A 461,373-nucleotide genomic window follows, 5' to 3' on the forward strand; every position below is an offset into this window, starting at 1 on the left:
CGAGTCATAGAAGGTCTCCGCGATGGCGGCTGGCGTCCAGGCCATACCTATATTGAGCATGAGCAGCATGCCCACAAGCCGGACGAGTTTGCGGAAGAAGTTCATGGTCAACCTCTCTTTCGTCAAACCTTGGTGATCTTCACAGCGCACTTCTTGAAGTCCGTCTGCAACGAAATCGGGTCGGTAGCATCCAGCGTCACCTTGTTGATCAGCTGGCTGGCGTCGAACCAGGGGACATAGACCAATCCGCGCGGAGGCTTGTTGCGGCCGCGCGTCTCGACGCGCGTGCGCATGGAGCCGCGCCGCGAGGACAGCTCAACTTCGCTGCCGCGGCGCACGCCCAGTGCCTTGGCATCGTCAGGGTGCATGTAGCACAGTGCGTTAGGCACGGCACGATGCAGCTCGGGTACGCGCCGGGTCATGGATCCTGAGTGCCAGTGTTCAAGCACTCGGCCCGTGGAAAGCCAGAACGGGTAATCCTTGTCCGGAGCCTCCGCCGGTGGTTCGTACGGCAAGGCAAAGATGTTGGCCTTGCCGTCGATATTTCCGTAGAACTGGTAGCCCGTACCGGCTTTCACATAGGGGTCCGAGCCTTCGCGGTAACGCCAGAGCGTTTCCTTGCCGTTGACCACGGGCCAGCGCATGCCGCGCACCTTGTGGTACTGGTCGAACGGTGCCAGATCGTGGCCATGGCCACGGCCGAACGAGGCGTACTCCTCGAACAGACCTTTTTGCGGATAGAAGCCAAAGGCCTTGGCTTCCTCGTTTTCATAGGCGGGGTCCATGTCGGCCAAGGGGAACTTGTCCACGTTGCCGTTGCGGTACAGCACCTCGAACAGGGTCTTGCCGCGCAGCTGGGGCTTCTTGGCCAGCAGTTCCTCGGGCCAGACTTCCTCGACCTTGAAACGCTTGGAAAACTCCATCAATTGCCACAGGTCGGAGCGCGCCTCACCAGGAGCCTTGACCAACTGGTGCCAAAAGTGGGTGCGGCGCTCTGCATTGCCGTAGGCGCCTTCCTTTTCGACCCACATGGCCGACGGCAAGATCAGATCGGCGGCTACGGCTGTGACTGTGGGGTAGACATCGGAGACCACCACGAAATTGTCAGGATTGCGGTAGCCCGGGTAGCCTTCCTGCGCCAGGTTGGCGCCGGCCTGTATGTTGTTGTTGACCATCACCCAGTAGGCATTGAGCCTGCCGTCCTTGAGCGCACGGTTTTGTTCCACGGCATGGTAGCCGGGCTTGGGTGGAATCGTGCCTTCGGGCAGCTTCCAGATGGTTTCAGCAGTCTTGCGATGCTCTGGGTTCGTCACCACCATGTCCGCAGGCAGGCGGTGCGAGAAAGTGCCCACCTCACGAGCCGTTCCGCAGGCAGAAGGCTGACCCGTCAGTGAGAACGGGCTGTTGCCGGGTGTGGCGATCTTGCCCAGCAGCAGGTGGATGTTGTAGACCATGTTGTTGGCCCATACACCGCGTGTGTGCTGGTTGAAACCCATGGTCCAGAACGACACCACCTTGCTGTTGGGGTCTGCATAGAGCTCGGCAAGAGCCTTGAGACGGTTGGCCGGTACACCCGTGAGCTTGGTTGTGTACTCGAGCGTATAGGTGGATACGAACTTGGCGTATTCCTCGTAGTTTATGGACTTGGCGCCGTTGGGGTCCTTGGCGTTCTTGGCAGCCTTCTGCAGGGGATGCTCGGGACGCAGCCCGTAGCCGATATCGGTGTTGCCGAGCTTGAAATTGCAGTGCTTGGAGACAAAGTCCTTGTTGACCCTGCCTGTGGTGATGATGTGGTTGGCGATGTAGTTGAGTATGGCCAGGTCGGTCTGAGGCTTGAAGGTCAGAGACATGTCCGCCAGCTCATACGAGCGGTGCTCGAAGGTGGACAGCACGGCCACCTTCACGCCCGGTGTGGACAGGCGCCTGTCGGTCACGCGCGTCCACAGCACCGGATGCATTTCAGCCATGTTCGAGCCCCATAGCACAAAGGCAGTCGCGGCTTCGATGTCGTCATAGCAACCCATGGGCTCGTCCATGCCAAAGGTGCGCATGAAGCCGGCAACTGCCGAGGCCATGCAGTGCCTTGCATTGGGATCAATGTTGTTGGTGCGAAAGCCTGCCTTGAACAGCTTGGAGGCGGCATAGCCCTCCCATACCGTCCACTGGCCGGAGCCGAACATGCCCACCGCGTCGGCGCCCTTGGCCTTGAGCGTCTTTTTGAACTGCTCTGCCATGACGTCGAAGGCCGTATCCCAGGAAACCTGCTGGAACTCGCCATCCTTGGCATAGCGACCATTCTTCATGCGCAGCAACGGCTTTGTCAGACGATCACCGCCATACATGATCTTGGACAGGAAGTAACCTTTGACGCAGTTCAGTCCCCGGTTGACCTCGGCCTCAGGGTCACCCTGAGTGGCCACTACGCGGTTGTCCTTGACGGCCACCATGACGCCGCAACCTGTACCGCAAAAGCGGCATGGCGCCTTGGACCACTTCAGGTCGGCAGCCATTGCTCCTGCATCCTGGGACAGAGCTTCTATGGGGATGCCTGCAACGGCCCCTGCGGCTGCGGCCGCAGATTGACGGACAAAATCACGCCTAGTGCTAGTCATGTGTTACCTCTTGGTTTAGCGACTGCCAGTTCTCAACATGCTGATAAACCAGGGACGCGTTGATTACGCCATCAAGCAGCTCAATCTGAGACACGCAATCAAGTATTTCTCTTGCATGGGGCGCTTCCAAGGTCACGACCAACTTGCCGGCCGGATGACTTCCATGTATTTGAGCGCCTTTGATCGTGACGATGCCAGCAGCTACTTGTGCCAATGCCTGGGGAAGCACATGCACAACCAGACTGGTGATATGCAAGTCGGTATGAGTTTCAATGGGCTCAGATTCTTCATGCATGTGGGGGACCACCGATGATCATCTGATAAAACCAGATCGCAAAGCCGTAAGACGCAATCAGTACAACGGCCAATATAGGTGCCATAACAACTGCGAGAAATGCGAAGCTGCGCAATTCCTCGGTACGAGTCGATTCAGGCTGAGGTTCTGTCATTAGCAATCCCCCTTGGCTTGGATGCCTGAGCATCCATGATTTGGCGATAGAGATCCGATAACGAACTTTGCCACGAGATTACCTACAAAATTGACTTGCAACAAGGTTCTTCTCGATTCGTTGCTTTGCATCAATTCCTTCATCAAGATTTCATTGAATCAATTGACATTCAAGTAAATTCCTCGGGAGTTGACTAAATAGCCGGTGGAATCAAGCGCGGCTTGGATCAGGCATCTGCAAACTGAATTCGCACCTTAATCTCGCACTGATCCGTTGAAGTTGGGACGTGAAATCTGGCCTGAAACCGATAGCCACCGCCTGCTGCTTGCTTGAAAACCGTCACTGGATCACCTGACCGCCATAGAGAGGTAATCGGGGTATCGTGCGGCCGTAATCAATGATGACAATCAGCGGGAGAAAGCCAGGCCTGTACAAGAGATTGCTGCAGATCGTGGATTTAGTGGCTCAATACAGCGCAGGACCTCGCGGCATTCAAGACGCGCTCCTCTCGGCCAGACAGGAAGCGATAACGAGGCTCATGCGAACTCAACCTGGATTTGTGCAAGCTCAAGGCATCACCGTGCCGAGCACGATGTGCGTCGAACCAAAAAAAGCGCTCCACAAAGCGCTTTATAGGAGCAAAAGGATCTAGGAGCAGAGCTTTGCTCCTGCTCGTCCGTCAGCCTGCATTGGACTGCCCCTAGGCATGTCTACCTTCTAAGGGAAAGTCCAATTGCAGTCTTAATGTCGCTTATAAGTTGCTCGTAATAGGTCGCGATGTGATGCGACAACCGCTGCTCAGAGGCTCAATCATCTCCAGCAGCCGCTTGTAGCCCGTGCGCTGCACCCGCCACTGACCGGCGACTCTGGTATAGAGGTCCTCATATAGCGCACTGCCGGTGAGTATGGTCTGCTCATCCAGATTGATGAACAGATCATTGAGGTACCAGATGCCGGTGGCCGTGTCACCGTCGACCTTGATTTCCGGTGTATGCCCGTTGTGCATGCCAAAGCGCCGATGGGTGAAGGCATTGCGGTAGAAGTTCATGGCCTCATCGATGCCATTGATCTCATACTGGTAAGTCGGGCTGTCGAAGCGAATATGGACATCATCGGCCAGAACGGTTTTCAGAAGCTCCAGATTGCAGGTGTCGATGCCGCGAAAGTAGCGTGCCTTGAGCTGTTTGATTTCTTCAATATCCAGAAGAGTTTGCATGCTGTTCTCCGCTGGAATTTAGTGAGGCAGGTAATGGCCGCCACTGACGTCCAGTTGGGCGCCGGTCACCACGCGCGCATAGTCGCTGGCCAGATACAGCGCGGCGGAGGCGCAATCGGCATCGTCGGGAATCTCGTTGCGCAAGGGAATCTGCTGGGCAATCACATCGACCAGAGATTCCATGGGTACGCCCTGGCGCTTGGCTTCCGCCTGGAAATAGCCTTTGACGGGTGCGCCCCACATCCAGCCGTTGTAGGTGCTGTTGACGCGGATGCCGTAGGGCCCCAGGTCTTCTGCCAGATATTGCACAGCAGTCTTGAGCGCGCCTTTGGATACTGCGTAACCGGCTTCGAGCTGATTGGGGCGGCGCGTTGCCATGGTGTTGATCATCACAATGCTGCCGTCTTTTTGCTTTTTCATCTGCGGCACCACGGCCTGGGTCATGTTCATGGAGCCGTAGAGATTGACTTCCATGACCTTGCGCCAGTCATCCATGGAGGAGTTGCTCGAAGAGCCCCAGGTCCCGTGGGCATAGGCCGAGTTGATCAGCGCATCGATGCGGCCGAACCTGGCAATGGTCAGCTCTGCAAGCCGCTGGCACTGCTCGGGCTGCGAGATATCGGTGGACACTTTGAGCGTCTCGCAGGAGTGGCCGGCATCGCGAATCGCTTGCTCTGCCTCATCGAGCATGGACTGTGTGCGGGCTGCCAGCACCACGGCCTTGGCCTGATATTCCGCCGCGCGCAGGGCGAGCTTGATGCCCATGCCGGGGCCGATGCCAGAGATGATGATGACTTTGTCTTTCAGAAGCATATGGGTCTCCTTGGATATATAGCCTGGGGTTTTCTCAGAATGCAGCCCGGGTGCGGGCAAAGTGCAGCTCTTCTGCGCGGTGCTTGACATCCTCGGCGACCTGGTCAAAGGCGATCTTTACCCAGGCGCCATGCTCGCGCATGATGGTGTCGGCGTTCAGTCCCAGGAACTGGTCGGTGGTGAAGTAGGTGCAGCGGTTGGCGTCAATGGCTTCGATGTACTGATCCCGGCGCGCAGCGTCCTTGTTCTCGGGCACGGGGCGCTGTTCCCAGGACAGCAGTTGCTCGGGCTCAAACGCAACCAGGTATTCATTGACAGGCCAGACTTCACCCGTCAGCGGATGGCGTGTTTTCATCTCGACCAAGTCATTGAGCTTGAGCCCACAGCGGATGTCGGGGCAGAAGCGATTCCAGAGGCGGTAGTTCTCCAGATCGGCCAGCACTTCCCAGACCACGCTGGCGGGTGCATTGATTTCCACCTTGATGGAGGTGACGAGGTTGGCAGCTTTGGTCATTGGAGTACTCGCTTCAGTTGATGGGCTTGGAGGTGATCTGCAACTGCTCGCTCAGCGGCTCCACGGTTTCAAGCAAGGTCTTGTAGCCCGTCCCTGCAATCCACCAGCGGCCATCGCGCTTGACATAACGGTCTTCATAGATCGCACCGCCATGCATATGCGTTTTCTCTTCGAGGTTGATGAAGACGTAGTTCAGATACCAGAGCGCGGTAGCTTCGTCTCCCTTGACCTCGATCTCCGGCGTGTGGCCGTTGTGCATGGCCAGGCGGGTCTTGGTAAAGGAGGTTTTGTAGAAGTCCAGCGCCTTGTCTATGCCTTCCAGATGGAATTCGTAAGCCGGGCTTTTGAAGGCCAGCTTGATGTCTGGCGTCAGCATGCCTTGCAGCAATTCCAGATTGCAGGTGTCGATGGCGCGAAAGTAGCGCGCCTTGAGCTGCTTGATCAACTCAATGGCTTCCAGGTCCAACATGTGTTTTGTCTCCGGTGGTAGTGGGTCAGTCTCAAGCGCTGACTTGATAGAAACTGGTGAGAATGCAATCGAGGCTGCTGAAATCCATGATGGGAGTCACAGATTCGGACATGTATTTCTGCCGCTGGCGCAGCAGGTCTTCATCTCCGTGCGTGTCATAGAAGCCGTGAGCACTGCCGATCGCGATATCGGGAAACTGCTCCTCAACGATGGCGTGGACTTCCGGTGCGTCTTCGGTCAAGCGTCGCACGACCAGGTTTTGCCGGTATCCGAAGATGGACTGCAGCGGGTAGGCATTGCTGCCATGGCCTTCACGCCAGTGAACCATCCATTCTTCAAAGTTCATGCCGACCGGCTTTCTGAACAGCGCCACCTGGCACATGCCCGGTGTGCGCTTGCCTAAAGCCACTTCAGCATCAAAACGCGCAATGCGCGCCTTGCGTTCTTCGGGGTAGGGCTCGGACTCGCAGACGAGATAGGCATGCAGGCTTGCCACCTGCTGCGCGATCAGTGCTTGCACCGGGCCCAGCATGGATGCGCTGTCCAGCCACAGACTGATCATTCCATCGAGAGGATGTTGGCTGAACGTGATGCGCTGGCTTGCGGCCTTGTCCATGGCGTCATCGACAACCATCACACGAATCCGCGAGGCACCACAGGCTTGCAGGGATCTTTGCAAATCCATCAGCGACTGGCGCCAACTTTCTGCCGAATGCCGTGCGGGGCGCCACAGGCTGAACATGATTTTTTCCATGAAAGCACCTCTTAGCTCTGGGTTGGCAGATGCCGGGATCGGTACAGCGCATAGTCGCGTTGCATCTGCTGCTCGCTCAGGCCAAAGGTCTCCAGGCTGTAGTCATGACCCGCACGCTTTTCCCGGCCGTTGCCAGACAGCCATTGCTGCGCATCGGTGCGGGCTTTCTCGGTGAAGGGCATCTGGGCGAACTGATAGACAGCCTCCAGCACCTCCATGGGCTTGGCCACGGTGTCCGAGAAGTGGATATCCAGAAAGCGCCGGCTGTCCTGCTGCTCGCGCACTTGCATGGTGTGGTGAATACCACGCGCCATGCGGCTGTTCCACTGGCGGCCTGCAGAGCTTGGGTCAGGCTGGTCGCTGTAGATCTGCCACAGCGTATGCGCCATGCTGGCCATGGAAGGGATGGTCTGTGCGGGCTCGCGATGGGTCAGAATGACCTGAGCCTGGGGAAAGACGGACAGCAGAATTTCCAAAGTGTGCAGATGCTGCGGGGCTTTGAGCAGCCAGCGCTGGCCCTGCGCCTCGCCGCGCTGGCTCTTTTGCCATTGCAGAAACTGCAGCATCTTCTTGAGCTGCGTATAGACGGGGCGCTGATCCTGCTGGTCGAGCCAGGCGGTGTAGCTGGGCACATCGGCGTAAGCGTCCATGGCGCAGAGAAAGGAATGCTCCATGAGCATGAATTCCTCGTCGCACAGCGTGGCGCTCATGGGGTGGATGGACAGAATCTGGGGAATCGCCTCAATCGTCTGCGCCACTTCCGCCTTGGCCATTGCAATGCGGTTGGCGCAGTCCTGCGGGCCTTCGCCTTTCAGCGGCGCGGGGTAGCGGGTCTCCCACCAGGCTGCAGAGTAAAAGCGCGGGTCTACGGCCAGTGTTCGCTGCAGCATGGTGGTGCCGGTGCGCGGCAGGCCCACGATGACCAATGGGTCTTCGATCTCGATCTTCGAGATTTCGGGGAAGTGCTGGAGATAGTCCTCCATGAGCAGGCGATTGACCAACTGGCCCACGAGTCGCTCGCGCATCATGGCAATGCCGGTTGCAGACAGCTTGGCTTCGGTGTTCAGGGCTCGCGTCAGAACTTCCAGCGCTTGCCGGTAGTTGTCGTTGCCAAAATCTTTGAGGCCTGGTGCACGCTCACATGCAGCTTGCAGCAGTTCTTCGACGTGCAAAGTTTGGGGTGTCACAGGGGCATTCATACAGTCTCCAGCAACTGGTTTATCGAGATCACTTTGGTGGTGGGATGGCACTGCTCCTTGGCGCCAACCCAGCGCAGGCACATGGTTCCCTGGCGTACGCCGGCGGTTTGCAGCCAGTTGGCAATGCCGGGGTCTTTTTCGCTCAGCACCAGAGTGACGCCGCCGCTTTCGTTGTATTGCGCCTGGTGCTTGTTGATGCAGATCTGGTGGTAGCGGTAGTCCAGAGACTCCAGCCAGTAGTTATTGATCTGCAGATTCCAGAACGAGCATTCCGGCACCTTGTCGATATGAATGACCAGAGCCTGATCCTCGCGTAGTTCCCAATGCGAGTGGTAGTAGAAAATATTGGGATCACCGCCCACGGACTGGCAGTAGGCCTGATCGGCTGGCGGCAACTGATTGCTATGTGGAAGATAGCTTTGTGCCCAGTCGGCAAATAGCTTCGCCGTGTTCTCGACAAAGGACGTCACGCGCTGCAGCGATTGCGCCAGAACCAAGGGATCCAGAGGGCCGGGGGTGTCCGTGGTGCCAATGCGCTCGATGGCGAGCTTGGCGGGCACTTCGCTCTTGCGATCCATGAAGGTTTGGCGCACCAGCAGCGACACCGAGGCATCTTCCATGGGCAGCCAGTTACCCGGCTGCGGGTCACGGCTGACGATGAGTTCGAAGTCACCGTTCTCGTCAGTCTTGAGCTGTGTGGCGTCGATAAACCCGGTGACAACCATGCGGCCATCGGCTTCATAGCCGCCTTTTTGCGTGCAAAAGCTCAGGTACGAAACCGTGCCACGGTTGCCATGAATGCGGTATTTCATGGACCCGTTGAGGCGCGAGTATTCGTAGATGTTGTCCGGGTTGTCCGCGCCAATCTTGGCGGTTTCGTGCGAGGTCTTGAAGAAGCTGGGAAACGCCGGGTCGGCGAATTCCACATGCATCTCCAGCGCGATGCGCAGCAGTCGGGTCAGATAGCGATAGCCTTCTGCCCGCGTTGCGGGGTCAGCAGGGGTTTCGGGACGCAGAATCTGCTGGCCGCAGCGTTTGAGGTGATCGCAGAACTGCGACCAGGTTTCGCCGCTGAGCAGTTGCTCATTAATGGTTTGGGTATCCATGATCTGGCTTTCTTTGTGTGCCGCGCATTGCCAGGTGGTGGCTGTGTGCGGTGGGTGAAAGAAGAAAGAGGGCGTTGCAGAGGCTGGCAACGCCACAGTTCATCCAGTTGCTTTAGTCTTCCGCGGCGATGATTTCGCGGGCCACCAGTTCGGCGATGATCTTGTCCACCGCTTCTTGCGCAGTCATCGCGGGGGTGGAGATATGAATGTCCGGAGACTCCGGCACTTCAAACGGTGAGTCGATCCCCGTGAAGTTCTTCAGCTCGCCACGGCGCACTTTCTTGTAGAGGCCCTTGGGGTCACGCTCTTCGGCAACGGAAAGCGGTGTGTCGATGAATACTTCGAGGAACTCACCATCCTTCACCAGCTTGCGCGCCATTTCGCGTTCTGCCTGGAATGGCGAGATGAAGGCGGTGATGGCAATCAGCCCGGCGTCCACAAACAGCTTGCCCACTTCAGCGACGCGACGAATGTTTTCCACGCGGTCTGCATCGGTGAAGCCAAGGTCGCGATTGAGGCCGTGGCGCACGTTGTCGCCGTCGAGCAGATAGGTATGCCGGCCACGCGCATGCAAACGGGTTTCGAGCAGATTGGCAATGGTGGATTTGCCAGCGCCCGACAGACCGGTAAACCATAGCAAGGCAGGTTTTTGATGCAGGCGTTCGGAACGCGCTTCCTGGTTCACATTCACATGCTGCATATGAATGTTCTGCGAGCGACGCAGCGAAAAGTCGATCAGACCCGCGCCCACCGTGGCGTTGCTCAGACGATCGATCAGGATGAAGCTGCCTGTTTCGCGATTGTCCTTATAGGCATCGAAAGCGATAGGCTGGCTGCTGGACAGATTGCAGACGCCGATTTCATTGAGCGCCAGTTCCTTGGCGGCCAGATGCTCCAGCGTGTTGACATTGATCTTGTACTTGGGGGCGGCGAAGGTGACGGGAATCGTCTTGCCGCCGATCTTCATCAGATAGGGCCGGCCGCCGAGCATGGGCTGCTCGTGCATCCAGATGAGCGTGACCTGGAACTGGTCAGCCACATCGGAAGGTGCATCCGCAACCGCAATCACATCGCCCCGGCTGCAGTCCACCTCGTCGGCCAAGGTCATGGTAACGGACTGGCCAGCAACCGCCTGCTGCAGATCTCCGTCCTGGGTGACGATGCGCGCAACCTTGGTCACGCGCCCGCTAGGCAGGATGCGGACGCTGTCTCCGGGGTGAATCTGGCCGCTGGCAATGCAGCCCGCAAAGCCGCGGAAGTCGAGGTTGGGGCGATTGACCCATTGCACAGGCATGCGAAACGGCAGCTTTTGCTGGCGGGCTTCGTCGATTTCCACCGTCTCCAGATAGCCCATGAGCGTGGTGCCGCGGTACCAGGGCATGTGCTCGCTCTGCTCGGTGATGTTGTCACCACGCAAGGCCGACATGGGGATGGCCGTGATGTCTTCCAGATTGATCTTCTTGGCGAATTCGCGGTAGTCGGCCACGATATCGTTGAAGATTTTTTCGGAGTAAGCCATCAAGTCCATCTTGTTGACAGCCAGCACGATTTTGCGGATGCCGATCAGCGATGCCAGATAGCTATGGCGCCTGGATTGAGTCAGCACACCGCGGCGCGCATCTATCATCACCACGGCCACATCGGCGGTGGAGGCACCAGTGACCATATTGCGAGTGTACTGCTCATGGCCGGGCGTGTCGGCCACGATGAACTTGCGCTGGTCGGTAGAGAAGAAGCGGTAGGCCACATCGATGGTGATGCCTTGCTCGCGCTCTGCGGCCAGACCATCGACGAGCAGCGCGAAGTCCAGCTCGCCGCCCTGCGTGCCGACTTTCTTGGAGTCCGCGACCAGTGCTTCCATCTGGTCCTCAAACAGCATCTTGGATTCGTACAGCAAGCGTCCGATCAGCGTGCTCTTGCCGTCATCCACGCTGCCGCAGGTGATGAAGCGCAGCAGGCTTTTCTGCTCGTGTGCCTTCAGGTATTTCTCGATATCTTCAGAGATGAGTGCAGATACATGTGACATCAGAAATACCCCTCTTGCTTCTTCTTTTCCATGGATGCGGCCGAGTCGTGGTCGATCATCCGGCCCTGTCGTTCCGAAGTACGGGTCAGCAGCATTTCCTGAATGATCTTGGGCAAGCTATTGGCGTCGGATTCGACGGCACCCGTCAGGGGGTAGCAGCCCAGGGTGCGAAAGCGAACATTGCGCATCATGGGAACTTCGCCACTCTTGAGCGGCATGCGCTCGTCATCGACCATCAGCAGCGTGCCGTCTCGCTCCACCACTGGGCGAGGCGCTGAAAAATAGAGGGGAACGATGGGGATGTTTTCGAGGTAGATGTATTGCCAGATATCCAGCTCGGTCCAGTTGGACAGCGGGAACACTCGGATTGATTCGCCTTTGTTCTTGCGCGTGTTGTACAGATGCCAGAGTTCCGGGCGCTGGTTCTTGGGATCCCAGCGGTGCTGGTCCGAGCGGAAGGAAAAGATGCGTTCCTTGGCGCGAGACTTCTCTTCATCGCGGCGCGCGCCACCAAAGGCGGCGTCGAAGCCATACTTGTCGAGAGCTTGCTTCAGGCCCTCGGTTTTCATGACATCGGTATGAATTTGCGAGCCATGCTTGAACGGGCTGATGCCCATTTCAAGACCTTCTGGGTTGATGTGGACCAGCAGGTCCATGCCCAGTTTGGCTGCCATCTGATCACGAAAGCGATACATGTCCTGAAACTTCCAGGTCGTGTCCACATGCAGCAAAGGGAAGGGAGGTTTGGCCGGATAGAAGGCCTTCATCGCCAGATGCAGCATGACCGCACTGTCCTTGCCGATGGAGTAGAGCATGACGGGGTTTTCTGCCTCGGCAACAACCTCGCGCATGGCCTGAATGCTTTCGGCTTCCAGCCTTTGCAAATGAGTCAGCACCACAGATTTCTCCTTGGTTTTTTGTTTTGGGTGCTGCCAACTGTAGGAGTCCGTTAAATCAAATCTTTGCGCGAATTGATGTTTTAGAAGTTGCTGCGCCATGCTCGCCATAGGGTCCAGCTTCGTTGACGTTGGGGTTCTGGCGTAGGTGTTCTTCGGTACCAGCGATACGTCTTGCGCAGTCTTCAAGATGCTGCTGGCCAATTCGTTCGACTGGCTGAGCATCTCTGTGGCAGCAGGCAGATGAAACAGGCGCAGCCGGTCGTGGCTGTCGCTGGCAAGCGATGAAAAGGTGGCTGCGCGTTGCCACTGCATGGCGGCAAGCAGGGCAAAGATCTTGCCCTCGCTGGAGCACCTGAGGCGATCAAAAAAATCTTCCAGATGCGCAGCGCACAGGCTGCCTTCATACGGTTGCCAATACACCTTGCCGCGGTTGTTGACGGCACGCAAGATGCCATGCCTCAGGCGTCCGGGGCAGTTGTTATGGGCACCAAAATCATCGATCCAGACAATGCTGGCGCTCTCTTTTCGGGCCTGCTCGCAAATATCCAGATAAGTGGTGGCGTACCAGCGCTGCACATTGCTGGATGCCTGCTTCATGCGCTTTGCAGGGCGGTCGGCATTCAGGTTCCAGCGCTGCAGGTACTGGGCGTTGGTACGCTCGGGCAAGTCAAGCTGCTGGCGCTGCAAGATCAGTTGCTGCATGGCTTCCAGCTGCCACAGCAAAAAAGGCAGGCCATGGTCGGCGGGCTGGGTGCTGACCAGTTGCACATAGATGTCCTGCTCCTGTATGGCCGACAAGGAGCGGCCTTCGCCAGGTTTGCGGCCTCGCTCGCGCACAAGGACAGCGCTCCATCCCCCTTCCAGCCAGGCTTTGTGGGCGGCAATGATGGTTGGTGTGGACAGGCCTGTTGCCTTACCGACTTCTTTGAGCGTTTTGCCTTCAAGCCGTAATTTCACGGCTTGAATTCGCAGTGGATTGATTTCCTGGACACTGAGTTTCTTACCAACAGCCATGCGCATTCCTGTTAAACATTCACTCGCTTATTCGCGAAGATCCGGACGCATTTACTGTCGGTCTGTCCTCTGATCGGCGCATAGGCCAAACGGACCACATGAATAACAAAACAGGAGATTTTTGTGACTCAGACTCGAAGCGCACTGCTTGAAGACGTAATGGCCATCACCCGTGAAGCGGGTGCTTTAATCATGAAGATCTATCGCTGCGACTTTGAGGTTCGGGGCAAGCAGGATGCATCGCCCGTGACTGAAGCCGACGAAAAGGCCGAGCGCCTGATTCTTGAGCGTCTGGGCACCTTGCAGTCGCAGTTTCCCGTCGTTTCCGAGGAGGCGGCTGCAGCGGGATATGTGCCTGAGATGGGCCAATGCTTCTGGCTGGTTGATCCTCTTGATGGCACCAAGGAATTCATCAACCGCAATGGCGAGTTCACAGTCAATATCGCGCTGATCGAAAATGGAACCCCTGTGCTGGGTGTCGTTTTCGCTCCAGCGCTGGATCGCATGTACGCGGGAGCCATAGGACTTGGCGCATGGCTGGAGGTGCAGGGAAAGCGTCAAACCATCGAATGCAGAAGCATTCCGGAGGATGGCCTTGATGTGGTGGCCAGTCGTTCGCACGGCGATGCTGATGCGCTTGATCAGTTTCTCAATGGACGCTTGGTGCGGTCACTCAAAAGTGCAGGTTCATCGCTCAAGATTTGTCTGATCGCAGAGGGAGAGGCTGACCTCTATCCACGCTTGGGGCGCACCATGGAGTGGGATATCGCAGCGGGTCATGCGGTGCTGGCCGCGGCAGGCGGCCAGATTCATGCGCTCAATGGAGATGTTCTGAGCTACGGCAAGCGAGATTTGAGTAATCCTCATTTCTATGCCTGCTCGGCAGATTACCGCTGATTTCAAGCTTTCGTACAGCATTTCCTCCCGCCTTGAATGCTCTGAGTGCGAGCACTCACAACTGCTGTGTTTTCTGATAGATGAACTTTGCTGCGACGCTAATTCGAGCTTGCCTGCTTTGCGGGTTGCTAATGAGTGCAGCCTGTGCCGACAAGGCTGCGTCTCGCCAACCCGTCAAAATCGTTGTCGGATTCGAAGCCGGTGGCGCTATGGATACCTTGGCACGCGCGTTTGCAACTCAGCTCTCAGTGCGATTGCAGCGCTCCGTCTATGTGGAAAACAGAGTAGGAGCAGGTGGAGCCATTGCCGCGAACTATGTTGCGAAATCCAGGCCCGATGGGAATACGTTGCTCTTGGCGTCGCCTGCCGAGATCTTCATCAATCCCATTTACACCAGAAGCCAGGAGTCGGGCGAAGTCGCTGACATGGTGCCGGTGGCCAAAATTTCCTCTGCTCCTATTGTTCTTGCCACGCGTGGCGACTCCGCAATACATCAACTGAGTGATATCGCAGCTGCAGCACAAAAAAATGCCCGTGGTCTGAGTTTCGCATCCTCAGGAATTGGCAGCTTGCAGCATTTGGTGGGCGAGAGTTTGGGCAAAGCCCTGAGCGTGGAGCTATTGCATGTTCCATACGGGGGAGCTGCTTCTGCAACGGCAAGCCTGATGGGCAAACAAGTGGACTTACTCTTTGCGGGGCTTGCTCCTATAGCCCCTCATCTGCAAAGCCACAAGATGCACGCAGTGGGCATTGCGTCGGCCCACAGGTCGAAGCGCTTCCCCGATATTCCTACGTTTCAGGAGAAGGGGCTCCAGGGCGTCAGCTTTGAATACTGGCAAGGAATCTTTCTTCCCAAGGGAGCGTCATCCGAACTGGCTCTATTTCTATCCGCCGAGATCAACAACGTGATCAAAGAAACGGGCTTTGTGGATCAACTAGAAAATACAGGCTTTGAGGTTGCATACAAGGACTACAAGCAATTCAAACCATTTTTGCAAGCTGAAGATCAGATCTACCGAAGCTTATTTAAGAGAGACGGTTTTTTATATTGACCCCATGAATTCTTTGGGGCTCAAACTTAACTAGATCATTGGATGTAGAAATCGTCGCGCAGGATCTGCTCTTGCTCGGTTTGAACGGCTGCATGGAGTCTGCTGCGCTTGTTCCAGAGCCCTGATGGCGGACCTCAAGCAAATAATCGGGCTGGAACTGACATTCATGGTCTCCTGCTGGCCAGAAACCAGGCGTTGAGTGGTAGCTCGCGATGCGGACATGAGCAGAAGCTATCGTTGCCAAGCTACGGCAGGGGGATTTCCGTCCTTTGAAGAGTGTCCGGCGATGAGACATGGGGCTTAAACGTATAAATGACGGGAAGTCGCTGATCAAGAAAGACATCAGAAGCAGCCGCGATCAGGATCTCATTTGCCCGCGGGCTGTTTCGGACAAGCCATTGCGCTGCACATGCTGGACCAGAAAATCAAGAAATATCCGGGTCTTGAGAGGCAGGTGTGTGCGGTGTGGGTAATAGGCATAGAAGCCCGGGAAGCTTGCCCAATAGGGTTTCAGTACTTCAACCAACTGGCCTGTGTTGAATGCGTCGGTCATGGATTCGCGCCAGCCGGTAATCACGCCAATGCCATCAAGGGCTGCACGCATGGCCGTGTCGCTATGGTTGACTGTCAGTGGCCCGCTCACGGAGCGCTCGCTCAGTTTGCCGTCGATATTGAATTCCCACTTGTAGACTGCGCCGCTGCTGCTCATGCGGTAGTTGATGCATAGGTGCTGCTCCAGTTCGTCGGGGTGCTCGGGTGTGCCGTGTGTTTTGAGGTAAGCAGGAGATGCACCGAAACACATGGTCAGATCCTGTGTGAGTGGCACGGCGACCATATCGCCCTCCAGTGACTCGCCATTGCGTATGCCGACGTCAAATCCTTCTCGCACGATGTCCACAAAGCCGTCGTCATAGACCAGCTCGACGTGAATGTGCGGATGCATTGCAAAGAACTCGGCGAGCATGGGCTCGACGAGCACCTGGCCAGCAGGATGGGAGATGGTGAGGCGCAGCGTGCCGCCTTCGACGCCAGCTTGGAGCTGAAGATCCTCGGTCGCTTCGCGCAGGTTGGTGAGGGCCGGGGAAATGCGCTCCAGATAGATTCTCCCGGCTTCTGTCAGATTGAGGCTGCGCGTTGTTCGATCGAAGAGGCGTACATCCAGACGGGTTTCCAGTTTCTTGATCGTCTGGGACAGTGCGGCCGGCGTGACCCCGATGGCGTGGGCGGCGTAGGTCAGACTGCGATGCTGAGCTACCTGCTCAAAGGCAGCCAGATAGGCGAGTATTTCGGGCTTCATGTGCTCTATTTTTAAGTAAAACTTAATAACTTAAATAGATTGCTTGACTTTTTCTTTTGCATTGCCTGGCGCACACTGCCTCTGCTTCACGCGCTGCCCAGGTGCCTGCAGCAATCACCGTGTCGAAAAGCAAACGAGAAAGCCCCCCATGCCTGTCAAATTCACTCTCAACGGCAAGCCCGCATCGGCTGATGTGGATCCTTCAACGCCCATCCTCTGGACCCTGCGTGACACACTGGGTATGACAGGGACCAAATTCGGTTGCGGCATGGCCATGTGCGGAGCATGCACTGTGCACTTGAACGGCCAGGCCATCCGTTCTTGCATTACGCCCATATCGGCGGCGCAAGGGCAAAAAATCGACACCATCGAAGCGCAAGCTGCAGACAAGGTGGGCAAGGCTGTCGAGGATGCGTGGGTTCGCAACGATGTGGCGCAATGCGGCTATTGCCAAAGTGGGCAAATCATGAGTGCGACCGCGCTGCTCAAAAGCAATCGCCAGCCAAGCGATGCGGACATCGATGCAGCCATGGCGGGCAATATCTGCCGCTGCGGAACCTATACACGCATCCGTGCAGCCATCCACGATGCTGCCAAAAACCTGTCGGCCTAAAAGAAGGAGCACATCCCATGCCTATTCCCAATCATCTTTTTGCCGACCTGCCCAAAGGTCTGCGTGTGCTGGCGGCTGACTCCATAGATGCAGGCCTAAAGCTCGAGCGGCGCGATTTCCTCAAGCTGGCGACGGCCTCGGGTTTTGCGCTGGGTGTATTTCCCGCAGCTGTGTCGGCACAGGCGAAGGGTAACGAACAGGTTTCTACAAGCGCACTCAAGCCTTACCAGCAGCCATCGGCTTTTGTGAAGATTGATCGTGATGGAGCGGTGACGATCACCATCAACCGTCTGGAGTTCGGCCAAGGCGTGCAAACCGGCCTGCCCATGGTGCTGGCCGAAGAGCTGGACGCCGATTGGTCCAAGGTGCAGAGCGCGCACGGCAATGCCGATCCCGCATATCTGGATCCGGTCATGGGAATGCATCTGACGGGCGGCTCCACTGCCATCAAGAACTCGTATGTCCAGTATCGTGAACTGGGGGCGCGAACCCGCTCCATGCTGCTGGCCACGGCTGCCAGGCGCTGGGGTGTAGACCCGCAGTCCTTGCGCACTCAGGCAGGACAGGTGATCGGGCCTCGGGGCAAGAAGCTGGGCTACGGCGAGTTGGCGGATGAGGCCATGAAGATGCCTGTTCCGCAGCAGGTGAAGCTCAAGGACGCCAAAGACTTTCGCATCATCGGTCATGCCACGGGACGGCTCGATGCACGCGCCAAGTCCAGCGGCAGACAGTCCTACGGCATCGACATGCATCTGCCGGGTATGTTGACCGCAGTTGTGGCACATCCGCCGGTGTATGGAAGCAAGATTCAATCGGTGGACGATGCGGCAGCCAAAGCCATCAAGGGTGTGCGTGCAGTGCTTCGTGTGCCCAGCGTGTGGGGGGGCGAGCTGGTTGCGGTGCTGGCCGATGGTTACTGGCCAGCCAAGCAGGGTCGCGATGCCCTGAAAATCCAGTGGGACAGCGCAGCGGTTGGCAAAGTCGATTCGGCTCGGCAACTGGCGCAGTATCGTGAATTGGCCAGGAAGCCGGGCGCACTCAAGTTCGATGCCGATGTTTCGGCATTGAACGGTGCTGTTCACAAAATCAGTGCCGAATATGTCTTCCCCTACCTTGCCCATACGCCGATGGAGCCGCTGAACTGCACGGTGCGTGTGACAGGTGCAGGAAAGGATGCCAAGGTTGAGCTTTGGTTGGGCACGCAGGCCCCGGGCTGGGAAGTTGCAACGGCTGCGCGCGTGCTTGGCGTGGCACCGCAGAATGTCCGAGTCAATGTTCAGATGGCGGGGGGCGGTTTCGGCCGCCGTGCCAACCCGCGCAGTGACTACGTGGCCGAAGCCTGCGAGATTGCCAAGGCTGCCAGAACATCTGGTATTGACGCACCGGTGCGCATGATCTGGAGCCGCGAGGACGATGTCAAAGGAGGCTATTACCGACCCATGCATGTGCATCGCGCCGAAATAGGTTTTGACGACAAGGGAAAGGTGATTGCCTGGGACCATGTGATCGTAGGCCAGTCGCTTGCCAAAGGCACGGCGTTTGAGGGCCTCATGGTCAAGAACGGAGTGGACACCACTACGGTTGAAGGCATGAAGGAGCCCTATGACCTGCCGATGCGACTCTCGGTGCATCACCCCGAGCTCAATGCGCCGGTTCTCTGGTGGCGCAGCGTGGGCTCTACGCACACCGCTTATGTGATGGAGACCTTGATGGATGAAATTGCCCGAGCTGTAAAGCAAGATCCTGTCGCATACAGGCTGCAGCAGTTTGGCGACAGGCATCAGCGTCACAAGGCCGCGTTGCAGCTGGCAGTCGAAAAGTCGGGCTACGGAAAGCGCCAACTGGCCGAAGGCAGAGCCTGGGGCGTGGCTGTGCATCAGTCTTTCGACTCGGTGGTTGCCTATGTGGTCGAGGCATCGATGAAGGATGGTGCTCCCAAGCTGCATGCGGTTACAGCTGGCGTGCATTGCAATCTGGCGGTGAACCCTCGGAGTGTCGAGGCTCAGGTGCAGGGTGGTGCCTTGATGGGCCTTGGCATGTGCTTGCCTGGGGCTGCGATCACTTTCAAGGATGGACAGGTGGAGCAGGGTAACTTCAATGATTACACCGTGGCCCGCTTAACCGATATGCCCGCGATCTCCGTGCATATCGTGCCGAGTGCCGATGCGCCCACAGGTATGGGCGAGCCGGGTGTGCCGCCATTGGCCCCCGCTTTTGCCAACGCCATCGCCAAGCTGAGCGGCCATACACCACGCGAGCTGCCTTTCCAGAAAGCGTGAGAGCATGAGCCGGGATCGCTAGAAAAGCTCCTGTTGAGAAGATGTGAGAGTGACGAAGTCCTCTCCGAGAGGGATCAAGATCGAGTCGGCAATCGGCTTGATCTGTTTCGCCAGATAGTGCTCGTAATCGATGCGTGAGCGGCGGATTTCCAAAGGCTCAGGGCCATTCTTGGTCATGACGTATTGGATCCAGCCGCCGTTCTGGTACTGCCTGGGTCGCCCCACGCGATCGTTGTACTCATCGGCAATGCGAGCGGCACGGACCTGTGGTGGTACGTTGGCTACGTAGGCATCCAGGCGATGTCGCAGGCGTTTGCGATAGATGAGCAGATCATCCTTCTTGCCCGCCAGTGTCGAATGGGCGTACTTGATGACAAACTCGCGGTAGGGGACACCTTGGAAGACACGCGAGAGCAAGCCCTCCTGGAACTGCCGTGCCAGCAGTGTCCAGTCGCTGCGTGCCATTTCGAGGCCGCGGTAGATCATCGATTCGTTTCCGGCGGCATCCACACTCAAGCCGGCATAGCGCTTCTTGCTGCCGACGTCCGAGCCGCGGATGGTGGGCATGAAGAACTTCTTGTAATACGTGTCTGTTGATTCACCGTACAAACTGAGCCAGTGTTCACGCCGAATATTGAGCCACTAGTTTTAAGGATGTTTTGTCAGTTGGTTGTGGATAAGTCTAACGGCTGGGTCGTTTGATCGGCTCCTTTCTGGGCTTTGGCCCGTGCGGTTTTGGTGATCCCCGCAGCGGCACTGGAATGCTTGAAGCGCCAGCTCTCGTTGCCGCTCTCCACGATGTGGCAGTGGTGGGTCAGCCGGTCCAGCAACGCCGTTGTCATCTTGGCGTCGCCAAAGACGGTGCTCCACTCCGAGAAGTTCAGGTTGGTGGTGATGACCACGCTAGTTCGCTCGTAGAGTTTGGACAGCAGGTGGAACAGCAAGGCGCCACCCGACTGCGTGAAGGGCAGATAGCCCATCTCGTCCAGGATCACCAGATCCACGTACATCAGCCGGTGGGCCAACTGCCCAGCCTTGTTCTGGGCCTTCTCCAACTCCAGCGCGTTGACCAGCTCCACCGTCGAGAAGAAGCGCACCCGCTTGCCATGGACCCGAATCGCCTCGATGCCCAGGCTGGTGGCCAGGTGCGTCTTGCCCGTTCCGGGACCTCCGACGAAGACCACGTTGTGCGCGGATTCGGTAAAGCGCAGGGTGTGCAGCTCTCGCACCTGTGCCTCCTGCACATGCGCCTGGGCAAAGTCAAACCCCGCCAGGTCCCGGTGCGAGGGGAAGCGGGCCACGCGCATCTGGTAGGCCATGGAGCGCACCTCGCGCTGCGCCATCTCGGCCTTGATGAGCTGGCGCAGCACCGCCTCGTGGTCCATCGCCTTGATGCGTGCCGTGCCCAGCACCTCCGGCCAGGCACTGGCCATGCCGTGCAGACCGAGTGCCTTGAAGTCGGTGACCAGTTCAAGCATGGCGCACCTCCTTGGGCTGGCGCAGCCGGTCGTAGCGCTTCAGATCGGCCTGTGAGGGTGTCTTCAGGTCAACGGACGTGGTCGCCGGCTCCACCCGCAGCTCGGGTTCTTTCAAGCGCGACAGCACATTGAGTACGTGCTCGGCGCTGACCCGCCCGGACTGCAGGGCCAGCTCCACCGCCACCAGCACCGCCTCCAGCCCGTGGGCGGTCACCGCGCTGAGCACCTGGGCCATCACCCGATCACCGCCCGCATGACGCAGCAACTGGTCTTGCAGCAGTCGCAGCGGCTCGGGCATGGTCTTGAACGGTGCGCCATTACGCAGCGCCCCGGGCTTGCGCTCGATCAGGGCAATGTAGTGGGTCCAGTCGTAGATCGTCTGGTCACGATCGAAGCAGCGCTGCAGCGTCACACTGTGGCCCTTGGGGCCCACCACCAGCAGCCGGTCGTGGTACGCCCGCAGGCTGACCACCGCATGCACCCATTCGCACGGCACGCTGTAGCGGTTGCGCTGGAAGTGGATCAGCGAGGTCGAGGTCACCCGCACCGGGTCCTCCACATAGCCATCGAAGGGACGCGGGTTCGGCGTCAGGCGCAGCCTCTCGTCCTGCCACACCTCGGCCACCGTGAGCTCGTGCCACTCGGGGTGGCGCAACTCGCTCCAGGCGTCCACGCACGCCTGCTGCAGCCAGGCGTTGAGCTCGCTCAGGCTGGCCCAGCGTCGCTCGCTGGCTTCACGCCAGATGCCACGCCGGCGGTCCTGCACGTTCTTCTCCACGATGCCCTTCTCCCAGCCCGCTGCGCGGTTGCAGAACTCGGGATCAAAGAGGTAGTGACCGGTCATCGCCTCGAAGCGGGCGTTGACGCTGCGCTGCTTGCCCGCGCCCACCTTGTCCACTGCCGTCTTCATGTTGTCGTAGATACCCCGCTTGGCCACCCCGCCCAGCACCGCAAAGGCCCGGGCATGGGCCTCAAACAGCATCTCGTGCGCCTGGCTGTGGAACGCCGACAGCATAAACGCCCGGCTGGCCGCCAGCTTGGTGTGCGCCACCTCCAGGCGCCGGCGCAGTCCGCCAATGAACGCGTACTCGGTGCTCCAGTCAAACTGGAACGCCTCGCCCAATTCAAAGGACAGGGGCACAAAGCCTGCCCCTCGGGCGCTGTGGTCCTGCGCCAGACGCCACTGCTTGGCAAAGCTGTAGACCGGCCCACGGCTGCCGCCGTAGCCCATGGCGCGCAAGGCCTCGAACATGGCCTTGATGCCTCGGCGCTCGCGCTTGTTACGGTGCTGGTCGGCCTTGAGCCAGCGGGCCAAGGTGTCCTCATAAGGCGTCAGTACGCCCTGCGCCTTCACCCGCACGGGGTACTTCGGCTCCCGCATTTCGGGCTCAGACAGCCACTTGCTGGCCGTGTTGCGCGAGATCCCCAGCCGCCGGCTGGCCTCCCGCACCGATACGCCATCCCTCAGCACGAGGCGGCGCAATTTACTCAATGTGCTCACGTTGATCACTCCTGACCACCTTGCTGAAAAATTCAGCAGCGTAGCCGTCAACGTGGCTCAATTTTCAGTGTGATCCACCCCAAAAATGGCCCAGTTTTCGTTGTGATTCAACAATCTGCATTCCGACGCGCCTAGCACCCCAGCGAATGAGTTCATCACCAGCTTGAGCGCTTGCGACAGTGGCTCGTTCCTGGTGCGTTTGGCCTCATCTCGGGCCTGCCAGAGGGTGGTCACGATTTCCGGGAGACAGTGCTTCTCGCGAGAAAAGAGCGTACCCCTTGGGCCTTTGATCAAAAGCTCAGAAGAGCTGGCATGTCGACCCTCTACCAAACCCACGGGGTCGACGAGGAAGGTGCGGATGATTGATGGATAGAGACTCTTGTAGTCCAGAACCACGACGGAGTCGTAGAAGCCAGGCTTGGAGTCCATGACGTAGCCGCCGGGGGAGGACTTGCCTTGAACATCGCCCACGTTGGGCGCGACATACCCCATGCGGTGCATGCGTGGCAAATAGTGATGGCTGAATGCAGCAATGGAGCCACCGAACTGGTCGAGTTGCAGGCCCGTGGTGTGGGCGCGCTCCATCGCAAACCGCAGCAGCTTCGCCTTTTCGAAGATTCGTAGAACCAGCTCGCAGTCGCGTATGTTGTAGGCTGCAAGAGCGGGCTTGTCTAGCTGGTAGCGCCGCTCGATTTCCGCCATCTTGTCGTACTCGTCTCCGATGTCCTTGCCTTCGCCCAGAAGCTCTTGCGCGACGTTCTCGAGGCTGAAGGACGGGAAGCTCCAGACCGCGGCCCTGAGCGCTTCAATCCCGTCAACGACAACTCGTCCTGGCATGGGGGCAAACAGATAGCCTTGTTTGCCGGGATGGGTTCGCCATGCAATGGGCTTGCGCTCACGCCCAAGGAGTAGAGGTGTTGCACATTCGTCTGCAGTTTTCTGCAGCACACGCAGGTCGAACTGAATGACATTCCATCCAATGATGACGTCCGGATCATTGCGTGCAAACCAGTCATTGAGCCTGTCAATCATGGCTTTGCGTGTTGAGCAATGAATCAGCTCGAAACCAGGCGTTCTTAAGGGTTTGGCAGGAGGCTCACCCAGCATGAAAACGACGCGCTCCGCCATGCCGTCCAGTGCTATCGAATACAGATCTTGATGCTGACTGGTCTCGATGTCCAATGACACGACCTTCAGAACCGGCCGGAAATCGGGCGCAGGAACAAGCTTGCAGTTCACCAGCGTCGCATGTTCTGCCCGTCCGCCTTGCAGTGTGACGCCCGCCGTGATGAAGCGCTCCATCAAGTAACGCTCATGTGGTCGAACATCGGCTTCCAGAAGGGGGATGCCTAGTTGCTGGAGAGTGCGTGCAAGTCGCCGTAATTGACGAAAACTCCTGGCATAGATACCCAAGACGGGCTCTTGCTGAAAACTCTTCAGTCCCAGTTCCCGCAATTCCGCTCCAGCCAGGGGCGGGAGTTGCGCCTCTACCGCTCCTTTGTGCCGGGCCTCGACGAAAGCCACAGATTTCTGAGCAGTCAGGAGGACCTTCAGGGGGCCGCTATCGGTTGCCAGCCAATACTCAAGCTCGACGCCCGCCGGTGTGTCTCGCCAATTGCGAGTAAGGATGAATCCCTGGCGTTCTGGAGATAGCACGAAAGATGAAGTCAAGCGAATGTGACCGTCTTGAACCGGAGTTCAAGGCCCTGGCTGTGTGTGATGGCATGAGCTTGCGGAGCAAGCCACATGTCTCGAAAGAGGTGCCAATGAAATGATACCCAGCAATCATGACCACGTTTTTCCAACAGAGCCACGTCAACAGCAATCTAGGCGTTCCACAGATCCAAAGCGGATGGAGCAAATAGATGGAGTGATGCAAATGTTCCGCGAGGGCTGAAAGCCGTCATCAAGTTGCTGCCGATCGATGACTGCCTCTATCGATAGCAGGCATTGCGAGAGGCTTGGTTCGAAATTTCGAACTGGCGTGAGAGTTGCACGAGGCGCCAGGGTTCGAGTTTTCAGGCAATATGCGAGGACGGATGGATCCAGAGGATGAAAGGGGAGGTGAGGCGTCAAGCCAGGTCATCTGACATGGCAATATGCATTTTCAAGGCTTCTATGAATTGAGTCTCGGCAAGCTGTCGATCTGCGCCTCTCCGTAGTGCGACATACATATTGAGGTGAACGGCTGGTTCGGTCAGCATCGCTATGTTCAAGCCGTGCTGCTGGCATTCCTCCATCATGAAGGAGGGTATCACCGCGTTGCCCAGACCCGCTTTCACCATGGCAATCATGGTACCCAGAAAATTCATTTCTGCCCGCTCTTCCTGGCTTGCCTTGACGCTGGGAAGATGCTTGTCAATCAAGGCCTGAATCGGGTTTGACATCGGCAAAGCAATCATGGGTAGGCCATCCAGAGATTTCCATGTGCGGTTCTGGACATGTGTGCTGCGCCGCCTCTCTCCTGGGCTGATGCTCATGAGCCGGAATCTGCACACCGATTCTCTGAGAAGGCCAGCCGCAGGCTTCACAAAAAATGCCATGCCCATGTTGGCATGTCCTTCAAGAACGGCTTGCCGAACGGAATCGAGGCTGCCATCCATGATCTGGATTCGCACCTCGGGATGTTTGCGTGCAAATTCAGCCACGACTTTCGGTAAAAGACAGGTCGCGATCACAGGCGTCGCGGCAATGGTCAGGGTTGACCGAGAGGCCAAGGTGCTGCCTTGTAACGCGACACCCAGTTGCCGCAGTTCCGTCACCACTCTCTCGGCATAGGGCTGCAGCAGCCGGCCTGCGTCGGTCAATGCCACTGCACGTGTGGTTCGCTCGAAGAGCCTGACCCCCAATTGGCGCTCAAGCTCCTTGACCAGCATGCTGACTCCTGAAGGAGACAGATGAATGCGCTCTGCCGCTGCCGCAAAGCTGCCGCACCTGCATATCTCGAGAAACGCCTGCAGTTGACGACTCCCGACATTAATCAGCTTTACTGATGAATTCACCAAAAATTCCCGTTTGATTCAAATCAATGGACGCGGTGCAATTGCAGCACAAAACACAAGGAGACACCATGCTTACACCTTCAATAGGAGGGCCGGCCCTCAGCCGCCGCAAGGCACTTATTACCCTGGCTGCCACAGCCACGACGGGCCCTCTCGGGCTTTCGGCATTCGCGAATACGCAGGCTCCTGTGCGGCTGGTTGTGCCATTCACACCAGGCACAGGTATCGATCTGATTGCTCGAGTCATCGGTCCCAAGCTCTCGGAGCGCTTTCAGCGCCCCTTCATCGTGGACAACAAGCCTGGGGCCTCGGGCAACATCGGTACCCTGGAGGTGGTCCGGTCCACTCCCGACGGAACGACTTTGCTTGTCACCGTGAACACATTGGTCATGAATACCGAGCTATACCCCAAGATGGGATATAGCCCGGTTCGTGATCTCAGCGCCATCAGCCAGACCAGCGTAGGTCAATTGGTGCTGGTCACGGGCTCTCAATCCCGGATCACGGATCTGAAGGAGCTCATCAGCTATGCACAGAAAAATCCGGGCATGCTGAACTATGGCTCGCCCGGTGCCGGAACCCCCCATCACCTGGCAACAGAGCTGCTCAAGAGCAAAGCCAGGATATCGCTCACACATGTCAGCTATCGCGGCACGGCCCCGGCCTTGACGGACTTGCTGGGCGGGCAGATTGATCTGATGTTTCTCCCTATCCACGTTGCTTTGCAGCATATCAAGGCAGGCAAGCTTCGCGCGCTTGCGATCAGTTCAGACACGCCATCCCCGCTGCTGCCTCAGGCGCCCTCGCTGAGGAGTCTGAACCTGGGCGATATGAATGTGGACATGTGGTATGGCTTGTTGGGGCCCAAAGGCCTGTCTCCCGAGTTTGTGCGCAGCATCAACGAAGCCCTGAAGAGCATTCTTGCTCAGCCTGAAGTTGCCAAAGCATTTGAGTCCCAGGGCATGACACCCCAGCACAGCACTCCCCAGGCCTTCCAAACCTTGATCGAAGCCGATGCCAAGCGCTGGGGCAATCTCATCAAGACCCAGGGCATTACTGCCGAATAAGCCAGCCATAACAAGAAGATCAAATGAATATGCAAGTCAATCAGACACAAGCGCCAGACAAGGATGCAGATGTAATCATCGTGGGCGGCGGCCCCGTGGGCATGGGGCTGGCTATAGAGCTGGGTCAGCGCGGTATCCGCTGTATCGTCGTGGAGCGCTACGCCAAGCCGCAACCGATTCCCAAGGGGCAGAACCTGACCCAGCGCACCATGGAGCATTTCCACGCCTGGGGTGCGGAAAAGGAGCTTCGCGCAGCTCGTACCATCCCGCCCGAATACGGCATAGGAGGCCTGACGGCCTACAACACATTGCTGGGGTCTTATTCTTACGACTGGCTTCAGCGCGATCTGGTCAAACCTTATTACTTCACGGCGAACGAGCGCCTGCCTCAGTACGCCACGGAAGCGGTTCTGCGGGATAGAGCCGCCGAGCTGCCCTCTGTTGAGACCTTTTATGGCTGGAATTTCGATAGCTTGCGGCAGGACGACGAGGGTGTCAGCGTCACGGTGTCCGAAAAGAACGGATCGGATAGCAAGACGCTGCGGGCAAGTTATGTCGTGGGCTGTGATGGAGCACGCTCTGGCGTCCGGCAGCAAGCGGGCATCACCCAGACCAAGACCGATCATGATCGCCTCATGGTACTGCTCGTATTCCGCTCACAGGGCCTTCACAAGTTGCTTGAGCGCTTTCCCGGCAAGTCTTACTACAACGTGCTTCAGCCTGAACTCAAGGGCTACTGGAAGTTCTTCGGCCGCGTCGATCTGGGCAATACCTGGTTCTTCCATGCGCCAGTGCCACCGGGAACCACGGCAGACAACTTCGACTTCCAGGCGTATCTGGAAGATGCTGTCGGAGCATCTTTTGATGTCGAGTTCGAACATATTGGCTTCTGGGATCTACGCTTCATGCTTGCCGACAGCTATCGCTCAGGCCGGGTCTTTATCGCCGGGGATGCAGCGCACAGTCATCCACCCTATGGCGGCTATGGGGTGAACTCAGGCCTGGAAGATGCACGTAATCTCGGGTGGAAGCTGGCAGCCGTGCTGGAGGGCTGGGGCAGCGAAAAGCTGCTGGACTCCTATGACCAGGAGCGCCGTCCTGTATTCAGATCCACCATTGACGACTTTATTGCCAAGTCCATAGAGACCGATCATCAGTTTCTGGACAGCTTCGATCCAGAAAAGGATAGAAGTGCCTTTGAAGCAGCCTGGAGTCAGCGGGCAAATGGGGCCGCAGGTGAGGTTCATGCGTTCGAGCCCAACTATGAAGGCTCTCCAATTGTGCGCAGTGCTCGGGAGCCGGCCATCGGCAATTGCAGCGCCAAGGGCTCACACATATTCACCGCACGTGCCGGTCACCACCTGGCTCCAGCCGCGCTCGACGATGGCCGGAATGCATTCGAGCATTTGGGGGAGGGCTACACGCTGCTGGCAGCCGATATGCCTGCGCAAACGCTTGAGACGTTTCGGTATGTTGCCGGCACCAGGCAGCTGCCTCTGACCATTGTTGAAACCGCAAAAACGGATGAGTTTGCGCGCTATGGGTCAGACTTGATACTGGTTCGTCCGGATGCATTTGTCGCTTGGACGAATAGCGAGAAATTCATATCGAACGAGGATGTGGAAAATCTGCTCAAGGCAGTCATCTGAAAGATCGAGAACAGCTCGATGCCCCCTCGCTTGAGTCGAGCCTGGGCTTGGGCGAGGGGCAGCCTGGCTACCAAGACTGGCTTCCCGGTAGCAGGCGGCAGCGCAATCATGGCTGCCGGCTTGCAATACGCTCGGAAGTGCCCGGCTAGAGCGGGCGAGGTTCAGACAATCAGCGCGCGAGTCAACAAATCCACTCCTGCCAGGAAGTCGCCGATGTCCATGGCTTCATGCGGATTGTGCGAGCCATTTTCGTTGCGAATGAAGACCATGGCCGACGGTACTCCCGCATTGGCAAATACTGCCGCATCGTGACCGGCACCGCTTGCCATGCGCTCCAGTTTCATGCCTTGTTCAGCGGCTGCTTCCAGACGGTTCAGCCAGCTTGCATCCATGGTGGCAGGCTCCGTGAACAGGCGCTCGTCGAACTCGAAACGCACGCCGCGGGCGCGCTCTATGGCCTGACACTCTTCGCGCATCAGGGTATAGAAGCGCTCCAGTGTCTGGGTGTCCTGGCTGCGTACCTCGAAGCTGAAGGCCACTTCGCCGGGAATGACGGAAACGGCATGCGATTGCGCCGAGGTGGAGCAGATGCCCGTGGTCATCACCATGTCCATGCCCATCTGCAGCAGCACGCGCCAGTGTTCATCCATGCGTGACAGCAGCTCGGCAACCGCCAGCAATGCATCCTTGCGCAGCCAGCGCGGCACGGCGCCCGAGTGGCCGGTTTCGCCGATGCAGCGGATCAGGTTGTGACGGACGTTGCCGCGGATGCCTGTGACCAGGGCCACCGGCCAGCCGCGATTGACCATGACCGGCCCCTGCTCGATGTGCAACTCCAGATAGGCAGATATATTCGCGAGATCCAGCAGCGGCTCGGCGCGTTGAATGGCGTCGATATCGGCGCCGCAGCGCGACATGGCTTCGCTCAACACGCCTGCGCCATCGCGGTGAGGGCGTTTCAATGTGGCGGCGGGCAGCTTGCCCAGCAGGGACAGAGAGCCGAGGTAGGCCTTTCCGTACCAGGCGCTTTCCTCGCCGCGAAGGGCCAGAACGCGCAGTGGCGGAGCCTGTTCGTGGCGGCCGCGCAGCTGAAGCAGCATCAGCATGCCGGCGACAATGCCTGCCAGTCCGTCGAAGTTGCCGCCCTGCGGCACGGAATCGGCATGCGAGCCAACCACGACGTAGGGTTCCGTCCGGTTTTCCTCTGGCAGACTCAGCCACAGGTTGCCGGCTCGATCCCATTCATGGTTCAGGCCCAGATCTTCGGCCCGCTCCTCTAGTATGTGCAGCGCAGCAGTCTCGCCTTCGCCGTAGCTTTCGCGGGTGACGCCAAGGCCGTCGCGGGTGGCATCGCGAATTTCAGAGAGCAGGGCTTGCGCCAGTGCGCTGGTATCCGTCATGGTGTTGCAGGCCATCATGCTCCGCTACCTCCATGTCGGATGGACCAGTCCACAGGCGAGGCCGAGAAGTCCGCCAGCGTGGCTTTTTGCTCGGCACTGAGCTGTCCGCTCGCAAGCAGCGCTTCATGCAGCTGATTCCAGGTCGCCAGAGCATGCAGGGACAAGGCGTGATCGGCCAGGGTGCCTGCTTGGGGGGCATAGAGCGCATAGTCGAGCAGAACCAGCACGTCCTCGACCACGGGACCGGCGCGGCGCAGGGCGGCAACCGTCCCGGCCTTGGAGCGACCGTCGGTGGTGACGTCATCCACCAGCAGGACCTTGGCATCGGCAGGCAGGCGGCCTTCGAGCTGGGCTGTGATGTCCCAGCCGACAGGACGCTTGCGCAGATAGAGCATGGGCAGCTCAAGTCGCTCGGCCAGCCATGCCGCAAAGGCAATGCCCGAGCTTTCGGTTCCCACGATGGCATTGATGCCGCGGGCTGCAATCAGTGGCCGCATGCAGCGGGCTGCGATGTCCATGATTTCGCTGCGCAGAGCGACATCGGACATCAGGACCTGGGCATCCACATAGACCGGGCTGGCCCAGCCCGAGGTGTAGATGAACGGTTGATGCGAAGCAATGCGTACAGCGCCGAGGCCGACCAGGGCCCGGGCAACGCGTGGCGCGTCGGAAGTGGAAAGAAGCATGAGCGTGTATGTTGGCAAAGTGGGCATGTTAAGTAGGCAGGCTTGCGGCAAGAAGTGGCTAAAATTCCTCGAGCCGTTCCAAAACGTGATGGCTTGAGCTGCGCATCTGGGTGTTGGCCGCTGCGTCCTGTTTGAAATCCCTGGCTGCGCTTCTGTGCGCCTGCTTGTCATCGCCCCATGTCCGACTTCACTTCGCCGCGCAGCTTTCTGCGCCAGATAGACCTTTCATCGCTGGATCTGTTCGTGCTGATCTGCGAGCACGGCAGTATTGCGCGGGCGGCCGAGCAGGGCGGCATGGTCGCCTCGGCGGTCAGCAAGCGTGTTGCCGAACTGGAATCCCTGGCCCGCACTCCCTTGCTGTTGCGCCATGCCCGCGGGGTGCGCCCGACTCCTGCCGGAGAGTTGCTGCTCGCGCATGCGCGCACGATTCTTCTGGGTGTCGAACACCTGCGCGACGATCTTGGCGAATATGCGCGGGGCGTACGTGGGCTGGTGCGCCTCAGTGCCAATGCCTCCGCCGTGGAGCAGTTCTTGCCCGAGGATATTGCTGTCTTCGTGAAGCATCATCCCGATATCCGCATCGATCTGCGTCAGGCAACCAGTCGCTCGGTAGCGCGTGCCGTGCGCGATCACATGGCTGATCTGGGGGTCTGCAGTCCAAGCGACGAAGTCGAGGGCCTGGAGTCCATGCCGTACCGGCATGAACGCATGGTACTGATCATGCCCAATGACCACGCTCTGGCCCATCATCAGGAACTGGCCTATGAAGAAGCACTGGACTATGCCCAGATCGGTTTGCGCGACAGCAGCATCGTTCAGGAGGTGCTCAATCAGGAAGCCCGCGCCGGCAGACGAATGCTGCGCCAGCGCATCGAGGTCGACAGCCTGAGTGCCATGTGCCGAATGATCGAATGCGGGCTGGGTGTAGGCGTCATGCCTGAAGGCGCGTACCAGAGACTGGGCGAGGCTCGTGCTCTGCATGCGGTGCCGCTGACCGATGCCTGGGCAGAGCGCAGCCTCAAGCTGTATGCCAATAGCTTTGCCGACCTGTCTGCGCCGGCCAGACATTTTGCGCAGGCACTGATGCCGAAGGAGTGAGGCAGAGCGGATGGCATGACGCGATATGGGCGCTGCTTGCCTGCCTTTGCTGGAGTTACTTCAGCAGGTCAAGGCCGCTGTCTGCAATTGCGTGCCTGCAAAGCAATGGACAAGTGACGCAGACAGCCTGCATGGCCCAAGCACGTCGGTTTGTGGATGAATCCTGAGCGAATCGCCGCCAGGTCTCAGCTTTTCTTTGCAGCCCACAGATGCTGCGCCCACATGCCGGCCAGCATGGCGGCTACAAACAGCCAGACTTGCGGTGCAAGGGTCGCCAGATTCATCAGCGCCGGGCCGGGGCAAAAACCTGCCAGTCCCCAGCCTATGCCAAACAGGGCTGAGCCTGTCAGCAGCTTGCGATCAATGGCGGTGCTGGTGGGCAGTTGCATGGGCTCGCCCAGCAAAGCGGTCTTGCGGCGCTTGGCCCAGGTGAAGGCAATCAAGCCTACGGCGATGGCTCCGCCCATGACGAAGCCCAGCGAAGGATCCCATCGACCGAAAAAATCCAGAAAGTTCTGCACCTTGGCGGGGTTGCCCATACCCGAAAGAATCAGACCCAGGCCAAACACCAGTCCGCAGAGCAAGGCTGCAATATTGATGATCATGATGTTCTCCTTGCTGACTCAAGCAATGACATGGCGCATCACGAACACGGTGATGGCGCCCGTGGCGATAAAGGTTGCCGTAGCGGCCAGAGAGCGCGGCGACAGGCGTGACAGACCGCACACGCCGTGGCCGCTGGTGCAGCCCGAGCTCATGCGTGTGCCGAAGCCCACCAGCAGGCCGGCGGCGATGATGATTGCCGGGCTGGAAGGCAGCTGCATGGCTGGCAGCGGGGCAAACAGCGACCAGACCAACGGCGCGGCAACCATGCCCAGGATGAATGCCAGGCGCCAGCCCCACTGCTTGACGGAAGACCAGGTCGGCAACTGCAGCAATGCACCGGTAATGCCGCTGATGCCGGCCACGCGACCCAGCAAGGCAATGAGCAGGGCAGCGGACAGACCGATCAGCAGGCCGCCGACCAGAGATGTCCAGGGTGTGAATTCACTCCATAAGATATTCATGCTGTCTCTCCTGATTGGCAGAACAATTGATACAAGGTTTGCATCAGCTGCAGGGCGCGGGCATCGGCCAACTGATACCAGATGAATTTGCCTTCGCGGCGGGTGGTGACCAGACCCTCACGCCGCAAAATGCCCAATTGCTGGGACAAGGTAGGCTGGGACACGCCTGTCAGTTGCTCCAACTCGCCCACGGTGCGCTCCTGCAGGGAGAGCTGACACAGCAGCAGCAGTCGGTCTTCATTGCCCAGTAGCTTGAGCATGGCCACAGCTTCGCCTGCATGGGTTCGCATGGCATGCAAATCCAGCGTGGCCTGTGCTTCGTCAAAGGTTGATGAGCTCACTGTTTCACTTTTCAAAATATTTTCATATATTATATAAAAAAGTAAATTAATTGGTGTGCTTCGATGTTTCGGGTACATCGTTTTAGGAGTCACCATGTCCGCCAATGTGATGCATATCGAGCCGTTTTTTGATGCGGCTACCGGTACCGTGAGCTATGTTCTGGCCGATACGATCAGTGGTCAGGCGGCAGTGATTGACCCGGTGCTGGATTTCGAGCCCAAATCCGGCACCCTGAGCAGCCGCTCCGCGGACAAGCTGATTGACTATGTGCGAGCCAATGGCTGGCAGCTGCAGTGGATTCTGGAAACTCACGCTCATGCGGATCATCTTTCCGCGGCCCAGCATATTCGTCACCATCTGGGCGGCAAGGTGGCGATCGGTGCCCATATCCGCGATGTGCAGGCCGTGTTTCGCAAGATCTATCACTTCGAGCGCAGCTTCTTGCCTGACGGCAGCCAGTTCGACCATCTGGTGCAGGATGGCGAACGTCTGCCGCTGGGTCAGCTGGAGTTGCTGGCCATGCATGTGCCCGGCCATACTCCGGCCGATATGGCCTACCGTGTGGAGGATGCCGTGTTTGTGGGCGATACCTTGTTCATGCCCGATGTGGGCACGGCACGTGCCGACTTTCCCGGTGGCGATGCGGCGACGCTCTATCGTTCGATTCGGCGCATCCTGGAACTACCTGGGCAGACCCGCATTTGGGTCTGCCACGATTACCCGCCGGCTGGGCGCAAGCCGCAATGGCAGACCACGGTACAGGCCCAGCGCGACAGCAACATCCATGTGCATGATGGCGTCAGCGAGGCGGAGTTTGTGCAGATGCGCACTGCACGCGACGCCACGCTGGATATGCCCACGCTGATTTTGCCTTCGGTGCAGGTCAATGTGCGTGCCGGCAAGCTGCCGCCTGCACAGGACGATGGCCGTACCTATATTCAGCTGCCCATCAATGCCTTTGCCAAGAATGGGCAGCTTCCGCAGGGTCTGCAGCAGTGACTATTGCGCTGTGCTGCTCTGACTGGCGCTGGCCGCGCGCGTGCTGTTCAGCTCATTGAGCTTGAGCTGCAGGCGCACCATGTGCTCGGCATAAACCAGCACTTCCTGCGTGGGCAGAGGCTTGGCAACACGCGCGGAATAGACCTTCAGTGCGCCTTGAGCCACCTCGGGGTCATCGCTGTCTGCATACCAGGCCCAGTCGGCGAGATGGGAGGCCAGCTCCGGATTGCTGTCTGCCAGCGCCACTGCACGCTGAATCACCGGCCTGGCACCGCCGGCTAGCTGCACGATTTCTTTGGCCTCATTGGCCAGGGGCGCCGGGCGCCAGTGCGATGGAATATCGTCCCACCAGCCGCTGTATTCGCTGACCACCATGCGGCCTATGTCCTTGGCCGAGACATAGAGCTCGCGCGCATCGCTTCGCCGGGCCAGCTCCGGCGGTAGCGCCACTTTTTCAATGACCTGATCGCGGCGTACTCCGCTGTTGAGGCCAGCCACCACTTGCTTGGAGATGCTATCCAGCATCTGGGCCTGGGCGGGAAGTCGGTCCTGAATTTCCTCGGGTTTGGTGATGGCCGGGCCATGGGCAGGCAGCAGCAGCTCGGGCTTGAGGGCTGCCATATCGCGCAGAGCCTGGGCCCATTCCTCGGGGTAGCGCTGGCGGCGCTTGCCGTTGCCGGCATTGGGCAAGAAGTCCTGAAAGTAGTCTGCACTGGCCACAATCTTGCGGCCCGGCACGGCAACCCAGATCTGGTCTTCGGTCTCACCGCGCGCATGGGTCAACAAAGTCCTCACCACCGATCCTGAGTGTGGTCTTGCTGTGGAAGGTCTGCGTGGGCCTAACTGCATCTGCCCAGGTGCGGGCACATCGGCCGCGCCTTGCTGATTGTTGCGCGCAATCAGCCCGTTGCTGCGCATGTCCAGCTCCATCTGCGTGATGAAGCGCTGCTCGGTGACCACACGTGGCTTCTGGTCCATCAAGGCCCAGGCGCCAAAGGCATGGTCGGCATGGAAATGCGTGAGGATGACGGTGTGCAGCGGCTTGTTGCTGAGCTTCTTCAGCGTTTCAGCCAGCGCGGGGCCGGCGGGTGCATAGCCGCTATCGACCAGTACCAGACCTTCATCGGTCTCAAACACCACCACATTGACGATGGGAAAGCGCAGCAGCCAGGTGCGCGGGGCCAGCTCTTGTACCTTGAGCTTGGCGCGTGCGTCGGCAATCGCGTTCTGGTTGGTGCGACTGTACATATTGTTGGCCACTGCGATGGACAGCTCGGCGCCAAAGCCTCCGCCTTCCTTGATGGATTGGACCATCTGGGGATTGGCTTTGTAGACCTGGGCCCGTGCTGCCATATAGGCCGGATTCTGGATGCCCGAGACAGCGCGATCATCCGGCTCGTGGGCTTGTGCAGTGCCCATGCCCAGCTGGCTCAGTGCCAGCGCCATGCTCAGAATGCTCAAAGAATGTTGTGAGTGTTTTTTCATGAAGAGACCTCTTGCGACTATTCGGGCTTGATGGGTTGAACGGGCTCCAGAATCCAGGAGGGATCGAGCACCTCGGGCCAAGGCTGGTAGGCACGGGCCATCAGGTAAAACAGGTTTTCCTTGGGTGTCGGCAGCCAGTTGGCACGCTTTTCGGGGCCGGGGTCCGCGGGTTGCAGCCAGATGTCCAGACTGCCGTCGGCATTGAACTTCATGCCCTTGGTACGGTCGCCAATGGAGTAGCGGTTGATGGGGTTGTCCACCATGTACTGACCACCAGTCACGAATTCATAGAGAGAGATGGACCAGAAGGCATCGGCGGGCAGGCGACCTTGGGGCAGATGCAGGCGGTAAGCCTGTCCCTTGCCGAGAGCCTGATTGTTGCCGTCCACACTGGCAGCGAAATAAGTGGCTTCTGCGGCCTCCAGGCCCAGGATGCCGCCCGACATGGCTGCCGACTGGGCACGCATGGCGTAGTTGCTGCCAAACCCGTCAGGCAGGCGATAAGGCGTCCAGCCGTTTCTGCGCCTAGGGTCTGCCGTCTTGCGGTCGGCATTCAAGCGATTCTTGAGCTCGTTTTTCTCGATCTCGGGGGCCAGTGCCAGCCAGCGCTGCTGCACGGGCTCTGGCAGCTTGTCCCAGCTGCAGGCCGCGCCACAGATGCCGACGCGGGCAAAGCGCTCAAGCAGCTTTTGTTCCGTGCCGGGAGGAGGGTTGCGCACCAGAGCCTCGTTGGCCACATCGACAAAGCGGCCCCAGTCCTGCGCTCGGGGCTTGAGACGCGGGCCGTCCTCGGTCGTTGGGAGCACCGGCGCTATGCGAAAGCCGTCCTGAACAGCATGGGCGGCCTTGAGGTCGTCTTCGCCGGTGACAAGCACCCGCAGATTCAGGTAGACATCGCGTGTGGGTGCTCTGACGATCTGATCCACCTGCGGAATCTTGCCGCTCCAGCGCGGGCCGACCAGGGCGACCTTGCGTGACTTTGTGCCCCCAATGCGCCTGCCCACGTAGGAGAAGGTATTGAGGTCTGCGCCAATCATGGCGATCACGTAATAGCGGCCATGGGTTTCGGGCAGGGACAGCACCAGTGGAGATTTCTCCAGATCCAGCCAGGAGGTGGAGTAGAAGGTGTCTCGAATCGGGCCGTTGGCCCAGCGGTCCTTGGGCGTGGCCAGGTGGCGCGAGTGGCGGAAGTGGTTGAGCGTGGTGGCGGTGGGTGAGTCTTTGACCTCCAGGGCTTCATGCCGCATTTTCATGAATTCCTGATAGGGGTAGGCGTAGAGCATGGCCTCGCGGATCAGGTTGTCCAGAGCCTGGTCTTCGGTGGCTGCGGAAGTCTGGGCATGGGCATGGGCCATGCCCAGGCAAAGGCCCAATGCAGCAGTCGCCATGGCGCGCAGCCCAGCGCGGTTCAAATTTGACATGTGATTGAGATAGTGTTTTTGCAGTGATGTCCGGGGTCTGCGCTTTCTTCATCGAGGCCCGGACTTGTCTCCCGCGAGCAGTTGGTGACGCATGCTCAGGCGATGGTCTTGGTGCCGGGCGTGCTCAGGTGCCGGCGTTGCGCGTGGCTTCAGGGGTGAACATGGATGGGTTCATGTCTCCCTTGTTGAGCACGGGGCCCTTGGGGCGCTCCTGGAACATGTTGTAGGCCACGTAGCCGCCACCAATCAGGTCGTGGTAGAAGGCCGTGCCTGCATGCCAGGCGTTGGAGTCGAACGCGTAGTAGTAATTGATGAGGCCTTGCTGCCACAGATTGCCGCGTGCATCGTAGAAGTCGCTCATCACGGCGTGGCCGGTGTCTTCGTCAAGGAAAAGCACGCGCTTGCCATAGAGATGGCGATAGCCTTCCTTGAGCGTGGCTTCCAGCACCCAGACGCGGCGCAGTTCATAGCGCATGTAGTCGGGGTTGGCATGGCCGGGCTTGAGCAGATCGGCGTACTTCACGGTATTGGCGTGAATCTTGTACGCATTGGCGGGAATGTAGATTTCCTTCTTGCCCAGATTCTTCCAGTTGTAGCGCTCGGGCGAGCCATTGAAGAGACGGTCGGAGTCAATCGTCATCTTGGCGCCCACGCCGCCGCCCATGGGCTGGTCAAAGCCGTACTCGGGAATCTGGCGCACCCGGCGTGTACCCGGGTCATAGCTCCAGCCCAGACGCTTGTCCTTGCCGAAGTTGACCGGCTCACGGCTGACGCTGACCCCGCCTTTTTCGCGCTCGGGCAGCTTGACCGCATTCATGCCCTGGGCCATGGTGCCTTCCAGCGGCTTGCCGGCTTGCTCGGGGGAGTTCAGCAAGCTCATGCTGCGGTTGTCGGCGCGGCCGAAGACGGTGGAGCCATCCTGCATCACGTAGGCGTTGTCACGCAGTGTGTGTTCGGTGAACGAGCGCAGCGGAAACAGGTTGTTGAAGGCCAGCTCCATGCCGGTCTTGGGGAAGGGGAACGGTATGGCCCCCTTGACTGCGTTGTCGGCGCCCATTCCGTCGGCGCTGATCACGGCGTTCTGCGCATTGGCTTTGGCCGAGGCGCAAGCAAAGTCCGGATAGCGGAAGTCACGATGGCCCGGATACACGGGGATGCTGAAGGTCTTGGGATAGCGCGCGAACATGGCCTTCTGGCCTTCGGTCAGATTGGCGGCGTACTTGGCGACATTCTCGGCCGTGATGGAGAACAGGGGCTTTTCACTGGCATAAGGGTCCACAGGGTGCTGACCCGCATGCGGCGTGTACTGAATTCCAGGTGGTGTTCCCAGCCATTTGCCCGTGTATTCGGGCACGCCGCTGGCGGTGCCGGCCTTTTCGGCGCCGATACAGGTCAAGGACTTGCCCAGCTTTTCAATTTCTTCGGGGCTGCCTTTGGCGGCGGCTGCACCAGCCATGACGCTGGTCACGGTCAGCGCGATCAGGGCGCGGTAGCTCAGGTTGCTTTCCATCACGAATCCTCAAAGATGTATGTGTGCAGCATTTGCACTATCGATCTGCCCGCGAATCGGGCCAAGGTCTAGTCCAGGTCAGCTAGTCGCTGACTTGACGCCTGTCGATGAATTCATTGTTCAAGCGAGCTTTGCGGCTCACCATCGCTCGTTTGGACTAGCCCGTAAGGTCTATCGAAGTCACCTCAGAGACAGACTGCTGCTCCAGCTCTGCGCCGACTCGGGCAAGCAAGGGAAAACCTGTGGTGATTGACCTAGGGAAAACCAAGATGAAAATGCGCATGAGGAATATCAAGCGTGATGCTTTTGAAAGCGAAAGGCCACCATGGGCCGGGCGGCGTAGGCCGTAAGGACTACCGGTGTCCCAAGGCTCAAGTGACGAAGTGCCTGCTTTGCTGCCGGGCGTTGCCCTTGCTTGGCTCAGTTGCCGGGCATGCCAAACAGGTCATGAGCATCCAGCAGGGCCCAGGCAATCTCGGGCTTGCGCTCCAGTCCCTTGCGGATCGCGGCGGGAATGCTCTGGCGAGTTTTGCGGCATAGGCCCGGCAGGTCGCCGAGATCGATCTGGATGCCGCGCATGGTGCGAACCTCGTTGTTGCCTGGGGTGATGCGTATCTCCAGGCCCAGCAGCGCGTGAATGCGCTGCTGCATATGCTCGAGATCAACCAGGCTGCTGATGCTCTCCAGGCGCTGCAGCAGCTTTTTCTCCTCTTCGCGCGTGAGCTGCAGAATGCGCAGATCCGCATCTGGCGTGCCAAGCAACTGCTCCCGTCGGCAGTCGCAGGCGCCGGGTGGGCATTCAACACGGATGGGCAGGTGGAGCGGCTGCATAGGGTGGCAGAGAAAACCAGAGGCAGATGCAAGCATGCTAAGGCCTGCAGTGCCGTGCCGCCAGTGGGGACAGGCCCGGGCAAGGCCTGCGTTTGATGGCTTGCTGGGGGCGCCATAAGTGAATTCACTTGTCCCAGTTGCTCTCAGGTTTGCCTAGACTCAGGCATTATTGAGGGTTACTACTAAAAGTAGGCTGGCTTGATCTGCCGGTTTCTACCAGAACGAAGGCCTGTATTGCCCGCTGCCCGGCAGCGCTGCAGCTGGGATGGGATCAATCACTTTTTATAGCGTCAATCGCATTGTTCATGCGTGATTCGCGATATTTTTCATGATAGAAATTCGGGATTTATCCCTGACATACCAAGGCCCCAAGGGCCCGGTGCACGCCTTGCGTGGCATCAATCTGGAAATCGCTTCGGGCGAAGTATTCGGCATCATCGGCCGCTCCGGCGCGGGCAAAAGCTCGCTGGTGCGCTGCCTGAATCTGCTCAACCGCCCCACGGAAGGCAAGGTCATCGTCAACGGACGCGACCTCATGCAGCTGTCCGACGGCGAGCTGCGCGCTGCGCGCCGCGACATCGGCATGGTGTTCCAGCACTTCAATCTGCTGTCGTCCCGCACCGTGTATGACAACGTGGCCCTGCCGCTGGAGCTGGCCGGTATTTCCAAGGACGAGATTTACCAGCGCGTGACGCCGCTGCTGGAGCTGGTGGGCCTGGATCATCTGGCCGATCGCTATCCGGCCCAGATTTCCGGTGGGCAGAAACAGCGCGTGGGCATTGCCCGGGCGCTGGCCAGCAACCCCAAGGTTCTGCTGAGCGACGAAGCCACTTCGGCGCTGGACCCCGAAACCACGCGCTCCATTCTGGACCTGCTGCGCAAGGTCAATCGCGAGCTGGGCGTTACCGTGGTGCTGATCACCCACCAGATGCTGGTGATCAAGCAGATTGCCGACCGCGTGGCCGTGATCGACGGCGGCGAGATCGCCGAGCTGGGGCCTGTGATCGATGTCTTCACCCTGCCTCAGAAGGCGATCACCAAGAGCCTGATCGACGAAATCGTGCCGCAGCAACTGCCCGAGTCGGTGATGACGCGTGTGAACCAGCTGGCTGCACAGTTGCAGCCCGGCCAGCAAGGCCAGCTGTTGCGTCTTTCCTATGCGGGTGAGAGCGCCTATCAGCCCATTTTGTCGCACCTGATTCGCGAGCTGGGTCTGGACCTGTCGATTCTGCACGGCCAGATCGACGAGATTCAGGAGCAGACCTTTGGTTCGCTGGCGGTGTACGCCAGCGGCGAGGCCGCCAAGATTGACGCGGCCGTGGAGCACCTGCGTGCCAGCGGTGTGCAAGTGCAGATCGTGTCCAGCAAGGATTGAGAGCGATGTTTGAGAATTTTTCGGAAATGATGCTCCAGCTGCTGCTGGATTCCTTCTGGGAGACGCTGATCATGGTTGGCGTCTCGGGCCTGATCGGCGGTTTGATCGGTATTCCGCTGGGCGTTTTCCTGCGCCTGACCGACCATGGGGGCATCTTGCAGAACGGCCCGGCCAACAAGGTTGTCGGCTGGATCGTGAATGCGCTGCGCTCCACCCCCTTCATCATCTTGCTGGTGGCCATCATTCCGCTGACGCGTCTGATCACCGGCTCCTCCATCGGCACCTGGGCGGCCGTGGTGCCGTTGACGATTGCGGCGGCGCCTTTTGTGGCCCGTCTGGTGGAGACTGCCTTGCGTGAAGTCGATGGAGGCCTGATCGAAGCGGCCCAGTCCATGGGCGCGACCACCGGCCAGATCGTCTGGAAGGTGCTGCTGCCCGAGGCGCTGCCTGGCATCGTCGCGGGTCTGACCATCAGTTTCGTCAGCCTGACCGGCTACTCGGCCATGGCGGGTGCCATCGGCGGTGGTGGCCTGGGCGACCTGGGTATTCGCTACGGCTACCAGCGTTTCTTGCCCGACGTGATGCTGGTCGTGGTGATCATCCTGATCTTCTTTGTTCAAGCCATTCAAAGCCTGGGCGACTGGGCCGTGCGCCGTCTGAGCCATCGCTGAGCACTGGCGTACATTACAAAAAATTAAGAAAAGGGCTGCTACCTGGAAACAGGCGCCGCCCTAAAATGCAGGTTCAAGATTTTTTGAAAGGCCGCTCTTGCTCAAGGGCGGCCATGATTTTTTCTGGGTAGATAACAGCAAATGATGGATGGTTTGATTACCGGCCGACTGACCGGCATCCCCGAGAGTCGCGTAGACCGCAACCGCCGCCCCTATATGGTGGCCCGCATGCGAGCCAATGCCGGCGACGGCTCCTCGATTCCCGTGAATATCGTCGCTTTCGACAACGCACCCTGCGCCGTGCTGCGCAGTCTCTCCGAAGGCGATGCGATTGCCTTGCGCGGCAGCTTCACACCCAAGGTCTGGATCGACAGGCAGGACGAGTCCCATGCTGTGCTCGACGTAGTGGCCCAGCAGGTACTGGCAGCACCCACGATGTCCGATCTTTGACAGCCTGTGCATGCAGACAAGCCCGCTACCGTGAAGGAGCGGGCTTTTTTGTGGGCGCTTGGGTTGCCGCATTCAAGCCGTTAAGGCTTGCATTGCCAATCTGTAGTTTGCATCTGAGCAATCTGTCTAAGAAACAGCGCTCCGGCACATGAAACTGACGCTACAGTCTTAGCCACTCTCAATCTTTGGCACAAGGAATCTGCATGTTGAACAAGCGCTCGCTTTTGCGCACCACATTGGCCGTGGCTGCTGCGGCCACCCTGGGTTTTGCCGCCCAGGCCCAGGACAAGACCATCAAGATCGGCGTGACCGCCGGCCCCCACGCGCAGATCATGGAAGTGGTCAAAAAGGTTGCTGCCAAGAATGGTCTGAACCTCAAGGTCATCGAGTTCGGCGACTATGTCCAGCCCAATGCGGCGCTGGCCGCCGGCGACCTGGATGCCAACAGCTACCAGCACCGCCCCTATCTGGATGCTCAGCTCAAGGATCGTGGCTACAAGATCAGCTGGGTGGCCGACACGGTGAATTTCCCTATCGGCATCTACTCCAAGAAGATCAAGGCTTTGTCCGAACTCCCCACCGGCGCCAAGTTCGGCCTTCCCAACGACCCCACCAATGGCGGCCGCGCGCTGCTGCTGCTGCAGACCCAGGGTCTGATCAAGCTCAAGGAGGGTGCTGGCCTGAAGGCGACGCCCCTGGATGTGGTGTCCAACCCCAAGAAGCTCAAGTTCGTCGAGCTGGATGCGGCCCAGTTGCCACGTTCGCTGGACGATCTGGATGCCTCCACCGTCAACACCAACTTCGCGATCTCGGCTGGTCTGAACCCCAAGAAGGATGCGATTGCGCTGGAGTCGGCCAAGAACCCCTATGTGAACATCATGGTGGTGCGCGATGCCGACAAGAATCAGCCATGGGTCGCCCAGCTGATCAAGTCCTATCACTCCGATGAGGTGCGCCAGTTCATCGACAAGGAATTCAAGGGATCGGTCTTCCCGGCGTTCTGATGACTACCCCCTGAGGCGCTTCGCGCCTTGCCCTGGCCGCACGCCCCAAGGGAGACGATAGCCTCGCTGCGGGGCGGCGCCTGTTTGACGGGCATCGAACTAAGCGCTGCACTTGCAGCGCTTTTTTACTGCTCTCCAATGGATAGCTGCTAGCGCTCGCTGGTATTTTGTTTTAGGTAGAAAATACCTTCAGATCTATTGATGGATTGTGCTGATAGCTATCGTTTTTTTAGTTATTCCATTGCCTGAAACCACTCGCCCAGCGGCGCACGCGTGGTCTGGGTCTGGTTGACGGGGGCGGACTCGTCGGCCCAGCCCAGGGCCAGGCCGCAGACGATGTGCTTGTTCTCGGCCAGGCCCAGCACGCGGCGCACGGTGGCCGGGTACGAGGCCAGGGCGCCGATGGCGCAACTGCCCAGGCCCATGGCGGCGGCGGCCAGTTGCAGGCCGTAGAGCGTCATGCCCAGATCCAGATAGCCGCCGGGGCCGTAATGGGCGTCGATGGTGACGACCAGCGCCACGGGTGCATCGAAGAAGCGGTAGTTGCGCGCAAACTGCGCTTCGCGCCCGGCGCGGTCGTCGCGCGCCACGCCAAGGGCGCCGTAAAGCGCCTGTGCCGAAGCCACCTGGCGCTTGCGCAGCTGCATGGGCATGGGGCGCGGAAAGTAGGCGTAGTCCTCGCATTCGGGCACCTGGCTTTCAACGTCCTGCAGCAGGGCGGCAGTCAGTTGCTCGCGCAGCTTGCCGCGTACTGCGATCAGCTGGCCTGGTTGCAGATTGCCGCCGCTGGGCGCCTGGCGCGCCATCAACAGCAGTTGCTCCAGCAGCGCGTCAGGCACGGCATCGGGCAGAAAAGCACGTGTGGAGCGGCGCTGCTGCATCAGCGCCATGCCTGCCGGCAAGTCGAAGCCTTCAGATGTTTTTACGACTGAACCGTTGCTGGACATGGGGTAATAGCTATCAAAAATGAATTCAGGGAGCGGCTTGCAGCCATTGCACCAGGGTTGCCGCTCCGATGCCGCCGGCTCCGGCGATGGTCGCCAGGCCGAGTCCGGCCTTGGGTGTCGATGACCGGGCCTGATACTCAAGCTGAGCCAGGCAGCGCACCAGCGCAATCGCGCCTGACGCGCCTATCGGGTGACCGCGCGCCAGGCCGCCGCCTGCGCTGTTGATCTGCTCGGGCGCAAGGCCCATGGCGGTGCAAAAGGCCAGGCCTTGCACGGCAAAGGCGTCATGCAGTTCGATGGCCGAAAGATCCCGGGCCAGCAACGGTGAGTTGTGCGGCCCGGCCAGCGCATGGCTGCCTCGGGCCAGCACCATCTGCGCCGCCGCAATGGCGGCCAGCAGCGGTGTTTCTGGCGCAGCGCCCACGCTGGCGCTGGCCAGCCATTGTGCGCGGGGCTGCAGATTCCAGCGGGCGCAGGCCTCGGGCGTGGCCAGCAGGATCAGGGCCGCACCATCGGCCTTGGCCGAGACGGTCAGGGGGCTGAGTGCGTGGGCCGCGATGTCGTCGGCACTCGCGCCCTCACAGCTGCCCCGGGCCAGCACCGGCATGCGCGCGGCACGAGCGGGCTGCAGCGCACGCGGATAGGCGTCGGCCACAAGTCCGGCCACGGGCACGATTTCCGGGGCGAGTTGAGCCTGGGCGGCCAGGGCCCGGCTGTGGCTCAGCAGCGCATACTGCTCCTGCCGGCTGCGGCTGAAGCCATGCGTGAGCGCATAGTCGGCAGCCGATTGCAACATATCGGGGTCCCTCGCGGGCTCGGGGGCAAATGGCGGGCGCTCGTAGCTTTGGGGCTGCTCGCCTGGGAGCAGCGGGCGGGTCTGGCGAATGGGGGCGCGGCTCCAGGCCTCGATGCCGCCAGCAATCACCACCTCGGCCTGACCCGATTGCAGCAGACCCACGGCCATGGCCACCGCATCCAGGCCCGAGCAGCACTGGGTATCAATGGTGTGAGCGGCGCAGCCATCGGGCAGGCCTGAGGCCAGTGCCAGCATGCGCGCCGGGTTGCCGCCAGCTCCCAGGGCGTTGCCGACGACGACCGCATCCACGGCATGGGCCGGCAATCCGCTTTGCTGCAGCAGTGACAGCAGCAGCGGCCGGCCCAGTTCATGAGGGCTGAGCTGGGCCAGGGCCGAGCCTAGCGGAGCCACCGGGCTGCGTGCCCAGGCAATGATGGGGGTCTTGCTTGGCATGGGCCTCAACTCTGCCACGGCCGCAATGAGGGGAGCAGGGCAGGGGATATGGCAGCTCCCGCAGGCCCGGCCATGCTGGCGCGCAGGGCCTGGGCCAGTTGGCCGTGGTCGGTCTTGCCGCTGGCTGTCTGCGGCCAGTGTTCGCAAACCCACCACTGGCGCGGCACCTTGAAGGCTTCGGTGCGCTCGCGCAGCCACTGGTTCAGCTCCAGGGCCGAAGGCGCCTCGGTCTGCGGCCTCCATTGCAGCACAGCGTGTACCTGCAGGCCTCGCAGCGCATCGGCCTGGCCGTGCAGCGAGACCTGGGCAATCGCCGGGTGGCTGGCCAGCAGGTTCTCCACTTCCTCGGGAAACAGGTTCTTGCCCTGGGTGACGATCATGCGGCTTTGGCGGCCTGCCAGGCACAGCATGCCACGTTCGTCGATATGACCCATGTCGCGCACGGACAGCCAGTCGCCATCGCGCAGCACGGCCGTGGCGTCATGGGCGTCGCCCACATAGTCCATGAACAGCATGGGACTGCGGATATAGATCAGGCCGTCGCTGGCATGGCTGGTGTCATGCTCGGCCAGCGCATTCTCTGCGGCATCGCTGCCGGTGGGGCGAATGGATAGCTCCACATTGCTGAATGGCCTGCCCACTGCCTGCGGGCCGCTGGCTTCGTCGGCATCCATCCAGGCGACAAAACTGGCTTCGGAGGCGCCATAGAACTCGATGATGCGGGCCTTGGGGAACAGAGCGCGCAGCGCCGGCGTGTGGGCGCGCATCCAGCGCGCGCCGCTGATGGTGATCAGCTCGACCTCGGGAATCGGTGCGAGCTGCCGATGCTCGGCCCATTGCAGCATCAGCAGCAACTGGCTGGGCACGGCGACCAGACAGGGGGTATCGCCGCGCGCCAGGGTTGCGAGACAGCGCGAGGCAGAGAACTTCTCCTGCATGACGGCGCCGCAGCCATACCAGATGCCTTGCATGGCGCCGAACAGAAACAGCGAATGCGAGATGCGCCCCGGTGCCAGCGTGCGCTGGGCGACGACGGGGCCGAAATCCTGCAGGCCGACGCGAAAGCTCTCCGTCCACGACAGATGGTGGCGCTTGAAGCCCTTGGGCAGGCCAGTGCTGCCCGAGGTAAAGCCGGTATAAAAGGCTGCCGTCGGTGCTGCCGATTCCAGCTCGCAGGGCTGCGCGGGCAGCCAGCTTTCAATGCGCTGGCGCACGGCAGGTTGCCAGTCGGGGTCGGCAACCGCCGCGCAGCGGCCGCTGTGGATCACGGCCAGAAAGTCCACCAGCCGCTCCAGCGTTGAGCGGCTGGCATCCAGCAGCAGCATTTGCGGTGCGCGTTGCGCCACCAGGCGTGCCGAGCGCTGCTCGACCTCGGCATGCAGATCGCCAAAGGTCCAGGAGCCGGCCTCGCTCTGCAAGGCCACAACATCGGGCCGGTGTTGCGCCCAATAGGCCAGCGGGCCATGAACCAGCTGCCAGAAACCCTGCAGCGGTGCCGCCGCGGACAGCGCGTTCACCGGCGACCGCCAAAACGCCAGTCAGGCATTCCGCGTGCCACGGTGTGGACGATGATGGCGCAGAGAACACATTTGATGAAGTCGCCGGGGACAAAGGCCAGCGTCACGGCAAAGGCCTGACTCAGGCTCATCTTGGCGATCAGCATCAGGCCCAGCACGCCAAAGGCATGCAGGCACAGCAGGCCGCCGATCAAGGAGGCGATGAAGGCGCTCAGCGCCGTGCGACGCGGCGTGCTCTGCGGCAGGGCAGCCATGATGGCGCCAGTGATGCCTGCGGCCAGCATGTAGCCGATCAGATAGCCGGCAGACGGTGCCATGAAGACTCCGATGCCGCCGCGACCGCCCGACAACAGTGGCAGACCTACGGCCACGGCCGCGAGAAACAGTGCCATGGACTGCAGGCCGCGCCAGGGCCCGAGCATGACGCCTGCCAGCATCACGCCCAGCGACTGGATGGTGATGGGCACGCCGAACGGCAGGTCGATCTTGGGAATCAGGCCCATCACGGCCATCAGGGCGGCGAACAGCGATACCTGAGCCATGGAGCGTGCGCCGCCGCGCGATACGGTGTGAGAGGGTGTGGTAGTCATCAATGCTCTCCTAGAAACCCAGTCTTGCCCAGAGGGCGTCGGCCACACGGCGCGTGGCCTGCAGCATATGAATCGTCAGCGGTGCAATCAGGCGCAGGCCGCCGCTTTTGCCGGTGCGCAGGCGGTATGCCTCGTCCAGCTTTGTCCATTGCACAAAGAAATGTTCGGTAAAGCGCAGCATGAGTGCAAGCTGCATGGCCACGCGCTCGGTGGGGATGCCCAAGCGGGCCAGCGGGGCGAGCAGCCATTCCAGTACCTCGACCAGATCGCTGGGGCGGGTGGTGATGGTCAGCGCAATGCCCAGGGTCGAGGCGCAGATCAGCCGCAGACTGCTGACGGCTGCCAGCAAAGGGTTGCCCATGAAGGCATGAAAGCCCGCCACCAGCAGCGCCGCGACGATAACCGAGCGCATCAGCCGGCGCGCCACCTGTGTGGCCTCGCCCAGCGATATCCAGAGAACCAGGCAAGCCACGCCGCAGCACGCCAACGCCCAGGGGTTGGCTATCAGAAACAACAGCGTACCGAAAACCGCCAGCAGCAAGAGCTTGAGGCCGGCCGACCAGCGATGCAGCCAGGTCGCAACTTCGCTGTAGAGGCTACCCATGCAGGTCTCCGTGCGGGCTTTTCTTCAGCAACTGCTCCTGTACGGAGGTCTCGTAGGCGCTGCAGATGTCGCGGCCAGGGCCGTCGCCACGCAGCCGGCCTTGCTCCAGCCAGATCACGCGCTCAAAGTCGCGCACATGGTCAAGCACATGGGTGGAGACCAGCACCTGTTGCGGTGCGGTGGCAATATCCTGGGCCAAGCGGGCCTGACCGGGCAGGTCCAGGCTGGCAAAGGGCTCGTCCAGCAGCAGCAGTTGCGGCGCCGCAATCAGCAGCGAGAGCCAGCACACCTGCTGGCGCTGGCCCTGGCTCAGACTGCTGACGGCCCGCTCGGCCCAGTGGGCCAGGCCGCGTGCGGCCAGCAACTCGCGCGCCCTGGCTCTGGCTTGCTGCTTGCTCAGGCCCTGGGGGCGAAGGCCCAGGGCCAGTTCTTCCTCCACGGTAGGGAAGATGATCTGATCGTCCGGATTCTGGAACATCAGGCCGATCAGGCCGGGCTTGTGCTCGCGCGCCTGCAGCAAGGGCATGCCATCCACCAGTACTTGTCCGGCCTGGGGCAGCTCGAGCCCGCAAAGCAGGCGGAACAGGCTGGACTTGCCCGCGCCGTTGTTGCCGATCACGCCAATGCGCGTTTCAGTCAGGCTAAGGCTCAGGCCGTCAAACACCTGGGTCTGGCCGCGCTGCAGCCGTATATCGACCAACTGCACACCCTGTTGGGCGGGGCTTTGCAATCCATCACTCATACATCAGCTCCAACTGCGGGAATGGCAGGGCTGCAAGGCGCCGGGCTGGAATTTGGATGGCAAGAAACGAAAAGGGCTGACATACGGAGAAATCTGAAACCGTGCCCCGGCTTCAAACATACGAGGCAGCGCTGGTGGCGGATTCTAGCGCTGTGAATTTGCTTTCAAAAGCCCGCCATCTGAGCTCTTTTTATGTGAATTTTCTATAAGAATTGATTTCTTTACCTGGAGCGGATGTCTGTTGTCATTTGGCCCGCATTTCGTGGCAGTTGTACCCCTGATGACTGCGTGTTGCAGAGTGAAGAATTTCTGTGTGCCGTTCTTGCCTGCTTCAGGGGCTAACTTCGCTCAAACTGCATACGCACCGGCATGGAAATTGATGTGATTGACTGTGTTTTGACGTGGCTTGCAGGGCTGATGAGCGCAAGCTTGTTGCCGGCGCCTGTCGTCTGGCAGGCAAACCGGGGCGGGATTGGCGGCTTTCGGGCTCAAGCAGGCAATGTACAAGCACCAGAATTTTTCTGAAAAAATCGCTTTTGATCTATCCGGATGTGAAAAAAGCGGGCTCTGGACCCGCTTTCTGCTGTCCGGCAAAGCCGGATGACATGTTTAGAACTGGTAGCTGAGGCTGGTGCCGGCCATCCATTGACGTCCCGGAGCGGGCTCGTAGTAACGTCCGTTGCCTTCGTTGACGATGACCGAGCCCACATAGTTCTTGTCCGCCAGATTGTCGATGCGGGCAAAAGTGCTGAGCTTCCAGGCGCCCAGGCGTTTGGTGTAGCCAACGCTCAGGCTGGCCACGTTGTAGCTGGGGGCATAGACCTGGTTCTTGTCGTCGGCGGCAATACGGCCCACATGACGCCAGTCCAGGCCCACACGCCAGTCGGTGGCGGGAAGCCATTCCAGTCCCAGGTAGCCCAAATGCCTGGCCGTGCCGGCAATACGGTTGCCGGCGGGAGTGCAGTCCTGGCCCTTGCTGTCGCAATAGCCGCTGCGCAGGCTGGCATCAAGCAAGGTCAGCGCGCCGCTCAGGCGCAACTGGGGCATCAGCCAGGTGCTGGTGCTCAGCTCCATGCCGCGGCGGCGGGTCTTGCCGGCATTCTGATAAGAGGTGCGGCCGTTGTCGTTGCTGGCCACCACAATTTCATCGTCGGTCTGGGTCTGGAACAGTGCGGCAGACCAGTCGCCGCGCAGTCCGGCCACATTGAAGCCTTGCTTGATGCCCAGCTCGGCACTGGTCGATACCGCAGGTTTGAGGCCGAAGTTCAGACCGCCCGCCAGATCGGGGCGGTACGAGATCTCGTTGAAGGTCGGTGTTTCCATGCCGCGACCCAGCGAGGCATAGATATTGGTGTCCTGATTGAGCTCGTGCTGGAGCGAAACAACCGGCAGCAGCTTATGGAATCCGGCATTGCCGCTGTCGTTCTTGTCTGCCAGGAAATGGTCGCGCGATTGGAACTGCACATTGCTCCAGCGCAGGCCGGCATCGAGCTTCCAGCGCGGTGCAAAGGCCCAGGAGGCTTGCAGATAGGGGTCTATGCTGGTGAGGGTGTTGCGCTCGTCGCGCACCAGCTCGCCGACCACGCCCAGCTGGTTGCCCGCAAAGTTCTTGTAGCCCTGACGGTCTTCCCTGACAGTGTTGGCGGCCAGGCCGGCAATCAGGCTCAGGCTGCCGCTGCCCAGCTCGTATTTGCCGCTCCAGCGCGCATCGATGCCGCCATAGTCGCGCTTGAGACCGATCACTCCGCCTCTGTAGCCGGTCTGCGATGCCTTGGGTGTGGACTGGAACTGCATCATTTCGCGCTGACCGGCATAGGCCATGAGGCGCAGTGCCTGGCCGCCGTCCAGCTGGCGCTCATAGGTCAGGCCGGCCTGGGTCTGCTTCACGCTTTTGCGCGAATCGTAGAGCAAGGGGTTGGACGCCACAGCCTTCGGATCTGCCGCCCAGTCCTTGGGCGTGATGCCGCCGGGGTCCTTGGCATCGATGTCCACATGGTTGGCGACCAGGGTTAGCTGGCTGTATTCGTCGGGCTTGACATCGATGCGGGCGTTGAACAGGTTTTTGTCCGCCGCGCTCTGGGCCCGGTAGCCGTCGGTGAGAAAACGGCTGGCGCTGAGCACATAGCCAATCCCGTTGGTTTCGCCCTTGGCCTTGAGGCCCAGGCGCTTCTGGCCGTCGCTGCCCAGTGCAAAGCTGCTTTGCATCGAGGGCGCGCCTTCACCACGTTCGGTATAGGCATTGATCACGCCGCCAGAGGCGTTGCCGTAGAGGGCGGAGTAAGGACCGCGCAGCACTTCCACGCGCTCCAGCGAGGCGATATCGATATTGTTGGTCTGACCCTGGCCATCGGGCATGGTGGAGGGGATGCCGTCCACATAGATCTGTATGCCGCGCACGCCGAAGGTGGATCGTGCGCCAAAGCCGCGAATCGACAGCTGCAGGTCTTGCGCGTAGTTCTGACGGTTCTGCAGCTGCAGACCCGGAGCTGCACTCAGGGACTCCGAGAGATTGACCTGCAGATTGCGCTCGCGCATGCGCTCGCCGTCGAGCACGGTCACGGAGGCCGGGGTTTGCTCAAGTGCAGACTCCTGCAAGGTGCTGCGCACGGTGACTTCGGACAACTGGGGCAGTTCCGGCTGGGCGGCGGCTTGCTGGGCTGTTGCGGACTGTGCCGTCAGCAGCAGTCCGGCGGCGGCCACAGGCCAGCCTGCCAGATGACAAAGGCGCGAAAAATGCATGTGAATATCTCTGGGGCTTGGGGCGGGCGTTCAGTGCCCTGGATGGCTTGCAAGCTCTGCTGACGCAGTCCAGCGACGCGACATGCCGCGCTTTCAGGCATGGCGTACCTGCGTGATTGTCGGCGCCGTGGCAGGTTACGTCTCAGGCAGCTTGCGGTGCTGGGTCGATTGTATTTGGGCAGCAGTATTTTGATGTTTTTGCCCTGTATGTCCTTCTTGCCCGTGCTGGAGCATTACCCCAGGTTACAAGTGACGCGACTTTCATGCGGCGGTGCAGCCCCCTTGCAGTGATGCCGTTGGGGTAAGATGGCGCCGCGCTCCGGGGTGCACGCCAGTGCTGAGATCTACACCCGCGAACTTGACCCGGTTCATACCGGCGGAAGAAGAGCTTGCAAGCTGACCTCAGGGCAGTGCGTTCTCGCATGGTCAGCAAGCCTTCGGAGCATGATGTCCCCGCTCTCGAAGGAATTTCATGGACAAGGCCGCTTCGCTGGTCGCAGATCTGCTTGCTTTCATCGCAATGGATGACTGCACCGACGACCAGTTCAATCAACTCGCCCTGCGCCTTTTCGCCTACCAGTACGAATGCAATGCGCCGTTTCGCAGCTTTTGCCAGCGACGCGGTGCTACGCTGCGCAATGTCAGGAGCTGGCGCGATGTTCCGGCTGTGCCCATCGATGCCTTCAAGGCCATGGAGCTGCGCAGCGAGCCGCCGTCGTCCGCCGAGCGCGTATTCATGACCAGCGGCACCACGGGACGCGCTGCGCGCGGACGTCATTTCCATCCGCAGCTCGATGTCTACGACCTGTCCATGAAGCGCTATTTCGCCAGACGTTTCATGCAGGGGCTGGAGCGCATGCCGATGGGCATTCTGTTTCCCGATGAGCAGGCCATGCCCAATTCCTCGCTGGCCCACTATCTGGCCCTGGCCTGTTCCGAATTCGGCTCGGCAGGCAGCCGCTACTATCTGAACTCGGAAGGGCTGGACATGCCGGCCCTGTGTGCCGCGCTGGAAGAGTCCGAGCGCAGTGGCCAGCCGTTTGCGTTGCTGGGCGCGAGCTTCAGCCTGGTCCATGTGATGGATGCCCTGCGTGCGCAGGGCCGCAGCTTTCGCCTGCCTGCAGGCAGCCGCGTACTGGATACGGGCGGCTACAAGGGGCAGTCGCGCGAGCTGCCGCTCGAGGAGTTCTATGCCGAGCTTTCGCAGCTGCTGGGCGTGCCGCGCAGTCTGTGCATCAATATGTATGGCATGACGGAGCTGAGTACCCAGTTCTATGACGATGGCAATGCGATTCTGCCCTCGGTCAAGTCCGGTCCGCACTGGATTCGTTCGCGTCTGGTGGAGCCGATCACCGGCAGGGACGTGGCAGCTGGTGAGCGCGGCATTCTGGTGCATTGCGATCTGGCCAACTACAACGCGGTGACCACCATACTGACCGAGGATGTGGGCCTGTGGGCCGGCTCGCAGGAAAAAGACGGCTTTTTGCTGCTAGGGCGCGCCGAGGGCGCCGCCGCCAAGGGTTGCTCGCTGGCGGTTGAAGAGTTTGTGAAAGCTGCCGGCGCATGAGCAAGCAGCGCAAGGTGCAGCGTATCAAGGCAGGCTACCTGCCGGGCCTGGGCGACGACGAAGTGCAGTGGCAGACGCTGGACTTCGAGTCCCGCGACGGCCAGAGGCTGGAAGTCAGCGTGCCCGTGCTGACGGCGCCGCAGATGCAGGCACTGGCCTGCCGTGTGCGCAAGGCCGCGGCCGCCCATCTGCGCCCCATGCCGGTGGCCGAGATCATCGATGCCGTCGATCGTGCGATGGCCCGCCTGCTTGACCGTAACGACATCTACCGCCAGCAGGCCGAAGCCTGGCTGCCCGTGGTCAGCGGCTATGACGCCGATATGGTGCGGCTGGGGCTGACAGGATTTTTCAAGACCTTTCGTGCAGCGCAGCTCAAGCGCTTTGTGGCCGAGGATTTTGCCAATCCGGCGGTACTCGATGGTTTTCAACCGGCAGCCAAGGGCGGGGCCGTACGTGCTTTCGGCCCGGATCTGCTGGTGCATAGCTGGGCCGGCAACGTACCTGCGCTGTCGCTGTGGAGCCTGGTCTGCGGCTTGCTGGTCAAGGCCCCTGCGATTGGTAAGCTGGCCAGTGCCGAGCCTTTGTTTGCGGGATGGTTTGCAGGCCTGCTGGCAGAGGTCCACCCGCCGCTGGCCGATTGCCTGGCCGTGGTGTGGTGGCGCGGTGCAGGTGGCGAGGAGGCCGACGCGCTCTATGCCCAGGCCGATACGGTGCTGGCCTATGGCGGCAACCAGACGCTGGATGCGTTGCGTCGTCGCCTGCCCGTGACGACGCGCTTTTTGCCCCATGGCCACAAGCTGGGCTTTGGCCTGATCGACGCGCAGGCGCTGGATACGCTCAAGGCTCCGGCCATGGCAAGGCTGGCGGCCTGGGACGTGATGCGCTATGACCAGCAGGGCTGCTACTCGCCCCATGTGTTCTATGTGCAGCGTGGGGCGCCGGTCTCTGCGCGTGCTTTTGCCGACTATCTGGCAGCCGAGCTTGCCAATCTGCAGCGACGATTTGCACGCCGCGAACTGGATCTGGAAGAAGGGGCGGCGCTGGCACGCTGGCAGCAGAACATGGAGTGGGGCGGTGAAGCACACCAGCTGCTGGGGCCTGTGGATGCGCCCTGGAGCGTGGCCTACAGCGAGAGTCTTCAGCCCTTGGCACCGACCGCGTTGTACCGCACGATTGCCGTGGTGGCCGTGGACCGGCTCGATGCCGTGCTGCCCGTGGTGGCCGCTCAGCGCGACTATCTGCAGACCGCCGGCATTGCTGCCGGCCCCGAAGAGCTGTACCGCCTGGCGGGGCTGCTGGGTGCGGCTGGCGTTACGCGTATCAGCGCCATCGGCTCCATGAGCATGCCCGAGGCGGGATGGCACCATGACGGGCGCTTCAACCTGCTGGATCTGGTGCGCATGACGGAGATCGAGCAGTCGGCAGAACTTGCGGCCCAGCCGCTGGCTGATTATGCGGATTGAGGGGGCGCGTACAGCCGTGGCATTCATGGAATTCAAGCAGGCCCGATTCAGCTACCCGGGACGAGTGCCCGTGGTGGATGGCGTGGACTGGCAGGTCGGGGCTGGAGAGTTTCACTGCCTGCTGGGGCGCAGCGGCTGCGGCAAGACCACGCTGCTCAAGCTGGCGGCTGGCCTGCTCAGGCCCCAGTCGGGGCATGTCTTGCTGCGCGGCACCGAACTGGCAGCGCCGGGGCCGCAACTGGGCTTTATGTTCCAGGCGCCGACGCTGCTGGACTGGCATACGGTGATCGACAACGTGCTGCTGCCTGTATCGCTGCAGCGCAAACCCACGCAGCAGGACCGACAGGCAGCCATGCAGTTGCTGGAGCAACTGGGTCTTGCCGCCCATGCCCGGCTTTACCCTGGGCAGCTCTCGGGCGGACAGCAAAGTCGCGCGGCGCTGGCGCGAGCCCTGGTTCTGGAGCCGCCGCTGCTGCTGCTCGACGAGCCTTTTGCGGCGCTGGATGCCATTACGCGTGCCGAACTGCAGGACGATTTGCTGCGCACCTGCCAGCGCCATGGCACGACGGTGCTCTTTGTTACCCACGACATCAACGAGGCTGTCTATCTGGGTGACCGCATTGCACTCATGCATGGCGGCCGCATCGTGGACGACTGGTCCGTCGAGCTGCCACAGCCGCGCCAGCAGAGCCTGCGCCATGGCGCGGCGTTCAACGACTATTGCGCGCGCATTCGCGCATCCATGGACCGGGGTGGCGCATGAGCGGCCTGCTGAACAGAACACACTGGCTGTCTGCCTCGCTTTTGATAGCCGTTCTTGCAATATGGGAACTGGCTGCGAGGCAATTTGGTTTGTCGGCGCTGGTGTTGCCCGCGCCCTCGGCGGTGGCGCTGTCGCTGTGGTCGGGTCTCGCGTCCGGCTATTTCTGGCCGCATCTCTGGGCTACCTTGCAGGCCTTGCTGCTGGGGCTGCTCATAGGCAGTGCCGTGGGCTTGCTGGCTGGCATGGCTCTGGCTGAGTCAGAGTTGCTGGAGCGCGTGCTCAAGCCCTATGTGGTGGTCAGCCAGGTCGTGCCCAAGCTGGCTCTGGCGCCGCTGTTCGTGCTGTGGTTCGGCTTCGGCATGCTGCCGACGGTGCTGATCACGGCGCTGATCTGCTTTTTCCCATTGATGGAAAACACATTGACGGGCCTGCGGCAGGTGGATGGCCAGCGCCTGCAGCTGTTTCGCATGCTGGGCGCAACCAGGCTGCAGACCTTGCTGCGCCTGAAACTGCCGACCGGGCTGCCCGCGATTCTGGCCGGGCTGCGCGTGGCCGTCGTGCTGGCGCTGGTCGGTGCCGTGGTGGCCGAGTTCATGGGTGCAAGCCAGGGCCTGGGCGCCGTGGTCATTGCTGCCCAGGGAATGATGGACACCACGCTGATGTTTGCGGCGTTGGTGCTGATTGCCGCCATGGGCCTGCTGCTGTATCAGGCCTGCCTTGTTCTGGAGCGCTATTTGCTGCGCTCCCATCACTTTTCAACCTCGCAGTCGGGCGACCGGGCCTGACTGCATCTTCAAACCATTTGTCATGCACTCCAGCAACCAGACTTCGTTCATCTCTCGCCGCAGCCTGCTCGGCGCCTGTGCAGGCCTGAGCGGCCTTGCCATGACCGGCACCAGCATGGCGGTTCCTCTGCAGGGCAAGATTCGCCTGGCCGGCTGGAGCAAGCCCATCAGCGAGATCACCAATATTCTGGTCGAGCCCGAAAAAGGATTCTTCAAGGCGAACGGCGTGGAACTGGCCTATCTGCCCGGAGCGGGTGGCGGCGATGCGATTCGCAACATCCTCAGCGGCCAGGCCGACGTGGCGTTTACCGACCCCGGCTCCTTCTTCATGGCTCTGGACAAGGGCGAGAAGCTGGTGGCGATCTACGACATCTATCCGCAGAACGTGTTCAATGTGGTTTCGCTCAAGTCCTCGGGCATTCGTAAGCCCGCAGACCTCAAGGGCAAGAAGATCGGTGTCTACAGCCTTGCCAGCGGCACGCGCCAGAACCTGTTGGTGATGCTGCATCAGGCCGGCCTCAAGGAGTCGGATGTGAGCATTGTCGTGACCGGCCTGTTGAACTTTGCGCCCCTGATGCAAGGGCAGGTTGACGCCACGGCCGCCACGGATACCGGCCTGGCTGTGGGACTGCGCAAGGGCATAGGCGAAGTCAATGTGATGCAGGTCAGCGACCACCTCAATATGTCCAGCGACATGTTTGTGGTGCGCGAGGAGGTGTTCCAGCAGAAGAAGGACTTGCTCAAGGCATTCGTCAAGGGCTACCGCGAAAGCGCTGCCTGGATGATGGCGAATCCCGAGGAGGCCTCGGTGCTGGCCAGCAAATATGCCATCGACGGCACGCGTCGCGATATCAATCTGGATGTGATCCGCCTGCGTAACGCCTCTTCCATGCCGGCAGTCCAGGGCCAGCCGCTGGGCAGTTTCGATATGGCTGCGCTGCAAAAAGGCGCCGATGCCTATCGTGCGCTGGGCATGGTGCAGCGTCAGATCAAGGTGGCGGATGTGGTTGTGCCGCTGTAAATCTCCCCTTGGAGGCGCGTTGCCTGGGCGGCCTCGCGCCTTGGGGGAGGACAGCATCAGTGCAGGGCGCCGAGCCGCCAAGGCACTTGCTTGCTGTCTCCTGCCTGGGGCCTGTCAGTGTTTGAGCGGAAATCGTGAATATGAGTCAGTCTTCTTCAATGGGCTTGCGCGGCAAGGTGGTGCTGGTGACGGGAGCCAGTCGTGGCATTGGCGCGGCGATTGCCCTGGCGTTTGCGCGCGAGGGTGCGACCGTGGCCGTCAACTACCTGTCCAATGACGAGGCTGCAGCCAGCACCGTGGATGCCTGCCTGGCCGCGGGCAAGGACTCGGGCGGTGATGCCTGGGCGGTCAAGGCCGATGTGGGCTCGCCCGATGCGGTGCAGAGCGTGGTAGACGGCATCGTGCGTGAAGCGGGGGGCATTGATATCGTGGTCAACAATGCCTTCAGGCCCTATGCATTCGATCCGGAACGCCGCAGCCGTTTTGACGATCTGCAATGGGCGGACTATCAGGCCCAGTTCGACGGGGCCGTCGGTGCAAGCTTCAATGTCTGCCGTGCGGTGCTGCCGTTGATGCGCCAGCGCGCGCGCGGCAGCATTGTCAACATTGTCAGCAATCTGGTGGAGCAGCCAGTCGTTGCCTATCACGACTACACGACATCCAAGGGGGCTTTGCTGGCCTTCAGCCGCAATCTGGCCAGCGAGCTTGGGCCAGTAGGCATCCGCGTCAACTGTGTGGCGCCCGGTCTGGTCTATCCCACGCAGGGTACGCAGGACAGCAAGGAGTCTTTTCGTGAATCGCTGATGGCGGCCACGCCGCTGCGGCGGCTGGCACGGCCCGAAGATGTGGCAGGGCCGGTGCTGTTTCTGGCGTCGGAACTCAGCGGTTTCATGACCGGGCAGCTGCTGCTTGTCGACGGCGGTCTGGTGATGCGCTGAGCTGCCGGGCAGCAAGGCAAAGCCTGCCTGCCTTCTTGACCTTACTGCTTGGCGGTTGCCTGGGCGTGATCTATCGCATCGATGATGGCCACGCCGGTCTGCTGCACGCCGGGAGCGTTGAAGCCGGGGCCTGGCGTGACGGCAGGGTGGCTGAGCAGCTTCTCGGCCATGCTGGGCGCTGCGGCAGGAGCGCTGGCCTGTACGGGGGAAGGCGGGTTGGCGGCAGGCTTGGCAGTTGCCTGTTCGGTGGAGTCCAGATAGTCGTTATAGCGCTTGTAGGCCTGACGCTCGCTGCGAGTCTGCTCCTGCTGCTGCTGTGAATGCTTGAAGTATCGATAGGCGACCGTACCCAGAATCAGTGCTGCCACCAGAAATACGGCAATAGCGGTGACGACGAGGTTTTCGTCGGAGCGCTGAGGCGATTGACGGACGGCGGTGGGCATGGGACGGGAAGCTGGCATCTGGGAAAGCATGTTCGAGCAACCGAGACTCGGACCTGATCGGTATCTAACTGTTTTCAGCGTATCAAAAATAGCGGGTTCAGGCCTTCAGATCGGCTGTTTTTTCCAGAACTTCAGTCGGAAATGTCCAAAACCTTGGTTGTGAGCAAGTTTGTTGCGCAAAAAAGCCGGTACGCCCTGGGCGGTACCGGCTTTTGCAGCTTTGCCTGCTATCAGGCAGCGATGGCTTGTGCTTGCTCGATCTGAGCCTTGGCTGCTTCCATGGCGGCAGCCTTGGCGTCGGGGCCCATGGCCACGCCTTCGGCTCGAACGATGGTCACGTCGGTCACGCCCATGAAGCCGAAGATCACCTTCAGGTAGCTTTCCTGGTGCTCCATGGCCTGGCCCGCTTCGCTGGTGGAGTATGCGCCGCCGCGAGCGGAAGCGACGATGACCTTCTTGTCGCCGGCCAGACCCACGGGACCGGTGGCGGTGTACTTGAACGTACGGCCAGCCTGGGCGATGCGGTCCAGCCAGGCCTTCAGCTGCGAGGGGATGGTGAAGTTGTAGAAGGGGGCGCCCACCACGATCACGTCAGCAGCCAGGAATTGGCTGACCAGCGCTTCGGAGACGGCGTTTTCCTGGCGTTCGACTTCGGTGGCAGCGGCCTGGCCGGTGCGAAAGCCCAGAGATTGCGCGCTCAAGTGGCTGGGGGCGCTCACGGCCAGGTCCAGGTAGTCCACCTTGGCTTCGGGGTTGGCCTGCTTGAGGTTGGCAACGATATCGGCTGTCAGGGAGCGGGTAACGGAACTGGAGCCAGTGATGGAAGAGTCGATGTGCAGGATTTGCATATTGGTACCTATACCTCTAAAAATGAGTAAAAGAGCACTTCTTGCCCAGCTCAGATGCTGCGTTGCGGCAAAACAGTGATTCGTTTTGAATTGCAATGGGATAGATTGTAGATTTGTTTAGATTCGGCAATAAGTCTGCAAAAATGCGATAGATCGTTCCAAATATCAATTCAATCGAGTCCAAGGATATATGCATGGTGGATCTCAACGACATGCTGTACTTCGTCGAAGTGGTCGAGCGCGGCGGCTTTGCCGCTGCGGGGCGGGCACTGGGTATTCCCAAGTCGCGCCTCTCGCGCCGTGTTGCCGAACTTGAGGCCCACCTTGGGGTGCGCTTGCTGCAACGCACCACCCGCAAGCTGTCTCTGACGCAAGTGGGGGAAACCTTTCTGCGCCACGGCCAGGCCATGCGCGATGCCGCCCTGGCAGCGTCGGATGCCGTGGCCGAAGTCCAGACCGAGCCGCGCGGCACCATTCGTGTGACCTGCCCGGTGACGCTGGCGCAGACCGTCCTGGGCGAGCTGATGCCCGAATTCCTCAAGCGCTGCCCGCTGGTGCAGGTGGAGATGCAGGTCACCAACCGCCCAGTCAATCTGGTCGAGGAGGGGGTTGATGTCGCATTGCGCGTGCGTGCCACGCTGGAGGACAGCGGCTCCATGGTCGTCAAGCGACTCGACAGCTCGCGCCAGATTCTGGTGGCCAGCCCCGATCTGCTGCAGCGCCAGGGCACGCCCAGGTCGCTGGAGGACTTGCAGTTGCTGGACAGCATGGCGATGACGGCAGTCGACGGTCATTCCAGCCTGCTGCTCGTCGGGCCCGAAGGCAAGGAGCACCGGCTGCAGCTGCAGCCGCGCTATGTGGTCGATGACTTGCTGACGCTGAAATTTGCGGCCCTGGCCGGCAGCGGCATGTGCTGGCTGCCTGACTATATGTGTCAGGACGAATTGACCCGGGGCACTCTGGTGCAGTTGCTGCCGCAATGGGCACCTCCGCGCGGCATCGTGCATGCGGTGTTCCCCTCGCGGCGTGGGTTGGCACCGGCGGTGCGGCATTTCCTGGACTTCCTTGGGGAGCGCATGCCGGGCAGCAGCATCTCTGCCGTGCAAAAGGCAGCATCGGCCTCGGCGCAGCATTAGCTTCTGCCCATAAGATAACAACAAAACATTCGTTGGGATTTGGGCAGGCCTTGCCCACAATGACTGCCTTGTTATCAGATCAGGAGCACGCCGGGCTTTTTCCTCTGGCCCGGCTGGCGCTCCGAGATTACAGGAGGCAGCATGACATCCCCATTTCGCATCGTGATCGTGCCTGGCTGGCGCAACTCCGGTCCCGGACATTGGCAAAGCCTGTGGGCTGAGCAGCTGGAAGGCGCCGTGCGTGTGCAGCAGCAGGACTGGCTGGTGCCGCACCGCGATGCCTGGGTGGCGGAGCTGGAAAGAGTCTTGCTCTCCGATGAACGTCCTGCCGTCATCGTGGCTCACAGCCTGGGCTGCATCACGACCGCGCACCTGGGCGAGGCTGCCGCGGCGCGCGTTCATGGCGCCTTGCTGGTGGCTCCTGCCGACCCCGAGCGCCGCGCCCAGCTTGCCGACTTCGCCCCCGTGCCCTATGCGCCGCTGCCCTATCGCAGCGTGCTGGTGGCCAGCAGCAATGATCCGTTCTGCCCCATTCGCCGTGCGGGCGCTTATGCCAGGGCCTGGGGCAGCGAGCTGGTGCGTTTGCAGAACGCCGGACATATCAATATCGAGTCGGGCTTCGGAGCCTGGCCGCTGGGGCTGGCACTGCTGCAGTCGCTGACCGAGCAGGGCGGCTGGAATGCTCAGGCCTCGGCCCGGCCCTTGCAGGCAGCTGCACTTGCGGCCTGAAATTCCGGGGTTGTTTCTCTTTAGTGCTTCTTTTTTTGATAGCTTCATGCACTCGCTGGTAGAGCGCTTACGGCTATTTTTTACCTTGAACTCGCGTGCTGTTTTATTCTTTATATTGAATTTCAGAAAAACAAAGAAAAATATATTCTTTTGAGTTTTAAGGAGTCGTTCGCACAATGTGTACATCTATACACATTGCTCAAGAAAAGGCAGCGAACCATGCATTCCGTGAAGCTCAAGACATTGTTGGCATCCATCGCACTGGCAGCAGCAGGCGCTGCCTCGGCACAGACTCAACTGCTCAATGTCTCCTATGACGTGGCCCGCGAGTTCTACAAGGATTACAACGCTGCATTCATCGCCCATTACAAGAAGACCAAGGGCGTGGACATCAAGGTGGATCAGTCCCATGGCGGCTCCAGTGCCCAGGCCCGCGCCGTCAATGACGGCCTGGCTGCCGATGTGGTGACTTTCAACACGACCACCGATGTGGATTTCCTGGCCCAGAACGGCGTGGTCGCCAAGGACTGGAACAAGAAGTTCCCGCATGACGCATCGCCCACTACATCGACCATGCTGTTCCTGGTGCGCAACGGCAATCCCAAGAACATCAAGGACTGGTCCGATCTGGTGCGCCCAGATGTGAAGGTCGTGGTGGTCAACCCCAAGACCGGTGGCAATGGTCGCTACGCCTATCTGGCAGCCTGGGGTTCGGTGCGTGAAAAGGGCGGCACCGATGCGCAAGCGGCCGAATTCGTGCAGAAGCTCTACAAGAACGTGCCTGTGCTGGGCAAGGGCGGCCGCGATGCGACCAGCATCTTCTTGCAGCGCAATATCGGCGATGTGCTGATCACCTTCGAATCCGAAGTCGTGTCCGTGGACCGTGAATTCGGCCAGGGCAAGGTCGACGCGGTCTACCCATCGGTGAGCATCGTGGCCGAGAACCCTGTGGCTGTGGTCGAGCGTACCGTGGGCAAGAAGGGCACGACCCAGCTGGCCACCGACTATCTGCAATGGCTGTACTCCGACGAAGCCCAGGAAATCGCAGCCAAGCATGCGATCCGTCCTCGCTCCGAAGCGGTGCTCAAGAAGCACGCCGACCAATTCAAGCCCATCAAGCAGTTCACTGTGGCCAAGTACTTCGGTTCGCTGACCGAAGCGCAGAAGGTGCACTTCAACGATGGCGGTCAGTTCGACAAGCTCTACACCCCCGGTAAATAAAGACTCCCCCTGAGCGGCCATGCCGCTTTCCCCTCTCTCGCTGCGCGGGAGGGGGCGACGCCCCAAGCGTAAGGGGCGGCCCTTGCTCGGCGTCCCTGTGGGGCGCCTGCCTGTTCATAGGCCCGGCATGTTGGCTGCAATCACTTTTTCTACATTGCCTTTTGAATATGTCCTCTGCTGCTCTAGCCCCACGCAAGGCGCGTAGTGCCAAGCGAGTGTTGCCCGGTTTCGGGTTGACGCTGGGCTACACCATTTTCTATCTGAGCATCATCGTGCTTATCCCGCTGGTAGCCCTGCTGTTCAAGAGCTTCTCATTGACCTGGGAGCAGTTCTGGACTGCGGTATCGGCGCCGGCCGTGGTCGCTTCCTACGAGCTATCCTTCACCATGTCCTTTATTGCGGCCTGTGTGAACGTGGTGTTCGGCATGCTGATCGCCTGGGTGCTGGTGCGCTACCAGTTCCCCGGCAAGAAGGTGGTGGATGCGCTGGTCGATCTGCCGTTTGCGCTGCCTACGGCCGTGGCCGGTATCTCGCTGTCGGCGCTGTATGCGGGCAATGGCTGGATCGGACAGTACTTCGAGTCGCTGGGCATTCAGATGGCCTACAACCCCAAGGGCATCGCCATTGCACTGATTTTCATCGGTCTGCCTTTTGTGGTGCGTACCGTTCAGCCGGTGCTTGAAGACTTCGAGAAGGAGCTGGAAGAGGCTGCAACCAGCCTGGGCGCATCGCGCTGGCAGATTTTCTACAAGGTCATACTGCCGCATATCGGTCCGGCGCTGCTGACCGGTTTTGCCATGGCTTTTGCGCGCGCCGTGGGTGAATATGGCTCGGTGATCTTCATTGCCGGCAACATTCCCATGGTCTCGGAAATCACTCCGCTGATCATCATGGCCAAGCTGGATCAACACGATGTAGCCGGTGCCACGGCCGTGGCCGTGGTGATGCTGCTGATCTCTTTTGTATTGCTGCTGCTGATCAACGCACTGCAGGCATGGCAGCGCAAGGCGCAGGGAGGCCGCTGATGTCTTCGATTCACGCAGCGATTCAGGCGCTGTTTCCCAATCTGCTGCCCATCTGGGCGCATCTTTTCACCATCGTCGCCATTGCTCTGCTGGTCCTGGTCGTGCTCTACAAGATCACGGCCCCGCCCAAGAGCGCCAAGCTGGAGAAGATGACCACGACCGAGCCGCGCTGGGTGCGCTGGGTTCTGACCACAGTGGCCCTGCTGTTCATGCTGATCTTCCTGATCCTGCCGCTGCTGTCCGTCTTTGGCGAGGCGCTGCGCAAGGGCTGGGATGTCTATGTCACGTCGCTGGGCGAGCCTGATGCGATCTCGTCCATCAAGCTCACGCTGATCACGGCGCTGATTGCCGTGCCCCTGAATCTGGTCTTCGGTGTGGCCGCCGCCTGGTGCATCGCCAAGTACGAGTTCAAGGGCAAGGCCTTTTTGACCACCTTGATCGATCTGCCATTCTCCATCTCGCCCGTGGTTGCCGGTCTGATGTACGTGCTGGTGTTTGGCGCCAACGGCTGGCTGGGCCCCTGGCTGGCCAAGCATGAGATCCAGATCATCTTTGCTGTGCCCGGCATCGTGCTGGCCACCGTGTTCGTGACCTTTCCCTTCATCGCCCGTGAACTGATCCCGCTGATGCAGGCCCAGGGCAGCGACGAAGAGCAGGCCGCCATTGTGCTTGGTGCCTCGGGCTGGCAGACTTTCTGGAATGTCACCCTGCCCAATATCAAATGGGGTCTGGTCTATGGCGTGATTCTGTGCAACGCCCGTGCCATGGGCGAGTTCGGTGCCGTGTCCGTGGTCTCCGGCCATATCCGGGGCCAGACCAACACCATGCCGCTGCATGTGGAAGTGCTGTATGCCGACTATCAGGCAGCAGCCGCCTTTGCCGTGGCATCGCTGCTGGCGCTGCTGGCGCTGGTGACGCTGGTGATCAAGTCCCTCGCCGAATGGCGTGCCGAGCAGCAGGCCAGGGCCGCTGCCGAAGCACCGCCCGAGCGCCCAGGCCAGATCAGCCTCGCAACGAACAAAACCGCCAAGGCAGCCTGAGCTGCCCGGATCAGAACAAGAGATTCATCATGAGTATCGAAATTCGTAATGTCAGCAAGCAGTTCGGCGATTTTCAGGCCCTGCGCGATGTGAGTCTGGATATCAAATCGGGCGAGCTGATCGCCTTGCTCGGCCCATCGGGCTGCGGTAAGACCACGCTGCTGCGCATCATCGCGGGTCTGGAGACCGCCGATGTGGGCAGCATCCACTTCAGCGGTGAAGACACCACCGATGTGCATGTGCGAGACCGCAACGTGGGCTTTGTGTTCCAGCACTACGCGCTGTTCCGTCATATGACGGTGTTCGAGAACGTGGCTTTCGGCCTGCGTGTCAAGCCGCGCAAGGAACGCCCCAGCGAGGCAGTGATCAAGGAAAAGGTCATGAAGCTGCTCAAGCTGGTGCAGCTGGACTGGATTGCCGAGCGCTATCCATCGCAACTCTCGGGCGGCCAGCGTCAGCGTATCGCACTGGCCCGTGCCCTGGCTGTCGAGCCCAAGGTGCTGCTGCTTGACGAGCCCTTTGGTGCGCTGGATGCCAAGGTACGCAAGGAGCTGCGACGCTGGTTGCGCCAGTTGCACGACGAGCTGCATGTGACCTCCATCTTCGTGACCCACGACCAGGAGGAGGCCCTGGAAGTGGCGGATCGCGTGGTGGTCATCAACCAGGGCAAGATCGAACAGGAAGGCACGCCCCAGCAAGTCTGGGACAACCCCGCCACACCGTTTGTCTATGGTTTCCTTGGCGATGTGAATCTGTTCAAGGGTCGTGCCAGCGATGGCCGGGTCTATCTGGATGAGGGCATGCAACTGGACAGCAGCGATGCGCGCGGTGCCCAGGACAGCCAGGCTTTTGCCTATGTGCGACCCCATGATCTGGAAGTGGAGCGCTATTCCCCGGGCCAGAACCTCGACGCCCAGGGGCGCCCCACAGGCATCGTGGCTCAGCTTTCGCGTGCCATTGTGGTCGGCCCCATTGCAAGGCTGGAACTTATTCCCTCCGAGACCACACCAAATGCCAGCCATGCCGGGGAAGACGGGTTGATTGAAGCCCAGATTCCCGCACAGCAGTTCAAGGACATGGGTCTGCGCGAAGGTGAAACCCTGGTGGTGACGCCGCGCCGGGCCAAGGTGTTCCTGGATGAGGCGGCTGGGATTTGATACCCCCTGAGGCGCTATGCGCCTTACCCCTGCCTCTCAGGCGGGGCGCAGAGTCGCCGAGAGGCGGCTCTGGCTTGCTGTCTCCTGCGAAGGAGTCGTGCAGGCATCAGAGGGCGTTATCCTTGGTGCTGGCATGATTCAGAAATTTCGCAGAAAGAATATTGATGCTTCAATGGTTTGAAACCGCGCCGCGGCGCATCCTGGCGCTGATCAGCGTCGCCTGTGTGGCCATGCTGGCGTTTGGCCTTTACCTGCAGCATGTGGTGGGCCTGGAGCCTTGCCCCATGTGCATCGTGCAGCGTTATGCACTGATTTTGGTAGCTATCTTCACAGGGCTGGCAAGCTTTAGAGGCCAAAAAGGCTGGTGGATGAGCTTCGGCATTCTGGCCCTGTTGGCCAGCGGTTTCGGTGCGTTTGTGGCGGCACGCCAAAGCTGGCTGCAGTGGTATCCACCCGAGTTTGCGACCTGCGGCCGTGACTTCTACGGAATGATCGAGCACTACTCCTTCAGCCGCTCCATTCCGATGATCTTCCAGGGCTCGGGCGACTGTGCGGCCATTGACTGGACTTTGCTGGGCGGCTCCATTGCCAACTGGTCGTTTGTCTGCTTTGTGGCGTTTTTCGTGATTCTGGCCATGCTGTTGCTCAAGGGCGTAAAGCGCTGAATCCCGGCGACATCCAAACTATGAAGCCCTGGCAAGCGTAAGCTGCCGGGGCTTTTTCATGGCTCTGAAACACTGGCCGTAGCTGTCACTCCAGCAGCCGCAGCCATGGTTTCACCATTAGAGGCTTTCCACGCTCTCGCCAACAAATGTCGGCCCCTTGCTGCTGGGCACCCAGCCCGGATAGGTTTCCATGACTTCGGCAAACAGGGCCGAGTCAATCCAGCGCTGCAGCCAATGCTGCAGATGAGGCCAGGGCTGCTCGTTCCACTGCGCCTCGTCAATGCGCGCGTACTGGCGAACAAAGGGGCGCAGTGCCATATCGGCCAGACTGGGGTTGAGGCCGAACAGATAGCCGGTTTCCTCGAGCTGATCGTTCAGTGCCGACAGCCAGGTCAGCGCGTCGGCCTGGGCCTGGTTCACGGCCTCGGCATCGTGGCGCTCGGGGTATTTGCAGCGATCAAGAGCCTGTTTGAAGAAGCCGTCATTGCGCTCGATCAGAGCCAGCATGTCCTCCAGGCTGCCATGCGTGGGTTGCAGCCAGCCATCGGGGTCGTTGCCGCGCAGCGCATGCAGCATCACCTCCAGGCTTTGATCAATGACTTTTCCGTCCTGCAGCACCAGCACGGGCACCGTGCCCTTGGGCGATGCGTCGAGCAGTGCCTGTGGCTTGTTGCGCAGATTGATTTCACGCAGTTCGCACGCCAGGCCCGCATGGGCCAGCGCCAGACGGGCGCGAATGGCGTAGGGGCAGCGACGAAAGGAGTACAGGACGGGCAGGGTGGCGGCGGCAGTCAAGGCAGGTATCTGATGAGATGAATGAAACCAAAGCGCCATGGCGCTTGCTGGGCGTGTACTGTACCCGTTGCCCTGAAGCCATGCAGACCTGTGCGGCTTAGATGTTTTGGATTACTCACGGATTGATAGCTTGAAACGATTGGGGTGAAACGGTTTTAGCCATTAAAGAGCGCTGGTTTCAGTCGGTTTGCAACTGGGTCATCAGCCATTGTCTGAAGGTTTGCAGGGCGGCACTGGCCTGACGCGATTTGAGATAGGTCAGCCAGTAGGCGCCGGTGTCGACCTCATGGGCAAAAGGGCGCACCAGCCGGCCCTGTTGCAGCATGTGCTCGAACATGCGTGCGGGCAGCAGGGCAATGCCTGCGCCCTGAGCGGCGGCCTCGGCCAGCGTCAGCGAAGAGTCGAACATGGCTCCGCGCGCCAGCGGGGCAGCCTGGTCAAGGCCGGCAAACCAGCCTTCCCATTCCTGGGTGCGATAGGAGCGCAGCAAGGTTTGCCGGGCCAGGTCGGCAGGCTCGCGCAGCTGTTGTGCCAGCATGGGGGTGCACATGGGCGAGAGCGGCGCGCGCAGCAGCATTTGCGCGTGCGTGCCATGCCAGGCACCGTCGCCAAAGCGCACGGCGGCGTCCAGTCCTTCGCCGGCCAGATCCACGCGATTGTTATTGGTCAGCAGCCGAAGATCTATGTAGGGGTGCAACTGCTGGAACTGGCTCAGCCTGGGGATCAGCCAGCCTATGGCAAAAGTGCCGACCACTCCCACGGTCAGAATCTCGCGTGGTCGTGGCTCTGCCACCTGCTGCAGCGATTGCTCTATGCGCTCAAAGCTTTGTGCCACCACGGGCCACAAGGCCTGGCCCTCGTCGGTCAGGGCCAGGCCGCGCGGCAGGCGGCGAAACAAAGGCTTGCCCAGGCGCTCTTCGAGATTGCGGATGTGCTGGCTGACGGCGGCCTGCGTCACATGCAGTTCCTGTGCGGCGCGAGTCAGGCTCTGGTGACGGGCGGCCGCATCAAACATGCGCAAGGCGTTCAGTGGTAGCTGCATATCTCTATCAAGATAAAAGTTTTTCTAATGGATGGTGTCAATTATTACTGCTGGTTCATACGAATCTACCGATTTATGCTGCAAACCATGACAGTTAACCAAAAGAGGATCTTATGCAGCGACGCAGCATGCTGACAACAGGACTGGCCTTGGGGCTGGGGGCCTGGGGACTGAGCGGCTGTGCTTTTATCTCCAAGCAGCAAGCCGCAGCAGCGAGAACATTGAGTGACGAGTTGGCGGCGCTGGAGATTCAGGCCCAGGGCCGATTCGGCCTGTATGTGCTGGATGCCGTCAGCGGCGCCGAGGCGGGTTGGCGCGGCGATGAGCGCTTTCCCATGTGCAGCACCTTCAAGACCCTGTTGGCCGCACGCATGCTGTATCTGGCACAGCGAGATGAAATTCGACTGTGGCGCAAGCTCTATTACTCTCCTTCCGAAGTCGTGGCGTGGTCGCCGATATCCGAAAAGCGCGCGGGTGCCAATGGCGGCATGACGGTGCAGGAACTGTGTGAAGCGATGGTGCTTGTCAGCGACAACACGGCGGCCAATGTGCTGCTGGAAGCCAGCGGCGGGCCGGCGGCGCTTACGCAATGGCTGCGCGAGCTGGGGGACGGTACCACCCGGCTGGACCGCAACGAGCCTTCGCTGAACACTGCGCTGCCCGGCGATGAACGCGACACAACGACGCCGCAAGCCATGGTGCAAAGTCTGCAGAAGCTGCTGCTGGGCGATGTGCTGGAGGGCTATGCCCGCGCCCTGCTGCAGCAATGGCTGGTGGACAGCCGTACCGGTGACAAGCGCGTGCGCGCCGGCATGCCCGGCGACTGGACTGTGGGCGGCAAGACAGGCAGCGGCGAGAGGGGTACGGCTTGCGACACTCTCATCGTCTGGCCTACCGAACAATCTGCGCCGTTGCTGGTGACGGCGTATCTGACCGGCAGCCCGCTCGATGGGGCGGGGCGCGAAGCCGTGCTGGCCAGGGCTGGCGAAGCGATCAAACGCTGGTATTACACGATCTGAAGCAGCGGCGGTCATTTCGATCGTGGGCAAGGATCTTGCGTGCCTGCGGGCTTGGGGGAAGCGCTGTTACAGAAGCCTGACCGTCTACTCGATTGCAGTCCGCAGGGCGCTCTGTGGGCTTGCCTTTCAGGCTTGAGGTTTGCTGCCAGGCAGGGCAGGGGGCTGGCCAATCACCAGTCCTGTCCGAGCCTTGCGCTTGAATTTGGGTGGGCCCGGCTGCAGTTGTTACGCCTGAATGGCTGATCGCAGGAGATGACCCGGGGCGGAACTCACCCAGTCGCGCCAGCGATGCAGACGCAAGCTCAAAGTTTGTCGCGACGCCGGCTCTGCATTGATGCGAAGAGGCGTCGAGATCTGTTATTTAATGAGATTGATTCTCATTTTCTGATAGAGTCTGCGCTTTCCCGCTCCGTAGCTGCATGTTTTGCGGCCGATTCCAGAGCCTGGGCGGCATGCCTCGCAAGAGGTCGAGGTGTACCCGTGGTTGCGCACTATTACGCAGAACTCGTCAGTTTCTTTGCTCGCTCGCTCAATAGCCGTGATGCGGCTGCGGATGTCGTGCAGGAAAGCTATGCCCGCGTCTTTGCCATGCAGTCGCGAGAGCTTGCGGTACGGGATTTGCGAGCACTGCTGTTTCGTACCGGCAAGAACATTGTGATCGACGATGCGCGCCGTCGCGCAGCAGAAGCACGCATGCTGGAAACCCTGGCGGTGGTGGGGGTCGATGAGGCGCCCTCGGCCGAGCGTCAGGTGCAAGGGCGACAGCAACTGATCTTGCTGTCACGGCGCCTGCAAGCCATGCCGCGCAAGCGTCGCGAGGTGTTTGTGCTGGTGCGCATCTATGGCTTCAGCCATGCCGAAGCAGCAGCGCATATGAATATCAGCGAAGCCGCCATCGAAAAACATGTGGTGCGTGCCGTCTGCGATTGCATGGGGCTCAAGTCATGAAGGCCGAGATGCCCGAGCGCAAACGGCTGGAATACGCCTTGTTGCTGATTGCTCGCCAGCATGGCGCAAGTACCGAAGCAGCGCAGGTAGCGGCAGAGGCGCTGGAACGTTGGCGTGCCAGTGAGCCCGCGAATGAACTGGCGGCCCAGGCTGCCATGGCGGGCTGGGCGCAGACCGATGGCAGTGCTTTGCAAGGCGATATGCCCATGCCCGCCACCCAGTCGGCGCGTGCGCAGCAGACGCGCCGTCGCGCGTTGTCCGTGCTGGGGGTGGCTGGTGTGGCAGGCCTTGCCGGCATGCTTGGCCGCTGGCATTGGCTGCAGCCACTGGAGCAAATCGCGCTGCATACAGGCCATGGACAGCAATTGAGCCGCCATCTGGCCGATGGCAGCCAGCTCGATCTGGCGCCTGGCACAGATGCCTCGGTGGTGCTCTACCGTCAGCGCCGCGAGATCCATCTGCGTCAGGGCGAAATTCGGCTCGACGTGGCCCATGATGCACAGAGGCCGTTGGAGGTCCACACGGCCCTGGGCCGTGTACGTGTGCTGGGCACGGTTTTCTCTGTGGCCTACCGGCCTACCGGCCTGCAGGTCAGCGTCGCCCAGGGCCGTGTGGCCGTGTGGCAGCAAGCCCGCATGGCGGATCAGTACCCCGATGCCATGCTGGGCACCGGCCAAGGCCTGCGCATCTATGCAGGCGGCGAGCTCGCGCACTACTCGCTCAATGCTTCGGATGTGGGGGCCTGGCGCGAAGGCTGGCTGGTGTTCGACCGCACGCCGCTGACCGAAGTCGTGGCGCGTTGGAATGACTACCTGGCTCAGTCAATGATGTTGGACGATGGGGCTTCTTTGCAATCCCTGCGATTGACCGGCAGCTTCAAGCTGCGCGAGCCTGCCATCTTCATTGCCAGCCTGTCGCGCTCCCTGCCGGTGCGCGTGGAGCAACTGGCCGATGGCCGCACCGTCATCCGTCGGCGCTGACGGCCGGCAAGGCCGGATGAAAATTTTTGTCCGGTACAAGCCATTTCATGCGTCTTCACTGTGAAAGCACTTAGACAAGCACTTCACAGGATGCATTTGATGAAAAGAAATCACTCTCATTTTTCTTCTGTTCAAGAGGAGGGGATGGCTGCGGGTTCGCATTGCGGAGGTCTGCGCGCAGTGGCTTTGGCCAGTGCCATGGCCTGTCTGGCTTGCTCAGCTCTGGTGGTATTACCGACGGCTCATGCCCAGGTCGCCAGCAGCCAGACGGCCATGTCCACCTCGCGCAGCCTGAGCCTGCCTGCGCAGCCGCTGGGACAAGCATTGAATGCACTGGCCCGCATCTGGGGGGTGTCGGTCTCGGTTGACGCTGCATTGGTGGAAGGCCGCACGGCGCCGGCGCTGCAGGGCGTGCAGACCTTGAACGAGGCGCTGGCCAAGGCGCTTGCGGGGAGCGGACTGGAGGCCTTTCCTGTCGGGGCGGCCATCACCGTGCGTCGCCACAGCAGCCAGACCGGCATGCTGGGCGAGGTGTCGGTGACGGCCCTGGCCCAGCGTGAAGCCACGGAAGGCAGCGGCTCGTATGCCGCCTCGCATGTGTCCCTGGGCAAAGGGCAGGACATCCGCGAGACACCGCAGTCGATCTCGGTGGTGACGCGCCAGCGCATTGAAGATCAGGCCATGAGCAATGTGGGGGAGGTGATGCAGCAGACCACCGGCGTGACGGTGGACTATGGCGGTGCGGGAGGGTTGGGCGGTGCGGCCACCAAGTTTCTGTCGCGGGGCTTCGAGATCAGCAATGTGCAGATCGACGGAGCCAGCGTGGACGCTTTCAGCCAGCAACTGTTCGACCCCAATCTGGCCATGTATGACAGCGTGCAGGTGGTGCGCGGCGCCAACGGCCTGTTCAGCGGCAATGGGGAGCCTGGCGGTGCCATCAATCTGGTGCGCAAGCGTCCCACGGCGCAAAAGCAGATTCTGGGCTCGGTGGGCGTCGGCAGCTGGAGTCGCAAACAGGCCGAGCTGGATGTTGCGGGTCCATTGAATGAAGCAGGGAGCCTGCGTGGTCGTGCTGTGCTCGCGCATTCTGACAAGGACTTCTTCTATCGCGGAGCAGAGTCGCGCAACAGCTTGCTCTACGGTATTCTGGAGGCCGATGTGACAAGCTCCACCCGTGTGAGTCTGGGAGCCAGCTACGACAAGCTCAAGGCCACTCCCTGGCGCGAAGGCCTGCCGCGTGCCGCCAATGGCGACGATCTGAAGCTGTCTCGCAAAACTGCGCTGATGGCGGGCTGGAGCCACTATGACAAGAGCGCCAAGGAGGTCTTTGCGCAGCTCGACCAGCAGCTGGCGGGAGACTGGAAGCTCAAGGCCCAGCTCAATTATCAGAAGGTGGACAGCGATGCGCGGCTGGCCAGCCTCAGCGGAGCCGTTGACCCTGCAACAGGTCTTGGCGCCAACTGGACCGGCTTTTCCAACGACTTTCGTTCGGAGAAAAAAAGCCTGGATGTGCATGCCAGCGGCCCGTTCTCGCTGTTCGGTCGCAAACACCGCTTGCTGCTCGGCGCGGACTGGAGCAAGGTCCGTGACGATCAGGACACCTATTACTCCGAGATGGATACGCCGCTGTCTCTGACCAATGTCTATGAGTTCGATCCCGGCAGAATTCCCCCTGCGGTACGCGAACGCATGACGCGCAGCTATCCCGGCTACGGCGCTACTCAAAAAGGCTTTTATGGTCGTGCCAACCTGAGCCTGACGGATCAGCTCACCGCCATTGTCGGGGGACGTTATGCCAGCTACTCCTACGACACGCCATACATCAACTACAACGCCGATGGCAGTGTTCGGGCCAGCGGTCGCGAGTACTACAGCGAAAGCGGCATCTTCACCCCCTATGCGGGCCTGGTGTATGACCTGGGCAACCAGTGGACGGCCTATGGCAGCGTGACCGAGATCCACAAGTCGCAGGCCAATATGCTGGCCGGGCCTGCACCGGGGGCTGCGCTGGACCCGATCAAAGGCCGCAGCTTCGAGCTGGGCATGAAGGGGGAACTCGCCGATGGCAAGCTCAATACAGCGCTGGCCCTTTACCGTATCGAGCGCAAGGGGCAGGCGGTGCGTGATCCGCGTTATCCGGAAACGGATGTGGGGAATCTGGGCCTGAGCTGCTGCTATGTCGCGCAGGGCAAGATCATCAGCCAGGGGCTGGACATGGAAGTGACCGGTCAGCTGGCACAGGGCTGGCAGCTGTTTGCCGGCTATACCTACAACCACAATCGCAACAAGACCGACCCGTCGCAACTGGTCTATAGCTCCATCACACCCAAGCACCTGTTCAAGTTGTGGAGCACGTATCAGTTGCAGGGTCAGCTCTCGCCATGGACGATGGGCGGTGGCGTGACGCTGCAAAGCGCCACCTATGTCAGCGGCACGGCCAACAGCTACAACCCGGCATCGGGCCAATACGATGGCAATGCCGTTCCCTTCCGCTTCACCCAGGCCGGCTACGCCGTCTGGGGTGCCAGCGTTCAATACCGCATCAATCGCAACTGGTCTGCTGCGCTCAATGTGCACAATCTGTTCGACAAGACTTACTACAAGACGGTTGGGACCTCGGGCAGCGGCAACTGGTATGGCGAGCCGCGTAGCGTGCTGTTGACCTTGCGTGGCGCGTTCTGAGCGGGCTGACATGAGCGGCAAGTCAGCATCCCGGCCCGGACTTCGCCAGACCATGTCATGGCTGCACACCTGGTGCGGCCTGGTGTGCGGCTGGCTGCTCTGCGCCATTTTTCTCACGGGCTCGATCAGCGTGTTCCGTGAGTCCATCACGCTATGGATGCAGGGGCTGCCACTGAAGGGCAGCGGTCAGCAGGCGCTTTCTCCGCAAGAGCGTCTGCTGGCCTTGCGGCTGGCCGAGCAGCATCTGAGCAAGACGGCGCCGGATGCCAGTATCTGGCGCATCGGTCTGCCGCTGCACACAGGCGATGGGGTCAAGGTATTCGCGCGTGCCCAGGACGGCGATCTGCAGGCCAGCCTAGATGTCCAGACGGGCGAAGTCCTGCCAGAGCCTGCCATGCGTCAGACCGAAGGCGGTCGGCATTTCATGTCCTTTCACTATTCCTTGCAGGGCGGTATCGCTGGCTTCTGGGTGGTGGGACTGGTGTCCATGTGCATGCTGGTGGCGCTGGTTTCGGGCGTGATTGTGCACCGGCGCATCTTTCAGGACTTCTTTACCTTCCGGCCCGGCAAGGGCCAGCGTTCCTGGCTGGATGCACACAATGCGTCGGCCGTGCTCACGCTGCCGTTTCTGTTCATGATCGTCTACACGGGACTCGCGCATTTCTACACCAGCTATATGCCCTGGCCGCTGCAATCGCTGTATGGGCAGGACCGTTCGGCCTACAGCCGCTACGAGTCCGAGTTGAACGCCAGATCCGAGGCGAATACACCCTCGAATGCACCAGCCATTGCAGTTGTGGACCTTGTCAGCCTTGCGCAGCAGGCCCAGTCCCTGCTGACGGAGCCTGTCGTGGGCGTGGTGGTGCAACGACCTGAGGGTGCGCCGGCCACGATACGCTTCACGGAAGGCAAGCCGGATACGGCAGTGACGCGCCGAATGGTCAACAGCGCCAATTCAGTGACCTTCGATGCCGTCGACGGCCAGCTGCTGCAGCTATCCGCCAATTCGCCGTCCAGTAGTTTTGCAAGCGATACCTATCCCGTCATCAGCGCGCTGCATCTGGTCACCTTTGGTGGCTGGGCGATGAAGTGGCTGTACTTTGTCCTGGGCCTGGTCGGCACGGCAATGATTGCCAGCGGATCGATCTTGTTTGCGGTCAAGCGCCGTGCAAGAAGCGGTTATGAATGGGGCGCGGCGACGCCCTCCATGTACCGCTGCATTGATGCGCTCAATGTGGCGGCACTGGCAGGCTCGGCGCTGGCGTCCATTGCCTATCTGTATGGCAATCGTCTGCTGCCTCTGGTGCTGGAGGCGCGTTCCAGCTGGGAAATCCGTGTGTTCTTTGCGGTCTGGGTCCTGAGCCTGCTGCATGCGCTGCTGCGCACGGCGCGCCAGGCCTGGTGCGAACAGCTATGGATGCTGGCCTTGCTGTGTCTGGGCTTGCCGCTGCTCAATGTCATGACTACAGGCCAGCACCTGCTGCTGTACCTGGCGCAGGGCGATGGTCAGCGGGCAGGGCTGGAGCTGACCTGCATGGCGCTGGGCCTGCTGGTCGCCTGGGGTGCATGGCGGCATGAAAAGTCGCAGCGTAGCAAGAACATGGCGCAGTTGCGTGCGGGCCGTGGCGTTGTCTCAGGAGGTCTCACATGAAAGCGGCGACAATGACCAAGGCTCAGACCAGGCACCATCGCTGGGCCGTGTTGCTGCGCGTGCTGATGATCACGCTGGGCGGCTATGCGCTCACGGCGCTGGCCTGCGCCGTGATGGCCCATGCGCTTGTGGCCGTGGGCGCTATGCAGCGTGCACCTGCCGTGCTGCTTTCCACCTTGCTCAGCTTTGTGCTCTACACCGCAGTGACGCTCTGGGCCTTCCATGTGCGCAGCCTGCTGCGCGTGATGGCATGGATGGCGGGCTCGGCAGCCCTGCTGACAGCTGCGCTGCAGGCGCTGAAAGGTGTGGCATGAGTCTGTGGCAGGTGATGGCCTGCGCCCTGGCGCTGTGCTTGGCAGGCATGCTGGTGCTGAGCCAGGCCATGGACAGGCATTGCGATCAGCTTGTATCGCGTGGCGAGCCCGGGCCGGCGCTGCGGGTCGTGCTGCGCCTGGCGGGGGCGGCGCTGATGCTGCTCGCACTGTGGCTGTGCATGGGCTTGTGGGGTGCTGCGGTGGGAACCATCGTCTGGCTGGGCTGCCTCAGTGTGGCCGCGCTGGCACTCACATGGCTGCTCGCCTATGTGCCTGGGCCCGGTGCAATGCTGGTGGCCATGGGAGGTCTGGTCGCCTTGGCCGGGACGCTTTGGGTGGCATTCACGGGATGAGTTATACGGCATGACCGCATGGACATTCCCTCGGGCTTTAGCCGGGCGATTCGCAATAGATGTGCGACTCGGGCGGTCGTTGTAAAAACCTGTGTGGGCAATCGTTGTGGCTATTGCCGATCTGGCAAGCCCTTGGGCGGGCGCAGAATGTGGGTCTTCGCCCATTTTTGCAGCCGCCCCGAAACGATTGCCCGCCCATGCAGCAAGAGCCAGATTTCTTCCACAACCTCAATGAAGAGATGCGCGATGGAAAGCGCTGGCTGGAGCGGACGGTGGTGCTGGCCTATGCCGCGGCAGCGGGGCTGAGCGTGGTGGCTTTCACGCTGCTGGCCGAGGCGGCTTTCGGCTTTTTCGAGAGCATCTACCACGGCGTCCATGGCTGGCTGGTGCTGATCTGGATGCCGGCCATCACGGCGGCGGCGGTCTGGGCCACGCGCAAATGGGCTCCGGGTGCCAGCGGCTCGGGCATCCCGCAGGTGATTGCCACGCTGGAGCCATCGGTCGATGCCAGTCTGCGCAAGCGCTTTGTGTCGCTGTGGCTGTCGTTTGCCAAGATCGTGCTGTCCAGCGCGGGATTTCTCGCTGGGCTGTCGATAGGGCGCGAAGGGCCGTCGGTGCAGGTGGCTGCAGGTGTCATGCATTCGGCGCGGCGCTGGCTGGGCCCCAAGTCCGTTATCAACACCCATGCCTTGCTGGTGGCTGGTGGGGCGGCAGGTATTGCAGCAGCCTTCAACGCCCCGCTGGCGGGCGTGGTGTTTGCCATCGAGGAGCTCTCGCGCAAGCTGGAGTCGCGCTCCAGCGGACTCATCATCGCAGCCATTGTGCTGGCCGGTCTGATGGGGGTCTCGGTCTTCGGTAATCTGAGCTATTTTGGCCGCATCCGCGTGGCCGAACTCGGCTGGCGTGACCTGCTGCCTTGTCTTGCCGTGGCGCTGACCTGCGGCGTGCTGGGCGGCCTGTTCGCCAAGCTAATGACCCACTCGCTGACCTCGTCCACCGAGCGCCTTAACAAGCTCAGGTCACGCTTTCCGATCCGCTTTGCCGCAGTGCTGGCCCTGCTGATTGCCGTCATTGGCGTGGTCACCGGCGGCGCCACCTTTGGTGCGGGCTCCGAAGCCGTCAAGCATATGTTGCAGGGCGAGGCCGATGTGCCCGAGTTCTATGTCACGCTCAAATTCATCGCCACCTGGCTATCGGCCTGGGTGGGCGTACCCGGCGGTATCTTTGCGCCCTCGCTGTCGATTGGTGCAGGCGTGGGGAATAACGTTGCATCGATTGTTGGAACTACGGATATAGCTCCTGCATTGATAGCGATGGGCATGGCTGCCTTTCTGGCGGCGGTCACCCAGGCGCCACTGACGGCTTTCATCATCGTCATGGAGATGGTGGACGGCCATGCACTGGTGCTGAGCCTCATGGCATCGGCCATGATCGCCAGCATGATCTCGCGCATGATTGCGCGGCCTCTGTATGAATCGCTTGCCCTGCACATGCTCCAAGTGGCAAGGGCCTCTTTGCCCAAGGAGCCGGAGCCAGAAGCCGCTGCGGCTCCGGCGGAGTCCACGCAGCCAGTGGCGCTGGATGAGTCATCCGAGCCTGACTCACTGCAAAAATCGCGTCAAGTCTAGGCTGTCAGTTGAATCCATGGGCAGCGTCTACGAGGAATTGAACTAGCTTGGGCCAGCGGTGGTGATGCTTGGGTGAAGTCAGGAGTTCAGTTGATCCTGAGCGCGCGGCGCAACCGGTGAGCCGTGCCTGCAGGCTCCTTGAGAGAGTCGCAGCGCATGGCGTTTCAAGCCCTAGCCTGAGCGAAGAGTCGCACGCAGTCTATTGACGCTGGATGCCGGACGGCAGTAGGAGTATTTCCGCCAACCCCTATATAAAGGCGTGAGGCGACCCATAGTGCTTCTCAGAGTGGCAAGTGTTATCGGGCAAGGTCTGGGGTTGATGCCATCCACTTTACCTACGTGGGGGTCGAAGCACAAACATGCGCCAAGTCGCTCTTTTTATCGCCATGGCCTGGACTGGCTGTGCTCACGCAATACAGCCTGTCGAGGCGGGAATCCAGCCTTTGCTCGACCGCCAGAAGGGCATGCTGCACGAGCAACCACAACTCAATAAGTTGCTTCAAAGCACGACCACCGAGCCGAAAGTCCGAGTGGATGCTTACCGTGAGTACCTGATGGTCGAGCTTGAGAGGCAAGAACTGGAATGTGATATTCAAAGAGCGAGAAGTTGGGCGAGCTCGCCATTGGTGATGTATGCGAGGCCTACGACTGAGACCACTTGCGGCGCTGGCCTGGCCTATCGTTCCGGCAAATCATCTCTTTCGACCTCCGAAGCTAAGCGTTAAGCAAGCGTTCTGGATACGACTGTCGCTAGCCGTCCCGGTTGGAACATGAGCGTCACAAGTGTCAGGACCATGGGCTTGGACAGTCCGGACAGTCAGGAGTACGCCTGCGGTATCAAGTGCGACCCGGTTTTCAGGTGTTACGCTTGTTTGCGCACCATCACATGCATGGCTCGTTCCCCCTGTCTCACTTCGGCGACCTCATAGCCAAGAGCCCGCATGTCCAAGCCTTGCCAGAGGTTTTCGCCGGCCCCCATCAACAGAGGACGTACAGCGAGGTGAATCTCATCGACCAGTCGCGCCTGCAGGAACTGTCGCACGGTGGCTACGCCGCCGCCTATGCGAATATCGCGATCACCTGCGGCTGCCTTGGCTTGCGCCAGCGCCGACGCAATGCCATCCGTGACGAAGTGAAAATCGGTGCCTCCCTGCATGCGCAGCGCGGGCCGCGCATGGTGGGTCAGGACAAATGCGGGCACGTGATAGGGTGGCTCATCGCCCCACCAGCCCTTCCAGCTTTCGTCGGGCCAAGGGCCGCGTATCGGGCCGAACATATTGCGCCCCAGAATCCACGCACCGATGTTCTCGAAGGAGCGTTCGGCCATCTGATTGTCGACACCTGTTTCGCCGATCTGAGACCTTCCATGCATACGCTGAAAGACTTGGGTGGGGAAGAACCACTCAAGGATCTCAGGCCCACCGACGCCGAGCGGGTTCTGCAAATCCTGGTTGGGTCCGGCGGAGTAACCGTCCAGCGAGATGCCGAAGCAGAGGACTTTGACTTTCATGACGGAACACCTTTCAGGTTGGAGAGCGATGATCGATGGCCTCGATATCAACGTCTGTACTTAGCGTTTCCACATGCCTCGGTCACCCGTCGCATTGTTGAGCTCAGGGTGCTGGGTCCGAAGCCGCGCCTGACCGCTGCTTTGGGCTGCCATCTGAATGGACGCTGCTGCAGCGGACTCAGTCATCCATCGCACTGCTCAGCTTGATCGCGACTCAAGCTATCCATTTTTCAACCGCATGACCCCACAAAGCCGCAGGCAGTACAGAACTGACAGCCATCTTTTTTGATCATGGCATGTGCTCCGCAGTCGGGACACTTTTGACCGCTGACTGAGGCATTGTTCTCGGGCGGAGATGCCGGCGTGGCCGCCGTGCTGGGCGCCGGCTGGGGCAGGCCGCGATTGGCGATGATGCTTTGAATCGCATAGGCCAGCAGCGCCACTTCGCTGTCATGCCAGAGCGGGATGCGGCTGCCGTCGTCACGCGTCCTGCTGCCGTAGCGCACCGGGCCGCGGTCCCAGGCCACTTTGCGCAGATCGGCCAGGGCCTTGTCGAGAAAGCCGCCACGCGCGGCCAGGCTCAGGCTGCGCATGGTGGCCGTGATCCATTGCTGGCTCTCCCCGGTCTGGCCCACGGGCATGAAGAATTCGATGGGACGCTCCACACCGTCGACCACCATGAAGCTGACGACCAGATAGAGACGCCGTATGCCGTCATGCGTGAAATACTCGATCTTGTCCACCACGGCATTGAGCGGACCCTCGGGGCGGCGCTCGATCACAGCCGTCATGCCGCTGCTGCTAACCGAGTTGATAGCAGCCTGCGATTTACCAGTAGGCGCTTGAGAGGGGGTGGGGGCTGAATCGGTAGACAGAACCGCGCCCAGCGTGTCGTTGGGACGGTAGGTAGCACAGCCTTTGAGGCCGACCTCCCAGCACTCCATATAGAGGTGCTTGAAGTCCTCGAAGGGATAGTCGGCCGGGATGTTGACGGTCTTTGAAATCGATGTGTCGATAAAGGGCTGCACGCAGCGCATCATGGCCACATGCTCGCTGGCGCTCAGCTCCAGCGCACTGACAAAGCAGTCGGGCAGCGGTGCCTCGTCGCCGTGCATGGCTTTGTACAGGCGGTAGGCATGGTCCTGTACGGTGTAGAACTGCTCGCCGCCATCGGTCGTGCGCTTTTTGCGCGTATAGGTCCAGGAAAAAGCGGGCTCGATGCCGTTGGACGCATTGTCGGCAAAGGCCAGTGATACCGTGCCCGTGGGGGCGATGGACAGCAGATGGCTGTTACGCAGCCCATGTTTTTTGATGGCAGCGCGCAACTCCTTGGGCAAGCGTTTGGCAAAGCCGCTTTTCAGATACTGCTTGGCGTTGAACAGCGGGAAGACACCTTTTTCCCGTGCCAGCTCCACCGACGCGGCATAAGCCGCATCGCGCATGGCGCGAGCTATTGATGCGGCCTGCTGCAGGCCTGCATCGCTGGCGTAATGCAGGCCCAGCAGAATCAAGGCGTCGCCCAGCCCAGTGAAGCCCACGCCGATGCGGCGCTTTTGCTGTGCCTCGCGCTGCTGCTCGGGCAGGGGCCAGACGGTGGCGTCCAGCACATTGTCCAGCATGCGCACCTGAACCGCGACGGCGGCGCGAAAGGCCTCCATATCGAAGAAAGCCTGAGGTGTGAACGCCTCGCGCACAAAGCGCGTGAGTATGACCGGGCCCAGATCGCAGCAGCCATAGGGCGGCAGGGGCTGCTCGCCGCAGGGATTGGTGGCGGCAATCTGCTCGGCATACCAGAGGTTGTTGTCGGCGTTGATGTTGTCGAGAAAAAGAATGCCGGGCTCGGCGAAGTCATAGGCCGAGCGCATGATGGCATCCCACAGCGCGCGCGCGGGCTGGCTTTTATAGACCCAGAGGCCATCGTCGCGGCGATGGGCGCCGGCCTGTATCTGTGCCTCGCTGGGACTGGCGACATGCACCAGCTCCCATTGGGCATCGTCTCTGACCGCCTGCATGAATGCGCTGCTCACGCCCACAGACACATTGAAATTGTTCCAGCGGCCTTTTTGTCGCTTGGCGGTGATGAATTCCAGCACATCGGGGTGGTCAATGCGCAGCACACCCATCTGGGCGCCGCGGCGCGCACCGGCCGACTCCACCGTGGTACAGGATGCATCGAAGACATCGATGAAGGAGCAGGGGCCCGACGCAAAGGAGTTGGTGCCGCGCACCAGCGCACCGCGTGGTCGCAGATTGGAGAAGTCATAACCCACGCCGCCACCGCGGCGCATGGTCTCGGCTGCCTGAGAAAGCGCTGTGTAGATGCCGGGGTTTCCCTGAGTGTCGAAACCATTGGTGGCGTCGGCGACGGGCTGCACAAAGCAGTTGATCAACGTGGCCTTGGTGTCCAGCCCCGCCGCTGCCATGATGCGGCCAGCACCGATGGCACCGCGCTGCAGATTGACCAGAAATTGCTGCTCCCAATGCGTCTGAAGCTCAGGCTGTTCAACAGCTGCCAGGGCTCGTGCCACGCGGGCAAACAGCTCTTGCTCGGATTGCTCGCCGTCGGCCAGATATTTCTCGGCCAGCACATCCTGGCTGATGGCCTGAGGAGGGAGTGTATTCATGGCATGCCTCATGCTAATCGGATGTCGACTTTGTAGCGCAGACTGCTTGGTGGTGCTGTGACGCAGCGCAACATCGACGATGCACCAAGTGCCCAGAAGCCTCCATAGGCGCAACGGGCCTGCCCCCAAAATTGTGACAGACCCGCTGAAAATAGACGGAAAAGACCGAGTCGGCGTATGAGGGAGGGCACCGCGCAGGCCGAGCTTCAAACGGTATCGGCCGACAAGAGGGAGACGCGACGATCTATCGAAGGCTACGCGCGGGTCTGAATCATGTCCCCCTCAAAGCGCGCAGCGGCATTCACGACCGCCATCACCGATGCGGTGACGATGTTCGCGTGCATGCCTACGCCAAACCGTGAGCCGGGCACGCCAGGCCATGCGGCTTCGATGATGGCAACGGCACAGGCGTCGGCGCCGTTGCCCAGGCTGCGCTCTTCGTAGCTGTCGATGCGCAGCGGCAACTCCAGTGCAGCGACGGTGGCTGCAATAGGGCCGTTGCCGATGCCTTTGCGCAGCCTGGGTTGCCCGTCGGCATCGTGCCAGTGCAGTTCGATACCCTGGCCTTGCGGGCTGTCGAACAGGCGGTGGCTTTCATAACGCAGTGACCGGGACCCGGCTTGGGCATGCAGGTAGGTGGCTTCGAACAGCTCCCAGATCTGTGCGCTGCTAAGCTCGGTTTCGCTGCTGTCGGCCCAGGCCTGGACGATGGCGCTGAACTCGATCTGCATGCGCCGCGGCATGGTGATGCCCCTGTCCTTCTGCAGCAGGAAGGCAATACCGCCCTTGCCGGACTGGCTGTTGACGCGCACGATGCTGTCATAGGTACGTCCCAGGTCCTGCGGGTCTATGGGTAAATAGGGTACGCGCCATGGGGCGTCGGGTTGTTGCGCCGCAAAGCCCTTGGCAATCGCATCCTGGTGCGAGCCCGAAAAAGCCGTGAACACCAGATCGCCCACATAGGGGTGGCGCGGATGTATGGGCAGGGCCGTAGAGGCTTCGGCGATGCGTGCCACGGCAGCGATGTCGGAGAAATCCAGGCCCGGGGTAATGCCCTGGGTGTAGAGGTTCAGGGCCAGCGTCACCAGATCCACATTGCCGCTGCGCTCGCCGTTGCCGAACAAACAGCCTTCCACACGCTGGGCACCGGCCAGCAGGGCCTGCTCGGCACAGGCCACGCCGGTGCCTCTGTCGTTGTGGGGGTGTACCGAAAGCGTGATGTGCTCGCGCCGTGCCAGACGCCGGTCCATCCATTCGATCTGGTCGGCAAACACATTGGCGGTGGAAACCTCCACCGTGGTCGGCAGGTTGATGATCATGGGGCGCTTAGGACCGGCATCCCAGGCTGCAATGGCGACATTGCACACGGCCAGGGAAACGTCCAGCTCGGCCATGCAAAAGGTTTCCGGGGAGTACTGCAGCACCCATTCGGTTTCGGGGTGCTGCTCGGTGAGTTGCCTGAGGTGGCGTACATGGTGCTCCACCATGGCAATGATCTGCGGCACTTCCATGCCAAAGACGATTTCGCGGAAGGCCGGTGCCACGGCGTTGTACAGATGCACGATCACGCGGCGTGCGCCGGCCACGCTGCGCACCGTGGTGGCAATCAGGTCCTCACGCAGCTGGGTGATGACCATGGGCGTGACGTCGTGCGGAATCAGTTGCGCTTCGATGAGGTGGCGCACGATGTCGAAGTCGGTCTGGGAAGCGGAGGGGAAGCCGATTTCAATTTCCTTGAAACCGATGGCGACCAGTTCCTCGAACAGTCGCAGCTTGCGCTCGCGGTTCATGGGTTCGAACAGCGCCTGGTTGCCGTCGCGCAAATCGGTCGAAAGCCATACGGGCGCTTGCGTCAACGTACGGGCAGGCCATTGGCGGGTGGGAAAGTCCACAACGGGAAATGCGCGGTATTTGGTAGAGGGATCAGCCAGCATAGAGACCTTGGAATGGGTTGCAACAATTACCTGGTCTCCCTGCCCGGATGGAGCTGGCTAAGGCCGGGGTCTGGGAAGACCAGGATGGGACCATGCGCGAACGCGTGCATGCAGACCCCGACCAGATGTCAGAGCCAGTAGGCGTAGCGAAAGCGGGTGGCAATGTTTCACGGCAAAAGTGCGGGTTGATGCAGACAGTGGGGCTACTTTATGTCGTCAACGGTATAGACTTCTATCGATAGATATTCATTTGTTGTAGAGATTTGGACATCTCATGGGTTTTGCCTCCCCCGAACATGGCGCGCATGCGCTGGATTTGCAGCATGCCCAGGCCTCTCCACTGCCTGTCACGGGCGTGGAACAGCGCTATCCGCCCGGTCATGTGGTGCCCCAGCACAGCCACGCGCGCGGCCATCTCATCTATGCGTCTGAAGGTGTGTTGCTGGTCGAGTCCCCCAGCGGCCAATGGCTGGTTCCGCCGACCACGGCAGTGTGGCTACGCCCGGGCATGCTGCACCAGATCACGGCGACCACGGCGGTGCGGGCCTATGGCCTGTTCGTCGACGAGGCCTGGTCCGCACAGCTGCCGGCCCGGGACGGCGTGCTGCATGTCGCGCCGCTGGTGCGCGAGCTGATGACAGCTCTGGTGGCATTGCCCCACGAGGGGCCGCATAGGCCGCGCGATGCCTTGCTGGGCAGTTTGCTGCTGGAGGAACTCAGCGCCCTGGCCCCGCTGCCGTATTACCTGCCCTGGCCCCAGGATGCGCTGATGCGACGTATCTGCGAGAGCATGCTGAGTGCACCGGCGCAGCGCACCACGGTGGAAGCCCTGGCGCGGCAGCACGCGCTCACGCCCAAGACGCTGCATCGCCGCTTTCTGAAAAGCACCGGAATGAACTGGGGTAGGTGGTATCAGCAGATGCGCCTGATGGCTTCCATCCCCCAGTTGCTGCAGAGCATGGCCATCACGACCGTGGCACTGGAAAGCGGCTATGAAAGCCATAGCGCATACACGGCTGCGTTTCGCCGCCAGTTCGGCCGCTCGCCATCGGAGTTTGTTGCGTCGGCAGGCCGGGCTACGCGGCCTTAGCCGTTCTTGCAACGCCTGCCGCATCAAGATCTTTTGCTCCGAAAATAGCTTCCAACGCTTGTTTATCAAGCGCCGGAAGCTATTTTTAATAGTGAAGGTGGATTAGAGCTTCTTCACCAGCACCTGGCTCTTGCGGCCCCAGTTGTACTTGGCCTTGCGGGCCTCGGGCAGCCATTCGGGCTCGACAGGCTGAAAGCCGCGCTTGATGAACCAGTGCATGGTGCGCGTGGTCAGCACAAACATGGTTTCGCAACCCAGGGCGCGGGCGCGTTGTTCGATGCGCTTGAGCAGCTTCTCGCCATCGCCCGTACCCTGGCTCTTGGGAGAGACCGTGACGGCGGCCATCTCGGCGGTTTTGGCTTCCAGATAGGGATGCAGGGCGGCACAGCCGAAGATCACGCCGTCGTGTTCGATGACGGTGTAACTGGCGATATCGCGTTCGATCTCGGTGCGGTCGCGCTTGACCAGCGTGCCGTCGCGCTCGAAGGGTTCGATCAGCTGGATGATGCCGCCCACGTCGTCGATCGTGGCCTCGCGCAGTTCTTCGAGCTTTTCGTCGATAACCATGGTGCCGATGCCGTCGTGCACATAGATCTCCAGCAGCAGGGCTCCGTCGGTGGAGAAGGGCAGGATGTGGCTGCGTTCAACGCCATGCTCGCAGGCGCGCACGCAGTGCTGCAGATAAAAGCCCACATCGGTAGGCTGCTGCGCAGGCGGGAGCTGGGCCAGCAGGCGGCGCGCGGCGTCCAGCGGCAGCTCGGTATCGATGGGGTTGTTCTCGTCGGCCGGGCCGCTGGGGTCCATGCGCACTCCGGGCACCTCGGTGAGGAACAGCAGCTTGTCGGCCTTGAGCTCGATCGCCACGCGGGTGGCCACTTCTTCCATGCTGAGATTGAAGGCCTCGCCCGTGGGCGAGAAGCCGAAGGGCGAGACCAGCACCATGGCTTCTGAGTCTAGTGCGCTGCGAATGCCTTCCACGTCGACCTTGCGCACCAGGCCGGAGTGCATGAAGTCCACGCCGTCGACAATGCCCACAGGACGGGCCGTGAGGAAGTTGCCCGAAATCACGCGTACGCGCGCACCGGCCATGGGCGTGTTGGGCAGTCCCTGGCTGAAGGCGGCTTCGATCTCGTAACGCAGTTGGCCGGCCGCTTCCTGGGCACAGTCCAGCGCAATGGAGTCGGTGACTCGCATGCCGTTGTAATAACGCGGCTCCTGGCCCTTGAGGCGCAATTGCTCGTTGACCTGGGGGCGGAAGCCGTGCACCAGCACGATCTTCACGCCCATGGCCTGGATCATTGCCAGATCCTGGACGATGGAGCTGAGCTTGCCCGCATCAATGGCTTCACCGGTCAGGCCCACCACAAAGGTCTGGTGTCGGAACTTGTGGATATAAGGGGCCACAGACCTGAACCAGGGAACAAAGGTGAAATTGAAGACGGTGGACATGGCAGTGCGCGAAAACCTCGAAAGCGGGAAAAAAGGCCTGCGTCGGGTATTACGCAGGCCTGAGGCGCAAAGTGTAGCGGTTACTCGCTTGCCTTCGCTGGTTGCAGCAGGGTTTTGTGCGCGCTGATCGCACAGTTTGTGGTTTTTGTGGCGCGATGTTTTCAAAAAATGACGACTTGTATTTGAGCAGAGCTCCTGGTGGCAGTCAGCGTCGAAACCATGCGAGGCAAAGATAGACACTCGGTTAATCGTCCGGTTGCCGTTTGCGCAGGTCTATCCGTACGTTTCATTTCACGGCGCATTTCTCGACCACGTCGAGAGAGGGCCCCAGCTCAAGTTGTCAATCCAAGCGTTATAGAGTGAGCACGTGCCCTCTGCAGACCATTGCCGTCCCTGTGCATTAGATCAAAGTAGTTGGGATTGCTTTCAGGATATCTAGTCCGAGAGGCGAATCCGAACCACTGTTGAAGCCCTCACATGCTGCCGCCCAGCATGGGCAAGATCATGCGCGCGACTCGAATGATGGCCGGGCCCAGAACCACCATGATGATGGCCGGGAAGATGCAGGTCACCAGCGGAAACAGCATCTTGGTGGGAATCTTGGCAGCCAGCTCTTCGGCGCGCATTTGCCGTTTGTGGCGTAGGTCATCCGAGAAAACCCGGAGCGATTCGCCGATGCTGGTACCAAATCGGTCTGCCTGCGTCAGCATGGCCGTAAAAGTGTGAATCTCATCTACACCGGTGCGGGCGGCCAGATTTCGCAAGGCTTTTTCGCGAGTGCTGCCGGCACGCATTTCCAGGTTGGTCCAGTGGAGCTCCTCTGACAGAGCTTCACTTTTGATGCGAATCTCCTCAGTTACCTTGCCCAGCGCGGCATCCAGGCCCATGCCTGCTTCTACGCAGACCAGCATCAAATCGGCGGCATCGGGAAAATTTTCAAAGATCTCGCGCTTGCGGCGCGAGGCCATCCAGTGCAAAGCCAGATTGGGTAGGTAGCATGCCACAAGCGCTGCAACCGAGGGGTAGAACAATAACTGGGTGCTGTCTGCCTTGCTGGCTGCCCGCATGAGCGAGTACACCGCCAGTCCCAAAGCAAGAGGCAGCAGCGTTTTGACTCCAAAGTACAGCAGTGGTGCACTCTCGTGGCGGATGCCGGCATTCAGAAAGCGCAGCCGCAACGGCGTTGCATCAATGTCTTTGGTGGGTGACGACAGGTGTGCAAATGGGCCGACCAGTTTGACGACTGTTTCTGTCCAGCCCTTGTCCCGAGAGGTGGGTGTCAGTGACTGTAAACGCCGCGCGGCGACTGTTGGCGTTGCCCAGAAGAACAAGGCTCCAACAGCCAGCATGACGGCGGTGAAAGTGAGCAGGGCGACGATCAACATGGCGTACTCCTTGCGTTTCAGTTGGGCTCATACCCGGATACGGGCGATGCGGCGCAGCAGCAGCAGACCTATGACCATCAATGCGGCCAACCATTTCAGAATGGTGAGGCCAATAGGGTCAGTCCATAGCGGACGCATGAATTCCGGGTTCATTAGATTGAGCAGAGCGGCCAGTCCAAATGGCATCAAACCCAGGATCCAGGCCGACATTCGCCCGTCAGCGGACAGTACGCGGACCTTGGCATGGAGCTTGAGCCGCTCGCGGATCAGGCGACTCAGGTTGCTGAGCATCTCGGTGAGGTTGCCGCCAGATTCGCGCTGTATGAGTACGGCGACAATGAAGTAGCGCAGATCTGTGATCGGCACCCGCTCACCCAAATTGGTCAAGGCCTGCTGTAACGATGTGCCATAGTTGATCTCGTCATGCACCAGGCGGAACTCGCCGGCGATAGGTTCGGTCAGTTCCTCTCCTGCCATTTGCAGGCTTGCGGAAAATGCATGGCCCGCGCGCAATGCTCGCGCTATAAGGTCCAGCGCTTCTGGAAGTTGGCGCTCCATAAGCTTCAGGCGCTGCAGTCGTTTGCGTTGCAGAAACAGCCATGGAAGGGAACCCAGCACCAAACCTAAAAGCACGCCCAAATCCATGGGCTGGCGAAGCATGATGGCCGTCAGCATACCTAGCGCAAACAGCATCGCACTGCCGAGCAGCAAGCCCGAAACCGTCCAGTCCAAGCCTGATTGAACAATGAAACGGTCTAGTTGGTGCGCGCGCGGCATGGTTTGCAGCACCCGCTGCATTCTGGGCATATCGCTAAGTGTGCGCTCCTTGACAAGCTTGGTCGGATTGCTGCGATCATCGGCTGCTGACAAGGCTCTGAGCCGGCGTTCAAGCCGCTTTGCCTCAGGACTCTTGTACTGCTTCCAGATCGTGTGCAGTGCTTCCAGTAGCAGGAGCACGGCTACAAACACCAGACCTATGATTACCAGGACCGAGTGGGAAGAGAAAAAGGACAGCATGGCAGCTCCTTTTTGCCGAGTTCATTGATAGTGACGCTCTGGAGCGAAGATGCTGTCGGGCAGCGCAATGCCGAAGCCTTTGAGCCGATCGGCGAACTTGGGTCTGACACCTGTGGCGTGGAAGTACCCCTGGACTTCGCCACTTGCGCCGACTCCGGTCTGGGTGAAGGCAAAGATCTCCTGCATGGTCACTACATCACCCTCCATGCCCGTGATCTCCTGGATGCTGGTGATCTTGCGTTTGCCATCCGTGAGCCGGAGTGCCTGCACGATTACCGTAATGGCAGAGGCAATCTGTTGGCGCGCGGCCTGGTGCGGCAGATTGAGGCCTGCCATGCCGACCATGTTCTCGAGTCGAGCCAAAGAGTCGCGTGGCGTATTGGCATGGATGGTCGTCAATGAGCCTTCGTGGCCGGTGTTCATGGCCTGCAGCATGTCTACCGCTTCGGCGCCCCGGACTTCGCCAATGATGATGCGATCAGGCCGCATGCGCAGTGCGTTGCGTACCAGCGAGCGCTGCGTGATTTCTCCACGTCCCTCTATATTGGGCGGTCGTGTTTCCATGCGAACCACATGCGGCTGCTGCAGTTGTAGCTCGGCTGCGTCCTCGATGGTGACCACGCGTTCCGCTGCTGGAATATAGCTAGAAAGGATGTTGAGCAGCGTTGTCTTGCCGGCTCCGGTGCCGCCAGAGATGATCATGTTCACCTTGGCCTTGGCCAGAGCCTCAAGAACCAGGGCCATGCCAGGTGTCAGGCTTTTGAGATCGTTGATCAGATTCTCCATGCGCAGCGGGATATGGGCGAAGCGCCGGATCGACATCATGGGGCCATCAAGGGCCACGGGCGGGATGACCGCATTCACGCGCGAGCCATCTGGCAGGCGGGCATCGACCATGGGGCTGGATTCGTCGATGCGTCGGCCTATGCGTGAGACGATTTTGTCAATGATGCGCAGCAAATGCTTTTCATCGGTAAAGACAACGGGCGTCAATTCCAAGCGGCCCTGGCGTTCCACATAGATCCGGTCGTAGCGATTGACGAGGATGTCCGATACCGCAGGGTCGGCCATCAACAGCTCGAGTGGACCGAACCCCAGCATCTCGTGCTGGATATCTCGGATCAGCATTTTTCTTTCGAGATCGTTGATGGCTGCGGAGTCCTCGGACAGTAGTCGCTCGGTCATGGTCGCAATTTCTTGCTGCAGTGTCTGCACGGATACTGCATCCAGGGCAGCGAGATCAAACCGCTCCAGCAGCTTGGCATGAATGCGGCTTCTGAGCGCCAGATAGGCCGCAGAGTGACCATAGATGGGGGTGGACGGCGGAGGAGTCTCTGCTGCGGGCATGGCCGACATATCTGCGGACTCAGACACGACCTGCAGCAGAGGCTTGGGCGTGCGTGTCGATGGCGCGGTCAAGAAATCTCGTAGTGACATGACAGTCTCCTTCTGCAATACGGATGCCTACGCCCGGCGAAAGAGCCGGTTCAAGAAATTACCGTTTTCTTCATGAGCCCGAGGTGACAGTGCATCGGCCCAGGCCGTCAGCTCGCGCACCACGCTGCTGCTGCGAGCGGATTCGGCCAGCGGTGCTCCAGCATTGATGGCTGCTTGCACTTCCTGGGCAGAGTCGGGAATGCTGCGCCATTGCTCTTCCAGGCCCAGGGTCTTGCGCACTTCAGACAGCCCGATTTCGCTGCGCCTGTCCACCCTGTTCAGCACCGGATGCAGGCGGCTTTCCGGGTAGCCCAGATCATGGAACATGCGCAGCAGCTTTTGCGCATTGCGCACGGCGGGTACGTTGGGCAGCAGCACAGGAACAATGCACTGCGCTTTGTCGAGCACGCGTAGAGCCAATGGGTCCAGCACGCGCCCCATGTCCAGCAGCACAAAGTCGTAGTGCGTGGCAGCCAGTTGCACGATGGCCTCAATATGCCCGGGCTCCACCTCCATGGCATGCATGGCATCTTCGGGGGCCGCCAGCACATGCAGGCGCGGTGTGACCTTTACCGTACTGGCCGTGAGAAAAGAGGCGTCAAGGCGGTGAAGGTCGCGTGCCACATCCGCCAATGTCGAGCTTGGTTTGCCTTCATGCAGGTAGGGCAGCGCATCGCCAAACTGCAGATTCAGGTCGATCAACAGCACGGAGTGCTTTTGCGCCAACGCCCAGCCCAGATTGGTGGCCAGGAAGGTGGCGCCGGCACCGCCCTTGCAGGGCAGAAAGGCCATGACTTGCCCTTGTGCACGGATGGGGGAGCTGTCCTGTAATTTGCTGGCAAGGCGCTGAACGGCATCGGCCAGTGCCTGCGGCGGCGGCGGCGATGGCAGAACCTCGCGTACGCCCGCCCGCATGGATTGCAGCAGAAACTCAGGTGTCTGCTGGGCGCACAGCAGGACCACGGCCATGCGCGGGTGATGGGTGGTCACCTGCTCCACCGGGGCCAGGTCTGCAGGGTCGCAGCACATACCGTCGACGATCATCAGATCCGGCAGCTCCTGCTCGGCAATCGTGGGCATGCGGGTCTTGCCACCCTCGAAGGTCTGCACCTGATGGGATTGCTCTTGCAGCACATGGGCCATCTCGCGGAGATGGGCGGTGTTGGGGGAGATGATGGCGATTTTCATGTTGGCTCTCCCTAGTTAGGATGCGCAGGCCGTACTGCTGTTGGGATCCTGGCGCAGGATTTCACGCGGCAGATAGGTGGAAAATTCCGGCATGGGAATTTGCTGTATCGCAGATCCCACGATGGGTGCAATCCATTGGAACTTCAGAGGGTTTTGGGGGTCAATGCGTACCCTCACGCCACCACAACTGGTTGAGTCGCACGTGGTGCTTTTGTTGCCTGCTGGGTCATACCAATCGATGGCGATATTGGAGGCAGTGAGTTGCGGCAGCCATGGCGTCATTTGACCCAGTACGAGATTTTTGGAGTTCGCGTATTGCGGGTCGGCGCACACCACCGCATAGCGTGCTCCGGCACGCGTGGCCTCGTTGGCTGCGGCCCAGCTATAGAGCAGGCGGCTGAAGTCCACCACGCCCAGCAGGAACATTAGAAAGATCAGCAGCCCCAGTGCAAATTCAATGAGGGTGGCGCCGCGCTGTGCAAGGTGTTTCATGTCGGCATCCTCATCGTGGCGGCGATATTGCCGAAGTTGATGCCGCCGTTTGCATCGGATAGCTGCAGGCCGAACACATTGGACACCATCGACTGGAAACGGTAGCTGCTCACGGTGACGGTCACGGTGCCGCTGGCCTGCCAGGTGCAACTGATCGCCGCATTGGCCAGGCCGGGCACCAGGGGCTTGTCGGCTGGCAGTGGATTGATGCTGCCGTACCGAACCAGCTTAGTGGCTGCCGACGGGCAGCTTGTGGGCGCAGGCGGCAATTGCACCGTCAGATAGCGCACGGCGTCGCGCACCGATTTGGTCACCGTGTTGTATTCATATAACGCGCGGCCAAACTCGATGACGATCATGCTTAGCATGATCATGAGGGGGATGCTTAGCGCCAGTTCAATTAGCGCTACTCCATATTGCAGGCGATGTTTGCGCATGATGTTCACCTCACCAGAACCGGTACTAGCGGGCCGGCCGTACCGCCTACCAGACCGCTGCCTTTGCAGGGGCTGCCGGGAGCTGTTGCCAGGCCCAGATATTCGAACGTCGATGTCATGGTGGATGGCTGCAGCGGCGTCAGCATCAGCATGCAGGCAAATTGATTATTGAAATAATTGCTCGAACCCGTAGTAATGGGTAGGGTCACGACGCGGCGGTCGGCACCATGGGCCATCAGGTCACCCTTCTGCGCTACGGTTTTGTAGCCACCGGTACTCACGCCGCAGGCGCCGGGATTGACACCGCAAGGCGTGAAGGCTAGGCGCTTGGCCAGAAAATCTTGATAGGCGTCATGTCCTGACGTCCAATTGGATGTGGTGTATATAAAGCTGGAGTAGTCGGGTGAGCCTGTGAGGGCAAAGTTGACTGCTGCCATGTTCTTGTCGGTGTAGATGCCAAAGCGGTAGTTCCAAACTTCGGCGATCTTGTTGGCTTGCGTACCTGGTGTGAAGATGGTTCCGGCTTTTGGGGAAACGCAATAGCCATTGAGCATATCGGCCTCGGTGCCCGAGGCGGATGTAGAGCCATTCAGATTGCCCCAGGTCATATTTCCGGATTTCGCTTGGCCGGGGTTAAAGGGAATCCATTGGCCGACGGTTGGCAAGCCGCTATCCCAGCGTAGCGCCACCGGAATGATGCAGGCCGATTGCGAAGGTGCGCGCGTGGCAACGGCGCGAGCCGCGACGGCGAGGTTATTTGCATAGGCGCTATTGCTGCTGAAGGCCGCCATGATCTGGAGCAACCAGGGTTTTAGCCCCGTCAGTGCATAGCTGCATTCGGCGTATTTGGCAGTGTTATCGGGAAAAACCGTGCTGTAGCTGCCGGTGAGCGTATCGCTGAAGTCGATATGAACCTGATTGGCTGAGCCGCTCTGAAATTGCACGCTGTTGCGGCCGCCCACCGCACTGCCGGCGCTGGTGGCGCGGGCCACGGCGCCGGGCTGCAGGTCCAACTCGCGTGCCGCTGCCAGCGCGCAGCTGTCGGCCGCGGTCTGTAGTTCGGTCTTAACGACAAAGAGCCGGCCAAAATCCAGCGCAATGCCCATAAAGCCCAGCAGGAACAGCATGAACAGCGCGAAGGTAATCAAAAAGGCACCACGCTGCCGTCGTAAAGCGGCGGCAGAACCACGCCGGGGTCGGGCTATGGGCCAGAAATATGGGTGGTTTTTCATGATGCATCGTAGAAATAGGGAGTTGACGGTTTGAGCAAAGGCCAAGACAACGCCATGGCTGTCGTGGCCTTTGCAGTGAGTTAAGGAGCAGCAGGAGCAGCGCAGTTGCCACCCAAGCAAGCATTAACCCTTTCAATCCATCCTGCAAAATCTAATCCACCGGTGCCCATCATCAAAAGAATCAGGCCCAAAGAAACCACTGCAACGATCAATGCGTATTCAATGATCTGCGCGCCTTCTTCGTCGCGGACAAAGGATTGCAGGGAATGGCCAAATTGCTGAGCGATCTTGTTCATGGTGATACCTCTAAAGTGAATAAAGAATGGAAACACATGAGATGCATGCCGACTTTTTGGAGCGGCGGTAAGTGGCGTGCAAGGCCGCGATGCGATCTGCTCTCCTTTCAAATTCAATGGTGTGGAACTGGTTAATCGGCTTCGGGAAATTCCGAGGATTAGGGGGTTCCGCCACCCCCTCCACCACTGGAGTTGCTGGTCAGCGAGCCGCCAATATTGATTACATTGACTGCTCGTGGCGGGGTTTTATAGCTTTGCTCGTAGCGGTCCATGGTGTGCGCCGTGGCACGGCCATCCATGCCGGTGGCGCTATCCACACCGACGCCAGGAGTCTTGCCGGCTTCAGGGTTGAGGGTCATCTGAATGCGCGCGGTGCGCACAGCCTCGCCAAAACGAGCATCGTAGTGAGGGGTCGTGCTGCTGCAGCCCGCCAGCAATGTAGCGGCGGCTAGGGGAAACAGGATTGAGCGTTTGAACATGGCTGGCCTCCGGTTCAGGTGGGCGGGTTCAGGGGGGCGGGACGGTCAACCGAGGGTTCGACCGGTGCTTGTGGTTGCAGCTCTTGTGGCGTTGCAGTCGGAACAGGTGCTTGCACAGGTGTCGCGGTGGTGGCTGGCATGGTCGCAGCGGGTGCAGTTTTCGCGGCAGGTGCGGGCTCGGAACTCTCCAGTGCACCGTTCAAGTAGCGCTCGGCGCGTGAGGGCGGCACATGGTTGTCGGTGGGCACTCTGGGTGCTTCTGCGAGTGCCTGCACCAGGCGCGGAGTGATGATGAACATCAACTCGGTCTGATCGGTCTGGAACTCGGTGCTGCGGGCCAGCGCGCCGAGTACAGGTATTTCACCCAGTCCCGGAAAGCGTTTGACGGCCTCGGTGATGTTGTTTTTGATAAGACCGGCAATGACCAGGCTTTGCCCGTCATTGAGCTGCACCGTGGTGTCTGCGCGCCGCACCGAAAGCGAGGGAATGACCGAGGTGGCGCCATTGATGGCGGTGAAGGGTGAGCCTGTCTGAGACAGATCGGACACCTCGGAAACCAGCTTGAGATTGACGCGCGAGCTACCCAGTACAGTGGGCGTGAACTTGACGCCAATGCCGAACTCTTTTTCCTCCAGTGTCATCACTGGCACGCCGTTGGCATTGCTCTGCGACACGGGAATAAAGATCTTGCCGCCCGAGAGAAAGCTGGCCTGTTGGCCGCTGATGGCCATGATGTTGGGCTCGGCCAGGATGCGGACCAGGCCATCGTCCTTCTGGCCGTCGATGTTGAGCGAGGCCTTGCCGATGCGCAGGGCACTCAACAGCGCGCTGCCGCCACTGAGGAAGTTGGAGGCGATGGTGTAGGTGTTCTGACCATTGATGGCCTGTTTGGCGAAGCTGGCGCCGAGCTTGTCGAGCAATGTCTTGCTGACTTCGGCAATCTTGACTTCCAGCATCACCTGATGCGGTGAGGTGGTGCGCAGCAGGTTGACGATCTTCTTGCTGTCGCTGTAGGCGCCGGCGAGCGTCACCACATCGTCCAGGCGTAGCGGATTGCTGATCTCTCCGCTGAGCACCAGGGCATTGTCGGCACCCTGGACGCGAATGCCGCGCTCCTCGGGCATGAGCTCGCTGAGCTTGGTTTGCAGCGGTCCCGGGTCCATGGTGACGATCACGTCCTTGATGAAGCAGGTGCCCTGGGCGTTTTGCAGGATGACGTTCATGGAGCCGGACTTGCGGCCGCGAAAGAACAGGTCTCGCGGGCTGAGCAATTGCACCTCGATATCACCCATGCCGTTCTGCATTTGCGGCTGGCTATTCGCGGCCATGGGTGCTGCTGCCTGGCCCGCTCCGGGCGTCTGGCCGCTGACCAGGATGCGCGCCATGGGCGAGCTCAGCGGAATGACCACGGATTTTCCCAGAGTGACCGTGGTCGGATCCTCCGTGCGGATGGCCGTGCAATTCCTGGCGGGCAGGGTGTTGCGGGGCGCTGCGGGAGCAGCCGTAGCTACAGGGCCGGGGGGCTGGGCAGGTGTGCCCGCAGATTGGGCCAGCACAGGCGTGGAGCTGGCGAGCAGCATGCTGGCTGCTATGTATAGGTGATGGTGTTGCACGGCCGACCTCTCTTAGTTGTTGCGAGTAGAAGATCAGAAGCAGTTGAGAGTGCGAGCACCGCCCTGGATGACCTCGACACAGGTGGCCGTCGAGGGCTGAGGTGCGGGCTTGGCTCGCTGCATCACGGGTTTGGCAGTCGCTGCGACCTTGACGGGTGCAGGGGTTGGCTCGGGTGTTCCAAACAGCTGGTGCTTGGTGATGCCAGCAGTGCTGGTGGGATCTTTGTCAATCTGGTTGCGCAGCACCAGTGAAAGAGTGCCCACGCTGCGTGCAAGATCGAGTTTCTCGGCATCTTCCGGGCTCAGCTCGAGGGTGACGGCGCTCACCACCTTGGGTTTGGTTTCGTCACGATCGGCTTCCTGGGCCACAGCCAGGACCAGCACGTTCTCCAGCACGGTTTTGCTGATCTGGCGCGACTCTTCTGTCTTGCCGTTCTGTTCCTGCTGGGCATTGACCACCACGTCTACGTAGTTGCCGGGCAGGGCGAAGCCCGCAACACCGACTACATCGTTGACGCGTACCGTCATGGCCCGCTTGCCCGGAGCGATGACGGCAGCCAGTCCGCCTTTGGTGCCTACAGGAGCCAGCTTGCCTTCGAGCACGGCTTCACCGCGCAGCACTCCGACCTTGACGACGCGATCCTGTAGCTGTTGCATATCATGGAAAGCGCCATCGGGTATGGAGCCCCGCGGCCAGTCCACCGTGTTCAGCATGTTCGGCAAAATCTTGCCGCCCAGTGGAATGTCGGTGGCAGCGACAACCACCTTGTCGGCGTCTATGCTGCCGCGCTGGGCCACCCAGTTGGCGGCGTAGACCGCTGCTGCCAGGCTGGCCAGTGCTGCGAGGATAAACAGAACCAAAGCTTTGAGGTTTTTCATGGAATGCTCCCGCTATGCCGTTGTGTAAGTGGCTATACCCAGGTGAACTGCCGAGCGACCAGGAACGCCAGGGTTCCCAGGGCGATGCTGACGCCGTAAGGCAGCTTGCCTATCGAGTGCGCCGAGCTGGAGCGGGCATCGGGACGGATCCCCGCAGCGACATTGACGTAGAGCAGCTGCACTGCCTCGGCCGAGTTGCGCATCAGCTTGCCGGCCATGCGATGCCAGAGTACGTAGGTGATAGCTACCAGGCCCCCGGTGATGAAGACAAAGAGCACGGTCTGCCAGGCGGCTGCTGGGCCGAGAAAGCTGCCGACCATGGCCATCAGCTTGACGTCGCCAGCTCCCAGGGCATGCATCAGATAGAGAGGCAGCATCAAGGCCAGACCTACTGCCATGCCGCCCAGTGCCCAGAAAAAGCCGCCGGTGTTGGGATGAGGGGCTAGCAGGCCGTAGAGCAGGGCCAGAGCGGCGCCGCCGAAGGTCAGGCGATTGGGAATGCGACGTGTGCGTAGGTCACAGATGCTGGCTGCTAGCAAAAGCAGCAACAGGATCAGCGAACGCGGCTCGGTGAAAACGGCGGCCACGAGTTCGGATGCTGCGCTGAGTTCGGAAGATGTCATGGTCAACCTCCAGTCCTGTGTTCAGCGAATCCTGTTCGGGCCTCAGAGTTGACGCTGGCTGTCTGCTGCGTTCAGCTCATCTGACTGGTGTTCACAGGATTCGGGCTATACGTGACTAAATACAATTTTTCTATCAACTTCATTCTTTTGTTTAATTTTGTGGAAATACTATTCCTATAGAAATCGCTTATCAATATGAGAGTTCGTAAGGATTTTTCTAATCCGCATGAGATGCAAATGTGACGCCGTTGTAGGTTGCGTAAGCATTGGTCTCATGCGCTGGCTGACGCAGATCGGTTCACGCCGCATGGTGGGTCTTGGGTTGTGAGCGAGAGACCTGTAAGGCGTGGGCTCGGGGCTCGGAGCCTGAGTGTCTGGGCTCTTTGATAGCTTCTGAGCAAGTCGCGCAGGCCTGCGAAGGCCTGCTTCCTGCCTGGCCGCTGCTCTCGGCGCAGGCTTGGGGGCGCGCTGAACTGTGCCCCGAGCGTTACCCATTTTTAGAAGCTTGCAGTGCCTATCGGTGTCTGGCCTGGCTGCTTCGGTATGTTGGGTCCGTGACTTTGGACAGGGTCGGAGCCAGGGTTGAGTAGCCGCTTTGAGGGATGGGGCTGAGGTAATCCTCGACAGCCCGCAGTCATGTGCCGAGGCAGTTTGTTCGCCAGGCGCCAAGGCGGCAGTCTGGCTGCCTGTCTGCTGTGGGGGCAGGCTCAATCCAGCCGATGCAGGATGAGCGCATTCGCATCGGATACGGGTTTATCAAAAAAATAGCTCCTTGCGACTGATATGCAATGACTTCGATGCGGAAAGACCCGGATGCGCTCATCCAGCAATCGCCAGTAGCTCTGATGTTGATAGCAATCGTCTTGCCGGCTTCAGGCGTTTGCCCTGCGCTGGCTGTGCAGGCCCAGCAGCACCAGCACGACGGCTACCAGGGGCAGCATGCCGATATTGATGCCGTTCCAGCCAGCGCTGTGCAGCAACTGCCCTGATCCGAACGAGGCCACGGCCACCGTGCCGAAGATCAGGAAATCGTTGAGTGCCTGCACCTTGGCGCGTTCCGAGGGGCGGTAGCACTCGGTCAGCAGCGCCGTGGCACCGATGAAGCCGAAGTTCCAGCCCACGCCCAGCAAAATCAGCGAGCCCCAGAAGTGGAAGATATCCAGGCCCATCAAGGCCAGCACGCCAGCCGCGCCTATCATCAGCAGGCCCAGAGCAGTCACGGGTCGCTTGCCATAACGTGCAATCAGCTTGCCGGTGAAGAAGCTGGGCACGAACATGGCCAGCACATGCCATTGAATGCCCATGGCGGCTTCGCCCACGCTATGGCCGCAGCCCACCATGGCCATGGGGGCGGCGGTCATCAGGAACGCCATCAGTCCGTAGCTGACCACTCCGGCAGCGCAGGCCACGACGAATTGGGGGGAGCGGGCAATCTCGCCCAGAGGCCTGGCGTCGCCAGCCACGGCGGTTTTGGTCTGAGGTGGCTGTAGGCGCAGGCCCATGAGCAAGGGCAGGGCCAGCAGGGCCAGGACCGCCTGGCTGTAGAAGCTGCCGGCAAACGGTGTGGCGGGCAAGGCGTCGCGCGTCCAGATCACCACCTGCGGCCCGATGATGGCGGCAATCAGCCCCCCGATCATCACACGCGAAATGGCCTTGGCCTGTTGCGCGGGCTCGCTCACCATATCGGTGGCGGCGAAGCGGTAACTCTGCACGCAGGCCGCATAAAAGCCAGCCAGCGCCGTGCCGATGCAGAAGGTGACGAAGTCGCTGTGGGCAATGCCTTGCGCAGCGACCACGCCGGAGATCACGCCCAGAACGGCGCCCAGCACATAGGCCGCGCGGCGGCCCATGCGGTTCATGATCCAGGCGGCCGGCAGTGTGGACAGCGCCAGCCCGAGCTGGTAGATGCTGACCGGCAAGGTGGACGCGGTGGGGTTGGACGACAGTTGCTGCCCGACCAGACCGCCCAGTGAGATGATGATGGGCGGAGAGGCACCTCCCAGGGACTGGGCTGCGACCAGCAGGCCCATATTGCGGCTTTGTTGTGTGTTGTTGTCTGATTGCATAAATCGCTTCGGCTGTCCATGCTTGTACGCAGATTTGTCACATCTTGCAGCATTCATATTGGCCGCACATTAAAAGGTTTGCTGTGGGCATGGTGCAGTCGCGAGCCTGGTGATCAAAGTGAATGGGAGTGATATGACGCTGAAATGCCTTATTGGCCGGGCTGCAGGCCTGAACATTGCTCTGGCGCTCATGAGCTGGGCGCGGATGGCGCATGCCGAGACGGCAGACGCCCCGCATGAAGCGGTGGTCTGGTCGGCGAGCTATCGCGGCGAGATCGCCGGCAAGGCGGTCAAGCTGGAGCTGTGGCGGCTCGACGGCGCCGTCGGAGGTAGCTATTGCTACGAGCCCTGCAATCGGCCCGGCGCAACACTTGATCTGGAAGGCTCGGCAAGCGGACAGCTGACCGAGACACCGATGGCGGGTGCAAGCGATCCCAAGCCTTCGGGCCGCTGGTCGCTAGCGGCCTTGCCGGGTATGGCGCCACCGCGTCTGCAGGGCCAGTGGCAGTCCGCGGATGGCAAAAAGCGCTGGCCGGTCAATCTGCTGCGCCAGTCCCCGGATTTCTCCCATGCAGTGCATTACGAGTTGCGTCTGCTGATGGATCAGAAGCTGCGCTCTCTGGCTGACTGCGGCGAACATACGGATCTCCTGGTTTCCGCCATTCAGGTCTATGAGCAGGGGCGTCTTAAGCAAAGCCTGCCGACCGCCGCCGTGGGCAGTTGCTGGCTGGTGCAGCCGCGCTGGGTGGATGCGAATTTTGATGGCTGGCCTGACCTGACCCAGGCGCTGGATCTGCCTGCGGGGCCGAATATTCAGCACCGCACCTGGCTTTACGACCCGGGCAGGCAGAAGCTGGTGCTGGGGCCGCAGTCCCTGCAGGACATCAGCTCGCCCGCCTTCGATGGCAAGGCCAGGCGCATCTACAGCGAATGGCGTGCCAGCTGTTGCAGCCATGGTGTAAACATCTATGCCTGGAAGCCCGCAGGGCTGGAACTGGTCGAGCAGGCTGAAAGCTATATGCTGCCAGTGCGCAAGGGCGGCAAGCTCATGGCCTGCTATCAGGTGCCGGACTATGCGCAAGGCCATGTGCGCTGGCCTGCCGGCCTCTACCAGCGGGGCGGCGAGCTGAGTCTGGGACAGGAGCCCGCTGCCGACTGGTGCGATGCCGATCCTGCTGCGAGCATGGGCCAGAACCAGGTGCAGGTGCTGGCCGAGCCCAGACCCGGACAGCCACCCCAGATCCTCAAGGCCTATGGCGCAAGCTACCGCAAGGTCGATACGCCCAAAGGTGCCCGTTACTGCCCCGATATCGCAGTCTTCGATGCCGATGCCCACAAGGTGGTGCGTGTGCTGATGAGTGAGAACGCCGAGCAGAACTGCGAAACGGAAAATCCCGCAGGGGGGCAGCCCTGAAAGCGGTTTATCGCTATGCATGGAAATCGCTTGCTGCTATCGTTTTGAGAAGGTTTGCTTGTTATACAATTTAAATAATTGAGATTCATTCTCAACAAACCTTAGCCACGCACTTCGTTTTAGCCATAGGAGATCGATCAAAAACGAGGTCTACATGGCAACCCCAGTTCGTGGCGGCGCAGGCAAGGCGCCGTCGGCTTCAGCGCTCGCATCCACGCAGTTCGCTCCATTCGCGCATTGGCTGTCTTCTGCTGTGTGCTGCAGCCCCTGCTCAGCCGTAGGGCTGGCTGTGTTGGTGGTTTTGAGTGCCGGCGCCCAGGCACAGACCCAGATACCGGACCAGCAGGAAAAACGCCTGAGCGAAGTCACGGTTTCGGGCAAGCAGGACGGCAACGCTCTGCCTGCGCTGGCCTCTGGTGCTCAGGTCGCCAAGGGCGCAGGCCTGGGGCTGCTGGGCAATGTGGATGTGATGGATGCCGCCTTCAACATCACGGCCTATTCCGAAGAGCTGATCCGCGACCAGAATGCGGCCACGGTGGCTGCCGTGCTGGAAAACGACTCTTCGGTGCGCTTCACCACCAATACCGGCCATGTCAACGAGAACTATGTGATTCGGGGCTTCGACGTCAACGCCAGCGAAGTGGCATTCAATGGCTTGTATGGCCTGGCGCCCGACAGCCATGTGCCGACCGAGATGATAGAGCGCGTGGAACTGCTCAAGGGCCCGGGTGCGCTGCTCGGCGGCATGGCTCCCAATGGAGCGGTGGGCGGCGTGGTGAATGTGGTCAGCAAGAAGCCGCTGGCCGATGATCTGACGCGGCTGACCACCACCTTCACCTCGGGTTCGCAGCTGCAGGAGCATGTGGATGTATCGCGGCGCTTCGGCCCCGAGCGCCGTCTGGGCATACGCTTTAACGGCGCGCTGTCCAGCGGGGAGACCGAGGTCGACGACCAGAAGCGCCGCCGCCGTCTGGGCGCCGTGGCGCTGGACTATCAGGGCGATCGCTTCACGCTGGGGCTGGATGCCTATCACTACAAGGTGAACCTGGACAACGGCAGCCCGGTGATGGTGAGCTTTGGCAAGATGAAGAATCTGATCGGCGCGCCGGATGCCAGCAACAATCTGTTCCGCGGCGTCAACACCGAAGTGGAGAACAAATCGGTGGCGCTGCGCGGCAGCTTCGAGCTCAGCGACAGCTGGCAGCTCTACGGCAGCCTGGGCAAGGCCTGGCATGACTATGCTGGCCAGCCCACGGGCACGCGCGTGGTGCTCAATGCCGTGGGCGACGGCTCTGCCGTGGGTCAGACCTATAACCTGCAGGGCTATACCAACAGCACGGCGCTGGATGCGGGTTTGCGAGGCCGCTTCAGAACCGGCGATGTGGGCCATCAGCTGGTGTTCTCGTTCAACGAGCTGCAGCAGCAAAGCGGACGCGCGCTGCCCATCGTGGTCAGCAGCAGCTACACCACCAATATCTACGACCCGGTGCTGCCGGTTCTGGCAGGCCCGCGCAATGCCGTGCGCCAGGAAAACGACAATGTGATTCGCAGTTTCGCCGTGGCCGATACCCTGAGCCTGCTGCAGGACAGGCTGCAGCTGACGCTGGGCGCACGCCACCAGCGCGTGAATCAGAAGATGAAGGGCTATGACGAGAGCGCCGTCACTCCCATGCTGGGGCTGGTGGCCAAGCCCTGGGGCGAGGATCTGTCCTTCTACGCCAACTACATCGAGGGGCTGAGCCCCGGTCTCGAGGTGGGCTCCACCTATGCCAATGCAGGCGAGACATTCGCTCCCTACAAATCCAAGCAGATGGAGGCGGGCGTGAAGTGGCGCCGCGCAGGCTGGACGAATACGCTGTCGCTGTTCCAGATCGAGAAGCCTTCGACCACCATCGATACGGCGGCCAATACCCTCAAGCTCAATGGAGAGCAGCGCAATCGCGGCGTGGAGTGGAATACATTTGGTGCGCTGAGCCCCCGCTTGCGCGTGCTGGGCGGCATCACCTATCTGCAGCCCAAGCTGACCAGCACCCAGGGCGGCAACAACGACGGCCATGATGCTTTCGGCGCGGCGCGCTGGGCGGCCAATCTGGCGGCAGACTGGGATGTGCCGGGCGTGGCCGGTCTGGCGCTGAACGCACGCCTGGTGCATACGGGCAAGCAGTGGGTCAACTCTGCCAACACCTTGCGTGCACCGAGCTGGACGCGCTTTGATGTCGGCGCCCGCTACACCACGCGCATTGCCGACAAGAAGGTGGTGTTGCGCGGTACGGTGGACAACGTCTTTGGTCGCACTTACTGGGCCGGCGCCTTTGCCGACAACTTCCTGACCGTGGGTGCACCGCGCACCGTGCGCATCAGCGCCGCCGTGGACTTCTGAGGCGAGGGACGCATCAATGCATGAAGATCTTCAAGGTTTGTGTTTGCCGGTGACGGGCCACAGGCCATCCGGAAAAGGGCTGCGCTCCTTGCTTGTTCCTGGTCTGCTTGCGGCCAGCGTCGGCGTCGCCAGCGCGGCCGGTGCGGCCCGGCCCTTGCCCGCCGACACCGCTCAGAGCGCGGCCAAGGCAGCCTCGTTGCTTTCGGTGCGGGAGCCGCTCTCCGGCAGGCTGGCGCCGGGACAGAAGCTGAGCCTGCAGCTGGAGGCACCGGCAGGTGCCGTGGTGCGAGGCAATCTGCAGGCGCTGGGCGTTGTGCTGGATGTGGAAACGCCTGACGGGCGCCATCTGCGTCGGCTGAGCCAGGGCGCAGGCGTCGATCACGCATTCACCTGGCAAAGCCGCGGCATGGCAAAGGAGCGTCTGGTGCTGCGCGCCGAGAAGGTCCAGTCCTATGCGTCGGTCGCAAACGGCGTGTCGGCGGCGCAGGACGGGCACAGCGACGCTTCGACCTATGCTGCGCCCATTCCTGGTGCCTACGAGCTGACGATCACCCAGGTGCTGGCGCCGTTGGCGACCGGCCATGCGCCTGCGGCAGAGATCGAACCAGAGCCGCTGCGCAGCCCCAGGCTCAAGGCCTTGCAGGCGCGGCTGGCGCAGGGCGGCGACAGCCGCAGCTTCTGGCAGGAAATGGAACGCCAGGGCACGCCGCTGATCGAGCCCTGGGATGCTGAGCACCATCTGGTGAGCTTTGTCTGGCGCGGTGCCGGGCAGTCCGTGCGGCTGTTCGGAAGTCCATCGGGCAACCATGAGCCTTTGCAGCGCCTCGGAAGCAGCGATGTCTGGTGGGCCAGTTTCGTCATGCCCAGGGATGCGCGGCTCAGCTATGGCTTTGCGCCCGATGTGCCTCAGGTTTCGGCCGACGCCATGATTCAGCGTCGAGCCATTCTGTCCACTTTGCAGCGCGACCCTCTCAATCGCCAGAGCTGGGGGCGGTCTGCGGATTTGCAGGCAGCGCAGGATCGCTACGACGGACGCTCCGTGCTGACGCTGGCCAAGGCGTCGCCCCAGCCCTGGAGCCAGCCCCGTGCCGGCGTGGCTGCCGGCCAGTTGCAGCGTCACTGGCTGGACAGCCAGGCGCTGGGCAACGGGCGCGACATCTGGATCTACAAGCCGCAGGGCTGGCAGCAGTCCGATGCGGCTCAGCGTTTCCTGTTGGTGCTGTTCGACGCCCAGGCCTATCTGCGCCAGGTTCCCACGCCCGCCATCATCGACAACCTCATGGCCGACGGCCTGCTGCCTGCAACAGCCGTCGTGCTGGTGGCCAATGGCGCAGGCGACGCGCGCAGCCGCGAGCTGCCGCCCAACCCGGTGTTTGCCGACTTCATGGGCAAGCAGCTCATGCCCTGGCTCAAGGCTCAGGGCATAGCGGCCGAACCTGAGCGCACGGTGATCGCAGGATCGAGCTATGGCGGCCTGGCCTCAAGCTATGTGGCGCTGCGCTATCCGCAGTGGTTTGGCAATGTGCTCAGTCTTTCGGGCTCCTATTGGTGGGCCCCCAAGGGCGAGTCGCCCAATTGGCTGGCTCGCCAGTATGAGCAAGCACCGCAACTGCCCATTCGCTTTTACTTTGATGCCGGCCTATACGAAGGGGCTCGCGGTGGTCAGGCAGGCATACGCGAAACCAGCCAGGAGTTGGGTGATGTGCTGCGTGCCAAGGGCAACAAGGTCGTGCAACGTGTACACAGCACTGGTCATGACTATGTGCACTGGCAGGGTTCGCTGGCCTGCGGGCTGCTGGCGCTGGCGGGTCGCGAACCATCGACCGAGGGGCTCAAGGAGCAGGTCGCACAGGCTTGCGGGCTCTGAGTCCGGGGAGCACAAAAAAAGGGGCTGCAAGCCCCTTTTTTGCTTTTGGCCTGCAGCGCTCGTTCGCAAGCGCTGCCAGCTTCTACTTGAGCTTGTTGCCGCATTCGCCGCAGAACAGGTCATTGGCGGCTACCGGGGCGCTGCAGGCGGGGCAGCTCGGCGCAGCCTGAGCCTGGCGGGCTTTCTCGGCGGCCTCTGCTTCGGCGCGGGCGCGGGCTGCTTCACGCTCGGCAGCCTGCTGCCTGGCCAGTTGCTCGGCCTGGGCTTTCAAGCGCTCTGCTTCTGCTTGCTGACGTGCTTCTTCGGCAGCCTGGGCTGCGGCGCGCTCCTCAGCGGCCTTTTGTTGTGCTGCGCGCTCTGCGGCCTGGGCTTCGGCCCGCTGGCGTGCGGCCAGTTCCTGAGCTTCGGCAGCCGCACGTTCGCGTGTCGCACGTTCCCGTGCAGCTTGCTCGGCGGCCTCGGCTTCAGCCTTCAGGCGGGCTGCTTCGGCCTCAGCGCGCAGGCGTGCCGCCTCGGCTTCGCTACGCTGGCGGGCGGTTGCCTCTTCAGCGCTTTGACGTGCTTTTTCCGCCGCATCGGCGGCAGCACGCTCGCGCGCCTGCTGCTCGGCAAACGCCTGCTCGGTGGATGCTGCTGTGGCTGCAGTCAGGCCTGCGGCAGCCGCTGCTGCGCCAGCCGTTGCTGCGGCAGCCGTTGCTGTGCCAGCGCTGGCATTGCTGTCGGTGCCGGGCGGGGTGTCGGTGGCGGAGGGCTTGGCTGTGGCTTCCTGCAGGCGCTCGCTGGCAGCCTGCTTGGCGCGCTCGGCCGCGGCCATGGTGCGTTCTGCGGCAGCCATGGTCTGGGCCTTGGCTTCCTCGGCTTTTTTGCGCACATCGCCAATCAGGCTGTCCAGCGCACCCTCGGCCTCGGCAGGGTCCACGCTTTCACGGGCCTGCAGATAGATCAGATTCATGCCCATGATGGCAACCTGGGCCAGCAGTGCGCCCACCACGCAATAGAGAACGCCCAGGCCGGCGATGAGGCCGGTGCTGCCGCCACCCATCATGCCCATGGGGTTGAAGCCGCCACCGTAGCCACGGCCGTAGCCGCCGCCCATGAACATGCCGGCCATGGAGCCATCTCCGGTAATGCTCATGGCCATCCCGGTCAGGGAGACGGTTGCAGGCACCAGTCCTGCAAACAGCATGAAGCAGACCAGGCCCAAAATGACATAGAGCACGACTTCCATCAGCACCACTTCGACCAGGCGCTTGCGCGCGATGCTCAGCACATTGGCCAGCGCAGCCTTGACCGACAGGCCGCTCCACAGCGCAGGGCCCATCAGCGGGCCGACGACCCAAATCATGGCGATCAGCAAGGCTGCGGCGACCAGCACCAGAATCGGGTGGGCCACAAAGGCCAGAATACCGCCGAGCACGGGAATCTTGCAGATGAAATAAATGACGGCAGCCAGCAGGTAGTAGGCCAGCGTGGCAACAAATATCGCGAGTCCGACCAGCAGGAATTTGGGCAGGCACAGCAGACCAGCCGATGCCGCAGCCGAGAAGGAGCGTACGGGCTCGTTCCTGGCCTTGTCCATGAGCATGATGCCGACGCCCGAAGAGCCAGCCAGCAGCGCGACCACGGCCGCCAGCATGAAGATCAGGTACATGAAGAAGCCGGCCTTGACCAGCATCCAGGCCGCGCCTGCTATCAGTGCACCGGTCAGCAGCAGTGTCAGAAAGCACAGCAGCAGCGGTCGCCACTGAGTCAGTCCTTCGGCGGCTCTGGCGAGGGTGGCAAAACGTATTTCTCCCAGGGGTTGCTCTCTCATTTTTCGTCCTGTCTGGTGGTTGAGGCTGGCTGGTGTGGCGCGATGAGCCGCTGGCTGGCCGAGGGTCAAAGCTTGCCGCGGATCTCGCCGGCTTCGATGGTGTAGCGCTCCACGCCGGTGGGCAGACCAGTATCGATCTTCTTGATGACAGTCACGGGTTTGCCGCCCTTGGACTGGGTTGTGCCAGTGGCGGTATTCACACGCCCGGCCCTGACATCCTCGTCGGACTGATCGACCACGATGCTGGATGAGCCCCGGTTGTCGGCCAGTTCATTGGCCAGTTCCTTGAGCACATTCATGGCCTGGGTATATTCCCTGCGACCCTTGGCGGCCAGCGGCATCTCCACGGTCAGTGCTGAGAAACTGCGCATCTGGTGTGCCTGACCCGACTGTCCGTCGGCGATGCTGACGGTCCTGGTCTGTACCGGCCCAGCCACTGCGCGTTGTTTGGCCGGCAGCTTCTGCATGGCTTGCACGGCCTGGGCCTGCATGCTCTGCGCATGCTGCGTCTCCTGATCCAGAGCGGCCTGCAAACGGGCAAAGCGCTCATTCTGCCCGCCCGAAACAGCGGTTGCGGGCGCGCCGCCGCCAGGGCCGCAGCTGGGGTCTGCGGAATTGGTGACGCGCGAGAGCATGCAGCTCAGCGATGTGGAGGCATCTTGCAAGCTGGCGCAGCCGCCGAGCAGGGTTGCGGCGCAGGCGAGCACAGTGAGTTTGAGTGTTTTCATGGCTTTCAATCCAGCAGGTCATCCAGGGATGGCGCGGCATTCTTCTTGACTGGAGGTGTTCTTGCAGGGGCCGGCACGGGCGGTTTGCCAGATGCCGGGGCTGAGGACGGCTCCGGGCTGGCCGCAGGCGCGGGTGCGTCGCTGGCAGTGTTTGCTGTCGTCGCTGCGGGGGTGACTGCAGTGGCGGGCGCGTTGTCAACGGCGCCGGCAATCGGGGCATTTTCGGCAGGTGTCGTTTGCGCTGCGGTACTGCCGCCCAGCGGGCCGACCAGGGCGTCGGCCTTGGCCTTGTCTTCGGGCGAAATACCATCCTTGCCGGCTTGGGACGAACTGGATGCGCTATTGCCCGAGCTGGTCAGGCCCTTCATATTGCTTGCCATCATCACACCACCCGCAATGGCTGCGACCAGCAGTGCCAGCGCCACCCATTTGATCCAGGCATTGCTGCCGCGCACCGGTTCCTGGGGAAAGGCCGGCGTGCGGTCATTGCGCTGCGCAAAGCTTGCGGCAGGCTCTGACTGTGGCGGCCTTGGCGCGGGTGTATCCATGGGCTCGATCAGGGGAGGGGCCAGGCTTGCGTTGTCAATGGTCTGCGAGGCACCTGAAGGCATGGGCGGCGCAGTTGCCCCTGCGGCATGGCTATCGCCGGGGCGCTCGAACACCAGGCCGCATCGTGTGCAGAAGCGGGCCTCGGGCTTGCAGACAGCCTGGCATTGGCTGCAGGTTTTTTCAACAGCAGTGATTGCCGCTTCCGGTGCTTGTCTGGCGCCGCAGTTCTTGCAGAACTTGGCATTCGAAGAGAGCGGATTGCCGCATTGGGAACAATTCATGGTCTGCAATCGAGAAAAGAGTCCGCGGGAATGGCCGTTCGGCGGCATTGCTGCCTTGGCAATGCGTGGAATATGGGCCGGTTTTTGCGCATTGGCATGAACCGGTACGGACTCTGAAAAATGATTTGTATCTTAGCGGCGCATTTGCCGCAGCCTGTCGGATCGCTCTACGGGAATGTAAGCACGTTCGGTTTTGACAGCTTTTTGTCAGACATGGCGATCCATGAATGGGGTTGGGATTAATGGAGCTGCGCGGAGTTTCAAGGGACTTATGGCGTAAGTGACTGATTTGAAAAGAAGGCAGTAAATCAGGTGCTTTATGGAAGCCGGGATTGCCGGGAAAAGCTCGGATCTCGAAATCTGTTTGATTTTTGCAAATGCTTCAAATGGTTGAGAGTGTTTTGCGCTGTAAAGATTTCAACGAAATACAGGCCTTGCTGAACCCGGGAGTCAGCAAGGCCGGTAATCACTGCTGCGCAACCAGCGTCAGCAGCTCGATTCGCGGCGCCACGCCAAGGCGTACGGCAAAACCGGCCCACAGGCCTGCTCCGCTGCTGACCAGCAGCTTCATATTGCCGACGTCATATTCGCCGCGCACAAAACCGTTGTTGACGGGAGCCACCAGCCAGCGGTCCATGCCCAGGATCAGCCCGCCGTGGGTATGGCCCGATATCTGCAGGTTCACGCCCTTGTCCGCGTTGTCGCGCGCGAACTTGGGCTGGTGTGCGAGCAGGATATGAAACTGTGCGCCGGCCTTGCGGGCCTGGGCGGCAACCGCATCCACATCGGGGGGGACACCTTCGGCGACCTCGGGGTCGGCGTTGTTGGGCGAGGTCCGGCCGAACACCGGGTCGCCGATGCCGGACAGGGCCAGCTTGCTGCCCTTGATGTTCAGCAGCTGCATGCGGTTTTCCAGCAGATTCAGGCCCAGGCGGCGGAACTCGGCCATCCAGGCGTTGTAGCCGCTGTAGTACTCGTGGTTGCCCGGCGCCGCCCAGACGCCGTAGCGCGCGCTCAAGGCGGCCAGCGGCGCCACATGGGCGCGGCTGGTGGCGACATCGCCGTCCACCATGTCGCCGGGCAGCACGATCAGGTCGGGCGTGGTGGCCAGGGTGCGCTGCACGATGGTCTGCACATAGCTTGCATCATTGACCGGGCTGGCGTGGATATCGGCCAGCACGGCAATGCGCAGGCCCTGCAGTGCGGCGGGCAGGTTTCTGACCGCGATCTGCTGCTCATGCACCCTGGGCGGTTGCAGGGCGTTGAAGACGCCGATGGCGCTCAGGCAGCCGGTCGCCACCACGGCGGCTGCGGTGAGTGCGGGAAGGTGCAGCAGCTGCGCCAGGCTGGTTCGCCCCATGAGTCGGGCGATCAGCCACAGCAGATCGCGCAGCAGCACGAACAGCGCCAGCATCAGCAGCATGGCCAGAATCCAGCCGCCGGGAACCTGCAGGCGCGCCACCACGGCGTAGGGCAGGGCATTCGTCTGCACGGCCTTGAGCAGCAAGGCCGGCGCAATGCCCAGCAAGGCCGTGATCAGCGCGGCCAGCAGGCGGGCAAGACGAGAAGTACCGTTGAGGCTGGAGACAGGCCACCAGAGCCAGAGAGCCAGAAGAGGGATGACGAAAGCAGCAGTCGAAACCATGGGGCGCAGAGAAACCGAAAATTGCCGCGAGCATAGCAAGCGTTGGTGTCCCCGCGATGAACGCTGCTGCAGCCGCTATCGCTGGTACAACGCAGGGCGTTGAAAATTGCGCGGCGCGGCTGCTTTTGTCATCACTGCGCAAGACCGGCCAAGGACGGGGATAATCCCAGCCCTTATGTCTTTGAAGATCAACTTTCCCGAGTCGCTCCCCGTATCCAGCCGTCGCCAGGAAATCATGGAGGCCATGGATCGCCATCAGGTCATCATCGTCTGCGGCGAGACCGGTTCGGGCAAGACCACGCAGCTGCCCAAGATCGCTCTGGCGCTGGGCCGGGGCAGGCTCAATGCCGCGCCCGATGCCAACGGCCAGGTGCGTGGCCATCTGATCGGCCACACCCAGCCGCGCCGCATTGCCGCCAGCTCGGTGGCCAAGCGCATTGCCGAGGAGCTGAACACGCCGCTGGGCGAAGTGGTGGGCTACAAGGTGCGTTTTCAGGACACGCTGCAGAAGAACGCCTCCGTCAAGCTGATGACAGACGGCATCTTGCTGGCCGAGACCCAGACCGATCCGCTGCTCAAGGCCTACGACACGTTGATCATCGACGAGGCGCATGAGCGCAGCCTGAACATCGACTTTCTGCTCGGCTATCTCAAGCAGATCCTGCCCAAGCGCCCCGATCTCAAGGTGGTGGTGACCTCGGCAACTATCGATGCGGACCGCTTTGCCAAGCACTTCGAATCGAAGAGCGGTCCTGCGCCCGTGATCATGGTTTCGGGCCGCACCTATCCGGTGGAGATGCGCTATCGCCCGTTCGAGGGTGAAAAGGACAAGGACCTGAACGACGCCATCGCCGATGGCGTGGATGAACTCTGGGCCGGCGGCAAGGGCGGCGATATCCTGATCTTCCTGCCGGGCGAGCGCGAGATCCGCGAAGCCGCCGACCATCTGCGCAAGCATTTGCAGCACTCGCCCACGCTGCGCAGCGCCGAGGTGCTGCCGCTGTTCTCGCGCCTGTCCCAGGCCGAGCAGGACCGGATTTTTGACGGCCATACGGGCCGACGCATCGTTCTGGCCACCAATGTGGCCGAAACCTCGCTCACGGTGCCGGGCATACGCTATGTGATTGACGCCGGTACGGCGCGCGTGAAGCGCTACTCCTTCCGCAGCAAGGTGGAGCAGTTGCTGGTCGAGCCGATCTCGCAGGCCGCCGCCAACCAGCGCGCGGGCCGTTGCGGCCGTGTGGCCAACGGCATCTGCATTCGCCTGTACGACGAAGAGAGCTTTGTCAGCCGCGACCGCTTCACCGACCCCGAAATCCTGCGCTCCTCGCTGGCCGGCGTGATCCTGCGCATGAAGTCGCTGGGTCTGGGCGATGTGGTGCATTTCCCCTTCCTCGAAGCGCCTTCGGGCCGCGCCATTGCCGACGGCTATCAGCTGCTGGCCGAGTTGGGTGCGGTGGACGATCACGGTCATCTGCTGCCCATGGGCAAGGAGCTGTCGCGCCTGCCGCTGGACCCGCGCGTGGGCCGCATGATTCTGGAAGCGCGCGAGCGCCGCGCCCTGGCCGAGGTGCTGATCATTGCCTCGGCCCTCAGCGTGCAGGACGTGCGCGACCGGCCCATGGAAGCGCAGCAGCAGGCCGACCAGGCCCATGCCAAGTTCGACGACGAGAAAAGCGAATTCAGCGGCTATCTGCGCCTGTGGAAGTGGCTGTCGGATGCGCGCGGCGGCAAGGTCGTTGCCAAGAGCCGCAAGGAGATGGCGGCCCAGCACGCGCCTGCGGCCAAGCCCAGTGCGCGCAACCAGGCCTTCCTGCCCGTCAGCCAGCGTGCCAGCGGCGCGCAGCTCGATGGCACGGTGGAGGAGCGGCTGGCGCTGTTCAACCCTGCCGATCAGGCCCAACATGCCGACGAGGCCACGCACAAGATCAGCAACCGCCAGTGGGAGCAACTGCTGCGCCAGAACTTCATCAATATCCGCCGCGTGCGTGAGTGGCGCGACATCCACTCTCAGCTGCTGACCGTGGTCAAGGAGCAGAAATGGCTGCTCAACAACGAGGCGGCGGGCTATGAGGCCGTGCACCTGTCCATGCTGTCGGGCCTGCTCGGCAATATTGGCTATCGTGCAGAGGAAAGCGAGAGCTATCTGGGTGCGCACGGCATCAAGTTCCACCCGCACCCCGGTGCCCACCTGAGCAAGAAGCCCAGTCGCTGGATCGTGGCGGCCGAGCAGGTCGAGACCTCGCGGCTCTACGGCCGCGGCATTGCGGCCATAGAGCCGCAGTGGCTGGAGGAGGTGGGCGGCCATCTGCTCAAGAAGCAGCTGCTGGACCCGCACTGGAGCAAGAAGCAGGCCGATGTGGTGGCGCTGGAGCGCGCCACGCTCTACGGTCTGGTGGTCTACAACGGCCGCCGCGTGAGCTACGGCCGCGTCGATCCGTACGAGGCGCGCAATCTCTTCATCCGCCAGGCGCTGGTGGAGGGCGAGTGGGAAACGAAGTGGCATTTCCTGCCCGCCAACCTCAAGCTCATGCGCAAGGTCGAGGAGCTGGAGCACAAGAGCCGTCGCCAGGACGTGCTGGTCGACGACGAGCTGATCTTTGCCTTCTACGACCAGCATCTGCCCAAGGATGTGTACAGCGGCGCGAGCTTCGACAAGTGGTTCCGCGCCGAGAGCAGGAACCAGCCCGAGCTGCTGCGCCTGTCCAGGGACGAGCTGATGCGGCACGAGGCCGCCGGCATCACCACGGACAAATTTCCCAAGACCGTGAAGCTGGGCGGTGCCGATTGCAGCGCCAGCTATCTGCACAGCCCCGGCGACGCGCGCGACGGCATCACGGTCACCGTGCCGCTGTTCGTGCTCAACCAGGTGTCGGAGGAGCGCGCCGAGTGGCTGGTGCCGGGCATGCTCAAGGACAAGATCCAGGCGCTCTTGAAGAGCCTGCCCCAGCGCCCGCGCAGCCGTTTCGTGCCGCTGCCCGAGAGCGCTGCGCGGCTGGCCGAGCTGTTCACCGAGAGCGAGCGCTGGGCCCAAGGGGGGCTGATCGACGCCTTGCTCAAGCAGGTTCGCGACGAGACTTCGCTGGATGTGAAGCGCGCAGACTTCAAGCTGGACATGCTGAGCCCGCATCTGTTCATGAACTTCCGCATCACCGACGAGCATGGCCGCCAGCTGGGTCAGGGCCGCAATCTGGGTGCGCTCAAGGCCGAGTGGGGCGCCAAGGCACGCGGTGCATTCCAGGCGCTTGCTTCATTAAAGGTAGCTGCTAGCGCAAGTGATACAAGCATTTCAGAGTCAAAAGTATCTGAAGGTGATAATAGAAAAGCGCAAGAAGCTCCTAAAAATGATAAGTCTGCGGCGGGCAAGCCGGCGCAGTCCCACGATGCGCGCTACAAGGACTGGAGCTTTGGCGAGCTGCCCGAGCTCATGGAGATCAAGAAGGGCGGCACCACGCTGATCGGCTTTCCGGCCCTGATCGACCATGGCGACGCCGTCGGCATCGAAGTCTTCGACGAACCCGAAGCCGCTGCCGCAAAGCACCGTGTGGGTTTGCGCCGGCTGTTCGCGCTGCAGATTCGCGATGCGCTCAAGTATCTGGAAAAGAACATTCCCGATCTGCAGAAGATGGCCGTGGCCTATATGCCGCTGGGCACGCAGGAAGAGCTGCGCGGCCAGATCATCGACGTGGCCATAGACCGCGCCTTTTTGCAGGAGCCGCTGCCGAGCAACGAGGCCGACTTCAAGCAGCGCGTGCAGGACGGCCGTGGGCGCCTTACGCTGATTGCCAACGAGGTAGCTCGCATGTCGGCCACCATCCTCGCCGAGTACGCAGCCGCCGCGCGCAAGATCAAGGACACCAAGAACGCGCCGGAGGCTACCAAGGACGCGAGCGAACAGCTGCAAAAGCTGATGCCCAAGAACTTCATCGCCGTGGCCCCCTGGGCGCAGCTCGGCCATTACGCGCGCTACCTCAAGGCCATTACCTCGCGTCTGGACAAGTACCGGGCCGACCCGGCGCGCGATGCCGCCAAGCTCAAGGAGCTGCTGCCGCTGGAGCAGCGCTACTGGCGGCTGGTGGCCGAGCGCAAGGGGCAGATCGATGCCCGCATGCAGGAGTACCGCTGGATGCTGGAGGAGCTTCGCGTGAGCTTTTTTGCCCAGGAGCTGCGCACGCCGTATCCGGTCAGCGCCAAGCGGCTGGACAAGGTCTGGGCGCAGCTGCAGCAGTGATGCCGGGCTGATGGCCTGACGAATGGGGCCCTGCCTGACTAGGCGGGCCGGCTTTCGCCCTGCAGCAGCGGATTGCGCGAAAACAGCTCCACCACCCAGTCCACAAAAGCGCGCACCTTGGCGCTGAGGTGGGAGTTGGGCGGATAGACCACATAGATCGGCAGCAGAGGGTGTTTCCAGTCCTCCAGCACGCGTTGCAGCTGGCCGTTTTCGAGGTACTTGTGAATCTGGAAGCGGCTGAGCTGTCCTATGCCCTGGCCGGCGAGGATGGCGCTGATATAGGCATTGCCTTCGTTGATGCCCAGGTGGGCGGGACTGGCGATCTCTATCACTTCGCCGCCCTTGTGGAACTCCAGCGGATAGCGCCGCGCCGAGACCGGGGAGAAATAGATCACGTTGCGATGGCCGGACTCCAGGTCGCGCGGATGCTGTGGCACGCCGTGGCGCTGCAGATATTCGGGTGCGGCAACCGTGATGAATTCCAGATTGCCGATGCGGCGCGCCACCAGGGACTGGTCGGCCAGCTCGCCGCCGCGGATTACGCAGTCCACGTTGTCGCTGATCAGGTCCACGGTGCGGTCGCTCACGCCCAGATCGATCTGTATCTCGGGGTAGCGGGACTGGAACTCGCTCAGATGGGGAATGATGAGCAAACGCGCCACGGTGGTTCCCACATCCACGCGCAGACGCCCACGCGGCGTGGTGCGGGCCTGGCTGACGCTGGCCTCGAGATCGTCGAAGTCGGCGAGCAGGCGCACGGCGCGGTCGTAATAGGCTGCACCATCGGCGGTCACGGTGACACGGCGCGTGGTGCGGTTGAGCAGCTTCACGCGCAGGCGCTCTTCCAGCGCCTGAACGTTCTTGGTCACACTGGCTTTTGGCATTTGCAGCGAATCGGCTGCACGCGTGAAAGTGCCGGCTTCCACGACCCGCGCGAAAATACGCATGGCCTGTATCTGATCCATGGGATCTCCTTGTCCTCGCGAAAACCCGGACTCGCCGAGGATGCGGGATTCTCACACACAGCTCACACCGTCATTGTTCGAGAATTGGAAACAGTGTGGCCGCGTTTGCGGGGTTTATACCGTCACTTGCTGTTGCTACATTTCTGTTCCATCACCCGGTCCTGTCCGGAAAATCCATGTCAAACACCAAAGCCACCGCATCGCAGCCGATTCCTCATACCGACACCACGATCTCCGTGGCCGACGGTGTGCAGGCCGATGTGCGCATATACGGCGGCAAGCGGCGCGGCGAAGTCGTCCCGCTGGTGCTGCATTTCCATGGTGGCGCCTTTGTGGCCGGCGATCTGGACAACGGCTGCACCGTCGGCAGCTCGCTGGCGGCGGCCGGGGCCTGCGTGGTGTCGCTGGCCTATCCGCTGGCACCCGAGCATCCGTTTCCGCGTCCGCTGGAGTTGGGCTACGAGGTGCTGCTGTGGGCCTACAAGCAACGCAGCAAGCTGGCCGGAAAGGGCGCTCCGCTCTACCTGGCCGGTGAAGAGGCCGGAGCCAATCTGGCGGCAGGCGTCTGCATGATGGCGCGCGATCAGCAGCAGCCGCCGCTGGCCGGGCAGATTCTGATCTCTCCCATGCTGGACCCCTGCTCGGCCACGCCTTCGCAGCGTGCCGCTCAGGGCGAGTCCGTCGAATGCAAATGGGCTTCGGGCTGGTGCCAGTACCTGGGCGAGCCGCATGATGCGGAGCACCCCTATGCGGTGCCGGCGCGAGCCCGCCGTCTCGCGGGACTGCCGCCGACGCTGATTCTGGTCGGCGAGGCCGACCCCATGCGTGACGAGGCACTGAACTATGGCGCGCGCCTGGAGGCTGCCGGCCTGAGCGTGCATCGCCATGTGTTTGCCGAAGCCGGGCAATGGCCGCAGGCGCTGCTGGAGCAGCCGCCCGAGTCCTGCCCTTGCGCCGCGCAGCTGCAGGAGCAGCTACGCCAGTTTTTCGAAACCACCCGATGTCGGCTCTGAGCTGATTTTGCCCTGCTGAGACAGCTGACCTGATCCGGCCCCGCGGGCCGGACGCAGCACGGCTGCGCCTTTTTCTTCTCTTTCTCATTCGATTCCTGGCCTGAGCGCTGGAAGGGATGAGTCTTGCCCGCCGCCGAAAGAGCCGCTACCGCTTTCAACCCTTGAACCAAAGACATTGCCATGAACGAGCACTCCAAACTCTCCAATCGCCGCCGGTGGGCCGCCGCCGGCGTCGCCGCTGCCGTGATCGCCACGACTGCCGCCATGCTGGGCCTGTCATCGCATGCCGAAGCGCCCGCTGCGCAAGCCGCCGCGCCGGCCGTGCCGGTTTCGGCAGCCCAGGTCCTGCAGCAGGACGTGACGCTGTGGAATGAATTCTCCGGTCGCCTCGAAGCCGTGCAGCGCGTGGATGTGCAGCCGCGCGTCTCGGGAGCTGTGCAGGCCGTGCATTTCAAGGAAGGCGCGCTGGTCAGGGCCGGTGATCTGCTGTTCACCGTGGACCCGGCGCCCTATGTGGCAGACGTCGATCGCGCCGAAGCCCAGGTCGTTGCCGCCAAGGCGCGCATGGCCTATACCCAGAGCGAGTCCGAGCGCGCCACGCGTCTGTGGGATGAGCGGGCGATCGCGCAAAAGGAATACGACGAGCGCGTGAATGCCCGGCGCGAGGCCGATGCGAATCTGCGCGCCGCCCAGGCTGCGCTGCAGACCGCCAAGCTGAACCTGGGCTACACCCAGGTCAAGGCGCCGGTGAGCGGACGCGTGGGCCGCATCGAGGTCACGGTGGGCAATCTCGTGAGCTCGGGAGCCGGTGCTCCGGTGCTGACCACCCTGGTGTCGGTGGACCCCATGTACGCCAGTTTTGACGCGGACGAGCAGATCGTGGCCCAGGCGCTGCAGGGTCTGCAGAGCGCAAGCCAGGGACGCAGCACGCGTGCGCTGATTGAAACCATTCCCGTTCAGATGGGGGTGGGTACCAGCGGCGGCACGCCTTATGTCGGTCATCTGCAGCTCATAGACAACCAGGTCGATGCCAAGAGCGGCACGGTGCGCGTGCGGGCCGTGTTCGGCAATGTGGACGGCACGCTCATGGCCGGCCAGTTCGCGCGCATCCGCATGGGCCAGCCCCAGACCACTCAGGCCGTGCTTATCAACGAGCGCGCCGTGGGCACGGACCAGAGCAAGAAATTCGTGCTGGTGATTGGCGCGGACAACAAGGCCGAGTACCGGGAGGTGCAATTGGGCGCACCGGTGGACGGCCTGCGCGTGGTCACTTCGGGCCTCAAGGCCGGCGAGCGCATCGTCGTCAACGGACTGCAGCGTGTGCGCCCCGGCGTGGTGGTGGCGCCTCAGGACGTGCCCATGGATGCCAAGGCCGAGCTGGCCGATGGCCGCGGCGCCGCCAAGCAACCCACGGTCTGAGAACCCTTAATCCTCCGACACCATGAACCTTTCCCGATTTTTCATCGACCGCCCGATCTTCGCGGGTGTGCTGTCGGTGCTCATCTTTCTCGCTGGCCTGATCGCCATGCGGACGCTGCCGATCTCGGAATACCCCGAGGTCGCTCCCCCCTCGGTGGTGGTGCGAGCCCAGTACCCGGGCGCCAACCCCAAGGTGATCGCCGAGACCGTGGCCACGCCGCTGGAGGAATCCATCAACGGCGTGGAAGGCATGCTTTACATGGGCAGCCAGGCCACCACCGACGGCGTGATGACGCTGACCGTGACCTTTGCCCTGGGCACTGACCCCGACAAGGCCCAGCAGCTGGTGCAGAACCGCGTTTCGCAGGCCGAGCCGCGCCTGCCCGAGGAAGTGCGCCGCCTGGGCGTCACCACCGTCAAGAGCGCGCCGGACCTGACCATGGAGGTCCACCTGGTCTCGCCCAACAACCGCTACGACATCGACTACCTGCGCAACTACGCCGTGCTCAACGTGAAGGACCGCCTCGCGCGCATCCAGGGCGTGGGCCAGGTGCAGATCTTTGGCGGCGGCGACTACTCCATGCGTGTGTGGCTCGACCCGCAGAAGGTTGCGCAGCGCGGCCTCTCGGCCAGCGACGTCGTGTCGGCCATCCGAGGCCAGAACGTGCAGGCCGCCGCCGGCGTGGTGGGCGCATCGCCCGGCCTGCCCGGCGTGGACCTGCAGCTGTCCATCAACGCCCAGGGCCGCCTGCAGACCGAAGAAGAGTTCGGCGACATCATCGTGAAGACCGGTGCCGATGGTGCGGTGACGCGCCTGCGCGACATCGCCCGCCTGGAGCTGGGCGCGGCCGACTACTCGGTGCGCTCGCTGCTCAACAACGACCCGGCCGTGGGCATGGGCGTGTTCCAGGCGCCGGGCTCCAACGCGCTCGACATCTCAGCCAATGTGCGCAAGACCATGGACGAGATCCAGAAGAACATGCCCGAAGGCGTGGAGTACCGCATTGCGTACGACCCCACGCAGTTCGTGCGTGCGTCCATCCAGTCCGTGATCCACACGCTGCTCGAAGCCATCGCCCTCGTGGTGCTGGTGGTGATCCTGTTCCTGCAGACCTGGCGCGCGTCCATCATCCCGCTGCTGGCTGTGCCGGTGTCGGTGGTGGGCACGTTCGCGGTGCTGCACCTGCTGGGTTTCTCGATCAACGCCTTGAGCCTATTCGGCCTGGTGCTGGCCATCGGCATCGTGGTGGACGACGCGATCGTGGTGGTGGAGAACGTCGAGCGCAACATCGAGGCGGGCCTGACCCCGCGCGAGGCCACCTACCGCGCCATGCGCGAGGTGTCCGGCCCCATCATCGCCATTGCGCTGGTGCTGGTGGCGGTGTTCGTGCCACTGGCTTTCATCAGCGGGCTCACGGGCCAGTTCTACCGCCAGTTCGCGGTGACGATTGCGATCTCCACGGTGATCTCGGCCATCAACTCGCTGACCCTGTCGCCCGCGCTGAGCGCGCTGCTGCTCAAGGGCCACGACGAGCCCAAGGACGCGCTTACGCGCGGCATGGACAAGGTGTTTGGCGGCCTGTTCCGTGGCTTCAACCGCATGTTCCATCGCGGCTCCGAGGCCTACAGCGGCGGCGTCAAGCGCGTCATTGGCCGCAAGGCGCTGATGTTCGTGGTCTACCTCGCGCTGGTGGGTGCCACCATGGGCCTGTTCAAAATCGTGCCCGGCGGCTTCGTGCCCGCGCAGGACAAGCAGTACCTGATCGGCTTTGCGCAGCTGCCCGACGGCGCCACGCTGGACCGCACCGAGAACGTGATCCGCCGCATGGGCGAGATCATGAAGGAGAACCCGAACGTCGAAGACACGATCGCAATGCCCGGCCTGTCGATCCACGGCTTCACCAACAGCTCCAACTCCGGCATCGTGTTCGCCACGCTCAAGCCCTTTGCCGAGCGCACCCGTGCTGACCAGAGCGGCGGTGCTGTGGCGGGGCAACTGAACCAGGCGTTCGGCAGCATCCAGGACGCGTTCATTGCCATGTTCCCACCACCACCGGTGGCGGGCCTGGGCACCACGGGCGGCTTCAAGCTGCAGATCGAGGACCGCGCCTCGCTGGGCTACGAAGCCATGGACAACGCCGTGAAAGCCTTCATGGGCAAGGCCTACCAGACGCCCGAGTTGGCGGGCCTGTTCACCAGCTGGCAGGTCAACGTGCCGCAGCTCTATGCCAATATTGACCGCACCAAGGCGCGCCAGTTGGGTGTGCCGGTGACGGACATCTTCGACACGCTGCAGATCTACCTGGGCAGCCTGTATGCCAACGACTTCAACCAGTTCGGTCGTACCTACAGCGTGCGCGTGCAGGCCGATGCGGCCTACCGGGCGCGGGCTGAAGACGTGGGCCTGCTCAAGGTGCGCTCTGCCACCGGCGAGATGGTGCCACTGTCGGCGCTGATGAAGATGGAGCCGAGCTTCGGCCCCGAGCGCGCCATGCGCTACAACGGCTTCCTGGCCGCCGACGTGAATGGCGGGCCCGCTCCCGGCTTCTCTTCGGGTCAGGCCCAGGCAGCCGTCGAGCGCATTGCTGCCGAAACCCTGCCGCCCGGCATAGGTTTCGAGTGGACCGAGCTGACCTACCAGGAAATCCTGGCCGGTAATTCCGCCGTGTTGGTGTTCCCCATTGCCATCCTGCTGGTCTTCCTGGTGCTGGCGGCTCAGTACGAAAGCCTGACCCTGCCGATTGCCATCATCCTCATCGTACCCATGGGCCTGCTGGCCGCCATGACGGGCGTGTGGCTGAGCGGCGGCGACAACAATGTGTTCACGCAGATCGGGCTCATCGTGCTGGTGGGGCTGTCGGCCAAGAACGCCATCCTGATCGTGGAGTTCGCCCGCGAGCTGGAGTTTGCCGGCCGCACGCCCGTGCAGGCCGCCATCGAAGCCAGTCGCCTGCGCCTGCGCCCCATCCTGATGACCTCGCTGGCCTTTGTCATGGGCGTGCTGCCCCTGGTTCTGTCCACAGGCGCGGGAGCCGAGATGCGCAGCGCCATGGGCGTGGCGGTGTTCGCCGGCATGATCGGTGTGACGGCCTTTGGCCTGTTCCTCACGCCGGTGTTCTATGTGGTGCTGCGCCGCCTGGCCGGCAACCGTCCGTTGCAGCAGCATGGCAGTCATGTGGCGCCGATCAGCGAGTCGGGTCACGGCGCCTCGGCCCTTCCCATGCCTGCTGCGCCGCGCGGCCATGACGAATAAGCCCCAATCAACCATGGATTCCGATATGAAAACGATGCAAGGCATTCGATCCCTGATGCCGTCCCTGAGCGCGCTGATGGCGGCCCTGGTGCTCGCGGGCTGCGCGAGTGCGCCGCCCACGGTGGCCGAGCATGCCGGCGTTGCGGTGCCCGCAAGCTTCAGCGTCCAGGCCGCCGCCGCAGGCTGGACACAGGCCGCCCCGGCCGAGGCCCAGCCACGCGGTGCCTGGTGGCGGGTATTTGCCGACACCGAGCTCAGCGCTCTGGTGGAGCGTGCGGGTGAAGCCAATACCGATGTGCAGACCGCTGCGGCACGCCTGGCCGAAGCACGGGCACTGCTGCGCTCGGCCGATGCCCAGCGTCAGCCGCAGATCGGTGCCGCAGGCGGTGCCGCCCGTCAGGCCGGTGTGAACACCGCGAACGGCATGCAGCCCGCAACCTTGGTCACGGCCGGCTTGAACTTCTCCTACGAAGCGGATCTGTTCGGCCGCCTGTCGCGGGCCAGCGAAGCGGCACGCGAGGATGCCAATGCACGCGAGGCCCTGCTGCAGAGCACGCGCCTGATGGTGCAGGCCGATGTGGCGCAGACTTATCTGCAGCTGCGTTCGCTGCAGACCGAACGCCAGCTGGTCGAGCAGAGTCTGGCTGCCTATCGCGAGACCTTGACGCTGATCGAGAAGCGCTACCGCGCTGGCGATGCGGCAGAGCTGGATGTGGCGCGCATGCAGACCGAGGTTTCGGCCACCGAGGCGGAGACACTGGCACTTGAGCGCCAGCAGGCCGCCCTCACGCATGCGCTGGCCGTGCTGGTCGGCGATGTGGCCAGCGGTTTTGCGCTGGCTTCGCAGCCGCAGGCAGCCACGCTGCCGATGATTCCGGCAGGCGTGCCCGCGACGGTGCTGGCGCGCCGCCCCGATGTGTCGGCGGCCCAGGCATCGGTGCTGGCGGCCCAGGCCCGCGTGGGCGTGGCGCAGGCCGCGTGGTTTCCGGCCATCACGCTCACGGGCAATGGCGGCTACGCCTCGCCGGAGCTGGGCGATCTGTTCAAGTGGTCGGCACGTTCCTGGGGCATAGGCGCCTTGCTGTCTCTGCCCATCTTCGACGGCGGCCAGCGCGCAGCGCAGGAAGAGGGGGCCCGTGCACGTCTGGAGGCCGCCGTGGCCGCCCAGCGCGGTCAGGTGCTCGCGGCCTTTCGGGATGTGGAAGATCAGCTCAGTGCCTTGCGCCTGCTCTCGGGCCAGGCCCGCGTGCTGGGGCAGGCTGTGCAGTCTTCCGAGCGCGCCACCCATCTCTCGGACGTGCGCTATCGCAACGGTCTGGTGAGTCAGCTGGAGCTGCTCGATGCGCGCCGCAACGAGCTGCGCAACCGGCGCCAGGCCTTGCAGGTGCGCACCGCGCAGTACACGGCCACGGTGGCGCTGATCCGCGCGCTGGGCGGAGGCTGGGACAGCGGAGAGCCTGTGGCGGCAAGCAGCTGAGGCGAGAGCTGTCCCGTCCGCCCTGGCGGCCGGTTTGCCGGCTTGTGACTCCTGCTGCACAGCCAGCCGTGCCCGTACAGGCTCAGTGGTTTGATGGGCATCAAGGCAAGACTTGAGGCTCTGGCGGCGCGGGCGCCAGTGGTGCTAGATTCATTGACGGTCCATGTGGATCGTCAATGGATGCTTCATGAACATCACTTTTCACGGTGCGGCGCAGTCGGTCACGGGGTCCTGTTTTCTGGTCGAGACGCATGGCTGTCGATTTCTGATCGACTGTGGCATGGCCCAAGGCGGCCGCGAGGCTGACGAGCACAACCAGCAAGCCTTTGCCTTTGATGCCGCAGGTCTGGATTTCGTCGTCCTGACCCATGCGCACATCGATCACAGCGGCCTGCTGCCCAAGCTCGTGGCCCAGGGCTTCAAGGGCCCTATCTATGCCACGCTGGCCACCAAGGACTTGCTCGAGGTCTTGCTCAAGGACAGCGCCCATATTCAGATGGTGGATGCCGAGCGTGCAGCGCAGCGCCGGCGTGAAGGCCGGGGGCACGAGCGCGAGCCGGCGGTTCCTCTGTATTCACTGGCCCATGTGGCGAGCACGCTGGAGCAGGTCCAGGCCAGGGCCTATGGACAGCGTTTTGAACCCCATCCTGCGGTGACGGTACGTTTTCAGGATGCCGGGCATATTCTGGGCTCGGCCATTGTGGAGCTGTGGCTGGCAGATGGCCATGGCGGCACGCGCAAGCTGGTGGCCAGCGGCGATCTGGGCCAGCCGGGGCGGGTGATCCTGCGCGATCCCACGCCGATCATGGAGGCCGATCTGCTGCTCATCGAGTCCACCTATGGCGACCGGCAGCACAAGAGCACGGGCGATACCCTGGAGGAGCTGGTCGATGTGGTCACGCGCACGGCGCCCCATGGCAATGTGGTAATCCCGGCATTTGCCGTGGGGCGCACGCAGGAGCTGCTCTATCACTTTCTGCAGCTGATCCAGCAGCAGCGCCTGCCGCCGGTAGAGATATTCGTGGATTCGCCGATGGCGGTGGCGGCCACCGATATCACGCTGCGGCACTTCGGCGTGTTCGATGAGGAGGCCAGGCAGTTGCTGGGCAGCGTCAGGAGACTCAAGGAGTCGCCGCACATTCACTTCATCAGCGATGTGGAGGACTCCATCAAGCTCAACCGCATCAAGAGCGGCGCTGTCATCATCTCGGCCAGCGGCATGTGCGATGCGGGACGGGTGCTGCATCATCTGAAGAACAATCTGTCCAGGCCCGAGTGTGCGGTGGTGATCTGCGGCTTTCAGGCTGAAGGTTCGCTGGGCCGCAGGTTGGTCGACGGTGCCAGGCAGGTGCGCCTGTTTGGAGATGACGTCGAGGTCCGTGCCGGTATCCATACTCTGGGCGGCTTTTCGGCCCATGCAGACCAGCAGGCCCTGCTGGACTGGGCGGCCGCTTTTACCCGCCCGCCGCAGCAGACCTTTGTGGTGCATGGGGAGTCGCATGCATCCCGGGCCTTGGCCACGCTGCTGCACGAGCGCCTGCATTTCACGGTGCAGGTTCCGCAGCCGGCTCAGGTCTTCGAGTTCTAGAGCGTGCCGGGAGTCTCCGAGATGCGGAATCCGTCTTGCGCACGGCCTGTTGCATGATGTTCTGGCGGCGAAGCCTGATGCCGGTCGAGGCCGGTTTCGCGCAGCGGCTTTTCGGCACTACGCTGAATGAACTGTTGCCCGGCATGCGTCTGCATGTGCGGCGTCTGGGCGATACCAGGCGCGCGCTGTCCCTGGGCGGCGGGCGCATCTATCTGCCGCGCAGCTTTTTCGAGCATGCCGATCCGCATCGGCCGCTGCGACTTTCCCACCCTGTGGTGGCAGGTGTCTTCGCCCATGAGCTGCTGCATCAGTGGCAGCGGCTGCAAGGCCGGGCCGTGACCTGGGAGGCCCTGGGCCTGCATCTGCGCGCGGCATGCCTGCGGCGCGATCCCTATCACTATCAGGCCTGTGCAGATCCGCAGCGGATGCTGCAGTGCTTTCTGGACGCAAGCGTGGAGCAGCAGGGGCAGATCTGGCAGGACCATGTTCAGGCCCTGGTGCAAGGCCAGCCGCTGGCCTGCATGTGCCTGATTGCCGAGCATGTGCTCAAGGCTCAAGCTGGCCAATCCAGGTCGGGCCGAGCCAGCAAAGGCTAGGCCGCCGGGTTGAGCGCGGCTATCAGATCGTGCTCGTCCACATCGCGCGCCGCGCCGAAGCCTGCCACATGCCTGCCGCCTTGCGGCGTAATGCAGACAAAACGAAAGTCGCCCAGCGCCGTCATGGGCTCGGCTTCGGGAAAGCGCGCCAGATAGCTGGCACGGGCGCCTTGCCACAGGCCGCTGTCGCGCGGGGGAGTGGATGCCACGCCCTGAATGCTGATGCGCTCCAGCGCATGCACGGCTTCGCCAGCGGACTCTGGCCTGCTCATCAGCAGGCTGACGGCAGGATGCTGCTCCATGGCCTGTGTGTGGCCGGCAAGCGCACTCACATGCAGTATCAGGCAGCTGAATTCACCACTCCAGGCCCAGGGCACCAGAGACAGGCCCGGGGCGGGGAGATATCCGGGGGCTGATGAACCGGCCTGTGGCTGAACGGCCAGGGCGGCAGTACGCTGACTGGCGAGTAGCTGGCGCAGCGACTGCTGCAGGCGTGATTCATGAGGCATTTGCGCATGGTAAGCCAGAGCACGGGGCAGGACCAGCTTGAGCCGCGCCAGGCCGCGTCGACCGTCACCTGCGTGACCGACTGTTGGGGGCATCCCGGATGCCGGGCCGAGGTTGCGGGCCTAGTCTTGCGGACTGATTAGTCCACCCGGACTATGTATACGCTTTTCTGATTGCCTGACTCATGCCCGCTCACCACAAGTTTTGGCCCAATCGGCTGCCACATTCCATCACCGTTCCCGTGACCAGTGTCTGGGAAAACCTTGCTATCAATGCCAGGCGCTATCCGGACAAAGCCGCGCTGGTGTTTCTGGGCCGCACCACGACCTACCGGCAGCTGTGCGAGGGAACGGAGCGCATGGCCGCCTATCTGCATGGCCTGGGCGTGCAAAAAGGTGACCGTGTCATCGTGCTGATGCAAAACAGTTCGCAACTGGTGCTGGCGCATTACGCCATCTTTCGAGCCAATGCGGTAGTTGTACCGGTCAACCCCATGAATACGGCTGAGGAGCTCAAGCACTACATCACGGATTCGGGCGCCAAGGTGGCCATCACCACGGCTGATCTGGCACCGGAGCTGGCCAAGGCCAGCAATGCCTTGCCGCAGTCCGAAGCATTGGAGCACTTGCTGGTCACCCGGTTCACCGACGGTTTTGATGCCGATGTGCAAGGGCCGGATGCACCGCCCGAAGCCTGGCGCAACTGGCTGCTTGGCGAGCGCGAACCCGCAAGCCTGAGCCATGGCAAGGTCCATGCCTGGATGCAGGCACTGGCCTGCAGCGAGCTGCCGCCGCCGCATACCGCAGGTCGTGACGACCTGGCCTTGCTGCCCTATACCAGCGGCACCACGGGCCAGCCCAAGGGCTGCATGCACCTGCATCGCAGCATCAACCACAACGCCGTTTCCGGCGCGCTGTGGGGCACGGGCAACAGCGAGAACGTGGTGCTCGCCGTCGTGCCCATGTTTCACATCACAGGCATGGTTTCCGTGCTGCACAGTGCCATCTACATGGGGGCGACGCTGATCATCATGCCGCGCTGGGAGCGCGAACTGGCAGGGCGCCTGATCTCGCACTATCAGGTCACCAGCTGGACCAATATCCCGACCATGGTGATCGATCTGCTGGCCAGCCCCAACTTCGCGTCCTTTGATCTGTCCAGCCTCAAATACATCGGCGGCGGCGGTGCCGCCATGCCCCAGGCCGTAGCCCAGCGGCTGCTCGAGCAGTACGGGCTGCGTTTTTGCGAGGGCTATGGACTGACCGAAACCGCCGCACCCTCGCACAGCAATCCTCCCGACCATCCCAAGCAGCAATGTCTGGGCATCCCCTTCATGAGCACCGATGCACGCGTGATCAGCCCCGACACGCTGGAAGAGGTGGCGCAGGGAGAACAGGGCGAGATCGTGGTCAACGGACCCGAGGTGTTCGAAGGCTACTGGCAACGCCCCGAAGCGACCGAGCAAAGCTTTATGGAGCTCGATGGCAAACGCTTTTTCCGCACCGGGGATCTGGGGCGCGTGGATGAGGATGGCTACTTTTTCATCACCGACCGGCTCAAGCGCATGATCAATGCCAGCGGCTTCAAGGTATGGCCCGCCGAGGTGGAGTCGCTGATGTTCCGCCATCCTGCGATTCAGGAGGCCTGCGTGATCTCCGCCAAGGATGCCTATCGCGGCGAGACCGTCAAGGCCGTGGTGGTGCTGCGTGCCGGCCATGAGGCGACGACGGCAGAGCAGATCATCCAGTGGTGCCACGACAATATGGCAGTCTACAAGGCCCCACGTCTGGTGCAGTTCGTGACGGCTTTGCCCAAGAGCGGCAGCGGCAAGGTGATGTGGCGAATGCTTCAGGAGCAGGAAGCCGCAGTTTGAAATGCAAAGAGGAGGAGTGATGGAAGCAGCTTCTCCGTAGATTTGCGGTATGGCGTGCTTTCTGCTTGCTTCTATGTTTTTATAGGCCAATGTAAAGGCCTATCTTTTCTTCGTTAATGACTGCCGCTTGGTCTTAGTCAATGGCTGAGACCGGCGGCAGAAGCTGTCATTGCAAATATTTCGCTGAGCACCGCTTCAATGCCAGTGGGTGTACAGATGAGGTCAAGCGTCAGTCTTGATGCATCTGACTCCTGTATATGAACCTTATTTTTCAGACGTGGCCATCCACCTCAAGAAAACCACATATTTAGAGTGGCTAACACCACTTCGTCATAGCCCCTCGCAGAGCAGTTATGCTTGCGGCTCTCATGGCACGACGACCCGTAAGCAAAGAACTGTGGCGACAGCTACAACCCCTGATCCCAGCCTTCGTGCCTTCTGCCAAAGGCGGTGCGCGCAAGCTCGCGGTCAGCGACGAAGCCACCCTCAACGGCATCCTGTTCGTGCTGCAAACAGGCATCCCATGGGAAGACCTTCCCCAGCCCCTTGGATACGGCAGCGGCATGACTTGCTGGCGGCGCCTGCGCGACTGGAATGTCGCTGGTGTCTGGGAGCAGTTGCACCAGGCCATGCTGATCCGCTTGCGTGAACACGACCAGATCGATTGGAGCCGGGCCAGCATTGATGGCTCCTCGGTACCAAGCCCCCGGGGGGCCAGGAAACGGGCCCCAACCCCACGGACAGAGGCAAGCTCGGCTCCAAACGACACATCGTCGTAGATGCCAGGGGCATCCCGCTGGTGATCTTGGTCAGCGGCGCGAACCGGCACGACTCCAAGATGTTCGAGAGGTGCGTGGACGCGATTCCTGCGATTGCAGGCTTGTCAGGGCGTCCCCGTAAAAGACCAGCTAAGCTGCACGCCGACAAAGGCTACGACTTCAAGCGATGCCGGACCCACCTGAGGCAGCGGGGCATCATCGGCCGGATTGCCAGACGAGGCGTTGAGAGCAGCCAGCGGCTGGGCAAGCACCGATGGGTGGTGGAGAGGACGCACAGCTGGTTTGCTGGCTTTGGCAAGCTGCGAATCCGCTTTGAACGACGGCTGGATATCCACGAAGCGCTGTTGAAGTTGGCGGCAGCGATTATCTGTGCACGCTTCGTGGATAGGTGGTGTTAGCCAGCCTTAGTTTGAGGCGTATGACCTGAGCGATTACTTATTTTGTCACCCAACATCCGAAGGGTAGAGAAAGGACACCACGTATCCGAGGCGGGGCTTCGCCCATCCAAGTTTGGCGAGGGTTCATACCTGAGGAAGCTCAGCGCTTTCGGAGATTGAGAAGACTATTGTGCCTGTCGCAGATGGCGACAAAGCTTTGACGGTCCGGCCTTCCGTGCAAACCCTTGGTCATGCAAATGTGTATTGATTATTTTGGAATTCAATTTCAAAATAATCAAATCAACAAGGGGCATAGCATATGAAGACCATTGAGCGCTCGGATGAGCGTATTCTTTCCTCGGACATCTTTGAAAGCGAGCGCAGCTATGTGGGGCAGCGGTCTGCCCAGTGCTACGAAGAGCCAGGCAGAAGCATTCCGGTACACCACGATTGCGATGTCCTGGTCGTCGGAGGAGGTCCTGCGGGAACGGCTGCGGCCGTATCCGCTGCGCGTCAGGGCGCACGCGTTACGCTGCTGGAGCGCTACAACCATCTGGGAGGCTTGTCCACGGGCGGACTCGTGATCTGGATAGACCGCATGACTGACTGGGCAGGGGTTCCAACCATACGCGGCTTTGCGGAGGATGTTCTGGGGCGTCTGCCATCTGATGCCATTGCCGGACCAATGCCGGAAGAGTGGGGTATCCAGGATCCCACCCGGGCTGCTTATTGGGCCCAGCGGACGGCCGCCTATCACGGAATCGTCACTTGGTCTCCCACCATCGACCCAGAGCGGCTGAAGCTGGCATGCCAGGAAATGGTGCTGGAGAGCAAGGTGCGCCTGTTGTTCCACGGCTGGGGTTCGGTGCCCATTGTTCAGGACGGAGCAGTGCGCGGAATGGTCTTCGAGAGCAAGGAAGGGCGCATGGCGATACGCGCCCGGGTGGTTGTCGACTGCACGGGAGATGGGGATGTGTTCGCCCGTGCGGGCCAGCAGTTCGAAACCGATATCGAAGCCAACGATGTGCACCATTGCATGAACACCTCGTGGCTGTTTGGCGGTGTGGACATGACGCGTTGGATCGAGTTCAAGGCGGGCCAGCCCGAACAGTTCACGGAATTCATGCGCCGGGGCAGGGAGCGCGTGGGCTTGTTTGAGCGCCCGTTTGTCTCATGGCGAAACGATGTGGCCCTCTTCATGGGGCCGAGACAGTCGGGTTACTCGGCCTTGAATGTGGATGACCTCACTGAGGTGGAGATTCGCTCGCATCGACTCATGGCCGCGCATCTGGAGTTCTTTCGCAACAATGCGCCAGGCTTTGAGCATGCCTACATGCTGACCAGCGCCCCTCAGATCGGCGTAAGGCATACACGGCGTCTGGTTGGGGTCGGCAAGATGCTCCGCAGCCAATGGGATTCCGGTCAGCCTCTGCCCGATGAGGTGGGTGTCACGCCGGCCGTCTCGCCCAAGTTTCCCAACATCTCCATCCCGTATGGCGCCCTGGTACCACAGGCGCTCAATGGCTTGCTCGTTGCTGGGCGTCATCTTTCCTGCGATGCCAACTCCCACGGCTTCATGCGAGAAATTCCCCAATGCTGGACGACCGGGCAGGCTGCAGGAACGGCTGCCGCATTGGCGGTCAGCGCCCAGGTGGAGCCGCGTCAGGTGGATATTGCGAAGCTGCAGACAGCGCTGCTGCGCCAGAACGTGTTCTTGAGACCCGGCGCATATGAGCTGGTAGGTCAAGCCGAAGTCACAGCCTTGGCCTGAATGTGACAGGCTTCGGCATGCGACGACTGGACGCCATCGCGGAGAGCCGCAGTGCCAGGTCTTCGCTACGTCGGGGCCGGGAACTGCCACACTGTGCATCTTCAATTGACTATCTACGAGCACACATGAGCCGACCTTCCAAAGCCTCCTCTTCCATGCATGCCGGCGACCTGGGCCAGACCGCCTTGAGCAAGGGTGATACGGTCAGTGCCCTGGAGCGCGGAATCGCCGTGCTGCGTTGCTTCAGCCGTACAGACAGAGTGCTCAGCAACACCGAGTTATCGGAGCGTACAGGCATACCCAAGCCCACGGTCACACGCCTGGCCGCAACACTGGTTTCGCTGGGTCTGCTACGTCAGAACGCCGCCACTGAGAGCTTTGAACTGGCGGCTGGAGTGGTTTCAATGGCCCAGGCCTTTCTCTCGGGACTGGACGTGCGTGCACGTGCCCGCCCCCATATGCAGACGTTGGCAGACCTTACGGGAGGAACCGTGCTGCTGGCGGTGCGTGATGGTCTGGAGATGGTGCTCATCGAGGTCAGCCGACCGCGCATGTCCATGATATCCAGCACGCTGGATGTGGGTTCGCGGGTGCCGCTGCCCAATTCGGCACTGGGCCGAGCCTATCTGGCCGGCGTCGACGAACGTGAGCGTGCGCAGCTGATCGAGACCCTGCATCTGTCGCGCGGTTCCGAATGGCCGCGCCTGCTGCCGGGGCTGGACAGCGCGCTGGCCGAAGCCGGCCGGTGCGGCTACGCGGGCTCTTTCGGCGAGTGGCACCGTGAGATTGGCTCCCTGGCCACGCCCATACAAGGACCGAACGGGGAAGTGATGGCATTGAACTGCGGAGGTCCGGCCTTTGCCTTCAATGCCGAGAAGCTGCACGGCGAGGTGGCAAAGCCGCTGCTGGCCACGGCAGCCAGCATTGCCCAGGACATAGGAGGCAGTTTGCCCCTGTCCCAATCATTACAAAGAAGGAACCCATGAGATTGACCGACCAAGAGAAGGCCATGTACGACGGCCATGAAGGCCCAGCAGTCCAGCGCGCCATGGACTTGCTGGTGCGTTACGGTGAAGCACTGGGCGCGGAGCGCTTGGTGGATACACGCAATGTCTGCGGCACCGTCAGTGCCTCCACGCCTTTCATGAGGGACTATGCGCGGCAAAAAGGCGGGATGGATGCGGTGTTTTCCGAGTTCAACCTCGACAGCGACGACGTGGTCAGCATTCCGCCCGTCAAGGCCTTCACCAGCCATCTGCAACTGGGCTTCGATCCGCAACAGCCGCAGCGCATGGGACTGAGCGAGGAAATCGTCCACTTCTACAAGCAGGGGGAGCGCTATACGGCAGAGCACGGCATACAACTGCTCAACACCTGCACGCCCTACCAGGTCGGCAACATTCCCACGCGCGGTGAGCACTGTGCCTGGATGGAGTCCTCGGCGGTCGTCTATTGCAACTCGGTGTTGGGCGCTCGCACGAACACCGAAGGGCGTGAAAGCACTGGAGCTGCTTCGCTGACTGGAAAAATCCCTTACTGGGGCTTTCATCTTGATCAGCATCGATTGGCCACCCACCACATCCAGCTTGAGGTGCCCGTGGAAACCACGGCCGACTGGGGCTTGCTGGGCTATTACATCGGCGAACTGGTGCAGGAAAGCGTTCCCGTGGTCAGCGGCCTGAGGTCAACGCCCGACCTAGCCCGGCTCAAGCATTTCGGTGCTGCCGCAGCTTCTTCGGGAGGCGTGGAGATGTATCACCTGGTGGGCACGACGCCCGAGGCCAATACGCTGGAGCAGGCTCTGGGCGGCAGGTCGGCGCGGCATGTGCTGCGCTATGGCGAGGCAGAACGCCGCCAGGCCTATGAAAAACTCAATCACACGGCCCGCGACAGCCAGGTGGACTATGTGATGCTGGGATGCCCCCACTACACGATAGAGCAGATCTGGGAAGCCGCCATGCTACTGAAAGGGCGCAAGGTGCATGACAACAGCGCACTGTGGATTTTCACGCCGAGAGCCATCAAGGCGTTGGCCGACCAAAATGGCTACACCCGCATCATCGAAGAGGCGGGCGGCGTGCTCATGTCCGACAGTTGCTCGGCCATGAGCCGGGCCACGCCTCAGGGCACCAAGGTCGTGGCGCTGGACTCGGCCAAGCAGGCGCATTACCTGCCCGCCATCCTGGGCGTGCAAGCATGGTTTGGAACAACGGCCGAATGCATCGACGCTGCATGCACGGGCCAGTGGAAGGGGGCTTACGCATGACGACGGTGGACATCATGGATCAGCAGGTCCTGTGCGGGCGCAAGGTGGTGGGCGGCTGCGTGGAGGGCGAGGTGCTGTGCACCGAGGCCCATATTTCAGGTTGGGGCGGCATCGATTCACGCACCGGCACCATCGTGGAAACCCGCCACCCGCTGAGGGGGCAGAGCTTTGCGGGCAAGGTGCTGGTGTTTCCCGGCGCCAAGGGCTCTTCGGGCTGGTCGAATGCCTTTCACCTGACGCGCTCCATGGGCGTGGCTCCGGCGGCCATGCTGTTCACGGAGATGAGCACCAAGATCGCTCTGGGCGCGGTGGTCACACGAGCGCCAGCAATGACCGACTTCGATGCCGACCCGCTGGTGGTGCTGCGCACCGGTGACTGGGTTCGGGTGGATGCGGACAAGGGCATCGTGCAGTTGCTCAGGCGAGCGCAAGAGCAGCCGACAGTCCCGTAGCCGCCAGGCCTGACACTGGGCCGCAGACGACCGGGGCGAACGGGCAAGACAGTTATTAGGCTACGTCGGCCAGGCCCCGATTCCAAGCCATCACCGATGAATGCGTGCCACGACACGCAGGGATGGTGCATGCCGCTCGATTTTGACGAGCTATGCCGCATCCCCAGAACAAATACAAGGAGACAAAAATGAAACTCTGGAACAGACGCGCTTTTTCCCTGACCGCCCTGACCATGGCTTTAGGCTGTGGCAGCCTGGCCGCGGCCCCTGCCTTCCCTGAAGCTCAGCGCCCTATACGGGTAGTTGTGCCTTTCTCTCCAGGCGGCGGCGTTGACGGCCAGGCCCGAGTGGTGGCCCAGAAGTTGGGAGAGATCCTCGGTACCACCGTGGTTGTCGACAACCGCCCTGGTGCCGGAACGCTGGTAGCCGCACAGGAGGTGATCAAGGCCGCTCCCAACGGCTACACCCTGTTCTACGCAGCCTCATCCACGTTCGCGCAGAACCCGCACACCATGAAGGCTGCCACCTACGATCCGCAGAAGGACTTCACGCCGCTGTCGCTGGGTGGAGCGGGGCCGCTAGTGCTGGTGGTCAACGCGACTTTGCCCGTGCACAGCGTCAAGGAGCTGGTGCGCTACGCCAAGAGCCAGCCGGGCGGAATCAGCTATGCGTCATTCGGAACGGGCACTTCTGCCCATGTGTTTGGTCAGGTGTTCGCCCAGCAGCAGGGCCTGGACCTTGTGCACATTCCTTACCGCGGCGGTGCGGACATGGCGGCAGATCTCATGACCGGCCGTGTGCAGATGGCCTTCGATGCGGCTCCAGCGGCATTGCAGAACGCGGCCACCGGCAAGGTGCGCATCATTGGTGTGGCGGCGCCGCAGCGCACGGCGCTGCTCCCTGGCGTGCCAACCCTGGCCGAACAAGGCCTCAAGAACATGGATCTGACCAGCTGGCTCGGTTGGTTCGGCCCAGCCAAGCTGCCTCCTGAAATTGTCAAGGCTTTGAACTCCGCACTCGTCAAGGCCATTGCCGACGGCAAGGTGCAGGAGTTCTACCGTAACGGAGCCTACACCGCAGAAAGCTCTACACCTGAGCATCTTGCTTCCATGGTACGCGACAGCTATGAGCGCTGGGGCAGTCTCGTCAAGCAAGCCGGTATTCCCAAGCAGTAGGTTTCCCCCCTGAGCCCCAAGCTCTGCTCAGGGCGCAATCTCTCTATTTCAAGCCATGCACTACTCAGGCCCGCCTCAGGCAGCGGGTCGGGCTGCCGCATGGCCTGGTGTGCCGTGAGGGTAGGGGCATTGCAAGCGTATCAGGACCGTTGCCGGGCCCTTGCCGGCTTTCAGCGGGACTGCAACAGCCACACCCGTGGCACATCCAGCCATCACGGCGGATTTTTGGAACCTGGAGGAGACATATGAAGAACGGATCATGGAAATGGGCGTGTGCGCTGGCCTGCGCCGGTGCACTGCCGCAATTGGCTGAGGCGCAAAGCAGCAGCGTCACACTGTATGGCATCATGGATGTCGGGCTGCAGCGCACCAGTGCAGGCGGCGTAGGCAGCGTGACTGGTGTCTCCAACGGCGGCTACGCCACGAGCCGCCTGGGCTTTCGAGGGCGCGAGGACCTGGGCAGCGGCTGGAGTGCGGGCTTTGTGCTCGAAGGCAGCCTCAACCCTGATACCGGCACGGGCCGCGCCAGCAATACCAACAACCAAGCCAGCGGCGCTCAGTCGACCACCAGCCTGACCTTCGACCGCCAGTCCTATGTGAGCCTTGCCGGTCCCATGGGCGAAGTGAGACTCGGGCATGACTTCGCGCCTACGCACTGGAACAATATCTATTTCGACCCCTTCAACCAGAATGGGGTGGCCAGAGCCGGCAATCTGACTTTCGCGGCGGTGGGCAGCGGATCGCTCTACACCACCACCGTGGTGAGCAATGCCGTCAGCTACTGGCTACCCAAGGACCTGGGCGGTTGGTACGGCATGGCCATGGTGGGTTTTGGTGAGAACGGCTCCGGCTCGCCACAGGAAAACGACGGCAACTTTGCTGGCGGCCGCCTGGGATATGCCCAGGGCGCGCTAGATGTAGCCGCAGGCATCAGCCGCACCCGCTACGCGCGTACTGCAACTATCGGTGACTACACCCATGCCAATATTGGTGCCAGCTACAACCTCGGCGTTGCCAAGTTGTTCGCCCTATACAACCAAGTGGACGTGGATTTGTCAGGCGGCAAGGTTCGAAAGCGCAGCTATGAGTTGGGCGCGCACATCCCCGTTTCCACGCAGGGCAAGGTGCGCCTGAGCTATGCCATGCTGAATGACGGCAGCTCTGGGGGCTTGCTCAATACGGATGGTTCGGCCCGCAGCGCCAACGATGCTCGTCAAGTTGGTATCGGTTACGTGCACGATCTGTCCAAGCGCACGGCGCTGTATGGCACCTATGCTCATATCCGCAACCGCGGGCAGGCAAGCTATGCCGTCAGCGGCGGTCGTTCGCCGTTGGCCGGCCGCAACTCCTCAGGCCTTGAAATAGGCCTGCGCCACATGTTCTAACCACAAACTCCATCCGTAAGGGCGTCGCATAAATGCGACGCCCAAGCGGAGGCGGCGGTGCCGGCTTCCGCTAATGGATTTATACAGGGTCAACATCATGACAATGCCACGTCGTCACTTGCTAGCGGCCATGGGCAGCGCGCTTGCTGCGTTTGCCGCGCCTTCCGCAGTACAAGCCGCTACCGCGTTTCCCAGCAAACCTATCACACTCATCGTACCGAATGCACCGGGTGGTGCCGTGGATCTGCTGGCGCGCTTGCTGGAGAAGCCCCTCCAACAAGCGTTGGGGCAGCCCATTCTGGTGGTTTACAAGCCCGGAGCCGGAACAGTGATGGGCACGGACTTCGTAGCCAAGTCGGCGCCCGATGGACATACGCTGGGAATGGTGGTCACTTCGCATGTTATCAATCCCGGACTGCGTCCACAGATGCCGTTCGATACCACGCGGGACCTCACTGGCGTGAGCCTGCTGGCGACTTCTCCAATTGCGATTTCGGCCAGAGCCGACCTGCCGGTCGCAAATCTCAAGCAGCTGATCGACTATGCGCGCCAGCAACCGGGCAAACTCAGCTACGCTTCGCCGGGCGCTGGCAGCTCCATGCACCTGGCGGCCGAGTTGCTCAAGCTAACGGCAGGGATCGACATGCTGCACACGCCCTACAAGGGGAATGGCGGGGCCTACCAGGACGTGTTCGGAGGACGCGTGGACCTGATCTTCGACCCCTTGTTCTCGTCACTGCCCCACATCCGGTCGGGACGCATGAAGGCCATCGCAGTTATCGGTCCTCGGCGCTCACCGATCGCCCCCGATCTGGCCGCAGCCAACGAAACCCTGGCCGACTTTTCGGTGGAAAGCCTGTTTGGCCTGGTTGCTCCTGCCGCCACGCCGGCACCTGTGGTGGACAGGATCAGTTCCGAGATTGCCCGCATTCTTGCCACACCCGAGATGAAGCGGCGCATGGCCGAGGCCGGTCTGACTCCGGTGGGCTCAACGTCCAGGGAGTTCAATGACCTGATCCGAAAGGAAATGCTCCGCTGGTCACAGGTGATCAAGCAGGCCGGTGTCAAGCTGGACTGAGCGCGTGAAGGGCGGTTCGCGAGACGGCAATATGGCCGTCCGCGGGCCTGCCCAGTACCTCATTCGAACTTTATATTGAATTCGCGCACCATTTTGTCGAAGGTGTCGTACTGGCTGCGAAAGAAGGTCATGAAGCGTTCGGGCGCCATGCCGTAACCATCAAAGCCTTGCTGGGCAAGCTGTTGCTTGATGGCGGGCTGCTGCAGCACTTTCTGCAAAGCCTGTGACAGGCTGTCGGTGACGGCAGTCGGCATGCGGGCCGGTCCGAAGAAGCCCGCCCAGGGAAGAATGGTCAGCGCTCCGAGCCCGGCCTCGCGCGCAGTGGGAACCTCGGGCAGCAGCACGCTGCGCTCGTTCTGCAGGGTCAGCAGCGCGCGGGCGCGTCCATCCTTGACAAAGCCTGGAGCCGTGGTGCCGGTGGTGAACAGCATCTGTATCTGTCCTCCCACCAGATCGGTCATGGCGGGAACATCGCCCTTGTAGCGCACATTGGTCACTTGGCGCTCTTTGCCCAGCAGCTGGAGCATGGCCAACTCCGATGCGCTGTTGCTTGAGGCAGAGTTGTACTGGCCCGGCTTGCGGCTTATCTCATCGAGGAATTCCTTGATATTGCGGGCCGCAAAGCTGGAAGGGACCAACAGGAACATGGAGAACTGCCCGGCCGTGCTGATCGGCGTGAATTGCTTGAATGGATCATATGGCGCAGAAGGCCTGAGCAAGGGTACGGACACCATGGCGGTATTGGTGCCCAGCATCAACGTGTGTCCATCGGCTGGAGCGGCCAGGAGTGCCTGCGCGGCGAGTATGCCTTCGGCACCGGGCTTGTTGTCTACGATCACCTGTTGGCGTAACTCGGAGGACAGTCCCTGGGCGATGATGCGCGCCAAGGCGTCTGCCGCGCCACCGGGCGCAAAGCCAACGATCATGCGCAGCGGCCGTGATGGAAACGCTGCGGAGGGCTGGCTCCACGCCGAACCGCAGACCGCGGCTGCCGTGCCACCCAGCCATTGCAGCAGTGTTCTGCGCGGCAGATATGCGCCCGATTCGCGGACGGGATTCAGTTCTGGTCTTGTCTCCATAGCCTTCCTTTTTTTGTGAGCGGATTCGAGAGAGTGACAGGTGGCAGGCGGCGCTTTCCAAGGTCGCGCCTGCGGCCCTGTGAGGCCGGGTTGGAGTCGGAGTTCGCGGCCCCGGCACTGACTAACTATTTGTCCTGGGCGGCGAGCACTGCGCCCTGAGTGACCGGCGCCACATTGCTGCGGTAGAGTCTGAGCCAGCCGCTGTCGAACAAGGGCGCAGCCGGCTGCCAGCGTGCACGGCGGGCGGCCATCTCGGCGTCGTCCACATGCAGGTCGCAGCGCAGGCTGTCCAGGTCCACGGTGATGGTGTCGCCGTCCTCCACTAGAGCGAGGGGACCTCCGGTTGCAGCTTCGGGGGAAACCTCGGCCACGACCAGCCCCTTGCACACCAGGCCGGACAGATGGCCGTCGGTCAGCAGCGCGACATGCTCGCCCAGTCCCGCTCCATCGATGCCGAAGACCACGCGCGAAGCACCGCCGCCCATACCCGGCCCGCCCTTGACGCCTGCGCCACGCATCACCACCACATGGCCGGCGCGTATGCTGCCGTTCTTCAGGGCCGCCACAGCGGCGTCCGACGTTTCGAAGCAGATGGCCGGGCCGGTGAAGCGACGCGACTTGCGTTCGTGAATTCCGGTTTTGACGATGCCTGTGTCCGGGCAGAGATTGCCGCGCAGCATGGTGATGGCGGGTAGGGTGGCGACAGGGCGGGCCAGAGGGCGTATGACTTCCTCGTCGGCGACTACAACCTCTTGCAAATTGTGCTCAAGCGTGTGGCCGGTTACGGTCAGAGCATCGAGTCGCAGCAGAGGCCGCAACTGCGCCAACAGGCCACGTGTCGCACCCGCGGCCTCGAATTCCTCAATCAGGCGCTCGCCCACGGGACGAAGAGCTGCCAGCACTGGTACCTGATGCTGGAAACGCTCGAACAAGGCATAGATGTCGACATGGCTCTGCGCTTCGCGAGCCACTGCCTGCAGATGCTTGATGCAATTGACCGAGCCCCCCACGGCCAGCACGGCCTTGGCGGCATTCTCGAAAGCCTGCTCGGTGAGGATCTCGCGCGGGCGCAGATCATCCCAGACCATTTGCACGATGCGCGTACCTGCGGCGCGGACATCGTCCATCATCTTGGCGCTCAGCGCTGCCACTGGAGCGCTGCCGGGCAGGGCCATGCCTAGCGCTTCGCAGACGATGTGCATGGAGTTGGCGGTACCCAGGCCGGAGCAGACGCCCGGCGAGCGTATGGCCTCGCGACTCATGCATACCAACTCCTGTACTGGCATGTTTCCTGTGACTGCATGCATCGCGCCGATGAATACATCCTCAATGTCGGTATGCCTGCCTTGGTACTCGCCGCTGGCCTGGTAGCCGCAGGGAACCATAAGCGTCGGAATATTGAGCCGCGCGGCCGCCATGAGCTGGCCAGGTACCGTCTTGTCACAGGAGGTCAGGCACACCATACCGTCGAGTTGTGCACCTTCAATGGCCACCTCAATGTCATTGGTAACCAGGTCTCGTGCGGCCAGCATGTAGGCGCCCCGAGCGCCCGCGCCGGTGATGAAGTCGCTGGGTGCTGCCGTGCGTATCTCGAAGGGCACGGCGCCCGCGTCGCGTATGGCCTGCTTGATGACCGCAGCGACTTGGTCCAGATGGCTGAAGCAGGCAGCGAGCTCCGAGCTGCTGTTGACTATGGCGATCTTCGGCTTCTCGCAATCCTCCTCGGGTATCCCTAGAGCACGCCAGTGCGCGTTGCGCACCGACCAAAGATAGGAGCCGCGAGGGAAGTTGCTACGTAGCTGGGTGACTTTGGGACGATTCATGGAGTCTTTCTGAAATGGGAGTCGGCGCTGTGAGCTGCAGCAAGGCTAGACACAGTTGCATTTGAGCTGCCAATAAAAATTATGAAATTAAATTTCAAAAAAACTCACGGTAGTAGCACCTAGAAGGATGGACGGAGAATCACTTCAAGTTCCACACAAGCTAGGAACGGAGAACAACAAAGGCAACAAGTTTTTCGTTCGAAATGCGGGAGATACTTTGACCGGCGACTTCAATCGCTTCTGCTTAGCCCTATGAGCGTTAAAGCCCGGGTGGGAATGGTGCATGCCTCGGCTGAACCATGCACCAGCGCTGATTGCGGCAGACCAAGTGCTGGTCGCGACCAGTCGCATGGCTCGTGGCTACGGTGGCCCCGCGTGTCGCGCTGTGTGCCTCTAGGGGGCTGCTGCTGGCCTTGGTGTTGGCAAGGTGTATCCCGTTGCTCTGTGCCAGGAAAGCCTCCGCTGCGGTGCTGCCAGTATGGGGAAGGGGTTGGCACTACGCATGGCGGCGAACTCTTCCAGCCACTGCGCCTTGGCGCGTAGGCCGTTTAGAACGGCCGTAGCGCGGTCGCCGGTGCGTAGGGAGAGGTTAACCCGCGTTTTGCCGTAAGCAGCCTGGAGGTCTTCAGGGATGAGGACACGGAGATAGAACCGGGTGCCTCTGAGGTTCAGTCCTTCGACTGTTGCCATGTCATCGTTTCAACAAAAAGGTTGATGAACGATGTGACGTTTGATGTATCACTTGGGTGTATCACCCAAGCGAAAAAAGAGGTGGCGGAAAGCAGCTGGAGTCGAACCAACCCGGGAGCGGCTGACGCCCCCCACCGGGTTTGAAGCCCGGCCGCGCCACCGGGCACGATTGCCTTCCTTTGAGTCAAGAGTGGCAGCAGCCACTCTTGTAGAAGATAAGACGGTGATTGTAGCCAGCAATCCGGCAGCTGATGACAAACAGCACGTCAAGGCCGCATATCCCGGTCTATTCTGATTTGATAGCTTGTTGCGTAAGCGGGATAAGGAATCTGGACTGATTTCCGCTGATTTTCATTGCAGGCTCAGCGTGGCGTGCTATTCCAATGAACATCAGGGCGCAGCAGATGGGCGTCGCGCACGCGGCGCGTGTAGCCGGTTCGGTCGAAGAATTCGAGAATCTGGATGGCGCGCTTGCGGCCCAGACCCGTGGCGTCGCGGAATGCGCTGGCTTCCACTTCACCCCTGGCGTGCTGGCTGGCGATGTCGGCCACCAGGGCGGCGAGTTCATCCATGCGCGACGGTGCATAGAACAAGTCCTTGACGACCTGGAACAGCTGGCCCTGGCGCGAAAGCTTTTTGAGCAACTGGCGCACCAGCTCTTCGCCTGCAGCATTGTCGCGCGCCAGATCGCGCACCCAGGGCGGGTCATAGCGGCCTGCAGCAATGGCGGGCAGCAGTTTTTCGGCCAGCGTCTGCTCGGCGCTGCTCAGCTGCACGCTGTGTTGCGGCAAATGCAGCCAGGCGCCGGTGCTGGCTAGCAACTGGCTGTTGAGCAGGGCATCGACCAGGCCCTGATAGAGCGCGTCGTAGCTGCCTTGCTGCAGGCCGGGCAAGGTCATGCGCCTCAGTCTGGCCGCGTTGACGCCGGGCTCGTCGGGCGATTTTTCATGAAAGCGCGCCAGGCTGTCGATGACCTGGGTCTGCAACTGCTGCCAGCGCTGCAGACCAAGCACCAGGGCATCGCCGCCAGCGATGGGCAACTGGATGGTGTCGGCAAGGCTGGCCTCGGGGAAGGCATGGCCGCTCAGACGCACCAGCTGCGAATGTGCAATGCCGTGCGGGGCCTGTACGATCAGCGGTCTGAAGTCGTTGCGGGCGATTAGCTGCTCCATGGCGTCGAGGTAGGCCATGCGCTCTGCGCTGCGGCGCTTGCGGCTCGGGGCATAGGGGTCGAGCACCATGCCGCCGGCGATGGTGCGGCTGGCCTGGGCGTTGCGCAGAATCAGGCGGTCGCCGGGCAGGGCGAAGACCGGCGCATCGAGCACCAGCTGCACGCGGGCTTCGGTACCGGGCTCTATGGCCTTGTCCTGCAGCAGTGCCACATGGCCCGTGGTGCGCTTGGTGCCCAGGTGCACATGGACTGGCGTCCACTGAGCCAGCAAGGGCGCTTCGCTGAGCAGATGCAGATGAATGTCGAGGCGGTCCGTGGCCTGCAGCAGACGTTGGTCCATGATCCAGTCGCCGCGTTCGATCTCGTCCTTGCCTATGCCCGCCAGATTGAGTGCGCAGCGCTGGCCGGCGACGCCGCTGTCGCTGCTCTGGTTCTGTGCATGAATGCTGCGCACACGCACGGCCTGACCACTGGCCGAGTGCGCCAGCGTGTCGCCCACCCGCACCTGGCCATTGAAGACCGTGCCCGTGACCACCGTGCCCTGGCCCGGCAGCGTGAAGACGCGGTCCACGGCGAGCCGGAACAATCCGTCTCGGGGCCGCGCCTGCATCATCTGGGCCTGCACCTGCAGATGTTCGCGCAGGGCTTGTACGCCGGCATTGCCGGGTTCTGCTGCATTGGTCTCGAAGATGGGACTGTCCGCCAGTGCAGTGACGCCGAGAATGGCGTTGATTTCGCGATGCACGTCGGCAATGCGCTGCGGCAGCACGCGATCGATCTTGGTCAGCGCCACGCTGCCACGCCTGACACCCAGCAGCTGCAGAATTTCCAGGTGCTCCAGGGTCTGGGGCATGACGCCGTCGTCGGCAGCCACGACCAGCAGGGCATGGTCAATGCCCACGGCTCCGGCGGCCATGGTGTGGACGAATTTCTCGTGGCCCGGCACGTCGATGATGCCCAGCACATCGCCGTTGGGCAACGGGCTGTAGGCATAGCCGAGTTCTATGGAGATGCCGCGGGCTTTCTCTTCCTTGAGACGGTCGGTTTCCACGCCCGTGAGCGCACGCACCAGCGTGGTTTTGCCGTGGTCGATATGGCCTGCGGTTCCGATGATCATGGTGTGCTTGTAGTTTTGTTGGCTGCTGGCGCTTGTGTATCAAGCGATGCAAGGTGTTTTTGTATAAATTCCGGGGGCCGGGGCCATGGGACTGCCTCAGGCCAGCTGCGGCAGTTGCGCGGCAAACAGGGCCTGCGCCGGGTGTTCGAGGCAGCGCAGATCCAGCCACAGCGCATCGTCATGCAGCCGCCCGATCACGGGCCGGGGCAGGGCGCGAAAGCGCGCTTCGAGCCGGGTCAGCTGGCGACCCGCATGCTTGCCGCTGGCCGGATAAATCCTGAGGCCGAAGCTGGGCAGATTTTCCACGGGCAGGGCGCCGCTGCCGATCTGGCTGTTCATGGCCGCCATCTCCACCACATAGTCCTGGCCCAGTGCCTGCTGCAGCAGAGGCTGCAGCTGCTCGGCCTGGATCTGCATGTCGGCGGCCTGGCGCGTGAACAGGCGCAGCGTGGTCAACTCCTGGGCGAGCTTTTCAGGGTTCAGATACAGGCGCAGCGTGGGCTCCAGTGCCGCCAGCGTGATCTTGCCCACGCGCAGCGCGCGCTTGAGCGGGTTCTTCTTGATCTGGGTGATCAGCTCCTTTTTGCCGACGATGATGCCGGCCTGCGGGCCGCCCAGGAGCTTGTCGCCACTGAAGGTGACGATGTCGGCACCGGACTCGACCGTCTCGCGCACCGTGACTTCATAGGGCAGGCCCCAGTCGCGCATGTCGATCAGCGTGCCGCTGCCCAGGTCGACAATCATCGGCAGATTGCTGTCGTGCGCAATGCGGGCAACATCGGCATCGCTCACCGCCTTGGTAAAGCCGGTGATGGCGTAGTTGCTGCAGTGAACCTTCATGAGCGCGGCCGTGTTCTCGCCTATGGCCTCTGCATAGTCTTTCTCATGCGTGCGGTTGGTGGTGCCGACCTCGACGAGCCGGGCGCCGGCGCGGGTCATGACATCGGGAATGCGGAAGGCGCCGCCGATTTCCACCAGCTCGCCGCGCGAGACCAGAACTTCCTTGCCCGTGGCCATGGTGGACAGCACCAGCAGTACGGCTGCGGCGTTGTTGTTGACAACGGTGGCGGCCTCGGCACCGGTCAGCTCGCAGATCAGCGACTCGACCAGGTCGTCGCGATCGCCGCGGCCGCCGTCTTCAAGGTCATATTCCAGGTTGGCCGGGGAGTTCATGGCCTGTACCACGGCATCGATCGCGGCCTGCGGCAGCAATGCGCGGCCCAGGTTGGTGTGCAGCACCGTGCCGGTGAGATTGAAGACGGCTTGCAGGCGTGGCGCAAACCGGGTCTGAAGCTGGCGTTGTGCGGCCTGTACGATGCTGCCGATGTCGGCCTGCACGCTCTGGCCGGGCTGATCGGCAAAACCCAGTAGCTGCTGGCGCAGCCCCGTCAGCACATCGCGGACTGCCTTGGTGCAGGCATCGAGGCCATAGGACTCGCGCAGCACCTGCATCTCGTTCGCGAGCAAGACCTTGTCCACGGCGGGAAGCTGGGATGGGTGCGAAATTTCAGGGGCGGTCGCTGCGGTGTTGCTCATGGCCAAGGTGTGTCGGGTCGTCAAAAAAATGAAAAAGGCGGCAGGGTTTCCTGCCGCCTTCATTATGGTGGCGGTTGGAGCCGGCAGGTTTACGCAGCAGGGTCCACTAGTTCGTGATCGGCTTCGCCTTGCTGCTCTTCGGCCACGGCCACAAACAGCAAAGGATTGGCGCTGGCGCGCTGGAACTGGGTCTCGCTCATCAGCAGATCCAGCATCAGGCTGGCCAGATCGTCGACGAGAGGTTCGACCATGGGGTTCTTTTCCTGACTCACGATCTTGCGATAGCTGCCGCATTCGTCGCAGGTCTCGGCCAGAACTTCTTCGCCCGAACCGTCAATGCCCTGGTAGTGGATGCCCTTGGTCGATTCGCAGTGCGTGCACTTGACGCGAACCATATGCCATTCGCAGGCGCAGGTGCCGCAATGAGCGTAACGGTGACCGGCCACTTTGCCGCCAATGCGGATGACGCTGGCCACAGGCTCGCTGGCGCAAACGGGGCAGATGCTGGCGGGGTCAGTGTAGGGAACGTCGCGGGCACTGAGACTGGCCGAACGCTTGGCAAAGGTCACTTGCAGCGCAGCCATGATGAAGGGTGCCATGCCCACGTGGCGGGCGGCGACTTCCTTTTGCAGCAGCTTTTTGGCAATGTCTGCACGGGTCTCGGGAGTCAGTGCACGCAGCTCCTTGAGCAGGGGCTGCAGCGGTGCAGGCAGGCCTTCGCTGCCCTGCAGCGTGTCGAGCATATTGTCCAGTACGGCCTGCCAGGCGGGATCGATGGTGTCCACTGCGGGCAGCAGGGGCATGGAGTGCTCCTGAGCACGCGCCATGAGTTCGGCATCGGGTGCAGATATCTCGATAGTGGCGGCAGCCTTGTGCTGCGCATCCATGATCTGGGCCACAAACAGCAGATAGTCTGCAATGGGATTGCCGTTGGCCAGCTGGCGCAGGCGTGCAGCGCGTTCGGCGAACAGACTGCTTACCTGGGGCAGCAAGATGCGGGGAAAGCTGGTGTGATCCAGTGCTTCGATTTCACCGGGTTGAAGAATGCGTTGCATTGACAGGGTTTCCAAATGAATCAGCCGCCGAGCGCCGATAAACGCTTGGCGGCTGGGTTGTTAGGGGAGAGGACTAAAAACCTTAGTCGTTGTCACCCGTCATCTTGCGGTACCAGCCGCGGTGGTGTTGCTTGGCCCAGGCTCGCGTTACTGTGCCATAAAGCATGGCGCGAATGGTGCCGCGAGTCCAGATGGCTGCATACACGTGCATGATGATCAGACCGATCATCCACACGGCAGCGATGGCGTGAACCACCGAAGCCGCTCGCACCACGTTGACCGGCAATGTCCACCAAGCGCGCCACATCAGAAAGCCGGTGATCACGATCAGCAGCATGCCGATTACCAGGCCCCAGAACAACAGCTTCTGACCGCCGTTGTACTTGCCCTGTTCGGGCATGTCGTGGTCGTCGCCATCGATCATCTTGTTGACGTTCTTGAGCCATTCGATGTCGCGCGGCTCAACGATGTTGAGCTTGGCAAAACGGCAGGCCATGATGACGAAGAATGCGCCCATGACAACCCCGATGTAGGGGTGCAGGATGCGGGTCCAGGGACCGCCACCGAACAGATTGGTCAACCAGAAGAAGGCCGGGTGAAAGAACGCCAGACCGGACAGGGCCAGCAAGATGAAGCAAATGCCTACCACCCAGTGGTTGGCGCGCTCCGATGCGTTGTAGCGCACGAGGTCGCGAGGATTGCGTTTCATTTGCCGTTCTCCTTGTTCAGCGCTTCGGCGTCCTTGCGTTCCATTTCATCCTCAAGGTCCTTGGACACGTCGTTGGGTCCCTTGGTGATGTAGTGGAACAGGCTGCCGATTGCGGCTGCGCCCAGTGCGGCCATGGCCAGAGGCTTGGCTACACCCTTCCACAGCGACACCATGGGGCTGATGGACGGATCGTCCGGCAGGCCCTTGTACAGCGAAGGTTTGTCCGCGTGATGCAGAACGTACATCACGTGCGTGCCGCCCACGCCTTGCGGGTCGTAGAGGCCTGCCTTTTCGTAGCCGCGTTCCTTGAGGTCCACGACACGGCGGGACGCTTGTTCCTGCATGGCTTCCTTGGTGCCAAACTGGATGGCGCCCGTGGGGCAGGTCTTGACGCAGGCGGGCTCCTGACCAACAGCCACGCGATCCGAACACAAGGTGCACTTGTACGCCTTGTTGTCCTTCTTGGAGATGCGCGGAATGTTGAACGGGCAGCCCGTGACGCAGTAGCCGCAGCCCACGCACTGGTCTTGCTGGAAGTCCACGATGCCGTTGGCATATTGGACGATGGCGCCAGGCGAGGGGCAGGCCTTCAGGCAGCCCGGGTCTTCGCAGTGCATGCAGCCGTCCTTGCGGATCAGCCACTCCAGATTGCCTGTGGCTTCGTTTTCGTACTCGGCAAAGCGCATCACGGTCCAAGACTCCGACGTCAGATCCGTCGGGTTGTCGTAGACGCCTGCGGCAACCGTGCCGATTTCGTCGCGAAGGTCGTTCCACTCCATGCAGGCGGTCTGGCAAGCCTTGCAGCCAATGCATTTGGAGACGTCGATCAGCTTGGCGACTTCCCCCGCGTGCGCACCGCGTGCGCTCGGTGAGGGGGTTGTCGTGGCCGAACGGCGTTTGATATCGAGAGACATGGTTGAGGACATCAGCGTGGCTCCTTAGATCTTTTCCACCTTCACGAGGAAGGTCTTGGATTCAGGGGTCAAGCTGTTACCGTCACCCACGGAGGCTGTCAGGTTGTTCGCCAGATAGCCCTTGCGTCCCGTCGTGGAGAAGCCCCAGTGAATCGGCACACCCACGTGATGGATGGTCTTGCCATCGATCTTCATGGGCTTGATGCGCTTGGTCACCACGGCAACCGCCTTCACGAAACCGCGCTTGGACGAAACCTTGACCTTCTGGCCGGTCTCTATGCCCAGTTCCTTGCCCAGTGCCTCGCCGATTTCCACAAACTGTTCGGGCTGAACGATGTTGTTCAGCTGAACATGCTTGGTCCAGTAATGGAAGTGCTCGGTCAGGCGGTAGGTCGTGCCTACATGCGGGTAGTCCTTGGGGTCGCCCTGCGTGTCCTTGGCAGTTGCCAGGATGCGCATCACGGGGCTGATGACGGCCTGCTTGTTGTTGGGGTACATGGGGTTGTAGCCCAGCGGGTTGTCAAACGCCTCGTAGTGCGTGGGGAACGGACCTTCTGCCATGCCCTTGCGAGCAAACAGACGGGCCACCCCTTCGGGGTTCATGATGAAGGGATTGATCACCTCGGGATCCAGGCCCACGGCCACGTCCGGCACGTCCGCTCCACCCCACTGCTTGCCGTTCCATTTGATCAGCACGCGCTCTGGGTTGAAGGGCTTGCCCTGGCGGTCGCAAGACGCGCGGTTGTAAAGCACGCGGCGATTCGCAGGCCAGGCCCAGGCCCAGTTCAGCGTGTTGCCGATGCCTGTTGGATCGCTGTTGTCACGACGAGCCATCTGGTTGCCGGAAGAGGTCCAACTGCCAGCCCAGATCCAGCAGCCACCCAGGGTGGTGCCGTCATCGCGCATTTCGCCAAAGCCCGCCAACTGCTCGCCGGCCTTGCGGATGAGCTTGGTGGGGTCCTTGGGATCGAACAGATCCACCAACGCACGGCCGTTGTATTCCTTGGCCACTTCCTCGGAAGAGGGGTGATCGGCTTCAGCGTAAGGCCAGTACAGGTTGGTGATGGGCTCGGAGAACTTGCCGCCTTCCTTCTGATAGAGAGCCTTCAGGCGCAGGTGCAGACCAGACATGATGGCAATGTCGGTCTTGGCCTCTCCTGGGGGCTCGGCAGCCTTCCAGTGCCACTGCAGCACGCGCGAGGAGCTGACCACGGCACCGTCTTCTTCGGCGAAGCAAGTGGTAGGCAGGCGGAACACCTCGGTTTGAATCGAAGCCGAGTCCACGTCGTTGAATTCGCCGTGGTTCTTCCAGAATTCCGAAGTTTCCGTAACCAGCGGATCCATGATGACCAGGAACTTCAGCTTCTTGAGACCTTCGCGCACGCTGTTGCTATTGGCCAGAGCCGCCAAGGGGTTGAAGCCTTGAGCGATATAGCCGTTGACCTTGCCCTGCGTCATCATCTCGAAGATCTGCAGCATGTCGTACTGCTTGTCCAACTTGGGCAGATAGTCGAACGCCCAGTTGTTTTCAGCAGTTGCGGCCGCGCCCCACCACGCCTTCATCAGGCTGACATGGAACTTGGGCGTGTTCGACCAGTAATTCATCTGGCCGGGACGCAGCAGCTTGGGCGTGCGAGTGGCGATGTACTGGTTGTAGTCCTGTTCGGCTTCGTTTGGCAGCGTCAGGTACCCGGGAAGCGAAGCAGACAGGATGCCCAGGTCCGTCAGGCCCTGGATGTTGGAGTGGCCGCGCAGCGCGTTCATGCCGCCGCCAGCGATACCGATATTGCCCAGCAGCAGCTGGATCATGGCGCCGGTACGCAGGATCTGCGCACCCGTGGTGTGCTGGGTCCAGCCCAGTGCGTACAGGATGGTGGCAACACGGCCGGCTTCGGCGGTCGAAGCAAGCTTCTCGCACACGTGCAGGAATTTTTCCTTGGGTGTGCCGCAGATGGATTCCACCTTCTCGGGGGTATAGCCGGCGTAGTGCTTCTTGAGCCACTGATAGACGCAGCGAGGGTGTTCCAGAGTGGGATCGACCTTCACGAAGCCGTCTTCACCCAGTTCGTAGTCCCACGACGCCTTGTCATAGGTACGCTTTTCAGGGTTGTAGCCGGAGAAAATACCTTCGTCGAACGCAAAGTCCTCGCGCACGATGAATGAGAAGTCCGTGTAGTTCTTCACATACTCGTGGTGAATCCTGTCGTTTGTCAGCAGGTAATTGATCACGCCACCGAGGAAGACGATGTCCGAGCCGGAGCGGATCGGCGCATAGAAGTCAGCCACGGATGCCGAGCGGTTGAAGCGCGGATCGACCACCATGAAGTGAGCCTTGTTGTGCTCCTTCGCTTCGGTCACCCACTTGAAGCCGCAGGGGTGTGCTTCGGCGGCATTGCCGCCCATGATCAAAATAACGTCCGCGTTCTTGATGTCGACCCAATGGTTCGTCATCGCTCCACGGCCAAACGTCGGGGCAAGACCTGCCACCGTCGGGCCGTGTCAGACACGTGCTTGGTTATCGAGTGCAAGAAGGCCCCAGGATCGGGCCACTTTGTGCGTGATGTAGCCGGCTTCGTTGCTGGAGGCCGAAGCGGCCAGCATGCCGGTGGTCAGCCAGCGGTTGACCTTCTGGCCTTTTTCGTTGGTTTCAACGAAATTGGCGTCGCGGTCTTCCTTGAGCAGCTTGGCGATGCGGTTCAGTGCCTCGTCCCAGGACATGCGCTTCCACTCGGACGAGCCGGGGGCGCGGTATTCGGGGTACTTGAGGCGGCTGGGGCTGTGGACAAAGTCCAGCAGCGATGCACCCTTGGGGCACAGCGTGCCGCGATTGACCGGATGATCCGGGTCGCCTTCCACGTGCATCACGGACAGACGGGAGTTTTTCCCGCCGTCGCCCAGGGAGTACATGAGGATGCCGCAGCCTACGGAGCAGTAGGTGCAGGTTTGACGGGTTACGGTGGTGGCTGACAGTTTGTACTGTCGCACCTCAGCAAGGGCGGCTGTGGGTGAGAAGCCCATCAGCGCCAAGCTTGAACCCGCCAGAGTCGAACCAGTCACTTTCATGAACTGGCGTCTGGAGAATTGGTCCATTGTGGGGTACCTTTTCGTATGAACGCTTATGTGAAAGCAAATTTTACGACCCCCCCCATTTTTGATAGCAGTTACAAACCCTTAATTCTTGAGTAACGTTGAGCGACTTTGAGTTTTATGTTTCGTTTTTGTTTTTCTTAATGATGGCGATAGTTTTCAACCTACACCTCTAAACCTATCAACTTTCAGCTCGAAAAGCCATCGGTCAGCAGGCCGGGTTGAACAGGAAATCCCTAATCTGTGTCGCTTTTGCGTGTTTCGGCAGGAGGGGGCGCGACGGTGGGGGCAGGGCCTTCTACAGGCTGTTGCGGATCGGCTGATGTGCGCTTTTGCGCGATTTCCTGGTTCAGCAGCTTCTCCTCCTGCTCCTGCATGGTGGCAAACAACTCCCAGGCCGCCATGAACAGGGCGGCAATGGCGGGACCGAGCACAAAGCCCGAAAGACCGAACAAGGCCATGCCCCCCAGGGTGGAGATCAGAACCACATAGTCGGGCATTTTGGTGTCCTTGCCGACCAGCAGGGGGCGCAACACGTTGTCCACCAGGCCGATGACCAGTACGCCATAAGCGGCAAGGATCAGGCCTTTGGTGACGGCGCCCGTTGCCAGAAAGTAGATAGCCACCGGCCCCCAGACCAGGCCTGCCCCCACTGCTGGCAGCAGCGACAGAAAAGCCATGACCACGGCCCAGAGTACTGCACCCTGAATGCCCAGAATCCAGAAAATCAGCCCCCCCAGCGCGCCCTGGGCGGCTGCAACGGCCAGATTGCCCTTGACTGTGGCCCGGATGACGGTAATGAACTTGATGGCCAGTTCGCGCTTGTGTTCGGGTGCGAGCGGTGTGGCTGCCCAGATGCGTGCGACCAACTCCTTGCCGTCACGCAGCAGAAAAAAGATCAGGTAGAGCATGACGCCAAAGCCCACCACAAAGCCCAGGGTGTTCTGACCCAGCCCCACAGCTTTGGTGGCGGCGAGCTTGCTGGCCTGCAGGGCGATGTTGGAGAGCTTGGTCTGGATTTCCTCCAGAGTGCCCAGGTGCAGTTTTTCCATCCACGGCGTCAGCCAGGAGGGAAGGGCATTGAAGACTTGCTCCACGTAGCTGCCGGCGGACAGGTTGCCGCTGCTGATTCGATCGTAGATGGCGGCAGTCTCCTTGATGAGCGAGAGGCCTATCAGAGACAGCGGCAAAATGACCATTACCAGACTAATTAGCAAGGTTGCCAGCGCGGCCAGCGTGGGCTTGTTAGGCATGCGCATCAGCAGCTTGCGGTGCAGGGGGGCGAAGACGATGGCAAACACCACACCCCAGAAGATGGCTACGGCATATTCCTCTAGAACCAAGCCGAATCCTGCGGTTACTGCTATTAAAAGAAGAATGAATGCACGTTTGTGAAGCGGCAAAAGCGGCATGCGAATCCTTGTTTATGGAGTTCCCGCAATGTAAGCGACTCCCAGGGGTGTAAACATCTTGTCTTTTATAAGACCAAGACTTTGAACAGTGGCACAATGGCTGCCGCAACTCAAGGCCCTTCCCCAGCCACAGTCGCATCCGCCAATCGGTACAGCCGTGTCGCGGGAGGTTCTACAAACCAGCTAATGCTTTCCGAAGGAAAGCGGAGGTCAGCGAGATATGAGCGATCAGTCAACGATCTATCAAGCCTATCAAGGCAACACCTATCTGTTCGGCGGCAATGCGCCCTATGTCGAAGAGATGTACGAGAACTACCTGGCCAACCCCGGCAGCGTTCCCGATTCCTGGCGTGAATACTTCGATGCCCTGCAGCATGTGCCTGCAGTCGACGGCACCGACAACAAGGACGTTCCCCACCTGCCCGTGATCAATGCTTTCGCAGAGCGCGCAAAGCAGGGCGGCACCAAGGTGGTGGTGGCCTCGGGCGCTGACTCCGAGCTGGGTCGTAAACGCACGGCCGTGCAGCAGCTGATTGCAGCCTACCGCAACGTGGGTCAGCGCTGGGCCGACCTGGATCCTCTGAAGCGCACCGAGCGCCCCGAAATTCCCGAGCTGGAGCCTTCCTTCTACGGCTTCACCGACGCCGACCAGGAAGTGGTGTTCAACACCAGCAACACTTTCTTCGGCAAGGAAAGCATGACTTTGCGCGAGCTGATGAATGCTCTGCGCGAAACCTACTGCGGCACCCTGGGCGCCGAGTACATGTATGCCACCAATCAAAATCAGAAGCGCTGGTGGCAGCAACGCCTGGAATCCATCCGTTCCAAGCCCGTCTTCAATGCGGACGAGAAAAAGCGCATCCTGGACCGCCTGACCGCTGCCGAAGGTCTGGAGCGCTATCTGCATACCAAGTATGTGGGTCAGAAGCGCTTCTCGCTGGAAGGTGGTGAGTCCTTCATCGCCGCCATGGACGAGCTGATCAACTCTGCCAGCGCCAAGGGCGTGCAGGAAGTCGTGATCGGCATGGCTCACCGTGGCCGTCTGAACGTGCTGGTCAACACCCTGGGCAAGGCTCCCAAGGATCTGTTCGCCGAGTTCGATCACACTGCTCCCGAAGATCTGCCTGCCGGTGACGTGAAGTATCACCAGGGCTTCAGCTCCGACGTGTCTGCTAAGGGCGGTCCCGTTCACCTGTCGCTCGCCTTCAACCCCTCGCACCTGGAAATCGTCAACCCCGTGGTGGAAGGCTCGGTGCGCTCGCGCATGGACCGCCGCGACGACCCCATGGGCAAACAAGTGCTGCCCGTGCTGGTGCACGGTGACGCAGCCTTCGCCGGCCAGGGCGTGAACCAGGAAACCCTGGCGCTGTCCGAAACCCGTGGCTATACCACCGGCGGTACGGTTCACATCATCATCAACAACCAGATCGGTTTCACGACCTCTGACCCTCGCGACCTGCGCTCCACGCTGTATTGCACCGACATCGTCAAGATGATCGAGTCGCCCGTGCTGCACGTGAACGGCGATGATCCCGAAGCCGTGTGCCTGGCCATGCAGCTGGCCCTGGAATTCCGTATGGAATTCTCCAAGGACGTGGTGGTCGACATCATCTGCTTCCGCAAGCTGGGTCACAACGAGCAAGACACTCCTGCACTGACACAGCCTCTGATGTACAAGAAGATTGCTGCCCACCCCGGCACTCGCAAGCTGTACGCAGACAAGCTGGCCACTCAAGGCCTGGGCGACACGCTGGGCGACGACATGGTCAAGGCCTATCGCGCCGCCATGGACGAAGGCCGTCACACCCAGGACGTGGTGCTGACCAACTTCAAGAGCAAGTACGCTGTGGACTGGAGCCCCTTCGTGGGCAAGACCTGGACCGACGCTGGCGACACAGCTATTCCCTTGACCGAGTGGAAGCGCCTGGCCGAGAAGATCACGACTCTGCCTGCCAGCGTGAACCCTCACGCCCTGGTCAAGAAGGTGTACGACGATCGCGCAGCCATGGGCCGCGGCGATGTGAACGTGGACTGGGGCATGGGTGAAACCATGGCCTTCGGCTCCCTGGTCGCTTCGGGCTATCCCGTGCGTCTGTCGGGTGAAGACTCGGGTCGCGGCACCTTCACGCACCGTCACGCCGTGGTTCATGACCAGAAGCGTGAAAAGTGGGACGAGGGCACATATATTCCTTTGCAGAACGCTGCCGAGAATCAGGCTCCGTTCGTCGTGATCGACTCCATCCTGTCCGAAGAGGCGGTGCTGGGCTTTGAATACGGCTATGCATCGAACGATCCCAACACCCTGGTGGTGTGGGAAGCCCAGTTCGGCGACTTCGCCAACGGCGCCCAGGTGGTGATCGACCAGTTCATCGCATCCGGTGAAGTGAAGTGGGGTCGTGTCAACGGCCTGACACTGATGCTGCCTCACGGCTATGAAGGCCAGGGCCCCGAGCACAGCTCGGCGCGTCTGGAACGCTTCATGCAGCTGGCTGCCGACACCAATATGCAGATCGTGCAGCCCACAACGGCCAGCCAGATATTCCACGTGCTGCGTCGCCAGATGGTTCGTGGCCTGCGCAAGCCGCTGGTCATCATGACTCCCAAGTCGCTGCTGCGTAACAAGGACGCCACGTCGCCCCTGTCCGAATTCACCTCTGGTGGTTTCCAGACCGTGATCCCCGAGCAGGACGAAACCATCGTCAAGAACGCTGCCAAGGTCAAGCGCATCATCGCCTGCTCGGGCAAGGTGTACTACGATCTGGTCAAGAAGCGTGCCGAGAAGGAATCCAAGGACGTCGCCATCATCCGCGTCGAGCAGTTGTATCCCTTCCCCCACAAGGCGTTCGCCGCCGAAGTGAAGAAGTACGCCAACGCTACTGACATCGTGTGGTGCCAGGATGAGCCTCAGAACCAGGGTGCCTGGTTCTTCATCCAGCACAACATCCACGAGAACATGCGTGAAGGCCAGAAGCTGGGCTACTCCGGTCGCGCTGCGTCCGCTTCGCCCGCCGTTGGCTACGCACATCTGCACCAAGAGCAACAAAAGGCACTGGTGGAAGGCGCATTCGCCAAGCTCAAGGGCTTTGTCCTGACCAAGTAATACAGGCGACACCCCCTGTCCGAGGACAGGGGGCACAAGAAACATCTTTGGAAAGAATTCAAAATGGCAATCGTTGAAGTTAAAGTCCCCCAGCTGTCCGAATCCATCACTGAAGCCACCATGCTGACCTGGAAGAAAAAGGTCGGCGAGGCCGTGGCCGTCGATGAAATCCTCATCGAAATCGAAACCGACAAGGTCGTGCTGGAAGTGCCTGCTCCTTCGGCTGGCGTGATCACCGAAATCCTGCAAGGCGACGGCGCAACCGTGGCTGCCGAGCAAGTGATCGCCAAGATCGACTCCGAAGCCGTCGCCGGTGCCGCTGCTCCTGCTGCCGCCCCCGCTGCTGCTGCGACTCCTGCTGCAGCCCCCGTGGCCGCCGCACCTGCCGGCGCCGACAAGAGCGGCGTGGCCATGCCTGCTGCTGCCAAGATCCTGGCCGACAACAACCTGTCCGCTGCCAACGTGGCCGGCACAGGCAAGGACGGCCGCGTGACCAAGGGTGACGCTCTGGGTGCTATCAAGGCTGGCGCAGCCATTCCCACCGGTGCTCCCAAGGCGGCTCTGCCTCAGGTGGCAGCTCCCGTGACCAAGGAAAACCTGGGTGACCGTCCCGAGCAGCGCGTGCCCATGACACGTCTGCGTGCCCGTATTGCCGAGCGTCTGCTGCAATCCCAGGCTACCAACGCCATCCTGACCACGTTCAACGAAGTGAACATGGCTCCCGTGATGGAACTGCGCAAGAAGTTCCAGGACCAGTTCACCAAGGAACATGGCGTGAAGCTGGGCTTCATGTCCTTCTTCGTCAAGGCTGCAGTGCACGCCCTGAAGAAGTTCCCCGCAGTCAATGCCTCCATCGACGGCAACGACATCGTCTACCACGGCTACTTCGACATCGGTATTGCTGTGAGCTCGCCTCGCGGCCTGGTGGTGCCCATCTTGCGCAATGCAGACCAGATGAGCTTCGCCGACATCGAAAAGAAGATTGTCGAATTCGGTCAGAAGGCCAAGGAAGGCAAGCTGGGCATTGAAGAAATGACCGGCGGTACCTTCTCCATCTCCAATGGCGGTACCTTCGGCTCGATGATGTCCACCCCCATCATCAACCCCCCCCAGTCCGCCATTCTGGGCGTGCACGCCACCAAGGATCGCGCCGTGGTCGAGAACGGTCAGATCGTGATCCGTCCCATGAACTACCTGGCCATGTCCTATGACCACCGCATCATCGACGGCCGCGAAGCCGTGCTGAGCCTGGTGGCCATGAAGGACGCGCTGGAAGATCCTTCTCGCCTCCTGTTTGATCTGTAATTCAGCAGATCGAGCTTCTACAAAGCCCACCACCAAAAGCGGTGGGCTTTTTTCGAGTTAAACAGAGAAAAGATTCAAATCATGAGCAAGCAATTTGACGTCGTCGTGATCGGCGCAGGCCCCGGCGGCTACATCGCTGCCATCCGCGCTGCACAACTGGGTTTCAACGTCGCCTGTATCGACGAGTGGAAGAACGCCGCTGGCGGCGCTGCCCCCGGCGGCACCTGCACCAACGTGGGCTGCATTCCCTCCAAGGCGCTGCTGCAGTCTTCCGAGCATTTCGAGCATGCCAAGCTGCACTTTGCTGATCACGGCATCTCCACCGGCAAGGTCGAGATGGACGTGGCCAAAATGATCGCCCGCAAGGAAGCGATCGTGAAGCAGAACAACGACGGCATCCTGTACCTGTTCAAGAAGAACAAGGTCACTTTCTTCCACGGCCGCGGCTCCTTCGTCAAGGCTGTCGAAGGCGGCTATGAAATCAAGGTTGCCGGCAAGGAAGAGGAAGTCATCACAGGCAAGCAGATCGTGGTGGCCACTGGCTCCAACGCCCGTGCCCTGCCCGGCGTGGCTTTCGACGAAGAAAACATCCTGTCCAACGACGGCGCTCTGAGCTTGGGCAAGGCTCCCAAGAAGCTGGGCCTGATCGGTGCCGGTGTGATCGGTCTGGAAATGGGCTCGGTCTGGCGCCGTCTGGGCACGGAAGTGACCGTGCTCGAAGGCATGGACAAGTTCCTGCCCGTGGTGGATGAGCAGATCGCCAAGGAAGCCAAGAAGGCTTTCGACAAGCAAGGTCTGAAGATCGAGCTGGGCGTGAAGATCGGTGAAGTCAAGTCCGGCAAGAAGGGCGTGACCGTTGCCTACACCAACGCCAAGGGCGAAGCCCAGACCCTGGAAGTGGACAAGCTGATCGTGTCGATCGGCCGTACCGCCAACACCATCGGCCTGAACGCAGAAGCCGTGGGCCTGGCCCTGGACGAGCGCGGCGCCATCGTGGTGGACGATCTGTGCAAGACCAATCTGCCTGGCGTGTGGGCTGTGGGCGACGTGGTGCGTGGCCCCATGTTGGCGCACAAGGCCGAGGAAGAAGCCGTGGCCGTGGCCGAGCGCATTGCCGGCCAGCACGGCCATGTGAACTTCGCCACTCTGCCTTCGGTGATCTACACCAGCCCCGAAGTGGCATGGGTGGGTCGTACCGAGCAGCAGCTCAAGGCTGAAGGCGTCAAGTACAAGGCTGGCTCCTTCCCCTTCCTGGCCAACGGCCGCGCGCGTGCACTGGGCGACACGACCGGCATGGTCAAGTTCCTGGCCGACGCCGAGACTGACGAAATCCTGGGCGTGCACATGGTGGGTCCCATGGTGTCCGAGCTGATTTCCGAAGCCGTGGTGGCCATGGAGTTCAAGGCATCGAGCGAAGACATCGCCCGTATCTGCCACGCTCACCCCTCGCTGTCCGAATCCACCAAGGAAGCGGCTCTGGCTGTGGACAAGCGCACCCTGAACTTCTAAGTTTTTTCAGTCTTGCGCGCAGGTTTTGACATGGCTGTGAAGTGCCCGCGCGCAGGCTGAGTTTCTTTTAGAATTCAGAACAAAATGGCTGCTAACGCTTAGTGCATAAGCGGTAGCAGCTATTGTTTTTTGAGCATCTGGAGACAAGACGGTGAATGTAAGACAAGCCTACGAGGCGGAACTGGCCGCCAAGGGTTTCAAAAGCGATCCCGCGCAGTTGCGTGCAGTCGATGCGTTGCAGCGCTGTGCCGACGAGTGGGCCGTGTACAAGGGCAAGCGCTCCAATGCTCTCAAGAAATTGATCAATCACCCCGATCTGCCCAAGGGCGTCTATATGTACGGTGGGGTGGGGCGCGGCAAGAGCTTTCTGATGGAATGCTTCTTCAACGCCGTGCCCCTCAAGCGCAAGGTGCGGCTGCACTTTCACGAATTCATGCGCGAGGTGCACCGCGAGATGCATCTCATGCAAGGCACGCAGAATCCGCTCGATGCCCTTGGCGCCAAGATCGCCAAGAAGTACAAGCTGATCTGTTTTGACGAGTTTCATGTCGCCGACATCACCGATGCCATGATTCTCTACAAGCTGCTCGAGTCGCTGTTTGCCAACGGCGTGGGCTTTGTGACGACCTCCAACTTCGAGCCCGACGGCCTCTATCCCGGTGGCTTGCACCGCGACCGGATCCTGCCTGCGATTGCCCTGCTCAAGGAGCGCATGGAAGTGGTGAACGTGGACAACGGCACCGACTATCGCCGCCGCACTCTCGAAGACGCCAAGCTCTATCATTGCCCATTGGGCCCGGAAGCCGATGCTGCGATGCAGGAGACCTTCGATCGCCTGGCCGAAGCCCATGACGAAGAGCCGGTGATGCAGATCGAGACCCGCAAGATCGCGGCCAAGCGCCGTGCTGGTGGCGTCGTGTGGTTTGACTTCCGCGAACTCTGCGGCGGCCCGCGCTCGCAAAATGACTATCTGGAAATTGCCACGCAGTTTCACACCATCTTGCTGTCCGATGTGCCAGAGCTGCATGTGAACATGGCTTCGGCCGCGCGGCGCTTTACGCTGCTGGTGGACGTGCTCTACGATCGCCATGTCAAGCTCATCCTGTCGGCTGCAGTGCCGCCCGAGAAGATCTATACCGAAGGTCCTCTGTCCCACGAGTTCCCGCGCACCGTCTCGCGTCTGAATGAGATGCGCTCCAAGGAATATCTGGCGCTTGAGCGCCGCGTGGTGGACACCAGCTTGACCTGATCGCCTGCGGGCAACTGCCTGCGGCTTTAAGATGCCAGCCTGTACTTCGAGTTCTGAGTTGATGACGATGCCCACTATCCTTGCCCAGCTGATCCGCCGCCGCATTGCAGGCTTTGCACTGGCGCCTCTGGCCGCCATCTGGCTGGCTTGTGTGCCGGCCATGGCCCAGGTAAAGGTGGATTCGGCGCAGCAGACCGACAAGCAGGCACAGAAGGAGGTTGCCGACAAGGCGCGCCAGCAACTGCACCAGCAGCGTGAAGCCGAGCGCGACGAGATTCTCAGCAAGCGTGCCGTCATCGAGCAGCAGCGCGTGGCTGATGAAAAGCTCTGCTACCAGAAGTTTGCCGTGGAGGGTTGTCTGGCCGATGCCCGTAGGGCGGCACGTGAAAAAGATGCGCCCCTGCGTGCGCGCGAGCTGGAAATCAACGACGCGGAGCGCAAGGAAAAGGCGGCGGCCAAGCTGAAGGCCATTGAAGAGAAAAAAGCCGAAAACGCTGCCGTTCCCATGAAGTCGCAGCAACGCGAGAAGAACGGCAAGAGCCAGCCCCAGCCCACCGGCCCGGGTGCCAAACCTGCGGTTGACGAGCAGGCGGCGCAGGCCCAGCGCCAGACCGAGGCTCAGCAGCGTGCCAGCAAGCAGGCCGACTATGTGCGCCGCCACGAGCAAAACCGTGTCCAGGCCGATCAGGGGCGAGCCGAGCGTGAAGCCAAGGCCCGGGCAGATCATGAGGCCAAGCTAAAGGCTGCGGCCGAGCACAAAGCCAGGGCTTTGCAGCAGGCCAAGGAGCGCGGTCAGACGGCGGCGCCGCTGCCAGCACCTGCTCCCTGATACATTGAGGATCGGCAGTGCTCTACAGCAGGGTGCTACCGAAAGCATTGCTGCAAGCGCCCGTTTCCAAGGCGCTCAAGCCGTCTTGGATTGTCTGGACTGAATGGCTCTTCAAGCGTTTGCCGCTGCGGCTGAGGTATCCAGCTTGAGTATTGCCAGCGAGAGGTTGTCACCACCCCCGGCCGCGCGCCGCCTGGCTTTTTCAATCAGAAATTGCGAGGCTTCGCGTGGCGAGAGTCCGTCAAGCACAGTGCCCAGCTCCTGTGCGGTGAAGTAATGCCACAGGCCGTCCGAGCAGGCCATCAAGCTGTCGCCCGGCAGCAGTTTCTCAATCATGTGGTGGCTCATGGGCGGCGGCGGCTCGGCACCCAGGCAGCCCAGCAAGATATTGGACTGTGGGTGGTACTGAGCCTCGGTTTCGGTGAGCTCGCCGCGGTCGACCAGTGCCTGTACATAGGAGTGATCAAGCGAACGGTGCATGAGGGAAGAGCCGCGAAAATGGTAGAGCCGTGAATCGCCGGAGTGCATGAAGTGGCAGCGACTGTCGGGCAGGACCACAAAGACCGCGATGGTGCTGTGGGGCTCCTGTTCCGCTGCTATGGCGGTAAGGCGAATGACGGTGTGGGCATCCTGCACAATGGTGCGCAGCATGCGTGTGCAGTCTTCCTTGGCGGGCTCAAAGCGCTCGAAAACCTGGCGGGCCGTCAGCATGACCTGATCGGATGCCTTTCTCCCACCGCTGCGCCCGCCCATGCCATCGGCTACCACGCAGAGAATGCAGCCCTTGGCATAGGGATGCGCCATGAGCAGAACCTGGTCCTGCTGGTATTCTCGGTCACCGCGATGAATGCCGGTGGCCGCCTGAATGCGGTAGCTGGATGACATGAGTGTGTGCGAGTGCGCTCGCGGAGCGAGATTTAACGTTGCGTAACATTTTATCGGCCAGAGGCTGGGCCTCGGCGAACATTTGCGATCTTATGTGAGCTTGCGCTGACTTGGCTTGTTGGAAGGTGAAACGGTTTTGACTCATTTGCAGGAGGCGGTCGCGCAGGTGTTTGCACAGCAAGGTGCGCTCTCGCTGGCTGAGCCCGCATTCACGCCGCGCCCAGGCCAGACCCGCATGGCCCTGGCGGTGGCTCAGGCCATAGAGACGGGCGGGGTGCTGGTGGTGGAGGCCGGCACGGGTGTTGGCAAGACCTACGCTTATCTGGTGCCTGCCTTGCTCAGCGGTCAGCGCGTGCTGGTGTCCACGGCCACCAAGGCGCTGCAGGACCAGTTGTTTGCCCGTGATCTTCCGCGCCTGGTTCATGGTCTGGGCCTGCCTCTGCGCATGGCCAGGCTCAAGGGGCGTTCTTCCTATCTATGTACGGAGCGGCTGGAGCGTGTGCGCCAGGGCCGCTCGGCTCCCCAGGATCCGCAGGTGCTGCGCGCCGTGGCCGATGTTGAGCGCTGGGCCAGGGTCACGCGTACCGGCGATCTTGCCGAGCTGACAGCGCTGGATGAGCGCTCCCCTGTGATGCCCTTGGTGAGCTCCACCAAGGACAATTGCATGGGGTCTGACTGCCCGCACTGGCAGGGCTGTCATGTCAACCAGGCGCGTCAGCAGGCGTTGGAGGCCGACGTGGTGGTGGTCAACCATCACCTGCTGTTTGCCGATCTCGATGTGCGCGACAGCGGCATGGCTCATCTTTTGCCCAACACCGGCGTGGTGGTTATCGATGAAGCCCATCGGCTTAACGACATCGGCGTGCAGTTTGCCGGAGAGGCTCTGTCCAGTCAGCAGTTGGTGGGGTATGCACGTGATGCCCTCAGGCTGACGCAGGAACATGCGCGCGGCATGGCCGACTGGCTGGTTCTCTGTGCCACGCTGGAGCAGGCCATGCGTGAGCTGCGCCTGCAGGCCGGCAAGCCTCCGGTCGGAGGACGGCTTGCGTGGCAAGCGGTGACCCCGCAGGGACTGGATGCAGTGAAATGGCGTGCGGCACTGGTGCGGCTGGGGCAGAGCCTGCGTGCCCTGTTGATTCCACTCTCAAGTCTGGAGGGGGTAGGGGCAGAGCTGCAGCGTCTGTATGAGCGCGGCGCAGAGTTGCTCGCGCGACTGGCACGCTTTGCTGCTCCTGCAGATGATGAATGCGTGCGCTGGCTGGAGGTCGGAGCGCAGTATCTGCGCATGCTGGAGTCGCCGCTGTCGATTGCCCGCATCATGCAGCAGCGGCTGCTTCAGCGCTCGCTGGAGGATGCCGGCACGGACCAGGGCGAGGAGCCCGATCCTTCAAGGAAGAAGGCCTGGATTTTCACCTCGGCCACGTTGGGCAATGATGCCCAGCTGAGCTGGTTTGTCGAGTCCTGCGGCCTGCGCGGAGCACAGGTGCTGCAGGTGGAAAGCCCGTTCGACTACCATCGGCAAGCCGGTGTCTATGTCCCCCAGCCCTTTGCTGCGGCCGGCAGCGCACAGCACAGCCAGCAGGTCGCCCAGTTGGTGCTGGATGCGGCGCAGCGCATAGGCGGCCGCACCCTGGTGCTGACTACCACCCTCAAGGCCTTGCATGCGATCAGCGCATCGCTGCGCACCAGCCTGGGCCTGTTTGCTGATCTCGATGTGCTGGTGCAGGGCGAGGCGCCCAAGCTGGCCTTGATTCAGCGCTTTATGGCCGCCGGGGCAGCAGCCGGACGAGGAGCTGTTCTGGTGGCTTCCGCCACTTTCTGGGAGGGGGTGGACCTGCCCGGCGACATGCTGCAGCTGGTGGTGATCGACAAGCTTCCGTTTCCGCCACCTGACGACCCGCTGGTCGAAGCCCGTTCGCGACTGCTGGAGAGCGTGGGGCGAGGGGCGTTTCATGATTACATGCTGCCCGAGGCGGCACTGGCCCTCAAGCAAGGGGCCGGGCGTCTGATCCGCAGTGAAGCCGATCGTGGCGTGCTGGTCATCTGCGACAGCCGCTTGATGACTATGGGCTATAGAGCGGAGTTGATGTCGGCGCTGCCTCCCATGCGCGTGCTGGGCAGTCAGCCGGAGTTCGAGGCGGCGCTGGAGCAGTTGTCGGCGCAACATGCCAGGCGCGACGGCGGGCAGACGCCGGCGCAGGATTCAGAGGCGTAGAAATGAAAAAGGATGCGCTTGACGCATCCTTTTGTCCCTTGGGCGGCAAACGCTGCTTACCAAAGCTTCCACCAGGATTCTTTTTTCTTCTCTACGCTTTGCTCGGTGTTGGCGCCATAGCTGCTCTCCAGCACGCGCTGGGCGTCGTCCCGCAGCTGAGTCATGCCCAGGGCGTCATAGGATTTGACGAGGATCACCATGGCTTCGCGCACCGCAGGCACGTTCTGGTAGTCCTTGATGGCAGCCTGCGCACGGGCAATGGCCGCCACATAGGCTCCTCGGCTGTAGTAGTACTTGGCGACATGGACTTCGTACTGGGCCAGCGAGTTCACGATGTACTGCATGCGCTGGCGGGCATCATCGGAGTACTTGGAATCTGGAAAGCGGGTCACCAGTTCGCGGAAGGACTCGAAGGAGTCCTTGGCGGCTTTCTGGTCGCGCTCGGACAGATCCTGGCGGGTCAGCCAGCCGAACATGCCCAGGTTGTCATTGAAGTTGACCAGGCCCTTGAGGTAGAGGGCATAGTCCATGGCAGGGCTGGCAGGATGCAGCTTGGTGAAACGGTCCAGCGTGGCCAGAGCTTGCACTTTTTCGCCGGCCTTGTACTGGGCATAGGCTTTTTCCAGCTGAGCCTGCTGGGCCAGTGGCGTGCCGGCGGCACGGCCTTCGAGCTTTTCAAACAGCGGCACGGCCTTGTCATAGGCGCCGGAGGAAGATTCATCGCGCGCTTCGGTATAGATGCGCTCGGGTGTCCACTTGGCCGTCGGGTCGTCCTTGGTGCTGGAGCATCCCGCCAGCGTGGCGGCGATTAACACGGCAGGGACTAGAGTCAGTGAAATACGCGGCATGGTGGACAGTTTTCTGACAATCATTAGCGGTAATAGGAGGCAGGCCCGTCGCATCTGGCGGCAAGGCGCAAAACCTACACCATACACCACCAGGACCGGACCTTCCTGAAAAAGGATCGACGCATTGTAATGGGCCGCCGGATCGCGCTCGCGAGTTGCTGGCGTCTTTACGCTACGGCCGCAGCGAATCTAGAGGCATTGAGTCCGCAGGGACGAAGCGCTCTTCCTACAATAGCGGCCATGTTTGTCCATCTGCGCCTGCACACCGAATTCTCCGTCGTCGACGGAACCACCCGCGTCAATGCCATGATCAAGGCCGCTGCCGAAGACGGGCAGGTGGCGATGGCCATTACCGACTTCAACAATCTGTTTGGCGGCATCAAGTTCTATCGCGAAGGCCGTGGCAAGGGCGTCAAGCCTCTGCTGGGCGCCGAGATCATGCTCGAAGGGCTGGGCGATGCGCCGCCTTCGCGGATCATCGTTCTTGTGCAGAGCAAGCAGGGCTACCACAATATTGCCGAGCTGCTGGCACGTGGCTGGACGCGCAATGTAGTGCGTGATCAGGCGCAGCACAAGTGGGAATGGCTGCAGGAACTGGGCGAGGGACTGATCGTGCTGTCCGGTGCGCAAGCCGGCCCCGTGGGCATTGCTCTCACCCGTGGTGATGAAAAAGGGGCGGCCGAGATTGCCCAGCGCCTGGCAACCATGTTCCCGCACCGCTTCTATATCGAGCTGCAGCGCGCGGGCCGTGCCGATGACGAGTCGCATGTGCTGGCGGCCGTGAAACTGGCCAGCCGCTTGAATCTGCCGGTGGTGGCGACGCACCCGATCCAGTATGCCAAGCCCGACGATTACGAGGCCCACGAGGCCCGCGTTTGCATTGCCGAAGGCGAGATCCTGGGCAATGCCAAGCGGGTGCGCAAGTTCACCCGCGACCAGTATTTCAAGACCGCTGCCGAAATGGAGCAGCTGTTTGCCGACATTCCGAGCGCGATCGAGAACACCATCGAAATTGCCCGCCGCTGCAGCCTGACGCTGGAGTTGGGCAACCCGCAGTTGCCCAATTTCCCCGTGCCGTCCGGCATGAGCATGGACGAGTTCTTCCGCCACGAGTCCTACCAGGGGCTGGAGGAGCGCCTGGTCCACCTCTATCCCGATGCGGCCAAGCGCGACGCCCAGCGTTCGCGCTATGTGGAGCGGCTGGAGTTCGAGCTGGGCACCATCATGAAGATGGGCTTTCCGGGCTACTTTCTTATCGTGTCGGACTTTATCAAGTGGGCCAAGGCCAATGGCTGCCCAGTGGGGCCGGGCCGTGGCTCGGGTGCCGGCTCGCTGGTGGCCTATGTGCTCAAGGTGACCGATCTCGACCCGCTGGAATACAACCTGCTGTTCGAGCGTTTCCTGAACCCCGAGCGCGTGTCCATGCCCGACTTTGACGTGGACTTCTGCCAGCAGAACCGCGACCGCGTGATCGACTATGTCAAGGATCGCTACGGCCGCGATGCCGTGAGCCAGATCGCCACCTTCGGCACCATGGCCGCACGTGCGGCCATCCGTGACGTGGGCCGCGTGCTGGACATGAGCTACACCTTCTGCGACGGCATCTCCAAGCTGATCCCGAACAAGCCCGGCCTGCATGTCACGCTCAAGTATCCGCCCAATCCGCCCAAGGAAGGCGACAAATACACCTATGCCATCAAGGAGGAGCCGATTCTGGCCGAGCGCATCGAGCGCGAGGAGGACGTCAAGACCCTGATCGAGATGGCGCAGAGCCTGGAGGGCATGACGCGAAACATCGGCATGCACGCCGGCGGCGTGGTGATTGCGCCGGGCAGGCTGGCCGATTTTTGTCCGCTGTACCAGCAGCCCGGCAGTACCTCGGCCGTGGCCATGTACGACAAGGACGACGTGGAAGCCGTGGGCCTGGTGAAGTTCGACTTTTTGGGTCTGGCCACGCTGACGATCCTGGAGATTGCGCGCGAATTCATCATGAAGCGCCACAAGGGTCAGGAGAACTTCCAGTTCGAGAACATTCCGCTGGACGACTATCCGACCTACAAGCTGTTCTCGGATGGCAAGACCGAAGCCGTCTTCCAGTTTGAATCGCGCGGCATGCAGCAGATGCTCAAGGAGGCCAAGCCCTCGCGTCTGGAAGACCTGATTGCGCTGAACGCTCTCTACCGCCCCGGTCCCATGGACCTGATTCCCACCTTCATTGCCCGCAAGCACGGGCAGGAAGTCGTGGAGTACCCGCATCCGCTGGTCGAGTCGGTGCTGGCCGAAACCTACGGCATCATGGTCTACCAGGAGCAGGTGATGCAGACCGCCCAGGTGCTGGGCGGCTACTCGCTGGGCGGCGCCGACTTGCTGCGCCGGGCCATGGGCAAGAAGAAGGTCGAGGAGATGGTCAAGCACCGGGGCATCTTCCGCGAGGGTGCGGCCAAGAACGGACTGTCCGAGGAAAAGGCCGACGAGGTCTTCGACCTGATGGAGAAGTTCGCGGGCTACGGCTTCAACAAGTCGCACGCGGCAGCCTACTCCCTGCTGGCCTATCACACGGGCTGGCTCAAGGTGCACTACACGGCCGAGTTCTACTGCGGCAATATGACCGTGGAAATGGACAACACCGACAAGCTCAAGGTGTTGTACGAGGATGCGCTCAAGATGGGCATCACTTTCGAGATGCCCGATGTGAACCGCGGTGTGTACCGCTTCGAGCCGGTGACCGACAAGGTCATACGCTACGGCCTCGGAGCCATCAAGGGAACGGGGCAGGCGGCCATCGAAGCCATTGTGGCTGCGCGCAACGGCGAGGGCACGGGCCCCAACGGCCACGAGAAAGGTCCGTTCAAGAGCTTGTTCGACTTCTGCCTGCGCGTGGATCGCAGCCGCATCAACAAGCGCACCGTGGAAGCCTTGATCAAGGGCGGCGCCTTTGACACGATAGACATGAACCGCGCCTCGCTGATGGCGACGCTGGACACGGCCTTCGGCTTTGCGGCGACCTCGATTGCCAATGCCGATCAGGGCGGTCTGTTCGACATGATGGGCGATGATGCGCTGGGCTCGAGCACGGCGGAGCCACCCATGGCCGATGTGCTGCCCTGGGGCGTCAAGGAAAAGCTGACGCTGGAAAAAACGGCCATCGGCTTCTATCTGACAGGCCATCTGTTCGACGAGGTCGAGGCCGAAGTGCGCCGCTTCGTGCGCACCCCGATCGGCGAGATGCGCGACAGCCGCGAGCCGCAGACCATGGCCGGCATCATCGGCGGGCTGCGCACCATCAACGGCCAGCGCGGCAGGCTGAGCATCTTTACGCTGGACGACAAATCGGCGGTGATCGAGGCCTCGGTTGACGAAAAAACCATGGCAGCTTGCGCCGACGTGCTCAAGGAGGACGAGTTTGTCGTGGTTTCGGGCCGTCTCCAGCCCGACCGCTTCAGCGGCGGCCTGCGCATGAAGGTGCAGCAGATGTGGAGCCTGGCCGATGCGCGCTGCCGTTTTGCGCGCTATCTGCAGGTCAGCGTCGGGGAGAAGATGCCCGATGTGCCGGCGCTGCTGCGCCAGTTCCCGGCCAAGGTCGAGGAAACCGAGAGCGGTAATATCAACCATGGCGTCAAGGTACGTCTGGACCTGGTATGCCGCGACGAGCGCGGCTCGGCCAGTTGCGAGCTGGCGCTGGGCGAGAGCAGTCGCTTCTATCCCTCGGATGCCGCACTGGCTGCCTGGTATGGCTCGGCAGCGGCAGGCCAGGTCAAAGTGGTTTATGAATAGGCAGCATGGCAGCCCTTGCGAGCTGCCTGCACTCGAATGTCGGATAAGTGCCTGAATTTTTGATAGCGCAGAGCGCTTGCTGGGTAAGGGATTTCCATGGATTTCCCTTGGTTTTGCCAAATTTGCTTCCGGCCGCCTTGAAATCCCTAACAATGCTATGCATATGCCAGCGCAAAAACATTGCAACGGCTCGCTAGAATGGATTTCATGGCTACCCAACTCCCATCAATTCCCCCGGTCTCGCCAGCGATCAGAACGCCTGACGATGGAGATTCCTTGGTGCTCGAGCGGCGCCGCCAGCGGCTGCAGCCGCCACGCATGTATCAGGTGGTGATGCTCAACGACGACTTCACGCCCATGGAGTTCGTGATTGCCGTGCTGCAGGAGCTGTTCGGCAAGGACCGCGAATCGGCCACGCAGATCATGCTCAAGATTCATTTGGACGGCCGTGGTGTCTGCGGCGTCTACAGCCAGGATGTGGCGGCGACCAAGGTCGAGCAGGTACTGCAGGCGGCCCAGAAAGCGGGCCATCCGTTGCAGGCCACATTCGAGCCTGTTGAATAAGCGCAGTCCGCCCTCAGATTAGTTAGCAGAGAGTCAACCAAGCAAGCCGAAAGGAGTCGCACATGATCGCTCAAGAACTGGAAGTCAGCTTGCACATGGCGTTTGTCGAGGCCCGTCAGCAGCGTCACGAGTTCATCACCGTGGAGCATCTGCTGCTCGCCCTGCTGGACAACCCCAGTGCAGCTGAAGTGCTGCGCGCATGCGCGGCCAATATCGACGACCTGCGTTCATCGCTGTCCAACTTCATCAAGGACAACACACCGCAGGTGGACGGCACCGAAGAGGTGGATACGCAGCCCACGCTGGGATTCCAGCGTGTGATTCAGCGCGCCATCATGCATGTGCAGTCCACAGGCAACGGCAAGAAGGAGGTGACGGGCGCCAATGTGCTCGTGGCCATCTTCGGCGAAAAGGACTCGCATGCCGTGTACTACCTGCACCAGCAGGGCGTGACACGCCTGGACGTGGTCAACTACATTGCTCATGGCATCAAGAAGGGCGAGCCGCCCGAGCCTGCCAAGGCCGAGTCTCCCTCGGAGAGCGAAGAAGGCGCGGCTGGCGAGCGCAATGAAAAGGCCTCGCCGCTGGAGCAGTTCACGCTGAACCTGAACCAGGCTGCCAAGGAAGGCAAGATCGATCCGCTGATCGGGCGCGAGTACGAGGTCGAGCGCACCATCCAGATCCTCTGCCGCCGTCGCAAGAACAACCCGCTGCTGGTGGGCGAAGCCGGTGTGGGCAAGACCGCGATTGCCGAGGGTCTGGCCTGGCGCATCACCGAGGGCACGGTGCCCGAGGTGCTCAAGGAAGGCGTGGTCTACTCGCTGGACATGGGCGCGCTGCTGGCCGGCACCAAGTACCGCGGCGATTTCGAGCAGCGCCTCAAGGGCGTGCTCAAGTCGCTCAAGGACAAGCCGCATGCCATCCTGTTCATCGACGAGATCCACACGCTGATCGGCGCCGGTGCGGCCTCGGGCGGCACGCTAGACGCGTCCAATCTGCTCAAGCCTGCGCTGTCCAGCGGTCAGTTGCGCTGCATCGGCGCGACCACCTTCACGGAATACCGTGGCATTTTCGAAAAAGACGCGGCCCTGTCGCGCCGCTTCCAGAAGGTGGATGTGGTCGAGCCTACGGTGGCCGAGACCGTGGACATCCTCAAGGGCCTGAAGTCGCGCTTCGAGGAGCACCACAGCATCACCTATGCGCAGGAAGCCCTGCAGGCTGCTGCCGAGCTGTCGGCCAAGTACATCAACGACCGTCACCTGCCCGACAAGGCCATCGACGTGATCGATGAGGCCGGTGCTGCCCAGCGTATCGCGCCCGAAGCCCAGCGCAAGCAGACCATCGGCAAGGCCGAGATCGAAGCCATCGTGGCCAAGATCGCCCGCATTCCGCCGGCCAACGTCAGCAACGACGACCGCAGCAAGCTGCAGACGCTGGAGCGTGACTTGAAGAGCGTGGTCTTCGGACAGGACAAGGCACTGGAAGTGCTGTCGTCTGCCGTGAAGATGGCGCGCTCGGGCCTGGGCAAGCCGGACAAGCCGATCGGCTCCTTCCTGTTCTCCGGCCCCACGGGCGTCGGCAAGACGGAAGCCGCCAAGCAACTGGCCTATATCCTGGGCGTGGACCTGATCCGCTTCGACATGTCCGAGTACATGGAGCGTCATGCGGTCAGCCGACTGATCGGCGCTCCTCCCGGCTATGTGGGTTTTGATCAGGGAGGTCTGCTGACCGAGGCCGTGACCAAGAAGCCGCATTCGGTGCTGCTGCTCGATGAAATCGAAAAGGCGCATCCGGACATCTTCAACGTGTTGCTGCAGGTCATGGATCACGGCACGCTGACCGACAACAACGGGCGCAAGGCCGACTTCCGCAACGTGATCATCATCATGACCACGAATGCGGGTGCCGAGACCATGAACAAGGCCACCATCGGTTTCACGAACCCGCGTGAAGCCGGTGACGAAATGGGCGATATCAAGCGCCTGTTCACGCCCGAGTTCCGCAACCGTCTGGATGCCATCGTCAGCTTCAAGCCGCTGGACGAGCAGATCATTCTGCGCGTGGTCGACAAGTTCCTGCTGCAGCTCGAGCAGCAACTGGCCGAGAAGAAGGTGGAGGTCACCTTCAGCGACAACCTGCGCAAGCATCTGGCCAAGAAGGGCTTCGATCCGCTCATGGGTGCACGCCCCATGCAGCGCCTGATCCAGGACACCATCCGCCGCTCGCTGGCCGATGAGCTGCTGTTCGGTCGTTTGACCAATGGCGGACGCCTGGAAGTGGACTGGGACGAAGCGGGCAACGAAGGCAAGGGTGATGTCAAGCTCACCATTACCGAGCTGCCCAAGGACGCACCCAAGGCCGAGCCCGAGCAGGCCGTGGCCGAATAAGGCCTTCGTCAGCGCCCGTATGGGGTGCTGAAACCAGAGACCGGCAGTGGAGACACTGCCGGTTTTTTGTTGTCCGCCTGGCCTGTGTTTGCTCTTTTTATGAGAGCTTTTATCGCTTGTTTGGCATGTAATTCAGGTGCTTTTATGCCTGAGTACTTCTGGTAGCGGGCGAAGCCAGCTATGAATGATGATTCGCCCATCAGTTCCTATGGACTGGCCCTGGCGGATGCAGCAGCCGCCATTGCGGTCGTTTCGGTGTTTGCAGCCTGAATGGGCGCAGGCTTTGGCGGAATGTTGTGTCCTGCGGACGACGATCAGGTCGCGGATACGATGGAGCCGCTCCACAATGCCGGGGCAGAGCTGCCTGATCAATCGCGCAGGTACAGAAGCAGCATGAAGATCGGCGTGCCGATCAGAACGCCGATGATAGAGAACAGGGGGCCGTAGACGAGCAGGCTTATCTCCAGCGCGCGCATACACCCCGAGATGCCCTCATTCAGGCAGCTGACCCCGTCGGGCGGCAGGAAGATGCTGTGAAACGGCAGAAAAAGCGCCGCCACGGCGAGACTGGCAAGCAGTGCCAGAAAGGCAGAGAGAACAAGTCGGCCCAGGGTTTTCATGATATGCATCTCCGCCGCAACTATAGATGGCTCAGCCGTGAATGCGGGGCTTCGCGGCCGACTCGGACCGGACCCGGTGCGCTGCCCTGTCGTGATGGCCGGCCCAGGTTGCTGAGCCGGACTGCCGCAAGAAAACGGCTTTGGAGCATGCCTAGGGCCTGCCTGCTGTGCCGCGTGCGACCTGGCTGATGAAATTGAGCGCGGCGACGATGATGCCCTTGCTCAGAGGCAGCAAGGCAAAGAACAGAAAGAAGAGGTGGTTGGCCTGCCACAGCGGCATGGTGCGCAGATGCGCGAGCCAGCTTTGAACATGGCCGCCGGCCACGGCGGTCGCGATGGCGGCGGCAAGCAGGGCCAGCAGCGTGACGGCCAGGGCCTTGGCACGCTTGGATGCGCGCTCGAAGGCGAGCGTGACAGGACGGATGAGGCAACAGCCAAAGACCAGGGCGCAGAGAAAAGGCACCAGGTCCACGGCTTCGCCCCGTAGCAGCCAGGGCAGGGCAGTTGCATAGGACAGAACCAGCAGGCCGAGGCCGGTGGCTCCTATGAGTCGGGGTTGCCGCTGTTGCTGCTGCTTCATGGACGTCTGCCGGTGCGCTGGAACGAGGCCGCGAAACCAATGAAAAAAGGAGCTGTTATCGCTTGCTGCATGACGATTTCAGATACTTTTGTATTTGAAAGGCAATGCGGAGAAGCGGTGCCAGCTATCAACATTGCTATTTGAGCCTGACGCCAGTCACTTGACCTGGCGCTTTTCCAGCTTGCGCGCCAGGGTGCGCCTGTGCATGCCAAGGCGGCGTGCGGCCTCGGAGATGTTGAAGCCGGACTCGGCCAGGGTCTCGTGAATATGCTCCCATTCCAGCGTCTTGATGGAGGTGGTCTGGCTGCTGACTTCCACATCGGTGCGGCCTTCGACTCGCCCGAAGGCGGCTTCGATATCGTCGGTATTCGAGGGCTTGGCCAGGTAGTGGCAGGCGCCCAGCTTGACGGCTTCCACGGCCGTGGCAATGCTTGCGTAGCCGGTGAGAACGACGATGAGCGCATCGGGGTTGTGCAGATGCAGCATCTGCACGCAGTTCAGGCCCGAGGCATTGCCGGCCAGCTTCAGGTCCATGACCGCATATTGCGGCCGCTGCTGGGTCAGCAGCAGCTGCACTTCCTCGCCGCTGGTGGCATGCAGCACACGGTAGCCCCGGCGCTCGAACGAGCGCTTGAGGGTGCGTGCAAATGCCGCGTCATCTTCAACCAGCAGCAGTAAACGGTCTTCTTCCATGCAAACCACAATGTCTTAAATCGCGAGAGCGGACTGGGGCAGGCTGACCTCCACCAGAGCACCTCCGCCTTGCTGAGCCGGCAGATTGCCGGCATGAACGCGGCCGCCCAGGGCGCGGGCCACGTTGGTCACCAGAAACAGGCCCAGGCCGCGGCCAGGACGCTCCTGTTTGGTGGAGACATGGCACTGGCCCAACTGCTGCAGCACGGCGGCATCGAAGCCCGGACCATGGTCGCGCACCTGGATGCGTATCTGGTCGTGATCGCTGCTCAGGGTCAGCTCCACCCAGTCGGGCGAGGCTTCGAGGGCATTGTCCAGCAAATTGCAAATCATTTGCTGCAATGCAGTATCCGAGAGCATGGCGAAGTCCTTCACGCCCTGCTGGTGCAGCGCAAAGTGCTGCAGGCTGTTATGGGTCTGCCAGTGGCTGACCACGCCTTGCACAAAGCTCGCAAAGGTGGTGCTTTCCGTGCCTTCGGCCCGGGTCTCGCCGGCGGACAGCAGCACGCCCGAGACGATGGACTTGCAGCGCAGCAGCTGGCGCTGCATTTCCTGCAGGTCCTCGCGCAGATCCTCGTCCTGCATGAGGGCCGGCATATGCTGCCAGTCGCCCAGGATCACGGACATGGTGGCCATGGGTGTGCCCAGCTCGTGGGCCGCGCCGGTGGCCAGCAGGCCCAGGCGCACGATATGTTCTTCCTCGCTGGCGCGCTGGCGCATATTGGAGATGCGCTTGTCGCGGCGGCGCGTGTTCTCGACGATGCGCGTCAGAAAGACGATGGTCAGGATGCTGGTCAGCGCAAAGCTGATGAGTACGCCCACAACATAGAGGCTGGGCAGGCCTTCCTGACTCACGAACTGCACATGCAGAGGCTGGTGAAACAGGGTCAGGCCCAGGACTCCGACAAAAGAGGCCGCGACCACGCACCATGTGTAGTGGGCGGGCAGCAGCACGGCGCTCAGAATGCCCTGCAGCAGATACAGATAGATAAAGGGGTTGCTGGCGCCGCCGCTCAGGTACAGCTGAATGGTCAGGGCCAGCACATCGGCCAGCAGCGCATAGAAGACGCTGCGCGAGGTCACGGGGCGGTGCAGGCCCTGGCTCCAGTAGATATAGGCCAGGTTGGTGGCCACCAGGGCCACGAGCACCAGCGCCATGGGCAGCAGGGGCAGTGCAATCTGAAAGCCGTAGTGCACCAGCGAGATGGTGACGACCTGGCCGACCACGGCAATCCAGCGCAGCTGAATCAGCAGCTGCATGTTCTGCCGCTCGGTCAGGCGCTGTACGCGAAACAGGGAATCGGAAATTTGGCTCACCGCGCAATTGTCACCGAGCGGGGCTGCCACGGACGCCTCTGGGGCTATGCGTTCCTGATGTAGGCACCGCCTTAAAGGGCCGAAAAAAAGCGCTCCGGGGAGCGCTTTTCAGGGGGAGGCATCAGCTTTTGGCAACCGCCTTGTCGTGCCGGCGTACCAGCCAGGCCGCTCCGATCACCATGATGGCCAGCCCATACCAGGTAAGCGCATAGACCAGATGGCTGTTCGGGAAGCGGATGACCGTCATGCCGGGGCGCAGGACTTCGGTGCCGGCCTCTGCCTGGGCATAGGCCGGGTTGCTGGCGGGCACGCCCTGGTCTATGAAGTAGGGGGCGGGCCTGCCCAGGCCCTGGGCCTGGGCAATGGCGGCGACATCGCGTGAGTACCACTGGCCGTTGGCCGGGTCGTTCTTGCGCAGAAAGCCGCCGCCGGGCTCGCTCATGCGCATCAGGCCGATGACGGTGACGGTCTCGGCGGATGGCCCGGCTTCGGCAATCTGCCTGAGCCACTGGCCGCGCAGCTTCTCGGGCGTGAAGCCGCGGTTGACCAGAACCTGTGTGCCATCGCCCAGCTGCAGCGGCGTCATGAGCCAGAAGCCCGCGCCGGCCTCGGTCAAGGCCTTGGCCAGCACGCTTTGCTTGTCCAGCCATCGGCCTTGCGCCTTGACGGGCAGGTACTCGTGGCTGGCGGCATTGATCTGCGGCCATTGGCCGGGCTCGGGCAAAGCCACGGGGGCGCTGTGCACGCGCTGCTCCACGCGCTCGATGAGATCGAGCTTCCAGGCGCGGCGCTGCACCTGCCAGGTGCCCAGAGCCATGAAGCCTAAAAACAAGGCGATGCCCACAAACGCGAGCATCGCCTTGGCGAAGGGAGAGCGCTGCCGCGCAGCGCTCTGGTTCTTCATGAGGTCAGTCAAGGTGTGACAGCTGCGGGAGCTGTGTGACCTGCGTGATCTGCATGGCCTGCGGCCTGGTGCATTTCATGACCGGGCATCATGTTGGTGTTCATGTGGAACATGACCCAAAGCGTGCCGGAGATCGCAATCGCCAGGAAGATCACCGTGAAGATGGTGGACAGCATGGTCCAGCCGCCCTGGATCTTGCCGTTCATGTGCAGGAAGTACACCATGTGCACGAGCACCTGGACCACCGCGAACAGGCCCAGCACGGCCACGGCCGTGGTGCGGTCGGTGATGACGTTGTTCATGACCAGGTAGAAGGGGATGGCGGTCAGGATGACGGCCAGGATGAAGCCCTTTACATAGTCACCCATGGTGACGTGCAGGTCGTCGTGATCGTGGTGATCGTCATGACCGGCGTGGATATCGTGTGCGCTCATTTACAGCACCCCCATCAGATACACAAAGGTGAACACACCGATCCAGACCACGTCCAAGAAGTGCCAGAACATGGACAGGCAGTTGATACGGCGCACGTTCTCGTTGATCAGGCCGTGCTTCTTGATCTGAATCATCAGGGTGATCAGCCAGACCAGACCGAAGGTCACGTGGATACCGTGCGTGCCCACCAGTGTGAAGAAGGACGACAGGAAGGCGCTGCTCTGAGGCGTTGCACCTTGATGGATCAGGTGGTGGAACTCATAGAGTTCCACGGCCAGGAAGGCTGCGCCCAGCAGGCCGGTGACGGCCAGCCACAGCAGAGTGCCGTTCACGTTCTTCTTCTGCTTTTGCAGCATGGCAAAGCCGAAGGTGATGGACGACATCAGCAGGAAGGCCGTGTTGACGGCCACCAGCGACAGATCGAACAGATCCTTGCCCGAGGGGCCGCCTGCATAGCTGCGGCCCAGCACGCCATAGGTGGCGAACAGTGCGGCAAAGATCAGGCAGTCGCTCATCAGGTAGAGCCAGAAGCCCAGCGAGGTGCCGTTTTCCGGATGAGGCTCGTGCGCGAGGTGGTACTCGCGAGTAGCCAGGGCGGCTGCGCCGCCAGCGTTGATATGTGTATTAGACATGGGCTGCTGCAAGCTGCTTGGTACGTGCTTCTTCCGATGTGGCCACTTCGGCCGCAGGGATGTAGTAGTCACGCTTGTAGTTGAAGGTATGAATGATCGAAGCCAGGATGGTTGCGACGAACGAAGCGATCGTCAGAGGCCACATGTGCCAGATCAGAGCAAAGCCCAGAACGGTGGACAGGCCGGCAATCACCACGCCGGCGCCGGTATTGGCGGGCATGTGGATGGGCTCGAAGCCGCTCAGCGGACGCTGATAGCCATGCTTCTTCATGTCGGTCCAGGCGTCGATGTCGTGCACCACGGGGGTGAAGGCGAAGTTGTACTGGGGAGGGGGCGAGGAAGTGGCCCACTCCAGGGTACGGCCTTCCCATGGGTCGCCGGTCACGTCACGCAGCTCGTCGCGCTTCCAGATGGACACGGCCAGCTGGATGAAGAAGCAGCCGATACCGGCAGCGATCAGGGCAGCACCGCAGGCAGCGATGATGAACCAGATCTGCAGCGAGGGATCGTCGAAGTGGTTGGCACGGCGAGTCACGCCCATCAGACCAAGGATGTACAGGGGAGTGAAGGCAACCCAGAAGCCGACCAGCCAGAACCAGAACGAAGCCTTGCCCCAGAACTCATTGAGTCGGAAGCCGAAAGCCTTGGGGAACCAGTAGTTGATGCCGGCAAACACGGCAAACACCACGCCGCCGATGATCACGTTGTGGAAGTGAGCAATCAGGAACAGCGAGTTGTGCAGCACGAAGTCTGCGGGAGGCACGGCCAGCAGCACACCGGTCATGCCGCCGATGGCGAAGGTGACCATGAAGCCCACCGTCCACAGCATGGGCACCGAGAAGCGGATGCGGCCGCGGTACATGGTGAACAGCCAGTTGAAGATCTTCGCGCCCGTGGGGATGGAGATGATCATCGTGGTGATACCGAAGAAGGTATTCACGCTGGCACCCGAGCCCATGGTGAAGAAGTGGTGCAGCCACACCAGGTAGGACAGGATGGTGATACACACGGTGGCGTAAACCATCGAGGTGTAGCCGAACAGACGCTTGCGGCTGAACGTTGCCACGATTTCGGAGAACACGCCGAAGCAGGGCAGGATCAGGATGTAGACCTCGGGGTGACCCCAGATCCAGATCAGGTTCACGTACAGCATGGGGTTGCCGCCCAGCTCGTTCGTGAAGAAGTTGGTGCCGACGTAGCGGTCCAGCGACATCAGCACCAGGGCTGCGGTCAGCACGGGGAAGGATGCCACGATCAGGGCGTTGGTGCACAGGGCAGTCCAGGTGAAGACGGGCATCTTCATCAGGTTCATGCCGGGAGCGCGCATCTTGATGATGGTCACGATCAGGTTGATACCTGACAAGGTCGTGCCCACACCGGCGACCTGCAGGCCCCAGATGTAGTAATCAAGACCCGTGCTGCCGCTCTGATGCCCCAGATTGGACAGAGCCAGCCAGCCGGAGGTGGAGAACTCGCCCAGGAACAGGGAGATCATCACCAGCACGGCGCCGCCGGTGGTCATCCAGAAGCTGAAGTTGTTCAGGAACGGGAAGGACACGTCACGTGCGCCGATCTGCAGAGGAACCAGGTAGTTCATCAGGCCGGTCACGAAGGGCATCGCCACGAAGAAGATCATGATCACGCCGTGGGCCGTGAAGATCTGGTCGTAGTGGTGAGGAGGCAGGTAGCCCATGTTGTCGCCGAAGGCCATGGACTGCTGCAGACGCATCATCACGGCATCGGCAAAGCCGCGCAGGAACATGACCAGACCGAGGATCATGTACATGATGCCGATCTTCTTGTGGTCGATGGAGGTGATCCAGTCGTTCCACAGCGGAGCCCAGAGGCGGAACTTGGTGATGCCGCCGACCACGACGAGGCCGCCAAGCACCACGGCAATAAAGGTCAAGAGCACGATGGGCTCATGCGTCATGGGAATCTGGTCCCATGTGATACGGCCCAACAGCCAGTGGGAGGCCGGGGTTGTTGTTTCAGACATGTTGAGTCTCTTTTGTCGTATTGGAGCGGCTGGGCGGTGAGCGCATCCGCACCGTGAACTACTTATTGCTGTGCGACAGCTCCGGAGGCGGCGACTTCGTCGAGCAGGGCGACAACGCGGTCAGCGTCTTTGGAAGTGCAGACATCCAGGGGCAGGGCCACGCTGGAGGTCTTGCTGTGGTGTGCAGGTGCCTTGCCGCCGGCGGCGTCGATGGCCATCATCTCGTTCATGCACATCTTGCCGTCTTCCACGCAGCGGTTGAGGACCTTGTGGTACAGGCCTTCGTCCACGCTGGCGAAGCGTTCAACGGGGTTGCGCTCGCTGGGCTTGGCCAGATCGATATAGGCATCGCGTGTCAGGGCCTTGCCTTCGGTCTTGGCCTTGGCAACCCACTGATCGAACTGCTCGTTTTCCAGGCCGTGGAACTTGAAGGTCATGCCTGCAAAACCAGCGCCGCTGTAGTGAGAGGACTTGCCGCCATAGACACCTGGCTTGTTGATCACGGCGTTCAGCTCGGTCTGCATGCCGGGCATGGTGTAGATCATGCCGGCCAGATCAGGAACGTAGAACGCGTTCATGGTGTGGGTGGAGGTCAGCTTGAAGTGAATGGGGCGATCCACCGGGGCAGCCACTTCGTTGACGGTGGCAATGCCTTGCTCAGGGTAGAAGAACAGCCATTTCCAGTCCAGAGACACGACCTGGATCTCCAGAGGCTTGACGTTGGGGTCCAGAGCCTTGGTGGCGGAGATGCGGTCCAGGGGACGATAAGGGTCGAGCTTGTGGGTGCTGATCCAGGTAATGGCGCCCAAAGCGATGATGATGAGCAGGGGAACCGTCCAGATCACCAGTTCCAGCGCAGTGGAGTGGTGCCATTCGGGGTCGTACTTGGCTTCGGTGTTGGACTGGCGGTATTTCCAGGCAAACAGCAGCGTCAAAAAGATGACGGGGACGATGATGAGCAACATCAGCAAAGTGGCCGTAATGACCAGATCGCCTTGCTGCTTGGCGACATCGCCAGCTGGGTTGAGGACGACGGCCTTGCTGCAACCTGCGAGGGTTGCGGTCAAAGCGGCCGCTGAGAGCCACGCGGGCCCACGGATTTCCTTGATTTTTAACATGCTTTGGGCGTGACAAAGTCGCGCTTAGGTGTAAACGCGGATTACTGGATCTCGGCAAATGTAATACCAAACAGTGGCTTGTCCATTGGACATTTTGTCCAAGGTCAACAGCTCGGGATTGGAAATGCGCTATGCGACAAGGGTTTAGCGGCTTTGGCGCGTGGACAAACTTTGAGCTGACAGGGCTTGAAATTGTCAAATCAGCCCTCAGAAACGGGGCCTGCACGGGGCTGGGCTGACAGTGTTCAGGGCAAAAACTCTATTGCAGCTGCACATGCTTGGGCGTAGAACGGAAAGCGTCCCCGGGACTGAAAAGTAAGACAAGGAGTTGTACCTTTATGACAAGCATGAACCCGTCCGTTGGTCTTACTCAGCAAGACTATGAGAACTCGGAAACCCTGGCCTATGCGCATACCGACGAGGATGTGACTCCCGGCGAGATTGCCGTGGGGGTGATCATCGGGCGCTCTTCCGAGTACTTTGACTTCTTCGTGTTCGGCATCGCCTGCGTGCTGGTGTTTCCCTCGCTGCTGTTTCCCTATCTATCCAAGCTCGATGGCACGCTGGCCGCGTTTGCCATCTTCTCGTTGGCCTTTGTGGCCCGCCCCGTGGGCACGGCGCTGTCCATGGCCGTGCAGCGGGTCTGGGGGCGTGCCACCAAGCTGACTCTGGCGCTGCTTCTGCTGGGCGTGTGCACGGTGGGCATGACCTTCCTGCCGAGCTATGAGACAGCGGGCATGAAGGCCGTCTGGGCGCTGGTGATCCTGCGCATCGGCCAGGGCCTGGCGCTCGGGGGCTCCTGGGACGGCTTGCCTTCGCTGCTGGCCATGTCCGCGCCGCCGAACAAGCGCGGCTGGTATTCGATGATCGGTCAGCTCGGGGCGCCGCTGGGTTTCATCATTGCGGCAGCGTTGTTTGCCTATCTGTACTCCAGCCTGACGGCCGACGAGTTCATGAGCTATGGCTGGCGCTACCCCTTCTGCGTGGCCTTCGCCATCAACGTGGTGGCGCTGTTTGCGCGCCTGCGTCTGGTCGTGGGCCAGTCCTATACCCAGCTTCTGCAGGAGCGTGAGCTGGAGCCCATCAGCGTGACCAGTCTCATGGCCAACGAAGGCCGCAATGTGATGATCGGTGCTTTTGCCGCACTGGCCAGCTTTGCGCTGTTCCATCTGGTGACCGTGTTCCCGCTGTCCTGGATTTCCATGTACTCCGACCAGTCCATGACCGAAGTGCTGGTGGTGCAGATCATCGGTGCACTGCTGGCAGGCGCGGCCATCATGCTGTCGGGCTGGCTGGCGGACCGAGTGGGGCGTCGCAACACCCTGGGCACCATGGCCTGCCTGATCGGCATCTTCAGCTTTCTTGCGCCCTGGTTGCTGGGCAGCGGCAGCACCGGCAACAATGTGTTCATCCTGGTGGGCTTTGTGCTGCTGGGCCTGTCCTACGGCCAGGCATCGGGCACGGTGACATCCAACTTCTCGTCGCGCTACCGTTACACCGGTGCGGCCCTGTCCACGGACATGGCCTGGCTCATCGGTGCGGCGTTTGCGCCTCTGGTGGCCTTGGGTGTCTCGGCAAAGTTCGGTCTGGTGGCTCTGGGTATCTATCTGCTGTCGGGCGCCTTGTGCACGCTGGCGGCCCTGGGCATCAACCGTGCCATCGAGGCGCGCGACCAATAAGAAGTCAGTGAACTTCCCTGCAAAACGCCCGGTGCTTGCATCGGGCGTTTTTCTTGATGCCAGGGGACATGAAAAAGCCGCCTGCAAGAGGCGGCTTTTTATCGACTGGAAGACGGATCAGTCCAGTGCCAGACCGGCCTTCTTGATGACATCACCGAAACGCTTGCTCTCGGAGGCCATGAAGGCCTTGAACTCGGCAGGCGTGGGATTGAAGGATTCGTAGCCGAAGGCTGCGAACTTGTCCTTGACGTCCTGGCCTGTCAGGGCCTGGCGCACATCGGTGCGGATCTTTTCGATCACGGCGGGGGGTGTGCCGGGACGCACAGCCAGGGCATTCCAGCCGATGGCAGTGAAGTCCTTGGGGCCGCCCGATTCGGACACCGTGGGCACGTTCTCGAAGCCGGCAATGCGGCTGGGAGCTGCCACGGCCAGGAAGCGCAGCTTGCCGCCACGCACCAGAGGGCCTGCAGTGCCCAGGGAGCCCAGGGCAAAAGTCAGCTCGCCATTGGCAACGCCCTGGTACAGCTGGCTGGTTTCCTTGTAGATCACATGCTCCATCTTGGTGCCGGTCTGGTTTTCCAGCAGGGCCGAGCCCAGGTGAACAGGGTTGCCAACGGACCAGGAGCCGTAGTTCAGCTTGCCGGGGTGCGCCTTGGCGTCGGCAATCAGGTCGCCGATGGTCTTGTAGGGGCTGTTGACGGGCACGCAGACAAAGAAGAAGTTGCGGAACAAGGGCATCAGGATTTCGAAGTCCTTGTTCAGGTCGTAGGGCAGCTTCTTGAACAGGTGGGGGTAGGCGGCGATATGGACGTTGTCCAGCTGGATCATGTCCGTGCCGTCGGTTGCGCCGCGCTTGAATTCGCTGATGGCGATGAAGCCGTTGCCGCCGGGACGATTTTCCACCACCACGGGCTGACCCCAGGCGCGGCCCAGCTTGTCGGCCACCAGGCGCGACAGGCCATCGGGGCCACCGCCTACCGGGAAGGGGTTGATGATGCGCGAGGACTTGGTGGGCCACTTGTCGCCCTGGGCGAACGAGGGGGCTGCCACGGCTGCGGCAATGGCGCCGAGTGCGAATGCAGCTTGGCGACGGCTCATATTGAGCTTATGGGTCATTTTGTCTCCCTGGAAGGATGTCGATGATGAATTGCGTGTGGACCACGCATTGTTGATATCGTCGGCTGTTATTTTTAGATATTCAGGCCCAGTTGATTACATTGTGTCACTTGGGTCATAAACACCTAGGTCTAGCTGAGGCTAGCAGCTATAGCAAAATAGCATAGCTTGTTTTGAAAGGTGTGAGCATGAATCTGCAGCAGATAGAGACCTTTGTTCGGGTGGCCGAAGTGGGGAGCTTCAGCAAGGCTGCGGTACTGCTGGACACTGCCCAGCCGGCGCTCAGCCGTCAGGTACGGGCCCTGGAAACCGAGTTGCGCGAGACCCTGCTGATACGCACCGGGCGCGGCGTGACGCTGACCGATGCGGGGCGCCGCCTGCTCGAGCATGGCCATGCCATCATGCAGCGCGTGGCCATGGCCAAGGAAGACCTGGGCAGTCAGCGCGACGAGCCCGTGGGGCGTATCACGGTCGGCTTGCCGCCGAGCCTGGCGCGGCGCCTGACCCTGCCCCTGATCGACGGCTTCAGCCGCGAAATGCCCAAGGCCAGGCTGGCAGTGGTCGAAGGTTTTTCGATGAATATCTCGGAGTGGCTGACTTCGGGGCGCATGGATCTGGGCCTTGTCTACACGCCGGAGCCGCACCCGCAGATCGAGGTCTCGCCCGTGCTCGAAGAGCGCCTGTGCCTGATCGGCCCGGCCAGCACGCTGGCAGGGCGCACCAGCATTCCGTTCGAGCATCTGGCCGAGTTCCCGTTGATCATGCCCCAGCACGGGCAGATTTTCCGCAAGCTGATGGAGGCCCAGGCCACGTTGTCCCAGGTCAAGCTCAATGTGGTCTGGGAGGTTTCCAGCGTGCCTGCCATTCTGGATCTGGTGCGCGGCGGCTATGGCTATGCGGCGCTGACCGATAGCGCCATGCACAGTCATGCCACGGATGCTGCGCTGGTGGAAGTGCCTATCAAGTCGCCGCATATCGTCAGCACCTTGTGCCTGGTGCAGCCCGCCAAAAAGAAGTCCACGCCGCTGATGCGCCGCACGGCCGAGTTGCTGCGCCGCCTCAGCATGCAGGTGTGCTCGGTGGAGAGCGGTCATATCTGAACGACTGGCCTGCTCCGGGGTATGGCCGCTGCTGGTTCATGCTCCTGTTAGGGGAGCTGGTTGCACTTGTTGAATATGGATTTCAACCTTATTTTTATCTGAAATCGATGAAGGGCAAGCGCAATAAGCTTTGATATTAATAGCGTCAAAGCTGGGGGCGCAAGGTTCTCGCGGCTTCCTGCAGCAACGGCAGTATTTCCTGCTGCATGGTTTGCGGGCTCATGCGTTTGGCCGATGTCACCACATTCAGCGCTGCCACGGTGCGTCCGCGCATATTGCGCAGCGGCACGGCCACGGCCTGAATGGCCAGTTCATGCTCCTCAAGCGCCATGCAGTAGTCGAGGCGGCGCACCTCGTCGAGCAAGGCCTTTAGCGCAGCTGCATCGGAAACTGTGTGTGCCGTCAGCTTGGGCAGGTCATAGGCGGCCAGCCAGTCGTCAAGCTCCGAGCTTGAGAGCGAGGCCAGCAGCACCCGGCCGGTGGACGTGGCGTGCGCCGGCAGGCGTGTGCCCAGGTGCAGTCCGTGGGCCATCAGCCGTTCGCCCTTCTCATGAACGGCGCTGCGAGCGACGATGACGACTTCGCGGCCCTCGCGCACCACGCAGGAGTAGGACAGTCCGGTCTGCGCTGCCAGTCTGTGCAGCACGGGTTGCACGATGCGCGGCAGCCGGGCCGAGGCCAGATAGCTGCCCGACAGGCGCAGCACCTTGGGAGCCAGCCAGAAATAGCTGCCATCGGACTCCAGGTAGCCGAGATAGGCCAGCGTGAGCAGATGGCGCCTGGCTGCGGCGCGCGTGATGCCGGCGCGCTCGGCGGCCATGGTGGCGTTCAGGCGCTGGCGCTCGGTGTCGAAGCTTTCCAGTACGGCCAGGCCCTTGGCCAGGCCGGCAATGAAGTCTGCCGGGGCGATGGAGGGTGAGCCATGGTCATTCATGGAGGGTTCCGCATTTCTTGTTTTGCGCGATCATCGTTCTCATTGTGCGATTATCGCGCAAACATCGATTCTCTCCTTTGTCTTGATGCAGCACAAAACTTAGTCTTGCTGCACAGCGCAACCGGCGTCGTCACGCTCGTCGGTTGACAGGTTTTTGAGCCATAACAAGGAGTCACAATCATGCGTACACAAGTCGCCATCATCGGTGCCGGTCCCTCGGGGTTGCTGCTGGGGCAGCTGCTCTACAAGGCGGGCATCGACAACATCATCATCGAGCAGCGCAGCGCCGACTATGTGCTGGGCCGCATCCGCGCCGGCGTGCTGGAGCAGGTGACGGTGGATCTGCTCAAGCAGGCGGGTGCCGACAAGCGCATGAATGAGGAAGGTCTGCCTCATGACGGCATCGAGCTGCTGTTCAAGGGCAAGCGCCACCGCATCAATCTGCATGACCTGACCGGCGGCAAGCGCGTGATGGTCTATGGTCAGACCGAGGTGACCCGCGATCTGATGGAAGTGCGCGCCCAGGAGGGCCTGACCACGGTCTACGAGGCCAGCCATGTGCAGCCCGTGGACTTCGAGAGCGACAAGCCCAAGGTGCGTTACGAAAAAGACGGCCAGGTGCACGAGATCGAGTGCGACTTCATCGCCGGCTGCGACGGCTTTCACGGCATCTGCCGCGCCAGCGCTCCTCAGGACAAGATCAAGACCTTCGAGAAGGTCTATCCCTTCGGCTGGCTGGGCCTGCTTTCGGATACGCCGCCCGTGTCGCACGAGCTGATCTATGCCAACACCGAGCGCGGCTTTGCCCTGTGCAGCCAGCGCAGCGCCACGCGCAGCCGCTACTATCTGCAGGTGCCGCTGACCGACAAGGTCGAGGACTGGAGCGACGAAGCGTTCTGGGAGGAGCTCAAGAAGCGCCTGGACCCCGAAGCCCGCGCCAATCTGGTGACCGGCCCATCGCTGGAAAAAAGCATTGCGCCGCTGCGCAGCTTTGTAACTGAGCCCATGCGCTTCGGCCGCATGTTCCTGGCCGGCGACGCCGCGCACATCGTGCCGCCCACCGGCGCCAAGGGCCTGAATCTGGCAGCTTCCGACGTGGGTTATCTGTCGCAAGCCTTTGTCGAGTACTACAAGGAGCAGTCCGAGGCCGGCATCGACCGTTACTCCGAGCAGTGCCTGCGCCGTGTCTGGAAGGCCGAGCGCTTCTCCTGGTGGATGACTTCCATGCTGCACAACTTCCCCGGCGAGGGCGAGTTCAACACCAAGGTGCAGGAAGCCGAGCTGGACTACATCGTCCACTCCGAAGCCGGCTCGACCTCGCTGGCCGAGAACTATGTGGGTCTGCCTCTGGTTTAAGCCCCAGACCGCCTGGCCTTCATCACCGTGGTGATGAAGGCCAGGTGCCCGATCCCGGCGCCTTGCGTTCTGCCTGCATTGCTGTGTGCGATGCAGGCATTTTTTCATCCATGCAATTTGGTTGATGCTGCCTTGCGTAAATTTTGATGCTAAGGCACAAGCCAGCAGGGCCTGCGAGGAGTAAGCTTGCCGACCTTATGGCGCACATCATGTTTTCCCCTCCCTATATTGCCGCTGCCGAGGCAGCCCAGTCCTTGCGCACGCGCGGCTATGCCGTGCTGCAGCCCGAGGACTTCGCCCAGTGGATGGGCCTGAGTGTGGCCGATCTGCACGCCATGGATGCGGACTGGCAGGGTCTGCCGCCCGATGCCTTCCTCAAGGATGGAGGCCGCTATCGCCGCCGCCGCCATTCCTGCTTTGTCAGCGAAGGCGATCAGGTGCAGCAAGTGCCTCATCGCGCCCACTGGCAGCCCGTGGAATACAACGCTCTGCATGGCGGCATGCAGCGCATGTTCGAGCCCATGCAGGACAGCACCACCACCAGCGCGGCCTGGCTGGCGATGATCAATGCCCTGGGCCAACTGGCCGATCAGGTGTTCTGCACCGACGAGCTGCATGAACGCTGGTTTGTCGAGGCGCACCAGTTCCGCATCGACACCACGGACGGTATCGGCCGGCCCACGCCCGAAGGTGCGCACCGCGACGGAGTCGACCTGGTTGCCGTACTGCTGGTGGGGCGCAAGGGCGTCAAAGGGGGCGAGACCCGCGTCTTCGAGGCGAGCGGTCCCAACGGCCAGCGCTTTACCTTGACCGAACCCTGGTCGGTGATGCTGCTCGACGATGCGCGCATGATTCATGAGACCACGCCGATTCAACCCGTCGAGCCTGGTGGCGTGCGCGACACCCTGGTGCTGACCTATCGCCGCGGCAACTTCCAGGGTGCCGAGCTTCAGGAGCAGAAGGGTCAGGCTGCCTGATTGATCCGGACGCCTTTGTTCGGAAAATTTGAGCAAAACTGTAACGTGCTCAATACGTCAAAGTGACGTCATCAACACTGCATGATGCAGGCTTGTCGCGGCGAAGCTTTCGCCTCTTCGAGTCTTCCCTGCATCCAACAAGCCAGATCAGCTGGCCAACACCACGCCTTGCAGAGCGTGGTTTTTTATATGAATCGTTTTTACGCCCTTAGTATTTCAGTGCTGACCGCTCTTGTCACAGTAGCGGCCTGCAAGCCTTCGCAAGATCGTCCGGCGCAGGCGGCCTACACCAAGGAGCCCACGATCTACTTTCGCAATGGCCTTGAGATTACCCTCGGCGATGCCTCGGTACCGATTCACGGCGTGGAGGAATGCCCTTATGGTCTGGCCGCGCCGGCCGGGGCCGTGGTCGAGCTCAATGATGCCAAGTGCATTCGACTCTCGGACGATACCGAGCGGATCGTCGTGATGTTGGACATGCCGGGCGGCATCGTCCGGGAGGAATGGACCGTGCGCCGCGATGCGCCCAGCAAGCCCCATGAGCCAGCCTTCAAGAATGTATCCCTGCTGCGCCCAGACGGCACTCGCATCACGATCACCGACAAGTCCGACACTCTGCTGGACAAATGCTACGAATACCAGACGGCCCATGTCTGTATCTGAGCCGGGTCTCAGTCAGCGTGAACTTCAGGGTTGATTCATGTCAGCACGCTGAGGCATGATGAAGGCAGACTCAACGCTATTTCAAGAGCGGCATCTGCCCCGGGCCTCTGGCTTGAGGCCCGTGTCGCCTGCAACCTGAAAGGAGAAACATATGTCCATGTTCAATCACATTCTGGTTCCGGTCGACGGCTCCAAGCCCTCCATGCTGGCGGCACACAAGGCCGCTGAGCTTTCCAAGGTCTTCGGCAGCGCCGTGACGGCGGTGTATGTGGTCGATCCCTATCCTTTCACCGGCGTGGGCGCCGACTTTGCCTACGGCCAGTCACAGTATCTGAGCGCGGCCACCGCCGAAGCCAACACCGCCCTGGATGCGGTCAAGGCCATCATGGATGAGGCAGGCGTGCCCGTGAAGACGCTGGTGGGCGAGGGCCATGCGGTGCATGAAGGCATTGTGCGCACCATGGAAAGCGTGGGTGCCGATCTCGTCGTCATGGGCTCGCAGGGGCGACGCGGCCTTGAGAAGCTGATGCTGGGCAGCGTCACGCAGCGCGTGCTTGGCGCCGTGCGTGTGCCGGTGCTGGTCGTGCGCGAGTGAGCGCGAGGCGGCTGCACCATGAAGCAACGGCTCCTCAGGGAGCCGTTTTTCTTGTGAGCAAGGGTGCTTAGCGATTGAGCAGCCGGGCCAGCCAGCCTTTTTTCTTGCGCTGCAATTCCAGCTCCTGCAGCACTTCCGCTTTGAGTCGTTCTTTTTCTGCCGTGTGTCCGCTCTCTTTGGACATCATGCGCAGATAGACCTTGGCCGAGTCCACATAGCCATGGTCTTCGTTGCGGATGTGGTTGAACAGCCAGCGCGAGAGCATGCCATGCAGTTCGGCGGCCACATCCTCACCCGCATCGAAGCGGGTCTGCATCTCGATCACGCGGCGCGTGAACAGCTCGTGCACTTTTTTGTGCGGCCCTGCGAACATATAGCCGGCGCTCTCGATCAGGCTTTCCTCGAAGACGAAGTGCGAGACGGTGTAGTCGATCATCTCGCCGATGACATCGCCCAGCCCTTCGCGATCTGGCGAGCTGCGCAACTCGTAAAGCCGGTTGATGTAATCGACGATGCGGCGGTGCTGCCGGTCGATCTCCGCAATCCCGGTGTCCAGTTCGGGGACCCAGACCAGCAATGCCATGATGTTCTCCAGAAATTCAAGGGTTTCCGGAGAAGTATTCACGAGCCTGTCATATGCCGCATTGATTCAGATCAGGTCTATCCGCGCCAGGCAGGGCGGCGCGAATCCTGCGCGCCGCGTCGGGATGTCACTCGATCTTGGCGCCCGAGGATTCGACGACCTGTTTGGACTGCTTGAAGTCGGCCTGGAACATCTTGTCGAAGCTGGCTGCGCTCATGGACTGGGGCTCGGCGCCCTGGGTCAGAATGGCCTCGCGCACCTCGGGCATGGCCAGCAGCTTGTTCACTTCGACATTGACCTTGGTCACGATGGCTGCGGGTGTGCCCTTGGGCATGAACAGGCCGTACCAGGTACTCACATCAAAGCCCTTGAGACCGGACTCGGCCAGTGTTGGGGTGTCTGGCAGCGAGGACGAGCGCTTTGCCGAGGTCACGGCGATGGCGCGCAGCTTGCCGGCCTTGATCTGGGCTATGGCCGAGGGGACGGAGGACACCAGCAGATCCACATTGCCGGCCAGTGCATCCATCATCGCGGGGTTGGAGCCTTTATAGGGCACGTGAGTCAGATGAATGTCCGAGGCCTTTTCCAGCATCACGCCGGCCAGGTGGATGCTGGTGCCGTTGCCGGGCGAGCCGTAGGTGATCTTGGACGGGTTCTTCTTGGCTGCAGCCACCACGTCGGCCAGCGTCTTGTACGGCGAGTTGGCGGCTGTGGCGATCACGATGGGGGTGTAGGCCACATGAGCCACGGGGGTCAGATCCTTGCTGGGGTTCCAGGGCAGGTTCTTGTAGAGGTAGGGGCCAAGGACCACATTGTCCTTCTGGCCCATCACCATGTCATAGCCCGTGGGCGCCGCCTTGACCGCTTCGGTGATACCGATGGTGCCGCCTGCACCCGCACGGTTGTCGGGCACCACGGTCCATTTGCTGACTTCGGTGAGCTTGTTGGCAATCACGCGCGAGAGGATGTCGGTGCCGCCGCCAGGTGGGAACGGCACGATCATGCGCACGGGCTTGTTGGGGTAGTCGGCTGCGGGGTCTTGTGCAGCGGCTGAAAAGCTCAGGCCCGCGCTTGCGATCACGGCTGTGCTGATGAGAATTTGGCGAATCATGAAAAAGAAGCTCCAGAGACGAACGGGGGAGCGCTGGCCCGCAAACAAGGGCGGCGCAGTCGCTGCTGGTGCCTGAGCCTTGAGCCCGGCAGCCAGAGTCACGGAAGGTGGGCTTTTCGATGATCGGGGACGGTGGTTCCGCCATCAATGGGTATTTGTCTTTACCGGGGAGCGCGAGCCATGCCGTACGGACATGATCGCCATCCGCACGCGCTGCACGACAGGGTTGCTGCCGTTGCTAGCACGGAGGCAGCGTACCGATCGGGTGTCGCTGTCTATGTGGCCCACGGGTGCGGATTGTGGATCTGCGCACAGCCACGGAGGCTGCTGCAGACCAGTGGAAACATTCTGCCACGCGTGAAAGACTTGCCAGGGCTTGGTTCGAGAATAGGCTGCGCCTGTTCCCAGATTTTTTGCTTGGTCCGGTAGTTCACGGCAACAAGAGCTGCAGGCGCCTTTGGCCATTGGTTTGGATAAGGCGGTTGCAGCCATGTTTTGGAGTCCAGCCGTTCTGAGTGCTATCTCAAGCCTGGCGTACGTCGGCAACCACCTGGTCGCCGAAGTCCGGTCGTGCCAGCCAGGCCAGCACGCGGGCTGCGGCGTCATCGGCCGAGGTCAGCTGCCCGTTGCTGTGCAGACCAGCAAAACGGCCCACCTCAGGGAAGTCGGTTGAAGCTGCGCTGCGCAGTTGTACCTGCATATCGGTGTCGATGACGCCTGGCGCCAGAGACACAATGCGTGCGCCGTTGGGCTTGGCCGCCTCTTCCAGAGCCACGCAGCTGCTGAACTGGTCCATGCCGGCCTTAGCCGTGCAATAGCTGGCTTGCGAGGCCATCGCGCGGCGGCCCAGGCCCGAGGAGATATTGAGCACCTTGCGGGGAATCCTCCAGCTCTCGGTTGCACCGAGAAAGGCTCCGGTCAGGGCCATGGGAGCCTCAAGACCCACGCGCAGGGCATTGATCATGTCGGCTGAAGGCACCTGGGACAGCGGCGCAATCTGCGGGATGACGCCCGCATTGTTGATCAGGGTGATGCTGGCCCATTCACGCGGATCTATCGTGCCTAGCCAGGTCGCCAGGCGCTGCGCAGCAGCAGCGCTTTGTGCCAGGTCCTGCTCCCATTGCAATAGCTGTGCAGGCTTGCTGGAGCTGGAGGCCAGGGCGGCGCTGGTCTTGCGGGCAATGCTCAGCAACTGATGGCCTTGCTGCAGCAGTTGCTGTCCCATGGACAGGCCCATGCCGCGAGAGCCACCGGTCAGAATCGTTAAGTGCTTTGTCATGCGAAGCATCTTACGGTTGATTGAAGACCGAAAAGAGCAAGCCCCGCAAGACTTGCGTCCGGCTGGGCCTGGCGATGAACTCAGATGAGCTCAGCGAGCTGTCAATGACCCAGATAGGCCTTGCGCACCTCGTCATTGCTCAGCAAGTTGACACCGCTGTCCTCCAGCACCACCTTGCCGGTTTCCAGCACATAGCCTCGGTCGGCAATCTGCAGGGCGCGGTTGGCATTCTGCTCGACCAGGAACACCGTCACACCCGCTGCGCGGATGGTCTGAATGATCTCGAAGATCTGCGCAATGATGAGCGGCGCCAGGCCCAGTGTGGGTTCGTCCAGCAGCAGCAGGCGCGGCTTGCTCATCAGTGCGCGGCCTATGGCCAGCATCTGCTGCTCGCCGCCCGACATGGTGCCCGAGCGTTGCGCTGCGCGCTCCTTCAAACGAGGAAAGAGCTTGAACACATGCTCGACGCCGTCGGCAATCTCGGCCTTGCTCAGGAAAAAGCCGCCCATCTGCAGGTTCTCGGTCACCGTCAGGTCCTTGAAGACACGACGGCCTTCGGGCGAGATGGCAATGCCGCGGCGCATGATGTGATGGGTGGACATCTGGGTGATGTCCTCGCCCTCGAACAGAATGCGCCCGCCGCTGGCACGAGGGTTGCCGCAGACCGTCATCAGAAGCGATGTCTTGCCAGCACCATTGCTGCCGATGAGTGTGACGATCTCGCCCTGATCGACATGCAGGCTGACATGATTGACCGCGCAGATCGCGCCGTAATGGGTGGAGACCTGCTCCAGTTGCAACATATGCTGGCTCATCAGGCCTCTCCCAGATAGGCCTTGATGACCCGTTCATCATTGCGAATCGCCTCGGGCAGGCCCATGGCGATGGGCTTGCCGTATTCCATGACCAGAATGCGCTCGGACACTCCCATGACCAGACCCATATCGTGCTCGATCAGCAGCACGGCCACGCCGTACTGTTTGCGCAGATCGTCGATCAGATGCTGCAGGTCTTTCTTCTCCTGCGGGTTCAGGCCGGCGGCGGGCTCGTCCAGCATCAGCACGCGAGGCTTGGTGATCATGCAGCGCGCAATCTCCAGCCGGCGCTGGTGACCGTAGGCCAGATTGCCTGCCTCGCGGTTGGCAAACTGGCGCAGGCCCATCACGTCCAGCCATTGGAGCGCGTTGTCGATCTTTTCCTGTTCGGCACGGCGATAACCTGGCGTGTTGAACAGGCCGCCGAGCAGCGTGGCGCGCGACTGGCGGTGCTGTGCGACCAGCAGGTTTTCCAGCGCCGTCATGCTCTTGAACAGGCGCACGTTCTGGAATGTGCGCACCACACCGTGGTTGGCGACCTGGTGGCTGCTGTGGCCTGCAATGCTCTGGCCGTCCAGAACGACCGAGCCGCCTGAGGGCTGGTAGAAACCGCTGATGCAGTTGAATACCGTGGTCTTGCCCGCGCCGTTGGGGCCGATGATGGCAAACACTTCCTGAGGGCGTACGTTAAAGCCCACGTTGTCCACGGCCAGCAGGCCGCCGAAGCGCATGCACAGGTCTTTGACTTCCAGCAAATACTCGCTCATGCGTTTGCCCTGCCTGTGGTTGTAGTTATTGAAATAATAGCGTTCAGGTGCAGCTTCATGACTTCACCTCCACTTGGTGTCGCTTCATGGGCAGCAGGCCCTGGGGACGCCAGACCATCATCAAAATCATGACCAGACCGAAGATCAGCATGCGGTATTCGGAGAACTCGCGTGCCAGCTCGGGCAGTACGGTGAGGATGATGGCAGCCACGATCACGCCCAGCTGAGAGCCCATGCCACCCAGCACCACAATGGCCAGAATCAGGGCCGACTCGATGAAGGTGAAGGACTCGGGATTGACGATGCCCTGGCGAGCGGCGAAGAAGGCGCCGCCAAAACCCGCGAACATGGCGCCCAGCGTGAAGGCCGAGAGCTTAATCTTCATGGGGTTGAGGCCCAGCGAACGGCAGGCGATTTCATCCTCGCGCAGCGCTTCCCAGGCGCGGCCTATGGGCATGCGGATCAGGCGGTTGCTGATGAACAGCGTCACCATGGCCAGCAGCAGGGCCATCAGATAGACGAAGATCACCATGTGCATGGAGTTGAACTCCAGACCGAAGAACTGATGAAAGGTCGTGCCGTCCTCGGTCAGGGGCGAGCGGGTCATGGGCAGGCCCAGCACCGTAGGCTTGGGAATGCTGGAGATGCCGTCGGGACCGCCCGTGAAGCTGGTCAGATTGGTCAGCAGCAGGCGGATGATCTCACCGAAACCCAGCGTCACGATGGCCAGATAGTCACCGCGCAGGCGCAGCACGGGAAAGCCCAGCACGAAGCCGAACAGAGCCGAGGCTGCGCCGGCCAGCGGCAGCGCTTCCCAGAACGTCCAGCCAGCCCAGTGGAACAGCAGCGCATAGGTGTAGGCGCCAACGGCATAGAAGCCCACAAAGCCCAGGTCCAGCAGGCCGGCAAAGCCGACCACCACGTTCAGACCCAGGCCCAGCATGACGTAAATCATTGCCAGAGTCGCGATGTCGACGGCATTGCGGCCCGCGAAGAATGGCCAGGAGGCGGCCATCATCAGCACCACAAAGATGACGACGTTGCGTGTGCCCGACTTCATCTGCGGGACTGCCGGCAGATTGACCTTGGGCAGCTTGCCAGCGAGCAGGGGCTTGAGCATCTGCACGACGAAGATGGCAAGGCAGGCCCAGCCGGTCATGCTCCAGTCGGGGGTGATGATAGTGCGCACGCCGGCGCGCTCCAGGTGCAGGCTGAAGATGGGGGTGACGACGATGGCCGTCATCACGGTGGCGATCAGCGCATCGCGCAAAGCGGCGGAAAAGCTGTACTTCATCAGACTTTCTCCACTTCAGGTTTGCCCAGCAGGCCCGAGGGGCGGAACATCAATATGGTCACCAGCAGGCCGAAAGCCACGATGTCCTTGTATTCCGACGAGATGTAGGCGGCTGCAAAGGTCTCGGCTACGCCCAGGATCACACCGCCCAGCATGGCGCCGGGGATGGAGCCTATGCCGCCCAGCACGGCGGCCGTGAAGGCCTTGATGCCGGCGAGGAAGCCGATGAAGGGGTTGAGCTTGCCCACAGCCAGCGCAATCAGCACGCCGCCCACGGCGGCCAGCACGGCACCCAGCACAAAGGTGAAGGAGATGACCTTGTTGGTATCTATGCCCAGCAGATTGGCCATGTGCATATCCTGAGCGCAGGCGCGCGAGGCACGGCCCATGCGCGAATGCTTGATGTACATGGTCAGTGCAATCATCAGCACCACGGTCACCGCGATGATGAGCACGCGGGTATAGGGGATGAAGACCTCGAAATTGCTCATGTGGAAATTGATGGCGCCCGGCAGCAGCGAAGGCACGGCCATATCGCGCGCGCCCTGGCCCAGAGCCACCCAGTTCTGCAGGAATATGGACATGCCGATGGCCGAGATCAGCGCGACCAGACGCGGGCTCTGGCGCACGGGCTTGTAGGCCACCTGTTCGACGACCAGGCCGTAGACGCCGGTTACGAATACGGCCACCACCAGCATCAGGCCGATGATGGCCCATATGGGCAGACCGCTTTGCGTGCCAATCGCCGAAAGCGTCACGAGGCCTATATAGGCCCCGATCATGTAGATGTCACCGTGTGCGAAATTGATCATGCCGATGATGCCGTAGACCATGGTGTAGCCAATGGCGATCAGGGCGTAAATGGCTCCGAGTGAGAGCCCGTTGAATAGCTGTTGTATCAGCTGGGGGAGAAAGTCTGACATGTAACGCCACCCTTGAAACAGGAAAAGGCCCGAGGGCCAGATAACAAACATCCGGAGGCATGGCCCCTGCCATTGCCTCCGGAGAGAGTGGTGGAATTACTTGGCGAGCGATTTGCTGCCGTCCTTGTGCCACTGGAAGACCTGGAAATCGAAGGAGTTCAGGTCACCCTGCTTGTTCCAGGACACGGGGCCCAGCACGGTGTCCACGCCGGTGGATTTGTGCATCCAGTCCGCCACCTTGGCGGGGTTGTCGCCAGCGGCCTTGATGGCGGCCAGCAGCGATTGAGTTGCGGCAAACGAAGTCAGCTGGAAGGCACCCGAAGCATTGCGCTTCTTGTCCTGGAAGGCCTTGACCACGGCGGCGTTCTTGGGGTTAGCGGCAAAGTCGGCGGGCAGAGTCACCAGCATGCCTTCGACGGCAGGGCCTGCAATGGCGTTGACTTCGGGGTTGCCCACGCCTTCAGGGCCCATCATCTTGACCTTCAGACCTTGCTCGGCAGCCTGACGCAGCAGCAGACCCATTTCGGGGTGGTAGCCGCCGTAATAGACAAAGTCCACGCCTGCGCCCTTGAGCTTGGTGATGACGGCGGAGTAGTCGCTGTCGCCTGCGTTGATGCCCTCAAACAGTGCCACGTCGATCTTGGCCTTCTTCAGGTCGTCACGTACGGAAGAGGCAATGCCCTGGCCGTAAGACTGCTTGTCGTGCAGCACGGCAACCTTTTTGGGCTTGAGCTTCTCGGCAATGAACTTGGCGGCCGCCGGGCCCTGCTGGTCGTCACGGCCAATGGTGCGGAAGATGAAGTGGTAGTTCTTGCCGTCGGTCAGAGCGGGCGAGGTGGCAGAAGGAGTGACGACCACCACGCCTTCGTTGTTGTAGATGGGCGCTGCGGCAATCGAGGCACCCGAGCAGACGGGGCCGACCACATAGCCGATCTTGTTGTTGACCACGCGGTTGGCAGCGACGGGGCCTTGCTTGGGTTCGCAGGCATCATCCACGGGTACCAGCTCGATCTTCTTGCCATTGACACCGCCAGCGGCATTGGCCATTTCAACGGCGGTGGTGGCGCCTTCCTTGACCATGTCGCCGTACTGGGTCAGCGCACCGGTGGTGGGGATGACCAGGGCGATCTTGATTTGGGCATGCGCGGTGGAGACCAGGGCGGCACCAGCCAGGCCCAGGGCGGCAACAACGGTTTGCATGCGGAACGGAATGCTCATGAGGACTTCCTTAATCTCGAGAGATGTTCGAAAAGCGCGATTGCTGCCATAGCAGTTCGCGCAAAGAAGCTCAGATTAATCGAGTGGTCAACGAAGGCAACAGGGTATGCAGGGGCTGGTGCAGGCTTTCGGTTTTTGCTATGTCGTGCATAGCAGCTAGTACGCAAGGGCTATGGCGCAGCCTGCATTTGTGATGTATACGCACAGTCCATGCCTGAACTGTAGGCAAGTATCTGCATCAGCGGTCTTTTTGTGCGGATTTCTGTCCTGCCCCAGCGCAGTTCTGAAGGGTTTTTTGTTGCGGCGTGGCAACTTTGAGAGCTTGACGGCTGCTGCCGATTTGAGGGGGATTAAAAAAGTGGATCGCTTTTTAGCTGCAGCAGTCCGCCGGTGACCGGGTGCACCAGCTCCAGTGCTGCCGCATGTAGCAACAGGCGTGGGCTGGCGCAGGCCACGGCTTCGCTGGCATATAGCGCATCGCCCAGCATGGGATGGCCTATGGCCGCCATATGCAGGCGCAATTGATGGGTGCGCCCCGTCAGCGGGCTCAGCAAAACCCGGGTGCAGGGTATTCCTGGTTGGACGGTGTGCTCGATCACCTGCCACAGCGTCTGGCTGCTTTTGCCGGTTTCGTGGTTGATGACACGCAGCGGCCGACGCTCCCAGTCGGCCGCAATCGGCAGGTCTATCAGTTGCCAGCCCCTGTCATTCGCTGCTTCGCTGTGCGCCTGCAACTCGCCGGCCACTACGGCGATATAGCGCTTGTCGACCTTGCGTTCGGCAAAGGCCTGGCTGAGCTGGCGTTGGACGGCCGGATTGCGAGCCATGACGACCAGACCCGATGTGGCCTGATCGAGCCGGTGCACGACCAGTGCATCGCCGAAATGTCGGAGGGCACGCAGGCTCAGGCAGTCTTGCTTGTCGGGGCCGCGACCGGGCACGCACAGCAGGCCCGAGGGCTTGTCGAGCACCAGCAGGTGCTCGTCTTCATACACACAGTTCAACGCACTCATTCAAACAGCTATCGATTGCTTCAGGGGTTGAGCAGTTCATGCACAGTGGCACAGAACTCCTGCACATCGTTGGGCTTGTGGATCAAGGCTCTGGCTCCGGCTGCAATCGCAGCCTGCTCGATTTCGGCCGTCACATAGCCGGAGGCCAGTGCAACCGGCAGTTGAGGGCTGATCTGCAGAGCCTGTCTGAGCAGGTCCAGTCCGCTGAAACCGGGCATGTTGTAGTCGGTGACTATGAGGTCAAAACGCTGTGGCTCCTCATGCAGGGCGGCCATGGCCTCATGGGGATCGGTAAAGCCCGAGACTTCATAGCCGCGACGGCGCAGCAGGCGCTGAAACAGGAAGACCAGAGCCTGATCGTCGTCCACATACATGACATGGCTGGCGCGCGTGGCCAGGACAGGTTCGGGCAGCGGGGCTTCGGGCTTGTCCATGCGCATGGGCGGCAGCGCAGAGTGGCTGGAAGTCGGGTCGCTGAGAGGAAAGTACAGCGTGAAGCAACTGCCCTGGCCCAGTTCGCTGTGCACATCGACAGCGCCGCCATGGGTGCGCATCACGCCATGTACGACCGAGAGGCCCAGGCCTGTGCCCTGGCCGACCGGTTTGGTGGTGAAAAAAGGCTCGAAGATGCGTCGCTGAGTCGCGACGTCCATGCCTGGGCCGGAGTCCTGCACCATGAAGACCAGGTATTCAGCCACGGCCAGACCCAGGCGTTCGCATTGGTAGCTGTCGGGAGCAATGCGCATGGCCCGCATCTGGATGATGCCGCGCTGACTGCCAATGGCCTGCATGGCGTTGTTGCAGAGATTGAACAGCGCCTGTTCCACCTGAGTGGGGTCGGCCAGCAGCGGCGGCAGATCGTTGGACTCCTGCACCTGCAGCTCTATGGAGGGAGGCAGAGTCACGCGCAGCAGGCGAGCCGTGTCGGACATGACTTCCTGCACCTGAACCGGACGGCGTTCGGGCAGGTCATTGCGGCTGAAGGTCAGAATCTGGCGCACCAGATCGCGGGCGCGGCGACCGGCTTTTTCGATCTCGCGCAGGCTTTCCATGGCAGCCGGGTTGCCGCAGCTATCGGCCTTGGCCAGCTCCACATTGCCCAGGATTGCGCCCACGATGTTGTTGAAGTCGTGGGCAATCCCGCCGGCCATGGTGCCTACGGCCTGCATCTTGTGGGATTCGCGCAGCTGGGTTTCCAGCGCATTGCGCTGGGCTTCGGCGCGATTGCGGCTGGTCAGGTCGCGCGCAAAGATGGTGGTGGTGTCGCCGCTGCTGTGGTGTTCGAAGGAGACGCTGATTTCCATGGGAATCTCACGCCCCGACAGGGTCAGCCCCGTCATCTCGCCTAGCACGGCCTGTGTGGTCAGCGAGGAAAAAGCCAGTGCCCGAGCGGCATCGGGTAAAAAACGCTCCAGCGGGCTGCCCAGGGCATCCTGAGGCGAGCACAGAAACAGGGCTGCCGCCGTGGGGTTGAAGACAGTGATGCGCTGATGCTGATCGACGCAGATGATGGCGTCCAGCGCGGAGTTGATGACCGACTCCAGCCGTCTCTCGCTGGAATAAAGCTGCTGGTTGCGCTCTTGCAGCGCCTTGCGCTCGGCAAGCAGCGGGCCCTGGTTGACAACGGCGCACAAATACTGCCAGGTGGCCGGACCGTTTTGCTGGGGCACGACCACGCCGGCCACATGCAGGTCGCCGCAGAGCTCGAATTCTTCGGTGATCTGGAACAGAACCTCGTGCACCTCGGCGCGTCCCATCGCCTTGGCCTGCTCGAAGGCCGTAGTCACGCGCTCTGCGTCGTTGACATGCACAAAGGGCTTGAAGTTGATCAGCAGCCGATCTTTTTCGGTGGGCTGAAATGCGCGGTGAGCCATGGCATTGGCCTGGACCACCATATCGTATTCATCAACCACCAGCAGCGGCAGCGGAATGCTTGCAAACAGCGTTTCAAACCGCTCCGATGCGCTCTCGGCCACGGCCTGGCTGTAATTGAGTACCTCGTTTTGCAGCTCCAGCTCGTGCTGGTAGTTGCGCAACTCCGCCACCAGGGCCTGCAGCGGGTCTTCATCCTCCGGCACCAATGGCTGGGTGTTGGCGCTCAGGCCCAGCGGCGCAGCACCGGGGGCCAGCAGGGCATGCAGAGGCAGGCCGCCATCAATGACAGGCAGCAAGGGAGGGGGAGTGGGTTCAGAGGAGCTCATGAGACAGGCAGAAGACCTCGGCAGTGTAAGCCGGTCCCTGCACCTGCCCTTGAAAAAGGCGGGCAGTCAACCGGTATTCAGGCAACTCGATGCTCGGTTTGGCGGCAGCAACGCCGATTGCATTGATGTCGTGAATACATTCACTGCGGGCGAACAGCAACGGGCGGGCTGGTGTTCGACATTGATTGAGCATAAAAAAGCCAGTGCGGCGGAGCGCACTGGCTTGGGGGAGACCCTGGCTATCAGTCTTCGTAAGCGTCCATGGGCACGCAGCTGCAAAACAGATTGCGGTCACCATAGACGTTGTCCACGCGGCCCACGGGGCTCCAATACTTGGCGCGGCGCAGGGCAGGCACGGGATAGGCGGCGGTTTCGCGGCTGTAGCCATGCTGCCAGTCTGCGGCCAGCAAGGCCTCTGCCGTATGGGGTGCGTTCTTGAGCGGGTTGTCGTCCCTGGGCAGTCTGCCGGCCTCCACTTCGGCAATCTCGGCACGGATGGCGATCATGGCTTCGATGAAGCGGTCCAGCTCAGACAGGCTTTCACTCTCGGTCGGCTCCACCATCAGCGTGTTGGGCACGGGAAAGGACAGCGTCGGTGCGTGGAAGCCGTAGTCGATCAGGCGCTTGGCCACGTCCTCGGCCATCACGCCGCAGCTGTCCTTGAAGTGGCGCAGATCCACGATGCACTCATGGGCCACGTGACCATACTCGCCCGCGTACAGCGTGGGGAAGTGTTCCTTGAGGCGTGCGCTGATGTAGTTGGCGTTGAGGATGGCGGTCTCGGTCGCCAGCTTCAGGCCCGGCTCTCCCATCATGCGGATATACATCCAGCTGATCGGAAGAACGGCTGCATTGCCCAAAGGCGCTGCGCTGACAGCTCCCACCTGGCGGACGTCGCCTGCGGTGGCATGCCCCGGCAGAAAGGGCACCAGATCCTCGACCACGCACACGGGGCCGACGCCGGGGCCGCCGCCGCCGTGAGGAATGCAGAAGGTCTTGTGCAAGTTCAGATGGCTGACATCGCCGCCGAACTCGCCGGGTGCGGCAAGACCTACCAGGGCGTTCATATTGGCGCCGTCCACATAGACGCGGCCGCCATGGCTGTGCACCAGTTGGCACAGCTCCTTGACCTCGGTCTCGAACACGCCGTGCGTGCTGGGGTAGGTGATCATGATGCAGGCCAGATTGGCGCTGTGCTTCTCGCAGGCCAGCTTCAGATCCGCCATGTCCACGTTGCCGTTGTCATCGCACTTGGTGACCACGACCTGCAGGCCCACCATTTGCGCGCTGGCCGGGTTGGTTCCGTGGGCGCTGCTGGGAATCAGGCAGATATTGCGGTGCGCCTCGCCGCGTGATTCATGGAAGGCCTTGATGGCCAGCAGACCGGCGTATTCGCCCTGGCTGCCTGCATTGGGCTGCAGGCTGATGCCCGCGTAGCCCGTGGCCTGGCACAGCCAGTCGCGCAGTTGCCGGTCCAGCTCGGCATAGCCTTGCAGCTGGTTGGCGGGCGCAAACGGGTGGATGTCGGCGAACTCTGGCCAGGTGATGGGAATCATCTCGCTGGTGGCATTGAGCTTCATGGTGCAACTGCCCAGCGGGATCATGCTGCGGTCCAGCGCCAGGTCCTTGTCGCTGAGGCTGCGTATATAGCGCAGCATGGCGGTTTCGGAGTGGTGGGTGTTGAAGACCGGGTGGGTCAGATAGGCCGTGCTGCGCTGCAGGGATTCGGGGATCAGCGAGGTCGGGCCTTCGTCCATGGCCTCGATGGTGGGCAGGGCCTGGCCCTCCTGGGCAAAGATGCTCCAGATCAGCTCGACATCGGTCCGGGTCGTGGTTTCGTCCAGGCTGATGCAGAGATATTCATCCCAGGCCTTGCGCAGATTGACGCCCTTGGATACGGCGCGAGCCGCCAGGGCGTCGGTGGCCTCCCGGGTGTGCAGGCTCACGGTGTCGAAGGCTGTGTCGTGGTGGTGGGCGCTGAAGCCCAACTGGGCCAGGCCACGGCTCAGAATCGCTGTGAAGCGTGCCACACGCTGGGCGATGCGCCTCAACCCCTGGGGGCCGTGGTAGACGGCATACATGCTGGCAATCACGGCCGGCAGGACCTGGGCCGTACAGATATTGGATGTCGCTTTCTCGCGGCGGATATGCTGTTCGCGTGTCTGCAGAGCGAGGCGGTAGGCGGGCTTGCCATGCGCATCGACGCTGACACCCACCAGACGGCCGGGCAGGCTGCGCTTGTATTCGTCGCGACAGGCCATGAAGGCCGCGTGCGGACCGCCCGCGCCCATGGGCATGCCGAAGCGCTGGCTGTTGCCCACGACAATATCGGCATCCCATTCGCCGGGCGGTGTCAGCAGGGTCAGAGCCAGCAGGTCGGTGGCCACGATGGCGGCGGCCTGCTTGGCGTGAATGGCTTGCACATCGGCCTTCCAGTCCACGATCCAGCCGCTGGACGCGGGGTACTGGATGACGGCAGCAAACAGATCGCCTGCCAGCGCGGCCTCCCACTCTTGCTGGCTGTTGGCGATCACCACTTCGATGCCGATCGGCCGGGCGCGGGTCTCGATGACTTCAATCGTCTGCGGGTGCAGATCGCCGGCCAGCACGATGCGATGGCTTTTGGATTTGACAGAGCGCCTGGCCAGCGTCATGGCCTCGGCGGCTGCCGTGGCCTCGTCCAGCATGGAAGCATTGGCAATCGGCATGCCGGTCAGGTCGGTCACCATGGTCTGGAAGTTGACCAGCGCCTCCATGCGGCCTTGCGAGATTTCGGCCTGGTAGGGGGTATAGGCCGTATACCAGGCTGGATTCTCGAGGATGTTGCGCAAGATGACGCCCGGCGTGTGCGTGCCGTAGTAGCCCTGGCCGATAAAGCTCTTCAGAACCTGATTCTTGCTGGCGATGGCCTTGAGTTCGGCCAGCGCAGCGGCTTCGGTAATCGGCGCCGGAAGATCCATGGGCCTGGCGCGTGCGATGGAGTCGGGCATCACATCGCGAATCAAGGCATCCAGCGAGGGCTTACCGATGGCGGCCAGCATTTTTTGCTGCTCATCGGCGTCCGGGCCTATATGACGGGGGATGAATTCGTGGCTGTTTTCCAGCGCTTCCAGGGAAGCGACGGGGGCGGGAGGCGACATCAGCATGGGAGGGACCTATTCTCAAATACTGTGACTGACGGTTTGCATGCCAGGCATGCGTGAATGCCGTATGCCTGAAGGCATGCGGCTGGTGCTTCAAGCAGCGCTGGCTTGTTCCAGCGCGGTGTTCATCAGAGCCAGGCGTTCGCTTTCCTGGTCGGCATATTCCCAATCGGGATATTTGCTGCGTGCCACGGTGTTCAGCCATTGCTGGCAGGCCAGGGCAAGCAGGGCCTGCTTGTACAGATCGGCATCGATGCTGCCTGTGATCTTGAGCTGACCAAAGGCGGTGGCCACGTGTGCGCGGCAGACCGAGCGCAGATAGCTCTGGTTCATGTCGTCACTGGCTAGCCATTGGGCCTTGGCCGCATCGTCATGAGCCAGCATGTCCTTGGGCACGGGCAGATCCCAGTTGCTCAGTTGCTGCTGCAAAAAGCGCAGGGCCTTGGCGTTGCCGCCTGTTTGCTCCTGGTACCACTCTTGAAGAGCGGCCAGTGTGTCGCTGCCGTCATCGCTGCCGAAGGGGCTGAAGTCGTCACCGCCGTCGTAATAGAAGTCCTGGGCTGCGATGCGCGCAAAGGTCGGGTGGCTGGTCTCGCGGGCGAGACCGACGTCCGGATCGTCAAAATACAGAATGGTGCTCATGGCTGCATGCAAAAACGGCCTTCGCAATGCGAGGGCCGTTGATACGCTTAGTTGTCCTTGGCGAAGTCGTTGTAGGCGGTCTCTTCCATCAGGCCTTCGAGCTCGCCCACATTGCTCATCTTGACCTTGAAGAACCAGCCAGCGGCCAGCGGGTCGCTGTTGGCGAGCGACGGGTCATCGCGCAGGGCTTCGTTGACTTCGACGATCTCGCCGGTCACGGGCATGTAGACATCGGCAGCGGCCTTGACAGATTCGACCACGCCAGCCACATCGCCGGCCTTGAAGCTGGAGCCCACGGCAGGCAGGTCCACAAACACCACATCGCCCAGCGCATCCTGTGCGTGTACGGTGATGCCGACGATGGCGGCATTGGTGTCAGCGGCGTTGATCCATTCGTGTTCTTTGGAATACTTGATGCTCATGGAAAGCTCCAGATGGGGGATTCAGGGGAATCGGGTGTTGTTTGAGAAAGGTCCAGTTCGCACTTTAGCGGTGTTCTGGCAGCTGTTTGGCAAACTGGCCCGTCTCATGCGCGGCGGCAGACCTAGCCGCGGTAGTAGCGGGTGGGGACGAAGGGCGTGGCGACCACCTTCATGGGCACGGGCTTGCCGCGCACCATGGCGAAGATTTCCGTATCGATGGCGGCGTAGTCGGGCTTGACATAGGCCAGCGCCACAGGCTGGTTGAGCGTGGGGCTGAGCAGGCCGCTGGTGATGTGGCCGATATGCTGTCCGTCCATGTTTTCCAGCACGGCGGGCTCGCGCACGGGAATGCGTTCCAGCGCGATCAGACCCACGCGCTTGCGGCGCAGCGACTGAGGGTTCTGCAATTGCTCTAGCACGATGGTCGCACCGGGAAAACCGCCCTCGCGCTCGCCGCCGGTGCGGCGAACCTTCTGCATGGCCCAGTTCAGCGCGGCTTCGACCGGCGTGGTGCTGGTGTCAATGTCGTTGCCGTACAGGCAAAGTCCGGCTTCAAGGCGCAGCGAGTTGCGCGCGCCCAGACCGATAGGGGCCACCTCGGGCTGTGCCAGCAGCGCTTCGGCAAAGGCTTCGGCAGCATCGCCGGGCAGGGAGATTTCGAAACCGTCCTCGCCCGTATAGCCGCTGCGCGTGATGTAGAGCGCATGGCCTTGCCAGTCGAAGTGGTTGCCGGTCATGAAGACCAGTTGCGTCACTCCAGGAATCAGGCGCGAGAGGGCTGTGGCAGCTTGCGGACCTTGCAGGGCCAGCAGGGCGCGATCGGGCAATGGGACGACCTCGCAGCGGCTACCGATGCGGTTCTGGATATGAGCGATATCGGCCTCTTTGCAGGCGCCGTTGACGATGAGGAACAGATCTTCGCCGCGGTTGACGAACATCAGGTCGTCGAGAATTCCGCCTTGTTCATCGAGCAGCAGGCCGTAGCGCTGCTTGTGCAGGCCCAGGTCCATGACATCGACGGGCATCAGCGATTCGAGCGCGGCGGCGGCATCGGGGCCGCGCAACAGCAACTGGCCCATGTGCGAGACATCGAACAGGCCGGCGGCCTTGCGCGTGTGCAGATGCTCGGCCATCAGGCCTTGAGGGTATTGCACAGGCATTGAGTAGCCGGCAAACGGCACCATGCGGGCACCCAGTTTCTGGTGCAGGGCAAACAGCGGCGTGGAACGCAGATCGGAAGAAGTGGCAGCAGCAGTCACAGGCAAGCGCTCCGGTGGTCAAAACCAAATGAGTGGCCATGCATGACAGGGTCATGCGTGGCGGGCTTGCCCTGCTGTCCGCTTTACCTGAGAGATTCGCTGCCTTTGCTTTCGCGGGCAGTTTGCTCCTTCGGTGGATGTCGGCGCACATACGAAATGACGGCCTGCATCTCTCTCCAGCAAGGGACGCTGCAGGCTCGCACACCTAGCAGCGCTTGTCAGTCCTTTTGCCTGAGCGTTTTGACACCGGGTTGGGGGTCTGCGCCTTCGGCGGTGCAAGGCAGCTTCAAGCTGCAGGCACTCTCTCCTGACGTTGGCGATTCTAGCGGTGGGCAAGGGGCTTGCACCACCGAATCGGATGGATTTTGGGGTTTTCGAGCACAGATCGCTGGAATTGAGCTTGCGGTCTCACTGCGGTTCTGTGTTCATGGCGGGCGTACGAGGAACATCGATCTCCTGGCGCGGAAACACCAGTTGGTAGGGCTGTTCGAAGCAGGACGTCACGGGCTGGCCCTGGCGCATGCCGGGCTTGAATTTCCAGCGTTCGAGCGAGCGCATGATGGACTTCACGATGCGGGGATCGGTATCGGCGGGCTGGTAGGCCACACGGCCGAGTTCGCCCTGGGCCGTGACTTCCAGGCGGAAGACCACCGTGGTCTCCAGCCCGTTCGGAAACCAGTGGGCGCTGATGAAAGGCGTGGTGTGGCGGCGTGGCTGCGGTTGCCGATCGAGCTGGGCGGGGGGTGTGCAGTCTGCCTTGATCCAGGCAGGCCAATTTACGGTTTGGCCTCCGGAAGCAGAGGCGGAGTCAGCCTGGGGCTGGGGAGTGATGTCGGCCACCTTAGGCGCCATGGCTGGGTTGCCAGCGCAGGCACTGAGCAGCAGAGCTCCCAAGACGGCCGCGTATGCAGCGTATGCAGCAAGACAGCGTGAGTGGCGTGAAGTATCCATGGCGGCATTCTCGGTCATCCCCAGTCGATTTCGGCAGACCTGGTGGAGTCGGTTGTTCAGCCAGGGCCGGGCTACCTTGCTCCAGAGCTTGTCCTGCAGGGGCAAACATCATGTCCGGCAGGGACTAAACAGAATTTTCCCCATGGATAGGATTATGACGTTCGTCAAAAAATGTTTATTCAAGGAGAGAAAATGCCCGAAAAAGCCACGAATGAATTCTGGAAATATCTGAAGCCGATTCCTGAATGTTTTCAGCCAGATGCGCAGCCAGAGGCTTATATTCAGAACGCTCCAACGGAGGATGAGCGTTATTATGTTCCATTCTCTGAAACCGTTTCCTCCCGTCCCCTCTGGATTTCTCCATCACAAAACAAATGGTGCGATATTCTGATGGCGAAGGAGGCCGGTCTGGTGAACCGCCATTACCATCCGCACGAAGTGTTTGCCTACACGATTTCGGGGAAGTGGGGCTATCTGGAACATGACTGGACAGCCCGCGCCGGTGATTTCGTCTACGAGACCCCCGGAGAAGGCCATACCCTGGTGGCCTATGAACATGAGCAGCCCATGCGTGCGTTCTTTATCGTCAAGGGACCGCTGATCTGGCTCGATGATGACGGAAAGCCTGACGGATATTTCGATGTTCACAGCTACATAGAACTATGCCGAAAGCATTATGAAAAAATCGGCATAGGTGCAGATTATGTGGACACGCTGTTTCGGTAGTTATCCGAAGCTGGATTGAAAATCCATCAATGAAAGGCGGTATTTCCTGAAGAATGAAATAGCCCGCCAAAGACGGAATGGAGAGAGACATGAAAAATCAAGATGAAAATCTAAAAAGCGGGTGGGTGAGCTATGAAAACAAGCTGCTGATCATTCTGTTTTTTACTTTCGGGATTGTTTTTTTTGACCGGCTGGCATTGTCGTTTTTATTTCCCTTTGTCTCAAAGGAGCTGGATCTGAATAATGCCCAGCTGGGCATGCTGTCGTCCATTCTGGCATTGGCATGGGCGGCTTCTGGTGCATTCTTCGGGGCCTATACAGACCGCAAGGGCGGACGCAAAACGGTGCTGATTCTTTCGGTGCTGATGTTCTCTCTTTGCTCGGCCCTGTCGGGTCTGGTGGGCGGTTTTGTCGGCCTGCTGTTGTTGCGAGCGCTGATGGGCCTTGCCGAAGGGCCGGTGCTGCCGCTGTCGCAGACACTGATGGTCGAAGCCTCCACGCCAAGCCGTCGCGGCCTCAACATGGGCTTGCTGCAGGGCTCGTCTGCGGGCTTGCTGGGCGCCGTGATCGCACCGCCGGTGATTGTTGCGTTGGCCGTGGCCTATGGCTGGCGCACGGCGTTCTACCTGACCTGTGTTCCCGGGCTGATTGCCGCCGCGCTCATCTGGCTTCATGTGAAAAACACAGATGGCGGGCGTGCAGATGAGCTCGCTGCAGCCCTGCAGACAGGCTCGCGCTGGGCTCTGCTGCGTGAACGCAATATCTGGTTGAGCGTGCTGATCAGCTGTGTTTTCATGGCCTGGTTTGTGATCATCATCTCCTTTGCGCCGACCTATCTGGTCAATGCCAAGGGTTTCGGGCCGGGCACAATGAGTGCTGTCATGAGTTGCATGGGTGTGGCCTGGGTCATCTGGGGCTTTGCCGTGCCGGCCATTTCGGACCATATCGGTCGCCGTCCGGCACTGATCTTTTTTTCCTTTGTGGCGGCTTGCTGCCCTCTGGCCTTTCTGTATGCGCAATCGCCGGTGGTGATGGGCGGCTTGCTGCTGCTGACCTATACCGGCCTGGGCTGCTTCACGCTCTTCATGGCCACGATTCCGGCCGAGACCGTTCCGCGAGCAGCCATGGCCACTGCATTGGGGATGATCATGGGTTTTGGCGAGTTGATCGGCGGTTTCATCGCCCCGACCCTGGCCGGGGTGGCAGCCGACCGATGGGGGCTTGATGTGGTGATGTGGGTGGCTGCTGCAGGAGCCTTGCTTGCCGGCTTGCTTTCCTTGGGGCTGATTGAGACAGCGCCCAGGCGCGTTGACGACAGGCAGCCGGCTGCAGCATTGAAGGAGTCGCAGGCATGAAGGCTTTGAAATGGCATGGTGCCCGCGATCTGCGCCTGGAAATCATCGAACGCCGGCCCTTGAAGGCCGCAGAAATCCGTATCGAGGTCGCGTACTGCGGGATCTGCGGCAGCGATATGCACGAGTATCTGCATGGACCCGACTCTATACCGGTCGAGGTCCCGCATCCCTTGTCCAACAGTGTCGCACCCATAGTCATCGGCCACGAGTTCTGCGGCACGGTGGTGGAGGTGGCTGCGGATGTCACAGGGCTGCATATCGGAGACAGAGTCGCCGTGGAGCCGGAGTACCGCTGCGGCCAGTGCAGCTATTGCTGCGGGGGGCGCTATAACCTGTGCGAATCCATGGGCTTTGTGGGGCTCATGGGAGACGGCGGAATGGCAGAGGAAGCTGTGATTCCCGCTTATATGGCATATGTGCTTCCCCCGTCCTTGAGCTTCAGGCAAGCGGCGGTGGCCGAGCCCGCAGCAGTGGCATTGCATGCTGTGCGCCAAAGCGCATTGCGCCCTGGCGAGGCCTGCGTCATCTTCGGCATGGGGGCCATTGGTCTGCTGCTGGTGATGATGGCCAAGCACCATGAAGCGGGCCGCATTATTGCCGTCGACGTCGATGCCCGGCGCCTGCGCCTGGCGCGCGAGCTCGGTGCCTGTGACACGCTCGATGCCAGCCAGGGCGATGTCGTGCAGCAAGTGCGCGAACTTACAGGCGGGCAGGGCGTGCCGGTATCGTTCGAAGCCGCGGGTCGCCCGGAAACCTTGAGAGGGGCGCTTGGCGTACTGAGCAAGGGCGGTGAAGCCGTGCTGCTGGGGCTCATGCCCGAGGCGAGCATCGATACCTTCGACCTGGTCAACCGCGAGCTGCGCATTACCTCCAGCGTGGGCTATCGGGGCTTGTATCCGGAGCTGCTGGCGCTGATGGCTTCCGGGGTTGTGGATGCCGGACGTATCGTGACCCATACCGTTAGTCTGGATGCCGCCATACAGGACGGTTTCGAGCGACTGGCATCTGCCGGGGATGCTATCAAGGTGCTGGTTCAGCCGCAGCCGGATGCCGTTGCCCGATTCGCCCGTCCCCACGCTTTTGCCCACAGCTCCTGAGCCTTGCTGGCGCCTGCAGCTTCTGCCGCTAAGTCATGGCACGTAGCTGACCGTGCTGCGCACGCATCTGTGTGGGCGTCATGCCATGGTGTGAGCGGAACCTGCGTGCAAAGTGGGTCTGGCTGGCAAAGCCGCAGCGGTAGGCGATCTCGGCAATGCTGTAGCGGTTCAGCGCAGTCTGGCGCAATTCCATGGCTGCACGTTCCAGGCGGCGCACGAGAATCAGCTCGGTCACGCTGTGTCCCTCGGCCTGCAACAGCCGGTTCAGGTGCCTCAGGGAGACACCTGAGGCGGAAGCGACTTCGCTCGCATCCAGCGAGTGGCGGTGCAGGTGTTGGTCGATATGGGCGCGCGCGGCCAGCAGGTGGGAGGCGCGTAGTGCACTGCTGCCTGCTGCTTCTCCAGCCAGCATGGTGCGCAGCAGGTCGCAGGCCTCGAACTGCATGCGATCCTGGTCCACCCTTTCGGGGTGGGCCATGGCATTGCCTACCAGCTTCTGGAACGCGTGATTGAGCACGCGTCCGCTGCCCGTCGCCCCCGACACACAGATCGGGCCGGGAAGTTGCGCGCGGCTGCAGTTGCGGTAGAACCAGTCGGCAGGCGTATCCACGAGGAATTGGTGCATCTGGTGGGTGAAGCCGAACAGATAGGCATGCCGGGTGTCATAGATCACCAAGTCGCCCGGAGCGAGATGGATGCAGCTGCGCTCCTGATAGAAGAAGGCACCGCTGCTGAGCACCAGTGAAACGAAAACCGACTCCTTGGGATGCTGGCGCACCAGCTGTGGCGTGCGCTCGATGACATGGGCATTGCCGTCGATGTCTGCCAGGGCCAGCTGGCCCAAGCGTATATTGCTCTGCCGCGCGTTCAGACCTTCGTCGGCGTAGGATGAGCAGCGCAATCCGACCAGAAAAGAAGCGTTATAGGCTTCCCATTGGTCCAGGCGCTGGCTGGCGGGAAAGGCATCCGTCGCGATCCGGTTCACCGCACATGGCGCAAGCGAGGGCATGGGGGTCTCCTTGGCAGGTTCTTATAGTGTGTGCCGACCAAGTGGAGCCAGTAGATGTCGGCAGTGCCGAGCAAACTCTAACATGCCATGTTTGCGCCTCGCTCCGTGAAGTTACGGGGTGGCAGGTCGCAAATCATGGTCGCGACGCCTGCGTGCATCAAGGCTGAGGGCGCGAATCCAGCCGCTTTGCTTTGCCGGCTGAAGAAGGGGAGTCCGCATCCGCTTTCATGTCGGCGCAGGCGCGCCACCAGGCTGAACCCGCATGCGGAGCGTTCAGGTCCAGGCGCTCGCCCATCATGGGCGTGGCGATCTCTATGCCGTGCTGCCTGCCCAGGCTCAGGATCTGCTCGAAGGGGTCCCACCAGGCATGCATGGCGAGGTTGAAAGTGCCGTTGTGTATGGGCAGCAGCCACTGGCCGCCGAGATCCCGGTGTGCCTGCACGGTCTGCGCCGGATGCATATGGACATAGGGCCAGTGGGCGTCGTAGGCGCCGGTCTCCATCAACGTGACATCGAAGGGGCCGAAGTGCCTGCCGATTTCGGCAAAACCGTCGAAGTAGCCGCCATCGCCGCTGAAGAAGACGCGCAGCGGCCTGTCGGCCTGGCGATCTTCTATGGTCCAGGAAGCCCAGAGCGTGCGGTTGCCGTCGCGCAGGCTGCGCCCCGAGAAATGCTGGGCCGGCGTGGCAGTGAAACGCAGGCCGTCGACCTCGCTGCCCTGCCACCAGTCGTGCTGCACGATCTTGTCGGCCGGCACGCCCCAGGCCAGCAGTCTGTCTCCCACTCCCAAGGGGCAGAGAAAAACGCCCACCTTGGGCGCGAGCACGCGAATGGTGGCGCGGTCCAGATGGTCGTAGTGGTCATGCGAGAGCAGCACGCCGCGCAAGGCAGGCAACTCGTCCAGGGCAATCGGCGGGGCATGAAAGCGCTTGGGGCTGGCAAACGATAGCGGCGAGGCGCGCTCGGAAAACACGGGGTCCGTCAACCACCAGCCGCCGCGCAGCTTCATCAGCAAGGTCGAATGGCCCAGGCGATACAGGCTGCGTTCGGGCGCGAGGTTCAACTCGGTCGTGCTCAGCGGCAAAACGGGCAGCGCCTTGCCCGGCTGGGAATCGGCCGGTTTGTTGAAGAAGAACTTCCATAGCGTCCCGGCATCTGGCTTGGGGCTGTTGGCCGGGCGCGGATGCGTGTTGCGAAAACGCCCGCCCGAATACTGGGGCGAGTCCTCGTAGTCGGTGATGGAGGTGGAGAGACTTGGTTTGCGAAACAAGATCGGGCGCCTTAGTAAGACATTGGCCGCAGTTTGGGATGGTTTGCAGCGCTGCAAGAGCCGGCTTGCAAGAGGCCGTAACACAGGCACGGCCATTCAGGTGCTTTCTCGGGGTGGATGCGACACTCGCTGTCTGAGGAGCAAATACACATGAATCCCATGGTTCACAATTTGGAGAGCATGCTGGCGGCCGGCAAGGATGGTGCGCTGCTGCGCTATACCCTGGGCAAGGCCTATGCCGACGACGAGCAGATGGCCGTGGCGCGCGAGCATCTGCGCAAGGCCACGGCGCTGGATGCCGAATACTCCGTTGCCTGGAAGCAGCTGGGCAAGGTGGAGCTGGCGCTGGGCGATGCGCAGGCGGCGCGAGCCGCCTGGCAGCAAGGGCTGAGCTGCGCACAGGCCAAGGGCGATGCCCAGGTCGTCAAGGAGTTGCAGGTGTTTTTGCGACGCCTGGACAAGCAGGCTGATGGCGCTTAGGAAATATCAAAAGAATAGCTGATAACGCTTGTGATTCAAGCGTTATCAGCCAATTTATTCTGAAGTTAATCAGTGTGCGCCGGCGGCCGCGTCGGCGGCTCCTGCGGCAGAGGCCGGGCGCTTGGTGAACCAGATCAGCACGATCAGGCTCAGGAACAGAAAGGACGATGCCAGAAAGATGTCGTCGGCGGCCCGCGTGAAGGCCTGCTGATCGATCAGCCGGTTGATCTGGGCATAGGCCTGCTCGGCACTCATGCCCGCTGCCTGCAGGTTTCTGACCGTGCTGGCAAACGTGCCCTGGCCCTGCACCAGCAGCTCGGTCAAATGGGCATGGTGCATGGAAGCCCGGCTTTCCCAGAGCGTGGTGGCAATCGAGGTGCCCATGGCGCCCGCGGTGATCCGCACGAAGTTGGACAGGCCTGCTGCGGCCGGAATGCGGTCCGGCGTCAGTCCGCTCAGCGTGATGGTGGTCAGCGGAATGAAGAAGAAGGCCATGGCGCCGCCCTGGATCAGCGTGGGAATCAGGATGTGGGCGAAGTCGGTCTCCACGGTGAACTTCGAGCGCATCCACAGCACCATGGCAAACACGATGAAGGCAATCGTGGCCATTTTGCGCGGATCCCAGACACCGACCTTGCGGCCCACCATGGGCGTGAGCAGGATGGCCAGCAGGCCCACCGGCGCCAGGGCCAGGCCGGCCGAGGTGGAGGTGTAGCCCATCCATTGCTGCAGCCACAGCGGTAGCAGCACCACATTGCCGAAGAACAGGCCGTAGGCGATCGATAGCGCGATCGAGCCGGCCGCAAAGTTGCGACGCTTGAACAGGCGCAGATCGACGACGGGATGGGCGTCGGTCAGCTCCCAGACCACGAATACGGCAAAGGCCACGACAGCGATCACCGCAAAGGCGATGATTTCATTGGAGGCAAACCAGTCCAGCTCCTTGCCCTTGTCCAGCATCAGCTGCAGCGCCGCCACCCAGAGCACGAGCAGGGACAGGCCCACGGTGTCGATGGGCAGCTTGCGCGTGGGCGTTTCGCGGTTGCGGTAGATGCTCCAGGTCATGAGGGCCGAGAGCAGGCCCACGGGCACATTGATGTAGAAGATCCAGGGCCAGGAAATATTGTCCGTGATCCAGCCGCCCAGCAGTGGCCCGACCACGGGAGCGACCAGCGTGGTCACGCCCCAGAGCGATAGCGCCACACCGGCCTTGGCGGGCGGATAGCTGGACAGCAGCAGGGTCTGCGACAGCGGAATCATGGGGCCGGCCACGGCGCCTTGCAGCACGCGGAACAGCACCAGCATCTCTAGCGAGGAGGCAAAGCCGCAGAGCCAGGAGGTCAGCACGAACAGCAGCACGCTCATGGTGAACAGGCGCACGGCGCCGAAGCGCTGGGTGAGCCAGCCCGTCAGCGGCACGGAGATGGCATTGGCCACGCCGAAGCTGGTGATGACCCAGGTGCCCTGGCTGGGGCTGACGCCCACATCGCCGGAGATGGCCGGAATGGCCACGTTGGCGATGGAGGAGTCCAGCACGTTCATGAAGGTGGCCAGCGATAGTGCCAGCGTGCCCAGGGCGAGCTGCGCGCCCTTGAGCGGGGCGATGGCTGGCGGCATGGGGCGGGCCGCCGGAGCCGGTGGCGAGGCGCCCGCTCCAGGATTGGCAGAAGTCGAGGAAGTCATGGCTGATTCCGCGTCTTACTGCGCAGGCTGGGAAGCGGGTTGGGCGGGCACGGCCGGGGCCTGGGCGGGCAGATCGGCCAGCTGGGTCAGTGCCGGCAGCTTGTCGCCGGCGATGATGTGCTGGATGCGCTGCTCGGCCTGGGCCAGGCTGCCGTCATAGACGGTGGTCTGGGCCACGGGCTCGCTGCGCGGCGTGCTGGCAAGGGCCTGGCCGTCCTTGTCGCGGATGTCGACCTTCACGTCCATGGACAGGCCCACACGCAGCGGGTGCTGCTTGAGCGCTTCGGGCTCCAGGCTGATGCGCACGGGAACGCGCTGCACCACCTTGATCCAGTTGCCGGTGGCGTTCTGCGCGGGCAGCAGCGCAAACGCCGCACCCGTGCCCGCGCCCAGGCCCACGACCTTGCCTTCGTACGTGGTCTTGTCGCCGTAGACATCGGCGGTCAGCTCCACCTTCTGGCCCATGCGCAGATCGGCCAGCTGGCTTTCCTTGAAGTTGGCATCCACCCAGAGCTTGTGCAGATCGACCACGGTCAGCAGCGGCGAGCCGGCGGCCACGCGCTGGCCCAGTTGCACGCCGCGCTTGGCCACAAAACCGTCCACGGGCGCGATCAGTCGCGTGCGCTGCAGGGCCAGATAGGCCTCGCGCACCTTGGCTGCGGCCGCCATGACGGCCGGGAAGTCCTCGGCCGTCGTGCCCTTGGTCTGGGCTTCGGCGGCCGTCAGCTGGGCCTTGGCCGCGCGCACGGCGGCTTCTGCGGCCGCCACGGCGTTGCTGGCAGCCGTGGCCAGGGCCTTGGCATGGTCAAACTCTTCCTTGCCCACGGCGCCGGTGGCCGTGAGCGGGCGGCGGCGTGCCACATCGTCGTTGGCCTTGGCGGCATCGGCCTTGAGGCGCAGCAGATCGGCTTCACGCTGGGCCACCTGGGCGGCCAGCGGGGCGTTGTTGGCATACAGGGTGCGGGTCTGGCGCGCGGTCTGGGCCAGCTGCGACTCGGCCTGGGCCAGCTGCACCAGATAGTCGGCAGGGTCCAGCTGCACCAGCAACTGGCCGGCCCGGACATAGTCGGTATCGTCGGCACCGATGCTGATCACGGTGCCGCCGACCTGGGGCGTGATCTGCACCACGTTGCCGGCCACATAGGCGTTGTCCGTGGTCTGGTAGTTGCGGGCCACCATCCAGTGCCAGCCGCCCCAGGCGATGGCGGCCACGGCGACAGCGGCCGCCACGATGGTCAGGCCCTTGCGGCGGCCCGCAGGGTTGGCGCTGGGCGTAGCTGCCGCAGGAGCTTGGGGAGCGTTCTGAGTAGGCTTGGTGTCGGTCATGATGTTGGCGCTTTGTTATCTGTGAAGCGGTTTTGCGCTATTGAAAAGAGGAGCTGCTAGCGCTTATCAATAAAAGAATTGAGAGCTTTTTTGCCTTGAATTCAAAGGCAGTAAAGCGGTAGCAGCTATTGATTTTGTTGAGTTCGATGTCTATTGCAGTGCAACAGCCGGGGTGTCGTCGCTCCAGCCGCCGCCCAGGGCTGCGGCCAGGGCCACGCGGGTATCGAGCTCGCGTGCCTGCAGGTCTACGGCCAGACGGCGCTGGTTGATGAGCTGGGTTTCGGTGTTGAGCACGGTGATCTGGCTGCCCAGGCCGGCTTGATAGCGCTGCACGGCAAAGTCATAGGCCCGCTCGGCCTTGGACAGCGACTCGGTTTGCAGCTGCTGCTGGCGCTGCAGCGATTGCACGGAGGCAATCGCGTCGCCCGCCTGTTTGACGGCATCGAGCACGGCGCCGTTGTATTGGGCGATGGCGGTGTCGAGATCGGCCTGTTTGCCGCGCAACTGGGCGCGCAGGCGCTTGCCGTCGAAGATAGGCAGGCGCAGCGCAGGCGTGATGCCCATCTGGCGCGAGCTGCCCTGCAGCAGATTGTCCAGACCCAGCGCGTTCAGGCCCACAAAGGCGGTCAGATTCACATCGGGGTAGAAGTCGGCCCTGGCGGATTCAATGCCTTGCGTGGCCGCTTCCACGCGCCAGCGCGCGGCCACCACATCGGGGCGACGGCCCAGCAGATCCGAGCCCAGAGCCTGCGGCACGGGCTGGATGCGCAGCACCGACAGTCTGGGCGAGAGCGCATTTTGCGCATCGGGCGCCTGGGCGCAGAGCACGGCAATCGTGCGGCGCGCCAGCGTGATCTGCTCGCCGAGCATCTCGATCTGGGTCTGGGCATCGGGCATGCCGGCCTGGGCCTGGGTCAGTTCCACCTGGCTGTCCAGGCCCGCTCGGGTGCGCTGCTCGCTCAGACTCAGCAATGACTGGCGCTGGCCCAGCGTGCGCTCTGCCACTTCCTTCTGGGCAATCAGCCGGGCCAGGGCGATATAGCTGCGTGCGACCTGTGCGGCCAGCTGGTTGGCGGCAGCAGCGCTGTCGGCCTTGGCTGCGCGCGCCTGGCCCAGCGCGGCCTGCAGGTCCGCGCCGTGCTTGCCGAAGAAGTCGGGCGACCAGGACAGACCAGCCTGAAGATTGCCGCTGTTGTAGATATTGCCCGCAATGGGGGCGGGAATCATGCCGTTGGCCGTGTAGCGCTGGCGTGTGGCGTCGGCGCTCAGCGTGCCGCGCACATTGCTGGCCGTGCTGCTGGCCGTGGCCAGGGCTGCGGCTTTCTCAAAGCGGGCGTTGCTGGCGGCCAGGCTGGGGCTGCCGGCCAGGGCCTGATCGATGAGCTGATTGAGCTGGGCATCGCCCAGACCTGTCCACCATTGGGAGGAGGCGAGTGCCGTGGCGTCCGCAGCGCTGAGGCTGGCGGAGTCGTTCAGGCCGACATCGGCCGAGCCCAGTCGTGCCAGCGGCTGGTGCGCCGGCCCTTGCGAGGCACAGCCTGCCAGCGCGAGCACGGCGGCCAGTGCTGCGGTTGCCAGCAGCGGGCGACCAGGGGCTTGCTCTGCGGCGGGTTTGCGTGAAGGTCTAGAGGTCATGGAAAAGTGCCAGTGGTTTTTATTGAAATAGGGCGGTAGAAAAGTAGGCAGCAGGTCAGCCTAGTCCCCGGGGGCGCGGCCTGCCTCGTTCGTTTGGATGGGGGGCTTGCCTGGCTCCTGGGTCAGGGCCTCTCGCAGCGCATCGCCGTTGACCAGCATGCGCTGCAGCATGGACAGCATCAGCGTGCATTCGCTGTGGCTGAAGCCGCGCAAATGGCCGTTGAGCACCTTGGTCAGAACCTTGGGCACCTGGGTGGCGACGCTGCGTCCCTCCTCGGTGAGCACCAGATGCACCACGCGCCGGTCGGTGGTGGAGCGCTCGCGGCGCAGCAGCCCCTTGGCCTCGATGCGGTCCAGCGCGCGCGTCACCGAAGCCGGGTCCATGCCCAGGTCCTTGGCCAGCGTGCTGCTATTGGTGTCGGCGCAGATCAGCAGCTTGTACAGCGGCAGCCATTGCACATAGGTCAGTCCTTGCTCGGCCAGCTGGGCGTCGGCCAGCTGCAGGATGGAGCTGAGCACGCGCCGCATGAGAAAGCCAATGCTTTTGTCCGGCGCGTAGACCCCTGCCTGATAGAAGAAGCTGGATTCGTCCTGCGGGTCGATGATGGGGTCGGTCTGGTTTTGCAATGGCGCCACCAATATTTGCTTGATCAATGATTGAATTGGCAATTATTGTGCAGCTGCAAAAAAATGTCAGCAAGGTTTTGAATGGAGCCAGACCTGTCTGCGCATTACCTGCTTTTGTTGCTATGAAAACAAAAGCAGTTTGCGCATTGTTGGTATGCGCCAGAGCCTTGTCGGACTCATAAAAAAAGCCCGGCCATGAAGACCGGGCTTGCTGAAGGCTGCTTCAGGCTCAGAGCGGCACGCGCAGCACGACCACGATCACCAGGCCCAGGGCCAGATTGAGGGAAACCCATTTGCGGATGCTCTCCAGCGCCTTGCCGCCTGCAGGCCAGTCCTTGAGCTGCACGGCCGCATCCAGGCGCTTGAACAGCGCAAAGCGGATATGACCGAACACGGCCATCATCACCAGGCCCAGAATGCTCATCACGATCCAGTTGACCGGCATATTGAACTGGCCGCCGGCCTGGGCGGCCATGGCGTGAATGCTGCCTATCATGCCGATGCCGGTCGCCAGCACGACGACCACCAGCACGAGGACCCAGGCAAAAAAGCGCTGCAGCACGCCGTGCATCAGCGTCACGCGCTCGGGCGGCTGCAGTCCCTGGACGGCAGGACGCAGAAAGAAATGTGCGAAGAACATGCCGCCTACCCAGATGATGATGGCCAGAAGGTGCAGAAGTTTGAACAGAATGAAAAGCATGGTTTGTGGGGCTTGATTGGGGAGACATCGCAAGCCTAACGGAGATCGTCCTACGGGTGGAACACACAGGCCGAAATAGCAGGACTTTCGCTTTGCCCAGGTCTGATTAGACTTGGCTGTAATCCACAACAGCCGGCAATGGCGCAGGAGTCCTTATGTCAGAACAAGCCACCGTCGTCGCCTTCAAGCAGTCTTCCGGGCGGGTTGCCTTGCGCACCGACAACGGCCGCTTTGTGCTGGCCGAGCAGACCGATTCCAGCGCGCTGCGTGAAGGACAGAGTCTGAACGGCAATATGAGCGAGTTCGGCCCGGAGGTCTGGAGCGATGACAGCGGGCAAAATCATTACGAAGTCTTTGTGCTGGGCTGGGATCTGTCGCAGGAAGCGGTCGAGCTGGAGATGTGATGTGTTGATCCTGAAAAAACAGCTGCCAGCGCTTGATTGACAGGCGCTGGCAGCTTTTTCTTTTTGGATTTTCCTGGAGCCGGGGCTTTCACCCCGGCGCGCCCTGTTACTTCTTCAGGTCGAAGCGGTCCAGTTCCATGACCTTGACCCAGGCAGCGACGAAGTCCCGGTAGAACTTCTGCTCGTTGCCCTTTTCGGCATAGACCTCGGCCACGGCACGCAGAATGGCGTTGGAGCCGAAGACCAGATCCACGCGGGTGCCGGTCCACTTCTTGGCGCCGCTCTTGCGGTCCACGCCTTCGTAATTGCCATCCTCCAGAGGCTGCCACTGTGTGCCCATGTCCAGCAGGTTGACGAAGAAGTCGTTCGTCAGCTTGCCCGGAGTCTGGGTCAGCACGCCGTGGTTGCCGGCGGTGTTGATGTTGATGGCGCGCAGGCCGCCGATCAGCACGGTCATCTCGGGGGCCGTGAGCGTCAGCAGCTGGGCCTTGTCGATCAGCAGGGCTTCGGCAGGTGCCGGGAAACGTCCTTGCAGATGGTTGCGGAAGCCGTCGGCCTTGGGCTCCAGCGGCGCAAAGGATTCAGCATCGGTCTGCTCGTCGCTGGCGTCGCCGCGGCCGGGAGTGAAGGGCACGTTGATCTTCACGCCAGCGTCTGCCGCTGCTTTTTCAACGCCCGCGCTGCCGGCCAGCACGATCAGATCGGCCAGCGAGATGCGCTTGTCGCCCTCGGCAGCCTTGTTGAATTCGCGCTGGATTTCCTCGAGCTTGCCCAGTACCTTGGCCAGTTGCGCAGGGTTGTTGGCGGCCCAGTCCTTTTGCGGAGCCAGTCGGATGCGGGCACCGTTGGCACCGCCGCGCTTGTCCGAACCGCGGAAGGTGGAGGCCGAGGCCCAGGCCGTGGCCACCAGCTCCTGCACCGACAGGCCCGATGCCAGCAGCCTGGCCTTGAGGGCGGCCACATCGGCGTCGTTGACCAGTTCATGCTTGGCGGCGGGGATGGGGTCTTGCCAGATCAGCTCTTCCCGGGGGACTTCTGGGCCCAGATAGCGTGCACGCGGGCCCATGTCGCGGTGGGTCAGCTTGAACCAGGCGCGGGCAAAGGCTTCGGCAAAAGCCTGCGGGTTTTCGAGGAAGCGGCGCGAGATCTTCTCGTAGGCCGGGTCCATGCGCAGCGACAGGTCGGTGGTCAGCATGGTGGGCCTTTTGTTGGGGCCGCCATGCGCGTCGGGGATGACATCGCCAGCGTCCTTGGCAACCCACTGAATGGCACCCGCAGGGCTTTTTTCCTGCACCCATTCATACTTGAACAGGTTCTCGAAGAAGAAGTTGCTCCACTGTGCAGGAGTCTGGGTCCAGGTCACTTCCAGGCCCGAGGTGATGGCATCGCCGGCCTTGCCGGACTTGTAGCTGCTGGCCCAGCCCAGGCCCTGGGCTTCCAGGCCGGCGGCTTCGGGCTCGGCGCCCACATGGCTGGCGGGGCCCGCACCATGGGTCTTGCCGAAGGTGTGGCCGCCGGCGATCAGCGCCACGGTTTCCTCGTCATCCATGGCCATGCGGGCAAAGGTGTCGCGGATGTCATGCGCGGCCGAGAGGGGGTCGCCATTGCCGTCCGGGCCTTCGGGGTTGACATAGATCAGACCCATCTGCACGGCGGCCAGCGGGTTCTCGAGGTCGCGCTCGCCGCTGTAGCGGCTGTGCGGGTTCTGGGTGGGGGCCAGCCATTCCTTCTCTGCACCCCAGTACACGTCCTGATCGGGTTCCCAGGTGTCGACGCGACCGCCACCGAAGCCGAAGGTGCGAAAGCCCATGGTTTCCAGTGCGACGTTGCCGCACAGCATCATCAGGTCGCCCCAGGAAATCTGGTTGCCGTACTTTTGCTTGATCGGCCACAGCAGGCGGCGCGACTTGTCGATGTTGACGTTGTCAGGCCAGCTGTTGAGCGGCGCAAAGCGCTGCTGGGCGCGACCGGCTCCGCCGCGACCGTCCTGAATGCGATAGGTGCCGGCTGCGTGCCAGGCCATGCGGATGAACTGAGGGCCGTAGTGGCCGAAGTCTGCAGGCCACCAGTCCTGCGAGTCGGTCATCAGGGCACGCAGGTCGCGTTTGACAGCTTCATAGTCCAGCTTCTGGAAAGCCTGGGCGTAGTTGAAGTCTTCACCCAAGGGGTTGCTTTTGGCGGAGTGCTGGCTCAGCAAATCCACGCGAAGCTGATTGGGCCACCAGTCCTTGTTGCTGGTGGCGTTGCCTGCGGCGGCGGTTTCGCTGTTCTGTCCTTGGTGGAAGGGGCACTTGGATTCAGTAGTCATGGGGCTCTCCGTTTCAACGATCCGACAGGTCGGTAGGTCCAGGAAACAGATATCAATCAATGATTGATATCAATCAATTCAACTCAATAGCTATTTGCGATTGGTTGAGATGAATTATCGGTGCGCGGCTGGCCTGAAGGGCGTGTTGTGCTATTGAAATTACTAAGCAGCGCCATAGGAAGAAATGTGGGTCGAGTCTTGAGCCGACGCAAAGTCGGGTTCAGATACTTCGCAAAGTGACTGAGACTGTGACTTTTTGAGCGTATGCGAGCCTGCCTGTTTACACAAGCATGAGCCATCAAATCAGGTCGTTGACCTACCTGGCATCAGCTGTGGCAGCGGCTCAGCCGGCTACCAGCTTGTGCACCAGATCGGCTGCGGTGGAGGCGCCGTATTTGCGCATCAGCCGGGCGCGGTAGATTTCCACGGTGCGATGACTGATGGCCAGTGCCTTGCCGATTTCCTTGCTGGTCATGCCTTCGAGAAGGCGCGCAGCGACTTCGCGTTCGCGGCCCGTGAGCTCGGCCTTGACGGGGCGATGGGCCGAGAGGTCCTCGAAGCTCCAGATGCCCGAGGCATGGGGATCGTTGCGGTCCAGCGTGCGGCCGCTGACATGACACCAGAACACCTCGCCATTGGCGCGCTTCATGATGCGGTTGTCGGAATAGATGCCTGTGGTGTTGAGAATCGGGGCAATGCGCGCGCCCAGGCGCTCGTATTCGTCAACGCTGGGATAAAGCACCTGAAAGGTCTGTCCTATGAGTACTTCGCGCGATGCATGGAACATTTCACACAATTGCCGATTACAGTCAATCATGATGCGGTTGCGCGAGATGACGAGACCTACAGGGGCGGCGTCGAACGCCAGCCGGTAATCCACAACCATGGTACTGCTCTTTACGAAAAACTACTTACTCAAGTACGTAGTATCGTAGCGCATCCAATTTCAAGGAGACATGTGTGAAAAAGCTCTACCCATCCGCAGAAGCGGCGCTGCAGGGCGTGGTGTCCGACGGGCAATTGCTGGCCGTTGGCGGCTTCGGCCTGTGCGGCATTCCCGAGGCCCTGATCGATGCGGTTTGCGCCAGCGGCGTCAAGAACCTCACGGTGGCATCCAACAACGCCGGCGTGGACGGCTTTGGTCTGGGCAAGCTGCTGGACACCCGCCAGGTCAAGAAGATGATCTCCAGCTATGTGGGCGAGAACAAGGAGTTCGAGCGCCAGTACCTGGCCGGTGAGCTGGAGCTGGAATTCACGCCTCAGGGCACGCTGGCCGAGAAGATGCGTGCCGGCGGCGCCGGTATTCCCGCCTTCTTCACCAAGACCGGTGTGGGCACGCTGGTGGCCGAGGGCAAGGAATTGCGCGAATTCGATGGCGAGACCTATGTGATGGAGCACGCCATCGTGGCCGATGTGTCCCTGGTCAAGGCCTGGCGCGCGGACAAGAGCGGCAATCTGCAGTTCCGCCTGACGGCACGCAACTTCAACCCTGCGGCAGCCACCTGCGGCAAGGTCTGCGTGGTGGAGGTCGAGGAATTGGTGGAAGTGGGCGAGATCGCTCCCGACGACATCCATCTGCCCGGCATCTATGTGCACCGCATCGTGCACAACGCCAATCCCGAAAAGCGCATCGAAAAGCGCACCGTGCGCGAAGCCTGAAATATGGCGGATACGTCCTATTCGCCCGAGGCTGCCGCCCAGGCCGACATGCCGGTCTTTCGTGCGCTGGCTGCGCAGGAGCTGGAGCAACTGGAGCGCGAACGCTTGCTGGTGTGCCAGGTCGCGGCCCGTGAACTGGGGCTGAGCGATTGGAGCATGGACCGCTCTGGCCTGGCGCAGCTGCAGCAGTTGCTCGATCGTGGCCTGGTGTCGGCCGACAACCTGCTGCTGGCCCGAGGATTGGGTGTGGTGCTGGGGGACGCGCTGAGCTGCGAAATGGACGATATGGACTGGCATATGGTGAGCGACGACTGGGGAACCGACCCCGTTGTGCGCTACCGCGAAACCAGTATCCAGGTGGGGGCTCGCGACATGGTCCTCAAACGGCTCGAAGACGGCCAGAGCGTCGATCTGCTGCACTTGCTCGATGGTGTGGTTTCGCACCTGCAGCCCATGATCGACTCCGGCGACTACCAATAACGTCAATCAAGATTTATTCAGGAGGCTCTTATGCCCTGGACCCAAGACCAGATGGCCGCGCGCGCGGCCCAAGAACTCGAAGACGGTTTCTACGTCAACCTCGGTATCGGCATTCCCACGCTGGTGGCCAACCACACGGGTGACAAGGAAGTGTGGCTGCAGTCCGAGAACGGCATGCTGGGCATCGGCCCCTTCCCGACCGAAGACCAGGTCGACGCCGACCTGATCAACGCCGGCAAGCAGACCGTGACCACGCTTCCCGGTTCGGCCATTTTCGGCTCTGATCAGTCGTTTGCCATGATTCGCGGCGGCAAGATCAATCTGTCCATTCTGGGCGCCATGCAGGTGTCCGAAAAAGGCGATCTGGCCAACTGGATGATTCCCGGCAAGATGGTCAAGGGCATGGGCGGAGCCATGGACCTGGTGGCGGGCGTCAAGCGCGTCATCGTGCTCATGGAGCATGTGGCCAAGAAAAAGGACGGCACGACCGACCTGAAGATCCTGCCCAGCTGCACCCTGCCGCTGACGGGTCTGGGCGTGGTGGATCGGATCATCACCGATCTGGGCGTGATGGACGTGACCCCCGAAGGCTTGAAGCTGGTGGAGCTGGCCGATGGCGTGAGCTTTGACGAGATCCAGTCCAAGACGGGTGTGACGCTGCTGAAATAAGCGGCGCTGCGCTCACGGGCAAGAACCGCTGCGGCGGTTCTTTTTTTGCGCCTTTTTCTGCAGCATTGGCAGAATTAATAGCTATCGGGGTCGATAGGGCAAGCGATGCAAGCTGTTTTTGCTTTAATTGTGGCCCACAAATTATTGCAATCTGCAACAATCGAGTTTGATTGAGCAGACAGAAACAGAGCGCTTTGATGAGTGAGAACGCTGGTGCGCAAGGGCACGAGACCGATGTACATTTTTTGCGCGCAGTCACCGATATGGCCGAGCATACGGAGGTCATGACAGGCGATGCAATCTATACCGATAAGGGCATGAAACTGGTGGACAAAGGCACACGTGTTGACAGTCGTCTCTATGACCGTCTGGTCATGCACAAGCTGCGTGACCCGATCGATGCCAACCTGATCACGGGCGACCTGGTCGACGTGACATCCCTGGTCGCTCTGGCGCGCCAGCAATGCGAACAGGTCGATCTGCTGCATCGCATGGTGGCGTCCATCGGCGATATCGAGCGTCTGCTGGCGCCGCTCAAGAGTCTGCTGCTGCCCCAGGCCATTGCCTTCAAGCTCACCGTCATGCGCGAGCAGCGTAGCGACCTCTACCAGCACAGCCTGCAGATGACGCTGGTGGCGATCTTTCTGGCGCTCAAGAACGGCTGGACCGAGCGCGAATGCGTGCCGCTGGCCACGGCCGCGCTGCTGCACGATGTAGGCATGCTCTATATGGACCCGGTCTGGACCGACCCGGACCATCGCTTGAGCGGCGAGGAACGCAAGCATCTGGTCGCGCATTCCGTCACCGCCATGCTGGTGGTGCGCAGTACCGAACTGTATTCGCGCGCCGTGGAAATCGCCGTGCTCGAGCACCATGAGCGCATGGATGGTTCCGGCTATCCGCGCGGCATCAAGGGCAACGCCATTTCGCCCATGGGTCAGGTGCTGTTGCTGGCCGAGGTGGTCTCGGCCTTCTTCGAGAAATTCACCGACATGCCGGGCCAGCGCCTGTCGCTCATGCTGCGCATGAACCACAAGAGCTATCCGGCCGATCTGGTGCACCTGATTCTGCCGCTGCTCTACGACGAAATCAGTCCCGGCAAGCCACTGGCGCCGCTGCAGGCCGAGTTCTCCCACAGTATTGCGGCTCTGGAGGCTGCGCTGCGCAAATGGAGCGAACTCAGGCGCGACTTTCCCGAGCACTGGCAGCAAATGCCCGATGCGCAGGCGGCGGTGGCCGTGGAAGCTAGTCTTGCGCAACTGCAGAAACAGCTGGCCGAGGCAGGCTCTCACCCCAGCCAGCAGCTGGACGTGCTGAGCTATTTCAAGGACGACGCCTTGGGCATGAGTGAGCTGGCCCTGGTCAACCGCGAGGCCCTGTGGCAGTTGCAGGCCATCATGAACGACTGCCTGCGCCGCTGGCCCACGCTGGGGCAGGGCGGCTCCACGCTGGAAGTCGCCGTGGCCGAATGGTGTGAGGCCTGTGCTCAGTTGATGCCGCAGGCAGGCCGCAGCTCGGCCATGAATGCCGACAGGCAGTCGCTCAATTGAGGACATTGACTGCGAGTTTTGCCCAGGACGGCTGGCCTCAAGTTTGATAGCGGCAGGCGCTTGATTGACAGGCGCTAAACCGGTATTTCTTCAAAATTCTGTGCATCACGCCGCAGCGCGGCATGCTTTGCTGCGTCTGCTTGCGCTATCCTGAAAAAGTATTTTTGATAGCGCACGACGTCCGATCTACAAGGGTCGACTGTATCTGCTGCCGATATTAAGGTCTTGTTTTGCGCGGAAACTTGGATAACTGTATATTTGTACAGTAATCAAGAGCTTTCGCATGCATACCCAGCCCCTGACATCCTTGGCCCATCCTGGCTCACCGCCCGGCATGACGGAGTCTGTCCGGCAGCAAACAGGTGCAGAGCAGGGCGTGCGGCCGGGTCTGCCCGCTGCGGGCAGCCCGCCTTTGTCCGCCATACAGATTCCCGGTGTCTGGCGCGGCACGGACTGGCAGGCGGGCGCCGGCTCTCAGGTCTGGCCCAGCGGGCATGCTGCGCTGGATGCCGAGCTGCCGGGCGGCGGCTGGCCCGGCAATGCCTTGATTCAGCTGCAGCAACCAGCGCACTGCCATGCGGAGTGGGCCTTGCTGTTGCCCGCGCTGGCCGCCCGTGTCCGGCAGCATGCGGCTTCACGCGCGGATTCAGGGCTGGGCCAACTGGTGCTGGTGGCTCCACCCTATCTGCCTTTTGCCCCGGCATTGCAGGCCGCCGGTATTGACGCCAAGCGGCTGTGCGCGGTGCAGCCGGGGCGCAGTGCCCAGGATCTGGCCTGGGCCTGCGAGCAGGCTCTGCATTGCCGGGATGTGCTGGCGGTGCTGGCCTGGTTGCCCGAACTTCCCGCGTCCACGCTGCGCCGCTTGCAGCTGGCCGCCGCTTCGCAGGGCCGGCCTCTGTGGCTATGGCAGGAGCTGCAGGCCGAGTCGCGCAGCTCCCCCGCCGCATTGCGGTTGAGACTGGAGAGAGCTACGACAGTCTTCGCTGCTCAGCAGGCGCCGGGTTTGCGGATACAGATACTGAAGCGCCGTGGGCCTTTGCTGGAGCGCCCCATACAGCTCGCGCTTTCGCAGTGGGCCTGGCAGCCCGTGCTGCAGGCGCAGGCCCAAAGACATGTGCGCCAGAGCGAGGAGGCTGCCATGCTCATGCAAGGGCGCATGACAGTCGCCGCTCCTGCAACGGCCTCGCCTTGGATGACGGAGGCATGAGATGGGCAGTGCAGAGCACTGGATGGCCTGGCCTCTGGCCTGCCTGAGCGAGTCAAGCCCGGTGCCCGAGAGTGCCTGCTGGTGGGCGCTGGAGTTTTCGCCGCGTGTGGCCTTGCTCGAAGACGCCTTGCTCATGGAGACCAGCCTGGTGCAGCGTCTTTGGGGCGGAGCCGAGGTCTTGCTGGCGCGGCTGGACAGTGCTTTTGCGCAAGCTTGTCAGGCTGGCCCCCCGGAGTCCGGGGGCGGCGATGCGGCATTGCAGCCGCTGCGCGGCCAGGGCGGCACGGCCTGGCAGGCTTTGGCACGGCTGCGGCTGCAGCAGGCCCGGCCTTGCGGCTCCGTCCCTGTTTCCCTGTCCATGTCCGAGTCATCGCTGCATGCCGATGCGCTGCCGCTATGGACGCTGAGCGCCCTGGAGCAGCACAGCTCCGTGCTGCTGCGCCTGGGTTGCCGCAGCTGGGGCGATGTGCGAGCATTGCCGCGCGCGGGGCTGTCGCGCCGCATTGGAGCCAAGGCCTTGCGTGCGCTCGACGAGGCCTATGGTCTGCTGCCCCAGCCGCTTGACTGGCTGCAACTGCCCCAGCAATTCCTGCTGCGCCACGACCTGGGTTACCCGGCTCACCATGCCGATGCCGTGCTCCATGCCGCGCAGCCGCTGTTGCGCGCGCTGCAGTCCTGGTTGCAGGCCCGTCACCATGCGGTGCTGGCGCTGCGATTGCGCTGGCACCATGATCTGCGCCGTATCGACGGCCAGGAGCTGCCGGCTTGGGGAGCGCTTGTCATCCGCACGGCTCAGCCCACGCAGGGCATGGCGCATTTGCAGCGCCTGTTGCGTGAGCACCTGGGCCAGCAGCGCTGGCGCGCCCCCGTGGACATGCTGGAGTTGCAGGCGCTGGAGACGGTTCCCTGGGCGGCCGAGCCGCTGAGCTGCCTGCCTGCCGCTCAGGGCCAGAGCCCGTCGGACAGTCTGGCCTGGCATGAATGGGTGGAACGCCTGAGCGCCCGCAGGGGTGAGGAAGCCGTACAAATGGTGCAGCCGCGGGCCGATCACCGGCCCGAGCAGATGCAGTGCTGGCAAGCTGCGGCGAAGCTGCTGCAGAGCCAGAAGCCAGGCGGCACCAGGGCTAGCGCCAGGGCCGAGGCGGGAGCCGGCTTCAGGCCACGCCGTCAGCCCGGCTGTGCCGACTCCTGGCAAGCCCTGTGGCCGCCCTGGCTGCTGCCCCAGCCCCAGGCCTTGCCCGTGCAGAACAATCGTCCCCAATGGCATGGGCCACTGCAGCTCAAGGCCGGGCCCTACAGGCTGGAGTCCGGCTGGTGGGATGCGGCTGGCGATGCGTTTGCCGATGCCCAGACCGGCGCGCCGGTCGGCTTGGCCGTGCGTGACTATTTCGTGGCCTATAACGCCGTGGTCGGCCATGTCTGGATTTACCGCGAGCGGGCCCGTAGCGAACACCTGATGAGCATGACAGCCAGCCCCGCCAGCTGGTTTGCGCAAGGCGTGTATGGCTGAGCAGATCCTGGTCGAGCCGCCCGCTGCCGCACTGCGCCTCGCAGGGCCGCCGCCTGTCGCCATACCGGCCAGCCCCGTGGCTCAGGGCATGGGCAGAGGGCCGCTGGCCTATGCCGAGTTGCATTGCCTCTCGAATTTCAGTTTTCTGCGCGGTGCTTCATCGCCTGCCGAGCTGGTGCACCGGGCCAAAAGCCTGGGCTATGCGGCGCTGGCGCTGACCGACGAGTGTTCGGTGGCCGGTGCCGTGCGCGCCCATGAGGCGGCGCGGGACTGCGACTTGCACCTGATCCATGGCAGCGAATTCGCCTGGGGCTCGTTCAGGATCGTGGTGCTGGTGCGTGATTTGCAAGGTTGGGGCAATCTCTGTGAATTCATCACCGCTGCACGCAGCCGCTCAGGCAAGGGCGACTATCTGGTTGATGAATCCAGTCCCTGGAAGCTGCTGCAGCAAGGCTGCGAATGCCTGCTGCTGCCGCAGCGCGAGCAGCTCGATGCATCGGATTTGATAGCTGTAACCGCTCTTCTGGAAAACGTTTCAGCGCATTTTTCGACAAATAACCTGTGGCTGGGCGTGGAGCTGCATCTGGCGCCCGACGACAGCCTGTGGCTGCAGACCTTGCAGCAGGCGGGCGCGGCGCTGGGTCTGCCGCTGCTGGCCTGCGGCGATGTCCATATGCATGCACGCTCGCGCAAGCCGCTGCAGGATGTGGTCACGGCGATACGCCTGGGGCGCACCGTGGCCGAATGCGGCTTTGCACTGCAGCCCAATGCCGAGCGACATCTGCGCTCGCGTCTGCGGCTGGCCTCGCTCTATCCCAGGGCCATGCTGGAGGCGACGCTGGAGCTGGCCGGGCGCTGCAGCTTCAGCCTGGACGAGATCCGCTACCACTATCCTCAGGAGAGCGTGCTGCCCGAGATGACGGCCACGCAGACCCTGGCTTGGCTGACCTGGGAGGGCGCGGCGGGACGCTATCCCCAGGGCATTCCCGAGGACGTGCACGATCAACTGCACAAAGAGCTGGCGCTGATCGAGGATCAGAAGTACGAGATGTACTTTCTCACCGTGCATGACATCGTGCGCTATGCGCGCAGCGTCGGCATTCTGTGTCAGGGGCGCGGATCGGCGGCCAATTCTGCGGTCTGCTACTGCCTGGGCATTACGGCGGTAGATCCGGAAAACAACAATCTGCTGTTCGAGCGCTTTATCAGCAAGGAGCGCAGCGAGCCGCCCGATATCGATGTGGACTTCGAGCATGCGCGGCGTGAAGAGGTCATCCAGTACATCTACGACAAATACGGGCGCGACCGCGCCGCGCTCACGGCCGTGGTCAGTTGCTGGCGCAGCCGTAGCGCGCTGCGCGATGTGGGCAAGGCGCTGGGCCTGCCTGCCGATCTGATCGATGCCCTGGCCAAGGGGCAGTATTGGTTCAGCGAGCATGCCCAGGCGCAAGCACAGACGCATGCAGAGGCGGCCGATTCGGCAGAGGAGGACCAGGCGCCCGAAGCACTGCCCGAAGACTGGGGGCAGCGCAAGCTCCAGGAAGCCGAGGTGCTGGCACGCGAAATGAATTGCGCAGTGGGCGCGCATCGGCTGCGCCTCTGGATAGAGCTGGCCTGGCAGCTCAAGGACAGCCCGCGCCACCTCAGCCAGCATGTGGGCGGCTTTGTGCTGACCGAGGGCAAGCTCACGCGCCTGGTGCCCGTGGAGCCCGCCACGATGGCCAAGCGCTCCGTCATACAGTGGGACAAGGACGATCTCGATGTCGTGGGCCTGCTCAAGGTCGATGTGCTGGCTCTGGGCATGCTCACCATGTTGCGCAATGCCTTGAACGAGCGTGCCCGCTGGCGTGGCGAGCCATGGGGGCTGCACCAGATTCCGCAGGAGGATGCTGCGACCTACGAGATGATTTGCCAGGCCGATACCGTGGGTACTTTCCAGATCGAAAGCCGCGCCCAGATGAGCATGCTGCCGCGCCTGCAGCCGCGCACTTTCTATGACTTGGTGGTCGAGGTTGCCATCGTGCGCCCCGGCCCGATTCAGGGCGGCATGGTCCATCCCTATCTGCTGGCACGTGAGCGTGAACGCCGCAAGCTGCCGCTCAAGCTTGAGAAGCCGGAGCTTGCAAATGCGCTCAAGCGTACCTTGGGTGTGCCCATTTTCCAGGAGCAGGTGATGCAGATCGCCATCGATGCCGCGGGCTTTTCGCCGGGCAGGGCGGACGAGTTGCGCCGCTCCATGGCCGCCTGGAAGCGAAAGGGCGGGGTGCATCGCTTCCGAGACGAGCTTGTCGGCGGCATGCTGGCCAAGGAATATAGCCCCGCATTTGCCAACGCCATCTTTGCGCAGATGCTGGGGTTTGGCGAATATGGCTTCCCCGAAAGTCATGCCTGCAGTTTTGCGCTGCTGGCCTATGCGAGCGCCTGGCTCAAGCGCCATGAGCCAGCCATCTTTCTGCAGGCGCTGCTCAATGCCCAGCCCATGGGTTTTTATTCGCCGTCCCAGCTGGTGCAGGATGCGCGCCGCCATGGCGTGCGCGTGCTGCCCGTCGATGTCTGTCATAGCCACTGGCATTGCACGCTCGAAGCCCCTCTGCAAGCCATGCGCGGCGTGGCCCAGCCCCAGCCGGCCGTGCGCCTGGGGCTGAACCGGGTTGCCAGGCTGGGCAAGGCCGCAGCGCTGCGAATCGAGGGGGAAGCTGCGCAGGCTCCGTGGAAGGACGTGAGCGATCTGGTCATCCGAGCCCGGCTGGACAAGGCGGATATGGAAGCTCTGGCCGCAGCGGATGCGCTGCGCAGCCTGGCCGGTCACCGTCGCCAGCAGATGTGGGATGCTGCTGCGCAGGCCAGCCTGCCACCCATCTTTGCCCAAGCTGCGATTCATGAGCCGAGGCTTGAGCTGCCCCAGGCCGCCGAGGGCGAGGAAATCATGTTCGACTATGCCGCCACCGGTCTGAGCCTGCGCCGCCACCCGCTGGCCTTGCTGCGTCCCAGGCTGGCGCGCTATGGGCTGAAGACCGCAGCCGAGCTGCGTCATATGCTGCCAGGCCAGAAGGTCCGCGCCTGCGGCATTGTTACCGTGCGCCAGCGTCCGCCTACTGCCAACGGCACGCTGTTCATCACGCTGGAAGACGAAACCGGCGTCATCAACCTGGTGGTCTGGAGTCAGACCTTTGCCCGCTGGCGCTCTGCGTTGCTGGCCTCGCGTCTGCTGGCCGTGGAGGGCATCTGGCAGCGCAGCACGGCCCCGCAACTGGAGACGCCGGAATCAGCAGGGGATATGCCTGCGGCCAAGAAAGGGGATGAACCTGCGGTTCGCCATCTGGTCGTGATGAAGGCCAGGGATGTGACCCGCTGGCTGGGGCGGTTTGCCGAGGTCGGGCTGAACAGCCGGGATTTTCATTGAGCCCGCCCAGGCCGGTGCGCGCTGGCCGCTGCGAATTCAGAGCGCGGCCGGCAGCTTGGCATGCTGCAGCGCATGTTCAATGAGCTTTTCCACGGCCCGGCTGCCCGGTACGGTCGAATGCACCAGTGCTATGCCCACATGAAATCCGGGCGGGTTGTCCAGCAGGGACAGGCATTTCACGCCGCGTGGCTGAACAAGGTGCGATACGCCTGCGACCAGACCCACGCCCAGGCCGGAAGCCACCAGGCTCATGATGGTCTGCACCTGCATGGCCTCCTGGGCGATGCGCGGGGTGAAGCCCGATTGCTGGCAGCGTAGCTTGGCCAGCGCGGCGAGGCTGGGGACCGTGTCCTGCGGATACATCACAAAAGGCTCATGCGCTGCCTCGGACAGGGCAATGGCGTCGCGCTGCGCCAGGGGACTGTTGTCCGAGACGGCCAGCACGAACTCGTCCTGATCCAGCGGCGTGAGCGCGATGCGCTCATCGAGTTCTAGCACGGGGTAGCGCAGCAGGCCGGCATCGAAGCGCCGGCTTGCCAGCCCTTCGAGGATTTCGGCGCTGGTCGCTTCGTAGAACTCCAGCCCGACCTTGGGGTAGCGCTCGCGAAACGAGGGAATCAGGCGCGGCAGCAGTTCGTAGGTGGCTGAACCGACAAAGCCCAGCCGTATCAGGCCGCCCACGCCTTCCCTGGTATCGCGCACAGCCTGGCGACATTGCTCGGCATGAAACAGGGTGGCGCGTGCGCTCTCCAGCATGGCCTTGCCGGCAGGCGTCAGCACGACTCCGGTACTGGTTCGATCGAACAAGGCGCTGCCCAGCTCCTCTTCCAGCTTGCGAATCGAGATGGACAGCGGCGGCTGGGCCATATGCAGTTGCTCAGCGGCACGGTGAAAGTTACCGGTTTCGGCCAGGGCAATGAACTGCTGCAGTTGCTTGAGATTCATTGATATTCAATCGATATCAGAAACGAAATTTTTAATATTAGACATTAATTTCACGCCTGCCTAAAGTGGGCTCACAAGAAAAAACACGGCAGCAATTCCGTATCAGGAGACAAACTTGAAACAAGCACGCAGATACCTGCTGGCGGCACTGCTGGGCTGCGGCCTGCTCGGCGCCGGCATGCCCTCCATGGCTCAGGCACCGGCTCAGGGCTTTCCTGCCAAGCCGATCAAGCTCATCGTGCCCTTCGGGCCGGGCAGCGGCACCGACACCTCGGCGCGCTATTTCGGGCGCAAGCTGCAGGAGCTCACGGGCCAGCCTGTGGTCGTCGAAAACAAGGCAGGAGCCAACGGCTTCATCGCCGTCAAGCAGGTGCTGTCGGCGCCCGCCGACGGCTATACCGTGTTCATCGGCAGCAATTCAACGCTGGCGGTCAATGCGGCGCTGTTCAGGCATCTGCCCTACGATCCCTTAACGGACTTTGCGCCGCTGACCATGATGATGCGCTCGCCGGCCATGCTGGCCGTCGCGCCCCAAGCGGCCTACTCCGACCTGAAGGGCCTGATCAGCCATGCCAGGGCCAACCCGGGGAAGGTGAATTTCGGGGCCGGCTCGGCAGGCTATCAGCTGATGGGCGAGCTGCTCAACGACGCTGCCAGGATCGAAACCGTGCATGTCCCGTTCAAGGGCGCAGGGGAGACCACCACGGCCGTCGCTTCAGGGACGGTGGACTACACCTTCGCTGAAGTCACGGCAGTCCAGGAACTGGCCCGAGGAGGGCGCGTCAAGATCCTGGCGGTGGCCTCCGACAAGCGCGTGAGCACCTCCCCCGAGATCCCCACGGCCACCGAGGCCGGTCTGCCCGGATTCGAGGCCTACACCTGGGTGGGTGCCATGGTGAGCGCCAAGACACCAGCCGCCGAGACTGCCAGGCTCGCCGAGCTTTTCACCGCCATCTCGAAGATGGATGAAACCCGTGCCTTCTACGAGCGTCTGGGGGCCATTCCCATGACCGGCGGCCCGGCACAGATGCATGAATTCCAAAAGAACGAAATTGCGCTGTGGAAGCGCATCGTCGTCAAGGCCAAGGTTCCCCAGCAATGAAAGCCAATGACAGCCGGCCGGTACAGGCGCTGCAGCACATCAAGGTGCTCGATCTTTCGCGGGTATTGGCGGGCCCCTGGGCTGCACAGACCCTGGGTGATCTGGGCGCCGAGGTGATCAAGGTGGAAAGGCCCGGCAGCGGTGACGACACGCGTGCCTGGGGCCCGCCCTATGTGGCCGACCCCGAAGGTCTGCCGACGGGGGAGTCGGCCTACTATATGTGCACCAACCGCAACAAGCAGTCGATTTCCGTGGACTTCACCCGCGGCGAAGGGCAGGAGATCGTGCGTCAGCTGGCGGCCCGATGCGATGTGCTGATCGAGAACTTCAAGACTGGCGGTCTGGCGCAGTACGGGCTTGATTACGCGAGCCTCAGTGCCCTGAATCCGCGTCTGGTCTACTGCTCGGTCACAGGCTTCGGTCAGGACGGTCCCTATGCGCATCGTGCGGGCTATGACTTTCTGATTCAGGGCATGGGGGGGCTGATGAGTATTTCGGGCCACGCCGATGGCCAGCCCGGAGGCGGCCCCATGAAGGTTGGCGTGGCGCTGACCGACATCCTCACCGGGCTATATGCCAGCACGGCGATTCTGGCGGCCCTGCAGGCCCGCGAGCATACGGGGCGCGGCCAGCACATAGATCTGGCTTTGCTTGATGTCGGCGTGGCCTGCCTGGCCAACCAGAGCATGAACTATCTGTACGGGGATCAGGTGCCTCAGCGCATGGGCAACGCGCATCCGAACACGGTGCCCTACCAGGAGTTCCCGACCGAAGACGGCCACATGATCCTGGCCGTGGGCAATGACGGCCAGTTTGCCCGCTTCTGCCAGGCGGCAGGCAGGAGCCAATGGGCCGAGGACGAGCGCTTTAGCAGCAATGCGGCGCGGCTGGCCCATAGAGCCGAGCTGGTGGAGATGATCCGCCGCGTGACGCTCACACGCAGCACCAGGGCCTGGGTGCAACTGCTGGAGCAGCATGCCGTGCCTTGCGGCCCCATCAACACGGTGCGTGAGGTGTTCGAGGATCCGCAGGTCAGGGCTCGCGGCATTCAGATCGCCATGACACACCCCAAGGCGGGCCAGGTGCCGCTGGTCGCCAGCCCCATCCGTTTGTCGGACACACCGGTGACCTACCGCCATGCACCGCCCCAGCTGGGGCAGCACACACAAGAACTGCTGGAGCGCCATCTGGGTCTGTCTGCTCAGCAAATGCAGGCCTATCGGGACAGCGGAGTATTGGGATGAACAGCCAGGAATCGTTGACGCACACGCGCATCGCGTGCCAGGACCAAGCCCTGGGGGCATTGTCAGGGGTGCGGGTGCTGGACCTTTCCAGCGTGATTTTCGGCCCCATGGCCAGCCAGGTGCTGGCCGACTACGGTGCCGAGGTGATCAAGATCGAGCCGCCGGAGGGCGACTCCACGCGCCACACCGGCCCGACGCTGGAGCCGGGCATGGCGGCCATGTTCATGGGCTCCAATCGCAGCAAGAAAAGTGTGGTGCTGGACCTCAAGCAAGAGCAGGCTCAGGCCGCGCTGCATGCGCTGTTGCAGGGCGCCGATGTGCTCATGCACAGCATGCGCCCGCAAAAGCTGGCAAGGCTCGGGCTCGATCCGGACAGTCTGCGCAAGCAATACCCGCGCCTCATCTATGTGGGCCTGCACGGTTTTGGCGAAGACGGCCCCTATGCCGGGCAGCCTGCATATGACGACGTGATTCAGGGCATGAGTGGCCTGGCCGATCTCATGCAGCGCCAGACGGGCGAGGCCCGCTATCTGCCCACGATTGCGGCCGACAAGACCTGCGCTCTGGTGGCTGCGCATGCGGTGCTGGCGGCGCTCTACCAGCGCGAGCGCAGGGGCGCGGGCAGCTATGTGGAAGTGCCCATGTACGAAACCATGGCGGGCTTCAACCTGGTGGAGCATTTCTACGGCATGCATTTCACACCCGCGCAGAGTGGCGCGGGCTATCCGCGCGTGATGGCGCCCTGGCGCAAGCCCTACAGGACGCTGGACGGCCATGTCTGCCTGATGCCTTACACCGATGCGCACTGGCGCCGTTTCTTTGCAGCCGTTGGCCAGCCCCAGCTGGCACAGGACCAGCGCTTTGCCACCCAGGCGATGCGCACCCGCCACATCGCCGAGCTGCTGGAGACGATGAGCGGCTACGTGGCGCAAAAGGACACTGCCTATTGGCTGGCCAGCTGCGAAGAGCTGGAGATTCCAGCCGCCCCGGTGACTCGCATGGACGATCTGCCCCATGACCCGCATTTGCAGGCCACCGGCTTTTTTGTCGAGAAGAAAGACGCGGCGATGGGGGTTGTGAAATTTCCGCGTTCGTCCGTGCGTATCAACGGTACCCAGCCACCGATAGGCATGCCCCCGCGCCTGGGCGAGCACACGCAGGCATTGCTGCGCGAGGCAGGCTGGGACGACGCGTGCATTGCGGCCTTGCAGTCGAAGGACTGCTGAACAAACAGCATGAAGCGGAGACAGAATGAGCGTGAGCAATTTGATTTCATCCACTGAAAACCGTGCCGCAGCGCTGGCAGACACGCCGCGCATGGGCCAGGGTTTTGTCTGGCAGGACCTGCGGGTAGGTCAGCAACTGCGCACCTTTCGCCGTACGGTGACCGAGACCGATCTGGTCAACTTCATCAACACCACGGGCATGCTCGAGGCGATCTTCATCGAGGACGGCTATGACGGCGGTGCCATTCAGGGCCGCCCGGTGCCGGGCGCACTCACCTACACCTTGATCGAAGGCTTCATCCTGCAAAGCATGATCCAGGGTACGGGCCTGGCCATGCTCGAGTTGCACCAGAAGATTCTGGCTCCTGTGGTGGTGGGCGACACCATTGAGGCGCTGGTCGAAGTGATCGACATCAAGCCAACGAGCAAAGGCGGTCGCGCAGTAGTGAGTTCGCGGATCGAGGTCTACAACCAGCGTCACCAGCAGGTGATGGTCTATACCGCCGTGCGCCTGCTGGCCGGCCGTGAAGCTTAGGTCCGCGCTGCCGCGGATGCCGTTGCACCGGTGCGAACTTTCCAGTGCGCCGAGATGAGAAAACTACAGGAGACACAAGATGAGTTATCGATTTTCACGTCGGTTGTCGCTGCTCGCCGTTGCCGCGCCGGCCGTTGTCGCGCTGGCCGTTTGTGGTGCGGCGCAGGCGCAGGACAACTGGCCCAGCAACCCGATCACGCTGATCGTCCCTTTCCCGCCCGGCGGTCCCACAGACATGGTGGCGCGGGTGCTGGCGCAGCAGGTAGGCCAGCAACTGGGGCAGTCGGTCATCGTGGACAACCGGCCTGGTGCCAACGGCAACATCGGCAATGCGCTGGTGGCCAAGGCGCCGGCCGACGGCTACACCGTGCTCTACAACACTTCCTCGATTGCACTCAGTTCGTCGCTCTACAAGAAGATGAGCTATGACGTGACCAGGGATCTGCGCCCCGTGGCCTTGACGGCGGTGGTGCCACTGGGGCTTGTCGTCAATCCCAAGGTGCCTGCCAACACCGTGCAGGAGCTCGTGAAGTACGCGCAGGAGCACAAAGGCAAGCTCTCCTACGGCTCGGCTGGCAACGGCAATGTCACGCACCTGGCGGCTTTTCAGGTGGTGCAGCACTACAGCTTGGATGCAAGTCATGTGCCTTACAAAGGCAGCGCCCCTGCCGACGTGGACCTGGTGGCTGGCCAGATAGATTTCATGACCGACACCATCAATTCGGTGGCGCCTTTCATCAAGGACGGCAGGCTCCGGCTGCTGGCCGTCAGCACGGCCGCACGGATTCCCAATTTCCCCAATGCGCCTACGCTGGCCGAAAGCGGCATGACCGGATTCGAGGCCGGAGCCTGGCAAGGCGTGATGGTGCCCGCCAAAACACCTGTTGCGGTCGTGGAACGCCTGAATGCCGAGCTGATGAAGGCGCTCAAGGATCCGGGAGTGCTGGAGAAGCTGCGCGTGCAGGGTGCGGAGCCGCTGGGGTCTACGCCCAAAGCGTATGGCGACTACATCCAGAGCGAAATCAAGCGCTGGGCAGGGGTTGTCAAAAGCACGGGCGTGTCCCTGGACTGAGAGAAAGCAAGACGATGACCATTCTCGATGGACTGAGCCTGACAGGCATCCCGCCGGAAGGCGAGGCACTGCGCGCCGAGGTGCGTGCTTTTCTGCAGGACGCGGTCAAAGACATTCCTGCGCATGTCCGTGCCAAATCCTGGAGCGGATATGACCCGGCACTCAGCCGCAAGCTGGGTGAAAAGGGCTGGATCGGCATGACCTTGCCCAAGGCTTATGGTGGAGGCGAGCGCAGTGCGTTCGCCCGCTATGTGCTGGTTGAAGAGTGTCTGAACTTCGGTGCGCCTGTGGGTTCGCACTGGATTGCCGACCGCCAGAGTGCGCCGCTGATCCTCAAATATGGTACAGAAGCACAAAAGCAGTTCTACATTCCCAGAGTCTGCCGGGGAGAGGTGTTTTTCTGTATCGGCATGAGCGAGCCCAATGCAGGCTCGGATCTGGCAAGTGTGAGGACTAGAGCGGTTCCCAACGAGCAGGGCTTCTTGCTCAATGGCCAGAAGATCTGGACCACCAACGCGCATCACTGCCAGTACATGATTGCTCTGGTGCGAACCTCCGGCAGTGCCGAGGACCGTCACAAGGGCTTGTCGCAAGTCATCGTGGACCTGACATTGCCCGGTGTGACGGTGCGTCCCATCCAGGATCTATCGGGTGACAGCCATTTCTGCGAGGTTTTTTTCGAGAATGTGCAACTGTCGGCCGATGCGCTGATCGGTGCCGAAGGTCAGGGCTGGGAACAGGTTACCGCCGAACTCGCTTTCGAGCGCAGCGGCCCGGAGCGCCTTTTCTCCAGCATCGTGCTGTTCGATCAATGGCTGCAGTATGCACGCACGCCGCAGGGACGCACCGAGTCCGGCATGCGGCTTGCGGGCAAGGTGCTGACGCAACTGGCACCGCTGCGCGCGATGTCGGTATCCGTGCAGCAGAAGCTGACCCAGGGAGCAAGTCCTGTTGTGGAGGCCGCACTGGTCAAGGAGCTGGGCACGACACTGGAGCAGATGATTCCGGCAGCCATTGCCGAGGAGCTGTTTGCCCGACCGGTCGAGGATGTTCCGGTGGAGCTGCTGCTGACGCTCAAATACGTCACCGAAGCTTCTCCCTCGTTTTCCTTGCGCGGTGGCACGCGTGACATTCTGCGCGGCATGATCGCTCGTGGACTGGGTTTGCGCTGATCGGAGACAAGTTCATGAGCAATAACGATTTGTTTGCAGATGCCGCGCGCAAGGTGCTGGCAGACTGGTGCACCCCTCAGGTGATTCGCGAGATCGAGAGCGCCGGTAGCCGCTCGGTGGCCGTCGCCCGGCTATGGCAGCAGCTGGAGGAAACCGGCTTGGCCGATGCCTTGCTGGCCGAAGAAGAGGGCGGCGCCGGTCTGGGCTTGGGTGAGATATTTGGCGTGCTGGAGCAGTGCGGAGCCCATGCCCTGCCTTTGCCTCTAGGAGAGACCATGCTGGCGCGGGCCATGCTAGCGCAGGCGGATATGGCCTGCCCGGCCGGCAGCATTGCGCTGGCGCAGGGTGCGATGCAGACAGATGGCGGTTTGCATTGCGCGCTGGTGCGAGGCGGGCAAGTCGCGTACTCGGTGCTGGTGCAAGTGCCAGAAGAAGCCGGGGTCTGGCATCTGCTGAGCGTGTCACAGGCTGGGCTTGCGCCACACGCTATGGCGCTGGACGCGTCGCTGACCTGGTCGCCAGAGCAGTTGCGGGCCGCCGGCGTCATCCGGCAAAGGCCGCAATTCGATGCCCGGAGCCTGCAGGCCGCCGTGGTGGCCGCGCAGATGGCGGGGGCCATGCGCGCGGTGTTCCAGCGTAGCTTGCACTATGCGAACGAGCGTCAGCAGTTTGGGCGTGCTATCGGGAGGTTCCAGGCGATCCAGCATCAGCTGGCAGTCATGAGCGAGCATGTGTTTGCCGCCCGCATGGCGGCTCAGCTCGGTTGCAGCGGTGACGGCATTGTGCCTGACAGATTGCGTGTGGCCGTCGCCAAGGCACGCTGCAGCGAGGCGGCTTTGGTGGTCACAGAGCTTGCGCATGCGATTCATGGTGCGATTGGCTTCACCGAGGAATATGACCTGCAGCTGTTTACCCGCAGACTGCATGCATGGCGTCTGACGGCCGGCAGCGAAGCCTATTGGCAGGCATTGGCCGGACAGGCCCTGATGTCGCACGAGGGCGTGACACTGGATCTGATCCGGCGGATCACCGATGTCGAGGCCCTGGCTTGAAGTTGCTCAACAACTATGGAGACCATGGAACATGGCATTTCTGAATATTGAACGCGATGGCGGTATCTTGACCGTCACCATGAATCAGCCCGAGACACGCAATGCGCTGACCGGCAATACGGCGGTAGCCGAATTCGTGCAGCTCTGCGCAGATGTGCGCCTGGACGCCAGCGTGAAGGTGCTGATCCTGACCGGCGCCGGCTCTATTTTCAGCTCCGGCGGCAATGTCAAGGACATGAGGCGCTATTTCGATGACGCACTCACTCCCGACATGATTCGCGAGGAATACCGCCAGGGCATTCAGCAAATTCCGAATGCCCTCTACCAGCTGGATGTTCCCGTGATCTGCGCCGTCAACGGCCCGGCTATCGGCGCGGGTCTGGATCTGAGCTGCATGTGCGATATCCGGATTGCGTCGGAGAATGCCACTTTTGCGGAGAGCTTTGTTCGCGTGGGCATTGTTCCTGGTGATGGCGGGGCCTGGTTGCTGCCGCGTGTGGTGGGGATGTCAAAGGCCAGCGAGATGGCTTTCACGGGAGAGGCGATCAGCGCGGGCCAGGCATTGGCCTGTGGTCTGGTGAGCCAGGTCGTGCCTCCGGATGAACTGCTGCCGACAGCCAGGGCATTGGCGCTCAAGATTGCTGCCAATCCGGGCGGGGTGATGCGCATGACAAAGCGTTTGCTGCGTGAGGGCCAGAACGCCACGCTGGCTTCGCTGCTGGAAATATCGGCCGGGTATCAGGCAATTGCCCATAAAACGGCCGATCATCGTGAAGCAGTGACGGCCTTTGTCGAGAAGCGGGCTCCCCGCTTCTCATGAGCCGGCAGGTTTGCTTAACCAGAGCAGGTAACAAAGACAGCAAGGGCGCATTTTGCGCCCTTGCTTGTTTTGGCGAAGGTAGCAGGGCCTTGCTTGCTGCGTTGATGTTTCGGGTCGGCCAATCCAGCGACGTAATCCCTTGATAATACTAATTACATTGTGTTGCGATTTGCGCTAAGCGAGTGATGCAGCAAGCGGCTTTGCCGGGTCGGCCCCATTTCATGTATCGGAGTGGCCGCTTTGCCGGCTATTTACTTTTCTATGGAATGGATGAAAGCGATGAGATTGACCAAGCTGAACATTGGTGCCCGACTGGGCCTGGGGTTCGCAGTGGTGTTGGCATTTGCCGTGGTGATCACGGTTATCGGCATCTGGCAGCTGCACTCGGTGGGCAAGGCCACGCAGCAGATGATGCAGGAGCCGCTGACCAAGGAGCGCCTGATCAGCGACTGGAACAGCAATGTCAGCGTGGCGGTGGCACGCACCACGGCCATCGCCAAGAGCAGCGACGCAAGTCTGGTGCAGTTTCTGGCGGTGGATGCGGCTGCCACTACCAAGAGCACAGCCAATGTGCTCAAGCAGATCGAGCCCCTGATCACCCAGCCTGCGGAGCGCGAGATCCTGGACAGGATCATGCAGGTGCGCAAAACCTATATTGCCAGCCGCGACAAGGTCAGTCAGCTCAAGGCCGACGGCATGGCCGAAGAGGCGGAGTCCACGCTGATCAACAGCTATGTGCCGGCCGCCCAGGGCTATCTGAAGCTGCTCGGCGAGCTGCTGAACCTGCAGCGCGCCAGCTTGGATGCCAAGGCGGCGGAGGTGGAGCAGATCGAGAGCAGCAGCAGGACGTACTTCCTGGTTCTGGCCTTGCTGGCTCTGGCCATCGGCTCTGTCAGCGCATGGCGTCTGACGCAAGGCATCACCGCTCCGCTCAAGCATGCGGTCGGAGTGGCCCGCCGCGTGGCCGATGGTGATCTCACGGCTCAGATCCATGTGAGCAGCAGCGATGAAACCGGGCAGCTCATGCAGGCCTTGCACGATATGAATTCCAGTCTGGATAGGCTGGTGGGGCAGGTGCGTCAGGGCACGGACAGCATTGCCACAGCGTCGGGCCAGATCGCGGCGGGCAACCATGACCTGTCTGCGCGCACGGAAGAGCAGGCCAGTTCCTTGCAGCAGACCGCTGCCTCCATGGAGCAGCTCACTTCCACGGTCAAGCAAAATGCCGATAACGCCAGTCAGGCCAATCAGCTGGCGCTGTCGGCCTCCGATGTGGCTGTCAAGGGAGGCATGGTGGTGTCGCAAGTGGTGGAGACCATGGGCGCCATCAGCCAGTCTTCGCGCAAGATTTCCGACATCATCGGCGTGATCGACAGCATTGCTTTCCAGACCAACATCCTGGCGCTGAACGCGGCCGTGGAAGCGGCCCGTGCCGGCGAACAGGGCCGCGGTTTTGCCGTCGTGGCATCGGAGGTGCGCTCGCTGGCTGGCCGCAGCGCTGAAGCGGCCAAGGAAATCAAGCAGCTGATTCAGGCCTCGGTCACCAAGGTCGAGGAGGGCAGTGCGCAGGTCAGCCAGGCCGGTCAGACCATGGATGAAATCGTCAGCAGCGTGCAGCGCGTGACGGACATCATGGGTGAGATCACCGCCGCCAGCCATGAGCAGACCAGCGGCATCGAGCAGATCAACCGCGCGGTGGCCGAGATGGATCTGGTGACCCAGCAGAATGCCGCCCTTGTGGAAGAGTCCACCGCTGCTGCGCAATCCATGCAGCAGCAGACCAGCGACCTGTCGCAGATGGTCAGCATCTTCCGCCTCAAGAGCGCCTGATTCCGTGACGCTGCCGCAGTCCAGGCTGAAGGGCTTGCGGTTGCCGCTTTTGCTTTGCTGATCTCCGAGACATGAAATATGGTGTGAGGCACCTCCGCCATATTCCGTCCGAGCGGCTGCCTGCAGTCTTTGCAGTGTGCCAGGACTCGATGCTGAGATCGGGCTGTGAGCTGCTTGCCCGTATTAGCGATTGCGTACTTGAGTCAGCAACTGCTTGCAGTCCACATCGTCGTCAGCGGCAGGCACGGTCAGCGGCACCAGTGCCAGTGCCGCTGGCGCAAAAACGGCAGCAGCCACTGCAGCGCCGGCACGGGCTGCCAGGGGGCCTGGCTCCAGGCCCACATCGGGCTTGGCAAAGCTGCCGCGCACATAAAGTGGCGTGCGCAATGAAAAGAACTTCCACTTCAGCGATTCGGGGACGATGCGCAGATTGAGCTGTTCCTGCGCCAGATTGATCTCGCCTGTGGCCTCAACAACGGCTTCTGTGGTGGCCAGCTTGGCCATGCGTGGGCGGGCAATGCCCTGTTGCACATTGAAGTCGGCCACGGCACAGCGCAGCTGAACTTCCTTGTCGCTGCCAAACAGCTTGGCGATGACAATGGAGCCTACGTTCAGCCCCGCGAGGTCCAGCAGTTGCGAGCTGAAAGTGCCGTCGCGTACAAACAGGCGTAGCGAGCCATTGCCCGTGCCCAGCCACTGTGCCAGTGACTCGCCCTGTCCGGTGAGCGCGACTGCGCCATCGAGCCGGCCCAGGCTTTTCTTCATCTTTTCAATCGTAGGAAACAGTGCGGAGAGCTTGAGCGACTGCACCTGTGCGTTGAGTTTGGCAGCAACGGGCTTGGCATGGCTGTCCACGGTGGCATCGATATTCAGCGTGCCTTCGGCGAGGCCGAACTTCAGTGGCGAGAGGGTGAGTCTGCCGTTGTCCAGCAGCGCATGCACGCTGAGGTTTTGCAGGGGCAGAGCTTCGGGCCGCAGGATATGGCTGCTTTCATAGCGCAGGTCGAGATCCATCTTGTCCCAGTTCTCGGTCTGGAACCGAACCTGCGGCAGTACCTTGCCGTTGACGGGCTGGGGCTTGTCGGGGCTACCGGACGGGGCTGCGCCTATGACCGGTCCCAGATCCACCAGTCGCAGTTGTTTGGAGTGCAGCTGTGCCGTCAGCTTTGGCCGGGGCTGGGCGGAGCGGTATTGAAGATCGCCGCGCAAATCGCTCTGACCTAGCTTGCCCTGAAACTTTTCGTACTGCCAGACGGCCTTGCCCGGCGCTAGGCTGCCGATCAGACGGCCGCTGGTCTCGAACGGCGGAGTGGCGGGCAGCAGCAGGCCGCTGAGCTCGAACAGGTCGGCCATGCTCTTGCCGCGTACCTGAACTTGAAAGTCCAGTCCGTTCAGTGTCTTGGGATTGTCGAGAATCCCCTCGGCAAACGCTTGCAGGCTGCCGGCCTTGGCCGATATGCGCAGCGGAAAGCGCAGCCTGTCCTGGCGTAGATCCAGTACCGGTCCCGCCAGACCCTGGGCCCGAATCTGCGTGCGGGTCTTGCCTTGATGCAGATAGCCAGCGAGGCCGAAGCGCACACCATAAGGTTGATCGGCGCTGACCGGTCTGCGCAGCGTGTCGATACGGGCGCGCACGGCCATGTTCTTGACGGCGTCGGACCAGCCCAGAACGCCGTCGCTGATGCGCAACTGGCCTATTTCAAAACTCCACTTCGGGCCGCTGCTTGAGGGCTTGTCAAATGTCCAGTTGTTCTCGCCCTTGTCGTTGCGGGCCAGCACCATATCCGGAGCCTGCAACAGCAAGGAGTCGAGTTGTACATGGCGCGCCAATAGTGGCCAAAGGCGCAGGCTGGCCGTGGCATTTGCTGCGGTGATCATGGTGCGAGCATCGCGTTCGGGCGGTTGCCGGCCGGCATCGGCTATGGCGTCGTCGTCATCTACGCTCGTCTTTTTCTCGTTCGCTACCTGGCCTTGCTCGGGCAGGCGACCGGTGTTGAGCTCCTTGGGCGTCGCAGGCAATACCGGCTGTTTGTCATCGACTTTTTCAGGTGCCTGTCGAACCAGCCAGCCCTGGGGCTGCGAAAGTGTCAGATCGCTGGCATGCAGCACCACTCCGGGCACCCAGTGGCGCCAGCCGGTATCGAGGGGCTGTGGCCAGGTCCATTGCAGCTGCAGGTCACCATTGATGGCAAAGTCGCGGCCCGCGAAAGTGCTGACTTTTTCATTGATCCATGGCCTGAGCTTGTTCCAGTCCATGAAGGCAATCAGCAGTGCCGCAGCCAGAATCAAGGCCAGCAGCAGTGCCATAGCAATGGCCGCCCAGCGCAGCCAGTGGCGCGTCAGGCGCTGATGTGCACGAGTGGAATCAGGGGCTGAAGTACTGGTGGAGTCGACCATGGCTGTTGCATCCTTTTTGCCACATGCTATTACGCATAGGTGAAATGCCTCGTCATCCAATTGCCTGATGCAGGTTTGCCCGCATGTGATCAGCTCAGACGCCGCGACCGATCCGGGATACGGTGTGGCAGTCTGAAGTCTGCTGGAGTCAAGAGTGCAAGCATCTGCAACAAAGGCTGCGGCGCTTCATGAAGTGCTGTGAAGTGCTGCGCCATTGCGCAAAGGCACCCTTGGCGTTGAGGCGGCTGTGCGTCTCCGATGCTTGCCGATCCTGTGCGGTCAAACGGCAAGATTGCCGATGGACCAGGAAACACCGGTATCGAAGTTCGCCTTCAACTCGTCCGCAGCATGTTCCAGCTCGGTCAGAAACATTTCCGTTGCGGCTGCCATCGCATAGCCGGTGCGCTGATAAGCGCAGCTGTGCAGCAGCGAACCTGCATCGTGCAACGCACGCCAGCTCAGACGCTCAGCGGCCATGTCTTCCGCCACATTGTCCGGCAGCATGAAGGCCAGTGCCTGGCCGCTTGCCACTAGGCGCCGGGCCATGGGGATGCTGCTGGTCTCCACCATCGGCTGGATCCGGCTCAGCGCACCGTCGCCCAGACGCTCGAGCATGCTGCGCAACTCCATGTCGGGAGTCATCATGATCAGCGGATAGGCCAGGCAGTCACGAAGACGCAGCAGCCGCGGCCGCATGCGCAGAGGGTGGTCCGGAGCCATCACCACGCCCAGGGGCTTTGCCCAGGAGCGCATCTCCTCGACACCGGCAGGAGGTGTTCGGCGCAGGCAGTAGGCCACATCGATCTCGCCCTGAGCCACATGGCGCAGCAGCTCTTCACCGATTCCGGCACGCACGCTGAAGGTGATATCGGGATAGCGTTGATGCATTGCCGCAATCACCTGAGGCACGAGGTATTCGGCCGTCGCGTGGGGAACACCCACGCTTACATGCCCATGTCGCAAGGCATTCAGATCTTCGACCTGGGCCAGGGCATTGTCGAAGTCTCGCTGACTGCGCCTGACTGCTGCCAGCACGATCTCGCCCGCCACCGTCAGCTGCATGCCTCTGGGCAACCGGTCGAACAGAGGCTGACCGACCTGCGCTTCGAGATTGAGGATCTGCTGGTTGACCGCTGCGGCGGTCAGGTGCAGCGTCGCCGAGGCCTTTCGCACCGAGCCTCGGCGCGCCACCTCGTCAAAGCATCGAAAGGCCTGTGAAATCGCTGGCATGGGCTGAGTGTAAAGTTTTTTCTGACATCTATTAAAAAACAATCAGCTATTCCTGACGCTCCTGAACTTCTAGAGTGGCAGCCATCAATCCCTTCTGTCACAGAAAGAACCCCATGGCTACCACCGTTGACCAGGTCACTCAACGCCGACGCGGCACAGGTCTCATCGCTCATGACAGCACTCTCAGCGCTGGCGGCTACACATTGATCGCCCCCCAGACGGCCGATGGGCATGTCTACCTCATAGATATCCACGGTCAGGTGGCGCATGAGTGGAAGCTGCCTGTGCGCGCCGGCCGCCACGCCGTCATCCTGCCTAACGGCAATCTCGGCTACAACGGCAACCATCGTGAATCGCCTGATCTTTACGCACCCTGGTCCATGTGGCATGGCGGTGATTTCTACGAGGTCAGGCCCGACGGGGAGGTGGTCTGGCGCTATGAAGACCCGACACACCACCATGACGCACAGTGGTTGCCCAACGGTCATCTGCTCTATGCAGCCTGTGCCCCTGTTCCACAGGGCTTTGCCGAACGGGTGCCCGGCGGCACCTCCCTTGCTGCTGACGAGCTGATGTACGGCGATGTGATCCGGGAAGTGGACCGCACAGGTCGATTGGTCTGGGAATGGAAGGCCTGGGAGCATCTGGAGCCTGAGGACTTTCCCATTCACCCGGGTTTTGGCCGCTATCACTGGCCCCTGGTCAACGGCCTCGGGATGGCGGCCGATGGAACAGTGCTCATGAGTCTGCGCACGACCTCGGGAATCATTGGCGTGGACAAGGCCAGCGGCAGGGTGAAGCTGCATATCCCACCTTCGGTGGTCTCGCACCAGCATGCTCCGGTTGCGCTGGCAAACGGCCATGTCCTGACCTTTGACAACGGCAACTTCCGCCAGGGAGCCCATGTGGCTTTCTCGCGTGTGCTGGAGATAGATCCTGTTTCCCACGAGATCGCGTGGAGCTACCAGGACGAGATGGTCAACGCCTTCTACACCGCCTTCATGGGCAGCGCGCAACGTTTGTGGAACGGCAACACGCACATCACGGAGTCGGCCACGGGGCGATTGTTTGAGGTGACGCCGCAGGGCGAGCTGGTATGGGAATTCATTCTGCCCTGGTTTGGCGAGTACCCCGATGCCGCTGCACGCCGCACAGGCCCGGGGCGCTTGAACACGGTGTTCCAGACATGGCGCTACCAGGCAGAGCAACTGCCTTGGCTGCCCCGCTGAGCCATTCCAATCCCAGCAGAAAGATCATCATGCAAATACGACGCAGACAGTTTGCAGCCTGGGCGCTGGGCGCCCCGCTGCTGCAGCAGCTATCACTGGCAAGCCAGGCTGCTGCCCAGCCCTGGCCTGCCCAGGCACTGACGGTGGTAGTTCCCTTCGCGCCCGGAGGCAGTGTGGATGTGGCCGCCAGGCTGGTGATGCCGCGTCTGGCTGAGCGCCTGGGCCAGCCCGTGATCATCGAGAACATGGTCGGAGCATCGGGGACCATTGCAACGCAGCGTGTCATCAAGGCCAGACCCGATGGCTATACCTTGCTCTTCGGTGTGGCCAGCTCGGTGCTGGTCGCACCCATGATCTCGCCGACAAAGTTCCGCTACGACGGTCTGCATGAGTTGAAGCCCGTGGCACCCGTGGCCTCTTCGGTCTTTGCGTTTGTCGCACGCCCGGGCCTTGCTGCAGGCAGTGCGGACGATCTCATTGAACTTGCGCGCCAGAAACCGGGGCGACTGACCTTGGGCACCGATGGCATCGGCACCAGCCTGCACCTGACGGGGGAGCTGATTCAGCAAATGTCCGGTATCGATCTGGTACATGTTCCCTACAGGTCTGGTCCACAGGTGCTGACCGAGCTGGCAGGTGGTCAGATCGACCTTGCCGTGCTGCCTGTTGCGCTGGCTCAGCCGTTTGTCCTGGAGGGCAAGGTCAAGGCACTGGGCGTGACATCCCGCCAGCGCCTGGCCACGTTACCTCAGGCGCCAAGTCTTTCGGAGACACCGGCCCTTCGCAATCTGGAGGTCGAGGCCTGGCAAGGCTTGCTTGCTCCCGCTCATACAGATGCCCATATCGTGAAGCGTCTGGCCGATGAAATCGCGATCCTGCAAGCGGACCCCGAGATGGTCAGAAAACTGACGGAAGCGGGCTTCAAGCCCATGCGCATGGGGCATCCCCAGTTCCTGGCCTATCTGGAGCAGGAGAAAAGAGTTCTGGAGAGCACCATTCGCAAAGCCAATATCCGAACAGACTAGTCAGTGCGAAGTCGCATCATGGTCTGACCAGGGTCCATGCGGCCATGAAAGCCAGGAGTCGGGCCAGCCACTAAAATCCCGCGCCATGCATAACTCCCACGATCCCAAGGTTCTGCCCGTGCGCGATGGCGTCAGCCCCAGCTGTGTGGTGTTGCCCTCCCAGGGCGAGGGGCTGCTGATCGACTTTCTGTGCGAACGTCTGCCTGTCGTCGAACGCGCAGACTGGCTGCGCCGCATGGCTGCCGGTCAAGTGGTCAGCGAAGCGGGACACAAGGCCGGTCCGAATGCTGCATTCATGCCGGGGCTGCGCTATTACTACTATCGCGAACTGGAGGCCGAGCCAGAGATTCCGTTCGCGGCTGAAGTCATCCATCGCGATGCACATCTGCTCGTTGCGGACAAGCCGCACTTTCTGCCTGTGGTGCCAGCCGGCCACTATTTGCAGAACACGCTGCTGGTGCGGCTCAGGCGCGAGTTCGACCTGCCCGAGCTGTCGCCGATTCATCGCATCGACCGCGACACTGCGGGGCTGGTGGTGTTTTCGGTGCAGCGCGCCACACGTGGCATCTATCAGGGGCTGTTCAGGGACAGGGCGATTCACAAGGTCTACGAGGCCGTGGCGGCTTACCGCGCGGAGCTGAGCTTTCCGCGCGAGCACGCGAGCCGCATGGAGGAGAGTGGGCATTTCTTTCGCATGCATGAGGTCGCGGGCGAGCCCAATAGCCGCACCCTGATGGAAATCATCGAGCACAACAGTGCCTGGGCGCGCTACCGGCTCAGTCCGGTTTCGGGCAAGCGCCATCAGCTGCGTGTGCATATGGCGGCGCTGGGCCTGCCGCTCCGGGGCGATGCCTTCTATCCCGTGGTCAATGATCCGGAGCCGGGCGACTATTCCAGGCCCTTGCAACTGTTGGCTCGCAGCCTGGCCTTTGATGATCCTCTGACTGGACAACGGCGCGAGTTCACCAGCCAGCGCAGCCTGCAGGCGCTGCCGCGCGACTGAGCGCAGTCTTGCCCGACCCTTGCCAGGGCAGGGGAAACGCCGAGCTCTGCAATTTATCGGACAAAACTGTCCGATAATTGGCGCCATGTCCACCACCCGTCCTCCATCCGCCGAACGCCGCGCCCAGTTGCTGGACGCGGCCGATGCCGTGTTTGCCGAGCATGGCGTGACCGCACCCCTGGATCTCATTGTCGAGCGTGCCCAGGTGGGCCGTGCCACGCTGTATCGTCAGTTTCCGGACCGTCGCGCCATCATGTTGGCGCTGCTGGAGCGCTCGGTCGAGAAGACCCGCGCCGCCGCAGCCGCCTGGCATGACGACGACCAGGCCTTCTTCAAGCTGCTGGCTCTGGTGGGCGAGCGCATCGCCGTCTCCGCCACGCTGGTGGACTACTGGCGTACGGTGGACCAGAGCGATGCAGAAGTCATTCATGCGCGCCAGCAGATGTGGCTGGTGTTCGAAGAGCCCATGAAGCGTGCGGTGGCCAAGGGCCTGTGCAAGCAGGCCTTGAACGCCAAGGATCTGTCCCTGGTGTTCGGCATGCTGGGCGGTGCCCTGCGTGGCGAAACACCTGCCCAACGCAAGCAACTGGCGCGTCGTGCCTTGCAAATCATTCTGGACGGAATCAAGGCCTGAGGTTTATGAGTCAAGCTGCAGCACAAGCCAGTGGGGCTCAAGCCAATCAAGAAGGCCCGAAACCTCCCAGCAGCCAGGCTTCAGCTTCTCCAGCCATTCCGCAGGGGCCCGTCATCCTGCTGCGCCGCCCGCCGGACTGGGCCGAGCATGAAAAGCCCGCGCTGCCCGGCTCGCCGGCCATGCCCCATCACGAGCCCTGGATCCGCGTCTGCTATGGGCTGATTGCGGTCCTGGTCGGGCTGACCGGCGGTCTGGGCAATGCCTTGTTCACCGCAAATCTGCCCACGATTCAGGGACAGCTGGGGCTGACCTCGGTCGAGGCTGCCTGGCTGACGGGCGCCTACGTCATGTTCAATATGACGGCCAATCTGCTGGTCTACAAATTCCGCCAGCAGTTCGGCATGCGCCTGTTCACCGAGATCGGCCTGGGTTGCTACGCGGCGCTCAGCGTGCTGCATCTGCTGCTGGGCAGCTACGACAGCCTGATTCTGCTGCGTGCGGCCAGCGGCCTGGCAGCGGCGACCTGCTCCTCGCTGAGCACGCTCTACATGCTGCAGTCGGCACCGCGCACCTATGTGCTCAAGATGCTGGTGATCGGCGTGGGCGTGGTCCAGCTGGCCACGCCGCTGGCCTGGATTCTGTCGCCGGGTCTGCTCTATAACAGCGAGTGGCACAACCTCTATCTGTTTGAAGCTGGCCTGGCGCTGATGTCCTTTGCCGCCGTGGTGCTGCTCAAGCTGCCCTCGGGCCTGTACATCAAGACCTTCGAGAAGCTGGACTTCGTCACCTTCAGCCTGATGGTGCCGGGTCTGGGCCTGTTGATTGCGGTGCTGGTCCAGGGCTACTCGCGCTGGTGGTTCGATACGCCGGGGCTGGCCTGGATGCTGGTGGCGGCGATCGCGCTGCTCAGCGTCGCGCTTTACATCGAACACCATCGTGCCAACCCCATGTTCCACACGCGCTGGTTCGCGCAGATGCCGACGATCCGTTTCGTGATCGGAGCCATCTTGCTGCGCTTTCTCACGGCCGAGCAGAGTTACGGCGTGGTTGGGTTGATGCGCACGCTGGGCATGACATCCGACCAGATGCAACCGCTATTCATGGTAATTTTGCTTGGAACGATTATAGGTATTGCGCTATCTGCTATCACTTTTGGTGTTCCCAATATGGGCAAGCAGATTGTGGTGGCGATTGCACTGTTTGCCGTGGCCGCGTTCCTCGATCACCACCGCAGCAGTGTGGACCGTCCTTCGGACTTTTTCTTCAGCCAGTTTCTGCTGGCGGTGGGCTCGGGTGTCTTCATGGGCCCTCTGATGCTGACCGGCATCATCCAGGGACTGAAGTTCGGCGCCAACCACATGCTCACCGCCGTGGTCACCATCTCCATGACCCAGGCCATGGGCGGTTTGCTGGGTTCGGCCTTGCTGAGCACTTACCAGACCTACCGCGAGCAGATCTACTCCGTGGCCCTGGTGGCGCAGATAGACCCGACCGACCCCGTGGTGGCCGAGCGGCTCAAGATACAGAACCAGATCTACGGCAGGGTGACGCCCGATCCCGCCATGCGCGCCAACCAGGGAGCGCTGCAGCTGTCGCAGATCGTGCGGCGTGAAGCCAATGTCAGGGCCTATAACGATGTGTTTGCGCTGACGGCCGCCATCGCCTTGCTGTATCTGCTCTGGAGCCTGGGAGCATCAGCGCGCGTGCGCCAGGCTGCCGCCATGGTGCGCGCCATGACACGGCAAAGCGGCAACCAGGTGGCGGCAGCCGCCGGGACCGACGGTACGCCTCAGCGCGCACCTTCGGTGGCGCCGGTTGCAGAACCTGGGGCAGCGAGCGCTCATGAGCCCGATGTATCGCAGCGTGTCACGGTGGTGGTGCAGCCCACGGCCACCGATGCCTATGGCGATGTGGAAGAGGGCGCTCGGACCGAATCCGCCAGTCCGGCGCGGACCGTGGTGATCGAAGGTTCCGAGGCCAGGCGGCTTGCCGCCGCCGCGCAGGCGGCCGAGACCCGTGAGCAGGCCGTGCTGGCCAGCCGCGACCCTTTGCAGGACAACGCCCAGGCGCTCGAGCTCGAGGCCGAGCTGGAGCAGGAAATCGACAAGAACGCCCGCAGCAGCCCTGCGGCCGGTGATGGCGGTCGGGGTGGCTCCGGTCACCAGGCAAGGAACTCAAACCGATAACAGCAAGAGATTGAGCATGAGCGACAGTCAACAACCCCATTCCCCCGCCGCATCTGCGGCGACAGCTGCCCCTTCACCCGCTGCAGCATTGCCTCCCACGCCAAAGAAGATCAAGCCTTCTTTGAGCAGCGTGCTCATCATGCTGGTCGTGGCCCTGGCAGGCATGCTGCTCGTGTTGCGGGCCTGGAATCTGTGGCCTTTCAACAGCTCTGTGGTGACCACGGACAATGCCTATGTGCGCGGTGCCGTCACCGTGCTGGCACCGCAGGTCAATGGCTACGTGACCGAGGTGCTGGTCAGGGACTACGAGCAGGTCAAGGCCGGCCAGCCGCTGGTGCGCATCGATAGCCGCAGCTATGAAGCGGCCGTCGCCCAGGCGCAGGCGCAACTGGCCAATGCACAGGCGCAGCTGAGCAATTCCGAACAGACACAGGCCCAGAACCGTGCCACGCTGAGTGCCAGCCGCGCCGGTCTGGCTGCCGTGGAGGCAGAGGCCCAGCGCTCGCAGGCGGAGCTCAAGCGTGTGCAGGAGCTGGCCGAGCGAGGCTCCGTGTCTCTGAACGAACGCGACAAGGTGCGCGCCACCTCGCGCCTGGCAGCGACCAACGTGGCCAAGGCCCAGGCCGACATCGCGATCAACCAGGAAAAGATCAAGGCCACGACCGTGGGCCGTGACTCTCTCAAGGCCCAGGTGCAGATGGCCGAGGCGCTGCTGCGCCAGGCACAGATCAATCTGGACAACACGGTGGTTCATGCGCCCAGCGACGGGCAGGTCAGCGAGGTATCGGTACGCAAGGGCCAGTATGTGGCGGCCGGTACGCAGCTCATGTATGTGGTGCCGCCCACTTACTGGGTGGTGGCCAACTACAAGGAAACCCAGACCGCCCGGGTGCAGATCGGCCAGGCCGTGAGCTTCAGCGTGGACGCGCTGGGCGGCTTGCGCCTCAAGGGCCATGTGCTGGAGATTGCGCCAGCCACAGGTTCGGAGTTCAGCGTGCTCAAGGCCGACAACGCCACGGGTAATTTCACCAAAGTCGTCCAGCGTCTGCCCATCAAAATCGCCATCGACGAGGGCCAGGCCGATGCCGCGCGCCTGCGCCCCGGCATGTCGGTCATCGTGCGCCTCGATACTGCACAAAAAGTAGAGCATTCAGCGCAGACCTCTCAAGCGATTGAGGCCGATTTGGCTCAAAAATCTCAAGCGCCCGCAGTTTCCGCATCCGAGCAGGCCAAGCCATGAAGAACGCCTTCCATACCGTGCGTGCCTTGCCACTGGCGCTTGCATTCCTGATGGCCGGCTGCAGCGTGCCCAGTTTGACCCGGGCTCCAGACAGCGCCCAGCCTGCAGTGCCTGTCAGCTGGAGCTCGGACCAGGCCGCAGGCGCTGCCGATGCTGTCCAGGCCGGCTGGTGGCAGGCCTTTGGCGATGCGCAACTGAGCCGCTGGGTGGAGCTGGCGCTCGAGCGCAACAACGATGTGCTCACCGCCGTGTCCCGGGTGGAGGAGGCGCGCGCGAATCTCGATGTGGCGGGCTCGGCGGCTGCGCCTCAGCTGTCGCTTAGCGCACCGGGCTCGGCCAACCGCAGCCTGAGCGCGCGAACCGGCCAGATGGTGCATGTGCGTTCGGCCCAACCTGTGCTCCAGGCGAGCTGGGAGCTGGATCTCTGGGATCGCCTGGGCAGTCTGAGCCGGGCCGCCGATCGGCGTCTGCAGGCCAGCCAGGCGGATCGCGACGCGGTACGCCTGACGGTGGCCGCGACCGTGGCGCAGGCCTATATCGCCCTGCGCTCGCTGCAGGCCCAACTGGCCGTGGCCGAGGACACAGTGAAGTCGCGCGAGGATGCGGTGCGTCTGCTCACCGACCAGGTGCGTGTGGGCTATATCTCGCAGCTGCAGCAAAGCCAGGCGCTGGCCGAGCTGGAAAGCGTGCGGCAATCGGTGCAGCAGCTGTCTCTGGCGCTGCAACGCCAGCGCATAGCGCTGATGCAGCTGGTGGGCGGAAGCGGTGATGACCAGGCACAGGCCCTGGCACGTACCACATTGAGCGCCCATGCTGGGCTCGAGTCCATGAGCTTGCCTGCCATGCCTGCACCTGGCTTGCCGTCGAGCTTGCTGGAGCGCCGCCCCGACATTGCACGGGCCCAGCTGCTGCTGGCGGCCAGCGACAGCAATCTTGCGGCACAGCGTGCGGCCTTTTTGCCGCAGGTGAGCCTGAGCGCGAACTTCGGCAGCCTGTTTATCAACGCGCTGGATTACAACCCGGCCCGGGTCTGGTCGCTGGGCGGCAGCATTCTGGCGCCGCTGTTCAACGGCGGTCGCCTGCAGGGTCAGTTCGATGCGGCATCTGCCCAGCGCGATCAGGCCGCCTACGCCTATCGCGGTGTGGTCATCAAGGCCTTTGGCGATGTGGAAACAGCTCTGGTCAGCTCCCAGCAACTGCAAGCCCAGTGGGAGCACGCCAAGGAGCGCGAAAATGTGCTGGGTCGTACCCTGGGCTTTGCCAAGGATCGCTACGAGGCCGGCTACGCCAGCTATCTGGAGGAGCTGGACGCCCAGCGCAATCTGTTTGCCGTGCAGCAGGACGTGCTGCGCCTGCGTCAGAGCCAGCTGGAAAACGCCGTGGCGCTGTACCAGGCGCTGGGGGGCGGCTGGCAGCTGGCGGATACGGCCGCCCCGCAACCTTGAGTTCGAGTCGAAAGCTCCTGAAAAGTGAGCGTTTTTCGCTTGTCTGCTATAGGCTCAAAGGCATATTGAAGTAATACCAAAGGCCGGCAGCAGCCAGTGCCAGCACCAGCAGCCATAGATACAGGCCTTGTCCTCTGGGGACTTCGCCCGGTGATGGCGCTCCGGGCTGAAAGCTGCTCGGGACGCTGGCCCGCACCGATTGTCGTTGCAGGATCTGCCAGTCCAGCGCAATGCCATCCATGGCAGCATCGATGTGGTCCTTGGCCTGGGCCAGACCCAGGCCCGTGGCGTCGCGCAGCAGCTTGATGGCTTCGATCTTGTTGCCGCGTGCCATGGCGTCTTCCACCTCGGCCCTGGTCTCTGCGGGCACTGCGTTTGCGCCGGACAGCAACGCCTCTATGGCCTTTGCATGATCGCCGCTCACGGTGACGCTGGTGGTGGTACTGCCATTGACCGTCGTGGTGGTGGTCTTGATGGAAGAGAAGGAGCTGCGGGGCACGGTGTCGGCCCGATTCAGCTGGTCCAGCAGCAAAGTGGCATCCTTCATGCCCAGTTTGTCCAGCTGCTCGCGCAATTGCTGCATGGCCTGCGTCTGCTCTGCTGCGCCATGCTGGACAAAGTCCGGCTCGTCGCTGGCTTCCAGCAGGTCTTTGGCCTCCTTCAGACCCAGCCCGCCTTGCTCGCGCAGCTGTTTGATGGCTTCGATCTTGTGACCGCTTTGCCATTGCTTGAGGATTTCTGCAGGAATCTGTGTGGGCATGAGCGGCTCCTTATGGTTGTGGCTGTTGAACTAGGCGTCAGCCGCAGTCCACCTGCAGATGGCTGAAGTCCCTGGCGTGCAGCCTGGCATTCTCGATAAAGGCCATGAGCCTGGCGCCGTCCTGCCAGCACCAGTGGAATTCCTCGTGCGACTGCAGCGTCAATAGCGAGCGCCAGTGCGAACTGCGGGGGTGTTCCTCGGCCTCGGGCGTGGGATCGTAGCCCAGGCTGTCCCAGGAGGGGCGGCCCAGCAGATAGTCGCGAGGCAGATCGCCGCTTTCTTCAAGTCCATGGAGCCAGTCCTGGAGTTCATCGAACTCCACTGGCCAGTCCTTGCGCAGCTCCTCGTGACGAGGAAGGTCTATGCCGTTTTCAAACTGCAGCGCACGGCTTCCCGTGACCCACTGATGGGGAGCCTGGATTTCATGCATGCCGCTGGTGTCCGGCCAGTAAAAAGCCTTGAGATAGTCCTGGTCGCGCCAGAAGATGGCGTCGTCCTCGTCAAAGCCGTGGAACAGCGACAGAAGGCCACTGGCCGGCAGCTCTGCAGGGCGGCCGGGCCCGCCCGGGAGCTCGGCGAAGTTGATCTGTCCGACAAACAGGTAGTGGCCGTCCGGATGCTCAGGCCAGACAAAGCCCGCGGGCACCATGGGCTGGCCGCCAAAGCGGCTTTGCAAGGGCTCTCCCATGGTGGGGCCCAGGCGAATGGCGACGGCGGGCTGGGCCAGATTCAGGAAGTATTGCTTGTGCGCCTTCAGCAGTGGCGAGGCATCCAGGTGTTTTTCAAGCGTTGTGAAGTCCATGAAGCTTGGGGCAGTGAGTTTGCCGGTCATTCTGACCCAGACAGCGGCCGGGCCTTGCCAGAGACCGTCCGCCAGATGCAACAAAACGTCTGTTCCCGACCAGCCCAGGGGCGGCAAGTGTGCAGTCTCATAGCTGCATGCGAAGGTATTCGTCGGAGCGCAGGCGAAATCGGTTCAGAGTTTCCGAGGAACTGCTGCACGAAACCGAAACCGGCCTGTCCAGCTGGTCGGTCCATGCTCTGTAGGTACGCAGTGCCATGGCGTGCAACTGGTCTATGTGTTGCGGCAGTCGGTCCAGGATCTGGGCCTCGCTTTGTGCGGCCGGACCCCGGGCCTGCAGCAGCTCGTCATGGCCCTCGCCGCACCATTGACGCACGCTGTCTGCGGTCACTTCCAGATGGCCTTGAAACGCCCATTGCCGGCCGTGGACAAAGCCCTTGTTCAGGCAATGCTGTCCGTACATGGTGCGCCTGGCGGCCGTCGGAATGTCGAATGTGTCGTAATGCCAGTTGAAGATGGTGGCTTGCGCGGGCAGGTTCATCAGTTGCTGGGCGTTGGGGGTGATACGGACTTCGCTCCAGCCTATGTTCGGGCAGGGGTTGCGCCATACGCGTGCGCCCATGGCGCGGGCCAGCATCTGCGCGCCAAAGCAGTGGCCCAGCACGGGGATGTCGTACTGCAGGGCACTTTGCAGCAGGCAGCGTTCTTCATCGATCCAGAGCAACTGCTCGTTGGCGCAATGGTTGCTGCCCAGCACGATGATGCCGCGATAGTCGCTCGCATTGGCCGGGGCCGCGCCTTCGGCACAGGGATCTATCAGCACATGGTCAATCTCTTGCTGGCGCAGATGGTCGAGCAGGATGCCGGGGCCTTGCGACGCTTCGTGCTGGAGGATGGCGACGGGCTTCATGGGAGACGGGCTTGAAGGGCAAGCCGGTTGTTGCGAAGCCTTGAATCTAGAAAATCAGGCCTCAAGCCCTGGTATGGATTGTGGCTGCTGCTATCAAGATTGCATAAAGAAAGACAGCTCGGCCCAGCGTCATCCAGCTTTCCAATTTCCGTCAGCGTGCCATACTGGGCTGCCGCCGCCCGGCTGCAGCGGCCTCTATCACTGCAAAAGCATGGCTATGTCACAAAGCAAACACGGGCTTCAGGGGGCTGGGGACACGGGGCAGGGCAGCAGCCAGTCGGCACTGACATTGGCGGCGCTGGGGGTGGTATTTGGCGATATCGGTACCAGCCCGCTCTATGCGTTCAAGGAGGCATTTACCGGCGTCCATGGGCTGACGGTGGGCCACGAGAATGTGCTGGCCGCGCTCTCGGCCCTGCTCTGGGCCGTGATCGTCATAGTCGCCATCAAGTATGTGTGGGTTGTGCTCAGCCACGATAACGATGGCGAGGGCGGCGTGCTGGCGCTGACGGCACTGGCCCACCGCGTGATGGGCGATCAGTCGCGCCGCTCGCGCTTTGTGGTCGGGGCCGGCGTGTTTGCGGCCGCGCTGTTCTATGGGGATGCCATCATCACGCCGGCGATTTCCGTGCTCTCTGCCGTGGAGGGTATGAGCATTGCCACGCCGGAGTTCGAGCATTTCATCGTACCTATCACGATAGGCATACTGATCGGACTGTTTTCCATTCAGATGAAGGGCACCAGTGTGGTGGGGAGGCTGTTCGGCCCGGTCACCATTGTCTGGTTCCTTTGCATTGCCTGGGCGGGTGTGGCCAGCATTGTGCAGACGCCCATGGTGCTGCAGGCCGTCAACCCGCTGCATGCGCTTCGCTTCGCCGTGCAACACACGGACAAGGCCTTCTTTCTGCTATCGGCCGTGTTTCTTGCCATGACAGGCGCCGAAGCTCTTTATGCCGATATGGGCCACTTCGGCAGCCGGGCCGTGCGTCTGGGCTGGTATGGACTGGTGTTTCCGGCTCTGATGCTCAATTACTTCGGTCAGGGTGCTTTGCTGTTGCGCGATGCGACTGCGGCTAGCAATCCCTTTTTCTTGCTGGCCTCGCCGTCCTGGTTGCTGATTTTTGTGGTGCTGGCCACGGCCGCCACGGTGATTGCCTCTCAGGCGACCATCTCGGGGGCTTATTCCATGACGCTGCAGGCCAACCGTCTGGGGTATCTGCCGCGTGTGCGTGTGTTGCATACGTCCGATCAGGAACAGGGCCAGATCTATATTCCCAGTGTGAACTGGTTGATGCTGCTGGCCGTGATCGCGCTGGTGCTGGCCTTCAAGTCCTCGGGAGCGCTGGCGGCGGCCTATGGCATTGCCGTGTCGGGTACCATGCTGATCACCACCATGCTGGTGGGCTTTGTGGTCTATCTGGGGCGCAGCCGAGCAAGAGCCGTGACACTGGCGGCGCTGGCCTGTTTTGCGGTGCTGGAGATAGGCTTTTTTGCCTCCAACCTGACCAAGCTGGAGCAGGGCGGCTGGCTGCCGCTGACTCTGGGCGCCATCATCTTCATCGCGCTGACCACATGGCGCGACGGTACCCAGCTGGTGGCCGAACATCGCCGTCGCCTTGATATTCCCATGAGCGATCTGATGAGTTCGCCCATGAGCGGCGTGCCGGTGGTGTCCGGCACGGCCGTCTATCTGACTTCCGACCCCAAGCTTGTGCCGAATGCGCTGTTCCACAATCTCAAGCATTTCAAGGTCAAGCATGAGCAGACGGTATTTCTCCACGTGATCAACGAGAACACGCCCTATGTGCATGATGGCGAGCGCCTGCAGCTGAAGCCCATGTGCAATGGGGTCTGGGCACTGGACATGCATTTCGGCTTTCGCGAGCAGCCTGATATTCCGGCGGCGCTCCAGCGGATTGCACCGGACGCCGATGGCGAGATACCGAACCTCGACCCCATGAAGACCAGCTTCTTTGTGGCCAGGGTGCAGGTGGTGGACGGGCCAGGCGGTCTCTCGGCCTGGCGCTGCGCTCTGTTTGGCTGGATGTCTCGCCAGTCGGCCAGTGCGGCAACTTATTACAAGTTGCCAGCCAACCAGGTGGTGGAGCTGGGCACGCAGGTTGTGCTTTGACGGCTAGGTATGGCTAGCCAGACATGCGCTGGCTGCTATCTTTTTAGAACGTTACTCGTCCAAAGCGTCCAGAGCGCGAGCCGAGTAGACCATGGCGGCGCCTGCATTCAAGGCCACAGCCACACCCAGGGCTTCGGCAATTTCTTCTCGGCTGGCACCAGCTGCCTTGGCAGCCTTGGTATGCACGGCAATGCAGCCGTCGCAACGCGTGGTCACGCCCACGGCAATGGCAATCAGCTCGCGTGTCTTGGCATCGAGATGGCCGGTCTTCCTGCCCGCACCGGACAAGGCCTTGTAGCCCTCCATGGTGCCTGGGCTCAACTCGGAAAACTCTCCCAGCCTGCCTGCTAATTCCTTGCGGTATTCGTTCCAGTCCAGCATTGCCTGCTCCTTGTTGAATGAAGCATTGATTGTGTGCCACTGTCACCGGGCATTCAAGTCGCAAGCGTTTCGTCCGCTGATCGGCAATCCTGGGTTCGGAGGAGTCTGCAGGGACTTATGGGCTGTATGAAAATACAGGTTTCATGGTCGGCATCCAGCCGTCTTTTCCCCGAGCATTTTGTGAGCGTCACCGTGACCGCATCCCAGGCCGCCATTCTTCCGCCGCACCGCTTCTACTATCTGCACAACTTCCAGCAGGCGCTGGATTGGCTGGCGCAGCGCTATGGAGATCTGCTCAGTGAGCAGGAGGCTGATTTCATTGCCGACTTTGCGCGCTTGCCGCAGAACTCCAGGGCGCTGCTGGTACGCATGCTGATGCGGCGCGGGCCCTGGTTTCGAGCCAGCAAGCTGGCCTACGAGGAGATTCCGGTGACGGGCGACGCCGCAGCACCTTTGCTGGAGCGTGGCTGGCTCAGTACCACCGAGCCCATGGAGGCGGTCGAACTATTCGGCCTGCACACCAAACCCGAGCTGCTTCAGATCTTGACTGGCTTTGAGCTGTGCTCCTCGATGCGCAAGGCCGAGATGCTGCAACTGTTGGCTGAGAGGCAACCCGAGCCTCGGCCGTATGCCGTCTGGCATCCCGAGGCCGTGGAACCTGTCTGGCGCGTCATGGTGGACGAGCTGGGAGAGCGTCTGCGGCTGATGTTCTTTGGCAATCTCTACCAGGACTGGTCGGAGTTCGTGCTGGCCGACCTCGGTATTTTCCGCTACGAGCCGGTGGCGCTGGATGCTGACTCGCGTGCATTTCAGCGCCGCGAAGATCTGGACTTCTATCTGGAGATATCGGCCCGGCGTCGGGACCTCGACGAAGGCGTGGAGCCGGCACAATTGCTGCCTGCGCTTATTGAAAATCATAGCGAGAACCCATGGCTGGACATGCGCCGGGCCAAGGTTCTGCTGAAGCTTGGCCAGATGTGCGAGAGGCTGCAGGACTGGCCGCTGGCGGCTCAGGCCTACACGGCCAGCTGCTATGCGGGTGCACGCCACCGTCATATTCGCGTGCTGGAGCGCATGCAGCGCTTTGATGAGGCACTGGCCCTTGCCAGCCAGGCGCAAGCCGCGCCTGAAAGCGAGGAGGAGCGCCAGCGCGTGGCGCGCATGCTGCCGCGTCTGAGCCGCAGCCTGGGACTGGGGGCCACGGGGCGCCAGCCAGCTCTGGCCCCGGCCGTGGCGGCCCTGCGCTGCGATGTGCTGCTGGACCGACCCGCCCAGCCCATGGCGGTGGAGTACGCGCTGCAAGCCCATTGGCATAGTGCTGATGCGCCCGTGTTCTATGTGGAGAATGCGTTGGTCAACTCGCTATTCGGTCTGCTGTGCTGGCCCGCCATCTTTGCGCCGCTGCCGGGGGCGTTTTTTCATCCCTTCCAGAGTGGGCCGGCCGATCTGGGAGCACCGGATTTTGTGCTGCGCCGCCAGCCTCTGTTTGATGCCTGTCTGGCCGAGCTGGAGGACGGTTGCTACCGGGCCACGATTCGCCAGCGTTTTGTCGACAAGCAAGGGGTTCAGTCACCGTTTGTGTTCTGGGGCTCATTGACGCAAGAGCTGCTGGAGCTGGCGCTCGATTGCATGCCTGCCGCCCATCTGCGGACTCTGTTCGCGCGGCTGTTGCTGGACCTGAAGGCCAACCGCACCGGCTTTCCCGATCTGGTGCGCTTCTGGCCCCTGCGGTCCGATGCCGGTGCACGCTATGAGCTGGTGGAAGTCAAAGCGCCGGGTGACAAGCTGCAGGACAACCAGATTCGCTGGCTGGCCTACTGCAAGGAGCAGGGCATTCCTGTGCGCGTCTGTCATGTGCAGTGGCGCGACGACGGTGGCACGTCATGAAGCCTGCGCTTAGCGTGGCAGTACGCACGCTGTGCGAGTTCACGGCGCGCGGCGGCGATCTGGATCTGCGCTTTACGCCCGCGCCCAGTGCGCTGGAGGGCATGGAAGGGCATGCCGTGGTGCAGAAACGGCGTGACAAAGTGGGTGGCTACGAGGCGGAGCTGGCGCTCAGCGGCTGGTTCGAAGAGCTGCAGGTTCGCGGCCGGGCCGATGGCTTTGATGCCGTGAAGCAGCAGCTCGAAGAGATCAAGACCTACCGGGGCCGGCTTGACGGCGTGCGTCCCCATCATCGGGCACTGCATTGGGCCCAGGCAAGGGTCTACGGTCATTTGCTGTGTCAGGAGCGCGGTCTTGAGCGGATCAATCTGGCGCTGGTCTATTTTCAGATCGGCAGCGCAGAGGAGACCGTGCTGGTGGAGGAATGTTCTGCCACCGAGCTGCAAGCCTTTTTCGAATCGCAATGTGCCCGCTATCTCGCCTGGGCACGCAGCGAGGCCGCCCACCGTCAGGCGCGTAATAAGGCCATGGTGCAGCTGAGATTTCCCATGCCGGCCTTCAGAGCCGGGCAGCGGGAGCTGGCCGTGGCCGTCTACCGCACGGCCCATGCCAGCGAAGGAGGTCGTTGCCTGATGGTCCAGGCCCCGACAGGTATCGGCAAGACTTTGGCCACGATTTTCCCTTTGCTCAAGAGCATGGGAGCCGCCATGGGCAAGGGGGCCACGGATTCAGCAGGGCTGGACAAGCTGTTCTTCCTTACAGCCAAGGGGACTGGACATGGGCTGGCACTGCACGCACTGTGGCAGCTGCAGCAAGCTTTGTCGGCATCGGCATCGGCATCGGCATCGGCATCGGTTGCGCCACTGCGTATCCTGGATATGCAGGCGCGCGACAAGACCTGCGAGCATCCCGACAAGGCCTGCCATGGAGAGTCCTGTCCGTTGGCGCGCGGTTTCTTTGACCGACTGCCTGCGGCCAGGCAGCAGGCGCTGCAACTGCCGCTATGGGATGCGCCATCGTTACGGACTCTGGCCCTGGAACATGGCATCTGCCCCTATTACCTGTCGCAGGAGTTGGCGCGCTGGGCCGATGTAGTGGTGGCCGACTACCACTATTACTACGACAGTGCCTCCATGCTCCATGCGCTGGCCTTGCAACAGGAGTGGCGTGTGGGCGTGCTGGTGGACGAGGCACACAATCTGCTGGAGCGCGCGCGCAGCATGTACACGGCACCGCTGTCCCAGTTTGATCTGGCGCAGGCCCGCCAGGCCGCGACCGGAGCTGTCAAAAAGGCACTCGATGCAATGCAGCGCCAGTGGCAGGCGCTGAACAAGGCCCAGGATCAGGCCAGTTACCAAAGCTACGAGAGCATTCCTGATGCACTGCTGGGTACCGTGCAGCGGGCCGTAGGTGCAATAGCGGATCAGCTGGCTGAGCAGGAGATAGCCGGCCATGCAGCTGCAGTGGGGCAGCCCGCACTTGCCGATGATGCCTTGCTGGGTTTTTACTGGGAACTGCTGCATTTTCAGGCACTGGCCGATCAGTTCGGGCCGCATGCGCTGTTTGATATTCAACTGGCCACGCCGCCGCAGCGTGCGGGCAGAGTGCGTACGCCGGCATCCACGCTGTGCATTCGCAATGTGGTGCCCGCGCCGCATCTGGCGTCACGCCATGAGGCGGCACAGGCCACGGTGCTGTTTTCGGGCACGCTGAGTCCGCCCCAGTTCTACCGGGACCTGCTGGGACTGCCTGCCGATACTGCCTGGCTGGATGTCCCGTCGCCGTTTGCGGCCCGGCAGCTGCAGGTGCATATCGCACGCCATATATCGACACGCTGGCGGGATCGCGAGGCATCGCTGATCCCCATGGCCGAGTTGATCGCGCAGCAATATGCGCGTCAGCCCGGCAACTATCTGTGTTTTCTCAGCAGCTTTGATTATCTGCAGCAATTGGCCGCCACCCTGGAGCGGCTGCAGCCGCAACTGCCGCTGTGGCTGCAGCAGCGTGGCATGGACGAGGCCGGGCGTGCCGAATTCCTGGCCCGCTTTGTCGAGGGTGGTCAGGGCCTGGGGCTGGCCGTGCTGGGCGGGGCATTTTCCGAAGGCGTGGATCTGCCCGGCAGCCGTCTGATCGGTGCTTTTATTGCCACGCTGGGTCTGCCCCAGCTCAATCCTGTCAACGAAGCCATGCAGCGTGCCATGGATCAGGCCATGGGAGTGGGGCTGGGCTATGACTACACCTATCTTTACCCGGGCTTGCGCAAGGTGGTGCAGGCGGCTGGCCGGGTCATACGCGGCGAGAACGATCGTGGCATTCTGGTGCTGATGGACGATCGCTTCGCGCGCGCCGAGGTGCGTGCACTGTTGCCTGCCTGGTGGCAGATCAAAGGGGTCGACCGAGGTTTCTGAACGCATGGTTGCCAGAAACGCTCGCTCACATCTCCGTTTGTAATCCCGCTCGAACGGCTTTCGCCTGCCTTGATACTTGGGGCAAAGGAGAAAAAGGCCATGAATTCCCGCGAAACCTACGACTCTCAAACCCACGCTGAAGGGCAAGAGGGCAGCCAGGGATGGGATGCAATCGATGGGGCGCTGCAGGCGGTTTATGGTGATCAGCAGCCCGCGCATTTCGGGACGCTGATCAAGTTTCGTCTTGGAGGAGAAGAGCCGCTGGACGGCGTCAGCGTCTATCGCAGCGAGCAGGGCGTGCCTCACTGGCACTATGTCAGCTATGGCTTCAGCGACCTGTATGGTGATCTGGACGACAGCTACGACATCGCTCCAGGCAAGCCCAGTGGCTATGGTTTCGAGCTGAGCTTCAGGCTGATGCGTGCTGCCAGCGAGCAGGAGCCGCCTAGTTGGCCTGTTAACTTCTTGCAAAATATTGCTCGATATGTATTTCGCACCGGCAATGTGCTGGCCCCCGGCCACTGGATGACGGCCAGCGGCCCGATCAAGGCCGATGCCGACACGCTGCTGACCGAGATGGGCTTTGTGCAGGATCCCGAGCTGGCGGCCATTCACACGCCCTATGGTGACCTGATGTTTCTGCAGCTGGTGGGGTTGACCAGTGACGAGTTGCGCGAGGTACGCCGCTGGAATGTGCTGGGAGCGCTGCAGTCCCTGCAGAGTTATATGCCGCTGTGGATCACCGATCTGGCCCGGCCCAGTCTGCATGACTTGCCCGATATGCAGGCCGCCATCGATGCCGGGGCGGCAAGAGAAGGCTCCAAGACGTGCGTGCTCTACAACGATGTGCTTGGCTTCAGTCATCGCAAGCGTCTGCTGCGCAGTCCCCAGACCGTGATTCGCCTGGGCAGCCTGGGCGTGCGCGATCTCAAGGCCATGCTGCCTGCTCGCCTGCCCCATGGTCGTCCGCTGATTCTGGCAGGCGATGGTTCCACGCTGGAGTTGGTACCTGCCGGCGACAGTGAAGGCGGGATGCTGGACTGGCATAGCGACCATGAACTCAAGCTCAGCCTGACCCAGGCTCAGATGCAGGCCTGGAAGCAGGCCGTCAAGGGACGCGACGGCGAGTACACCGTGCCCGGACTCGATGGTCTGGTCTGGCAGGTCAAGAGCAGTGTGGTGACGGATAGCCAGGGGCGCGTGACCGGCAGGTACGAAGAGCGCTAGGTACCATGCCATGCATCAAGTAGCTGCATGCGCTTTGGAGCTAGACGCATCAACTGTTCCAGCTCGGAAAACAAATAGCTCTTAACGCATGCGCTCGTCGGAGAGTCTGTCCGGCAACTGATCCAGCCCTCTGGCAAACCAGCCTATGCGTTCTGTCTCGCGCACATCCAGCTGCGGTACATAGGGTTTGATGTCGAGCACGGGCGTGCCATTCAGCATGTCGTTACCGCGGAAATGCAGCCAGCATCCGTCCATGCCAAGCAGCTCGACAATGGACAGACCAATGCGGTTGGGTCTTGCCGGTGCCCTTGTGGCAAAAACGCCATGGCTGCTGGTGTCCATAAAGGGCACGACTTCCAGCTTTTCCGTGGCCTCATGCAGGTGCGTGAGCAGGATCAGGTATTGAAACTCCTGCACATCGCGCAAGCCTGCGGCAAAAGGTGCAAAAACCTCGATCTTTCCCTCATGCTGCTGGGCAGCCACGGTCTGTATGGGCATGCCCACGGCATGCTTGAACGGGCTGTGTACACGGCCTATGGGCTGCAGAACAATGGATTCGTTCATCAGGGCAGCACCGCCAGCACGACCTGAGAAGCCTTGAACAAGGCCGTAGCCGTCCTGCCCACGGCAAGGCCCAGGTTTTCGGTGCTTTCCTGGGTGACCATGGCCACCACCTGCAGGCCCCGGGCATCTATGGTCACTTCGGCATTCACCGCTCCGGGCTTGATTCGGGTGATCTTGCCGTTGAGCTGGTTGCGCGCCGAGAAGCGCACGCCTTCGCAATTTGTCACCACCATCACGGACGGCGCCTTGACCATGGCGATCACCGTACTGCCGGCCTTCAGGCCCAGGCTGACGGCACTGCCATGCGTGATGGTCGCCACCAGCTCCGCATTGTGCTCGGTACGGATCTGGACCTCATCGGTGACGATGCCGTGGCTGATATGGGAGACACTTCCCTTGAACTGGTTGCGTGCGCTGCTTTGCATGAGGGTTTCCTGAAAATACCAACGGGAAGGAAGCTGAATCTATTCTTATAGCACCCGCGCCTGTGCAGTTAAACGCTGAGCAGGCCACGACTGCTTGGACCTTGCCCATAATACCGACTCTGATTTGGGTGCCTGAGGCCAAGAAATGAGTGATCTGAACATCGTGCAATGCACGCACGAACGCCACGCCGCTGCGATTCTGGACATTTTCAACGATGCCATCGTCAATTCCACGGCGCTCTACGACTACCAGCCGCGCACGACACAAAACATGGTCAGTTGGTTCGATGCCAAGCGTGCAGGCGGCTTCCCCGTCATCGGCATTGAGGATGCGCAAGGCCGGTTGCTGGGCTTTTGCAGCTGGGGAGGTTTTCGCGCCTACCCCGCCTATAAGTACACGGTTGAGCATTCGGTCTATGTCCATCCACAGCACCGGGGCCGAGGTTTGGGGCAGCAATTGATGGAACTGCTGATTGCCGAGGCCAGGCAGCGTGGAGATGTGCATGTGCTCGTCGGTGCCATCGACGCCGCCAACGCGGGCAGCATTGCACTGCACAAGCGGTTGGGTTTCGAGTCCGTGGGACTGATGCCCCAGGTGGGCTTCAAGTTCGGCCGCTGGCTGGATCTGGCCTTCTACCAGCTCACGCTGCAGACGCCGGAACACCCGATCGACGGTTGATTTGCTGTCAAATCAGGAGCATCAATCTTTTCGATAAAAGGATTGATGCTTTGGGGTTTCGGCTCTTGGATACATTCTGTGGCAGACCGGCAATGCCTCGCTCTTGCCATTGTCCAGTTCGACCGCAACTGAGGATTCGGTTTTTTCACTTTTGCTGGAGTGACTGCTATGTGGAAACTGGGTCGTGCGCTGTCACGCTTTCGCAAAGAGCTGCTGCTTGCCTGGGCCGTGCTGCGGGACCCGCGTTCGCCCAAGGCGGCCAAGCTGGTCACCGTGCTGGCGGCGCTCTATATCGTCAGCCCCATAGATTTCGTACCCGACAGCATTCCCATTCTGGGCTGGCTGGACGACGGCCTGATCGGCTTCTTGCTGCTGCAACTGGCTTTCAGGTTTCTGCCGGCCGAGCTTCTGGCGTCACTGCGCGAACGCGTGGGCACCAAGGTCGGCTAAGTTGCAATCACTACAACCATAGCGACCAGCGCTGATGCATCAGCGCTGGTCGCTTTTTTACAAGCCCGCCAGACCTTGGATGCCCAGAAATTGAAACGGTGCCAAGGGCTTGAGTTCTGCCGTGGCATTGCCCGAAGAGGCATGGCTCTGGTCTGCGCCCAGCTCAAGCTTCCTGACCTTGTCGGTTTGCGGGTTGAAGTCCAATGCCTTGAGATTCCCCCAGAGGGCATGGGGCGTGGGGCCGATTCGAAAATACACATCTTGCGCTGGTGCTCTGACACCGTGCTCCAGGAGGGCGAGATATTGGGCTGCTCGCGCGTGCCGGTGTCGTAGGACACGAAGACATGCGGATCACACGGAATATGCAGGATGACTGCTTTGATTCTCCAACACGATTTCAGTCGTGGCGATGGCAAGCAACTGGCATACTGAACTCTCATGATCGCAAAGCCCTTGTTCTCCTTTTTGCTGCTGGCGCTGACAGGTCTGGCGGGCTGCAACTCTGGCGAAGCCCAAGCACCTCTGAGCAAACAGGCGCAAGCCACGCGCGATGCAGCGCCGGAGCAGGTCTTCAAGGGCGTGCTGGCAGGCCAGCCGGTGTTCCTGTTGGTCCACGATTGCGAGGTCTTTCTTGTGGAGCCTCTGGAAAAAGGCGAAGTCCGCTGGGAAAAAGTACTGGCGCCCGAGCCATACCCGTTCTTCACCTCCTGCCAGCGTCAATCCATCCGCTATGAGGAAGGCGTGCTTCGGGTCACACTGGGACGCATGGCCTTTGGTGCGGGCGGTTGCTGTGCCACGGGTGGTGACTATCGCTCCACGGACGGAAGAAGCTGGAAAAAGACCTCCTGAACCCCTGAGGTCGAAATCAGGGGCAAGTAGATGAATGGTCCGGGAGCTTGGAGGTGCCTTGAGCATTGCCGAACCGGGGGCAGAATGCACGGCGTTGCACAACCGAGATTCAACCGAGGGCTGGCCTTGCCAGCCGGTAGTGACCGTGACAGGGCCGGTTGCAGCGATCAGAGCGTTGTCAATGTCCATGTTTCAGCGGCAAAGCTCAGCTGGTGCGTCAACTTCAGCGCGCGGAGCAGCATGGTGTCGTGCGAAACGATAATTAGCGTGCCCGCGTATTGGCACAACATGCTCTCCAGCGCCTGCAGGGATGGCAGATCCAGGTGGTTGTCGGGTTCGTCCAGCAGCAGCAATTGCGCCGGCTCGTCACGGTAAAGCGCGCAGGCCATGGCGGCCTTGAGGCGTTCACCACCGCTGAGTTGCCCGCTAGGCTGATCGATATGGCGCGCATCCAGCCCGACTTGTGCCAGTCGCATACGTTGCAGCGACTCGGGCGTGCGCGGACTGGCGGCCAGTAACTGGCTCAGCACGGGTGATTCGGCTTGCAACAGACTCTGGTGCTGGTCCAGCATTGCAAACGGCGTTTTCAGGCAGCACTCGCCCGTCAGCGGTTGCAACTGCCCAGCCAGCAGTTGCAACAGCATGGACTTGCCGCAGCCATTGGGGCCGCTAACGGCCATGCGCTGACCGGCACGCAGCACCAGGTTCAGAGGAGGGTGCGGCTCAACATGGGGCAGTTGCACATCACGCAGCTCGGCAACGATGCGGTCTCCCTGGCTCCTCGGCTCTTGAGGCGCATGCCAGTGGATGCCGTCGGCCTGCCAGTCCACCTGGCGCTGCAGTGCCTCGGCGGCCTCGCGCACGCTTTGGTTCAGGGCTTCGCGCGTTGAGGCCTGCTGGGTGGTCAGCTTGCCGCCCGAACTCTGGGCGCGTTCCTTGCTTGCGTCCAGCAGAATCTTGGCCTGGTTGCCGTTCTTTCCCTGCTTTTCACCACGTGCCTGCCTGCGACTCTGGCGTTCCTGCTGCGTGCGCAAGGCTTGCTCGGCGCGGCTGCGTTCCAGCTTGAGGCGGGCCAGCTCGTCTTGTGCATTCTGGCTTTTCTGGCGCTGGACTTCTCTATAGAAAGAGTAGTTTCCTCCATAGATGTTGATTGCGCTGGGGGTCAGTTCCGCAACGGAGTCCATGACCTCCAGCAAGACTCTGTCATGGCTGATCAGCAGCAGGCCGCTGCTCCATTGCTGCAGTTGCTGCGCCAGGGCAGAGCGGCTGGCAGCGTCCAGATGATTGCTGGGCTCGTCCAGAATCAGAAAGTCGGCCTGGGACAGTTGTGCACCCAGCAGCGCCACGCGCATGGCCTGGCCGCCACTGAGCTGGCTGGCAGGTGTTTGCGGTGCCAGCGGAGGCAGGCCGATCCGTTCGAGCTGCATCTGAAACTGCTGACGTATGTCCCAGCGCTCGGCTAGCAGTTCGTAGTCGCTGGCTTCGCAGCTGCCTTGCTCAATACGCTCCAGTGCCAGCAGCGTGTCGCTCAGGCCTGCCAGTGCAGCGATGCTCAGATCTGGACGGGATGCCAGAGGGTTTTGCGGCAGATAGTGAATGCGACCCGCACACGTTACGCCGCCGCAGCCGGGAGGCAGCTCGCCAGCCAGAATGCGGGCCAGTACGGTTTTGCCCACGCCATTGCGGCCCACCAGCGCCGTGCGCTGTGAGCCGAAGCTGCAGCAAAGATTGGAAAAGAGCGGCCGCCCATTGGGCAGTGTGTAGGAGACGCCATGCAGCGTCAGGCGAGCTTCTGTCATAGAACCATGGATGGGTTGATGCCTAACATCCCCAGGCTGCACATGTGGACGGCAGCGATTGGGAGGAGGGGAGGTGGCCGTCAATCAGACGGCGGCATCAATGGCGCATGGGTGAAGAGCCTCGTTGGAAGGTTGAAGTGGTCGATTTTAGGCAGTGCGGCGCTGAGGTCAAGCAAGGCGTGGCGTGGATGCCGCTGCCTGATTGCCGAACTTCGCCAGCACCGCCAGCACGCTGGCGACCGCAGGGTTCAGCGTTGGCAATTGGCGATGGGCGATGGCCATGGGTCGCATCAAGGTGGGTGACAGGTGCCGTATCTGCACGCTGCTCTGTTGTTGCTGCTCTTCCATGGCCTCCAGCGGCAGCAGGGCTGCAGCCTGACCGGCTGCCGCCAGGCTTTTGAGCGCCTCGGTATAGGTCAGCGCAATGAACGGGCGAGGACTCAGTCCTGCCTGACCGAACCAGCCGGCAATCAGTCCATGCATCTGCGTGGCGGACGCAAAGCAGGCCCAGGGGCGACTTGCCAGCCATTCGGGGCTGACCCGTTCGGGGACCTCCCAGGCGGCAGGCAATAGTGCCACCATGGGATCGTTACGCCAGGGCGTGAGCATGATCTCGGCGCTCTCCGCCTGCGGGCTGGCGACCAGGCCGATATCGAGAGTTCCGGCCTTGAGGCGCTGCATGGAGTCGGCTGAGCCCACAGCCTCCAGCTTGATGTCAATGCCCGGGCTGTGACGGCTGAGGGCGTCGAGCATCAGCGGAAACAGCCGAATATTGACCCCGGCCGATACGCCTACCTTGACCAGCCCGGCGCGGCCGCTGGCGTGACGCTGCACCTGATCGATCAGGTCGTCGCCGGCCTCGAGCAGCTTGCGTCCTTTCTGCACCAGCACCTGGCCGGCCGATGTCAGCTCCGCCTGGCGCCTGCCGCGCAGCAACAGCGTGGCGTTCATGCGTGCCTCCAACTCCTTGATATGCAGGCTGACCGTGGGTGGTGCCAGATGCAGCGCCTGGGCTGCTGCGGCAAAGGTGCCGAGATCGGCGATGGCAATCAGCGTCTGCAGCTGATCGAGGTTCAGGTTTCGCATGGACTTTAAGTCAGATTTTCTGAACTGAATGCTCAGATCATTCAACTTTACAGATGTTTGGCCGCCAAAGACTATTGGTCGACCATGAAAAATCATCGAATTGAAGACCGCGGCGCGGGATATGACGCATTGGATGGCGGGGCTGCAGCTGCGCCCGCACACAGGCTTGAAGCGGCAGGGCCCGGGGAGGCCCGCGCATGGCGCTGGCTGGCACAAGTCCGGAATTGGCTGGAGCGCGCCGAGGCGCGAGTAGGGGCGGGCTTCAGAGTGCCACCCAATGGAGGGTGAGGAGGAGGCCGGCATTCTCGGGGATCGATTACTCCTGGCTGCTGTGTGGCATGCTTCTCAGGCGATCTCAGCTTCTGCATATCGGCTGCTTTTCAGCACCAGGCCAGCGCTATATTTGTGGACCGCTGTTTTGCAGAGTCCTTGAGAGCTTATGTTGCTGAAGCAAATTGAATCCGTCGTGCTGTTTGTCCAAGATATTGATGCCACTGCTATCTGGTATGCCGAATTGTTTCAGACCGAGGTGCAATATGAGAATCATCACTACGCTTTTATCCGGACACCGGGTTGCCTGATTGGTTTCCATCCGCAGGACAGTAAGTGTCCGGGGGGAGCCGGCGGGGCGACAGTCTATTGGGAGGTAGCTGATCTGCAGGATGCGATACGGAGACTTGAACAAAGAGGGGCAGTTTTGTACCGAGGTCCTATTGTCACAAGCCTTGGTGCAACTGCGGCAATGCTGCTTGACCCCTTTGGTTGCACCATAGGGCTGAATCAGTCACACCCTCATTCCGCGCCAGCGCTCCAGACATTGCCAAGCGTCAGCCAGCAGCTGGAGTCGCTGCCTGGCGAATGAGCCATCAAGTCAATGTCGAGCCGAGCATCGATTTGAAGCCTTTCACGAGACTTCTGGATACCAAGATCAAATGTCAGAATTCCGATGTTGTTGACTTTTGCATCAAGGGAGATCGATGCGTGCACTGGCAGAACTTTTGGAGCGCGACGAGCCGGCCTTGTCGCTGATACAAGCTTGGGCGCAGGACACGAGCATTCCTGTCGAATGTCTTCCTCCGTCGGCTCAGAGAGACTCGGTGTTGCTTGCTTTGCAGGTCACGACACGCTCGCCGCTGGGGGCCATGGCTCATGGAACCGGTGGAATTCTCATCGACGGGGGCTGGCTCAGAATGCTGGGCTCGGGGCATCCCAGGCTCACACGCGATCTCGCGGCGTGGAATCGCGCGCGTAGCAGCGGATTTTTGCTGATTGCCGACGATGCGGTGGGTGGATTCTTTGCCATCAATGGCGGGGCCTTGGGCGAGGATCTGGGGGCTGTCCATTACCTGGCTCCGGACACCTGGGCCTGGGAATCGCTGGAGATGGGGCATACGGCTTTTGTGCAATGGGCTTTCACAGGTGGGCTGCGCGACTTCTACCGTGATTTACGTTGGGAAGGCTGGGAAGCCGAGGTGGCCGGCATGGGGAATGATGCTTGCATGAGCTTCTATCCCTTTCTCTTCACGGAGCAGGGCTCCGTACATTCGAGTGCGCGTAAACCGGTACCGGCAGCAGAACACTATGCATTCATGAGCAAGAGTGGTTAGAGAGAGCCGGCCTGAGCCAAGACAATGGAGGAGACGTCAGTGGATGTACCGCTTTCTCCGCCTGCGTGCGACCGGCTCAAGCGGCTATCAGCGCTTTTTCCGTGTCGCAACCTCTTGGCGTGCTGTCGCCATTTCAACCAATTGGGCAATCGTGTTGATATTTCTGGCCGTACCTTGGGCAGCTGCTGCAATCCTGAGCTTGGAACTGCCCATTCCTGCACCATAAGCCACATAGATCTCTCGCCGTCCCAACTGAAGTTGTTCGTCCTTACGGCCTTTGATCTGGGTCAGCGCGTCTGTTGGTGGTGCTTCATCGAGAAAGATGGCAACAGTGCGGTTGCCCGGGGATTCGGGAAAGGGGTTGTTGGCCAGCACCTCCGTCATCTCCCGGGCCGTGCGCACGATGACATCCACGGGCTTACCCGCGTAACTGGCCAGGCGTCGCTCCAATGTCGACTTGAGCTGCTGCTCGGTGCAATCTGCATCCAGCACCACATTGCCGCTGGCAATATAGGTCTGTACCTGCGCAAACCCTTCGGCCTCGCACATGGACTTCAACTCCGTCATGGGGAGTTTGCCGGTTCCGCCGACATTGACGGCCCGCAGCAGAGCGACATAGATGGGCATGACTGATAAATGGAGCGGATCTCGAAGGGGCAGGCGGAGAAATCCCGCACGATGTGACGGAGCACCAAGGCGCAAAGAGGATGCTAGCGTATCGCAACAGCCCGCGAGATTGGGGTTGCCTGGATGGAGAGGATTCAGGAGGACTTGCAGTCCACAATGGATCAGGCTGAGATGGATTTGTCCTTCCACGAGACAGAAATTCCACAGCAGCACCAACCGTGCTTGGCTTGGGGCAAAGCCCTAGTCATTGCACGGATTGCTGCTGCATTTCACAGAATTCGCCCAGGCTCAGGCTGCCCTTGTGTCCCCCGCCGGGATTGGCCTGAGCGCTTGTCAGTTCGGATAGAGGCTTGCCGTTTGCCTGGACTCGATTGCCTGCTCGAGACTGGTGCCAGAAACGGCCTGCGCGGTAGACGGTGCAGGACGGCCTTGTGCTGAAGCATCCGGCCCATAGTGGTTGCGGCGCTCATCTGCAGTCATGGATTGCGGGCATTTCGAACCCGTGATCTCCAGTGCCACGCGAGCGGCGGGATCCATGCAGTCCATTGCCAGCGAGGCTGCCTTCATGCCCTTGTTCCAGAGCTCACGGCTCATTTTCAGGCGTTTGCAATGCTCGTCCGTCCAGGTTGTGCCGAAGCTCACGCCAAAGCCAGGGCCGTTGGCACTGCCGCTGCTGCTGCCCATGCAGGTGTCATTGCTGGTCGTGAGATTGGGGCCGTTCACGCTGGGAACGTTCTTCACGGTGTAAGTACCGCTGTACTCGACGATGTTCCTGGATGTCCCGGATACCGTGCTGTTCAGATTCTGGGTAGTGGTTCCGCTGGTCGTTATGTTTTGATCCGAGCTTGAAGTCGACCTGCTTTCGATGCTGGATACCGATCGACTGTCCGCCGCAGCAACCGGATTGACGATGGTGATGGACTGATTCTGTTGTGCTCCCACTGCGGAAGAGCTGGAGAGGCTTTGTGCACGGCTATCGGCATTCTGCGCAAAACTGCACAGAGGGACACAAAGGCTTAGCAAGGCTATTGAGGCTTTCATGCTGTTTCTCCTTTGTCCCCGAGTCTTGACTTGGGAGGCCGCAACCCGGGGGCAATACAACTGAGTTCGCGGAGCTTATCTAGTTGGCGGCCGAGTTCGCCCATCCATAAGCATTGCCCGAAGTTCCGCCACCATTGGAGCCTCCGAAGGCTGTACCCAGGCTGAAGCCGGTAGTTGTCGCCTTGCCAACGGAGGAGGCGCCAGAGTTATTGCTGGTCGAGGTTCCTCCCGGCCCCGAGATCGCCTGCGAGTTCGCTCCAAAGTAGGAGTTGGTATGGGCAGTGCTGTTCACCACCGCAATGCCATTGCCGATGGACGCGGTTCCAGCCACATTGTTGGTGCTCGAGTTTGCATAGCCTCCGGCGCCACCGCTGACCAGCTTGCCGGGAGCCTGGCCGAGGTAATTGCTACCTACGTCCGAATGTGCGTTGGCATTGGTGGTTCCGTAGCCGCCGGCAACGCCGCCCCCGCTGGTCGCGGCAAGACTGGTGACGGTTCCTGTGGTGGAGGCGCTTCCTCCGACACTCGATTGGCCCGAGGCCACAGGCCCCCAGGAGCCGGTGGTGCCGGTGCTGGTTCCAAAGCCGCTTGCTTGAGCGCTGGCCGTCGCACTATTGAAGCTCACAGCGCTGCCCGTGCCGGAGCTGGCAGCCGAGGAATAAGTTCCTGAGGACGCATTGGTCCCTGTGTTGGTTGCAGCAGATGCCACACCAGCCAAGGCAGCAACCGCCATGACAATCAAAGACTTTTTCATGATCATTCCTTTGAATAGCGAGTTCTCAGACCACGGGGATGAATTCAGGCGAAAGACCATTTGTCATTGCACAATGATCAATGCCAACCGGAGTTGCGCTTTGGCTTCGCAGATGCCTGTTCCAAAACGTTCTTTCGGTTAATGGCAGTTTCAATAAGCCGGATGAAAACAGAAATACCTTGTTTGGGCACGAAATAGGATTCTGTTGATCTGCTATCGTTATTTGTGCAATTTATTGGAATTCAGAACTGCATTGCTATCAACAATGAAGCGAAATCAGATGATTCCATTATTGTTTTTAAGTGTAATTTTCAAAACAATATAATTGTCTATATTGAGATGGCTGTATACGAATATTTTCCGAGAAGAAAGCAATCTTGTTCTTCTCGACTTTTAATACCAATATTCAGTGGTTTTTAATTGTAAATAATGTACTGTCCAATTCGATTGAATAGTATTTCATGGATTCATTACCATTTTTTTGAGTTTTCGTAGAAGCTGAAGACGGACACTCAGGAATGGTGCCTGTGGTTTGTCATGTCCGATTTCGGGACGAACCTAATCCGGCCCCGATTCTTGTTGCAAGCCAATGGGCGGCAATGCGGTTGATCCTCGGCAGGTTCAAGATATCGCCGCGATTTGCTGGCAGTCGTTTCAAGGCCATCCCTCGTAGATGCGAGCGGCGGGAATTTCTGTCCCGATCGCCCGCCGGAGCTTTAGGCCCTTATCAAGCCTTTCTCACTCTCACTGGCAACCCTTGCCTGACCACTGCCCCCGATACCCAGTCGATCCAGACATTGTCCTTTGCAGGTCGGGTCGGATCGGCAAAGCCTAGAGCATTGAGATTCACGCCATTGCCGTGCTGTGGGTTGGCATGGGTGAGCTGGCCGTCAACCTTGTGGGCCACGGTACCCCCCGCTGTCAGAATAGTTGGAACCTCTACAGATGTTAGAGTTTGAATATCCAACCTGGGGCAGAGAGAAGGTTCCCATGAAGTATTCCCCCGAGCGGCGCGAAGCCATCTTGGCCAAGCTGGAAGCGCCGTATAACCGTACCGTCAATGATCTGGCTGGCGAGGAAGGTATCTCAGCTGCCACGATATACAACTGGCGAAAGCAAGCCCGTAGCACGGGCCGATTGCTTCCAAACGCCTCCCCCACCACGGAAGGCTGGACCTCGGCGCAGAAGTTCAATGCGGTACTGGAAACCGCTGCGTTGACCGAAGAAGAGCTGTCCGAGTACTGCCGTCGCCGTGGTCTATATCCTGAGCAGATTCGTCGCTGGCGCGCCAGTTGTGAACAGGCCAATGATCGGTCTGACCAAGCCGCCGCACGGCAATCAGAAGCGACCAAGGCCGAGCGCAAACGCATACGGGAGCTAGAGCGGGAGTTGCGTCGCAAGGACGCCGCCTTGGCTGAAACGGCAGCATTGCTGGCGCTGCGAAAAAAAGTCCAGGCGATCTGGGGGGACGAGGAAAAATGACCAATGCCACAGATCGCCGTCGGATTGTAGAGTTGGTCAACCAAGCCAGAGCGGCCGGTGCGCGCCTGCGTCATGCCTGTGGCGAGCTGGGAATCGGGCAGAACACCTACCGGCGTTGGTCGGCAGGTGGTGAAGACCAGCGGCCTCACGCGACACGGCCAAGGCCGGCTCATGCCCTGACGCACAAAGAACGCCAGGCGGTGCTGGATGTCTGCCACCGACCGCAGTTTGCCAGCTTGCCTCCGGCGCAGATTGTTGCGCGGCTGCTGGATGATGAGCAACGGTATCTTGCCTCGGAGTCGACCTTCTATCGCATCCTGCATGCGGCGGGAGAACAGCGCCGTCGTGGTCGCCAAGCCGCGCCCCAGCGCAAGGGCCCGCCACGGCGCCATCGTGCCGACCACGCCAACGCCGTGTGGAGCTGGGATGTGACTTATCTGCCGACCCGGGTTCGCGGCCAGTTCTTTTATCTGTACCTGATCGTCGACATCTACAGCCGCAAGATCGTGGGCCACGAAGTCTTTGAAGCCGAGAACATGGCCAACAGCGCGCAGGTCGTTCAACGAGCGGTACTGCGTGAGCAATGTGGTCACCGGCCGCTGGTCCTGCACGGCGATAACGGCTCGGCGATGAAGGGTTCGACCATCCATGCCAAGCTTGAAGAACTCGGCGTCACACCGTCGCACAGCCGTGCCCGCGTCTCGAACGATAACGCCTACTCTGAATCCTTGTTCCGTACCTGCAAATACCATCCCGCCTTCCCTGTGGCTGGCTTTGCCGACCTGACCGACGCCCGCAAGTGGGTGGGGCAATTCGTGTATTGGTACAACGAACAGCATCGCCATAGCGAGATCCGTTACGTCACGCCCGCTCAGCGCCACGCCGGCCAGGATCACGCCATTCTTGCCCGGCGCCATGCCCTTTATCAGATCGCTCGCGCTCAGCATCCTGCACGCTGGTCGGGCAATACTCGAAACTGGCAACCCGTAGGCAGCGTTTGGCTGAATCCAGAGAAGGAAACGACCGTTATCCATGTGCATAGTGAACTAGAAGCAGCATGACTCATGTTCCAACTACATTGACAGACGCCGTACCCAGTTGCTTGTGACCGTAGCCGTGCTCAATGGCGATCGCACCGGGCGCAATACCAGCGCGTACCAAGGCCACGCCTTGGAGTTTGCCGCCGGGGGTGCTGAGTTCGATGTGGTCGCCATTGGCGATGCCCAGCTTTGCAGCGTCGGCCTTGTTGATGCTCACAGGATTGTGTGGGTGCACCTGGCGCAGGCGTGAGGCGGCGATGGACATGCTGCTCATCAGGTTTGACTTGTAGCTGGTCATGGTCAGCGGCCAGTCTTGTTCGGAAAACACTTGGCGCATGTCCGAGCCGTCGGCCAGGCGCGTGGGGTACCAGGTGGGGCAGCCGCTGTAGCGCTCGCCGGTCATGGAGTGGCGCATCCTGGACAGACCTTCGTGCCAGAAAGTGGCCGGGAACTTGGCCTGCAGCTTGAGCTGGTCGTCCGTCCATGCGTCTTCAACCTTGTCGAAGCGGCCGCCACGGCTCATGACCATGGCGACGCGGCGCACTTCTTCGGGGGCGACACGCTGTTCTAGCGATGGCATCCATTTCTCGAGGCCGGTGATTTTTATGTCGTCATCGCTGGCTTCGGGTACAGGCTTGCCCGCCTGATAGGCGATATTGCACATGCCGCGCAGGTAGAAGTCTTCGGCGTTTTCCAGGTCCAGCAGCTCGCCTTGCTTGGTGCTCATCGCATTCTTGCCAAAACCTGGCAGACCCAATTGCTTGGCCACGGCAAAGATGAAGGTCTCGAAGCTGATGGCTTGGCCGTCTGCCGTTTTGGCAGTGGCAGCTTCTACCGTGGGCCAGCGCACTGTGCTGCTCTTGGCTACGACGTCGGCCCAGGGCGCGCCAATGCCCCAGCTCTCATAAGTGACGGTGTCTGGCACGATGTAGTCGGCCAGAGCAGAGGTCTCGTTGATGAAGGGGTCCACCGAGACAAACAGCGGTAGCTTTTTCACGTCCTTGACCGAGTCTGCCAGCGCATTCTCGAAGCCGCACATGGCGTAGATGGGGTTGCTGATGTGGTTGATCCAGGCCTTGACCGGGTAGGGGTAGCCCAGCATGCCGGCGGCCAGCATCTCGCTGGAAAGGCCGCCAGGCGCGGGATACCAGGGCGCCTTGGCGGGGTAGGGGTTCTGGCCCGCTTCCTTTTTGCGCTTGAATTCGCTGGTCTTTTCGTAAGGGAAGCGGGTGCGCGACAGGGCCACGCCCCGGGGTTTGACTGCGCCTTCAAACTGCGCAAAGTTGTATCGCGGTCCCGGGCCAAAGGGGCCGAACGGGCCGGCATCCATGACCCAGCCGCCGCGCACATTGAGGTTGCCGATGAGATTGTTGAGCATGGCAATGGCATAGGCTGTGTAAAAGCCCGAGCCATTCATGGTGCCGCCGTGCGAGTTGGCCACGGCCTGTTTGCCATGGCTGGTGAATTCGCGCGCCAACTCCTCGATCTCCTTGACCGGCACGCCGCACATAGCTGCGTATTCCTCCAGCGTCTTCCTGTGCGCTTCGGCGCGCAGCTTGACAAAGGCGGTGCAGACGGCGATAGGCGCAGGCTCTTCGGTGGCGCCGACAGCCTTGATGGGTGTGAATTCGCGCTCGGCAACCAGCTCGGCAGGCTGGGCCACGGTATGGGCGGCCAGGCTGCCATCGTTCAGCTGCACCACATACACATCTTCGGCGGGTGTTTTTTCGTCGATAGGATCTGGCATGGGCAGACCAATATCTGCGCCGCGCAGGAACTGGCCGTAGCGCGGATGCTTGGGCTCGTTGACCAGCAAGTGGGTGGCGTTGCTCCAGCTGGCTTCGCCAACGCTAGCCATGGCTGCGGGGCCGGGCTGGGTCAGAAACTGCTTGTCATAGCGCTCGTTGTCGATGATCCAGCGGATCAGGCCCATGGCCAGTGCCAGGTCGCTGCCGGGTTTGACGGGCAGCCAGCGGTTGTTGTCACCTGCCGCATGACTGGACGAAGTGGGCAGCATGGGCGAGACCACCACGTATCGATAGGTGTTCTCGCCGCGCGAGCGGGCTTCGGCCAGCTCGCGGCCCACGCGCTGGAATGGGTTGCCAGACTGAGCCGGCGAGGTGCCGATGAACAGGCCAAATCGCGAGCTCTGCCAGTCCGGCTTGCCGTGGGGCATACCGGCCATATCGCCCAGCGCCGCGCCCGTGCCTACCCGGTAGGTCTGGCCGCAGTAAGAGCCGTGGTTGGACACGTTGATGGTGCCGAACGATTGTTTGGCAAAGCGGTTGACCAGCGGAGTACGGCCTTCGTTGGCGGCCTCCGTCACCAGCAATTGGTTGGACTTTGGGCCGTATTCGGGATTGGCTTCATCGATCAGCGTGTTGACGTCGCGGATGGCGCGCAGGCCGTCCACATGGCCTTCGCCGAAGAGATCGCCGCCTTCGCAGATTTCCTGAACTAGCTCTTCGAGCGTGATGCTCTTCCACTGGCCGGAGCCGCGTGGACCGACGCGCTTGAGCGGCTTGAGAACGCGGTGCGGTGCTTTTTGGTGCTCGAGCATGGCCGAGCCGCGGGCGCAACTGGTGGCACGTCCTTCCAGACCGTTGTCACCGCCCAGCATGGCATAGACCTCGCGAACCGGTGTTTCCATGGGGGCGGGGTGGGTGGTGGCCAGGGGGTGATAAGGGTTGCCGGCGATACGGATGATACGGTTGTCGGCAGTATCGACGCGCACACGCACGCCGCACTGTGTCCAGCAGCCCAGACACGAGGAGGGGCTGACCACCTGGCCGGGCTGGGTCGTCAGTTTGCCGCTGACGGGGTCTATACGGAATTCGGGCGTCAGCGAGTTGCCGCGCGTGGCGCTTTGGGTGGCTTTGCCCGAGCTGCCGGTGATCAGCCCTTTGGCTCCCTTGGCCACGGTTTCGCCATAGCCTGCGGCAAAAGCTGCCAGACCGCCTGCGACGGCGCCGCCGCGCAGCAGCATGCGGCGGCGGCCGGCATCGGTGCGATCGGCCTCGACGTCTTGTGATTGTCCAGGGGAGAGTTTCTTGTCAGTCATGGTCTTGCCCTTTGTGTGAGGGAAGGGCAAGCGCTGCAGCGTTTCTATGGTGTTGAGAGCTGCTGGCGCCTGCTGGTATTGCGTTAGATGTGTACTTGGCTTGGTTTTTAGGCAGCGCTGGCGGGCTTGCGGGCCGGGAACAGCTCCAGCGCCCAGGTGGTCAACGCAACCAGTGCCACGCACAGGCCTGCCATGCCCAGCATGCCCATCAGGCCTTCACCGCCCAGAGGCATGCTGTACAGATACAGGCCGGCTCCAAACTTGGGTACGCCCTGCACGCCCATGAACAGTGCCCAGCGGAAGGCCCATGCCGACGCCGCCAGGCCGGTGCCCAGCACCAGGGTGTAGCCCTTGGCTGCCAGACGATGCTCGCCGCGCAGCAGGGCCATCACCACGGCTGCTCCAAACACGGCCGAGCCCAGCATGGAGATGCGCCAGACAGGGAACTCATTGAACAGGCGCACAGCCATGTCGAATGAAGGACTCTGGCCCGCGATGCCGGCAATTCCCCAGGTCAGGGCGCTGGCAATCAGGCCGGTGGCCAGCCACAGGCCCAGATTGCGCAGCCCTTGCAGGGCTGCCGCATCGGGCTGCAAGGATCGGGGCAGAAAGCGGTAGAGCACAAAGCCCATGCCCACGGTGGCCAGCCAGCCGCTGAGTGTCAGATTGATCGGTACCCACAGCGTGTTCCACAGCGGGCGCGATCGGATGACCATGATTTCGGCGCCCGTGTAGACCACGATGCTGAGCGTGGACAGCACCAGTACAGGCACCAGCAGGCGCATCAACCGCTGCTTGCCCAGCCACCACAGCGCGCACATCAACACGCACAGCCCGACAAACGTGGGCATGAGCACGGCACCCAGGCTCATCCACGACCAGGGCGTGAGGTGGGCATAGAAATGCCAGAAGCGTGCAGGCTGGTGCAGGTCGGCCAGCAGGGCCACCGGTGCTGCAATCGCACTCATGGCCAGCACCAGCACCGCTGTGGGCAGCAGGCGCTGGAGCAAGCCTTGGGCCGGCCCGAACGCACAGGCCGAAGTCAGCAGTGCGGCCCCCGTGGCCATGCCGACCAGAAAGAAGTACTGCACGGCCCATGGCAACCATGCCGCTTCGTAGGCCGGGGTCAGGAGTTCAATGATTTGCATGAGGGCACTCCTTTCACAGATGTTCGGCAACAAGGCGAACCGTGGCCTGACCATCGACACCGTTCACAAACTCATCGGGCAGACCGATGTAGAAGACGTGCGGCTTGGTCTTCATGCCCGGCTTGAGGACCTTGATATCGTCCTTGTGAGCATTGATGCGCTGGTTGATTTCGCTGTGCGCGTCGTTCAGATCGCCAATCACGCGCGCGCCACCCACGCAGCTTTCCACGCAGGCGGGCAGCAGACCGGCTTCCAGGCGGTGTTCGCAGAAGGTGCATTTGTCGGCAGTCTGCGTTTCGTGATTGATGAAGCGCGCGTCGTAGGGGCAGGCCTGCACGCAATAGCCGCAGCCCACGCAGCGCTCGTTATCGACAAGAACGATCCCGTCGGTGCGTTGAAATGTGGCTTGAACCGGGCAGACGGGCACGCAAGGCGGTTCGTCGCAGTGGTTGCATAGCCGCGGCAGACTGACCATGGCGGCAGCCGTGTCGCCGGCCTGGTCGATTTCGTATTGCAGCACCGTGGTGCGGAACTGGCCGATGGGGGGCTGGTTTTCGACCGAGCAGCTCACTGTGCAGGCTTGGCAGCCAATGCATTTGCGCATATCGACCAGCATGCCGAAGCGCTTGCCTTGCATGCCGGGTCGGCGCAGGGGCTGGAAGCTGGGGTCGCCGGGCAGCGCTGCGCGGGCGCTGCCCGCAACACCGAGGCTGGCGGCCATGGCAATCAAATCCTGCAAAAAACCGCGCTTGGTGGGCGCAGTCACTGCCTGCTGAGGTGCCTGGGTAATGGATGGAGTGCTGCAGGTGCAGGCCGAACTGCTGGTTGCGCAGTCGGAGAGTTCTCGTTTCTGAAGTGGCATGGCCCTTCCTTTCATCGTCGCACTGGCACCAGAAAGCCCTGATGCTTTAAACATAAAAGAGTATTAAATTAATATCTTTTATGCCTAATTGACTATATGAAAGTTGCCGTTTGTGACACTTGATTTGAGTCAAGTCTTCGCTTGCTGAAGAGTTTTTTTGAATGGAACTCCCGCAAGCAGATGACTTGTTGCCGAGCATGCAGCCACTTTATTAATGAACTGTTAAGCAATCAGTGTGTTGCCGTATGTAATCCGCTTTGCTTGGCGGCAGATGCTGGAGATCAAGCTATGCATGCACGGCATGCCTGAGCTCAGGCTGAGGTCGCTCTGCTGCGCCAACGTAAAGGCTGCTGCAGCAAACAGATTGGTTTGGAGCCTTGAACGGCTTTATATTCCTTGACATGAGGCAGTTTCGCTGCTGTCCGACAGTGCCGCAGGCCCGCGAGTTTCTTGTAGGCGGTGCGTTTTCTGTAAGATGTTCACATGCTGCAGGTTTTATGAGCGGCCGGCCCTGATGCTTGCTGTCTCGCAGCTATCTTGGTGCACTGCCAAGTGCATGCGATATTCCAATTTCGTCACATTGAAAGGATCGATATGTCACGCTCTGTTTCCGACGCCGTTTCCACCGCCCAAGACGATCTGGAAAAACTGGTCAGCGATCTGCGCGGTCTGCTGTCTGCCCGTGAACTGGACAAGCTTCCTGAAATCAGCGTGTTTCGTCAGCGCATCGACGACGGCATGGCCAACGTGCGCGAGTCTGCCGTGCGTGCGGCTCAGGACGCCGCTCGCCAGGCGCGCGAAGCTGCCGATGTGGCGGATCGTTATGCCCACGACGAACCCTGGCGCGTCGCCGGTGCCGCGCTGGCAGTGGGTGCACTGCTGGGTTTCATGCTGGGCCGTCGCTAAGCATTGCTGAGCTGCAAAAGGACAAGTGCCTGTGAATTTGATTTCACTACTAGGTCTTGATTCCCTGCTGGAGCGCTGGCGTGCCAATCTCAACGAGGCAGCGATCGCGGCCGAAGATCGCGTTGATCTTGCGCAGCTTGAGTGGCAACAGCACAAGCGCAGCATGCAAACGCTGGCGGTGCTGGCCATTGTGCTCGGCGCACTCACCGTGGTCGTGCTCATTGTCCTGTCCATGGCTGTGCTCGTGCAGTTCTGGGATAGCGAGCATCGTCAGCTGGTGGCGTGGCTGCTGGTCGGTGGCTGGGTTCTGGTCTGGGGCCTGGGGCTGTGGCGACTGCTGGCAGCTGTCAATCAACTCTCCAGTCCTTTCAGGCTCACGCGGCGCGAGCTCAAATCGGATTGGCAGGCGCTGAAGGAGAGGATTTAGCATGAACAGCATCTCTCCCGATTTGCGATCCACAGAGTTGGAGCCCGTCAAGCCCGCAGGCATGGATGCTCGGCTCTGGGATGAAGCGACAGCCGAGCAAAAGCTGGTGCTGTCGCGCATTGCCAAGCAACGCGCGCGCGTCAAGGCTCGAGCCGCTGCCAAGGCGCAGGCGCAGGCCTTGCGCAGCACGCAGCCTGCACATGTGGACGCCGATGCTCCCCTGCCCGAGCGCCTGCTGTCTTTTGTGCGCCTGCATCCGCTGGCAACGGCGGCAGCGGGGGGCTTGCTCATGGTTCTCGGGCCGCGCAAGCTGATTCGCTGGGGCAGCGCAGCACTGCCCTGGATTCTCAAGCTGCAGCAGCGCGCACGCGGCTGAAGGGTCCTGGAAAAACAGCCCGTCAGGCTCAGGCATGACGGGCTGTTTCTTTGTGCGCAGCCAGGCCACGCGTCAAGTTCAGTGCATATGGGCGATGGCCTGGGCGGCTTCGGTCACAAGATCGGGACCGCGATAGATCAGGCCGCTGTAGATCTGCACCACATCAGCACCTGCGCGGATCTTGCTCACGGCGTCGGCGCCGCTCAGGATGCCGCCCACGCCAATGATGGGAAAGCGGCTGCCAAGGGCTGAGCGCAGCTGGCGAATGATCTGGTTGCTGGCTTCGAGCACGGGCGCGCCGGACAGGCCGCCGGCTTCTTCGGCATGTTGCAGACCCTTGACGGCATCGCGGCTGATGGTGGTGTTGGTGGCAATCACGCCATCCATGCCGTGGCGCTCCAGCGTCGCCGCAATCACGCCGACCTGTTCCTCATCGAGGTCGGGAGCGATCTTCACGAACACCGGCGTGCGCTTGCCATGCTGGCTGGAGAGCTGTTCGCGGCGATTGGCGACAGCTCCCAGCAGAGCATCCAGTGCCTCGTCGCTTTGCAAGGCACGCAGATTCTTGGTGTTGGGTGAGCTGATGTTGACTGTCACATAGTCGGCATGAGGGTACACGCCGTCCAGGGCCTTGATGTAGTCGCTGGTGGCCTCTTCGATGGGGGTTGTGGCGTTCTTGCCGATGTTCAGGCCCAGCAGCATGGCGCCGCCATTGGCGCGCACTTGCGAGCGGCGCACATTGGCCAGAAATGCATCCAGGCCTTCGTTGTTGAAGCCCAGGCGGTTGATCAGTGCATTCTTTTCAGGAATGCGGAACATGCGGGGCTTGGGATTGCCGGGCTGGGGGCGGGGCGTGACGGTGCCCACTTCCACAAAGCCGAAACCCATGGCGGCCAGCGCATCGATGCAGCGCGCATTCTTGTCCAGGCCTGCGGCCATGCCCACACGGTTCGGGAACTTGAGGCCCGCCAGCTCGATGGGGTCGTTGATCAGAGGGCGCGCCCAGGCCTTTTGGAGCAAGGTATTTTGACCCTTTGCCATGAAATTCATGGTGAGGTCGTGGGCCGCTTCGGGGTCCATGCCGAAAAGAATAGGACGCGTCAGTGAGTAAGGAATAAGAGACATGGGGATAATCGCAGGATTACCTGGATTTTCCCTCATGACGACATCTGCTGCACCTCTTTCTCAAGATGAACTGAAAACTTTGGTCGGACAAGCTGCCCTGAAATATGTGGTCGCCGGTGAAATTGTGGGCGTGGGCACAGGCTCCACGGTCAACAAATTCATTGATGCACTGGCCACCATCAAGGATCGGATTCCTGGCGCCGTCTCCAGCTCGGTTGCCAGTACCGAGCGCCTGAAGGCGCTGGGCATCAAGGTGTTCGATGCCAATGAAGTCGCCAGCCTGGCCGTCTATATCGACGGTGCCGACGAGATCGACGGCAAGGGCTATATGGTCAAGGGCGGTGGTGCGGCGCTGACGCGCGAAAAGATCGTGGCGGCGCTGGCTCAGCGTTTTGTCTGCATTGCCGATGAGTCCAAGCGCGTGCCGGTGCTGGGTAATTTTCCGCTGCCCGTGGAAGTCATTCCCATGGCGGCGGCCCAGATCGCGCGTCGCTTTGAAGCCATGGGCGCCGACGTGACGGCGCAGATTCGCATGAAGGATGGTGCGCCGCTGGTGACCGACAACGGCCAGCATATTCTGGATGTCCGCGGTCTGAAGATCGCAGAGCCGCTGGCCTTCGAGTCCGAAGTCAATCAGTGGCCCGGCGTCGTGACCGTGGGCGTGTTTGCTCACCAGAAGGCTGCGGTGTGCCTGCTGGGAACCGCACAAGGCGTGCAGACGCTGGAATACTAAGCAGCAATCTGCGGCCGGAAAGCCACCTGCTTGCGCAGGTGGCTTTTTTATAAAATTGATAGCTGCTAACGCTTTATTGGTAAGTGTTATAGACTGATTTCATTGAAAATTTCTGGCTCCTAGAAGCGCAGGCCTGCGGGGTTTTCGGGCGTGGGCGCGCCAGGGGGCGGGGCTGCTGGCGCCGTGATGCGTGCAGGACGCTCGGCGGGCTTGGCTGCTTCGGCAGCAACTGGTGCCGGCATGGTCAAAGCCTTGGCTGCGGGGGCTTTGTAGTTCTTCGGCAACTGGGGCTGCTTGGGGTAGCCGGCCGCGCTCAGGTACTGGTCCCAGCTGTCGGCGCCAAAACCCTTGAGGTGCTGGTTGCCGATGGTGGCAAAGGGCAGGCTGTCCTGCCCGCTGAGCTTTCTGAGTGCTGCAACATCGCTGCTGGTTTCTATGGTGCGTTCGTTGAACGGGATGCCACGGTTTTGCAGATGAGACCGGGCCTCGTCGCAGGGCTCGCAGTCCTTGCCCGTATAGATCGTGACGGGATAGCGGTTGGCGGTCTGGCGCAGCTCGTAGGGCAGCTGTGCGTTGGCCGAAGATGCCGGGCCATCGGCGTTGCTCACGGCTTCGGCACTGGGCTTGGCGTTGGGGCCGATGGCCCGGTCGGAATAGGTGACCCGCCCGTCAGGGCCCACGCTGCGGTAGAGATTCTGAGCCAGGCTGACTCCGCTCGCCAATGCGGCAAAGGCGGCTACAAGCATTGTCAGCAGCAGGGCGTTGCCGGAGGTCGGTTTCTCGGCCGAAGGCCGGGCAATGAAAGATCGTGGCATCTCAATCTTGGTCAATGAAGTGCAGTGAAGAGGTCTGAGGACGCGAGCGCCGATGGGCAGAGCATAGCTTGCATGGAGGACTGTCTGCTCCCATACTCCGGCTTGTCTTGATCCGACCTCGGTGCGTGAGTCAGCTAGCGTCAGTCTTGGGTCTCTCTTATTGGGGCGATGGCAGACATGAAAAAGCGCCCGGGAAGGGCGCTTTTGGGGAGATGGCAGAAGACTCAGGCGGTCTGGCTCATACCTTGGTGGCGAAGCAGTGCGTCAATCTGTGGCTCGCGGCCACGGAAGGCCTTGAAGGACTCCATGGCAGGGCGGCTGCCGCCGGCTTCCAGAATCGACTCGCGGTACTTGCGGCCGGTCTCGGGGTTGGGCGAGCCATCGGCCAACATGGTTTCTTCAAAAGCCGCATAGGCGTCCGCGCTCAGCACCTCGGCCCATTTGTAGCTGTAGTAACCGGCGGCATAGCCACCGGCAAAGATATGGCTGAAAGTGTGTGCCATGCGGTTGTAGGCTGGCGATTGCAGCACGGACACCTCGGTGCGCACCTGGTTCAGCAGCGCCATGAAGTCGTCTGCCGGATTGTGCTCGGTGTGCAGGAGCATGTCGAACAGCGCAAACTCGATCTGGCGCAGGGTCTGCATGCCGGACTGGAAGTTCTTGGCGGCAATCATCTTGTCGTACAGCGCGCGAGGCAAGGCCTCGCCCGTGTCCACGTGGGCAGTCATGTGCTTGAGCACATCCCACTCCCAGCAGAAATTTTCCATGAACTGGCTGGGCAGCTCGACTGCATCCCATTCCACGCCGGCAATACCCGAGACATCGCGTTCATTGACCTGCGTGAGCATGTGGTGCAAACCGTGACCGGTTTCGTGGAACAGGGTGATCACATCATCGTGCGTGAGCAGCGCGGGTTTGCCGTCCACGCCGGACGCGAAGTTGCAGACCAGGTGGGCCACAGGCGTTTGCAGCTGATGGGAGTCGGGGCGCAGCCAGCGTGTACGCACATCGTCCATCCAGGCGCCGCCACGCTTGCCCTTGCGCGCCTGCGGGTCCAGGTAGAACTGGCCGACCAGCTGAGTGCCTTGCGCGGTGGAGCGCTCGATACGGTAGAACTCCACGCAGGGGTTCCAGACCGGAGCTTCGTCGCGGCGGATGGAGACTTCGAACAGGGTTTCGACAATCTTGAACAGGCCTGCCAGCACCTTGGGTGCAGGAAAATACTGCTTGAGCTCCTGCTCGCTGAAGGAATAGCGGGCTTCCTTGAGCTTTTCGCCGATGAAGGCCCAGTCCCAGGGCTGGGGGTCGGCAATGCCGAGCTCAGTCCTGGCAAAGGCACGCAGATCGGCAGCATCCTTTTCTGCATAGGGACGGGCTCGTTGTGCCAGATCGCGCAGAAAGTCAATGACCTGCTTGGGCGAATCGGCCATCTTGGGCACGATCGAGACTTCGCCGAAGTTGCTGTAGCCCAGCAACTGGGATTCTTCCAGGCGCAGGGCGAGGATTTCCTTCATCACGGCGGTGTTGTCAAAGCGTTTGCCATCGCCATCGGCCTGATCGGAAGCTCGGGTCACATAAGCCTGATAAATCTTCTCGCGCAGTGCGCTGCTCTTGGCAAACTGCATCACTGGCAGATAGCTGGGCATCTTAAGCGTCAGCTTGTAGCCTTCTTTGCCATCGGCTTCGGCGGCGGCTTTGGCCGCGGCGATCACATCGGCCGGAACGCCGTCCAGCTCGTCAATCTTGGCGTAGTAGGCAAAGGCATCGGTGGCGTCCAGCGCGTTCTCGCTGAATTTCTGGGCCAACTCGGCCGAGCGTGCCTGGATCTGCGCAAAGCGTTCCTTGGCTGCGCCCTGCAGTTCGGCACCCGAGAGCACAAAGCCGCGCATGGCATGCTCCCAGGCGGCGCGCTGTTCCTTGTTGAGGCTGGTCGGGTCAATGGCCTTGTACTTGGCGTACAGGCGTTCATCGGCGCCCAGATTGGTCCAGAACTCGGTGACCTTGGGCAGGGCTTCGTTATAGGCCGCGCGCAACTCCGGGGTGTCGGCAACGCTGTTGAGGTGATTGATGGCCGACCAGGCGGTGCCCAGCTTTTCAGTCGCCACGTCCAGCACGGCAGAGATGGTCTCCCACTGTGCGGGGAAGTCCGGTGCAACCACGGTCTCCAGCGCCTCACTGGCACGGGCCAGCAAAGTGTCGATGGCTGGTGCCACATCCGCAGGCTGAATGCGGTCAAACAAGGGCAGGGAGGAGGATTCGAGAAGTGGATTGCTCATGCTGTATTAAGTGCCGGCAAGGTCGGGAAAATCAAGCGCTCTCAGGGTATTTATTGCTATCGCGTTCATAGCGTCAGCCTGTGGTCAGAAGCGTGCTCACGCTAGGACTGCGTGCAAGCGCCACCGCGCAGCAAAGCTGTCGTCCCCCTCGTGCAATCAGAGCCAGAGAGGGAGAAGTCGCGGGGCGGCTCGGAGGGCGTCAGGCAGCGGCGCGCTCTGCCGATTCCATGGTGTTGACCAGCAGCATGGTAATCGTCATGGGGCCGACACCACCGGGCACAGGGGTGATGTAGCCAGCAACTTCCTTGACGCCGTTGAAGTCGACGTCGCCGCAGAGCTTGCCTTCGGCATTGCGGTTCATGCCCACGTCGATGACCACTGCACCGGGCTTGACCATGTCGGCGGTCAGCACATCCACCTTGCCCACGGCCGCGACGATGATGTCGGCCTGGCGAGTCATGGCAGCCAGATCGGCGGTGCCGCTGTGGGTGACGGTGACCGTGGCATTGGCGGCCAGCAGCATCATGGCCATGGGCTTGCCCACGATGTTGGAGCGGCCGATGACCACGGCGTGCTTGCCGCGCAGATCCTTCATGCCGATGGATTCCAGCATCTTCATGCAGCCATAGGGCGTGCAGGCCTTGAAGCCGACTTCGCCGACCATCAGTGCGCCGGCGCTGGCCACGTGGAAGCCGTCCACATCCTTGGCGGGGGAAATGGTTTCGATGACCTTGTGGTCGTCAATGTGCTTGGGCAGGGGCAGTTGCACCAGAATGCCGTGAATGCTGGGGTCGTTGTTCAGCGCTTCGACACGTGCCAGCAGTTCGGCTTCGGTCATGGAGGCATCGTACTTTTCCAGCACCGAGTGGAAGCCCACGTCTTCGCAGGCCTTGACCTTGTTGCGCACGTAGACCTGGGAGGCCTGGTTGTCGCCCACCAGAACTACGGCCAGACCGGGCGTTACGCCCTTGGCCTTGAGCGCTGCCGCGCGGGTGGCGACTTCCTTGCGCAGTTGTTCGGAGAGGGCTTTGCCGTCGATGAGTTGGGCTGTCATTGCTGGAGTACCAATAAAAAATGCTGCTAGCCCTTGATGAACAAGCACTAGCAGCTATCAGAATAGGAGTTGGCTAAAGCGCGAGGCCTGGCCAGTGCTCCTTGGATTATCTCGCGATTGGAGTGGCTTCCGATTTCGCGGGGAGCACTTAATTGACGGCAGCCGCCGCTTTGGCCGCAGCGCTGGTCTGGCCCTGGCCCAGTGCGATCTTGAGCAGATCGGCCACGGTGTTGGCGTTGAGCTTTTCCATGATGTTGGCGCGGTGGGCTTCCACGGTCTTGATGGAGATGCCCAGATCGTCGGCGATCTGCTTGTTCAGGCGGCCGGCGACGATGCGCTCGAGCACCTGGGCTTCGCGGCCGGTGAGCTTGGCCAGCAGAGCATCGCGGCTGGCGGCCTGTTGGTGGCCGGTAAAGGCTTCGCGGGCGTGATCCAGCATGCGCTCGACCAGACCCAGCAGCTCTTCTTCGTTGAAAGGCTTCTGGATGAAGTCCAGCGCGCCTTTCTTCATGGTGTTCACGGCCATGGGCACATCGCCGTGACCGGTGATGAAGACGATGGGCAGAGGAGACTTGCGCTCGATCAGTCGGTCCTGCAGTTCCAGGCCGGTCATGCCGCCCATGCGGATGTCGACGATCAGGCAAGCCACTTCGCGTGGGTCGTAGCGCGACAAAAAGGTCTCGGCGGAGTCAAAGCAACGCACGCGGTAGTCCTTGCCTTCCAGCAGCCATTGCAGCGAATCACGGACTGCTTCGTCGTCGTCAACTACGTAAACAGTGCCTTTTTTGGGAATCAAACTCATGCAATCGTCCTCTTTATGGGTTCGCTTGTCGTGGTGAGTGTTGTCGTCTCCACACCCGTTGCCAACGGTAGCCAGAATGAGAACCGGCAACCAGTGACTTCGCTTCCATTGTAGAGGTTCTCGGCATGCATTCGACCCTGATGTGATTCGACAATCGAGCGGCAAAGGTTCAGGCCTATGCCCATGCCTTCGCTCTTGGTGGAGAAGAAGGCCTCGAACAAGTGTTCCAACACTTCCGGCGGCAGGCCCTTGCCCGTGTCTTCCACGGTGAACTCCACACCCGGCAGGCTTTCAAAGACCTGGGGGCGCACGCGCAGTTCCACATTGCGTTGGCCCAGCGGGCGGTCGGACATATCAATTGACTCAGCACTGTTTTTCATCAAATTGATGAGAACTTGCTCAATGAGGATGGCATCGGCCATTACCGGCGGCATGCGTTCGGCAATATGCGAGGTCAGCTGCACATTGCGGCGGCGCAACTCGATACCGGCCAGCTCCAGCGCCTCGTTCACCATCTCGCCTACCTGGGCCAGCATGCGATTGGGCTCGCTCTTTTTCACGAAGGAGCGGATGCGTTGAATGATCTGCCCGGCACGCTGTGCCTGATGTGCCGTCTTTTCCAGTGCGAACTTCATCTGTTCGGGTGTAAGCGTGCCGTTTTCCAAGCGTGTCAGCATGCCGGAGCTGTAATTGCTGATGGCGGTCAGGGGCTGGTTGAGCTCGTGCGCCACGCTGGATGCCATCTCGCCCATGGTGATGAGGCGGCTGGCGGTCTGGGCCTTTTCTGCCTGGGCTGCAGCCTGTTCCTCGGCCAGGCGGCGCTGGGTGATGTCGGTGGCAATCACCATCTGGGCCAGGCGGCCGTCCACCCAACTCAGATAGCGCGAGCGGACTTCCAGCCATTTGCCCAGGCTGGGCACGAAGATCTCGGCGTTCTCGCTGCGTGCGGCAGTCAGCGTGTCCGTAGGCAAGCCCATGAGGCCGTCTTCGTTCTCGGCTTCGGGCTGGTGGCGAACCGGCAGCTTGCCGGCCTGGGCGACCAGTTGCAGATGTCCTTCGGTGTGCGAGCCAAACCACTGACGGTACAGCTTGTTGGCAAACAGCAGTTCGGCACTTCCAAGAGGGGCCACGGAAACAGAGGCATCCAGCGCCTCCAGCACAATGGTGAAACGCTCGTACGAGGCAGACAGCTGTTCGCGAATCCGGTTGGGCTCGGTAATGTCCGTCATGGACGACATCCACCCCGTGTGCTGGCCGTGGGCATCAATCAGCGGCGATACATACAGGCGCGCGTCGAACAGGCTGCCGTTCTTGCGCTTCACACGTACCTGAAAGCCGCCAACGATGGTCTTACCCGACAGCTCTTCGCGCAGCTGTGAATGCAGATTGTCGTAGTCGTTATCGGGCCAGTAGGAATAGGGTGGAACCTGGCCGACCAGATCCTTCTCGCTCCAGCCCGTCATCTGGCAGAAGGCTGCGTTCACATAGGTGATGCGGCCGTGCAGATCCAGTGCTCGCATGCCCGTCAGCACGGAATTTTCCATGGCACGACGGAAGTTGGTCTCGGCCACCAGGGCCTCCTGAGCACGCTGACGTCGGCGTGTGTGGCGCCAGGTGGCCAGCAGCAGCCAGGCCGTCATGGCCGACAAGGTGCCCACCAGCCAGAACAGGCCGCTACCGACTACGCCCAGCGAGGTCTGATAGGCTTGGGCGCGCATCATCAGCGCCGTGCCCACCGGGGAGACGGGCACTTCGTATTCATTCGCAATGGCACGCCAGTGCAGCAGCTCGGTAGGCGTCTTGCGCGGTGCCAGCGGAGTGCCGGCCAGCACATGGTTGTCGGCATCGCGCATGGTGATGGCGTAACGGGCCATCACTTCCGTGGGCGTGCCATAGCGCAGCAGACTGTCCACCGAAAACTCGGCCAGCAGCTCGCCCTGGTAGCGGCTGTTGGCGCTGATTGGCACATGCAGTTGCAGCAGTGGCGGCAACTCATTGGGCTGGGCTTTTTCCTGCACATAGATGGGCTGCAGCATCTCGCGGGCTTGCTCATAGGCTTGCAGGGTCTCGCCCTGATGCAGGCTTTCTCCCACGGCGCGCAGCTGATCCGTGGCCACCGTCGGAGCTGACTGGCTGTACACAACCTGACGCTTGTCATTGATCCAGGTAATCGATTGCAGCTCGGGGTATTGGCTGATCAACGCTTCGGTGCGACCGTCGAAGTCGGCTTTGCGCATCTCTCGGTTGCCGATGTCACGAGCCATGCGCATCAGTTGCTCCTGGCGCTCCAGCAGGCGCAGGCGCACGCGTTGTTGGGCGTATTCCACGTCGCGGCGCAGTGCCTCCTGCTCGCGATCCACTTCTTCCGTGCGCAAATACCAGAACGACGCAATGATTGCAGCCATGAACATCAGCACCGACGCCAGCGGCGCGAGCGCGGCATAGCGATCCTGCCGGGTCGGCGACAGGCTGCGCCACCAGCTACGCCACCAGCGCACAGGGGATGCAACGGATTGCGCGCTTTTTGCGTCCTCTTTTTCTCGTTCGTGATTGCTTGTTTGCATGCCTCCAGTGTAGGGGAGAGACCTAGTGGAATCTGCGACTATTTCTGTCGCGTAAAAGACAATCTATAGAGGCTTCACTGTATGTGCATTTGCAGCATTTTTTTATATAGTGAAATCACAAAGCACAATTTGAAATTTGAAAAAAATGTGCGAAACTCGCCAGCGATCGACACAGTGAATCGGTTTAATCCGGGGAGCACCCGAAGGTGCTGTGCCACGCGTTATGCGGTGTGGCGCTTGCCGCACCCGTGTGATGCCGCACTCACTGCTTCGTGATAAAGCTACCCCCTCTCGAAGGAGACACTCACAATGACAGCTCAGACTGATCCCAAAGGCGCTGGCTTTCCTGCCGGCCTGGACCAACAAGAATCGCGCGAGTGGATGGATGCCCTCTCTGCGGTGATCGACCGCGAAGGTGCGGACTATGCTCACAAGCTGATCGAGGATCTGCTTGAACACGCGCGCCAGAACAGCGTGGACATGCCTTTCTCGGCCAATACAGGCTACGTGAACACCATCGAGGCCGATCAGGAAGAAAAGTGCCCCGGCAACCTCGAGATCGAAGGTCGTCTGCGTGCCTACATGCGCTGGAACGCCATGGCCATGGTGGTCAAGGCCAACCGTATTCACCCCCCCGAAGGTGGTGATCTGGGCGGTCACATCGGCTCCTTCGCTTCGCTGGCCAATATGTTTGCGGCCGGCTTCAACCATTTCTGGCATGCCGAGAACGAAAACCACGGCGGCGACTGCCTGTACATCCAGGGTCACGTCTCGCCCGGCATCTATGCCCGCGCCTACCTGGAAGGCCGTATCTCTGAAGAGCAACTGCTGAACTTCCGCCAGGAAGTGGACGGCAAGGGGCTGTCGAGCTACCCCCACCCCAAGCTGATGCCCGACTTCTGGCAGTTCCCCACGGTGTCCATGGGCCTGGGCCCGCTGATGGCCATCTACCAGGCGCGTTTCCTGAAGTATCTGCACGCACGCGGCATTGCCAACACCGAAAACCGCAAGGTCTGGGTGTTCTGCGGCGACGGTGAAATGGACGAAGTGGAATCCCTGGGCGCCATCGGTCTGGCTTCGCGCGAGAACCTGGACAACCTGGTCTTCGTGATCAACTGCAATCTGCAGCGCCTGGACGGTCCTGTGCGCGGCAACGGCAAGATCATCCAGGAGCTGGAAGGCGAATTCCGCGGTGCCGGCTGGAACGTCATCAAGCTGCTGTGGGGCAAGGGCTGGGACGAGCTGCTGGCCAAGGACAAGGACGGCGTGCTCAAGAAGATCATGATGGAGTGCAACGACGGCGACTATCAGGCTTTCAAGGCCAACGATGGTGCCTACGTTCGCCAGCATTTCTTCGGTCGCGATCCTCGCGCCCTGAAGATGGTCGAGCACATGTCCGACGATGAAATCTGGAATCTGCGCCGCGGTGGCCACGATTCGCAGAAGGTCTACGCAGCATTCGCCGCTGCCAACGGCCACAAGGGTCAGCCTACCGTGCTGCTGGTCAAGACCGTCAAGGGCTTCGGCATGGGCAAGATCGGTGAAGGCAAGAACAACGTTCACCAGACCAAGAAGCTGAGCGACGAGGACATCAAGGCCTTCCGCGACCGCTTCAACATCCCGATCCCCGACAGTCAGATCGCGGACATTCCCTTCTACAAGCCGGCCGACGATACGCCGGAAATGAAGTATCTGCACGAGCGTCGCAAGGCTCTGGGCGGCTATCTGCCGCACCGTCGCCAGCAAGCTGACGAGCAGTTCACCGCTCCTGCGCTGGACACCTTCAAGGCCATCCTGGAGCCCACACCCGAAGGCCGTGAAATCTCCACGACCCAGGCTTATGTGCGTTTCCTGACGCAGTTGCTGCGTGACAAGAACATCGGCCCCCGCGTGGTGCCCATCCTGGTGGACGAGGCCCGTACCTTCGGTATGGAAGGCCTGTTCCGTCAGGTCGGCATCTACAACCCCCACGGTCAGCAATACACCCCGGTCGACAAGGACCAGGTGATGTACTACCGCGAGGACAAGGCCGGCCAGATCCTGCAGGAAGGCATCAACGAAGCCGGCGGCATGTCCAGCTGGATCGCTGCAGCCACCAGCTACAGCCATAGCAACCGGGTCATGATCCCGTTCTATGTGTACTACTCGATGTTCGGCTTCCAGCGTATCGGCGACCTGGCCTGGGCGGCTGGCGACCTGCAAGCGCGCGGCTTCCTGCTGGGCGGCACCTCGGGCCGTACCACGCTGAACGGCGAAGGCCTGCAGCACGAAGATGGTCACAGCCATATCCTGGCCAATACCATCCCCAACTGCGTGTCCTACGACCCCACCTTCGCTCACGAAGTGGCCGTGATCATGCAGGACGGTCTGCGTCGCATGGTGCAGAACCAGGAAAACATCTTCTACTACATCACGCTGCTGAACGAAAACTACCCCATGCCTGGCCTGGAAGCCGGCACGGAAGAGCAGATCCTCAAGGGCATGTACATGGTCAAGCCTGGCCAGAAGGTGCCCGAGAGCGGCCTGCGCGTTCAACTGCTGGGCTCCGGCACCATCCTGCGCGAGTCCTTCTTCGCCCAGGAACTGCTGGAAAAGGACTGGGGTGTTGCCGCCGACGTCTGGAGCTGCCCGTCGTTCAACGAACTGACCCGCGAAGGTCAGGAAGTGGACCGCTTCAACATGCTGCATCCGCTGGAAGCCGCCAAGGTTCCCTTCGTGTCCCAGCAGTTGGCTGCCCATCCCGGCCCCGTGGTCGCCTCGACCGACTATATGAAGGCCTACGCCGAGCAGATCCGTCCCTACATGCCCAAGGGCCGTACCTACAAGGTGCTGGGTACCGACGGCTTCGGTCGTTCGGACTTCCGCGCCAAGCTGCGTGAACACTTCGAAGTCAACCGTCATTACATCGTGGTGGCTGCACTGCGTGGTCTGGCCGATGAAGGCAAGATCAACGCCACGACCGTGGCCGAAGCGATCAAGAAGTACGGCATCAACGTCGACAAGATCAACCCGCTGCACGCCTAAGAAGGGGAGACAGATAACATGGCATTGACAGAAATCAAGGTCCCCGATATTGGCGACTTCTCCGAAGTCGGCGTGATCGAAGTGCTGGTCAAGGTGGGTGACACCATCAAGGTCGAGCAATCCCTGATTACCGTGGAGTCCGACAAGGCTTCCATGGAAATCCCCTCCAGCCAGGCTGGCGTGGTCAAGGAAATCAAGGTTGCCCTGGGCGACAAGGTCAAGGAAGGCTCCGTGGTCGTGATGCTGGAAACCGCCGACGCGGCTCCCGCACCTGCCGCCGCAGCACCCGCACCTGTGGCTGCCCCTGTGGCCGCTGCTCCTGCTCCCGTGGCTGCAGCCCCTGTGGCTGCCGCTCCCGCAGCGTCTTCCACCGTGGACATCAAGATCCCCGATATCGGCGACTTCAAGAACGTGGCCGTGATCGAGATGCTGGTCAAGGTGGGCGATACCGTGGCCGTCGAGCAATCGCTGTTCACCGTGGAGTCCGACAAGGCCTCGATGGAAATCCCTTCACCCTCGGCAGGCACCATCACGGCGCTGACCATCAAGCTGGGTGACACCGTCAACGTGGGCGACGTGGTCGGCCAGATGACGGTGCAGGGCGCAGCAACTGCTCCCGTGCAGGCCGCCGCTCCCGTGGCAGCTCCGGTTGCCGCTCCTGTGGCGGCAGCACCTGCACCCGTGGTTGCAGCTCCCGTGGCCGCTGCTGCTCCTGTGGCAGCACCTGCGGCCCACAACCCCACCGTGGCTCCTTCGGGTCAGCTGCCCCATGCCTCGCCTTCGGTGCGCAAGTTCGCTCGCGAACTGGGCGTGCCTCTGGCAGAAGTCAAGGGCTCGGGCAACAAGGGCCGTATCACGGCGGAAGACATCCAGTCCTTCACCAAGTCGGTGATGGCTGGCGCCGTGCAGACCCTGGCCCAGCAGGCTGTGGCTCCCAAGTCGTCCGGCGGCAACGTCGGCGGCCTGGAAGTGCTGGCCTGGCCCAAGGTCGACTTCGCCAAGTTTGGCGCTGTCGAGCGCAAGGAACTGTCTCGCATCAAGAAGATCTCGGGTGCCAATCTGCACCGCAACTGGGTGGTCATCCCTCACGTCACCAACAATGACGAGGCCGACATCACCGAGCTGGAAGCCTTCCGTGTGCAGACCAATGCCGAAAGCGCCAAGGCCAAGAGCGACGTCAAGGTGACGATGCTGGCTTTCGTGATCAAGGCCGTGGTCGCTGCGCTCAAGAAGTTCCCCGAGTTCAATGCCTCTCTGGACGGCGACACTCTGGTCTACAAGCAGTACTTCAACATCGGTTTTGCTGCCGACACGCCGAACGGCCTGGTCGTTCCCGTGCTCAAGGACGCCGACAAGAAGGGCATTCTGCAGATCAGCCAGGAAATGGGCGAGCTGGCCAAGAAGGCCCGTGACGGCAAGCTGGGCGCTGCGGACATGCAAGGCGGCTGCTTCTCGATCTCGTCTCTGGGCGGCATCGGCGGCACCAACTTCACGCCCATCATCAATGCGCCTGAAGTCGCCATCCTGGGTCTGTCCAAGGGCGCCATGAAGCCTGTGTGGGACGGCAAGCAGTTCGTGCCTCGTCTGATGCTGCCTCTGTCGCTGTCGTACGACCACCGTGTCATCGACGGTGCAGCCGCTGCACGTTTCAACGCCTACCTGGGCGCTGTGCTGGCCGACTACCGCCGCATCCTGCTCTAAGCAGCTGACAAGCAGGCCGATTTTTAGTGAAATCGGCCTGTAGCGCTTATCTGAACTGCGCAAGTAGCTATCTTTTTAGATGCCTTGCGCTTCACCTTGCCAGTCCATGAGTGAGATGAAGAACCTGAGACAGCATCCCATCGAGCATCTGCGTGGCGTCATCCCCGGTATCCGGCCCTTTCCGGATGCGGCTGACGTCTTCGCCGAGCCGGTCGAGAAGTACGCGCGGCATTTTCTGCCGCTGGTCACCATCGATCTGGCCTTGCTCGACGATGCCTGGAGCGGGCCGATTCATCTCGTCGCCCCTTGCGAGCCCTACGAAGGGCAAGTCGGGGAGTGGGGAGGCGAGGAGTTTGGCAATGCGCTGCTCAAGCCTGACTGGCTGGCTTTCAAGCTCAACGAACAAGGCAGGTACGAGTTGCTGGGTGACTGGCGCTACTTCATGCTGGAGCAGGATCGGGCCGACTGGGCGGAAAAATCGCTCGACTGGCGCGAGGTGCGCACCCAGCATCGTGAACTGGTCAAACTGGGCGTGGAGCCGCCGTTTGAACTGCACCACGGGGCCAAGTACTCATGGCGCGATGTGATGGAGCTGCATTACGCAACCCAGCACGCGGCATATGGGCAGGCCAGGCGGGACTTTCTGGCCCATGGCTGGAATGCTGCCAAGCCCTGGGATGACGCTGCTGAAGTTGCCAAGCTGCCCTTGTATGAGCCAGGCACGGATTGCTATGACTCCACTTCAGGTCGCTATCTGCTCGGGGTGCTGGGCGGGCCTGCATGGGGTGGTAATTGGAGCAATCTGACCAACCCGCTGCTCAGCGACATTGGTACGGATGACGGCATTCACCCCATCCACCCGGAAACGGGCGCTGCGTTCGAGTTCATCACCAGCACCTATGCCAACGAGTTCACCGGTAGCGACTGCGAAATTCTGCTGTTCTACGAGCCACAAAGCCGCACCGTGCTGCAGACCTTTGATTGGAGCTAAGGCGTCACCGTCCGGCTTCAAACCGAGAAAAACCGTTTTTGCTGCCTGATTCTTCAGGTGGCTCAGAGACAAAAACCAAGATAGGAGCGCATATGAGCCTCATCGATATCAAGGTGCCTAACATTGGCGACTTCGCCGAAGTGGGCGTGATCGAACTGCTGGTCAACCCCGGCGACACCGTGGCCGTGGACCAGTCCCTCATCACTGTGGAGTCCGACAAGGCCTCCATGGAAATCCCTTCCAGCCACGCCGGCGTCGTGAAGGAAATCAAGGTCAAGGTCGGTGACAAGGTTGCCGAAGGCTCGCTGGTGCTGACACTGGAAGCCGCAGCCGGCGCCGCCGCATCTGCTCAGGCAGCAGCCCCTGCGCCCGCCGCAGCCGCTCCAGCACCTGTGGCGGCCCCCGTGGCTGCCGCTCCAGCTCCCGTCGCCAGCAACTTTGCCGGCACTGTGGACATGGACTGCGACGTGGTCGTTCTGGGCGGTGGCCCTGGCGGCTACTCCGCAGCCTTCCGCGCTGCCGACCTGGGCCTCAAGGTCGTGCTGGTCGAGCGCTACGCCACCCTGGGCGGTGTCTGCCTGAACGTGGGTTGCATCCCATCCAAGGCGCTGCTGCACGTGGCTGCCGTGATGGACGAGGTCAAGCACCTGGAAGTGGCCGGCGTGAAGTTTGCCGCTCCCGAAGTCAACATCGACCAGCTGCGCGGCCACAAGGAAAAGGTCATCGGCAAGCTGACCGGCGGTCTGGGCCAGATGGCCAAGATGCGCAAGGTCACCGTCGTGCGTGGCTACGGCAACTTCGTGTCTGCCAACCACATTGAGGTCGAAGAAACCACCGGTTCCGGCCAGGAAAAGACCGGCAGCAAGAAGATCGTTCAGTTCAAGAACGCCATCATCGCTGCGGGCTCGCAAGCCGTGCACCTGCCTTTCATGCCCAAGGACCCCCGCGTGGTCGATTCCACTGGCGCCCTGGACCTGAAGGAAGTGCCCAAGCGCATGCTGATTCTGGGCGGCGGCATCATCGGCCTGGAAATGGGCACCGTCTACAGCACACTGGGCGCACGCCTGGACGTGGTGGAGATGATGGACGGCCTGATGCAAGGCGCTGACCGCGACCTGGTCAAGGTCTGGCAAAAGATGAACGCGCCACGCTTCGACAACATCATGGTCAACACCAAGACCGTGGGGGCCGAAGCCACGCCCGAAGGCATCAAGGTCACGTTCGCTCCTGCCAAGGACGGCGTCACCGTGCCCGAACCCCAGACCTACGACCTGGTCCTGCAAGCCGTGGGCCGCACGCCCAATGGCAAGAAGATCAGCGCCGACAAGGCCGGCGTGGCCGTGACCGACCGCGGCTTCATCGACGTCGACATCCAGATGCGCACCAACGTGCCCAACATCTTCGCGATTGGCGACATCGTGGGCCAGCCCATGCTGGCGCACAAGGCCGTGCACGAAGCGCATGTGGCCGCCGAAGTCATCGCCGGCGAGCTGCAAGGCAACAAGGAACTAGCATCCAGCGCCTTCAACGCCCGCGTGATTCCTTCGGTGGCCTACACCGACCCCGAAGTGGCGTGGGTGGGCCTGACAGAAGACCAGGCCAAGGCACAAGGCATCAAGGTCAAGAAGGGCCTGTTCCCTTGGGCTGCCTCCGGCCGCGCCATCGCCAACGGCCGCGATGAAGGCTTTACCAAGCTGCTGTTTGACGATTCCCCTGAGGCCCACGGCCATGGCCGCATCCTGGGCGGCGGCATGGTCGGCACGCACGCTGGCGACATGATCGGTGAAATCGCCCTGGCCATCGAAATGGGAGCCGACACGGTGGACATCGGCAAGACCATCCACCCGCACCCCACGCTGGGCGAGTCCATCGGCATGGCGGCGGAAGTGGCGCATGGTTCCTGCACGGACGTGCCACCCGCACGTAAGTGAGCGTTTCGCTTGCTTAAAACAAAGGCAGCCTTCGGGCTGCCTTTTTTATATTTCCATAGCTGCTTGTGCTTGCTACATAAGTGCTTGAGGCCGACTGATTCTCAATTTTCCATCTGTGATCGTGCTGCTTTGGGCGCTTAGACTAGTTTTGATAGCTGCCAGTGCATGATGCATAAGCGCTGGAGCCTGTTTTATCTTGAATTTTTGGCGTTGGTGCTTGAGCTTGTCTGTCAATGAATTTCCCGATCAGGAAATATTGATTCCCTTTCTGCATGCTCTGCTTCATAATTTCCCGAACGGGAATTTTCAAGCTAGACCACCTTATGTCCACCATCCACACCACCGACCAACTGGGCACGGCCCTGCGCATCGCCCGCAAACAACTGGGGCTGACCCAGCCGCAGCTTGCCTTGGCCGCAGGCGTGGGCACGCGGTTTATTGTAGATCTGGAGTCGGGCAAGCCCACGGTGCGGCTGGAGCATGTGCTGCGGGTGATCGATGCGCTGGGGGGAGAGTTGCAGTTGGGCGGCTTGCCGGAAGCGGCGCATGAAGACGGGGCAGGCCAGGCTGCCGCAGCAACGGAGGGCGCAGACCATGACGCATGAACTCGAAGTCTGGCTGTTTGAGCGGCGCGTGGGAAGCCTGTCGCTGGTGCATGGGCGGCTGAGCTTTGCCTATGCGACCGAATGGTTGGCGCTGCCGCAGGCCACGGCTTTATCGCAGTCGCTGCCGCTGCAGGCTGAGCCCTTTGGCGATCACCAGACCCGGCCATTCTTTGCCGGTCTGCTGCCCGAGGGGCAGATGCGACGCCTGATTGCCCAGCAATTTCAGGTGTCGGGCCAGAACGATTTTGCGTTGCTGGACCATATTGGAGGCGAATGCGCGGGGGCCGTGACCTTTCTGGAACCAGGGCAAGCCTTGCCGCAGACTGACGGGGCTGGGGCGACCAGGGAATCGGGTGATGTGGAGTGGCTCAGCGATCAAAAGCTGCTCGCCTTGCTGGACGAGCTGCCGCGCCGCCCCATGCTGGCGGGAGATGACGGGCTGCGGCTGTCGCTGGCCGGGGCGCAGGACAAGCTGCCCGTGGTGGTGGACGACAGCATTCCGGGCGCAGTGCGTATCGGTCTGCCGCGCAACGGCGCTCCCAGCTCGCATATCTTGAAGCCCGCCATCCATGCGGTGGAGGACAGCGTAGCCAACGAAGGCTTTTGCATGCTGCTGGCCCAGGTCATGGGGCTGCGGCCTGCCAATGCCCGAATCCAGAGCGTGCTGGGCCGCTCGTTTTTGCTGGTGAAGCGCTATGACCGGGTGCTGAAGGACGATGCGCAGGGCCAAGCGCAGCTGCAACGTCTGCACCAGGAAGACTTTTGCCAGGCGCTGGGCGTGGTGCCCGAGCTGAAGTACCAGAACGAGGGCGGGCCAGGCCTGGCCCAATGCTTTGCCTTGGCGCGCAGCGTGACCCGCCCCAGCGCGCCGCAGGTTCTGCGGCTGCTGGATGGGGTGATCTTCAATGCCCTGATCGGCAACCATGACGCACATGGCAAGAATTTCTCGCTGCTTTATGGAGGAAGGGCGCCTGTGCTGGCACCGTTCTACGACCTGCTGGCTACGGCGATTTACCCCCAGCTGACGCCCAAGATGGCAATGAAGATTGGCAGCAAATACAAGTTCAGCGAGCTGGAGGCCAGGCACTGGGAGCAGTTTGCGGAAGAAGCAGGCCTTGCCAAGGCGGCGACGAGCAAGCGTTTGCAGCAGCTGGCGAACGAACTACCCGCTGCCGCGCGCAAGCTGCAGGCCGCGCCACCGCATGGTTTTGCGGGCAATGCCGTGGTGACGCAGATCGTGCAGCTGATAGAGCAGCGCTGCGCCTTGACGCTGAGGCGCTTGGCCTGAGCACACGCGTGATTTCACACCTAGATCGGAGCGCCGCGATGCCAGTTAAATTTCCCGAACGGGAAGTATGTATTTAAATTAGTTGCGGCAAGTTAAAAATTTCCTGATCGGGAAATTTTTAAGATTCATAGCTTCTTGCGCTTGTTGCATGAGCGCTTGAGCTTGATTTGACCGATATTGGATGCCGTTGATTCAGCGCCAGCCATATAAGAACCGTATTGATGGAGACAAACCCATGCTTAGCCCCAGCCGCGATTTTTCCCGACCGCTCCAAGCCGCCTGCCACTGCGGCGCAGTGCGCTTTACCGTTCTGTTAAGCGATGGCCTGAATACCGCGCGGCGCTGCAATTGTTCGTTTTGCCGCATGCGCGGGGCCGTGGCGGTGTCGGCTGATTTGAGCGGAATCGAGGTGCTGCAGGGACAGGATGCGCTGACGCTCTACCAGTTCAACACCGGGCAGGCCAAGCATTTCTTTTGCAAGCATTGCGGCATCTATACCTTCCATCAGCGACGCTCCTCGCCGCATCAGTACGGTGTGAATGTGGCTTGCATAGCGGGCATGAGCCCGTTTGACTTTGCCGAAGTGGTGGTGAGCGAGGGGCGCTCGCACCCCAACGACCGCCGCGCAGGCGCTGCTGCGGGCAAGTCTGTAGCGGCTGGCTGGCTGAGTTACAAGGCGAATCCCTTGGCCGAAGCGCAGCTTGAGGAATGATTTTGATAGCTTCTAACGCTTTACAGGTAAGCGTTGGCGGTCGTTTTTAATGTATTTTCTGCGTTCAGCATCGAATCAGCCAGCCAGATGAATCCGGGTCGGGCGCTGCCTGGCAAGCGCGCCGGGCATGGCTTAGCCGCGCCTGGTCTTGGAGTCGCGCACTGCCACCATCAGCACCAGTGCCGAGAGGATCAGCATGACCAGCACGAGATAGATGCTGTAGTGTCTGTTGCCTGTGTGCTGGGTCAGCAGGCCGGCCAGGGTGGGGCTGGCGGCCGAGCCCAGGTTGCCCAGGCTGCTGATGAGCGCTATGCCGCCGGCGGCTACGGCCGGCGACAGATAGTCGCTGACCAGGGCAAAGAACAGCGGGGGCAGGGCCGCAAGTCCGATCAGCGTGAAGGCCAGGGCAATCAGCGAGCCCTCAAGATGGCCGTGCATCTGCAGGGTGACGATCAGGCCGGCAATGGCCATACCGGTGGCGATGAACAAATGCCAGCGGCGGTCGCGGAAGCGGTCGGAGCTGGCACCGAAGGCAATCATGCCGAAGAAGCCTGCGACAAAGGGAATGGCCGAGTAGATTCCGACATGCAGCACGTCCTGCACGCCCAGGCCCTGAATCACGGTGGGCATCCAGAAGACAAACAGATAGGTAGCACCGTGCATCATGAAATACACGAGTGACAGGGCATAGACCTTGGGGTCGCGCAGCAACTGGCCCAGAGTGGCGCTGCTGTGGGCCGCCTTGTGCCCGTGGCCGCCATGATGAGCAACTTGGCCGCCGTCGTTGGCGATGTTGTGTTGCAGGCGCGCTTTTTCGGCGTCTGTCAGCCATTTCGCGTCGGCTGGCTTGTCCTGCAGATAGAAGTAGAGGATCAGACCCAGAATGCAGGCGGGAGGACCCTGGATGAGAAACAGCCACTGCCAGCCATGCAGACCGTCGATGCCATCCATATATTTGAGAATGGCGCCGCACAACGGGCCGGCCGCAATCGCCATGGCCATGACGGCTGAGAGAAAGATGGAGATCACGCGGCCGCGGCGTGCCGAGGGATACCAGTAGGTGAAGTAGAGAATGACGCCGGGAAAGAAGCCGGCTTCGAAGGCGCCCAGTAGAAAGCGTGCCACATAGAACTGCATGGGGGTGGAGACCCAGGCCATGGCGGTGGCGATGACGCCCCAGACCAGCATGATGCGCATCAGCGTCTTGCGCGTGCCAATCTTCTCCAGCAGCAGATTGCTGGGCACTTCAAACAAAAAGTAGCCTATGAAGAACAGGCCTGCGCCAAAGCCGTAGGCGGCGTCGCCGAAATCCAGCGTCTGCTTCATCTGGATCTGGGCGTAGCCGATGTTGATGCGGTCCAGGTAGGCGACCATGTAGCAGATCAGCAGCAGGGGCAGCAGCCGCCAACTGACCTTGGCATACAGCGCGTTGTCTGCATCGATGTTGTGGCTGGTGTCCTGCCTGGGCGTTGCGCCCGAAATGGTCGTCGCGCTTGGGGTCATGCTTGTCTCTTGGAAGTTGGTATGGGGCGCTGGGCGGTTCCTTGCGGCACGTCTTGCAGCATCACGACGTAGACGCTGCAAGCCGCTGTGCTAGGGCTATGCCGGGCTTTTTTGTTGTCTTGAATACAGGGGGAACTGCGCAGAGGCCCACAGCATCAAGCCGTGGGGCACAGGCTGCCAAGTCTTGGTACCTGGAACTCACGAGGTCACGGCGGAGACTGTGGTTGTGACCAGTGATTGGATTGCTTGCCTTCGAGTTCCCGGTTCATTTCCTGCTATTGCCCTTCATGGCCTGGACCTGGCTGCGCACAGGTATGCATCAGCCTGTCTTGACCTCTGCGGGGGCAGAAATCAAGGAGTTCGAGGGGGCAATGTAGGGCTGGTGCCCTGAATGGACTTAACGCATGCCGCAATTCAGTTGCCAGATCATGACATCCGAGGGTAAGCCTTAGGGTCGGCCTTGCTGCGGCAAGGCAGCGGAAGATGCTGCAGGCTTGCGCGGCGATGGCGTGCGCCATTGAGAGCCATGCTGCGCCTGAACTAGCACTAGCACGGGAGGCAGACAGCCGTTTCATCTGCGGATAGCTGATGTGGCCGAGTATGTATTTTTGATAACGGCCAGCGCGGAAAGGAGCCAGTTGGGCTTCTATTCGCGCAAGCGGGTTGCCAGAGCTTTTGAGCCGCCACATTGTGCTAGCGGACACGCCCGGCATGGCTCCGGGCGTTGGTGGATCGCTGGGTTCAGCGATGGGGAGTGCTGCCTCAGGCCTTTTTCAGAAACTCGGATTTGAGAATGAATGGACCCTGATCAGTCTTGCAGTCCACGTCATGGTCGCCGTTGTCATAGACCAGGCGAATGCCTTTGATCTTGGTGCCTTTTTTGATGACGGTAGAGGAACCTTTGACCTTCAGGTCCTTGACCAGCAGCACGCTGTCGCCGTCGGCCAGCGGCGTGCCGTTGGCGTCCTTGATGATGCGGGGGCCGTTGTCTTCATCGGCAATGGCTTCTGCATGGGCCGACCATTCATGGGCGCAGTCGGGGCAGATCAGCAGATCGCCATCGGGGTAGGTATTGCTCAGGCCGCATTGGGGGCAAGAGGGAAAAGTCGTCGTGCTCAAGGATTGGCTTTCTTTCAAAATAACAAGCACCAAGCCTAGCCGCAAAGCAGTAGTGGGTCGCCCAGGTGTGGATTGAGAGGCCTTTGCGCGCCGATATGGACGGCATGCGCTGCATGAGCCTGGCTGGTTTCAGTCCATCACAAAGATGGGCGCAGCCGTGCGAAACGGCAGCTTGCGGCCGGGCGGCAGCAGATAGGCATGCTCGCGCGGCACGCGCAGCTGGTCGCATTGACCATCGGTGATGATGAGGATGGGGCCGTCCTTGGGAAAGTCGTCGTCCTGGAGCAGCAGATCCACGCCCGGTTGCAGCACGGTGCCGCCACGGCCCTTGAGGGCGATGCGCTGGGCAATGTCGGCGGCAGGCAGATAGCCCAGATCGTAGGCGGCAGCGTCGCAGCATATCAGGCGCACAGCGGGCACATTCTTGGCATCGGCGTAGCTTGCGATGGCGCCCAGAGCCTTGGCCAGCACATGGCGCTCCATGGAGCCCGAGGTGTCCAGCACCACGCCGAAGGTGCGGCCTTCCAGCCAGCGGCTGTCGGCCTGAATGCGGGGCCGGGGAATATCGGGCGTGGCGCTTTGACGGCGGCTGATACGGGCATAGCTGCGCCGCGTCTCTACGGGCGGAAAGTGGTGGTCGAACCAGCGCGCCAGCTCCACCTGCCAGTCAATCGGCGGCTGCAGCAGAGCGCGGATTTCCTCGATCAATCCCGCAGGCAGCAGGCCGCGTGCGTCTTGCTCATGGCGCAGCAAGCCTTTGCCCAGCTGGGTGCGGCAGAATTCGTCGATATCGGTGTAGTCGCCAGCCTTGCGCTGGCCGCCCACATTGCGCTCCAGCATGTCGCCCTGGCCACCGGCCAGGGTGCGCAGCTTGCGCATGCGGCGCAGATCGCCCGCGATGCGGTCGTAGACCTCTTCCGCGCTGAGTCCGCGCAGCTCCGGGTCGTAGAGCAGGCCTATGCCCGGCGGCTGGCCCACGTCCATCTGAATCAGCCAGTCGTTGATGACGAAGTCGCAGGCCACGTTCCAGAGAAACGGCTCGCGCCCGCGCCGGCGCGGCAGATGGCGCAGGGCGACATGCAGAACTTCGTGGGCGATGACGAAGCGCAGCTCCAGCTCGGACAGGTGCGGGCCGGGGTTGATGTAGATGGTGCGCAGTATCTCGTCGACCGCGGCGACGGCAATGTCCTCGCGCTCGCAGATGCTGGCGTCCTCCATGATGTCAAACGCCGCGACCATGCTGCCCAGCAGCGGAAAGCTGTCCATGAACCAGTGGCGTGCGCGGTCTAGCGCGCTGCTGGCAGGCAGGCTCTGGCCAAAATCGCGGCGCACGCCCGCAGCCATTTCCACGGATTGGGTGACGGAGCGAGCCAGGCCCGCAGCAAACATTTCGGGCCAGTTGCCGTACCTGCGCCAGTATGGCTGAGGCTTGCTGGCGGATGAGGCCGGCTCAGGCCATTGCTCTGGCAAGGCCAGGCTGGGGTGAGCGCCGCCCTGGCCGGGACCGGCAAGACTCAGCGCCTGCGCCCAGGAGGGTATGCCCTGTTCGCAGAACTGGGCATACCACTGTGCCTCGTCGCGCTGGGGCAGTCCGTCGGGTAATTCCATGCCTTCGGGCGGACGTCCGAGCTTGATGGTCTGGATGAAGCGGGCCGTGACCACGTCGCAGGCCGCGCTCCATTGCGCCCAGTGGCTGCGGTCGCGCTGAAACAGCTCCAGCGCGTAGCTGAGCGTGGCCCGCCCAAGGCAATATGCCCATTCCTCGGGACCGGCCATGCGCTTGGGGTGGATGTCGATCTGGCCGGTAAAGCGCTGTTGGTTGAGGCTGGCCTGCGCCCAGCCATGGGCCGGACACTGGGAATGGGCGCTGCGCACAAAGCCCAGGCTGCGGCTGAGTTCGGTAAAGATGGGATGTGCCTGCAGCATGGCCAGGCCTTGCGTATAGGCCTGGGTGGCTGGCGTTTCGCGCGTTGGGGGCTTGGCCATCAGGCTCTGGCCGCTTCGCGCGCTTCCACCAGGCGTGGCAGGTCGCGCACGATTTCCACCATATACCAGGCGGGCAAGGTCTGGCCGTCGCTTTCGGCGGTGACGATCTGCGCCATTTCCAGGCTGATCTGGGCCAGCTCCTTGAGCATGGCCTTGGAGCGGTGCACGGTCTGCTGCAGCTCGCCGCCGCTTTGCTGCTTGTCGGCGGGCAGGATCTTGAGCAGACGCGCACGGAAGGCCTGGGCCAGGAAATACAGCACATCCCTGTCCTGCGGCGCATGGGGCCAGTTGGCGTCGCCCTTGAAGATGGCGTCCAGACGGTGACGGTCGTCGGCCAGCTTGTAGAAGGCCTTGAACTGCGCCGCATGCTGGGGCGTGAGGCAGCCGCTGCTCAGGGCTTCGAGCGTATGCAGACTCAGCGCATCGCCATAGGAGAGCAAGGCGTCGCTGAGCATATGCCAGGAGCGCGGCGTGGAAAACGCCTCTTCATGCTTGGGCGGCTGGCTCCACAGGTGATCGGGGCGCTGGGCCAGGTATTCGAGCACCAGGGCATGCAGCTGGGCTTGCTGCGCCCATTGCCGCCACTCGCTGGCGCTGACCTTGAGTTGCACGTGAATCATGCGGTTGACCAGCGCCGAGGACATGGTGCGCACAATCGCGGAATCCTGGGCGCGGTTGCCAGCCGCAATCACGATGGAGCCCTCGGGCATCAGGTACTCGCCCACGCGGCGCTCCAGAATCAGGCTGTAGAAGGCTTTTTGCACATCCTGGCTGCAGGCGTTGAGCTCGTCCAGGAACAGGCAATAAGGCTGCTCGCGCGCAATCATGGCGGGCGGGCAGAAGCGGGTTATGCCGTCAATGATCTGCGGCACGCCCAGCAAGTCCTCGGGAGCGAGCTGACTGCCCAGCAGGGACACGCAATCAAGCCCCACGCTTTGCGCAAAGTTCTGGACCAGTGCCGATTTGCCTATGCCTGGCGGTCCCCAGATGAACACGGGGCGTACGGTAGCGACGTTGAGAAGGAATTCGCTCAGTTGCGAGGGAGTGAGAGCCAGACTGGTTTGCATGCTGCGTGCAGTCTAAGGCAAGTGCAGCGGCGTCCTCAGCATGCTCAGGCGGCCTGACCTGGAGTCTTGCGGGCCGCGGGTCGCCGCTCATGGTTCCTGGAACGCCTGCATGCCTTGCATGCAATACAGCAAAAAGCGATTGGCGGCAGGGGACAGATGGCGGCCGGTGCGAGTGATGAGCTGCATCTCCGCATCCTGAAATGCAGGGTTGTGAATGGGAATGGCGCGCAGGCGCCCGCTTGCCAGCTCGGCCGTGACGGAGCAGGGCGGCAGCAGCGTCACGCCCTGGCCGCTGGTGACAAAGGCCAGCAGCACGCTGATGAGATTGCTGGTCAGCGCGGGGCTGAGGTGGATCTTGTCCTTGCGTTCGGCATATTCCACGAGCTGGCGAATGCCATACACACCTTGAAGCATAGCAATAGGCCATTGGCTGAGCTCCTGCAGCGAAGTCTGGGCTGCGCTGGCCAGCGGGTGCTGGGAGTGGACGATGGCGTGCATGGGCTGGCGCGCCGTACCGCGTGCGGTGATATGGCTGTCGGCGGGCGGGTAGTAGACCAGGCCGATCTCGGCAGCGTCCTCGCGAATCCGGCGCATGATCTCGGTCGTGCCGTAGATTTCCAGCGAGATGCTGACGCCCGGGTATTGCTGGCGAAAATTGCGTATGGGCCCGTCGATAAGCTCCTGCGCAAAGCCTTCGCCGCTGACCACGCTGACACTGCCGCTGTGCAGCCCGCGAAGCGCATCGACCTTGGCCAGCATGTCGTGGCGGTGGGCCGTGTGTTCGCGGTGATAGTCCAGCAGCAACTGGCCAGCCTCGGTGGGTACCACGCCGTTGCGATGGCGCTCCAGCAGGGCCAGGCCCAGTTCCTCTTCGAGCAGGCTGATCTGGCGGCTGACGGCCGAGGGCACGATGCCCAGTTTTTCGGCGGCGGCACGAACGGAGCCGCAGTAGACGGCTTCAAACAGATAGCGGGCGCGGGAGTCTTGAAAGGCGGGCATGCTGCGATTGTCGTCGCCAAATTACATCTGTATTCATACGTATGTTCACTTTTTTAGAACAGAAAAAGAATGCGTATGCAATAAATGCATTGTTATATTCAGCGCCCGCATGGGTGAGCGCCAGCTTGGGCTGGCCGTGCCCATTTTCAGGGTTCAAAGCTATTTCAGCGCGTCGGCAGCGGCCGTCGTGCGCAAGGAAAGTTGATGCGTACAGAGGTGCAGCCGGCCAAGGCCGCGTTGAATGTGGGCAGCGTGGTGCAGGTATTTGCGCTGGCGCTGGTGATCGCGGCATTGTCCGAGTGGCTGGGGCCGCTGCCCATTTCGCTGGGCGTGGGCAAGGTGGTGCTGCTGCCCATGATCTGGGCGCTGCTCATCGGCCTGGTGCTGGGTCTGCTGCGCAAGCGCATGCCCGGCCCGCTGCAACTGAGCCTGTACAGCCAGAATCTGGCCGCCGCCGTGCTGTCCTGCGCGCTGTTCCTGTTCATTGCCAAGCTGGGCCTGCTGGTCGGTGGTTCGCTGCCCAAGCTGGCGGAAGTCGGCTGGGGACTGGTGTTGCAGGAGTTGGGCAACTTGGTCGGTTGCGTGGCCCTGGGCATGCCCGTGGCGCTGCTGCTGGGGATCAAGCGCGAAGCGATTGGCGCGACGTTCTCCATCGGCCGTGAACCGGGCCTGGCCATCATCGGCGAGCGTTTCGGCATGGATTCGCCCGAAGGCCGCGGAGTGCTGGCCGAGTACATCACGGGCACTCTGATCGGCGCCATCTTCATCTCGCTGCTGGCCGGCTTTGTCTCCAGCCTCAATATCTTCCACCCGCTGGCCCTGGGCATGGGCGCCGGCGTGGGTTCGGGCAGCATGACGGCCGCCGCCGTGGGCGCGATCGCCGCCCAGCATCCCGAAATGAGCGACCAGATCGCCACTTTTGCCGCTGCCGCCAATCTGATCGCAACGACGGTGGGCACTTATCTGACGTTGTTCATCTCGCTGCCCCTGGCCTTGCGCGCCTATCAATGGCTGGAGCCGATTCTGGGCCGCAAGCGCAAGCAGGCCGTGGTGGAGCAGGCCGTGGATCTGTCGGCAGCCAAGGACGAAGAGCAGGCGCAGGTGCCAGCGCTGGGTCTGGGCATGCGCTTCGCTTCCTGGGTCCTGGTCGGCGCCATGGTGCTGATTGGCAACCGCATCGGCCATGGCGTGCCGGTGATGGATGCGCTGCCCGGCGTGCTGCTCATCATTGCTGCCGTGTTTGTCGGTGATCTGATCTACGTCGGCACGCGCCGCATGCTGCCTGCCGTGTGCTGGATCTCGTTCATCGCCATGGCCATGACATTCCCGCTCACGCCTTATGCCGCCGAAGTGGCTGCGCTCACCGGCAAGGTCAACTTTCTGGCCATGATCACGCCCATGCTGACTTTCGCGGGCCTGTCGCTGGCCAAGGACATCCCGGCCTTCCGCCGTTTGGGCTGGCGCATCGTCGTGGTTTCGCTGCTGGCCAATGCCGGTGTGTTCCTGGCTGCGACCCTGATCGCCCAGACCTTTGTCCATACGCTGTAAAGCCGGAGCACGACCATGATGAACACCATCAAGTGGCCCGGCCAGCAGGAACTGCAAGCCTGGCGCCATGACTTTCACCGTCATCCCGAAACCGCGTTTCAGGAGCACCGCACCAGCGCACGCGTGGCCGAACTGCTGAAGAGCTTTGGTCTGGATGTACACACCGGCCTGGCCGGTACGGGCGTGGTTGCCGTGCTCAAGGGCAATATGGGCGCAGGCCCCTCCATCGGCCTGCGCGCCGATATGGACGCGTTGAATGTGACGGAGCTCAACCAGTGCGAGCATGCGTCCACGCACGCCGGCCGTATGCATGCCTGCGGCCATGACGGCCATACCAGCATGTTGCTGGGGGCGGCCCAGGCTCTGGCCTCGGCGCCCGATTTTGCGGGGACCGTGCATTTCGTCTTCCAGCCCGCCGAGGAAAACGAAGGTGGCGCGCGAGCCATGATCGAAGCCGGGTTGTTCAAGCGCTTCCCCATGGACGCGGTCTACAGCATGCATAACTGGCCGGGCCTGCCTGTGGGAACGGCAGCGGTGCATTCCACGGCCGTGATGGCGGCCTTCGACATCTTTGACCTGACGCTGACCGGCAAGGGTTGCCATGCCGCCATGCCTCATCTGGGCAAGGACGCACTGCTGGCTGCCTGCCAACTGGTGACCCATCTTCCCGCGCTGATCGCGCGCGAACAGGAGGTTCACAAGCCGGCCGTGCTTAGCGTAACCAGCTTCAACGCCGGCGATACCTACAACGTGATGCCCGAAGTCATCAAGCTGCGTGGCACCGTGCGCTGCTTTGACATGCCTCAGCGTGCGCGCATCGAACAGCGTTTTCGTGATGCGATCTCCGCGACTTGCGCGCTGCACGGCCTGGAGGCCCATCTCGACTACCGCGTCAGCTACCCCGCGACCATCAACAACCCCCAGCATGCCGAAGTCTGCGCCGAGGTGCTGACCAGCGTGCTGGGCGAGGGCAAGGTGCGCCGCGATATGGTGCCCAGCATGGCCTCGGAAGACTTTGCCTTCATGGCGCAGGAATACCCGGGCGTCTATATCTGGCTGGGCAATGGCGAGGACAGTGCCTCGCTGCACAATCCCAAGTATGACTTCAATGACGCCAATCTGCCGCTGGGCATGCGTTACTGGGTGGCGCTGGTGGGTGCGCTGCTGAAGGACGGCAAGCTGCCAGCCTGACAGCGCAGTTTTGCCATACATGCCTACGCCGGGTCAACGCAGAGTTGAGCCCGGCGTTTTTCATGATCCGCTGGTTTGCAAAACTGCACCAAGCAATGCATTCGGTCACAGAAATGTCGGAAGGCTGACACCCTGTAACGCCATTGGATGCAGGAGCTCTATGATGTTTGTAGCGCTCCGAGATAGTTTCTGTCGTTATCTCAACAGGAGTTGGGGCGTGCGTGGCGGCCGCCTTGATCCTGTGGGTGAAGAGCTGGTTGTGCAATAGCAGGTGTTGCATTCCGGCGCATGGCCGGGATTTCACGCGGCGCTGACCGCATCTCTTTCGCAACGCTGCCTGCACCAACCCTGGTGACGCGACTTGCTGCACTGTCCGGGTCTTGATACAGGAGGGCGCTATATGCCGTTCGGCAATCTGGAGGCGGGCATCTGGCCTGCCGGCTTTCCACCGCTGCTGAGCTGGTGCGTGCTGGTTTCGGCCGCCGCCTTGCTCGGTCATCTGGTTCATCGCTTTACCGGCTATCCACGCATGCTGGGCTACACCATGGTCGGCCTGGTGGCCGGCTGGGTGGGGTTTGGTGACCTGCCCTGGCCTTTGCAGGGCAGTTCGGCGCTGCTGCTGGAGCTGGCCGTGGGCGCGAGCCTGTTGCTGGCTGCATCTCAAGTTTCCCTTCCCTGGCTGCTGCGTCAGCCCTGGCTGCTGCTGCAAAGCCTGGGCGAGTCGTTGTTGACTCTGGTGGTGGTGACCGCCGCTTTGTTGGCGCTGGGTTGGGGCTGGGCCGTGGCGCTGGCCGTCGGCGTGATATCCATGGCAGCATCGCCAGCCGTACTGCTGCGCATTGCCGATGATTTGCGTGCCAGCGGTGCAGTGACGGATCGCAGTCTGCTGCTGGCAACCATCAGCACCTTGCTGGCGCTGCTGGGGGCGCTGGTGCTGACGGTAGTATTTGTTCCTGCCGCAGCTGCGGCGGGCGGCGGCCTGCAGTTCTCGGCTGCGGGACTGGGACGTTTGCTGCTCAGCCTGCTGCTGACCCTGTTCTGGGCCTTGCTGGTCACGGCCGCTTTTTGGCCGGTGTTGCGTTGGCAGTCATCGCGCAGCGACAGCACGGCCTTCTATCTGCTCGCGGCAATGACTGCGGTCTGTCTGCTGGCAGAGCAATGGGGTGGTTCGGCCGCGCTGGGCTTTATGGTAGCGGGGCTGATGCTGCGCAATCTCAGTCCCATGCCATTGATCTGGCCCCAGGCCTTTCAGGCGGCCAATGCCATGCTCAATCTGCTGATGTTTGTACTGGTTGCCAGTATGGCAGCCCAGGTCGGCATGTCGTTCGCTCTTGTTTCGGTAGTGGCTAGCGCCGTACTGGCAAGGGCAGTTGGCAAATTTTCTGCAGTTTTGCTATTGGGGCACGGTACGGCCATAGGCTGGCGCAGACAGTGGCCCGTGGCCTGCGGACAGTTTGCGCTCTCGGGTGTGGCCCTGCTTATGGTCTCTGCTCTGGTGTCGCAGTGGACTGCTTTCAATGCCAGCGTGGCCCAGCAGCTCGCGGCCATTGCCTTGCCCATGATTGCCTTGTGTGAGGTACTGGGTGTGCTGCTGGCTGCCACGGCGCTGTGGCGCAGCGGCGATGCCCATCGCGGCGTGGGCCGCGCAGCCTTGCAAAGAGGGGAGAGGCGTCATGACGCATGAAGTCGAACACATTCAATCGGCAGCGACCGATGGTCTGGGCGAATTCGCGCCATCTCAGGCGTTGACGCTGGGCGTGGAGCTGGAGCTGCAGCTGCTCAACACCCATCACTACGATATGACGCCTTATGCGCCCGATATGCTGGCTCTGCTCAAGAACGCTAAGGTTCCGGGCTCCATCGTTCCCGAGGTGACGGCCAGCATGATCGAAATCTCGACCGGCATTTGTAGCGATGCACAGGACGCGTATGAGCAGTTGGCGGTCACGCGCGATGCCCTGGTCAAGGCGGCTGACCGGCTCAATATCGCGCTGGCCGGCGGCGGTACGCACCCGTTTCAGCAATGGCACCAGCAGCGCATTTACGACAAGCCGCGCTTCAAGGAACTGACGGCGCTGTACGGCTATCTGACCAAGCAGTTCACCATCTTCGGCCAGCATGTGCATGTGGGCTGTCCTAGTGCCGATGATGCGCTGATGATGCTGCACCGGCTCTCGCGCTATATCCCGCATTTCATTGCGCTGTCCGCATCCAGTCCCTTTGTGCAGGGGCAGGACACGGCGTTTGACTCCGCGCGTCTGAACTCGGTGTTCGCATTTCCGCTCTCGGGGCGTGCGCCATTTGCCTTGCACTGGGAAGACTTCGAGCGCTATTTTGTCAAGATGGCTGCCACGGGCGTGATTCACAGCATGAAGGACTTTTACTGGGATATCCGTCCCAAGCCCGAGTTCGGCACTGTGGAAGTTCGTGTCTTCGATACGCCGCTGTCCATTCATCGCGCGGCGCAACTGGCGGCCTATGTTCAGGCACTGGGCGCCTGGTTCCTCAGTGAGCAGCCCTTCGAACCCAGCGAAGACGACTATCTGGTCTATACCTATAACCGCTTCCAGGCCTGCCGCTTTGGTCTGGACGGCACCTATGTGGACCCGGCCACCAGCGAGCAACTGCCGCTGCGCGAGCATATCGAGCAGACGCTGGGGCGCATCACCGGTCATGCGCCGGCATCCGGCAAGAGCGCTTTGCAGGAGCTGACCCAGGTGCTGCAGGGCGGCAACGATGCGAGCTGGCTGCGCGAGAGTTATGCCCGGGTGCAGCAGTTGCCGGAGGTGGTGCGCCAGGCGTCGCTCAGATTCGCTGGCAGGCCCTGACCGGCGTTGACATTATCGGCTCGGCGCAAGGCATTAGAGTTGCCAACACTTGAGAGTGGGGAGGAAGGCATGAGTAAAGCCTGGACCAGACCTGCTTTGTTGATCCGCAGGTCCGGCTGTTCTCATTGCCTGGGCCAAACGGCGCCTAGCTTTATCGGATATAAGCGATTTCATGGTTGCGACCGTCATCCTTGGCATGCTCTGCGTGCATCTGTTGTGTTTTTGCGTTCTGTTCATGCTGATCAGTCGCAGGCTGCCCGGCAGAAAAATGGGCATGGAGGTCTTTGCGCTGGGCAATCTGCTGCTTGGTTGTGCCTATATATTGCAGTTGCTGGGCGGCAAGCCTGGCTGGAGTGTGATGAGCCTCGTCAATCACACGCTGACGCTTTGCGCGCCGGTAGTGTATGTCGTGGGTGCGATGCGGTTTTTCAATCGGCCGACGCCGGTCTGGCGTCCGCTGCTGATTTTGGCACTGGCCTACAGCGCGGCTCAGGTGCTGGTGCAGTCTACGCTTGGTCTGGAGGCTCGCCAGGCCATGTTGGCTGCGGCATGCACTTTGCTGTTTCTCTGCATGACGATCACTTTGCTTTGGGGAACGCGCAGCTTTGCCAGGAATATGGCCGTGGAGATGGTGGTGTTTGCCATCCTTATCGCGGGCATATGTGTTCTCAATGCCATGAAGTTCATGCTGATCCTGCAGGGGGGATTGCAGGCTCTGGACATGAACAGCCGTTTCCAGATGGTGTTCTATATCTATATGTCCTTCCTCGGTACGGTGATTCCGCCAGGCGCTGTCTGGCTGGCGTTGCGCCGTCTGACGGACGAGCTCGGCAGCATGGCAGCGCAGGATCCGCTGACCAAGCTGCTCAATCGTCGTGGTTTGCTAGATGGGCTGGAGGCGCATTTTGCAGTCAGGAAAGCCGCTCCGGTCCACCTCTTGATCGTGGACATTGACCATTTCAAGCGCATCAACGACAACTATGGGCACCAGTTTGGCGACAACGTGCTGTGTCGCGTGGCAGAAGCGATTCAGCAAAGCACGCGCAGGAGTGATCTGAAATGTCGTCTGGGCGGCGAGGAGTTTCTGGTTCTTTGCCCTGGCCTGAAGGGGGATGAAGTTCTGCAACTGGCCGAAAGAATACGTGCGGCGATTGCGGAAATCGCGATACCTGGCATCAGCCTGCACGGCTCTGTCACTTGCACGGCGACGATTGGTGTTTCCAATCCGTTCATCACTTCTCAGGCATTTGACATCACGCTGCAGCAGGCCGATGCCGCTCTTTATCGAGGCAAGAGCGCCGGGCGCAACCGCGTTCAGCGTGCGGACCCCGAATATCTTCTGCCTCAGGCGCTAGAAAGCAAGGCAAGAAGGTCAAGCCTTTCTAACCGGGAAAGGGCCTGAAGACGCTCAGGCTGCAATCACCGTTACGGCATAACCCTTGCCGCTTGCAATCACCTCCAGCAGTCGATCGATATTGGGGTGAGCGCCGGGGCGTGCCTTGGCGTCTTCGGTGTGCTCTGCAAACAGCTGCAGACCCTCTTCGGCGGCGGCGACATTGATGCTGCCATGTTTTGCGTAGAGGGCGTTGTAGACCGTGACAGAGCCGGCCTTTCCAGGCGCATTCGGAATGCTTGCGGCAAGCTTGCCGTCGGAGTCGATCAGCTGTAGCTCGGCGACATGGGCGATGGAGGGAAGTTGCTTGAGGTTGTCGGCAAAGGCCATGGTGTGCTCGCGATGGTCGCTGTGATGGAAGCCGCTATTGTGAGGCAGTCTGACGGCGTGTTCAGCTGCGGGCGCTGTTTTGCTCCAGCACCCGCAGCGCCTGCTGCATCTGCGCAAGCGTTGGCGCATATTCGGGCAGCTCGGCAATTTCATCCATTTCGCGCTGCATCAGCTGCTGAACCTGTGCTGCAAGGTCCTGCCACTGTGCGGCGCTCATGAGGGCCTGCGCCGCCTGCAGCAAATCGGCTTCAGTCTCGTAGGACAGCGAAAGCTTGCGCACCACATTGAGGGCAAATGGCGGGCACAGCAAAATCTGAAACGCCGTAGAGCGCGCGAAGGCCCGATTGCTGTGGCCCTGCTTGCCGTGGCGCAGGGCCAGCCAGCTCAGGCAGGCCGTGCTCAGATAGATCAGCGCGAGTGCGATCAGCTGCAGCAGTTCGGAATGCAGCACCAGCAAGGCAGCGGGAAGACAGAGAAACAGCAGCGCAGCCAGCAGATACAGCGGCAGCGCAAACGCTTTGAAGCTGCGGGCATGTGTCTCCATTGCCTTTGAAAATGCCGCGTCACCGGGCAGATGAATCTGTGTGGCGCTCCAGCGCTGCCGGTAGACGGGCTGGTGTAGTGCAAAAACAGGCAGCCATAGCAGGCGGTTCTGACGCAGCTCGAAGCCCCGGCTGGCCAGCTGTACCCGCCATCCCGAGCGCAGCGGGCGCAGCAAACCCTCTTCTGGCTTGAGCAGCAAGGCCGCGTCATAAAGAGAGAACAGGACAATGGCCAGAACTACCTGCAGCTGCGTGGAGATCGTGAAGTACAAGACGGCTTTCGGGAAAAGACAAACCCCGCGATCTTAGCGATGCGCGGGGCGGGGTTACAGGGGTTGAGGCTGCGACCGACCGACGGTCTTATTCTGCGGCTTTCTTGCGGCCAAACAATTTGCCTATGCCTGCGAACAGCGCGACCGCTGCGGCTGCAATGATCTTCCAGCCTGCAGCCAGAAAGCCTGCAATCGCACCCCAAAGGCCTTTCTTTGTGGCCACTGCGGCAGCGCCGCCGAGCACCAGTGCACCCAGGCCGATGGCTGCGACCTTGTCACCGTTCTTGAACTCGGCATAGGTCTGGCCGCTGTTGTAGTCGAAGCCGGCGAGTACCTTCTTGAATTCATCGGTGTTCTGGGCCAGTGTGGCGGTGTCGGAGACCAGGGTGGCAGTCATCACGCCGCTTCGGCCCAGAATGCGCGAGGTGTAGTTGACATTCTTCTCGCCCGACTCGCCGCGCAGACGTAGACCCCACTCCAGTCGCTTGGTGGCTGTGTCGTAATGTGGGGGAACCTGCCAGCCATCGGTGTAGAGCGCTTCAAGACCCAGCTTCTTGCGCTGTTCGTTGCCGGCCTTGTCGCCTGCCTGCATGGATTTGAGCAAGTCGTCGGCATCGATCTTTTCGTCGTCCTTCACGTAACCAGTGTCGTCATACGAGAACACGGCAAACCAGTCCAGCGATTTGGGGGCTATCAGAAAGTGATCGCTGCTGGGCGGGTTGCCAAATGCCTGCAACAGCTTTGAGGTGTCGGCCTCGCCGAGAAAGGCATAGCCCGATGGAATCTTGACGCTGGCCTTGTCAGCGATTTCTCCCTTGCCGCTTTCCTGCCAGTGCAGGGCCTTGATTTCAGGCGGTAACTCCTGAGTGGCTTCGGTCTTGGCCCAGACGCCCAGAGAAAGTGACAGGCCGAGAACGGCGGCCGCGATGGACTTGAACATTCAATGAACTCCCGTGTTATGAATTTATTGAGGATTGCTATTGGTAATAGCGAACTTGATTTCACATACTCATTCGAATCATCAGTCGTTGATTCGCACGCGAAGCATAACGCGGCTCAAACTGAGCTGACAAAATTAGCAGGATCGATAGATCAAAGCGTCAGTAATATCGGACAAAAAGCATGTTTTAAAGATTTTTCATGGAGATCGATCATATGCACAGTGCCATATCTTTCTTACAGGGACATGCCAATCTGGGCATGGGCAGCTGGCACCTTGGCCAGGGGCGGCGTAGCTGGGACGAGGAGAAAGCGGCCTTGCTCACCGGATTGCAAATCGGCTTGAGCGTGATCGACACCGCCGAGATGTATGGCGACGGCCTTTCCGAAGAACTGATTGGCGATGTGCTGCGTGACTGGCCGCCAAGTCGGTCCCGGCCTTTTCTGGTCAGCAAGGTGCTACCCATGCATGCCAGCCGCAAGGGAGTGGTGCGTGCGTTCGAGGCCAGCGCCCATAAGCTGGGAGTGGACTGTATCGACCTCTATCTGCTCCACTGGCGCGGAAATACGCCGCTGGCCGAGACGGTAGCCGCGTTTGAGGACCTGAAGACGCAGGGCAAGATTCGTCATTGGGGCGTTTCCAACTTCGACACTGACGATATGCAGGAGCTGTGGCAAGTTCCGGGCGGACGCAACTGCGTGGTCAATCAGGTGCTCTACAACGTTTTCAGCCGCGGCATCGAATATGACTTGCTGCCCTGGTGCCAGAAGAATGGCGTGACCGTGATGGCTTATTGCCCGCTAGGACATGGAGAGCTGATTGAGCACAGCCTGCTGGCTGAAATCGGTGATCGCCATGGTGTCAGTGCCAGTGTGGTGGCTCTGGCCTGGGCTCTGCGCAGCGGCAAAGTGCTAGCGATTCCCGAGAGCGGTTCCGAAGACCATATCCGAGACAACGCCCGTGCACTGCAGCTCAAGCTCGGCCCGGAGGAGCTTGCGCTGATCGACGCTGCCTCGCCCCCGCCGCGCTTCAAGCAGCCGCTGGACATTCTCTGAGCAAGAAGGGCCTGAGGCTTGGGCGAGGCGGTGTCATGAGCGACGGTCCGGGAGATCCTCGCTGCCCGTACCAGTACTCCGACCTGAACCCAGTCCGGCGCCCAGCCCCAGGCCTCCCGCTCCCATGCCTGTGCCCTGAGCGCCTGCGCCACTGCGACCGCCCGAACCCTGAGCTTCACCGGCCTTGCGATTCCCTCCGGCTCCCCCGGTATTCGGCCTTGCCGGGCCCTGGGACGGTATCTGGAGATGCGAGGGAATGGGTTCAAGATCCAGAGCGTCGCGGATAAAGCCGCGCAGCGAGGTGACCAGCGCGGCGGTCTCGATAGGTCGACCGGCCACCATATCCCGGGCGGCCCGGGCCGCCAGTTCCACCTGCTCCTCGGTACCCAGCAGGATGATGTCGGACAGCGCGGCTTCCACGGCATCCCGGATACGACGCCGGCGCTCGTTCAGGCTAGCTCCGGCTGGCGGTTGCGGCGGCGTCTCATCGTTTTGCCTGAGCTCGCGCAGATGCAGAGGGCTCACGCTCAGCGTGCCGGTGAACGAGCTGCCCAACGTTTTGTAGGCGGCGATCAAGGTCTTGAGTCGTTCGTTGATCTGCCGGTTCTCACGCTCGCGTCGTTTTTGCACGGTCTGCATGAACAACAGGCGAATGCCCATCATCAGGCAGGTCACCAGCAACAGGCCCAGCACAGTGGAGAGCAAGGAGGTCCAGGAGCTGAAATCAAGCGAAGAGCGCATGGAGTTCTTTCAAACGGAGTCGTCGGCCATGAAAGCGAGTTTGCACAATTTTTACGCGATCAGGGCGAGAGTGGCATGCTCCGGCAGCGCTTGCAGCAAAGCTTGTCAATCGGTCTCGCGTTTTGCCATATGCTAGATAGTTGACATATCACCTAGCTGAGAAAAAGAGACAACGTGGTGGAGCCTGTGACTAACCGGGGTCTGAACCCCTCATGGATCATCGTCGCAGCCGGCGTCAGTGCCTCGCTGCATGTGGGCAAGCTGCCGCCCGCCGTGCCCCTGCTGCAGCAGCAACTGGGCGTGTCCCTGGTGCAGGCCGGATTTCTGCTTTCCACCGTTCAGGTGGCGGGCATGGTGCTGGGCCTGGTGGTGGGCCTGGGCGCCGACAAATGGGGTCTGCGTCGCAGCTTGCTGATGGGGCTGTTATTGATGGCGCTGTCCAGCATGGTGGGCGCTGCGGCCACGGGCTTTGCCTGGTTGCTGGCGCTGCGCGCTCTGGAGGGTCTGGGATTCTTGCTGGTCGCCATGCCTGCTCCAGGGCTGATTCGTCGCAGCGTCAAGCCGTCAGAGCTGGGGGCGCGAATGGGCTGGTGGGGTTCCTATATGCCCATTGGCAGCGCCATGGGCTTGCTGCTTGGGCCTTGGGTGCTGCAGGCGACCAGTTGGCAGGCCTGGTGGCTTGCGCTGGGTTGTACCTCCGCCTTGGCTGCCTATGCCGTTTGGCGCATGGTGCCTGCGGATGCCACTGCAGCGGTAGCAGCCACTGCCGATGAAGGATGGCGTCCGCGTCTGGCGCTCACATTGCGCAGCCCCGGCCCCTGGCTGGTGTCGCTGGGCTTTATGGTGTATTCGGGTCAGTGGATGGGCATTGTCGGCTTTCTGCCCACGCTCTATTCTGAGGCCGGACTTAGTGCCAAGCTGGCCGGCCTGCTGACTGCCGTGGTCGCCGCCAGCAATATGCTGGGCAATGTGGCCGCAGGCAGGTTGTTGCATCGGGGCTGGAGTCCCGCGCGCTGCCTGCAGACCGGCTATGTGCTGATGGGGCTGACGGCGCTGCTGGCCTATGTGCAGATCGGCGGCGAGCCCTTGGCACCGCTGTGGCTGCGCTTCGTGGCCGTTGCACTGTTCTCAGCGACGGGCGGCCTGATACCGGCCACCTTGTTCACAACGGCCATGCATCTGGCGCCCAGCCAGGCCACGGTGTCAACCACCGTGGGTTTCATGCAGCAATGGTCTTGCGTTGGGCAGTTTGTGGGTCCGCCGCTGGTGGCGGCCGTGGCCATGCAGATGGGCGGTTGGCAGTTTACGTGGATGGTGACAGGCAGCATGTGCGTGCTGGGCTGGTTGCTGGCGCTGGGAGTGGGCCGTTGCTGGAGCAGCCTCAGGGCCTGAGATTTGGGAGTGATGCTCTGTATTCGTGAGCTTGCAGTTCTTGGTGGGAAAGTGCTGTAGCTCGATTTGGTGTGTTGTTTTGAGCTGGCGCAGAGGGCTCAATTGCCAGCCCAAGCATGATTCGAGTCTGAACTGCGGTTAGGCTGCAGTCTTGTGGAGGTTCATGATGCAAAAGCGCCAGTTTCTCGCCACCGCAGCTTCGCTGACGGCATTGTCATCAACGCCCTGGCTCGCGGGCTGTGCTTCGCGTCGTACCAAGACGGTGGTCAAGCCCGCCGAGCTGATCTATTACGGCGGCCCGATTCTCACCATGAACGACGCCCAGTCCCAGGTGGAAGCTGTGGCGGTGAATGCCGGAGTGATTGCTGCCATCGGCTCACTGCCGGAGCTGGAGGCCTTGCGCGGTCCGGCCACGCGCATGCTGGACTTGCAGGGGCGCACGCTGATTCCGGGCTTTGTGGATCCGCACAGCCATATCGGCGGCGTGGGACTGCAGGCCATTTCGGCCAATCTGCTGCCTCCGCCCGACGGCGGCAATGCCTCTATCGCCGACTTGCAGCAGACGCTGCGCGAGTACATCCAGTCCTCGCCCGAGGTCAAACAACTGGGCATCGTGCTCGGTTTTGGCTATGACGATTCCCAGCTCCAGGAGCGGCGTCATCCCACACGCGACGACCTCGATGCCGTTTCGCGTGATTTGCCGATTGCCGTGATTCATCAGTCAGGGCATTTCGGCGCACTCAATTCCGCGGCCCTGGCCCGTGCCGGCATTGGTCCGGGCACACCCAACCCCGAAGGCGGAGTGATTCGTCGTCGGGCCGGCAGCCCGGTGCCCAACGGGGTGCTGGAGGAGAACGCCTTCTTCCACACCCTGGGCCGGATCATGCCCAAACTCACTCTGGAGCAGTCCATGGACTGGCTGGAAAAAGCCCAGCAGCTCTATCTGGAGTTCGGCTACACCACTGTGCAGGACGGGCGCTCCGACTCAGGCGCGATCGCCTCGGCCATGGCGGCTGCCGAGTCGCGTCGGCTGGTCATCGACGTGGTGTCCTATCCAGACATATTGCAGTTGGGTGATGGCGCGCTGGCCAACAAGCTCAAGTTCAGCCGGAACTATACCAATCGCTTTCGCATTGGCGGTGTCAAGCTCACGCTTGATGGCTCGCCCCAGGGCAAGACAGCCTGGCTGACCGAGCCCTATCTGTTGCCGCCAGATGGCCAGAAGGCTGGCTACCGTGGCTATGGGGTGCTCAGCGATGCCAGGGCCAATGAGCAGGTGGCCAGGGCCATCCACAACGGCTGGCAGATTCTGGTACATGGCAACGGCGACGCGGCGATCGACCAGTTCATCGCTGCCGTGCGTGCCAGCGGCTCCGTGGAGCAGGCGCGTGCCGTGCGCCCGGTGCTGATCCATGGACAGACGCTGCGGCGCGACCAAGTGAGCCAGCTCAAGGAGCTGGGCATTTTCCCGTCGCTGTTTCCCATGCATACCTTTTACTGGGGCGATTGGCACCATGATTCGGTGCTCGGCGATCCTCGCGCGCAGAACATCTCGCCGACAGGCTGGGTGCTGGCCGAGGGCATGGTGTTCACCTCTCACCACGATGCGCCTGTCGCTCTGCCGTCGTCGATGCGTGTGCTCGATGCCACGGTCAATCGAACCACGCGCTCGGGCCGCGTGCTGGGGCCCGAGCATCGCGTCTCGCCCTGGGTGGCGCTCAAGGCGCAGACCATCTGGTCGGCCTACCAGCATTTCGAGGAAGACCGAAAGGGCTCCATCGAGGTCGGCAAGCTGGCCGATCTGGTCGTGCTTTCGGGCAACCCGCTGACTGTGGAGCCTCATCAGCTTGCCAGCCTCCAGGTGCTGGAGACCATCAAGGAAGGGCGCACGGTTTACAAGCGCGATGGGGCAAACTTCTGATTTGAGAGCCACTTGCGATTGATAGGTATGCGTTTGGGTGAATGTTTTTCACGCATCGCGCGAGCCGATAAGGGCGCGCAGCGCACGCTCCAGTTGCTGGGCGTTCTCATGCACCAGCAGCCATTCGGGCTGCAGTACTTCCGTTAGTGCAGGTGATGCAGGGCAGCTATCCATGGTCGCAAGTGGATCATCGGCCCTGAGTGCGACCACGGTTGGCTGGTTGGCCAGATCCAGACAGGCATGCGTCAGCCAGCGACAGTATTCCGCTATTGCCGCAGGCGGTGGCATTCCGGTGTGGGCGGTGGCACGATTCAGACTTTCGGCCAGCAGTAGAGCCGTGGCATAGACGCGCACGGCGTGTCGGTCATAGCGACGGGTGACAAAAGCCAGCCGCTCTGCATTGAGCCGTCCGCGCAGGGTCCAGCGGCGCGAGGAATGGGCCTGGCCTACGGCGGCGCGCAGGGCGGCCAGCGATTCATGGGCCAGTGATAGCTGGCCGAGAGCGGTTTCGGCTGCATCGGCTTTTTGCTGCTGGCAGGCCCCAAGGATCAGATCCAGACCGTTGGCAAGCTGTTTGAGAAAGATCGAGGCGGCCCGGCCCATATCCTTGATGGGGTTGGAGGTCAGCAGCACCTGGCTGAAGATAAGCCCGACCGCAGCGCCGACCGTGACGTCCAGCAGACGGGCTCCGCCCGCCATGCTGGGGCCGAGCACCAGCACCAGAATCACCGAGACCCCTGCTTGAATCGGCACCACGGGCGCGGGGCCGATGATGGCACCGAGCAGGATGGAGAGAAATGCGCCCAGACTCATGCGCAGCAACAGATGCTGCTCGGGCAACTGCCACAGCAGATCGCCGATCACGATGCCCAGTGTGCAGCCTATGAGCAGACTGCGCGCCTGTTTCAGATGGCTGGGCAGTCCAGGGGCGAGGCAGATCACGGCGGTGACCACGGCGAAGGCGGGCTTGGGGTGGCCCCAAAGCTGCTGGGCGATGACCCAGGCCAGCATGCTGGCCAGTGCGGCGGCAATCGCATCACGCAGGGCCAGCCTGGCTCGCGATGGAAAAGTGGTCTTGGCACGGCGCCAGGCCAGCATGAAGGGGGTGCTCCAGCGCAATCTCAAACTCCTTGGCATGGCCGTCAATCAGACTCTGATTCAAGGATGTTAGAGGGCGTAGCGAGATTGTCCTGTGGGAAATACGCCACGTCACCCGGAAATGCAGCTCGGCGGATCAGTCTGCCGAGTCGTCGTACTGGGGCGGGGCCTTGCGAAAGCCACTGGTGATGATGGCCAGATAGGCAAGGCCGATGCTGCCCCAGATGAGGCCCGAGCTCAGCGAGCTGGGCTCCACCTCCAGCCACATGGCGCCTACGCTCATGAAGCCCAGCACCGGGGTGACAAGATAGCGCAGCAGGTCGCCCGGGCTGTGCCAGCGGCCCTGGCGCCACATATATTCGGCCAGCACCGACAGATTGACAAAACTGAAAGCCGTCAGTGCGCCGAAACTGATCAGGGCGACCACATATTCCAGACTCAGAAAGCCAGCGGTCAGCGCCACCGCGCCCACCAGCAGAATGTTGTAGGAAGGCGTGAAGGACCTGGGGCTGATATGGCCGAAGAAGCGCTGGTGGATCACGCCGTCGCGGCCCATCACATACATCAGGCGCGATACACCAGCGTGAGCCGCGATGCCGGAGGCCATGACGGTGACGATGGCAAAGGACAGCACCACTGACTTGAACAGCGCACCGCCCACCAGATAGAGTATCTCGGGCTGGGTTTCGTCCACGGCCTCGAAGTACTGACCGGGGTCGCCAGGGAAATAGAGCTGCAGGAAATACGTGGCCACGATGAAGATCAGGCCGGAAATCAGCGCCGTCAGAAAAATGGCCTTGGGCAGGGTGCTTCGGGTGTCGTGGGTCTCTTCGGCCAGTGAACTCAGCGAGTCAAAGCCTGTGAACGAAAAACAGAGAATGGTGGCTCCCGTAATCAACGCACCGATCTCGGCCTGGGCGCTCCAGAAGGGCGACAGTGTCCACAGGCCCTGACCACCGTGCCCGGCAATCGCACCCAGGGCATTGCGGCCCGCATGCAGATCGCGCCAGACCATGCAGGTGAAGACGGCGATGACGAGCAGCTGGAAGAAGACGATCAAGCCATTGAAATGGGCGACGAAGCGAATGCCGCGCAGGTTCACGCAAACCATCAGCGCGGTCAGGCCGACGATCCAGACCCAGTGGTTGACCTCGGGGAACATGGATGTCAGATAGATCTTGGCCAGCAGGATATTGACCATGGGCGAGAGCAGATAGTCCAGCAACGACGACCAGCCCACCATGAAGCCCACGTTGGGGTGAATGGCCTTTTGCGCATAGGTATAAGCCGAGCCCGAGGAGGGGTAGCGCCGGATCATGTGGCCGTAGCTCAGCGAGGTCAGCAGCACGGCCAGCAAGGCAACAAAGTAGGAGGTGGGCACATGCTGCAGCGAATCTCGCGAGACCATGCCGAAAGTGTCCAGCAATGTCATCGGCTGGATATAGGCCAGGCCGATGATGACCACATGCCATAGCAGCAGAGTCTTTTGCAGGCCGGCAGGAGCAGGGGGCGAGGCCGCCTGGGCTGGGTGATCGGTCAGTGCAGTCATCTTCTACAAGAACAAGAGAGCCGGCACAAAACCTGTGCCGGCCTGCGCGTGGCAAGGCAGCGGGCGACGAGTCCCCGGCTGGCAGCCACCGTGTTGTCAATGGTTTGGGCACACCCCGAAGCAGGGCGCCGTTCTTGGGTTCCGCTGAACCTCGGGTCGGGCAGCAGCGAAAAGCCGGCATTATCGGCTTTTGTTACTGTCGAGGTTGCTTATGATGAAAATCTCATTAAATTCAAGGCGGTATCAGCACAGCTTGCTATGACTGGAAGAGCATGCACATGTTCAGCCTCAACTCCCTTGCAGCAGAGACTGAATGCATTGCCATTCGGCTTCGGTCACCGGGGTAATGGAGAGACGATTACCTTTTTGCAGCACGCGCATCTGCGCCAGTTGAGGTTGCTCGCGCAGCTCTGGCATCAGCAGGGGGCGGATCTTTTTCAAGGCCTGCACATCCAGCATAAGCCAGCGCGGTTTGTCGGTCTGGGACTTGGGATCGTAATAGGGGTCTGCAGGGTCGAACTGTGAAGGGTCCACACGCAGATTGCCGGCAATGCGGGCAATGCCGTAAATCCCAGGTTCGGCGCAACTGGAATGCCAGTACAGCACACCGTCACCCACCTGCATATCGTCACGCATGAAATTGCGTGCCTGGTAATTGCGCACGCCATTCCAGGCAATGGTCTGCTCGGGGGACGCCAGAGCATGGTCGATGGAGTACTCGTCAGGCTCGTTCTTCATGAGCCAGTAACGATGGGCTTGGAGGCTGCTGTCGTTCATGGGTGCATTGTCGGTGAGGAGGTTGCTGTCTCAGTCATCACGGTCTCGCTGCCAGGGACCGCGATCCTGCTGCCAATTGCGCACCAGATCGCTATTGCGTTGCAGCAGATTTCGGGTGTCCAGCTCGGCTTCTTCCACCACCCGCATACAGTCCTGAATATGGCGCTCGCCCAGATAGCGCAGAGTCGCGTAGCCTATGGATGCAGCTGCGAGCTGGCCCAGTAGCGGCACATATCTGGCGGCCTGCTTGGTGCTCATGCGCAAACCCAGGGTTTTGCCGAGGCGCAGCACTACGTCGCGGGTGATGAACTTGCCGATCAGCACGGAGCCAACCATGGCGATGGCTTTCTGGACTTGCTCGCGCTTTCCTGGCGTGAGTTGGTCGAGTTGCTCTGGCGTCAACCCGAACTCCTGGTTGATGCGCGGATAGAGTTGTGCGAGCAGGGCGGCATCAGCAGCCCAGTCCAGACCGGGTATGGGAATGGCACTGGCGGCAGCGCTGACGAGTGCCCGTCTTCTCAGTAGTTTGCGGGCCCGCTCAGCGGCTTGGGCAATGTCTTTGCGCTCCGCTCTGGTCGCACTAAGGTTTCTGAAGCTCGGGTCTTTTTTCCACATATTCGATAAGGAGATGACGGAAATAGAAAAAGGGGCTTGTCGGCCCCTTTTGGTCGGAATTCAGATTCAGTTGGCCTTACCGCGCACCATGCCATAAATAAACAAAAGAATCACGGCCCCAATGACCGATGCGATCCAGCCTGCGGTTTGCCCGGGCTGGTACCAGCCCATGGCCGAGCCCAGATAGGTAGCTACAAACGAGCCGACGATACCGAGAAGAATCGTCATGATCCAGCCCATGCTGTCATTGCCGGGCTTGATGGCCCGTGCAATCAAACCGACGATAAGACCGATGATGATGGTTCCGATGATGGACATATTCTGTTCCCTGTTGGTGCTTTGACGAAAGTGACTCTACGCGGCCCGGCAGATCGACTCTGTCGGACGATTCTGAATGTCGGCGCGAGCGTGGTTCTTGCATGAAGACATGCGGCGGCATGGGCTACATCAGGGCTCAAGGAAAAAACAAAAACGCCTGCAGAAAGCAGGCGTTTTGGTCGAGCTCTGATTCAAAATCAAGGCTGCAATGGACCCAGGGCGCTATATGCAGCAGCCGTGGTTGCCGAAGCGTCAGCACCTTCGACGCGGCGGGCGCCGTCGAAGCGGCGAGCCCAGTAGGAGGTCTGCATGCTTTCCACACGTACGCTGGCACCGGTGCGCGGTGCGTGGATGAATTTGCCATCACCCACGTAGATACCCACATGGCTGAATGTGCGGCGCATGGTATTGAAGAACACCAGATCACCGGGCTTGAGGTCGCTGCGGTCGATCTGCTGAGTGGCATTGGCCTGTTCGGCAGAGACGCGAGGCAGAACCTTGCCCATGGTCTGGGAGTAGATGGCCCGCACAAAACCGCTGCAGTCGAAGCCGGTTTCTGCGTTGGTGCCGCCCAGACGATAGGGAACGCCAAGGAAGCCCATGGCCGTCACTACCAGATCGGAGGTTTTTTCGGCCACGTTCTGGCGTGCTTCGCGCACGAAGTCAGTCGTCTTCTCGGCCACGGAGTGTCGAGCTTCACGCAACTGGGTGATGAGGCCGCGGTTGACCAGCAATTGGGCCATGTCGTCGTCACGCTGCTCGCTAGGCGCTGCGTGCGCTGAGGTAACGCCGACAAATAGAAGTGCAATAAGCCATCGGGACATGGGGCGTGAGGGTAACACGTTCATTTGTAGGATGGGAGCTCTATTTCCAATTTTTTCTCTTGGTTTTTGATGCAGCACAGCAAGTGAGCTGCGGGCATAAGCTTATTGCGTGAGCTGCTCTCAAATTTGCAGCGTATTGCAGTAAGTGATTTCCCCATTCTGGTGAATGCGGGTCGGGAATGCACCAATTCATGGTATTGACATGCGAGAGGCGTTGCATTGACGGACTTTCTACCTCGGCATGCGCTTGCAGCGACAATAGCGCCATCGATTGCAGCCGATGCGACACGCTTCCTCAGCGTGCCGCGCGCCTGTCTTATGCAAGCGCTGCGCTTTTTAGCAGCGGCTTGACGCGGTTTTAAGAAAGATTTGCCATGTTGTTAGAAGCTTCCGAGTCGCAACTGGTTCTGGTGGACTACCAGGACAAGCTGATGCCCGTCATTCACGAAGGCGCGCAAGTGCTGGCCAATGCCGTCAAGCTGGCCAAGATGGCGCAGCTGCTGGATGTGCCTGTTTGGGGAACTGAGCAGAACCCCTCGCGCCTTGGCGCCAACAATGCGGAGCTGAAGGCGCTGTGCCAGAAGACGGTGGAGAAAATGTATTTCAGCGCCGTGCCGGAGGGGCTGGGTGAATGGCTGCGTCCTCCCGCCAAGCCGCAGGGCGGCAATGCGCGCAGCCTGCCCAAGCATCTGCAAAAGCCCCAGCAGCAGGCGCCCGAGCGCAATATGGTGGTGATTGCCGGCTGCGAAACCCATGTCTGTCTGTTGCAGACGGCGCTGGAGCTGCTGGAAGACGAGTTCGATGTGTGGGTGGTGACGGATGCTTGCGGCTCGCGCACCGAGCGTAACCGGGATGCAGCGTTTGACCGTCTGGCAGGTGCCGGCGCCGAGCTGGTAACCACCGAGATGGTGATGTTCGAGTGGCTGCGCACCTGCGAAGACCCTGCCTTCAAGGAGATGCTGGCTCTGGTCAAGTAGTCGCTTGCAGCTATTCAGGAAATAAGCGCCTTCTGGGCGCTTTTTCTTTTGGCTGCGCGCTGATCGCTACATTTCCATTCAGTGGCGCTCAGATCCCAGGAATCGCTGCCTGGCTTGCAGATGGTCTCCATGGGGTGTCCACAGAGGATTCAGGATCACTATGTCATACCCCATGGCACGGCGGACACGAATTCCTAGAAGATGGTTTCAAGGAGGACCCAGGAACTGAACGTGCTTGGGCCGGTGCTCTGATGCGGCGTTGATGCGATAGTCAAGCGCTGTCAGTTTTTGGCAAGCGCGTTATGAATAATTATGAATTCAGAAAACTCTCTGCAAAAGACGGAGAGTCAAGGAGACATATTCATGACCACGCGTTTCGAAGATTTTTATCAGCGTTCCATTCATGACCGCGACGGCTTCTGGGCGGAGCAGGCCGGCCTGATCGATTGGCAGCAGAAGCCGCAGCAGATCTGTGACTACAGCAACCCGCCATTCGCCAAATGGTTTGTGGGCGGCACAACGAATCTTTGTCATAACGCCATTGACCGCCATCTGGCAGAGCGCGGCGATCAGAACGCGTTGATCGCCATTTCCACCGAAACCCAGACCGAGAAGGTCTATAGCTATCGCGAGCTGCATGCGGAGGTCAATCGCATGGCCGCCGTGTTGCAGTTGCTGGGTGTGCAAAAAGGCGACCGCGTGCAGATCTATATGCCCATGGTTGCCGAGGCCTGCTTTGCCATGCTGGCCTGCGTGCGTCTGGGCGCCATTCACTCCGTGGTGTTCGGCGGCTTTGCCTCGGGCGCACTGGCGTCGCGCATCGATGATGCCGAACCCAAGGTCATCATCAGCGCCGATGCGGGCTCGCGTGGCGGCCGTGTCGTGGCTTACAAGCCTTTGCTGGATGAAGCGCTCAGGCAATCCAGCCACCAGCCCGCTGCCGTGCTGATGGTCAACCGCGGGCTGGCCGAAATGCCCATGAAGGCAGGTCGCGACCATGACTGGTCGGCATTGCGCGCCCGGCACATGAATGCACAGGTGGATTGCGTCTGGGTGGAGTCAACCCATCCCAGCTACACCCTCTATACCAGCGGCACCACAGGCAAGCCCAAGGGCGTGCAGCGCGATACGGGCGGCTATACCGTGGCGCTGGCGGCCAGCATGCCGCATATCTTCGATGCCCAGGCCGGACAGACCTTCTTCTGCACCAGCGACATCGGCTGGGTCGTGGGTCATAGCTACATCATCTATGCGCCGTTGATTGCGGGCATGGCCACGGTGATGTACGAAGGCCTGCCGGTCAACCCCGATGCAGGCATCTGGTGGAGCATTGTCGACAAATACAAGGTCACGCACATGTTCTCGGCGCCGACGGCGATTCGCGTGCTCAAAAAGCATGATGCTGATTACCTCAAGCGCTACGACATCTCAAGCCTCAAGGCCCTGTGGCTGGCCGGCGAGCCGCTTGACGAGCCCACGGCGACCTGGATCAGCCAAGCCATCAACAAGCCCATCATCGACAACTACTGGCAGACCGAGACCGGCTGGCCCATCATGACGCTGTGCAACGGCGTGCAAAAGCAGGCCACGCGTTTTGGCAGTCCGGGCCGGGCTGTCTATGGCTACAACGTCAAGCTCATCGATGACGCCAGCGGCGAGGAGCTGACCCAGGCGAATCAGAAGGGCGTGCTGGCGATTGAAGGTCCGCTGCCGCCCGGTTGCATGCAGACGGTCTGGCGTGACGACAACCGCTTTGTCAACACTTACTGGAAGAGCATTCCGGGTCGGCTGATCTACAGCACCTTCGACTGGGGCATTCGCGACGAGGACGGCTACTACTTCATCCTCGGCCGTACCGACGATGTGATCAATGTGGCGGGCCATCGCCTGGGCACGCGCGAGATCGAGGAGAGCATCTCTGCCCATGCCCAGATTGCCGAAGTGGCCGTGGTTGGCGTTGCCGACAATCTCAAGGGCCAGGCTGCGCTGGCCTTTGCCGTGGTGCGCGATGCGGCCTTGGTGGCAGATGAGGTGTCCAGCAAGGCCCTGGAGGCCGATGTGATGAAGCTGGTCGACTCGCGTCTGGGTGCGGTTGCGCGTCCGTCTCGCGTGATTTTCGTCACGGCTCTGCCCAAGACGCGCAGCGGCAAGCTGCTGCGCCGGGCTCTGCAGGCCGTGGCCGAAGGTCGTGACCCTGGTGATCTGAGCACCATGGAAGATCCTGCGGCCCTGGCTCAGGTCCAGCAACGCTTGTAACTTCAGCAAGCCGGAGCCTGTGGTGATGGCTCTCCAAATCACCACAGTCCAGGCAAGGGCTGCCCCGCAGTAAAGTCCGTCGTCCCCTCGGGGAAGACTCGAAGCGACTCAGGGGACATTTGAATACAAGGCCTGCGACCATCAAGGCGCAGGCCTTGCTGTTTGCAGCCTAAAATCGCCCGATCGCGCCGCGCAGTCCACTGCCTGGCGCTATGGAATTGAAAAACTTCGAGAAAGAGCTGTTGTGCAAATTGCATCCTCCATCTTCAAGGCCTATGACATTCGCGGCATCGTGCCGTCGACACTGACTGAAGAAGTCGCCCGTGGCATAGGCCGCGCATTCGGCATGGCAGCGCTGGTAGCCGGCGAAAAAACCGTGGCGGTGGGCCGTGATGGACGTCTGTCGGGTCCTGCGTTGTCGGAAGCATTGATGCAGGGCCTGACCGATGTGGGCGTGAATGTGATCGACATCGGCCTGGCCACCACGCCCATGTTGTACTTTGCGGCCGCGACCTTGTGTACCAGCGGCATTCAGGTGACGGGCAGCCACAATCCCAAGGATTACAACGGCTTCAAGATGGTGCTGGCAGGCCGCGCCATTTATGGCGAGGAAATCCAGGCCTTGCGCGTGCGCATGGAAACCGAGGACTGGACGATTACCGGTGCCGGACAGATCAGCCGTGCCGATGTGCTGGCCGATTACACCGCCCGCATCGTGGGCGACGTGAAGCTGGCGCGGCCCATGAAGATTGTGGTGGACTTTGGCAACGGCGTGGCCGGTGCGTCGGCGCCCACCATCTTCCGCCAGCTGGGCTGCGAGGTGATCGAGCTGTTCTCTGAAGTCGACGGAAACTTCCCCAATCATCATCCCGACCCCAGCAAGCCAGAGAACCTGCGCGATGTGATCCAGGCCCTGCAGACAAGCGATGCCGAGCTGGGTCTGGCCTTTGACGGTGACGGCGACCGCCTGGGCATTGTGACCAAGGATGGCCAGAACATCTTCCCCGACCGTCAGATGATGCTGTTCGCCAAGGATGTGCTTTCGCGTGTGCCCGGCGGCTCCATCGTGTTCGACGTCAAGTGCACCCAGCGTCTGGCCCCCGAGATCGAGGCTGCAGGCGGCAAGGCCGTGATGTACAAGACCGGCCATTCGCTGGTCAAGGCTCGCATGAAGGAGCTGGGCGCGCCGCTGGGCGGCGAGATGAGCGGCCATATCTTCTTCAAGGAGCGCTGGTACGGCTTTGACGATGGCACCTATGCCGGCTGCCGTCTGCTCGAAATCGTCAGCCGCGAAACCGACCCCAGCGCAGTGCTCAACGCATTGCCCACCAGCTTCTCCACGCCCGAACTCAATGTGGCCTGTGCCGAAGGCGAGCCCCATCGTCTGGCGGCCGAGTTGCAGGCGCTCGCTGCCACGGAGTTTGCCGAACCTGCCCGGGTCAGCACCATTGACGGCCTGCGCGTGGACTGGGCCGACGGCTTCGGCCTGATCCGCGCCAGCAACACCACGCCGGTGCTGGTGCTGCGCTTTGAAGGCCATACACAGCAAGCCTTGCAGCGCATAGAAGCGCAGATGCTGGCCTTGCTCAAACGCGTCAAGCCCGACGCCCAGGTGGGCGCTTCTGCGCACTGATAGCAGCAGCGCTCAAGCATGGCCAGACCGGCTCCCATGAGCTTTGCCCGTGCGCTGTTCAGTGCACTGGCCTGGGCGATGCAGCCTCTGCTGCGGCGCAAGCTGCGACGCAGAGCGCTCGCTGAGCCGGGCTACGGCGTGGCCGTACCGGAGCGCTTTGGCCATTATCAGCCTGCAGATCTGGGGCGCGACGGACGCGGCCGTTGGGTGTGGATTCATTCGGTGTCGCTGGGCGAGACCCGAGCTGCCGCCATTCTGATCAAGGCCTTGCGCGAGCGCATGCCTGCGATGCGTCTGCTGTTGACGCACAGCACTGCGACCGGGCGAGAGGAGGGAGCAAAGCTGTTGCACCCGGGCGATGTGCAGGTCTGGCTGCCCTGGGACTCCCTGGGCGCCACCAGGCGTTTTGTCGCGCAGTTCCAGCCTGCCGTGGGCGTGCTGATGGAAACCGAGATCTGGCCCAATCTGATTGCGGCCTGTACCAACACAGGCATTCCTCTGGCCCTGGCCAATGCACGTCTGAACGAGAAATCCGAAGCCGGTGCCCTGAGAGTTAGGCCACTGTCTCGCCCAGCGTACGCCGCACTGGCTGCCGTCTGGGCGCAGACCGAGACCGATGCCAAGCGCCTGCGCAATGTAGGAGCCAGCGTGGATGCGGTGCTGGGCAATCTCAAATTCGATGTGCAGCCCGATACTGCCCAGATTGCCCGGGCAGGCCAATGGCGCGCAGAACTGGCGCGCCCCGTACTGCTGTTTGCCAGCAGCCGCGAGGGCGAGGAAGCGATGTTCATCGATGCGCTCAAGGCCCTGGGCGATGCTGCAGCGGCGGTGCAATGGCTGGTCGTTCCGCGTCACCCTCAGCGCTTTGACGAGGTGGCGAGCTTGCTGGGCAAAGCGGGCTTTGCTGTTTCGCGGCGCAGCCAGTGGGGGCAGAGGCCTCCCGTGCAGTCCGGCGCAATCTGGCTTGGAGACTCGCTGGGCGAGATGCCCCTGTATTACGGCCTGGCAGCGGCGGCCCTGATGGGGGGAAGCTTTGCGCCGCTGGGCGGGCAGAACCTGATCGAGGCGCTGGCCTGTGATTGCCCGGTGATACTGGGGCCGCACACCTTCAATTTCAGCCAGGCGTCCGAGCAGGCTCTGCTGGCCGGCGCCGCAATCGGTGTGCAGGATATGTACGCTGGATTGAGCGAGGCTTTGGATCTGGCCGCCAGTGCGGATCGACTTCAGGCCGCAGTGCAAAGCTGCAGGCAGATGGTTCAGGGCAATCGCGGCGCGGCCGCGGCCACGGCCGAGGCGATTCAAGCGTTGATGAATGCTCCTTGATCAGGAGCGTTGTGGGTAAGGGTTTGAGGTCGATATGACATTAAACCCTGAAAGCCTGCTTCTCGAGCGGTCTTAACGCTTAGGCGTTCTTGCTGCGGGCTTTGCGGCAGCCATGCTGCTTGTGACGGCTGGCCTGGCTGTGGCAGCAGGGGCTATGTCGGGCGTGCGTGTCAGTGCGTCGATCATGCGCAGATCATCGTCACTGAGCACGCCTGCGGACTGGCGCAGCTTGAGCTGGCCTAGCAGCACCTGGTAGCGCGCATTGGCCAGATCGCGCTCGGTCTGGTAGACCTGACTCTGGGCATTGAGCACATCGATATTGATGCGCACGCCCACCTCATAACCCATTTTGTTGGCCTCCAGCGCACTCTGGCTGGAGGCGAGGGCCGCTTCCAGCGCCTTGACCTGAGCCTGGCCTGACTGCACGCCGAGGAAGGCGGTGCGTGTAGCCTGCTCCACGTTGCGGCGAGCGTCGTCGAGCTGGGCGCGGGCTTTTTCCTCCAGCGCGACGGTTTCCCGGATGCGGTTCTGCACGGCAAAGCCCGCAAACAGCGGCATGTTCATGACCACGCCGATCTGGGCAGCGTTGGTGCGATAGCTCAGGGGAATGGATGGAGTCATGGAGCCGTTGGGATAACGGTTGACCACATAACCCGCCTGCAGGTCCACGGTAGGCTTGTGGCCGGCTTCGGCCTTCTGCGTGTCGAGCCTGGCGATGTCCAGGGCCAGCTGGGCCTGGCGCAACTGGGGCTGGGCGGCCAAAGCCTTGTCCACCCAGTCTTGCATATTGTCGGGCGTCACCTTGGGCAGGGTCAGCGGCGCGGCCAACGGCGTAGGCTGAATGCCGACGCGGCCCACGAGCTGATCCAGGGCTACGCGCTTGACCTGCAGGTCATTTTGCGCAGCGATTTCCTGGGCCGTGACCAGATCGAAGCGTGACTGGGCTTCGCGTGAATCGGTGATGGTGGCTGTGCCAACTTCGAAATTGCGCTTGGCCATCTCGAGCTGGGTGCTGATGGCCTGCTTTTGCGACTGGGCCACCTGCACGCTGTCCTGGGCCGCCAGCACATCGAAATAAGCCTGGGACACACGCACGATCAGGTTCTGTGCAGCCGCATCCAGCTGAGCCTGGGCCACATCCACGCCGTGCTGCCCCTGCTCGTAGGCAATCTTGTTGGCAGGACGGTACAGCGGCTGCTGGGCGCTGAGCTGCACGTTCTGCTGCGTGCTATTGAAGCTGCTGGTCATGCCGGGCACGGGCACCGAGGTGTGAATGTCCACATGGGTGCGGTTGGCACCCGCCGACAGACCCACATTGGGTAGCAGCCCGGACAGGGCCTGGTCGGCGCGGCTGGCCGCAGCTCTCGCATCGGCTAGCTGGGCCTGCCATGAAGCGTCATAGCCGCGGGCCTGAGCCACCAGCTCCGACAAGGTCTGGGCCTGTGTCTGAGTGCCGGCCCATGCCAGCAAAACTCCCAAGGAAATGGCACGCAGCGCGTGTGCGGAGGGGGCTTGCAGAGGCCTGGGCAGCTTGGTCATAAATGTCAGGGTTGGGCGGTCTCGATCACAACAGAAAACTCAACAAAGCTCTGGATTGGCCGAGCAATAGGCCCGGCAATCTTTCAATAACGAGGCACGCCCGGGTCGGCGCTGAGCGACCAGGCGTCAATGCCGCCGGTGATGTTGCTGACGTCCTCAAAGCCGTTGTTGAGCAGAAACGCAGCCACGCTCATGCTGCGGGCGCCATGGTGGCACAGGCAGGCGACGGGGTGGTCGGGGTCCAGCTCCTGCAGGCGGCCGGGAATATCGTGCATGGGAATGCAGCGCAGCTCGAAGCCTTCGCCGGGCTGAATGCTGGCCAGGGTGACTTCCCAGGGTTCGCGCACATCCAGTACCACGGGCCTGACGCCATTCGCGGCATGAGAAGCCAGCCATTGCTGGAATTGGGCGGGCAAGACCTGGGTCAACATAAAAACTCCTGGCGGCTGGCCGACGAATCTGCGGGCCAACCCTGACACTGAAAGACAGGCCCTGATCGCTGCACTGCCGAGTCGCAGCGCAGAAAGCAGGGCGAACGCAACAAGCGTTTAGAACGAGAAGCGCGAAGGCTCTTCAAAACCCACAAGGCGGGTGGCAGCAGTATCCCAGGGTTGCTGGACTTCGAAATTGTTGCCGTTCTTGGTCACCAGTGTGAAGCGCATCACGGGCATGTGACCGACGATGGCAGCAATGCGGCCGCCTTCGTTGAGCTGGGCGTAAAGGGCATCGGGAACCTGAGCCACCGAGCCGCTGAGCACGATCACGTCAAACGCGCCCTGAGCCAGGGAAGCGGTGGCACCGTTGGCCAGCTTGACTTCGACATTCTTGACGCCGGCGCTGAGCAGATTCTCACGGGCCATCTCGGCCAGTTCGGGGTCGATCTCCAGTGTCACGACTTCCTTGGCCTGGGCGGCCAGCAGGGCTGCCATATAGCCGGAGCCGGTGCCGATCTCGAGCACGCGGTCGGTGGGCTTGATCTTCACGTCTTGAAGCATGCGCGCTTCGATCTTGGGTGCCAGCATGTGCCAGCCTTTGGCGGCAGCTTCTTCGGCCGTGCCCTTCAGGGGGACTTCAATGTCCATATAGGCCATGTTCGCGTATTCGGGCGACACATAGTCTTCACGGTGGACCTTGCCCATCAGCTCCAGCACGGACTCGTCCAGCACATTCCAGGGACGGATTTGCTGTTCGATCATGTTGAAACGAGCCTGCGCGTGCACATCGCGCGGGTCCACTTGGGCATTCATTGGCAGGGCCATGGTATCTCCGGGGAAAGACTTATCAGGACAAACCATCGATTCTACGAGCCTCGGAGGCTTCGTGCGGCGGCTCATCGCTTTTTGAGGGCACGCCAGACCATTTACGGCGCATCCAGTTGGAAAAATCATCGAGATAGCAGTACACCACGGGCACCACGACCAGGGTCAGCAGCGAGGAAGTGATGACGCCACCGATCACTGCCTGACCCATGGGGGCGCGTTGCTCGGAGCCCTCGGTGACCGCAAAGGCCAGCGGCACCATGCCGAAGATCATGGCCAGCGTGGTCATCAGAATCGGGCGCAGGCGCACCCGGGCCGCCAGCAGCAGCGCTTCGTTGCGCGGCAGGCCCGGCTCGGTCTGGCCGCTGACCTCGTTGGTGCGGCTCTCGCGGGCGCGGATGGCAAAGTCCACCAGAAGAATGGCGTTCTTTGTCACCAGACCCATGAGCATGACCACGCCGATGATGGAAAACATGGACAGGGCCGAGCCGAACATCATCAGGGCCAGCACAACGCCGATCAGCGTCAGGGGCAGCGAGGTCATGAGTGCCAGGGGCTGGAGAAAGCTCTTGAACTGGCTGGCCAGAATCATGTAGATGAAGATGATGGCCAGCATCAACGCGGAAATCGCGTAGCCGAAGGATTCGGCCATGTTCTTGGCCGCGCCGCTGAACTGGTAGCTGTAGCCGGGCGGCATGGGAATGGTGGCCAGCGCCTGCTTGATATCGGCTGTGACCTCGCCCGTGCTGCGCAGATAGACATTGGCGTTGATGGCGACTTCGCGGTTGAGGTTGCGGCGGTTGATCTGGCTGGGGCCGGTGCTGTCCACCACGCTGGCGACTTGGTTGAGGCGCACGATACGCATGCCGCCATCTCCGGTCGCCAGTGCAAACGGCAGGCGCTCCAGGTCCTGGGGCGTGGTGCGGGCCTCGGGCTGGAGCCGCACGTTCACGTCATAGGTCTGGTCGTCGCTGGCCCGCCAGTTGCCCACGGTCTGGCCGGCCACCCAGGTGCGCAGTGCGCCAGCCATATTGCCTATCGACAGGCCCAGATCGGCCGCGGCATCGCGATGGACCTCGATATTGACCATGGGCTTGTTGGGCTTGAGGCTGGAGTCCAGATCGACCAGACCCGGGATGTCGGCTATGCGCTCCTGGACGATCTGGCTCAGGCGGCCCAGTTCGTCCAGATCCGGGCCCATGAGCGAGAACTCGACCTGCTTTTGCCCGCCCACGGCCTCGCGCAGGCCCACATGGGTGAGCTTGATGCCTGCAACCGCCTGCAGCCTGGGGCGCAGATAGGCCGAAATCTCGTCCACATTGCGGCTGCGCTGGTGGCGGTCAACCAGGCGCACATAGATATTGGCGTAGTTCTTGCCGTTGGCATTGCCGGTGTTGATGGTGGTCAGCGTGTAGCGCACCTCTGGCAAGGCGCGCAATATGTTCGTCACCTGCCTGGCCTTGGCTTCGGTGGCTTCGATCGAGGAGCCTTCGGGGGTGTTGAAGCTGATCGAAGTTTCCGAGAAGTCCGCCTTGGGCACAAATTCGGTGCCAAGCAAGGGTACAAGAGCGATGCTTGCTATGAAAATAATGAATGCCAGCGCCAGGGTGAGCAGCTTGTGAGCCAGCGACCAGCGCAGTATGCCCTGATAGACGTCCGAGAGCCGATCGCTCATGCGCTCCACCCAGGCCGTCACGCGACCCAGCGTGCGGTCGTACAGGCTTTTGCTGCCATGTTCGCCATGGGCGTGGATTGCCGGGTCATGCCAGACGCTGGAGAGCATGGGGTCCAGCGTGAAGCTGACGAACATGGAGATCAGCACGGCCGCCACGATGGTGATGCCGAACTCATGGAAGAACTTGCCGATGATGCCGCCCATAAAGCCTATGGGCAGAAATACGGCGACGATGGAAAGCGTGGTGGCGAGCACGGCCAGCCCGATCTCCTGCGTGCCTTCCATGGCTGCCTGATAGGCGTTCTTGCCCATCTGCACATGGCGCACGATGTTCTCGCGCACCACGATGGCATCGTCGATCAGCAAACCCACGCACAGCGAGAGCGCCATCAGCGTGACCATATTGATGGAAAAGCCAAACCAGTACATGAAGAGAAAGGTGCCAATCAGTGCGATGGGTAGCGTCAGCCCCGTGATCACCGTGGAGCGCCAGGAATTCAGGAACAGAAACACGATGAGTACCGTGAGCAAGGCTCCCTCGATCAGGGTTTGGCGCACGTTGTCCACGCCCACGCGGATGGCGCGCGAGTTGTCGGCAATCGCCTGCAGGCGCACGCCGGGTGGCAGCTCGGGGGCGATGGCCTTGATCGCCGCGTTCAGGCCGTCGACTACCTCGATGGTGTTCTCGTCCTGGGCCTTTTGCACGGACATCAGCAGAGTGCGGCTGCCGTTGTACAGCGCCAGGGTCTGCAGCTCCTGCGCATCGTCCTGCACGCGGGCCAGCTGGCCGACGCGGATCGGAGCGCCGTTGCGGTAGGCTACGATGATGCGGGCGAACTCTTCGGGGCGCTGAATGCGGGCATCGATCTGCACCACGCGTTCCTGGGCCTTGGAGCGGATCGAGCCCACGGGCAGATCCTGGTTTTCGGCGCGCACCGCCTGGGCAACCTGCTCGGGAGTGATGGAGTAGGCCTCGAGCGCCTGCGGGTCCAGATAGACATTGATCTCGCGCTTGGTGGCTCCCACCATGTTCACGGCGCCCACGCCGCGCACATTCTCCAGCCGCTTTTTCAGCACCTGGTCGGCCCAGCTCGTCAGCGCAATCGCGTCGGGCGGCGTCACGCTCTGGCCATTGGCTGCGGTCTCGCCGTGCAGGGCATGGGGGTCTGGCAGCACGGCCAGCGACCAGACAGCCGTGCTGGCCGGGTCGAAGCGGATGACGCGCGGCTCCTTGACCTCGTCACGCAGAGTGGGGCGCACTGAGGCGACCTTCTCGCGTACATCGTCGGCAGCGCGGCGACCGTCTATATGCAGCTGGAACTCGATGATGACGACGCTGGTGCCTTCGTAGCTGCGCGAGGTGAGGGCATTGATGCCGGCGACCGAGTTGACGGCTTCCTCTATTTTCTTGGTGACCTCGCTCTCGACGATCTCGGGCGAGGCTCCCGGATACTCGACCGTGACCACCACTACTGGAAACTCGATGTTCGGGAACTGGTCAACCTTGAGCCGCTGGTAGGAAAAAATGCCCAGCACCACAAAGGCCAGCATGAGCATGGTGGCCAGCACCGGGTTCTTGAGGCTGATGCGCGTGAACCACATTTACCGGCTCCCGCTGCTGACTGGCTCGGCCGATTCTTCGACCAGCGTGCCTTCGCGCAGACCGCCGGTGCTGCCAGCCAGTATCCGGTCGCCCGCATTCAGGCCCTTGAGGATCTGCACCCAGGTTGCGCCTTCATGGGCGGACTGGCGTCCCAGTTCCACGGTCTTGTGGATCACGCGAAGCTCTGTGCGGCTGGAGATTTCCTGTGTACGCTCCGGTGCGATTGCGGCCACGGTCGGCTTGACCGCTTGCAGCACTTGCACATAGGGCAGGGGCTTGTCGGTGCGCACGGCGGCCAGAGGCACGGCTAGCTGGCTGGCGTTGCCGGTCAGTATGCTTCCCTGCAAGAACAGGCCGGGGCGCAACTGTGGAATGCGTTGACTGCTATTGTTCTTGGCGGCTTCGTCCTTTTGCACTGCCAGATAGGCCGCCACAGTGCGCGAGCCGGTCTGGGCGTTGGGATTGATGCGCACCACCTTGGCTCTGATGGCCGTCATGTCCTGGGGGGCACCGGGCACTTGCAGCTCGGCCAGTTGGCCGACCTGAACCTGTACCGAATCTGCGGGAGCGAGCTGGGCCATGATTTCCAGTTTCCCTGGATCGACGACTTCGACGATGCGCGCTTCCACACCAACGCGCTCGCCGTTCTGGACAAAGCGCTGGGCGATCTGCCCACTCATGGGGCTGGTGATGACGGCGTCGGTGACGGACTTTCGGGCCGCATCGGCGGCGGCCTGGGTGGCGGCCAGATTGGCGCGGGCCGAATCCAGGTTGGCCTGCGAGGTCAGCAGTGCGGTGGTGGAGATAAAGCCTTTTTGCACCAGGGCTGCATTGTTGTCCTGGTTGCGCTGGGCAATCACCAACTGGGCTCTGGAGGCATCGGCCTGCTGCTTCGCCTGGCGCCAGCGTGCCTCGGCCTCCGTGGCATCAACGCGAGCCAGCTGCTGGCCCTTGCTGACGCTATCGCCTTCACGCACCGTCAGGCCGCGCAGTTCGCCCGCGACATAGGCCTTGACCATGGCTGAATTCACTGCCTGAACCACACCGTTGAGGGGAACGCTCAAGGCAAGTTGAAGGGGTTGAGCCGTCAGAACCTCCTGGGCAGCCAGTTGTATGGGCAGCTCCAGCGGTGCCGATCCATTGGCCACAGCCGGCTTTTTATGCTGCAGATTGACGACTGCGCGCCAGCCTGTGATAGCCAGCAAGCCGATCAGGGCCAAACTCAAGGCCCAGCGGCCGGAACGCTTCATGGTGTGTATCGGCATCCTGTCGGTGAATATCCGAGGAGATTAAAAATCCAGTCAAAGTTGCGCGAAGTATGTAATCAATGGCCACGCGGAAAAATAAGAACAATCTTGTTTTACCAAGACCTTTTCGTGCGCCGTCCTGCCCGGCTTCTGCACGATGGCGCTTCGTTCCTCTGAGACAGGTTTCTTCTGTTCTATGCGTCACATATTAGATGCGCAGGACACCGCTTGTATTGCAAGTGTAGTGGGCGCCGTGCAGCATAGCGGTGCCGCAATCACTGTCATTGGTGAAAATGGGTAGTTGATTTGAGCTACGCTTGATGCGTCTTAAACACAAGGAGCCCGCAATGGCTGCGGAAACCATTTATCTGGGCGGCGGTTGCTTTTGGTGCACGGAAGCCGTCTTCGATCGCGTGCGCGGCATTGTCGATGTGGAAAGCGGCTATGCCAACGGCCATTTGGACCACCCGAGCTACGACGATATCTGTACCGGCCAGACCGGTCATGCAGAGGTGGTGAAGCTTGAATTCGACCCCGCGGTCATCAGCTTGCGCGATGTGCTGCTGATCTTCTTCGGCACCCATGATCCGACCACACTGAACCGTCAGGGCAATGATGTGGGCACGCAGTACCGCAGTGCAATCTTCACCACTGATGCGCAGCAGGCGACTGTGGCGCGGGCATTGGTCGAGGAAATGCAGAGCGAAAAAGCGTTTGATGCACCCATGGTCACTCAGATCGAGCCCTTGACCAACTACTGGCCCGCCGAAGACTATCACCAGGACTATTTCCTGCAGCACCCGGGTCAGGGCTATTGCGCTTTTGTGGTGGGACCCAAGGTGCAGAAATTCCAGAAAGCGTTCTCGCGCTGGCTCAAGGATTAAGCCTGGCTTGCTGCGCACGACCCGCAGTGCAGATACACTTTGCAACCCCCGGCAGCTTTGCTGCAGCCGTTTCGCCCGAGACCGCATTTGCTCCTGAACGTGTCACATCACTCCCATCTGCGCAGAAACAGCCGTCCAGCATCCGCTGGCGGTTGTGCCAGCCTGCGTGAAATCTGGGTGATGCGCTGGCTGATGGGCCTGCTGGCCCTGGCCATGGTGCTGGGCCCGACGCTTGGCCAGATGCACCGTGCGGTTCACTCGGTCAACAATACAGTCCCGGCAAAGTCCTATGTGGCGCACAGCCATGTGCAGCCAACCTCGCCGGCTGTGGCTGGCGACTGCCAGAGTGACAACAGCGGCTGCGCCCCGGATCAGGGCTGGGTCCATGCGCTGTTTGCGGGTCACGGCCCGGCCGAATGTCAGTTGCTGGATCAGGTCAATCATGGCTATGCCGGGCCTGTGGCCGTGCTCGCTTTCAGTGCGCCGCCACCTGACAGCTTCATCCCTCGGCCTTTTGCTCCCGCACCCAGAGCCGTCTTTATTGCAGCGCCGCTGGCTGCTCGCGCGCCTCCTCTGTCTCTCAGCTCCCTGGTCTAGGCCGGATCCATGCTGCGGCATGCTTTGCCGCCTACACCAGAAACATCAGAATTGATAGCTATAAGCGCTTTATACATAAGCGATTTATGCTGTTTTTATTGAATTTCCGTGCGTACTTTCTTTGATGGTCTGCGTGCGCACGGTTGTTTGTGGAACTGAGATGTCTCAACGTTTTTCGAATTCTTCCGCCCATTCCTTGCGCCGCTCCCCCAAGTCGGCTCTGGCCCGCGCCATAGAGGCGCTGCAACCAGCAGGGCGAGGACTGGCCCTGGGCACGGGCCTGGGCCTGCTGGCCTGCTCACCCCTGGCCTTTGCGCAGTCCGATGCGGCCAAGCAGGAGTCCAGCCTGGCCGAGGTGACGGTGTCGGCGACAGGCATGGCCGCCGGCGATATGGCCACGCCCGTCCAGGTGCTCGGCGAAGAGGAACTGCGCCTGCGCCGTGCCGCGACCCTGGGCGAGACCCTGGCGGCCGAGCCGGGCATCAATGCAAGCCATTTCGGTGCGGGAGCCAGCCGACCGGTGATTCGCGGCATGGATGGTGCGCGGGTCTCCGTGCTCAGCGATGGCTCGGAGTTGCTCGATGCCTCGACGGTCAGCCCCGACCATGCGGTGACCACCGAGCCGCTGCTGGCCAATCAGATCGAAGTGCTGCGCGGCCCTTCAGCTTTGCTCTACAGCCCCGGCGCCATGGGGGGCGTGGTGAATGTGCTGGACGGCAAGATTCCGACCCGGGTGCCCGAGAAGGGCCTGGAAGGTTCGGCCGAGGTGCAGGCTGGAACGGCGGCAGGCATGTCGGCCGGGGCCTTCTCCCTGACCACGGCCACGCCGCTCAAGAACGATAACGGCCAGCTGGTGCTGCATGCCGAAGGCGTGGCCCGCAACGCGGGAGACTATCGCGTGGGCAGCGGCTGGGGCCAGAGCAAGGTTCCGGGCAGCTTCAGCCGCGGCAACACGGGCAGCGTGGGCCTGTCGTGGGTAGGTAATCAGGGCTATCTGGGTCTGGCCTACACGCGGCAGCAGGCCAAGTACGGCTTGCCAGGCCATCAGCACAGCTTCGAAGGCTGCCATGCACATGGCGATCATCTGCATTGCGGCTCCCATGACGGGCATGACCACGACCATGATCATGAGGAAGGCGGCAGCGTGCCCGTGGTCGATCTGACCAGCGAGCGCTGGGATCTGCGCGGCGAATGGCGCAAGCCCACGGCCGGCATCGCCGCACTGCGTCTGCGCGGCGGCCTGACCAATTACCGCCACGACGAGATCGAGGATGGCAGCGTGGCAACTCAGTTCAGAAACAAGGCCCATGACCTGCGCCTGGAGATGGAGCATGAACCCATCGCCGGCTGGCGTGGCACGCTGGGTCTGCAAACCCTCAAGCGCCGCTTCAGCGCCACGGGCGAAGAGGCCTATGTGCAGCCCACGGATACCCAGCGCCACAGCCTCTATCTGCTTGAGGAATACCGCTGGCAGGATTGGAGCTTTCAGGGAGCCTTGCGCCACGACCGCCAACGCGTGGAGGCCGAGCTGAGCAACGAGCGTCGCAGCCACAGCGCCACTTCGGCGTCGCTGGGCACGGTCTGGAAGTTCCAGCCCGGCTATAGCGCATCGGCCTCGTTCACCAGCGGCAGCCGCATGCCCACGGCCGAAGAGCTGTTTGCCAACGGCCTGCACATGGCCACGGCAACCTACGAGATCGGCAATCCCAATCTGTCGCGCGAGCGCTCGCAGGCGCTGGACCTGGGCCTGGCCAAGACGGCCGGTGATACGACCTGGAAGCTCAATGCCTATCACTACCGCATCAAGGGCTATATCTACGGCGCCACGCTGGATGCTCACGAAGGGTTGCAGCTGCTGCAATACACCCAGGGCAATGCGCGCTTTACGGGCTGGGAGGCCCAGCTGAGCCAGCGCCTGAGTCGCGAGTTGAGCCTGACCGTGTTTGGCGACGGCGTGCGTGCGCGTCTGGAAGACGGCTCTGCGCTGCCACGCATTCCGGCATTGCGTGCCGGCTTGCGTGTGAACGCGCGTCTGGCCGGCTGGGACACCATGGCCGAATGGACCCAAGTGCTGCGCCAGAACCGCACGGCCCAGTATGAAACCCAGACGCCTGGCTACGGCATGCTGAACCTGGGCGCGAGCTACCTCTGGAAGAGTGGCGGCAACCAGTGGCAGTTCTATGTCAAGGGCCAGAACCTCACCAACCGTCTGGCCTACGCAGCAACCTCGTTCATCAAGAGTGCAGCCCCGTTGACGGGGCGTAATCTGGTGGTCGGTCTGAGAATGGATTTCTGATCCGGCTGCAGCTGAGTTAAGCCGCATCCGGCCCAGGTTTGGGCCTGGGCCGGATGTCGTGGCTATAGATAGTGCTGCAGATGGCGCAGGGAACGTGTGCTGTCCACGCCGATCCTGGCAATCACTTCCGATTCGGGCACGCCGGCGCGCAGCCATTGCACGATGGCCGTGTTGCGCAAGACCTGCGGCCCTACGCGCTGCAGCGGAAATTTCTGACTGTCCTCGGGCTGGGCCTGATGGGCGCGCTGAATGATCTGCGAGGCCACATGGAACAGCATGCGTACTGACAGTTCGCCGCCACGGCGCGAATAGAAAACGATATGGTTGCCGTCAATCACTGACGGCCCGCGCTGTGCGGCGCTGAATCTTCTCCAGCTTTGCAGGGCCTGGGCCACGGAGTCGGGCAACTCAAGCAGCCGTTGCTGAGCATTTCTACCGCCTTCTATCTGCAGGTAGCGAGGCAGGGGTGACTCTCCGTTCGCAATGCTCTCCAAGCTGCCAAGCCAGACCTGATCGGCGCTTGAAAGCAGGTTCTTCCAGAGTAGGCAGCGTACTTCCTCGGGGGCCAGAGCCAGCTCGTAGAGCAGCAACACAATGGCGCGATCGCGTGCATCCTGATAGCCGTCGGCGCTGGGAAAGTGCCTTGGCAGTGACTGCCAGAGCAGGGGAGGCAGACAATGGCCCTTGCCGTCCTCGGAGGGAGGGCGTTCAGCCGGCTCGAGACCGGTTGCTGGGTTGGCGCTGATCCAGCCGTGCTCCATCGCATGATCGTAGATGCGCTCCAGCAGCCGCCAGTAGCGGCGGCGGGTGACCGGGCTGATCTTGCGCTCGGGGTGGTGGTGCGCACGTTGGCCATCGCGTATCTGCAAGAAGCTTTGCACATCCAGCTCGGTTGCCTGATGCCAGGGCTTTGAAGAACGTTGCCTGCGCGCAGGGCGCTCCTTGTCAGAGATCGGTGCCTGCCTGGACAAATGCATCAACCAGGCCTGCCAGACCTTTTCATAGTTGCCGTCAGGAGAAGTATCCAGCGCATCCCAACTCTTGTTGCCCTCATGCTCTAGCCAGTCGCGAAACAGCTGACTTCCTGTTGGCAGAGTGGATGGGTCTGGAGGCTGCAGATCCGAAATGTCTATATTTTGCATTTGATGATATTAATGTAACTTACATGTTGTATTTATCAGCACCGACATAAATTCATTCACTTAATCACAAGCCAAAGGTCATCAGCGAAGAGGGCGCTTTCTGTCGCTGCGCCCTCCCATTTCAATGAGGGATCCATCAAAACTCAGGGAGCCAGTCGTTCACGAATCCAGTGCTGACCTTCCTGGCGGTAGCTCAGGCGGTCATGCAGCCGGCTCTTGCGTCCCTGCCAGAATTCCCACCGCTCAGGTACCAGGCGGAAACCGCCCCAGTGGGGAGGCCGGGGAGGATTGAGCAAAAACTGCGCGCTGTACTTGGCGGCATTGGCCACCAGCACGCCGCGGCCACTGATGACCTGGCTTTGCGGACTGGCCCAGGCCCCAATTCTGGAGTCAAGCGGGCGGCTGGCAAAGTAGGCATCGCTTTCTTCGGCACTGACTTTTTCCACACGGCCTTCGATGCGCACCACGCGCTCCAGCTCTACCCAGTGAAATTGCAATGCAGCGAATGGATTGCCCGCCAGCTGCTGGCCCTTTCGGCTGTCGTAGTTGGTGTACCAGACAATGCCACGCTCGTCGTAACCTTTGATCAGCACAATACGCGTGCTGGGTCGCAGGTCGCCGCTCACGGTCGCCACAGTCATGGCATTGGGCTCAGGCACTTGGGCTCTCACGGCTTCCTGCAGCCATTGGTCGAACTGCTGCAGGGGATTCTGGTTGGAAGCGGATTCGCTCAGCTCTGCGCGTTCATAGCTTTTGCGCAGATCGGCAATGGATGAAGATAGGCTGCTCATGTCCACATTGTGCCGCGCAGCCAAAGCCGGCGTTATGCTCGACAGCAATATGAATCAAGAAGTTTTGTCCGCTCCCGTGATTGATCCGGAGCAGCCTTGTGTGCTGGTTCTCGCTGCGGGCAGGGGAGAGCGTTTTCTCGCATCGGGCGGATCCAGCCACAAGCTCCAGGCCATGCTGGGCCTGCAAACCGTTCTGCAAACCACGCTGGCTGCAGTGCAGGCCTCGGGCCTTCCCTGGCATCTGGAATACGGGCCGCATCCCGGCATGGGCGACAGCATTGCGGCGGCCGTCAAGGCCACAGCCGGCGCCAATGGCTGGCTGGTCCTGCCTGCAGATTTGCCCTTGATTCAAGCCAGCACGCTGCAACAACTGGCTTTGCAGCTGGCACAGCTGGAGAGTCGCGAGCTGCGTGTGATCCAACCTTTTTATCAGGGCCAGAAGGGCCATCCTGTGGCTTTCAGTCGTGCAGCAGCGCAGGAACTTGCTGAGCTCAGTGGCGATCTGGGCGCAGCCTCCATCGTGCGCAACGCGGCGGAGAATCAGCGTCTGTGGCGCTGGGACTGCGATGACATAGGCTGCGTGCTTGATGTGGACACTGTGCAGGCCTTGGAAGAGGCGCGCAGGATCTGGCAGGCGCGCAATTCTTGATTCTCTAGAAGCCTCTGAGGGAGGGCCTGACGAGGTAGCCTTTGAATTTGCCGAGTTCGTCTATCAGACAAGCCCCGGTTCCGGCTGCCTGGCCTTGTCCTTCAAATGCACGCTCGCTATTCATTTTCCAGGCGATGGCAGGCTTAGGCGCCGCGCTCAATCACGGCACAAGCCAGGCGTGCGCCTGAATTGCCGGTGGGCTGGGTCGTGTAGTCATCCGGATCGTTGTGCACGATCAGCGATCGACCCAGAATGCCGCTGCTGCCTCTGTCCAATTTGAACTCCTTGCTCACAAAATCGATAGTTGCCACGCCCTGGGTGTCGGCGTCAAGGCTGGGCAGGTCACCGATGTGATGGGCCTTGCTGTCGCCGAATTTGCCATGCGCCTGCTGTCCAGGGTTGAAGTGGCCGCCGGCGCTCAAGCCGTCGCCGCTGGAGCAGTCACCTTTTTCATGGACATGAAAGCCGTGCTCGCTATTCGGCGCAAGCCCTTCCACACGGCCTTGCACCCGAACGCTGCCGTCGGGCTGCGGAAAGAACTGTACCGTACCCGTTACCTGGCTGCCCTTGGTGGCTTCCAGACGTGCAATCGATTGAACGCCTTTGCTGAGAGCTGCTGCGGGAGTCGTCTCCGAAGAAGAGGGCGCAGCCGTGTTGCTGGTCGTGGAGCAGGCCGTCATGACCAAGCTTGCTGCAAGCGTCAAACCTGCCCAGGCAGGGCGCGAAAAGAGGGCGGCAACACGGTTGGGGAACATGGCAGTCTTTCCGAAATCAAAAGGCCATTGTGCCCCGGATCGCCAGAATTTCAAGCTTTCTTGCTCTGCAGACCAATACAGTAGAGCGATGTTAGCTACGTTTCAAATAGCAGCAGCAGATGGGCAACTGGCTTTCTGGAAGTCCGCATAGGCCAGCAGGCGCTTGAGCGCCTTGTCGTCGATGCCAAGCCGTTGCAGCTCGTCAAAAGTAGCCTGCGCATAGTCCAGGGTCGTGCCGTATATACCCTGGGCCTGAGAGAAAATGCGCCGGTATTCATCCGGCGCCAGCTCGCCGGTATGGTGCGGGCTTTGGCGTGACAGCGTGAATGCGAGGGCTTTCACGGCTCCGTGCGGGGTGCGGCAAGGCAGCCAGCGCGGGTCATAGACGGCATTGGGCATCTCACGCAGCCAAAGCTTGCGCATGACGGTATCGCCTTGGTTACGCGGAATACGGAAGGCCATGCCCTGGCAACTGCCGCCCGAGAGCATGCCAAACACCAGGCCTGGAACCTGGGGCGTGCCACGGTTGATGGTGCTCCACATTTTGAGGGCACGATGCCAGCCATGTACATGGGCCGAACGGCGTTCGCTGAAGTCGAATTCGGGACGCCAGATCAGGGAACCATAACCAAAGATCCACAAATCCTCGTCACCTCCCCACTGCACCAGAGCCCGCTCCAGCATCTGGTCAGCATCACGCATGGAATGATTCAACAAAGGAAGGGCGGACATGGAAACTCCTCGAACCGGATTCAGAGCTGAATTGACTTTGATATATAACGCGCGGACGCGCCGTCGGTGCACCTGTGCACACACGAAGGCGTAAAAGCAACGCTTTCCCGGTGTGAAACGGCTGAAATTTGAATCTTTTTTGCGATTGCTGTGAGAGCAGCAGTTAGGGCGTTTCACGGCAAACCTCTAGAATGCGTGGTTTTGTCGCTTTGTCAGCCTGAAGCATGTAGCCGGGCTGCAAAGTGTCATGAATACAGGTTTCGTACTTTCATAATCACCCGCAAATACGGAGATTTCATTCATGTCCTTCAACAGCTCTGACGACGATAGCCAACAACGCTTTGCCCTGGGTTTTCTGTTTGCCCTGATCGCTCTGGTTGTCTCCACCGTCGTCGGCACCGTCGTCTACAAGCGCGGCATTTCCCATGCTCCCAAGGCCGAAGCAGCAGTGTCCGCACCCAGCGCGACCAACGTGCCTGTGGTGGTGGTTGAAGAAACTGCCCGCGTGATCGTGGAAAACGGTGTGGTCAAGTTCTACTTTGTCTCGGGCAAGGCGGAAGTGGCCGCTGGCGCCAACGAAGCGCTGAGCGATGTGGTCAAGGGCGTGGCCGAAGGCAAGCGCGCCGTGATCTCCGGTTTCCATGATGCAACCGGCAGTGCTGAAATCAACGCGGAGCTGGCCAAGCAACGTGCGCAAGCCGTCCAGGCCGCCCTGGTGGCACTGGGCGTGGCAGAAGACAAGGTCGAGCTGAAGAAGCCCGAGCAATCTCAGGCCGACGGCTCCAATGCCGAAGCTCGCCGTGTGGAAGTGATTCTGGCCAACTGATAAACCCAGTTCTCTTGCACAAAGCCCGATATGGCATTGGCTGTATCGGGCTTTTTGCTGTTTGCAACAGAGCAAGGATCAGTTGTTTTCAATGAATCCAGCTGCCGGAGGCTTGCCCAGGGCAATGACTCTTTCAATGCCGCCTGCATCGACCTGGCGCATGACAAATGATCCCCGCGCAAAGCGCATGGTACGGATCTGCCAGCACCCGTTGATGCGCTCGTACTCATCACTGTACTGACCTGAGAGATTGACGATGGTGCGTTCCTTGACATTGACCTGGCAGAACTCCAGATCCCACAAGCCTTTTGCACTATCAGCTCCCGTGAAGCTGATCTGAGGGTTGTGGCCGTGGTGCATGTCCTGGATGGACGGGTTGGCAACCGCCAGCCTGGTGAAGGTTTCAACCCATTCTTCGCGATCCGTAAAAGCCGGAAAACCATCGGCCTCGATAACTGCGCCATGTTCCACAAAGCACTCACGCATGGCATTCGGCTGCTTCTGATCGCAGGCTCGCAAGTACCGGGCCTTCAAAGCCTGTATCGACTGAATATCCTCAAGATGCTGCAAACGCTGCTGAAGTTGCTCCAGAACCGAGTCACTCATTGCCAGTCTCCTGATTGGTGTTGGAGTACCGAGTCTGGAATGCCAGCCAATGACTGAACACCCATGTTTGGACGATGGGTAGTCAATTCAAGCCTGAAAAATCAGGAACTGGCGCAGATCGTCAAGGACATTGCCGCCAATACGGTCGGGACCATCGTCCATCGCCTGGTAACTGACGGTCAGTGCGGACATGAGATTCACACTGTAGAAGCCTGCTCTCTAACAGCGGTTGGGGCAACAGGCCACAACGGTACGCAGTGGCGGGCTTCAGGCTGCATGACTGACGTCATGGCTTGGTTATTTGGGAGATGCTTCGCTGCGCAGTCCGGTATGTGCCCGGAGTCATACCCGTCCAGTGACGAAAGGCACGGTGAAAAACAGCAGGAGTGCTGAAGCCCAGGGCATAGGAGATCTCAGCCAGAGAAACGTCGTTACGTACAAGGTTCAGGATGGCCAAGTCCCTGCGCAGTTCATCCTTGATGCCCTGGAAGGACAGACCTTCCTCTTGCAATTTGCGGATCAATGTTCGCGAGGACATGTGCAGTCGGCTTGAAACGTCGTCCAGCGTTCTTCCCAGATCTGCGTGCAACAACTCGCGCACTTTTAGCCGTATAGCGTGTTCGTGGTAGGAGGTGAATATCCAATCGCGGGGTGCTCGTGCAAGAAAGGTCCGTACGTCAGCTGCACTGCGTACGGGCCGAATTTTCCCTAGCTCGGCACCAAAGGTGATCTGCGAGTGCTTGCCATCGAAATCAATGGGGGCCGGGAACAGGATCGGATAGTCGGCGGCAAAGGAGGGACGCGGAAATGCGAGCCCCACGCTGTAAACAGGAACCTCCCGGCCGACGAGCCATGAAACGATACCGTGCGTGAGCTTCAACATCAGTGCGTGGCCGAAGCGGTTCACCCTCGCCTCGGGTGAACGGGGGATCAGGTCCAGGCGCAGTGTGGTTTCAGCTTGTCCAAAATTCAAGCGATAGTCGTCCAGCAGCAGGTTCCAGAACTGTGTGAAGCGATATAGCGCCACATCGATTGTGGGCGCATCCATGAGCACCCGGATGATGTATTTCAGGGAGCCGGTTCGTATGGGGCGGCTCCATAAACCCATCATTTCATCGCCCGTTGCGCCTGCGCTTTTCTGATAAAGCCCAACGAGCTGATCGTGTGTGAGCCGAGCGCCAGGGTGACTGATGAATTCCTTGACGATTCCAGCCTCTTTCAGGCAGCGATCCAAAGCTTGTTCAGAGCAAAGCGCCCGCAGGCTTTGCAGCAGATCCTGCACCAAATCGAGTGAAACAGTTGCCGTCGAGGTACTTCTGCCATCCTCTGCATCCGTTTGAGGCCATTCCAGGGGATCTGGTGCGATTGTCACTTTTTGCATGTTTCAAGTCGCCATTGGCAATTGGATGGGGAGCGCCTTGTACCTATTCTCTGAATAAAGGAAAAGGAGACAACGACATGGAACGGCTTGGAAACATGATGCGCATGCCGCTGCTTATCGGTTCAATCCTAACGTATGCCCTTGAAAATAGCGGAGATCAGCAGATTTTAACGGCACTTGACGATGGTGGGTTGCACACGTACTCGTACCGTGAATTCGGTGAAAGAGTGATGGATCTGGCCATCGGTATGACGCGACATGAAGTGCAGCCAGGTCAGAGGGTGGCGACATTGGCATGGAATACCTATCGCCATCTGGAAATCTACTATGCCACGGCTGGTATCGGCGTGATTTGCCACACGGTTAATCCGCGGCTGAGTCGTGAGCAAATCACCTTCATCATCAATGATGCGCAGGACAGCGTTCTGTTCTACGACGCGCAATTCACAGAGCTGGTCGATTTCTTGCGCCCTCAGTGCCCGTCAGTGGCGCATTGGGTGCTGTTGAGCGAAGGTGCAGGTGGAGGAAGCGCTGGGGACAACTACGGCTCCTGGCTTGGCAACGACACCCGTGGCTTTGAATGGCCGGTCTTTGATGAAAATACCGCGTGTGGGCTGTGCTACACGTCCGGCACCACTGGAGCGCCAAAGGGGGCCCTGTACTCCCATCGATCAACTGTGCTGCACGCCTACGCGTCCAGCCATCCCAACGCCGTCGCCATCTCGGCCAGAGATGCCGTGATGCCATTGGTGCCCATGTTTCATGTCAATGCTTGGGGTTTGCCGTATTCAGCCTTGATGTCCGGGGCCAAGATTGTCTTGCCGGGATCGAACATGCAGGGGGAGCGCCTGTACGCTCTGTGCGAGCGAGCAGGGGTGACGTTGTCGGCCGGCGTTCCAACTGTATGGAAAGGCGTGTTGGACCATGCCGAAAACCACGGACTAGCCTTCAGCACGCTCCAGCGCATCCTCATCGGTGGCGCGGCATGCCCGCCTCACATGATTGCGGCTTTTGGTGCCCGTAATGTCACGGTGCGCCACGCCTGGGGTATGACGGAGGTGTCCCCTCTAGGAACGGTGTGCCAATTGCTTCCCCAGCATGCGTCGCTGTCTGGCGACGAAGCCCTGCAGGTGCTGGCGTCGCAAGGGCGGCCCTTGTTTGGTGCGAGATTCAAGGTGGTGGACGATGCTGGCAATCGATTGCCCCACGATGGAGTTTCAACTGGGCACCTGATGGTTCAGGGCAACTGGGTCATCTCTCGCTACTACGGCAAGACTGAGCCCGCGATCGAAGACGGATGGTTCTGTACGGGAGACGTCGGCAGCATGGATGCGGACGGCTACATGCGCATCACGGATCGCCGCAAGGATGTCATCAAGTCAGGCGGAGAGTGGATCTCATCCATAGAGATTGAAAACATCGCGATGGAAGAGTCCGGTGTCGAGTTGGCAGCCTGCATTGCCGAGGCCAACGAAAAGTGGGGTGAACGCCCGGTGCTGTTCGTCGTGCCGAAGGCGGGCGCGGAGCGATCGGCTGAACGGATTCTTGCGCGCTACCAAGGGCGTGTGGCGAAGTGGTCCATTCCCGACAGGGTGGTGTTCATAGATCACATGCCGATGACGGCCACCGGAAAGATTCAGAAAACAGCGCTGCGTGCGCTGGCGACGTGATCCGTCCCTATCCCCATTCGTTACCCATTTCACCGCTTGCAAGGAGTTCTTTCTATGTCTACCCCTCTTTTGCTGACGTCCGAGCAGGACGACGTCGGCATCGTTACCCTGAACATGGAGCACAAGCGCAATGCGCTGAACGAGGAAGCGATTACGGCCATCGATGCCTATTTTTCGGCTATTCCCAGCCACATCCGCGTCGTCCTTCTAATGGCCAAGGGTGAGCATTTCTGTGCCGGGCTCGATTTGAAGGAGCACCATGACAAGGAGCGCAGCGGCGTTGAATTCATGCGCGTGTGTCAGGGCTGGCACCGCGCGTTCGACAAGATCCAGCATGGCGGCATCCCTGTGGTCGCCTGCCTGCAAGGCGCCGTAGTAGGCGGTGGGCTGGAACTTGCCAGCGCGGCCCATGTCCGTGTGGCCGACAGTGGCACCTTCTTCGCGTTGCCCGAGGGAACACGTGGCATCTTCACTGGCGGCGGTGCCACTGTGCGCACGGCGCGCATCATCTCCGCCCCCCGCATGGTTGAGATGATGCTCACGGGCCGGGTTATCGATGCGCAGGAAGGCCGTCAACTCGGTCTGGCCCACTACGTCTGCGACTCCGCCAAGGGCGATACACCAGCCTCTGAATTGGCACTTTCCCTGGCGAAAAAGATCGCTGGCAACGCGGCGCTATCCAACTACGCCATCGTCAGTGCCATCAACCGCATTGCGGACATGTCGGCCACGGATGGTTTGTTCACCGAAGGGCTGGTCATGGCCATGATCCAGCAGGGGCATGACGTACAGCAGCGCCTGGGCGAGTTCGTCAACAAGAGGGCGCACAAGGTGCAACTGGGCCACTGATTCTGGTCGCCTGCCAACCCGCAACAACAACGGAGAGAAGCATGCTATCGAATGAAGAAATATGCCGGCGGCTGCCCGGCCACCCTGGCTACGAACAACTCAAAACCCAGCGCCGCCGCGTGGCATTTGCCTTTGCCAGCGTATGCCTGGGACTGTGTATGGCCTTCATTCTGGCTGCAGTGATGTCGCCTGCCAGTCTGGCCGTGCCTTTGAATCGCGAGGGAACGCTTACCAGCGGCGTGGCATGCGCCACCGGGCTGATCGCGTTGTCATGGGGGCTAACGGGCATTTATATCCACATTGCTAATACACGCTTCGACGCTCAGTGCACGCGGCTGCTGTCGGGGTTGCAAACATGAACACGCAGGCCATCCTGATCTTCGCTGGTTTTGTCGCCATCACGCTAGGCATCACCTACTGGGCATCAAACCGCACGCGTTCCACCTCGGATTTTTACACTGCAGGTGGCGGTATCACTGGGACCCAGAATGGAATGGCAATCGTGGGCGACTACATGTCTGCAGCCACATTGCTGGGTATCTCCAGTTTGGCATTCTCCAACGGCTTCGACTCGCTGATCTACGCGGTGTGTGCCTTCATGGGCTGGCCCATGATCATGTTTCTGATTGCTGAGCGCCTGCGCAACCTGGGGCGCTATACGCTGAGCGACATCGTTTCCTACCGCTTGGATGAGCGCAGTACGCGCATCTTCACCGCGATCAGTTCGCTGACCGTGGTGCTGTTCTACCTCATTGTGCAGATGGTTGGCGCCGGACAGTTGGTGCAGCTACTGTTTGGCATCGACTACACCTATGCCGTCATTGCCGTTGGTCTGCTGATGATGGTGTATGTCGTGGTCGGCGGCATGGTTGCAACGACCTGGGTGCAGATCATCAAGGCCGTGCTGATGCTGGGCAACGGCATCGTGCTGATGGTGCTTGCTTTGCGCTACTTTAATTTCGACTTCTCGTCCTTATTGGCGGCTGCTGCCAACAACCATCAGGCTGGCGAAGCGATGAAAGGGCCCTGGAAGCTCATGGCGAATCCGATCTCCGGCTTGTCACTGGCCGTCTCCCTAGTCTTTGGCATTGCGGGCCTGCCTCACATCATGATGCGTTTCTTCACCGTGCCCAATGCGCGCGCGGCCCGCAAATCGGTTTTCGTCGCCACAGGCTTGATGGGCGCGTTCTTTGTGATCATCTGCTTTCTGGGTCTCAGTGCAATGGCCATCCTGCCGAACTACCCCGCATTCTACGTGGACGGCAAGGTGGGCGGCCCTGTGCTGGGTGGCTCAAATATGCCCATCATGCACCTGGCGACCGCGCTGGGCGGCAACTTGCTGTTCGGCCTGCTGGCTGCCGTATCGTTCGCCACCATTCTCGCGGTGGTCAGTGGATTGACGCTGGCCGGTGCCTCCGCTATTGCGCATGACCTGTATGCAAAGGTCTACAAGAACGACCATGTTTCCCCCAGTGAGGCCATGCGCGTGAACCGTCTGGCCTCCATTGGCATCGGCATGGTAGCCATCGTGCTCGGTCTGCTCTTTCGAGATCAGAACGTGGCTTTCCTGGTGGCCCTTGCCTTCAGCATCGCTGCATCCGCCAACTTTCCAGTGTTGCTCATGTCGATGTACTGGCGCAGCCTGACGACCCGTGGTGCCTTGGCCGGCGGCCTGGTAGGGCTGAGCGTAGCTCTTGCTTTGGTAGTGCTCTCGCCTGCGGTATGGGTGCGCATCTTCCATTTCTCTGCGCCGGTATTTCCCTATGACTACCCCACACTGATTTCGATGCCGTTGGCATTCGTGGTGATCGTCGTGGTATCCCTCATGGACCGCTCGCCGCGCGCCGCGCAGGACAAAGCTGGGTTTCCTGCGCAGGAGGTGCGCGCGGAAACCGCCGTAGGCATTGCCTCTGTATCTCATTGAACGTACGGAAGATAAGCAAGGACATGACTTACCAAGCCCCCATTGACGACATGCTGTGTTGCATGAAGGAACTTGCTGGGCTAGACGCAACCGCGCGACTGCAGGGGCTGGAAGAAGTCATGCCGGAGACGGCCCAAGCCTGCGCCAAATTCACCCAGATAGTGATCGCGCCGCTGAATGCAGCTGGGGGACAAAACCCCGCTGCCTTGGCCGATGGCTCGGTGAGCACCTTGCCCGGCTTCAAATGGGCTTACCTGCGGTTGATGGAAGAGGGTTGCAGCCCCCCGCCTTTGGCGGCCAAGGTCTGCCCAGCATCGGCGCGGCATGCATGGAAATGCTCAACAGCGCCAGCATGAGCTTTGCATTGTGTCCGCTGCTGCCAGCAAGGTAATGTTGGCGCGCCAGAAGATAGATATGGCCTTCCTGAGCACAAAGATCGCCACATCGCACTTCTTACACCATCCGCATCCTTTCAAACGTTCCAGGCTTGCGCGACATCGTCATCGAAGGCAATGAAAGCACGCTGGCGTGTGAGTCGTTCTGAACACAGGCATTCGTCATTCGACGGGTTTCTTTTTCCACCGAACAGGAGTTTCATCATGACTGACATCAGTAACAGAACGGAAATCGCCCACTACATAGGCGGCGCTCACACCTCTGGCAACGGCACGCGTAAGCAACCCATCTACAACCCCGCCACCGGCGCCGTTAGCCGCCAGGTGCGTCTGGGTACGGCTCAGGACGTGGAGGCTGCCGTTGCTGCTGCGCAGTCTGCATTTCCGCGGTGGGCGGACACCCCGCCCATACGTCGCGCGCGCGTACTGTTCAAGTTCCTGGAACTGCTTAATCGCAATAAGGACGAACTCGCCGCACTCATCACGGCCGAGCATGGCAAGGTTTTTACTGATGCTCAAGGCGAGGTGGCACGGGGCATCGATATCGTCGAGTTCTCATGTGGAATTCCCCAACTCCTCAAAGGCGACTTTACCGATCAAGTCAGTACCGGTATTGATAACTGGACTCTGCGCCAGCCACTTGGCGTCGTCGCTGGTGTGACACCTTTCAATTTTCCCGTCATGGTGCCCATGTGGATGTTTCCCGTGGCCATTGCCGCCGGCAATTGCTTCGTGCTCAAGCCTAGCCCCATTGACCCCAGCCCGAGTTTGTTCATAGCCGATCTGTTGAAACAGTCGGGCTTGCCCGACGGCGTGTTCAACGTTGTGCAAGGAGACAAAGAGGTTGTAGATGCGCTGCTGGAGCACCCTGACGTGAAGGCGCTGAGCTTTGTCGGCTCTACCCCGATCGCCAATTACATCTATGAAACCGGTGCGCGCCATGGCAAGCGCGTGCAGGCGCTGGGAGGTGCCAAAAACCATATGGTGGTGATGCCAGATGCCGATATCGACCAGGCCGTGGATGCACTGATCGGTGCGGGCTATGGTTCAGCGGGGGAGCGCTGCATGGCCATCTCTGTCGCAGTCCTCGTAGGCGACGTCGCCGACAAGCTCATACCCAGATTGGTGGAACGAACCAGAGCATTGAAAGTGCTCAATGGCACCAATTTGGCGGCAGAGATGGGCCCCATCGTGACTCCTGCGGCGCATGCGCGTATCAGCAGCTATATCGAGCAGGGCGTTAAGGAGGGGGCACAACTGCTCGTTGATGGCCGTACCTTCCTGGGCGCTGCTGCCGGAGAGGGGTGCGCCAACGGCTTTTGGATGGGGGGCACGTTGTTCGACCAGGTTACGCCGGAAATGAGCATCTACCGGGAAGAGATCTTCGGCCCCGTGCTGTCATGTGTTCGAGTCGCTGATTTCTCCGCCGCAGTGCAACTCGTCAACAAGCATGAGTTTGGCAATGGCGTTGCATGTTTCACCCGCGATGGCAATGTGGCTCGGGAATTCACTCGGCGTATCCAGGTTGGGATGGTAGGTATCAACGTACCCATTCCGGTGCCCATGGCCTGGCACGGCTTTGGTGGGTGGAAGAAGAGCCTGTTTGGCGATATGCATGCCTATGGGGAGGAGGGGGTGCGCTTCTACACCAAACAGAAATCCGTCATGCAGCGTTGGCCCGAGAGCATTGGCAAAGGCGCGGAATTCGCCATGCCAACGGCCCAATAGGTAGAGGCAACATCCATTGCCGATGACTCTGAAGACAAACAGCTGCATGTATTTCGCAATGCTGTAGACGTGCGTCTCGTCTTGTTCGATCTCGCGCGTGCAGTCAACGATTTCCTGGCCGTTGGTGACGCAAGCCAGTGACAGTTCCTCGGTCAGGCGGAATCCAGGTGATTCTCGAAAAATCGCATATGGTCGCGGGCGTTGCAGGCCTTCCATCACTGGATAGAAAAAAGCCTACTCGCGTAGGCTTTTTTATTGCTCACCTGCTACGCGCTACGCAGCGGATCGATTTTTTTGGCGTCTGAGTGGCGTTCTTCGCTGTAATCGTTTGACTTTTTTTGTATTAATTCGATTTTGTAGCCATCAGGATCCGTCACAAAAGCAATGACGGTACTGCCGCCTTTGACGGGGCCAGCCTCACGGGTCACATTACCGCCGGCGGCCTTGATCTTCTCGCAGGCGGCATAGGCATCGGGCACACCCAGAGCAATATGACCGTAAGCCGTGCCCATGTCATAGTTCTCGGTTCCCCAGTTGTAAGTCAGCTCAATTTCCGCCTGACCCGGGTTACCACCTTCGAAGCCAAGAAAGGCCAACGAGTACTTGTACTCGGGGTTCTCGGACGTGCGCAGCAGTTGCATGCCGATGACGTTGGTGTAGAAATCAATAGAGCGCTGGAGATTGCCAACGCGCAACATCGTGTGGAGGAATCGCATAGGCACTATTTTGCCAGCAGGTTCTGAGTTGCAGGTGGGTGAAGTAATTTCTTGTACGTTTTTACAGTCATGCCTCCAAGAGCAGCTCGCTGAGCGACGTCCCCCCGGATTTGAGTAGCGTCTGACTCTGGAGTCCAATCCGGAAGACAGGAGATTGGACGTGAAAAAGAGATTTACAGAAGAACAGATCATTGGATTCCTGCGAGAAGCGGAGTCTGGACTGCCAGTGGCAGAGCTGCGCCGCCGGCACGCTTTCTCTTAGGTCAGCTACTACCTCTGGCGTAACAAGTTCGGCGGCATGAGCGTCTCGGACGCGAAACAGCTCAAGGAGCTAGAGCTTGAAAACGCCCGTATCAAGCGGCTGCTGGCCGAGTCCATGTTGGACGAAAGAAGCCTTGATAAAAAAGTGGTGAGCGCACCTGCACGGCGCGAGGATGGGCTGTGGACTCAGCGAACGCCGCTCACTGCTCGTCATCCAGCACTTACCGTCACAAGCCCGCTGAAAGCCGAAACGGTGACGTGGTACGTCCCACACATCTTCGACGAAGTGGCGCTCAGCTTCCACCAGCACTGCCCGTTGGCCAGGTAGGCCAGGGCCCATATAGCCCATCTCGCGTCCCCCCATTTGCGTTGGGCTGGCCTGTCAGCGAGAACGGACCGCTACCCGGCTTGCAGATTGCACCGGTAGCGAGGTGCAAGTTACAGATGGCATTGGTGTTCCAGGTGCCGTGCGTGCTCTGGTTCAGCCCCATGGTCCAGCAGCTCATCCAGGCCCCGGCTTTGCCGATCAATGCGCAGGAACAGGATGGGGTGGCAATCGGCCATATTGGCGCCGATCACGAAAAAGACATCGGCTTGATCGAAGTCCTTGTAGGAACCGGGGACATCTGGCCCGATACGTACAACGAAATAGCATCGGGGCCATGAGTGTCAAGGATGGTCTTGAGGCGCTGGGCAGTTTTCGTAATGGCCTCGTCCATTTTGACCTGCACAGGATCGCGCTGACGGTCAATGCGCGCAAATGCGGTCTCCATCCGGCCAGACTCCCTCAAAGTCTGCGAGCTGCTGGAGTCCTTGGTGCACAGGCGGCCGAAGTTGGTCGGGTGGCTTTTGATGCCGATGACCTTGATCACCTTACCCTGGTCCACATGCAGATTCATACCGCAGCCAACGCCGCAGTATGGGCACACAGAGAAGACTTCGTTGGCCATGTGCACTCAGTCCTTGAGCCAGACGATGCCGTCGCGCAGCTCGATGGAGTAGACCGGCAAGATGGTGTCCGGTTCTTCCACGCAGGCGCCGGTGCGCAGCAGATAGTGGTGCTTGTAGATGGGCGAGGCGACGACAGGTTCGCCGCCCAGGTCGCCAACGATGCCGCGAGAGAGTACGTTGGCACCACTGTGGGGATCATGGTTCCCTATGGCGTAGAGGCTGCCGTCGGTCAGCCGAAAGACGGCCACCTGACGACGCCCGATGAGAGCGCAAACGCCCGTGTCGGGCCAGATGTCGTCGAAAGGGCAGATGCGGTGCCAGATGGCAGCAGAGGCTGCGCTCTTGTTGGCGGCTGAGCTCGTGGGTGCGGCGGTGCGCGTGGGTTCTGGCGCAATGGCGGTATCGTTCATGAGGTGCTCCTTAGGGGGTCAAACGCTGGCTTCGACCAACACCGGGATGCCTTTGAGGCGTGAGTGCTTTTCGGCTTGGGTAGCGGGTCGGATCTGGCCGCGCTCCTGAACGAAGACAACGTTGTCGTCGCCTGCGTCGCTGTTGACGAAGGTACGCAGGCGCCGGACGACGGCGGGGTCGTCCACGGCCTTCTTCCATTCACAAGCGTAGGTGCCCACGACATGGGCCATTTGCGCCTCCAGCTCGGAGGCAAGACCCAGGCTGTCGTCGACCACAACGGCCCTGAGGTAGTCCAGGCCGCCTTCGAGGTTGTCGCGCCAGGTGCTGGTGCGCTGCAGCCGATCAGCGGTACGGATGTAGAACATCAGGAAGCGGTCGATCAGGCGTACCAACTGATCCTTGGAAAGGTCGGCTGCCAGCAGCTCGGCGTGGCGTGGTTTCATGCCGCCGTTGCCGCAGACATAGAGGTTCCAGCCTTTTTCTGTGGCGATCACCCCCACGTCCTTGCCCTGTGCTTCGGCGCATTCGCGTGTGCAGCCGGAAACGCCGAACTTGATTTTGTGTGGCGAGCGAAGGCCCTTGTAGCGGTTCTCCAGCTCGATGGCTAGGCCAACGCTGTCGTCCACGCCATAGCGACACCAGGTGGACCCTACGCAGCTCTTGACCGTACGCAGCGACTTGCCATAAGCATGGCCCGATTCAAAGCCTGCATCCACCAGCTCACGCCAGATCAGCGGCAGTTCGTGGACTTGGGCTCCGAACAGATCGATGCGTTGGCCGCCCGTGATCTTGGTATAGAGGCCGTAGTCCTTGGCGACCTTACCAATCACGATCAGTTGGTCAGGCGTGATCTCACCTGCGGGCACGCGTGGGACGATGGAATAAGTGCCGTCCTTCTGGATATTGCCCAGGAAGTAGTCGTTGCTATCCTGCAGCGGCGCACCGTTGCGGTCGAGAACGAAGTCGTTCCAGCAACTGGCCAGGATGTTGGCCACCGTGGGCTTGCAGATGTCGCAGCCATGACCTTTGCCATGTTGCTGCAGCAATTGCGCGAAGGTTCGGATTTCGCCAACGCGCACCAGGTGATAAAGCTCTTGGCGCGAGTGCGGAAAATGCTCGCAAAGGTGGTTGTTGACAGCTACGCCTTGGCGCTTGAGCTCGGCCTTGAGTACCTGGGTAACCAGCGGCACGCAGCCGCCGCAGGAGGTCCCCACCTTGGTGCAGGATTTAAGTTCGCTGATGGTTTGCACACCGCCAGCGATAGCTGAGCACAACTGCCCCTTGCTGACGTTGTTACACGAGCACAGTACCGCAGCGTCAGGCAGGGCGTCCACGCCGAGGCCTGGTTTGGCCGCGCCGTCGCTGGTTGGCAGGATGAGCTGGCCGGGTGCATCGGGCAACTCCATATTGTTGAGCGCCATCTGCAGAAGCGTGCCGTACTCTGCGGCATCCCCCACCAGCACGGCGCCCAGCAGGCGCTTGCCGTCTTCGCTGACAACGATTTTCTTATAGATCTGCTGCAGCTCGTCGGTGTAGTTAAAGCTGCGACTACCCGGCGTCTTGCCAAGTGCGTCCCCGATGCTGGCTACGTCCACACCCATGAGCTTGAGTTTGGTGCTCATGTCGGCGCCCGTGAACGTGGCATCGGCCTGTCCTGCCAAGTGAGCTGCGGCAACGCGGGCCATATCGTAGCCTGGCGCGACCAAACCGAAGACCTGCTCATTCCAGGCCGCGCATTCACCGATGGCATAGATGTCGTGATCGCTGGTGCGACAGTGGTCGTCAATGACCATGCCTCCGCGCGGACCGATGGCCAACATGCATTGACGTGCCAGTTCGTCGCGCGGCCGGATGCCGGCCGAGAACACGATCATGTCGGTTTCGAGATAAGTTCCTTCGGCGAACACCATGCGATGGCGCGCCGTGGCGCCATCGGTGATCTCAACAGTGTTGCGGCTGGTGTGAGCCTGCACGCCCAGCGATTCGATCTTGGTGCGCAGCACGCGACCGCCGCCTTCGTCCACTTGGACCATCATCAGGCGTGGTGCGAACTCCACGACATGGGTTTGCAGCCCCATGTCGCGCAAGGCCTTGGCACATTCCAGCCCCAGCAGCCCGCCGCCCACCACTACGCCGCTTTGGGACTTGGCCCCCGAGGCCTGCATGGCTTCGAGGTCCTCGATGGTTCGGTAGACAAAGCAGTGAGGGCGGTCGCGTCCCGGCACACCTGGTACAAAGGGTGAGGAGCCCGTTGCAAGCACCAGCTTGTCGAAGGCCAGTACTTCACCATTGGTCAGTTGCAGCGTACGATCGCGCCGCTCGATGGAGGCAACGCGGGCATTGAGGCGCAGCGTCAGGCCCGGGCGGTCGTAGAAGCCCTCTGGGACCAGGGACAGATCGTCGGCGCTGCGGCCACTGAAGAACTCCGACAGGTGGACACGGTCGTATGCCGGGCGCGGCTCCTCACCAAGTACCGTCACTTCCCATCCTGCTGCGCAAAGGTCGGGAAATTGTTCGGTTAGAGCTTCGACATAGCGTTGACCCACCATGCCGTTACCAACAACGATGAGCTTTCGTGGTGTTTTATGAATCGCGTGGGGCATGCGATATCCCTTCGTCGGAGGGGAGTGAAGCGAGTTACGCTCCCTCTCACGGTTAAAAAAACAAAAAGGCGCTTGCGCCATGACCTAGCCACCTTTGGCCAGGTATGTCGCAAACGCCGTTGTCCTCAACTGTCGGAGCTACATTGCCCAGACCGTTGCTATGAATAAAGCATTTTTTATGCCAATCGTTTTCTTGCTCATGGAGCTTGGCAGTGCCGTGGTTCCAAACGAAGGTGCTGCTGATTCTGATCTACCGATGCTTCAGTTCGGTGCGGTGTCCGCATCGATAGGCACTCTTGTGGGGCGCGATTGCAAGGAATGCCATTACGGATTCGCTCATGCCTTTTGAACTGGATATCGGATGGGTCTCACGCTCCGGTCGTGCGCAGGACAACGAGGACTTCGCGGCAGTACAACTGAAGGACGAAAGTTCGGGCCACGCCAGCATGCTCGCCGCCGTTGCCGATGGTGTCAGTGCGGGTGGCTGGGGCCGTGAAGCTGCACAGACCACGGTAACCTGTTTGGCACGCGACTTCTTTTGCACGCCAGTCACCTGGGAGCCTACCGTGGCGCTGGACCGCATCGTGGGTGCACAGAACGCTTGGCTCTATGGCATCAATCGACGGCGTCAGCCGGCCTATGGTCTGACCACGCTGACAGCTCTGGTTCTACGCGGGCAGAGTTTCACGCTGGCCCATGTAGGCGATACCCGTGCCTACCTGTTGCGACAAGGGCAGATCGAGCAGCTGACGGAGGACCATGTGATGGGCGGCGTGGACTTCGCGCACCGCCTGGCGCGCGCCATTGGCCTGGAGGATAGGGTCAGCATTGACTATCGGCAAGGAGAAGTGGTTCCCGGCGACATTTTTGTACTGCTGTCAGACGGCATACACAATGACGTCAAGCCGCGCGAGTTTGCCCAGTGGGCGGGCGAGGGCGGTGCACAGTCCCTGGCCGAACGCTTGGCTGATGCCGCGTGGCGCAACGGCAGCCGCGACAATCTCACAGCAGTGGTCGTTCGCGTGCTGGGCGTGAAGGAAGCAACCCTGGACGACACTATGCGTCGCGCACAGTCCCTTCCGCCATTGCCTCTGCTCAGGCCCGGCAGTCTGGTGGATGGGCTGCGTGTGGAGGCTTTAGTGGCCGACAGTGGCATTTACCGCGTGTACCGAGTGCTGGATGAGCGCAGCGGCCAGCGCCATGCGCTCAAAACGCTGCACACACAGCGTGCCCATGACCGCCAGGAATGGGCTGCTCTGGCCCATGAAGCATGGGTGGCCGGCCATCTGCAGACCGGAGCGGCAGCCCGACATCTGGTTCGGCTGCATGCTGCGCCGGTGGATCTGCCATCAGCTTTCTATCTTTTGTACGAATGGGTGGAGGGCGAGACGCTTTCTCAGTGGCTGGAGCGACGACATCAGCCTGGTGTAGACCAGGTGCTTGCCATAGGTCAGCAGGCCGCGCGTGTGCTGGGTTACCTGCACCGACAGGGTGTTATCCACCGCGACGTCAAGCCCGCGAACCTTCACTGCGGTGTTGATGGGGTGTTGCGTCTGCTCGACCTTGGCGTTGCGCTGACTGGCCGAGAGCCTCCCGAACTGCGTGCCTTACATGCGGGTACTGCTAGCTACATGAACCCCGAGCAGTGGGACGATCCGCCAGTGCCAGCAAGTGCGGGCAGCGACCTGTTCGCTTTGGGCGTGACGCTGTACCAGCTATTGACAAGTGGACGTCTGCCCTATGGTGAGGTTATCGCTTACCAGAGAGGGCGCTACTGGCGTGACCCAATACCTCCCAGTCGTCACAGCCCACAAGTACCAATCTGGCTGGATGCCATCGTTCTTAAGGCGATCGCTCGCGATCCTGCACAGCGCTTCGAGACGGCCGAAGAAATGTTGCTGGCGTTAGAGCGCGGAGCTGCGCGGCCACTATTGCCGCAAGCGTCCAGTCCACTCCTTGAGCGCGATCCAGCATTCGGTTGGAAGACAGCGCTCGCCTTCAGCGTTGTGCTCAATGTGGCGCTGCTTTACTGGTTACTGTTCCTGCCACGCTGAGCTTTGAATCAAGCCGGAACGGTGCGTGCGCGACCGCCTTTCTCCGCCCAGGTGCGTGTCCAGCGCAGTTGCATGTAGCGCAGCATCACCAACATGACTAGTGAAAAGCAGGCAAACACAGCGAATCCTGAGAAGTAACTGCCGGTGTGCTGTTGCGACAAACCCATGCTTGCAGGGATCAAGCCGCCGCCCAAAGCGCCCAACTCTCCGATCATGGAGCCGGCCACAGCAGTGGTTGTTGGCCACCGCAGAGGAACCAATTGGAACAAGGCACCATTGCCAGCTCCCAAGGCGGCAAAACATACCAAGAAGAACAGCACTGTGAGAGTTAAGGAGTGGCCGCTGAGTCCGCAAAGCAGCAAGCTAATGAAGACGACGACCAGCACTGCTGTGAGCGTGTTCACTCCGCCCCAGTGATCCGACAGCCAGCCGCCAAAAATGCGCGTAGTCGCACCCATAAACGCAGCCAGCATGGTCAACTGCCCAGCTTCAACTTTGCTCACACCGAATTGGTCATAAAAGTAGCTTGGCAGAAAAGTGGCTAAGCCAATGAAGCCGCCAAAGGTGACGGCATAAATTAGGCTGAAAGCCCAGCCGTCCTTCTCGATAAGGCAGGCAACATGGTCACGCAGAGTGGCATGTGCATCACGGTCTGCGGGTTCTCGGGCAAACACAATCATTACGACCATAGGCACCAGAATACCTAGAGCCGCAAAGCCGTATACGGCCTGCCAGCCAAAGGCCTGTGCCAACTGCGGTGCCAGCAGTGCGGCAAAGGCCGTTCCGATGTTGCCGGCACCAACTAGTCCCATTGCTAGTCCCTTGTAGCGCGGTGGAAATGAGCCTGAACCGAGTGAAAGAGCTACGCCGAAGCTGGCACCAGCAATGCCTAGCAAAACGCCCATGGCCAGCAGATCACCAAAGGAATCAACGGCGAAGTAGCCGTACAACATTGCGATGGCGATGCCCACCATCTCAACCAGGGTGGCATTCTTTCTACCGATGTACTGAGCCAGTAATCCCAGCGGAAAGCGCATCAGCGACCCCGCGAAGATTGGGATGGATAGCATCAGGCCCTTCTGCGCCGGTGTCAGATTAAAGCTCTCGCTGAGAAAAGGGGCCATTGCACCATTGATGACCCAAATGCCGCATGAGCAGGCGAAATAGAAGAATGATGCGCCCAAGGTTGGTGCATGCCCAGCTTGTAAAAAGTTTCGGAAGCCCGTCATTGCTTTCTGTCCCTACAAAAGAAAACGTCTACGCAGGCATTACCCGCAATAGCGGCCTATGCCTAACGTAGACGTCGTTGTCTTGATACAGCCGAATCTGCTTCATTGCAAAAACGGCTACAAGTCAGTTAAGCAAGATTCGTGCTCATCCGCTTGAGTGTGCAAAGAACATGATGGAGTGATGTTCTACCGAACCAAATGGCCCAACTCCTCGTAGGTCCGCGTTTCTCGACCTCCATGGCGGAGAGTTTGGTGTTAAGGGATACCCCGCCGGTTGAAGTCGCTTTGCGACCAAGAGCTGACGTCCGTGTTTGCAATCGTCCAGACCGATTCACGAAGATGACCCAGTTCAACCTCCAACCGTCGTTCAGAAGTCTGCGGTAGTCGGCAGCTCTTGACCGGAGCTGGGCCTGGCTACTTGTGAGCGCAGCACCACAAAGCGAACCTCCGACAGGCCCCAACGCCCATCTCGACTTTCAGGGGAACAGTCAGACGCGAAGGAGTCTCTTGTGCAGATGTCATCCAAGTCTGGCTTGATGTGTCCCACCATCCGCTCACGCGGACAGGAGCAGGCTGACTGATCGATAGCAAGTACCTCCAGCCTGTGTTCCCGAAGTCTTGACATGGACAGCCCTGAAGAGGTTGAAAAGCTACTCCAGGTACTGCCACCTTGTTCTGCACGTCACATCATTAAAAGCAGTACAAGGATTTACTTCACATTCGTACAACAATTTACTTCCCCCACCTTTGTCGGACAGCTACCGTTATTAATACTAATTTTGTTCCAGGTTGATTCACCTTGTTCTAAGGAGCCGGCCGAGGAGGAGGAACATGATTGGTTGAATTTTCATCAACTAATTTTGTTCTCATGGGAACATGACCAAGGATGTCCGGGCCCGATGTAATGAGCGCTTCCTCGACGAATTGTTCGATGACATGCGTAAGAACTTGAAACTCTCGCTGTCATACCTGTGCCCATAAGAGGCCGCTAACGACGCTTAGATGATTGGAACGCCATCGGCATCTTGCAGAAATTGCATCGAGCGATGTCGGAGCGACCGCAGGAACATGACCAGATTGATTGGAGCCGGGCCTGCATCGATGGCTCATCGGTACCAAGCCCCCAGGAGGGGCCAGAAAACGGGCCGCAATCCGGTCGATAGAGACAATCGTGGCTCCACGCGCGAACCTCGTTTAGATGCCAGAGGCATGCCGATGTAGGTTCTCGTCAGCGGTGCAGGCACGACTCATGATGTTCGAGAACTACATGGATGAGATTCCTGTCGTTGCAGGCCTGTTGTGGGGCGCACTCAAGCGATCCCAAATGTTTGATGGGCCAGACAGGTCGGACCGAGATGAGGACATTCCGATTAGAGCCAAGAGCGTCCAGCTCGAGTGTTAGATGGGAGCTTCATCAGCGAATGCCATCGGGGCCAGCGGGCAACCCGCCTGCACAACAGGCCGGATATAAGACTGCAGCCCTGCCTCCTGATTCTTCACGCACAACGGTTACTTGCAATCCGGGAGGCTTCCATATAAGCCGCTCTAAATGAAGTGGGCGACATCCTAGTGGATAGGGCCGGTGAGACTAATGAACCTATCTTGGTTTAGAAGTCGGTCCACTTCTGAGGACTGCAAAAAGCCACGTGCCCGTGGCGGCACCGGATACAACTGGCTATTTTTCGGCGAGCAACATGCTGCGGCCGACGTCTGTGAAAAACGTGAAAGTCGCACCTGGCGAAGTAGTTCAGTGGCATGGTGGCCTGAATGCAGAGAGTTAGCTTGATGTACGAGTTAGTCGACTGCGGTGGCCCTGTACATGACATCTGAACGAAGAACATACTTAACGCCGCTGGTCACCGCAGCACCTTCATGCCAAGTGTCATGGATGAACAAAAGGGCATCGCCTGCCTTAGGCGATATTTTGAAATCACGGAAGTCTGTCTCTCCTCCCGAAAAGCCATCGTTCAGGTAGACCAAGAAGGTCAGATGGCTAGTGAGCCCATCTTCCTTCCAAGGGCCATCTTTGTGCATCTTGAATCGTTGACCTTGTGTATATTTGTAAAATCTAAGATCCTTGGGTAATCCAACTGGCAACTCGTTTTCAATTTGCGGCAAAGCCGCACTTGCAAACCTGCGCCAAAGAAAATTGACCCATACCGGATCTTCGAGAGTGGTTCTATCGTTGTTGCGCACATTAGGCATTGGCTTCTGACCTTCAGAAGTTCGAACCTCTGCAGCACTGAACACACGTGCTTCGGACAGCGCTATAAGTTCGGAGCACTTGTCTATCTCCAGAAACGATGGAATGCTGAACACTCGATCTGTGTGGTACATGAGTTTCATACGCATGTTTCCAATGGATTGATATCCGTCACATTTAAGCATCATTTCCGTTCGTTTCTTAACCTCAATCACTAGCTCAAGGGGTAATCCCCCCTTAAACCATTGCTCTGAGAAGTAGAGCTATGCGGCCATGGCAAGCCGCTGTTTGGGGGTGATGCCGCCCAATGCCATATTTGGGCGTTCATGGTTATACCGCCACATCCATTGCGTGGCGTAATCTCGAACTTCATCAAGATTGCGCCAATGGTACTGTGACAGCCATTCATAGCGAACCGTTCTATTGAAACGTTCGTAAGCGTCCGGCAATCCCATGTTGAAGTGAGCGGTCGAGTCTCGCAAGATCGTGTGCACGCAAAGGAGCGTGCACACGATGCTGATAGAGCCAGAGATTTCGAGACATGAGGGGCGGCGTACGCACCGCACGTACAGCCGTGAATTCAAAGCCGAGGTGGTGGCTGCATGCCTGCAGCCCGGCGCGTCCGTCGCGGCCTTGGCCCTGAGCCACGGCATGAATGCCAACGTCGTACACCGTTGGATTAAGGAACACAGTCGCAATGGCCTCCATCAACTGAAGGCGACGCAGACCTCGCCGACGGCAACGCCGAGCGTCGCGCCGGTGGAGTTTGTTCAGTTGCCATTGCCTGCTGCGCCCGCCAAGCCCGAGCGTCAGGGCATTGAGGTCGAACTGCGCAAAGGTGCGCTCACGCTGCGCGTGACGTGGCCGGCAAGCCAGGCGCTGGACTTTGCCGATTGGACGGCGGCATTGCTGCGATGATCCGCATCGACGCGGCCTGGCTGGCCACCACGCCAATGGACATGCGAGCCGGCACCGACACGGCGTTGGCGAGGGTGGTTGCTGTCTTCGGCGCAGCCCACCCGCACCATGCCTACTTGTTCTCGAACAAACGGGCCAACCGCATCAAGATCCTGGTGCACGACGGCATCGGGGTTTGGCTGGCCGCGCGCCGGCTGCACCAGGGCAAGTTCATCTGGCCGATGGCCGGGGGCGCCAATCTCTCGTTGCAGCGCGAACAACTCGACGCGCTGGTGCTGGGTTTGCCCTGGCAGCGCCTGGGCGAGGCAGGCGTCATCACTGTGATCTGACGGTTGAGGTCCGAGTTGCGCTTGCCAATTGGGGCATGCGCCAATGGTGTGTTCAGTTCCGTGCTGGCATAGTGGATGCCCATGGTGGTGGACACGCAATCCCTGGAACAGATGAGCGCAGAGCAACTGCGCGAGATGACGGCGCGCCTGCTGGTGCAGGTCCGCCACCAGAGCGCACTGCTCGACAAGCTCACCCACGAGAACGCGCTCTTGAAGCGCATGAAATTCGCCGCCCAGTCTGAGCGCTTCAACCCCGAACAGAAGAGTCTGCTCGAAGACGAGATCGAAGCCGACTTGGCGGCCGTGGCCACCGAGATCGAGGCACTGCAGCCAACACAACCGACGGCGCCCGAAGGTAAGCAGCAGCCGAAGCGCACGCCGCTGCCAGCGCATCTGCCCCGGCGTGAGATCCACCACGAACCCGAATCCGCCACCTGCCAGTGCGGCTGTCAGATGAAGCGCATCGGCGAGGACATCGCTGAGAAGCTGGACTATGTGCCGGGCGTGTTCAGCGTGGAGCGACACATCCGCGGCAAGTGGGCGTGCGCGCAATGCGAGACCATCACCCAGGCACCGGTCGAGGCGCATGTCATCGACAAAGGCATCCCCACGACGGGCTTGTTGGCCCAGGTTCTGGTGGCCAAGTTCGCGGACCATTTGCCCTTGTACCGTCAGGAGTCCATCTTCGGCCGCGCCGGCTTGGCGATCCCGCGCTCCACCCTGGCGCAGTGGGTCGGCACTTGTGGGGTTCGTCTACAACCACTGGTCGACGCCCTGAAGACCGCAATCCTCGAACACCGTGTTCTGCATGCCGACGAGACCCCGGTGGCCATGCTCAAGCCTGGAGACGGCAAGACCCATCGCGCCTACCTGTGGGCCTATGCGCCCGGGGCCTTTGAAGACATCAAGGCCGTGGTGTACGACTTCTGCGAATCGCGAGCCGGCGAACATGCCCGGACATTCCTGGGCAACTGGAAAGGCAGCCTCACCTGCGATGACTTCAGTGGCTACAAAGCCTTGATTGCCAGCGGCGTGACCGAGGTTGGTTGCCTGGCGCACGCGCGCCGGAAATTCTTCGACCTGCACGCTGCCAACAAGAGCCAGATCGCAGAGTTCGCACTGGAACAGTTCGCACGAATCTATGAGGTCGAGCGCCAGGTCAAGGAACTGGATGCAGCACAGCGCACGGCAGCGCGGCAAGAGCAGATCAAACCGGTATTGGACGCCCTGCACCAGTGGATGCTGCTGCAGCGCCAGAAGGTGCCGGACAGCTCGGCGACAGCCAAGGCGCTTGACTACAGCCTGCGGCGTTGGGCGGCGCTCACGCGCTTCGTCGACGACGGGCAATTGCCCGTTGATAACAACTGGATCGAGAACCAGATCCGACCGATTGCCATTGGTCGTGCCAATTGGCTGTTCGCTGGTAGCTTGCGCGCAGGCCAGCGTGCCGCGGCCGTCATGAGCCTCATTCAATCCGCTCGCATGAACGGCCACGACCCCTACGCGTACCTCAAGGACGTGCTCACCCGGCTGCCCACCCACAAAGCCAGACGGATCGAGGAACTGCTGCCGCACCGCTGGCAGCCCGCTGTCGCCATCTGATCAAAGCCATGGCCGCCAACGGCGGTCAACATGGGTTCGCCGTGCGCTTACAAACGTTCGACATAGGCGTTTTGTGCAGGCTTGCCAGGCTGGATGTATTCCAATCGGATGCCTTTGGCAATCGCCCAGTTTTGCAGGACTGCGCTGATGTATTCGGGGCCGTTGTCACAGCGAATGACTTGGGGTTTGCCACGCCACTGGATGATTTGCTCCAATGCCCTAATGACACGCAGCGCAGGCAGCGAGAAGTCCACTTCAATGCCCAGCGCCTCTCGGTTGAAGTCATCAATGATGTTCAGCAGCCTGAAGCTGCGACCGTCTTCAAGCTGGTCGTGCATGAAGTCCGCAGACCAAACTGCACCAGGGCGCTCTGGTACGGCCAATGGCTGAGGTTTTGCTCGCTCCAAACGCTTTCGCGGCTTGATACGCAGATTGAGCTCCAACTCGCGGTAAATCCGGTAGACCCGTTTGTGGTTCCATTTGAAACCTCTGACGTTACGCAAATAAAGAAAGCACAGCCCAAAGCCCCAACTGCGATTGTTATCCGTCAGGCGCAGCAGCCACTGGGCAATCTCATCATTGTCTGTGTTGCGTTGCGCCTTGTAGCGGTAGCAGGCTTGGCTAATTTGAAACGCCTGACACGCTGCACGAATCGTCAGGCCCCGGTGTTGCACTGCTTGTTGAGCCATCTCGCGTCTGCGAGATGGCCTCACCACTTTTTTGCGAGCGCCTCCGAGACGACCTCCGCCTTGAGCTTTTCTTCGATGTACATCTTGCGCAGCCGGCGGTTCTCTTCTTCGAGCTCCTTCATGCGGGCCATCAAAGATGCATCCATGCCACCAAACTTGGCACGCCACTTGTAGAACGTGGCTGCGCTGATGCCCAGCTCACGGCACAGCTCGGGCACTGCCAAGCCAGCTTCTGCACGCTTGAGCGCATCGATGATTTGGCTGTCTGTAAAACGTGACTTCTTCATAGTAGAGATTCTCCTTGGGAGGTCTCTACTTCTCAAGACGTTGGTTTTACGGGGGGATTACCCTCAAGACCAGAAGACTGCCAATATGCATGTTGCGCTGGCGTTCCCATCCACAAACAATCTTCTGAGATTCCGACTCTTTCAAGCAATCGGATAGTGTCAATTACATCATCTGACACGGCTCCTGCACGAACTGCTTTGTTCATTCGTTCGTACACTGAGATGCGCTCTTGCAGCGCTACCTCACGCTGCTGCAATCTCGCGCGCTCAGTTTCGTATTCTTTTAGACTCTGCTCTGTTTGACTTGACTTGATACCCAGGTGCTGAACCTTACGACTGTCAAAAAAAGAGCGCTGGGCCAAGTAAACATAGTCCCCAGACAGCTTCCAAAACATACGACCACCTAGCTTTTGCAAATAACGCCGAGTGCGAATCAACTCTTTATAAGCACGAGTCGCATCGATCACTTGCTTGGCAGTGACGTTTGGCTGCTGCTTGAACTCCATGTTGTATTCAAAAACTTATTTTTAGAAAAATTTAGGAAAACCTTTATTTTTCAATAATTTGCAGAGTTTCCTCAAAAAATTCACCCGCATCCTAACTTGCGCAAGTTATATAACATGTGCAAGTTAGGGTTGGCGCATGACTGTGATGAATGTCCTTGTTGTCAGTGAAGTTCGTTCGTTTCACTAACGGACTTCGCCAGATAGACGGGGAACTCTAGAAGCTGCTCCCAGTCTTTGAGTTGATCTGCCGTGGCTTCAAGCAGCGAATCTACATGATGACTGCCATCCACTTTTGTATAGATCTTGGTCATGAGACGAGGGTCCGCCGGATCTGCAGCTTCCCAGATCCCCGTCAGCAGGTCCTTTTGCCAACCGCCGCCCTTGGAGATAGGAATAGGAGTCATGAGATACGCAGAGAGTATTGACTCATGCTGCGAAGCAAAGCTCAAAACATCTTCTGCTGTAGACAACAACACAGTGTCTGTGAAAGAGAGCTCATCACTACCTTCTCGATAGACCCACTGATAGTCGATCATGAACCAAATTCGTCGCAGTTGGAGCTCGACACCTGTCCAAACATGAGTGCCTTTGTTGTACAGGTGGGAAACAGGATGCTTGTTGGCGTCGTTGGTCTGAAACATGAAATCGTGGGATTGGCTGACACACCCAACAGCAAGGGGTGTGAAGCTTGCTAGGTTAGAGAACAATGATTATGTATCATTAATGCTGGTGCTCAAATGATGCAACCCCGCGACAGTCGGCGGGTGCCAAGTGTCTCTGAACTCAACTTTCGTCAAGCAGTTGCGGCTGAGGTCAAAGCTCGTCGTGGCTTGATCGGAATCAGTCAGGAAGAGCTCGCGTTTCGTGCGGGACTTCATCGAACTTTCATTGCAAGGCTAGAGGTGGCCAGTACCCAGCCATCGCTGAGCGTTACGTTCCAGTTGGCTGAGGCCTTGCTAGTAGCTCCCGAAGAATTAGTGAAGGCTGTTCGTTTGAGGATGGCACGTTCAACTCGTGAAGGATAGTTCGGCTTCACCATCAATGACAGTACAAGAACTTACTTCACACTCGTACAAGAATTTACTTCACCCACCTGTTTAAGCAGCTTGGCCCTGAACCTGCCGGCCAAGCTATTTAACATAATATACATCGTCTCTAGTAGAAAAGCTTTAAAAAAATGAGCGCTAAGGCTCTGATTTCTAAGGCTTTTGGCGGACCTCACGGCCAGCATCGCTACTACAACCTCTTACCCAAATTCAGCGAGAAGAACAACTCACCTCGTTGACGCACGGTTCGCACTCTAAGGACTTCGTTCCCAACTGTCAAACATTTTTGTTTGACCTGTCATCTTTTTCCGGCATCGGCGCTGCGTCCGCTGCTACAAAGTCGCAAGCACTGGACCCGTTCCGGGCCCCCGCAGGAGCCGCACGGCATCCAGTCTGAGTCCACCATTGAATCGCTCACATTGTCGATGTCTCCACATCCAACTGGACACGTGTGTGGATCAAACCCATGGCTGCAAGAACCATCGTCACGCAGCATCTGCACGGTCTTCGCTCGTTGAGCAGGCGTTGGAACAGCGATCTCGATGGCGCGATCGAGCTGCAGCTCGGGCACCTGCAGCAGCGCCAGGTCAATGCTGGCCCCCACGCGTAGCTCGTAGGTCTCGTACACCTGGCCACAGCCTTGATTGGCAGCGTCCGACAAGGCTGCGCACTTCGCTGCCCAGTCGTTTTCCGAGAAGACTTGCGCCTCGCGAGCTGGTGCCACTTCGAGCGCGACGACACTTGGAGACGTAGTAGTAGTTCTTTGTATAGAAGACCCTTGTATATAGAGTGCAGGAAACGGCAAATCCAGTTTGCAGGTTTCGGCAACCAACTTGGGCTCCAGTTTGCAGGTTTCGGCAAGCGGTTTCGCTGCCTGCTTGATGACTTGGCCAAGCCATTGGCCATCGACGTAATCGAGTAGCCCCTCCAGGACGGCCTGCCTCTCGTCATTGGTCATGGGGCGACCTGGGCATTGCGTGGGCAAGGCCCTGCCAGATCCGCCGCAACGCCTGCACTGGGTGCGATCGTGGCCGATGCTGTGGAGTGAAAAAACAGCGGCCCGTGGCGCGGGCTGGTCGGAGTCCATCATGGTGCGATCGATGTGCTCAAGCTCGGCAATGACGGCTGGGCAGACCGGCATCAATCCATTGCCTGGTGGCCAGCGCTGCAGCCACATGACCTGATCCGGGTATTTGAGGCCGAGCTTGGCGTGGCGCCAGGTCAAGCTGCCCTCGGCAAAAGCACTGAGCACGTTCCATCGGTGCCGCAGCCGAAACCAGAAGCTACGCGATTTCCATAGCTCTAGGCGCTTGTCTGGCGCGGTGTTGTCGCCAATCTCGTAATCAGTTGAGCAGGTGGATTTCATATCAAACCATCTTCAATGCGGGATTGCTGGGGGGGATGGGCTGCACCCACCGGCCTGGGCTGGTGAGGACAACACAGGACAGGTGGGCCACGACCGTGCCGCGGCTGTGGATCTCATAGCGAACGATGTTTGTGCGGTTCGCGGCTGGCAGGTGCCAGCCACACTTGATGACCTCCCGCTGGGTCTTGGTGCTGAGCTCGTCGACAGTGAGATCCTCGTGGCCGTCCTCACGGTCGCCATGGCGTGCGTACTCCTTGAAAATCTTGGGCGAAACCAGGGCCATGCCCTCCTCCACGAAGTGAATCGCCGCGCCGGTCTCATTGAACTTGAGCTCGCGATTGACCAGACCCATTTGCACCCACTGCATGAAAGCCAATGCCAAGGGGCTTGGCTCGGGTGGCGGCTTGTCGGGGTTTGCGTCGATGTCGGGCAGCGGCTGAAGCAGAAGAACCGGCCCCGGTGTTGCTGCTGCCGCCGGCGGCGGACTTGCAGTGACGGTGCGTCCCTTGAGTACGGGCAGGTCATCGAGCTCGTCCAGATCAGCGGCCATGCGCTTGAACTCGGCACTCACGCTTTGAGAGCGCGGCACTTGGTCATGGCGTAGCACGGGAGCGGGATTCTTAGGTGCGCTTGGTGCTGGTGGCGGCGCAGCTGCTGCAGGTTTGACAGAAGGCGGCCTTGCGGCCGCAGTTGCGGCAGCTTGGGGCGGCTGGTGCAAGGTGGCGGGCTGAGGAGGCGCAGCTGGTGGCGGCACCGCTGCGGCATCCTGGAATGGTTGCTCCAAGGGCGCTGCGCCCTTCTCTGCCGGCTGTGGGTTCTTGGCCGGCTTGTTCTTTTTGCCAGGTCTGTCCGATGCTGTTGCAGATTCGGATGGATCGAGGAAGTAGCTGCCCTCGCTGTCGCCCAGCAAATACGCGGCTTCGCCGTTGTCGAGGCTGTCGTAGTCCAGCTTCAATGGGGTGGGCACGCCGGATCTCGATGCTGCCCCAGCTTCAGACTCGTCGTAGGCTGTATCAGCTTGGGTCTGCTGCACTGGCGCCGTAGGCGCCCTAACTGCCATGACTGCCGCAGTTTGGGATGGCGTTTCTGGTGCAGGTGCCTTGGCTGCTGCCGCAGTGGTTGCCGCAGGCCTGGGCTTTGCCGCAGCATTCGGCGGCTTGGTGAAAGTGGGCTCCCGCATGATGGCGGCATGCTTTTTAGCTTCTGCCGCATCCTGGGGCCGTTGCTTCGCAGGCTTTGCCGCAACCTGGGATGGTTGGGCTGAGGATGCCGCAGCTGCTGGTGCATTGGCATCGATTGCTGCCGCAGATTCCGATGCACTGAGAGTTGCAGCAGCTTGATGTACGTCTTGCCCTGCTCCATCCTTGCGACGGTCGCGGATCTCCAGCCGCCCGCGCATGGCGGCCGGGTACTTGCTCTCGTGGTTGAACAGCTTGGCCAGAGGGAACTTGAGCATGGCAAAGTCATGCATGTAGGCCCCCTGCTCTGACCCATCCTCGGCGTAACCGTGCACTGTGACATGCCAGACGGCCTGGCCGCTGGCCGGGTTCAGCTCGATCGCGCCGTAGTCCTGCCAGGTGTCGAACAGCCGGTCGTTCTTTGCGTTGCCAGGCACGCTTTCGTCGGGCTCGTTTGCTTGGATGTGCTCTCGCACGGTATCAGCGAGGCGCTTGGCCACGAACCAGATCGCCCCCTCGAACACCCAACCTGCCGCACCATTCCGGTTCAGCGGGAGTTGTGTGCCAGCTTGGAGCATGGTCCTCATGGATTGCATCAGCAGCTCGATGAGAGGCACGGCCTTGGCCGTCGCGAAGCGGGCCTTGGAGCCTTTTTGCAAGGCACGCTGCGTGGATAGTTGGTCGGCCCGCTTGACGATCGTGGCGACGAGACTGTCCTTGTCCTGGCCGGTGAGGTATTGCTCCAGGGCATCCAAGGCTGTGGGCGTGTGCGCCAGGAATCGCAGCGCACTTTCTGGCGCAATGCGTGGTAGCAGCAGCTGGGCCAGCTTGGCATGGGCGCTGTAGTCGCGCTGCCCCTTGGGCGCGAAGTCCACCAGGTACTCGGCAGTGCGTTGGCCAGCGATCTGCGACAGGCTTCCGCCTGCAGGTGCCCAACGTATAGGATCGTTCTCTCCTACCGGACGCCACGCGATGCGTAGGTCGGTCATGGGCTTGGCGATGTCGTGCAGCAAAGCGCAGAAGAACACCACATAGGTCCATTGATCGCGCTGGGCGTCAACGATCTCGATCTGGCTTCCGCCTGGCAGCAGATGGGCATTGCGCCAGGTCATGGCCGCGAGCAGCATCTCGATGGTGTGCGACAGCAGGCCGCCTGCGTGGGCGTGGTGGTGCGCTTCGGAGGCCGGCATGAGCTGCACGAACTCGGCGTACCGCCGAATCGCCGGCAGCAGGTCCCGCTCCCAAATGGCCTGAGACTGATGCGACTGGCTCCAGATCTGGGTGATAGCTCGTTCTGCGCGGACCGTGGCCAGCAGCTGCTGGGCATTGAGCACGCGCAACCATCCGGGCTCACTGCCCGCGATGTGGATCTCGTCTGGCTTGAGTGGCAGATGTTGAGCGCCCGTCGATACTGGCGCGTCGGGCAGCGGCAGCGGGCCTGCAGGCGCAGACTGCACGGGCGTGGCCTTGCTCCAGGGCACCATGGCAAGCAACTTTGAAGCAATACTCTTCACGCGCACTCCTCTTGAAGCAGGATTCGAGCGAAGTGCTGGGCACGCGCTGACTTGCCATCGGTGGGAGTCCAGATAGACAGCTCCTCCCCAGGCTGGCCCAGCGCGAGGAAGTCCATGAAACTCTGCTGCAGCGGGTCCCATTTGATGCGTGAGGCGATACCGTCGCGGCCCCAGTCACCGCATGTTTGCACGAACGGCTGCGCCACGACTCGCATGACGAAGCTGTGCCAGTTCTTCTCTTGCTGAGGTTTGGGCACATGCGGCATTTTGGGATGGTCAGCAACCAGCTGCAGCAGGATTGAGCGCACGCAGACGATTGGGTCAAGCTCCTCCTCCAGATGCTGCTCCAGCCCCTCGAAGCGACCTAACCAACGCATGAGCGGGTTCGTTTTGCTGGCGAGGCCCAGCAGCTGCAGGCTGTCTGCGATAGCGAATATCGAGCAGCCACGATCGAGCGGATCTCGGCCTAGAAATGGTGGATCACTGTTGGCTCTCTGCTGGATGTGCTGACTATGTAGGTGCGGTGCGCGGGCGAGGTCGTCCATGGGTCGCAACCGTACCTAGTGCGCCCTCAACTGTCAGCGCGAAACCCTGTGGTGATGACCAGAGGCTTTTCGCTTGAAATAAGCGGAAAAATATGTTAATAAAATTACAATTTGCAACAGTATGGTGATGCATGTAGCATCGCCAAGCATACTTAGTACGAGGAACGCATAGTTAATTTATATGCAGCGCAGCAGATTTGTCGAGACGAATGACCAATATGTAAATGGGAATGAATGCCTGTTGGTTCACAGCTATTAAATAGATCTACTGGAAGCGCGTTATGAATGAAAGGAGACCTTGTGATTCAAGAAGATGCTGAGGAGTACCCAGCCAGCGCCATATCCTCATGGAGCGGCTTCGTTTATCAAGGGAAAATTGCACTATATCACTCCCTTAAGCTTATTAATGACGATGACCTAGATTTCGAGCTTCAGCTGGACAGCAGTGACGACTTTGCTATTTATAAAAATGATAAGCTTCACTCCGCTCATCAAGTCAAAGCCAAGATAAGTAGATATCGGAGCGGTTACAAAGATGCATTGGAGCAGTCTACCCTAATTGAGCACGATAAAATAAAGGGTACAACGCGTTTCTTCCATGTATCTGTCGAACTAACCGATACCAAGGATCACATAGGAGAAAGCAGAGAAACTGTAAAGTTCTACCGCTATGGCGATAAGAAACATTGCGGTCTTGATGAAATCGAAGGACTGACCAAAGAGCTAATAAAAGAAATATGCGCGAGGAAGTCCATAACCGTTAGTGAAAACCTAATAAATTTTAACTACTGCCTGCTGTCAGAGAAAATTAGCACAAAGGCGGTAGAGATCCACAAACTAAATCAAGTCGATGGTTTATCAGAAAACAGAGCTGCATACGACGGGCGTATTAATGCCAATAGCATTTTAGATGACCTGTTGACACAAAACCCTTATCAAGATCGGGACTACTATGCAGTTGTTTTAAAGGCTAGGCTCCAAAGCTATCTAGAGGAAAGGCTGGACCAAGCACTTACAACAATGAGTGATGCCACTTACGAGAGAGCTAGGCGTTTATGTGAGCACATTCGTGAAACGCAGATCGACGAACTGAAAACGCTATGCCAGATGATGAAACCTTCCGAGCGATTTCAAGACGTTCAGACGATTGACATCAGGAGATACACCAAGCTTATCCAAGCTATTTCGATAGATCCAATATTCAATCATCTCCCGCACTACCTCGACAGTAATAATCGGTTCTACATACCTACTGCTCTTGACGTCGATGAAAGCAAAGAGTGTGAGTCTGACATGATCCGTGAAATGAAAAATAATGGCGACCTGCTCAGACTACTTTTTGAGTACAACCATCTGATCGCAAGCCGAGCAGATGCGTCATTCACCTTTAACACAAAATTTACTAATTCGGATGACTTCGATAACGAACAGGCCACGGAGAAAATAGTCAGCAACATTACCAAATCAGTATGTATTAGCGTGATAACAAAAGACGATGCGGAGTATCGACTGAATGATAAAAGAACTCATTGATGAAGCACTTGTTGCCCATGGATTTGTAATTGAAAGCAAAATGGATACAACTAGCTTCTATGTACGGGAATATGGATCTGCTATTAGGTTTGCAGTCCTACATAGTTTGGATGATCTCCCTGAGCCTGCTCAATTAAATAGCAATATTAATGAGATTGCTCCTGAGAAATTTCTAAGAAATCCTAGTTTTAAGAAGAATTGTGACTTGATCTGCATCCATCGCCTTGGTTTGCTGGCCGACTTTAAGAATCATGAAGAGAAGATATTTGCCATTGAAGAAGACCCGCATTTTTATAAAAAGTATGTCCTCTACTACAGTGTTGCGGAAGAAGAAGCTCTCAATAATTTCACCTATGAGAAACTCGTGGCTGTAATTGCTGACAAGAAGGAATTCCTTGACTACAAGGGAAATCCTCTGTCCCCCACACAATACAGCTTCGCTGCGAAAACATTTATTAAGCTTCCTTTTTTAGAGTTACCTAGCCATCAGAAAAACCTGACCTCCTTGAGGTTACAGGCAGCTGAGGCCGTTGCAGAAGCAGGACTAAGTGACCTATATTCGACTGTTCAGCACGTCACAGAAAATGACGTCGACGATTTTATCAAGGAAATGATTCGCAATGAAATGGAAAATATCCAAGATTGAAGTATCAAGCTTCAAGGCATTCAAGCATATTTCTTTAGATCTTGGCGAGTCGTCCCTTCTTACTCTGGACGGTCCCAACGGCTATGGCAAAACTAGCATCTTCGACGCAATCGAGTTGCTGCTCACAGGTCAGATTAACCGAATACAGAATCTATTCTCCACGCTGTTGACAAAAAACAAGAGAGATTATGCATACAATCTATTTTGGAACAGTCGCTCAGGAAATAAGGATCTCTGCATTAAAATTGAGTTCATTAATGATGATCGAAAGCTTGTTTTAGCCCGACATTGTCCAGTTGCTATATTCAAGAAGCCTATAAATAATCGTGCAGATAAATACGATAACTTTAAGCTTTACGAGATACCGAACTTCGAATCATCTGATTTCACTGAAATCAATCTACGTGACAACAAATTCCTTGACGAAGTTTTCGGGAAAAACTTCAGGGAAAATTTCTCGTTTCTTAACTATCTGGAGCAGGGGCAAAATCGACTTTTGCATACGCGTGTGGACGATCGCAAAGAGAAACTAGGAAATCTCTTTAAAACTGACGATATTGAAGCTGAGATCGAAAGCTGCGACAGCATATTCAGTAAGCTTACAAAATATATCAACGACCCCGTTCGTAAAGCGAAAGCTGATTCACTTAAAGATGAGATCAACACCCTCAGAGACTCATTGCAGCCAGAAGCGGGGATCGTCGGTTATAAAAAGTTCTCGACGACCGATGTCACACCAGCGTGGGATAAGGAGATTATCTTCCCAACGTATTCAGCGGCAGACTATAGCACCTATAAAGAGAGCATTCGTAAGATTACTGCCCTTCTACCACTCAAAGCCACTATAAAGACCAGGGTTCACAACGAGAAAATCGATGCAGGCATTGAACGAAATGAGGAATATCTAAAAAGCTTGGTTCAGTTCGGTAAAGACATTAGCAAGCTTTCGGGCCTAGAATCTATCAAGAATGAGATAGATAAGTTAGAGCGCTCAGCAAACATCCTAAAACGGGGCGCCTTAGTAATTAAAATCGAAGAAGCCCAATCTCTACCAGGCTGGGCGGATGGGCGAATTGAGTGGTTTCAGTCACAAGTTGAATCCCGAGACCGGCTACAAGCTAATAGCAGTTCTAACGCAAAAATCGTCGCTGAATTGGAGCGTATCAAAAGGCAACTGCTAGAGGAACATCAGAAGTCTCATCCCGATGATAAGTTGTGTCCTCTCTGCGGCGCTGAATGGGAAGATTACAATTCAATGGTGGGTGCTATTGAAGCTAGAGCTAAGCAGATCTCTGAGTCACTCGGCCAGGATGGTAAGGATTTAGTGAACCTTATCGCCGCTATGGACGCAGAGCTAAAGCTAGTCGCCACGTCAGTGGACACCAGCCTGACACGTCTCAAGTCTACATTTGAGCCAAGTCTTCATGCAGCTCTGACCAAGATTAAGCCTCGGCTCCCGGCAATAGTCGAGCTAATGGAACGGCTGCAAAGCGAAGGCATTCAATGTACAGATGCATTTACTGATATTGATGATGTAGTAGAAGAGCGATTGGAAAAAATTAAGGAGATTATAAGAAGCAAGAAACAGGTTGAAGCTGATCCTTTAGCTGTCCCCGAAGATTGGCGACAAACCATTAACAGCGCTTTCAAAGACCTGCAGGACTTCTACATAGTCACGGCTGAAGACGTGAAAGACAAAGAACAGTACATTTCGATCAAAGCGAACGAGGCTCAAAACACCAAGCTTCAAACCTGCATTTCCGATCTTAAACTCATTGACGCGGAGAACCTAGCAGCTCAAAAAGCACAAAGAAAGATTGAAAAGCTCCGCTCCACTCTAAAAAAGACGGAGCAGATATATACCGATCAGACTATTTCAGCTATTGAGTTCATATTTCACATATACAGCGGCCGTCTGATACAAAACTACCAGCGTGGCCTTGGCCTCTTTATTGAGAGTCGCGAAGGAACGCAGTTGAGGTTTCTGACTGCAGAGAAGTCTGAACACGATGCAGTTATGTCTATGAGTTCTGGCCAGGTGTCCGCACTGAGCCTTGCTTTCTTCCTTTCGCTGAACAAGGTCTATGCTAAGGTGCCACTCATCTTGATCGACGACCCGTCGCAATCTCTGGATGAAGTCAACGTCGCTTCTTTGACTGACCTGCTTCGTTGCGAACTTAAGCATTGTCAGTTGGTGGTCTCCTCCCATGAGGACGATATCTCGGCCTATATGCGTTATAGGTTTGATAGAGCAGGTTTGGCAACATGTTCGCTGAACATGCAGCTCTTGGCCAAAGAAGCTTTATAGGAACTGGCCATTTCTAGACACCTGCGAACGTCCACTCAAGCGTGAACATTTAGCCATTGGTGGACCAGCAACTTGGTTTCCGTTTCGAAAGCTCCCGGCCTCCCCGAGGCGGGGAGCTTTCGCCTGTAGGCCCGTATAGCCCTTTCCCAGTACCTGTAAATCCTTTGCGCATGCTTCGATTTTTGAGGAGCATGCGCGCCCTTTGGATAGGCCCTGTATCCAGTAATGCCGTTTGTCCTGTATGCGAGCGGCCCCTGACGCTCGCCATCCTTTGCACCCTTAAATTACCAACCATTTATTTTTATTCGTGTCAAGCGTTAACCGTTAGGTATGTAACGCACGGTTTCCGCTGGTGACAAAGCGGCAGCTCTAAGAACATTCGGCTCGGCGACTGACGCATTGCGTCGACACCCCCGGGCCACTGATCTTCTTCGCACACCTCCTCTTGGTTGTGGTCCGGGTTCTTTTTACGGAGTTCCTACGGTCCATGACCCGCATGCCCAGATTCTTTGCCAGCATGGCTTTGCTGGCCATGGCCTCAGCCCAGGCCACCCCTCAGCTTGTTGATGGCAACAAGCGCCTGCAGTTGGGCCGCTACACCACTGCCGAAGCCCTGCCGCAGCCGCATCTGAATGAGCCGCTGGCCCTGGTGGCCCAGCTCACATTCCCGCGCGAACAGGTGACGACCGTTGGCGAAGCCATCGAGTACACGCTGCTTCGTACGGGCTATGCCCTGGTGGATTCCCAATCACTGACTTCCGATGCGCGCCGCTTCCTCGGTCTGCCGCTGCCCGAGGCTCAGCGCACGCTGGGCCCGTTTTCCGTTCAAGACGTTCTGAACGTGCTCGTGGGTACGGCATGGCGCTGGCACACCGATCACATCACTCGCCGCGTCTGGTTCACCCTGGCCAACGCCCCCAAGCCGCGCCGCTTGGAGCCCATCGTCAGCCCTAGCAGTACGCCTCAGCCGAAGGCGTCCGTCAAGGAGTGAGCATGTCGGAACAAAGCACTGTCGATGGAGAAGTACTGTTGACTGAGCCAAGCGTGCCACCGCCGCCGCCTCCCGATGTGGCAGATTTGCCGCCTGCGGTTTCTGTGGCTCCCGAGGTCACAGGCGTCGATGATTCAGCGGTCGATCATTCTTGGTTGAGCGAGCTTGAGACTGCCGCTCCTCTTAGTGGTGCCACTGCAACTGCGTCGGCAGCTGCTGCGCCGGTAGAGGCGGAAAAGCGGCCAGGATTCCTCGCCCGCGCATTTGGCCGCGCACCAGCTGCAGCAAAGCCACGCAAGGCCGAGGTGCCTGTGAGTGTTGAGTCCAGCGAAATCCCATCTCGCCGCAAGGCGACGAACCCATGGGTACTGCGCGCGGTCGGCATTGCGGGTGTCGTGGGGATCTTGGCATTGGGCTACCTTCAATATGGGCAAAAGCGTCTACCAGCACTGGATCTGCTTGGCTCATCGCTTCCCGAGGCTGGCCTGGTGACGCCGCAGCCTGCTTTCGATGCTTCCGAGTTTGATCCGCGCTTGGCTGACACATCCCCGCTGCCCCTTGCGCCCTTGGCTGATGCGGCTGCGGCACCTATCGCCGGAGCACCATCTGGCGATGCGGACCCAATCCCCGTGGGCATGCAGCCAGAATTCGATCCAGAGGCGGTTATGCGGCAGTCTGCAGCTGATGCAGGCGTTGCCAGCCTGGGGGACGCGGGCGCTGTGCCGCAAGCCGTGACCAACTTGGCCCTCCAGCGAAATGAGGCCGCTGCAGCAGCACCGGCTGGTAGTGCCCCTATTACTGCCGCACCAGCGCCGACTATGGCGGTGGCCCCCACGGCAGTGGCGACTGCAACACCAGTCGGCGTCGACCCCCAGGTGCTTGATCGCATGAAGCGCATGGAAGACATGATGTTGCTGATGTCCCAGCAGCTGGCCGCCATGCAGCAGGCCAACGCGCTTGCTGGCAAGACCTCTGCGGCACCGGCTCCCGCTCCTGCGGTAGCGCCTGCAGCCGCACAGGCCGCTCCTGTCGAGCAGCCGTCGCCGCGACCAGCGCCCAAGCGCGTAATGGTGAAGGCGAAGCCGGCGACTCCCCGCCAAGCAGCAAAGGTCGTTGCCGCGAAGCCAGCTGCAGCTCCTGCAGGTGCCCAGCTTGTGTCCGTCGATATGTGGAACGGCGAGCCTTCGGTCGTGGTCGCGTCGGGCGTGCCCGGTGATCGCCGCGTGCGTGTCTTGCGCCCAGGTGATGTGGTCAATGGTCTGTCGCTCAAGTCGGCAGATCCTGTGTCTCGCACAGCCACATTCGTGGCTCCAGGCAGCCAAGGCCTGACCCTTTCAGTGAGCAATGGAGGCTGATTCATGAAAAAAACTGCCTTTATTGCCACCGTGGTCGCATTGCAGCTGAGCACCGGCGCCCTTGCGCAGCTGCGCACTGGCCGCACTGCAGAAGCGAGCTCGCTGCCCAGCACGACTCAACAGGGCCGCTCGCAACTGGACGAGACAGCGCGTGCTGTGCAACAGATGTGGGGTCTGACTGCCGAGGAGATGCAGCGCGCCAAGGTGCTGTCGCTGGGACCTCGTGCTAATTTCTCAGTCAAGGAGCTCTCGCCCCTTGAGGTGCTGGGCATTCATGCTCGCAACGATGCAGAGCGCCGTCAGTATGCCGAGCGCATGGCGCGGATCTTCCACCAAGATGTGGAGCGAAGCATATTGTGGGACCGTGAAATGCAGGCGGCTATGGCCCGCCTGTATCCCAACGAGCCGATGGTGAACTATGACGGCCTGCCGCGCGTGCAGTCGTCTGTAGGTGCAGCCGACATGCTGAACGTGCCGCGCACGCAGATCATCGAGCGCGCTTCGCCAGCTCCTGCCAACCGCGGAAAACGCTGATATGCGCCGCCTGTTCACCATCCTCGCCCTTGGATTCGCTTGCAGCGCGCCGGCCCTGGCCGGCGTGGAGCTGGAGATGATCCACGACAGCGGCAAGTCTGTGCCGTTGGCGCCCTATGTGGCCCAGATCGTGGGCGGCACAGATGAGGCGAATGTGCTCGACGGCCTGCGTTTCCCGTTTCGCGGCCAATTGCACGGCGGTGTGCTCAGGCAAGACGGCGTGCAGGTCTTCAATGGCCAATGGCTGACTCAGCCCATGTTCGTGATCGGCGCGGACGACGCGTCGTTGCGCTGGGTAGCTTTCAATCACAAGAAGCTGATACAGCTCAATGCTGTCGGTATCGTGGTGCAGGCAGCAACGCCTGCTGCATTCAAGCTGCTGCAGCAAGTGGCCAGCCCGCTGCAATTGGCTCCTGATACAGGGACATTTCTCGCAGACACCTTGATCGCCAAGGGTGCGCCAGTTTTTCCCGTGCTGGTGCACAGCAATGGCCGCGCCTACCAGATCCTGCCTCAGCGCACGTTTGGAGTGGCTCCATGAGCGAACTCGGCCTGGTGCATATCGGATTGGAAGGCGCGATGAAAGCATGTGCCAATGCTCGGCTGTTGCGCTTTAGGCTGGTTCAGCTTGGAACGCCTTTTGCGGCTGCGCAGTCCCAAAATGTTCCAAGCCATCACCGCATGTTCCAGCTGGAGGGCATGCAGTGAGTGACGGGACCATGGAAGGCGTGCTGAGGCCGCCAGTCGAAGCATTGAGCGCAGCCACAGCCTTTGGGATTGCTGGCGTGGCTGCAGCCGCACCATGGGCGCTGATGATGCCCCACTCGCTGGGCGCAGTCTCGGGCGCAATCGCTGCCGGCTTCGGATGCGTGCGAGCGCGCCAGGCCTTCCAGGTCTATAGCTATCAACGCGGGCTGAAGTTCACCAAGATGACGCGCTTGGCCCCTCACAAGCTTCCCGTCAACCTCAAGGAGCATCTTTACCTGGGCGAAGGCTTCGAGTGGACGCAGTTGCACACCCAGCGCTTGCTGGATGCTCGTGAGACAGATGTTCAGCGTTTCGTGAAGGCCTCGCCAACCGAGCTCAAGCTCGCCGCCAGCGGCGAAAGGATGCGCAAGTGGGCGCAGGCCAAGACCGACAGCTTACTGGCCAGGGTACTGGAGCGTGCGCTTGATGCCGGCGGTACCGCCAACCCCTTCGCCACGGGCGTGGACCTGGGCGGCAACCCTGTGCTCCATGGCGTGGGAGTGCAGGACGAAAAGCCAGTGGTGTTGCGCCAAGGCTCGCGCTCTGGCCACTTGCTGGTGATGGGCACGACTCGCGTGGGCAAGACGCGCCTCTTGGAGCTTCTGTGCTCTCAGGACATTCATGCCGGTCATGTGGTGATCGTCATCGACCCCAAGGGCGACGCGGAGCTGATGCTTCGCATGCATGCTGAGGCACGACGTGCTGGTCGCCTGGATCAGTTCTATATGTTCCATCTGGGCTACCCGGAGATTTCTGCACGCTACAACGGCATTGGCAATTTCGCGCGTATCACCGAAGTCGCTGGCCGTGCCACGAATGCCCTGCCCTCCTCGGGCAACTCGGCTGCCTTCAAGGAGTTCAGCTGGCGGTTCACCAACATCGTGGCTCAGGCCCAGGTGGCACTCGGTCGCATTCCGACCTACGAGACGCTGCTCAAGGACGTGACTGGCATTGACCCGCTGTTCATGGACTACGCGGGCATGACGTTTCGCAAGCTCGCGATTGACCATCCCCAGCGCTTCGGCAGCTATCAGGACCGCCTGGTGGAGCTGGAGCGCGCTATCGTGGCAAAGAAGGCTCCGGTTCCAAGAAGCCTGCAGGATCGTTCGCCCGATCAGGTGGCGATGTATCTGCTCATCAAGGAAGCACGACTGGACGACAAGGTACTTGTCGGCCTGGCGGCCGCATTCAGCTACGAGCGTTCGTTCTACGAAAAGATCATCGCCAGCCTGGGGCCGTTCCTCGAAAAGCTCACCTCCGGCGCGGTGGGCAAGCTCATCAGCCCTGACTACTTTGACCCGAACGACAAGCGGCCGATCTTCGACTGGATGACGGTGTTCCGCCAGGGCGGCATCGTGTATGCCGGCCTCGATGCCTTGTCTGACTCCGTGGTTTCGTCTGCCGTGGGTAATTCCATGCTGTCCGATCTCGTTTCGACCGGCGGCAAGCTCTACAAGACAGGCCTCGACCCACACGGCGACGGCAAGCTGCAGCTGCCGACTGTGTGTTGCCATTTCGATGAGGTCAATGAGATTGCAGGTCCCGAGTTCGTGCCCATGGTCAACAAACTGGGCGGATCTGGCTTTCGCATCACTGCATACACCCAGTCGATGTTTGATATCGAGGCGAAGGTTGGTGACAAGGCCAAGGCTGGTCAGATCCTCGACAACTTCAACCACCTTTGCATGCTGCGGGTGCGCAGCAAGGCAACCGCGAGCCTGCTGACGGACCAGGTGCCACAGGTCAATGTAACGGTGCTCACGCCAGTATCGGGAGTGTCGGACACGGCTGCCCAGGGCAATGGCGTCGATTTCACCAGCCAGAACAACGACATAGCGAACAAGTCGAAGGCACCGCTGATCGAGCCTTCTGACGTCCTCTCATTGCCACAGGGTCAAGCGTTTGCGCTGCTGGAAGGCAATCGCTGCCACAAGATTCGTATTCCTCTGGCTGATACCAAGGACGACCCGTTCATTCCCGCTTCGCTCAAGGCGGTTGCAGAGGACATGAAGCGCCGCTATCGCACGAGTGAGACATGGGCCGCAGAAACCGACTGGCTCAGTACGCAGCCCTTGGGCGCTGGTGCAGGTGGGTTGATCGACACGGATCTCGCCTCTGCCTTTGATGACGATGTGCCTGGCTACGCCATGGCAGGCGCAACTTCGTCAGCCGTGGCCGGCAACGTGATGGGACAGCACTCATGACGGCTCCGAACTCGCCCCCCAAAAAGCCAAGCACACACGGCCCTGTGGGCGTGGCCGTGTTGGTTGGCTTTGGGCTATTCAGCGTGACAGTGTCCTCGTGGCTCATCGGTCTGGTAATTGAAATCGGCGGTGGCTATTTCTTCTGGCGTGGCCAGGGCATCCGCCATGCACAGGAGATGGTGCAGCAGGATCTGCGCTATATCGCAGCCGCGCCACGCAGTCTGCTAGTGCCAGACACCGTGGACTTTTCGCTGCGCATTGTGAAGTGGGTTCGTATGCCCTACGAGCGTCTTGGTGCGCTGCGCTGGTATCAGCGCAACTTGGCCGCCCAGCAGGCGGGTACAGATGCGGCTCTGCCCAGCTTTCTGGGTCAAAGCGTGCAGCCCCAACTCAAAGGGCTGGCCAAGGCCGGCTCGTCGTTCATCCACATGCTCAGTGAATGGGTGGTCATCAGCATGTTTGTCCTGCAGGACGTTCTGCTGCGCCTCTGCACTGCTGTTTTCGCGCTCCCCGCATTTGCGCTCGCCTGCCTGATGGGAGTGATCGACGGCTTGGTGCGCAGGGATCGGCGCCGTTGGCAAGGCGGCCGCGAGTCCTCGTTCGTCTACCACCACGCCAAGCGCTATGTGGGCTGGGCGCTTACAGGTGGCTTTGGCTTGTACCTGTCCTGGCCATTCGGTGGCTTCAACCCGGCCTACATGGTTCTGGTGTTCACCGTGCTTGTGGCATTCACCCTATCGACAACAGTAGGCGCGTTCAAGAAATACGCATGACATTGATTTTGAAGGAGATATTGATGAAACGCTCACGACATTCGTTCTTTGCCCTCTTGGTGATTGGAGTGCTCTCCACCACTGCGATGGCCTGGGCAGATGTTGCCGACGACGAGCTGGAACGCGAGCGCCTGGCGCGCATCGCTGGCGAGATCGAACAGGTGCAGCTGATGGTTGCTGACGCGGAAAAAGCCGCGCCGACCGGTCAGCGCGTGAAGTTCCGCTACGACTGGCTGCAGCGCGACCTGGAGCTGCTGCGCCTCGGCGTAACGAACCATGTGGATGCACCTCGCCAACCTCGCCCAGTCGCGCCATTGCGTGGGGACTATCGGCAATAACCAAAAGAAAAACAAACCATGCAATCAGAAATGGCGACTGCATTTATGCAAGGTGCCGGATTCAATCCTCAAAGCTTGAAGTACCTGCTTTTTGTCGTGGTTTTTGCGATGGTTTTTTCTATTGGCGCATGGCTCGGCACGCTGGTATTGAAGGCTTATGGAGACGGAGAGCTGAATGCACCGGAAGCCATGCGTGCATGTATTGGAATTGCCATCACCGTTCTATTAGTGGTCGGTGTGCTCGGATCAATAATTTTGTAAATCAAAGAAATTAATCAACCGGAGAAATCATGAAAAAACATTTGAAGAAAATTAATTCTGGAATCGCCTCTATTGCACTGGCTCCGGTTGTGCTGCTCGCAACCTGCCCTGCTTTTAGCGCTCTGCCAACAATTCAAGCTCCTGCAGGTGGAAGTATCGGCGGTGGGACTACACAAGAGGGCGATGTTCTCGGGCAAATGGGAGCGTATTTTAAACTCGGAATGACCATTCTGGGATTGGTTCTGGCCGCTATCGCGTTTCTATTCGTTGTAACTGCCTCTTTGCAGCGCTACCGTGACTACACCGCTGGCAAGATTCAATTGGGCGACCTTAAGGAGTTTGTTATTGTGAGCGTGATTATTATTAGTTTTGTGATCTTGATGGTCAACTACGCGGCACAAGCACTGTCCTAACATGGCAGCGAATGACTCTCGCCACCAAGGGAAGGCGCCTGTCATGGCGCCCTTGACAGATCGCGTGAATTCCGAGCCGCCGATTATCAATGGTATGGCGACGAGCGAAGCTGGGTATATTGGGGGTGTGTCGTTCGCTGTGAGCGCTTTTATTGGTGGGACGATAGCCCTTATTACCGGGTTTTGGGTCGCTCTTCCAATTTTGTGCGTTATCGTACCTTTCGCAGTCCTCTGGTATTCATCACTCTATCTGCAAGAAGTCAAGAGAAATCGGCCTGAAGGCTTCTATCTCCATTCGATGCATTTTTATCTTGTGTCACATAAATTGGCAAAGCCTAAATTCCTGGTCCATGACGGCCGGATGCAGTTGGGTTGCAGCTATCGCATGAATTCCATCCAGGCCAAATCTAAATCATCGGAAGATAAATAATGAGCAGCGGTGATTATCTGGACGCCTTGGCGTCGGAGCGCAGCCATACCAAAAAACTGACAAACATTATTTTTGCAGTCGTTTTTTTCGGTGTGGCTGGGATGTGGTTCGCGTCGCGCGTTCCTAAAAATATCGACTTGCACGTCGCACCCGATATTAAGGCGGGTGACACGATACGGGTGATTGATGGGCAGTCGCCAGTGCCGTCTACAAATGCCTACGGCTTTGCGTACTACATCTGGCAGCAGATTAATCGCTGGCAAAGCGACGGCTCTCAAGACTATGGCAAGCAGATTTATGCGATGCAGTTTTATCTGACTCCGCGTTGCCAGGCGCAACTGCAAACCGACATGCAACAGCGTCACGCCAAAGGCGAGCTGCGCCGCCGTACCCGCCAGATCAGCGAGATTCCCGGCTTTCCGTACAGCGAAAACCGTGTGATCCGTGAAGGCTCGGATGCTTGGACGGTGCTGCTGGACATGCAGGTTCAGGAGACCTTCGCAGGGCAGCCGGTCAAGGACGTATTCATTCGGTACCCGCTACGCGTGGTGCGCTTCGATGTGGACCGTGAGCGCAACCCATGGCGTCTAGGCTTGGATTGCTTCGGCAGTAGCCAGCCCGCGCGCCTCAATCCTGCGGAGCTCAAGCCTGGCGCGCCGGTTCAAGCGGACCTGAAAGCACCGCGTCTGCCCGGAACTATTGCCCCTTCGAGCCTGCCTCGTGACACCTCTGTCGATTGATCCACATGATCCAACGTCGTTCTCTTTCGATCTGCCTCCTGGTCGGCCTGCAGCTTCTGCACGGCAGCGTCGCTGCTCAGCAGGTCGAATCGCTTGCGGGCAGTACCGAGACGCCCGAGTTCAATGAGCCTATTGATCTGGGCCAGACGGGTACAGCAGCTGCAACACCAGCTGCTGGAGCCAATGCAGGACGCACCCCAGCTGGCGGGCGTATGGTGGCAGGTGTTAGCGTGCCCGCACCGCTGGCGAATACAGCCGTAGGTTCCGCCAGGCGCGCAGCTGCCGAAGCGTCTCTACGCCGCGTTGGTCCAGCTCCTTTGACTTCTGGCCCCGCCGAGCGTGCTGTGTTTGCGCGTGAGCCAGTCCGGGTGAATCTGACGGTCGGCCAGGAGCGCCTAGTGACCCTGCCAGCCGATGCGTTGCTGCGCATGCCCAGTGACATGGATAGCGTGGCGCGTATCGAGACGATCGCCGGCACGATCTATGTGACTGCGCTCGTGCCATTCACGGCGATCCGAATCATTGCCGAGCTGGTGGATAGCGGCCAGCAGATTCCGATGGATCTGATTGCGGTAGCCGCTCCAGACGCCAAAGACCCCAAGGGCAAGGTCGTGTCCACGCAGTCCGCTAAAGGCGAGCTGCAGGTTTCTGTGATCGAGCCCGCGACTGTGCCGAACCCCACTGGTGGAGCTGCTTTGTCTGGTGGCCAGTCTCAACAGCAAGAGAGCGTTGCTGCGGACATGGTGCAGCTCACTCGACATGCTGCCCGGCAGCTCTACGCACCTCGACGCTTGGCTGGTGGTACGCCAGGTGTGAGCCAGGTTGGCGTAGGAACCGAACCCGTGCCGACACTGTTCCGTGGCGCTGCCTTGGACGCTGCGCCCGTAGGCCAGTGGAAGTCGGGAAACCTGTATGTGACTGCGGTGCGCGTCACCAACCGCTCGCGCTTTGCCCTGGAGCTGCCCTTGGAGAGCTTGCGCGGGCGCTGGCTCTCGGCCACGGCCCAGCATGGCCGGATCGGTGCTGCCGGTACAGACACCGACACCACGGCGGTCTACCTGGTGTGCGATCGCACTTTCGAGTCTTGTCTGTGAGGCCCCCATGGCAGTGAAAAGCAACAAACTCACCCCTGTTCTTGTCATCGTGGCCTTCGTCATCGTCGGTGCGGTCATCGTGATGCGCCAGAACAATGCACCGACCGCTGCACCCATGGCCGCAGCCCCCCTGCCCAAAACGGCAGGCGCAGATGAGGACACCCCCAGCGAGACGCTGGCCACAGTGGTCGCAGCCAACAAGGATCTGCGAGCAGATATTCAGGAAGTGCTCCGTGCTAACCAGGATTTCAGCAAGCGCCTGGAGCGCTTGGAGAAAGGTGCACCTGCAGGTGCCACGCCGGCTGGGGCGGTCGGTGGCAGCACTAATGACACAGATCCAGCCCCATTGGATGTCTTTAAGCCCATTGGCGACGCGATCGACTCTGTTACAGGGGTTGGCTCAGGTGGTAGTGGCGGAGGCCATCGACCCGCCGGTGGTTCCCAGGATCTAGGCTTAGCTGGCGGCAGCACTTCCTACAAGGTGGTTCCGCCCATGGGCTACACCACCGAAACAACTCAGCATCAGGGGAAGATGGTTACGCGCTATGTGCGCGTAGCGCCGGACGGCACGCAATCCATGCCCAGTGCGGTCAGCGCGGCCCAGGCCGCACAAGCTGCTCAGGCCACTCAGGCAGCCTCGAAGCCCCAACCCGTAGCTTATTTCACGCTGCCGGAGAACTCCACGCTGGCGGGCGTCACCGCGATGACCAGTTTGATCGGCCGTGTGCCGGTCAATGGCCGTGTGACGGACCCCATGCAATTCAAAGCCATGGTCGGGCGCGACAACTTGGCCACCAACGGCTGGGAGTTGCCCGAAGACCTCGCCGGGATGATCGTTACCGGCGTGGCCGTAGGCGATATGGCGCTTTCGTGCACCGAGGGAAAGATCCGCAGCATGACTTTCGTGTTCAAAGATGGTGCGATCCATACGGTTTCGGCGCGTCGTGCGCCGCAGACCCAGGCAGGTGCCGGCGTCACAGCCATCGCTACCAATGGTTCCACAGACCTTGGATTCATCAGTGATCTGTACGGCAACCCCTGTATTCAAGGCAAGTTCGTGACCAATGCGCCTGCTTACCTGACCGACATCATTGGTGCCAAGGGCTTGGGCGTGGCCGCCGAGGCCTTGGCGCAGGCCCAGACCACCACCATGGCCAGCAGCAATGGCACCACCTCCTCGATCACCGGAAATGCCGGCAGTTTTGCACTGGGCCGCATGGGTTCTGGAGCCACCGATGAGCTGGTGCGCTGGCTGACTGAGCGCCTCAAGAGCTCGTTTGACGCGGTGGTCACGCCCGCTGGCCAGCAGCTGGTCGTGCATCTGGACCGCCAGATCGAAATCGACAAGCCCGCCAACCCAAGAAAGATCGTGCACCGCACGCAGTCCCCCAATGTCCTGTCTGGAGCCCGCTATGGCCTCGAATAATCCCCTTCTTCTTGCCATCGTGCTTCCCGCGCTACTGGCTGGTTGCACGGCTATTGGGTCGCGCGAGTCTCCGCTGAAAGAGGCTACGGCTGGCAGTCCGACCCTGGTGGATGTGTATCGGGGCAAGTTTCAGCCCCCGCAGTCAGCGGCTTCCTCTCGTGAGACGGCGCGGGACCGCCTGGAGCGTGCGTCGACTGCGCGCCCGATCGCGCGCGGCGACGAAATGACACAGCGTTACTGGTCGGCCCTGGAGCCTATGCAACAGCGCTTTGCACGCGTACCCAACCCGGATCTGGTCATGGTGGTCTATCCCCACCTGGCCAAGGGCCGCTACCCCGTGCCTGGCTATGTCACGGTTTTCCCAATGTATGAGTCAACGGAGTACGCCATGCCCGGTGAGGTGGCCGAAGAGCTGCAACAAGGCCGCGCCGCATTCTCACGCGGCCGCACTGCTCGGGAGGCCGGCCAATGAGCGGATTGCTGGAAATGCTGGGCCTGTCTGGTGGTACCAAAAGCAAGCACAAGCGCCGGCTCATGACGGCCGCCGACCGCAAGCAGATGGCCGCCCGTCCGCCCTCCTTCACCGAGCTGCTGCCTTGGATCAAGTTTTCACCCAAAGACCGCAACTTTGTGATGCGCGACGGCAAGACCTTGGGCGCGCTGTTCGAGCTGGGCGCTGTCGCTACGGAGGCGCAGCCGCTGGAGTACCTGCAGGAGCACTGCCGCAAGATTCAAGAGGCCATTCAGGCGATTCCCGAGGTCGACTCTTCGCCTTGGGTGGTGCAGTTCTTCCTGAGCGATGACCGAAACATCGACGGGCTTAACCAATACCTTCACGACTACATCCTGTCCCAGCACAAGGACGCCAAGCGCGCGCAGGCCATCATCGACTCGGAATACACGCAGTCCGTGCTGAAGGAGTTTCGCAGTCACCTGTCGCAGGTTTCCCGAGAGCAGGGGCTGTTTACCGACACCTTGGTGACGGGCCAGACCTGGCGTGGCCAGCAGCGGCGGGTTCGCTGCTGCATCTATCGCCAGTTTGATGACTTGGTCAATGAGCGCCGCATGGCCGAGCAGCAGATGGAGGCTGTGGCCACCACCTTGCTGGCCACGCTGAACGAAGCCGGCGTGACGGCGCGGCGTGCCAACGGCAAGGACTTCTACGAGTGGATGCTTCCATTCTTCAACCGTAATGTGCCCTGGGCCAGCACGGGCGCCGAGCTGTTCCGCGGCGCGCCCTATCCGGGTGATGTGGCTCCAGAGGGCATCTATGACTGGGACTTTTCCGAGTCGCTAAACCTGTCTGAGCCCTCGTGCAACCAGGAACAAGGCTGCTTCGAATTCGATGGCCAGCCGGTGAAGTTCCTCACGCTGCAGAACCTTCGTGCTCACCCTAGCATAGGGCACTTCTCCGCAGAAAGCCGGATCGGGAACGAAGCCTATGCGCGGTTTGACCGGCTGCCGCCTGGCTCGATGCTGTCCGTGACGGTGACGATTGCTGCCCAATACCAGGTCGAGCGCCACGTCGAGGACATCAAAAAGGCCTCCCGTGCTCAAAACGCCGTGGCGCAGGAGACCCATAGAGAGTCGGAGCAAGTGCTCCAGCACATGGCCACCGGGGACAAGCTGTATCCGATGTTCATGGGGCTGTACCTGAGCGGCAAGACTCATGCGGATCTGGATGCGGCTGTTTCCGAGGTCAATGCCCAGCTGACGCCGACCGGGATGCGTTTCATCGAATCCCGAGAGGACCTTGTGGCGCATGACGCATTCCTGCGTGCATTGCCATTCGCATTTGATCCCACGTTCGACCTGCGAAGCATGCGACGGTCGCGCCTGACGTTTGCGAGCCTGATCGCCGCCATTTTGCCGGTCTACGGGCGCTCACGCGGAACGGCCAACCCCGGCTTTTGGTTCTGGAACCGGGGCGGCGAGCCGTTGTGGATCGATCCACTCAACAAGATCGACCGCAAGAAGAACGCCCATATGGTGGTGTTCGGCCCCACAGGAGCGGGCAAGTCGGCGACGTTGAATTACCTGTCCATGCTGGTCATGGCCATCCACCGCCCACGCCTGGTGATCGCGGATGCAGGCAAGTCTTTCGATCTGATGGTCAAGGACATGGCCACCAAAGGCTTGAGCGTGTATCGCGTCAACTTGAGCGGCGATACAGACGTATCACTGCCTCCATTCGTGTACGCCAGCGAGCTGCTGCAGGACAAGGAGATCATGGAGTCCTTCAAGGCAGCGGAGGAATACTTCGGCGCTGGAGCGGGTATCCCCTCCGAAGAGGATGCTGAGCTCGTAGGTGCCGAGCGACTGATGGAGTCGGTCAATGAAGTGATGGAGCCTGATGACGCCAACGACGACTCGGACGAAGAAAAGCGCGACTACCTAGGCGAGATGCTCATCTCGGCCATCATGATGATTACGGGTGGTGAAGACGCCGAGCTCAAACGCATGACGCGCGCCGACCGCTATCTGGTCACCAGGGCCATTATTCGAGCCGCAGTGCGCGTATCCAACGAAGGCAAGCCCCATCCTCTGACACAAGACGTCGCCCTGGAGCTGACGGCCATGGTCAAGGACGCATCTCTGTCGGAGCACCGCCGCGCGCGCGCCGAAGAGATGGGCCATTCGATGATGACCTTCACGACAGGCCTGCGCGGCAAGCTCTTCAACCGCCTGGGCCAGGACTGGCCCGATGCCGATGTAACCCTGGTGGAAATGGGCACACTGACCAAAGACGGCTATGAGGATGCGCTTGCTGTGGCCTACACCAGCCTGCTGGACTCGGTGCAGTCGCGCGCCGAGGCCGCTCAGCATGAGGATCGCCCCCTCATCATGCTGACCGATGAAGGGCACTTGATTACCACCAACGAGCTGCTTGGCCCGAAGGTGGCCAAGGGCACCAAGATGTGGCGAAAGCTCAATGCCTGGTTCTGGCTGGCCACGCAAAACCTGAAGGACTTCCCTGGCAGCATGTCCCGCGTGCTGTCCATGTGCGAGTTCTGGATGTTGCTGACCATGGACAAAAACGAGATCGAGGAGATCGCGCGCTTTCGATCGCTCACACCTGAGCAACGCCACATGATGGAGTCTGCCGTCAAGGAGCCGGCGAAGTACACCGAAGGTGTGCTCATCAGCGCGAACAATCAGTGGCTGTTCCGAAACGTGCCACCGGCGTTGCCAATCGCGCTGGCAATGACCGAGGGCCACGAGAAGGCCGAGCGCCGCCGTCTCATGGACGAGCATGGTTGCACCGAGGTTCAAGCGGCCTACCGCGTGGCGGCACGCCTGCAGGAGGCGCGCGCATGATGCGGTCCTCCCTCACTGCCCTGGTGCTGCTTCTTTGCGCTCATGGCGCGCTGGCCCAAGGCTCTATCGGCCCTTCGGTGACAACCGTGGAGGTCTTCGCCAATTCGGCCACGGTGGTACGGCCGCCGTTTCGCCAGCCTGGCTACGTGCTCAAGGTCTATCGCGTGGACGCCATGGCTCAGCTTGAGCAGCAGCTCAATGCAGGGCTGCCCAAGAACGAAGCCGACGCCATGGCCTATATGCGTCAGCACGAGGCCGAGATCCGTCGCCGCTACAAGGACCAGATCACCAATGCGGCCTCCGGCATGACGCTGGCCGTCCAGTACCGATTGGACCGGCTCCCGGCCATCGTCATCAATCGCGCCAAGGTCATTTATGGAGTTGCGGATGTGGACCGCGCCATCGAACTGTTCGCCGCGGCTCAGCAGAGGCCTTCCCGATGAAAAAACGAGCTTCCCTCAATCTCAGGCTGCGCCGTCTCGTCGCGGCCGTCAGTACGGCCTCGATGTGCGCTGTGCTCACACCGGCCACCACCATGGCAGGAACCACCACCCCGGCCATCATCGCGAATACGGCCAAGGCGGCCTTGTCTTGTGTGTCGTACTCCGTCGAGGGCGTGTGCTTTTTCTTGAGCTGCGGCTGGACCGGATGCTGGATTCGGACCTCGATCAAGATCTCCCACTATGTGCCAGATGTGGTGGTCAGCACCTACAACGAACCGCTGCGCCACCCTTGGACCGACATCGGCACGGTCGTGGCCACCACGTTGACAACGGCTGGATCTGCACTGACAGGACGGCTGCTGGACTCGTCCGCCGGCGGCCTGGACAGCAACTCAGCCATGGCGAACTTCAAAGGGGCGGATGCCATAGGCAATCCTGCCGGCATGTTTGCCAGCATGCTCGCGTCTGGCGGCATGTTCACAATGCCTAAGTCCATCGCATTTCCCACGGTTAGCGAGTTGGCCAAGTTTCCCTCGAAGGAGCTACCCAATATTGGGCGCCAGTGGACCCAAGTGCCTGCCAGCATTGCAGAAACTGTGGCATCTGATGCCAAGGGTCTGTTGAGCTCGGAATCATTGCTGGCCAGCCTTGGAACGATCCTCAAGACCATCGAGGGCGTGAAGCAGGTGATGGAGATCGCCGAGACCGTGCAGCAGATCCAGGCGGGCATCGCCGGTCTGCAGCAGCTCTCCGAAATTCTCTCGGGCAGCACCGGAGGTGCCCTCTTCTGTCCTGGCGGAGCCAGCTATTTCAACCTGCACTTCCAAAGCGAGCTCGATGCGCCTTTCTGGCGCGGCATCGTGCCTGTGGAAATGATCTATCCGCAGGCCTGGGTACCCGGACTGGGCGAGATCGGCTCAGGCTATACGCAGACCTGGGGCAACCTGTACCCACGTACCGGAGAAATCATCCAGTCGCACCCCGTGAAGGCTTCTGCAGTGCTAGCTGAGCGTGTCGCCTCGATCATCTACAAGGAAGCTCAGCCTCACATCTACTCGCGCGTCCAGCCCTCCGGGGGCTATCGCTACTTCAACTATGGCGAGAAGCGCAAATGGCAGATGTTGTATCCGCAGGCTTGGTCCGGGTGCCAGCAATTCGGCCAAAACGACTCGCTGTCGCTGACTTCGTTCGGGGATGGAGCCACCAGCTCCGATGACGGCTACGCCTGGAACCTTTGGCAAAAGTACACCTGCTGCCGGCGTCGTGGTGTGTATCTCTACTCCGTGCCCTGACCTCCCACTCCAATTTCACTATGACAATCGCACACTCCTCTTCTCTGCGCTTCAAGCGGATCTGCGCGGCCGTGACCTTGGCCTGCGTGCTGGCTCCCTCGGTCGTGACACCTGCGGCCGCCCAGACGATTACCTCGTCGGGTCTCTACTATCGGATGGGCGGGGGCTCGCCGATCAGCGCTGCCCCCCATCGCAGCGCCTTATCGATGCAGTTGGGTGCCGGCGTCCGCGCGAACTATTCCTGCGGGAAGTTTGACATCGGGCTCTCGTGGTCGGATCTCATGAATAGCATCCAGAACCTGGGTGCGACGATTACCGGGGCCGTGCAAGCCGGTATCTCGGCCCTGCCGCTGTATTTCCTCCAGCGCGCGCAGCCAGGCCTCTATCAGCTCTTCCAAAACTTCAGCCAGAAGGCGGATCTGCTGGTCTCTGCATCGCTGAAGACCTGTGAGGACATGGAGGCGATGATCAAGAATGGCCAGGACCCTTATGAGGAGTACATAGCCCTGGCCAAGGGCGATGCCTGGAAGGTCAAGGCCAATACGGGCGGCAGCGTAGTCAATGCCAAGCTCGATATCAACAAGAACGAGGCGGGCCAGCGTGCCGGATTGCCATGGGTATTTGGCAGCCGAGCCGGGGGTGCTGGGACCCCTCCTATCCAGCCAATCCGCGACCTGGCCGTCGCCGGCTACAACGTCACCATCAACAAGGCAGCCAACTCCCTGTCGACGGCGAACTACGGCAGCTCCTCGCTGGCATCGACGCGCCTGGTCCAGGCCTTCAAGACCCCGGACGATCTGGCTCGCTGGAGTGCCGAAGTCCTTGGCGATCAGAAAATCTATATGTGCACCCAAGGCTCCGATTGCCCGAGCCCCACCATCACCTCGACGGCGACCGGCCTGGCCCCGAAATTTGAGCGCGAGCTGGACGAGGTACTGCCCACGATGCGAAATATGGGCTTCAGCACTTCAAGCAGCCATGCCGACCTGGCCAAAGTCAGCGCTCCCGGCATGGCCGTGAGTCCGCAATTGATGGACGCCGTGCGCAAGCTGCCGACTGATGTGCGGTCTGTGGCCATTAACCGCCTGGCCCAGGAGGTTGCGGTCTACAAGACCATCGACAAGGCTTTGATCGCCAGAAACGCGCTGATCTCTGGCATGAGCCTGCCCGAGGCCACAGGCGCTGCTCCCGTTAGATCCGAGGTACAGACGAAGATTGACCGCCTGACTCAGTACATCAACGACATGATGTTCGAGTTCCGCATACGCAAAGAAATGACCGGCGAGACCGCTTTGTCGATTATGGGCAACCAGCAGCAAGCCGGTGCCGCGTCGATGGATGTGCAAGGCGGCACGCGTGCAGATCCTGCGCCGTTGGTCGATGGACGTGTGAGCACAAGATGACCGACTCCGAAAAAGTCGTGGAAGCGTCTGAGCCAGTTCCAAAGCGTAAGGGGCGGCTTCGTCGTTGGCTGCCCTGGCTCATCTACGGTGCCTTGATCGTTTTGATTGGCGGCACCCTATTGACCTGGCTGCTCAAGCTGGAGCCCTCACAGGTCGTATCTGTCTCAGCGTGGTTTCGCAAGGGCGCGCAACTCGGGACGCTCACTCAGACCGCCCTGTGCAGTTGGGTGATTGTGAGCTGGCGTCCGATCGTGGCCTGGGGATTCAGACGCGGCTACGTGGCCAAGCATGAGCTGCGGGCGGTGCTGGCTATGCGCTGGCGCGTCGCCGGCATGCTGGCCATGTACTTGGCACTCGTGCCAATTGGCGCGGGCAGTATTGCCCGATTCATCATGGGCCTTATCTCCTGATCGATATGCAGCTCGATAGCTATCTTGAACTATTTACGACGCTCTACGGCTGGGCATTCGCCAACCTACTCGGCGAGATTTTGACCGGGACCGGCCTGGCCGCCCTGCCCTTCGCGCTCATCGCGTTTAACGCGTGGCATAGCGCCAAGGAAGAAGGCGCAGGGTTTAACGGTGTGCTGGCTCTCATCGAGTCCATACAGACCAAGCTGATTACGGCATTGCTGGTGATGGCGCTGTGCTTTGCGACAACGCCTTTTACCTCGCTGCACAACATCAATCTCAGCTACAAGCCAGAGCGGGCTGCAGATGGTTCTGAGCCCCAGGTCGTGTCGACACAGGGCGGGACGAACTCGGGCTACGACCGAGCCATGGCAGACGCGGTGAACGGCTCTTTTGCCCGATCTGGAAACCTGTCCTACGTTCCTTTGTGGTGGTACAGCGTCATGGGGTTATCCTCAGGCATCAATGGCGCTTTTCGGGCGGGCATGACCAGCTCTGAACGCGATCTTCGCGTCGTAGCAGATCTGGCCAGGATGGCCACGATTGAAGATCCGGCTCTGTTGCACGATGTGCAGCGCTTCTACAGCGAGTGCTTTGTGCCGGCACGGAGCCAGTATTTCTCAATGGACAAGAACCAGATCTCGGCAAGCGGCCGGGGCATTCTTGCTGAGGGAAGCATCTATGGCCCCACGGATGTGGACTGGGTCGGCAGCCAGTTTTTCCGAACAGAGCCCGGTTTCTATGACGTGATGCGCTCATATAACCCGGTGCCTGGCTGGAGCATCGACTTCAATCGCGACAGAGAATACATGCAAGGTGGCGCTTCGGATCAGGGCTTTATGAACCCGGACTGGGGGCGCCCAACTTGCAAGCAATGGTGGGAAGCTAATGCTGCTACCGGAGGAGTGCGAGAGCGCCTCACCAGCAACACCTCGACATGGCGGAGTCTCTTGCAAGTCGCCCAAAACACTATCACGTTCAGTTCGACAGATGAGGCCAAGGATGCCATGGCAAAGCTAGCCTTTGAGAAGGCCAACCCGACATTTGTTAGTCCTGACAAGATGCTGGGCGATGACTATGGCAAGGGCACGAACGCGTGGCGTACTGTCACAGGGGGGATTAGCACCATCGGAGTGGGTAAACAGGCGTTTGAATCCTCACTCGGCATGGTCCCATTGTTGAATATGCTTCCCATGCTCCAAGCACTCGTGTTGATGGCTTTGTATATGTTCCTGCCATTGATCGTAGTGATTAGTTGCTACGATTTAAAAGTGATGGTGATTGGTGGATTGGCAATATTCACGGTCAAGTTTTGGGCCGTCATGTGGTTTGTGGCCCGGTGGCTTGATGCCCATTTAATCGATGCGATGTACCCAGGTTTGACCGGCTCTGCATTGATGCAAGAGATTACGCAAAGCGTGAGCTCAGGTCAGCCGCAGCTATATAAGCGGATGATTCTTAACACTTTATTAGCAGTGATGTTCATTGCGCTTCCGCTTATCTGGAGTTCCATGATGGCGTGGGCTGGCTATCGACTTGGGCTTGAAAACTACAGCATTAACAAAGCAGACGGCCTCTCTAACAAAGCTGGTAAGGGGTCTGGCGTTCGATTAAAACGTTGACAGCTAGTTAACGGTCTTCTTCTTGTTCGCACCAATACTGAAGTTCACCCATACCAATTTCTCCATTTTGGAATGCAGTATGGGCATCGTAAGCGCAGGCAATCGAGGTGCTTTCCTCATCATCCGTCATGGGCGAAGTGAAGAAGGCCCAGGCAGCGTTCCAGAGCGATCCAAGCACCAGACTGCCAAGGATCAGTAGGACTCGCCAAAGCAGGCCGATGAGTGCAGTAAAGAGTTTGAGCATAGGGACTTCATCGAAGTGAAATAGATCTTCGTGGCTCCCCGTGCGATCGTGCATCGCACACGACCCAAATTGAGTGGCCCCCACATCCGTGTGGATGTGCGCCAAGCAGATCAGATACCTGGCGAGTCCAAATCTTGGCTATTACAGCGCAAGCGTTTCAGATGGTAACGGGTTTCATGACTGATGTAAAGGTGAGCTAAGCACCTGCAATTTCCACTGGCCCAATCGCAAGGTAGACCCGCCTCACTGTTAAATCGTTTACAAACCAGCGGTCATCATCCAACTGAGTCACGTGTGCAGCGTTTTCTTCCGCTCATGTCCGCATGAGTAAACTACAGGCCACCGCCTCATAGCGGTCATTCAGAGCGACAAGACAATCGCTTCTCGAATGGCTGTGCCAGCAACAGCCCTTCGATAACAGGCTGTCCTCGTGGATGCTGGAAGTCCGCAATCTTGCCTCAAGAATCGGTGCTATCGACCCAGAGCGGTCGTTATTCGATAGATGTCTATTGGTTCATCTATCCACTGCAGCACCTGAAATTATTGAATTCTCCCAAGCGACTAATGTGTCCGGATTCAAAACGGGAAATTCCTCCCAGTCAGGGAAGAATAGCATGCTGTCGGCTATAACTTCGAGTCTATCGAACTCAGCATCTGTAACTGGTTTGAACTCATCCCAGTAGCTTGCGGCAAGATTTTTGTCATCAGGACGCCCAGTCAATTTATCGAAAATTTCGACATCACCGTGATGAAACTTGGCGCTATTCAAGACAACATGGCATCTAACAAGCTTTCGATTTCCGCGAAACATTGTTTTTGCACGATGTTCGGCGACATGTCTGCTGTAATTCAGGAAGTAGGAACGAAGACGCGATGGTTTTTCTGGAAAGCGCTCTATCCGAATTTTTTCCAGCAACAATTCGGCCTCTTTGCCTGCGCCTCTCTTCATGGTCGTTGGAGTGATGCCCGACAACAGATCATCTAGTGCGCTGACTACCCCTTTACCTATTCTGGCATTGTGCAAGACTACTGCCCAATCTAAGGCTCTTACATTCTCCCCCGGCTCAAACCCTGTTCTGCAAGGTGCGAGATACCAATATTCATGAGGAAATATTTCCAATTGAATTCCATTGGAGCCAGTGATTGTGGGGTTTTGAGCAAGCATTTATTATTCATTTCTATCGAAAAACTCTAGCACTAACTTGCGAATTTTACCTATGCCATCGACGGCAACGTCGAGTGTTGCCATTCGTGTTATCGACACAGGAAAATGGAGTGAGCGGTCATGACCGGTTGCGGCTGACGCTGTTCGCCCCAAAGTAGACAATCAAACTACTAACGTGGAGCTGCGCGACCTGCACGGCTATTCGCGCAGGTTCGCTCGAAAGAGATTTTCGAGCACAGTCTTCGATTGCGAAAACTACAGTCCATTCGCAGAGAAAAAAGCGTCCCACTTTGAAAGTACGCGTTTAGCAAGCCACTCAACATCTACGTCTCGATCACCAGTAAAAAGCATCCACTTGTCACCGCCACTAAGTGGAAGAACACCAAGCGGTGCGCCACCAAGGCAGCTGCTCCAAACATGCGTCTTGGGATCGGGGCGTTTTGATAGTTCAGCTTAAGTGTAGTTAAGAATTGTATATCTTCCTAATTTCAGATTTTTTATTCGAATTCGGTGTGTTTTATGCGAGATATGTCTTTAAGTTAGTCAGTAAGTAGAGCGAATTTTCACGGATATTGACATATGGCGGTGTTGCAGAAATCGGCGTATCGTAAGCGCTAGGGCCTGTTGACATAAATAGTTGAGTGCCTGCGGCAGCCCCGAGAATGCGGGGTCTGCATGCACATCGATCGCACTCAATTCAAACGTATCCGCCATCTGCTGCCATTGCCACGCGGCAGCGTTCGCATCAGTCACTACCGCTTTCTCAATGCTCTGGCCCACATGGGCAGCAACGGCTGCAAGTGGCGTAGCCTACCTGCCCGCTTTGGCCCCTGGCACACGGTGTACATGCGTCTGCAGCGCTGGACACGCAACGGCCTGCTCAACGAGGTGCTCAGCCACCTATAGCAAGAACGTTTGAGCAACTGGTGCGTGCAAGCCTTGAGTCTGGACTCCACCCTCGTCAAGGTGCATCCCGACGGTTGCGGGGCTAGGAAAAAACGGCCCACAAGCCATAGGCAGAAGCCGAGGTGGCTGGACGAGCAAACTGCACATGGTCGCCATTAGTTGCCGTGATGCGCTGCTATGGAGCCTGACGCCGGGGCAGTCTGGGGATGCCCCCGAGGGGTGCAAACTCATCGAAGCGATGGGGAGCCAGGACGCGATGGTGTATTTGCTAATGGACAGCGCCTATGAAGGCGATGGCACACCTGCTGCAGCTTTGGTCCGCAACTTCGTGCCTGTTGTGCCTGCCCATCCACAACGCAAGCATCCATGGTCTTTGGATAAGCACCGGTATCGCCAGCGCAATGAAGTGGAGCGTTTGTTCCGGAGGATCAAGGCATATCGCCGGGTGTTCACGCGTTACGACAAGCTGGACATGATGTTTGCGGCGTTTGTATCCATCGCTTTGATATGCGAACACCTTCGTTAATGTGAACAGGCCCTAGGCTCAAGGCATGGGCCAGCCCAGCAAGCCCCGCTACCGCACCACCAACTGGAAGCAATACAACGCCTCGCTTAAAGCACGAGGTTGATTGACGGTATGGCTGGACAAGCGCATGTGCTGGTTTGCCGCTGCCAGCGGCAAACGCGGGCGTAGCCCGAAGTTCTCGGATGCTGCCATCCAGTTTTGCTTGACGCTCAAGAATCTGTTTGGCTTAGCCCTGCGCCAAACGACAGGACTGGTGCAGTTCGTGCTGCAATTGTCGGGGCTTGCTTGGCCTGACCCTGACTTCAGCACTTTGTTCAGACGCCAATTAGGGTTGAACGTTCAGGTGCCGTACACACGCAGCCAAGGTGGGTTGCACCTGCTGGTGGATTCGACAGACATCAAATCCCTAGGTGAAGGCGAGTGGAAGTGCAAAAAGCACGGACCTGAGCATCGCCGGCAGTGGCGCAAGCTGCACATTGGCGTCAATGCCCAGACATTGCAGACTCGAGCCATCTGCGTGACTTCCAACAATGTCAGCGATGCTGCCGTGTTGCCTGACTTGCTGCAGCAGTTGCCGAAAGATGAAGTGCTCGAGAGCCTGACTGGTGATGGAGCTTACGACACACAGCCAATCCATGAAGCGGTGTTGAGGTGCGGAGCGACTCCAGTCATTCCACCTCGAAAGAATGCACGCATCCGCAAAGGCAGCGTCTTTGAACATCGCAATGCAGCGATTGCCGCATGCAAGCGGTTGGGGCGAAGCATCTGGAAGCGCTGGAGTGGCTATCACCGGCGAAGCTTGGTGGAAACCAAGATGAACTGCATCAAACGACTGGGCGAACGCGTGATGTCCGCACCTTTGAGCGCCAAGTGAATGAGTTGCACATCCGGGCAGCTATCTTGAATCGATTTACTGAACTGGGCCGTCCTCAGACGGCAGCCGTGGCATAGCCACGGCTAGGGTTTGGGGTAGCTCGCTTCAAACGGGGTTTATGTAACAGAGCCGATTGATACGAAAAACGTAAATATTAAGACATTAAAAGAGATAAATAAATATAAAAATTAACTAAAATCAAGTCGTGTTGATTGTGTTGTTGTAGCTGCGCGTGTTCAAAAAATAGTAACCACCTTAGAGGAAGCCGATGAAGACTAAAACTCTACTTGCGATTGCATCTCTGATTTCAACCATATCCGCTCCTGTCTTGTCGCAAGACGTCTGGCCCAATGGAAACGTTACCATCGTGGTGGGTTATGGGCCGGGCGGAACGACGGATATTCTCGCTAGGGGGCTAGCCAACGACCTCGGCAAAAGGCTAAATAAAACATTCATTGTTGAAAATAAGGCCGGCGCCAACAGCAACATTGCCGCTGATTTTGTCAAGCGCGCTAAACCCGACGGACTGACCTTGTTTGTCGGAACGACCGCAAATGCCATAAATTACAGTCTCTATAAAAATCTTAAATTCGATTTTTCGAAAGATTTCAAGCCAATCGCCAAGATCGCCGGCGTTCCTAATGTAGTAGTCGTCAAGAAAAGCAAGGATTTGTCGACCTTTGACCAATATGTCAATCTCTCCAAATCCGAGGACACAACTTGCGCCTCATCCGGTATTGGTTCAGCTGTTCACATGTCCTGCGAATTTTTCAATTCCACCATGAATACAAAAATCAGGCACGTTCCCTTCAAAGGAAGCAGCGATGCAATGAGCGCATTGCTAGGCGGACATGTCACGTCGGCTTTCGACAATTTACCGACGGTCATGGCTAATATCAAATCCGGTAATTTGACTGCGCTGGCAGTGACGACGTCAAAGAGGAATAACCAGCTTCCAGATGTACCAACCATCCAAGAGAAGATTGGCAAACCATTCAACATTGAGGCCTGGTTCGGGGTCTTCTCGCCGGGAGGTGTTCCTCAAGATGTTGCGGAAAAAATCAACCACGAGATCAACAAGACGCTGGAAAGCAGCGATTTTCAGGCAAAGCTGAATGATATAGGAGCAACAACACCGGCAAAAAATACCAACAGCCTTAATGATTTCGATACTTACACAAAAAGAGAAGTGAAAGTTTGGGGTGAGTTGATTAAAAAAAATGGCGTAAAGGCAGAATGAAATGTCACAGCACAGAATATTGGTGACCGGCGCCAGCCGCGGAATTGGCTTAGAAATCGCCCGACATTTCAGTGAAAAAGGGCACGAAGTCGTTGGCGTGGCCCGGAGCAAACCTGAGTCATTCCCCGGAGGTTTTTACGAGGTTGATTTATCCAGCGCGAAAGACACGCAAGCCTGCCTTGCGGATATTTCGAAAGATTTTGATGCCGATATCGTCATCAACAATGCGGGGCTGACGACGTCGAACACCATAGAGGAGTCTGACTTCGAGGAGTTCGACAGCATCGTCGCCGTCAACCTGCGCGCCGCCATGCAGTGTGCCCAGGCTTTCATTCCCTCCATGAAGAAAAGGCAGTGGGGAAGGATCGTCAATGTTTCCAGCCGTGCCGCATTGGGCATGCCGAAAAGAAATGCCTATTCGGCGGCCAAGGCCGGGATCATCGGGTTCACGCGGAGCTGGGCGCTCGACCTGGGCAAATACGGCATCACGGTGAACGCTGTCGCGCCGGGCCCCATCCAGACGGAACTCTATAAAAAGAACAATCCCATGACAGGCGATCAGATGAGTGAGCTGATACGCCGTATTCCCGTCAACAGGCTCGGAACACCTGAAGACATCATTTCACCCATCGATTTTTTCTGCGACGAGAAATCCGGTTACGTGACCGGGCAGGTTCTGTACGTCTGCGGCGGATTGTCGATCGGTGCAGCTCCTGTTTAAGCCATGAACCAATCCCATCAACGTGTTGCCGTTGTGTCGGGAGCCTGCGGCGCCATCGGATCCGCAACTGCCGAGACGCTGGCCAGGAGCGGGTACAAGGTGGCCCTACTGGACATCGACTCCCGCGTCAGCACCCTTGCCGATGAAATGAGATCCAGAGGCCATGCCGCGAAAGGAATCGTTTGCGACATCAGTGACGAACTAGTCGTCACCGGTCTCAAAGACAACCTAGAGGACTGGTTTGACGATGTGGCCGTATTGATCAACAACGCCGGCATTTCGCCCAAATCGAACGGGGCCAAACGGCTGGTCAAGGACACGCCGCTGGAGGAGTGGCAGCGGGTGATGAACATCAACCTGACGGGCCCGTTTCTCCTCTCCCGGGAGTTGATCGTGCCCATGATGAAGCGGCGCTGGGGCCGGATCGTCATGGTCGCCAGCCAGGCCGCCAGAACCAGAACCGTGGTGCCTGGCTCGCATTACCAAGCGTCGAAGTCCGGTCTGATCGGGTTCGCGCGTGTGCTGGCTGCCGAATGCGCGCCCCATGGCGTGATCGTCAATACGGTGGCGCCCGGACGGATCAGAACCGGAATGACGGATGTGGTCAGCAGCGAGGTGAATGACGAGGTCGTCAAGTTCACGCCTGCCGGACGAATGGGCACGCCCCAGGATATCGCGCATGCCATTTCTTACCTGTGCTCCGACGATATCGGCTATGCAGTGGGCGCCATCATCGACTTGAACGGTGGCAGCTTCATGCCGTGATGCGCTGAACTAATTTTAACAACCCGTCGATGCCAGACATCGAACCTGAACCACTCCTTAACTGAAGCGAAAAAATGAAAATCTCCAAATTGACCGGCATCATCGGCGCCGAATTGCTGAACGTCGATATTTCCAGAGACCTGAGCGATAACAAGATCAGCGATATCCGACAGGCTCTGCTGGAAAACTACGTCGTGTTCTTCAGGGACCAGAACCTCACACCGGAAGAGCACATTCGGTTTGCTCAGTGTTTTGGCGAGATTAGCAAGTCGCCTGTCTACAAGACCATGGATGAATATCCGCAGATCATGCCGATTATCAAGAATCCTACCGACAAGGATGTAATCGGGGACACGTGGCATACGGATGAGACCTACCAGACAACGCCGCCCATGGGCTCCCTGCTCTACGCGCGCGAAGTTCCCGAAGTGGGCGGCGACACCCTCTTTTGCAACCTCTATCGTGCCTACGACACGCTCTCTGAAGAAATGAAAGAAATGCTGAAGAAGCTGCGTGCCGTGCATTCGAATGAACTCCTCAATGCGGGAAAACGAAATTCCACGCGTTCAACAAAACTGCGCGACGACATTGGCGACATCGAAACGTCTCACCCAGTCATCCGGCGTCACGAAGAAACCGGCAAGGAGTTGTTGTTTGTCAACAAGCCCTTCACTATGTATTTCGAAGGCATGTCTAAAGAAGAAAGCGCCCCGCTTCTGCAACATCTGTATGCCCACAGCAGTAAACCCGAGAACACCTGCAGGTTCCGCTGGAAAAAGGGCTCGCTCGCTTTCTGGGACAACCGCTGCACCATGCATTACGCCATCAATGACTACCCCGGCCAGCGCCGTGAAATGCACCGGATCACTATCGAAGGCCAGGTTCCATCGATCTGACCTTCCCGATAGGCATACAAGCTCTTGCTTCGGTTCGGGCTTGTTCACTGCTCCCTCCTATTTTTGAAAATCCAGATGACACCCTTTAGAAACCTAATTAATGGCGAATGGGTCGCTGGCGAGGCCACGGCGCTTAACCTCAACCCAAGTGACTTGTCCGATGTCGTTGGCGAATACGCGCAAGGCAGCGCGACGGATGTCGATGCGGCCATGGCGGCAGCGTCTGCAGCCTTCCCAGCCTGGGCGACCTACAGCATTCAAGCTCGCCATGACGCGCTCGATAGGATCGGCAATGAGATCCTGGCACGCAAGGACGAACTGGGCGACCTGCTGGCCCGCGAAGAAGGCAAGACCCTCCCCGAAGCAGTGGGCGAGGTCGCTCGTGCCGGCCAGGTCTTCAAGTTCTTTGCCGGTGAATGCCTACGTCTAGTCGGTGAGAACCTGCCGTCGATTCGCCCCTGTGTCGGAGTGGAAATCACGCGCGAGCCTGTTGGGGTTGTGGCGCTGATCACGCCCTGGAACTTTCCGATCGCCATCCCGGCATGGAAGATTGCTCCGGCTCTCGCCTTCGGCAACTGCGTGGTATTGAAGCCAGCGGACCTAGTGCCCGGTAGCGCCTGGGCGCTAGCCGACATCATCCACCGCAGTGGTATTCCGGCCGGGGTGTTCAACCTAGTCATGGGCCGGGGGCGTGTGATCGGAGAGGCACTGATCCACCACCCTGATGTGGCTGCCGTAAGCTTCACAGGTTCAGTCGAGGTCGGCCGCGCCATCGGCGAAGCCTGCGTCAAGAACGGCAAGAAGGTTCAGCTGGAAATGGGCGGTAAGAACCCGCAGGTGGTGCTAGATGATGCCGATCTTGCCCAGGCCGTGGAACTTTCGACCCAAAGCTCTTTTTACTCGACCGGACAGCGCTGCACCGCCTCGAGCCGCCTGATCGTGACCGAAAAAATCTACCCTGCGTTCGTGGAAGCGCTGAAGGCACGCCTGGCGACGCTCAAGGTCGGCGATGCGCGGGCTGCGGGGACCGACATCGGCCCGGTCGTGAGTCGGTCGCAATTGGCGCATGATCTTTCGTACGTCGACATTGCCCGGCGCGAAGGTGCAGTACTGGCCGCAGGCGGCGAGATCACGGCCTGCCACACGGGTAGTGGCAAAGAAGGCTTCTTTATGCAGCCTGCGCTATTCGTGAATTCCACGCCAGGCATGCGCATCAACCGCGAGGAGGTGTTCGGGCCTGTCGCCAGCGTGATCCGCGTTCGCGATTACGAGGAAGCGCTGGCGGTCGCCAACGACACCGAGTTCGGCCTGTCTGCCGGTATTGCCACGACCAGCCTGAAACACGCCACGCATTTCAAGCGCCACGTGCAGGCCGGCATGGTCATGGTGAACCTGCCGACCGCCGGCGTCGATTACCACGTACCATTTGGCGGACGCAAAGGCAGTAGTTATGGCCCGCGCGAACAGGGCCGCTATGCGCAGGAATTCTATACCGTCGTCAAGACAAGCTATACGCTGGCCTGAATCTGACGCCGCCTTGTTAATAAGCGGGCGGCATCGTTGTGCTCGCCACGGTTTTTTCGATCAATATGGTGAAAATATTCCCTGCCATTTCGAATTGAAAACTTAAAATCTTTCGTTCATACGAAAAAAATAGATGATCAATTCAAAAAAGCTTATGTATTTTATTGCTGTTGCCGAAGAGATGCATTTCGGCCGCGCAGCCAGCAGACTGGCCATCAGCCAGCCTCCGCTGACCAACCAGATCAAAATGCTGGAGGAAGAGCTCGGCGTCAGTCTTTTCAAGAGAAGCACTCGGACCGTCACCCTCACAAAGGAGGGCGCTTTGCTTTACGAGCATGCAAAAAAAATCATTGCGGACATTAATAACTGTAAATCGGTTGTCAATAATGTCGAGCGAGACAAGGAAATCGTTCTGGGTGTTCTGCACGCGCACACCTACACATTCCTACCAGACCTTCTGCGATATGTTTTTTCACAGAATCCGGATTTATCCATCCGCATCGTTGAATACACGACGAGTGAACAGATAAAAACCATTCGGGATAAACGGATTGACCTGGGAATCATCAGAGAACCCATCGCGTTTCCAGGAATTATTGTCGACCGGATCTACGAAGAGGAATATGTGCTCGCGATACCGACGGATTGGATGATCAACCCGCGCAAGGAAATATCTATCAAGGAGCTGGAAGGAAAATCGATCATTGTGTATCCCAGTCATGACAGCAAAAAGGGAACTAGCAATATATTCATCGACTTTCTGCACCAGCACAAGGTCATCTTGTCCAAGAAGATAGAACTGAACACCATCCATTCAGCCCTGTCCCTGGTTGCCGCCGGCAGGGGGTTCACTCCCGTTCCGAGTACGCAATCGAAGATGAAGTTCCCGCATGTCAGCTATCTGAAGATCAAGGAACCAGCCCCAACTTTGTCTATCGCTATTGCATGGAATGAGCGTTACCTCGAGCCTCATTTCACCGAATTCATCAAGCTGTCAAAGAGTTTTTTCAACGAACTGAACAAAACGGTTTGAACGTCTTTGCTTTTCAGCGCTGCGTTCCAGTTTTCACCAGTCCTCGATTTATGACCATGATTTCCGCCCTGCCTCAGGACCTACTTGAAGAGACCTACGCCAGATTCCTGGCTGCCCTCCAGGGGGGCGGCTTCGAAGGCGACATCAGCGACTCCCATGCTGACCGTACTGTGCTGGCAACCGACAACTCGATCTACCAGGTGGTGCCGCAGGCCGTGGTGTACCCACGGGGCGTCGGCGACGTCCAGTGCGTCGCCCGGCTGCTGGCACAGCCCGCATTCCGGAAAATCGTGGTCGCGCCCCGGGGCGGCGGCACAGGCACGAATGGCCAGTCGCTGACGGACGGTATCGTGGTCGATTTGTCCCGGTACATGAACCGGATCCTGGACATCGACGTGCCGGCGCGCCGGGTCCGCCTCCAGGCCGGAGTGGTCAAGGATCAGCTCAACGCGGCGTTGAAGCCGCATGGTCTTTTTTTTGCACCCGAACTCTCCACCTCGAACCGAGCAACGATCGGTGGAATGATCAGCACGGATGCAAGCGGCCAAGGAAGTTGCACTTACGGCAAAACGCGGAACCACGTGCTGGCTCTGAGTTCCGTCCTGTTGGGAGGGGCGCAGCATGAAAGCCATGCCATCCCCGACGAGGAGCTGGAGCGGCTCTGTGCGGAGCCAGGGACGCTGGGCGCGGCCTACGCGGCGGCAGTCAGGATCGAGCAAGAGCAAGCGGACCTGATCGCGGAAAAGTTCCCAAAGCTCAACCGCTGCTTGACGGGCTACGACCTGGCCCACCTGCGTGAGGCGGACGGCCGTTTCAATCTCAACAGCATCCTGTGCGGTGCCGAAGGCTCGCTCGGCTTTCTGGTGGAAGCCACGCTCAACGTACTGCCGATCCCGAAGCACACGTCCCTGGTCAACATCCGGTACGCTACATTCATGGATGCCTTGCGCGATGCGCGCACCCTAATGGAACACCACCCCTTGTCCATCGAGACCGTGGATTCGAAAGTCCTGCTGCTCGCGATGGACGACATGGTCTGGCAAAACGTCGAACCCTACTTTCCGCAGGATTCGCAGCCCCCGACCCTGGGGATCAACCTGGTCGAATTCAGCGGCGAAGATCCCTTGGAGCTCGCCGACCGCGTGGCGGCGTTCCGGTGCCACCTGAGTACGGACACCAGTGTCATCCGCCAGGGCCACACACTGGCCATGGGCGCGGAGGCCGTCAATGCGGTCTATGCCATGCGCAAGCGGGCCGTCGGCCTGCTCGGCGCGGTGGATGGAGAAGCCCGTCCCCAGCCGTTTGTGGAGGACACCGCTGTTCCACCCGAACATCTGGCAGCGTACATCGAGGAGTTCAGGGCCCTGCTGGACAGCTACGACCTGCAGTACGGCATGTTCGGCCATGTCGATGCGGGGGTGCTACACGTGCGGCCTGCGCTGGACATGAAAAATCCGGCTGACGCGGCCCTGGTGCGGCCCATCTCCGAAGGCGTCGCGCGGCTGACCCAGAAATATGGCGGCTTGCTGTGGGGCGAGCACGGCAAGGGTTTCCGGTCGGAGTTTGCGCCCGGCTTTTTCGGCGCGCTTTATCCGGCGCTGCAGGCCATCAAATCGGCCTTCGATCCGCACAATCAGTTCAACCCCGGCAAGATCGCGACACCGCTGGCCTCAAACGGCGTGCTGAGAAAGGTGGACGGCGTGCCGCTGCGCGGCAACCTGGACAGACAGATCGACGAGCGGGTCTGGCAAAGCTACGGAACGGCGATGAAATGCAACGGCAACGGCGCGTGCTACAACTTTGATCCTGATGATGCGATGTGCCCCTCATGGAAAGCGACGCGCAACCGCATCCATTCGCCGAAGGGACGTGCATCCCTGCTGCGCGAATGGCTGAGGCTTCAACAGGCCGCAGGCGTCGACGTTCTACAGGCAGAGGATGGCAGGCAACCGTTCTTCAAGGGTCTGCTGTCGCGCTGGAAGAACGTGCGGGCCGAACAGAAAAATGCATCCCCTGATTTCTCGCATGAGGTCTACGACGCCATGGCGGGCTGCTTGGCCTGCAAATCGTGCGCGGCCCAATGCCCGGTCAAGGTCAGCGTGCCGGAGTTCAGGTCGAGATTTCTGGCGCTCTACCACGCCAGGTACCAGCGGCCGCTGAGAGACTACCTGATCGGCTCCCTGGAGCACACCGTGCCTTACTTCGCGCGGGTGCCTCGGCTCTATAACGCGCTGATGGCCTCGCCGCCGGTCGTCCGGCTGTTAGAAAAGCAGGTTGGGATGGTGGACAGCCCACTGCTCAGCCGCTTCGCGTGGAATGCGGCTGCCCGTCGCTGGGGCGCGCGCGAGGCCACGCCGCAGGCACTGGATGCGCTGTCATCGCAGGAACGCCTCAAAAGCGTCGTGTTCGTGCAGGATGCTTTCACCCGTTTTTTCGAGTCGCCGTTGTCGGCCAGCTACATCGAACTGGCCGCCCGGCTCGGTTATACCGTTTATCTGGCACCGTTCCTGCCGAACGGTAAGCCCTTGCAGGTGCAGGGCTTCCTGCCAGCCTTCAACGCCGCTGCCAGGCGCAATGCCGCGCAGCTCAAGGCACTCGCCGCCAGCGGCATAGCGCTGGTCGGCCTGGATCCTGCCATGACGCTGGTCTACCGGCAGGAATATCGCAAGGTGCCCGGCTTGCAGAACCTGCCGGACGTGCTATTGCCGCAGGAGTGGCTGCTCAAGGCCCTGCCAGCGGAGCAAGCCCCGGGCGCCGGCACCTACCGGCTCCTGCCGCACTGCACGGAAAGAACCAACGTGGCCTCCAGCAGCAGCGACTGGGTTCAGGTATTCAGTCGCCTGGGCCTGACGCTGCAGGAGCAGCGCGCGGGTTGCTGCGGCATGTCCGGAACCTACGGCCACGAAGCCCGCAATGTCGCCACCTCCCGGATCATCTTTGAACAGTCCTGGGCGGCCGTGACCGACAAGCAGGATGAGGCCGAACTGCTGGCCACCGGGTACTCCTGCCGGAGTCAGGTCAAAAGAATGCGGCAGACGAGCCTAAGGCACCCGTTGGAAGTGATCCTCGACATCGCGAGGTCGCGCAGCAGCCCGCCAATGCCGGTCACTGCCCCCACGCCGGAAACGCTGGCTTCCGTGGAGTGAACCCCAGAGGGCCGCGTACTTCCCGTCGGCACCGCAGTGCGCCAGGAATCCCGTGATCGCGCGGCCCAGTCTTTTTTCGCGGTGCAGTACTGTTGATTTCCACCCAGAAGTGACCCACTAGCCCCCGGTGGGTCAGTTATGCGTGGAAATTAACAAGGTCCCGTAGCGAAGTACCGCTGATGGCGCGATTTCGCTTGTATTTGCTTTGAATTTCATAGGTTGCCAATCATGCACCATCCTCATTTGAATTCTCGGCTTTCCGTGGAAAGTCGGCCCAAGAGGTGGGATAGGTCCGCCAGCCGCTCCGCTATGAGGTTGCACACTTGACCTTGGCGCTGCCAACGCCCTTCGACTGCTAGAAGGCGCGACCCTAGTAGCACCTGGCGCTGCTCATCGCGCACGTCGCGCCAGACAATAACCTGTGTGCAGCCCTCCTCGTCTTCCAACGAGACGAAAACCGTGCCGTTGGCCGTGCCCGGTTGTTGCCTCAGCGTCACGATGCCGGCAGTCCGCACTCGCTCGCCGCTGACGACAGTGCGCAGCTGCCTGGAGGTCTTGAGCTTGTACTTGTTCAGCCGCGGCCGCAGAAGGCGCATGGGGTGACTGCGCAGCGTCAGGCCTGTCGAGGCGAAGTCCCATAGCACCTCCTCTCCCTCGGGCGCTGCCGGCAGTTCCAGGAAAGCTTCGTCAACCGTGGCCACCTCTAGTAGCTCTGGCGCGGCGTGCATGGCTGCGGCATCCCACACCTGTTGGCGACGGTGCCCAGATAGCGTGGCCAGGGCACCTGCAGCCGCTAGAACCTTCATCTCGTGTTGCTGTAGACGCACACGCATGGCAAGTTGCTCAGCGGTGTCGAACGGTGCTCGATGACGCTCCTGTGCAATACGCTGCGCGCTGGTGCTGCGCAGGCTGGAGATAAGGCGCAGGCCAAGCCGAACAGCTGGCTTGGATTCGATGTCTTCGATCGTACAGTCCACCTCGCTGTGCATCACGTCGACAGGCCGTACTTCGACGCCGTGGCGGCGCGCGTCCTGGACCAGCTGGCTGGCGGAATAGAACCCCAGCGGCTGACTGTTGAGCATGGCCGCAAGGAATGCGGCAGGCTCATGGCGCTTGATCCAGCAGCTGGCATAGACCAGCAGAGCGAAGCTGGCCGCGTGACTTTCTGGGAACCCATATTCGCTGAAACCTTTGATCTGCTCAAAAATTTGCTCTGCGAACTCGCGCTCGTAGCCGCGTGAGGTCATGCCGTGCACGATCTTGTCGTAATACTTTTCGAGGCCACCTTTGCGCTTCCAGGCTGCCATGGCTCGGCGCAGGCCATCGGCCTCGCCTGCAGTGAAACCTGCCGCAAGCATGGCCACCTGCATGACCTGCTCCTGAAACACGGGCACGCCCAAGGTGCGGCCCAAGGCCTCCTTTAGCGCTTCGCTCGGGTAGCTCACGGGGTCAATGCCCTGGCGTCGGCGCAAATACGGGTGCACCATGCCGCCCTGAATCGGGCCAGGCCGCACGATGGCCACCTCGATCACCAGGTCGTAGAAGCGCCTGGGTTTTAAGCGTGGCAGCATCGTCATCTGCGCGCGGCTCTCGATCTGGAACACGCCAACCGTGTCTGCACGGCAAATCATGTCGTAGGTAGCCTTGTCCTCTGCAGGAATGTCCTGCATCGAAAAATTGAAGCCACGGCGCCGGCTGATGAACTCCAATGCTCGTCGGATGGCCGACAGCATGCCCAGGGCCAACACATCAACCTTGAGCAGGCCTGCCGCATCCAGATCATCCTTGTCCCATTCGATCACTGTGCGATCCGGCATCGAGGCGTTTTCTACTGGAACCATCCTGCACAGCAGATCTCGCGTGAGCACGAAGCCGCCGGTGTGCTGGGAAAGATGCCGTGGGAAGCCGATCAGCTGCTCCGTCAAGGTGATGAGCTGCTGCACGGCCAGCGAGCTAGTGTCCATGCCGAGCTCATCGAAACGCTCCTGACGAATGCTGCGGCCGTCAAACCACTGCTGCCCCTTGGCAATGGCGTCGACCACTTCGAGCTCGAAGCCCAAGGCCTTGCCCACATCGCGGATAGCGGATCGAGGCCGATAGGAAATGACGGCAGCCGTCAGCGCAGCGCGGTCGCGGCCGTATTTCTGGTACAGGTACTGAATGACCTCTTCCCGGCGCTGGTGCTCAAAGTCGATGTCGATGTCGGGTGGCTCGTTGCGCTCCCGGCTGATAAAACGCTCGAAGAGCACGGACATGCGCGCGGGATCTACCTCCGTCACGCCCAGGCAGTAGCAGACCACGCTGTTGGCTGCAGAGCCCCGGCCTTGACAGAGGATGTTGCGCGACCGGGCAAAGGCCACGATGTCATAGACCGTGAGGAAGTACGGCTCATACTTCAACTCGCAGATCAACTCCAGCTCGTGCTCGATCTGGTGCTGAACCTTCTCTGGGATGCCGCCTGGCCAGCGCCGACCTGCCCCTTCGTAGGTCGCCTGGCTCAAATAGCTGGCTGCCGTGTGCCCTGCAGGGACGACTTCATCAGGATATTGGTAGCGCAGCTCGTCCAAACTGAATTTGCAGCGTTCAGCGACCCTCAGCGTTTGAGCCAGCAGCTCGGCGGGGAATGTCTGGGCCAGCCGCAACCGGCTGCGCAAGTGCCGCTCCGCGCTGCGCTGGAGCGCGTAGCCGCATTCAGTGAGCGGCTTGCCGACGCGCGTGGCCGTCAGCACGTCCTGCAGGGGCTTGCGCGACCGCACATGCATGTGCACGTCCCCCACGGCCACGAGCGGCAATGCGGTTAGATCGGACAGCTCCCGCATGCGATGGAGCCACAGCTCATCATCCAGCCGGCGCACCAGATCCACACCGATCCAGCAGCGGCCCGTGAAATGTGTCAAAGCCCAGCCGCCCATGGCGGCTAGCTGTGGGTCTGTCGCGCAGCGCTCTGGACACAGCAGCACCAGGTTGTCGCGAAGCTCCTTCCCATCGATCTCATCGAGATCGAGCCGATATGTCCCCTTTTCGGAAGAGCGGCGCAGCTTGGTGATGAACTGGCACAGGTTGCCGTATCCGTTGAGATTCTGGGCCAGGACCACCAGGGTGAATGGTGCTTCGCTGCTATCACGCGGCTGGATGCTGAACTGTGCGCCCAACAGCAGATGCAAGCCCGCTTGTTTGGCTGCCACGTGTGCGCGCACCACACCAGCCATCGAACACTCGTCTGTAATGGCCAGGGCGCTGTAGCCGAGCTCCTGGGCACGCTCTACGAGCTCCTCCGGTCGGCTGGCCCCACGCAGGAAGGTGAAATTGGAGATGCACCGCAGCTCCGCATAGGCAGGGAGGACGTTTTCCATCACGGCCGCTCTTTCTCAGGCGTAGTGCCCGTGCAGGAACCAGGCGGTTTGGTCGCCGGCGAGGCGTGCCTGGAAGATCCAGAGCAGACCTGCATGATCGCTGCGGGCAACCCAGTAGTCCCGCTGCACGTTCAGTGGGATTTCTTCGCCATTTCCCTCTTCATGGCCACGATGCCACCAGCCGCCCTCCACTCGATCAGGACCAAGCAGCAGCTGCAGGGTCCCTTGATAGATCGGGCGATTGGCGCGCTCTATCAGGCGTATGGGCTTGTCCAGCACCCAGCTGGGAAGCGGCAGCTCGTGCACAAGGTCGGACTTGGAAGCTCGGCGAGCTTCGGTCGAGCCCCACTCCTGCGTCCATTCGAGACGGTGATCGGCCGTCAGCTGTGGCCGACGCACCGCGCCATCACCCAGCCGTGCCTGGATTCGCTCTAGGGCCAACTTGGTGGATTGAGCTCTATTTGCAACCTCTGGGATCAGCGAGCGGCTTTCCTCAACAATGGGCTGCACCTCGGTAGCCAGGATCTCCAGCTCACCAGCTGGTGCGAGCAGCTCGACCTTGGCCAGATGCTCGCCGAGCAGCCGAGCGAAGTGCTCGACGTTCTGTGTTGGCTCCGCTGTACGGATGGTCAGTTCACCTCCGGTACCGGCATCGCGAGCACGCATGTCGTCATGACACCACCGCAATGTGAACGCAGTAGCTCCCAGCTGACGAGCTTTGAGCCAGCCTGCCATCTGCAGAAGCAGCCGCCGCGCCCCGAAAAGCATGGCAGGTGCCAGATCCACGCGACACATGAGCTCCAGCCGCGCTCGAAAGGTCTCAGGCACTGTCGCCCAGGCGTAAGCCTCCGGCCGTAGGCCATATGCGCGGTCCATTGCTTCAAGAAGCTCTTTGTCGAAGCGACGTACGATGCCGCCGCGCGGCAGCGCACGCACTTGACCAAGGGTTCTGCATCCAACCCTCGCCAGGGTCGGCTGATGCTTGGCCACCGCAGTGATTCGCTCCAGCAACAGCTGATCGAGCAGGCGCACTAACGGCTCGTGGAACCCATCGCTCACACCTTGTCGTGCCAACGCAAGCGCTGCCAGGCCTGTCGGTGCCCATGCAACGCTGGCTCCGAGTTCTCGCGCTCCAGACTCCACCAGCGAATGCAACGCCGCTGTACCGCCGAATAGCCGCATACTTGCCTCGACCTCCAGCAGTACGCCCTCTTCGACCATGGCCACGCGCGGCGTGAACTGCAAAGCCCAGACCGCTAACGACTGTAGATCAATGGGCGATGCGGAGCTTGGAAGCGATATGGGAATGAGAGCTGCCCAATGCATGGCGCACCTCCTGTGGAATGCTTGGCACTGGAATGCCAAGGTTGCGCATACGAGGCGGAATGATGGAATTTAGATTGCCTGGAACAGCATTCAGGTGCATTACTTCGACGGCAGCACCACCCCGGCGTTTGCGGATCTGCACATCAATGTCCCAGCCCTGGCCGAGAGACACAGAGAGCCGCAGCGGTGCCGGCGAGGCGTCGCGTAGGGCTGACTCGGGACGAATCAAGAACACTAGTGCATCGCATGCATGCGCGTGAACCTGCAGGCGGCGGATCTGGTCCTGCCTTGCTTGAGGAAGCCAGGCAATCACAGCACCGTCTGGCTCAGATTTAATGAGTTGCTCTGTGGCCCATAACCGTTCAGCCGGCCCCTGGGCATCAATCCAGACAAGTTGCTCTGGAGCTAGACCGAGCTGAGCAAGGCCCATTGCGAGTGGAGTCTTCGGAGGAGCAACCAGATAGACCCGACTACCCTTGTCCGCCAGCAGCTCAGGCAAGGCCGGCCCGAGCAACCGCCATTCACACAGTGCGGCCTGGGGCAACAGCAACTCGCTCAAGCCATGAGTCGGCCAGCCTCCACCGGGCAACGCGGCATTGAGCTCCGTAAAGCCAGTAGGGAAAGCTCTGCCGGTCGACCTTGCTACCTCTGTGCCGCGCCAAACCGCCTGCGCAAGATGCGACGGCAGATGCCAGCGGTCATAGTCACCGGGATCGTGTGTGATGGAGTGGGTTGCGGCATTCATGGCTTTTACCTGTATGGGCATACAGTATAAAAGCCTTGATGCAGATTTGCACCTGGATGTTGGCGTCGCTTAACCAGTGCTGCGGATTGAGGAGCAGCACTGCAGGTCTAGGTGCTGCCCGTGCGAGTTCAGGAGGCAGTGCATGGTGGCCTCTGCTTATCCGATGGGCAGGCAGGGCTTTACCTGCCGCTGATCAACTTATGGATGAGATCGCGCCTGTCTCCAATAGCCAGTGTATTAATCTGATCTTTGTTGGCTTGGTAGTGGGCAACAGCACGAGTAATTTCACCTTCGCTGACATCGCGGTGCAGTCGGTCCAGTCCACACCCAACAACGCAACCTATTTCGGTGTCGTAGCGTTCTATAAGCAAATCACGGTATTTAGTCATAAGGCAAACTCTCATCATCGAAGCGCTGCCGAAGCTTCGTGCTGCAGCGATTTACGCTGGCTTCATGGGCTGGCAGCGCCAAGGGCGATCAATGCAAAGGCGGTAGATAGGCCACGTTCAACTGTGTGGCCATGTCGGCGAGGCGTCGATCTGCAGTCCAAAGTAAGGCGCCAGGAGTGATAAGCGTAGAGGCAAGCAGCGATAGATCTACTAAGCCGCAGCCCTTGCCGAAAAGCTTGTTCTGCTCCAGAAATTCCAAAGTCTCTGGAATTGATGCCTCCTGGCTCGGCCGCAGCATCGCCAGAGCCGCCAGCGTGTCGGCACGCGGTGCTGGCGGCGTACCACAGGCCAGCTCTGCATGCACCATGGAATGCATCAGCACGCTGTCTTGCATAAGCAATTCCTGCAGGTGAGTGTCTGCCTCACGAAAATGTCTCACCCACACTGATGTATCGACTAGGACGGACACGGGCATTAGCGTGAGTCCTCAGCATCCGCCTCACTGCCACGGCGCGGCACATCGGGCATATTTGGCGCGGCACCGCCGAGCGCAGCCAAACGCTTACCTGCCTCGACACGTGTGAAGGTTTCCAGTGCGAGTCGTACCAGTTCCGGCACAGCAATACCGGGTGCCGCGACGGCGCGTGCGCGGTTTACGACATCGTCATCGATCGTGAAAGTCGATCTCATCGCTACTCCTTAAGCATCAGAACTGATGCAGTTTCGCATCAAACTGGATGTTTGTAAATCGCATTTGTACTGCACAATACAAATATGCAACCTAAGTCTACCGAGCTCGACCTTGCGCATACACGCCGCCTGGCGCCAACCCAGGAAACCTACAACGAGCTGCAGATGGCTTACGACCATTTCAATGCACGCCTGTTTGAGGGGCAACTGCCTAGCTGCTTGATTACGCTACAGCGGGAAAAACGTACTTTCGGATATTTCTCGGCAGCCCGCTTTGCCTCGGCCGACGGCTCCACGACCGACGAGATTGCACTGAATCCGACCTACTTTGCAGTGGTGCCAATCATTGAGACGCTCCAGACCCAGGTCCATGAAATGACGCACTTGTGGCAGCACCATTTTGGCAAACCAGGCCGAGGCCGGTATCACAACGAGGAATGGGCGCGAAAGATGGAGAGCATTGGACTCATGCCCTCCTCTACCGGGCAACCTGGTGGCGCGCGAACGGGTGATTGCATGGCGGACTATGCCATCGAGGGTGGCCGCTTCCTAGCTGCATGCCAGGAGCTGCTGACCGCAAATTTCACGCTCAGTTGGTACGACCGATTTCCCTCTGCCGATCATGTGATCGCTGGCCAAACCAGTATGGCCAACCACATTCAAGGCATCGAAGGACCAAGCCCCCCATGGCCAGCATCCCTGCCCTCGCCGAGGCAGTTAAGCCCACGGGCTTAGCTGTTGCCGCCACTGCAGGGGAAGACGGAGTTCTTACTACGCCCGCCAACAGATCCAATCGGGTGAAATATAGCTGCAGCGGATGCAAGAATCCGATCTCGGTATGGGGACGGCCAGGGCTAAAGCTGATCTGTGGCGCGTGCAGGGGCAACTTCACAGCTGTTTAGAGCAAAGCTGCGAGCGCTGGCCTTAATTGACCATCATTACGATACGCGATGACCGACCTGCTTGTTTTGACGACCGTCAGGAAACGACCAGAAGCGGAAATCCGAGTAAAAAATTAGGTCGCCAACTAGCCGTCGTTCAAATCTGACCTGAATTTGCTGCTCGACTCCACTGGCATCAAGTTCCTGGGCGAAGGAGAATGGAAATGTAAAAAGCATGGGGCGGAACGTCGACGTCAATGGCGCAAGGGGTACATCGGCATTGATTCCCAAAGTGCGAGCCGTCTGCGTGACCTTCAACAACGCAGCGATGCGGTGGCGGTGCCGCACTTGTTGGCACAACTGCCGGCAGATGAGTCATTGCTGACCATTACCGGTGATGGCGCCTATGACACACAGCCTGTCTATGCCGCCGTGATGGAGCGCAATGCCATGCCCATCATCCCTCCGAGAAAAATGCCTGAATGCCCGAATGCGCTATGAACGCAAGTTATGAAAGAGTTGGAGTGGCTATCACCACAGCAGCCTGTTGTAGACCAAGATGCATTGCATTAAACACCTGGGCGAGCGGGTCATGTCTAGAACTTTCGAGCACCAGGTCAACGAACTGCACATTCGAGCCTCCATTCTCAATCAGTTCACTGAACTGGTCTGTCCGCAAAAAGTGGCGGTGGCATCGTCACGTCTTGGGTCAGGGGAAGTTTGGCCCGGAACTGATTTATGCAACAGTGCCGTTTATATCCAGAAGTAAATTATCTAGCTTTGGCGGCTGGCTTGATCGGTTCTAGGCATTTCCTCAAGCCAGTCTTCTTTCATGTATTAATTGCCTGTTATTGTGTCATTTATAGGTAAGCGTGGACTAATCCAGCTATAGCTCGAGTTGATAATACTTCGGGATGGATCGTAACTATTCCAACGTAATGCCATTAGATCCGACATGGTCCAAGCGAGCCAGTCAGCTCTAAATGGTCTATCGGAAATATTTTTAGAAGCCACATCAGTTCCTGTTGATGTCCATATTATTGTGGGTATTTTATAACCGGATGCAGTACTGGGGCTGTGACCAACTTTATTTGTTTGATGACCAACCTCCTGCCCGTGATCAGATACGTAAATAACGGACTTGTAGTCCTCTGCGCTGGATGGGGAACTTTTTATTTTTTCAAAGACAGATGCAACTACAGTGTCTTGATAAAGAATAGCCGAGTCGTAGTCGTTTCTAAATTGCTGAACCCACATTGAGCGCTCAGCGACCGACATTACTTTTGATACTTCATCATCGGGAAATTGAGGCTGCTTTTCTGGGTACCGGAGACGATAATGAGGATGAGCCCCCAGCATATGTAGAACAATCAACTTTTGGGGATGTGGATCTTTAAGAGCTTCTTCATATGAAGGCAATAAAATCTCATCAAGTGAATTGCTAGATCTTCCTGGTTTATTATTTTCCATGGAAGTCACGTCGGCCATAGCTGCGTGCTTCTGCGTAATTGCAATATCGTCATGATTGCTTATCCACCAAGTCTTATATCCTGCTTCTTTCGCGAGAGCAATAATATTTAACTTCTTATCTGTTTCACCGGTTGTGAAGTTCATCATGCTATCGATGGCCGGAATAGTAGTTGCTTCCGTGGACCATGAATTACGAATAACGAGAAATCTATCGCCTATATCTTTCTGAAGCTTTTCAAGCATCGGTGTCGTATTCCTTTCATAGCCATAAATTCCCATGTTATCTCGATTTATGCTCTCGGAAATAACAAGAACCACGGTGGATTTATCTTTCCTAGCAATTGAAGGAATCTCATTTTTCGCCAACCTTTGTGCTAAGGCGCGCTCTTTTCCATATGACGTCCAGCTTTCTTTCGTAACCTTTACGGATTCAGCCAAATTAGACCAAAAGATAAGAGGATTTATTTTTCTCCATGGTTTACTTATGTAAGAAACGGCCGATATTAAGATGATGATGGATAAAGCGATCAACTCAATTTTAGAGACCTTTGTTTTATTTCTGGCCCCTTTTAAAGACAACCAAAGAGCAATTGCCGCTGAAATTATTAAAATAATACTGGATCCACTGAAATCACGGATGTGTGTGGATATATAGCCTCCAATTTCCGATGTATTTGTGTTAGCAAGTGCACTTACCACCATCGTGCTATCCGGCGCAGCAGCGTACATTGAGATGAGATGCGCTCGAACTGCTGAGTCCAATAAAAACACAAGAACAAAGCTCCATACAAGCAATGCTCTAATTAAGTTCAACCTTGAGTTATTAATTGGAATTAGTAATAGCAATAGTGTCGGTATAAGTAGAATACTTATCTGTAATATTTTTCTACCTTCATATCCTAGAGATGCAAAAACAATTTGCATCGCAAGCAGAGAAACAATAGTTAACCATAGCTTATGGCGATTGGTAGATTTTTGTAAAAACAAAGCTATTCTTGATCGGTGAAGTTTAAGATTATCTTCGGATGCTGGTGCGCTCATAGAAATCCTATTAACCCTAATAGAAATATCGAGATTCGATTTGGAATAGGGGCACAGAACTCTATGTGTGCAATACCGACAGAAATCTGACATCCAGATTACATTTTAGTAATCAGGTTAATTCACGCTGTAGATTACAAAAATATCATGTTGCAGACTATATTGCGTAAAGTGCCTGTCTATATATTTGATGTGTCTGGGTAGAAAGGCGCTCAGACACTCTTCAAGTAATTGATAAAGGACTCTTCATCATGAAAACTAATCTCGCAATTCTGGCTTCGATCCTGCTGTCCTCAGCCACCGTCGGGATGACAGCATCGGCAAATGAAAGCAGTTTCGTTGGTCAGTCTGGAAGCACGACTGCAAAGACCAACTCGACTACACGCGGTGCAGACAAAACATTTGGACGAGCAGGTGCTGCGTCTCAGGTCACACGCGTTGTTGACACAACACGAAGCACTCAATATCTCAATCTTGTGTGTGGAGAGACGGTTGCGTTCACCAATGGCGGGGAACAGTTCATCTGGAAATTTGATGTGATGGGTCACAGGCCCATCGAGTTGTCGAAGATCGCACCCGCAGCGTTTGCAGGCAGCACGCTAAAGATCTACGTTGCAAACAATGAGCTCGAACGCCATTGATTGCTGCTCTTGTCTACCACAATAGAAAGCCATGAGAGCCTGCCGCATCCACTCGGTCAATTGGTCGGCGCATGGCTCCCTAGTGCGCGCCGTCGATATGGCGCTGGGGGCGAGTAGACGCGCTGCTTGTCGTGGAGCTTGTCTCCAGTCTTGCAAGAACGCCGCATTCAGAAAGCGCCTTTGGAGCGCTGCAGCTTGCACGAATGGTCTGAAGTTCAGTGACGAGAGCATTCAGTTCTTGAATGCGATGAGTGACATGTTCTATGTGTGTGTCCAAGAGTGCATTGACTTCTGCACAGTCCTTCGCAGATGACTCGCGTAGCAAGAGCAAAGCACGTACTTCATCAAGTGTCATATCCAGTGACCGGCAGCGTCGAATGAAGGCAAGTTGGCCTATGTGCTCCGCCGAGTACATCCGGTAGTTGTTTTCAGCTCTAGCAGCCGAAGGCAACAACTTCTCGCGTTCATAAAAGCGAATGGTCTCAACCGCCGTACCAGTGACCTCAGCCAGTTCACCAATCTTCATGGACCACCTCGAAATGAGTTGACTCTATACCAACTACAGGGTTTTAAATTGCCACATTGTCAACAGGAGATCGAGTATGAAGCACCCAAACATTGATGACAACACGCTTAGTACCGCCACAACGGATTGCTGCAGCTCACACACTACCCCGAGCCCGGTGGCAGCTCCGTTGGATAGAGGGCTAACTTACCGCATTCCGACAATGGACTGCGCTGGCGAGGAAGCTGAGATACGTCGTGCACTTGAACCAATTGCAGGTATCCGGGGACTCCGATTCCAGCTCTCGCAGAGGACTCTCAAAATTGACGCGGACACTGATGCCCTTGCTGCCGCATTGTTGGCGATCACTGAAGCGGGCTTTGAGCCAAAGCTGATCTCATCAAACACGGCGGACTCAAGCCATGCAGCTGGAGATGGCCACGACCATGAGCTTGTGCGTGGCACAACTCCAAAGTTGGTCGCGGCGCTTGCTCTTGCTATCGCTGCTGAAGGTGTCGGCTACTTCGCGCCAGAAACCATGGCTTGGAAAGTCGCCGGCTTTGCGGTCGCCGCGATTGCGATTTGGCTTGCGGGCTTTGACGTCTATAAAAAAGGGTTTGGAGCACTTCGTCGTGGCAAGCTGAACATCAATGCATTGATGACTGTTGCTGTGACTGGTGCGTTCGTCATCGGTCAATGGCCTGAAGCGGCGATGGTGATGGCGTTGTATGCCATCGCCGAGGCAATCGAGGCGAGAGCAGTCGATCGGGCCCGCAATGCCATTCAGGGGTTGCTTGCGATGGCTCCGGACCAAGCATCGGTTCTCCAAAGTGACGGTAGTTGGCTAACCGTCGCAGTTGCACAAATCGCAGTGGGCTCGACGCTGCGAGTCAAGCCAGGTGAGCGCGTTCCTATGGATGGAGTCGTTCAGACAGGGCAAACGAGCATCAACCAGGCCCCCGTAACTGGTGAAAGTATCCCCGTTGACAAGGCGGCGGGTGACCCAGTGTTTGCAGGCACCATCAACGAGTCTGGAACCTTTGAGTTTGAAGTTACTGCATTGGCCTCCAACTCGACGTTGGCGAGGATTATTCATGCCGTTGAGCAAGCACAAGCGACTCGAGCGCCTACTCAGGGGTTCGTTGATCGATTTGCTGCAATTTACACACCTGCAATTTTCGTTATCGCCGTAGTCGTAGCATTGGTAGGCCCCTGGCTACTCGGCTGGACGTGGATGCAGGCCGTCTATAAGGCACTGGTTCTGCTAGTTATTGCTTGCCCCTGCGCACTCGTAATCTCCACACCAGTGACGATTGTGAGCGGCTTAGCGGCGGCAGCCCGCCGTGGTATTTTGATCAAAGGCGGTATCTATCTGGAAGAGGCGCGCAAGCTTAAGGCAATCGCGCTGGACAAGACCGGAACAATTACTGAGGGCAAGCCGCGCCTTGTGGACTGGTCGTTGGTTGATGCCGCGAGCAGCCTTGATACCGCGGAGTCGGTGGCAGCAGCTCTCGCTGGCCACTCAGATCATCCTGTGTCGCGCGCCATCGCAGCGGGCCTGAAGCCTAACAGCGCAGACATTCAGAACTTCACGGCACTTGCTGGACGAGGTGTGCAGGCCGAACTGAGTGGAACAGTCTATGTACTAGGGAATCATCGCTTGATTGAAGAACGTGGCCAATGCTCCTCAGAGCTTGAAGCCACGCTCAAGCGGCATGAAGAATCCGGCCGTACTGTCACATTGCTTGCCGACCCGGAACGAGTCATCGCACTGTTTGCAGTTGCCGACACGATTAAGGGCTCCTCTCGTGAAGCTATATCTGAATTGAAAGCGCTTGGTATCACCCCAGTCATGCTGACTGGAGACAACCAAGCCACCGCCTCTTCAGTAGCCAGTGAGGCTGGTATCGAGCAAGCACGAGGAAACTTGTTGCCGGAGGACAAGCTAGCTGCCATCAAAACCCTCCAGAGCCAGTATGGACTCACCGCAATGACGGGCGACGGTATCAATGATGCCCCAGCGCTGGCCCAAGCAGACGTCGGGGTTGCCATGGGTGCCGCCGGTACAGATACCGCGATGGAAGCAGCCGACGTCGTCGTGATGAATGATGACTTGCGAAGGATTGCTGAGACAGTGAAGCTGTCTCGATCCACCCATGCGATCCTTTGGCAAAACATCACTCTTGCTCTTGGCATCAAGGCGGTATTTCTAGTCTTGGCAGTGTTCGGGAATGCATCCATGTGGATGGCTGTATTCGCTGATATGGGGGCAAGTCTCCTAGTTGTCGTCAATGGGCTAAGGCTGCTTGGAAAAGTGTCCAAGTCCTGAATTCGACAGAGGTTTTTCGTGTGCACCAACTTGAATTGTGAGGATAGTTATGAGCTTTTTTGAACGCCTACTCGGAGGCCATCACCGATCTGGTGGCGATCAGCATGGGAATGGTCATCATCAAAAACGGACACCCGCCTCCTACAACGATCCAAGAGTGTCCGGTGGGATCATTTGTCCTAACTGCCGAACTCAAAGCTCTCCCCAAGCACGGTTCTGTCAACAGTGCGGAAGCGGCCTAGCCCCCCAGGCCTGCAATGCATGCGGCGTCCAGATGGCGCTTGGATCGCGTTTTTGCGCAAACTGCGGAAAGTCTGCTTAGAACTTTGGAGAACAGCTGATCGGTGGGTTGATCTCTGTTCTCCTGAAGGTTCAGATTACAGAAAGGTGTCAAAAATGTAATCTTCAGACCATGTAAATGGCTGAATAGTGTCAAAAATGTAATCTTGCGGGGAAGGCAATTTAGCTACCATTGAGGCTTCGAAATTTACTAGAAAAATCCTATGGATTCTCTTAGATTCGAGGATGCCGCTCTATATCTTAGAGTTAAGAGGATGGAAGTATTAGCAAGCAATATTGCGAATGCTGACACTCCTGGATATCAGGCGAAAGATATAGACTTCAAGGCTGCGCTTGAAGAGACGCAAAGGCAAATGCTGACAGTGCAGTCTACGAATAAGTCTCACCTCGGTAACATAGCTCCAACATCAATTGATCCTCAGATTGCATTTCGCCCTGTTTCTCAGAATGCCATGGATAGAAATACGGTTGATCTCGATCAAGAGAGAGCTTCATTTACAGCTAATGCCATCCGTACGCAATTCGCTATGAGTCAAGCTGTCGATGAATATGTAGAGATGGGGCAAATGCTATCGAAATTAGTATAATTTTATTAAGTTGGTCATTCACAGAGCGCATTTACTTGCGCTCTTTTTTTAATTCAAGTAGTAGTGAAAATAAAATTCGCGACAAGATTATTTTCAAAAATTTCATTGTTGGAAATAATGAATATGTTCAAAAGCGATAAGATGGAAGATGTCAAATAATATAAATAAAAAATTCTTTGTAAATCATTTGCTGATTCCGATTACTTTCCTGGCGCTAACTTTTTATTATTTCATGTATCTAGGAGGAGATAGTCTCGTTGCCGCGAAGATATACGCACTCCAGGGTTATGAATGGTCATTGAATGATCATTGGGTTACAAACAAATTGCTTCATAAGGGTGGAAAGCATCTGAGCACCCTAGCAATCGTTGTGATCATTGCACTATATATATTTGTACTTGCCTCCAAATCTGAGCAGCGAAAAAAATGGCGGTCTCCGCTGCTTTACCTGATTTTATCTTGTTTGGTCAGTGTAATTTTGGTGAGCCTTCTTAAGGCATTAACAAATATGGATTGTCCATGGAATTTAAATCAATTTGGTGGCGATCGCCCTTTTATTGGTCTTTTCGAGCACAGGCCTCAAGAAATGGGGAGCGGAAAATGCTTTCCGGCTGGTCATGCGAGCGCTGGCTATGCCTGGGTTAGTTTATATTTCTTCTTTAAGATGATCATCCCTAAGTATCGATGGTTAGGATTGCTGTGCGGCATTATGGTTGGGTTGACATTTGGTATCTCTCAACAATTGAGAGGAGCCCATTTCATTTCTCATGACATTGCCACGATTTTCATTTGTTGGTTGATTGCCACACTTTTGTTTATATTCTTTAGCATCAAGAAATATACTGTTAAAAATGGAAAACAACTCGAAAGCCAACATCTTTAATAATATTCAAAAGAATAGAAAAGGATTTTCTAGAGTCTGGCATGCATCAAAGTACTCATGGTCGGGTATAAAGGATGCGTGGTTAGAGCCTGCATTCCGCCTTGAGGTGATATTGTTTATGATTTCGCTTCCATTGGCTCAATTGATTGGGCGATCCATGATGGAGAAATTGCTTCTGATCTCTTGTATTTGGTTTTTGATGATCGTTGAAGTAATTAATTCTGCGATAGAGTCTGCAATAGATAGAGTAGGATTCCAATATCACGAGCTTTCCAGGAAAGCCAAAGACTTGGGGAGTGCTTCTGTATTAATGACAATTATTTTTTGCCTGGTAGTTTGGGGTTCTTTGATTTATAAAAATACTATTTAATTTTCGCCGTAGGTGCTGGAACGCTTCACCGTGATGCGCATCATGCATCGCATAAAACGAGTCTTCACGCTTACAGCGGAGGGAGCGAGCTCCAGCTCTTGGTCTGCATCCTGCATGTTAGCTCTAGCCTCGCGAAGATTTCTCGGACTACTGCGCGCGACGACGCCTGGATTTTTTAGCCTACGAACCTTGTTGTGCGGAGTGGAAAGACTGATGAAGGTGAATCCTGCATCGACAGTAGAGCGTTAACTCGATCCTAAGTCACTGCAACTACAACTCCTGACCAGCCTGTGGGGCACAGGCTCTCCCGCAAGTCCCTCTCCCTCCCAAGCTCGCCAGACCAGGATCTCTCTGTATCCGTCCGGCCACCCCATCTACCCCGAATGAGCAATTGCAAGCACCATCGTGTCCACGTAAACCATCGTGCACACCATGTCTCAAGAGATCCCCAACTCGCGCTCCCGTGTCCCCCGCACACGCCGGGTCTACAGCGCGCAATTCAAGGTTGAACTGATCGCCGCGTGCCAGCAGCCCGGCGCATCAATTGCCGCCACAGCACGTGAACATGGCATGAATGCCAATGTGCTGCATCGCTGGCTCAAGGAGCATCGTCTGGGCCTTCACCAGCCCACCTGCGATACCGCGCATGCTGTGGCGTCCGGCATCGCCCCGCACTGCGACGATGCAGCGGCTGAGCCAATGGCCAATGCACAGCCTGTTCGTGCCCCGGCGCATCTGCCTCATGCCAGCACCGTGCCCGCCTTCATCGCGATGACGCTGGGCTCGCCGGCGATGGGGCCTCAGCCAGCGGGTGCGCAAGCTGCCCCAAGTGCTGCATCGGCAACTCCCTCATCAGACATCCGCATCGAGTGCTGTCATCACGGCACCCTCGTGACGGTCAATTGGCCGGTGGCCGCTGCTGGCGAGTGTTCCCGCGCATTGCAGGGTTTGCTCCAGGTGCTGCGGCAATGATCCGTATCGACGCTGCCTGGCTTGCCACGGCCCCGCTGGACATGCGCGCCGGCACCGACACGGCGCTGGCCCGGGTGGTCAGCGTGTTCGGTGCTGCCCACCCTCATCACGCCTACCTGTTCGCCAACAGACGCGCCAACCGCATCAAGGTGCTGGTGCACGACGGCATCGGCATCTGGCTGGCCGCTCGCCGCCTGCACCAGGGGAAGTTCGTCTGGCCGGCGCCAGGCAATGAGCAGTGGCAGTTGGAGCCTGTCCAGCTTGACGCCCTGGTGCTGGGCCTGCCCTGGCAACGCATGGGAAACGCCGGCATTATCACCATGGTCTGAAGCCGGCGCGCAATCGGTGGATCTGCGCATGGCAGCGCAGGGCCTTCCTTGGCACACTGGCTGCCATGGTGGTGCAGCAACAATCCCTGAACAATCTCAGCGCAGAGCAACTGCGCGAGATGGTTGCCAGCCTCATGGGCCACGTGAGCGACAAGGACGCGCAAATCGCCCGCCACCAAACCGAACTCAAGCACAGCCAGGCGCTCAACGCCAAGCTCACCCACGAGAACGCGCTCTTGAAGCGCATGAAGTTCGCGGCCCAGTCCGAGCGCTTCAACGCCGAGCAGCGCAGCCTGCTTGAAGACGAGATCGAGGCCGACCTGGCAGCGGTCGCCGTCGAGATCGAGCAACTGCAGCCGCCTGCGCCAGCGCCCCAAGCCAAACAACAACCCAAGCGCCAGCCGCTGCCGGCCAACCTGCCGCGGCGCGAGATCCGCCACGAGCCTGAGTTGACTACCTGCGCCTGTGGTTGTGCGATGAAGCGCATCGGTGAAGACGTGGCCGAAAAGCTGGACTATGTGCCCGGCGTGTTCACGGTGGAGCGCCACATCCGTGGCAAGTGGGCCTGCGCCAAGTGCGAGACCATCACCCAGGTGCCGGTCGAGGCGCATGTGATCGACAAGGGCATCCCGACTGCGGGCCTGCTGGCCCAGGTGCTGGTGGCCAAGTACGCCGACCACCTGCCCCTGTACCGTCAGGAAGCCATCTTTGCTCGCGCAGGCTTGGGCCTGCCTCGCTCCACCCTGGCGCAGTGGGTGGGCACCTGTGGCGTGCGACTGCAACCGCTGGTCGATGCGCTCAAGGCGGAGATACTCAGCCGCAGCGTGCTGCACGCCGACGAGACGCCGGTGCAAATGCTCAAGCCTGGCAAAGGCAGCACCCACCGGGCTTACCTGTGGGCTTACGCACCAGGCGCCTTCGAAGACATGAAGGCCGTGGTGTACGACTTCTGCGAGTCAAGAGCGGGCGAGCATGCGCGCCACTTCCTGGGCGATTGGAAGGGGGCACTGGTCTGCGACGACTTTGCTGGTTACAAAGCCACGATCGCCAACGGTGTGACCGAGGTGGGCTGCCTGGCGCACGCCCGGCGCAAATTCTTTGACTTGCATGCGGCGAACAAAAGCCAGCTTGCCGGGTTCGCGCTGGAGCAGTTCGCCAAGGTTTACGACATCGAGCGCGAGGTCAAGGAGCTGAACGCCGATCAACGCAAAGCCATTCGTCAGCAGCACACCAAGCCGATCCTGGATGCGTTACACCAGTGGATGACATTGCAGCGGCAAAAGCTGCCAGACAGCTCGGCGACTGCCAGGGCCCTGGATTACAGCCTGCGGCGCTGGACTGCACTGACGCGCTTCGTTGATGACGGGCAACTGCCCGTGGACAACAACTGGATCGAAAACCAGATCCGGCCGATTGCCATTGGACGCAACAACTGGCTGTTCGCCGGCAGCCTGCGCGCGGGCCAGCGTGCGGCGGCGGTGATGAGTCTGGTGCAGTCGGCACGCATGAACGGGCATGACCCCTATGCCTACCTACAGGACGTGCTCACCAGGCTGCCCACGCACAAGGCCAGCCGTATCGACGAGCTCTTGCCGCACCGCTGGCAGCCCACCGACATCTGATCGTCAGCCATGGTAGCCATCTGCGGTCAACATGGGTTTGCCGTGCGCTTACATCTCTCTGTCGTAGCAGTCCTTTGCGAAGGAGGCTGTGACTGCCCCCCGAATCGCACTTGATCTCAAAGCCGTCAGAGCACCTGCGCATGTTGCTCATCGGCACACTGACGTGACCAGCGTGAATGCGGCTCGAATGCCGCCGCTTGGGCTCTTTGGCCAACACCAGTCGATGCTGCGCCATGGCCCAGTGGATGCGCGCTTTTGGTTCGGCGCCTGTTGCCCTTGCGATCGCCTCTCTCGATCGAGCAGCGCACCGCCGCGGCGATAGCCTCGGCAATGTGGCGCCGCAGGTCGGCCAGCAAGAGCTCATCCGGGGTTGGAGTTCGGCTTCTGCGGCTGTCCTGCCAGTGGCCAGAGCGGTGATGCCGCACATGCAGAATCGAGCGCGACACGCCCTGCACCGAGCAGACCGACGTCATTGGTCGTTCACAGGCAACAAGGGCGAGCGCGCAATCCACTTTTTTCTGCGGCGAGCTCCACGGCTTCCTTGAGGATCTCGTTCTCCTAGGTCCCCCTACACACGTTGCAGCTTGGCGATGTCGGCGCGAGCTGCCGGTAGCTTCGAAGCCGCCACAACCACTTCGCCGGCACTCACGGCCACCAGCGAGCCTTCGCGATCCAGCCGCCGCCAACTGAATAGAAAGCTCGCCGACGCGCCCTCCTAGCGGGGCAGAAGCGAGGCGCTCATGCTCGGCTCATACGTTTTGCGAACAAAGGCAGCCTTCTCGGCAGCGGACCAACGCTGGTCCCGGGGAATCTCCTCAATCGTCTCTGTATGCCTAGTCATACGCACAGTCCTATGCCTACTCGAAGATAAGCGATGGACTCATTCCGGAGATTCAGGAGGCTATCGAAACCTATTTATACCTTCAGCCACCGAGAGCCCCTTCTCCGTGACTTGCATGACCGCCTCCCTCTTAAATTCCGGCGTAAACCGCTGTGCACTCATGGAATGCCTCCTATGCTCAAAAGGGCTGACCAGGTATGTCTACCTGCCTAGGGGCACTCTCATGAAGGAGATTTAAAGGTATCGGGCGATGCAATAGGTGATTCAGGTAAGGAAATCCCAATTTTGGTGATCCCGCTTGAAGAGATTGCAAAAGTGGTACCGCCGTGCATCCGTGCGATAGCTGCAACGATGGCCAATCCCAAGCCGTGATTGAGATTTGCATGTGCGCGGGACGCATCAGCACGATAGAACCGATCAAACAGGCGTGGCAGATGGATGGGATCGATCTCCGCTCCTCGGTTGATCACCGCAATGCTAACGTTGTCACGTTTGCCATCTGGTGTCTCCACTACGCTTTGGGAGATCTCGATAGTGATCGTTGATCCGGGTTCTGCATAGCGTGAAGCGTTGCCTAAAAGATTGGATAGTGCACGGCGAACCAAACGCGCATCCACAGCAACACTTGCATCTCCATCGATTAGAACTTGAAGGTGCGCTTCTTGAAGTACTGCCTCATGGAACTCGGCCACTTCTGAGGCAAGCTCTGCAAGACTCACTTTGGCGGATCGCCGCGCTTCAGTACCGCGGTCTGCGTGTGACAGAAACAGCATGTCTGCCACGATTCCAGCCATGCGCTGTAGATCCTCTAGGTTGGAGGCCAAGATGTCCTGTAGTTCAACAGCACTACGCGGTTTACGAAGCGCCAACTCGCAACTACTGATCAAGGTGGTCAACGGTGTGTTTAGTTCGTGTGCCACGTCAGCATTGAACGCCTCCATTTGTTGATAGGCGATGGCCAGTCGGTCAAGCAATGCATTGAACTGTGCGATCAATGGTCTTAATTCTTGAGGTTGATGGCTATCATCTAAACGGCGATGCAAGTCTTGCGCAGAAAGGCTTCGCGTTTGATCCACCAGTAGGCGTAAAGGCTTGAGTCCTATGCGAACAAGCCATGTGCTCGCAAATGAGACCAGCAATGCACCCGCCACGGCGGCAATGCCCAGGGTCCAGGCCAGACGATTAAGCAGTCGGTCATCTGGTCTACGGTCTAGCAACAGGACCGCTTGCATTGGCTGCAGGCCGTCGTTAACTGTCGGAACTTCCACTGAAAATTTGCGAACTGCAACCCGGTCGTCATCTTCAGGTTGGCGCAAAAGTTCAAATGCGCTTTTACCGGAGGTTGGCACCAGGCGTAAAGACAGTTCGTCATGCCCCGTGACGAAGTCGTTAAGCATGTGGTTCAAGGCCTCTGGGGAGTGAACCCCTCGGCTCTCGCTTAACAGGTGCTCGATTGCTGTTTTCTTGTGATCTAAGGTGTCTTGCTGACGTTCCGACAGCGTGACGGAGATCACAAAATAGACAGCAATGCATACAAAACCGAGGCCGACAATGGTTTGCAGTGCTAAGGCGCGGGCTAAACGTCGAGCTAAATGTGGTGCAGCGGTCTTGCTCATGTTGTGCGAGATTCGAGCACATAGCCCATGCCACGGACGGTGTGGAGGAGATGATGCTCAAAAGGCTGATCAAGCTTTAGTCGCAGCCGCCGGACAGCGACCTCTACCACGTTGGTTTCACTGTCGAAATTCATATCCCAAACCTGAGATGCCAACTCTGTTCTTGATAGAACCTCCCCTTGACGGCGCAATAGAAGGCTTAGCAAATTGAACTCTTTGGCCGTAAGCTCGATTCTTTGGCCCGCCCGTGTAGCCCTACGACGAATCAGGTCTAACTCTAGGTCAGACAAGCGCAGAGTTGTCGCTTCCGGGGCGGCTTGGGCCACACTGGGGCCACTGCGCCGCAATAGCACATGCAGGCGTGCGACCAGTTCAGAAAACGCAAATGGCTTCACGAGATAGTCATCGGCGCCACACTGCAGTCCCTTGACACGATCCTCCACTTGGCCACGAGCAGTCAACATCAGTACAGGTGTTTGCTTCGTTTGCCTCAGCGCAGCTAGCACGGCTAGGCCATCGATGCCCGGAAGCATGCCGTCAAGCACGATCAGGTCGTAGTCCATTTCACTGGCCAGGTGCAGACCGTCAATACCGTTATGGGCTACATCCACAGTGAAGCCCTCCTCCGCCAGACCCTTGTTTAGGTAATCGGCGAGCTTGATCTCATCTTCTACAACCAGGATTTTCATGCTGACTATTCTGAGATAGGTGCACGCATTTTGAAAATGACAAATTTGTCATCCGGCTGTCAGGATGGTGAGGGGAGCACTTTATTAGAGTGGCAGCGCCCACCCGCTTTCTATTCCTCACTTGGGCAAAGTAACGCCCGGCAGACTTTCGATTGCACGGGTAGGAGTTTTAACAATGATTTCTTCGTCGTCTCATCGCGCTGGCCGAGCAGCTTGTGCGTTGCGTCATGCGTTGTTGTTCACCAGTTTGGCTTTAACTGGCGTGGCAGGCATAGCGCAGGACAATCCTGCCAATAAGGCGTCTCTGGCACCGCTGACTCTTGACACGGCAGTCGCACGCGCTATCGACCAACACCCCCGTTTACGAGCTGCCCAGCGCGGTCTTGAGGCCAGCGATGGAGCTGTTCTGCAAAGTAAGGCGAGGCCTAACCCAGCGCTATCGTATTCACAAGAAGATACCAGCAGGGATAAGCGCACCTCTACAGTGCAATGGACCCAAATGCTGGAAATCGGCGGCAAGCGCGATGCTCGCATGCGTGCTGCAGCACGTGGCCGAGATGTGGCTGAAGCGGAACTGGATGCCGCCAAAGCTAACCTTGTCGCAGATGTCCGACTCGCATTCTTCGGGTTGTTAGTGGCACAGCAGCGTGAGGTCCTCGCAGGACAGACTCTTGACATCGCACGAAGCGCGCGTGAGGCCGCATCAAAGCGTGTAGCAGCGGGCAAGGCAGCGCCCCTAGAGGCCAACCGGGCCAGCGTAGCTGAGTCCAGTGCTGAACTGGAGCAAGCTCAAGCTCAGGCCGCAAAACGAGTGGCTCGTCAACAATTACAGGCCCTTATCGGAGAAGGAGGCCCTGTATTTGGTGATGCGCAAGGCAAACTTGACGCGTTACCTCCTGTTCCGGAAATTGGGTCTCTTCAAAGCCGCTTGGAACAGTCGCCTTCCATTCAGCAAGCTCGCTTCACTGTTGAACAGAGCCGGGCGACCGCAGATCTGGAGCGCGCAAAGCGAATTCCTGACCCAACGATGAGTCTAGGTATGAAGCGCGCTCAAGAGACCGGCAATCAACTCGTAGTCGGCGTCTCCATTCCCTTGCCTGTGCTCGATACCAATCGAGGAAATCAGTTGCAAGCCCTCCGCCTGGCTGACCAAGCTGAAGAGCGCTTGCTAGCTACCCGGTTGGAACTTCAGTCTCAACTTTATGCGGCGCGAGAGACGCTAGAGGCAAGTCGTAAACAAGCTATCCAACTGTCTGAACGCGTGCTGCCGACTGCACAAGTCGCCTATGAGGCGGCAAGCAAAGGCTTTGCGCTAGGGAAATTCGGCTATCTGGACGTACTTGACGCGCAACGCTCTTTGTTTGATGTACGTAGTCAATACCTGGACCAGTTAATGGCCACACATCGTGCTTCGGCCGATATCGAACGCTTGTTGGGCACAACAGACGAGTAAGTTTTTTGCACAGATCATCAACATGAACGATACAAAATCATCTCCATTTGGGACTCGGCGCACTCAGATTGCAATTGCTGCAATCCTAGTAGTTGGCGCTCTTTCTGCTGCACTAATTCTTCGCAGTGGTCCGGACAGCAGCAGTGCTAAAGGTGCCGGAGGTCAGGGGCACTCAGAAGCCGCTAGCCACGCAGACACAGAACATCACGGCGAGAAGCAAAGCGGTGATCACAAAGATGAAAAAGGGCACGCAGATGGTGAGCACCATGATGAAAAAGAGCAAAACGACGGAGCCAAGTCTGCAGAGAAGAAAAGCGCCGAAGGTGCTCATGATGACGATGAAGGTCTTATCCAAATGGATTCGCAGCGTATGCAGGCTGCAGGCATTCGAACCGCAGAGGTCGGCTCTGCAACTGTTCGCTCAGTACTGCAACTTCCGGGGGAAATACGCTTCAACGAAGACAAAACGGCTCACGTTGTCCCTCGAGTCCCTGGCGTCGTCGACTCGGTACCCGCCAATCTCGGCCAGGTTGTAAAGAAGGGGCAGTTGCTGGCTGTGTTGAGCAGTGCGGCTGTTTCTGAGCAACGAAGTGAACTTCAAGCCGCTAGCCAACGCTTAGCACTGGCGCGTACAAGCTATGCCAGAGAGCAAAAGCTGTGGGAGGAGAAGGTATCGGCTGAACAGGATTACTTGCAGGCTCGGCAGACACTGCGCGAGGCAGAAATTGCCGTTTCAAATGCTCAACAAAAATTGGCGGCTAACGGCGCCGGAGGCGGAGGCGGTGCACTAAACCGATTTGAACTAAGGGCTCCTTTTGACGGAGTGATCGTCGAGAAGCATCTCGCCGTCGGTGAAGCTGTTCAGGACACTACCCAAGTTTTCACAATCTCAGACTTGCGTTCCGTTTGGGCTGAAATGAGGGTTGCAGCATCTGACTTGCCCGCCGTGAAGGTTGGGGAAAAAGCAACTGTCAAGGCGACAGCATTCTCGTCGTCTGCGACTGGGGTGGTTGCTTACGTGGGTGCTCTGATTGGTCAGGAAACACGTACTGCTCCTGCTCGAATCACTCTAGAGAATCCTGAAGGCGCGTGGCGCCCAGGTCTATTCGTCAATGTGGAGTTGACTGCCTCTTCGCAACAAGTGCCAGTAGCGGTAGCTTCCAGTGCTATCCAGCGTCTGGACGGCCAAAACAGTGTTGTGTTTGTGCCCGTCAAGGGGGGCTTCCGAGCTCAGCCCGTGCGCGTTGGTCGCTCGGACCCCCAGACAACAGAAATTCTTGAAGGGCTGAAGTCCGGCCAGTCCTATGTGACTGAAGGCAGCTTCATGCTTAAGGCCGAACTGGGCAAGGCTACAGCCGAGCACGCACACTAAGCAAGGGCTGCAAATGTTCGAACGAATTATCCGATTTGCCATTGAGCAGCGCTGGCTGGTCATGGTTGCCGTTCTGGCCCTAGCGGCTATTGGCGTATACAACTATCAACGCCTCGCTATTGATGCTGTACCTGACATTACCAATGTTCAGGTACAGATCAATACGCAGGCCAGCGGCTACTCGCCGCTTGAGACCGAGCAGCGAGTCACTTACCCAATTGAAACGGTGATGGCCGGCTTGCCCAATCTGGAACAGACTCGCTCGCTGTCGCGCTACGGCCTGTCGCAAGTGACAGTAGTGTTTAAAGATGGCACTGACATCTACTTTGCTCGCCAGTTAGTCAACGAACGTATCCAACAGGCCCGTGATAATCTTCCCGCTGGTGTCACTCCCACGCTGGGACCTATCTCTACAGGTTTGGGTGAGATCTATCTTTGGACCGTTGAGGCCGAGGATGGTGCAAAGAAGGCAGATGGAACGCCTTACACACCTATGGATCTGCGCGAGATACAGGACTGGGTGATCAAACCGCAACTGCGTAATGTGCCAGGTGTCACTGAAATCAACTCTATTGGCGGCTTCGCGAAAGAGTATCTGGTTTCGCCTCGCCCAGAACAGCTGGCGTCCTATGGTTTCACTCTTGCTGACCTGGTTGCTGCGTTGGAACGCAACAATACCAATGTGGGAGCTGGATACATTGAGCGTCAAGGTGAACAGTATTTGATCCGTGCCCCAGGTCAAGTCTCTGGCATTGCTGACATTCGAGAAGTGATCGTGGGTTCGGCTCAAGGCCAGCCCATACGTATTCGTGATTTGGCAGAGGTTGGCTTGGGTCGTGAGCTTCGCACTGGAGCTGCCACGGATAACGGCCGAGAGGTCGTGCTTGGCACGGTCTTCATGCTGATCGGGGAGAACAGCCGTGTGGTCTCGCAGGCTGTGGCTGCACGCATGGAGCAGATTAACCGCAGTCTTCCTGAAGGCGTGAAAGCGATCACGGTCTACGATCGCACAAACCTCGTCGATAAAGCTATCGCAACGGTCAAGAAGAATTTGGTGGAAGGTGCGGCTTTAGTTGTTGTCATCCTCTTCCTTTTCCTAGGCAACCTCCGCGCGGCCCTGATTACAGCGCTGATCATTCCATTGTCCATGCTGTTCACCTTTACTGGCATGGTGCAATACAAAGTCAGTGCCAACTTGATGAGTCTGGGCGCTCTTGACTTCGGCATCATCATTGATGGCGCGGTGGTCATTGTGGAGAACTGCGTGCGTCGTCTTGCCCACGCGCAAGAAGCACGCGGACGCTCTTTGACGCGCAGTGAACGCTTCCACGAAGTATTTGCTGCAGCCAAGGAAGCGCGTCGGCCATTGTTGTTTGGACAATTGATCATCATGGTGGTCTATTTGCCAATCTTTGCGCTCACAGGTGTAGAGGGCAAGATGTTCCATCCCATGGCGCTGACTGTGGTGATCGCGCTTGCTGGCGCAATGCTGCTGTCCATTACCTTCATTCCTGCGGCGATTGCTCTTTTCATGGGCAACAAGGTTGCGGAGAAGGAAAATCGCCTCATGGTTTGGGCGCGTCGCGTTTATGCACCAGCCCTTCATCGCGTCATGAGAGCTCCTGCAGTTGTTCTGACTGCCGCTGGTGTGGCGGTGGTGTTAAGCCTGCTGCTGGCAACGCGTCTTGGTAGTGAATTTGCACCAAACCTCAACGAGGGCGACTTCGCCATTCAGGCTCTGCGGATTCCAGGAACCAGCCTGACCCAGTCCCTTGAGATGCAAATGCAGATCGAGAAAACCTTGAAGAAAGAGTTTCCTGAGATCGACAGGGTATTTGCTCGTACAGGTACCGCGGAGATTGCCTCTGACCCGATGCCACCGAACATCTCGGACGGCTACATCATGCTTAAGCCGCAGTCCGAATGGCCGGATCCGGCACGTACACGAGACGATTTGTTGGCAGCAATTCAGGCAGCCGCAGATCGAGTTCCAGGCAACAATTTCGAGTTCTCTCAACCTATTCAACTGCGCTTCAATGAGTTGATATCGGGTGTGCGTAGTGATGTCGCTGTAAAGATTTTTGGCGACGACATGACTGTGCTGGAGAAGAACGCACAAGCCGTCGCAGGCATGTTGCAGCAAATTTCTGGAGCCTCTGAAGTCAAGGTCGAACAGACCACAGGCTTGCCAATGCTCACCGTGAAAATCGACCGTGAGAAGGCCTCGCGCTATGGTTTGAACATGGGTGACGTGCAAGACACCATCAGTACGGCACTGGGCGGTCGTGAAGCCGGCACAGTTTTTGAAGGAGACAAGCGGTTCGACATTCAGGTTCGTTTGCCGGACGAAGTGCGCAATGACATGGAAGCGATAGGACGCCTACCTATCGCGCTTCCACGCGGTACGGATGGCCGACTTGGTTTTGTTCCGCTTTCGGCCGTGGCTAGTTTTGATATCGCACCAGGCCCTAACCAGGTGAGCCGAGAGGATGGTAAGCGCCGCATCGTGGTGAGTGCCAACGTGCGCGGACGTGATATTGGATCTTTCGTCACAGAAGCACAACAACGCCTCGAATCGCTGCAACTGCCTGCCGGCTACTGGACCCGATGGGGCGGAACCTTCGAGAACCTCGAGTCGGCTAGAAAACGCTTGACGATTGTTGTGCCGGCAGCATTGCTGATGGTCTTTGTCTTGCTGTTTGCAATGTTCGGCAATGTTCGTGATGGTCTCATCGTGTTCACGGGCATTCCGTTTGCGCTGACAGGTGGCATCTTGGCGCTCTGGATGCGCGGTATTCCTTTATCCATTTCGGCTGCGATCGGGTTTATCGCACTGTCAGGCGTGGCTGTGCTCAATGGCTTGGTGATGATTGCCTACATCCGATCGCTGCGCGAAGAAGGCAAACGCCTGTATGAAGCAGTCACTGAAGGCGCTTTGACCCGACTGCGGCCTGTTCTGATGACCGCGTTGGTTGCATCGCTAGGCTTTGTTCCGATGGCCATCGCCACGGGCACAGGCGCAGAAGTTCAGCGCCCCTTGGCCACAGTGGTGATCGGCGGGATCCTGTCGTCGACTTTGCTGACCCTTCTCGTGTTGCCATTGCTCTATAGCTTGATACACCGCAAGGATCTCTCCGAGACGGAGGATGAGCAGGTGTTAGCTTCTACTGAGGAAAAGCCAGCCTGATACAAGTAGTTCTACTCGCCTCGTAAAAGCCATGGCCTCTAAGGCCATGGCTTTTTTCTTGTAACAATACTTAATATGACAACATTGTCACATTCCTGTTGGCAATCTGTCGGTGGGTATTTTCTACACTTGACCCATCTTCTCTGAATAGACCACTTTCTTAGATGGAGAAGAAAATCAATTCACTTAAGGAGTATTAAATGGCTCACCGTAAAATTTTTGCATCTCTCACCGCCGCAGCCGCAATGGCAACCGTTCTGGCAATGCCTGGCGTCGCAGTCGCAGATACGTACTGGCACCCCACAAATAACGAGGCCGGTGTAAAAGCATACCCTGGACACTTCAAGAGCTCTCAAACCCGTGACCAAGTCCGTGCAGAAGCAGCGAATGCAGTGCGCGATGGTGGGGATACTCGGATGCGCGCAGGAAATTACCCTGCGGTTAAGAGCACAGGCCCCGAGAAGACTCGTCAACAAGTTATTGATGAGCTGACAAAAGAAACCCCTTCGCAGCGAGATGCTCGTAACCAAGCTATGGCTGGGTAATCAGTAATATTTTCTTGGCGTGGATTCGTGGTGACACGATCCACGCTTTTTTTTTGCTCAAAAAATGACAAAAATGTAATCTAAATGTCATCGTTTAGATCAGATTTTATCTCTACTATTGTGGGTTTTTGTAAATTCAAAAATAGTTTCATTGAGAAGCTGAATAGTTCTTGATTAAATTCTTTCCGTAAAATGAAGACTTTCAATAAAATAAGTGAATTCCTGCTATCTAGTGGCATGCAATCAACACGCATGATCATTGGAGTTAGTATATGGATTGCTATTTTTTCTAATTATTATCTTTGGCTGAAAATATCTAAATTAGGTGAAGAATCGGATATAAGTCTAATAATATCCTTTGTTTTTATATTAATTGGTTTGAATATTCTTTCGATTTCTGTTTTGGGATGGGGGAGGCTTTTAAGGCCAATTGCCAGCATCTTTGTCGTAAGTGCGGCTTCAGTTGCCTATTTCATGCAAGCATACGGGATTGTTATTGATTCCAATATGATAACTAATGTGCTGCAAACAGACTTCAAAGAAGCCTCTGATTTGATTAATTTGCAGATGATTTTTGTGATTTTGCTGCTGTCGCTACCTCCATTGTGGTTTATATGGCGCAGAAATTTCTCAAAATCTACTTTTGGCAAACTGATATTGCAGCGTTTGATGCTTGCTCTCCTGGGGATTTCAATAGCAGTGGTAAGCCTAATCGTTTCTTTTCAGGCGTTCTCCTCAACCATGAGGAACCATAAGGAGATTCGCTATTTGATTAACCCATACAATGGACTATATGCGGTCTTCAAGAAAATTGACGATTCCCAGAAGAGGAAATCAAAAGATTTGGTAAAAATAGGAGAAGGAGCATACATTGAAGGGGCTGTAGACCCTATAGTATTTCTTGTAGTCGGAGAAACCGCTCGTTCAGATCATTTGGGGTTGAATGGCTATTCAAGAGATACCACACCTTTGCTATCAAGTCGAAAAGACATCTTGTCATTTAAAAATGCCTGGGCTTGTGGAACGAGCACCGCAGAGTCACTGCCGTGCATGTTTTCACACTTATCGAGGGAGAAGTTCTTTGATCGACGAGAAAATTACGAAAATTTATTAGATGTTCTAAAAAAGGCAGGTCTGGATGTGCTTTGGGTTGACAATCAATCAGGGTGCAAGGGGGTATGTGCGAGAATACCTGCTGAAAATCAAGAGATAATCAAAGGTGACATCAATTGCAGAGATGATGGTTGCTTTGATGCAGCAGTGTTGAACAATCTCCAAAAGAAAATTGAAAACTTACCAAAGCTTGGTAAAGCTAAAGGAACCGTTGTTTTAGTTCACCAAATGGGCAGCCATGGCCCAGCCTATTACAAGCGTTCTTCACCAGATAGAAAAACCTACTTCCCAGAATGTGAATCTTCAGCTCTGCAAACCTGCAGTCGAGAACAAGTAGTCAATGCATATGACAACAGCATAAGAGAAACTGATTATTTCATTTCGAAAGCAATTGATTGGATTAAGGAGACCTATCCAGATAGGCCAACTGCAATGATGTATGTCTCAGATCATGGCGAGTCTTTGGGAGAAAATAACATATACCTCCATGGTCTTCCTTATAGTTTGGCGCCCGATGCTCAGAAACGCATTCCTTGGATCGTTTGGTTCTCTGAATCATTTAAGCGCGAAAAATTCGAAGATAAGGGATGTGCTGCTCTATTAGACGTTGATGCCAGGATAAGCCATGATAATTATTTCCATTCAGTTCTGGGATTAATGAGCGTAAAGTCTGAAATTTATAATCCTGGTCTTGATATTTTTGAAGAATGCAGGCGATCTTGATTATGACGGATTGTTGAATAAATAATTTCTGATTATCTATGTGGCTAGTGCCTAAATTGTTGACACGAATGCCAGCGGCTTAACCACTGCTGACTACCGCAGGTGGAGGTACTAATGCCCAACGCAGTGCATACCAGCGTACCCCTCCGCCCTGAAATAAGGAGCCGATAGTGAGCGTCTCGCCCGACTGAAGCGGTGCCTTCATGCGAGCCAGGCGTTCTTGCGTGGTTAGCTCTGCATGGAGGGCTAGGATCACGATGCATACCTGCTGCGCAGTCAGCCCAGCAAACAGCTGAAGCATCCCGGTCACTTTGATATCGAAGACTGGGATCTCTTGGTCAGACGTGTTCTTGTGTGAGAAAACACGCACTCCCTTTGCGCAAAGATCTAGCTCATGGATTTCCTCGGAAATGGACGAGGAATCGTGTCGTTACTGCGCGCAAACAACACCGGACAAGGAGACATAGCTCCCTGTCCGGGTTGGATTAGGAGTCTTTGCACCGATCTAATGGAGCAATGCAGAATGGCACTAGGCCGGCTGATGCGCAGACAAAGCGGCAGTTACTCTCAAAAGCTCAATCGCGTAGAAAATGCAGCAATGCTACCGATTCAGCCTCAACGGTACAAGATTACCAACGCACATAGCGCTCGAAATTCGCGCTGCGTGGATGATGCTGATCCGCCATGGCCCGGATATCCTCATGCAAGATAGAGACATAGTGCGCAGTCGTCTCTTGATGCTCATGGCCCAGCAGTAGCTGGATAGTGTGCAGAGACGCCTTTCCCTGGTACAGATGCGACGCAAAGGCGTGTCGCAATGCGTGGGGTGTCAACCGAAGGCCGCATTCGCGACCGTACCGGCTGACCATTCTGCGCAACTGGTAGTAGCGATAGTCTGGATAGCGTCCGCTACTAACGAACAGTTTGGATGTGGATCTTTTGCCATGGCCTCCGGCTGCAAGGATCACTTGTCGTGCCGTTTTGTACTGCGCAATCCAATACCTGGCATGTTCTCCAACGACAACCAAGCGCTCTTTGCTCCCCTTCCCCCATATCTGCAAGGGCTTGCCGCTGGCGGGGACCTGATCGAGCGTAATGTTCAGCAGCTCTCCTGCACGTAGCCCGGATCCATAAAGGAGCTCCAAAGCTGCACGATCTCGCATGCCTTTGGCCGTTTTCGTGTCCGGTAGCTCCATCAGCTTAGCGATCGCGTTACTGGATGGTGGGCGACGCGGGCGACGCAAGCCCCCGCGAAGTGGTAGCAGTGCGCGGTGAACGCCAAGGTCCACGATGCCGGACTCTTTCGCCCAGCGGTACAACCGCTGCAGCATCCATTGTTTGAGGCGTAGTGCCGAAACAGATCTGGTGTCTTTCCAGCTAAGTAGGAATACCTGCAGGTCGTCGACCGAAGCATGTTCCCACGAGCGACCGGTCGCTTCCAACAGCCATGCGTTGAAAGCTCGCAACTGGATCTGGAGGACCTGAAGAGTGCTTTCTGCAAGGCCCTCTTGAAAAAATAGATCGGTTAGAAAATCTCCAAAACGGAAATCCCAGCCGGCGGGAACATCCATCGTGCCGGCAACTAGCAAATTATTCATTCATCTACCCGTGTGAATGCCCGCACGAAGAAGCCGCCTCATCGGCGCCTTCTTTGGCTGGCGAGACACACACCTCGACAGTTCAAATATAGATCAATTCGGAATTGATATGTCAAGCGGAAACCGTGATGTATGTAACGCACGGTTTCCGCTGGAGGCAACGCCGACCGCTCCCTAAAGTGCGGTCCATGCAAAAGCAATCACATATCAAAGCAATGCCTCGCATAGTGATAGGCAGGCTTGCCGCAGCCGCGGCTTTGTTCGTTGGCCTGACGGCTGGAGCAATAGCTGCAGACGTATCAGAGAAGGTTGCGGCGCAGATCAAGGCCGGCGTCAACGCAAACACGAACGGAGCGGTGCGTGTAGAGCAAATCAATACAACTCCGCTCACCAACATTTATGAGGTGATTTCCGAAGGGGAGATATTCTATGTGAATGAAACGGGTCGTTACAGTTTTGTGGACGGCTCGTTGATGGATTTGAAGAGCAAAACAGACCTGACCGCCTTGCAACAAGACAAGAGGATGGTCATTCCATTCAACAAGCTTCCCCTGCAGCACGCGATTAAGGAAGTGCACGGAGATGGAAGCCGTGTGATGGCGCTCTTCGAAGACCCGTTCTGCCCCATCTGCCGAGTCTTCACAAAGTTCGTCGACCAGATCGACAACGTGACGATCTATCGCTTCATCTTCCCTATCACTGATCGGCGAAGCCAATCTCTTGCACGGATGGCCTGGTGCTCACGCGACCGTGCCGGCGTGTGGAAAGCCATCATGGACGGCGCACGGCCGCAATTGCCCGAGTCGTGCAACACCGATGGTTTGGTCGAGATCCTCAAGCTCGGTGAGCGCTATGGCATGAACAACACGCCCACCGTGGTGCTGGCAAGCGGCAAGCGCTTGGTTGGCGCCACACCGCCCGAGCAATTCATGGAGGAGTTGGAGCGTGGCGGTCGTTTGAAGGCGGACCAACGATGATCGCGCCCGCCTCCGTTCGCCCCCTCATTTCTGCCCTATTCCCTGCGCTTGCCATTGCCATGGCGACAAGCTCTCACGCGCAGTCCTGGGAGACCATGCGAGAAGTCGTCTTCGACAGCTCGGTGTTTTCGTCCACGGGTACAGCGGTGGACCGGGAGATCCTCAAGACAGTTTGGGCAACAGAGCTTTCCGCTCCACGACTGGGCAGCGCAGGAAAGCGCATGCCTGCGTTCGCGCTGCTGGGTGACACCGCAACCGCTGAGGGCAAAGTCATCTTCAGCATGTTCGCCGCTGCGGGCAACACACTTTGCCTGGATGCACCAAATGGCGCGGCAGCCATGGACATCTACAGCGTCTGCACCATGCGTGTCATCGCTTGGCCGCCTCGGCCTGGACTGCGCGCCATTGAACTCCCCGGCTACTGCATGTTGTACGCCAATACCGACCGATCACAGAACCGTGTCGAGTACCGCATAGAGCAGACCCAGCCAGCCCTGACGATTCGATTCCGGGCATGGCAGTTCGGCAAAGTCATTCCCGCATGCAATCGCGCTATGCGCCTGAGCTAGTCATGAGCTGCCGCATTTTCCCGCGACTATCCAAGCTTGTGTGGCTATTGCCAGCCGTGGCTTTGGCCGCCATCGTCAGCTCTTCAGACATTACCCAAGCCATTCAAAACTCGCCAAATGCGAGTGCCTGGCTAAAGCAGAACGCGCAGGCTGTGGCCAACCTTGCTATCAACGTCGAATCGGGCGGCAACACCAGCGCATTCAACGGCAGCTGCTGCTATGGCGTCCTGCAGATGAATAGGACAAACATCGCCAAGTATGCAGGAGTGACACCTGAACAGTATCGCCAACTGCCCCTGCAGGCTCAGATCGATGCTTGGTCGCAACTGACCGCCGACGCCATGCGTTCCGGCGTGGTCCGCCAATTGATTGGCTCGGGCACTTTTGATGGGCGCGCCGTTGACGGGAATCTGGTGCTCGCTTGCGTGCAGCTTGGCATCGGCAACTGCCAGCGAATGATTAACTCGGGGTCTTGCCGTGGCTTTGCCGACAGCAATGGCACATCTATATGCGACATGGCCGACAGGATGGCCAATGGACGACCTACCAACCCAGGCAACACCAACCCGCTCGGAAACGGCTCTGGAAGCACGGGTGGCAACGGTGGCACCGGGTTGGGGGGTAGCAGCTGCCCGCGAGACGCCACCGGTGCATGCATGGAAGTCTCGGCAGCAATGCAGCAAGGCTTCCTGCAGGGCTCCGGGATGCAGATGCCCAGCCTCAAGCAAATGCTGCTTGCAGGAAGCGGCGCGTTTTTCTTTCTTGTCACAGCCAGTGCCTTCAGCGGCCTTTACGGTCGCTACACCTCGGGACGTGTTGCCACGAGCGAGCTAGTGCACTATCTCGTGAAAGGCACAACAACCTTGCTCATTGGGCTGTTGGCCCTCTCGATGCTGTGAGGCGCGGATGTTTAGCCTAGCCCACATCACTCGCAATCTGCTATTAGCAACCCTCGTCGCTGCACCTGGCCTGTCCCTGGCCCAGTTGCCGCCGAAAAAGCTCCCGACCTACGACTGCCTTCGCGGAAATTCCAGGTCTGCCCACTGTGAGCAACTGCTCCGCAACTATTGGCAGCACGAGCCGGCCATTCGCGCGATCGCTGTTCACTACGGACTGGAACCAGCGCTGCTAATGGCTCTCGTGGCTATCGAGAGCCAATTCAACTCGCGTGCGAGATCGCCTGCAGGTGCGCTCGGTCTCACTCAAGTCATGCCAGATACGGCCCGTGGCGAAGGCTTGCGGGACCCAAAGGTCAACTTGTATCAGCCCGAGCTTGGGCTGGCCACCGGCGCAGCTTACCTGCGAAAGATGTGGTTCGAGTTTAGAGACTGGGAGCTGGCACTCGCCGCATACAACGCCGGCCCTGGCGCCGTGCGTAAGCACAAAGGCATTCCGCCGTACCGCGAAACACAAGCCTACGTCCCCATGGTTCTCGCTTTGTACCGCGAGTTTGCCTGGGCAGACGCCATGGCCCGAGCAAGCAAATGAGGAACGCAATGAAATTTCATCACCTAGGACGATGCGTTGCAGCTGTCGCTGTTGCGCTTACTGCCTGGCCGACCATGGCACAGGAAGCTGAAGGCACCAGCGCCAAATCAACGCTCCTGCAATCAGAAATCGAAGTCACATGGCAGGACAAGGCGCAAGGCCTGGCTCAACTCTTGGCAGATCGACTGGGCGTTCCCTTCACCAGCCCAGTACCACTGGACACTCAGGTGTCCGTCAAACAGGCAGGTGGCTCCACGGTCGCCAATCTGATCTCGACGGTCAACAGCCAACTCCCCCCTGGGATCAAGCTTCAGCTCACGGAAACTGCTGCTGGCACGAAGCTGGAAGCAGTAGCAGCGAGCGCACCGACTACAGCGGTGGCCACTGCAGTGGTACAGGGAAGCGCACCATCGCGCGCGCAGATTGAGGGACTGTTCACAACCAGCACAGTTCCAGGCTCTGGCTCGTGGGTGGACCAGGCGCGCCAACACTGGAAAGCCTCCTTCACTGACGGCTCTGGACAGCCTGCACGTCGCTGGGAGCTCAAGCTCCAGGACGTAACGCTGAACAAGGCCTTCACACGCTGGGCCGCAGAAGCCGGCTATCGCGTGCGCTGGGATGCGCGCAAGCATGTCGTGATCGGAAGCCCCGAGACCTACGAAATGCCATTCGAGCAGGCCGTGACCGCCGCCCTGTCGTCACCAGGCATTCAAGCGAGCGAATACCCGCTTGATGTCTGCTTCTACCCAAATAACCCGCCCTTGGCCCGTATCACCCGCCGTGGCGAGCAAGACAAGGAATGCACCCAATGATTCTGGCCAACCTAAAGCACAGTGTCGTACCCTCTGCTCTCGTTTCTGCTCTGTTGCTCGCAGGATGTGTCTCGCCTGCAGTCACCCAGCAAGTTCGTGGCCACATTGACAGCTCCTTGGAGGCTGCAGGTGTCATGAATCGGAGCCTGCGCGTAGAAGAGACCACACAGGGCCACAAGGCTGCCACAAATGCAGCGGCCGCCCGTCAGCTCTCGCCCATCGTTGCGCGCCGTGCTTCGCGTCCGTGGATCGGCTCCGAGATGATCGAGATCAGTTCCGAAGACTCCCTTCCCGCCATCTTCGATGAAACCTTCAAGCTCATCAGCTTTGAAGACAAAAGCACTGGCGGCAAGGTCAGCCTTACGGTTTGGGCCGAACGCATGTCTCGCATAACTGGCGTTCCGTTTCGCATCAAGCAGGACGTATACAGCCCCGCGTCATCGGCAGTCGCCTCTAGCCCAAGCACCGCTCAGCCGGCCAAGCCCGCGACCGCCACAGTTGCAGGAATGAGCATGCCTGCACCTCTGGCCGTTGCTGGCCAGCCGAGCGTCGAGGCCATACGCCCTGGTCCAAACCTCATGCTCGACACAGTTGAGATGGACTGGAAGAACAACACGCCGCGCGGCATCACTGAGTTCGTGACAGCCAGGCTGGGACTGTCCTATGCGTATCGCGATGGCGTGATCATTATTGAGCGCTACGTCACAGAAACCTTCGAGATCGCCGCTCTTGAAGGAAGCAAGGACTTTGCTATGAATTTGCAAGGTGGCTCAACATCGGGTGCTAGCAGCACCACCGGCGCTACTGGCAATTCCCAGTCCAATTTCCGCATCGACGAAGCTGGATCACTGGACATCTTCAATTCATTCATGAATAGCCTGCAGCAGATGGTGGCTGCGGTGCCCGGATCATCCATCGCTATCAACCAGGGTACCGGTAGGTTCGCGGTGACGACGACCAAGGAAGCCATGCAGCGCATCCGCCAAGTGGTCAAGTCCGAGAACGAGTCGCTGACACGCCAGGTCCGCATACAGATGGACATCTACTCCATCACGACAAAGGACGGAGACGAGAAGGGAGTGAACTGGGGCGTGGTGCTCAATTCGCTTACCTCCAAGTGGGGCGCAACCATTGACTCGCCCACTTCGCTAGTTGGTGATACGGCGGGCCAGATCGGGTTGACGATCCTCTCTCTGGCAAACGGAGGCAGCCCAAGCAGCGGCACGGTGCCCCGCTGGGGTGGCACACAAGCGGCGATCCAGGCGCTGAACGAGTATGGCACCAACATCCAGCATCGCCCCATAGAGATGCAGGCGATGAACCGCCAATGGGCACGCAAGACCAACCTCAACGACCGTTCTTACGTGTCTGAGACGCTGCCATCGACCTCTACTGCAGCCGGATCGGGCTCGGTGGGCATGAAGACTGCCAACGTCACTACGGGCGATCGCTTCATGATCCAACCCGCGATCTTGGACAACGGCTCAGTGCAGTTGAGATTCGGCATCAGCATGACCAACCTTGTGGCGATGACCGAGACGACCTCCGGCCAGGGTACTTCGATCTCAAGGGTCCAAAACCCCGAAAGGTCAGGCATCGACGATCAATCGACGGTCATGCTCAAAGCTGGCCAAGTCATGGTCCTCACCGGCATGGCCCGCTACAAAGCCAAAGACAACCGCCGCCGTCTGGCTGAAGGTTGGAGTTTGCTCGCTGGCGGCTCTGACGCGCAAAGCCTGGAACGTGAGGAATTCCTCGTTGTGGTTCGTCCTGTGCTCATGAACTGAGGCCACCATGAGTGCATACCTCATCGAACGGCGCTATGTGATCGGCGTGACTTGGCAGCAGACTGTCCAAGCCGTGAATCTCAAGAAGCACGCACAACAACTTGCCCGCAAGGGGAAGGCGGACTACTACTGCACGGTAGCTCCAGCCACCGTGGGCACCGCGAAACTCAAAGTGTCCAACCAGGGGGAAAAGCTCATCGCCTTGGCTACCGGCGTGGCCGCCTTCGCCAATGGCCATGTGTTTGCAGCCATCAAGCTCCCACAAGGGATCTGGATTTGCGCCGCAATCGACGGAGCACCAGCGACTGGCTTCGACGCGCTGGTGACGGACGAAGAAGCGGCTCGATCGCGGCTGGCTGCATTTGAGCGATTGGCCACCTCTTCCATCTCACTGTTCACGAATGAGCCAGATTTACTTTACCCCGCACCAGAGGTACAGCCCGTAACGCTGAGTCAGGTCATAAGCGCAGCTGCCAGCAACGAGGCCAGTGAGGCCTTGGCCAAGGTCGGCACCAGCATCCCTCCAGCTGTGCTCTACACCGTAGCCGGCGCGATCCTTTTGCTCGGGGGATTACGTGCTTGGGACTATTGGCAACTGGAGCAAAGGCGCCAAGCAGAGCTCTTGGCCAACGCCAATGAGCTGGACCCCAAGACAGCATGGACTCAGGCCTTCCAAGCATATGCACAGGAGAAGTCCACCTACGGGCATGAAGCGCTACGAGCATTGCGCGAAGCCACCGAAAAACTACCCACCAGCATCGCCGGGTGGCGCCTAAAGGAGACGGACTGTAAGCCAAGCGCTGGCAGCACTTGGGGTTGCACCCTGAAATTCGACCGCACCGCAGATGTGGGTCTAGACCCCACCAACGAAGACTTCGAGCATTTGCGTCCACGCGAGTGGACCGTCCGCTATTCCACAGTGGATGAAATAGAGGCCGTTATGCAAGTGTCAGCGCCTGCACGTCGCCTCAACTTCGATGAGCTGACCCCACTGGCCATCCAGCAAGTACGTGGACTTAGTTCCTTGCAACTGATCTTGCGCGCTTTCAGCGGAAAAACCATTGGGCAATTCCAGCCTGAAGCAGTTCCAGCACCGCTCAACAAGGTCGGAGAGCCCGTGTCCATGCCTGCTGAGCTCGGGCTGGCCATCTACAGAGCTGCGTTGACAAACCTGAGCGGCCCCTTGCTCAGCGTGGATCTGCTGATAACTCCAGAGGTACCGGTGGCGTGGACCTCTTTCAAGGTTGACTTTGCCCGACTGCCCAACGACTGGCAGGCCAACGGCGAAGCGTCTCTCAAGAAAAGCCTCATGACGGCCACCTTGGCCGGAGAAATCTATGCAAAGAACTAAGCCCGCCGTTGCAGCCGCGCTGATTGGCTTCGCTATGCACGCTGCCGCCCAGGATCTCGCTGCGGCCGCATCGCAGCCACAGCCAGGCTATGGCTTTGCTCCAACCGTGAAGAAGCTCTTGCAACTCGAAGCCGATAAAGCCGTTGAGGCTGCGCTCGGCCAAACGGGCGGCTCCACTACTGCAGCCGCGGCTCCACAAGGAGCAGCACCAACTGTGCAGCCAGCCGTAGAAGCACCGCCGGAGCCTCGCCCACTTCTTACCCTCAATGGCATCTATGGACGCGCAGGCCGTTGGACGGCCGAGGTCGCCATCGACGGTCGCATCTACGCCTTTACGCCTGCAGAGACGAAGGCAGGCTACACAGCAAAGCGCATTGATGCACGGTGCATCGAACTGCAGCACAGCAAGTTCCCGCAAAAGCTCTGCAGCGACCGCTGAGGAACCAAAGATGCAGTGGCCATTCTTCTCACGCCAACGTTCAACAGTCCCAGCTCCGCCGACTGCGACCACTTTCGTCCTCAGTCAACGTGTCATAAAGACAGAGACCGAGCTGCTCAAGGAAGTGAGCTTCCATCGCCCACTCGGGAAGGACAAGGACATCAACCTGGCGGGAAGTCTGGCCCAGCACATCTGTCCTCTCGAAACACGAAAAGACAGCAAGCAGTTCATTCTGCTCGTGAGCAACCGCCACCGAAGCTCGCAAGAACTACGGGCTACGACCGAGCTCCTCCTGTCCAAAAACTACCGTCTCGCACCAGGCGCCAACGTCTATCTGGTCGAGAGCGAAACCATCATCCATGCCGTCTCGCGTGGCCACATCGACGGGACCCAGGGGGAGCGCCTTCGCAACATTTTGGGCGACAGGGCAAAAGCGGGCTACTACCAGTCGTTCGAGGAACTGGTGCGTTACGGCGTAACCAACCGCGCCTCTGACATTCACCTGAACATCTTCACTGCCCAAACACGCAGCGAGGTCCGGTTCACCATCGAGGGCAAGTACGTGGCCCCACCACGCTTCCACTTGCCAACTGCAACGCTTCTGTCCATCGCTGGAGTCGCGTACCAAACTGCCAAGGGAGTCAAAGACCCCGTTTTCAATGGCACTGTCGAATCCCAGTGCCGGATCTTCATCGATCTGGCCGAGCTTGGACAGTTCATGCTGCGCTGGGCGTCGATGGCCTGTGACGAAGGCCCGCAGATCACCATGCGGATCACGCCAATCAATGCCAAGAAAGAACCGCTGACGCTGGAGCAACTTGGCTACCTCCCCACACAGATCTCCATGCTGATGCGGGCCATGCGATCCGAGGGCGGTGCAATCGTCCTCTCGGGGGTCGTTGACTCGGGCAAATCGACAACGATATCGACACTACTCAGTGGAGTTCCAAGCACGCGCAAAGTGATGACAGTGGAAGACCCGCGAGAAAACATCTTGCCTGGCAGTCACTTTCACCAGAACACGGTGAGTCGCGACCTTGAAAGCGATGACGACCCTTTCAAGCCAAAGAAGAGAACATTAAAGCGAACCGCACTTAACGATCTATTCATCGGTGAGATTCGTGACCAGCAAACTGCCGCCCTGCTTCAAGATGCTATCGAATCGGGCACGAACTGCTATACGACTGTCCACGCTCGTAATTGCATGGGTATACCAGCACGCTTGATATCGCCAGGTATTGGCATTGACATCGATGTCGTTTCCACCCCTGGAAATCTCAAGCTCTTGGGATATCAAGCACTACTTCCGAAAAACTGCCCCGGCTGCAAGCTAAAGGCCACAAAGCTCCTACAAGGTGAAAATGCAATGGAGTGGGAGGATTACTTCTCACGCATAAAACGTCTCTACGATATTGATCAAGAAACGATATATGTCAGAAACCCCGAGGGATGCGATAAATGCCGGCGTGATGGCTTGCCTGAATTGAATGGCTTACTTGGCCGCACCGTCGTCGCTGAGTTGGTTGAGCCAGATGACTATTTCCTGGAATGTATACGCGACGCCAAAACAATTGAACTGAGCCAGTATCTGGCGTCATCGCGTACCGCACCATATGACGATCCAGATATGACTGGAAAATCTGCAATGGACTGTGCCATCTACAAAATGAGCAAAGGTGAAATTGACCCTAGAGAGATCGAGCCTCGATTTATGTCATTTGTCACAGTAGAAAGACGCCGAGAAATGGCTGCAGTTCACACAAAGAATCATCAATCAATTAAGAAGCTGCAGGCTGTGTGATGCGATCCATCCTTGAGTTTTTCTCGCCATTAAAACGCGCAGCACGACAATTTAGAAGGCATCGTGCCGACTATTACGAGTATCTCGCTGACGTGCTTTCAGATTCCGATGGGCGAATCCTTATGCACGACATATTCGTAAAGGATGCTCAACGCTACGCACCAAAGAACCGCTGGCAGAAGCTCCGCCCCCATCCGCGAGCAGTGCTTTCCGAATACTGGGCAAGCAAGTTTCTGGACACTGGCACAGACATCGGCGCAACTTGGCGAGGCACGCTGCCCGATGCAGACATGCTGATTATTGCTTCAGCAGCTAACCACGGAGGCACTGGATCAGTACCGGATGCATTGAAAGAGGCTGCACGCTTGGTGAGAGTAGTTGATGAGGCTCGCAGTCTGTTTCTCTCAATCATTGCTGTTGCAATATTCTCAATTATTGTTGTACTGGCAACTCTCACAAGCGTGCCTGCTTTTGTCTGGCCGCAAATAAAAACAACCTTCGACTTTGTACCGGAAACACTTTACGGACCACATGCTTTTGATCTGGAACATTTCTCAAGGGTGTTCGCCTCATATATCATTCCTTTAACAATCGGGATACTAATACTTAGCATCGCCTTTAGTTGGTCCTTGACTCGCTGGAGCGGCCGTTCTCGTCAATGGGCAGAAAAATTCATTGTTTACAGGGTCTACAGGAACTATCGCGGCGCGATGTTTCTTTCGACCCTATCTACTCTGGTAAAGCGAGGCTCGGGTCTCAATCTTCGAGAAGGCATACAGGCAATCTCATTGCAGGCGGAGCCTTGGTTGCAATGGTATTGCCAACGCATCATGGAGAATATTGAGCTCGGCTTTGTGGATGGTAGGCTATTCGATGTGGGCCTGATGGAGTCGGATGCTCTTTATTACTTGTTCGATATTTCTGAAGCAAATTTGTTGATTTCCACCCAGAAGTGACCCACTAGCCCCCGGTTTTTCCATCTCAATCTGACCCACGCATTAACCCTAGCCTGCTGCTTTCTTGTGCAGCAGGAGACCAGGAGTGATTGACGTGGCCACTTTGAGTGTCATCCGGCGCTGGGCTCTGCGTGAGCACCTGTCCATCCGAGAGATCGCCCGCAGAACTGGGCTTTCTCGCAATACCATCCGCAAGTATTTGCGCTCCGACGTTGTGCAACCTCAACTTGCACAGCGCACCATCGCCACCAAGCTCGACCCCTTCGCCAGCAAGCTGTCAGGCTGGCTGCGTACAGAAGTCAACCGCTCTCGCAAGCAGCGGCGCACGATCAAGCAGATGTTTCTGGACTTGCAGGCGTTGGGCTACACCGGCTCCTACAACCGAGTCGCTGCCTTTGCCAGAGTATGGAAGGCTCAGTGTCATGCGGTGGAGCAGACATCAGGGCGAGGCGTTTTTGTGCCCCTGGTCTTCGGCGCTGGAGAAGCCTTCCAGTTTGATTGGAGCGAGGATTGGGCTGTCATTGCGGGTGTACGCACCAAGCTGCAAGTGGCTCACTTCAAGCTCAGCCACAGCCGAGCCTTCTATCTGCGGGCCTATCCCCTGCAAACCCATGAGATGCTGTTCGATGCCCACAACCGTGCCTTTGCGGTGTTTGGAGGCGTCCCTAGGCGGGGGATCTACGACAACATGCGCACAGCCGTCGATCGTGTCGGCCGTGGCAAGCTCAGAGAGGTCAACGCCCGCTTCAGTGCTATGGCCAGCCATTTCCTGTTCGAGGCACAGTTTTGCAATCCGGCCTCGGGATGGGAGAAGGGACAGGTCGAGAAGAATGTTCGGGACGCTCGCCATCGTATCTGGCAATCTGTACCAGCGTTTCCGACACTCAGTGCCCTCAACGATTGGCTAGAGCAACGGTGTCAGCAGTTATGGCAAGAGATTGCGCATGGCCAATTGCCTGGCTCACTTGCTGATGTGTGGGAGCAAGAACGCTCAACCCTGATGCCCATGCCTCGGCCGTTTGACGGCTTTGTCGAGCATGCCAAACGAGTCTCTCCCACCTGCCTAGTTCACTTCGAGCGCAATCGCTACAGCGTGCCGGCCTCTTATGCCAACAGGCCCGTGAGCTTGCAGGTTTATGCCGACCGTCTGGTTGTCGTGGCCGAAGGTCAGTTCGTCTGTGAACACCCGCGCATCATTGAGCGCAATCACCAAGGTTCTGGGCGTACGGTCTATGACTGGCGCCATTACCTGGCCGTATTGCAGCGCAAGCCTGGCGCATTGCGCAACGGTGCGCCGTTTGCCGAGTTGCCAGACGCATTCAAACGACTGCAAGCTTTGCTCCTGAAGCAACCTGGCGGCGATCGCGAGATGGTGGAAGTTCTTGCCTTGGTGTTGCAGCACGATGAGCAAGCCGTCCTGGCCGCTGTCGAGTTGGCACTGGAGGATGGCGTACCTCGCAAGACCCACATCATCAATATCTTGCACCGCCTCATTGATGGAACACCGGAACCTGAGCCCATCCATTCACCCCAAGCCTTGGCCTTGATCGTTGAGCCACAAGCCAACGTCGTGCGCTATGACCAACTCCGACAGGTGCGCCATGCGTCATGACCCCGCCATTGCTGCGATCATCATCATGCTGCGCCAACTCAAGATGTTTGGCATGGCCCAGGCCGTGACAGAACTTGCAGAGCAAGGCTCACCAGCATTTGAAGCAGCACACCCCATACTGTCGCAACTGCTCAAGGCCGAGAGTGCTGAGCGAGAAGTGCGCTCCATTGCCTATCAACTCAAGGTCGCCAGGTTCCCGGTCTACAGAGATCTGGCAGGCTTTGACTTCGCACACAGTGAAGTCAATGAAGCCTTGGTACGCAGCCTTCATCGCTGTGAGTTCATCGAGAAGGCTAACAACGTGGTGCTTGTCGGTGGGCCTGGCACGGGCAAGACGCACATTGCTACAGCACTGGGTATTCAGGCCATTGAGCACCACCGTCAAAGGGTGCGCTTCTTCTCTACTGTTGAGTTGGTTAATGCGCTGGAGCAAGAGAAAGTGCAAGGCAAAGCCGGACAGCTCGCCCACAGGCTGGTGCATACGGATCTGGTGATACTCGATGAGCTGGGCTATCTGCCCTTCAGCTCATCTGGCGGTGCGCTACTGTTTCATCTACTCTCGACGCTTTACGAACGCACCAGCGTAGTAATCACCACCAACCTGAGCTTCAGCGAATGGGCCCGCGTGTTTGGTGATGCCAAGATGACCACGGCTCTGCTGGACCGCCTAACCCACCACTGCCATATTCTGGAAACAGGCAACGACAGCTACCGCTTCAAGCACAGCAGTGCAGTCCAACAACCGTCCATGAAGAAGGAGAGAAACAAAACCTGATCCACATCTTGAGCCTTGCGGCTCAAGTCAAAGGGTGGGTCAGTTTGAGATGGAAATCGCGGGTCAGTTTTGCGTGGAAATTAACACTTGGCCAAACTCGCGTATGAAATCTCCAAGGGGCAGGGTTTCATCAATCACTTCGGCCAGAAAATCTGCGCCTTCGATCGTGCCAAGTTCATCAGCGACTTCCTGTACCACCGGGGCGGCCTCGGCCGCAGTAGTGGATGCCTCTGCCACAGCGGGCTCAGCAATTGCCAAATCGTTCATTGTTTGCTCCAAAAAAATGAGCACACACCCCACAAAGGAGTGCGCGCCCAACGGTTAGATGAATGAAGGTGAGAAAGGCCTCTGGCGAGGCCTTGATGGAGTTAAGGAAGGAGAACGCGGTTGCGAACGCCCTCACTTACATGCCGAATGAAGTGATCAGAAATACTTACACGCAGCGCGTGAAGATTTCCGATGCGCGGATAGAGGCCACCCCCGAGCTCGTGGACAGCGCCCTTCTCTCGACACCAGGCAATCAAGGGTCCTTGCCAGTGATCGAGCAGCGCAATGGGAGCCAAGGTTTTCACCAGAGCCCACACCTTCTCCTCGATGCCGGCGTCGACATTGGACACCACCCAGCCAATGCGGTTGGGCTTGTCGATCTCCTGTAAGCGTTTGTCGTAGACGAACAGATGGTTCAAAGATCCAAAGAGGTTCTGACGCGGTAGACGGCCGGTGAACTTTCCCAGGCGCTCCGCAGATCCAACCTGGACATGGTTACGCGTTCCTTCAGGGCTCACCAACGTGAAATCCGTGATTCCGTGCTCAGTCCTGCCCAGCTCCATAGCCGCGATGAACTGCATGGCAGAAGCATCGCGCCCATAGAACGAGAGAAACATGAGCTCGCCCTCATCGTTCCGCAGGCAAGCGTCGGCCCATAGATCCGCGAAACCCTCTATACGGTGAAGCGCTCTTTGCATGAAATGCTCCTTTTATGGAGCAGCCCACAAGGGGCGTGCCCCGTGTGGGTGGATGAAAGACTATGGATTCGGTATCCAGAGCCAGGCGGCGACGTAGGTACCGTCTTCCGCCGGCGCTACCAGCGGCAAGGGATCGATGACGCATTGGTCATTGGCGTGGATCTCCCTGGCACGGGCGATTGCATCGGCGCACTCAGCGCGATTCAGATCCTGGTTGTTGAGAAGCCTGCCGAGCTGCGTGACAGCACCGGCAAGGTCGCCCGACTCCCAGGAGTCAACGACATCCCGCGCTGCTTCCTCCAGCTCATGCATGGGCAGCCGCCTTGCGTTTCTCCAAGGCGTCGTAGTGCATCTCGACCTGCAGTTTGAGGTCCTCGATCTGGGTCAGCGCCTGCGTATGCTGTTCGCGGACAACCTTCTCAGTCACACGCTTAGGCTTTGAAGCCACGAGCGTCTTGCTGAAATCGCCATCGCCGCCAAAGCCCATGACAAAGCGCTTGAAACCTCCCTCCACCAATGACACAGAGGCCGATGTGACGAGGGAGCTATTCAACTTACGTGTTGAGACGGTGAGCACGCGCCGGTCGCCGAGATCAATCTCGGTGTTCCCACGGTGGCCATCACGGATGTTGTTAGAAAAAGATGTATTCATGGATCGCTCCTGGTTCAAGTGGATAGAGCGAGCCCCTCCCCTGCGGGACAGGCCCGCAAGGGTGGTTGAAGAAATGCCAAGGTCTCTCGACCTGGTGCGCCTTCATGGCTCAGCGCGCCTTAAAACCGTTTCTGACAGGTCAAACGGTTTTCCGCAGCTCACCTCTATGGGTAGGCTGGGGAAAACCGGCTGTAGCCGGTTCTCGTGGGTTTAATGGGTCCTATCAGAATCCATCACTGATGCATGGCTTGCTGCTGGAAGCAAGCAGGCCAAGCGC

Annotated in this window: 390 protein-coding genes, 1 tRNA gene, 16 pseudogenes and 3 riboswitches (2 of these 410 only partly in view); of the genes and pseudogenes, 212 read left to right on the forward strand and 195 right to left on the reverse strand. The window is 60.2% G+C overall.

Going from position 1 to position 461,373, the window contains the following annotated elements; translation table 11 throughout:
- The 14 genes and pseudogenes from MPZ60_RS10840 to MPZ60_RS25210 form a co-directional block, all read right to left on the reverse strand.
- Positions 1–105, reverse strand: the start of a protein-coding gene (locus MPZ60_RS10840; protein WP_034351940.1) for a nitrate reductase cytochrome c-type subunit. 402 nt of this gene lie to the left of the window's left edge; 105 of the gene's 507 nt are visible here — the first part of the coding sequence; the start codon lies at positions 103–105; its stop codon lies off the left edge, out of view.
- A gap of 17 nt (positions 106–122) precedes the next feature.
- The gene (gene napA, locus MPZ60_RS10845) at positions 123–2,612 is read right to left on the reverse strand and encodes a periplasmic nitrate reductase subunit alpha (RefSeq protein WP_034351942.1); all 2,490 of its coding nucleotides are present in this window, start codon (positions 2,610–2,612) and stop codon (positions 123–125) included.
- Positions 2,605–2,907: a chaperone NapD gene (locus MPZ60_RS10850; RefSeq protein WP_223305786.1), complete on the reverse strand. Its 303-nt coding sequence runs from the start codon at positions 2,905–2,907 to the stop codon at positions 2,605–2,607. Before MPZ60_RS10850 ends, napA begins: the two co-directional genes overlap by 8 nt.
- On the reverse strand, positions 2,900–3,061 hold the full coding sequence (gene napE / locus MPZ60_RS10855) for a periplasmic nitrate reductase, NapE protein (protein WP_003070148.1): 162 nt from the start codon (positions 3,059–3,061) through the stop codon (positions 2,900–2,902). The genes MPZ60_RS10850 and napE overlap by 8 nt, the downstream gene beginning before the upstream one ends.
- Positions 3,062–3,812: 751 nt before the next feature.
- Positions 3,813–4,277: a nuclear transport factor 2 family protein gene (locus MPZ60_RS10860; RefSeq protein WP_034351948.1), complete on the reverse strand. Its 465-nt coding sequence runs from the start codon at positions 4,275–4,277 to the stop codon at positions 3,813–3,815.
- 18 nt (positions 4,278–4,295) lie between these two features.
- Entirely contained in the window at positions 4,296–5,090 is a 795-nt protein-coding gene (locus MPZ60_RS10865; RefSeq protein ID WP_034351951.1) for an SDR family oxidoreductase, read from the reverse strand.
- 34 nt (positions 5,091–5,124) lie between these two features.
- Positions 5,125–5,604 (reverse strand): SRPBCC domain-containing protein, encoded by a 480-nt coding sequence (locus MPZ60_RS10870; RefSeq protein WP_003079789.1) that lies wholly within the window; start codon positions 5,602–5,604, stop codon positions 5,125–5,127.
- Between the two features lie 13 nt (positions 5,605–5,617).
- Positions 5,618–6,073 (reverse strand): nuclear transport factor 2 family protein, encoded by a 456-nt coding sequence (locus tag MPZ60_RS10875; protein ID WP_034351953.1) that lies wholly within the window; start codon positions 6,071–6,073, stop codon positions 5,618–5,620.
- Positions 6,074–6,104: 31 nt separating this feature from the next.
- The gene (locus MPZ60_RS10880) at positions 6,105–6,827 is read right to left on the reverse strand and encodes a hypothetical protein (protein ID WP_034351955.1); all 723 of its coding nucleotides are present in this window, start codon (positions 6,825–6,827) and stop codon (positions 6,105–6,107) included.
- Positions 6,828–6,838: 11 nt separating this feature from the next.
- Positions 6,839–8,026, reverse strand: a complete 1,188-nt coding sequence (locus MPZ60_RS10885; RefSeq protein ID WP_034351957.1) for a sulfotransferase — start codon at positions 8,024–8,026, stop codon at positions 6,839–6,841.
- Positions 8,023–9,132, reverse strand: a complete 1,110-nt coding sequence (locus MPZ60_RS10890) for a DUF1214 domain-containing protein (RefSeq protein WP_034351959.1) — start codon at positions 9,130–9,132, stop codon at positions 8,023–8,025. The genes MPZ60_RS10885 and MPZ60_RS10890 overlap by 4 nt, the downstream gene beginning before the upstream one ends.
- Before the next feature lie 112 nt (positions 9,133–9,244).
- Positions 9,245–11,158 (reverse strand): sulfate adenylyltransferase subunit CysN, encoded by a 1,914-nt coding sequence (cysN, locus tag MPZ60_RS10895; RefSeq protein WP_034351962.1) that lies wholly within the window; start codon positions 11,156–11,158, stop codon positions 9,245–9,247.
- The gene (gene cysD / locus MPZ60_RS25205; RefSeq protein WP_370689380.1) at positions 11,158–12,759 is read right to left on the reverse strand and encodes a sulfate adenylyltransferase subunit CysD; all 1,602 of its coding nucleotides are present in this window, start codon (positions 12,757–12,759) and stop codon (positions 11,158–11,160) included. The genes cysN and cysD overlap by 1 nt, the downstream gene beginning before the upstream one ends.
- A gap of 201 nt (positions 12,760–12,960) precedes the next feature.
- Positions 12,961–13,077: pseudogene (locus MPZ60_RS25210) on the reverse strand (hypothetical protein); the annotation flags it as partial.
- A 117-nt stretch (positions 13,078–13,194) separates the two neighbouring features.
- Here MPZ60_RS25210 and cysQ point away from each other — a divergent pair.
- Together cysQ and MPZ60_RS10915 are read left to right on the forward strand one after the other, a co-directional pair.
- Entirely contained in the window at positions 13,195–13,968 is a 774-nt protein-coding gene (gene cysQ / locus MPZ60_RS10910; protein WP_034351964.1) for a 3'(2'),5'-bisphosphate nucleotidase CysQ, read from the forward strand.
- A gap of 80 nt (positions 13,969–14,048) precedes the next feature.
- Positions 14,049–15,020, forward strand: coding sequence for a tripartite tricarboxylate transporter substrate binding protein (locus tag MPZ60_RS10915; RefSeq protein WP_034351966.1), 972 nt, complete (start codon positions 14,049–14,051; stop codon positions 15,018–15,020).
- Between the two features lie 358 nt (positions 15,021–15,378).
- On the opposite strand, the gene MPZ60_RS10920 is transcribed toward MPZ60_RS10915, so the two are convergent.
- Complete coding sequence (locus tag MPZ60_RS10920) at positions 15,379–16,317, reverse strand: LysR family transcriptional regulator (RefSeq protein ID WP_034351968.1); 939 nt, start codon at positions 16,315–16,317, stop codon at positions 15,379–15,381.
- A 148-nt stretch (positions 16,318–16,465) separates the two neighbouring features.
- Between MPZ60_RS10920 and MPZ60_RS10925 the strand changes: the two genes are divergently transcribed.
- A complete protein-coding gene (locus MPZ60_RS10925) occupies positions 16,466–16,930 on the forward strand; it encodes a (2Fe-2S)-binding protein (protein WP_003070120.1) in 465 nt (154 codons plus the stop codon).
- Positions 16,931–16,947: 17 nt separating this feature from the next.
- Positions 16,948–19,209 carry a xanthine dehydrogenase family protein molybdopterin-binding subunit gene (locus MPZ60_RS10930; RefSeq protein WP_034351970.1) on the forward strand — a complete coding sequence of 754 codons (2,262 nt, stop codon included), beginning with the start codon at positions 16,948–16,950 and terminating at the stop codon, positions 19,207–19,209.
- Between the two features lie 18 nt (positions 19,210–19,227).
- On the opposite strand, the pseudogene MPZ60_RS10935 reads toward MPZ60_RS10930, so the two are convergent.
- The 5 genes and pseudogenes from MPZ60_RS10935 to MPZ60_RS10955 form a co-directional block, all read right to left on the reverse strand.
- Positions 19,228–19,806: pseudogene (locus tag MPZ60_RS10935) on the reverse strand (DNA polymerase domain-containing protein); the annotation flags it as partial.
- Positions 19,807–19,871: 65 nt separating this feature from the next.
- Complete coding sequence (gene istB, locus MPZ60_RS10940) at positions 19,872–20,687, reverse strand: IS21-like element helper ATPase IstB (protein WP_015585970.1); 816 nt, start codon at positions 20,685–20,687, stop codon at positions 19,872–19,874.
- Positions 20,680–22,188 carry an IS21-like element ISCsp4 family transposase gene (gene istA / locus MPZ60_RS10945; RefSeq protein WP_024310277.1) on the reverse strand — a complete coding sequence of 503 codons (1,509 nt, stop codon included), beginning with the start codon at positions 22,186–22,188 and terminating at the stop codon, positions 20,680–20,682. The genes istB (MPZ60_RS10940) and istA (MPZ60_RS10945) overlap by 8 nt, the downstream gene beginning before the upstream one ends.
- 105 nt (positions 22,189–22,293) lie before the next feature.
- Positions 22,294–23,844, reverse strand: a pseudogene (locus tag MPZ60_RS10950) (DNA polymerase II); the annotation flags it as partial.
- A gap of 416 nt (positions 23,845–24,260) precedes the next feature.
- Positions 24,261–25,190: a LysR family transcriptional regulator gene (locus tag MPZ60_RS10955; RefSeq protein WP_242881740.1), complete on the reverse strand. Its 930-nt coding sequence runs from the start codon at positions 25,188–25,190 to the stop codon at positions 24,261–24,263.
- 68 nt (positions 25,191–25,258) lie between these two features.
- Here MPZ60_RS10955 and MPZ60_RS10960 point away from each other — a divergent pair, with 68 nt between their 5' ends.
- The gene (locus tag MPZ60_RS10960; RefSeq protein WP_034352220.1) at positions 25,259–26,257 is read left to right on the forward strand and encodes a tripartite tricarboxylate transporter substrate binding protein; all 999 of its coding nucleotides are present in this window, start codon (positions 25,259–25,261) and stop codon (positions 26,255–26,257) included.
- 23 nt (positions 26,258–26,280) lie between these two features.
- Positions 26,281–27,906: an FAD-dependent monooxygenase gene (locus tag MPZ60_RS10965; RefSeq protein WP_034351976.1), complete on the forward strand. Its 1,626-nt coding sequence runs from the start codon at positions 26,281–26,283 to the stop codon at positions 27,904–27,906.
- 161 nt (positions 27,907–28,067) lie between these two features.
- Here the strand turns inward: MPZ60_RS10965 and MPZ60_RS10970 are convergent, their stop codons facing one another.
- Together MPZ60_RS10970 and MPZ60_RS10975 are read right to left on the reverse strand one after the other, a co-directional pair.
- On the reverse strand, positions 28,068–29,324 hold the full coding sequence (locus MPZ60_RS10970; protein ID WP_034351978.1) for a hydantoinase/carbamoylase family amidase: 1,257 nt from the start codon (positions 29,322–29,324) through the stop codon (positions 28,068–28,070).
- The gene (locus MPZ60_RS10975; RefSeq protein ID WP_034351981.1) at positions 29,321–29,992 is read right to left on the reverse strand and encodes an orotate phosphoribosyltransferase; all 672 of its coding nucleotides are present in this window, start codon (positions 29,990–29,992) and stop codon (positions 29,321–29,323) included. The genes MPZ60_RS10970 and MPZ60_RS10975 overlap by 4 nt, the downstream gene beginning before the upstream one ends.
- A 177-nt stretch (positions 29,993–30,169) precedes the next feature.
- Between MPZ60_RS10975 and MPZ60_RS10980 the strand changes: the two genes are divergently transcribed.
- Positions 30,170–31,090 carry a LysR family transcriptional regulator gene (locus MPZ60_RS10980; RefSeq protein WP_034351983.1) on the forward strand — a complete coding sequence of 307 codons (921 nt, stop codon included), beginning with the start codon at positions 30,170–30,172 and terminating at the stop codon, positions 31,088–31,090.
- A 185-nt stretch (positions 31,091–31,275) separates the two neighbouring features.
- On the opposite strand, the gene MPZ60_RS10985 is transcribed toward MPZ60_RS10980, so the two are convergent.
- Genes MPZ60_RS10985 through MPZ60_RS10995 form a run of 3 tightly spaced genes read right to left on the reverse strand, consistent with a single transcriptional unit; the run spans position 31,276 to position 32,498 of the window.
- A complete protein-coding gene (locus MPZ60_RS10985; protein WP_034351985.1) occupies positions 31,276–31,695 on the reverse strand; it encodes a YeeE/YedE family protein in 420 nt (139 codons plus the stop codon).
- Between the two features lie 18 nt (positions 31,696–31,713).
- A complete protein-coding gene (locus MPZ60_RS10990; protein WP_034351988.1) occupies positions 31,714–32,157 on the reverse strand; it encodes a YeeE/YedE family protein in 444 nt (147 codons plus the stop codon).
- Positions 32,154–32,498: a helix-turn-helix transcriptional regulator gene (locus MPZ60_RS10995; protein WP_034351989.1), complete on the reverse strand. Its 345-nt coding sequence runs from the start codon at positions 32,496–32,498 to the stop codon at positions 32,154–32,156. Before MPZ60_RS10995 ends, MPZ60_RS10990 begins: the two co-directional genes overlap by 4 nt.
- Before the next feature lie 94 nt (positions 32,499–32,592).
- On the opposite strand from MPZ60_RS10995, the gene MPZ60_RS11000 reads away from it, so the two are divergent.
- Positions 32,593–33,498 carry an MBL fold metallo-hydrolase gene (locus MPZ60_RS11000; protein ID WP_034351992.1) on the forward strand — a complete coding sequence of 302 codons (906 nt, stop codon included), beginning with the start codon at positions 32,593–32,595 and terminating at the stop codon, positions 33,496–33,498.
- On the opposite strand, the gene MPZ60_RS11005 is transcribed toward MPZ60_RS11000, so the two are convergent.
- The 4 genes from MPZ60_RS11005 to MPZ60_RS11020 all read right to left on the reverse strand — a co-directional run bounded on the left by MPZ60_RS11005 (position 33,499) and on the right by MPZ60_RS11020 (position 38,745).
- On the reverse strand, positions 33,499–34,983 hold the full coding sequence (locus MPZ60_RS11005; RefSeq protein WP_242607008.1) for an MBL fold metallo-hydrolase: 1,485 nt from the start codon (positions 34,981–34,983) through the stop codon (positions 33,499–33,501).
- A gap of 17 nt (positions 34,984–35,000) precedes the next feature.
- On the reverse strand, positions 35,001–36,404 hold the full coding sequence (locus MPZ60_RS11010) for a DUF1254 domain-containing protein (protein ID WP_034351995.1): 1,404 nt from the start codon (positions 36,402–36,404) through the stop codon (positions 35,001–35,003).
- 124 nt (positions 36,405–36,528) lie between these two features.
- Positions 36,529–37,914, reverse strand: coding sequence for a DUF1329 domain-containing protein (locus MPZ60_RS11015; protein WP_034351997.1), 1,386 nt, complete (start codon positions 37,912–37,914; stop codon positions 36,529–36,531).
- A 420-nt stretch (positions 37,915–38,334) separates the two neighbouring features.
- Positions 38,335–38,745: a hypothetical protein gene (locus MPZ60_RS11020; RefSeq protein WP_034352000.1), complete on the reverse strand. Its 411-nt coding sequence runs from the start codon at positions 38,743–38,745 to the stop codon at positions 38,335–38,337.
- Between the two features lie 328 nt (positions 38,746–39,073).
- Between MPZ60_RS11020 and MPZ60_RS11025 the strand changes: the two genes are divergently transcribed.
- From MPZ60_RS11025 to MPZ60_RS11040, 4 genes are all read left to right on the forward strand, one after another.
- The gene (locus MPZ60_RS11025; RefSeq protein ID WP_034352003.1) at positions 39,074–40,120 is read left to right on the forward strand and encodes a methionine ABC transporter ATP-binding protein; all 1,047 of its coding nucleotides are present in this window, start codon (positions 39,074–39,076) and stop codon (positions 40,118–40,120) included.
- Positions 40,121–40,125: 5 nt separating this feature from the next.
- The gene (locus tag MPZ60_RS11030; RefSeq protein ID WP_003070061.1) at positions 40,126–40,791 is read left to right on the forward strand and encodes a methionine ABC transporter permease; all 666 of its coding nucleotides are present in this window, start codon (positions 40,126–40,128) and stop codon (positions 40,789–40,791) included.
- Positions 40,792–40,932: 141 nt separating this feature from the next.
- Entirely contained in the window at positions 40,933–41,241 is a 309-nt protein-coding gene (locus tag MPZ60_RS11035) for a single-stranded DNA-binding protein (protein WP_012838140.1), read from the forward strand.
- Between the two features lie 203 nt (positions 41,242–41,444).
- The gene (locus MPZ60_RS11040; RefSeq protein ID WP_012838141.1) at positions 41,445–42,245 is read left to right on the forward strand and encodes a MetQ/NlpA family ABC transporter substrate-binding protein; all 801 of its coding nucleotides are present in this window, start codon (positions 41,445–41,447) and stop codon (positions 42,243–42,245) included.
- Between the two features lie 233 nt (positions 42,246–42,478).
- On the opposite strand, the gene MPZ60_RS11045 is transcribed toward MPZ60_RS11040, so the two are convergent.
- Genes MPZ60_RS11045 through MPZ60_RS11070 form a run of 6 tightly spaced genes read right to left on the reverse strand, consistent with a single transcriptional unit; the run spans position 42,479 to position 47,894 of the window.
- A complete protein-coding gene (locus tag MPZ60_RS11045) occupies positions 42,479–43,192 on the reverse strand; it encodes a nitroreductase family protein (protein WP_034352006.1) in 714 nt (237 codons plus the stop codon).
- Positions 43,193–43,217: 25 nt separating this feature from the next.
- Positions 43,218–44,441, reverse strand: a complete 1,224-nt coding sequence (locus MPZ60_RS11050; protein ID WP_034352009.1) for a thiolase family protein — start codon at positions 44,439–44,441, stop codon at positions 43,218–43,220.
- Positions 44,442–44,446: 5 nt separating this feature from the next.
- Complete coding sequence (locus MPZ60_RS11055; protein ID WP_034352012.1) at positions 44,447–45,958, reverse strand: AMP-binding protein; 1,512 nt, start codon at positions 45,956–45,958, stop codon at positions 44,447–44,449.
- The gene (locus MPZ60_RS11060) at positions 45,955–46,548 is read right to left on the reverse strand and encodes a biotin transporter BioY (protein ID WP_034352015.1); all 594 of its coding nucleotides are present in this window, start codon (positions 46,546–46,548) and stop codon (positions 45,955–45,957) included. The genes MPZ60_RS11055 and MPZ60_RS11060 overlap by 4 nt, the downstream gene beginning before the upstream one ends.
- 10 nt (positions 46,549–46,558) lie before the next feature.
- Entirely contained in the window at positions 46,559–47,152 is a 594-nt protein-coding gene (locus MPZ60_RS11065; RefSeq protein ID WP_034352018.1) for an energy-coupling factor transporter transmembrane protein EcfT, read from the reverse strand.
- Entirely contained in the window at positions 47,145–47,894 is a 750-nt protein-coding gene (locus MPZ60_RS11070; protein ID WP_034352020.1) for an energy-coupling factor ABC transporter ATP-binding protein, read from the reverse strand. The genes MPZ60_RS11065 and MPZ60_RS11070 overlap by 8 nt, the downstream gene beginning before the upstream one ends.
- 369 nt (positions 47,895–48,263) lie before the next feature.
- Here MPZ60_RS11070 and MPZ60_RS11075 point away from each other — a divergent pair, with 369 nt between their 5' ends.
- The gene (locus MPZ60_RS11075) at positions 48,264–48,419 is read left to right on the forward strand and encodes a hypothetical protein (RefSeq protein ID WP_165571813.1); all 156 of its coding nucleotides are present in this window, start codon (positions 48,264–48,266) and stop codon (positions 48,417–48,419) included.
- An 84-nt stretch (positions 48,420–48,503) separates the two neighbouring features.
- On the opposite strand, the gene MPZ60_RS11080 is transcribed toward MPZ60_RS11075, so the two are convergent.
- Positions 48,504–50,633: a TonB-dependent receptor gene (locus MPZ60_RS11080; RefSeq protein WP_034352023.1), complete on the reverse strand. Its 2,130-nt coding sequence runs from the start codon at positions 50,631–50,633 to the stop codon at positions 48,504–48,506.
- Between the two features lie 310 nt (positions 50,634–50,943).
- Positions 50,944–51,035: riboswitch (TPP riboswitch) on the forward strand.
- Positions 51,036–51,105: 70 nt separating this feature from the next.
- On the opposite strand from MPZ60_RS11080, the gene MPZ60_RS11085 reads away from it, so the two are divergent.
- From MPZ60_RS11085 to MPZ60_RS11110, 6 genes are all read left to right on the forward strand, one after another.
- Positions 51,106–52,200, forward strand: a complete 1,095-nt coding sequence (locus MPZ60_RS11085; RefSeq protein WP_034352027.1) for a long-chain-fatty-acid--CoA ligase — start codon at positions 51,106–51,108, stop codon at positions 52,198–52,200.
- Positions 52,197–53,663: an acyl-CoA reductase gene (locus tag MPZ60_RS11090; protein WP_034352030.1), complete on the forward strand. Its 1,467-nt coding sequence runs from the start codon at positions 52,197–52,199 to the stop codon at positions 53,661–53,663. The genes MPZ60_RS11085 and MPZ60_RS11090 overlap by 4 nt, the downstream gene beginning before the upstream one ends.
- Positions 53,664–53,688: 25 nt before the next feature.
- Entirely contained in the window at positions 53,689–54,426 is a 738-nt protein-coding gene (locus tag MPZ60_RS11095; protein ID WP_242607009.1) for an ABC transporter ATP-binding protein, read from the forward strand.
- Complete coding sequence (locus MPZ60_RS11100) at positions 54,423–55,211, forward strand: ABC transporter permease (RefSeq protein ID WP_034352037.1); 789 nt, start codon at positions 54,423–54,425, stop codon at positions 55,209–55,211. Before MPZ60_RS11095 ends, MPZ60_RS11100 begins: the two co-directional genes overlap by 4 nt.
- A 22-nt stretch (positions 55,212–55,233) precedes the next feature.
- Positions 55,234–56,232 (forward strand): ABC transporter substrate-binding protein, encoded by a 999-nt coding sequence (locus MPZ60_RS11105; RefSeq protein ID WP_003070876.1) that lies wholly within the window; start codon positions 55,234–55,236, stop codon positions 56,230–56,232.
- Positions 56,233–56,372: 140 nt separating this feature from the next.
- On the forward strand, positions 56,373–57,170 hold the full coding sequence (locus MPZ60_RS11110; protein WP_034352040.1) for an SDR family oxidoreductase: 798 nt from the start codon (positions 56,373–56,375) through the stop codon (positions 57,168–57,170).
- 41 nt (positions 57,171–57,211) lie between these two features.
- On the opposite strand, the gene MPZ60_RS11115 is transcribed toward MPZ60_RS11110, so the two are convergent.
- Positions 57,212–57,613 carry a hypothetical protein gene (locus MPZ60_RS11115; RefSeq protein WP_052057564.1) on the reverse strand — a complete coding sequence of 134 codons (402 nt, stop codon included), beginning with the start codon at positions 57,611–57,613 and terminating at the stop codon, positions 57,212–57,214.
- 230 nt (positions 57,614–57,843) lie between these two features.
- Positions 57,844–58,461 (reverse strand): FMN-dependent NADH-azoreductase, encoded by a 618-nt coding sequence (locus tag MPZ60_RS11120; protein WP_034352043.1) that lies wholly within the window; start codon positions 58,459–58,461, stop codon positions 57,844–57,846.
- A gap of 194 nt (positions 58,462–58,655) precedes the next feature.
- Between MPZ60_RS11120 and MPZ60_RS11125 the strand changes: the two genes are divergently transcribed.
- The 7 genes from MPZ60_RS11125 (at position 58,656) to MPZ60_RS11155 (ending at position 65,434) form a co-directional block, all read left to right on the forward strand.
- A complete protein-coding gene (locus MPZ60_RS11125; protein WP_003067965.1) occupies positions 58,656–59,597 on the forward strand; it encodes a LysR family transcriptional regulator in 942 nt (313 codons plus the stop codon).
- 141 nt (positions 59,598–59,738) lie between these two features.
- Complete coding sequence (locus tag MPZ60_RS11130) at positions 59,739–60,326, forward strand: alpha/beta hydrolase (RefSeq protein WP_034352047.1); 588 nt, start codon at positions 59,739–59,741, stop codon at positions 60,324–60,326.
- Positions 60,327–60,545: 219 nt separating this feature from the next.
- Positions 60,546–61,547, forward strand: coding sequence for a sulfate ABC transporter substrate-binding protein (locus MPZ60_RS11135; protein ID WP_034352051.1), 1,002 nt, complete (start codon positions 60,546–60,548; stop codon positions 61,545–61,547).
- Between the two features lie 167 nt (positions 61,548–61,714).
- The gene (gene cysT, locus MPZ60_RS11140) at positions 61,715–62,572 is read left to right on the forward strand and encodes a sulfate ABC transporter permease subunit CysT (RefSeq protein WP_034352054.1); all 858 of its coding nucleotides are present in this window, start codon (positions 61,715–61,717) and stop codon (positions 62,570–62,572) included.
- On the forward strand, positions 62,572–63,612 hold the full coding sequence (gene cysW / locus MPZ60_RS11145) for a sulfate ABC transporter permease subunit CysW (protein WP_034352057.1): 1,041 nt from the start codon (positions 62,572–62,574) through the stop codon (positions 63,610–63,612). Before cysT ends, cysW begins: the two co-directional genes overlap by 1 nt.
- Before the next feature lie 29 nt (positions 63,613–63,641).
- On the forward strand, positions 63,642–64,769 hold the full coding sequence (locus tag MPZ60_RS11150; protein ID WP_003055644.1) for a sulfate/molybdate ABC transporter ATP-binding protein: 1,128 nt from the start codon (positions 63,642–63,644) through the stop codon (positions 64,767–64,769).
- Positions 64,770–64,933: 164 nt separating this feature from the next.
- A complete protein-coding gene (locus MPZ60_RS11155) occupies positions 64,934–65,434 on the forward strand; it encodes a disulfide bond formation protein B (RefSeq protein WP_034352061.1) in 501 nt (166 codons plus the stop codon).
- Positions 65,435–65,551: 117 nt separating this feature from the next.
- Here MPZ60_RS11155 and MPZ60_RS11160 read toward each other — a convergent pair whose 3' ends face one another.
- Positions 65,552–66,268, reverse strand: coding sequence for a glutathione S-transferase (locus MPZ60_RS11160; protein WP_052057565.1), 717 nt, complete (start codon positions 66,266–66,268; stop codon positions 65,552–65,554).
- Positions 66,269–66,407: 139 nt separating this feature from the next.
- On the reverse strand, positions 66,408–67,271 hold the full coding sequence (locus MPZ60_RS11165; protein ID WP_003067957.1) for a LysR family transcriptional regulator: 864 nt from the start codon (positions 67,269–67,271) through the stop codon (positions 66,408–66,410).
- A 113-nt stretch (positions 67,272–67,384) separates the two neighbouring features.
- Here MPZ60_RS11165 and bla point away from each other — a divergent pair, with 113 nt between their 5' ends.
- The 9 genes from bla (at position 67,385) to MPZ60_RS11210 (ending at position 77,571) form a co-directional block, all read left to right on the forward strand.
- Positions 67,385–68,290, forward strand: coding sequence for a class A beta-lactamase (gene bla / locus MPZ60_RS11170; RefSeq protein WP_034352070.1), 906 nt, complete (start codon positions 67,385–67,387; stop codon positions 68,288–68,290).
- 480 nt (positions 68,291–68,770) lie between these two features.
- Entirely contained in the window at positions 68,771–69,238 is a 468-nt protein-coding gene (locus MPZ60_RS11175; RefSeq protein ID WP_034352073.1) for a sigma-70 family RNA polymerase sigma factor, read from the forward strand.
- Positions 69,235–70,218: a FecR family protein gene (locus MPZ60_RS11180; RefSeq protein WP_034352076.1), complete on the forward strand. Its 984-nt coding sequence runs from the start codon at positions 69,235–69,237 to the stop codon at positions 70,216–70,218. The genes MPZ60_RS11175 and MPZ60_RS11180 overlap by 4 nt, the downstream gene beginning before the upstream one ends.
- Before the next feature lie 144 nt (positions 70,219–70,362).
- Positions 70,363–72,900, forward strand: coding sequence for a TonB-dependent siderophore receptor (locus MPZ60_RS11185; RefSeq protein WP_052057566.1), 2,538 nt, complete (start codon positions 70,363–70,365; stop codon positions 72,898–72,900).
- Positions 72,901–72,910: 10 nt separating this feature from the next.
- A complete protein-coding gene (locus MPZ60_RS11190) occupies positions 72,911–74,551 on the forward strand; it encodes a PepSY domain-containing protein (RefSeq protein WP_034352083.1) in 1,641 nt (546 codons plus the stop codon).
- Positions 74,548–74,865: a hypothetical protein gene (locus tag MPZ60_RS11195; protein WP_242607011.1), complete on the forward strand. Its 318-nt coding sequence runs from the start codon at positions 74,548–74,550 to the stop codon at positions 74,863–74,865. Before MPZ60_RS11190 ends, MPZ60_RS11195 begins: the two co-directional genes overlap by 4 nt.
- Positions 74,862–75,218: a DUF3325 domain-containing protein gene (locus tag MPZ60_RS11200; RefSeq protein ID WP_034352088.1), complete on the forward strand. Its 357-nt coding sequence runs from the start codon at positions 74,862–74,864 to the stop codon at positions 75,216–75,218. Before MPZ60_RS11195 ends, MPZ60_RS11200 begins: the two co-directional genes overlap by 4 nt.
- 197 nt (positions 75,219–75,415) lie before the next feature.
- Positions 75,416–76,846: a chloride channel protein gene (locus MPZ60_RS11205; RefSeq protein ID WP_034352091.1), complete on the forward strand. Its 1,431-nt coding sequence runs from the start codon at positions 75,416–75,418 to the stop codon at positions 76,844–76,846.
- Between the two features lie 359 nt (positions 76,847–77,205).
- Positions 77,206–77,571, forward strand: coding sequence for a hypothetical protein (locus MPZ60_RS11210; RefSeq protein ID WP_034352094.1), 366 nt, complete (start codon positions 77,206–77,208; stop codon positions 77,569–77,571).
- 137 nt (positions 77,572–77,708) lie between these two features.
- Here the strand turns inward: MPZ60_RS11210 and MPZ60_RS11215 are convergent, their stop codons facing one another.
- From MPZ60_RS11215 to MPZ60_RS11225, 3 genes are all read right to left on the reverse strand, one after another.
- Complete coding sequence (locus tag MPZ60_RS11215) at positions 77,709–78,356, reverse strand: dihydrofolate reductase family protein (RefSeq protein WP_034352097.1); 648 nt, start codon at positions 78,354–78,356, stop codon at positions 77,709–77,711.
- Between the two features lie 230 nt (positions 78,357–78,586).
- Positions 78,587–80,980, reverse strand: coding sequence for an adenosylcobalamin-dependent ribonucleoside-diphosphate reductase (locus tag MPZ60_RS11220; protein WP_034352098.1), 2,394 nt, complete (start codon positions 80,978–80,980; stop codon positions 78,587–78,589).
- A gap of 254 nt (positions 80,981–81,234) precedes the next feature.
- Positions 81,235–82,914, reverse strand: coding sequence for a 2-isopropylmalate synthase (locus tag MPZ60_RS11225; protein ID WP_034352101.1), 1,680 nt, complete (start codon positions 82,912–82,914; stop codon positions 81,235–81,237).
- Between the two features lie 274 nt (positions 82,915–83,188).
- Between MPZ60_RS11225 and MPZ60_RS11230 the strand changes: the two genes are divergently transcribed.
- Positions 83,189–84,004: a helix-turn-helix domain-containing protein gene (locus tag MPZ60_RS11230; RefSeq protein WP_242881738.1), complete on the forward strand. Its 816-nt coding sequence runs from the start codon at positions 83,189–83,191 to the stop codon at positions 84,002–84,004.
- A gap of 102 nt (positions 84,005–84,106) precedes the next feature.
- On the opposite strand, the gene argA is transcribed toward MPZ60_RS11230, so the two are convergent.
- The 14 genes from argA to MPZ60_RS11300 all read right to left on the reverse strand — a co-directional run bounded on the left by argA (position 84,107) and on the right by MPZ60_RS11300 (position 98,597).
- A complete protein-coding gene (gene argA, locus MPZ60_RS11235) occupies positions 84,107–85,453 on the reverse strand; it encodes an amino-acid N-acetyltransferase (protein ID WP_003079639.1) in 1,347 nt (448 codons plus the stop codon).
- A gap of 473 nt (positions 85,454–85,926) precedes the next feature.
- Complete coding sequence (locus MPZ60_RS11240) at positions 85,927–86,838, reverse strand: type II secretion system F family protein (protein WP_034352111.1); 912 nt, start codon at positions 86,836–86,838, stop codon at positions 85,927–85,929.
- A gap of 27 nt (positions 86,839–86,865) precedes the next feature.
- The gene (locus tag MPZ60_RS11245) at positions 86,866–87,855 is read right to left on the reverse strand and encodes a type II secretion system F family protein (protein WP_034352115.1); all 990 of its coding nucleotides are present in this window, start codon (positions 87,853–87,855) and stop codon (positions 86,866–86,868) included.
- A gap of 21 nt (positions 87,856–87,876) precedes the next feature.
- Positions 87,877–89,292 carry a CpaF family protein gene (locus MPZ60_RS11250; protein ID WP_034352226.1) on the reverse strand — a complete coding sequence of 472 codons (1,416 nt, stop codon included), beginning with the start codon at positions 89,290–89,292 and terminating at the stop codon, positions 87,877–87,879.
- A gap of 27 nt (positions 89,293–89,319) precedes the next feature.
- Positions 89,320–90,480 carry an AAA family ATPase gene (locus MPZ60_RS11255; protein ID WP_034352118.1) on the reverse strand — a complete coding sequence of 387 codons (1,161 nt, stop codon included), beginning with the start codon at positions 90,478–90,480 and terminating at the stop codon, positions 89,320–89,322.
- Between the two features lie 15 nt (positions 90,481–90,495).
- Entirely contained in the window at positions 90,496–90,972 is a 477-nt protein-coding gene (locus tag MPZ60_RS11260) for a TadE/TadG family type IV pilus assembly protein (protein WP_034352122.1), read from the reverse strand.
- On the reverse strand, positions 90,969–91,409 hold the full coding sequence (locus MPZ60_RS11265) for a TadE/TadG family type IV pilus assembly protein (RefSeq protein WP_034352229.1): 441 nt from the start codon (positions 91,407–91,409) through the stop codon (positions 90,969–90,971). Before MPZ60_RS11265 ends, MPZ60_RS11260 begins: the two co-directional genes overlap by 4 nt.
- A gap of 5 nt (positions 91,410–91,414) precedes the next feature.
- The gene (locus MPZ60_RS11270) at positions 91,415–92,686 is read right to left on the reverse strand and encodes a pilus assembly protein TadG-related protein (protein WP_242607012.1); all 1,272 of its coding nucleotides are present in this window, start codon (positions 92,684–92,686) and stop codon (positions 91,415–91,417) included.
- 35 nt (positions 92,687–92,721) lie between these two features.
- Complete coding sequence (locus MPZ60_RS11275; RefSeq protein WP_034352125.1) at positions 92,722–92,937, reverse strand: Flp family type IVb pilin; 216 nt, start codon at positions 92,935–92,937, stop codon at positions 92,722–92,724.
- Between the two features lie 158 nt (positions 92,938–93,095).
- Positions 93,096–93,416: a lipoprotein gene (locus MPZ60_RS11280; protein WP_034352128.1), complete on the reverse strand. Its 321-nt coding sequence runs from the start codon at positions 93,414–93,416 to the stop codon at positions 93,096–93,098.
- A 14-nt stretch (positions 93,417–93,430) separates the two neighbouring features.
- Positions 93,431–94,996: a type II and III secretion system protein family protein gene (locus tag MPZ60_RS11285; protein WP_034352132.1), complete on the reverse strand. Its 1,566-nt coding sequence runs from the start codon at positions 94,994–94,996 to the stop codon at positions 93,431–93,433.
- A gap of 66 nt (positions 94,997–95,062) precedes the next feature.
- Complete coding sequence (gene cpaB / locus MPZ60_RS11290; RefSeq protein WP_034352135.1) at positions 95,063–95,908, reverse strand: Flp pilus assembly protein CpaB; 846 nt, start codon at positions 95,906–95,908, stop codon at positions 95,063–95,065.
- A 32-nt stretch (positions 95,909–95,940) separates the two neighbouring features.
- Positions 95,941–96,531 carry a prepilin peptidase gene (locus tag MPZ60_RS11295; RefSeq protein ID WP_034352138.1) on the reverse strand — a complete coding sequence of 197 codons (591 nt, stop codon included), beginning with the start codon at positions 96,529–96,531 and terminating at the stop codon, positions 95,941–95,943.
- Between the two features lie 872 nt (positions 96,532–97,403).
- On the reverse strand, positions 97,404–98,597 hold the full coding sequence (locus MPZ60_RS11300; RefSeq protein WP_242881736.1) for an MFS transporter: 1,194 nt from the start codon (positions 98,595–98,597) through the stop codon (positions 97,404–97,406).
- A 133-nt stretch (positions 98,598–98,730) separates the two neighbouring features.
- Here MPZ60_RS11300 and MPZ60_RS11305 point away from each other — a divergent pair, with 133 nt between their 5' ends.
- The 3 genes from MPZ60_RS11305 to MPZ60_RS11315 all read left to right on the forward strand — a co-directional run bounded on the left by MPZ60_RS11305 (position 98,731) and on the right by MPZ60_RS11315 (position 104,258).
- A complete protein-coding gene (locus MPZ60_RS11305) occupies positions 98,731–100,011 on the forward strand; it encodes a hypothetical protein (RefSeq protein ID WP_034352144.1) in 1,281 nt (426 codons plus the stop codon).
- 154 nt (positions 100,012–100,165) lie between these two features.
- Complete coding sequence (locus MPZ60_RS11310; protein ID WP_034352148.1) at positions 100,166–102,391, forward strand: TonB-dependent siderophore receptor; 2,226 nt, start codon at positions 100,166–100,168, stop codon at positions 102,389–102,391.
- 16 nt (positions 102,392–102,407) lie between these two features.
- The gene (locus MPZ60_RS11315; protein ID WP_052057568.1) at positions 102,408–104,258 is read left to right on the forward strand and encodes an enterochelin esterase domain-containing protein; all 1,851 of its coding nucleotides are present in this window, start codon (positions 102,408–102,410) and stop codon (positions 104,256–104,258) included.
- 82 nt (positions 104,259–104,340) lie between these two features.
- On the opposite strand, the gene MPZ60_RS11320 is transcribed toward MPZ60_RS11315, so the two are convergent.
- The 5 genes and pseudogenes from MPZ60_RS11320 to MPZ60_RS11340 all read right to left on the reverse strand — a co-directional run bounded on the left by MPZ60_RS11320 (position 104,341) and on the right by MPZ60_RS11340 (position 109,274).
- The gene (locus tag MPZ60_RS11320) at positions 104,341–106,071 is read right to left on the reverse strand and encodes a zinc ribbon domain-containing protein (RefSeq protein ID WP_034352151.1); all 1,731 of its coding nucleotides are present in this window, start codon (positions 106,069–106,071) and stop codon (positions 104,341–104,343) included.
- Positions 106,072–106,136: 65 nt separating this feature from the next.
- Positions 106,137–106,799, reverse strand: a complete 663-nt coding sequence (locus MPZ60_RS11325; protein WP_034352154.1) for a hypothetical protein — start codon at positions 106,797–106,799, stop codon at positions 106,137–106,139.
- A 5-nt stretch (positions 106,800–106,804) separates the two neighbouring features.
- Positions 106,805–107,461 carry a zinc ribbon domain-containing protein gene (locus tag MPZ60_RS11330; protein ID WP_242899887.1) on the reverse strand — a complete coding sequence of 219 codons (657 nt, stop codon included), beginning with the start codon at positions 107,459–107,461 and terminating at the stop codon, positions 106,805–106,807.
- 63 nt (positions 107,462–107,524) lie between these two features.
- Positions 107,525–107,677 (reverse strand): annotated as a pseudogene (locus MPZ60_RS11335) (zinc ribbon domain-containing protein); the annotation flags it as partial.
- A 418-nt stretch (positions 107,678–108,095) separates the two neighbouring features.
- The gene (locus MPZ60_RS11340) at positions 108,096–109,274 is read right to left on the reverse strand and encodes a metallophosphoesterase (protein ID WP_034352161.1); all 1,179 of its coding nucleotides are present in this window, start codon (positions 109,272–109,274) and stop codon (positions 108,096–108,098) included.
- Between the two features lie 175 nt (positions 109,275–109,449).
- On the opposite strand from MPZ60_RS11340, the gene hrpA reads away from it, so the two are divergent.
- Positions 109,450–113,505 carry an ATP-dependent RNA helicase HrpA gene (gene hrpA, locus MPZ60_RS11345; protein ID WP_034352164.1) on the forward strand — a complete coding sequence of 1,352 codons (4,056 nt, stop codon included), beginning with the start codon at positions 109,450–109,452 and terminating at the stop codon, positions 113,503–113,505.
- Between the two features lie 38 nt (positions 113,506–113,543).
- Here the strand turns inward: hrpA and MPZ60_RS11350 are convergent, their stop codons facing one another.
- Positions 113,544–114,470, reverse strand: coding sequence for a LysR family transcriptional regulator (locus MPZ60_RS11350; RefSeq protein WP_034352167.1), 927 nt, complete (start codon positions 114,468–114,470; stop codon positions 113,544–113,546).
- A gap of 176 nt (positions 114,471–114,646) precedes the next feature.
- On the opposite strand from MPZ60_RS11350, the gene MPZ60_RS11355 reads away from it, so the two are divergent.
- From MPZ60_RS11355 to MPZ60_RS11380, 6 genes are all read left to right on the forward strand, one after another.
- Positions 114,647–115,483, forward strand: a complete 837-nt coding sequence (locus tag MPZ60_RS11355; RefSeq protein WP_003066465.1) for an alpha/beta hydrolase — start codon at positions 114,647–114,649, stop codon at positions 115,481–115,483.
- Positions 115,484–115,663: 180 nt separating this feature from the next.
- Positions 115,664–116,902, forward strand: a complete 1,239-nt coding sequence (locus tag MPZ60_RS11360; protein ID WP_034352172.1) for an efflux RND transporter periplasmic adaptor subunit — start codon at positions 115,664–115,666, stop codon at positions 116,900–116,902.
- Between the two features lie 22 nt (positions 116,903–116,924).
- Positions 116,925–120,155 (forward strand): efflux RND transporter permease subunit, encoded by a 3,231-nt coding sequence (locus MPZ60_RS11365; RefSeq protein ID WP_242881734.1) that lies wholly within the window; start codon positions 116,925–116,927, stop codon positions 120,153–120,155.
- Between the two features lie 13 nt (positions 120,156–120,168).
- Entirely contained in the window at positions 120,169–121,632 is a 1,464-nt protein-coding gene (locus MPZ60_RS11370; RefSeq protein ID WP_242882089.1) for an efflux transporter outer membrane subunit, read from the forward strand.
- 187 nt (positions 121,633–121,819) lie between these two features.
- Positions 121,820–123,220 (forward strand): MBL fold metallo-hydrolase RNA specificity domain-containing protein, encoded by a 1,401-nt coding sequence (locus MPZ60_RS11375; protein ID WP_242881732.1) that lies wholly within the window; start codon positions 121,820–121,822, stop codon positions 123,218–123,220.
- Positions 123,221–123,297: 77 nt separating this feature from the next.
- Positions 123,298–123,816, forward strand: coding sequence for a hypothetical protein (locus MPZ60_RS11380; protein WP_242882088.1), 519 nt, complete (start codon positions 123,298–123,300; stop codon positions 123,814–123,816).
- On the opposite strand, the gene MPZ60_RS11385 is transcribed toward MPZ60_RS11380, so the two are convergent.
- Complete coding sequence (locus tag MPZ60_RS11385; protein ID WP_242882087.1) at positions 123,813–124,325, reverse strand: pyridoxamine 5'-phosphate oxidase; 513 nt, start codon at positions 124,323–124,325, stop codon at positions 123,813–123,815. The two genes, MPZ60_RS11380 and MPZ60_RS11385, sit on opposite strands and share 4 nt — an antisense overlap.
- Before the next feature lie 182 nt (positions 124,326–124,507).
- Here MPZ60_RS11385 and MPZ60_RS11390 point away from each other — a divergent pair, with 182 nt between their 5' ends.
- The 9 genes from MPZ60_RS11390 to MPZ60_RS11430 all read left to right on the forward strand — a co-directional run bounded on the left by MPZ60_RS11390 (position 124,508) and on the right by MPZ60_RS11430 (position 135,479).
- Complete coding sequence (locus MPZ60_RS11390; RefSeq protein ID WP_242881730.1) at positions 124,508–126,196, forward strand: long-chain fatty acid--CoA ligase; 1,689 nt, start codon at positions 124,508–124,510, stop codon at positions 126,194–126,196.
- A gap of 368 nt (positions 126,197–126,564) precedes the next feature.
- Positions 126,565–127,373 (forward strand): IS5 family transposase gene (locus MPZ60_RS11395; RefSeq protein ID WP_122974715.1). Its coding sequence is split into 2 segments (ribosomal slippage): positions 126,565–126,895 and positions 126,895–127,373, totalling 810 coding nucleotides; the frame shifts between segments, so codons are not numbered across the junction.
- Positions 127,374–127,671: 298 nt separating this feature from the next.
- Positions 127,672–129,123 (forward strand): FAD-dependent oxidoreductase, encoded by a 1,452-nt coding sequence (locus tag MPZ60_RS11400; RefSeq protein ID WP_034352302.1) that lies wholly within the window; start codon positions 127,672–127,674, stop codon positions 129,121–129,123.
- A 125-nt stretch (positions 129,124–129,248) separates the two neighbouring features.
- Positions 129,249–130,109: an IclR family transcriptional regulator gene (locus MPZ60_RS11405; RefSeq protein WP_052087148.1), complete on the forward strand. Its 861-nt coding sequence runs from the start codon at positions 129,249–129,251 to the stop codon at positions 130,107–130,109.
- Positions 130,106–131,389: an aconitase X catalytic domain-containing protein gene (locus MPZ60_RS11410; RefSeq protein WP_034352307.1), complete on the forward strand. Its 1,284-nt coding sequence runs from the start codon at positions 130,106–130,108 to the stop codon at positions 131,387–131,389. The genes MPZ60_RS11405 and MPZ60_RS11410 overlap by 4 nt, the downstream gene beginning before the upstream one ends.
- Positions 131,386–131,841 (forward strand): aconitase X swivel domain-containing protein, encoded by a 456-nt coding sequence (locus tag MPZ60_RS11415; protein ID WP_034352310.1) that lies wholly within the window; start codon positions 131,386–131,388, stop codon positions 131,839–131,841. Before MPZ60_RS11410 ends, MPZ60_RS11415 begins: the two co-directional genes overlap by 4 nt.
- Positions 131,842–132,029: 188 nt before the next feature.
- Positions 132,030–133,016 carry a tripartite tricarboxylate transporter substrate binding protein gene (locus MPZ60_RS11420; RefSeq protein WP_034352313.1) on the forward strand — a complete coding sequence of 329 codons (987 nt, stop codon included), beginning with the start codon at positions 132,030–132,032 and terminating at the stop codon, positions 133,014–133,016.
- Between the two features lie 245 nt (positions 133,017–133,261).
- Complete coding sequence (locus MPZ60_RS11425; RefSeq protein WP_034352317.1) at positions 133,262–134,401, forward strand: porin; 1,140 nt, start codon at positions 133,262–133,264, stop codon at positions 134,399–134,401.
- 97 nt (positions 134,402–134,498) lie between these two features.
- Positions 134,499–135,479 (forward strand): tripartite tricarboxylate transporter substrate binding protein, encoded by a 981-nt coding sequence (locus MPZ60_RS11430; RefSeq protein WP_224650860.1) that lies wholly within the window; start codon positions 134,499–134,501, stop codon positions 135,477–135,479.
- A 59-nt stretch (positions 135,480–135,538) separates the two neighbouring features.
- On the opposite strand, the gene MPZ60_RS11435 is transcribed toward MPZ60_RS11430, so the two are convergent.
- The 11 genes from MPZ60_RS11435 to MPZ60_RS11480 form a co-directional block, all read right to left on the reverse strand.
- Positions 135,539–136,558, reverse strand: coding sequence for a tripartite tricarboxylate transporter substrate binding protein (locus MPZ60_RS11435; RefSeq protein ID WP_080746076.1), 1,020 nt, complete (start codon positions 136,556–136,558; stop codon positions 135,539–135,541).
- Positions 136,559–136,683: 125 nt separating this feature from the next.
- A complete protein-coding gene (locus MPZ60_RS11440; protein WP_034352324.1) occupies positions 136,684–138,381 on the reverse strand; it encodes a dihydroxy-acid dehydratase in 1,698 nt (565 codons plus the stop codon).
- A 393-nt stretch (positions 138,382–138,774) separates the two neighbouring features.
- The gene (locus tag MPZ60_RS25215) at positions 138,775–139,071 is read right to left on the reverse strand and encodes a DUF6538 domain-containing protein (RefSeq protein ID WP_034352326.1); all 297 of its coding nucleotides are present in this window, start codon (positions 139,069–139,071) and stop codon (positions 138,775–138,777) included.
- Positions 139,072–139,153: 82 nt separating this feature from the next.
- Positions 139,154–139,249 (reverse strand) — tRNA-Sec (locus MPZ60_RS11445).
- A gap of 184 nt (positions 139,250–139,433) precedes the next feature.
- On the reverse strand, positions 139,434–141,359 hold the full coding sequence (gene selB / locus MPZ60_RS11450) for a selenocysteine-specific translation elongation factor (RefSeq protein ID WP_034352329.1): 1,926 nt from the start codon (positions 141,357–141,359) through the stop codon (positions 139,434–139,436).
- 96 nt (positions 141,360–141,455) lie between these two features.
- Entirely contained in the window at positions 141,456–142,895 is a 1,440-nt protein-coding gene (gene selA, locus MPZ60_RS11455; protein WP_034352565.1) for an L-seryl-tRNA(Sec) selenium transferase, read from the reverse strand.
- Between the two features lie 89 nt (positions 142,896–142,984).
- The gene (gene fdhE / locus MPZ60_RS11460) at positions 142,985–143,950 is read right to left on the reverse strand and encodes a formate dehydrogenase accessory protein FdhE (RefSeq protein ID WP_034352331.1); all 966 of its coding nucleotides are present in this window, start codon (positions 143,948–143,950) and stop codon (positions 142,985–142,987) included.
- Between the two features lie 82 nt (positions 143,951–144,032).
- On the reverse strand, positions 144,033–144,659 hold the full coding sequence (locus tag MPZ60_RS11465) for a formate dehydrogenase subunit gamma (RefSeq protein ID WP_003066500.1): 627 nt from the start codon (positions 144,657–144,659) through the stop codon (positions 144,033–144,035).
- Complete coding sequence (gene fdxH / locus MPZ60_RS11470; RefSeq protein WP_034352334.1) at positions 144,656–145,585, reverse strand: formate dehydrogenase subunit beta; 930 nt, start codon at positions 145,583–145,585, stop codon at positions 144,656–144,658. The genes MPZ60_RS11465 and fdxH overlap by 4 nt, the downstream gene beginning before the upstream one ends.
- 12 nt (positions 145,586–145,597) lie before the next feature.
- Positions 145,598–148,663, reverse strand: coding sequence for a formate dehydrogenase-N subunit alpha (fdnG, locus tag MPZ60_RS11475; protein WP_139032061.1), 3,066 nt, complete (start codon positions 148,661–148,663; stop codon positions 145,598–145,600).
- A 233-nt stretch (positions 148,664–148,896) separates the two neighbouring features.
- Positions 148,897–150,072 carry an AI-2E family transporter gene (locus tag MPZ60_RS11480; RefSeq protein WP_034352340.1) on the reverse strand — a complete coding sequence of 392 codons (1,176 nt, stop codon included), beginning with the start codon at positions 150,070–150,072 and terminating at the stop codon, positions 148,897–148,899.
- A gap of 220 nt (positions 150,073–150,292) precedes the next feature.
- Between MPZ60_RS11480 and MPZ60_RS11485 the strand changes: the two genes are divergently transcribed.
- The 5 genes from MPZ60_RS11485 to MPZ60_RS11505 all read left to right on the forward strand — a co-directional run bounded on the left by MPZ60_RS11485 (position 150,293) and on the right by MPZ60_RS11505 (position 158,064).
- Positions 150,293–153,172, forward strand: a complete 2,880-nt coding sequence (locus MPZ60_RS11485) for a 2-oxoglutarate dehydrogenase E1 component (protein ID WP_003055529.1) — start codon at positions 150,293–150,295, stop codon at positions 153,170–153,172.
- A gap of 63 nt (positions 153,173–153,235) precedes the next feature.
- Positions 153,236–154,477, forward strand: a complete 1,242-nt coding sequence (odhB, locus tag MPZ60_RS11490) for a 2-oxoglutarate dehydrogenase complex dihydrolipoyllysine-residue succinyltransferase (RefSeq protein ID WP_034352343.1) — start codon at positions 153,236–153,238, stop codon at positions 154,475–154,477.
- A gap of 81 nt (positions 154,478–154,558) precedes the next feature.
- On the forward strand, positions 154,559–155,986 hold the full coding sequence (lpdA, locus tag MPZ60_RS11495; RefSeq protein ID WP_034352346.1) for a dihydrolipoyl dehydrogenase: 1,428 nt from the start codon (positions 154,559–154,561) through the stop codon (positions 155,984–155,986).
- Between the two features lie 151 nt (positions 155,987–156,137).
- Positions 156,138–157,235, forward strand: coding sequence for a cell division protein ZapE (zapE, locus tag MPZ60_RS11500; RefSeq protein ID WP_034352349.1), 1,098 nt, complete (start codon positions 156,138–156,140; stop codon positions 157,233–157,235).
- Positions 157,236–157,302: 67 nt separating this feature from the next.
- On the forward strand, positions 157,303–158,064 hold the full coding sequence (locus MPZ60_RS11505; RefSeq protein ID WP_034352351.1) for a hypothetical protein: 762 nt from the start codon (positions 157,303–157,305) through the stop codon (positions 158,062–158,064).
- Positions 158,065–158,175: 111 nt separating this feature from the next.
- On the opposite strand, the gene MPZ60_RS11510 is transcribed toward MPZ60_RS11505, so the two are convergent.
- Positions 158,176–158,949: a PP2C family serine/threonine-protein phosphatase gene (locus tag MPZ60_RS11510; protein ID WP_034352354.1), complete on the reverse strand. Its 774-nt coding sequence runs from the start codon at positions 158,947–158,949 to the stop codon at positions 158,176–158,178.
- A gap of 136 nt (positions 158,950–159,085) precedes the next feature.
- On the opposite strand from MPZ60_RS11510, the gene MPZ60_RS11515 reads away from it, so the two are divergent.
- A complete protein-coding gene (locus tag MPZ60_RS11515; RefSeq protein WP_052057571.1) occupies positions 159,086–161,164 on the forward strand; it encodes an ATP-dependent DNA helicase in 2,079 nt (692 codons plus the stop codon).
- 56 nt (positions 161,165–161,220) lie between these two features.
- Here the strand turns inward: MPZ60_RS11515 and MPZ60_RS11520 are convergent, their stop codons facing one another.
- Positions 161,221–162,012, reverse strand: coding sequence for an outer membrane protein assembly factor BamD (locus MPZ60_RS11520; RefSeq protein ID WP_003069900.1), 792 nt, complete (start codon positions 162,010–162,012; stop codon positions 161,221–161,223).
- Between the two features lie 240 nt (positions 162,013–162,252).
- On the opposite strand from MPZ60_RS11520, the gene dnaE (MPZ60_RS11525) reads away from it, so the two are divergent.
- The 3 genes from dnaE (MPZ60_RS11525) to clpA all read left to right on the forward strand — a co-directional run bounded on the left by dnaE (MPZ60_RS11525) (position 162,253) and on the right by clpA (position 168,737).
- Complete coding sequence (gene dnaE, locus MPZ60_RS11525; protein ID WP_034352357.1) at positions 162,253–165,786, forward strand: DNA polymerase III subunit alpha; 3,534 nt, start codon at positions 162,253–162,255, stop codon at positions 165,784–165,786.
- A 198-nt stretch (positions 165,787–165,984) separates the two neighbouring features.
- Positions 165,985–166,350 (forward strand): ATP-dependent Clp protease adapter ClpS, encoded by a 366-nt coding sequence (gene clpS, locus MPZ60_RS11530; protein WP_034349666.1) that lies wholly within the window; start codon positions 165,985–165,987, stop codon positions 166,348–166,350.
- A gap of 62 nt (positions 166,351–166,412) precedes the next feature.
- On the forward strand, positions 166,413–168,737 hold the full coding sequence (gene clpA, locus MPZ60_RS11535; protein ID WP_034352360.1) for an ATP-dependent Clp protease ATP-binding subunit ClpA: 2,325 nt from the start codon (positions 166,413–166,415) through the stop codon (positions 168,735–168,737).
- A gap of 368 nt (positions 168,738–169,105) precedes the next feature.
- Here the strand turns inward: clpA and MPZ60_RS11540 are convergent, their stop codons facing one another.
- The 9 genes from MPZ60_RS11540 to cyoA form a co-directional block, all read right to left on the reverse strand.
- On the reverse strand, positions 169,106–169,357 hold the full coding sequence (locus MPZ60_RS11540) for a hypothetical protein (protein ID WP_034352572.1): 252 nt from the start codon (positions 169,355–169,357) through the stop codon (positions 169,106–169,108).
- Between the two features lie 151 nt (positions 169,358–169,508).
- Positions 169,509–169,937 carry a hypothetical protein gene (locus MPZ60_RS11545; RefSeq protein WP_034352362.1) on the reverse strand — a complete coding sequence of 143 codons (429 nt, stop codon included), beginning with the start codon at positions 169,935–169,937 and terminating at the stop codon, positions 169,509–169,511.
- A 156-nt stretch (positions 169,938–170,093) separates the two neighbouring features.
- Positions 170,094–170,630 (reverse strand): response regulator transcription factor, encoded by a 537-nt coding sequence (locus MPZ60_RS11550; RefSeq protein WP_034352364.1) that lies wholly within the window; start codon positions 170,628–170,630, stop codon positions 170,094–170,096.
- Positions 170,631–170,645: 15 nt separating this feature from the next.
- Positions 170,646–171,947, reverse strand: coding sequence for an ATP-binding protein (locus MPZ60_RS11555; RefSeq protein WP_012838221.1), 1,302 nt, complete (start codon positions 171,945–171,947; stop codon positions 170,646–170,648).
- Positions 171,948–172,068: 121 nt separating this feature from the next.
- A complete protein-coding gene (locus MPZ60_RS11560) occupies positions 172,069–172,851 on the reverse strand; it encodes an SURF1 family protein (protein ID WP_034352367.1) in 783 nt (260 codons plus the stop codon).
- 8 nt (positions 172,852–172,859) lie between these two features.
- Positions 172,860–173,285, reverse strand: coding sequence for a cytochrome o ubiquinol oxidase subunit IV (gene cyoD / locus MPZ60_RS11565; protein WP_034352369.1), 426 nt, complete (start codon positions 173,283–173,285; stop codon positions 172,860–172,862).
- The gene (gene cyoC / locus MPZ60_RS11570; protein WP_003055501.1) at positions 173,286–173,918 is read right to left on the reverse strand and encodes a cytochrome o ubiquinol oxidase subunit III; all 633 of its coding nucleotides are present in this window, start codon (positions 173,916–173,918) and stop codon (positions 173,286–173,288) included.
- Complete coding sequence (gene cyoB, locus MPZ60_RS11575; RefSeq protein ID WP_034352370.1) at positions 173,911–175,917, reverse strand: cytochrome o ubiquinol oxidase subunit I; 2,007 nt, start codon at positions 175,915–175,917, stop codon at positions 173,911–173,913. Before cyoB ends, cyoC begins: the two co-directional genes overlap by 8 nt.
- Positions 175,918–175,979: 62 nt before the next feature.
- Positions 175,980–177,035, reverse strand: a complete 1,056-nt coding sequence (gene cyoA, locus MPZ60_RS11580) for a ubiquinol oxidase subunit II (protein WP_034352372.1) — start codon at positions 177,033–177,035, stop codon at positions 175,980–175,982.
- A 338-nt stretch (positions 177,036–177,373) separates the two neighbouring features.
- Here cyoA and MPZ60_RS11585 point away from each other — a divergent pair, with 338 nt between their 5' ends.
- Positions 177,374–178,714, forward strand: a complete 1,341-nt coding sequence (locus tag MPZ60_RS11585; protein WP_034352375.1) for an MFS transporter — start codon at positions 177,374–177,376, stop codon at positions 178,712–178,714.
- A 117-nt stretch (positions 178,715–178,831) separates the two neighbouring features.
- On the opposite strand, the gene MPZ60_RS11590 is transcribed toward MPZ60_RS11585, so the two are convergent.
- Positions 178,832–179,830 carry a tripartite tricarboxylate transporter substrate binding protein gene (locus tag MPZ60_RS11590; RefSeq protein ID WP_034352378.1) on the reverse strand — a complete coding sequence of 333 codons (999 nt, stop codon included), beginning with the start codon at positions 179,828–179,830 and terminating at the stop codon, positions 178,832–178,834.
- A gap of 188 nt (positions 179,831–180,018) precedes the next feature.
- Between MPZ60_RS11590 and MPZ60_RS11595 the strand changes: the two genes are divergently transcribed.
- The gene (locus tag MPZ60_RS11595) at positions 180,019–180,930 is read left to right on the forward strand and encodes a LysR family transcriptional regulator (RefSeq protein ID WP_034352381.1); all 912 of its coding nucleotides are present in this window, start codon (positions 180,019–180,021) and stop codon (positions 180,928–180,930) included.
- A gap of 145 nt (positions 180,931–181,075) precedes the next feature.
- Here the strand turns inward: MPZ60_RS11595 and MPZ60_RS11600 are convergent, their stop codons facing one another.
- On the reverse strand, positions 181,076–181,864 hold the full coding sequence (locus MPZ60_RS11600; RefSeq protein WP_034352384.1) for an IclR family transcriptional regulator C-terminal domain-containing protein: 789 nt from the start codon (positions 181,862–181,864) through the stop codon (positions 181,076–181,078).
- A 180-nt stretch (positions 181,865–182,044) separates the two neighbouring features.
- Between MPZ60_RS11600 and pobA the strand changes: the two genes are divergently transcribed.
- The 4 genes from pobA to MPZ60_RS11620 all read left to right on the forward strand — a co-directional run bounded on the left by pobA (position 182,045) and on the right by MPZ60_RS11620 (position 185,455).
- Positions 182,045–183,220: a 4-hydroxybenzoate 3-monooxygenase gene (pobA, locus tag MPZ60_RS11605; protein ID WP_012838227.1), complete on the forward strand. Its 1,176-nt coding sequence runs from the start codon at positions 182,045–182,047 to the stop codon at positions 183,218–183,220.
- A 197-nt stretch (positions 183,221–183,417) separates the two neighbouring features.
- Positions 183,418–184,197, forward strand: coding sequence for a 2OG-Fe dioxygenase family protein (locus tag MPZ60_RS11610; RefSeq protein ID WP_034352388.1), 780 nt, complete (start codon positions 183,418–183,420; stop codon positions 184,195–184,197).
- A 189-nt stretch (positions 184,198–184,386) separates the two neighbouring features.
- Positions 184,387–184,860: a hypothetical protein gene (locus tag MPZ60_RS11615; protein WP_034352390.1), complete on the forward strand. Its 474-nt coding sequence runs from the start codon at positions 184,387–184,389 to the stop codon at positions 184,858–184,860.
- Positions 184,861–185,017: 157 nt separating this feature from the next.
- Positions 185,018–185,455, forward strand: coding sequence for a universal stress protein (locus MPZ60_RS11620; protein WP_034352575.1), 438 nt, complete (start codon positions 185,018–185,020; stop codon positions 185,453–185,455).
- A gap of 67 nt (positions 185,456–185,522) precedes the next feature.
- On the opposite strand, the gene MPZ60_RS11625 is transcribed toward MPZ60_RS11620, so the two are convergent.
- From MPZ60_RS11625 to MPZ60_RS11695, 15 genes are all read right to left on the reverse strand, one after another.
- The gene (locus MPZ60_RS11625; protein ID WP_229228666.1) at positions 185,523–186,080 is read right to left on the reverse strand and encodes a bacteriohemerythrin; all 558 of its coding nucleotides are present in this window, start codon (positions 186,078–186,080) and stop codon (positions 185,523–185,525) included.
- Between the two features lie 85 nt (positions 186,081–186,165).
- Entirely contained in the window at positions 186,166–187,149 is a 984-nt protein-coding gene (locus MPZ60_RS11630; RefSeq protein ID WP_034352578.1) for a tripartite tricarboxylate transporter substrate binding protein, read from the reverse strand.
- Positions 187,150–187,672: 523 nt separating this feature from the next.
- Complete coding sequence (locus MPZ60_RS11635) at positions 187,673–188,437, reverse strand: SDR family NAD(P)-dependent oxidoreductase (protein WP_080746077.1); 765 nt, start codon at positions 188,435–188,437, stop codon at positions 187,673–187,675.
- A 92-nt stretch (positions 188,438–188,529) separates the two neighbouring features.
- A complete protein-coding gene (locus MPZ60_RS11640) occupies positions 188,530–189,243 on the reverse strand; it encodes an ABC transporter ATP-binding protein (protein ID WP_034352393.1) in 714 nt (237 codons plus the stop codon).
- On the reverse strand, positions 189,243–190,010 hold the full coding sequence (gene livG, locus MPZ60_RS11645; protein ID WP_003079486.1) for a high-affinity branched-chain amino acid ABC transporter ATP-binding protein LivG: 768 nt from the start codon (positions 190,008–190,010) through the stop codon (positions 189,243–189,245). The genes MPZ60_RS11640 and livG overlap by 1 nt, the downstream gene beginning before the upstream one ends.
- A 55-nt stretch (positions 190,011–190,065) precedes the next feature.
- Positions 190,066–191,304: a high-affinity branched-chain amino acid ABC transporter permease LivM gene (locus MPZ60_RS11650; RefSeq protein ID WP_003079484.1), complete on the reverse strand. Its 1,239-nt coding sequence runs from the start codon at positions 191,302–191,304 to the stop codon at positions 190,066–190,068.
- Positions 191,304–192,227 (reverse strand): high-affinity branched-chain amino acid ABC transporter permease LivH, encoded by a 924-nt coding sequence (gene livH / locus MPZ60_RS11655; protein ID WP_034352396.1) that lies wholly within the window; start codon positions 192,225–192,227, stop codon positions 191,304–191,306. Before livH ends, MPZ60_RS11650 begins: the two co-directional genes overlap by 1 nt.
- Positions 192,228–192,323: 96 nt before the next feature.
- The gene (locus MPZ60_RS11660) at positions 192,324–193,445 is read right to left on the reverse strand and encodes a branched-chain amino acid ABC transporter substrate-binding protein (RefSeq protein WP_034352399.1); all 1,122 of its coding nucleotides are present in this window, start codon (positions 193,443–193,445) and stop codon (positions 192,324–192,326) included.
- A 350-nt stretch (positions 193,446–193,795) separates the two neighbouring features.
- Positions 193,796–194,458: an RluA family pseudouridine synthase gene (locus tag MPZ60_RS11665; RefSeq protein ID WP_034352402.1), complete on the reverse strand. Its 663-nt coding sequence runs from the start codon at positions 194,456–194,458 to the stop codon at positions 193,796–193,798.
- A 20-nt stretch (positions 194,459–194,478) separates the two neighbouring features.
- Positions 194,479–196,659, reverse strand: coding sequence for an ATP-binding protein (locus tag MPZ60_RS11670; protein ID WP_034352405.1), 2,181 nt, complete (start codon positions 196,657–196,659; stop codon positions 194,479–194,481).
- Positions 196,660–196,901: 242 nt separating this feature from the next.
- Positions 196,902–199,805 (reverse strand): aminomethyl-transferring glycine dehydrogenase, encoded by a 2,904-nt coding sequence (gene gcvP / locus MPZ60_RS11675; protein WP_034352409.1) that lies wholly within the window; start codon positions 199,803–199,805, stop codon positions 196,902–196,904.
- Between the two features lie 90 nt (positions 199,806–199,895).
- Positions 199,896–200,444, reverse strand: coding sequence for a MolR family transcriptional regulator (locus tag MPZ60_RS11680; RefSeq protein ID WP_034352411.1), 549 nt, complete (start codon positions 200,442–200,444; stop codon positions 199,896–199,898).
- Between the two features lie 47 nt (positions 200,445–200,491).
- On the reverse strand, positions 200,492–200,866 hold the full coding sequence (gene gcvH / locus MPZ60_RS11685) for a glycine cleavage system protein GcvH (protein WP_034352415.1): 375 nt from the start codon (positions 200,864–200,866) through the stop codon (positions 200,492–200,494).
- A gap of 122 nt (positions 200,867–200,988) precedes the next feature.
- Positions 200,989–202,125 carry a glycine cleavage system aminomethyltransferase GcvT gene (gene gcvT, locus MPZ60_RS11690; protein ID WP_187771862.1) on the reverse strand — a complete coding sequence of 379 codons (1,137 nt, stop codon included), beginning with the start codon at positions 202,123–202,125 and terminating at the stop codon, positions 200,989–200,991.
- Between the two features lie 64 nt (positions 202,126–202,189).
- A riboswitch (glycine riboswitch) is annotated at positions 202,190–202,315 on the reverse strand.
- A gap of 19 nt (positions 202,316–202,334) precedes the next feature.
- Positions 202,335–202,445: riboswitch (glycine riboswitch) on the reverse strand.
- An 88-nt stretch (positions 202,446–202,533) separates the two neighbouring features.
- Entirely contained in the window at positions 202,534–203,076 is a 543-nt protein-coding gene (locus MPZ60_RS11695) for an energy transducer TonB (protein ID WP_242607019.1), read from the reverse strand.
- Positions 203,077–203,268: 192 nt separating this feature from the next.
- Between MPZ60_RS11695 and MPZ60_RS11700 the strand changes: the two genes are divergently transcribed.
- The 3 genes from MPZ60_RS11700 to MPZ60_RS11710 all read left to right on the forward strand — a co-directional run bounded on the left by MPZ60_RS11700 (position 203,269) and on the right by MPZ60_RS11710 (position 206,254).
- Positions 203,269–203,802: a 2,4'-dihydroxyacetophenone dioxygenase family protein gene (locus MPZ60_RS11700; RefSeq protein WP_034352424.1), complete on the forward strand. Its 534-nt coding sequence runs from the start codon at positions 203,269–203,271 to the stop codon at positions 203,800–203,802.
- Positions 203,803–203,891: 89 nt separating this feature from the next.
- Positions 203,892–205,157, forward strand: a complete 1,266-nt coding sequence (locus MPZ60_RS11705) for an MFS transporter (protein WP_052057572.1) — start codon at positions 203,892–203,894, stop codon at positions 205,155–205,157.
- Entirely contained in the window at positions 205,154–206,254 is a 1,101-nt protein-coding gene (locus MPZ60_RS11710; protein WP_034352427.1) for a 2,3-butanediol dehydrogenase, read from the forward strand. The genes MPZ60_RS11705 and MPZ60_RS11710 overlap by 4 nt, the downstream gene beginning before the upstream one ends.
- A gap of 28 nt (positions 206,255–206,282) precedes the next feature.
- Here the strand turns inward: MPZ60_RS11710 and MPZ60_RS11715 are convergent, their stop codons facing one another.
- Together MPZ60_RS11715 and MPZ60_RS11720 are read right to left on the reverse strand one after the other, a co-directional pair.
- Positions 206,283–207,263 carry a helix-turn-helix domain-containing protein gene (locus MPZ60_RS11715; RefSeq protein WP_034352430.1) on the reverse strand — a complete coding sequence of 327 codons (981 nt, stop codon included), beginning with the start codon at positions 207,261–207,263 and terminating at the stop codon, positions 206,283–206,285.
- Between the two features lie 157 nt (positions 207,264–207,420).
- The gene (locus MPZ60_RS11720) at positions 207,421–208,533 is read right to left on the reverse strand and encodes an MBL fold metallo-hydrolase (RefSeq protein ID WP_034352433.1); all 1,113 of its coding nucleotides are present in this window, start codon (positions 208,531–208,533) and stop codon (positions 207,421–207,423) included.
- A gap of 150 nt (positions 208,534–208,683) precedes the next feature.
- Between MPZ60_RS11720 and MPZ60_RS11725 the strand changes: the two genes are divergently transcribed.
- Positions 208,684–209,013: a hypothetical protein gene (locus MPZ60_RS11725; RefSeq protein WP_012838243.1), complete on the forward strand. Its 330-nt coding sequence runs from the start codon at positions 208,684–208,686 to the stop codon at positions 209,011–209,013.
- Between the two features lie 69 nt (positions 209,014–209,082).
- On the opposite strand, the gene MPZ60_RS11730 is transcribed toward MPZ60_RS11725, so the two are convergent.
- The 5 genes from MPZ60_RS11730 to MPZ60_RS11750 form a co-directional block, all read right to left on the reverse strand.
- Entirely contained in the window at positions 209,083–210,696 is a 1,614-nt protein-coding gene (locus MPZ60_RS11730; protein ID WP_034352435.1) for a DHA2 family efflux MFS transporter permease subunit, read from the reverse strand.
- A gap of 15 nt (positions 210,697–210,711) precedes the next feature.
- Positions 210,712–212,022: an HlyD family efflux transporter periplasmic adaptor subunit gene (locus MPZ60_RS11735; RefSeq protein ID WP_034352438.1), complete on the reverse strand. Its 1,311-nt coding sequence runs from the start codon at positions 212,020–212,022 to the stop codon at positions 210,712–210,714.
- A gap of 150 nt (positions 212,023–212,172) precedes the next feature.
- Positions 212,173–213,657: an efflux transporter outer membrane subunit gene (locus MPZ60_RS11740; protein ID WP_034352440.1), complete on the reverse strand. Its 1,485-nt coding sequence runs from the start codon at positions 213,655–213,657 to the stop codon at positions 212,173–212,175.
- A 60-nt stretch (positions 213,658–213,717) separates the two neighbouring features.
- Positions 213,718–214,293: a MarR family winged helix-turn-helix transcriptional regulator gene (locus MPZ60_RS11745; RefSeq protein ID WP_052052860.1), complete on the reverse strand. Its 576-nt coding sequence runs from the start codon at positions 214,291–214,293 to the stop codon at positions 213,718–213,720.
- Positions 214,294–214,513: 220 nt separating this feature from the next.
- Positions 214,514–214,984, reverse strand: a complete 471-nt coding sequence (locus MPZ60_RS11750) for a CopD family protein (protein WP_004340685.1) — start codon at positions 214,982–214,984, stop codon at positions 214,514–214,516.
- 155 nt (positions 214,985–215,139) lie between these two features.
- Here MPZ60_RS11750 and MPZ60_RS11755 point away from each other — a divergent pair, with 155 nt between their 5' ends.
- The gene (locus tag MPZ60_RS11755; RefSeq protein ID WP_034352444.1) at positions 215,140–215,388 is read left to right on the forward strand and encodes a hypothetical protein; all 249 of its coding nucleotides are present in this window, start codon (positions 215,140–215,142) and stop codon (positions 215,386–215,388) included.
- 106 nt (positions 215,389–215,494) lie between these two features.
- On the opposite strand, the gene katG is transcribed toward MPZ60_RS11755, so the two are convergent.
- Together katG and MPZ60_RS11765 are read right to left on the reverse strand one after the other, a co-directional pair.
- A complete protein-coding gene (gene katG, locus MPZ60_RS11760; RefSeq protein WP_034352447.1) occupies positions 215,495–217,696 on the reverse strand; it encodes a catalase/peroxidase HPI in 2,202 nt (733 codons plus the stop codon).
- Between the two features lie 343 nt (positions 217,697–218,039).
- On the reverse strand, positions 218,040–218,582 hold the full coding sequence (locus tag MPZ60_RS11765) for a PAS and helix-turn-helix domain-containing protein (RefSeq protein WP_003055436.1): 543 nt from the start codon (positions 218,580–218,582) through the stop codon (positions 218,040–218,042).
- A gap of 74 nt (positions 218,583–218,656) precedes the next feature.
- Between MPZ60_RS11765 and MPZ60_RS11770 the strand changes: the two genes are divergently transcribed.
- The 7 genes from MPZ60_RS11770 to dnaE (MPZ60_RS11800) all read left to right on the forward strand — a co-directional run bounded on the left by MPZ60_RS11770 (position 218,657) and on the right by dnaE (MPZ60_RS11800) (position 228,174).
- Positions 218,657–219,355, forward strand: coding sequence for a CoA transferase subunit A (locus tag MPZ60_RS11770; protein WP_003079441.1), 699 nt, complete (start codon positions 218,657–218,659; stop codon positions 219,353–219,355).
- A gap of 3 nt (positions 219,356–219,358) precedes the next feature.
- Positions 219,359–219,835: a DUF3806 domain-containing protein gene (locus tag MPZ60_RS11775; RefSeq protein ID WP_034352448.1), complete on the forward strand. Its 477-nt coding sequence runs from the start codon at positions 219,359–219,361 to the stop codon at positions 219,833–219,835.
- Between the two features lie 30 nt (positions 219,836–219,865).
- Positions 219,866–220,504, forward strand: a complete 639-nt coding sequence (locus MPZ60_RS11780) for a 3-oxoacid CoA-transferase subunit B (RefSeq protein WP_012838252.1) — start codon at positions 219,866–219,868, stop codon at positions 220,502–220,504.
- 197 nt (positions 220,505–220,701) lie between these two features.
- On the forward strand, positions 220,702–222,054 hold the full coding sequence (locus tag MPZ60_RS11785) for an HD-GYP domain-containing protein (RefSeq protein ID WP_034352451.1): 1,353 nt from the start codon (positions 220,702–220,704) through the stop codon (positions 222,052–222,054).
- Between the two features lie 283 nt (positions 222,055–222,337).
- Positions 222,338–223,261 (forward strand): translesion DNA synthesis-associated protein ImuA, encoded by a 924-nt coding sequence (gene imuA / locus MPZ60_RS11790; RefSeq protein WP_052057573.1) that lies wholly within the window; start codon positions 222,338–222,340, stop codon positions 223,259–223,261.
- A 1-nt stretch (position 223,262) separates the two neighbouring features.
- A complete protein-coding gene (locus MPZ60_RS11795; RefSeq protein ID WP_034352455.1) occupies positions 223,263–224,771 on the forward strand; it encodes a hypothetical protein in 1,509 nt (502 codons plus the stop codon).
- Positions 224,764–228,174: a DNA polymerase III subunit alpha gene (dnaE, locus tag MPZ60_RS11800; RefSeq protein ID WP_034352458.1), complete on the forward strand. Its 3,411-nt coding sequence runs from the start codon at positions 224,764–224,766 to the stop codon at positions 228,172–228,174. The genes MPZ60_RS11795 and dnaE (MPZ60_RS11800) overlap by 8 nt, the downstream gene beginning before the upstream one ends.
- Before the next feature lie 36 nt (positions 228,175–228,210).
- On the opposite strand, the gene MPZ60_RS11805 is transcribed toward dnaE (MPZ60_RS11800), so the two are convergent.
- Positions 228,211–229,119, reverse strand: a complete 909-nt coding sequence (locus MPZ60_RS11805) for a LysR family transcriptional regulator (RefSeq protein WP_034352461.1) — start codon at positions 229,117–229,119, stop codon at positions 228,211–228,213.
- A 115-nt stretch (positions 229,120–229,234) separates the two neighbouring features.
- Here MPZ60_RS11805 and MPZ60_RS11810 point away from each other — a divergent pair, with 115 nt between their 5' ends.
- The 9 genes from MPZ60_RS11810 (at position 229,235) to MPZ60_RS11850 (ending at position 239,172) form a co-directional block, all read left to right on the forward strand.
- Complete coding sequence (locus MPZ60_RS11810) at positions 229,235–230,221, forward strand: tripartite tricarboxylate transporter substrate binding protein (protein WP_034352464.1); 987 nt, start codon at positions 229,235–229,237, stop codon at positions 230,219–230,221.
- Complete coding sequence (locus tag MPZ60_RS11815; RefSeq protein ID WP_034352467.1) at positions 230,218–231,465, forward strand: CaiB/BaiF CoA-transferase family protein; 1,248 nt, start codon at positions 230,218–230,220, stop codon at positions 231,463–231,465. The genes MPZ60_RS11810 and MPZ60_RS11815 overlap by 4 nt, the downstream gene beginning before the upstream one ends.
- A complete protein-coding gene (locus MPZ60_RS11820) occupies positions 231,462–232,691 on the forward strand; it encodes a CaiB/BaiF CoA-transferase family protein (protein WP_034352470.1) in 1,230 nt (409 codons plus the stop codon). The genes MPZ60_RS11815 and MPZ60_RS11820 overlap by 4 nt, the downstream gene beginning before the upstream one ends.
- 25 nt (positions 232,692–232,716) lie before the next feature.
- Positions 232,717–233,226: a MaoC family dehydratase gene (locus MPZ60_RS11825; protein WP_034352473.1), complete on the forward strand. Its 510-nt coding sequence runs from the start codon at positions 232,717–232,719 to the stop codon at positions 233,224–233,226.
- A gap of 79 nt (positions 233,227–233,305) precedes the next feature.
- Positions 233,306–234,298, forward strand: coding sequence for a tripartite tricarboxylate transporter substrate binding protein (locus MPZ60_RS11830; RefSeq protein ID WP_034352476.1), 993 nt, complete (start codon positions 233,306–233,308; stop codon positions 234,296–234,298).
- Between the two features lie 14 nt (positions 234,299–234,312).
- Complete coding sequence (locus tag MPZ60_RS11835) at positions 234,313–235,470, forward strand: acyl-CoA dehydrogenase family protein (protein ID WP_034352480.1); 1,158 nt, start codon at positions 234,313–234,315, stop codon at positions 235,468–235,470.
- A gap of 14 nt (positions 235,471–235,484) precedes the next feature.
- A complete protein-coding gene (locus MPZ60_RS11840) occupies positions 235,485–236,522 on the forward strand; it encodes an acyl-CoA dehydrogenase family protein (RefSeq protein ID WP_034352483.1) in 1,038 nt (345 codons plus the stop codon).
- 31 nt (positions 236,523–236,553) lie between these two features.
- Positions 236,554–237,342, forward strand: a complete 789-nt coding sequence (locus MPZ60_RS11845) for a crotonase/enoyl-CoA hydratase family protein (protein WP_034352486.1) — start codon at positions 236,554–236,556, stop codon at positions 237,340–237,342.
- A gap of 279 nt (positions 237,343–237,621) precedes the next feature.
- A complete protein-coding gene (locus tag MPZ60_RS11850) occupies positions 237,622–239,172 on the forward strand; it encodes a methyl-accepting chemotaxis protein (RefSeq protein WP_034352489.1) in 1,551 nt (516 codons plus the stop codon).
- A 183-nt stretch (positions 239,173–239,355) separates the two neighbouring features.
- Here the strand turns inward: MPZ60_RS11850 and MPZ60_RS11855 are convergent, their stop codons facing one another.
- Together MPZ60_RS11855 and MPZ60_RS11860 are read right to left on the reverse strand one after the other, a co-directional pair.
- Positions 239,356–241,569, reverse strand: a complete 2,214-nt coding sequence (locus tag MPZ60_RS11855; RefSeq protein WP_034352492.1) for an AsmA family protein — start codon at positions 241,567–241,569, stop codon at positions 239,356–239,358.
- A gap of 279 nt (positions 241,570–241,848) precedes the next feature.
- Positions 241,849–242,799, reverse strand: coding sequence for a LysR family transcriptional regulator (locus MPZ60_RS11860; RefSeq protein ID WP_034352495.1), 951 nt, complete (start codon positions 242,797–242,799; stop codon positions 241,849–241,851).
- Between the two features lie 113 nt (positions 242,800–242,912).
- On the opposite strand from MPZ60_RS11860, the gene MPZ60_RS11865 reads away from it, so the two are divergent.
- The 7 genes from MPZ60_RS11865 to MPZ60_RS11895 all read left to right on the forward strand — a co-directional run bounded on the left by MPZ60_RS11865 (position 242,913) and on the right by MPZ60_RS11895 (position 251,561).
- Positions 242,913–244,028, forward strand: a complete 1,116-nt coding sequence (locus tag MPZ60_RS11865) for an aryl-sulfate sulfotransferase (protein WP_034352497.1) — start codon at positions 242,913–242,915, stop codon at positions 244,026–244,028.
- 29 nt (positions 244,029–244,057) lie between these two features.
- Positions 244,058–245,053, forward strand: coding sequence for a tripartite tricarboxylate transporter substrate binding protein (locus MPZ60_RS11870; RefSeq protein WP_034352596.1), 996 nt, complete (start codon positions 244,058–244,060; stop codon positions 245,051–245,053).
- An 85-nt stretch (positions 245,054–245,138) separates the two neighbouring features.
- Positions 245,139–246,056: a pseudouridine synthase gene (locus MPZ60_RS11875; RefSeq protein ID WP_034352501.1), complete on the forward strand. Its 918-nt coding sequence runs from the start codon at positions 245,139–245,141 to the stop codon at positions 246,054–246,056.
- Between the two features lie 85 nt (positions 246,057–246,141).
- On the forward strand, positions 246,142–246,690 hold the full coding sequence (locus tag MPZ60_RS11880; protein ID WP_034352504.1) for a TetR/AcrR family transcriptional regulator: 549 nt from the start codon (positions 246,142–246,144) through the stop codon (positions 246,688–246,690).
- 5 nt (positions 246,691–246,695) lie between these two features.
- On the forward strand, positions 246,696–248,876 hold the full coding sequence (locus MPZ60_RS11885; RefSeq protein WP_034352507.1) for an MFS transporter: 2,181 nt from the start codon (positions 246,696–246,698) through the stop codon (positions 248,874–248,876).
- Positions 248,877–248,892: 16 nt separating this feature from the next.
- Entirely contained in the window at positions 248,893–250,116 is a 1,224-nt protein-coding gene (locus MPZ60_RS11890) for an HlyD family secretion protein (RefSeq protein WP_034352509.1), read from the forward strand.
- Entirely contained in the window at positions 250,113–251,561 is a 1,449-nt protein-coding gene (locus tag MPZ60_RS11895; RefSeq protein WP_034352511.1) for an efflux transporter outer membrane subunit, read from the forward strand. The genes MPZ60_RS11890 and MPZ60_RS11895 overlap by 4 nt, the downstream gene beginning before the upstream one ends.
- Positions 251,562–251,607: 46 nt before the next feature.
- Here the strand turns inward: MPZ60_RS11895 and MPZ60_RS11900 are convergent, their stop codons facing one another.
- From MPZ60_RS11900 to MPZ60_RS11910, 3 genes are all read right to left on the reverse strand, one after another.
- On the reverse strand, positions 251,608–252,321 hold the full coding sequence (locus MPZ60_RS11900) for a ribosomal protein L7/L12 (RefSeq protein WP_034352513.1): 714 nt from the start codon (positions 252,319–252,321) through the stop codon (positions 251,608–251,610).
- Between the two features lie 37 nt (positions 252,322–252,358).
- Positions 252,359–253,123 carry a YwqG family protein gene (locus MPZ60_RS11905; RefSeq protein ID WP_034352600.1) on the reverse strand — a complete coding sequence of 255 codons (765 nt, stop codon included), beginning with the start codon at positions 253,121–253,123 and terminating at the stop codon, positions 252,359–252,361.
- 127 nt (positions 253,124–253,250) lie between these two features.
- Positions 253,251–254,033, reverse strand: a complete 783-nt coding sequence (locus tag MPZ60_RS11910) for a type 1 glutamine amidotransferase (protein ID WP_034352516.1) — start codon at positions 254,031–254,033, stop codon at positions 253,251–253,253.
- 217 nt (positions 254,034–254,250) lie between these two features.
- Between MPZ60_RS11910 and MPZ60_RS11915 the strand changes: the two genes are divergently transcribed.
- Entirely contained in the window at positions 254,251–256,164 is a 1,914-nt protein-coding gene (locus MPZ60_RS11915) for a potassium transporter Kup (RefSeq protein WP_242881728.1), read from the forward strand.
- Between the two features lie 51 nt (positions 256,165–256,215).
- Here the strand turns inward: MPZ60_RS11915 and MPZ60_RS11920 are convergent, their stop codons facing one another.
- Positions 256,216–256,545 carry a carboxymuconolactone decarboxylase family protein gene (locus MPZ60_RS11920; RefSeq protein ID WP_004340750.1) on the reverse strand — a complete coding sequence of 110 codons (330 nt, stop codon included), beginning with the start codon at positions 256,543–256,545 and terminating at the stop codon, positions 256,216–256,218.
- A 126-nt stretch (positions 256,546–256,671) separates the two neighbouring features.
- Between MPZ60_RS11920 and MPZ60_RS11925 the strand changes: the two genes are divergently transcribed.
- The 3 genes from MPZ60_RS11925 (at position 256,672) to MPZ60_RS11935 (ending at position 262,064) form a co-directional block, all read left to right on the forward strand.
- A complete protein-coding gene (locus tag MPZ60_RS11925) occupies positions 256,672–258,432 on the forward strand; it encodes a VRR-NUC domain-containing protein (protein WP_080746078.1) in 1,761 nt (586 codons plus the stop codon).
- Positions 258,429–260,837 (forward strand): ATP-dependent DNA helicase, encoded by a 2,409-nt coding sequence (locus tag MPZ60_RS11930; protein WP_034352520.1) that lies wholly within the window; start codon positions 258,429–258,431, stop codon positions 260,835–260,837. Before MPZ60_RS11925 ends, MPZ60_RS11930 begins: the two co-directional genes overlap by 4 nt.
- A 99-nt stretch (positions 260,838–260,936) precedes the next feature.
- Positions 260,937–262,064 carry a suppressor of fused domain protein gene (locus tag MPZ60_RS11935; RefSeq protein ID WP_034352524.1) on the forward strand — a complete coding sequence of 376 codons (1,128 nt, stop codon included), beginning with the start codon at positions 260,937–260,939 and terminating at the stop codon, positions 262,062–262,064.
- A gap of 81 nt (positions 262,065–262,145) precedes the next feature.
- Here MPZ60_RS11935 and tsaA read toward each other — a convergent pair whose 3' ends face one another.
- Both tsaA and MPZ60_RS11945 read right to left on the reverse strand, forming a co-directional pair.
- Positions 262,146–262,628, reverse strand: coding sequence for a tRNA (N6-threonylcarbamoyladenosine(37)-N6)-methyltransferase TrmO (gene tsaA, locus MPZ60_RS11940; protein ID WP_034352527.1), 483 nt, complete (start codon positions 262,626–262,628; stop codon positions 262,146–262,148).
- Entirely contained in the window at positions 262,628–263,053 is a 426-nt protein-coding gene (locus tag MPZ60_RS11945; RefSeq protein WP_034352529.1) for a molybdopterin-binding protein, read from the reverse strand. Before MPZ60_RS11945 ends, tsaA begins: the two co-directional genes overlap by 1 nt.
- Positions 263,054–263,198: 145 nt before the next feature.
- On the opposite strand from MPZ60_RS11945, the gene MPZ60_RS11950 reads away from it, so the two are divergent.
- Positions 263,199–263,732: a GNAT family N-acetyltransferase gene (locus MPZ60_RS11950; RefSeq protein WP_034352532.1), complete on the forward strand. Its 534-nt coding sequence runs from the start codon at positions 263,199–263,201 to the stop codon at positions 263,730–263,732.
- 168 nt (positions 263,733–263,900) lie between these two features.
- Positions 263,901–264,182, forward strand: coding sequence for a YkvA family protein (locus tag MPZ60_RS11955; protein WP_034352535.1), 282 nt, complete (start codon positions 263,901–263,903; stop codon positions 264,180–264,182).
- A gap of 57 nt (positions 264,183–264,239) precedes the next feature.
- On the opposite strand, the gene MPZ60_RS11960 is transcribed toward MPZ60_RS11955, so the two are convergent.
- Positions 264,240–264,440, reverse strand: coding sequence for a hypothetical protein (locus MPZ60_RS11960; protein ID WP_034384942.1), 201 nt, complete (start codon positions 264,438–264,440; stop codon positions 264,240–264,242).
- Between the two features lie 180 nt (positions 264,441–264,620).
- Here MPZ60_RS11960 and MPZ60_RS11965 point away from each other — a divergent pair, with 180 nt between their 5' ends.
- Positions 264,621–265,031, forward strand: coding sequence for a hypothetical protein (locus MPZ60_RS11965; RefSeq protein WP_034352538.1), 411 nt, complete (start codon positions 264,621–264,623; stop codon positions 265,029–265,031).
- Positions 265,032–265,198: 167 nt separating this feature from the next.
- On the opposite strand, the gene MPZ60_RS11970 is transcribed toward MPZ60_RS11965, so the two are convergent.
- Together MPZ60_RS11970 and MPZ60_RS11975 are read right to left on the reverse strand one after the other, a co-directional pair.
- Positions 265,199–266,830 carry an ATP-binding cassette domain-containing protein gene (locus tag MPZ60_RS11970; RefSeq protein WP_034352542.1) on the reverse strand — a complete coding sequence of 544 codons (1,632 nt, stop codon included), beginning with the start codon at positions 266,828–266,830 and terminating at the stop codon, positions 265,199–265,201.
- 168 nt (positions 266,831–266,998) lie between these two features.
- Entirely contained in the window at positions 266,999–267,916 is a 918-nt protein-coding gene (locus MPZ60_RS11975) for a LysR family transcriptional regulator (protein ID WP_034352546.1), read from the reverse strand.
- 439 nt (positions 267,917–268,355) lie between these two features.
- Between MPZ60_RS11975 and MPZ60_RS11980 the strand changes: the two genes are divergently transcribed.
- Both MPZ60_RS11980 and MPZ60_RS11985 read left to right on the forward strand, forming a co-directional pair.
- Positions 268,356–268,778, forward strand: coding sequence for a VOC family protein (locus tag MPZ60_RS11980; RefSeq protein ID WP_034352550.1), 423 nt, complete (start codon positions 268,356–268,358; stop codon positions 268,776–268,778).
- A gap of 115 nt (positions 268,779–268,893) precedes the next feature.
- Positions 268,894–269,523, forward strand: coding sequence for a DUF2625 domain-containing protein (locus MPZ60_RS11985; protein ID WP_034352553.1), 630 nt, complete (start codon positions 268,894–268,896; stop codon positions 269,521–269,523).
- A gap of 87 nt (positions 269,524–269,610) precedes the next feature.
- Here the strand turns inward: MPZ60_RS11985 and MPZ60_RS11990 are convergent, their stop codons facing one another.
- The 4 genes and pseudogenes from MPZ60_RS11990 to MPZ60_RS25220 form a co-directional block, all read right to left on the reverse strand.
- Positions 269,611–270,150, reverse strand: coding sequence for a DUF1697 domain-containing protein (locus tag MPZ60_RS11990; RefSeq protein WP_034352556.1), 540 nt, complete (start codon positions 270,148–270,150; stop codon positions 269,611–269,613).
- A gap of 333 nt (positions 270,151–270,483) precedes the next feature.
- Complete coding sequence (locus tag MPZ60_RS11995; RefSeq protein WP_187771860.1) at positions 270,484–271,191, reverse strand: hypothetical protein; 708 nt, start codon at positions 271,189–271,191, stop codon at positions 270,484–270,486.
- A gap of 79 nt (positions 271,192–271,270) precedes the next feature.
- Positions 271,271–271,945, reverse strand: coding sequence for a hypothetical protein (locus MPZ60_RS12000; RefSeq protein WP_034356000.1), 675 nt, complete (start codon positions 271,943–271,945; stop codon positions 271,271–271,273).
- 727 nt (positions 271,946–272,672) lie between these two features.
- A pseudogene (locus MPZ60_RS25220) lies at positions 272,673–272,858 on the reverse strand (hypothetical protein); the annotation flags it as partial.
- A 77-nt stretch (positions 272,859–272,935) separates the two neighbouring features.
- Between MPZ60_RS25220 and MPZ60_RS12005 the strand changes: the two are divergent.
- Positions 272,936–274,488: pseudogene (locus MPZ60_RS12005) on the forward strand (IS3 family transposase).
- Position 274,489: 1 nt separating this feature from the next.
- Here MPZ60_RS12005 and MPZ60_RS12010 read toward each other — a convergent pair.
- The 3 genes from MPZ60_RS12010 to dsrO all read right to left on the reverse strand — a co-directional run bounded on the left by MPZ60_RS12010 (position 274,490) and on the right by dsrO (position 279,538).
- Positions 274,490–277,528, reverse strand: a complete 3,039-nt coding sequence (locus tag MPZ60_RS12010) for a tetrathionate reductase subunit A (RefSeq protein ID WP_242881726.1) — start codon at positions 277,526–277,528, stop codon at positions 274,490–274,492.
- A 107-nt stretch (positions 277,529–277,635) separates the two neighbouring features.
- Positions 277,636–278,676 carry an NrfD/PsrC family molybdoenzyme membrane anchor subunit gene (gene nrfD, locus MPZ60_RS12015; RefSeq protein WP_034355834.1) on the reverse strand — a complete coding sequence of 347 codons (1,041 nt, stop codon included), beginning with the start codon at positions 278,674–278,676 and terminating at the stop codon, positions 277,636–277,638.
- Positions 278,677–278,689: 13 nt separating this feature from the next.
- On the reverse strand, positions 278,690–279,538 hold the full coding sequence (gene dsrO / locus MPZ60_RS12020; protein WP_034355836.1) for a sulfate reduction electron transfer complex DsrMKJOP subunit DsrO: 849 nt from the start codon (positions 279,536–279,538) through the stop codon (positions 278,690–278,692).
- Positions 279,539–280,132: 594 nt separating this feature from the next.
- Between dsrO and MPZ60_RS12025 the strand changes: the two genes are divergently transcribed.
- Genes MPZ60_RS12025 through MPZ60_RS12035 form a run of 3 tightly spaced genes read left to right on the forward strand, consistent with a single transcriptional unit; the run spans position 280,133 to position 281,247 of the window.
- Positions 280,133–280,444 (forward strand): DUF883 domain-containing protein, encoded by a 312-nt coding sequence (locus MPZ60_RS12025; protein WP_034355839.1) that lies wholly within the window; start codon positions 280,133–280,135, stop codon positions 280,442–280,444.
- 25 nt (positions 280,445–280,469) lie between these two features.
- Positions 280,470–280,871: a phage holin family protein gene (locus MPZ60_RS12030; protein ID WP_080746035.1), complete on the forward strand. Its 402-nt coding sequence runs from the start codon at positions 280,470–280,472 to the stop codon at positions 280,869–280,871.
- Between the two features lies 1 nt (position 280,872).
- The gene (locus tag MPZ60_RS12035) at positions 280,873–281,247 is read left to right on the forward strand and encodes a hypothetical protein (RefSeq protein WP_034355842.1); all 375 of its coding nucleotides are present in this window, start codon (positions 280,873–280,875) and stop codon (positions 281,245–281,247) included.
- A 78-nt stretch (positions 281,248–281,325) separates the two neighbouring features.
- On the opposite strand, the gene MPZ60_RS12040 is transcribed toward MPZ60_RS12035, so the two are convergent.
- On the reverse strand, positions 281,326–282,372 hold the full coding sequence (locus tag MPZ60_RS12040; RefSeq protein ID WP_034355845.1) for a quinone-dependent dihydroorotate dehydrogenase: 1,047 nt from the start codon (positions 282,370–282,372) through the stop codon (positions 281,326–281,328).
- A gap of 34 nt (positions 282,373–282,406) precedes the next feature.
- Between MPZ60_RS12040 and rpiA the strand changes: the two genes are divergently transcribed.
- Entirely contained in the window at positions 282,407–283,105 is a 699-nt protein-coding gene (rpiA, locus tag MPZ60_RS12045; RefSeq protein WP_034355848.1) for a ribose-5-phosphate isomerase RpiA, read from the forward strand.
- Positions 283,106–283,224: 119 nt separating this feature from the next.
- Here the strand turns inward: rpiA and MPZ60_RS12050 are convergent, their stop codons facing one another.
- The 5 genes from MPZ60_RS12050 to MPZ60_RS12070 all read right to left on the reverse strand — a co-directional run bounded on the left by MPZ60_RS12050 (position 283,225) and on the right by MPZ60_RS12070 (position 290,616).
- Complete coding sequence (locus MPZ60_RS12050) at positions 283,225–283,920, reverse strand: glutaredoxin domain-containing protein (protein ID WP_052057610.1); 696 nt, start codon at positions 283,918–283,920, stop codon at positions 283,225–283,227.
- Positions 283,921–284,144: 224 nt separating this feature from the next.
- Positions 284,145–286,196: a M3 family metallopeptidase gene (locus MPZ60_RS12055; protein ID WP_034355851.1), complete on the reverse strand. Its 2,052-nt coding sequence runs from the start codon at positions 286,194–286,196 to the stop codon at positions 284,145–284,147.
- A gap of 199 nt (positions 286,197–286,395) precedes the next feature.
- Entirely contained in the window at positions 286,396–287,250 is an 855-nt protein-coding gene (gene folD, locus MPZ60_RS12060) for a bifunctional methylenetetrahydrofolate dehydrogenase/methenyltetrahydrofolate cyclohydrolase FolD (RefSeq protein WP_034355854.1), read from the reverse strand.
- Positions 287,251–287,398: 148 nt separating this feature from the next.
- Positions 287,399–288,052 (reverse strand): response regulator transcription factor, encoded by a 654-nt coding sequence (locus MPZ60_RS12065; protein ID WP_003055354.1) that lies wholly within the window; start codon positions 288,050–288,052, stop codon positions 287,399–287,401.
- Positions 288,049–290,616, reverse strand: coding sequence for a PAS domain-containing sensor histidine kinase (locus MPZ60_RS12070; RefSeq protein WP_012838307.1), 2,568 nt, complete (start codon positions 290,614–290,616; stop codon positions 288,049–288,051). The genes MPZ60_RS12065 and MPZ60_RS12070 overlap by 4 nt, the downstream gene beginning before the upstream one ends.
- Before the next feature lie 309 nt (positions 290,617–290,925).
- Between MPZ60_RS12070 and aceE the strand changes: the two genes are divergently transcribed.
- The 7 genes from aceE (at position 290,926) to MPZ60_RS12105 (ending at position 300,868) form a co-directional block, all read left to right on the forward strand.
- A complete protein-coding gene (gene aceE, locus MPZ60_RS12075; RefSeq protein ID WP_034355857.1) occupies positions 290,926–293,640 on the forward strand; it encodes a pyruvate dehydrogenase (acetyl-transferring), homodimeric type in 2,715 nt (904 codons plus the stop codon).
- Positions 293,641–293,658: 18 nt separating this feature from the next.
- On the forward strand, positions 293,659–295,341 hold the full coding sequence (gene aceF / locus MPZ60_RS12080; protein ID WP_034355859.1) for a dihydrolipoyllysine-residue acetyltransferase: 1,683 nt from the start codon (positions 293,659–293,661) through the stop codon (positions 295,339–295,341).
- A gap of 115 nt (positions 295,342–295,456) precedes the next feature.
- Positions 295,457–296,332 carry a hypothetical protein gene (locus MPZ60_RS12085; RefSeq protein WP_034355862.1) on the forward strand — a complete coding sequence of 292 codons (876 nt, stop codon included), beginning with the start codon at positions 295,457–295,459 and terminating at the stop codon, positions 296,330–296,332.
- A gap of 92 nt (positions 296,333–296,424) precedes the next feature.
- The gene (gene lpdA / locus MPZ60_RS12090) at positions 296,425–298,263 is read left to right on the forward strand and encodes a dihydrolipoyl dehydrogenase (protein WP_034355865.1); all 1,839 of its coding nucleotides are present in this window, start codon (positions 296,425–296,427) and stop codon (positions 298,261–298,263) included.
- A 323-nt stretch (positions 298,264–298,586) separates the two neighbouring features.
- The gene (locus MPZ60_RS12095) at positions 298,587–298,868 is read left to right on the forward strand and encodes a helix-turn-helix transcriptional regulator (RefSeq protein ID WP_034355868.1); all 282 of its coding nucleotides are present in this window, start codon (positions 298,587–298,589) and stop codon (positions 298,866–298,868) included.
- A complete protein-coding gene (locus MPZ60_RS12100) occupies positions 298,858–300,156 on the forward strand; it encodes a type II toxin-antitoxin system HipA family toxin (RefSeq protein WP_034355871.1) in 1,299 nt (432 codons plus the stop codon). Before MPZ60_RS12095 ends, MPZ60_RS12100 begins: the two co-directional genes overlap by 11 nt.
- Positions 300,157–300,391: 235 nt before the next feature.
- The gene (locus MPZ60_RS12105) at positions 300,392–300,868 is read left to right on the forward strand and encodes a GFA family protein (RefSeq protein ID WP_080746107.1); all 477 of its coding nucleotides are present in this window, start codon (positions 300,392–300,394) and stop codon (positions 300,866–300,868) included.
- A 132-nt stretch (positions 300,869–301,000) separates the two neighbouring features.
- On the opposite strand, the gene MPZ60_RS12110 is transcribed toward MPZ60_RS12105, so the two are convergent.
- The 5 genes from MPZ60_RS12110 to MPZ60_RS12130 form a co-directional block, all read right to left on the reverse strand.
- Positions 301,001–302,371 carry an MFS transporter gene (locus tag MPZ60_RS12110; protein WP_034355877.1) on the reverse strand — a complete coding sequence of 457 codons (1,371 nt, stop codon included), beginning with the start codon at positions 302,369–302,371 and terminating at the stop codon, positions 301,001–301,003.
- 762 nt (positions 302,372–303,133) lie between these two features.
- Positions 303,134–303,490, reverse strand: a complete 357-nt coding sequence (locus tag MPZ60_RS12115) for a zinc ribbon domain-containing protein YjdM (RefSeq protein WP_034355880.1) — start codon at positions 303,488–303,490, stop codon at positions 303,134–303,136.
- A gap of 129 nt (positions 303,491–303,619) precedes the next feature.
- A complete protein-coding gene (locus MPZ60_RS12120; protein ID WP_034355883.1) occupies positions 303,620–305,476 on the reverse strand; it encodes a hypothetical protein in 1,857 nt (618 codons plus the stop codon).
- Complete coding sequence (locus MPZ60_RS12125; protein WP_034355886.1) at positions 305,476–306,543, reverse strand: AAA family ATPase; 1,068 nt, start codon at positions 306,541–306,543, stop codon at positions 305,476–305,478. Before MPZ60_RS12125 ends, MPZ60_RS12120 begins: the two co-directional genes overlap by 1 nt.
- Positions 306,544–306,630: 87 nt before the next feature.
- Positions 306,631–307,542 (reverse strand): LysR family transcriptional regulator, encoded by a 912-nt coding sequence (locus tag MPZ60_RS12130; RefSeq protein WP_034355889.1) that lies wholly within the window; start codon positions 307,540–307,542, stop codon positions 306,631–306,633.
- 204 nt (positions 307,543–307,746) lie between these two features.
- Between MPZ60_RS12130 and MPZ60_RS12135 the strand changes: the two genes are divergently transcribed.
- The 5 genes from MPZ60_RS12135 (at position 307,747) to MPZ60_RS12155 (ending at position 314,511) form a co-directional block, all read left to right on the forward strand.
- Entirely contained in the window at positions 307,747–309,090 is a 1,344-nt protein-coding gene (locus tag MPZ60_RS12135) for a DUF3100 domain-containing protein (RefSeq protein ID WP_012838321.1), read from the forward strand.
- 15 nt (positions 309,091–309,105) lie between these two features.
- Positions 309,106–310,281, forward strand: a complete 1,176-nt coding sequence (locus tag MPZ60_RS12140; RefSeq protein ID WP_034355892.1) for a M20 aminoacylase family protein — start codon at positions 309,106–309,108, stop codon at positions 310,279–310,281.
- Between the two features lie 400 nt (positions 310,282–310,681).
- Positions 310,682–311,965, forward strand: coding sequence for a cation:proton antiporter (locus tag MPZ60_RS12145; RefSeq protein ID WP_004340874.1), 1,284 nt, complete (start codon positions 310,682–310,684; stop codon positions 311,963–311,965).
- Positions 311,955–313,109, forward strand: a complete 1,155-nt coding sequence (locus MPZ60_RS12150; protein ID WP_034355895.1) for a YbdK family carboxylate-amine ligase — start codon at positions 311,955–311,957, stop codon at positions 313,107–313,109. The genes MPZ60_RS12145 and MPZ60_RS12150 overlap by 11 nt, the downstream gene beginning before the upstream one ends.
- Before the next feature lie 172 nt (positions 313,110–313,281).
- The gene (locus tag MPZ60_RS12155) at positions 313,282–314,511 is read left to right on the forward strand and encodes a GGDEF domain-containing protein (RefSeq protein WP_034355898.1); all 1,230 of its coding nucleotides are present in this window, start codon (positions 313,282–313,284) and stop codon (positions 314,509–314,511) included.
- Between the two features lie 6 nt (positions 314,512–314,517).
- Here MPZ60_RS12155 and MPZ60_RS12160 read toward each other — a convergent pair whose 3' ends face one another.
- From MPZ60_RS12160 to MPZ60_RS12170, 3 genes are all read right to left on the reverse strand, one after another.
- Positions 314,518–314,832, reverse strand: a complete 315-nt coding sequence (locus tag MPZ60_RS12160; RefSeq protein WP_004340880.1) for a DUF2322 family protein — start codon at positions 314,830–314,832, stop codon at positions 314,518–314,520.
- A gap of 61 nt (positions 314,833–314,893) precedes the next feature.
- Positions 314,894–315,646: a hypothetical protein gene (locus tag MPZ60_RS12165; protein WP_034355902.1), complete on the reverse strand. Its 753-nt coding sequence runs from the start codon at positions 315,644–315,646 to the stop codon at positions 314,894–314,896.
- 88 nt (positions 315,647–315,734) lie between these two features.
- On the reverse strand, positions 315,735–316,586 hold the full coding sequence (locus tag MPZ60_RS12170) for a DUF2167 domain-containing protein (protein WP_034355905.1): 852 nt from the start codon (positions 316,584–316,586) through the stop codon (positions 315,735–315,737).
- Between the two features lie 200 nt (positions 316,587–316,786).
- Between MPZ60_RS12170 and MPZ60_RS12175 the strand changes: the two genes are divergently transcribed.
- A complete protein-coding gene (locus tag MPZ60_RS12175; protein WP_187771859.1) occupies positions 316,787–317,641 on the forward strand; it encodes an aldo/keto reductase in 855 nt (284 codons plus the stop codon).
- Between the two features lie 33 nt (positions 317,642–317,674).
- Here MPZ60_RS12175 and MPZ60_RS12180 read toward each other — a convergent pair whose 3' ends face one another.
- Positions 317,675–318,382: a hypothetical protein gene (locus MPZ60_RS12180; protein WP_034355911.1), complete on the reverse strand. Its 708-nt coding sequence runs from the start codon at positions 318,380–318,382 to the stop codon at positions 317,675–317,677.
- A gap of 177 nt (positions 318,383–318,559) precedes the next feature.
- Between MPZ60_RS12180 and MPZ60_RS12185 the strand changes: the two genes are divergently transcribed.
- Positions 318,560–319,774 carry a CynX/NimT family MFS transporter gene (locus MPZ60_RS12185; protein WP_034356009.1) on the forward strand — a complete coding sequence of 405 codons (1,215 nt, stop codon included), beginning with the start codon at positions 318,560–318,562 and terminating at the stop codon, positions 319,772–319,774.
- Between the two features lie 166 nt (positions 319,775–319,940).
- Positions 319,941–321,695, forward strand: coding sequence for an amidohydrolase (locus tag MPZ60_RS12190; RefSeq protein WP_034356012.1), 1,755 nt, complete (start codon positions 319,941–319,943; stop codon positions 321,693–321,695).
- A 48-nt stretch (positions 321,696–321,743) separates the two neighbouring features.
- Here the strand turns inward: MPZ60_RS12190 and MPZ60_RS12195 are convergent, their stop codons facing one another.
- The 6 genes from MPZ60_RS12195 to MPZ60_RS12220 form a co-directional block, all read right to left on the reverse strand.
- Positions 321,744–322,814 (reverse strand): aromatic acid exporter family protein, encoded by a 1,071-nt coding sequence (locus MPZ60_RS12195; RefSeq protein ID WP_233425129.1) that lies wholly within the window; start codon positions 322,812–322,814, stop codon positions 321,744–321,746.
- Positions 322,815–322,929: 115 nt separating this feature from the next.
- A complete protein-coding gene (locus tag MPZ60_RS12200; protein WP_034355917.1) occupies positions 322,930–324,342 on the reverse strand; it encodes an APC family permease in 1,413 nt (470 codons plus the stop codon).
- A 288-nt stretch (positions 324,343–324,630) separates the two neighbouring features.
- Entirely contained in the window at positions 324,631–325,119 is a 489-nt protein-coding gene (locus MPZ60_RS12205; RefSeq protein ID WP_034355920.1) for an EVE domain-containing protein, read from the reverse strand.
- A 30-nt stretch (positions 325,120–325,149) separates the two neighbouring features.
- The gene (locus MPZ60_RS12210; RefSeq protein WP_034355923.1) at positions 325,150–325,734 is read right to left on the reverse strand and encodes a hypothetical protein; all 585 of its coding nucleotides are present in this window, start codon (positions 325,732–325,734) and stop codon (positions 325,150–325,152) included.
- A gap of 66 nt (positions 325,735–325,800) precedes the next feature.
- Entirely contained in the window at positions 325,801–326,052 is a 252-nt protein-coding gene (locus MPZ60_RS12215; protein ID WP_034355925.1) for a GlsB/YeaQ/YmgE family stress response membrane protein, read from the reverse strand.
- A gap of 197 nt (positions 326,053–326,249) precedes the next feature.
- Positions 326,250–326,795 carry a C40 family peptidase gene (locus MPZ60_RS12220; RefSeq protein WP_003079198.1) on the reverse strand — a complete coding sequence of 182 codons (546 nt, stop codon included), beginning with the start codon at positions 326,793–326,795 and terminating at the stop codon, positions 326,250–326,252.
- A 455-nt stretch (positions 326,796–327,250) separates the two neighbouring features.
- Between MPZ60_RS12220 and MPZ60_RS12225 the strand changes: the two genes are divergently transcribed.
- The 4 genes from MPZ60_RS12225 to MPZ60_RS12240 all read left to right on the forward strand — a co-directional run bounded on the left by MPZ60_RS12225 (position 327,251) and on the right by MPZ60_RS12240 (position 333,065).
- Complete coding sequence (locus tag MPZ60_RS12225; RefSeq protein ID WP_242881723.1) at positions 327,251–327,853, forward strand: isochorismatase family protein; 603 nt, start codon at positions 327,251–327,253, stop codon at positions 327,851–327,853.
- Between the two features lie 363 nt (positions 327,854–328,216).
- Positions 328,217–330,109, forward strand: coding sequence for a propionate--CoA ligase (locus MPZ60_RS12230; protein ID WP_034356015.1), 1,893 nt, complete (start codon positions 328,217–328,219; stop codon positions 330,107–330,109).
- Between the two features lie 244 nt (positions 330,110–330,353).
- Positions 330,354–331,742 (forward strand): phosphomannomutase/phosphoglucomutase, encoded by a 1,389-nt coding sequence (locus MPZ60_RS12235; RefSeq protein ID WP_034355930.1) that lies wholly within the window; start codon positions 330,354–330,356, stop codon positions 331,740–331,742.
- Between the two features lie 18 nt (positions 331,743–331,760).
- The gene (locus tag MPZ60_RS12240) at positions 331,761–333,065 is read left to right on the forward strand and encodes a 3-deoxy-D-manno-octulosonic acid transferase (protein ID WP_034355933.1); all 1,305 of its coding nucleotides are present in this window, start codon (positions 331,761–331,763) and stop codon (positions 333,063–333,065) included.
- A gap of 72 nt (positions 333,066–333,137) precedes the next feature.
- Here the strand turns inward: MPZ60_RS12240 and MPZ60_RS12245 are convergent, their stop codons facing one another.
- From MPZ60_RS12245 to MPZ60_RS12265, 5 genes are all read right to left on the reverse strand, one after another.
- Positions 333,138–334,604 (reverse strand): TolC family outer membrane protein, encoded by a 1,467-nt coding sequence (locus tag MPZ60_RS12245; RefSeq protein ID WP_034355935.1) that lies wholly within the window; start codon positions 334,602–334,604, stop codon positions 333,138–333,140.
- 83 nt (positions 334,605–334,687) lie between these two features.
- Complete coding sequence (locus tag MPZ60_RS12250; protein ID WP_034355938.1) at positions 334,688–335,035, reverse strand: rhodanese-like domain-containing protein; 348 nt, start codon at positions 335,033–335,035, stop codon at positions 334,688–334,690.
- A 117-nt stretch (positions 335,036–335,152) separates the two neighbouring features.
- Entirely contained in the window at positions 335,153–335,863 is a 711-nt protein-coding gene (locus tag MPZ60_RS12255) for a protein-L-isoaspartate O-methyltransferase (RefSeq protein ID WP_004340917.1), read from the reverse strand.
- A 22-nt stretch (positions 335,864–335,885) separates the two neighbouring features.
- Positions 335,886–339,140: an efflux RND transporter permease subunit gene (locus MPZ60_RS12260; RefSeq protein ID WP_034355942.1), complete on the reverse strand. Its 3,255-nt coding sequence runs from the start codon at positions 339,138–339,140 to the stop codon at positions 335,886–335,888.
- Complete coding sequence (locus MPZ60_RS12265) at positions 339,141–340,391, reverse strand: efflux RND transporter periplasmic adaptor subunit (RefSeq protein WP_034355945.1); 1,251 nt, start codon at positions 340,389–340,391, stop codon at positions 339,141–339,143. It lies immediately after the preceding gene.
- A gap of 344 nt (positions 340,392–340,735) precedes the next feature.
- Here MPZ60_RS12265 and msrA point away from each other — a divergent pair, with 344 nt between their 5' ends.
- The 3 genes from msrA (at position 340,736) to MPZ60_RS12280 (ending at position 344,165) form a co-directional block, all read left to right on the forward strand.
- Positions 340,736–341,272 carry a peptide-methionine (S)-S-oxide reductase MsrA gene (gene msrA / locus MPZ60_RS12270; RefSeq protein WP_034355948.1) on the forward strand — a complete coding sequence of 179 codons (537 nt, stop codon included), beginning with the start codon at positions 340,736–340,738 and terminating at the stop codon, positions 341,270–341,272.
- A gap of 180 nt (positions 341,273–341,452) precedes the next feature.
- Positions 341,453–341,869 carry a hypothetical protein gene (locus tag MPZ60_RS12275; protein WP_034355951.1) on the forward strand — a complete coding sequence of 139 codons (417 nt, stop codon included), beginning with the start codon at positions 341,453–341,455 and terminating at the stop codon, positions 341,867–341,869.
- Positions 341,870–342,029: 160 nt separating this feature from the next.
- Positions 342,030–344,165 (forward strand): TonB-dependent receptor domain-containing protein, encoded by a 2,136-nt coding sequence (locus MPZ60_RS12280; RefSeq protein ID WP_034355954.1) that lies wholly within the window; start codon positions 342,030–342,032, stop codon positions 344,163–344,165.
- Positions 344,166–344,227: 62 nt separating this feature from the next.
- Here the strand turns inward: MPZ60_RS12280 and MPZ60_RS12285 are convergent, their stop codons facing one another.
- Positions 344,228–345,307: a site-specific integrase gene (locus MPZ60_RS12285; RefSeq protein ID WP_034355957.1), complete on the reverse strand. Its 1,080-nt coding sequence runs from the start codon at positions 345,305–345,307 to the stop codon at positions 344,228–344,230.
- A gap of 143 nt (positions 345,308–345,450) precedes the next feature.
- Positions 345,451–346,098: a pyridoxamine 5'-phosphate oxidase gene (pdxH, locus tag MPZ60_RS12290; RefSeq protein ID WP_034356018.1), complete on the reverse strand. Its 648-nt coding sequence runs from the start codon at positions 346,096–346,098 to the stop codon at positions 345,451–345,453.
- A 34-nt stretch (positions 346,099–346,132) separates the two neighbouring features.
- On the opposite strand from pdxH, the gene MPZ60_RS12295 reads away from it, so the two are divergent.
- On the forward strand, positions 346,133–346,747 hold the full coding sequence (locus MPZ60_RS12295) for an NTP transferase domain-containing protein (protein WP_034356021.1): 615 nt from the start codon (positions 346,133–346,135) through the stop codon (positions 346,745–346,747).
- 143 nt (positions 346,748–346,890) lie between these two features.
- On the opposite strand, the gene MPZ60_RS12300 is transcribed toward MPZ60_RS12295, so the two are convergent.
- A complete protein-coding gene (locus MPZ60_RS12300) occupies positions 346,891–347,502 on the reverse strand; it encodes a superoxide dismutase family protein (protein ID WP_034355960.1) in 612 nt (203 codons plus the stop codon).
- A 102-nt stretch (positions 347,503–347,604) separates the two neighbouring features.
- Entirely contained in the window at positions 347,605–348,234 is a 630-nt protein-coding gene (locus MPZ60_RS12305; RefSeq protein WP_034355962.1) for a gamma-glutamylcyclotransferase, read from the reverse strand.
- Positions 348,235–348,535: 301 nt separating this feature from the next.
- Between MPZ60_RS12305 and MPZ60_RS12310 the strand changes: the two genes are divergently transcribed.
- Positions 348,536–349,060 (forward strand): OmpA family protein, encoded by a 525-nt coding sequence (locus MPZ60_RS12310; RefSeq protein WP_034355965.1) that lies wholly within the window; start codon positions 348,536–348,538, stop codon positions 349,058–349,060.
- Between the two features lie 78 nt (positions 349,061–349,138).
- On the opposite strand, the gene MPZ60_RS12315 is transcribed toward MPZ60_RS12310, so the two are convergent.
- Positions 349,139–349,666, reverse strand: a complete 528-nt coding sequence (locus MPZ60_RS12315; RefSeq protein WP_034355968.1) for a nuclear transport factor 2 family protein — start codon at positions 349,664–349,666, stop codon at positions 349,139–349,141.
- A 286-nt stretch (positions 349,667–349,952) separates the two neighbouring features.
- On the reverse strand, positions 349,953–350,948 hold the full coding sequence (locus MPZ60_RS12320; RefSeq protein ID WP_034356023.1) for an AraC family transcriptional regulator: 996 nt from the start codon (positions 350,946–350,948) through the stop codon (positions 349,953–349,955).
- 176 nt (positions 350,949–351,124) lie between these two features.
- Between MPZ60_RS12320 and MPZ60_RS12325 the strand changes: the two genes are divergently transcribed.
- The 6 genes and pseudogenes from MPZ60_RS12325 (at position 351,125) to MPZ60_RS12350 (ending at position 357,613) form a co-directional block, all read left to right on the forward strand.
- Complete coding sequence (locus MPZ60_RS12325; protein ID WP_034355971.1) at positions 351,125–352,717, forward strand: long-chain-fatty-acid--CoA ligase; 1,593 nt, start codon at positions 351,125–351,127, stop codon at positions 352,715–352,717.
- Between the two features lie 54 nt (positions 352,718–352,771).
- The gene (locus MPZ60_RS12330; RefSeq protein WP_034355974.1) at positions 352,772–353,566 is read left to right on the forward strand and encodes a crotonase/enoyl-CoA hydratase family protein; all 795 of its coding nucleotides are present in this window, start codon (positions 352,772–352,774) and stop codon (positions 353,564–353,566) included.
- A gap of 41 nt (positions 353,567–353,607) precedes the next feature.
- Positions 353,608–353,925: a DUF485 domain-containing protein gene (locus MPZ60_RS12335; RefSeq protein WP_034355977.1), complete on the forward strand. Its 318-nt coding sequence runs from the start codon at positions 353,608–353,610 to the stop codon at positions 353,923–353,925.
- Positions 353,922–355,490: a sodium/solute symporter gene (locus MPZ60_RS12340; protein ID WP_034355979.1), complete on the forward strand. Its 1,569-nt coding sequence runs from the start codon at positions 353,922–353,924 to the stop codon at positions 355,488–355,490. Before MPZ60_RS12335 ends, MPZ60_RS12340 begins: the two co-directional genes overlap by 4 nt.
- A gap of 23 nt (positions 355,491–355,513) precedes the next feature.
- A pseudogene (locus MPZ60_RS12345) lies at positions 355,514–355,869 on the forward strand (acyl-CoA dehydrogenase N-terminal domain-containing protein); the annotation flags it as partial.
- 220 nt (positions 355,870–356,089) lie between these two features.
- Positions 356,090–357,613: a CoA-acylating methylmalonate-semialdehyde dehydrogenase gene (locus tag MPZ60_RS12350; RefSeq protein ID WP_034355983.1), complete on the forward strand. Its 1,524-nt coding sequence runs from the start codon at positions 356,090–356,092 to the stop codon at positions 357,611–357,613.
- Positions 357,614–357,879: 266 nt separating this feature from the next.
- Here the strand turns inward: MPZ60_RS12350 and gloA are convergent, their stop codons facing one another.
- Entirely contained in the window at positions 357,880–358,329 is a 450-nt protein-coding gene (gene gloA, locus MPZ60_RS12355) for a lactoylglutathione lyase (protein ID WP_034355985.1), read from the reverse strand.
- A gap of 160 nt (positions 358,330–358,489) precedes the next feature.
- Between gloA and MPZ60_RS12360 the strand changes: the two are divergent.
- A pseudogene (locus tag MPZ60_RS12360) lies at positions 358,490–358,762 on the forward strand (transposase); the annotation flags it as partial.
- An 87-nt stretch (positions 358,763–358,849) separates the two neighbouring features.
- On the opposite strand, the pseudogene MPZ60_RS12365 reads toward MPZ60_RS12360, so the two are convergent.
- The 3 genes and pseudogenes from MPZ60_RS12365 to nirB form a co-directional block, all read right to left on the reverse strand.
- Positions 358,850–359,540: pseudogene (locus MPZ60_RS12365) on the reverse strand (hypothetical protein); the annotation flags it as partial.
- A gap of 6 nt (positions 359,541–359,546) precedes the next feature.
- Positions 359,547–359,951 carry a nitrite reductase small subunit NirD gene (gene nirD / locus MPZ60_RS12370; protein WP_045838888.1) on the reverse strand — a complete coding sequence of 135 codons (405 nt, stop codon included), beginning with the start codon at positions 359,949–359,951 and terminating at the stop codon, positions 359,547–359,549.
- An 18-nt stretch (positions 359,952–359,969) separates the two neighbouring features.
- Positions 359,970–362,555 (reverse strand): nitrite reductase large subunit NirB, encoded by a 2,586-nt coding sequence (nirB, locus tag MPZ60_RS12375; protein ID WP_034355988.1) that lies wholly within the window; start codon positions 362,553–362,555, stop codon positions 359,970–359,972.
- Between the two features lie 160 nt (positions 362,556–362,715).
- Here nirB and MPZ60_RS12380 point away from each other — a divergent pair, with 160 nt between their 5' ends.
- Both MPZ60_RS12380 and MPZ60_RS12385 read left to right on the forward strand, forming a co-directional pair.
- A complete protein-coding gene (locus tag MPZ60_RS12380) occupies positions 362,716–362,904 on the forward strand; it encodes a hypothetical protein (protein WP_131324664.1) in 189 nt (62 codons plus the stop codon).
- Entirely contained in the window at positions 362,894–364,609 is a 1,716-nt protein-coding gene (locus MPZ60_RS12385) for a bifunctional protein-serine/threonine kinase/phosphatase (RefSeq protein WP_034355991.1), read from the forward strand. The genes MPZ60_RS12380 and MPZ60_RS12385 overlap by 11 nt, the downstream gene beginning before the upstream one ends.
- Positions 364,610–364,617: 8 nt before the next feature.
- Here the strand turns inward: MPZ60_RS12385 and MPZ60_RS12390 are convergent, their stop codons facing one another.
- On the reverse strand, positions 364,618–365,838 hold the full coding sequence (locus MPZ60_RS12390; RefSeq protein ID WP_034355994.1) for a nitrate/nitrite transporter: 1,221 nt from the start codon (positions 365,836–365,838) through the stop codon (positions 364,618–364,620).
- Between the two features lie 992 nt (positions 365,839–366,830).
- On the opposite strand from MPZ60_RS12390, the pseudogene MPZ60_RS12395 reads away from it, so the two are divergent.
- A pseudogene (locus tag MPZ60_RS12395) lies at positions 366,831–367,135 on the forward strand (IS5/IS1182 family transposase); the annotation flags it as partial.
- Positions 367,136–367,632: 497 nt separating this feature from the next.
- Here MPZ60_RS12395 and MPZ60_RS12400 read toward each other — a convergent pair.
- Positions 367,633–368,184: a 2OG-Fe(II) oxygenase gene (locus tag MPZ60_RS12400; RefSeq protein WP_242608129.1), complete on the reverse strand. Its 552-nt coding sequence runs from the start codon at positions 368,182–368,184 to the stop codon at positions 367,633–367,635.
- A 120-nt stretch (positions 368,185–368,304) separates the two neighbouring features.
- A pseudogene (locus MPZ60_RS12405) lies at positions 368,305–368,475 on the reverse strand (integrase core domain-containing protein); the annotation flags it as partial.
- A 79-nt stretch (positions 368,476–368,554) separates the two neighbouring features.
- On the opposite strand from MPZ60_RS12405, the gene MPZ60_RS12410 reads away from it, so the two are divergent.
- The 3 genes from MPZ60_RS12410 to MPZ60_RS12420 all read left to right on the forward strand — a co-directional run bounded on the left by MPZ60_RS12410 (position 368,555) and on the right by MPZ60_RS12420 (position 370,890).
- Positions 368,555–368,959, forward strand: coding sequence for a transposase (locus MPZ60_RS12410; RefSeq protein ID WP_242881722.1), 405 nt, complete (start codon positions 368,555–368,557; stop codon positions 368,957–368,959).
- Complete coding sequence (gene tnpB / locus MPZ60_RS12415; RefSeq protein ID WP_242881721.1) at positions 368,956–369,288, forward strand: IS66 family insertion sequence element accessory protein TnpB; 333 nt, start codon at positions 368,956–368,958, stop codon at positions 369,286–369,288. The genes MPZ60_RS12410 and tnpB (MPZ60_RS12415) overlap by 4 nt, the downstream gene beginning before the upstream one ends.
- Before the next feature lie 84 nt (positions 369,289–369,372).
- Positions 369,373–370,890 (forward strand): IS66 family transposase, encoded by a 1,518-nt coding sequence (locus MPZ60_RS12420; protein ID WP_370688576.1) that lies wholly within the window; start codon positions 369,373–369,375, stop codon positions 370,888–370,890.
- Positions 370,891–370,943: 53 nt separating this feature from the next.
- Here MPZ60_RS12420 and MPZ60_RS12425 read toward each other — a convergent pair.
- From MPZ60_RS12425 to MPZ60_RS12435, 3 genes and pseudogenes are all read right to left on the reverse strand, one after another.
- Positions 370,944–371,866 (reverse strand): annotated as a pseudogene (locus tag MPZ60_RS12425) (IS3 family transposase); the annotation flags it as partial.
- 32 nt (positions 371,867–371,898) lie between these two features.
- A complete protein-coding gene (locus tag MPZ60_RS12430) occupies positions 371,899–372,372 on the reverse strand; it encodes a hypothetical protein (RefSeq protein ID WP_034410882.1) in 474 nt (157 codons plus the stop codon).
- Positions 372,373–372,533: 161 nt separating this feature from the next.
- Complete coding sequence (locus MPZ60_RS12435) at positions 372,534–373,013, reverse strand: hypothetical protein (protein WP_034356811.1); 480 nt, start codon at positions 373,011–373,013, stop codon at positions 372,534–372,536.
- Positions 373,014–373,112: 99 nt separating this feature from the next.
- On the opposite strand from MPZ60_RS12435, the gene MPZ60_RS12440 reads away from it, so the two are divergent.
- Positions 373,113–373,397: a helix-turn-helix domain-containing protein gene (locus MPZ60_RS12440; protein ID WP_080746135.1), complete on the forward strand. Its 285-nt coding sequence runs from the start codon at positions 373,113–373,115 to the stop codon at positions 373,395–373,397.
- Between the two features lie 319 nt (positions 373,398–373,716).
- Here MPZ60_RS12440 and MPZ60_RS12445 read toward each other — a convergent pair whose 3' ends face one another.
- The 3 genes from MPZ60_RS12445 to MPZ60_RS12455 are packed head-to-tail and all read right to left on the reverse strand — an operon-like array spanning position 373,717 to position 378,021.
- Positions 373,717–374,784, reverse strand: coding sequence for a hypothetical protein (locus MPZ60_RS12445; RefSeq protein ID WP_242881719.1), 1,068 nt, complete (start codon positions 374,782–374,784; stop codon positions 373,717–373,719).
- Between the two features lies 1 nt (position 374,785).
- A complete protein-coding gene (mobH, locus tag MPZ60_RS12450) occupies positions 374,786–377,476 on the reverse strand; it encodes a MobH family relaxase (protein ID WP_242881718.1) in 2,691 nt (896 codons plus the stop codon).
- Positions 377,473–378,021: a hypothetical protein gene (locus tag MPZ60_RS12455; RefSeq protein WP_242881717.1), complete on the reverse strand. Its 549-nt coding sequence runs from the start codon at positions 378,019–378,021 to the stop codon at positions 377,473–377,475. The genes mobH and MPZ60_RS12455 overlap by 4 nt, the downstream gene beginning before the upstream one ends.
- Before the next feature lie 300 nt (positions 378,022–378,321).
- Here MPZ60_RS12455 and MPZ60_RS12460 point away from each other — a divergent pair, with 300 nt between their 5' ends.
- The 24 genes from MPZ60_RS12460 to MPZ60_RS12575 all read left to right on the forward strand — a co-directional run bounded on the left by MPZ60_RS12460 (position 378,322) and on the right by MPZ60_RS12575 (position 402,302).
- Positions 378,322–379,554 carry an ABC-three component system protein gene (locus MPZ60_RS12460; protein ID WP_242881716.1) on the forward strand — a complete coding sequence of 411 codons (1,233 nt, stop codon included), beginning with the start codon at positions 378,322–378,324 and terminating at the stop codon, positions 379,552–379,554.
- Positions 379,535–380,200: an ABC-three component system middle component 1 gene (locus MPZ60_RS12465; protein WP_242881714.1), complete on the forward strand. Its 666-nt coding sequence runs from the start codon at positions 379,535–379,537 to the stop codon at positions 380,198–380,200. Before MPZ60_RS12460 ends, MPZ60_RS12465 begins: the two co-directional genes overlap by 20 nt.
- Positions 380,175–382,508, forward strand: a complete 2,334-nt coding sequence (locus tag MPZ60_RS12470) for an AAA family ATPase (RefSeq protein WP_242881713.1) — start codon at positions 380,175–380,177, stop codon at positions 382,506–382,508. The genes MPZ60_RS12465 and MPZ60_RS12470 overlap by 26 nt, the downstream gene beginning before the upstream one ends.
- Before the next feature lie 487 nt (positions 382,509–382,995).
- On the forward strand, positions 382,996–383,499 hold the full coding sequence (locus MPZ60_RS12475) for an integrating conjugative element protein PilL, PFGI-1 class (protein WP_034356800.1): 504 nt from the start codon (positions 382,996–382,998) through the stop codon (positions 383,497–383,499).
- Positions 383,500–384,317: 818 nt separating this feature from the next.
- Positions 384,318–384,854, forward strand: coding sequence for a hypothetical protein (locus MPZ60_RS12480; protein WP_242899886.1), 537 nt, complete (start codon positions 384,318–384,320; stop codon positions 384,852–384,854).
- 3 nt (positions 384,855–384,857) lie between these two features.
- On the forward strand, positions 384,858–385,388 hold the full coding sequence (locus tag MPZ60_RS12485) for an integrating conjugative element protein (RefSeq protein ID WP_087083544.1): 531 nt from the start codon (positions 384,858–384,860) through the stop codon (positions 385,386–385,388).
- Between the two features lies 1 nt (position 385,389).
- Complete coding sequence (locus tag MPZ60_RS12490) at positions 385,390–385,929, forward strand: PFL_4695 family integrating conjugative element protein (RefSeq protein WP_242881711.1); 540 nt, start codon at positions 385,390–385,392, stop codon at positions 385,927–385,929.
- Positions 385,926–386,096: a hypothetical protein gene (locus MPZ60_RS12495; protein ID WP_242881710.1), complete on the forward strand. Its 171-nt coding sequence runs from the start codon at positions 385,926–385,928 to the stop codon at positions 386,094–386,096. The genes MPZ60_RS12490 and MPZ60_RS12495 overlap by 4 nt, the downstream gene beginning before the upstream one ends.
- A gap of 11 nt (positions 386,097–386,107) precedes the next feature.
- Positions 386,108–388,339 carry a type IV conjugative transfer system coupling protein TraD gene (gene traD / locus MPZ60_RS12500; protein WP_242882086.1) on the forward strand — a complete coding sequence of 744 codons (2,232 nt, stop codon included), beginning with the start codon at positions 386,108–386,110 and terminating at the stop codon, positions 388,337–388,339.
- Complete coding sequence (locus MPZ60_RS12505) at positions 388,336–389,112, forward strand: TIGR03747 family integrating conjugative element membrane protein (RefSeq protein ID WP_034396550.1); 777 nt, start codon at positions 388,336–388,338, stop codon at positions 389,110–389,112. The genes traD and MPZ60_RS12505 overlap by 4 nt, the downstream gene beginning before the upstream one ends.
- A 23-nt stretch (positions 389,113–389,135) precedes the next feature.
- Positions 389,136–389,450: an RAQPRD family integrative conjugative element protein gene (locus tag MPZ60_RS12510; protein WP_019042353.1), complete on the forward strand. Its 315-nt coding sequence runs from the start codon at positions 389,136–389,138 to the stop codon at positions 389,448–389,450.
- An 18-nt stretch (positions 389,451–389,468) separates the two neighbouring features.
- A complete protein-coding gene (locus tag MPZ60_RS12515) occupies positions 389,469–389,711 on the forward strand; it encodes a DUF3262 family protein (RefSeq protein WP_029158356.1) in 243 nt (80 codons plus the stop codon).
- 29 nt (positions 389,712–389,740) lie between these two features.
- Positions 389,741–390,124: a TIGR03745 family integrating conjugative element membrane protein gene (locus MPZ60_RS12520; RefSeq protein ID WP_019042351.1), complete on the forward strand. Its 384-nt coding sequence runs from the start codon at positions 389,741–389,743 to the stop codon at positions 390,122–390,124.
- Position 390,125: 1 nt separating this feature from the next.
- The gene (locus MPZ60_RS12525) at positions 390,126–390,554 is read left to right on the forward strand and encodes a TIGR03750 family conjugal transfer protein (RefSeq protein ID WP_019042350.1); all 429 of its coding nucleotides are present in this window, start codon (positions 390,126–390,128) and stop codon (positions 390,552–390,554) included.
- On the forward strand, positions 390,554–391,294 hold the full coding sequence (locus MPZ60_RS12530; protein ID WP_019042349.1) for a PFL_4703 family integrating conjugative element protein: 741 nt from the start codon (positions 390,554–390,556) through the stop codon (positions 391,292–391,294). The genes MPZ60_RS12525 and MPZ60_RS12530 overlap by 1 nt, the downstream gene beginning before the upstream one ends.
- Positions 391,295–391,299: 5 nt before the next feature.
- Positions 391,300–392,388, forward strand: a complete 1,089-nt coding sequence (locus tag MPZ60_RS12535; RefSeq protein WP_242881709.1) for a TIGR03749 family integrating conjugative element protein — start codon at positions 391,300–391,302, stop codon at positions 392,386–392,388.
- 7 nt (positions 392,389–392,395) lie between these two features.
- Entirely contained in the window at positions 392,396–393,814 is a 1,419-nt protein-coding gene (locus tag MPZ60_RS12540; RefSeq protein WP_019042347.1) for a TIGR03752 family integrating conjugative element protein, read from the forward strand.
- Positions 393,801–394,286 (forward strand): TIGR03751 family conjugal transfer lipoprotein, encoded by a 486-nt coding sequence (locus MPZ60_RS12545; RefSeq protein ID WP_019042346.1) that lies wholly within the window; start codon positions 393,801–393,803, stop codon positions 394,284–394,286. Before MPZ60_RS12540 ends, MPZ60_RS12545 begins: the two co-directional genes overlap by 14 nt.
- Positions 394,283–397,132 carry a conjugative transfer ATPase gene (locus MPZ60_RS12550; RefSeq protein ID WP_019042345.1) on the forward strand — a complete coding sequence of 950 codons (2,850 nt, stop codon included), beginning with the start codon at positions 394,283–394,285 and terminating at the stop codon, positions 397,130–397,132. The genes MPZ60_RS12545 and MPZ60_RS12550 overlap by 4 nt, the downstream gene beginning before the upstream one ends.
- Positions 397,129–397,575: a TIGR03757 family integrating conjugative element protein gene (locus tag MPZ60_RS12555; RefSeq protein WP_019042344.1), complete on the forward strand. Its 447-nt coding sequence runs from the start codon at positions 397,129–397,131 to the stop codon at positions 397,573–397,575. Before MPZ60_RS12550 ends, MPZ60_RS12555 begins: the two co-directional genes overlap by 4 nt.
- Before the next feature lie 62 nt (positions 397,576–397,637).
- The gene (locus MPZ60_RS12560; RefSeq protein ID WP_019042343.1) at positions 397,638–398,867 is read left to right on the forward strand and encodes a TraU family protein; all 1,230 of its coding nucleotides are present in this window, start codon (positions 397,638–397,640) and stop codon (positions 398,865–398,867) included.
- Between the two features lie 20 nt (positions 398,868–398,887).
- Positions 398,888–400,270 (forward strand): integrating conjugative element protein, encoded by a 1,383-nt coding sequence (locus MPZ60_RS12565; RefSeq protein ID WP_019042342.1) that lies wholly within the window; start codon positions 398,888–398,890, stop codon positions 400,268–400,270.
- Entirely contained in the window at positions 400,267–400,680 is a 414-nt protein-coding gene (locus tag MPZ60_RS12570) for a hypothetical protein (RefSeq protein WP_242881708.1), read from the forward strand. Before MPZ60_RS12565 ends, MPZ60_RS12570 begins: the two co-directional genes overlap by 4 nt.
- A 5-nt stretch (positions 400,681–400,685) precedes the next feature.
- Positions 400,686–402,302, forward strand: a complete 1,617-nt coding sequence (locus tag MPZ60_RS12575; RefSeq protein WP_242881706.1) for a conjugal transfer protein TraG N-terminal domain-containing protein — start codon at positions 400,686–400,688, stop codon at positions 402,300–402,302.
- Positions 402,303–402,309: 7 nt separating this feature from the next.
- On the opposite strand, the gene MPZ60_RS12580 is transcribed toward MPZ60_RS12575, so the two are convergent.
- Complete coding sequence (locus tag MPZ60_RS12580) at positions 402,310–402,546, reverse strand: hypothetical protein (protein WP_242881704.1); 237 nt, start codon at positions 402,544–402,546, stop codon at positions 402,310–402,312.
- Between the two features lie 514 nt (positions 402,547–403,060).
- Complete coding sequence (locus MPZ60_RS12585) at positions 403,061–403,711, reverse strand: hypothetical protein (RefSeq protein WP_242881702.1); 651 nt, start codon at positions 403,709–403,711, stop codon at positions 403,061–403,063.
- Positions 403,712–404,386: 675 nt separating this feature from the next.
- Between MPZ60_RS12585 and MPZ60_RS12590 the strand changes: the two genes are divergently transcribed.
- From MPZ60_RS12590 to MPZ60_RS12635, 10 genes and pseudogenes are all read left to right on the forward strand, one after another.
- Positions 404,387–404,617 (forward strand): transposase, encoded by a 231-nt coding sequence (locus MPZ60_RS12590; RefSeq protein WP_242881700.1) that lies wholly within the window; start codon positions 404,387–404,389, stop codon positions 404,615–404,617.
- A 64-nt stretch (positions 404,618–404,681) separates the two neighbouring features.
- The gene (locus MPZ60_RS12595) at positions 404,682–405,143 is read left to right on the forward strand and encodes an IS5 family transposase (protein WP_255777547.1); all 462 of its coding nucleotides are present in this window, start codon (positions 404,682–404,684) and stop codon (positions 405,141–405,143) included.
- A 25-nt stretch (positions 405,144–405,168) separates the two neighbouring features.
- Positions 405,169–406,094, forward strand: a pseudogene (locus MPZ60_RS12600) (IS5 family transposase).
- A gap of 191 nt (positions 406,095–406,285) precedes the next feature.
- Positions 406,286–407,257, forward strand: coding sequence for a tripartite tricarboxylate transporter substrate binding protein (locus MPZ60_RS12605; RefSeq protein ID WP_242881698.1), 972 nt, complete (start codon positions 406,286–406,288; stop codon positions 407,255–407,257).
- Position 407,258: 1 nt separating this feature from the next.
- Positions 407,259–407,978, forward strand: a complete 720-nt coding sequence (locus MPZ60_RS12610) for an SDR family oxidoreductase (RefSeq protein ID WP_242881696.1) — start codon at positions 407,259–407,261, stop codon at positions 407,976–407,978.
- Between the two features lie 3 nt (positions 407,979–407,981).
- A complete protein-coding gene (locus MPZ60_RS12615; RefSeq protein ID WP_242881695.1) occupies positions 407,982–408,743 on the forward strand; it encodes an SDR family NAD(P)-dependent oxidoreductase in 762 nt (253 codons plus the stop codon).
- 74 nt (positions 408,744–408,817) lie between these two features.
- Positions 408,818–409,639: a TauD/TfdA family dioxygenase gene (locus MPZ60_RS12620; protein WP_242881693.1), complete on the forward strand. Its 822-nt coding sequence runs from the start codon at positions 408,818–408,820 to the stop codon at positions 409,637–409,639.
- 75 nt (positions 409,640–409,714) lie between these two features.
- Positions 409,715–411,163 (forward strand): aldehyde dehydrogenase family protein, encoded by a 1,449-nt coding sequence (locus MPZ60_RS12625; protein ID WP_242881691.1) that lies wholly within the window; start codon positions 409,715–409,717, stop codon positions 411,161–411,163.
- A 133-nt stretch (positions 411,164–411,296) separates the two neighbouring features.
- Complete coding sequence (locus tag MPZ60_RS12630) at positions 411,297–412,196, forward strand: LysR family transcriptional regulator (RefSeq protein ID WP_242881689.1); 900 nt, start codon at positions 411,297–411,299, stop codon at positions 412,194–412,196.
- A gap of 56 nt (positions 412,197–412,252) precedes the next feature.
- Positions 412,253–415,342: an FAD-binding and (Fe-S)-binding domain-containing protein gene (locus tag MPZ60_RS12635; protein ID WP_370688513.1), complete on the forward strand. Its 3,090-nt coding sequence runs from the start codon at positions 412,253–412,255 to the stop codon at positions 415,340–415,342.
- Positions 415,343–415,581: 239 nt separating this feature from the next.
- On the opposite strand, the gene MPZ60_RS12640 is transcribed toward MPZ60_RS12635, so the two are convergent.
- The 6 genes from MPZ60_RS12640 to MPZ60_RS12665 all read right to left on the reverse strand — a co-directional run bounded on the left by MPZ60_RS12640 (position 415,582) and on the right by MPZ60_RS12665 (position 421,845).
- Positions 415,582–418,695 carry an error-prone DNA polymerase gene (locus MPZ60_RS12640; protein ID WP_242881685.1) on the reverse strand — a complete coding sequence of 1,038 codons (3,114 nt, stop codon included), beginning with the start codon at positions 418,693–418,695 and terminating at the stop codon, positions 415,582–415,584.
- Positions 418,696–418,710: 15 nt separating this feature from the next.
- A complete protein-coding gene (locus MPZ60_RS12645) occupies positions 418,711–420,021 on the reverse strand; it encodes a DNA polymerase Y family protein (protein ID WP_034356769.1) in 1,311 nt (436 codons plus the stop codon).
- Positions 419,966–420,766: a translesion DNA synthesis-associated protein ImuA gene (gene imuA, locus MPZ60_RS12650; protein ID WP_242881683.1), complete on the reverse strand. Its 801-nt coding sequence runs from the start codon at positions 420,764–420,766 to the stop codon at positions 419,966–419,968. The genes MPZ60_RS12645 and imuA (MPZ60_RS12650) overlap by 56 nt, the downstream gene beginning before the upstream one ends.
- A 179-nt stretch (positions 420,767–420,945) precedes the next feature.
- The gene (locus MPZ60_RS12655) at positions 420,946–421,155 is read right to left on the reverse strand and encodes a hypothetical protein (protein WP_034356767.1); all 210 of its coding nucleotides are present in this window, start codon (positions 421,153–421,155) and stop codon (positions 420,946–420,948) included.
- 88 nt (positions 421,156–421,243) lie between these two features.
- On the reverse strand, positions 421,244–421,630 hold the full coding sequence (locus tag MPZ60_RS12660) for a type II toxin-antitoxin system VapC family toxin (RefSeq protein ID WP_019042333.1): 387 nt from the start codon (positions 421,628–421,630) through the stop codon (positions 421,244–421,246).
- Positions 421,630–421,845 carry a DUF2191 domain-containing protein gene (locus MPZ60_RS12665; protein WP_034356765.1) on the reverse strand — a complete coding sequence of 72 codons (216 nt, stop codon included), beginning with the start codon at positions 421,843–421,845 and terminating at the stop codon, positions 421,630–421,632. The genes MPZ60_RS12660 and MPZ60_RS12665 overlap by 1 nt, the downstream gene beginning before the upstream one ends.
- Positions 421,846–421,929: 84 nt before the next feature.
- Between MPZ60_RS12665 and MPZ60_RS12670 the strand changes: the two are divergent.
- Together MPZ60_RS12670 and MPZ60_RS25225 are read left to right on the forward strand one after the other, a co-directional pair.
- Positions 421,930–422,747: pseudogene (locus MPZ60_RS12670) on the forward strand (SprT-like domain-containing protein).
- Between the two features lie 147 nt (positions 422,748–422,894).
- Positions 422,895–423,495: pseudogene (locus tag MPZ60_RS25225) on the forward strand (IS5 family transposase); the annotation flags it as partial.
- Between the two features lie 68 nt (positions 423,496–423,563).
- Here MPZ60_RS25225 and MPZ60_RS12680 read toward each other — a convergent pair.
- Positions 423,564–425,237, reverse strand: a complete 1,674-nt coding sequence (locus MPZ60_RS12680) for a phosphoethanolamine transferase (protein ID WP_230629841.1) — start codon at positions 425,235–425,237, stop codon at positions 423,564–423,566.
- Positions 425,238–425,488: 251 nt separating this feature from the next.
- Between MPZ60_RS12680 and MPZ60_RS12685 the strand changes: the two genes are divergently transcribed.
- Complete coding sequence (locus tag MPZ60_RS12685) at positions 425,489–425,878, forward strand: CzcE family metal-binding protein (RefSeq protein ID WP_080571250.1); 390 nt, start codon at positions 425,489–425,491, stop codon at positions 425,876–425,878.
- Positions 425,879–425,957: 79 nt separating this feature from the next.
- Here MPZ60_RS12685 and cadR read toward each other — a convergent pair whose 3' ends face one another.
- On the reverse strand, positions 425,958–426,404 hold the full coding sequence (cadR, locus tag MPZ60_RS12690) for a Cd(II)/Pb(II)-responsive transcriptional regulator (RefSeq protein WP_019042328.1): 447 nt from the start codon (positions 426,402–426,404) through the stop codon (positions 425,958–425,960).
- Between the two features lie 76 nt (positions 426,405–426,480).
- Here cadR and MPZ60_RS12695 point away from each other — a divergent pair, with 76 nt between their 5' ends.
- The 8 genes from MPZ60_RS12695 (at position 426,481) to MPZ60_RS12725 (ending at position 433,775) form a co-directional block, all read left to right on the forward strand.
- The gene (locus MPZ60_RS12695; protein ID WP_029158351.1) at positions 426,481–428,712 is read left to right on the forward strand and encodes a cation-translocating P-type ATPase; all 2,232 of its coding nucleotides are present in this window, start codon (positions 426,481–426,483) and stop codon (positions 428,710–428,712) included.
- A 49-nt stretch (positions 428,713–428,761) separates the two neighbouring features.
- Positions 428,762–429,034 carry a zinc ribbon domain-containing protein gene (locus tag MPZ60_RS25230; RefSeq protein ID WP_080571249.1) on the forward strand — a complete coding sequence of 91 codons (273 nt, stop codon included), beginning with the start codon at positions 428,762–428,764 and terminating at the stop codon, positions 429,032–429,034.
- Positions 429,035–429,215: 181 nt separating this feature from the next.
- Complete coding sequence (gene flgB / locus MPZ60_RS12700; protein ID WP_019042325.1) at positions 429,216–429,599, forward strand: flagellar basal body rod protein FlgB; 384 nt, start codon at positions 429,216–429,218, stop codon at positions 429,597–429,599.
- Positions 429,600–429,747: 148 nt separating this feature from the next.
- On the forward strand, positions 429,748–430,482 hold the full coding sequence (locus MPZ60_RS12705; protein WP_034356759.1) for a phosphatase PAP2 family protein: 735 nt from the start codon (positions 429,748–429,750) through the stop codon (positions 430,480–430,482).
- Positions 430,451–430,852 (forward strand): diacylglycerol kinase, encoded by a 402-nt coding sequence (locus MPZ60_RS12710; protein ID WP_019042324.1) that lies wholly within the window; start codon positions 430,451–430,453, stop codon positions 430,850–430,852. Before MPZ60_RS12705 ends, MPZ60_RS12710 begins: the two co-directional genes overlap by 32 nt.
- A gap of 432 nt (positions 430,853–431,284) precedes the next feature.
- Positions 431,285–431,824 (forward strand): transposase, encoded by a 540-nt coding sequence (locus MPZ60_RS12715; RefSeq protein WP_087743482.1) that lies wholly within the window; start codon positions 431,285–431,287, stop codon positions 431,822–431,824.
- Positions 431,821–432,153: an IS66 family insertion sequence element accessory protein TnpB gene (gene tnpB, locus MPZ60_RS12720; RefSeq protein ID WP_157667094.1), complete on the forward strand. Its 333-nt coding sequence runs from the start codon at positions 431,821–431,823 to the stop codon at positions 432,151–432,153. The genes MPZ60_RS12715 and tnpB (MPZ60_RS12720) overlap by 4 nt, the downstream gene beginning before the upstream one ends.
- A gap of 65 nt (positions 432,154–432,218) precedes the next feature.
- Entirely contained in the window at positions 432,219–433,775 is a 1,557-nt protein-coding gene (locus tag MPZ60_RS12725; RefSeq protein WP_242881682.1) for an IS66 family transposase, read from the forward strand.
- 51 nt (positions 433,776–433,826) lie between these two features.
- On the opposite strand, the pseudogene MPZ60_RS12730 reads toward MPZ60_RS12725, so the two are convergent.
- The 3 genes and pseudogenes from MPZ60_RS12730 to MPZ60_RS12740 form a co-directional block, all read right to left on the reverse strand.
- Positions 433,827–434,616, reverse strand: a pseudogene (locus MPZ60_RS12730) (transposase); the annotation flags it as partial.
- A gap of 221 nt (positions 434,617–434,837) precedes the next feature.
- Positions 434,838–436,232 (reverse strand): heavy metal sensor histidine kinase, encoded by a 1,395-nt coding sequence (locus MPZ60_RS12735; protein ID WP_019042322.1) that lies wholly within the window; start codon positions 436,230–436,232, stop codon positions 434,838–434,840.
- The gene (locus tag MPZ60_RS12740) at positions 436,229–436,921 is read right to left on the reverse strand and encodes a heavy metal response regulator transcription factor (protein ID WP_019042321.1); all 693 of its coding nucleotides are present in this window, start codon (positions 436,919–436,921) and stop codon (positions 436,229–436,231) included. Before MPZ60_RS12740 ends, MPZ60_RS12735 begins: the two co-directional genes overlap by 4 nt.
- Positions 436,922–437,096: 175 nt before the next feature.
- Here MPZ60_RS12740 and MPZ60_RS12745 point away from each other — a divergent pair, with 175 nt between their 5' ends.
- The 5 genes from MPZ60_RS12745 (at position 437,097) to MPZ60_RS12765 (ending at position 445,314) form a co-directional block, all read left to right on the forward strand.
- Positions 437,097–438,374 carry a TolC family protein gene (locus MPZ60_RS12745; RefSeq protein WP_019042320.1) on the forward strand — a complete coding sequence of 426 codons (1,278 nt, stop codon included), beginning with the start codon at positions 437,097–437,099 and terminating at the stop codon, positions 438,372–438,374.
- 22 nt (positions 438,375–438,396) lie between these two features.
- Positions 438,397–439,746 (forward strand): efflux RND transporter periplasmic adaptor subunit, encoded by a 1,350-nt coding sequence (locus MPZ60_RS12750; protein WP_029158349.1) that lies wholly within the window; start codon positions 438,397–438,399, stop codon positions 439,744–439,746.
- A 13-nt stretch (positions 439,747–439,759) separates the two neighbouring features.
- Positions 439,760–442,933 carry an efflux RND transporter permease subunit gene (locus tag MPZ60_RS12755; RefSeq protein ID WP_019042317.1) on the forward strand — a complete coding sequence of 1,058 codons (3,174 nt, stop codon included), beginning with the start codon at positions 439,760–439,762 and terminating at the stop codon, positions 442,931–442,933.
- A gap of 200 nt (positions 442,934–443,133) precedes the next feature.
- The gene (locus MPZ60_RS12760) at positions 443,134–443,478 is read left to right on the forward strand and encodes a DUF4148 domain-containing protein (RefSeq protein WP_019042316.1); all 345 of its coding nucleotides are present in this window, start codon (positions 443,134–443,136) and stop codon (positions 443,476–443,478) included.
- A 237-nt stretch (positions 443,479–443,715) separates the two neighbouring features.
- Positions 443,716–445,314 carry a phosphoethanolamine transferase gene (locus tag MPZ60_RS12765; RefSeq protein ID WP_242881681.1) on the forward strand — a complete coding sequence of 533 codons (1,599 nt, stop codon included), beginning with the start codon at positions 443,716–443,718 and terminating at the stop codon, positions 445,312–445,314.
- Between the two features lie 629 nt (positions 445,315–445,943).
- Here the strand turns inward: MPZ60_RS12765 and MPZ60_RS12770 are convergent.
- Positions 445,944–446,912 (reverse strand): tyrosine-type recombinase/integrase, encoded by a 969-nt coding sequence (locus MPZ60_RS12770; RefSeq protein ID WP_231879659.1) that lies wholly within the window; start codon positions 446,910–446,912, stop codon positions 445,944–445,946.
- Between the two features lie 215 nt (positions 446,913–447,127).
- On the opposite strand from MPZ60_RS12770, the gene MPZ60_RS12775 reads away from it, so the two are divergent.
- The 12 genes from MPZ60_RS12775 to istB (MPZ60_RS12830) all read left to right on the forward strand — a co-directional run bounded on the left by MPZ60_RS12775 (position 447,128) and on the right by istB (MPZ60_RS12830) (position 459,479).
- Positions 447,128–447,889: a DsbC family protein gene (locus MPZ60_RS12775; protein ID WP_057092291.1), complete on the forward strand. Its 762-nt coding sequence runs from the start codon at positions 447,128–447,130 to the stop codon at positions 447,887–447,889.
- Positions 447,890–447,948: 59 nt separating this feature from the next.
- Entirely contained in the window at positions 447,949–448,458 is a 510-nt protein-coding gene (locus MPZ60_RS12780) for a hypothetical protein (RefSeq protein WP_242608300.1), read from the forward strand.
- Positions 448,459–448,460: 2 nt separating this feature from the next.
- A complete protein-coding gene (locus MPZ60_RS12785; RefSeq protein WP_019042141.1) occupies positions 448,461–449,357 on the forward strand; it encodes a hypothetical protein in 897 nt (298 codons plus the stop codon).
- Between the two features lie 7 nt (positions 449,358–449,364).
- Positions 449,365–449,946, forward strand: a complete 582-nt coding sequence (locus tag MPZ60_RS12790) for a lytic transglycosylase domain-containing protein (protein WP_019042142.1) — start codon at positions 449,365–449,367, stop codon at positions 449,944–449,946.
- A gap of 74 nt (positions 449,947–450,020) precedes the next feature.
- Entirely contained in the window at positions 450,021–450,758 is a 738-nt protein-coding gene (locus tag MPZ60_RS12795; protein WP_019042143.1) for a TcpQ domain-containing protein, read from the forward strand.
- A complete protein-coding gene (locus MPZ60_RS12800; RefSeq protein WP_019042144.1) occupies positions 450,755–452,545 on the forward strand; it encodes a hypothetical protein in 1,791 nt (596 codons plus the stop codon). The genes MPZ60_RS12795 and MPZ60_RS12800 overlap by 4 nt, the downstream gene beginning before the upstream one ends.
- Before the next feature lie 7 nt (positions 452,546–452,552).
- Positions 452,553–453,896, forward strand: a complete 1,344-nt coding sequence (gene pilO2, locus MPZ60_RS12805; RefSeq protein WP_019042145.1) for a type 4b pilus protein PilO2 — start codon at positions 452,553–452,555, stop codon at positions 453,894–453,896.
- Positions 453,883–454,335 (forward strand): hypothetical protein, encoded by a 453-nt coding sequence (locus MPZ60_RS12810; RefSeq protein ID WP_029158309.1) that lies wholly within the window; start codon positions 453,883–453,885, stop codon positions 454,333–454,335. The genes pilO2 and MPZ60_RS12810 overlap by 14 nt, the downstream gene beginning before the upstream one ends.
- A 10-nt stretch (positions 454,336–454,345) precedes the next feature.
- Positions 454,346–456,136, forward strand: a complete 1,791-nt coding sequence (locus MPZ60_RS12815; protein WP_019042147.1) for an ATPase, T2SS/T4P/T4SS family — start codon at positions 454,346–454,348, stop codon at positions 456,134–456,136.
- Positions 456,136–457,092, forward strand: a complete 957-nt coding sequence (locus MPZ60_RS12820) for a general secretion pathway protein (protein ID WP_242607124.1) — start codon at positions 456,136–456,138, stop codon at positions 457,090–457,092. The genes MPZ60_RS12815 and MPZ60_RS12820 overlap by 1 nt, the downstream gene beginning before the upstream one ends.
- Before the next feature lie 85 nt (positions 457,093–457,177).
- Positions 457,178–458,704 (forward strand): IS21 family transposase, encoded by a 1,527-nt coding sequence (gene istA, locus MPZ60_RS12825; protein WP_034410946.1) that lies wholly within the window; start codon positions 457,178–457,180, stop codon positions 458,702–458,704.
- The gene (istB, locus tag MPZ60_RS12830; protein WP_034359664.1) at positions 458,694–459,479 is read left to right on the forward strand and encodes an IS21-like element helper ATPase IstB; all 786 of its coding nucleotides are present in this window, start codon (positions 458,694–458,696) and stop codon (positions 459,477–459,479) included. Before istA (MPZ60_RS12825) ends, istB (MPZ60_RS12830) begins: the two co-directional genes overlap by 11 nt.
- Positions 459,480–459,542: 63 nt before the next feature.
- Here istB (MPZ60_RS12830) and MPZ60_RS12835 read toward each other — a convergent pair whose 3' ends face one another.
- From MPZ60_RS12835 to MPZ60_RS12855, 5 genes are all read right to left on the reverse strand, one after another.
- Positions 459,543–459,746: a hypothetical protein gene (locus tag MPZ60_RS12835; RefSeq protein ID WP_034359689.1), complete on the reverse strand. Its 204-nt coding sequence runs from the start codon at positions 459,744–459,746 to the stop codon at positions 459,543–459,545.
- A 101-nt stretch (positions 459,747–459,847) separates the two neighbouring features.
- A complete protein-coding gene (locus MPZ60_RS12840; RefSeq protein ID WP_231879660.1) occupies positions 459,848–460,363 on the reverse strand; it encodes a hypothetical protein in 516 nt (171 codons plus the stop codon).
- A gap of 141 nt (positions 460,364–460,504) precedes the next feature.
- Positions 460,505–460,756 carry a hypothetical protein gene (locus tag MPZ60_RS12845; protein ID WP_019042155.1) on the reverse strand — a complete coding sequence of 84 codons (252 nt, stop codon included), beginning with the start codon at positions 460,754–460,756 and terminating at the stop codon, positions 460,505–460,507.
- Positions 460,749–461,096, reverse strand: coding sequence for a hypothetical protein (locus tag MPZ60_RS12850; RefSeq protein ID WP_029158312.1), 348 nt, complete (start codon positions 461,094–461,096; stop codon positions 460,749–460,751). The genes MPZ60_RS12845 and MPZ60_RS12850 overlap by 8 nt, the downstream gene beginning before the upstream one ends.
- Before the next feature lie 223 nt (positions 461,097–461,319).
- Positions 461,320–461,373: the 3' end of a hypothetical protein gene (locus tag MPZ60_RS12855; protein ID WP_230629851.1), read on the reverse strand. 243 nt of this gene lie beyond the right edge of the window; 54 of the gene's 297 nt are visible here — the last part of the coding sequence; its start codon lies beyond the right edge, outside the window; its stop codon occupies positions 461,320–461,322.

Origin of the sequence: Comamonas sp. 7D-2, assembly GCF_022749555.1 — a bacterium.
GTDB classification, from domain to species: Bacteria; Pseudomonadota; Gammaproteobacteria; order Burkholderiales; family Burkholderiaceae_C; genus Comamonas; species Comamonas thiooxydans.

Bases quoted from the DNA above. Each gene is read 5' to 3' on its own strand.
- MPZ60_RS12220 (WP_003079198.1), bottom strand. From the start codon at position 326,795: ATGGCCCAATTGCTGGTCAACCGCGGCCTCATCACCCAGTTGCGTGAA.
- MPZ60_RS12145 (WP_004340874.1), top strand. From the start codon at position 310,682: ATGCCGTTCGGCAATCTGGAGGCGGGCATCTGGCCTGCCGGCTTTCCA.
- gloA (WP_034355985.1), bottom strand. From the start codon at position 358,329: ATGCGATTCCTCCACACGATGTTGCGCGTTGGCAATCTCCAGCGCTCT.
- MPZ60_RS11045 (WP_034352006.1), bottom strand. From the start codon at position 43,192: ATGTCCAGCAACGGTTCAGTCGTAAAAACATCTGAAGGCTTCGACTTG.
- MPZ60_RS11390 (WP_242881730.1), top strand. From the start codon at position 124,508: ATGCCCGCTCACCACAAGTTTTGGCCCAATCGGCTGCCACATTCCATC.
- MPZ60_RS12610 (WP_242881696.1), top strand. From the start codon at position 407,259: ATGTCACAGCACAGAATATTGGTGACCGGCGCCAGCCGCGGAATTGGC.
- MPZ60_RS12570 (WP_242881708.1), top strand. From the start codon at position 400,267: ATGACCGACTCCGAAAAAGTCGTGGAAGCGTCTGAGCCAGTTCCAAAG.
- MPZ60_RS12605 (WP_242881698.1), top strand. From the start codon at position 406,286: ATGAAGACTAAAACTCTACTTGCGATTGCATCTCTGATTTCAACCATA.
- MPZ60_RS11265 (WP_034352229.1), bottom strand. From the start codon at position 91,409: ATGCGCAAACATCGCCTGCAATATGGAGTAGCGCTAATTGAACTGGCG.
- MPZ60_RS12840 (WP_231879660.1), bottom strand. From the start codon at position 460,363: ATGTTTCTCTCGTTCTATGGGCGCGATGCTTCTGCCATGCAGTTCATC.
- pdxH (WP_034356018.1), bottom strand. From the start codon at position 346,098: ATGAGCAGCCTATCTTCATCCATTGCCGATCTGCGCAAAAGCTATGAA.
- MPZ60_RS11680 (WP_034352411.1), bottom strand. From the start codon at position 200,444: ATGAGCACCATTCTGTATTTTGACGATCCGGACGTCGGTCTCGCCCGC.
- MPZ60_RS11240 (WP_034352111.1), bottom strand. From the start codon at position 86,838: ATGTTGATCGTCGCCCTGCTCACTTTCACCGCCGTCATGCTGGCTGTT.
- gcvH (WP_034352415.1), bottom strand. From the start codon at position 200,866: ATGAGCATCAAGTATTCCAAAGAACACGAATGGATCAACGCCGCTGAC.
- MPZ60_RS10980 (WP_034351983.1), top strand. From the start codon at position 30,170: ATGTCCGACTTCACTTCGCCGCGCAGCTTTCTGCGCCAGATAGACCTT.
- MPZ60_RS11085 (WP_034352027.1), top strand. From the start codon at position 51,106: ATGGACAAGGCCGCTTCGCTGGTCGCAGATCTGCTTGCTTTCATCGCA.
- MPZ60_RS11075 (WP_165571813.1), top strand. From the start codon at position 48,264: ATGGAAATTGATGTGATTGACTGTGTTTTGACGTGGCTTGCAGGGCTG.
- MPZ60_RS11785 (WP_034352451.1), top strand. From the start codon at position 220,702: ATGAGTGAGAACGCTGGTGCGCAAGGGCACGAGACCGATGTACATTTT.
- MPZ60_RS11615 (WP_034352390.1), top strand. From the start codon at position 184,387: ATGAATCGTTTTTACGCCCTTAGTATTTCAGTGCTGACCGCTCTTGTC.
- MPZ60_RS12335 (WP_034355977.1), top strand. From the start codon at position 353,608: ATGCTATCGAATGAAGAAATATGCCGGCGGCTGCCCGGCCACCCTGGC.
- aceE (WP_034355857.1), top strand. From the start codon at position 290,926: ATGACAGCTCAGACTGATCCCAAAGGCGCTGGCTTTCCTGCCGGCCTG.
- katG (WP_034352447.1), bottom strand. From the start codon at position 217,696: ATGACTACTGAATCCAAGTGCCCCTTCCACCAAGGACAGAACAGCGAA.
- MPZ60_RS11755 (WP_034352444.1), top strand. From the start codon at position 215,140: ATGTCAGAACAAGCCACCGTCGTCGCCTTCAAGCAGTCTTCCGGGCGG.
- pobA (WP_012838227.1), top strand. From the start codon at position 182,045: ATGCGTACACAAGTCGCCATCATCGGTGCCGGTCCCTCGGGGTTGCTG.
- MPZ60_RS12265 (WP_034355945.1), bottom strand. From the start codon at position 340,391: ATGAAGCGTTCCGGCCGCTGGGCCTTGAGTTTGGCCCTGATCGGCTTG.
- MPZ60_RS11130 (WP_034352047.1), top strand. From the start codon at position 59,739: ATGACATCCCCATTTCGCATCGTGATCGTGCCTGGCTGGCGCAACTCC.
- MPZ60_RS12845 (WP_019042155.1), bottom strand. From the start codon at position 460,756: ATGCATGAGCTGGAGGAAGCAGCGCGGGATGTCGTTGACTCCTGGGAG.
- bla (WP_034352070.1), top strand. From the start codon at position 67,385: ATGCAGCGACGCAGCATGCTGACAACAGGACTGGCCTTGGGGCTGGGG.
- MPZ60_RS12540 (WP_019042347.1), top strand. From the start codon at position 392,396: ATGGCAGTGAAAAGCAACAAACTCACCCCTGTTCTTGTCATCGTGGCC.
- MPZ60_RS12400 (WP_242608129.1), bottom strand. From the start codon at position 368,184: ATGAAACTCATGTACCACACAGATCGAGTGTTCAGCATTCCATCGTTT.
- istB (WP_034359664.1), top strand. From the start codon at position 458,694: ATGCGTCATGACCCCGCCATTGCTGCGATCATCATCATGCTGCGCCAA.
- MPZ60_RS12240 (WP_034355933.1), top strand. From the start codon at position 331,761: ATGGCCAGACCGGCTCCCATGAGCTTTGCCCGTGCGCTGTTCAGTGCA.
- MPZ60_RS11835 (WP_034352480.1), top strand. From the start codon at position 234,313: ATGACCATTCTCGATGGACTGAGCCTGACAGGCATCCCGCCGGAAGGC.
- MPZ60_RS10970 (WP_034351978.1), bottom strand. From the start codon at position 29,324: ATGATGGCCTGCAACACCATGACGGATACCAGCGCACTGGCGCAAGCC.
- MPZ60_RS12800 (WP_019042144.1), top strand. From the start codon at position 450,755: ATGATTCTGGCCAACCTAAAGCACAGTGTCGTACCCTCTGCTCTCGTT.
- MPZ60_RS12275 (WP_034355951.1), top strand. From the start codon at position 341,453: ATGCGCTGGCTGATGGGCCTGCTGGCCCTGGCCATGGTGCTGGGCCCG.
- MPZ60_RS12110 (WP_034355877.1), bottom strand. From the start codon at position 302,371: ATGACCCCAAGCGCGACGACCATTTCGGGCGCAACGCCCAGGCAGGAC.
- MPZ60_RS11910 (WP_034352516.1), bottom strand. From the start codon at position 254,033: ATGAAGCCCGTCGCCATCCTCCAGCACGAAGCGTCGCAAGGCCCCGGC.
- MPZ60_RS11255 (WP_034352118.1), bottom strand. From the start codon at position 90,480: ATGAAAATCGCCATCATCTCCCCCAACACCGCCCATCTCCGCGAGATG.
- lpdA (WP_034355865.1), top strand. From the start codon at position 296,425: ATGAGCCTCATCGATATCAAGGTGCCTAACATTGGCGACTTCGCCGAA.
- MPZ60_RS10960 (WP_034352220.1), top strand. From the start codon at position 25,259: ATGCTTACACCTTCAATAGGAGGGCCGGCCCTCAGCCGCCGCAAGGCA.
- tnpB (WP_157667094.1), top strand. From the start codon at position 431,821: ATGATCCGTATCGACGCTGCCTGGCTTGCCACGGCCCCGCTGGACATG.
- MPZ60_RS12620 (WP_242881693.1), top strand. From the start codon at position 408,818: ATGAAAATCTCCAAATTGACCGGCATCATCGGCGCCGAATTGCTGAAC.
- MPZ60_RS11385 (WP_242882087.1), bottom strand. From the start codon at position 124,325: ATGCCTCATGAATCACGCCTGCAGCAGTCGCTGCGCCAGCTACTCGCC.
- MPZ60_RS11640 (WP_034352393.1), bottom strand. From the start codon at position 189,243: ATGAGCCAGCATATGTTGCAACTGGAGCAGGTCTCCACCCATTACGGC.
- MPZ60_RS12155 (WP_034355898.1), top strand. From the start codon at position 313,282: ATGGTTGCGACCGTCATCCTTGGCATGCTCTGCGTGCATCTGTTGTGT.
- MPZ60_RS12480 (WP_242899886.1), top strand. From the start codon at position 384,318: ATGGCGGTGGCCCCCACGGCAGTGGCGACTGCAACACCAGTCGGCGTC.
- MPZ60_RS11920 (WP_004340750.1), bottom strand. From the start codon at position 256,545: ATGCTGGACTGGAACGAATACCGCAAGGAATTAGCAGGCAGGCTGGGA.
- MPZ60_RS12795 (WP_019042143.1), top strand. From the start codon at position 450,021: ATGGCACAGGAAGCTGAAGGCACCAGCGCCAAATCAACGCTCCTGCAA.
- MPZ60_RS10915 (WP_034351966.1), top strand. From the start codon at position 14,049: ATGAACTTTGCTGCGACGCTAATTCGAGCTTGCCTGCTTTGCGGGTTG.
- fdhE (WP_034352331.1), bottom strand. From the start codon at position 143,950: ATGCAACGCATTCTTCAACCCGGTGAAATCGAAGCACTGGATCACACC.
- MPZ60_RS10865 (WP_034351951.1), bottom strand. From the start codon at position 5,090: ATGCTTCTGAAAGACAAAGTCATCATCATCTCTGGCATCGGCCCCGGC.
- MPZ60_RS12010 (WP_242881726.1), bottom strand. From the start codon at position 277,528: ATGACTGACAAGAAACTCTCCCCTGGACAATCACAAGACGTCGAGGCC.
- MPZ60_RS11200 (WP_034352088.1), top strand. From the start codon at position 74,862: ATGAGTCTGTGGCAGGTGATGGCCTGCGCCCTGGCGCTGTGCTTGGCA.
- MPZ60_RS11225 (WP_034352101.1), bottom strand. From the start codon at position 82,914: ATGCTGGCTGATCCCTCTACCAAATACCGCGCATTTCCCGTTGTGGAC.
- MPZ60_RS11415 (WP_034352310.1), top strand. From the start codon at position 131,386: ATGACGACGGTGGACATCATGGATCAGCAGGTCCTGTGCGGGCGCAAG.
- MPZ60_RS12050 (WP_052057610.1), bottom strand. From the start codon at position 283,920: ATGCCACGATCTTTCATTGCCCGGCCTTCGGCCGAGAAACCGACCTCC.
- MPZ60_RS12245 (WP_034355935.1), bottom strand. From the start codon at position 334,604: ATGACCAAGCTGCCCAGGCCTCTGCAAGCCCCCTCCGCACACGCGCTG.
- MPZ60_RS11115 (WP_052057564.1), bottom strand. From the start codon at position 57,613: ATGCCCACCGCCGTCCGTCAATCGCCTCAGCGCTCCGACGAAAACCTC.
- hrpA (WP_034352164.1), top strand. From the start codon at position 109,450: ATGTCTTTGAAGATCAACTTTCCCGAGTCGCTCCCCGTATCCAGCCGT.
- MPZ60_RS11880 (WP_034352504.1), top strand. From the start codon at position 246,142: ATGTCCACCACCCGTCCTCCATCCGCCGAACGCCGCGCCCAGTTGCTG.
- MPZ60_RS11370 (WP_242882089.1), top strand. From the start codon at position 120,169: ATGGATTCCGATATGAAAACGATGCAAGGCATTCGATCCCTGATGCCG.
- rpiA (WP_034355848.1), top strand. From the start codon at position 282,407: ATGACGACATCTGCTGCACCTCTTTCTCAAGATGAACTGAAAACTTTG.
- MPZ60_RS10920 (WP_034351968.1), bottom strand. From the start codon at position 16,317: ATGAAGCCCGAAATACTCGCCTATCTGGCTGCCTTTGAGCAGGTAGCT.
- MPZ60_RS11155 (WP_034352061.1), top strand. From the start codon at position 64,934: ATGCTTCAATGGTTTGAAACCGCGCCGCGGCGCATCCTGGCGCTGATC.
- MPZ60_RS12295 (WP_034356021.1), top strand. From the start codon at position 346,133: ATGCTCGACAGCAATATGAATCAAGAAGTTTTGTCCGCTCCCGTGATT.
- MPZ60_RS12040 (WP_034355845.1), bottom strand. From the start codon at position 282,372: ATGTCTCTTATTCCTTACTCACTGACGCGTCCTATTCTTTTCGGCATG.
- MPZ60_RS12410 (WP_242881722.1), top strand. From the start codon at position 368,555: ATGCTGATAGAGCCAGAGATTTCGAGACATGAGGGGCGGCGTACGCAC.
- MPZ60_RS12735 (WP_019042322.1), bottom strand. From the start codon at position 436,232: ATGAGCAAGACCGCTGCACCACATTTAGCTCGACGTTTAGCCCGCGCC.
- cyoB (WP_034352370.1), bottom strand. From the start codon at position 175,917: ATGTCTGAAACAACAACCCCGGCCTCCCACTGGCTGTTGGGCCGTATC.
- MPZ60_RS11550 (WP_034352364.1), bottom strand. From the start codon at position 170,630: ATGGAAGAAGACCGTTTACTGCTGCTGGTTGAAGATGACGCGGCATTT.
- nrfD (WP_034355834.1), bottom strand. From the start codon at position 278,676: ATGCAAATCATTGAACTCCTGACCCCGGCCTACGAAGCGGCATGGTTG.
- MPZ60_RS12130 (WP_034355889.1), bottom strand. From the start codon at position 307,542: ATGCCCGCCTTTCAAGACTCCCGCGCCCGCTATCTGTTTGAAGCCGTC.
- MPZ60_RS12490 (WP_242881711.1), top strand. From the start codon at position 385,390: ATGCGCCGCCTGTTCACCATCCTCGCCCTTGGATTCGCTTGCAGCGCG.
- MPZ60_RS11480 (WP_034352340.1), bottom strand. From the start codon at position 150,072: ATGCCGCTTTTGCCGCTTCACAAACGTGCATTCATTCTTCTTTTAATA.
- MPZ60_RS12085 (WP_034355862.1), top strand. From the start codon at position 295,457: ATGAAGAACCTGAGACAGCATCCCATCGAGCATCTGCGTGGCGTCATC.
- MPZ60_RS12385 (WP_034355991.1), top strand. From the start codon at position 362,894: ATGCCTTTTGAACTGGATATCGGATGGGTCTCACGCTCCGGTCGTGCG.
- MPZ60_RS12305 (WP_034355962.1), bottom strand. From the start codon at position 348,234: ATGTCCGCCCTTCCTTTGTTGAATCATTCCATGCGTGATGCTGACCAG.
- MPZ60_RS11245 (WP_034352115.1), bottom strand. From the start codon at position 87,855: ATGCTGTCCTTTTTCTCTTCCCACTCGGTCCTGGTAATCATAGGTCTG.
- cpaB (WP_034352135.1), bottom strand. From the start codon at position 95,908: ATGAAAAACCTCAAAGCTTTGGTTCTGTTTATCCTCGCAGCACTGGCC.
- MPZ60_RS11030 (WP_003070061.1), top strand. From the start codon at position 40,126: ATGTTTGAGAATTTTTCGGAAATGATGCTCCAGCTGCTGCTGGATTCC.
- MPZ60_RS12850 (WP_029158312.1), bottom strand. From the start codon at position 461,096: ATGAATACATCTTTTTCTAACAACATCCGTGATGGCCACCGTGGGAAC.
- MPZ60_RS11705 (WP_052057572.1), top strand. From the start codon at position 203,892: ATGAAAAATCAAGATGAAAATCTAAAAAGCGGGTGGGTGAGCTATGAA.
- MPZ60_RS11340 (WP_034352161.1), bottom strand. From the start codon at position 109,274: ATGGTTTCGACTGCTGCTTTCGTCATCCCTCTTCTGGCTCTCTGGCTC.
- MPZ60_RS25215 (WP_034352326.1), bottom strand. From the start codon at position 139,071: ATGGCAACAGTCGAAGGACTGAACCTCAGAGGCACCCGGTTCTATCTC.
- MPZ60_RS11065 (WP_034352018.1), bottom strand. From the start codon at position 47,152: ATGGGTAGCCTCTACAGCGAAGTTGCGACCTGGCTGCATCGCTGGTCG.
- MPZ60_RS12520 (WP_019042351.1), top strand. From the start codon at position 389,741: ATGAAAAAACATTTGAAGAAAATTAATTCTGGAATCGCCTCTATTGCA.
- MPZ60_RS11310 (WP_034352148.1), top strand. From the start codon at position 100,166: ATGGCAACCCCAGTTCGTGGCGGCGCAGGCAAGGCGCCGTCGGCTTCA.
- MPZ60_RS11845 (WP_034352486.1), top strand. From the start codon at position 236,554: ATGGCATTTCTGAATATTGAACGCGATGGCGGTATCTTGACCGTCACC.
- MPZ60_RS12560 (WP_019042343.1), top strand. From the start codon at position 397,638: ATGTGCGCTGTGCTCACACCGGCCACCACCATGGCAGGAACCACCACC.
- napE (WP_003070148.1), bottom strand. From the start codon at position 3,061: ATGACAGAACCTCAGCCTGAATCGACTCGTACCGAGGAATTGCGCAGC.
- MPZ60_RS11285 (WP_034352132.1), bottom strand. From the start codon at position 94,996: ATGCTGCTCGCCAGCTCCACGCCTGTGCTGGCCCAATCTGCGGGCACA.
- MPZ60_RS10975 (WP_034351981.1), bottom strand. From the start codon at position 29,992: ATGCTTCTTTCCACTTCCGACGCGCCACGCGTTGCCCGGGCCCTGGTC.
- MPZ60_RS11965 (WP_034352538.1), top strand. From the start codon at position 264,621: ATGATCGCAAAGCCCTTGTTCTCCTTTTTGCTGCTGGCGCTGACAGGT.
- selA (WP_034352565.1), bottom strand. From the start codon at position 142,895: ATGAGCAACACCGCAGCGACCGCCCCTGAAATTTCGCACCCATCCCAG.
- tsaA (WP_034352527.1), bottom strand. From the start codon at position 262,628: ATGAACGAATCCATTGTTCTGCAGCCCATAGGCCGTGTACACAGCCCG.
- MPZ60_RS11815 (WP_034352467.1), top strand. From the start codon at position 230,218: ATGAAAGCCAATGACAGCCGGCCGGTACAGGCGCTGCAGCACATCAAG.
- MPZ60_RS12330 (WP_034355974.1), top strand. From the start codon at position 352,772: ATGTCTACCCCTCTTTTGCTGACGTCCGAGCAGGACGACGTCGGCATC.
- flgB (WP_019042325.1), top strand. From the start codon at position 429,216: ATGGATTCTCTTAGATTCGAGGATGCCGCTCTATATCTTAGAGTTAAG.
- MPZ60_RS11850 (WP_034352489.1), top strand. From the start codon at position 237,622: ATGAGATTGACCAAGCTGAACATTGGTGCCCGACTGGGCCTGGGGTTC.
- MPZ60_RS12175 (WP_187771859.1), top strand. From the start codon at position 316,787: ATGGAGATCGATCATATGCACAGTGCCATATCTTTCTTACAGGGACAT.
- MPZ60_RS12755 (WP_019042317.1), top strand. From the start codon at position 439,760: ATGTTCGAACGAATTATCCGATTTGCCATTGAGCAGCGCTGGCTGGTC.
- MPZ60_RS10990 (WP_034351988.1), bottom strand. From the start codon at position 32,157: ATGAATATCTTATGGAGTGAATTCACACCCTGGACATCTCTGGTCGGC.
- MPZ60_RS12100 (WP_034355871.1), top strand. From the start codon at position 298,858: ATGACGCATGAACTCGAAGTCTGGCTGTTTGAGCGGCGCGTGGGAAGC.
- MPZ60_RS11695 (WP_242607019.1), bottom strand. From the start codon at position 203,076: ATGGATACTTCACGCCACTCACGCTGTCTTGCTGCATACGCTGCATAC.
- MPZ60_RS11315 (WP_052057568.1), top strand. From the start codon at position 102,408: ATGCATGAAGATCTTCAAGGTTTGTGTTTGCCGGTGACGGGCCACAGG.
- MPZ60_RS11100 (WP_034352037.1), top strand. From the start codon at position 54,423: ATGAGCGGCCTGCTGAACAGAACACACTGGCTGTCTGCCTCGCTTTTG.
- dnaE (WP_034352458.1), top strand. From the start codon at position 224,764: ATGGCTGAGCAGATCCTGGTCGAGCCGCCCGCTGCCGCACTGCGCCTC.
- MPZ60_RS12550 (WP_019042345.1), top strand. From the start codon at position 394,283: ATGAGCGGATTGCTGGAAATGCTGGGCCTGTCTGGTGGTACCAAAAGC.
- MPZ60_RS12485 (WP_087083544.1), top strand. From the start codon at position 384,858: ATGAAAAAAACTGCCTTTATTGCCACCGTGGTCGCATTGCAGCTGAGC.
- MPZ60_RS11375 (WP_242881732.1), top strand. From the start codon at position 121,820: ATGAACATCACTTTTCACGGTGCGGCGCAGTCGGTCACGGGGTCCTGT.
- MPZ60_RS11855 (WP_034352492.1), bottom strand. From the start codon at position 241,569: ATGGTCGACTCCACCAGTACTTCAGCCCCTGATTCCACTCGTGCACAT.
- MPZ60_RS12190 (WP_034356012.1), top strand. From the start codon at position 319,941: ATGCAAAAGCGCCAGTTTCTCGCCACCGCAGCTTCGCTGACGGCATTG.
- cysW (WP_034352057.1), top strand. From the start codon at position 62,572: ATGTCTTCGATTCACGCAGCGATTCAGGCGCTGTTTCCCAATCTGCTG.
- MPZ60_RS10850 (WP_223305786.1), bottom strand. From the start codon at position 2,907: ATGCATGAAGAATCTGAGCCCATTGAAACTCATACCGACTTGCATATC.
- MPZ60_RS11585 (WP_034352375.1), top strand. From the start codon at position 177,374: ATGACAAGCATGAACCCGTCCGTTGGTCTTACTCAGCAAGACTATGAG.
- MPZ60_RS12180 (WP_034355911.1), bottom strand. From the start codon at position 318,382: ATGCGCTCTTCGCTTGATTTCAGCTCCTGGACCTCCTTGCTCTCCACT.
- MPZ60_RS11590 (WP_034352378.1), bottom strand. From the start codon at position 179,830: ATGACCCATAAGCTCAATATGAGCCGTCGCCAAGCTGCATTCGCACTC.
- MPZ60_RS11260 (WP_034352122.1), bottom strand. From the start codon at position 90,972: ATGAAACACCTTGCACAGCGCGGCGCCACCCTCATTGAATTTGCACTG.
- MPZ60_RS11150 (WP_003055644.1), top strand. From the start codon at position 63,642: ATGAGTATCGAAATTCGTAATGTCAGCAAGCAGTTCGGCGATTTTCAG.
- MPZ60_RS11180 (WP_034352076.1), top strand. From the start codon at position 69,235: ATGAAGGCCGAGATGCCCGAGCGCAAACGGCTGGAATACGCCTTGTTG.
- MPZ60_RS12445 (WP_242881719.1), bottom strand. From the start codon at position 374,784: ATGAAATCCACCTGCTCAACTGATTACGAGATTGGCGACAACACCGCG.
- MPZ60_RS12660 (WP_019042333.1), bottom strand. From the start codon at position 421,630: ATGCCCGTGTCCGTCCTAGTCGATACATCAGTGTGGGTGAGACATTTT.
- msrA (WP_034355948.1), top strand. From the start codon at position 340,736: ATGGCTGCGGAAACCATTTATCTGGGCGGCGGTTGCTTTTGGTGCACG.
- MPZ60_RS12760 (WP_019042316.1), top strand. From the start codon at position 443,134: ATGGCTCACCGTAAAATTTTTGCATCTCTCACCGCCGCAGCCGCAATG.
- MPZ60_RS12200 (WP_034355917.1), bottom strand. From the start codon at position 324,342: ATGACTGCACTGACCGATCACCCAGCCCAGGCGGCCTCGCCCCCTGCT.
- nirD (WP_045838888.1), bottom strand. From the start codon at position 359,951: ATGAACGATACCGCCATTGCGCCAGAACCCACGCGCACCGCCGCACCC.
- MPZ60_RS11980 (WP_034352550.1), top strand. From the start codon at position 268,356: ATGTTGCTGAAGCAAATTGAATCCGTCGTGCTGTTTGTCCAAGATATT.
- MPZ60_RS11860 (WP_034352495.1), bottom strand. From the start codon at position 242,799: ATGCCAGCGATTTCACAGGCCTTTCGATGCTTTGACGAGGTGGCGCGC.
- MPZ60_RS10925 (WP_003070120.1), top strand. From the start codon at position 16,466: ATGCCTGTCAAATTCACTCTCAACGGCAAGCCCGCATCGGCTGATGTG.
- MPZ60_RS11250 (WP_034352226.1), bottom strand. From the start codon at position 89,292: ATGTCACTACGAGATTTCTTGACCGCGCCATCGACACGCACGCCCAAG.
- MPZ60_RS11840 (WP_034352483.1), top strand. From the start codon at position 235,485: ATGAGCAATAACGATTTGTTTGCAGATGCCGCGCGCAAGGTGCTGGCA.
- MPZ60_RS11425 (WP_034352317.1), top strand. From the start codon at position 133,262: ATGAAGAACGGATCATGGAAATGGGCGTGTGCGCTGGCCTGCGCCGGT.
- MPZ60_RS10885 (WP_034351957.1), bottom strand. From the start codon at position 8,026: ATGAATGCCCCTGTGACACCCCAAACTTTGCACGTCGAAGAACTGCTG.
- MPZ60_RS11295 (WP_034352138.1), bottom strand. From the start codon at position 96,531: ATGACATCTTCCGAACTCAGCGCAGCATCCGAACTCGTGGCCGCCGTT.
- MPZ60_RS12790 (WP_019042142.1), top strand. From the start codon at position 449,365: ATGTTTAGCCTAGCCCACATCACTCGCAATCTGCTATTAGCAACCCTC.
- MPZ60_RS11650 (WP_003079484.1), bottom strand. From the start codon at position 191,304: ATGAAGTACAGCTTTTCCGCCGCTTTGCGCGATGCGCTGATCGCCACC.
- nirB (WP_034355988.1), bottom strand. From the start codon at position 362,555: ATGCCCCACGCGATTCATAAAACACCACGAAAGCTCATCGTTGTTGGT.
- MPZ60_RS11510 (WP_034352354.1), bottom strand. From the start codon at position 158,949: ATGTCATCCAGCTACCGCATTCAGGCGGCCACCGGCATTCATCGCGGT.
- MPZ60_RS11160 (WP_052057565.1), bottom strand. From the start codon at position 66,268: ATGGCGCTTTGGTTTCATTCATCTCATCAGATACCTGCCTTGACTGCC.
- MPZ60_RS11195 (WP_242607011.1), top strand. From the start codon at position 74,548: ATGAAAGCGGCGACAATGACCAAGGCTCAGACCAGGCACCATCGCTGG.
- MPZ60_RS11765 (WP_003055436.1), bottom strand. From the start codon at position 218,582: ATGGTTGTGGATTACCGGCTGGCGTTCGACGCCGCCCCTGTAGGTCTC.
- MPZ60_RS11905 (WP_034352600.1), bottom strand. From the start codon at position 253,123: ATGGACTTCACAACGCTTGAAAAACACCTGGATGCCTCGCCACTGCTG.
- MPZ60_RS12565 (WP_019042342.1), top strand. From the start codon at position 398,888: ATGACAATCGCACACTCCTCTTCTCTGCGCTTCAAGCGGATCTGCGCG.
- MPZ60_RS11360 (WP_034352172.1), top strand. From the start codon at position 115,664: ATGAACGAGCACTCCAAACTCTCCAATCGCCGCCGGTGGGCCGCCGCC.
- MPZ60_RS11355 (WP_003066465.1), top strand. From the start codon at position 114,647: ATGTCAAACACCAAAGCCACCGCATCGCAGCCGATTCCTCATACCGAC.
- MPZ60_RS11715 (WP_034352430.1), bottom strand. From the start codon at position 207,263: ATGCCCTCGCTTGCGCCATGTGCGGTGAACCGGATCGCGACGGATGCC.
- MPZ60_RS11975 (WP_034352546.1), bottom strand. From the start codon at position 267,916: ATGCGAAACCTGAACCTCGATCAGCTGCAGACGCTGATTGCCATCGCC.
- MPZ60_RS11930 (WP_034352520.1), top strand. From the start codon at position 258,429: ATGAAGCCTGCGCTTAGCGTGGCAGTACGCACGCTGTGCGAGTTCACG.
- MPZ60_RS11670 (WP_034352405.1), bottom strand. From the start codon at position 196,659: ATGAGCTCCTCTGAACCCACTCCCCCTCCCTTGCTGCCTGTCATTGAT.
- MPZ60_RS12225 (WP_242881723.1), top strand. From the start codon at position 327,251: ATGTTGTTAGAAGCTTCCGAGTCGCAACTGGTTCTGGTGGACTACCAG.
- odhB (WP_034352343.1), top strand. From the start codon at position 153,236: ATGGCAATCGTTGAAGTTAAAGTCCCCCAGCTGTCCGAATCCATCACT.
- MPZ60_RS11350 (WP_034352167.1), bottom strand. From the start codon at position 114,470: ATGGATCAGATACAGGCCATGCGTATTTTCGCGCGGGTCGTGGAAGCC.
- clpS (WP_034349666.1), top strand. From the start codon at position 165,985: ATGGATTTCATGGCTACCCAACTCCCATCAATTCCCCCGGTCTCGCCA.
- MPZ60_RS12705 (WP_034356759.1), top strand. From the start codon at position 429,748: ATGTCAAATAATATAAATAAAAAATTCTTTGTAAATCATTTGCTGATT.
- MPZ60_RS12585 (WP_242881702.1), bottom strand. From the start codon at position 403,711: ATGCTTGCTCAAAACCCCACAATCACTGGCTCCAATGGAATTCAATTG.
- MPZ60_RS11600 (WP_034352384.1), bottom strand. From the start codon at position 181,864: ATGAATGACCATGGCTCACCCTCCATCGCCCCGGCAGACTTCATTGCC.
- tnpB (WP_242881721.1), top strand. From the start codon at position 368,956: ATGATCCGCATCGACGCGGCCTGGCTGGCCACCACGCCAATGGACATG.
- cadR (WP_019042328.1), bottom strand. From the start codon at position 426,404: ATGAAGATTGGTGAACTGGCTGAGGTCACTGGTACGGCGGTTGAGACC.
- cysD (WP_370689380.1), bottom strand. From the start codon at position 12,759: ATGCAGCAACTGATCTTGCAGCGCCAGCAGCTTGACTTGCCCGAGCGT.
- MPZ60_RS12475 (WP_034356800.1), top strand. From the start codon at position 382,996: ATGACCCGCATGCCCAGATTCTTTGCCAGCATGGCTTTGCTGGCCATG.
- MPZ60_RS11805 (WP_034352461.1), bottom strand. From the start codon at position 229,119: ATGAATCTCAAGCAACTGCAGCAGTTCATTGCCCTGGCCGAAACCGGT.
- MPZ60_RS11915 (WP_242881728.1), top strand. From the start codon at position 254,251: ATGTCACAAAGCAAACACGGGCTTCAGGGGGCTGGGGACACGGGGCAG.
- MPZ60_RS25230 (WP_080571249.1), top strand. From the start codon at position 428,762: ATGAGCTTTTTTGAACGCCTACTCGGAGGCCATCACCGATCTGGTGGC.
- MPZ60_RS11280 (WP_034352128.1), bottom strand. From the start codon at position 93,416: ATGTTCAAACGCTCAATCCTGTTTCCCCTAGCCGCCGCTACATTGCTG.
- MPZ60_RS12160 (WP_004340880.1), bottom strand. From the start codon at position 314,832: ATGGCCTTTGCCGACAACCTCAAGCAACTTCCCTCCATCGCCCATGTC.
- MPZ60_RS12810 (WP_029158309.1), top strand. From the start codon at position 453,883: ATGCAAAGAACTAAGCCCGCCGTTGCAGCCGCGCTGATTGGCTTCGCT.
- MPZ60_RS12150 (WP_034355895.1), top strand. From the start codon at position 311,955: ATGACGCATGAAGTCGAACACATTCAATCGGCAGCGACCGATGGTCTG.
- dsrO (WP_034355836.1), bottom strand. From the start codon at position 279,538: ATGCCACTTCAGAAACGAGAACTCTCCGACTGCGCAACCAGCAGTTCG.
- MPZ60_RS11560 (WP_034352367.1), bottom strand. From the start codon at position 172,851: ATGAAGAACCAGAGCGCTGCGCGGCAGCGCTCTCCCTTCGCCAAGGCG.
- MPZ60_RS11190 (WP_034352083.1), top strand. From the start codon at position 72,911: ATGAGCGGCAAGTCAGCATCCCGGCCCGGACTTCGCCAGACCATGTCA.
- MPZ60_RS12770 (WP_231879659.1), bottom strand. From the start codon at position 446,912: ATGAATAATTTGCTAGTTGCCGGCACGATGGATGTTCCCGCCGGCTGG.
- MPZ60_RS11015 (WP_034351997.1), bottom strand. From the start codon at position 37,914: ATGGAAAGCAACCTGAGCTACCGCGCCCTGATCGCGCTGACCGTGACC.
- MPZ60_RS11665 (WP_034352402.1), bottom strand. From the start codon at position 194,458: ATGAGTGCGTTGAACTGTGTGTATGAAGACGAGCACCTGCTGGTGCTC.
- MPZ60_RS12140 (WP_034355892.1), top strand. From the start codon at position 309,106: ATGATGAACACCATCAAGTGGCCCGGCCAGCAGGAACTGCAAGCCTGG.
- MPZ60_RS11185 (WP_052057566.1), top strand. From the start codon at position 70,363: ATGGCTGCGGGTTCGCATTGCGGAGGTCTGCGCGCAGTGGCTTTGGCC.
- MPZ60_RS11435 (WP_080746076.1), bottom strand. From the start codon at position 136,558: ATGGAGACAAGACCAGAACTGAATCCCGTCCGCGAATCGGGCGCATAT.
- livG (WP_003079486.1), bottom strand. From the start codon at position 190,010: ATGAGCGAGTATTTGCTGGAAGTCAAAGACCTGTGCATGCGCTTCGGC.
- MPZ60_RS11540 (WP_034352572.1), bottom strand. From the start codon at position 169,357: ATGAAAACCCTGGGCCGACTTGTTCTCTCTGCCTTTCTGGCACTGCTT.
- cysT (WP_034352054.1), top strand. From the start codon at position 61,715: ATGTCCTCTGCTGCTCTAGCCCCACGCAAGGCGCGTAGTGCCAAGCGA.
- MPZ60_RS11875 (WP_034352501.1), top strand. From the start codon at position 245,139: ATGCATAACTCCCACGATCCCAAGGTTCTGCCCGTGCGCGATGGCGTC.
- MPZ60_RS12680 (WP_230629841.1), bottom strand. From the start codon at position 425,237: ATGAGCGCACCAGCATCCGAAGATAATCTTAAACTTCACCGATCAAGA.
- MPZ60_RS12055 (WP_034355851.1), bottom strand. From the start codon at position 286,196: ATGAGCAATCCACTTCTCGAATCCTCCTCCCTGCCCTTGTTTGACCGC.
- MPZ60_RS11305 (WP_034352144.1), top strand. From the start codon at position 98,731: ATGACGCTGAAATGCCTTATTGGCCGGGCTGCAGGCCTGAACATTGCT.
- MPZ60_RS11220 (WP_034352098.1), bottom strand. From the start codon at position 80,980: ATGAATACACTCCCTCCTCAGGCCATCAGCCAGGATGTGCTGGCCGAG.
- MPZ60_RS12615 (WP_242881695.1), top strand. From the start codon at position 407,982: ATGAACCAATCCCATCAACGTGTTGCCGTTGTGTCGGGAGCCTGCGGC.
- MPZ60_RS12590 (WP_242881700.1), top strand. From the start codon at position 404,387: ATGCACATCGATCGCACTCAATTCAAACGTATCCGCCATCTGCTGCCA.
- MPZ60_RS12315 (WP_034355968.1), bottom strand. From the start codon at position 349,666: ATGAGTGACTCGGTTCTGGAGCAACTTCAGCAGCGTTTGCAGCATCTT.
- MPZ60_RS12635 (WP_370688513.1), top strand. From the start codon at position 412,253: ATGATTTCCGCCCTGCCTCAGGACCTACTTGAAGAGACCTACGCCAGA.
- MPZ60_RS10875 (WP_034351953.1), bottom strand. From the start codon at position 6,073: ATGTTGGACCTGGAAGCCATTGAGTTGATCAAGCAGCTCAAGGCGCGC.
- selB (WP_034352329.1), bottom strand. From the start codon at position 141,359: ATGATCATCGGAACCGCAGGCCATATCGACCACGGCAAAACCACGCTG.
- MPZ60_RS11990 (WP_034352556.1), bottom strand. From the start codon at position 270,150: ATGCCCATCTATGTCGCTCTGCTGCGGGCCGTCAATGTCGGCGGAACC.
- MPZ60_RS12625 (WP_242881691.1), top strand. From the start codon at position 409,715: ATGACACCCTTTAGAAACCTAATTAATGGCGAATGGGTCGCTGGCGAG.
- MPZ60_RS11020 (WP_034352000.1), bottom strand. From the start codon at position 38,745: ATGCAGCCGCTCCACCTGCCCATCCGTGTTGAATGCCCACCCGGCGCC.
- MPZ60_RS11110 (WP_034352040.1), top strand. From the start codon at position 56,373: ATGAGTCAGTCTTCTTCAATGGGCTTGCGCGGCAAGGTGGTGCTGGTG.
- MPZ60_RS12630 (WP_242881689.1), top strand. From the start codon at position 411,297: ATGATCAATTCAAAAAAGCTTATGTATTTTATTGCTGTTGCCGAAGAG.
- MPZ60_RS11325 (WP_034352154.1), bottom strand. From the start codon at position 106,799: ATGAAAACACTCAAACTCACTGTGCTCGCCTGCGCCGCAACCCTGCTC.
- MPZ60_RS11795 (WP_034352455.1), top strand. From the start codon at position 223,263: ATGGGCAGTGCAGAGCACTGGATGGCCTGGCCTCTGGCCTGCCTGAGC.
- MPZ60_RS12455 (WP_242881717.1), bottom strand. From the start codon at position 378,021: ATGGACGACCTCGCCCGCGCACCGCACCTACATAGTCAGCACATCCAG.
- MPZ60_RS11430 (WP_224650860.1), top strand. From the start codon at position 134,499: ATGACAATGCCACGTCGTCACTTGCTAGCGGCCATGGGCAGCGCGCTT.
- livH (WP_034352396.1), bottom strand. From the start codon at position 192,227: ATGTCAGACTTTCTCCCCCAGCTGATACAACAGCTATTCAACGGGCTC.
- MPZ60_RS11730 (WP_034352435.1), bottom strand. From the start codon at position 210,696: ATGACTTCCTCGACTTCTGCCAATCCTGGAGCGGGCGCCTCGCCACCG.
- MPZ60_RS11040 (WP_012838141.1), top strand. From the start codon at position 41,445: ATGTTGAACAAGCGCTCGCTTTTGCGCACCACATTGGCCGTGGCTGCT.
- MPZ60_RS12170 (WP_034355905.1), bottom strand. From the start codon at position 316,586: ATGTTCAAGTCCATCGCGGCCGCCGTTCTCGGCCTGTCACTTTCTCTG.
- MPZ60_RS11995 (WP_187771860.1), bottom strand. From the start codon at position 271,191: ATGAAAGCCTCAATAGCCTTGCTAAGCCTTTGTGTCCCTCTGTGCAGT.
- MPZ60_RS11095 (WP_242607009.1), top strand. From the start codon at position 53,689: ATGGAATTCAAGCAGGCCCGATTCAGCTACCCGGGACGAGTGCCCGTG.
- MPZ60_RS12350 (WP_034355983.1), top strand. From the start codon at position 356,090: ATGACTGACATCAGTAACAGAACGGAAATCGCCCACTACATAGGCGGC.
- MPZ60_RS11120 (WP_034352043.1), bottom strand. From the start codon at position 58,461: ATGCAAATCCTGCACATCGACTCTTCCATCACTGGCTCCAGTTCCGTT.
- MPZ60_RS12495 (WP_242881710.1), top strand. From the start codon at position 385,926: ATGAGCGAACTCGGCCTGGTGCATATCGGATTGGAAGGCGCGATGAAA.
- MPZ60_RS12310 (WP_034355965.1), top strand. From the start codon at position 348,536: ATGTCCTTCAACAGCTCTGACGACGATAGCCAACAACGCTTTGCCCTG.
- MPZ60_RS11985 (WP_034352553.1), top strand. From the start codon at position 268,894: ATGCGTGCACTGGCAGAACTTTTGGAGCGCGACGAGCCGGCCTTGTCG.
- MPZ60_RS12580 (WP_242881704.1), bottom strand. From the start codon at position 402,546: ATGCTCAAACTCTTTACTGCACTCATCGGCCTGCTTTGGCGAGTCCTA.
- MPZ60_RS11750 (WP_004340685.1), bottom strand. From the start codon at position 214,984: ATGCTTTTCATTCTGTTCAAACTTCTGCACCTTCTGGCCATCATCATC.
- MPZ60_RS12645 (WP_034356769.1), bottom strand. From the start codon at position 420,021: ATGCATTGGGCAGCTCTCATTCCCATATCGCTTCCAAGCTCCGCATCG.
- MPZ60_RS12780 (WP_242608300.1), top strand. From the start codon at position 447,949: ATGGCGACAAGCTCTCACGCGCAGTCCTGGGAGACCATGCGAGAAGTC.
- MPZ60_RS12710 (WP_019042324.1), top strand. From the start codon at position 430,451: ATGGAAAACAACTCGAAAGCCAACATCTTTAATAATATTCAAAAGAAT.
- MPZ60_RS12025 (WP_034355839.1), top strand. From the start codon at position 280,133: ATGTCACGCTCTGTTTCCGACGCCGTTTCCACCGCCCAAGACGATCTG.
- MPZ60_RS10870 (WP_003079789.1), bottom strand. From the start codon at position 5,604: ATGACCAAAGCTGCCAACCTCGTCACCTCCATCAAGGTGGAAATCAAT.
- cyoD (WP_034352369.1), bottom strand. From the start codon at position 173,285: ATGAGCGCACACGATATCCACGCCGGTCATGACGATCACCACGATCAC.
- MPZ60_RS11725 (WP_012838243.1), top strand. From the start codon at position 208,684: ATGAATCCCATGGTTCACAATTTGGAGAGCATGCTGGCGGCCGGCAAG.
- MPZ60_RS11000 (WP_034351992.1), top strand. From the start codon at position 32,593: ATGTCCGCCAATGTGATGCATATCGAGCCGTTTTTTGATGCGGCTACC.
- MPZ60_RS12440 (WP_080746135.1), top strand. From the start codon at position 373,113: ATGCAACCCCGCGACAGTCGGCGGGTGCCAAGTGTCTCTGAACTCAAC.
- MPZ60_RS11945 (WP_034352529.1), bottom strand. From the start codon at position 263,053: ATGCAAAGCAGCGCACGCAACCAGTTCAAGGGAAGTGTCTCCCATATC.
- MPZ60_RS12125 (WP_034355886.1), bottom strand. From the start codon at position 306,543: ATGCAAACCAGTCTGGCTCTCACTCCCTCGCAACTGAGCGAATTCCTT.
- MPZ60_RS12530 (WP_019042349.1), top strand. From the start codon at position 390,554: ATGAGCAGCGGTGATTATCTGGACGCCTTGGCGTCGGAGCGCAGCCAT.
- MPZ60_RS11025 (WP_034352003.1), top strand. From the start codon at position 39,074: ATGATAGAAATTCGGGATTTATCCCTGACATACCAAGGCCCCAAGGGC.
- MPZ60_RS11775 (WP_034352448.1), top strand. From the start codon at position 219,359: ATGGCGGATACGTCCTATTCGCCCGAGGCTGCCGCCCAGGCCGACATG.
- MPZ60_RS11410 (WP_034352307.1), top strand. From the start codon at position 130,106: ATGAGATTGACCGACCAAGAGAAGGCCATGTACGACGGCCATGAAGGC.
- istB (WP_015585970.1), bottom strand. From the start codon at position 20,687: ATGCTTGAACTGGTCACCGACTTCAAGGCACTCGGTCTGCACGGCATG.
- MPZ60_RS11465 (WP_003066500.1), bottom strand. From the start codon at position 144,659: ATGAAACGCAATCCTCGCGACCTCGTGCGCTACAACGCATCGGAGCGC.
- MPZ60_RS12575 (WP_242881706.1), top strand. From the start codon at position 400,686: ATGCAGCTCGATAGCTATCTTGAACTATTTACGACGCTCTACGGCTGG.
- MPZ60_RS12035 (WP_034355842.1), top strand. From the start codon at position 280,873: ATGAACAGCATCTCTCCCGATTTGCGATCCACAGAGTTGGAGCCCGTC.
- MPZ60_RS11230 (WP_242881738.1), top strand. From the start codon at position 83,189: ATGGGTTTTGCCTCCCCCGAACATGGCGCGCATGCGCTGGATTTGCAG.
- MPZ60_RS11900 (WP_034352513.1), bottom strand. From the start codon at position 252,321: ATGCCCACACAGATTCCTGCAGAAATCCTCAAGCAATGGCAAAGCGGT.
- MPZ60_RS11925 (WP_080746078.1), top strand. From the start codon at position 256,672: ATGAAAATACAGGTTTCATGGTCGGCATCCAGCCGTCTTTTCCCCGAG.
- MPZ60_RS12390 (WP_034355994.1), bottom strand. From the start codon at position 365,838: ATGACGGGCTTCCGAAACTTTTTACAAGCTGGGCATGCACCAACCTTG.
- MPZ60_RS10890 (WP_034351959.1), bottom strand. From the start codon at position 9,132: ATGGATACCCAAACCATTAATGAGCAACTGCTCAGCGGCGAAACCTGG.
- MPZ60_RS12535 (WP_242881709.1), top strand. From the start codon at position 391,300: ATGATCCAACGTCGTTCTCTTTCGATCTGCCTCCTGGTCGGCCTGCAG.
- MPZ60_RS12230 (WP_034356015.1), top strand. From the start codon at position 328,217: ATGACCACGCGTTTCGAAGATTTTTATCAGCGTTCCATTCATGACCGC.
- MPZ60_RS12260 (WP_034355942.1), bottom strand. From the start codon at position 339,140: ATGTGGTTCACGCGCATCAGCCTCAAGAACCCGGTGCTGGCCACCATG.
- MPZ60_RS11365 (WP_242881734.1), top strand. From the start codon at position 116,925: ATGAACCTTTCCCGATTTTTCATCGACCGCCCGATCTTCGCGGGTGTG.
- pilO2 (WP_019042145.1), top strand. From the start codon at position 452,553: ATGAGTGCATACCTCATCGAACGGCGCTATGTGATCGGCGTGACTTGG.
- MPZ60_RS12655 (WP_034356767.1), bottom strand. From the start codon at position 421,155: ATGACTAAATACCGTGATTTGCTTATAGAACGCTACGACACCGAAATA.
- MPZ60_RS11630 (WP_034352578.1), bottom strand. From the start codon at position 187,149: ATGATTCGCCAAATTCTCATCAGCACAGCCGTGATCGCAAGCGCGGGC.
- MPZ60_RS11400 (WP_034352302.1), top strand. From the start codon at position 127,672: ATGAAGACCATTGAGCGCTCGGATGAGCGTATTCTTTCCTCGGACATC.
- MPZ60_RS12525 (WP_019042350.1), top strand. From the start codon at position 390,126: ATGGCAGCGAATGACTCTCGCCACCAAGGGAAGGCGCCTGTCATGGCG.
- MPZ60_RS10930 (WP_034351970.1), top strand. From the start codon at position 16,948: ATGCCTATTCCCAATCATCTTTTTGCCGACCTGCCCAAAGGTCTGCGT.
- MPZ60_RS11955 (WP_034352535.1), top strand. From the start codon at position 263,901: ATGTGGAAACTGGGTCGTGCGCTGTCACGCTTTCGCAAAGAGCTGCTG.
- MPZ60_RS10985 (WP_034351985.1), bottom strand. From the start codon at position 31,695: ATGATCATCAATATTGCAGCCTTGCTCTGCGGACTGGTGTTTGGCCTG.
- MPZ60_RS12065 (WP_003055354.1), bottom strand. From the start codon at position 288,052: ATGAGTTTGATTCCCAAAAAAGGCACTGTTTACGTAGTTGACGACGAC.
- MPZ60_RS11635 (WP_080746077.1), bottom strand. From the start codon at position 188,437: ATGCTTCGCATGACAAAGCACTTAACGATTCTGACCGGTGGCTCTCGC.
- MPZ60_RS12325 (WP_034355971.1), top strand. From the start codon at position 351,125: ATGGAACGGCTTGGAAACATGATGCGCATGCCGCTGCTTATCGGTTCA.
- MPZ60_RS12215 (WP_034355925.1), bottom strand. From the start codon at position 326,052: ATGTCCATCATCGGAACCATCATCATCGGTCTTATCGTCGGTTTGATT.
- MPZ60_RS11205 (WP_034352091.1), top strand. From the start codon at position 75,416: ATGCAGCAAGAGCCAGATTTCTTCCACAACCTCAATGAAGAGATGCGC.
- MPZ60_RS11005 (WP_242607008.1), bottom strand. From the start codon at position 34,983: ATGAAAAAACACTCACAACATTCTTTGAGCATTCTGAGCATGGCGCTG.
- MPZ60_RS11890 (WP_034352509.1), top strand. From the start codon at position 248,893: ATGAGCGACAGTCAACAACCCCATTCCCCCGCCGCATCTGCGGCGACA.
- MPZ60_RS12740 (WP_019042321.1), bottom strand. From the start codon at position 436,921: ATGAAAATCCTGGTTGTAGAAGATGAGATCAAGCTCGCCGATTACCTA.
- MPZ60_RS11885 (WP_034352507.1), top strand. From the start codon at position 246,696: ATGAGTCAAGCTGCAGCACAAGCCAGTGGGGCTCAAGCCAATCAAGAA.
- MPZ60_RS11275 (WP_034352125.1), bottom strand. From the start codon at position 92,937: ATGAACAAGATCGCTCAGCAATTTGGCCATTCCCTGCAATCCTTTGTC.
- MPZ60_RS12765 (WP_242881681.1), top strand. From the start codon at position 443,716: ATGCAATCAACACGCATGATCATTGGAGTTAGTATATGGATTGCTATT.
- MPZ60_RS11135 (WP_034352051.1), top strand. From the start codon at position 60,546: ATGCATTCCGTGAAGCTCAAGACATTGTTGGCATCCATCGCACTGGCA.
- MPZ60_RS11090 (WP_034352030.1), top strand. From the start codon at position 52,197: ATGAGCAAGCAGCGCAAGGTGCAGCGTATCAAGGCAGGCTACCTGCCG.
- imuA (WP_242881683.1), bottom strand. From the start codon at position 420,766: ATGAATGCCGCAACCCACTCCATCACACACGATCCCGGTGACTATGAC.
- MPZ60_RS11660 (WP_034352399.1), bottom strand. From the start codon at position 193,445: ATGAGCATTCCGTTCCGCATGCAAACCGTTGTTGCCGCCCTGGGCCTG.
- MPZ60_RS11070 (WP_034352020.1), bottom strand. From the start codon at position 47,894: ATGAGTGATGGATTGCAAAGCCCCGCCCAACAGGGTGTGCAGTTGGTC.
- MPZ60_RS12380 (WP_131324664.1), top strand. From the start codon at position 362,716: ATGAATAAAGCATTTTTTATGCCAATCGTTTTCTTGCTCATGGAGCTT.
- MPZ60_RS11935 (WP_034352524.1), top strand. From the start codon at position 260,937: ATGAATTCCCGCGAAACCTACGACTCTCAAACCCACGCTGAAGGGCAA.
- MPZ60_RS12300 (WP_034355960.1), bottom strand. From the start codon at position 347,502: ATGTTCCCCAACCGTGTTGCCGCCCTCTTTTCGCGCCCTGCCTGGGCA.
- MPZ60_RS12340 (WP_034355979.1), top strand. From the start codon at position 353,922: ATGAACACGCAGGCCATCCTGATCTTCGCTGGTTTTGTCGCCATCACG.
- argA (WP_003079639.1), bottom strand. From the start codon at position 85,453: ATGTCCACCGTCTTCAATTTCACCTTTGTTCCCTGGTTCAGGTCTGTG.
- MPZ60_RS11035 (WP_012838140.1), top strand. From the start codon at position 40,933: ATGATGGATGGTTTGATTACCGGCCGACTGACCGGCATCCCCGAGAGT.
- MPZ60_RS12815 (WP_019042147.1), top strand. From the start codon at position 454,346: ATGCAGTGGCCATTCTTCTCACGCCAACGTTCAACAGTCCCAGCTCCG.
- MPZ60_RS12205 (WP_034355920.1), bottom strand. From the start codon at position 325,119: ATGAACGACAGCAGCCTCCAAGCCCATCGTTACTGGCTCATGAAGAAC.
- MPZ60_RS12105 (WP_080746107.1), top strand. From the start codon at position 300,392: ATGCTTAGCCCCAGCCGCGATTTTTCCCGACCGCTCCAAGCCGCCTGC.
- MPZ60_RS12465 (WP_242881714.1), top strand. From the start codon at position 379,535: ATGATAAAAGAACTCATTGATGAAGCACTTGTTGCCCATGGATTTGTA.
- imuA (WP_052057573.1), top strand. From the start codon at position 222,338: ATGCATACCCAGCCCCTGACATCCTTGGCCCATCCTGGCTCACCGCCC.
- MPZ60_RS11595 (WP_034352381.1), top strand. From the start codon at position 180,019: ATGAATCTGCAGCAGATAGAGACCTTTGTTCGGGTGGCCGAAGTGGGG.
- MPZ60_RS11125 (WP_003067965.1), top strand. From the start codon at position 58,656: ATGGTGGATCTCAACGACATGCTGTACTTCGTCGAAGTGGTCGAGCGC.
- MPZ60_RS11485 (WP_003055529.1), top strand. From the start codon at position 150,293: ATGAGCGATCAGTCAACGATCTATCAAGCCTATCAAGGCAACACCTAT.
- napA (WP_034351942.1), bottom strand. From the start codon at position 2,612: ATGACTAGCACTAGGCGTGATTTTGTCCGTCAATCTGCGGCCGCAGCC.
- MPZ60_RS11895 (WP_034352511.1), top strand. From the start codon at position 250,113: ATGAAGAACGCCTTCCATACCGTGCGTGCCTTGCCACTGGCGCTTGCA.
- MPZ60_RS12285 (WP_034355957.1), bottom strand. From the start codon at position 345,307: ATGCAAAATATAGACATTTCGGATCTGCAGCCTCCAGACCCATCCACT.
- MPZ60_RS12210 (WP_034355923.1), bottom strand. From the start codon at position 325,734: ATGTGGAAAAAAGACCCGAGCTTCAGAAACCTTAGTGCGACCAGAGCG.
- MPZ60_RS11105 (WP_003070876.1), top strand. From the start codon at position 55,234: ATGCACTCCAGCAACCAGACTTCGTTCATCTCTCGCCGCAGCCTGCTC.
- MPZ60_RS11865 (WP_034352497.1), top strand. From the start codon at position 242,913: ATGGCTACCACCGTTGACCAGGTCACTCAACGCCGACGCGGCACAGGT.
- MPZ60_RS12255 (WP_004340917.1), bottom strand. From the start codon at position 335,863: ATGGCCCTGCCAATGAATGCCCAAGTGGACCCGCGCGATGTGCACGCG.
- MPZ60_RS11320 (WP_034352151.1), bottom strand. From the start codon at position 106,071: ATGAGAGAGCAACCCCTGGGAGAAATACGTTTTGCCACCCTCGCCAGA.
- MPZ60_RS11545 (WP_034352362.1), bottom strand. From the start codon at position 169,937: ATGAAGCAGCAGCAACAGCGGCAACCCCGACTCATAGGAGCCACCGGC.
- MPZ60_RS11710 (WP_034352427.1), top strand. From the start codon at position 205,154: ATGAAGGCTTTGAAATGGCATGGTGCCCGCGATCTGCGCCTGGAAATC.
- MPZ60_RS11740 (WP_034352440.1), bottom strand. From the start codon at position 213,657: ATGACCTCTAGACCTTCACGCAAACCCGCCGCAGAGCAAGCCCCTGGT.
- MPZ60_RS12640 (WP_242881685.1), bottom strand. From the start codon at position 418,695: ATGGAAAACGTCCTCCCTGCCTATGCGGAGCTGCGGTGCATCTCCAAT.
- MPZ60_RS11820 (WP_034352470.1), top strand. From the start codon at position 231,462: ATGAACAGCCAGGAATCGTTGACGCACACGCGCATCGCGTGCCAGGAC.
- MPZ60_RS11505 (WP_034352351.1), top strand. From the start codon at position 157,303: ATGCCCACTATCCTTGCCCAGCTGATCCGCCGCCGCATTGCAGGCTTT.
- MPZ60_RS12775 (WP_057092291.1), top strand. From the start codon at position 447,128: ATGCCTCGCATAGTGATAGGCAGGCTTGCCGCAGCCGCGGCTTTGTTC.
- MPZ60_RS12545 (WP_019042346.1), top strand. From the start codon at position 393,801: ATGGCCTCGAATAATCCCCTTCTTCTTGCCATCGTGCTTCCCGCGCTA.
- MPZ60_RS11620 (WP_034352575.1), top strand. From the start codon at position 185,018: ATGTTCAATCACATTCTGGTTCCGGTCGACGGCTCCAAGCCCTCCATG.
- MPZ60_RS12665 (WP_034356765.1), bottom strand. From the start codon at position 421,845: ATGAGATCGACTTTCACGATCGATGACGATGTCGTAAACCGCGCACGC.
- cysN (WP_034351962.1), bottom strand. From the start codon at position 11,158: ATGTCACATGTATCTGCACTCATCTCTGAAGATATCGAGAAATACCTG.
- MPZ60_RS10880 (WP_034351955.1), bottom strand. From the start codon at position 6,827: ATGGAAAAAATCATGTTCAGCCTGTGGCGCCCCGCACGGCATTCGGCA.
- MPZ60_RS12750 (WP_029158349.1), top strand. From the start codon at position 438,397: ATGAACGATACAAAATCATCTCCATTTGGGACTCGGCGCACTCAGATT.
- MPZ60_RS11440 (WP_034352324.1), bottom strand. From the start codon at position 138,381: ATGAATCGTCCCAAAGTCACCCAGCTACGTAGCAACTTCCCTCGCGGC.
- MPZ60_RS12470 (WP_242881713.1), top strand. From the start codon at position 380,175: ATGAAATGGAAAATATCCAAGATTGAAGTATCAAGCTTCAAGGCATTC.
- MPZ60_RS11520 (WP_003069900.1), bottom strand. From the start codon at position 162,012: ATGCCGCGTATTTCACTGACTCTAGTCCCTGCCGTGTTAATCGCCGCC.
- MPZ60_RS11610 (WP_034352388.1), top strand. From the start codon at position 183,418: ATGGCGCACATCATGTTTTCCCCTCCCTATATTGCCGCTGCCGAGGCA.
- MPZ60_RS11950 (WP_034352532.1), top strand. From the start codon at position 263,199: ATGAGTGATCTGAACATCGTGCAATGCACGCACGAACGCCACGCCGCT.
- MPZ60_RS11165 (WP_003067957.1), bottom strand. From the start codon at position 67,271: ATGCAGCTACCACTGAACGCCTTGCGCATGTTTGATGCGGCCGCCCGT.
- MPZ60_RS12725 (WP_242881682.1), top strand. From the start codon at position 432,219: ATGGTGGTGCAGCAACAATCCCTGAACAATCTCAGCGCAGAGCAACTG.
- MPZ60_RS12835 (WP_034359689.1), bottom strand. From the start codon at position 459,746: ATGAACGATTTGGCAATTGCTGAGCCCGCTGTGGCAGAGGCATCCACT.
- dnaE (WP_034352357.1), top strand. From the start codon at position 162,253: ATGTTTGTCCATCTGCGCCTGCACACCGAATTCTCCGTCGTCGACGGA.
- MPZ60_RS12435 (WP_034356811.1), bottom strand. From the start codon at position 373,013: ATGTTTCAGACCAACGACGCCAACAAGCATCCTGTTTCCCACCTGTAC.
- MPZ60_RS11210 (WP_034352094.1), top strand. From the start codon at position 77,206: ATGCGCCAAGTCGCTCTTTTTATCGCCATGGCCTGGACTGGCTGTGCT.
- MPZ60_RS11735 (WP_034352438.1), bottom strand. From the start codon at position 212,022: ATGACCGACACCAAGCCTACTCAGAACGCTCCCCAAGCTCCTGCGGCA.
- MPZ60_RS11050 (WP_034352009.1), bottom strand. From the start codon at position 44,441: ATGCCAAGCAAGACCCCCATCATTGCCTGGGCACGCAGCCCGGTGGCT.
- MPZ60_RS12430 (WP_034410882.1), bottom strand. From the start codon at position 372,372: ATGGAGTTCAAGCAGCAGCCAAACGTCACTGCCAAGCAAGTGATCGAT.
- MPZ60_RS11825 (WP_034352473.1), top strand. From the start codon at position 232,717: ATGAGCGTGAGCAATTTGATTTCATCCACTGAAAACCGTGCCGCAGCG.
- MPZ60_RS10965 (WP_034351976.1), top strand. From the start codon at position 26,281: ATGAATATGCAAGTCAATCAGACACAAGCGCCAGACAAGGATGCAGAT.
- MPZ60_RS12070 (WP_012838307.1), bottom strand. From the start codon at position 290,616: ATGCAAACAAGCAATCACGAACGAGAAAAAGAGGACGCAAAAAGCGCG.
- MPZ60_RS12695 (WP_029158351.1), top strand. From the start codon at position 426,481: ATGAAGCACCCAAACATTGATGACAACACGCTTAGTACCGCCACAACG.
- MPZ60_RS10860 (WP_034351948.1), bottom strand. From the start codon at position 4,277: ATGCAAACTCTTCTGGATATTGAAGAAATCAAACAGCTCAAGGCACGC.
- MPZ60_RS12000 (WP_034356000.1), bottom strand. From the start codon at position 271,945: ATGAAAAAGTCTTTGATTGTCATGGCGGTTGCTGCCTTGGCTGGTGTG.
- traD (WP_242882086.1), top strand. From the start codon at position 386,108: ATGGAAGGCGTGCTGAGGCCGCCAGTCGAAGCATTGAGCGCAGCCACA.
- MPZ60_RS11405 (WP_052087148.1), top strand. From the start codon at position 129,249: ATGAGCCGACCTTCCAAAGCCTCCTCTTCCATGCATGCCGGCGACCTG.
- MPZ60_RS12505 (WP_034396550.1), top strand. From the start codon at position 388,336: ATGACGGCTCCGAACTCGCCCCCCAAAAAGCCAAGCACACACGGCCCT.
- aceF (WP_034355859.1), top strand. From the start codon at position 293,659: ATGGCATTGACAGAAATCAAGGTCCCCGATATTGGCGACTTCTCCGAA.
- MPZ60_RS11870 (WP_034352596.1), top strand. From the start codon at position 244,058: ATGCAAATACGACGCAGACAGTTTGCAGCCTGGGCGCTGGGCGCCCCG.
- MPZ60_RS11215 (WP_034352097.1), bottom strand. From the start codon at position 78,356: ATGAAAGTCAAAGTCCTCTGCTTCGGCATCTCGCTGGACGGTTACTCC.
- MPZ60_RS12120 (WP_034355883.1), bottom strand. From the start codon at position 305,476: ATGGCCAAGCCCCCAACGCGCGAAACGCCAGCCACCCAGGCCTATACG.
- fdxH (WP_034352334.1), bottom strand. From the start codon at position 145,585: ATGTCCTCAACCATGTCTCTCGATATCAAACGCCGTTCGGCCACGACA.
- MPZ60_RS11420 (WP_034352313.1), top strand. From the start codon at position 132,030: ATGAAACTCTGGAACAGACGCGCTTTTTCCCTGACCGCCCTGACCATG.
- MPZ60_RS11700 (WP_034352424.1), top strand. From the start codon at position 203,269: ATGCCCGAAAAAGCCACGAATGAATTCTGGAAATATCTGAAGCCGATT.
- MPZ60_RS12135 (WP_012838321.1), top strand. From the start codon at position 307,747: ATGCGTACAGAGGTGCAGCCGGCCAAGGCCGCGTTGAATGTGGGCAGC.
- cyoA (WP_034352372.1), bottom strand. From the start codon at position 177,035: ATGTTAAAAATCAAGGAAATCCGTGGGCCCGCGTGGCTCTCAGCGGCC.
- MPZ60_RS12715 (WP_087743482.1), top strand. From the start codon at position 431,285: ATGTCTCAAGAGATCCCCAACTCGCGCTCCCGTGTCCCCCGCACACGC.
- MPZ60_RS11300 (WP_242881736.1), bottom strand. From the start codon at position 98,597: ATGCAATCAGACAACAACACACAACAAAGCCGCAATATGGGCCTGCTG.
- lpdA (WP_034352346.1), top strand. From the start codon at position 154,559: ATGAGCAAGCAATTTGACGTCGTCGTGATCGGCGCAGGCCCCGGCGGC.
- MPZ60_RS12820 (WP_242607124.1), top strand. From the start codon at position 456,136: ATGCGATCCATCCTTGAGTTTTTCTCGCCATTAAAACGCGCAGCACGA.
- MPZ60_RS11830 (WP_034352476.1), top strand. From the start codon at position 233,306: ATGAGTTATCGATTTTCACGTCGGTTGTCGCTGCTCGCCGTTGCCGCG.
- MPZ60_RS12745 (WP_019042320.1), top strand. From the start codon at position 437,097: ATGATTTCTTCGTCGTCTCATCGCGCTGGCCGAGCAGCTTGTGCGTTG.
- MPZ60_RS11010 (WP_034351995.1), bottom strand. From the start codon at position 36,404: ATGTCAAATTTGAACCGCGCTGGGCTGCGCGCCATGGCGACTGCTGCA.
- MPZ60_RS11780 (WP_012838252.1), top strand. From the start codon at position 219,866: ATGCCCTGGACCCAAGACCAGATGGCCGCGCGCGCGGCCCAAGAACTC.
- cyoC (WP_003055501.1), bottom strand. From the start codon at position 173,918: ATGTCTAATACACATATCAACGCTGGCGGCGCAGCCGCCCTGGCTACT.
- MPZ60_RS12685 (WP_080571250.1), top strand. From the start codon at position 425,489: ATGAAAACTAATCTCGCAATTCTGGCTTCGATCCTGCTGTCCTCAGCC.
- MPZ60_RS11380 (WP_242882088.1), top strand. From the start codon at position 123,298: ATGCCGGTCGAGGCCGGTTTCGCGCAGCGGCTTTTCGGCACTACGCTG.
- gcvP (WP_034352409.1), bottom strand. From the start codon at position 199,805: ATGCTGATGTCGCCTCCCGCCCCCGTCGCTTCCCTGGAAGCGCTGGAA.
- MPZ60_RS11970 (WP_034352542.1), bottom strand. From the start codon at position 266,830: ATGACAGAAGCTCGCCTGACGCTGCATGGCGTCTCCTACACACTGCCC.
- MPZ60_RS12280 (WP_034355954.1), top strand. From the start codon at position 342,030: ATGTCTCAACGTTTTTCGAATTCTTCCGCCCATTCCTTGCGCCGCTCC.
- MPZ60_RS12095 (WP_034355868.1), top strand. From the start codon at position 298,587: ATGTCCACCATCCACACCACCGACCAACTGGGCACGGCCCTGCGCATC.
- MPZ60_RS12515 (WP_029158356.1), top strand. From the start codon at position 389,469: ATGCAATCAGAAATGGCGACTGCATTTATGCAAGGTGCCGGATTCAAT.
- MPZ60_RS12250 (WP_034355938.1), bottom strand. From the start codon at position 335,035: ATGTTGACCCAGGTCTTGCCCGCCCAATTCCAGCAATGGCTGGCTTCT.
- MPZ60_RS12555 (WP_019042344.1), top strand. From the start codon at position 397,129: ATGATGCGGTCCTCCCTCACTGCCCTGGTGCTGCTTCTTTGCGCTCAT.
- clpA (WP_034352360.1), top strand. From the start codon at position 166,413: ATGATCGCTCAAGAACTGGAAGTCAGCTTGCACATGGCGTTTGTCGAG.
- MPZ60_RS11080 (WP_034352023.1), bottom strand. From the start codon at position 50,633: ATGCATTTTTCGCGCCTTTGTCATCTGGCAGGCTGGCCTGTGGCCGCC.
- MPZ60_RS12510 (WP_019042353.1), top strand. From the start codon at position 389,136: ATGAAACGCTCACGACATTCGTTCTTTGCCCTCTTGGTGATTGGAGTG.
- MPZ60_RS12785 (WP_019042141.1), top strand. From the start codon at position 448,461: ATGAGCTGCCGCATTTTCCCGCGACTATCCAAGCTTGTGTGGCTATTG.
- MPZ60_RS11060 (WP_034352015.1), bottom strand. From the start codon at position 46,548: ATGACTACCACACCCTCTCACACCGTATCGCGCGGCGGCGCACGCTCC.
- folD (WP_034355854.1), bottom strand. From the start codon at position 287,250: ATGACAGCCCAACTCATCGACGGCAAAGCCCTCTCCGAACAACTGCGC.